Source organism: Shewanella sp. DC2-4, from assembly GCF_013248875.1.
GTDB classification, from domain to species: domain Bacteria; phylum Pseudomonadota; class Gammaproteobacteria; order Enterobacterales; family Shewanellaceae; genus Shewanella; species Shewanella oncorhynchi.
Genome location: NZ_JABRVR010000002.1, coordinates 692,059 through 1,153,431, shown reverse-complemented (window position 1 = coordinate 1,153,431; position 461,373 = coordinate 692,059). Strand labels below are relative to the sequence as shown.

Genomic DNA, 461,373 nt, shown 5'->3' with positions numbered 1-461,373 from the left:
GCGCAGAGCATCCATATTTCCTAGATATAAACATTTCTCTAAACCTTGAGAAATATTTGCAATTGCACGAGTAATTTTACGTGTAACAAAGGTTTCACCACGACGAGGTGATTCATGGTTAAACAAAATCCCGTTACAGGCATACATACCATAAGACTCACGATAGTTTACCACAATCCAGTAAGCATACATTTTAGCAACGGCATAAGGTGAACGAGGGTGAAATGGTGTGGTTTCTTTCTGTGGTACCTCTTGAACTTCACCAAATAATTCAGAGGTAGAAGCCTGATAGAATTTAGTTTTCTTTTCTAAACCTAAAAAACGAATAGCCTCTAATAATCTAAGAGTCCCCATTGCATCAACATCGGCAGTATATTCAGGACATTCGAATGAAACTGCTACATGTGATTGTGCACCAAGGTTGTATACCTCATCTGGTTGCACATCTTTAATTATACGCGTTAAATTAGAAGAGTCTGTTAAATCTCCGTAATGAAGGAAAAACCGTTGATTCTGTTCATGATTATCTTGGTAAATATGATCAACACGTTCAGTATTTAATGATGATGCACGGCGTTTAATACCATGAACCTCATAACCTTTTTCCAATAATAACTCAGCTAAATATGAACCATCTTGACCTGTGATTCCGGTTATTAACGCAACTTTACTCTTTAACATGGAATTTCCTAATGAATGTTATTTCTCAATAATGACTGCAATAAAATTATTTAACTCAAAAAATTGGTATTTAAACCTAAATGCCTTAATTTATATTTCTATATTTTGGATATTGATAAGTGTTTTTACAACGCACTCACTTGCAATATCGTAGCTCTCAGCTTCGGCATAACAACGTAATTCAGGCGCATTGCCTGATGGACGTATATGGACAATACATCTGTTGCTGAATGTCACTCTTAATCCATCAGTTATATCGATGTTTTCTATTTCAAAATTTTCAAAACCTAACTGCGTAAATAGCCTATTCGGATCGGCTTTACCTTGCACTATTATTGATGCACTCTTGTTAATCGCAAAATTTTGAATACGATCACTGTGCGTAAAACGTTTTGGAATAGCATCAACTAATTTTGAAATACCATCATCACCCGCAGCGACTAATAACATAATTGCTGGAAGAATTGCATCTCGCGTAGGTAAAGCGCTTAACACTTGGCCATTTACTTTAACATCACTGCCTAATAGAAACCCACCATTGGCTTCAAAGCCTGCCACCGAACCAAATTTTTTAGCTAAATTAGCGAATTCAGCAATCACATGGGGTGAGCCAATTTTAGTACGTACTACATGTGTAAAACGTCCTGACGACTCAATAACTGTATTACAACTTACAGGTACTGAAAGCGCCTCAATATTTAAAGCTTCAGCGCTGAGTAAGCCGAGTATATCACCACGTAACCAATGGCCATTTTCATCAGACATGAGTGGCCGGTCACCATCACCATCTGTTGAGAAAACGGCGTCTAAGCTATATTCTTCAGACCACTTGATAGCTTTTGCTTTATCTTCCTCAGATACAGCTTCGGTATCAATGGGTACAAACTGATCACTTCGTTCTAGTGCAATAACTTCAGCGCCTAACTTTTCAAAAATACGATAATAAAGATCACGACCTGCACTTGAATGCTCATAAATACCAATGCGTTTACCTTTTAGCCAAGGTGTATCAAATAATGATGTATAACGGGTAATATATACTTCGGCAGCTCGATTGCTGGCGATTAATTCAGGGAGAACGTAGAGATCAGTAAACTCAACTTGATCTGTAATTATAACCTGCTCATCAGCTTTACTAATTTCACCATCTGGACGATAAAATTTAAGACCATTGCGATCAAAAGGAATATGACTTCCCGTGACCATAATAGCAGGAATAGCATCTTCTTGAGCAATATAAGCTAAAGCTGGTGTTGGAACTACACCGTAATAAACAACGTCGATATTTAACTGTTTTAAAGCCCCTGCACATGACATTGCCATGGCATAACTACTCGGGCGATTATCAATTGCAATTGCAACTTTAGTGAAACTAAAATTGCGTTGCATACCAGCGATAAATGCAATGGAAAATGCCGCACAAACATCTTTTGTAAACTGAGAGACTAAGCCACGAGCGCCACTCGTACCAAAAGTAATTCCACTTTGAGCAATGACTGAAGAACTGATTAAATTAGACTGAACTGACATGCTATCCTTATCCTTATATACGCCCATAACGGTCTTCAAATCTAACAATATCATCTTCACCGAGATACGAACCTGATTGAACTTCAATCAGCTCTAACGGAAGCACTCCTGGATTCTCTAGCGCATGTACTTGACCAATAGGGATATAAGTCGACTCATTTTCAGTTAGCAATATCGTTTTATCACCATTAGTCACTTTCGCAGTACCAGAAACAACAATCCAGTGCTCTGCACGATGATGATGCATCTGAATAGATAATTTGGCACCTGGCTTAACTGTAATACGCTTAACCTGATCGCGATTACCAACATCCAATGAATCGTATTTACCCCAAGGACGATATACCTCACGATGTATTTTATGTTCTGTACGCCCTACTGCTTTTAGATGATTTACTATCGTTTTAACATCTTGCACTTGTTCTTTATGGGCAACTAAAATCGCATCTTTTGTTTCAACAACAACCAAATTATCAATACCAACAACAGCGATCAATTTATTCTCGGAATGTAAATAATTTTTAGTTGAATTAACTGCTATCACATCACCTTTAACAACATTATTATTCACATCTTTTTCGGATACCTCCCATAATGCCGACCAAGAGCCAACATCGCTCCAGCCAGCATCCATCGGGACGACAATTGAAGATGTAGTTTTTTCCATCACAGCATAATCTATCGAGTCATCAGGACAATGTTGGAATGCATCTTTATCTACTCGAATAAAATCCATATCTGGAACACTAGATTGCATAGCTTTTTCACATGCAAGCAATATTTCTGGACTGTATTTTTTTAGTTCCTCGAGATAACAAGAAGCCTTAAATAAGAACATACCACTATTCCAATAATAATCACCGCTAGCAAGATATCCCTGAGCAGTATTCAAATCAGGCTTTTCTACAAATTGCTCAACACTAAATGCACCCTCTATAGGCTCACCAGCTTTGATATAGCCATAACCAGTTTCAGGGGTAATTGGTACAATACCAAAGGTCACTAATTTATCGTTGAGCGCGAATGGCAAAGCCTTGTTGACAGATTTTTGAAATTCTAATGTATTTTCAATTAAATGATCCGCCGCCAACACCAATAAAAGTGGCTCTTCATCTTTTTTTGAATTTTTTAGTGCTTGCAAAGCAGCTAAAGCTATCGCTGGAGCAGTATTACGACCAACGGGTTCCAGTATAATTCCACTGTGGGAAAAGCCACCTAAACGGATTTGCTCCGCAGCAATGAAACGGTGCTCCTCATTACAAATAAGCAATGGTGCATGATGTTCCAGACCGGTTAAACGTGCGGCTGTTTGTTGCAGCATAGATAACTCACCCGAGACAGTTAAAAATTGTTTAGGGTAAAGCTCACGAGAAAGCGGCCATAAACGACTGCCATTTCCACCGGCCATAATAACGGGTAAGATCATATTTATTTCCTGAATTATTGCTTAATGTCACTTTTATCGTTGATTCATATTGCAGAAGAATCAAAATACCATCGACTGTGCTTATGTACATGTGAATCAATTAGCAATTGTTCTTCTGACATCCATTTATATTGATTGTGTTGTTCTGTAGGAAGATTTAATAATTTCTCATCTACTAACAATCGATAACCTAGCGCAATATAATGTGTACTAAAACATTCAACACTCACATTGTCTTTATAAAAGTGTTCAAATGGCCCAATAAGTTCCGCTTTCTTAAAATCAAACTCAACACCTAATTCGTTTAATGTTAATCGTTTAAATGCATCTGACATTGATTCATCTTTTAGAATCCGGCCTCCAGGAACAAACCAATATCCTTGTGCTGGACGATTATTTCGTTTACCGAGCAGTATTTGGCCTAATTGGTTAGATACTATCAGATCAATTGAAATTAATGGCGCATTTTTAATGATCGTCTTAAAAGTTTCAAAAGGTAACATAAGAGTTTATTGCCAATTATAGTTAAACAACATTGAGTATTATCAATATTAAAGCTCTGGTATATAATTGAGTGATACACTTTTTATCCATTTTGAGACAGGTCAATCTTCAAGCTCCTTGTAAAGCGTAGGTTTTACTGTTCTTCAAAACAGTTTTAATAGACTTTTTTCTTAAAAAGATGTTTCAATCTTCTTTTTTAACAAAATGTCTAATTAACACAAACATCACGCCTAGCATACCTCCAAGCAGTGTACCTAATACGCAAATTAGAGCGCGTTTAGGCTTTGCTTTTTCTTCAGGCACTAGAGCAGGGTCAATAGTTTTAAAAACGTATTCATCACGCACTTCAGCAAACATGATAGTTTTCGCTTGCTCTTCCACTAACTTATACAAAATGGTTCGAATATCAGCCACATTAGTTAAGGCAATTTGTTTATTTAAAAACTCACTGCTACGATTCGCCTCAGCCACATCGCGATCTTTCATCACTTTGTTAATATCTTGGATTAACCAAGCGACCCACTGCTGCGCAACAGCAGGTGATAAATGCTCAACTGAAATAGTAACCATGCCAGTTTCTTTCGCTTTATTAACAGCAATCATTTTGCTAAAAACTTTATAGGCCTCCTGCATTGATGGTTCTGGTTTAAATGGCGCTTTAGCTTCACGTACCCAAGTACTGGTTTGTTCGTTGTAAAGTTCAGGATCATAAATTAATTTATCAGCATCCCTATCCCATTTTTCGGCTGCCATTAAATCGGCGAGGATATTATGTCTTTGAATAAAATCACTCGTAAATTGACGTGACTTTAATACCTCAATGGCTAATTCAGTTTTATCTGTACCGCCTTTACTACCAAGATTCACACCAGCAAGGCTTGCTAGTCCACCAAACTGCGATGCTAATGCACTTAAACCACCGCCTTGCTCTTCAGATGCAGGGGCTAATAAAGCTTCGGATTTATAGATATTGGGTTGTTTTATAGCAAAAATAACTGCACCAATTGCGAATACAGCTGTAATGGCAATGATTAACCATTTGCCTTGCCAAATAACGGCAAATAACTCACGAAGATCAATTTCGTCATCGCTTGTGGTTTGAGGGAATTGCGCGTCTGTTTTATATGTGTTTGGATTTTGAGTAATTTGTGTGTTCATTGGTTCTTCAGATTCTAGATTCTAGTACGCTGCGCGGCGAGAGCACTGCGCTGCTATAAAGGCAAAAGTTAAAAGCAGAGCGGGCTGCGCCTTGACAGAGCGCTACGCTTCTAGATTCTAGATTCTAGATTCTAGAGCGAGCATCCTAGTAGTTGCGAAGCAACGTTCTAGAGGCTGAAGGCCGTCCTAGAGACACGCAGTGGCGTCCTTCTTAGCTTTTACTCTTACTTTGCTTTTGTTTGATAACTGCACCTAAGATTTTGGCTAATTCTTTTGCCTCTTGGACCATAAGTAATGCGGGTTCCCTTGCTAAATATCCAACTTCAATGCCGATATAAAGTTGAGTCACCAACTCACCTAATGAACCTTTGGCATAGTACAAAAAGCGAATTTGATCTTTTAGTGTTTCACGCTCTTCACCTTATTCGGTACATCCATGTACCTCACCTCTTCGAGGCCGATGAAATAAATCACATCGTTCAAAAGTTGATCCTGCACTTTTGTCCGCAATATTTGAAGGGACAGATAAACCTGAACGAGTTATTTGATCTTTAAAACCCCAATTACTTACTGATTCTGTCACTTGATATATTTGACAAGATAATCGCGAGGCTCTTTTCCAAACATCCAATTGTTCGAATCGCATAATCTTCCTTGAGAACAGAAACTAGAATCTAGGACGCTTCGCGGCTAGAACGGCCTTCGGCCTACTATACAAGCAAAAGCTAAAAACAGAGCGTTGCTGCGCTCCTTCTAGATTCTAGAGCGAGCTTGCGGGCGTCCTAGCAGCAGCGTTTTTTGCTGCGCCCCTCGCAGTTGCGAAGCAACGCCCTAGAGGCCGAAGGCCGTCCTAGATTCTTCCTTCTACAACCCTGCGATAACTGATACAGCGACGGCGGTGTTATAGATAATACCCGTGATCTGTGTCCAGAGACTTAGGTTATCTTTATATTCCGTATCTAATGGCACAATAATGGTATCACCCGGTTGTAATTGGTCTTCACTACTAAACCAGCTCGAACGACCAGGCATTAGCACTGAGCCATTTGCTTGGATAACGTAAGTGCGGTCTTCATCAGCGCGTTTACGCGCACCACCGGACATAGCTAAATATTGGTCTAAAGTTAAGCCATCTTTAAATCTGTGAGTTGCTGGGTGCTGAACCTCTCCCATCACTGCAATGGTTTGCTTAGTCGATGGAACATAGAGAATATCGGCATCTTCAAGCTGTATATTCGCCTGTTCAATCCCTAATGAAATTGCCGCTAAATCGACAACAAGACGTCCTACCGCTTTGATATTTTCTAAATCAGCCAACATCAATTGCGCATCTGCATAATTGACCATAGTGCCATCCTGCGATACACCTCGTGTGGCTATATCTCGACGCAATTGATCGGCTAACTTTTTAATCTCTATTTGCTCTTGCTTACGAACAGACTCGCGCACAAATACGGCTGATGGCAAATAAGCATATTCAGTAAATCCACCCACACGAGCGATTAAATCGTTTAGTGTTTCACCGCGGCGGATATTGTAGCGCCCAGGGAATTTTACTTCGCCTCGGATTTCAACAACTTTAGATTCTTGCCAATCAGGAGTCGTCATCACTGTTAGCATGTCACGCCCAGTTAAACGGATATTGGCACTTTCAATTCCTTGTAAAGCTTGTGTTAAATCAAGATTATTATGCTTAATTCTCGAGCCATTGATATCGGTTGAGGTAGTGGTTAATTCAGCTCTAGCGGTATAAGCACCTTCTTTTAAACCACCTGCAGCGATCACTAAATCATTCACCCGAGCACCCACAGTCAGTGGATATACTCCGGGCTCTCTTACCTGTCCATCAATAGCAACTATTTGAATACCCGAGCCTGCTCGCCCTTGGCTATTTAATTTAACCATTACTGGGTAAAGTAACTCTTGACGACCCATCTGATTACTGAGTTTAAGCAGTTCTGTATCGTCAAATAAATTAGCCAACATTTTATTGACTACACCTTTAACAACCTCAGCCTCTTCAGACTCTTTCTTATCTGTTAGTACTACACCTGCAAGATCGGTACGTTGCGATAACTTAGTTTTATCGAGTTGAACAAAACCGGCTTTAAATAAATCTGAACCTAAAAGATTACTTGTATTTAAAGAAGTGACTTTTTCAACACGCTCTTTTACTAATTTATTTAGCTCATAGCGATTCTGTATATCATCTGAAAAATTAAACAGAATGATTTTATCACGCGCATTTAAGCTAAGATCTTGGCCACTTTCTTTAGCACTAATTGCTTTCCCTGGTGAGAATTGATGCACTTCAATATCACCGTATTGATTCACTTCACGGATCACGATTGCGTAATCAAGATCAGCAGAAGCCGCTAAGTCTCCCCACAGAGAAGGCAATACGTCACTCACTTTTTGACCGGCAAACCATTGATATTTACCCGGACGAACAACAGCACCGGCTATAGTGATGGCACTCTCGTATTGCTCCGACGCACTTTTTACGCGAACAATGTCACCAGCTTTGGCCGGTGTATTTCGACCTTGCTCAGAAGTTAAGTCTACATTCACTATGCTTTTCAAAGATTTACTATTATAACGCTCTATTGAACTGCTTTTAGGATATGCTCCTGTATTTAACCCAGCGGCCATTGCGATAACGTCAGCCATGCTCTCATTGTGTTTTAGCTCGTAAATGGCTGGGCGTCTTACTTCGCCGGTTACGCTTACAAGGCCGCCGATAGAAGGAATAAACACCACATCACCAGAATGGAGTCTTAAATCCCCCGACGCATCACCTCGCATTAACAGGTCATAAAGATCTAAAGTACCAACTAGTTTACCATTACGTTTCAGCTGTACATTACGTAATGAACCGATCTCGTTAACACCACCAGCGACAAACAGAGCCTGAGTAATAGTTGATAAACTTGAAACTGTATACGAACCAGGTTTATAGGCATCACCGGCCACAAAAATGCGTATCGAGCGCAACTCACCCATAGTGATATTCGACTCAATACCTATCATTTGCTCACTAATGCGCTGGGATAAAGAGTCTCTAAGCTCAGAGAAACTAAGCCCCATGACAGGTATTGGACCCAGCTCAGGGAACTGGATAACCCCCTCACGGTTAATGACGAGGTCATACTCTTTATTTTCTTTACCATAAAGCTGAACTTTAATGTTATCGCCTGGACCGACGAGATACTCTCCTGGAACAGGGACGTCTGACACAGGTGCAAATGTGCTTGGTTCACCAGCAAACATCTCATAACCGAAACGACGCAATTTTATTTTGCTGGGATCTTCAGAAAAATCTAACTCCGCTTTAGCCGCTTTTTTATCGGCATCAGAAACACGAGGATTGGTATCTCTTTCCCCTACGACTTCAGGATTTGTAACCTGAGTTTGGGCCTGAGAGCCTGAAAGCATATTAGGATCAATACCGTATTGCTTAGCAAGCCTTGCCTGTTCAGATTTCGGTAATTGCTTGAACTGCTCAATCATTTGTGGAGATGGCGTAACGGCATGAACCTGAGCGCCCATCAATATTGTGGCGCCAAGGCCTACTATGATGAATTGTTTGATTTGTTGTAACACCAGATATCTCCGATTGGATTTAAAATGATAAAAAGCAGAGTTGCTAGAAAAAACAGAGCGTCGCTCGCTCCTTCTAGATTCTAAAGCAAGCCTGCGAGCGTTCTAGAGCGAAGCGACCTAGAGCCACGAAGTGGCGTTCTAGCAGACAGGCCATCCTTTTTTGCTTTCAGACACGCTACCGATCCGCGTGGCGGCCCGAGGCCTTCGGCGTCCGCTTAACGAATGAAACTATTCATTCGATGTCTTTCAGACACGCTACCGCCCATAGATTGCGGCTTCTATATTGCCCTTCGCGATGCGAAAATTCATATTTTTCATTAACATAAAACAGTGTTACAAGAAATAGTTAAGCTCTAGACTCATTCAGTTTCGCTAGTAAAATACCTTAACCATAGGATGTAAACACTTAAGATAAGAGCTTATATTCTAACTTTATGATTACAGAATCTTACTTCAAAGATTCACTACCGATAGAACATTTAATGTTCAAACGGCCATTTTTAAGATCACACCTTAACAGGTTGCATTTTAAAAATGTAACTACAAACCCTAAACAAAATCAACAAATTGATTTTTAAGTAAATATTAAACACCTTGTCGCTTTGGTAAATACTTTATCAACTTCAAGGATAGCTAATATCTTACAAAATACTGAGCATTACTCTTACAACAGGTTTTGTACTTATGCACTTAAACACAAATTCGTTCCACACTTTGCTGTGGTACAGTAACCGTCTTTATCTGCCCCATAATGTTAAAAAGAACATGGCAACGTTTGTTTGGGCATTTTTCTTGAAAAATGCCTTCGAGATCAACAAAGGGGCCATCTGTAAAACGAATTTTTTCCCCCGTTTTTAGCTCTAATTCTTCGTCTAATACTGTTTGGGAAGGCGTTAGTTCTTTCATGCGAATGGCATGGATAATTCTGTCGTCAATGGGCGTCATTTTCTCTTGACAATTAACGATTCGATTCACACCACGAGTAGAATGGACCTGCCTGACACTTGTCTGACTTGGGTCAAAATTGATGAATAAATAATTAGGAAAGAGTGGTACACGACAGACTTGTTTGCGCCCGCGCTGAGATTTCTCTTCAGAGACCATAGGCAAATACGTCTCTAAATTTTGAAGTGCTAAGTTCTGTTGTGCTCTCGCTTCACTACGAGGTTTACAATACAAAAGGTACCATGCCTTCATAAGCTAATCTCACTACCCTATAAATAAGTGACGTCCATTCACGGGTCGCAATCATAGCAAAGATGCTCAAGTCGGTGGAAGTAATTTTTCGACTATTCCAGTCTCTCGCTCGGTATGCATACAATGACACTCACATTAACTAATTCATAATTAAAATCACAACACTATACTGCTGATAATGTCACCACTTAGCTTACCAAAATTGACTTTGGTTGCTTTTAAGGGGTATATAAGGTGGGATTTTAGCGAAAATACTCATTTTACTGCTAAACACATTACTTTTATTATAAGAACGTAACAATAACCCATACGTAACTAGCGGTTATTCAACAATTAATGAATGCTATAGCGGGAATTAATGGTTGATTAAACCTGCAGGCGATATTGGGACGAGCAACAACCATTTTTCTGTGGTGACATCATCCTGTTTCAGGGGCCCACAGGCAATCACGAGCTTAAGGTGGAAGACTTCATGAGCGTAGCAAAACCACAAGGAACAATGCTTGGGCATCCCAAGGGATTGTTCTTGCTGTTTACAACAGAACTTTGGGAACGATTTAGTTATTATGCAATGCGTGCCATTTTGGTACTGTATTTAGTTGATCAGGTGGGTAAACAAGGCGGTGGCGGCTTAGGATTTAGCCAAGCTGACGCTTTATCCTTGTATGGTACTTTTACTGCGTTAGTGTATTTAACGCCGCTGATTGGTGGTTGGTTAGCTGATAATTTTCTGGGTCAGCGCAAAGCCATTTATTTTGGTGGTGCGTTAATGGCGGCTGGCCAATTTATGCTAGCTGCGCCTCATGCTTGGTTTCCTGGTATTGAAACGACCATTTTCTATATCGGTTTAGGTACACTCATTCTGGGTAATGGTTTGTTTAAGCCGAACATTTCCACTATGGTGGGCGATCTCTACGAGGAAGGTGATCACCGTCGCGATGGTGCATTTACTATTTTCTATATGGGAATCAATTTAGGTGCGGCATTATCCGGCTTTATTGTTGCTTGGGCTTATACTAGCTTTGGCCACACTGAAATGGTTAATGGCCAAGAGGTTTTTGTTAATAACTGGCAGGCAGGTTTCTTCTGTGCTGGTATTGGTATGCTGCTGTCGCTGGTGATTCAATTTTTATTTGCTCAAAAACTGTTAGGTAGTATTGGCACCGTGCCTGCGGCCAAGCTTGAACGTGAACGCCAGGCTAAGCTAGGCAATACCCGTAAAGAACCACTTACTAAAATTGAGCGTGATCGTCTCAAGGTAATTATGGTGCTGGGTTTGTTCACGATTATTTTCTGGGCGGGCTTTGAACAAGCGGGCGGGTTAATGAACTTATTTACCAATGAGTTTACAGACCGTTACATAGGTACTTGGGAAGTGCCCACGACTTATTTCCAATCGCTAAACGCTATTTTTATTGTGTTATTTGCCCCTGTAATTGCTTCTATCTGGATCCGTTTAGGTAAAAATGAACCTAACTCGCCAGTGAAATTTGCCTTAGGTTTGTTCTTATTGGCGATTGGCTTCTTGTTCATGATTGGCGCTGTGGTTGAGATGGGTAGCGATCCTACAGCTAAATCAAGCATGTGGTGGTTAGTGGGTGCTTATTTCTTCCATACTATGGGTGAATTATGTTTGTCACCTATTGGCTTATCTATGGTGACTAAACTTGCTCCACTGCGTATTGCCTCTTTGATGATGGGCGCTTGGTTCCTGTTTATTGCGATGGCGAACAAGGTTGCTGGGGTCGTAGGCTCTTTGATTGGTCACGGTGGTGGCAAAGAGGAACAACTTGCTAATGCTATGTCAATTTTTGCTGGTATCGCGATTACAGCGGCCCTGTCTGGCGTGATCCTGTATTTTATGGCTGACAAATTAGTCGATTGGATGCATGGCGCAGAAACCAAGCATCACACTGAAGCTGAAGCCTTAGAAAGCGAAATTGCAGTGACGGCTGAACATGAAGCGATAAAACGTTAATAATCCTGTTCGACTGTTTTTGATTGTTAAAACAAAACGCCTTACTCGCAAGAGTAAGGCGTTTTTGTTAAGTCAGCTATTCGGTATACTCAATTTCGCCAAAGCGTCAAAAAAAACTAAAGGCTTAACTGTAGAAAACCACCTGCAGGTAGCGTTGCATCATAGACTAAGCCCTTAAACTTGTTATCAAGTAAAGCTTGTTTATGCTCAGGCTCACTTGTCGCAATACATAACTGTTCTTGCGGTAAAATACTGCGGAACTGAATGCTCGGTTTACCCCAATCTAACACACCAAGCTGAAGACTCTCAGACAGTGCTAACGGGCTTAATCCCTCGTCATTACGCAGATAACAACGCAGCCCCTTACCCGCCTGTGCAATAGCAGCACGGTACTTAGTTAGCTCAATAGCAACGTAAATCATATCGGCTTTAATATCGAGACCAGATTTCACTAAACGCTCGTTCAAATAACTCATCATGTTAAAGGGTTCAATAATACTCTGACTCTGACCATTTCTAAAATCTTTGAGCTTCTGATTAACAAAACTTCTCAGCAGAACGCAAGCAAACGCGGCTCGATTATCCTCTGGGTACAAATGGGCCATGTACATAATCAGGTAATCACTACCTACCATAGTTGAATCAATGAAATAACTGCTTATATCGCTATTTTTATAAAGGCTATAGTCAACCTTGGCTGCCGGATAACTAATATTTGAAGCGGGAAAGAGTTGTTGCTGAACTTGTTTTGCCGCAGCAACACTTTGCTCAAGCAATGCTAGATTATCACTTAATTCTTGGTGGGATAGCGCGTCAAAATCTGCGGTTTGAGTATCATCAATGTAGGAACTATTAAGGCTTTGTTTAATGGCTTGTTCAATAATAAATAAATCAGATACTGGCTTAACGAGATAATCACTTGCGCCAATGCGTAAGGCTTCAACGACGTCAGCCATGACATTATTACCCGAGATCACGATAGAAGGCACTAAAGGGGCTAACCTTGTCATTTCCTTAAGCATATCGAGCCCACCGAGCTTAGGCATACTCAAGTCTGCAAGAACAATATCGAAGCGCTGCGATTTAAAAACTGACAATCCTTGTTCACCATCACAGGCTTGTGTGACTTGCGCACCTCTGCTATCGAGAAAGCTTGCAACAATCTGCCTAAACACGGGGTCATCTTCAACTAAAAGAACCGCAACACCATTTAACGCCATAAAGGTTCCCGAATAAAGTTCATCGCATAGCCATTACTCAAGTGAATATGCCAATAACAAAATTTAACAAGGCTAGCATTTGATGACTAAAGACAAATGCTGTCAAGTACGGCCAATAGGGTTACTCAAGCTCCTGCATATACTGATCGAGCAACTCATCATCATCTTGCTTTTGAGGGACATTACCATCATAGACTTTATAGTCCATGTGCTGTAAATATGCATCTTTGACAAAGGCATAGGGATCGAGTGCATTATCAACAAGTCGCTCTTGATCGATTGCTGATGCTCTAGAATGAAGGTTTTTAAGTCCCCATTTAACAATGGATTGCCACATTGTTAACTCAGACAATGGGAAGTATAGACCATCAACCCAATCAGACGCGAGTTCTCGCACAACATAAGGACCCGCAAATGGCGCCATGAAGTAAGGTCCATTAGGCACCCCATAATAACCCAGCACTTCATTAAACTCATCTTGCTTGCGGCTCATACCCATCATGTCAGCGACATCAATGACACCTAATAAGCCGACAGTAGAATTGATTGTAAAGCGTCCACCAGCATTAGCTGCCCAGCCCCACTTACCCTGCAGCACATTGTTTACTAAGCTGCTAGGTTCCTCTAAATTCTGCACAAAGTTATTGATACCTGTTTTAGCAGGCGTAGGAATATAATCGTTATAACCATGGGCTACAGGACGATATAAATATCTATCTAGGTAGAGATAGTTGAAGTCCCACATAGCTCGGTTAAAGCCTTCGAACGGATCGCGGGGATCATCATAGGTAATTTGTACCTTAGCAGGTGTTTCCTGCTGAATGGTATCTGATAGGGATACTTCAGCCGATTGCACTTTAGGCAACAGCATTAACCCCAAAGATAATCCCATCCATTTTAACTTCATATCGCTCTCTTAATATAAATGTACAGTTTAGACATCAAATTTTCGCTAAAGTGACAATACAAAAATGACGATATAAAGATAATTCGTCTTAGTGGCATACTATCCAGTATGACAGTTCCTTTGTCACAAGGCGCATAAGCTTACTTGGCAAAAAAAATTGGTCAATTGTTAATTTTACTAAACGAATGTATCGCAGGATAAACTATATAAGGTCATTAAATGGAGTCGATTCCACTTATCAGCAGTCAAAATTCGCAGTTACACACTGCGATGGCTAACACTGATGCCCTCAATGCTACTCCACGCCCCATTCCAGCTCAGGTGCAAACATCACCTGAGGGAGATAGTATTATTCTAAACGGTACAGAATATAATTTAAAGCTAGTTAATGCTCAACAGCGGCAAATATTGTTGACTGCTAATAGCTTTTTAGTCACGCCCAATGCGCAGAACAGCTCAACTCCAACTACGATAGTGCAAAACTCCACTAGCCAACTGCTTGCCTTAGCTACACCTCTCGTACTGAAAATTCCTGAGGCAGTGATCAATCTGGCACAACAAAATGGCATATCTCAGACGCAGCTTTCAGCGCTTGCGGCTCGCACACAGGGCTATCCATTACCCAACGTCACTATAGTTAACAAGGAGCTTCAATTTGCTAATGGTACCGTTGTAGCACAAGATCCTGGACCCCAGCTGAATCAAGGTGAATTCATCGCGAAAATAGCCTTTCAACAAGGGCGCCCTATTTTATTACTCACCCCAATACAGAGCAAACTCGAAATCATGATTGGGGCGCCAGTAAATGAAACTCAGGTTCCCACAAATAAACCATCTTCTGATCTTGTGATCGCGAAAATTGAACCAGCCCAGATCATTGCCTCCTTTCTAAAAAAAACTCGAAAATATCAACTTTCTACCTGAGCCCACAAAACAAATTGTCACGGCTAAAGTCGGTATTATGCAGCTTCAAAATAAAGTAGATGTTCCATCATCGCCTAATGCGACTGGCTCACAGAATATCTCTAACGCGCAAGTCATAACGCCAACAACTAAAGACTTAGGTCAGATCAGCACCCAAAACTCAGCCCTTGAAAATCGGCTTGTGGGTCAATCACCAACATCACAAATGGGTGAAAACGTAAATAGCAAAAACGGATTATCTCAAGGCTCAAAAACGTCACAAGAAATCCTAAGTGTGAGTCCTACAGACATAAACAAACTTAATAATATTTTAGGATCCAGTAGCCAAAAGAGTGAACAACAAGGCAATGATGCTAAGACTGACACTTCGGTAAAAGTGGCTGATGTCTTACAAAAAGCGTTCAATAAAGCGGGGGCACTTCCTATTGAGCTATCTCGTTCTAATAGCAGCTCGAATTTAGCATCTGAGTTATTGAAACACCTACCGCATTTAGGGCTACCACCACTGAGCCAATTGAATGATATCGATGAACTCAAAGCCAATATTCTCGGTCTAGCGAGTCTAAATCTTGCTACACCTCAATCAAATCAAGCCTCAATGCTCATGAATGGGAGTGCAATTACCTCACTTTTTCAGCTGCTACTTGGCTTTAAAGCCAATAACAATTCGAATTCCGTTAGCAAAAAGCTTGCCGACTACCTTGATCAGTTACAAGCTAAAGTGGGCTTCTCCACTAAACTACTTGGGCAACTGAGCAAAGCAGGAGGCCTTGATAGCATGGGACTATTAGCCTCTAACCTGCATTTATACCAACAGGCAAGTAATGAGAGCGCAGGCAATTTAGTGTGGTTCTTCGCCCTGCCCTATGGCATTAACCAACGACAGGAGCAACTGGAAGGGAAATTTGAGCAAGAAGCCGATCCTGATGACCCAGATAAAAAAATGGGATGGCGTTTACAACTGAAGTTTAATCTAGCACAAGGACCTCTGCTGATTTCAGCCCAAAACCACAATCAACAATTAGATATCCAGTTTAAAGGCAATAGTCAGATACTACTTAATAAGGTTAATAACTTTTTAACGCCCTTAAGCCAAAAACTATCACAACTGGGTTTTACGCCTGGAGAACTATCAACTCAAATAGCGCAAGTACCAGCAACCTTATTACCTGGTGATCATTTCCTCGTAAAGACAAAAGCTTAATGAGTGACAATGTTCCAACACTAATATTGAGTTCATTATACAAAACATTGGAAATAACGATATGAGCGAAGAGAGTGAACCTAAACAAGCTGTCGCACTGAGCTACGATGGCCGTAACGCTCCTAAAATAGTCGCGACTGGTGAAGGGCTTATCGCAGAAGAAATTATTGCCTTAGCTAAGGCTAACGGCGTTTATATCCATCAAGATCCCCATCTGAGCCATTTTTTGCAATTGCTAGAGTTAGGAGAGGAAATTCCCAAGGAGCTTTACCTGCTTATCGCCGAACTGATTGCATTTGTGTATATGCTCGACGGTAAATTTCCTGAGCAATGGAATAATATGCATAAAAAAATTGTCGAGAAGGCATAAAATAAAAAAGCTAATTCAGAAAAATTAGCTTTTAGTGTTCAATTGGCTACCGATTACTTACGATGCAGACGGATCAACAGCTCGGCTTCAGCTTTAGGTAATTCGCATTCCTTAATCAACTCGTCAACGCCAGCACCAAGCGCGACCATCTTCATGGCTCGAGTATAAAGTTTTGCCTGTGGATCCTGTTGAGTCGTCTCTTCAATCCGTTCAGACTGTTGCAATATGCGTTTCTCTAATTCAATAACACGACGGCCTACACCGATAGTGCCACTGCGTAATTCTTGCAATTCGCGTTTAAAAGACTCTCGCTGCCGATCGCCCTCTTTAACTAACACAGTCAATGCATCAACTTTGCTTCTTAATTTACTCAATTGCTTTTGTAAAAAGAGTACTAACCCTAAGCATGCGATGACATAAACTAACGCTGCGATCAAAAATTCATCGCCCATCAAAAATCCTTATACACACTCAAAGCCATAGATTAGGAGCTGGCTTACAATTGAGTTATCTATTCCAAAGTGCTCACTTAACGTCACCAATATAATTGGCCATTGTTCAAGCTATTATAAAAAGACTTCGTCTACCCATAAATCGTAAATACTCAACATCATCGATTTATTCGCAAATAAACAAAATGGCTGAATGAATTCTAATCATTCAGCCTTATCACACTCATTGATTAGATCTGAGTCAACTCGGCCCATTCTTCGTCGGACAATAATTTGTCGAGATCAACTAAGATAAGTAATTCATTGTCGCGGTTGCTCACGCCTTGAATAAACTTAGCACTCTCTTCCGTTCCAACATTAGGCGCATTGTCAATTTCAGAGCGGCGCAAATAAACCACTTCTGCAACACTATCAACTAAGATACCAATGACCTGCTTTTCAGCTTCGATGATAACGATTCGAGTTGAATCATCAACTTCAGCAGACTGCAATCCAAAACGTGAGCGGGTATCAATTACAGTAACGACATTACCACGTAAGTTAATGATGCCTAGTACATAATAGGGGGCACCGGGTACAGGAGCTATTTCAGTATAACGCAGCACTTCCTGCACTTGCATTACGTTGATACCGTAAGTTTCATGGTCCAACTTAAAGGTAACCCATTGTAATACTGCATCATCTTTACTTGCAGCGACTGCTGCTACATTTCTTGTATCTTTCATGTTTACCTCAACCAATTGAGTCCTGACAACCTAAACCCGCATTAAGCATTTCAACTAAGGCTTGTACGTGCAAAATGCCACACATCTGTTCTTTCACTACACCCGCTAACCAAGGGCGTTTACCCGCTTGACTACGCCAGTTGACTTGCGACTTATTAATTTTTACCGCATTGACCAAGGACTCACAAGTCAATCCCCAGTTACTGCCTTCTAATAATACAAGATATTGATAATTTACTGATTGCGCCAGTTTATCTGTGTATTTTTCTGGCATAACCCACGCACAAGTATCAACAATGTTCAATTGCTCCTCCCTATGCGTCTGTACACCAAGAAACCATGCGGGTCGACCAAAGATGTGGTTTATCCGCTCAACTTTTACTATTCCGCCTAAACTCACCAAAGGCACAGCCAATGTCAGCCCTGCTACTTTAAAGAATAGTACCTGAAACTCATCATCGAGCACTTCTTGCAAATCTTTTGTCACACTAGGAGGCGTAATGCCGACTTGTGTTTCTGGCACAACCACTGGCTCAACGATTTCATCAGCAACGGTTTCATTAACAACAGGCTGAGCTTTTGGTACTTCCACCACAACGGGTTGAACATCAATAGGTGGCGCTATCTCTACTGAAGGTGGTATCGGTTCTAACCTTGCAGTCTTTAGTACTGGCGCTAATAATTTCTCTAACGCTTGCTTATTCACTTGAGCTACAACCTGGCTTACCGGAGCAACAAACTCATGTTGTCTTGGCGCCGCTTTTGGCTGCAACTGCGCAATAGGCGTTATGGCCTTCTCTACATTCTGCGGTGCGGCAGTGCGACCATTTTCAGCCAAAATTGCCGCATCGAGCAATGCTGCCTCCGTTTGATTAACGGCAACATTTTGATTTGAGTCTGCTTTTACAATGCTTTGAGGGGAAACAATCTGGTTTGGACTGTCGTCTTCCTGCAGCAATAATGCGAAAAAATCAAAAACAGTTTCATCAACCGATTTTGACATGGCCAAACTCCCCAACTAATAAGAAATCTAATAATCTTTCATAGGCTTTAACGCCGCGGCAACCACTCGCATAATGCGATGCTGGTAAATGTGCCAAACTGGCATCTCTAAACTTAGTGTCTACTGGAATAACGTCTTTCCACAAAGTATCACTGTATTCGGCACCAAGAACTTGCAAAGCCGCAGGTGATGCTTTGGTGCGTTTATCGTACATGGTAGGCACAACAGTGTAACTGTAGCGCGTCTTCTTAGATCGGCCCATTAACTCCATCGTTTTAATCATCCGCTCTAGCCCTTTAATGGCAAGAAACTCCGTCTGCACAGGAATAATGATATGCTGACTTGCCGCAAGCGCATTGACCATTAATACCCCGAGTACGGGTGGGCAATCAACGATAGCAACATCATAATCATCAGCAACCAGTGCTAATAAATTACGTAGTACTAATCCCATTCCCTCTTGATGACCTAAGGCTCTGTCCAAGGTAGCCAATGCCATAGTTGCAGGTAATAAATCCAAACCATCGACTAAGGTTGGCACTACATGGGATAAAACGAGTTCCTTAGAAAGGTTTTTATGGGCAAGAAAAACATCAAACAACGAGCCTGGAACCTCTTCAGAATCAATACCTAAGTAATAACCTAACGAAGCATGTGGATCGGTATCTATCATAAGAACACGCTTACCACGCTTAGCTAATGTTCCCGCTAAACTCGCTACCGTCGTGGTTTTACCTACGCCACCTTTTTGATTCGCTATGGTCCAGACTTTCAAGAAGTGACCCCTACCTATACTGGTTAATATGCTAATGAACTAGAAAATTGTGAGTTCACAAATTCTAAAAATTACTGCTCTTTTCTGGTCGTGACTCGAATGCCGCCATTGGGCAAACTAATCACTTTGACACCATCGGCATTCTCAGATATCACCACGGGCAGCATCTCTGCATTTTGGGGGGCAATTGTCTGAGAAACAGCTTTAACCTCTTTTTCTGGCGCTTGAAGCTGTTTAGGAATAGAGGATTCCAGATTAGTTTTTTCCTTCGCCGTATCTATTTCAGTATCTGGTTTGCCCAGCAAAGGCGGAATGCTATTTTGTACCGGCTCAGGACCAATCGCTACAGCCTTCTGCTCACCAGGAGCCGCTAATTGCAACATTGCTTTAGTCTGATCGGGATGAGACGCTAACCAAGTTGCAATGGCTTCAGCCTGTTCGTCAGGTACCATTAACAGCACCTGAGTCGATTCCAAACGTTTTATATCCGCCTGCAGCAAACTATTCTTACGCTTGTAATCAAGGCTTAAGGCACCAAGAACCAAAATGGCTATGCCCATCAACAAGATGATGAGCACACTATTTGTGCTCATCGGATATTGATTTTTAGACACGAACAGACTCTTTTAAAATACATTCGGCCATGTTGTCTAAGGCTATTGACTGGGTGGCAATCCCTGCACTCGCAACGGCTTGTGGCATACCATAAACCACACAACTGGCTTCATCTTGCGCCCAAATGGTAGCGCCTACAGCTTTCAACATCCGTGCGCCTTCTCTGCCATCCGCCCCCATGCCAGTTAATACAACAGCAAGCACATCACCACTAAAGGCTTTAGAAGCAGAAGCAAAGGTGATATCCACACAGGGCTTATAATTCATATCAGCACTGCCAGCGATAACTTTTAATCGGCCACTTGTTCCAGTACGTTCAACCATCATTTGCATACCACCCGGCGCTAAATATGCACAACCCGGTTTAAGCAGATCGCCATTAGCGGCCTCTTTTACTTCAATCTTACATAAGCCATTTAAACGACTCGCAAATGCAGGGGTAAAGGCAGCAGGCATATGCTGGATTAATAAAATAGGATGCGGATAGTTTGCTGGAAACTGCGTGAGTATTTTTTGCAGCGCAACCGGACCACCAGTAGATGTACCGATCAGCAATAATTTATACTGCTTACCACTTGCACGAATCGTCGTTGCCGTTGAGGTTCTAACAGGAGCTGCGACAGGCGTATGAGCCGATATACTGGTTGTACCTAAAACGCTACCTGTTGGACTTGGACGCGCGCTAGTTGTTGGCGAGACCACCGGACGTGCAATAGGACGAAACATTCTGCGTCGTCCCAATGCCTTAACTCTTTGTTGCAACAATAAAATGGCATCATCTTTGTTGGTCGCAATATCTTCAAAACGTTTAGGTAGAAAATCTAATGCACCAGCATCTAAAGCGTCTAACGTTGCTTTAGCGCCATCATGGGTTAAAGAAGAAAACATCAAGATCGGAGTCGGACACTTAGCCATGATTTCACGAACAGCAGTAATACCATCCATGACAGGCATCTCAATATCCATTGTGATAACTTGGGGATTAAGCTCAGCAGCCAACTTCACCGCTTCGGCCCCATTTGAGGCCGTCGCGATAACTTCCAGTTCAGGATCTTGATTGACTATTTCACTAACACGTCGTCTGAAAAAACTTGAGTCATCAACGACTAATACTTTAATGGCCATTCCATTCCTTAGCTTGGAAACTAATTCTTACTTTTCGCATAATGCTTTAGCAATCCAGGAACATCTAAGATCAGTGCAATACCACCATCCGATGTAATTGTCGCACCAGCCATCCCAGGTGTGCCATGTAACATAGCGCCAAGAGGTTTAATAACGACCTCTTCTTGTCCTATTAAGGCATCCACTACAAAACCAATTTGCATCATGCCTAATTGCACGATAACCACATGACCATGCTTTTTATCGCCATGTTTAAAGGTCGTTTTGTTTCTATGTAGCCAGTGTTCCAAATAGAACAAAGGTACTGCCTTATTACGCACTATGACAGTCAGTTGCCCATCAACAATATTGGTTTTTGTGAGATCGAGATGGAAAATCTCATTCACGCTAGATAGAGGTAATGCAAACACTTGTTTAGCGACATCGACCATTAAGGTAGGCATAATCGCTAATGTTAACGGTACTTTAATCTCAAGTATCGTTCCCTTACCTTTCATAGAATCAATATGTACAGTGCCATTAAGCTGGGTGATACGAGTTTTTACCACGTCCATCCCAACACCACGGCCTGAAATATCTGAAATCTCAACTTTAGTTGAAAAACCTGGTGCAAAAATCAAATTATAGGCTTCGCTGTCTGTCATCCGCGAAGCAGAATCTTCATCGAGTACACCACGTGTTATCGCGATTTTTTTAAGTTTCTCAGGATCCATTCCTGCGCCATCGTCTTCGATTTTCAGCAGTATATGGTCGCCTTCCTGACTTGCAGATAAGGTAATCGTTCCCGTTCTTGGCTTACCACTGGCTTCACGCTCGTTTGGCATCTCGATACCATGGTCCACAGAGTTACGCACTAAGTGGACGAGTGGATCGGCAAGCGCTTCAACAAGGTTTTTATCTAAGTCAGTTTCTTCACCGACCATGATCAAATCAATTTCTTTGTTTAGTGTACGAGCAAGATCACGTACCACCCGAGGGAAACGACCAAACACTTTCTTGATCGGTTGCATACGGGTTTTCATCACAGCGCCTTGCAAATCGGCAGTAACGAGATCTAAGTTCGCAAGAGCTTTCGACATCTCCTCATCATCACGGCTGATGCCTAAGCTCACCAATCGATTACGCACTAACACTAACTCACCCACCATATTCATGATCTGGTCGAGTCGTGCGGTATCTACACGTACTGTTGTTTCACCCTGAGGCACATTCGCAGAGCTAGCCTTAGCAGGTGCTTTATCGACAACCGCAATTTCCACCTTAGGTTTTGCAGCAACGACTGGAGCTGGTACTGCGGCTTTAACTGGCGCAGGAGCATGTAGTGCAGCAGTAGGTGCTACAGTCGCAACAGGGGGCGTAGGCGCTTTTACTTCAGCTTTCGCAGGTGCTCCGCCTTTCCCATGGAGTTCATCAAGTAATCGTTCAAACTCATCATCGGTAATTTCATCAGCATCTACAATCGGTTGAGGCGCAGGTGTTGCCACAACCTTAGGCTTAACAGGCACTTCAGCCTCAGCTTTAAATTTACCTGAACCATGAAGTTCATCCAGTAACGCCTCGAACTCATCATCAGTGATGTCATCACCTGATGTTGAAGGTGTTTTAGTTGATGCAGCAGGCTTTGCAGCAACTGGCTCAGATACAAATGTGGTAGCAGCGACCGCAGGTCCCTTTCCTGAACCATGAAGCGCATCCAATAAAGCTTCAAATTCAGCATCATTGATATCATCGATACTTGAAGACGTATTTTCAATGGAAGATGAGTTATCACTTATATCAGCAGGGATTTCTTGAAGGGTAGGAGTATCAATAATGACTTCAACAACAGGTTCTGGCTCTACAACCTCGGCAGAAGCGACTTCAGATGGCAAAGGCGCACCTGAACTGAGCATTTTAAGTCTCGCTAGCAAACCTGAATCAGCGGGGTCTTGTTGCTCGCCCTGCTGGGTTTGCGCAAACATGGTATTAATTGCATCAACAGCCTGCAAAATAATATCCATCAACTCTGCGTTAACGCTACGCTTGCCTGTCCGCAATAAATCGAAGGTATTCTCAGCCTCATGACAAACATCCACCATGGGAGTTAAGCTAAGAAAGCCAGCACCACCTTTAACGGTATGAAAACCTCGAAAAATGGCGTTCAGCAAGTTAGTATCATCAGGATTATTTTCAAGCGCAACGAGTTGCTCTTGCAGAAGCTCTAAAATTTCACCGGCTTCGATTAAAAAGTCCTGGAGTATCTCTTCATCTACATCAAAGGCCATCAAATTGACTCCCAGTTAGAAACCCAGACTCGATAGAAGATCATCCACTTCGTCTTGACCCGTTACCACATCTTGACGAAGCTCGGCATTCATTATCGGGCCTTCTGCTTCAATATTATTTTTCTGAGCAATCTGACTTTCAATCATAGGTTGCTCACCAAATACCGTCAGCATAGAAACCAGATTACTTTCTACTTCCATTACTAGATCAATAACACGACGTATTATTTGTCCTGTTAAGTCTTGAAAATCTTGCGCCATCAAAATTTGATTAAGCAATTCACGTAATCGAGTCGAGTCATTTGCACTACGAGACATAAGGTCTTGTACATCGTGACAAAGGCCCTTAAATTCAGTCAGCGCTATCTCGCGTCGCATTAATCTGTCCCAAGATGGCATGACATTTTGAATATTTACGGTCACGGCATTAGCCAAAGGTAAACATTCTTCAACCGCATCCATGGTTTTATTTGCAGCTTGTTCGGTCATGTCAATAACGTAATTTAAACGTTGCTTGGCATCGGGGATCTCTGTATTGGCTAATTCAGCAAGACGATTATCAACTTGAAAATCCATCAGCGCACTATGAAGTTGCCGAGTTAATTTACCTACTTCTTCGAATAATTCTCGTTGCAGTGGAGCAGCAAGCTCCCGAAATAAATCATCTGCCTGACTTTGCTCACCTGCACTTAATAATTCAACTAAATGCTGAGCTTGCTCGAGCGTGATGAGCCCTGATGTTTGTGACTTCATAGCTCATCCTTGCTCAAGCGAGTCGTTCGAATATTTTATCTAACTTCTCTTTCAGCGTTGCAGCGGTAAAAGGCTTAACCACATAACCATTCACTCCCGCTTGAGCGGCAGCAATAATCTGTTCACGTTTTGCTTCAGCAGTCACCATTAATACGGGTAAATGCTTTAGCGAATCATCAGCGCGAATTGCTTTTAACAGATCGATTCCTTGCATACCAGGCATATTCCAATCTGTAACAACAAAATCAAAATCCCCCTTTTGCAACATCGGCAGGGCTGTTGAGCCATCGTCTGCTTCTTGGGTGTTATTAAACCCCAAGTCTCGCAACAAGTTCTTGATGATACGCCTCATTGTCGAAAAATCGTCAACAATGAGAATCTTCATATTCTTGTCCAAGGTTTCCTCCGGTGAGCTGACATTCTGTGCTCGATTAATAATTATACTTATGTCCAGTGCTTGAGTTTAGCTTTCAATCGCAACATTGCCTGACTTAATATCTGGCTAACCCGCGATTCACTGACTTCAAGAATGGCGCCAATCTCTTTTAAATTCAATGCTTCATCGTAGTACAGGGATAACACTAATGCATCTCTTTCAGGCAATAATTTAATTGCCTCAACCAGAGCAGAATGAAATTGGTTCTCAGCTAATGCTTCAAATGAATCATCATCGGACCGATCACTCACTGTAAGTATATCCTGAGATACGCCTAAATCTTCTATCCCTATGATTTTTCCGACAGAAACATCGTTAAGAATATGATGGTACTCATCGAGCGTCATATCAAGTTTTTCTGCAATTTCTGTGTCGCGTGCATCACGGCCCAGTTCTTGCTCTAACTCATCAATAGCGTGTGCAACCTTACGATTGTTACGATGAACGGAACGAGGGACCCAGTCGCCACGACGAATTTCATCTAACATGGCTCCACGTATGCGTATGCCGGCGAAGGTTTCAAATTTCGCACCCTTGCCACCATCAAACTTGGATGATGCTTCTAGTAACCCCATCATCCCAGCTTGGAGTAAATCATCTAACTGCACAGATGCAGGTAGTCTGGCGAGTAAATGATGCGCAATTCTTTTAACCAACGGAGCATACTGTTCAACGATCGACGATTTATTGTCTAAACAAGTATACGCAGCGGCTTTATTCACTCGTTTTTTCCTCTTGAAAATCTGGTCGTTGTACTAAACGCTCAACGAAAAACTCCAAATGCCCACCAGGTTGCTGCGGCACAGGCCAGCTCAAAATTTTATTTGCCAATCCTTGATAAGCAATTGCCGCTGGTGATTTAGGATAAGCTTCAACCACCAATTTTTGTTTACGAACAGATTTACGTAAGTTTTCGTCAAATGGAATAGTGGCGACTAATTCAAGTGCAACATCTAAAAATCTGTCGGTCACTTTACTGAGTTTAGCAAATAATTCCATACCTTCGCGTAAACTACGCACCATATTGGCAACTATTTTAAAACGGAACACACCATGCTCACGGCTGAGAATTTTAATCAGGGCGTAGGCATCGGTAATCGAAGTGGGTTCATCACAAACAACGACTAACACATCCTGCGAAGCACGTGAGAAACTGAGCACCATATCTGAGATCCCAGCCGCAGTATCTACGACTAGAATATCAAACTGAGTCCGCATCTCACTAAATGCACGGATTAATCCAGCATGTTGCGCAGGGCTTAATTCCACCATCCCCTGTGTTCCTGAGGTGGCAGGTACTATGCCTATCCCCTTAGGACCACGCACGATAATATCGTCAAGCTCTGCATCACCAGAGAGAACATGAGAGAGGTTACGCTCGGCACGAATACCCAGCATGACGTCGACGTTTGCTAAGCCAAGGTCAGCGTCAAGTACCAAGACACGCTTGCCTTTTTCGGCTAATGCCACAGCAGTATTAATAGAAACGCTGGTTTTACCCACGCCTCCTTTACCACCAGTGACCGCGATTACTTTCACTTTTTCGTTATAGGGTTGATTCATCATACGTAAACCACTTGCTTGATCCAGGGTCATAAATCTACTCAAATGCACAGGCCATATTATCTGACCACGCTGTGTCTTGTAATGATTGTTGTTCTGTACTATCTAACGCTGCGAGTGCCTGCTGGGCTAAATCTAGGGTATCCGCAACTTTCATATCTTCAGGAACTCTTTGTCCATCAGTAATATAACTTAATGGTAATCCGTTTTGGATCAACACACTTAATGCCCCTGCTAACGACACAGATTCATCGAGTTTTGTGAGAACGACACCAGATAGGGGAATGCGTTTAAAATGATTGACTGCATCTTGCAGCACACGGCGCTGCCCTGTCGCAGACAGTACCAGATAACTGCGGATAGGTATCCTGCTATTTGCAGTTAAATTATCAAGTTGCTGGTAAAGGCGCATATCTCGCTGTCCCATGCCAGCCGTATCTATCAATACTAGCTTGCGATTCCTAAACTGATAGAGAATTTGCTCTAATTCATTTAGATCATGAGCTTGCTTTACTGGGCAGCCCATTATTTTGCCATAAGTTGCTAATTGCTCATAGGCTCCGATGCGATAATGATCTGTGGTAATTAAAGCAACATGTTCAGCACCATGATGTGCCGCAAAACGGGCAGCAAGTTTAGCTAATGACGTTGTTTTACCAACGCCAGTAGGACCAACTAATGCAACCACCCCGCCCTGTTTCACAATGTCATCACCCTGATTGTCAAGCATATTAGCGAGACTTTGTGGTAATGCTCTGACTAATTCAGCCGGCGTATAATGCTGACTCAGCGCGGCTAATTTATTTGCAACCGCAGGGGAGAATTCAGCCTCAAGTAATTTGGCTTCGAGCATAGCACCGACGGGATCGATGCGTTTTTTATGTTCCGTCATCAAGGAGGATACTTGATGTGTCAGTAAATTACGCAGTGATGCTAATTCATCACGCATAGCTTCAATATCAGCACTTTGTTTTAGTGATGTTTGTGGCTTTTTATCAAACGAGGAAGGCGCTTCACGACGTTCTGGTTTCACAGCAGTAGGGGCTTGTAAGCCCTTAGCCCATGCAGGTAACTCGGCATCAACTTGCTGATGTGACATTTGTTGATTCAAACGGCTTTGCTGCTTCTCAAGTAAGGCTTGTAATGAGTCTGCAGGAGCGGCTGGCTTAGCGCGAGTTTCTACACGAACTGGCTGCTTAGCACCGAGGGACACGAGATCGTCGCTCACGTCCATAAAGGTCGGTGCTGGCGCAGTGGCTGCAGTTTTTGCTTTAGGTTCGTCATAGTCAACGGCAGCGACAATTTCGATGCCACCGTTCACTTTTTTATTTGACATAATGACGGCATCTGAGCCGAGTGTTTCTTTCACTTGGGCCAGTGCGGCGCGCATGTCTTTGGCAAAAAATCGTTTAATCTTCACTTATGCGTCCTCTACTGGCCGACTGCAGATACGATACGTATTTGCTTCTCATCAGGTATTTCTTGATATGAAATGACTCTGAGATTAGGAATAGTATGTTTAACAAAGCGTGACAGCGTCGCGCGTAACATACCTGACGTCAACAATATGGCGGGTTGTCCGACCATTTCTTGCTTCTGAGCCGCATCGGCAAGGGACTGCTGCATGCGTTCTGCAAGACCGGGTTCAATATTAGGACCATCACCACCAGTTGCTTGCATTGACTGATGCAACATCTGTTCCAACTCTGGCGCCAAAGTAATGACGGGGATTTCGAGCTCTGGGCCTGAGATCTCCTGAACTATCATACGTTTCAAAGCGATACGTACAGCGGCAGTCAAGACTTCAGTGTCATTGCTCTTAGTGCCATATTCTAACAAAGTTTGCACTATAGTACGCAAGTCTCTAACTGAAACCCCTTCATTTAATAGGTTCTGCATCACTTTTACGACATGTCCTAGTGGCATGATATCTGGAATAAAGCCATCAACCAGCTTAGGTGAGTGTTTCGCAAGCATATCCATCAGTTGTTGCACTTCTTCGTAGCCTAACAACTTAGCGGCATTATTTGTGAGTAATTGACTAATATGAGTTGCAACAACAGTGGCGGCATCGACGACGGTATAACCTAATGTTTGTGCGTGCTCACGTAACTCAGGAGCGATCCATACAGCTTCTAGGCCAAAAGCGGGATCGCGCGTTTCGATACCATCGAGTTTGCCATAGACTTGACCAGGGTTGATCGCCAATTCGCAATCATGACGAATATCTGCCTCTCCGACGACGACGCCCATTAATGAAATGCGATACGCATTAGGCGATAAATCTAAGTTATCGCGAATATGCACCGCGGGCACTAAGAAGCCTAGTTCCTGAGACAACTTTTTACGCACGCCTTTAATGCGGCTTAGTAACTCGCCACCTTGGCCCTTGTCTACCAGAGGGATCAAACGATATCCAACCTCAAGACCAATAGTATCAACATGATGTACATCGTCCCAACCTAGCTCTTTAGGCTCTTTATCTTGTCTTTCTATTGGACCCGATTTCACTTGTTCTAGCGCTTTAAGACGTTTGTTTTCATTTCGTTTATAAACAAAATAAGCTGCACCAGCAGTCATAAAGGCAAAGCTTAAAAACGCCATGTGCGGCATACCAGGAACAATACCCATTACAAACAGGACTCCGGCGGCGATACCCAATGACTTATGACTGTCAAACATCTGACTCATCATCATTTGGCCCATATCACCTGACTCGTTTTGACGAGTCACCATCAAGGCTGCGGCGATTGACAATAATAGACCAGGGATCTGCGCCACTAAACCATCACCGATAGTCAGTAAGGTATAAATTTCAACCGCTTCAGAGAAACTTAAGCCATGCTGCACAATCCCTATGATGAAACCACCTACGATGTTGATCACTAAGATCATGATACCGGCAATCGCATCCCCTTTAACGAATTTGGACGCACCGTCCATCGCACCATAGAAATCGGCTTCACGGGTCACTTCGGCACGGCGTATTCTCGCTTGGTCTTGATTTAAGGTTCCAGCATTTAAGTCAGCATCGATTGCCATTTGCTTACCCGGCATAGCATCCAAGGTAAAGCGGGCACTGACTTCTGCGATACGACCAGCACCTTTAGTAACTACCGCAAAGTTGATGATAATCAAAATGATAAATACCACTAGACCAACGGCATAGTTACCACCGATCACCACAGAACCGAAGGCTTCAATCACCTTACCCGCGGCATCACCGCCATTATGACCCTCAAGTAAAACCACACGAGTAGAGGCAACGTTGAGCGCAAGACGTAATAATGTCGCCACCAGTAACACAGTTGGGAAGGCAGCAAAATCTAAGGGTCTATCGGTATAAATAGCCACCAGCAATACGATGAGAGCTAACGCAATGTTGAATGAAAAGAGTATGTCTAATAGAAATGGAGGGATAGGTAAAACAATCATGGCCAATGCAGCAAGCACAACCACCGGCGTGCCAATGCCTTTAAAAGTGCTGAGCCTAATTTGTTTTACTTGACCAAGAGTCGCTTTAACATCCATTCGCTATAACCTAAACTTTGACGTGTAATAGCATAAAGCAAAAAACGCGCCAACAAGATTAAAGCCATTAATGAAGGAAAGATATGTACTGTGACTGATTGATATACATAAAATTAGCCATAAAAACAAATGAACTCGACATCATCAGCTTTACCAATGACTACCATCTGAGACTAGTGGTTCAATATTTCAATTCATCTGGTATAGGTTGATTAAGTGGGACAGGAATAGGTTTACGACCGCGTCCTTTTTGATATTGGCGCAGCTGGAATACATAAGCCAAAATCTGTGCGACAGCAGTAAACAAACCTTCAGGGATCTGCTGGTCTAACTTAGTCGTATGGTAAATCGCCCTTGCAAGTGGTGGGGCCGAGACAATCGCAATATTGTGCGCGCGGGCAATCTCACGTATTTTAAAGGCCACATCATCAACACCTTTCGCTATCACAAAGGGAGCCGCAGAGCGCTGCACATCGTATTTAATCGCAACGGCAAAATGCTCAGGGTTAACGACAATCACATCGGCATTTGGCACTTCAGCCATCATACGCCTTTGTGCTAGTTCACGTTGCATCTGCCGTATATGCCCTTTCACCTCAGGTTTACCCTCAGTGTCTTTATATTCATCTTTTACTTCTTGTTTGGTCATCTTAAGTTGCTTGTTGTGATTCCAAATTTGGAACGGCACATCGATGACGACAATAAATAAAATCGAGGAACATAACAGGATAAACATCCAAACCAACAAATCTAATGCATGGTAAACATTACCTGGAAGATGGTCGCTAGACAGCAACATAATGTCATTGAAATAGAAGCTTAATAAAAAATAAGCAGAAAACGCTACTACCGAAAATTTTGCAATACCTTTGGTGAGTTCAACCAGAGCCTGTACGCCAAACATACGTTTAAAACCAGCAAGGGGACTCATTTTACTGGCTTTTGGCATCATAGCTTGGGTCGAAAAATTGATCCCTCCAAGAGAGACGTTACCGATAAACGCAACAACCACAATCAGTAGCATAATTTTAGCCATGGGCCAGGCTATTTCACTCGCAACAACGCCCCACACTTTGAACATTTCATTCGTATCAAAAATTTGCGCCCTATCCATGGTAAATACAATTTCAAACACCCGAGTTAGGCTAATGGCCAAACTTGGGCCTAGCATATAAAACCCACATGCTGCCGAAATTAATACCGCTGCAGTTCCAAGTTCTTTCGAACGTGCAATCTGTCCTTTTGTTCGCGCCTGTTCTAGACGCCTCCCCGTGGGTTCCTCTGTACGTTCATCACTTGACTCTTCAGCCATGGGCTTCTCCTAATCCCATCATATCAAGCCATCAGCGTTACATTGGAGCGCTAACATATCGCAAAGCAGCACTTGAGCCGTCGACCATACTTCATCGAAGTGTGCCATTACCGGTGTTAGGGTTAACCACAGAATAAACAGTCCACCAATCATAGTGATCGGAAAACCAATAGAGAAAATATTCAATTGTGGCGCGGCGCGGGTCATGACCCCGAAGGACAAGTTGACTAATAACAAGGCGATAATCGCAGATATCGACATAGTGAGTGCCGCACCAAACATATACGACCCCCAATCAGCCAGCGATCGATAACTTGTCAGTGTTAAGCCTTGATTAGAAATCGGCAAAGTTTCAAAGCTTGCCACTAGCATACGGATCATCAAAAGATGGCCGTCCACAGCTAAGAAAATCAATGTCGCCAATAAAAGAAAAAAGTTACCAATAACGGGTGTTTGTTGGCCAGAACCGGGATCAACCATAGAGGCAAAGCCTAAACTGGTCTGCATACCAATGATCTGTCCGGTGAGGACAAAGACTTGCATCACCATTTGAGTCACAAATCCCATGGCAACACCGATAATAATTTGCTGCGCCGTGATGAACACTGCGCTTAACGAAAATAAATCCACATTTTGAGTTGGAGGAAGAACGGGTGCTATCGCAAAGGTAATTGCCATCGCCAATAATAAGCGAACTCGTGTTGGTGTCGTTGCCGCCCCAAATACTACCATGACCATCAACATGCTCGCGACGCGAAACAATGGCCAAATATAAGCTGCAATGGTTTGCATTAAGGTATCGAGCAGCAGCTCCATCGCGTTAGCCTATCACTTGAGGAATGCGATTCACCATCTCGATGAAAAAGTCCATCAGGGTTTCAACTAACCAGTGCCCCATAAACATTAGGCCAAAAAGTGTCACTAACAAACGCGGAAGGAAACTTAAGGTCTGCTCGTTAATAGAAGTCGCCGCTTGAAACACAGCAACGATTAACCCAATTCCCAGCCCAGGCAACACAATAGCAGACACCATCATAACGATAACAGCGAGAGCTTCACGAAAAATATCAATTAGCGCCTCAGGACTCATGTGTTTACTCTCCCTTGGCTATCCGAAACTATTCGCTAATGTCCCGAGGACTAAGCTCCAACCATCTACGAGCACAAACAACATGATCTTAAACGGCAGCGACACTATCATGGGGGATAACATCATCATACCCATAGCCATCAAGATACTCGCCACCACTAAATCGAGTACTAAAAAAGGCACAAATAGCATAAAGCCAATCTGAAATGCTGTTTTTAACTCACTGGTAATGAAAGCGGGCACTAACACACTCATAGGTGCTTCTTCTGGAGACTTAATATCCTTATAGCCAGAAATCTCAATAAAGGTCTTTAAATCCGTCGTTCTTACTTGGCCCAACATAAAGCCTCTCAGCGGCTCTTTCCCTTTATCAAACGCTTGCTGCAAGGTTAATTGCTCATCGATATAAGGCTTCACCCCTTCATCATAAATCCGGTCGAATACCGGTGCCATGATAAAAAAAGTCATGAACAAACTCATGCCAATTAAGACTTGATTAGATGGAGTCTGTTGTAATCCAATGGCTTGGCGTAATATCGACAGGACAATGATAATCCGCGTGAAAGAGGTCAACATGATGAGCATCGCAGGTAAAAAACTCAGCGATGTCATCAGCAGTAAAATCTGCATTGTGACCGAATATTCCGTTGAGCCGTCTGGCGCCGTTGTTACTGTTACAGCAGGTAAGACGCCATCTGCGGCCCATGCTGACGGCATCAATAGCAGCATAACTAACCCAACTAACGCGAGGATACGTGTTGTCATTGTTTTAATTTCGCCTGGCGTAATCGACTCGCAAACGAATCAGCTTCTAGATGGATAGGTTCAGCTAACTTATCAATCAAACTCACCTGCTGCGAGCTAACCCCAAGCAAATATTGCTGTTCGCCCACCTGAACTAAGACTAAACGCTCTTTTTGACCGAGGGAAGTCACAGCAATAGTCTTTAGCACGCCATTGGTCGTGGGGACTAAATTAAACCTTCTCAGTAAATAAGCTAACGCGAAAATTAATAATAAAACCAGAATCAAGCCGCCTAACATACTTGCTAAGGTCGCAACTTGAGAAGGTTCTGCCATTTTTGTAGCAGCAGGCGCTATTGAAGCAATATTCGCTGCGCCTTCCCCACCGAGGCTATCGGTGCTCGCTTGAACCGCTACCACTAAACTCTGTATTACCGATGTGCTCATTTAAAGTTCCAACGACTTTTACATCTCGAATTATTTAAGCTTTTTAATTCGCTCAGTTTGACTGATCACATCAGTTAAGCGAATACCGAATTTATCGTTTACCACCACCACTTCACCGTGAGCGATAAGCGTGCCATTGACCATCACATCTAACGGTTCACCTGCGACTCTATCTAACTCAACCACAGAACCTTGGTTAAGTTGTAATAAGTTTCGGATACTAATATAGCTACGGCCCACTTCCATCGAAATGGTGACAGGAATATCTAAAATTGTATCTAACTTAGCCGCTTCAGCCTTAGAAATAGGTCTTGAATCATCAACCAGCTCATCGAGTTCAATTGCGTTGGCTTCTTCTAACGCTTGTTCTGCCATTGCTGCAGCCCAATCATCCGTATCGTCTGTGCTCATCTTACTTCACCTTATAATTCTGATATATCACGAGATTTACCCTTACGCGTCACCAATTGCAGCTCAGATTTAACTGTCTCTGGCCGAGGGATTTTCTCACATATTTTAAGCGCTAGGTTATCTCTAGAACGGCCCATTTTACAACGATATGTCGGTAAATCCTCGATTTTCATCATGATAAACTCGGGTAACTCAATCGGAATAATATCGCCCGCTTTAAAATTCATGACCTCTTTGAGCGTTAATTCATGTTCAACAATATTGGCATCGAACCCGACCTTCACATCCATGATTTCATCGTGCAATGCCTGTGACCAACGCATATCAGTATCTTGCTTGTCACTTTGCACACCCGCATCGAGTAACTCTCGGATAGGTTCAATCATGGAGTAAGGCATAGTGATATGAAAATCACCACCACCTCCATCGACTTCAATATGGAATGAATTAATCACCACAACTTCGGTAGGACTAACAATGTTCGCCATGGCAGGATTGACTTCAGAGTCCAAATAATCAAACTCAACATCCATTACGGGCGCCCAAGCATCTTTATAATCTTCAAATATAATCTTAAGCAGTAACTGTACGATTCGTCTTTCTGTCGGCGTAAATTCTCGCCCTTCAATCTTGGCATGGAAACGCCCATCGCCACCAAAGAAGTTATCCACTAGGATAAATACCAGTCGCGCTTCCATGGTGATCAATGCTGTGCCTTTGAGTGGGCTAAAACGCACCATATTCAAGCTAGTTGGAACAAAAAGCGTATGTACGTACTCACCAAACTTGAGCATCTGTACACCGTTGATCGACACTTCGGCCGCTCGGCGCATCATATTAAACATGCTGATGCGCAAATGGCGCGCAAAACGCTCATTCACGATTTCCAGCGTCGGCATACGCCCACGAACTATTCGATCTTGGGAAGAGAAATCGTAGGAACGGGCATCTTCTCCAACAGCGTCAATTTCGTCATCATCGACGTCATCAACCCCGTGCAATAGCGCATCAATTTCGTCTTGGCTTAATAAATCACTCACTATATTGCCTTCGCCTCTTTTGGTGCTGAAGTTAAAGGGTTATTGCATTACAAAACCGGTAAATAGTACTTTCTCGACAACTTTACGCCCAGTTACTGACTGTAGAGTATTTTGCACACTCAGAAGTGCTAACTGCCGTAACTCATCTTTCCCCGCTTGCGTGCTGAGCTTTTGCACATCTGCACCACTAAAGGTCGTTAAAAGCGCATCTTCAATCAGCGGAATATGTTTTTGTGTTAGCACATCATCATCGGTACCACGCACCATAAGCTGCACTTTAATCTCAACTAAACGAGCCCTATCAGGCCCAGGTAAGTTGAATAAGAAAGGACGCGGCATAGGTACGTATGATGCGGTAGCCACTTCTCCTGATGCTGGGACTTCAGCCTGAACAGCACTATCTGCTGCTACGGCGGGAACCTCTTCGGTACTGCTTCCCATAAAGAACCAGACACCGCCACCGATTAACAGCGCGACTAAAACGCCTACACCAGCAAAAATAAATAGTTTCTTCTTACTCTTAGGCTCTTCAGTACTTTCAAGTTCTAACGATTCTTCCTTAGCCATCACTATTCTCTTTAATTTAGGCGGAAACTCATTACAGTTTTATTTGAAACGTAATTATGTCAGTCATTGCTATAGGTTACCTGCTTAAGCGTAATAATCTATACCTGAAGTTACACTAATCGCTTGATTTAAACCTAAATGTAACTCTTCTGCCGAGATTTCATTCATATCAGCCGCATTTGAACTGCTGCCATCACCGAAACTACCTTCCCGACGCTCACCTTGATCGCCTTGAGAAACATGGCTGTCAGCCAACTGCATCCCTTGCTCTTGCAATAACTCACGTAATCTTGGCATAGCTTGTTCAACCAGATCACGCGTTTGCGGCTGAGTAACATGGAACTGTACTTGGGTTTGGTCGCCATGCACTTGGATCTTTACCAACATATGCCCAAGCTCAGGGGGATCGAGCCGGATTTCCGCATGTTGGATGCCTTGACTCACCATAGTAATCAATTGCTGCTTCATCACAGGTGAAAATCGTTGGATCATCTCCTGCATTTGGTTTTGCTGTTCTACTCCTTGACGCAATGACAGCTGAACTTGCATGGTTTCTTGGCGATTTAATTGTGACATCGAGAGTGTCTGTATGGATGATGTCGACTTAAGTTCTGAGAAAGTATTACTATCATCCATAAAACTTTCGTCTCTGGGAATATCCATTGCAACCGTCAATTTAGCATCTTTCAGTAATAGGTTAGCAGCCAAATCGGAATTGGGACTCCCATCAAGATCACTTTCTGTTACAGATGTTGTATCTAATGGTTCAGATGAAATTGAAGAGCCTAAGGTATTCAGGTCGAAAGTATTTCCCGAGGTAGCGATATTACCCGTATTGGGACTATTCACTGTCGAGCTGCTAGTCGTTGCTTTTGCCGCAGTGTTGGTTGCCGACTTTATCGTTGCACTGTTCGCTAAGCCCGCTTGATTAATCACAGCATTAAGTGTGACATCATTCTCAACTAAAGACTCATCTATGCTCACCCCGACTTCAGTGGCAGAGACAAGCTCAGTGTCTTCTAAAGGTAATTCTGAAGCGTCATCGGTCAAATTTGGATCAATCACAGCATCACTATCCGCTGACGCTTCAAGTATATTTGGGTCTATGGGAAGAATATGTACGAGTGACTTATCAGTCAAAGAAGATGGTTTCACGTCATCTGCGATTGAAATTGCTGCCATATCTGGGCTAGTAGAAACTAACTTTTGTAATTCAGCAGAAAAACCCGCTTCATCGGCATCTATATCTGATGCCAGTTCAATCTCAGCAGAAACAGTAGATGCCAATGCTGAGCCGGTTAATAAAGCTGATGAAGTATCAATATTTTCTTCACCAGTTATATCTTCTTCAGCATTTAAAAATGCTAGCGGCAAACTATCTCCATCTGATGCCGTTTTCTTCATATCATTTGCCATGCTAATTTGGGCAAAAATGAGATTCACGTCGGCGTCATCAGTTGATATATCGTCATCTTTTACTTTATCAGCAGAGGTAACCTGCACAGCATCATCAGTGTTAGCAATGGTTTTTTTAGACGCAGAAATAGAAAATGAGCTAGCGGTGACTGACGCAAGTGTAGATGAAAAGTCTTCATTATTAGACTCTTGGGAAGATGTCTTAGCGGAATTGGCCGCAGAGTTGCCTGTTTTACTTAACAGGATATTGGTCATTTGTTGCATAAGTGCTCCCAAACATCACCCAGCAAAAAAAGAAATGGCTAGGTAGAAACGTCAATTAAACACTGCGGTTGCAGGGTCATGGACTAAATCAAAGCAAATAAGATGCCAAAACATCAGATTTTACGACAGCATATCGAAAAGAATTAACACTGAGAGGTGCCGAATTGATGCTTATGCCATCAATACAAAAAAACTAAAGAGCCTATCCGGCTAGCGAGCAGTAAAGATGCCTATCATTTCACTAACGTTGATGACGGCGATAAAATTGCTGGGAAGCAAATTCATCGGTCATTTTTTGCTCCCTTTTTTGTTCAACCACTTGACGCTTCTTCTCTTTACTGGCTAAGAGTAATTCTACTGCCTTACGTTTTTTTTGCTTTTCCAACCAATGTTGTTGTCGATATTCTTTTTGCTTTTCACCGTCGGCTACGACGTGATTTTGCTGGATAATAGCGTCATCGATCTGACGAATAAAACGGTGAAACTGGTGATAGTGACTAGCACTGATGGCTTGACCTTGCTGGGATTGCATTTGCTTCATGTATTCTAAGCGATAGTTATTCAGAGCACTGAGTTGATTCAACCGTTTTTGACACTCTAACTGCGCAGATTTTAACAATAACGCCGCTTGTTCTTCGGCATCATTGGCAAGCTTTAACACTAACAACAAGGGATCGGCGTTAGCCATACTAGACCTCGATTAATTCGATGACGCCATTATTTGCACTGTGCAGCAAGTTGCCCAAGCATGACTTGGCTATCGGCAAAGCTAAATGCATCACGCATGGTTTGGCGCAAAAAAGCATTCATTGCTGGCTGCAGTCGTATCGCATTATCAATGCGAGGATCGCTTCCTTGGGCATAGGCCCCAATAGAAATCAAATCTCGATTTTGCTGATACAAGGAATAGGTTTGTTTCACGCGGCGCATGGCTTCCAAATGTTCATTGGAGATCACCATAGGCGCGACTCGGCTAATAGAAGCTTCAATATCAATCGCAGGATAGTGCCCCGAATCCGCAAGCGAACGTGACAAGACTATGTGGCCATCGAGGATCGCCCGCGAAGCATCGGCAATCGGATCCTGTTGATCATCCCCTTCCGTCAGCACAGTATAAAATGCCGTAATTGAACCTTGTCCAGGGCCACCGTTTCCGGCGCGCTCAACTAAACGTGGCAATTTTGCAAACACAGAAGGCGGATAACCTTTAGTCGCAGGCGGTTCACCCACAGCCAAAGCAATTTCCCGCTGCGCTTGGGCGTAGCGCGTTAAACTGTCCATAAGCAATAAAACGTTATAGCCTAAATCGCGGAAATATTCGGCAATACGAGTCGAGGTTTCACAGGCGCGAAGACGCATCAGAGGCGATGTATCCGCAGGCGCAGCAACAACGACTGAACGCGCTCGACCTTTCTCACCAAGAATTTCCTCAATAAACTCTTTCACTTCCCGGCCACGCTCACCCACTAGCCCAACCACAATAATGTCGGCGGTAGTACCGCGAGTCATCATACCTAAGAGCACACTCTTACCTACACCTGAGCCCGCAAACAAGCCCATACGTTGGCCTTTGCCCACAGTCAGCATAGCGTTGATAGCGCGAACACCAACGTCCAGCGGTTCAGTAATGGCACGGCGAGATAGAGGATTAATGGCAGCGCTATGTCTTGGCGCTTGTTGGTCGGTCTGCAAAGCGCCTAAACCATCTAAAGGCACACCGTTACCATCGAGTACGCGTCCTAGCAGGGATAAACCAACATTGAGTCCAGTTTGTTCCCCTAAAGGCACAACCCGCGCACCGGGTAATACCCCACGTAATTCTTCGATAGGCATTAAATAAAGGAGTTCGCCATCAAAGCCTACAACTTCGGCGATTAACTCGCCCGCCATGGTTTCAATCGAACATAAGCTGCCCACAGGCGCACGGCAACCGCTTGCTTCTAACGTTAAGCCAACAACACGCACCAGTTGACCACTGGCCACTGCGCGAAATGGTGGCACCTTACCCTGATGATGATTAAGTCTATTCAGCAGTTGATGTTGGCGATTTTGCATCTGATTTTGCCTCTAATTGCTCACCTGTGTTTGAGGCAAATTGTATATCCTCAGCATGTTGAGAAACCGTATCGACAACCTGAGCATCAAGCTCTGATCCCACGGCCTCAGAAGCCGCAACGTGTTTAGCGGTATCTTCAACCTCTATCGCCTCTTGCAGTTGACGCTGCTTATCACTTAAGTGAGTATGTTGGTTCCGTAAGGACTCAAACACAGCATCGATGCGCGATGCGAGGGTCAAATCGACTAAAGAACGATGACTACTGAGAATACAGTCACCAGGGCTTAAGGAAGGGTCAACTTCAAGTTCCCACTTACTGCGGGTCAGTTGGGCGGTGGAATAAAGTTGTTCGACTAAAATAACATCGTCAGGATGCAAGCGGATTGTGATCGTTTGTTCTTTTATCGGCAGCGATTCAATACCTAAACGCAATGCCGAAAGCACTTGTTCTGGATGAGTTTTTAATTCGTGGCCAATGACAGATTTCGCTAATGTCATACTCAGGTTCATTAGAGAGAGTTCAATATCGCCATCGAGCAATTGCAATGGTTTTTCAAATTGGGCTAATAAGGTTTCAAAACGCGAGAGCAATATTTTTGCTTGGGCTAAACCGGTTTCTAATCCTTGCTCATGCCCTTGGGCGAGCCCTTCAGTATGGCCCTGCTCTAACCCTTCTAAACGCCCTTTTTCTAGCCCTTGCTCATACCCTTGCTGCTTACCTTCGCTAAAGCCTTCTTCTTCGGCTTGGGCACGAATGTCTTCAATCTCAGCCATAGTCGGTGGAGAAACACTTTCCACTGTAGTCGACTTAGCGGCTTGATGATTCGAATGGCCGAACAGATTTGAGATAGAATCATCATCGGCTTCAGTCACATCTGGCAGCGCCCAGTGACTAAATTCGACATCTCCTTCGCTCAAGACCTTATTCAACAATTTATTGTCGCTCGGATTAGAGGAACTCATCGCCACCACCGCCGCCTAACATGATTTCGCCGCTGTCACTTAAGCGACGAGCAATAGACAGGATTTCTTTTTGTGCGACTTCCACTTCACTGATACGGATTGGGCCCATAGCTTCAAGATCATCACGCAATAATTCAGCGGCACGTTTTGACATGTTACCCAATATTTTTTCTTTCAGCTGATCATCTGTGCCTTTGAGCGCCTTCATCAGTACATCTTGCTGCACTTCACGCAACAGGGCTTGAATACCGCGGTCATCGACATCGATTAAGTTTTCAAATACAAACATCAAATCTTGGATTTGCTGCGCCATTTCTTCATCAGACTCGCGCATGGTTTCCATCAACTGGCTTTCGATACCCGTGTCTAAGTAGTTCATTATGTTGGCAGCCGCTTTTAAGCCACCCATTTTTGCGGCCTGTGCGCCACCTTGACCGGCGAACTGTTTCTCCATGATGTCATTCAGCTCTTGCAGTGCAGCGGGCTGCACTTCTTCAAGATTTGCAATACGCATCATCAAGTCTAAGCGGGTATTCTCAGGGAATTGACCAAAAATTTCCGCCGCTTGATCGGGTTCTAGATAAGACAACACAATCGTTTGGATCTGGGGATGTTCGTTTTGAATAATGGTCGCCACTTGGCGTGCATCCATCCACTTCAACGAGTCCAAACCTTTAGCGCCACTGCCCATGATAATCTGTTCAATCAGATTACCCGCTTTATCTTCACCCAGCGCGGCGGTTAAGGCTTTACGGACGAACTCTTCACTGTTGAAACCAATTGAAGAATACTTTTGAATATCATCAAGAAACAGCTTATGTACCCCGATAACTTTTTCCTGACCAAACTCATCCATTGCCGCCATGGCCATACCCACTTTTTGCACTTGCTTCGGCTCTAAGTGTTTTAAAATGGATGCAGCATCAGCCTCACTCAAACTGAGGAGTAAAATAGCGGTCTTTTCAACGCCACTAATATCTTTGATATTAAAGGCAGGTGCGGCCGCAGGAGCCACTTCTTTCGTTTTATTCTCAGCCATTGTCTTGTAACCAGTTTTTCACGACTTGAGTAGAGAGCTCAGGCTCATTCGCCACGAGCGCACGGATAGCTTTAATCATATCATCATCTTTGTGAAGATTAGGGATATGAATTGAGCCATCGTCAGCATAACTGTATTCCGCCTCTTGAGTATTGAGCATCCCTAGCGTATCAGCCGCATATTGGTCCTCAATTTCTGCTAATTCATTACCTAATCTGCCATCCTCAGGCATATTCACACTGTCAGGATAGATTAAGCGTTTCAGCATAGGACGTACCACAGCTAAAATCAGCACCAAAATCACTAGCGCACCAATCCCAAGCTTAATCGCACGCCAAAACCAAGGTTGCTCCCAAAGCTCAGGTGCGGGTAAATCTTCAACCAATTGATCCATAAAGGGAACAGTTACCACTTCCAGCACATCACCCCGTTGTGAGCTAAAACCAACCGCGCCTTCAAGCAAACGACGGATATTGGTCAGTTCTTGTTCGGTGCGGGCAACACGGGCTACTTGACCATTTTCTCCAGCGGCACCAGGTTTAAAGTCCACCGCGACTGACACACTAATGCGGCGCACTGCGCCAACTTGCTGGCGGGTATGGCTAATAGTGGTATCTAACTCAAAATTACGGGTCGCTTCGCGGTGCGAATTACCTGCTGCAGCCGTTGCTGACTCTGCCGCTTTTGTTGCATCTTCTGGAATATTAGACTCCATTGGCGGTTGATTGGATAACGCGCCAGGGATCCCACCAGAAGAGCCGCCAGTAGTGTTATTTTCAACGGTCATTTCACTGCGCAGTGCCGGTAAATCAGGGTTAAAACGCTTTGATGTTTGCTCAACAGCAGTAAAATCCATACTGACGTCGACTTGAGAGGTAAAATTATCAGGACCTAAAATTGGCACCAGAATCGATTCAATCTTAGTGCGATATTCAGCTTCTTTTTGCTGTACTAATTCAAGTTCACGGCGAGCCGTCGCAGACGCGCCATCTTGACTGCCAGAGTTCAATAAACGGCCGTTAGAGTCAGTTACCGTCACCCTTGATGGTTCTAAACCTTGTACTGCAGAAGCAACAATATCGACGATAGCATCGACTTCACCTTGGCCTAAGCCACCGCGACGGGTATTGATCACCACAGTTGCACTCGGTTTAGAGGCATTGCGGGCGAAGACGTTTTCTTTAGGTAACGCAAGAATGACTTTGGCACGACTGACACTTTGTAGTTGCTCAATCGCACGGGCGAGGTTTTCTTCTTGGCTATGCTTAAGACGAGCCTGTTCCATGCGTTGGCTGACACCAAAGCCACTGTCTTTATTCAAAAAATCTTGGTTGGCTGCAGGACTGTCGATACCAGCACGGCTCAACATCATTTTGACTTCTTGATATTTATCTTCAGGAACTTTAATAACGTCCACGTCGATTTGGTACTTAACTTTATTTTTATCAAGTACATCTAGCACTTGAACCATTTCCTGAGTTTCCATTTTACCCAATGGACGATACTCTGGCTCCTGCGCCCACAGCATGACAAATACCGCCAAGGCTAAACAAATCGCTAAGGCTAAAATCATAGTTACTTGGCGCATCATATCGACACCGCCAAGATTTCCCATCATTCCTGACTTATGTTCTTGCTGGACACCTTGGTCAGCTAAACCGGAATTGGATCCGACAATCATTTCTGTACTCACGATTCGTACCTGCTAATTGGGTTATTCACTGGCCTAGACAGGCATGCTCATTATTTCTTTGTAGGCTTCGACAAGCTTATTACGCACTTGCACTGTCGCCTCGAAAGCAACACTCGCTTTCTCACGTGCAATCACAGTGTCCGATAAAGAAACGGTAGTATCACCCATCTCTAAACGTGTCGCGAGGTTTGACGATGCAGACTGTAAGCCGCTGACATTGCCGACGGCTTGCGATAGCAACTGACCGAAGTCTGCACCACTGGTGTTATTCACTTGCTGCATGATATTTGGCTGAACGCCAAACGACGGCGTTATTTCGCCTTGGAGTTTCTGCATTTCCTGCAGGAATGAATTTGCGCCTATTTGCATGCTGAGCTCCCAGTCGTCGAATTCTTGACGATCAAAATACCGATAACGGGACAATGCAAAATAACGGCCAAGTTTTCAGATGGTCGTGATTGATAATAAATTGACGGGATAAGAAGATGTCAATATCTAAGGATTTTGGATGAAATGAGCCACTTTTACGGTTGTGTATTTTAATAAATACAGCCTCACACTCAATGTGGAGGCTGCGGGATGATAACTTGAATTTATAGACTAATTTGGCAGTTGGATCCCCATATCACGCATCCTTGCCATCTTGTATCTTAGGGTTCGTGCGCTAATTCCTAGCTTTTCGGCGACTAACTTACGACTTCCTTGGCATTGATTAAGGGTCTCTAAAATAATCACATGTTCTTGAGCTTTGAGCTCTTCACCTAAACCGTCTGGCTCAGAAGAAAATGGTTCTAGATCTTCACCGCTTAAAATCACATCCTGCGCATCGATAATAATGTCATTGGCGGTGATCAATTGACCGGCTCTTAATATCAAAGCACGCTGGATCACATTGTCGAGTTCACGTACGTTCCCTGGCCAGCGATGACTCAATAAACGTCGACGCGCATTCTCATCCAACTCAGGCACATCGGCAACATTCAATGCCTTAGCATGTTTAGCCAGTAAATGACGCGCAAGAGGTAAAATATCTGCAGGACGTTGACTTAACGCAGGCCAAGCTAAAGGAAATACGTTAATTCGGTAGTAGAGATCTTCCCTAAATCCGCCAGCTGCGACCACTGCCTTTAAATCACGATTGGATGTGGCAAGCACGCGCACATCCAATTTAATGGTTTTACGGCCACCTAAACGCTCAACTTCACGCTCTTGCAAAACCCGCAACAACTTAGCTTGTAAGCCTAAGTCCATCTCAGAGATTTCATCGAGCAGCAAAGTGCCACCTTGAGCCTGCTCAAATTTCCCCGGACACGCTTGATAAGCCCCCGTAAATGCACCCTTTTCATAACCAAAAAGGGTGGCTTCGAGCATGTTCTCAGGAATAGCGGCACAGTTAATGGCCACAAAGGCTTGATTAGCACGGCTACTGTGTTGATGAATATAACGGGCCAAAACCTCTTTACCCGAACCGCTAGGACCTAAGATCATGACAGAGGCATCGGAGGCGGCAACCCGTTGAGCAAGTGCTAATAAGGCTAAACTTTTTTCATCAGCGACGACGGGCTGATCCACATTTTGTTTTAATGGCAAATAGCGTGAGACTTGATTGAGTAACACTTCTGGTGCAAAAGGTTTGGCTAAATAATCAACAGCGCCTAATTTTATAGCGTTCACCGCGCTACCAATAGTCGCGTAGGCCGTCATCAACAGCACTGGCAACTTAGGATGATGCTGCTGCAGGTAGTTCAATAAACCTAAACCACCAATACCTTGCATCTGCACATCGCTAATAACTAAATCAAACTGATGTTGTTTCAAGGCTAAAATAGCGTCTTCACCGGAGGCAACATCAACACACTCATACTGAGCCAGCATTAAGGTATCCAACAAGGCTTCACGTAATGAAGCATCATCCTCAACGAGCAATAACTTTGCTTCAGACATGGGTAATCTCCAAAGGTAATATCACCGCGGATTTAGCCCGTGGGAATACTAAAGACACAGTACAGCCTTTATTCGGTAAACAACTGAGTTGCAGTTGTCCTCCATGATTGCGCACCACAGATTGCACAACGGCTAACCCAAGCCCAGTTCCCTGCGACTTAGTCGTAAAGAAAGGTTCAAATACCTTCTGCTGCATAGTGGTGTCTAAGCCTTTGCCATTATCGATGACATCCAATAACAACCGTTCGCCCTCTTCCTTCGCTTGGATACGAATTTCAGTGGCTCCGGCTTCTATGCTGTTTATGACTAAATTATTAATCGCCGAGCTTAACGCATTAGAATTAGCTAACATCGAGCTGCTTGATGCATCATAAAATGACAAGTCACAGCCTTGCTTTGCCGCTATCGGCTCACAATTTGCCAAAACATTGTCGATAACCTCAGCCAATGAGATTAGATCTCCAAGTTCATCCTGACGACCTTTAGCCATCAATAGCATGTCGTTAACCTGCCGCTCGAGTTCATTGAGTCTATCAACAAGTTTTTGTTGAAATTTCGCTTTAGCAGCATCGGATAACTTAGGACTCGCAAGATTTGAAGCATATAACAAAGCGGCTGATAAAGGCGTGCGCACCTGATGAGCCAAAGTTGCTACCATCTTGCCCAGTGCAGATAAACGTTGTAAATGGGAGATATTTTTCTGTAATAACCGAGTTTCAGTCAGATCAGTTAGCACAATTAATTGACCAGGCTCTGGCGTGAGTGGTGTTATCGCTAACTTAACGCGGCGGCCATTACGCAGTGACACTTCGTGGCCATCATCGTCCTGTGGCGCAAAGGCACTGTGGATCACATCAATCCAGCGAACGCCACACAAGGAGCGCTCAAGTAATTCAACTGCAACCGGATTGGCATCCGTGACTATACCGTCGCCATTGATAATCACCACGCCAGATGGCATAGCCTGTAAAATATGCTCCATTCGATTGGACATATTCGCGGCCTCACGCAGTTGGTTCCATTGTTTGCTAGTGTGCTTGAATGACTCAATTTGCGCTAGTGGGTTGGCTGACATAGTCACTCCGTCAAAAAATTGCTTATGACGGGGTGACTGCAGTATCTATGCCAAATTGGAAATTGAGCTTTAGAGGTTAAAACAACTTATATAACAATAAAATAGAAAACTAATCTTTTGTCATTCCGTACTTACGCATTTTTTCTACAAGCGTTGTACGGCGTATTCCAAGCATTTCAGCAGCGCGAGCTACAACATTATCTTGTAGCTCTAGCGCCTGACGTATCATGTCTATTTCTAGTTCTGCTAACAAATCCTTAAGGTTCACACCTTCAGGCGGCAGCTCACTAGGGAAACGCGTTTCAGGGATTTCAACCGGCTCTTCATCGCTAAAGATAGAAGCTAAAGCATCACGTTCCTGTTGCTCTTCACTCATCTCTACACAATATTCGGGCACATCGATATGGCGATATTTGACAGGTAAATCGTTAACATCGACCAGTCCACCCGGATATAAAATGGTGAGGCGTTCGACTAAATTAGACAGCTCGCGCACGTTGCCCGACCAAGCATGTTCTTTCAGCGACTCTATCGCACGCTGCGTAAAACGCACCTTACCACGGCCTTCGTTATAGACTCGGCTAACTAACTCTTGTAATAGCAAAGGCACATCGTCCTTGCGATCACACAACGCGGGCATTTCAATCGGGAATACGTTTAGGCGGTAATAAAGATCCTCACGGAACTCATTAACGCTGATCATGGTTTCTAAATCTCTATGTGTCGCAGCAACTACGCGTACATCAGCATTAATTGTCTTAGTACCACCAACGCGCTCAAATACCCGCTCTTGCAGCACACGGAGTAATTTAACTTGCATTTGTAGTGGCATGTCTCCTATTTCATCGAGAAATAGTGTACCACCTTCAGCTAATTCAAAACGGCCTTTACGAGAACAGATTGCCCCAGTAAATGACCCTTTCTCATGACCAAATAGCTCACTCTCTAATAACTCAGGCGGTATCGCACCACAGTTAACAGGGATAAACGGACCATCACGGCGCTCAGACAAATAATGGATATTACGGGCGACCACTTCTTTACCTGTACCTGATTGACCCAGAACAAGCACAGTTGCCTCAGATGTTGCTACTTGATTTATCAAGTGTCTCACATTCGCAATACCATCACTGCGTCCCACTAAGCTTCGGAATAACTTTGTTTGATTCGCACTAGTAGGGACTTGAGGCCGTTTAACTTGACCGAATACTTGGCAAAAGTGTAATAATTCAGTGAGCTGAGGATACGTTAAAGGTTCTTCTATATGTCCAAGAATATTAGACACTTGCAGATCGTCAACATTGCCAAGCAACAACATAGGTTGCCATGGATGTTGACCTGCGATGTTTTTAAGCCCATCAGCATCCATAACATCAGTTAGGATAACTAAAGCTCGAAAACGGGTATCTTGGAGGCTAGCACTTAATTTTTCGGTGTCAATTTGTACAAATTGCTCACCTAAAAAATCCAAAATGCAACACAGGCGATTTAATCGCTCTGATGGAGGGCCGATAAGTAAAATTCGTTGATCTGTTTGCATCATTCAGTAGGCCGTAAAGCTCTAATATGTATTAATTCGCATTAATTATTTATGATTAGTTGCTGTAAAAGCTTAACAAATTCAATGTAACAATCTGTGCCACCATCACTACTTGTGATGAATATTGTATTATCAGCAGACGAGAAGCAAGCCTCAGATGAGGTTTATGCCAAACTGAATTGATTTTAGTTCATTTACATCATGATTCTAGTCTAAAACGTCAATACTTTGACTTTAAGCCAAAAAAAAGACGCAACCAGTGCGTCTATTTTTAATAACGAAATAAGATATTAACCCGCTTCAGAATGCGCAGAAATATTATGTTTATCTGCAGGAATTGCATCCCAACCTTCTTTGATAGTACGTAAAATATCACATACATCATCAATCGCTTTCACATCATTATTTACGTTAGCTTCAGAAATTCTACGCAACATAAAGTCATATAAATCACTCAAATTTCTGGCTATCTGGCCACCAGCATCCATATCTAGGCTATTGTTTAAACCAGTAATAATCCCAATAGCTTTGCCAATGTACATACCTTTATTAGACAAGTCATTTTGTTCAATCGCAAGACGACTTTGTGCTAAACGTTGCAGTGCCCCCGCAAACATAAGCTGAATAATACGATGTGGTGACGCAACAGTAATTTCACTCTCTAAAGACACCTTACGATACGATTGCAGTGATCCTCTCATAAACACCTACCTGTTTAAATCTATAGTCTCATAAACACTAATCTGGCGCTTATTCTTATTACCTGCATGTAATAATGCTTGCCTATCTGCCATAACAACACTTGCTTTACTTGTGTACTCTTGAGTAAGTTCAAGCTGATGTTGAAGATAATCAACATCTGTCATATTAGCATCAGCCACTAATACATTGAGTAAAATTTGACGCTCTCCAACCAGTACGTGCAAGTTCGACACCAACTCGTCAGATTGAGGCTCTTCAGCAGGAAGCTGAGTCAGTTTATTTAAATTTTCACTCAAAAGGACATTAAGCTCATCGAGTTGTTTCACTTATACTCCCCTTACTCATTTATAATTTCACTATCGTTTTTTAACAGCTCCAGGAAGCGAATTCAAACGATCAACAAGACCACTGCTCTGCTGATTTAGTTTTCCAACGACAAGATCCATCGCATTAAATTGCTTCGTTAAACGGGCTGTTAGTTGATCCATTTTAAGCGTGAAAGCTTCTCTTCTATCTGTAAGCTGGCTTTGTTGATTAGTATATCCGGTTTGACGTGACGCAATTAATCCTCGAGACTTGACATAACTATCTGCAAGATCATTAAAGCGATTAGCAAGCCCTTTATCTGGTGTCGAGAATAATGCCTCAACACTGGCCATATCTTCAGAGATGACTTTATTAAGTTTAGTATCATCGACAGACAACTTACCATATCTATCTGTTTTTATACCAATATCATATAATGCTATCGAACTGCCGCTATCAGTTGGCACTCGTTCACTCGATATACTTCGGAGTTGCGATTCTATAGAACGGATCATAGAGTCGCCCTGTAATGCAGCTGCTGTTTTTTTCTCTTTATCATAAGACGACATTTTATCAACTGCAGTCGCTAAACTATTGTAGGCATCGACAAAAGCTTTCACATTTGTCTTTACTGCATCATCATCTTGTTCAATTTTTAACGTAGTCGTCTTAGAAACATCAGCATCAGTTAAGTTTAACGTCACCCCTGCAATAGCATTTTTAACTTCATTAGTTTGCGAGGTAACTTTCTGATTATCGATATAAACAACTGCATTTTTAGCATCTTGAAGCGTGGAGATATTACCAGCACCGAACATATCATTGAGTCCAGTTCCAGTCGTGTCATTAGCTGTAATACTAATTTGATTGTCTTCACCTGACTTATCTGAACTAAAAACCAATCGACTGCCTGCATCACTGGTAATAACGGTTGCAGTTACGCCCGCGTTATCTGGGGATTCATTAACTTTTTTAGCAATCGCAGCAAGTGAATCGGTAGCCGAAACATCAATGGAGAAATTCTTACCATTGATACCAAAATCAAGGCTCCCTTCACCTACAGGTAATCCAGGATCTGCAACGTTTTTTCCAGCAATTTTATGATTTACCGCAAGTTGCTCAACTTTAATACCATAGCTACCCGCTTGTGCGGTTTTGTCTGTTGTTGCTGACAAATAAGTTTGATTACTAACAGAAACCTTACGCAGATTGAGGGCATCGCCAGTTTGAAGTTTTTTTAAGGCATCTTGAAACGTAGACAACGCACTTTTTAAGGTTCCCATAGCAGAAACTTTTGCTTTGATGCTGTCTTCCGTTTTATTAAACATCGCTTCTTTCGGTGTTTTTTCGGCATCAACTAAAACTTGCACAATTTCACTAATTTTAAGGCCAGATCCCATGCCTGTTGCTGTTAATGCCATATAGACCTCTCAATCAAACGTACTTACAAATATTTATGCTTCTGTTTTCATCAAAAGCCCTGTGACTTCTGATAGTTTTTCTGCCAAGGCTAATGCTTCTTCACTCGGCATTTGTCTAATCACATCACCAGTATCTCGGTCAAGTACAGTCACAACAGCTTGTCCAGAGTTCTCATCAACCTTAAATGCTAAACCTTTACGCATCATAGACATCATATCAGACAACTCTGTGGCAACTTGAGCCAGCTTACTTGGATTCTGTTCATTTTTCGTTACATCTTGTTCCACAGCTTGTTCAATAGCCGTATTTCGCTTTAATTCAGCATCTGGAGCAGATGCTTTTAGCGGCGTTTGAGCTAAATCAACCTTACTGTGAAGCATAGAAGGTGAACTTGCTATATTGATATCCATAGCCATACCTCAGCAAATTTAGTAATAACTTTAAATGGTTACATTAAAATTACCCTATAAAACTACATTAACCTTTAAAGTGGCAAAGGGAGATCCGTCACCGAACCTCCCTTATCACTTTCTCACTATTCTGCTTTAAACTACAGCAGTGACAAGGCCACTTGAGGTAACTGGTTGGCTTGGGCCAACATTGCAGAACCCGTTTGTTGCAACACTTGGTTCTTGGTCATTTGTGATGTTTCTTTCGCAAAATCCACATCAACAATTCGGCTCTTCGCATCAGCAACGTTTGCTTGAGTATTAGCACTGTTACTGATGTTGTATGCTAGACGGTTTTGTTTAGCACCTAAGTTAGCACGCTGACTATCAATCGTTTTAATGGCAGCATCAATCGCAGCGAGTGCAGTTGAACGGCCAGCTGAACTTGCAACCGACAAACTATTAACAGATAACGCACCAGCATTCGTTGCTTTTACTGAAATCGTAATGTCTTCGCCTTCTTGGTGTCCGACTTGGAAGGTCTTACCTGCGGAGAAATCACCATTCAGTAATTTTGTGCTACCAAATGCAGTTGTATCACCGATTGCTGTAATTTCTAATGCCAGTTCATCAATTTCGCTTTGCAATGCTGTCAAATCATCAGTACTGTTAGAACCATTCTCTGCTTGTACTGTCAAATCACGCATACGTTGAAGCATGTTAGTCTGTTCTTGCATCGCACCTTCAGAAATCTGGGCGATTGAAATGGCATCGTTAGCATTGCGCATGCCAACATCAAGGCCACGCACTTGGCTGTTTAGTCGGTTAGATATCGCTAAACCAGCAGCGTCATCTTTGGCACTGTTAATACGCAGACCACTGGATAAACGTTCCATAGATGTGGCCAAACCGCCTGCGGAAGTATTTAAATTCTTTTGAGCTTTTAATGAAGTGACGTTTGTGTTTACTGTAATGGCCATGATCGTTTCCTCTTTATACCTGGCTTGTGAACTTGCCTGTCTACTTAAGCCAGGCGGGTCTTAGTGGTTACAGTATATTTAACGGCAGCATCTTTTTTAACTTTAGAGTTATTTTTTAAAATATCTTGATTTTAAAAAATAACTCTAATTATCATAAACATAAATATCAACTCCTATAAAACTTTGCCTACTTTTCTAGATAATTCTAGAACAAGTAGGCAAAAGTGCTTCATATAACATCACGCAAATAACATTAACCAAGAAGAGATAATGCAACTTGAGGTAACTGGTTAGCCTGTGCAAGCATTGCAGAACCCGTTTGTTGTAACACTTGGTTCTTAGTCATAACTGAAGTTTCCTTCGCAAAATCGACATCCACGATACGACTCTTAGCATCAGCAACGTTGGCTTGAGTATTAGCACTGTTACTAATGTTATAGGCCAAACGGTTTTGCTTCGCACCTAAATTGGCTCGTTGATTGTCAATTGTTTTAATGGCAGCATCAATATTCGCGAGTGCAGTTGAACGACCAGCAGAAGTCGCTACGGATAGCGAATTAACAGATAAACTTGCAGCATTAGTTGTCCCTACCGAAATAGTGACATCCTCAGCTTCTTGGTGCCCTACTTGGAAGGTTTTACCCGCAGAAAAGCCACCAGTCATTAATTTGGTATTACCAAACGCCGTACTATCACCTATAGCAGTAATTTCCTCTGCTAATTGATCCATCTCTTTTTGCAATGCAGTCAAGTCATCAGTGCTATTCGCACCGTTTTCTGCTTGAACAGTCAAATCACGCATACGCTGCAACATATTGGTTTGCTCTTGCATCGCACCTTCGGCAATTTGGGCAATTGAAATCGCATCATTTGCGTTACGCATACCCACATCTAAACCGCGCACTTGGCTGTTCAAGCGGTTAGAAATGGCTAGACCAGCGGCGTCGTCTTTCGCACTGTTAATGCGTAGACCACTGGATAAACGTTCCATTGAGGTCGCTAAACCGCTACTGGAAGTATTTAAATTCTTTTGTGCCTTCATTGAAGTCACGTTGGTATTTACTGTAATAGCCATGTTGAGTTCCTCTTCCTAGTTATACCGCCAAGGCTTGGAGCTTGGCTAAATTTTTAACAATTTATCTTACAGATGGATAGGTACTTGCTTTCTGTTAAATAAAGTCGAACAGGGAAACAGAACCCACCTTACTAAACACGCTAGAGACTGCGTTCAATGCAAGCTGTTGCTTTTCAAATTCCGTAATCGCTGATGCATAATCGAGATCTTCCAAGAGTGATAGCGCTGATGAGTTCACCACTTTCTCCTCGGTATGAGTCTCTTTGTAACTTTCGACAACTTTCAGATTATTCCCCGCCACACTTCTGGCAGAACTAATTTGATTGACGCCACTATCGATGTTATTCAATATCTGTGCCAACTGAGCTCGCCCTTGGGGAGTATTGGCAGAATTAGGGTCTTCAATTAATGCAATCGCACTGCTGATCGTATCGAAAATACTGACTTCGGCCTGCGGCTCCATGGTGAAACTATCGCCAGCGCTGGGTTTTCCATCAATTTTAACTTCTATACCATTAAAACTAACGGGATTAGTGGCATCGAAGTTAGCTACGTTTGCGACGGGATTACTTGCAGAATCGAGCACTTGCAAGTTAGTACCACCGGCACCATTATCAGTGAAGTTAAATGTATATGTATCAGCAACATAAGTTGCAGTATCAGCAATTTTTGCTGTTTTAACGCTAAACTCCCCCTGCTGACTGGCCAAATAATTGACGCTATAATCACCAAGTCCATTGGGTGCTTTCATAAACGCGCTATCGCCAGGGATGTTTGTCCCCATGGCAACACCCGTTTGTACTAAACTATTTTTGACGCCAGAATCGCCGCTATACACTATTTTAGGCGGCGTCGAGTTATCAAAAGCAAAAGGTTCTTTATCGGTACTGAAACCAGAGAACATATAATTGCCAGATTCATCCTTACTATTGGCAATAGAGAGCAATTCTTCTAAGCTGCCTTTCATCTCTTCGGCAATCATTTGCCGCTCAGTTCCTGAGAGTGTGCCGTTTATCGCTCGCATAACTTGCTCACGCATAGAGCCAGTTAAATCTTCAGCACTACCGAGTTTACTTTCTGCCACAGCAAGACGATTTGTCGCATAGTCAATATTTTTCATAAACTGATCGACGAGTGCATTTTTCTGATTCAGATTATCGATACCCTGTGACGCCACAGGATCATCACCAGCAGTATTGACTTTCTTACCACTGCTCAATTGGTCAAGAATTTTGCTGGTCGCCGTTTGCTTTTGCAGCACACTGGTAATGCTTTGATTAAAAATCTGCGCGGATGATAATCGCATAGTTAAATCTCCTAACGCACTGAGGATAATAAGGTGTCAAAAATCTGCTGTGCAGTCGTCATGATCCGCGCAGAGGCTTGATAGGCTTGCTGAAAACGCATTAAATTTGCTGCTTCTTCATCTAAGTTCACACCCGACTCACTCTCTACTCGCGCATAAGCTTGTTGATACACGGCCTCTGCCGAACCGACACGCACTTCAGCCGCTTTCGTTTTACTGCCTACCTCGAGCTTAGTATTCTCGAACACATCAGCTAGGGTCGACTTTCCCCCATTCATCACCTTACTTTCGCTCAACTTAGCCATAGCGACAGCATTAGAGTTATCCCCCTCTGCGAAGGATAAATCGAAGGTAAATCTGTCATTGCCTGCAGCCGCTTTGCTGTCAACTTCAAAGGTAAAACCAAAAGCGCTAATACTCGGAGGCGTATAAGGGGCTGCAGCCCCAAGGGATGTTCCTGCGGCGTCGAATGCTTCATAGGTTGGAGGCACAACTGTGGTATCGAGCTTTATCGTCAACTCACTGCCCGTTACAGGGAAATTTGCGGCATTGCGATTGCTAATTTGAGTCAGCTTCACTTGGGTATTGCCAGAGTTAGCGGCATCTGCGGTAATCTTTGGTGATGCGGCGGCAATGCCTTTAGGGTCTTTCATGACAACTTCAATGCCATTTGAAGCACCCGCTGTCGGGCGAATCGCAAAACGATCGCCAGACGCCATAGCGCCCGCTTTTATGTCAATTGAAAATCCAGATCCACCCGATAAAGTCGAGCCAGTTAACGTCAGTGGCGTAATTGCCCCCGTTTTCGAATCTCTCAGCTCATAAGTTGCAGGCGCGGTAAATGACAGTTCGTAGGCACCACCAGTTAATAAACTGGTGTCATCTATGGTGACGCCTAACGTTGCATTACCCGTATTACCAGAAAAACCTGCTGCACGGCCCAAAGACATCATAGGATCGTTGATATCTTTGAAGATATTGGCACCAACTTGCCCATTGAGGTCAATACCTTGTGCTTGCATTTTATTGAAGTTATCAGCCACGCCCAAGGCTAATTGATCGAGCTCATGACCCGCGGGAATTAACGTTTGATCACGATAATCAAAAATGGCCCCTAACTGACCGCCAAGTTTACTCGGATCAACAGTGACACTTTGCGAACCAATACTTGAAGTCAATTGGAGCTCATTCGGAAATGGATCACCCGCTTGGACTCCCATCGTCATAGCAATTTCGCCAGAAACCAACATCACTGAGCCACCGAGCATTACGCTCTTAGCACCATTTTCTAATGGAATAACATTCACTTGAGCGTACTGGCTTAACTCTTGAACAAGTGCATCTTGCTTATCAAGCAACTGCGCATCCTGATTCGGCGACTTCATTAACTCTAGGTTTAAATTTGCCAGTTCTGTACTGATCTCATTGATACGCTTAGTCATACCTGTGATCTGGTCATTGGTCTGATTAAGCTGGCCATTCAAATACGACTGCATCTGATTAAGACTGCTGGCAACTTGCTGTGCGTTTGTTAGGGTCGAACTCCGAATACCCAAATCTGCAGGCAAATCAGCCACACTATTCAGCCCCGAAAACAGGTCATTTAAGCTTTGTGGCACAACTTTACCTACCTGTGAAAACAGCTGATCTAACTCACTCAATTTACCGTAGCTGGCTTCGGCGGCGCTTAACGTTGTTTGGCCAATGCGTAACTCTCTTGCGGCATAGTCATTGTAGATACGCTTAACGTCATTAACGTAAGTTCCTGTGCCATAAAAACTACTACCAAAACGCTGCGATTCAAGAGTCGACTGGGTTGCCACTTGTCTGTGGTAACCAGCGGTATTGGCGTTAGCTATGTTATTACTGGTAACACCCAGTTGCGACTGGGAGGCAAGCACCCCTGTTCGCGCTATATTCAGTAGATCAACGGCCATTAGTTGACACTCCTATGAACAAACAGGGTTGTAAGATTCATCATTTGTCTTCTCCTGGCAGAATTGATTTCAGTTCTTCACTGATCGACTGCATCACTTTAATGACTTTTTCAGCGTATCGAGGATCAGTGGCATAACCCGCATCCTGCAAAGCTCGGATGAATTGAGTTGGGGAAGCGGCCACTTTCTTCGCATCTTGATAACGTTCACCTTCGGCAATGAAGGACACAAAATCGTTAAAGCTATGCTCGAAATCACTGTAAACTCGGAAATCAGCTTTTTGCTGAACAGCAACACCGTGCTCAAATTCTAGGGTACTGACGTTAGCCTTATCGCCTAACCAACGACGATCAGCTTTAATGTTGAATAGGTTATGACTCGGCGCACCGTTATTGCCGCGGACGATTTTTTGTCCCCAGCCAGTTTCCAGTGCCGATTGCGCCAATAATACTTCTGGTTGGGTACCTAATGTTTTTGCGGCTTTTTCAGCATGTGGATATAAGGTCGCTAAAAATTCTTCTCGACTACCGAACCTGACAATTTTTTGGGTTTCCCTAAATGCTGCCGTCGGCAAAACTTGGCCGCTAATCACAGGTTCTACCACTGAAAGTGATTGTTCACTCCAGCTCGGCTTAGGCGTATCGATAGCCAGTGAACGATTAGGCGCATCAATGTCCATTGATGAATTGGCATCTTCAGCTCTATCCGGTTCAAATACAGGCCGAGCGATAGCAGCCGGCACACCATGATTTACAACTGTGGGTTCAACCACAGGAGCGGCTGAACTCTGCATAGGCACATTAAGCGCTTTATCGTCGTGGAGCATTTTCATGCCACCATCGTCACGCAATACCGATGCAGGCGTGAAATGACTTGTTTCGGGAGAGAGTTGCTGCACCATCATATCGGCAAGGCCCAATACACCTTTGTCAGATAAATCGACCGATAACTGCTGATCGCGCATCTGCTCGTAAAACTGAGTGTATTGGCTATTGAGTGGACTATCAGACTGAAAAACCGCATTGGCATCGCGCATACTTTTCATCAGCATTTGCACGAAAATACCTTCAAATTGTTGGGCAACCTTTTTCAAGGCGCCCTTCTCATCTTTCTGAGCCTGGGCGCGGAGTGAATCTAGCCCGCCCAGGTCAAGAAAATGTGATGAACTTGAAAGCTTTTCCATGATTTTCCCGACAGAAATTAGATGATGATAAGTTCACCATGCAAAGCTCCTGCCACTTTTAATGCTTCAAGTATTGCTAACACATCTGAAGGGGCTGCACCGACTAAGTTAACCGCTCTAACCAGCTCATCCAGCGTAGTGCCTGGATTAAACATAAACATACGGCGGTCACTTTCTGTTGCTGTAATCGTACTATTACTCGTGACGGTTGTTTGACCATTTGCCAACGCGTTAGGCTGCGAAACCTGTGTCGCCTCCGCAATAGTGACAGTCATGCCGCCATGGGTAATCGCCGCAGGGAGTAAGCGTACGTTTTGCCCAACCACTATGGTTCCAGTACGTGAATTAACAATCACTTTGGCAGATTCCTCTGCGGGAACAACATCAAGGTTTTCAAGCGTTGCTAAAAAGGAGACCCGTTGTGATACATCACGTGGAGCCGTTACCTGAACAGACGTCGCATCTAAAGGACGCGCCATATCTGGACCTAATAGATCATTGATCGCATCGGCCATGCGCTGCGCAGTAGAGAAATCCGAACGACGTAGGTTAAACGTCAAATAATCGCCAGTTGAAAATGGGGTTGCTACACTACGCTCAACAATCGCGCCATTCGGTATACGACCAACAGTTGGCGTATTTTGAATCACCTTTGAACCATCTAAACCATCGGCACTAAAACCACTCACCACTAAACTACCTTGGGCAATCGCATACACATTACCGTCTACCCCTTTCAAAAAGGTCTGTAATAAGGTTCCACCGCGTAAGCTTTTGGCTTCACCTAAACTAGATACCGTCACGTCAAGATCTTGACCAGGTTTGATAAAGGCAGGCATATCCGCATGTACGGCTACCACTGCAACGTTTTTAATTTTCGGTTTGACGTTGTCAGGAAGATTAATCCCAAAGTTTTTGAGCATAGTCATAAAGGTCTGCTCGGTATAACTGGTTTTTTCCCCCGTTCCCGGTAAACCGACCACTAAGCCATAACCAATCAACTGGTTACTACGCACACCTTGCACATTGGCAATATCTTTAATTCGTTCAGCCTGACTAGGTAGAGAAAACACTAGCATGGCAACGGCTAACACCAGTTTATATTTCATGATACGACTCCTTAGAAGGGCCACCAGTCGCTCATAAAGAACTGGCTTAACCAGCCCACTTTTTGAGCATCTGCGAAAGTGCCTGTGCCACTGTATTGGATACGGGCATTAGCCATTCGCGTTGAATCGACAGTGTTATCGGGTTTAATGTCCTGCGAGCGAACGAGACCAGTGACACGAATAAACTCATCACCATTATTAATTGAAATCCATTTTTCACCACGGATCACTAAACTGCCGTTGTTCAGTACTTGCATCACGTTTGCCGAGATGCTGCCATCTAGACTATTGCTCTGATCCGCATCCGATTCACGCTTAGTGTTCATGCTATCTTTGTAACGCAAATCAATTGGCACTCCGCCAATGGACACATTACTACCACCAGCAAAGATGGGATCTAAGCTCATATCTGAGCCTTTTTTGATCTGATTGCCTGCACTCTTCTTAGCTTGAGTCGATTCCTTCAATACGATAGTGATAATGTCACCGACTTTGTGGGCGCGTATATCCGAATACAAACTAGATGCTTGACTGTCTTGATAAATAGAGCCAGTTGCGGCAATTTTTGTCGGCGGCGCCTCTGGGTATACCGGCGCGTAAAAGGGATCATCCGCAAGGGGTTTCTTTTGCGTCGAGCTACAGGCTGCAAGCAATAACGCGACGGCCAACACAAGATATCTAGCCATGATGTTTGCCTCTATAAATTCTGAGTCACATAAGACAGCATCTGATCTACCGCTGAAATCACTTTAGAGTTCATCTCGTAAATGCGCTGACTTTCGATAAGGTTCACCAGTTCCTCGGTCACGTTAACGTTAGAGGTTTCTAAGGCGCCTTGACGAATCGCTCCCATGCCATCTAACGAAGCGGTACCTTGAATGGGCGTGCCGCTCGCACCAGTTTCCGTATATAAGTTTTGTCCCATAGGATCTAGACCCGATGGATTAATAAAATCCGTCATAGTCAACTGACCCACGACTTGGTTCTCAGCGGTACCCGGCGTTTTTACTGAAACTTCACCCTCTGCTGAAACGGTAATACTGGTCGCATTATCAGGAATAGTGATCGCGGGTTGTAGCAAATAGCCAGAACCTGGCGTCACAATCTGACCCGTATCGTCTAAGGTAAACTGACCATTTCGAGTATAAGCAGTGGTTCCATCAGGGAGCTGGATTTCAAAAAATCCAGGACCTTCAATCATGAGATCCAGTGAGTTATCCGTCGTCAGCATATTACCCTGAGTAAACATTTTTTGAGTGGCGACGACTTTCGTACCCGCACCTATGTTTAATCCGTTGGGTAGCTTAGTGTTAGATGCACTAACACCACCTGCTTGGTTAACTGTTTGATAGAGTAAATCTTCAAATACTGCGCGGCTTTTTTTGTAGCCCACAGTGCTAGCGTTCGCTACGTTGTTTGAAATCACTGAAATATCAGTTTGCTGTGCGTCTAAGCCAGTTTTACTAATCCATAACGCCGGATGCATAATCTATCTCCTAACTAATACGCATTAATGAAGATGAAGCGCGATCATTCTCTTCCGCGGTTTTCATCATCTTGACTTGCAATTCAAACTGGCGCTGAAGATCAATCAAAGACACCATTTCATCAACAGGGTTAACGTTACTGCCCTCTACGGCACCACTTTCAACTGCGACGAAAGGGTCAGCTGGTGCTGGTTCGCCTGACATTTGTCGAAATAATCCATCTTCACCACGCATCATCTGCGTATTGCCGGGATTAACTAACTTCAATCTAGCCACTTCTTCTATCACTTCAGCAGTCGCCCCCTGAGGGCGAACAGACACTATGCCATCCTGTGAAATTGACACTTTATCAATAGGTAATGGCAGCACTATCGGGCCAGCGTCCCCCATCACGGGATTGCCTCTGTCGTTATACAACATGCCCGTCGCATCGAAACTGAGACTACCTGAACGGGTATAAGCTTCACTGCCATCTTTCGCCTGAACGGCAAACCAGCCATCGCCTTTAATGGCAACATCGAGATCCCGTCCAGTGGTTTTTATCGGACCAGAGCGAAAATTAGCTGACGGAGATTCTGTCATCGCAAACACCCTTGAAGGCAACCCTTCACCGAAGGCTTGCATCGATCTGGCCTGCGCCATATCTGATTTAAAACCATCGGTATTAGCATTGGCTAAGTTGTTCGCACGGAGTGCCAGCTCATTCATATTTTGCTTAGCGCCACTCATGGCGACATAAAGGAATTTGTCCACAGACTGCTCCGTCAAATTTTCTACATGACAATATCCAAGCAAGCATCATGCCAACAAAAAATAACGTTTAATTTACTGATAGAATTGAAAAATATGAAAATGAAGTGATTTGACGGCAGGATAAAGGCTAAGTGTTGCCACTGGCGGCAACACTTAGTTAAATAAAGTAATGATTAGCGGATTTGTAATACGGTTTGTTGCAGCGTGTTATTCACTTCAAGCGTACGAGAGTTCGCTTGGAAGTTACGCTGCGCCGAAATTAAATCGACCAGTTCAGTCGTTAAATCGATGTTCGATTGCTCTAACGCCGATGAACTGATGCTACCAAAAGTTCCACTATTTGCCTCACCCGCTAACGCTGGACCTGAAGCTAAACTGGCTTTCCACGACGTATTACCCACTTGCGTTAAACCTTGTTCGTTAGCAAAACGAACTAAAGCAACCCGTGCTAAAGGCACGGTTGAACCATTAGAATAACTCGCGGTCACTAAACCATCTTCGCCGATTTCAACGTTAGTTAAGCGACCTACAGTCGTACCATCTTGCGTCAACTCAGTTGCACCAAAAGGAGCAGCATATTGCGTTGGGGCATTAAACTTCACAGTCAACTCTTGAGTACCATCGGCACCAGGCCCTAAAACACCCGCACCACTGACGCCCAAAGCCTCAGTCTTGACTATAGCAGGATCACTACCAGTGTAGACACCAACAGAATTGAACTTGAGTACAGAGCCTTTCCAACCACCAGCAGTTTGAGCCGTGCCCGTTGCATCAGGTGTACCATCGCCGGTGGTATCTGTTTGATAAGTACCAGCAGGACCGGCTAGATCGACTTGTTTTCCATCAACAGCATAGTAAGCCACCCAATTGTTCTCACCATTGTACGAACCATCTTTGGGCTTAACAAAATAAGTGGTCATAATATGTGGCTCACCGAGTGAGTCATAAATTGTCATTGATGTCACGTTATTGTAGGTTTTTGCATCTAGAGGATCGAATGCCGCCGGGTCGAGTGCACTTTCCTTAGCATTTAAGTTCATTTGTAAAGTAACATTCTCAGTCTTTACAGGGCTACCTGCAGTGTCTGGTATTTGTACCGGCTTAGCCGTCGTTAAACTCACTGATGTTGAGTTCCCATCTTTATCCACTGGGAAAGTTTGCAAATAATTACCAGCAGAATCAACCATGTAATTATTTTTATCGACCTTAAATGCTCCAGCACGGGTAAACGAGTGGTCTAATGTACCCAGTTCAGAGGCTGTAACGAAAAAGCCGCCACCTTTAATCGCCATATCAAGGGAGTTATTCGTCAACTGTAAGCTACCTTGATGGAATTGCTGTGCCACTTGACTCGTAGCAACACCACCACCGACAGCAGTTTTAGCATTTGAAAAAATAGAATTAGCGTAAACATCCGCAAATTCAGCACGGGATTCTTTAAAGCCAATGGTGTTCGCATTAGCAATGTTATTCGCCGTAGTGTTTAAATCTTTCTGCGCGGCAGAAATGCCACTCAATGCAATGTTAAACGACATAATTCACCTCTACACTTGACTCAATTCATTTATGAGCGATTTACGCCCAATTCGGATGCTGCAAAAATTCTTTTATACAAGCTTAGGTTTCAGACACAGCTAACACATCGGTTAACTTGATGCCCATACCGCCTCTCAAGTTAAGAATCGCGCCAGTACTGGCCGTACCGAGAGAAACGCTGGTCACATGAGCATAGGTCGAGACTGGCAATTCTTGGGATTTCCCATCCACTAAACCACTCGCCTTGATCGTATAGTTACCTGCGGTTACAGGTTTTCCATCTTTATCGAGGCCATCCCAGTTAACATCGACATTGCCCCCCTTACTACCATCAACTTTAAAGGTGGTCACAACTTGGCCTTTCTCATCCTCAACACGTACAGTAACTTCAGGAATTTTAGCTGGCGTGCTAATCACACCTTTTATTGTTGGGCTTTCAGCTGAAATGTTACCTGTATCAGTTGGGATCAACACCTTGCGACCAACAAGTCCTGATGCCTGTAATGCTTGGCTTGATGTCATAACACCGTTTAAATTAACGATTTCCTTATTCAACTTAGTAATACCATCAACCGTCGAGAATGATGCCATCTGTGCAATCATTTGGTCGTTGTCGACGGGCTTAAAGGGATCTTGCATCGATAACTGTTGGCTTAATAACGAGAAAAAGTCATCTTGAGTTAACTGCTGGCTTTTGGCTTCCGGTACTATTGACTCTTTTGGCAAACGTATGCCGTCAAGAAACGGATTACCCGTTGAACTGGTTGATGAATTCGTCGTAACGGCATTTGGCTGACTCTTATTTTGAGCCGTCTGCGCCGACGCTTGGTTAATTTGATTAATGAGGCTCACAGCTTACCTCCTAAGTAACACATGTTATTTACCCATCCCAAGTGTTTGTTGCAGCATAGACTTAGCTGCTTCAGCGACTTGAACATTCATTTGATATGAGCGCGAAGCAGAAATCATATCTGCCATTTCTTCCATAACATTAACATTCGGTTTATAAATAAAGCCGTCCGCATCCGCCATAGGATGATCGGGCGAGTATTCTTTCAGTAGTGGTTTATCACTTTCTACAATGCCTTTTACTGCAACGCCTTGAGAAGCTTGTTGCTGACTTTGGGCTTTAGCCATTTCGGCTTCAAAAATGGGATGACGGGAACGATAGGTCTTATCTACACTACTCGAGACGGAATCCGCGTTGGCTATGTTGCTCGCGGTGGTGTTTAGCCTGACCGATTGAGCAGACATTCCCGAGCCAGCAACATCAAATATGCTAAATAAACTCATGATTAATCCCCTCTCAACGCTTTCTTCATGCCACTAAACTTACTATCTAAAAAACCTAGCGACATTTGATATTCAAGTGCATTTTGCATGAATGCCGATTGTTCCTGTTGGATATCAACAGTATTACCATCACCGGTATCGGGTTGATTTGGCACACGGAACTTAACAAATTGCCCAGTCAACTCCGCAAGCCCAAAATGCTTATCTGGCTCTTGCATTTCAAGACTATTTCGCTGCTGCTGTTGGCCTCGAGCGGCCTGCATTGCCGCAGAAAAATCAACATCGCGGGCTTTGTAATGTGGCGTATCTGCGTTAGCGATATTGCTTGAAATGACTTCAGCCCGCTGCGCTCTAATACCGAGAGTGTATTGATGCACACCCAGTGCATTATCAAAATTGATCGCCATAAAATTGCCTCCTCGTGTTCTCACGAAAATAAAGCAATTCATGTGCCAACATCAGGAAAATTTTGAGAATAACAACAAGGATGAGCAAGTGATGGGTAAAAAATTACCGACAATTGTCGGTAATTTTCTTTAGAGCGGCTGAGTTAAGTCTTTTTCTGGTAATAAATGCCAGGGTTACAACGAACCATATCAAACTCGTCCGTTAAACCAGCGATAGATTCTGATGCACCGAGAAATAAAATTCCTTTGGGATTGAGAGCGGCAGCGAATTGCCGCAAAATTTTTGCCTTTGCCTCTGGTGCAAAATAAATCAGCACATTGCGGCAAAAGATAATGTCGAACTTGCCAAGCAGACTATAACTCTCAAGCAAATTATGCGCTCTAAAGTTCACCAACCGCTTCACATTATCCTTTAACTTCATATTACCTGAAGGTAATGCATCAAAAAACTGACGCTTACGTTCTTCAGATAAACCACGCGCTAATGCCAAACTATCGTACTCGGCATTTTTGCAGCGTTCCAACATGGAAGGAGATAGATCCGTTGCTTGAATCGAAGCACTACCAGCCAAGGCACCAGGCTTCTTCTGTTGATACTCAAGAATAGTCATAGCCAATGAGTACGGCTCTTGGCCTGACGAGCAAGCCGCAGACCAAATTTTAAGTGGACGCCCCAGACGACTGTATTCAGGTAGTAGGACATTATTCAACAACTCAAATGGATAACGATCACGGAACCAAAGGGTTTCATTGGTCGTCATAGCATCGATCACTTCAGCTCTGAGCGCACGCTCAGTAGGCTTCATCGAATGCTTAACCACATCAGATAAGGATGGCAGGTTATATTTGCCCATCAAAGGAGCAAGACGACTGCGCACAAGATATTGCTTATTTTCACCCAGTACGATGCCGCTGTGTTGCTCTAAGAACAACCTAAATTGATTATATTCAGCCTCAGCGAGTGATTTATTTGGCACATTCACATCCTAAATCCTATAGCAAGCACCAAAATCAGTGCGAAACCATCATGTTATAAAGTCGAGATTATAGCGTAAAGCGTATCTAGGTACTAACCGACAGCAATTACAAACTTAAATGCTTATTCACAGCAGCGGCCAGTTCGTCGGGATTAAACTTAGCGATAAAGTCATTAGCCCCCACTTTTTGAACCATTGCCTGATTGAATACACCACTTAACGAAGTATGCAGTACCACTTTAATATGCTTAAGCTTAGGATCATCTCGGATTTCAGCGGTCAGGGTGTAGCCATCCATTTCAGGCATCTCAATATCAGAGATAATGAGGGGGATCTCATCGGCCACATTATCCATCTCTTTGGCGATCTCTTTAAGCTTGTCTAATGCTTCACGACCATCTTTTGCGGTATCAATTTGTAAATTCAATGACTCGAGTGAACGAATAATTTGTTTACGCGCCACGGCAGAATCATCAATAACCATAATATGGTAATGCTGAGTTCTGTCGAGGGTCAGTTTTTCATTGGCTTCTTCACTGATAGCCGTTTTAACCGGTGAAATCTCATCTAAGATTTTTTCCACATCGAGAATTTCAACTAATTCACCTTCAATTTCAGTCACAGCTGTCAGATAAGAATAACGACCAGCACCTTGCGGCGGAGGCATAATCGCTTCCCAATTCATGTTGATGATCCGCTCAACAGAACTGACCAAGAAGCCTTGAACACTGCGGTTATATTCAGAAATAATGATGAAACAGTTTTCAGTGCTCGCTAAAGGTTTTCCCCCTGTTGCCGCACTCAAATCAATCACTGAAATGGTTGTTCCACGAATATGAGCAACACCCTTCACATAAGGATTAAGTTTAGGCAAAGTGGTCAGTGGTGGACACTGCAGTACTTCTTTCACCTTAAACACGTTAATCCCAAACCGTTGACGACCGTTTAATTTAAAAAGCAGCAATTCTAAACGGTTTTGTCCAACGAGCTGGGTTCGTTTGTTGACTGAATCAAGAATACTCGACATAACTCTGCCTTGTTGTTCTGTTTATGTTCGGCCCTATAACTCAGTTGAGTATAGGCATATTAATTGCTTACGTCTTATCTATCGATAAACATAGTCGAAACTGAGTCAATCTTCTGACAGTGATGCAAATTATTATTACAGTGGTCAGCTTCGAACTTAATAAAAGTATAGGTGCATTCTGGCGTTACAAGCTAGTCTCTTCATTATGAAAGTAAATTTAGTCTGTTTTTTTAGTCTTTTCACCCTCTTCATGCCCGCTTTAGCGAGTGCAGAGCCTATTGTCCCCACCGTATCGGCAATCTCAGAATTAGCTAAAGCGCTTATTTCAGAAAAAATATCCGTTCCAGAAAATGCCAAAGTAAATATTTCGCCACAGATGGTTGACGCAAGAATGCTGCCGTCACAATGTTCATCTCCAATGAAAGTAGAACTGGCTAGCGATAGGGAAATTAGCCGTAATAACACCTTAAAAGTCAGCTGCGATACACAAGACTTAGCTTACCCTTGGCAAATCTATATCTCGGTTCGGGTGGATATCTTATTCCCCGTTGTTGTCTCAACCGAAATCTTAGCACCAGGCGAACTCATCTCTCCTAGTCAAGTAGAAGTCCGTTACATTGAACAAAATAGCTTGAGAGGTGCCGAATTCGATGACCCGAGTAAATTGGCTGGCGTGCGAGTAAAACGACGAGTAGCAAAAGATAATCCCATATTAAGCAACAACTTATGCTTCGTTTGTAAAAATGATTCGGTATCTATCTACGTTCGTTCTGGCTCATTCGAGCTCAAAACAGTGGGCGAAGCCCTACAAGATGGCAATAAAGGTGATCGGATCAGAGTCAAAAATAGCAGTTCAAACAAAGAACTAGATGCTATAGTCACAGGCATTGGCGAAGTTGAAGTAAGAATGTAAAATAATCTAAAGCTTTTTTGTAAGCTGCCGATACCCCAGTTAAGAAATCCCGTACACACGACGCTGGAGCCTAAAATGGCAATTGATATTAGCAAACTCAACACTGCAACGACTGCGCAAGTTCGTTCAGGCGCAACGAAAACGAGCAGCGATCAATCTGCTCAAGTTGCTACAAAATCGACAACACCACAGAGAAGCGATTCAGTGGTCATTACGGCCCAGGCACAACAACTTCAAGGAGCTCAGACTAAAATGGCTAGCCTTCCTGAAGTTGATCAAAAGAAAGTAGCCGAAATCAAACAAGCTATTGCCGAAGGTCGCTATAAAATTGACCCTGAAAAGTTGGCTGCCAATATTGCAAGTTTTGAAGCCGAACTTAATGACTTAAATAAAGAGTAACTATGACTGAAATAGCTAAACTGGTAGATCTACAACACGCCCATTTGGCTGTTCTTAAGCAAATCATACTCAAGGAAAAAGGCGCTTTGGTTGACCAAAACGCCGATTTACTGCTTTCCCTTGCTAACGAAAAATCGCAATGTCTGAAAGAACTAAAGACTAATGATGATATTCTGGCAAACCACAGTGATAAATCACTACTCACTCAGCAAGTCGAACTCGTGCATAAAATGGCCGATATCAAAGACGCATTGACTGAATGCAAAGAATTAAACGAACAAAATGCCAGTTTAATTGAGATGAATTTAGCGAGTTTAAATCGCTTTGCTCAAGCTTTACAAGCCAGCAGAAATGCCTCCAGCCTCACCTATAACGATAAAGGCAAGACCTCGACTATCTCAAGTTTAGGCAATGATTTAAAGGCCTAACAAGCGCATCACTCCCACTTAGCATTACCTTTTCTAAGCTCTGATTAGATATTAATGTCTTGTACAAAAAGAAAAGCCGCGTAAATACGCGGCTCAATACATGCTGTTGAACATACTCTCAAAAAAGCTAGAAATACGTCACTTCCTTCACTCGTTGTGGACGGTTCTGTTGTTGATAAAGCGCCCAAACCTGTGAAAAATCAAGTTCTAACTCAGTGACATAATGCTCGCCTGCTGGATAACTCTTAACGACTCGTGCACCGCGGATCACACCAGAAACTGACGCTTTGACATTATCGTCCGTCAACATCCAATCACTGACACTGCTGTTTGCCGTTATTTTCTGCCCATAAACTTGTTCCGCTAATTCACGATAAGCCACAATTTTTGATGCCTGCATAGCCATCAACACTCTTTGTGATTGCTCTTTAGCCGGTTGAGTCGCTAACGGCGCATATCCTATAGCCGTTAACTTAGGAAAACTCGGCGGCGGCACATCTTCCCATTGCACATATCTATCTTTAGCAGCGCAGCCAGTTAGCATTAGCGCCACAATAACTAAAAGGTAGCGTTTCATTTTCCATCTCCTAAAACACGCACTTCATTCATACCTGGACTCGCCTGACGATATAAGATGCCATTTTGTGACACAATTTGCTCCGAAGGCTGCATGTAGTTTGCCAACTCTTTTTGAGTCACAAAAGTTTGAGATGCCGATACCACGCGATTGTTACTAATGTTCACAATCCGAGTATTGATCGCCATACCATTGGTTACTACGCTCATAGTCGAAACGACAAGATGTTCAACAGGAAGATCTTTCGACAATTTTTGCCAATCTCTCGTCAAAATAAAATCCCCGTCAGATGTGACTCTCAAGCCATCAGCTAAGTTTAAATCCACCACATTAAACTGAAAGCTATGGAGCGACGTCATTAACCCTTGCTGTAACTGTTGCGCTAACGCATTAGTGCCATTCAAATCGCCCACTAATACTGGTGTTGCAACTACGATAGGTTGATCAGAACGCAAAGCATCATTTTGCTTAACGAGCTCAGTCACTATTCGCTGTGCTAAATGGTTAATCACTGCCGTTGGCGGCAACCCATTGCCATCCACTAAACTCGGTTTGGGCGGCGTAACCGGTTTAGCTACACATCCACCTAACATTATCAATGTTAAGGGAATAATCACACGCTTTAGCATTGGATTTACCTCATCTATGGGTGCATTGGCAGTCAAGTGACTCACTTTCTAAGCTTCAAATTTTTAATGAGTAACAAAAACAGCAATCTTCGGACCAATATTAACCTCAGTCCGACAATATTCTTCTATTACACAGTATATCGACTGTAACAATGGAAACTTTATCAAAAGTTCTCATACTCAGGCACGAAATTTGCTTTATTGTCGTATTAGATTAAGAGTCAGAAAACTGGCTCGATTGGTAATATCGCCATTAGCTTAGCGATAAGGATTGAATTGATGCACATACCAGGTTCAGCTTCGCTCATCATTTTGAGCCTTTTTCTACTTTCTTTGCCCACCAGAGCCGAATGGATAGAAGCCAGCGGAGAAGCAACTATTATCAATGGTAATACAGCTCAAGCAAGGGAAGAAGCAATTAATCAAGCTGTTAGCTATGCGACATTAAGCACAGGTATTCAAATATCCAGTGAGCAACAAACCTCTAATGGTAACCTCACACAAAATAACTTTGCGATAAATCGCAACGCCCAAGCCATAAACATCCAACTCGTTAGTGAACAAATTCAGGGAAATAAAATATATGTATCCCTACGCCTCGATCTAAATGATGATCCAACACAACAGTGTCCTAATGGCCAATTAAAGGCCGCTATTTTAATACCTCAAACACAAATAAAAGATCGTTCTCAGCTTAGATATGGACAACTTTCAGGCTTTGAAGAGGTCATTTCAGAGTCGTTAGGGAACACTATAGAAGATTACTCTTCAACTGGCTTTAGTCACATCCATGCTAACGAGCGACTCGATATTGAACAAGACCTAGTGGATATTCGCGGTTATCGACTCCCAAGCTGGCTCAGTGAAATTACCGACAGCCAATATATTCTTCAACCGCAGATCATTGATATATCGATAGAGCCTGTACAACCCACCTTCTTAGGATTTTGGGATGAAGCTCCGCTAAGGCAATTTCAATTCAAACTCAGCCTCTATCATGGGATCAGTGGCGAAGAGGTCTGGAGCAAAAGCTACAGCACATCGGCCCCATGGGAATTTGAAGAACAGGCTATCATTGCTCCCAACAGTAATAGATTCTGGCGTTCCTCCTATGGAAAAAGTATTACTCAATTAATATTGCAAGCTACCCGAGATTTAGACAGCACACTTAATTGCAGGCCATTACTTGGCCAAGTCGTTAGCCGACAAGCAGACAGGATTATATTAAATCTAGGCCGTAAACATGGCATTCGTGTCGGTGATAAATTCCAAGTAGTATTACAACAAAACTTACCCGATAGACTCAATGAAATGCGCGCCGTCGCGACCAAAAGTCGTGCAACGGTAAAAATTGAGCAAGTAAGCGAAGAAAGCGCCACCGCAATCCTTGTAGACCAAAATGCCGCCTACAATGTACAGATAAACGACATAGCGCTTAAGATTTAAGCAACTAAATCATAAGCCTTTTAATCAAAGATAAAACCAGTATAATCACTGTCGTCTCTTCATAGCTCAACAGGATAGAGCAGCCGCCTCCTAAGCGGCCGATCGGGGTTCGAGTCCCTGTGGAGAGACCAGATAGTGACCTTGGTGATATCAAACTCCCAGAAATCTTCCGGAGAAACGGAATGACCGAGCTGTTTGCGTCTAATCTCAATATTATCGTTAAGCGTTGGCCTATCGTAGCCGCTGCGGTCAAAAGCCAAACCATCAATGAATTAGATGCCCACCTTGTCAACGGTCGCAATCAAACTATCAGTGTTAATGGTATTCAACTCAGCAGCCGTCATGACCGCATCGCCGAAGCACGGCTCTTTATCAGTACATTACCTGCAGATGCAACTCACGTAACCGTCTACGGTGTCGGGATGGGAGATGTACCAAGTTTACTTATCGATAATCCACAGTATCTTTCAATTGATGTTTGCATTTTAAATCTCAGCGTTTTTGCCCTCCTCATCAGTTACACAGATCAAAGCGAATGGTTAAGTCATCCGAATGTTAACTTAAAAGAACGCGCCGAGAGTAGGCTTGTGTTACCCTATGTTGGAATAACACCAGATTTAGTATTAACCAGTAATGAGAATGCAATCACTCGAGATTTACTGGTTTATGAGCTTAACCGTAATTTTGCGAATCAAAAACATAATATTGATGAAGTTTCGTTAGCAAGATTAAATGCAAATATTCCAAACTTACTCAATGACCCCGATGCATCACTTCTGTTAAACACTCATCATAATGCTAACTGCGTAGTTATTGCATCTGGCCCAACACTTGAAGATCATTATCCCTATTTATTTGAGCTCACTCAAAAATCTAAATTCTCAAAACCACTTATTATTGCTGTAGATACGGCATTTAAGGCTTTATTCCAACATAATATAATACCTGACATAATTCTAAGTATTGATCCTAATATTAGACCAGATCATTTCCCGATGGAACATACGGAAAATGTCATATTAGTTTATTTCCCCAAGATCAATCCTCAGATAATCGAACAATGGAAAGGTGCAAAATACAGTGCATACTCTACTAGTCACCTCTATGATGAGCTAGCAAATAAATATCCTAAGTTGAGACTATTTACTAATGGTAGTGTAGTCCATCCTGCAATCGATCTTGCTGTTTATTTAGGAGCATACCAAGTATCACTCTTTGGCTGTGACTTCTGCTATACGAATAATAAAACTCATGCGTTTTGGCCTGATGGCCATTTAGGGCCAAAAATCAAAAATGCCAAACATTGGTTAATTAACGGGCATGGCGAAAGAGTACCAACAGATTTAAACTTTAGGGGTTATTTACGTAGTCTTGAAAAATATATAAAACTTAAAAAAAATATCAAGTTTTACCAATCAAGTTTAAATGGGGCGAGAATACATGGTGCACAATACAAGGATTTTTCACAATGAAAGACCAAAAAAACCAACCACTTATAAGCTTATTAATTTCAGCAGCACATAAATTTCGGTTAGGAAAAGAGGCTGAAGGATCGGTACAATTTCGAGAGTGTATTAACCTGTTAGAGCCAATGCTTAACAATTCAATCAAAGAGAATGAAATGACTCTTTTTTTTCCAGCAATGTTAGCAGCTCAGGAACGCTTCGATTGGCTTTCGCTTGCTGATTATTTGGAATTTGATATTCCATCTATTTTAAAAAACGACTAGATCTAAATCATTTTAGATCTTTATTCTCGGTTAATCGTCGATAGATAAATCCAGCAAATGACAAACAGTTAAATTATCAAGAGTCAAAGCAACACTCCCCCAAGACCAACCCACTCCAAATCCTGAAAGTAGTAACTTGTTATTTACTCTTGTTAAATCTTTAGAGAGACTTAAGCAAAGCGCTAGAGGAATTGATGCAGAGCTAGTATTGCCAACTTCACCCATTGATATAACTAATTGCTTATCTGTAAATCCCATTTTATCCCCTAAACGTTTCAACATCATTTCATTTGCTTGGTGCATAATACAAAAATCAACATCACTGATCTGCCAACCCTTTTCAACTAGACAATCATGCATGGACTTTGGAACTTCTCTTAAGGTAAATACAAAAACCTGCATTCCATCCATAAAAAGTTCTAGCTGAGAATTAGGATTCTTAGCTCCACCAAAAGGCTGAATCAAATAAGGAGCCCCAGACCCATCACTACCTAATGAAAAGACCATATCATCACAACCTTCACTCTTCTCTATTGCTATGGCGCTAACAGCATCACCAAATAAAGGGGCAACGGTACGGTTTGACTCACTATATTGCTGACTTGTCGTATCACCAACAACTAATATTGCCTTACTTCTGTTCAAACTAGCTAATAATTGGGAAACTTGCCATAAGCCGTAAATAAAACCAGAACATCCTAAATTGACATCAAAAGCTAGAGTACTCTTGTCTAAACCGAGTAAATACTGCAGTTGAACTGCGTTTCCTGGTAAGGGGTAATCTGGAGTCTGAGTAACAAAAATGATCAATCCAACCTCATCACTCTCCCACAGCATTGTACTTATAAGCGACTTACATGCCTTTGCTCCTAACTCTAATGCTGTTTGTCCTGGATTCACGATACGCCTGGCATGTATTCCTGTTGAAGAAACAATACGAGCCATTTCTTGTGCTCCAACACTTGATAACAGATCTGCATTCACTTTTTCCAATGCAGGTAAAACAGACACAATGCCAGATATAGTGATATTTTTAACTCGGACTGTAGTCATCTTCTATCCTAAAATTTTCAACTATAATTCGCGAAAGTGTATTGCACTCCAGAGGAGTGCAATACACTTTCAAGCTATATTATTCAATGTTATAGTTAAAACCAATATTAATCATTAATTTCAACAAGGCTATTTATGGAAGCAGTGATAAAGTCAGTCAAAATTGCAGGAATGCAAGCTGCAGTACCTCCCCACAGACACTCCTATGTTGAAACACCTGGTATTTTTACCCAAGAAGAAGCTGAAAAAATTTATTTAAGCACCGGCATACATAGCCGACGAATATTACCTTCACATTTATGTGCATCAGACATGTGTATTGCTGCAGCAGAAACCTTACTTCAAAGACTCAATTGGCCACCTGAAACTGTTGATGTACTGATCTATGTGTCTCAAGATTCTGATTATGCACTTCCCGCAACAGCATGTCTCATGCAGCATAGGCTTGGATTACCTCAATCAGCTGCTTGCTTAGATATTAGCTTAGGGTGCTCTGGTTTTGTCTATGGTACATGGATAGCAAGTCAGTTACTTAATAGTTCAAATGGCAAGCGTGCTTTGGTGTTATGCGGTGATACATCCAGCCGTCATTTACTACCAGATGATCGTGGAACACTTCCTTTATTTGGTGATGCAGGAGTCGCAACAGCACTCGAGTATGATGAAAGCTGGTCAGATTCTTATGCTGTTTTTGGAACAGATGGTACTGGTGGGCAGCACATTGCAGTAAAAGCTGGAGGTCGGCGAAATCCGACAATGCCAGAGTTATCGCCCCGCACTAGCGACGAGGAAGATAGGCTCTACAAAGAGTCACGGCTGTATTTAAATGGTGCCGCAGTATTTTCTTTCACTTTAAAAGTGGTACCTAAATTGGTAAAAGATGCTCTCGCACTAGCACAACTTGAAGTAGATGATCTAGATATGGTTGTAATGCATCAAGCCAACCATTTCATTTTGGAACACTTACGTAAAAAAGCAAAAATGTCGGTTGACAAATACTTAATTGATATGAAAGATTTTGGTAATACCTCTAGTGCTTCGGTGCCTTTAGCGATCTGTCATCAATTAAGCGAATTTTTTTCTGAGAAAACTAGAAAAGTTATGCTCGGCGGCTTTGGAGTGGGTTGGTCTTGGGGAGCCATTATCACAGAAATTGGACCAATTATTGCGCCAGAGATTATCGAGATTAAAGATGATTTCGAGCCCCTATCACTAATTCAGCAGTAATTATGATGGATTTAAAAAATAAACTATATATCGTTACAGGGGCTTCATTCGATTCTGATATCGGTCTTGCCATTTGTAAAAAATTAGATGCCCACGGTGCAAAGCTTATATTGATAGGCCGACGAAAAGATGCTCTCGAAGCAACAAAATCACAGTTAATTGGTATTCACCATGTTGTTCCTTATAATTTAAGCCAACTCGACGATATTCAGTCTTGGGCAAAAACTATAAACGAGAGATATGGACCTATTGATGGATTAGTTCATAGCGCAAGCTTCCAAGGTTACAGTCCCTTGCGTAGCATTTCAGCAAAGCAAATTAGCAACTATTTTGATGTTAATTTTTCTGCAGCCGTAATGTTAACCGCAGCGTTTTCAAAAACGAAATTTTATTCCCATAATGCTAGCTTTATATATATAGGTTCTGTCGCAGGACAGCGTGGATTGAAAGCTCGAACTTTATATGCAGCATCAAAGGCTGCACTCTCTTCAATGGTTCAATCTGCAGCACTAGAACTTGCTATTAAGTCCATAAGAGTAAACTGTGTTGCACCTGCAGTAGTTAGCGGGACAAAAGCAGATAAACAATTTCAAACCATTGGTGACCAACAATCCCAAGCACTGATCGCTGCCCACCCTTTAGGGCTCTGCTCTCCAGAAGATGTTGCTAATAGTGTATATTTTTTGGTAAGTGATTTGAGTATAAAAATAACTGGCACTACATTAATTGTAGATGGGGGCTTTCTTGCAGGATAAAGCACGTATCGTTTTATATGGTAATAGTAGTCAGCAAATTGGCGCTGGCCACATTATGAGGTTGTTAGCATTAGCGCAAGCGGCACAAACTCAATTTGAAATAGTATTTATCTATAAGACATGCTCAGACCTGCTATTACAGAAACTACACCAACAAGGTTTTTCAACTCATGCAATAAATAATCCATTAAATAGACGTGAATTAATGGATCTGAAACCAACGGCACTGATTGTTGATGATTATTATTTAACCGCTTCAGAATGGCGCATACTAGAAAATTTAGATATCTATCTTATTAAGTTAGATGATGCGCTAGATAATAATACCTTTACTGCAGATCTTATCATCAATCCAGCACCTAATGCTCCTGTAGATAGATACAAACAATTTGCACCAACAGCGACCCTTTGTTTAGGAACAAAATACACCTATTTACGCCAAGAATTTACATTATGTGACTTCATCCCCTTAGCTAAGCGAAAAAATTTACTCATAACCTTAGGTGGAACAGACAGTAAATCTTTAGCACTCCCCATATCCAAACTGTTACTTGATAGCCTCCCAGAAATAGAAATCCAGCTATTACTAGGCACAGTTCACCAACATCAGTTGTTACTTGAAGAATTGCAAAAGGAACATGCTAATTTTCACTTAATCTATAATCCTAAATCAGTTGCAGAAATAATGTCACTTTCAGGTTTAGCTATCTCATCTGCAGGGGGAACACTTGGCGAACTTGCATCAATGGGCGTACCGACCTTAGCATTGATCACTGTAGATAATCAGTTACCAGCTTTAACCTCGCCACTAAATAATACTTGGTATTATGCTATAGATCTTAGAAACTTCGAGAATGAAGATAGTGACACATCACAGAATCAAGACATATTGAACAAAATCAAAGAACAGGTACTTATTCTTTGGCATGATACCTGCAAAAGGATTCACATGAGTGAACAGGCTCGCCAATTGGTTGACACTAAAGGTTGTCAGCGGATCATCGAACATTTGATTATTGGCCTAAAGAATAAAATGGAACAGCAATGATTTCGTCACTATCCATACATCCAAAGCATTACTATCATTTACAAACGTTCAAACAAGAACTTAGTCGTGTATTTGAACAAAATTGGATTTTTGTCGGCTTTAAAGATGATCTCTCAAAAAATAATGACTTTATAACAATCACTATAGGCAATACTCCTGTGGTCGTGCAAAACTTTAATGGCCAACTAAGTGCACTGTTAAATATTTGTAGCCATAGAAAAGCAACTCTTCAACAAGATGTTCGAGGTAATCGCCCACTGAGATGCCCCTATCACTGCTGGAGCTATAAAAGCGATGGTGTACTAAGTGGTGTACCTCAAAATAGGACTGATTTTGGCCTAGATGAAACAGAAAAAAAACACTTAGCTCTAAAGCAATTTGCACTAGATATGTGTGGCGAACTCATTTTCGTACGAGTTACTGATACAGGAACTTCTCTAACTGAGTTTTTAGGACCCTATTTCAATATATTACAGCGAATATCTATAGATTTTACAGATCGTGTCCAAGAAGGTAGCTACCTTTGGAATACTAATTGGAAAATTGCATGTGAAACAGTCCTTGAAGTCTATCACGTCGCAGGTACTCACCCAGAAACCTTCGCAAACTTTGCTAAAGCAGAATGTGAAATAGAGTATTTCAATGGTCACACTACAGGAAACACCCCATTACAAGATGCCACCCACAAATGGTGGGCTGGTGCAAGAAAACATTTGAAACTTGAACAACATCCTGATTATAAAGATTATAATCATTTCTTCATTTACCCAAATCTTGCAATTGGTCTAACTAATGGCTCTTTAATGTCACTGCAAACCTATGATCCTATAGATCCAACACACACAAAATTAAAATATCAATTAAGAATGATAAAGCGATCAAACGGCAAAGCAACAAGTGAAGCCGTCAAAATGGCCGTCAACATTAACTTTACACAATTTAATCATACGATCTTAGAAGAAGATCGTGTAGTTGCCGAATCTTGTCAAGAAAATATGGCCCGCAGTAATACCCCAGGCTTACTCGGTAAATGTGAAGATAGGATCCGTCACTTTCATAATGAGTGGCGTCTTGAGCTAGATGAGCTATTAGAGGGGCAAAGCAATGTTTGATGCTACAATTTCGATCAATGACCGTAAAATTGGACCATTACATCCCCCTTATGTCATTGCAGAATTATCAGGCAACCACAAAGGTGATTTGTCACAGGCATTAGCAATGATAGATGCAGCTGCGGCAACTGGAGTGGATGCAATAAAAATTCAAACCTATAGCGCAGATACTATTACACTAAACCATGATGGCCCAGAATTTAGGCTCGAAGGTGGATTATGGGCAGGTCGGACTCTGTATGATTTATATCAAGAGGCGCATACTCCTTGGTCATGGCATCAGGCACTTTTTGAACGAGCCCAAAAGAACAATATTACCTTATTTTCTTCACCATTCGATAAAACTGCTATCGAGTTACTCGAGTCACTTAATTGTCCTGCGTATAAAATTGCTTCCTTTGAAATTAATGACATTGGGCTAATAACAGCCATAGCAAAAACTGGCAAACCTATAATAATGTCCACGGGGCTCGCAACACTTGATGAAATCAACGAAGCAGTCAGCACTATTGCCAATGCAGGTGGAACACAACTCGCGCTATTGCACTGTATAAGCGGCTACCCAACACCAATTGAAGATTGTAATTTACGTACTATTTCCGATCTATGCCGTAGATTTGACTTTCCAATAGGCTTGAGTGATCACACTATTGATAACACTGCAGCGATTACTGCAGTAGCCCTTGGTGCATCAGTGCTAGAAAAACATTTTACTCTTGATAAAACTGATGGCTCTGTCGATTCTGCATTCTCACTTGAACCGAATGAATTTGCAGTGTTAAAGCAAGAAACAATTAAAGTTTTCAAAGCCTTAGGTATTGCAGGTTATGATGTAAAACCAAGTGAGGCTGGAGGCAGAGATTTTCGCCGTTCTTTATACGTGAGTAAAACAATAAAAAAAGGTGAACCTTTTACAGAGGAAAACATTCGTTCAGTTCGTCCAGCAAAGGGACTGCACACTCGCTATTTGCCGCAAATATTAGATCAGCGAGCAATTGTTGACATTGCATTTGGTACCCCCTTATCTGAGCTACATCTTTCAATACCTTTGAAAAAGCAGAATTCAAAATGCAAAGAGTGATCTGCATTACACAAGCTCGAATGGGTTCGAGCAGGTTACCGGGTAAAGTATTGGCTCCAATACAAGGTAAGCCTATGCTTGAATATCATCTCGCACGAGTTCACCAAGCTAAATTAGTCAATTCACATATCTTAGCTACAAGTGATACAGAGATTGATAAACCTATAGTTAAATTTTGCCAGCTAAAGAAGCAGCCATTCTTTTGTGGAAGTGAGTCAGACGTTCTTTCACGCTTTTATCACGCTGCTCTGCAAACAAAAGCAACACCTGACGATATAATCGTTAGACTTACGGGCGACTGTCCATTAATTTCAGCTACCTTGATTGATGAAGCAATTACAAAGCATCGGCAAGGGGATAATTCACAATACACACATATTAGTTTGAATTACTTTCCTAGAGGCTTCGATGTTGAAGTTTTTAGCATGGCAAGCCTAACCAAAGCTTATCAAAATGCGACTAAAGCAGCAGAGCGCGAACATGTGACGCTTTACCTTTATACTCAGCCTGACTGCATTATCGTGCCTGTTGAAACAGGCCAATTAGATTGGCATGAATTCCGACTGTGCGTTGATGAAAGTGAAGACTTACAATTAGCGACAGCATTGATAGGACTATTAGGGGAAAATTGGCTCAATGCTTCCCCCCGAAAAATATGTCAACTATTACAACAACATCCTGAAATAGCTCAGATTAATGCCAAGATCATACAACGCGCGCCACACTGACCTAATGCAATCAGCTGTTAAGCCGATAACAAATTAGAAACGATAAAAAACCATACTCAGAGGTAAATAAAATGAATAAACAAGAATTTTTAAATCAACTTGAAGATATCCTAGAGCTTGATAACAACACTTTACAAGGTGATGAAGTACTGATTGATATTGAACAATGGGACTCTTTAGCCTTTCTAAGCGTTATAGCCATGGCAGATGAACATTTTGATATTGTGATCCAAGGCGATAAGTTAGAACAAATAAAGACTGTTAATGATCTTGTTGCATTAGTACAAGAACATCTCACAGCCTAGGATTGTAATCAGAATGGTATTAAATAACCCAATGGAATTTAGTGGTAAACGTGTACTGATTACTGGTGCTTCTGCTGGTATTGGTAGAGCGTGTGCCATTTTGCTTTCACAACTTGGTGCGAAAGTCATTATCAATGGACGCCAACTTGAAAGCTTACAAGAAACATTAAACCTAATGTCAGGGGATGGACATGGCATTGCTATATTTGACATGGCCAAAACTGACGAGCTCTGTGAATGGTTTAAGTCTCTGAGTAAAACAGAGGGTTATTTTGACGGATTTGTGCACTGTGCAGGTATGCAAGTAACCAAACCGATACGCTTGTTTGACCAAGAGTTTTTCGATGAAACCATGCATGTCAACCTTGCTAGTGCAATGGCTATTACTAAGGGATTTCGTCTCAAGCGAGATAGAAATAAGCAAGGCGCTATAGTATTTGTTTCCTCTATCGCTGGTCTAATAGGCCAGACTGGGAATACTCTATATGGTGCAAGTAAAGCAGGATTAATGTCATTAACCAGAGGGTTATCAATGGAGCTACTAAGAGATAATATTCGGGTTAATTGTGTGGCGCCTGCGTTAGTTGCCACCGAAATGGCGCAGCGGACAAAAAACAGCATGACGGAAGCTCAATTTCAGCACATGCTAGACCAACATCCCATGGGCATTGGTCAACCAGAAGACGTCGCAAATGCCGTCGCTTTTTTATTAAGTGATGCAGCGAAATGGATTAATGCGGTAACCTTACCCGTTGAAGGCGGTTATCTCGCCAATTAAGAAGTAAAACATGGCACTCAATTTTAAGCGCATTGATATAAATGATGCTGAACAGCTATTGAAATGGCGTACATCACCAGAAATTACCCAACATATGTTTACTGACCTTAAAGAACCATCACTTAAGAAGCAGCAAGCTTGGATTGAATCTTTACAAGACCGTAAAGACTATAGAGGCTATATGATTCAAGACGATGGAATGTCTATAGGTTTTCTCTGTTTCAGCGATATCGACTACGTACACCAACGCTGCAGTACTGGCTCATATATTTATGAAAGAGCTGCAAGATTGAAGTATGGTGTAACAATGCATACTTATATATGTAATTATGTCTTCTATCAATTAAAAATGAATAAAATTGTTAATCATGTGCTCAATGCAAATGAGAAAGTCGTTAAACTACAAACTTTGCATAAAACAAGATTAGTGGGTTTTTTAAAGCAGCATATATTTAAAAATGGCCAGTTTTTAGATGTTTATATTTTTGAACAACTCAAGGAGGATTGGCTTAGTCAGAAACAGCATTATAGTCTAGAAAAAATTTCAGCCGCATTTAACGATTGGAACTTCGTATGAAAAACCTAAATACAACCATCATTGATGAAACACGTCGAATTATTGAGGCTAAAGGTGAAATCTGTCCTAATATCTCACTCAATAATCATTTTTTAAATGATTTGCCGATGGACTCCTTGGACCTTGCAACTTTAATAGTTAGCTTAGAGATGTCAACGGGGATTGATCCATTCAGAGAAGGATTTAAAACTTTTCATACAGTTGGAGAACTGATTAATCTTTATGAAGGTATGTTAACCTAATGTTTGAGTTAAGTAGGGAATTCAGACTAATTGAACATAAAGTTTGCTATACAATAGCAAACCTTGACTCAATGATATTTGATGAACAACTTGATTATATTGAAGTAAGTAGTAAACCCGAAAATAATGGCCCATTAGTATCTAGAATGCTTAAAGCCCTAGTGATAGGTCAACAACGGGATATTCCCGTTATATTTAACCGAAATGCTCAAGTTTTTGACAGTGATAATTTGCCAAAAAAATTTGAAGTCGGTTTATTCACTTCGGGAACAACAGGAGCTCCGAAGCTTATATTTCACTCCATTGGTAGTCTACTCCCCAAAAATAGTAAATCTCATTCAGAACAGACTCGTTGGCTTTTATGTTATCACCCGATGAGTTTTGCCGGTTTACAAGTTATATTACAAACAGTAGTGTCTGGTGATACTTTAGTATCCAACGTCGATGCAAATATAAAGCAAAAAGCAAAATTGGCCTCCGACTATATGATCAATGCCATAAGTGCAACACCATCAATGTTCCGTGCAATGCTACTTGCTTGGGGAGATTCCCTCCCCAATTTTAAACTGATTAGTCTGGGAGGTGAAATAGCCACACAGTCTATTTTAGATGACATTAAAAAATTTTTCCCTAAAGTAGCACTGAGGCATATTTATGCAACAACTGAAGCTGGCGTTGTCTTTACAGTAAAAGATGGTTTAGCAGGTTTCCCTAAATCCTGGCTAAATCAGTACCTTAATGGTTGGCAATTAAAAGCAACACACACACTTATATTGAATAAAGAAGGTCTGCAGCTAGATACTGGTGACAGTATTATAGAGAGGGGGGATCGAATCTTATTTAATGGGCGTCTGGATAATCTAATTAATGTTGGTGGAGTTAAAGTTAACCTTGAAATCTTAGAGCAAAAGATAATAGCACTAGAACATATTATTGATGCTCGAGTATTTGCTAAAGCGAATCCCATTACTGGTGCATTAGTCTGTGTTGAGCTCTGCGCGAAAGATCCACAATTGGCTAGAGCTGAACTAGATACTTTTAGTTATCAGCTAGAACCGGCTGCCAAACCTAGAATTATTATATTCTCTGAACAGATAACATTAACTGATGCAGGGAAAAAACAGAGAACGATTAAATGAAACATGTCATTGTCAGCGGAGGAAGCAGAGGACTTGGGCTTGCAATAGTCAAAACTCTGTTAGAAGAAGGCTATAAGGTGTCAACTTGCAGCCGAACAAAAACAGCTGAAGTTGATCAACTCATAGCACAATATCCATTTTTTCAATGGTTTTATGCTGAGATAGGTAATGCGGAACAGACTTCGCACTTTGTAAAACAAGCTTGTGATTGGGCCCAAGATACTCCTCTGTGGGGCATAATTAACAATGCTGGCATTGCTAAAGAGGGAATTTTAGCGACGTTTCCAAATATTGAATCCGATACTCTTCTGCAAGTCAATCTACATGGTGCACTCTACTTAGCTCGTGAAGCATTACGGGTTTTCTTACGGCAAAACAGTGCAGGAAGAATTATCAACATCAGTTCAATTATCGGCAACCGTGGCTATACAGGTCTTGCCGCATACTCAGCATCTAAAGCTGGTCTTGATGGATTAACACGGGCTCTCGCCAGAGAGAATGGCCGCAGAAATATTACCGTAAACTCCATAGCTCCAGGCTATTTAGACACTGAAATGTCATCGACCCTGACAGACAAAAAGCGAGACCAAATCATCCGCAGAACCCCAATGCATAGGCTAGGTACTGTGGATGACATCACTCCAGCCATCAGCTTCCTTTTATCTGATGGCGCAGCATTTATTACCGGACAAACCTTCACTATTGATGGTGGTATCACTAACTAGGACGACCTCTATGCCCACGGCTCAATGTCAACTTTGTTACACTCAACAATGGCGGATATTTTCTCATATCTCATTTGGGATATGGGACGAAAACGGCCAAGTACTGACTCGTAAATCGTCAGATTATCCGCTGTCAACATGTCAGCATTGTGGGCATGTCCAAATCAGCAGTAAATATACATCTAAACTGTTTAAGAAATTGTATTTTCACTCCAAGCAGGAGGCAGTCATGTGGCATGAATCTCTTGTAAATGATAATCGTCCCTATGAAGAGATGATTAACTTTGCATTAGGTGATTCTGCGCCTGAAATAGTTGTCGATTTGGGTTGTGGCGAAGGGAAGCTTTTAGAAGCAGCGAATCGCGCAACACCAAAGAGTACGCTAATAGGTATTGATTTTAATAACCGTTTTTCGCAAAATAATATTCGCTATTTATCATTCGATCTAAACCATCTTAACAATCTACCAAATAATTATTGGCCTAATGGGATCGATCTTGCGATGGCGTCTCATGTATTAGAGCATGTAATCAATCCCGTTGAATTTTTGCGGCAAATAAAAAAACAATTAAGTCCAAACGGGGTTATTTTCATCGAGGTGCCAGACTTTTCAGAACGACATAATATCGATTCAATTGGTATGAGTAACTTGATTAACTTACAGCATATTCATTACTTTACAGCAGATTCACTTACTTATGCAGCACAACTCGCTGGTTTGGAAGTAACAAAACTAACAAGAGTGACGACAGGGTATATCCCTAGACTACTAGTGTTACTATCACCAAGCCAACTCGAACAGATCTGCATTTCAACTTTAAAATTCAATACCGCTGATGTTATATGTCATTATCAGGCGCAATGTCGTGCACTCCGTTCGCAATTAGCTAACGTACTACGCGAAAAAATAAATCAACAAGGCAAGGTTGGCCTCTGGGGAATTGGTGCTGATTTTTATAATCTTATTAATGAAAATACCGATCTTAATAAACATATTTCACAAGGGGATATAGTACTTTTTGATTATATTCTCAAAGACAAAGAGATTCAATCTCAAAGAATATTGTGTAGTAGCAATATTCCAACTTTCAACTATAACGTATTTATGAGTCCTATGCTTGCAGAAACACGCATTAAGATGCGAGCAATATCCCGCGATTGGCACAACGTTATAGACTACTATTTTAAGGAGAATGAATAAAATGAGTACTACTTTCACTTCGCAAACATCGTGCAAAATATGTTCTCATAAAAATTGGAAAATCATAGATACACTTATTTCAGGTATTTGGGATAAAAGCAATACCGAACTAGTGAGAAAAACGCTTTCTTTTCCAATCGGCCAGTGCCAGCATTGCCATCACGTTCAAGTCACCATTCCTTATACTCCTAAAGTATTTAATGCACTTTATTTTTCAAATAATCTAGAACCTGACATGTGGTGCGATACACCTGTAGGCAATAAATCTCCTTATGAAGAAATGGCAGACTTTATCGCTGATTATATTACAAAAGGTATTCATATAGTAGACTTTGGTGCTGGAGCGGGGAAAACCTTAAAACATATTGAACTTGAGTACTCAAATCACTCATTGAAATTATCAAGCGTAGATTTCCATAATCATATCCATTCAAGTACAATTGATCATGTCGGTGCAGATTTAAATCAGCTAGATACCATAAAAAAACACTTCAGTCATAAACCTATCTCACTAGCAATAAGTACTCATGTATTAGAGCATATTATTGAACCAGTTAATTTTCTGAAAAATATAAGTAGTTGTTTAACTAATAATGGTTACATATTTATAGAAGTCCCTGATTGCAGCCAAGATGCATTTCTCGACAACTTAGCTGTAACTAATCTCGTGCATGGTCAGCATATTCATTACTATACAAAAGACTCTATGACATTACTGACCCAAAAAGCGGGGTTGAAAATTGTTAAACAGCAACAACTAACAACAGGGAACATTCCAAGATTGATGCTTTTATTAGAAAGATCTACCACTACAGAGTCTATAGTCAGTCAAACGATCGTAAACACAGCAATGTCCGCGATAGTAAGACGATTCAGTAAATACCAGCAGTATCAGAGTGCTCTTTTTGATGCCGTCCAGCAGAGTTTAAAACACAATAAAAAAGTTGGAATTTGGGGGATTGGTGGGGATTTTTATCTATTAACTGAATTTTATCCAGAATTGATTGATGCAATAAAATCAGATTTAATTTTACTTTATGATTACGAACTATCTGGTCATACTTATAAAGAAAAAAACATTTCATCAAGTATAGAACTTGCTAATAGCAACATTCCAATCTATATAATTCCTACTTATGCCCCAACACGCGGTAGAATGAAAGAAATATCTCAAAAATGGGGCAGTAATGTAATAGATATCTTTGAAAAAATAAAATGAAAGAAATATTTATTATTTACTTATAATTTTTACAAGCTCATCAATGATAAAATCATGTTCAATTTCATTCAACTCTGGAAACAGTGGCAAGGTAAGACAGTTAGCATAGTAGGCTTCAGCCCCTGGACAATATCCTTCTACAAAGCCCATCTTCATATAATATGGTTGAAGATATACAGGAAAATAATGCACATGAACACAAATGCCAGCCAAACGCATTAGGTTAAATGTTAACTTACGATCAATATACGTTGGTAACTGTATAATAAAAAGATGATAAGCACTCAGACTATCAGTAAGAGGCTGGATAAATTCAATATTTAAATGAGTAAGTACCGACTCGTAATGTTTAGCGAGCTTATTTCTTTTTTCTACAAACTCATCCAGTCGCTTAATTTGGCTATTACCTAATGCCGCCTGGAGTTCAGTCATGCGGTAATTAAAACCTAAATGATGTTGTTCATAGTACCAATCCCCTTCATCGGGTCGTACCAATACTCCTGCAGATTTAGTAATCCCATGACTCCTATAACTCTGCATTGCTTGAGCTAATTGTGTATCATTAGTCGTAGCGACGCCGCCTTCTGCAGTGGTAATAATTTTAACTGGATGGAAACTAAACACAGTTATATCACTATACTGACATGAACCTATTTTCTGCGATTGATATGAGCCACCAATACCATGGGATGCATCTTCAATTATCTTTACACCATATCGTTTAGCAAGTTGTCCTATTGCTTGCATATCACAGCTATGACCAGCCATGTGCACAGGTATAATAACCTTCGGGAGTTTGCTAGCTGATTTGGCTACGATAAGTTTGGCTTCTAATGCTTGAGCACACATATTGCCAGTTGAAGAGTTAACATCAACAAAATCGATCTTGGCACCGCAATAAAGCGCACAGTTTGCCGAAGCAACAAAAGTGATGGGGGATGTCCAAACAATATCACCGATACCAACATTAAGTGCAAGACATGCAATATGTAAAGCAGATGTCGCACTATTAACTGCAACTGCATAATTTGCAGCGACATAGTTACTGATAGCTTGTTCAAACTCAGGCACATTTGGCCCCTGCGTTAAATAGTCAGAGTTAAGCACTGCAACAACGGCATCGATATCATCTTGATTAATATCTTGTTTACCATAAGGGATCATACAGTCGCATCCATAGCAAGGATTTCATCAACAGTTAAAAAGTGTGGATTATTACCTGAATGATATTCAAAACCTTGTTCGACTAATCTACCCTTTTCACCCAGTAAATTAGATGTGTAATCATTTTCACGATTGAAGAATTTAATACTAGGGGTTATGACAAAATGATCCTCAAACTCAATAGTATGATGTGAATCATCGCCAGGACACATCACTTCATGCATTTTTTCACCAGGTCGTATACCCACAATTTCCTGTTTAAGTTCAGCGCCATAGGCCGTTGCAAGGTCAATTAATCGTATGGATGGGATTTTTGGCACAAAAATTTCGCCACCTTGCATACGAGAAAAATTTTTAAGCACAAAATCCACTCCATCTTGCAACGTAATCCAAAAGCGGGTCATCTCAGGGTGGGTAATAGGCAAAGATGTAGCACCATTGGCAATTAACTGTTTAAAGTAAGGAACGACAGATCCACGCGATCCGACAACATTACCATAGCGAACCGCTGAAAATCGCGTTTGACCGTCACCAACAACATTGTTTGCCGCTACAAATAATTTGTCAGAAACTAGTTTAGTCGCACCATATAGATTAATTGGGCTTGCCGCTTTATCCGTCGACAAAGCAATCACTTTCTTTACATTGTTACTGATAGCGGCTCGAATGACATTTTCAGCGCCATGGATATTTGTCTTAATACATTCCATTGGATTGTATTCAGCAGCAGGAACTTGCTTTAACGCAGCAGCATGAATAATATAATCAACATCTTTAAATGCTTGTTTTAATCTGTCACTATCGCGCACATCACCTATAAAATATCGCATGCATGGCGCATTATATATCTGTTGCATCTCGTATTGCTTAAGCTCATCGCGGGAGAAAATAATAAGTCGTTTAGGCCTGTACCTTTCAAGAATTGCTTTGGTATATTTTTGCCCAAATGACCCTGTGCCACCAGTAATCAAAATCGTTTTGTCATCAAACATAGACTTTCCCCACTAAACTATCCAAATTTTCGATTAGCAACATGAGACAACAATAAGTAAATTTGTCAATACTGTATCTCTAAGCATAATTTGCGCCAAAAAAAACTTATGGTGATGACACAAGAACATCATACGACTTAAGATATGTGATTATAGACAAGTATAGATAAAATATGAAGATTTTATCTATCCATTACTGTAGACGACTTTAAATATTACATTTATGCAACAAAAAAGCCAGCTTCATTGTGTCAAAATATTGTTGGAGCGAAATTTGCACCGCTGTGTCGTTCTTGCAATGAACCTCAGGGAAGTGACACTATAGTTATTACTCTGAAAGCACACTTTTAAGTTGTTCGTAAGAAAGAGGAAAACATGCAACTACATACCTACATATTGAATAACTTTGCAATAAGTCGCTTCAACGAGTACTACTTGCCCAGTGTAAATCGCCATACTTTTGAGAAAGCTGACTCAAAAACAATCTATAGTAAAAAATTTAAAAATTCATTCAGTAAGAAAGATAGACTGAACATTATCATTGGTATGGACTCTGGGTTATTAACAAATTTCATACTTGAAAACAACATCCCTGACGGTAGTAAATTTGTCTTTATAGAACTCTCATCAATCACTCCACTTTTGGTTATTGACATTCCTACAGAACTTAAGAATAAAATAATTATTATCGATGAATCTGGCTTAGATGAGCTATTTAGCAAAGATGATATTAAGCTATTCATAGCTAAAGATGAATGTTATCTTTATGCCTCTCTTGCCGTTGCCGCTCGGCACATCGAAGATTACAATGTTCTATTTAACATTTTAGAGTTAAGATTACAAAGTGAGTACTTTGATAACCGAGTGAACTTTACTCAAAAAATATTTTTCCATGCACAACTAGATAATATTGCAGACAATCACACTCAATCTAAGTTGCTGCGAAATACATTTAAAGAACAAACCTGCATAATTATTGCAGGTGGGCCTTCATTAGATGAAAACATTGACTGGATTAAAGATAACCAAAATAAATTATACATAATTTCAGTTTCACGTATTGCAGGAAAACTAGCTAATTCAGGGATAGTTCCAGACATTATCGTAAGCGTAGACCCACAAGAAGTAAGCTTTGATGTAAGTCGTGGTATGTTTGATTTACATGATAAAACACTTCTTGTTAACTCATATCATATTAGTCCAAAAATTTTATCTCAATGGCAAGGAAAGTCTCTTTACATGGGCCAAAGGCTCCCTTGGAGCAATAAAATTGATAATGATAATATTCCTACAGTTGGACCAACAGTAACGAATAGTTCTGTGCGTTTAGCCATTGAAATGGGATTTTCTAGAATATTACTAAGTGGTGTTGATTTTTGTTACTCAAAATCTGGTTACAGTCATGCAAATGGTACAATAGAGGCGAGTCTTGGCCCTAGTTTAGGACATAATACAATATGGGTAGAAACCTATGATGGCTATCAAGCGGAAACATTATTACAACTCAAACATGCCATGGAGTCTCTTGAACATGAAGCAAGAGTCTATCTTGATGTTGAAATAATTAATTTATCCAACAGTGCGGCAAAAATACAAGGCATATCTTACAAAAATACAAATGAAATTAACCTTGCTAAATATGAATCTAAAGAAATAAACTGTACAGACATATTTATTGAAAATAAAAAAAATGATTTACTTAATGTACTAGCCGATTGTTTAACAAAAAAAACTGAACTATCAAAAGCATTGAAAATAATTAAAAAAGCACAAAGACTTTCTCAAACCTTAAATTTAAACTCTAAATCTTCCGCATTGACTCTTAATAAAATAAACATGATAGAAGAGGAACTAAATAATAAATACGGTGACTTATCAAAAATAATAAAAGTATACGGCTATTTTGAGTTTTCAAAGTTCTTGACAACTAGAGATACTGAAAGCTGGACTCAGCATCATATAAACACTATGTCAATTAGATACTATAATGCTTTCTCATCAATTTGCTCGATTATTCTAAGATTGGTTGAAAATGCATGTCAAAAACTCCAATTTAGATTAAACGAGATCAGTAATACCCCTCTGATAGAATTAGCTATAAAATGGGAAGAGGAGAATCAACCGGGTAGAGCTTTTATATGGAAAAAAATGCACGAGTCTCATATTTTTAATGCTGATGAAGAAAATATATTATCAAAACTTAATCTGTTATATAGCAATAATCTTACCCAAGTCAGACAAGCCTACGTCGATAAATTGAACTCAGGTGACGCTATAGAGCATGTTTACACAAAAATAATACGACTAAATCAGTCCAAAAACAGTTATGGTTTAGCCATAACTGTGAGTAACTTGCTTCCATTCATTGAAAAAGATAACGAAACAAAAAGATTATATCACCTCGCCTTATCATTCCAACTCAGCCTTGAACAGCAGCCGCAACAGGCATTAGATACTTTACTTGCTCTGCCTGAAGAACTTTGTACTGAGATGGAGTTAAAGCATATTATTTTACTGGCGCTCAAACTAAGTAACCTTGAGCTTGCAACAGCAACTCTAGTCAAAATTTTGGCTTATAGTGATGAGTACATGCCTCAGTATGCGCATATTTTAAAACTCCAAGGCAAGATTCAAGACTCAGTTAATGTCTACCTAGATTACTTAGAGAAGTATCCATCGGATACACAAACATGGATAAAACTTGGATTATTCATGTTTGAAATCAATCAAGTAGAAGCTTCGCACACTGCATTTTCTAATGCAATTAATGCCGATCCCGATAATCAAGTGGCACGTGATTACTTATCTGAACTCACAAGACTAATGAACGTCTCACAATAACAGGCTCAAAATCACCGAACTCGCATATTCGTGTTCGGTGATTTCACTATTACCTCGCTAGACCGTATAATTAGCCTCGTTTCAGCATTGCTCATCTGCATATCCTAGGAGATTTTGTTTGGCTCATACCTATATACCTTTAGAAACTTACCGCCGTAAGTGGATTTTCAACCACAAAGACTTGCCTGTCACCGACGAGGACAAGGCGCACATCCTGCCGTTAACAGATAAAAGTGCGATGGAAATCTGGAACCAATGGATCAGCAACAAGAGTAGTCGTGCGGAGCAATTTACTAAGGGAGATTGGGCGGCGAAGGCTGATGCTTGGGTGGAAACAGATCATTGGCAGAGCGCTTGGGATAGTGAAGATAGCAGTTTACCCACCATGTTAGCTGAGTTTATACAATGGCCCGATGAAACGCCGGTGTATTTTTGCTATGAAAAATATCAGATTATTGAAACTCGTTGGGATGTGTTCGTCCGCAATTGGAAGTGTTTTCTTTTCTTTGACGACGGTCCCATTTTGATCTCGCCAAAACAGAAACAAGCGGTGATGTTCGAACAGAGTGGTCAATACAAGCTAGGCACTCGCGGATAATTTATACAGGGCGCTTAACGCTGATAATTTCCCATCGATAGCTTTACGCCAACACTTTTACGCAATAGTTTAGCGCGAGGAGTTATCTTGTTGGCATGCTCATATTTAATGATGAGTATGCCATATTTAACCATGTTTGAATGATGCGTAAGCACAATTAGCCTATCACTCCCCTCTTCTTTAGATTAACATCCATTTTCGGTGCCGAGTATTTGAGAAGTTGGGGTCAACTTTTTGCTGTAAATACTCATGAAAATCTGCTTAAAACCCAATAATTAAAATAGAAAAATGAGGTGTATTATGAAGTTACTCTCCACTCTGACCCTAGCAAGCGCGCTGTTATTACCCCACACATTAATGGCCAAAGAAGTCTCAGGAGTGCAAGTCGCCGAGACAGTGACATTAGATAGCCAAACATTACAGCTCAATGGCGCGGGCGTTCGCAGTAAGTTCTTTATGGATTTATATGTAGGCAGTTTGTATTTGCCAGCAGCATTAAGTAGCACTGCAGCGGTTATTGATGCACCAGTTGCAGCGATACGCCTTAACATTACCTCAGGCATGATCACTTCAGAAAAAATGCGCGATGCGATCACTGAAGGTTTTGAGCAAGCGACGACAGAAAACACCGCCGATATTCAACCGCAGATAGATACCTTTATGGCGCTGTTTAAGGAAGAAATTAAAGAAGGTGACCAATTTACCTTAGTCGCCAATAAAGCCCGCGGCGTGACGGCCTATAAAAATGGTCAGGAACAAGCCACCATCGAAGGTGAAATGTTCCGTCAAGCACTGTTAAAAATTTGGCTAGGTGATAAGCCAGCCCAGAAAAGCCTCAAAGAGGCCATGCTGGGCAAATAACTGACATTAACGTTAGAATTTGAATTCGATATCCAAGGCCGCTGCGCCTTGGTTATCCATTTCAAGCGCGGCTTGATTTGTCACTTCTAACTCACCATCAAAGTAATAACCAGCATAGAGATTTACGGTTAAAGCAGGCGTTGCTCGCCAACCGCCACGCAGATAACTCACCCATTCGTTCGTTTCTACAGCAATATCATCATCCTCAATAAGGAATCGCTCAGTACGACGTGAACTACCCAAACCAATATTCCAATCAGGATTGAATTGATAACTAAGCTCTAGTCCTGCTGGACCACTAAAACCAGCTTGGAATGGATTAGCCAGTGTCCAATGTTCATCTATCTGCCAACGCATGGCAAGATAAGGCACAGTGCGAACTTCATCGATATCATTAAGATACGCGACGCCAAAGCCAATCATGTTTCCCGAATCAAATGCATACATGGCCGATGCCACAATACCGTAACTCTGAGCTTGGCTAGCCGATGCAGTATCGGCGTAGGCATATTGGATCTGCGGCGCTAAAAAGAAGGCCCAATGTTTATCCATGCGATAATTTAACGACACTCCGGCACGGTAACGATTAATATGATCCCAATTCTGTCCGTCGGTGCCAAACAGCGGTGCGACATTGTTTGCGCCAGTAAGCGTGATGTTACGCCAGTCATAATCAAGTCGGTCATAGCCCACACGAAAGCCTAGCGACCATTGCTTATCCAGTGATACATTCATCCCAGCATTCAGTAATAAGCTGTCCCTTTGTAGCTCAGTATTGCCATTAGCTACCTCGGCGCTTTGGGTGCTGATCTGCGTGACACTTAATCTAAAAGGTTTGTATTCCTGCGAAGGTTTATCCGCTGCAATAGCGGCACAGCTCATTAACGGTAACAATAACAAACTGCCTTTCAGCAACCGCTGTTTTACGCTTAATGGTGCGAGTTTTCGATTAGCCACGCTAGCTCCTTGCATTTAAAATAATGGATAAATTTTTGTGCATAATACGCGCTATTGAATAAAAAGGTTCACACTTTCAAAATGAAGATACAAACTAATACCTTTGAAACAAACAAGCCTTTACTCTACCCGATGCGCCCTCAAGAACATGTCAGCACAACCCAATATATAATGATTCCTGTCGTCAAAAAGCTCATCGGCCGCTAACCCCAATTCTAATTTAAGTTTTAGCTCACCAAACAGCATTAAACATAAACGCACTGCACTATGGTGAGCATTACCAAATCGATATTGCCCTAACGCCTCTACAGCGACTAAATAATCCGCCAATAAGCCCACTATGTGTTTAGGGCCCGCGTCAAAGAACAATCGCGACACTTCAGGATGACTTTCGGATTGCGCCACACAGGCTTTGAATACGGTAATAGCTTCAGGACTGACGATCATTTCCCCAAATTGCAAAGCAAATTGGGTTAATGCCGATTCCGGCTTAGTGGGATCACTTAACAAATCATCATTAAGATTATGGCCAACACACTTAGATTCAATTGCCGCAACAAATAATTCATCTTTGCTGCCGTAATGGGAATATACGGTTTGTTTCGACACGCCCGCAAGCTTTGCAACCTCATCCATACTGGTATGAGGGAAACCTTGACGACAAAACAAATCAATAGCAGCCACAAGGACTTGCTGACGTTTTTGTTCACTACGGCTCAAAGGTAATTGCGTCTCAGAGGAATGCGTCATATCAACTCTCAAATAGATAGACATAATTAATTGGCATTAGTTAAGCACAAAATAGACTAGACAGTCTAGTTTCGTACAACTAGACTGGAAAGTCTAGTTACATAGTATTAACGTTTAACTTACAGCGGAAGCCTTTAAAATGGATCGAACTGCCCGACTTTCTTGGCGCACTCTTAGCGTCTGCGTGTTTGCTTTAGCCACATTATCCGCCTGTCAAAAGGAAGTGACTGAACACGCTACGACAGCCACGCTACCCACAGTCACAAGCCAAGCGTTGATCCAGACCCCAAGTTATGAACACTTTCAGACCTTCACTGGCACTATCCGTGCAGGTAACACCACAGGTGTAGGCTTTGAACTAGCAGGAAAGTTAAACAATTTACTGGTCGATTCTGGGAGTAAAGTTAAGCAAGGACAAATACTTGCAGTTCTCGATACCCGACTACTCGAAGCCGAGCGTCAAGAGATCCAAGCAAGTCTGGCACAAACCCAAGCCGATGTTGATCTGGCCACCAGCACTCTAAAACGTAATCAAGAATTAAAGAAATCGGGCTATGTCTCTGAACAGCTATTAGATGAAAACCGCTCACAATTAAATAGCTTAGCCGCAGCGAAAAACCGTCTACTCGCTTCGCAGCATGCCAATCAACTTAAGCTCGATAAATCCATCTTAGTAGCGCCCTTTGACGGCACCATCAGCCAAAGGCTACATAATCTTGGCGAAGTGATTGCCGCGGGCAGTCCTATCTTCACCTTAGTGGGTAACATCAATCCTGAAGCTTATATTGGTGTTCCTGTTGCGCTAGCGGAGCAATTTAACACCAAACAGCAAGTGCAAGTTAGTGTACGAGATCAAACCTTTACTGCTGAAATTGCCGGTATTAGCGCTGAAGTCAATCCCATCAGTCGTACCCTACAACTGAGAATAAGCCTGCCCCAAGATGCACATGTAATCAATGGCGAAATTGCGTATCTGCATCAACAACAGCAAATCCCGCAACCGGGCTACTGGGTACCCATTTCCGCACTGACGGATGGTATTCGTGGATTATGGAATCTCTATGTCATCGCAAACTATGAACAGCAATCCATCATAGAGCGCCGCGATGTGGAAATCCTCTACACCACCCAAGACATGGCTTACATTCAAGGCGCGATTCAGCCTAATGAAATCTATGTCAGCCAAGGGCTGCATAAGCTGGTCGTAGGCCAAACTGTATCTCCCATTGCTGCAGTCACGAGGTAATTATGATTAAAGCCTTTGTTGAAAACGGCCGCTTAGTCAGCCTCGTTATTGCGCTATTACTTGTCGCAGGCTTTGGTGCGATATCGAGCCTACCGCGTACTGAAGATCCCCACATAACTAACCGTTTCGCCTCTGTGATCACCCCTTATCCTGGCGCCTCAGCCGAGCGGGTCGAAGCCTTAGTGACTGAAGTCATTGAAAACCAGCTCAGGCGTTTGGAAGAAATTAAGTTGATCCAATCAACCTCTCGACCAGGGATTTCAGTTATACAGTTAGAATTGAAAGATACAGTTAAAGAAACGGCTCCCGTATGGTCTCGAGCGCGGGATTTATTGGCCGATGCGAAAATTAATTTACCTGAGGGCATACAATCTCCCACACTCGATGATCAAATTGGTTATGCCTACACCGCCATCTTAAGTTTAGTGTGGAATAGTAATACGCCCGTACAAGTCGACATGCTAAACCGCTACGCAAAAGAATTACAGAGTCGGCTCAGGCTGTTATCGGGCACGGATTTTGTCAAACTTTACGGCGCACCGACCGAAGAAATGCTAGTGCAGCTTGATGGTAACAAGATGAGCCAGTTACAGCTCTCTCCTGCGTCCATCGCCTATATTCTCAGTGGCGCCGACAGTAAAATTGCTGCCGGTGAAATCAACAACCGTGAATTTCGTGCCTTAGTTGAAGTCTCCGGCGAGCTTAATTCTTTAACCCGTATTCGCCAAGTGCCGCTTAAAATTGATAGCCAAGGGCAAATTATTCGCCTCGGCGACATAGCAACAGTGACTCGCCAAGCTCAAACCCCAGCGGATAGCATAGCGTTAGTCGATGGTGAACAAGGCGTAATGGTTGCAGTACGAATGATCGATAATACCCGTGTTGATCTTTGGCAAGCGCAAGTCAATAACGTCGTTGACGAACTCAATCGCGACGTCCCCGCCAATATCCAGATCCAATGGCTATTCGAGCAAAACAGTTACACCAGCGAACGACTTGGCGGGCTAGTGGTTAACCTGCTGCAAGGATTTGTCATCATCTTACTGGTATTACTCCTCACCCTAGGCTTAAGAAACGCCATCATAGTGGCGATTTCATTGCCGCTCACAGCGCTGTTTACCTTGGCCTGCATGAAATATATCGGCCTGCCGATACATCAAATGTCGGTGACAGGACTCGTCGTCGCCCTTGGGATCATGGTGGATAATGCGATAGTGATTGTCGATGCCATATCGCAAAGGCGTCAGCAAGGAATGAGCCGTTTAGCCGCAGTGAGCGAAACCTTACACCACCTTTGGCTGCCCTTAGCGGGATCGACTATCACCACTATTTTGGCTTTTGCGCCCATAGTACTCATGCCCGGTGCTGCGGGGGAATTTGTCGGTGGTATTGCCATGTCAGTGATGTTTGCGCTGCTGGGCTCTTACGTGATTTCCCATACGCTAATTGCAGGGCTCGCGGGACGTTTTAGTCATGAAGGTAAACAGGATGTCTGGTATCAACACGGGATCAACCTCCCGCTAGTGAGCCAATATTTTCAAGCGAGCCTGAGAATTGCCCTTAAACGCCCTATCGTTAGCGCACTGCTTATCGGCATTACACCAGTATTAGGGTTTTTCGCCTCGGGTAAGATGACAGAGCAATTCTTTCCACCATCGGACAGGGACATGTTCCAAATTGAAATCTATCTTGCGCCCCATGTGAGTTTAGAAAACACCTTGAACCAAGTGCAGTTGATGGATAAAAAACTCCACGCAGTCACAGGGATCACTCAAGTCGATTGGGTGGTCGGCGGTAATACGCCCTCATTTTATTACAACCTGACGCAGCGCCAACAAGGGGCGACTAACTATGCACAGGCCATGGTAAAAGTGACTGACTTTGAGCGTGCCAATGAGTTAATCCCCGAATTACAACAGCAATTTGATAGCGCTTTTCCCGAAGCGCAAGTACTAGTACGAAAACTCGAGCAAGGCCCGCCCTTTAATGCGCCAGTGGAGTTAATGATCTTCGGCCCGAATCTAGATACTTTGCGATCATTGGGCGACGAAGTTCGTAATATTCTCGCGCAAACGCCGGACGTACTTCACACACGTGCAACCTTAAGTGCCGGTGCACCTAAGCTGTGGCTACAGGTAAATGAAGATGCCAGTCTAATGAGTGGGTTAAGCCTGACGGACATTGCCAAACAGATCCAAATGTCAACCACAGGCGTTATCGGTGGTAGCGTGCTTGAGCAAACAGAATCCTTACCCGTACGAGTTCGCCTTGCTGATGACAGTCGCGAGCAGGTGAGCCGCCTTTCTGAAATTCAATTAATGACACCTTCGGGTGAGTCTGTTGCATTATCCGCCCTCGCCCACAACGAAGTGCAAGTGAGCCGCGGCGCCATCCCAAGGCGCAACGGCCAAAGGGTTAATACCATAGAAGCCTACATCGTCAGTGGGGTATTACCTGCTCAAGTGCTTAATGATGTTAAAGATAAAGTGGCTCAATTACCGTTGCCATCGGGTTATCGCATTGAAATCGGTGGGGAAAGCGCTAAGCGTAACGAAGCAGTAGGTAATTTACTGTCCAATATGATGTTGGTCGTCACCTTGTTATTAGCCACTGTGGTGTTGTCGTTCAACTCCTTTAGGCTCACGGCGATTATTCTATTGAGCGCGATACAATCGGCAGGACTTGGCCTATTAGCCGTGTTTGTGTTCGGTTATCCCTTTGGATTCCCAGTCATCATAGGGCTACTTGGATTAATGGGACTTGCCATTAACGCTGCGATTGTGATCTTGGCCGAACTAGAAGATATGCCGAGCGCTCGGCTCGGCGATATGGAAACCATAGTGTCTACCGTCAGCAGCTGTGGTCGTCATATCAGCTCAACGACTATTACCACCGTGGGCGGTTTTATTCCGCTCATCATTGCTGGCGGCGGGTTTTGGCCTCCCTTTGCCATTGCTATCGCGGGCGGCACCCTGCTGACGACTTTACTTTCTCTGGTATGGGTTCCAACTATGTATTTGCTGCTGATGAAAACCCGTACAGCGAACACCCCATCCGCAATACAAGCTCAAATCGCATCATGAACTAGATATTGATACAGTTTATCTTTAAGGTTTAATCGCTCTAATTTTAACGCTAAAAAGTGCTCATCGGCGGTGGGCACTTTTGTTAACTCCAGCGCCCTAATTTTATTATCGAGTTCATGGTAACGACTAGCCATGGTCGCGAAGACGGTATTATTCACTTTTAAATGCTTAATTTGATCGACAAAATCAGGAAACTCATAAACCAACGCATGATTCTCACCTAGCATATACACTTCTCCTATAATGTGGTTCTAACACTATAAACTCCATTTACCTTAAGCAGCTTAGTCTATACCCTCAAAATACAGCCAGTACTTGAACATGTTATCTACTAACATTTCTGCAAAATAAGCCGATGAGTCCAAGTCTAAAACTGCAAAAATATCAACGAAATGAGTTTAAAATTGCAGAAGTTTTAGACCCACATCAAGACTACAGAGTAAAACTTAGGCTACATTGATGTAACCGTTACCTATAGGATCTTACGATGAATTATAAAAATTGGCCTATTGCAAAACAAATTGGCGCCCTCGCGTTTATTCTTACTCTTCTCATCTTTGGCGTACTGAGTACCGTCTCCTATAAAGCCGCTTCAAATGTATTAGAAGATAAAGGTATCAGTGCCATGAAATCTGAAATGCGTGCAGTTTCAGACATGTTAGAGCTGCAGTACGATAGTCTTCTGCAACTTGCGAGACGCAACGCCGATGTTTTTAAGGAAATGTATCCTGGACAATTTAGTCTGCAAAATAAAACTGTCAATGTGATGGGAGTTGGCTCTCCAGCCCTAATGCACGAACAAGAACAAGTGAACTCATCAAAAAGTAAAGTCGATCGTTTTGCTAATCTAACTGGCGGTACCGCTACAGTATTTGTGCGTGATGGCGATGACTTTATGCGAGTTTCGACTTCGCTCAAAAAAGCCGATGGCAGCCGTGCACTAGGTACTTCCCTTGGCAAAACACATCCAGGCTATCAAGTGCTGATCAGCGGTAATGAATACGAAGGTTATGCCAAACTTTTCGGCAAAGACTACATGACAGTCTATCGTCCAGTGAAAGACACACAGGGCAAAGTCATTGGCATCTTATATATTGGTTTCGACATCACCAGTTCCTTAAAACAATTACAAGAAGCAGTTAACAGAATCACCTTAGAAGAAAGTGGCCATTTTCTATTAGTACGCAAAGCGGACAATGTGTTAGTCGCCCATCCTAAGTTCAACGCAGGTGACATCATCACCGAAAGTATGCTTGATGGCTTAAGTGTTGCGTATGCCACCCAAAATGATGCGGAATCCCATTACAGCAATAGTAAAAATGAGCCTATGTTTGCCTATAGCCAAACCGTAACGGGCTGGAATTGGGTGCTAGTGGGTCAAGTCAAGGCAAGTGAGCTTAATGAAGAAAGTATGCAATTGCTCACCATCAACGCCATCGTTGCTATCACAGGGATCGCGCTGATCACAGCGCTATTATCAGTTGTCTTAATTCGCGCACTCAAACCTTTGCATGCCCTCCAAGTACATATGGAAAATTTAGGCAGTGGCGATTTTAGCCATCACTTAGCGCCATCAGAACCACAGAGTCAAAACGAAGTGGATCGAATCACGACCAGCGTATCAACTATGTCCTCAGAGCTCAGGCAATTGATTATTGCATTGCAGGATTCAGTCATGAGTCTAGAGCAACAGGCCTCCAAGGCACAAAGTATCGCGAAGCAAAATGGTGAAGAAGCTCAAGCCCTAATGCTACAAACGGATCAAATCGCAACTGCCATCGAAGAAATGTCGACCTCGATCCGTGATGTGGCTAATCATGCCCAAGATGGCGCAGTTCAAAGCCAGCAAGTGGATGCCGCAGCCAAAGAAGGTCAAAACCAACAGACGAAAGTGGTGCAGGATTTACTCAAACTCAGTCAGCAACTCAGTAACAGTCATCAATCGGTTGAAAAAGTCAGCCATGAAAGTGAAGCGATCAGCAAAGTGACCGAAGTCATTAACAGCATTGCAGAGCAAACTAATTTACTCGCATTAAATGCAGCGATTGAAGCGGCGCGCGCAGGCGATCAAGGTCGAGGCTTTGCTGTCGTTGCCGATGAGGTGAGAACTCTCGCCCAGCGGACCCAGTCATCCATTGTAGAAATTGGCCAAACGATTGAAAAGCTGCAAACTCAAGTGAAAAGCACCACAGAACAAATGAGCCAAAGTCATCAATTAGGAATGGAATCTGCAGCACAGGGTGAAGCAACGGGTGAACAACTGAAGGAAATTACCCGTAGGATTGGCGAACTCGCGATTAGCTCACGCAATATTGCCTCGGCTACTGAGCAGCAAAGCAGTGTTGCACAAGAGATAACCCACAATTTGCATCAGATCAGCGAACTCGCTAACGAAGGCGAGCACCGTGCCACTGAAACAGTGCATTCTGCCAATGAACTGTCTTCCTTAGCCGCCGCCTTAAAACGCCAAATAAGCCAGTTTAAGGCCTAACTCAAATACGGACTTAGATAACCTGAGCTCGGGATAAGCAGAGCCGCTGAATAGGCATCTTTTCGGGCCTCTCTGCGTTGCTCTGTCTAACCATAGCTCGCTATGGCGTACGACAGAGCGCCTTGATATGCGCAAAAATCTGCGCATTCAGTCAGGAAATAGATTTTTCGCTTTAAACGAATAATTTTATACCATTGATTTTATTTGTTAAATTTAGATTTTTCGACACTCGTTATCCCGAGTTCAGGTTAGATACAGAGTTAGTGCTTTATCAAACGTTAAATGCCGCCCTAACAGGGCGGCATTTTTTATAACAGCACTACATCAAAACGATAGGAGCCACATTTAAGAAATGGATTTGGGACTTTGATTTAGGATACTGACGTAAAGGAGTAAAGGAGTAATGGAGTAATGGAGAAAATATCTTAAGCCATGCAGAGCAAGCATCTGCAGAGAGCACAATCAAAAACAATGATATCAGACCTATTCGTTGCAGTTACATCACCACTCTGCAGCGAAGTTAACTGCTTGGCCTAATACGATAGCCTAGCTCTGCCTCTAATTAAAATAACCTCCGCCGATCAAAAAATCTCAATAAAAAACCCCGCTGATGCGAGGTTTTTAAATCGAGTTTAGACGTTACTCGGCATCTTCTGCCGATCTGTCCATGTTCTCTGTATTCTCAAGCCACAGGGCATTGATAATCCCGAAAGAACAGGCCAACAAAACCCCTAATATCCACGTAAAATACCACATAGCAGATGCTCCTTAATGCCTAATAGAGTGAGGCTTTGTTATCTTCAATATGCTTACGGCCGATACGACCAAACATCTTGTAGTAAGTCCAGACAGTGTAGCTCAACACTATAGGTACGAAAATCGCTGCAGCAGCAGTCATAACACCTAAGGTCATTTTACTGGCTGTTGCATCCCACATAGTCAAACTGACGTTAGGGTTAAGTGATGATGGCATGACGAATGGGAACATTGCTGCACCGCAAGTCAAAATCACCATAGCCACAGTGAGTGAGCTGAATAGGAACGCAAAACCTGAACGGTTAAAGCGGCTAACCAAAATCACTAGCAGAGGCAATGCCACACCTAAGATGGGGAACAGCATAGTGATGGGGTATTTGTCATAGTTGGCAAGCCAAGCACCCGCTTCAATTGCGACGGTTTTCATGGCTGGGTTAGAAACCGCATTATGGTCCAGTACTGAAGTCACTACATAACCATCAATACCATTGGCTAACCACACACCCGCAGCAGCAAACAACACAGCCACTAACAGTGCGAAGAATTGCGTGGCTTTCGCAGCACGAACACGCAGCTCACTGTCAGTCTTCATTTGTAGCCAAGAAGCGCCTTGCATCATAAACATGCTCACGCTCACAAGACCTGCCAGCAAACCGAAAGGATTCAACAGGCCGAACAGACCACCGTGATAAGTCGCACGTAGGAACTCGTCGAATTCAAAAGGCACACCTTGTAACAAGTTACCAAAGGCCACGCCTATGATTAGCGGAGGTACAAAACCACCGGCAAACAAAGCCCAGTCCCACGACTTACGCCATTTTGGATTTTCGATTTTAGAACGATAATCGAATCCGACTGGACGCATGTAGAGGGCAAACAGCACTAACATCATGGCGACATAGAAGCCAGAGAAAGACACTGCATACACCATAGGCCAAGCGGCAAATAACGCACCGCCTGCTGTGATTAACCACACTTGGTTGCCGTCCCAATGGGGAGCAATAGTGTTAACCATGATACGGCGCTCAGTATCGTCTTTGCCTATAATTGGCAGTAACGCACCGACACCCATGTCAAAACCATCAGTAACCGCAAATCCGATGAACAGTACGCCGATCAGAGCCCACCAGATAACTCTTAATATTTCATAATCAAACATAATGAAATCCTCTGCTTAGGCTTCTAGGTTCTCGAAATGATAACGACCAGTTTTCAAACTGCTCGGACCAATGCGGGCAAACTTAAACATCAAGAACATCTCAATCACCAGCAGTACAGTGTAGAACAAGGTGATAGAAAGGATACTGAACCATAAGTCGCCAGTCGTTAAGCTTGACGCAGACATAAAGGTCGGTAGTACCTCAGAAATCGTCCAAGGTTGACGACCATACTCAGCCACAAACCAACCACACTCAATCGCGATCCAAGGCAATGGCAAGCTATAAAGTGCAGCTTTAAGTACCCATTTTTTCTCGGCAATTTGATGACGTGTGCTTTGCCAGAATGCCGCAGCAAATACGAACAACATGATAAAGCCTAGACCTACCATCACACGGAAGCTCCAGAAAATCGGTGCTACGTTCGGGATAGAATCTTTAGCTGCTGCTTTAATTTGCTCTTCAGTCGCATCGACCACTTTGTCTGTGTAGCGTTTCAGTAAGAAACCGTAGCCTAAGTCGACTTTCGCTTCTTCAAAAGCAGCACGTAGTTCAGGCGTTTCTTCACCCGCACGCAGTTTCACTAGCATGGCATAAGCTTTCATACCGTTACGGATACGCACTTCATGCTCAGCAATCAAGTCATGAATACCAGTCACTTCTTCATCCAACGAGCGTGTTGCCACTATACCCATCGCATAAGGAATTTTGACTGCAAAATCTGTTTTCATGGTTTCTTGATTCGGAAAACCGACAGCAGTAAAGGCCGCTGGAGCAGGCTCTGTATGCCACTCAGCTTCAATCGCTGCTAACTTAACGCGCTGTGCTTCACCCACTTTATAGCCAGATTCGTCACCTAACACGATAACCGACAGAATCGCCGCCATACCAAAGCTAGCTGCAATCGCGAATGAGCGACGAGCAAAAGGTAAGTCACGTTTCTTGAGGATGTAATAAGCACTGATCGCCAGTACAAACATGGCACCCGCCACATAACCCGAAGCGACGGTGTGAACAAACTTAACCTGCGCGACAGGGTTAAACACAACCTCAGCGAAGCTGGTCATTTCCATACGCATGGTTTCGTAGTTGAACACTGAACCCACAGGGTTTTGCATCCAACCGTTTGCCACTAGGATCCACAATGCCGACATGTTAGAACCAAAGGCCACTAACCAAGTCACGGCTAAATGCTGACGCTTAGTGAAACGATCCCAACCGAAGAAGAACATACCCACGAAGGTAGATTCAAGGAAGAAGGCCATTAAACCTTCAATAGCCAGAGGCGCACCAAAGATGTCCCCTACGTAATGCGAATAGTAAGACCAGTTAGTACCAAACTGGAATTCCATTGCCAAACCTGTGGTAACCCCCAAGGCAAAGTTAATACCAAATAACTTACCCCAGAACTTAGTCATATCTTTATAAATTTGTTTATCAGTCATCACATACAGTGATTCCATGATAGCCAGCAAAAATGCCAACCCCAAAGTCAAGGGAACAAATAGGAAGTGATACATGGCTGTCAGCGCAAACTGCAACCGCGATAGCTCAACAACCTCTTCAACAATCATCGGTGACTCCTTACTTGGTGCGTCCAATTGCTATGACATAACCCGCGTCAATCACAGCAAGTGCCTTTGTAGGATAGTGAGTTTTCATTTTGTGTTTATATCTGCGACAACAGTATAAACCGTTAAATTTAATCTTTTGCATTAGTTCGAAGCAGCAAGGGCTAAAAAGTACCAATATCTGTTGCATATTGAGACGCGAGTCACACTATCACAAGTAACTGAGACCGACACCCTACCACTCACTCAATCAAATGATTTCATCGATATAAATATCAGATAGTTAAGATATTTATTCATTTTCATTTGTGGCTATTTTATACCACCTCGCTTTGATGCAAATCAATCAAACTCAGGGGTTTAGGTGGGTTTTGCGGTGAGGCACACACTTCCCCACCAGAGAGGATTGACAATCGATAAAAACAAGAGTAGTGAGCAACCATTAATTGATATAAAGTCATGCTTTCACTAACTAGACAGCAAAAATAAGCTCTAATCATCAAAAAACCAACAAATAAATAATGTTGCAACAAATTAACTAAAAAATATTGTCACAAATTTAAGTGTTCCATAATTTAAAACCTTTAAAATCAAATATAAATACATATAAATATAAAAAATCACAATAACACACCCTAAAATGCATTAGTTTTAATAATGAATATTTGTATTTTTTCTCGTTTGAGAAGCTAACCTAAGTTGTTTAATATATGTCCTGTGTTAAGGAGACAATTTGGTAGAACTGGTGTCGTAGCCCAGCCAAGACCAACTTCGCGCACATAGGTACTAACTTTTGGTGTGGAGATATCGATATGACTAAATTATTTGAACGTCTGGTTAACAGCTACAAGCGTGTTTTTGTTGAACTTTATACAGCTAATGAGCTGAAATAATCCCCAGAATTACTCGTGAAATTAATTGCATTTATGTGAAGTTTTGTTAGCGCAAAACGGGCCCCCATCTCCCTGAGATTGGGGGCTTTTTCTATATTAAGACCCTAGCATCCCCCAACAACTCCAGAACCCCATAAAACACCACGCCCCGTATCAAATGCGCAACATACCTATTAATAGGTATTTACCGATTAAAGTGGCTATTTTGCCACTTTAGTCCATTAGATTATTTGCAATAAGCGTTAATAATTTGAAATACAATCACTTCCATAAAATGCATTTTATATATAAAAAAAAAGGAGCGAAATTATCGCTCCTTTTTTACGCTTTCATTAACCTGCTTTTACCCCTCAACAAAGGCAAAAGCCGTTGACTTTAAACGCTTAACCTAAGGTCACTCGTGCATTACGGAACATACGCATCCAAGGGCTATCTTCACCCCAAGCATCTGGATGCCAAGAGTTCGCCACAGTTCTGAACACACGTTCTGGGTGCGGCATCATCAAGGTTACGCGGCCATCGGTGGTACAAATCCCAGTCAAGCCATTTGGCGAGCCGTTCGGGTTTTGTGGATACTGAGTCGCGATATCACCTTTACCATTGACAAAACGCAGCGCAATCGTGCCTGACGCTTCGGCAATCGCCAGCGCTTCAGGGCTAGCAAACTCAGCCAAACCTTCACCGTGGGATACCGCGATTGGCATACGTGAACCTGCCATACCTTGGAAGAATAACGACGGGCTCTGTTGCACTTCAACTAAGCTGAAACGCGCTTCAAAACGCTCTGAGCGGTTACGCACAAAACGTGGCCAATGCTCGCTGCCTGGAATGATTTCTTTCAGGTTTGACAGCATTTGACAGCCATTACACACGCCAAGGGCAAAGCTTGAGTCACGTTCAAAGAAACGAGAAAACTCATCGCGAGCTCGCTCATTAAACAGAATCGACTTAGCCCAACCTTCACCCGCACCTAATACATCACCGTAGGAGAAGCCACCACAGGCCACTAGGCCTTGGAACTCACCTAGGCTGATACGGCCAGATAAAATGTCCGACATGTGTACGTCGCGGCTTTCAAATCCGGCGCGATCAAAAGCTGCTGCCATTTCCACGTGGGAGTTAACGCCCTGCTCACGCAAAATCGCCATCTTAGGCGCAGCGCCCTTAAGGATATAAGGTGCGGCAACATCAGTGCTTGGATCAAAACTTAAGTTAACGGTTAAGCCTAAATCGGTTTCGTCTTGCTTAAGTTTGAACTCTTCAAGCGCGCACGCTGGGTTATCACGCAGAGCTTGCATTCGATACGTGGTTTCTGACCACACAGTACGCAGCGCTACACGGGTATCACTGAAGATTTCACGCGCGCCATCTTTAATGGTGATGCGTTGATCGTCGGCTAGAGTTCCGATCACATGGCAAGGCACGCCAGCGATAGCGAACTGAGCGGCAATTTTCGCAGCATTGTCACGGCTCACTTGCAGCACAGCGCCGAGCTCCTCATTAAAGAGTCGTTCTAAATCAGTGCCCTGCAAGTCCTCTACATCTATGTCTAAACCTGTATTACCGGCAAAAGCCATTTCCACTAAGGTAGTGAATAAACCACCGTCGCTACGGTCGTGGTAAGCGATAACCGATTTTTTAGCGACTAGATTTTGCATGGTTTCGAAGAAACCGCGCAGCAGTGCAGCATCGTCAAGATCCGGCGCAATATCACCCAACTCACCAAACACTTGGGCTAAACAAGAACCGCCTAAACGATTTTTGCCCGCACCTAAATCCACTAACAGTAAAGACGTTTCGCCTTTATCGGTGCGTAGCCCTGGCGTCACTGTGTTGCGAATATCTTGCACCACACCAAAGGCGGTGATGACTAATGACATAGGCGACGTCACGGTTTTATCCGCACCATCTTGTTGCCATGCGGTCTTCATCGACATAGAGTCTTTACCGACCGGAATGGTCAGGCTCAGCTCTGGACACAGTTCTTCACCTACGGCTTTCACCGCTTCATAAAGACCCGCATCTTCACCTGGGTGACCCGCGGCAGACATCCAGTTGGCAGAAAGCTTAATACGCTTAAATGAACCGATATCGGCACCGGCGATATTCATGATTGACTCAGCCACAGCCATACGGGCAGAAGCGCCAAAATCAAGCAGTGCTAGCGGTGTACGTTCACCCAGTGACATAGCTTCACCGGCGTAGGTATCAAAGCTTGCCGCAGTCACCGCGCAATCGGCCACAGGCACTTGCCATGGACCCACCATTTGGTCACGGTTCACTAAACCCGTGACGGTGCGATCGCCAATAGTGATAAGGAAGGTTTTATCCGCAACTGTAGGCAAGCTCAGTACGCGTTTAACCGCTTCTTTAACATCAATCTTGTTTTGTTCGAGCGCTGGCGATACGGCTTTGGCCGATACCACATCGCGGCTCATCTTAGGTGCTTTGCCTAATAAGACTTCGAGCGGTAAATCGATAGGATTATTGTCGAAATGGCTATCGCTAAGCGTCAGGTGTTTCTCCGCTATCGCTTCACCCACCACCGCAAAAGGTGCGCGCTCACGCTCACAGATAGCAGTAAATAGCGCGAGGTTTTCAGGAGCAACTGACATCACATAACGCTCTTGTGATTCGTTACACCAGATTTCCAGCGGGCTCATGCCAGGCTCATCCGAAGGCACATTACGCAGATTAAATAAACCGCCGCGCTCGCCGTCATTCACGAGTTCAGGGAAAGCATTCGACAAACCGCCAGCGCCCACATCGTGGATAAATTGGATAGGATTTTTATCGCCAAGCTGCCAACAGCGGTCAATCACTTCCTGACAACGACGTTCCATTTCTGGGTTTTCACGTTGCACAGAAGCAAAATCTAAGTCTTCACTCGATTGACCCGATGCCATAGACGAAGCAGCGCCGCCGCCCAGACCAATGTTCATCGCTGGGCCCCCCAGCACAATCAGCTTAGCGCCAACGGTGATTTCGCCCTTTTGTACGTGTTCTTCACGAATGTTACCTAAACCACCGGCTAACATAATTGGCTTGTGGTAACCACGGACTTCAACACCGTTGTGGCTGCTGACTTCCTGCTCATAGGTACGGAAATAACCGACCAGTGCCGGACGACCAAACTCGTTGTTAAATGCCGCGCCGCCAAGAGGACCTTCGGTCATGATGTCCAGCGCGCTCACGATACGTTCTGGCTTGCCATAGTTACCTTCCCATGGTTGAACAAAACCCGGGATTTTTAAATTGGATACACTAAAGCCTGTTAAACCCGCTTTAGGTTTAGAACCACGACCCGTCGCGCCTTCATCACGGATTTCACCACCCGAACCGGTTGCAGCGCCAGGATATGGGCTGATAGCGGTTGGATGGTTGTGGGTTTCCACTTTCATCAGGATGTGCATTGGTTCAGTGTGGTAGTTGTATACCCCATCAGGATCGGGGAAGAAACGACCCGCAACCGAACCTTCCATCACAGCAGCGTTATCTTTGTAGGCAGATAACACGTGATCAGGCGTGGTTTCAAAGGTGTTCTTGATCATCTTGAACAGTGACTTAGGCTGAACTTCACCGTCAATGGTCCAATCTGCGTTAAAAATCTTATGACGACAATGCTCAGAGTTCGCCTGAGCAAACATCATCAATTCGATGTCATGGGGATTACGGCCTAAACGGACGAAGTTCTCGACTAAATAGTCGATTTCATCTTCGGCTAAGGCAAGCCCCAATTCAGTGTTAGCCACTTCAAGTGCGCGGCGACCTTCGGCAAGAATATTGACGCTCTTAAACGGCGCAGGCTCAGTGCGTTTGAACAGCACATCGGCTTTGGTAAAATCATCGAGGATAATTTCAACCATGCGATCGTGCAGCAACGCATTTAAGGCTTGTTGCTGAGGCGCTGTCAGTGCATCTGACTCGACATAATACGCAACGCCTCGCTCCAAACGCTTCACTTTACCAAGGCCACAATTGTGCGCGATGTCAGTAGCTTTTGAAGACCAAGGAGAAATAGTACCGGGGCGAGGAGTGACAAACAGGAGTGAACCTTGGGGGATATGAGCTTCTATCGCAGGTCCATAGGTGAGAATTTTTTCAAGTTGCTGGCGTTCATTTGTGTCGAGCAACTCGCTCAAATCCGCTAAATGGACATACTCAGCATAGATTTGGCGTACCGGAAGCGCCGCGTTTTCGCAGGCCTCCATCAGCTTTTGCACCCTAAACGTCGAGAGTGCAGGGGCTCCGCGGATGATCTCCATCACGTCTATTCACCTTATTATTTATTATTGCAGGGGTCAGAGGTGGCGCTATTATAAGGAAATGTCTGTCACAAATCACCTGCGACCTTACGCAAAACAGTGTTTCCTGTGATATAAAAAGCCCAGTATTGTGTCGGCTGTACTTTCCCCCAGAATGATTTTTTTTCGAAATCGCAGACAAACGGATATAATCCCACCAATGTCAGCCAGTTCACCACTAATGCCCCACTGTTAACTCGCTATCTATAATATTGATTTTATTTACTATAAGTACATTTAATGACTCGATTTCTGTTCGCTCTTATCTTAGGTTTCCTACTGACTGCCTGTCAGCAGGTAACCGTGGACGAAACAGAATTCGTGCCGAAAAAATTAACTGAGCTAAGAGTCGGTACACTTTACGGCCCACAGATTTATATGACCTCGGGCCAAGGTGATAGCGGTTTCGATTACGATATGGCGGTATTGTTTGCCGAATACTTAAATGTGCCCTTAAAAATGGTGCCCTACACAAACCGTATCGAGCTGTACGAAGCCCTCAAAAAGAATGAAATCGATATTATTGCTGCAGGCATGACAGAAACGCCCACAAGGCGAGAACAGTTCCGCTTAGGTCCACCGCTATACCGAGTGAATCAAGTGTTGGTGTATCGCGAAGGCATGCCAACTCCAAAAGACATCAGCGACTTAAAAGGCAAGATCACCGTTATCGCCGACTCTTCCTTCGTCGAGACCTTGACCCAGTTACAAAAGCATTATCCAACGCTGGTGTGGGATCAAATTACCGACAAAGACAGTGAAGAGTTGTTGGCTATGATTGCCAACAAAGAAATTGACTACACTATCGCCGACTCCAGCAGCGTACAGATCAACCGTCGCTACTTGCCCGACTTGCGCTCAGGTCCTGTGCTAGAAGAAAAACTCGATGTGATCTGGCTGTTACCTCCCACTCACAGTGATGAACTTATGAGTAAATTGCTGGCCTTTTGGCACCAAGAGAAGCTTGCCGGTACGCTGGATCATCTCAACGAGAAATACTTTGGTCATGTAAAACGCTTCGATTATATTGATACTCGCGCATTTATCCGTGCCATTGAGACAGTATTGCCGCGTTATCGACAATTATTTGAAACCCATGCAGGCAATTTAGATTGGCGTAAACTGGCAGCAACCAGCTATCAAGAGTCACATTGGAATCCTAATGCCCGCTCGGCCACAGGAGTGCGTGGCATGATGATGTTGACTCAGCCAACCGCCAAAGAGATTGGGATCACCAACCGACTCGATGCCGAAGAAAGTATTCGCGGCGGCGCGGCGTATTTAAACGATATGATCAATCGCCTGCCAGAATCGATCCCCGAGAGTCAACGCATGTGGTTTGCGCTGGCCTCTTACAACATAGGATATGCCCATATTGAAGATGCACGTAAGCTTGCGGAATCGATGGAGTTAAATCCCAATGCTTGGCGAGATTTAAAAAAGGTACTACCGCTACTGCAAAAGCGTAAATATTATCAAAAAACACGTTATGGTTACGCCCGAGGCAGTGAAGCCGTTCATTACGTCGACAGCATCCGTCGCTACTATGACACGTTAGTCTGGGTGGATAATCAGTCGAAACAACCTGACCCCGATGATGACTCGAGCGACCTTACTGTGGAAGAACCCGTACTTCCAGCGGGAACGTTAAGCCCTGATCAACCTAAATAGCTTAACTCGTTAGCGCTCAGGTGCATGGGCCAAACGACAATCCAACAACTCACTTCTTATATATCAAGTACAGAGTTTTACGTAACAAGAACACCAACATAAAAACTCAAGATGTACGTAGATGTCTTCAACAAGGTCAGATACTAAGCAACAGGCAAGCTGAATTAAGGTTTATCAACCTAACTCAAATTTGCGATGAAAAACATCGCTTAGTTCAGCTTATCTGACCAGTGCTATTGCTGCACTCCTGTGCAACTGCTACTGTCTTGGGTTATGACCTAAGATAAATCTCTGTAGGGCATCGATAATAACAATTAATGGGGTCAATATGAGAAGAAAAACCATCAACAATACCGTTGCGCGTCGTCGTACATTGCTAAAAATTCGTCATCGCCGTATTTTAAATCGTCAAAAACTCTTCTTTACTTTTATTCAGTCTCAGGATTAATCCTGTCACGTTAATCGTCACTTACCCAATAGCTTGCTGCGCCTTTTGAGCCTGTTTCAGGGCTTTTTTCTCTTCCCTGCGACGTTTAAAAAAACGACTCAATTGCGCGCTACAAGCATCGGCCAGCACACCCGATGTCACTTCAACTTGGTGATTAAACGCCGGATGTTGCAGCAAATTCAGCACAGTACCCGCTGCACCCGTTTTCTCATCCCGAGCACCAAATACCACACGAGCAATTCTGCTATGCACCATAGCGCCCGCACACATAGCGCAAGGCTCAAGGGTAACATATAAAGTCGCATCTAAAAGACGATAGTTTTCGACCAAACGCCCTGCTTCCCGCAAACATAAAATTTCCGCATGGGCGCTAGGATCGTGTTGGCTAATGGATAAATTGTAACCCGTCGCAATCTGCTGACCGTCTTTGACCAATACCGCACCCACAGGCACTTCGCCCTCGGCTTCAGCTTTCTCGGCCATCAGCATCGCGACTTGCATCCAATGTTCATCTTGCTGAGATTGTTCGTCTTGTTGCGTTTGCACCACTTACACCTTATCTCTTTTAGCAAAAAATAAAGCCGGATTATATCAGTCAAGCACAGATATTTCACGGCTGAGCCATTCAACCTAAGTTAATCCATCAAACAACAAAAAAGGCGCACTCGGCGCCTTTTATTCGTTAATTCAAATAATTAACTTATTCCCATTCGATAGTCGCTGGCGGCTTGCCAGAGATATCGTAAACTACGCGAGAAATGCCATCGACTTCGTTAATGATGCGGTTTGATACGCGACCTAAGAAATCATAGGGCAGATGTGCCCAATGGGCTGTCATAAAATCGATTGTTTCAACTGCGCGCAGTGACACAACCCAGTCATATTTACGGCCATCGCCCATCACGCCAACTGAGCGTACAGGTAAGAACACGGTAAAGGCTTGGCTGACTTTATTGTACAGATCGGCTTTATGCAGTTCTTCGATAAAGATTGCATCGGCGCGGCGCAGCAAGTCACAGTATTCTTTTTTCACTTCACCTAATACGCGCACACCAAGACCGGGGCCTGGGAACGGGTGACGATAAAGCATGTTGTATGGCAGGCCTAACTCAAGACCAATTTTACGCACTTCATCTTTGAACAGTTCACGCAGAGGCTCGACTAAACCGAGCGCCATATCGGCTGGCAAACCGCCAACGTTATGGTGAGATTTAATCACATGTGCTTTGCCTGTGGCACTACCGGCAGATTCAATCACGTCTGGATAAATCGTGCCTTGCGCTAACCATTTGGCATTGGCGCATTTTTTCGATTCTTCATCGAAAATTTCCACGAATACGCGGCCAATGATCTTACGCTTAGCTTCTGGATCGGCTTCGCCTTTCATCGCATCAAGGAAACGGTTTTCCGCATCAACGTGGATGATATTCAGGCCGAAATGATCGCCAAACATTTCCATTACTTGCTCGGCTTCGTTCAAACGTAATAAACCGTTATCAACGAATACGCAGGTCAGTTTTTTGCCGATAGCGCGATGTAGCAGCATAGCCACAACCGAAGAATCAACACCGCCCGATAATCCTAAAATCACTTCATCATCACCGATTTGCTTCTTCAAGCGCTCAATCGCATCTTCAATGATAGAGGAGGGTTTCCAGTTGGCTGCACAGCCACAAATGTCTAAGGCAAAGTGCGATAACATGCGCATACCTTGGCGAGTGTGGGTCACTTCTGGGTGGAACTGTACGCCGAAGAATTGCTTTTCTTCGTTTGCCATAGCGGCAAATGGGCAAGTGTCCGTTTTAGCGACCGCCACAAACCCTTCAGGAATAGCCGACACTTTATCACCGTGGCTCATCCATACGTCGAGTAAGGGTTTGCCGTCACTGCTAACCGCATCTTCGATGCCTTTGAATAGCAATGAATCTGTCAGCATTTCAATTTGAGCGTAGCCGAATTCACCTTCGCCCACACCTTGGATCACTTTACCGCCCAGCTGCTCAGACATAGTCTGCATACCGTAACAAATGCCCAGTACCGGCACACCTGCGGTAAAGACGTATTCAGGCGCACGCGGCGAGTTTTCAGCCGTGACACTTTCTGGTCCGCCCGCAAGAATAATGCCGTTCGGGGCAAATTCGCGGATTTGGGCTTCGGTGACATCCCAAGCCCATAATTCACAGTAAACGCCGATTTCACGGATACGACGGGCAATCAGTTGAGTGTACTGAGATCCAAAATCGAGGATCAGTATCTTGTGCTCATGAATATCGCTCATGGGTAACCTTTATCTCATCTATTGTTTTAACATTGCTCAAAGCAGCGATTGCCAGCTTTAAGTATTGGATCATACGTTTTACAAAGAGGCGGCTTACGCCGCCCCTCTTATCAAACGATTAAGAACCTGAACGGTAGTTCGGCGCTTCTTTCGTGATAGTCACATCATGTACATGGGATTCGCCCATGCCCGCTGAAGTCACTTTCACAAATTGGGCTTTTTCATTCAGTTCTAGAATGGTGGCACAACCGGTTAAGCCCATGCATGAACGAAGGCCGCCCATATGTTGATGGATGATTTCCTTCAACTTGCCTTTATAAGGCACGCGCGCTTCTACACCTTCGGGGACTAACTTATCGGCAGCATTGTCCGATTGGAAATAGCGGTCAGAAGAACCTTGAGACATAGCGCCTAATGAACCCATACCACGGTAGGATTTATACGCACGGCCTTGATATAACTCAGTTTCGCCCGGAGCTTCCTCAGTTCCCGCAAACATTGAACCCGCCATGATGCAAGATGCACCCGCGGCTAATGCTTTGGCTAAATCGCCAGAGAAACGAATGCCGCCATCGGCAATCACAGGAATACCTAGGCTCTTCATGGCTGCGGCGGCATCGGATACTGCGGTAATTTGTGGTACGCCCACGCCTGTCACGATACGAGTCGTACAGATAGAACCAGGGCCAATACCCACTTTAACTGCGTTAACACCCGCTTCGACTAAGGCTAATGCACCTTCAGCCGTGGCAACGTTACCACCGATAATTTGCAAATCAGGATGTTTAGCGCGAGTTTCACGAATACGTTGTAAAACGCCTTCGGAATGACCGTGGGAAGAATCGATAAGTAAAACGTCAACACCGGCTTTAACCAGAGCGTCAACACGCTCTTCATTACCAGCGCCCGCACCTACGGCGGCACCAACACGTAAACGGCCTAACTCATCTTTACAGGCATTCGGTTTACGTTCGGCTTTTTCGAAGTCTTTAACTGTAATGAGGCCTTTCAGCTTATAGTTATCATCAACCACAAGAACTTTTTCGATACGATGTGAGTGCATCAATTTTTGCACTTCATCTAATTTAGTGCCTTCGGCAACAGTGACTAAACGCGCTTTAGGCGTCATCACTTCTTCTACCGTTTTGCTCCAATCTGTCACGAAACGTACGTCACGGCCAGTGATGATACCAACCAGCTCGTTGGCTTCGTTGACCACGGGATAACCCGCAAAACCATTCTTCAGTGTTAACACTTTCAGATCGGCTAAGGTCGTTGATGGCGTCACAGTTACAGGTTGTTGAACCACGCCCGCTTCGTAAATTTTTACTTTACGAACTTCTTCGGCTTGTTTTTCAATGCTCATGTTTTTATGAATAAAGCCTAAGCCGCCTTCCTGCGCCATCGCGATCGCAAGACGAGCTTCGGTAACAGTGTCCATAGCGGCAGACACTAGTGGGATATTCAATTCAATGGTATTGGTCAGGCGAGTTTTTAGAATGGCGGTATTTGGGAGTACAGTCGAATGCGCAGGAACAAGCAACACATCGTCAAAAGTAAGCGCTTCTTTAATTAAACGTAGCATATGCAACATCTCCCCAGTTGAGTAGGATTTAGAGGTGAAATATTGCGGCGGGATTATACCTTGCATATCGCCACTGGTAAATGGAAAATAGTAAATATCCCCATTTTATTGAGTTATTCGATGCAAGGCACCAAAAACAACATTTATACTGTCTCGCGGCTCAATGGTGAAGTCAGACAAATTCTCGAAGGACAACTGGGTAAAATTTGGCTTAATGGCGAAATATCCAACTTTTCCTCCCCCAGCTCAGGTCATTGGTATCTCACCTTAAAAGATCACTCTTCGCAGATCCGTTGCGCCATGTTTAAAGGCCGTAACCAAACGGTCAGCTTTAAGCCCATCAATGGTCAGCAAGTGCTGGTCAAAGGCGCGATCAGCGTGTATGAACCCAGAGGCGACTATCAATTATTAATTGAGTCCATGTTACCCGCAGGAGATGGATTACTCGCCCAGCAGTTCGATGCACTCAAGATGAAGCTCGCCGCCGAAGGCTTATTTGCCGCCGACACCAAAAGATTGCTACCCAAAAATATTCAACGCATTGGCGTTATTACGTCACCTACGGGTGCGGCGATCCGTGATGTATTACATGTATTGGCAAGGCGCGATCCTTCGATTGAAGTCATTATCTATCCGACTCAAGTTCAGGGCGAAACCGCAGCGCAGAGTATTTGTCAGGCAATCAATATCGCCAACCAACGTTTAGAAGTCGATGTATTACTGCTCACCCGTGGCGGCGGTTCGCTTGAGGATTTGTGGTGTTTCAACAGCGAAGCCCTCGCCCATACGATTTATAACAGCGCCCTGCCCATTGTCAGCGCCGTCGGCCACGAAGTTGATACGACTATCAGTGATTATGTTGCTGATATCCGCGCCCCAACACCCTCTGCAGGCGCGGAGCTATTATCACAAGACAGTGATAATAAGGCGCAAAAACTCGCCACAGCCTTATCGCGCCTGCAACAAAGCGCGAAACATTATCAGCTTAAACAAGAAAGACGACTTAGTTTGCTAGAGCACAGACTGCAACGCCAAGACCCTAAACGGACTTTGCAGCAGTTCGAACAAAGATTCGATGAGATGCAATTACGACTAGAGTCCGCGCTGTCGAATCGCTTGCATCTGCTCAGCCGCCGTCAGCAGTTGCTCGCAAGCCGCCTTGAACAGCAATCTCCCAAGCATAAACTCGCCATTGAGGGTAACCGCTTAAGTTATCTTGCGAGCCGCTTACAGGATGCATTGCAGGACAAACTCAGCCAAAGTGAGCAACGGATAAAGTACGCGGCCCATCAACTCGAAACCGTCAGCCCGCTTGCCACTTTAAGCCGTGGTTACAGCATTACCACTGACATCCACAATCAAGTGGTCGACTTTGCCGATAAACTGGCCATAGGTGATAGTTTGCAGACCCGCTTGCGCCATGGACAAGTGATATCAACCGTCACTCAAATAAAACCGCTCGAATAAATCTACATGACGCTGAAATAGTCTTAAAACACAAAAGGAACCCTAAGGTTCCTTTTGTTTCAAATGTGTCTGGTAAAAAACACTATTTGGTTTTTCTGTCTTTGATATGGCTTTGTGCGCGCTTGCGACGGCGCTCTTGGCTCATAGTTAACTTCTCAGTCTTGTTTTCAAATGGGTTATCACCCTCTTGGAAACGCAGCTGGATTGGCGTACCCACCACTTTCAACGAACGACGGAAGTAGTTCATCATGTAGCGTTTGTACGAGTCAGGCAGTCTACTCACTTGGTTACCGTGAATAACCACGATTGGCGGATTGTAACCACCGGCGTGAGCGTATTTAAGCTTCACACGGCGACCATTCACTAATGGCGGCTGGTGATCGTCCTGCGACATTTGCATAATACGAGTCAACATAGAAGTGCTGACGCGGCGTGTAGCACTGTCGTAAGCTTCTTCAATCGATTCAAATAAATGGCCAACACCAGTACCGTGCAGCGCCGAAATAAAGTGAATGCGGGCAAAGTCGATAAAACCAAGACGACGGTCAAGCTCGCTCTTCACGCGATCTTTAATGCCTTGGTCGATACCATCCCACTTGTTGACGGCAATAACCAAAGCGCGACCCGCATTGAGTGCGAAACCTAACAGACCTAAATCTTGCTCGGCAATACCTTCACGGGCATCGATGATAAGCAAAACCACGTTAGCATCTTCAACCGCTTTCAAGGTCTTGATCACTGAAAATTTCTCAATGACTTGATGTACTTTACTGCGGCGACGAACACCCGCAGTATCGATAATCACGTACTCGCGACCTTCGCGTTCCATTGGAATGTAAATACTGTCACGGGTCGTACCTGGTTCATCAAATACCACGACACGCTCTTCACCTAGAATACGGTTAGTCAGGGTTGACTTACCGACGTTAGGTTTACCTATGATCGCCAGCTTGATAGGCAAATCTTGCAGACGCTTTTGCTCAGCTTCGGCTTCTTCTTCGGTATATTCACGCTCTTCAGTAACTTCGTCTTCACCTTGACGCACAATGCCCATCGCTTCGGCATAAGGAGTCAGCGCGTATTCGATCATATTGGTCACGCCGCGTCCTTGGGACGCCGCCATTTGGTAAACTTCACCAAGACCTAAAGACCAAAACTCGGCACAAGCTGAATCGGCATCAATACCGTCAACTTTGTTAGCAACCACAAAGGTGGTTTTTTCACGGCTACGTAAGTGCTGGGCAATCGACAGATCCGCAGCGGTTAAACCCGCGCGCGCATCGGTCATAAATAGAACGACATCGGCTTCTTCAATGGCAGCAAGGGATTGCTCAGCCATTTTCGTCTCGATCCCTTCTTCAGTGCCATCGATACCGCCGGTATCGACCACAATGAACTCATAGCCGGATAAGAATGCTCGACCATATTTACGGTCACGTGTTAGGCCAGGAAAGTCAGCAACCAGCGCATCACGCGTGCGCGTAAGACGATTAAATAGGGTGGATTTACCGACGTTCGGCCGACCAACAAGGGCCACTACAGGGATCATGATTTTGCCTCTAAAAAACTTTTCAATAAAAAGCCCCCGGAACACACTTCCAGGGGCTCAGCAAGGATAACACTTTTAACTATGGAAGTGTTACAACAGCCAACTTTCCGCTGCGACCTTGAACATAGATTTTATCATCCACCACTAACGGCTGGCTGTATAATCCTGAGCTGTCCACTTGGACACGACCCACAATCGTCCCTGTACTGCGATCGATGAAGTGCAAATAACCTTCGAAATCACCCACAACTAAATAGTCTTTATACACAGCCGGAGATGTCAGAGTGCGGTTAGCTAACTCAGAATTACTCCACAGTTCCAAACCGTTACGTTTATCAACTGAGTAGATACGGCTGTGATCGTCAACTAAGTACAAGCTTAGGCCCGCTGATGCTAACTCGTTAAAGCTAGAATACTTACGTGTCCACACAACTCGACCCGTGCGCAGTTCCATCGACACTAAGTTACCGTTGTAGCTCACCGCATATAAATTGTCGCCAAGGATCAAGGGGGTCATATCCACGTCGGCCATACGCGTAAACTCGTTACCGCCAGTTGGATTGTAAATCGCCTGTTCCCACGCAGCTTGACCATTGTTTTTAATCACAACAGCCACTTTGCCATCGGCGGTACCTATGAAGAAACCACCCGCTTCGTAAGCTGCAGAACCTGTACCGCGCAGGGTCAGATTCGGCAATTGCATTTCATACACCCACAGCTTGGCGCCAGTATCAACGTTAAACGCTTCGAGTGAACCAGAGCTGGTACTGACCACCACGACGTCATCGGCCACAGTGGGAGCAGACAGTAATTCACCGCCAGCAACGACATGCCATAACACTTGACCATCTTCAGCGTTCAATGCAGCAAGCAGCCCACTTTCGCCACCTAAAAAGACTTTATTACGCGCAGCAGTCACACCAGCAGCAATACGCGCACCTTTATTTTTCGCTAAAGCGTTATCACGAAACTCTTCGCTGAAATCTTTAGTCCAAACGCGCTCGCCAGTGGCCTCATCGAAGGCAACCACTTCACCATAACGGTCGGCGGCAAAAATTTTTCCATAACTAACGGCGGGGGCGAGGCGAGAATAATAATCTCCAACACCATTGCCGACAGAGGTGCTCCAACTCACTTCAGGAAACACTGTCGCCTGAATGGCAGTTAACTCACTTACCGGTTCTTCTTCGACATCGCTCGACGAACAGGCGGATAACATGGCCAGACTTAATCCAGCGGCTAGCAGGTTTTTGCACCAAGACTTCATCAAGGGATCCCTTATGCCTGATTTAGGCTATCAAGTTTGATTTTAAGCGCAGGGCTTGTCACCACACCACCATTGTCCATGGCAGCTTGATAAGCTGTTTTTGCCTTCTCAACTTCACCTTGACGAACTAAGAAATCACCTTTCAACTCATCGCGCTGAGCGAAGAAAGCTTTATCTGTTACTTGATCTAAGGTCGCTAGAGCTGCATCAATTTGACCTTGCTCTGCTTGTACTCGTGCTAAACGCAAAGTCGCAATCACATCTAAACCAGCACCAGGTTTAGCCGCAATCACCTTGTTCAAGGCATCAATCGCTTTTGGATAATCCTTCGCTTCTACCGCAGTTTTGGCCACGATCAGTTCTAACAAGGCTTGATAGCCCTTTTGATCGTGATTTTTAGAAAACTCGGCGACACCCGCAAGCATTGCGGCTTCATCGGCAGATTTAGTGGTCAAATTTTGGAACGCTTTTGAAGCTTCTTCCGCTTGCGCCACTTTAACGTCAGAATAATAATTCCACGCATATAGGCCGCCTAAACCCACTACGGCACCGATTAAAATTGAATTTCCGTAATCTTTCCAGAACTGCTTGATAGCATCAACTTGTTGTTCTTCTGTGCTATAAATTTCCACGCGCACGTCCCCTTTATTTGATCAGTTCAGCCAAAAATGCGCCTAAGGCACTTCGAGCTACCCGTTGTTGTTCGATGTCATTGCGTAAATGTTTAACCGTAACCATACCTTCGGCAAGTTCATCTTCACCTATCAGTAGTGCCACACTCGCACCGCTTTTGTCGGCACGCTTCATTTGTTTCTTCACGTTACCGCCGCCACAGTGACTCATCACTTTAAGGTTTGGCAGTGCGTTACGTAATTCCTGCGCGACCTTGATGGCTTCAACCAGACAGCTATCACCCATGGTCGTGACATACACATCCACTTCTGGCGGAATATCTTTGGTCAGCTCTAAGGTTTCAAGCAGCAAGACAATGCGCTCTAAGCCCATAGCAAAACCGACCGCTGGAGTATCTTTACCACCTAACTGGGCGACTAAACCATCGTAGCGACCACCCGCAAGTACAGTACCTTGTGAGCCTAAACTAGATGTAACCCATTCAAATACAGTGCGATTATAGTAATCTAAACCACGTACTAGACGCGGATTAATGGTGTATTTGATACCCACAGCATCAAGTAGTTCACGCAATTGTGAAAAATGTGTCTTCGATTCTTCACCGAGAAAATCCATTAACTCAGGTGCATCAACCAATATGGCTTGGACATTTTGATCTTTTGAATCCAATACTCGCAGTGGATTGCTGTACATGCGACGCTTACTGTCTTCATCGAGCTCATCTTTATGCTGCTCTAAAAACGCTATCAAGGCATCACGATAAACAGCGCGCTCAGCAGGATCACCTAAGGTATTTAGCTGCAGCGAGACGTGCTCGCTAATCCCGAGTTTTTCCCACAGGCGTGCCGATAGCATCAAGACTTCAGCATCAATATCAGCCGAGCCAATGCCATACACTTCAACGCCAAATTGGTTAAATTGGCGATAGCGGCCTTTTTGTGGACGTTCGTGGCGGAACATAGGCCCCATATACCAAAGACGTTGCTCTTGGTTATATAGCAGACCGTTTTCGTTACCTGCACGCACTGTCGACGCGGTACCTTCAGGGCGTAGCGTTAAGCTGTCACCGTTATTATCTGCGAAGGTATACATTTCTTTTTCAACAATATCAGTCACTTCACCGATAGAGCGTTTAAAAAGATCTGTATTTTCCACTATTGGAGTGCGGATTTCGCTGTAACCGTAAGCACTGACGCTCGAACGTAGTACCGCTTCCACTTTTTGCCATAGAGGACTTTGAGTTGGCAGAATGTCATTCATTCCGCGAATCGCTTGGATCTGTTTTGCCACTGTATCGACTCGTCCGATTTCGCTAAATTAATAAAAATGTCACGCATTATAGGCTTTTGAGCGTAAAACGTAAAACGACCCCGTCGGTTTCGGGGCCTAGCTCAACATCATTAGGCGTAATCTATGCCCAAATGCGGGTACATATTACTCAGTTGTGTCTTTTATTTGAATACGGTTCGCCATTTGACTGGCTTTTGCGCGAATTTTCGCTTCAAGGGAATCGACAATGTTGTCGTTGTCAAAGCGTTCTTTTTGACGTTCACCCTCATCATAGTAACCGCTCTTATTGTGCCCACCCGTTAAACCGATGTGCGACACTAAGGCTTCACCTGGGCCGTTAACTACGCAGCCGATAATAGACACATCCATGGCGGTAGTCACGTCTTCGAGGCGACGCTCTAACTCATTAACGGTACTGATCACATCGAACTCTTGACGAGAACAAGATGGACAGGCAATGAAGTTAATGCCACGGCTACGAATACGCAGCGACTTTAAAATGTCAAAACCGACTTTGATTTCTTCGACCGGATCAGCGGCCAAGGAAATTCGTAGGGTATCGCCTATGCCTTCGGCCAATAACATACCTAAGCCTACGGCCGATTTCACTGAACCCGCGCGCGCGCCACCGGCTTCTGTAATGCCTAAATGCAGGGGTTGACGAATTTGTTTTGCTAATAAACGGTAAGATTCGACCGCTAAAAATACATCGGAGGCTTTAACGCTGACCTTAAACTGGTCAAAGTTCAATCTGTCCAGAATATCCACATGGCGCATAGCTGATTCAAGCAAGGCTTCAGGTGTGGGTTCTTTATACTTGTCCATTAGATCTTTTTCTAATGAACCACCATTCACACCAATACGGATAGGAATATTATGGTCACGGGCACATTCCACCACGCTACGAATACGCTCTTCATTGCCTATATTGCCCGGATTGATTCGAAGGCAATCGACACCGTATTCAGCAACTTTTAGAGCAATGCGATAATCAAAATGAATGTCGGCCACTAAAGGAACATTGACCGCTTGCTTAATGAGTTTAAAGGCTTCAGCCGCATCCATAGTGGGTACAGAGATACGCACTATATCGGCACCGACTTTCTCTAAGGCACGAATTTGAGCGATTGTCGCTTCAACATCTGTAGTCTTAGTATTGGTCATTGACTGAACAGCAATCGGCGCCCCATCACCAATCGGTACATTACCCACATAAATGCGGGTGGAAGGACGTCTTTTTATGGGAGTTTCATTATACATGCTTAATACGCTCTATTTCGGTACGTGCTGCAGATCATTACGCGGTCGTTAGGCTTTAGGCAAGGTTAAACGCGCGACTCGTCCCTTGGGGAAATCCGCTAGGCTAACAATTTGACCATCTAAGCTTAAGGTCGCTACATGGGGCGCACCTAAAATGACTTTAAACGGTGGTACACCGCTCACTTGCACTGTCGCGCCAGCGCCTTTAACACCATCGACTAACGCTTTACCTTTCGCATCAACAATGTTTATCCAGCAATCACCCGTCAACTGGACATCTATAATCGATTGTCCTGCAACAGCAACCAAAGTACTTGCTGCAGTGGCAGTGGTCGTTGATGTTGTGGTGGGTGAAGGCGTTGAACTAACAGGCTGTTGGACTACAGGAGCTGTCGTTTGCGGAACAGATGGCGTTGTCGTAGTGGCTGCGATTACTGAACCACCATCTTCATTACTCGTATCAACGGTCTGAGGATAATTATTGTCCGTTGGTCCTGTGCTGACATCAATAGTGCTTGCATCAGTATCTTTAATTGGACCATCGATAGACATTGAGCCGTTTGCGGCAATCTCAGTCAAACGAGGACTGGCATCCGTTTCGGTCAATAACACATCACCTGGCAGCGTCTGATTCGCTGCTGCGACCTCTTCAGCCGTGGGTTGCGACACATCAATAGTGCTTAGCAAGGTCGTTTTTTGCATCCACCAGACGACTAACGAACCGAGTAACACTATGACGATAAAAATACTCAGCCAAGTTAAACGTGTATCGCGAGCTTGATATGTGGTTTTGCGTGAAAAACTTTGCATTGCAGGCTCAGTCACGACTGGCACTTGCTGCACAAGACAAGCTTCAATCAAAGCCGCATCGGCACTGACCATACGCGCGTAGTTTTTCACATAGCCACGTACATAAGTCGATGAGGCTATATTCGTAAAATTGTCAGCTTCAATATCTTCAATAATACGAGGACGTAGATGCAGCTTTACAGCGGCATCTTGAATACTAAGGCCCATTTTTTCGCGGGCGGCTTTTAATAAAGTACCAAGCGTGACATCTAGCGCGACTGATTGCGGTGCTACCGACTCAACTGGCGCATTGGTTTCATGATCTTTCATTGATGCAAATTAACTCTGTATTGCTTGGCCTGAGGTGATGCTGGGAATTTGGCAAGCAATAAAATACCAAATCTCTTCACAGCGGCATCATCATTCACTGCCTGCTCTATTTTGATCCCGAGCGCTAAACTTTCTGGAGTTTGCTCAGCCACTTGGTGATAGCGCGCTAATTGGTTTCGCGCCTGAATAAAATCACCTTGATTGACTTCTAACTCTGCCAACTCCAGTAATGACACCGAGCGTCTCGGGTCATACTTTAACGCCATCTGAAAATACTGTCGTGCCTTTTCTGCTTGTCCTGCTTCGCGACTACAAAGACCTAAGTTCTCATAGCTTGAGGCAGTGCGCGTATATTTGGGCATTTCAATTGCGGCCAAAAACATTTTTTCAGCTTTGTTGTATTGCTTTTGTTGGCACAAAAACACCCCGAAATTATTCATGGAATCGCCAGAGGCGTCCTTAGTACTAATGGCATTCATGTACGACTCTTCGGTACGCACTAAATCGCCCACGGTTTGATAGTAATAAGCCAGAGCGGTATGCACATCTTCGAGCTCTGGAGCATATTCTAATGCTTTATCAAGATTGTATTTGGCTTGTTCCGTGCTACCTCGATTTAAATAGGTTAAACCGAGCTGCATCCGCTCTCTTGCGGCGGCGACTTTGTCTAACTTTCGTTCCGAAACAGGAATATCTGTCCCAGTATAAGTACGCTCAGTGACGCATCCTGTCATCAATAACGACAGGCTTAAAATCAACGAAAACCTTGGCAATCCATGCTTCATGGGCAAGCCTATAAATCTGTGCAAACAAAGAGTTAATTCATTGTGACTGAAATCTGGTTTTCTTGCATGCGTTTTTTCGCTAAACGTTTCGTTCTGTCGCGAATATCGCCAGCTAACTGACCACAAGCGGCATCGATGTCATCTCCACGGGTTTTACGTACGATGACAGTAAAACCGTATTCCATAAGAACCTTAGAAAAACGGTCGATACGTGAATTAGATGAGCGGCCATAAGGCGAGCCAGGATACGGATTAAATGGGATCAGATTCACCTTACAAGGTGTATCTTTCATTAACTTAGCTAACTCATGGGCTTGGTCTGTACTGTCGTTGATATGATCTAGCATCACATATTCAACCGTCACGCGGCCGCGGTTAGCATTTGATTTAGCAATATAGCGACGAATACCCGCTAAAAACTCATCCAACGGATACTTTTTATTGATCGGGACCAGAATGTCACGCAACTCATCATTCGGTGCATGAATACTGACAGCAAGTGCCACATCGATGGCATCGCCCAGTTTGTCTAACGCTGGCACTACGCCTGATGTTGATAAGGTCACGCGGCGCTTTGATAAACTAAAACCAAAATCATCGAGCATGATGTCCATCGCAGGGATCACATTAGCTAAATTGAGTAATGGCTCACCCATGCCCATCATCACGACGTTAGTGATCGGACGCTCGCCCGTGTCTTTTGCAAATCCTAAAAAGTGCGACACGCGCCAGATTTGGCCGACGATTTCAGAAACCGTTAAGTTACGGTTAAAACCTTGCTGACCCGTCGAGCAGAAAGTACATTCCAGCGCACAGCCAACCTGTGAAGATACACACAAGGTCGCACGATCATCCTCAGGAATATAAACCGTTTCCACTTCTTGGCCTTGGCCAACATTGATTGCAAATTTTATCGTACCATCGGTCGATTTTTGGAAACTCGAAATTTCTGGTGCAACGATCTCGCAGCGGGCCGCCAATTTTTGACGTAACACTTTGTTGATGTTGGTCATCTCTTCGAAGTCACTGACACCGAAATGATATAGCCATTTCATGAGCTGATCGGCACGAAAGGGTTTTTCACCCATTTCCGCAAATAATGCGCGCATCGCCTTACGATCAAGGTCTAATAAATTGATCTTCTTTTCACTCATATAGCTAACCTCAACACCAAAAACCGGATCCTGCAACAGGGCGGCGAATTATACAGACGCAAATAAATTTTAGCCAGTAACTCAATTCACCTATGATAGAATCTCCACGGGCTAATATTGGCCTAAAATACGGAGTTGTAATTCCACCTATATGTTAACCCTCATCATTATAGTGCTTGTCGCTGTCGCTGTTTCTTTTCTGTGCAGTGTGTTCGAAGCTGTTCTGTTATCGGTTACCCCAAGTTATATCGCATCACTCGAACAAACTGACAGTGCCGCAGCCGCGCGCTTACGTAGATTGAAAGAGAATGTCGAAGCCCCTTTGGTGTCAATCCTTACCCTAAATACTATCGCTCATACCGTCGGTGCCGCCGTTGCAGGTGCGCAAGCGGCTAAAGTATTTGGTGACGATATGTTAGGTGTTTTCTCGGGCGTATTAACCTTTATTATCCTGTTTTTCTCAGAAATCATTCCTAAATCATTGGGTGCAAACCATTGGCGTCGCCTCGCACCGAGTGTTTCTGTTGCCGTGCTGTGGATGAAACGTACCACTAAACCGCTGATCTGGATGTCACAGCAAGTCACTCGCCTAATGGGCAAAGGTGATGAAGGCCACTACATACGCCAAGAGATGAGTGCTATGGCCAAAATTGGCCATGAATCCGGTGAGCTTGATGAGCAAGAGTCAAAAATTTTGACGCAAATGCTGAAGGTGCGAGATATGCCCGTTACGGCAATCATGACGCCGCGCACTGTGATGTTCTCGCTGCCAGTGGATCTGACTCAAAATGAGTTTGTGCGCCAATATCGCGACAAACCTTTTACCCGTATTCCTGTGTACGACCAAGATCATGATGATGTGATTGGTTACATTACCCGCACCGATGTTTTGCTGGCTGAGCGTTACACGCCAGAAGCGCCGATTGGTGAGCTTAAACGGAGTTTATTTGTGGTGCCTGAAACCGCAAAAATTCTGCCACTTTTTGAGCGTATGATTAAGCGTAACACCCAAATTGCGATGGTGGTCGACGAGTACGGCAGTAGCCAAGGTATCGTAACTCAAGAAGATATCATCGAATCTATGTTAGGATTAGAGATTGTCGATCTAAACGACCCCGCGACCGATATGCAGCAATTGGCACGTAAACTTTGGACTAAGCGCATGAAGCAAAAAGGCATTCGCCTATCCGATGACGGTGATTTTGAAGCCGCATCCGATGATGACGAAGCCAAATCCGGCTGAAGGCTAACCAAGTTTAGTGCTTGTTAATATAAAGGGAGCCTAGCTCCCTTTATTCTTTTAGAATGCAGATAACTCAGAACCCTCTGAAACTCGCATTTTCAGGTTGCTTGGGTATATACTCACCCGCCGTAATAGAGGTAAGTTATGACACAGAGCTACACACTCTCACTCGCGCACATTAATGACACCCATTCGAATTTTGAACCCTGCCGCGTCCAATTTAGCCTTAACATAGGCCAACATAAGCTAGATGTGACCAGCCATAGCGGTGGTTATGCCCGCATCGGCCATCACATCACAAAAGCGCGTCACACCGCTGCACAAACCAATACGCCTTTTATTTTCCTGCATGGTGGTGACAGCTTCCAGGGCACGCTATATTTCAGCCATTTTAAAGGTAAGGCCAACGCCCACTTACTCAATCTGTTAGCTCCTGATGCTATGGTCATTGGCAACCACGATATCGATGAAGGGAACGCCAGACTTGCCGAGTTTGCCAAGCAAATTGATTTCCCATTGCTTGCGGGCAATATGGATTTAAGCCAAGAAGATCTCAACAAACCCAGTTGTCTGCGAGGTTTGCCTAATATCTTGGATTATGATCATGAGCAACAACGCGCGAAATACCTGCTTAAGCCCTTCCACGATAAGACCTTAGCAATTGTCGGTATTACCTTAGATCAGATGAAAGAGATCGCTCGTCCCGATCCCGACACCCATTTTGTCGATGCTATCGCCACTACCGCGCGCACGGTTGAGCACCTTAAAAATCAAGGTATTAAGCATATTATCGTGCTCAGTCACTTAGGCTTAGATCAGGATAAACGCCTCGCGGCCGAAGTCGATGGTATTAGCCTTATCGTCGGCGGTCACACACATACGCTACAGGGGGATTTTCGCGCCTTAGGTTTGAGCAACCTGCCCTACGGTGAAGTCATCAATAACACGCCCATAGTGCATGCGGGTAAGTATGCCGAAGTCGTCGGCTTGGCCGAGGTAGTATTTGACGCTGAAGGTAAAATGCTGAGCTTAACAGGCGGCAACTACTTCATGCTAGATCAACACTTTATCTTAAGTGCTAACACGGCAGTCGATAACCAAGATTACCAAGCTGTGCGCCAGCAGCTTAATCAGCATCCGAATATCTTTTGGGATGATGCCGATGCCGATATCGATGGCGTGATCCGAGATATCTACAAACCCGCTATCGCAGAGATGGAAAACAAAGTGTTAGCACTGGTGCCGAAGAACTTAGTCCATACCCGCTTACCCTCTAAAGCCCTGCCCCACGGCAGTGAAATAGCACCTTGGGTGAGTCGCAGCATGTTCCAAGAAGCCAAACTGGTCGACCCAAGAGTGAACTTTGCTCTGCATAATGCTGGCGGTGTGCGCCAATCGGTGGCCCAAGGACAATTGACACTAGCCGATGTGATGGGGCAATTACTCCCCTTCGAATTACCATTAGTTAAGTATGAAATTCAAGGTCAGTTTCTCTATCAAGCGCTCGAATCGGCGATTAACGCGGCAACCAACAACAGTGTCCGTGGCACAGGTGCAGGCAGCTTCCCCTACACTTACGGCCTACGGTATTACTACGATGGGCGACGCCCACTGGGTGAGCGTTTATTCAGACTAGAGATGATGCAGCAAGACAGCCAATCACTATGGTATCCCGTTGAACCTGAGTCACTTTACGTAGGAGTTTCAACATCTTATACCGCCGCAGGTAAAGAAGGTTATTCTCCATTGCTGCAAGCCCGCTGGCAGGAGTCGATGGAGTCACTGACTTTGCCACAGGCCTTTATTCGATTCTTGAATCGCTCACCGAATCTGTCTGATTTATTGTCACAGCATGTGCATTACACCAGCCACAGCCAACGTATAGGTTAGGCGCTATGCTCCTCATGGCGTAAACATTAATGCTGTGAGGAGCAAAGTGAGTGGCAACTTACAAAGCACTAAACAAACCTGAGCTTAAAATTGCCAATCACATTGCGGTAAACGCGCAGTAAACCAATCCTGCGCCTTGCCTTCAGCATATTTACGCCATGCCATAAACACAGCTTGCGTTGGGCGCGGCATTTCCACATGACAAGCCACTAGGCTTCCCGCCGCCAACGCATCTAAGATCAAGTGCTTTGGAATGTAACCCACACCTAATCCCAATTGCTGCGCCTTAATTTTGGTCTGCATATTCGGCACACGGATCACTTGGCGACTATCAAATAAACCACTTGATCGCTGTGCTAGGGCGGTCGAACTGTCTGCCACCACAATGGAAGGAAATTGCAACAATGCCTCGGTCGGAATTGGGCCTGCATGTTGCGCCAATGGATGCGAAGGATTTAAAGCAAATACAAACTCCAACTCCCCAATTTCAACCACATGATATTGGCCTTTGGGCAACTCCCCTGTTACGCCGATAGCGATATCGGCACGGCCAGAATAGAGCGCATCCCAGCCGCCACCTAAGGACTCTTCGCTGATATTCACAGTCACTTGCTTACCCAGCTCAGTAAACTCACCAATCAACTGCAGCAGGGGTAAATCCGGCACCACTGTATCTATGGCTAAGGTCAATGAAGACTCCCAGCCTGTCTCGAGTTGACGCACCGCCTCTTCGAGCCTTGATGTTGCCGCAAGGATTTCTCGGCCTTGGCGCAGCACAAGTTGACCGACTAAGGTCAGCTCGGCTCGCTGGCCCTTACGTTCAAATAATTTTGTGCCTAAATCGCTTTCCAGTTTCTGCACTGTGTAGGTCAGTGCCGACGGCACCCGAAACAAAGACTCGGCAGCAGCGGAAAAACTGCCTTTCTTATCAATAGCATCGAGCACGATTAATCCATCGAGACTAATAGATGGCAACATAAAAACCTCATATTCAAATTATTTGAAGTAGACATTGAAAATGTTCCGATTTTCTTTGCCAAAGGTCAAGTCTACACTGCTTAGCAATGGAGAGGTTCTGCGGAACTCACTGCCGAAATCGGATGTAGATACTGAGTAAAGTTAAGTTAGAACAGATTAAAAAACTGAGTTAAGACTGATTGAACAACACACTTAAACACTTATTAAATAATTTGAAATAAGGAATACCCCATGAAAGCACTCATAGCAAAAACACTCAAATCAGCCCCTAGTCTTGCCCCACTGGCACTGCGTATTCCTATCGGGATTATCTTAATCGCCCATGGTTCACAAAAACTGTTTGGCTGGTTCGGTGGTTACGGCTTAGAAGGCACTGGACAATGGATGGCATCGATTGGTTTGACGCCAGGTTACTTAATGGCATTGATGGCAGGTTCAAGTGAATTCTTCGGCGGCCTGTTCCTGTTGCTCGGCCTGCTGACTCGCCCAACGGCCCTCGTCTTGTCATTCACTATGGTTGTGGCGATTTTCTCGGTACATATAGGCAACGGTCTGTTCCTTGCCAATAACGGTTACGAATTTGGTCTCGCCCTATTAGCAGCCACAGTCTCATTGACGGTATCTGGTGCTGGCAAATTCGCTGTAGATAACCTATTCGCTAACCGCATCAAATAAAGGGGAAAGCAAGATGATCACATTAAGAAAAGCACAAGATCGCGGTCAAGCAGACTTAGGCTGGCTAAAGAGTCAACATACCTTCTCTTTCTCTAGCTACTATGACCCAGAGCACATGGGGATATCATCCCTAAGAGTCATCAACGATGACAGAGTGGCACCCGGCGCAGGTTTTGATACCCATGGTCATAAAGACATGGAGATAATCAGTTACGTGATATCCGGCACTATCGCTCACAAGGATAGCTTCGGCAATATCAAAACCTTACCCGCAGGAGAGTTTCAATTGATGTCCGCAGGTAAAGGCATTTACCACAGCGAGTTTAATGCCTCTAAAACTGAGCCGCTGCACTTTTTACAGATTTGGATCCGCCCAGATACTTTAGGCATAGATGCGGGTTATCAGCAAAAGGCATTCGAGCAAAGCTCACCACTGACGGCTGTAGTGACACCAAACGGTGAAAATGGCACGCTCAAAGTGCAACAAGATGCGACCCTATATCGTTTAGTGTTGAGTGAGGGCGAAAAAGTAACGATGGACAGAAGCGCCGCTCAAGCAAATCGTCATCTGTATGTTCAATTGATTGAAGGTACGTTGGATATCAATGGCACAACACTCACGGCTGGGGACGGCGCACATCTGACACAACTCGCGAGTGTCGACTTTACTGCAACAAGCGGCCCAGTTACCGCATTAGTGTTCGATTTATCGCCTAATGCGTAATACAAGTGATTTAACAAAGCGATTCAGTAATTCAGCTTCACTATTTATTAGTTATTGGTTATTACCAAGCAAACAATTAAGTAAGTGATTAGATGCCAGCTTGATAAGCACTCACCGAGAAGCACTGCCACAAGTCATCTTTGGCAGTGTTTTTTATTGGCGCTTCTATGGCGATGTTATAAGGCGATGTTATAAAGCAGTGCTAACGGCTTCGTTTAGCTACCAGAACAGCCCTTGATAAGCTGAGTTAGAGGGCGAGCGTCATGCTGAAGTTAACCAACACTTGAGCTTGGCCCTGTGCTTTATCCGCCGCATTCAAAAAACGTTTATGTTCATTACGACGAATACTGCGAAATCCCTGTTTCTCAAAAAAAGGCCGCGCGAGATAGGATGCTTCAACCGTTAATCGTTTCAGCGCTAAGATTTTAACTTCTTCAAACAACGCAAAATACAAAGAGGTAGCAACCCCAGAACGGGCATATTCTGGATGAACAAACAAACATTCCACTTCAGCAGCGGCTTCAACATCGCTGTCGGCGCCTATCTTAAGATTGATAAAACCCACCAGCATATTATCGGTTTCGGCAACCCAAATAGTGGTTCCCTGTAAGCGTTCAAGCCAATAGTTCTCACTGCGGATCTCACCTTCGATATAAGCCCAAGCAGAGCGCTCGGCAAACGAGTAAAACTCGCCAGAGCCTTGCATTACACTCGCCTCAAATATTGCCGCCAGCTGCGAGACATCCGATGGCGTAAATAGTCGAATCTTCATTCTCTGCCCTCCATCTTGAATCATTAATTGACTTAGATTAACCGAATTCTAATTTAAGCTAAACAGTGCTGATTAAGTTAAATAGTGTCACTAAACGGCGTTAAGCTAATGTTTTACTGTGGAATACCTTACATCACTTTCTAGCTGAAACCATAGTAAACGCGCGTTAAATATTCTTTCCTATATTCTTTTCCATATAGAAACCGGGGATCACTTGCCCAAGTTTTTGCTGATAACTGCGCTGTATTTGAATAAATCCCATCCGAGTAAACAACCCTTTAGAGAGATAAGATGCGTCCAAGCTCAAGCGCACATAGCCTTGTGCCTTAGCCCAAGCTTCTAAAACAAGATAAGCGCGCTCACCTAATCCCTGACCTTGATAATCTGGATGTATATATAAGCTATCTAAGTAACCTTGGCGGGGGAAATGGGTTTCGACATTGATAAAACCGCAACAAACTGAAGAAGCTGTCGCTTCATCTATGGCTAAAACCACCCACGCCTTCGAGCGGCTTAACCGTAAATGCCAATGTTTAGCCGATCTTGGCGCCGCAGACCAAGCCATAAGCTGCGCCTGCGCATAACGAACATGGGTAATGCTGTGCACGCAAAGGTGAAATAACTCACTCACTTCACGTGCATAACATGATTGATAAGGCTGGATCTCGAACTGTTCAAACGCCATCACTTGAGTGATCCCCTACTGAGTAATAACGGCTAGAAAAATAGCCGCTATTTTGCCGCCTTTGTCCCCATCGAGATAGTCACAAACTCAGATTTAGCGGCATTGAACGCTAAAAACAAAAACGGCCTCGAAAGTATCGAAGCCGTTGAATTACAGAGGCGCTCAGGTGAGCGCACTCAATACTGCTGACTATTTCTTATCGATTTGGCCAACAAATAACAGTTTATCAAAGGTGCGGTTCAAGGTTTTGCTGGTGAATTCGTTCATCCACATTTGCTCAACCACAGCCACTTTATCGCCTTTGCTCACTTCAGTTTGAGGACCCGCGGCCCAAAAAGTGGTATCAGCTTCTTTAATCTGTACGTAGGTGTAACCACCACCGTTCATAGTATCAACAACAGTACCTTCGTGGGTGACACCCTGAGCCCAAGCACTTGACATGCCTAACGCTAAAGTCGCTACTGCCGCTAATTTTACCCATTTTGCCATCATGCCTGCGTTCCTTTTGTTTTGCTAATATGCTGCATTAAAGCACGCTAAAAACAATAAATCGCTAATCTCTATCACGAAATACAACACTTATCGCAAAAGCAGTATTTTTCTTAAAAGAAGGGAACTCATTTCAACAGCGGTTTTAGCATGCCTTCTAAGCCATTAAGTTTGATTTCGTACATTAGGGCTAATTGCTCACCAAGTTTCCCTTGAGGAAAACCTTGCTTATGGAACCACACCAGATAAGGTTCGGGTAATTCGAGCAACTTACGTCCAGCGTACTTACCAAAGGGCATTTTTTGATTAACAGCATCAATAAGGAGTTGCTGATCCATAGGTTGTTATCTCATACAGAACGTCACGATAATCCTACGGATGCTACAACATAAGCGAACGAATGTCGCCGTTAACTACACAAAAGTAACTATATACCCAAGGGCTAAAATACGTGCTAGCTAACACCTAAAAGGCATTCTCACACGAATATTAAGCGATAATTTTTAACAAATTAGGCCCTAAGTTAGCGCAGGGAGCATACTGAAAACCATATTCACTACATAAGCGCTCATGCTCACCATGGGCGGTCATACTGACACAAGTTCCCGCACTCGCATGGTCATCAACAAAGGCCATCACCCGCTCAAGTATTATCTTTGCTAGCCCATAGGATTGGTATTCGGGTAAGACAATAAAATCTTCAATCATCAAATGCCCGGGCTTGTTGCCATAAACACACGCCGTTGCCAATAGATTAGACTTAGCGGCCCCAGCGCCGGCATGCTCCAATTCAGTCTTGTCACTTAATCGAATAGAGACCCAGAACAATGCCTGTACATCCGCAAGTTCAACGCCAATAGAAGGGAGGCCAACTGTGGCCCGCAGATTAAGTAGTTCATGAAATAACGGTGCAGTTTCAACGAGTTCAAACTTAATAGGCATAATAGTTTTGATATCCATTTGGCATCCCTTCTCCATGGTTGAAATTTCAAGCGATTTAGACGTCAGTCTATAGAGATGATAAAGCCAGCATTTGGCAGTTTGATGACAAGTGCCTCACCAAACAAGACCACTTTCGACTGAGAAGCTGATAATTTACTCAGATCAGTTAATAACATTTAGAAATATAAAATTAACATTTGTACCAAGAAAGAAATAAAAAACTACACCCTAAGTCCTATGCACAGTTACCGATCACCACAAACAACCCTTTTAACTGACGGATAACAGATAAAACAATGTAAAACCAATAAGATAAAAAACATTTTTATAAATCCCTCGTCTCATCTTTTTTGTCAAATTAACGGCATATGACCAGATACTGACAGAAAAACGCCTACGACAATTTAATTTAAAAGCGTCAAAAATCAGCCAATTGACCGAGATTAACATTAGGTTTACATTCGATTTCGGACATCAATGCGGATAGCTCCAAACTCATCAACTCGCTGCACATGGGTCATCAAAAGAATTAAGGAATGCGTCATGATAGTCTTAATCGGTGGAGAAAAAGGCGGCAGCGGTAAAAGTTGCTTGGCCCAAAATATAGCTGTATTTCTAACCACAGAATGTAGCGCCTCGGTCATTATGGTGGACTGCGATCCCCAGCGCACCACCTCTGATTGGATCCATGCAAGAAACAACAATCCGCAACTTGCCAGCATCAATTACGTGCAGCTTTACGGTAAGATCCGTAATGACTTACTCAGTCTTGAGCAACACTATGATGTAGTCATAGTCGACTGCGGTGGGCAAGATAACCTAGCACTACGAGCAACCATGTCAGTCGCCTCTTACATTTTAATGCCCTTAAGACCTAAGCGCCGCGATTTAAAAACTGTGTGTCATATGGACGATATCGTCGCGACGTGTAAGATGATTAATCCCAAGTTACGGGCTTCTTTTGTGATCACCCAATGTCCAAGTCTACCCAATCAAGCTAACCGAATTTTGGAGGCCAAAGAAGTCTGTAAAACCTATGACATCCATGTCCTTGACGCAATAACATATTGCCGCAATGTTTATGATGACAGTGAAGAATCAGGATTATCGGTAATTGAAATCGAGCCCACAGGAAAAGCAGCCGAAGAAATTCGCACTATCGCCTGCGAACTATTCCAAGTCGATTGTGCTGCCAGCTTAGCCAATCTCCTACATCCCGCGATACACGCTCAGGGGGTGAGTCAAATGCATCATCATTTGCCCCATCAAACTCAATCCACTCACACGACTACTCAACGAAGGGGGCAAAATGGGACTCAGCGATCTCAAGAAAAACGCTATGTCATCTAGCAGCTTACAGCACTCGCTTTCGTTAGATGAGTTTATTGAAGCGGCAAACTTGTACGCAATGGGACAAAGTCTGAATAAGATAAAAAGCAATCTAGATCATAAAGCAGATGCAACTGTCACAAAAACCACAGACACAACTGACATGGCGCGGAGCCATTCCAATGTGTTGAGCTTGCACAAACAAAGCCTAGAAACAGACGTATTATTCCCGGCAAAAGTAGAAACTAAAACACACTATCGCAAAGCAACATTTTCCCTCAGTGAAGCGGCAATAACCCATCTTGCTACACTGGCAGAAGAAAGCACTATATCCAAATCAAAGCTGCTCCGACTCTTGATTGAACAACACTTCGACCTACCTATTGCCTTGAGGCAATTACGAGAACAACAACGCCAAAACCGTTAACGATTCACACTACTCCCACCCTTTTCCGGTAACTTAGCTAAGATCGAGTTACCGGCTTTTTACTCAAAAAGTAAAAAACACAATAAAAACCATCATAAAATCGCGGCATAAGTTCTGATCCCACCTATCCTTAAATATACATAATGCTGAATTAATGATATTAACTCAGAGTCAATACGTAACATTAAGGTGTTATTTTTGTTAAACCGGATCAGATTTATTTTTCTTTGTTTAACCGCAGCGATAATGATGCCCTGTTACGCAGAATTTTCATTGGCACAAATCCCGCCGCTAACAAACAAAACCCCCATTACTTTGGTCGCTGAAAAAGGATTTTGGACCGACTATTTAACCCAAGAAATGTTGCCTAAATTCACCGCTAAAACCGGCGTAAAAGTGCAGGTGGTCAGTACTGAATTAGAGGATATGTTTAACTTACAGACCCAGAATTTACTTCAAGGTTCAGGCAAATACGATTTACTCACAATGGAAGCGGGCTGGGCTAAAGAATGGGCTGCCAATGGTTATACAGTGCCCTTAATTGAACTCGCTAAACTGTACGATCCCGATGGCGAAAAGGCCATGGAGAAATACCTAGAACCCTATTACCCATCGCTACTTAACATCTTGTCCTATCAAGGTGAAATCCATGCTATTCCCTATAACAATTATGTTATGGGAAATCATTATCGAGCAGATCTCTTTGATAATAAAACTGAAAAAGCTCAGTTTCTGCGTCAGTTTGGCTATCCACTCGCACCAGCAAAAACCTTAACAGAGTTACGAGATCAAGCTCAGTTCTTCACTCGTAAAGCAGGCACTATATTGGCGGATAAAATACTGACTCATGACTTTTACGGTCTAGCGCTAATGTCGGGTGATAAACCCCATATTAACGATGAATTCTCTAGCATGATTTGGAGCTTAGGTGGCACTTGGATGCAGCCCGTCTATAACAGCCAGAAACAGATCTCCCATTTTGAAGTGCCCACCATCAACCATGAAGCCATTGAAGCGGCCAAGCAATATCGCGAATTAATGCCCTATGCCGTTCCCGCTAACGAGCAGTTTGCTTTCAATGAAGCAGCTAATGCTATTGCAACAGGTCAAGCGGCAATGTGGCCTTTTGCCTACAATAATCTGTGGTATAAATCCTTTAAAGTTGAACAGAACATTCTCGGCGCGCGTCTAGCCGTAAGCCAAGTGCCTGGCGGTTATCCCTACAATGGCGCTTATGCCTTTGCCGTTAGCTACGACAGCAAAAACCCTCAAGCTGCCTATTGGCTGCTCAAATATATGGGCACCTATGAGGCACAACATGCCTATGCTATGGGGGGTGGTAATCCCTGTCGTATGGATGTAGTAACAGCCCCAGAATTTGAAGATGAATCTTTAAGAGGCATAGCAGGCGCATTTGAGGCAAGCCACATAGCCAATATGTTTTGGTCTACTAAGGTCTTATCCTTTGGGCATTTCACCAGTACTGCCATGGGACAAATTTACCCTGAACTCAGCCACGCCTGTTTTAGCGCAAGCCGCAGACCCGCTAACAGTGAAGATATTTTCATTAAATTAAGTGCAGAGATAAAACACCTCCAAAATACCTATGGAGAGGTACCTGCTATTGACAAAGAAAATAATGCCAAGCACTAAACCACTGAAAAGTTTGAAACAAAAAATAACCTCAGCCTTCTATATCATAGTGGGCATGGCGCTATTAAATGGTGTTGTCGCCATATTACTGTCACAGCAACTCAAATCAGAAATTGAACACTTAGTCGGGGTAGATGTGGTAAAAGTCACCACCGCGCTGCAACTGGCAAAAAACAGTGAAAAACTACAAATCATTACTGCACGCTTGAATAACTATTATGATGAAAAACAAAGAACTAGCCTGTTAGGTGAACTTTCTACACAATGGGAATTACTTATCAATGACTCACGACTACTGGCCTCAATAGAAACTTCTACTGTCAATAAGCAAGAATTAAATCACGCCTTAGATACTCAACTGTATTACTTACAACAACTGCCATTACTCAACACGTTAACCGATACTGCCTTACAAGCCAATTCACAGGCAGCCAATATTCAAGCCAACTTAACGTCAATGGCGTCGGGATTTAGCGATGAAATGCAAACCCAATTTCAGCATATTAATACGGACTCTGAACGTCAGCTTAAGCTGAGAAACGTTGACCAGATTGCTTTAAATATCAATACCAATCAGCAGCTATCTTTATTTAGTCATCTAGGAGAACACTTATTTACCCAGTTAACTCAAGTGAATATCATCGACAATCTAGTTGAACTAAACCAAACCCAAAGAGATGCTATGCGACTGCTGTTAAGCATGGAGGCTATGCTTGATAGTATCGGTGGCGATAAAAACTTATATTTTAATTTGTTATCACAAATAAAACAGACCATGGTCGGTGAAGACAACCTCTTTGAACTTTCTCGCAAAGCAATTAGAAGCACTCATATCGCCAATGCGCATTTAGAATACCAAGCTGATGCCGCACAAATCGTTGCGACCTATACGCAGGATCTCGTTAACCAAGTTGAAAATGAAATTCAGCAAACAGGCCGCGAACTTAAAAACGATAGCACCGCATTTATCGTATTAATTTTCTGCAGTGGCATCTTATATTGCTTCTTCATCTGGCTCACCAGTTGGCACTTTATCACTAAGGGAATCATCAAGCCTGTCATGGCGACTCGAGATGCAATGAATGCCATTGCCAATGAAAAACTCGACGCCAGAATGCCTGTCACTGATAACTTAGAGCTCCAGCAAATGGTGAGCTCCTTAGAGACATTAAAAAGCTACGCAGCTCAGGTTAAAGGCATGGCCGAAACCGACGGATTAACTGGCTGCTATAATCGCCGCTATTTAGATTTACAACTCCAAAAAGAATTAGAGTATGCAAGGGACCACAACATGCCCCTAGGTATAATTCTGTTTGATATTGATAATTTTAAACAATTTAACGATAGGTATGGTCATGTCGCAGGCGATCAATGTCTTAAGAAAATCGTGAATGCCGCCAAATCGATCTTGAAACAACCCACTTACATGCTTGCCCGCTATGGCGGAGAGGAGTTCATGATAGTACTGCCATCGAGCAATCTCGAGGAGGCATATCATTTTGCTGAAATATTACGCAATAAAATCATCAATTTAAAAATACCACATGAAGACTCCCCCCATGACGGCATACTGACCATCAGCGCTGGTATTACTTGCTGGGAGCGATCACAACCTATGGATACGAATAGCTTAATTAATCAAGCTGATGAGGCTCTCTATCACGCCAAACTAACAGGTCGCAATCGTTCAGAGACACGACTAAACCAACCAGTTCGCTATTCCTAACCATAAAATGCGGCGACTGTTCAGTTTCTTTTTTCACCAGAGGATTGAGTTACGCTGACTTCACCCCCATTAGCTAATACTAAGTTAATCAGGATAAAGTCAGGGAAGTATGCTCGCTATTGTTATCACGCTTATCCTAGGAATTGGCGCAATTACCTGGCTACTGTTGAGTCGTTGGCGCAAGACCTTACATCGTCGACGAGTCACGATGAAACCTTTTCCAAAAGAATGGCGCAGCATTCTCAAAAAAAGACTGCCTTACTTCCATGCTCTACCCGCAGATCTACAACTGCAACTCAAACGACATATCCAAATTTTCATCGATGAAAAAGTCTTTATCGGCTGCGATAATTTTGAGATCACGGATGAAGTAAGAGTCACAATCGCGGCCCAAGCCTGTCTACTGCTACTCAATCGTAAAACCGACTTTTACCCCAAACTGAAACAGATTTTGGTCTATCCCGATGCCTTTATCGTCAATAATCAACATAAAGACACTAGCGGTATCGTGTGGGAACAACGCAATGTGCTAGCAGGGGAATCATGGGAATACGGTAAAGTTGTGCTCTCATGGAGAAATACTCTAGACGGCGCCGCCGATCCCCATGATGGTAATAATGTCGTAATCCATGAGTTTGCCCATCAGCTCGATCAAGAAGATGGCCAAGCCAATGGCGCACCCATTCTGCAGCATTTTGCCGACTACAGCACTTGGTCTGAAGTGCTAAATAGGGAATTTACCCAATTACAACACAGTGCAAATTTTGGCACGCCCTCATTATTTAATTATTATGGTGCGACTAATCCCGCTGAGTTTTTTGCCGTCATCACCGAAGTCTTTTTTGAGAAACCAGAGGATTTTTACCAACAGCACCCAGACTTGTATCGGGAACTGAGCCGCTTTTATCAACTCGATCCGATAAACTGGCATTAACCCATAAAAGTAGAGGCACGCAAATGCTCAAAGACACTCATGCATTCTCAGTTAAAGGTTCCAATATTAATCGCGCTACCTTGGGGTTACTGCTCAGCGCGTTAATGCTTGGCGGCCTTAATGTAAGCGTACAGGCACAGGACTCGCCAACACAAAGCGCTCAAACGACTTCGAATCCTGATCAACAAGCGGCGGGTCACGTATTAGATTTACTCAACCAATATTCAAGCGATGCCAATTGGGATAAATACTTTGCCCTGTACCGAAAAGACGGCATTTTTATTGGCACGGATGCGAGTGAGCGTTGGGGAATGGCGGAATTTGAACGTTACTCCCGCCCCACAAAAGGTTGGCGCTATGATTTAACTGAGCGTCATTTAATCCAACACGGCAATGTCATATTGTTTGACGAGTTATTAAATAGTCCAGCCTATGGCGTCAGCCGAGGAACAGGCACTTTAATCAAAACCAATGGCAACTGGGAAATAGCGCAATACCATTTAAGCTTTCCCATTCCTAATGAGGTAGCCAAGCAAATAACTGCCGAGATTAAAGCCGCAAACAAACAATAGCGCAGCACTCCCCAAAATACGGTTTGAAGGAGTGCAATTTCGAAGAATACAGTTTGAAATTAAATCAATAAAAGTAATCACTTAAGTTATATCGCTATCTCAGGGACACAGTAAAACACACATTAGCTAATTGAGAGAAGTGGATGAAACTTTGAAAATCCACGTCTTCAAATGCCCTTTCCGAAGGGCCCCTATCCGCATAATAAAACCCGATCACTTTACTATCGACTAATAATGGTGCTAATAAAAAGCCTTGACGTGACACATGTTGCGCTTGTAATTCTTTACACTGCTCTTGCCATTTCTTAGAGCTAGGATCATCTACCCAAAGCGGTAACTTATGCTCCATCGCTTGGTAAAATAATCCCCGCCTATCGCTCAAATCGATAATAAACTCTTGCTTAATGGCATCTGCATCACGACCTAATATCACTCTAGGTTGAAGTTGTTTACGGCTTGGTGACAATAACAGCACGCCGCACCGGTCAACGCCAACGCCCTCAAGTATACCTTCGAGAACCGTTTGCATGATTTGGTTAAAATCGGCTTTATTAATAGCGAAGCCTGTTAGTTCTCGTAGCTTAGCTAACTGAATATTCAAATTAACTTGATAAACAGGCATATCTAATGGAATGGGAAGTGGAACAAGTTTAGCTGTGACCATACGCTTAGGATCAGGCAGATAGTCTAGCAACACCTTAGCACCATATACTTCAGCTAACTTATGGGTCGCATTCGCGCAGCGTTGCATCCGCACCATAAACTCATTTTCTTCTAGTCCAGTAAAACTCGCCGCTTGCGTGATACGTTTCCCTAATTCCTGCTTATCAAGATTAGGCTGAGATAAAATATCGCAGAGCTTATCTGCAATAAAAATAGATCGAATTTCAGGTCTTTGGTCTTCAGGATTATTAACTGCATGGACCAACAGTTCTCCCAATCCCCAATTGCGGGCAATACTTTGAGTTAATAGTGAAAAAGAAGTGCCGAGGGCTTCGCGGGTTATACTTCGTTCCTCTGCTGGCGTTGCACATTCACGTAGTTTTAGATCTAACTCTTCGGTGAACTCACCACCAATACTCCAAAAAGCGCTCTCACCTATGTGATACAGTAAAGAGGCTATAAAAGCTTCCTCCTGCATTTCTTCATCATAATGGCTCAACATCATCCGTGCAATCATGGCGGCTTGAAATGCTTTAGCCATCAACTTTATTAATCTTTGATATACGTTAGGTGCCAAATTTTTACTCTCTAACAAGCTTGAGAGTAACTTGGCTGTGATACAGATATTTCGCACTGCATCGAAACCAAGCACTATAGCCGCTCGGCTGACAGTGGAGATTTGGCTACTACCTTTATGGTAAATAGCGCTATTAGCAACTCGAAGAATACGAGAGGTTAAGGCGTTATCGTGCATCACGCTACGCCCGAGTAATGCGAGAGAGGAAACGTCATCCTTGGCGAGCTTTTCTAGCGATTTAACAGTCGAACACAGTGCTGGCATTTCCAATTCACTGATCCGATTTGTCCAATAATCGACCCCTTTATTAGTATTGTTATTAGGCTTCAACCTAAAGTTACCTTAGCGATATAATCTTGTTGTTTTTAGTATAGATAAACGCAAACATTTCGCCTGTTGTCTAAAGCTTGTTTTAGCAAATCATTCATTAATTGCTTAATAATTCAACATTAAGCAATGCCTGCCTATAAAAATGCCCAAGACAAAGCTCGGGCATTTCAGTAAAACAGGAAATCAATCCACACTTAGGCTTTGAGGTACTGCTTAACAACACGCAACACTTTATCTATGTCCTGACGGCTGACATCTTTATGAGTCACAAGCCGAAGCGTACGCCCTGGGCTTATCAGAATGCCTTCCGCTCGACAGTGTTTAGCCAATAAGTTCGCATCAATATGGGATGTTAATGTAACAAATAACATATTAGTTTGTACTGCGGCTAAATTGACGTCGAACTCACTGAATTCTGCCAACTGCCGAGCTAAGTACGCCGCATTGTCATGGTCTTCACTAAGCCGTTGTACTTGCTCAGTTAAAGCAAGCTTACCCGCAGCGGCAAGTATCCCAGCTTGACGCATGCCACCACCAAGCATTTTACGCCAACGAATGGCTTTCTTAATCAAGCGTTCATCACCTAAGAGTAATGAGCCGACTGGCGCACATAATCCTTTGGATAAACAAATCGACACTGAATCAAAGTGCGCCGTGATATCACTTATTGCAATATTCTGCGCAACCGCAGCATTGGCAACTCGCGCACCATCTAAATGAATTTTTAATCCGCGATTAAAGGCTAATGCCTGCGCGTCCGCCAAATAGCTTTGCGGGAGAACCTTACCGCCAATCGTATTCTCTAAACTAAGCAAACGAGTACGAGCAAAATGGATATCATCAGGCTTAATTGCAGCTTCAATGTCAGCTAATGCAATAGTGCCATCTAATTGATTCATTAAAGGTTGAGGTTGAATGCTGCCTAGGACAGCAGCGCCGCCGCCCTCGAACTTATAATTGTGAGCCTGCTGACCGCACAGGTACTCATCACCACGATCACAATGGGCCATCAAAGCCAATAAATTTGCTTGAGTACCCGAACAGGTAAATAATGCACTTTCAAAGCCAAACATCTCCGCAGCCATATCCTGCAAACTATTTATCGTAGGGTCATCACCGTAAACATCATCACCCACTTCGGCTCTGGACATGGCTAACCGCATGGCTGCTGTTGGCTGGGTAACAGTATCACTGCGTAAATCTATCATCTTGTCCTCAACTTAAAGTTTGGTTGGCGCATAATGGGCTCAAGACTCTAGCGCTAAAGGCTTATTTTGTATAGTTTATCGTCATACTTGTCGACAAATTTACCGATGTAGAACCTCGCATATACTTGAAGCAAGTATCGACATACTGACATCTACTAATAAAAACATAAATATACTCAAGATCTTGCCGATATCTATCTGTCGATGTATGGACGCTTGTACGCGTTTAGCTTGGCGAAAAGAGTCTTACTCGTTAGAATGCCACACTAAGATGGTCATGCTACAACAATGCGATCGCTTTAGTAATTTTGACTAATACTTATCGTTCAATAGGTGATTTGTAGTGAAAAACTCCCAATCTCGATGGATTCAGCTAGCGCTTTTGCTATTAAGTTTAAGCCTAACATCACAGGTATTTGCTTGGTCTGACACTGACCGAGATGGAGTGCCAGATATCAAAGATGCCTGTCCTAACACAGAGCCAAATACACCTGTTATGGCTAATGGTTGTGTGGAAGAAGCCGCTGTGGAAATGACTGCATCACCAGTTTGCGATATGAGTCATTCAAATGCTGAGTTAAACACAGATTGTCATAATATTTCTGCAGCTATGGTGTATTTTGAATTTGCCATTGCCAAGGTTGACTTTTCTCAATGGAAAACTTTAGCCTTAGTAAAAGCATTCTTAGAAACAAATGATGCTGAATTAACCTTAGTAGGCCACACAGATATCGTTGGTACACCAGAGTTTAATTATCAACTATCACTTCAACGGGCTCAAAATGTAAAACGTATTTTGGTTGAAGATTATGGCTTTAATCCAAATCGCTTTACCGTAATAGGTAAAGGTATATCTGAACCTGTAGCGGACAACCGTTCTAGCGAAGGGCGCAGTTTAAATCGACGAGTAGAATTTATCGTCAATAATAAATAGTTTTTGTTAGCGTATATTTAGGGAGTTATTCAATGGAAAACCTCGAAGGTTTATTAAAGCAAGCACCAGATCTGATTGTGACTTATGGCTTAAAAACATTATTCGCCATTATCATCTTCTTTGTTGGTAAATACTTTGCGGGCGTAGCACAGAAGCTTGTTCGTAAATTACTTAACAGCCGTAAAGTTGATCCGACAGTCGTTTCATTTGTCGCTAACCTCGCTTGGGCAGTGGTATTTGTTTTCGCGGTTATTGCTACGTTAGGCCAAATTGGCGTACAAACCGCATCACTGGTAGCCGTTATCGGTGCTGCAGGTTTAGCAATAGGCTTAGCGCTACAAGGTTCTCTGTCTAATTTTGCATCGGGTGTGTTAATGGTGTTATTCCGCCCTTGCCGCGTAGGTGACTATATTGAAGCTGCAGGTATCGCCGGCACTGTTGATGAAATAACCATATTCTCAACCAAGCTTCGCACTCCTGATAATAAAGTTATCGTAGCGCCAAACTCATCTATCATGAATGGCACTATCACTAACTACTCAGCAATGGATAGTCGTCGTATCGATTTAGTGATTGGTGTATCTTATTCCGCTGATATCGCACTCACTAAAAAAGTATTGACCGATATTTTAGATAACAACCAGTATGTGTTAAAAGATCCAGCATATACAGTTGGACTTTCTGAATTGGCTAGCTCTTCAATCAATTTCGTGGTTCGTCCTTGGGTAAAAACATCTGATTATTGGACTGCACGTTTCCAACTGCTTGAGCAAATAAAAAATGCATTAGACGCTGCAGATATCGGTATTCCATTTCCACAAATGGATATCCATGTCAAAGAATTGCCACTAAGCAAATAACAATTAGTGGATAAAAAAGGTCGGTAATTACCGACCTTTTTTTATGGTTCTACGCATCATTTTAGCGTACCTTAATGGACAGATATTAGCGAAGGCACAGATATTCATGTGTGAGGAAATCCAATGCAAAAATATGTTTCATTTTTAGCCGCAAGCTGTATTTATAGCCTAGTTCTGATGAGCCCCAATACACTCGCCAGTGAGAAAACACAGGTTTTAATGGGTGAAAAAACAGTCACCTTAGAAGGGAAAAGACCAAAATTGTCGCAAATGGCGCCAGGGTTTAAAGTCGTTGATGAGCATTTCACGCCAGTGATGCTAAGTGATTTTAAGGGTAAAACTGTACTGATAAGTGCCGTGCCAAGCCTAGATACAGGTGTTTGCGCACTGCAGACGAAGCGCTTCAACAGCGAAGTTGGCCATTTTTCCGATGACGTCATCATGCTAACAATCAGTACCGATTTACCCTTCGCACAAAAGCGTTTCTGTAAAGTGGAAAACGTAGATAAAATCAAAGTGCTATCAGATAGCGTGTGGCGTGATTTTGGTGAAAAGTATGGTTTGTTAATTCAAGATTACGGCTTGCTGGCTAGAGCCATTTTCATCATAGATGCAGAAGGTAAGCTCCAATACCAAGAGTTAGTACCAAACATCACAGAGCATCCTAACTATGATGCTGCCCTTGAAGCCTTGAAAACCCTTCAAGCCCAGCAGTAATTCACAGCTAAAAACAGGGCAGCCTTAGCTGCCCTTTTGTTTAACGGTTCTATTTCTACGATTTGGTTTTACGATTTAATGTGTATGCTGATCGCCACTGGATTGGTAGTCAAAGGTTGGCATAGACCAATGATATCGCAGCGCCAACATCCGTAAGCTAAAACCAACGCTTAAACAAATAACCAGATTAATCCATTCCGTTAACTGATAGGCTTTTAAGACGATATACAAGCCTGCCGTCAGTAGTGAAATCACCGCATAGAGTTCTTTCTTAAAAATCAAAGGCACTTGGTTACACAGAATATCGCGGATAACGCCACCAAAGACACCTGTGACCAATCCCATGACTACGGCAATTGTTGGGCTAAATCCCAGCATTAACGTCTTTTGTGCGCCCACGATGGAGAATACGGCTAAGCCTAAGGCATCAATAGCCAAAAATAACTTAGACAGATAACGCATCACAGGGGCGATAGCGACAGTGAGCAAAGAAGCGAATGCAATCGCAATAAGGTAATGCACATGCTCAACCCAAATTAAGGGGTAATTTCCGAGCATCATATCCCTTAGTGTGCCGCCACCAATTGCCGTTGCGCAGCCAATGATCACCACACCAAACAAATCCATCTGCTTGCGGCCAGCCGCCAGAGCGCCCGTCATCGCCTCAGCAATAATCCCAATCAGCCAAAGTAATCCAATAATCTGCGTCTCATGCATCTTTGCTACTACCAACAACTCAAAGAATTGATTCTGCCTGATAACCTCTCAGTTCTATAATGATTTTATTTTGAATTCATCATTAGAAAAATTAATTCATCATCTTATTAATAATCTGATGCTGATTCCTATAACTTTATTAAGTTACAGGATAAATATTATACAAAATAGCTAGTTACAAAAATGTTACCTCCTCATTTTCATCTATGAAAATAGAATTTTTAATAAGTATTAATAACGTAAATCCAATCAGATGATAAATAACTGCAGATCATCTAATACCGTAGACAAAAAACATAAAAATCAACCACAAAAAAAGCGGCCCTTAGGCCGCTTAATGTTCATTCAAACTGAATCAGAACTACTTAGTGTCAGGCTTAGGTGGATAATTTGCCATTACACTGCCCACTGCTTGATTGATGATCTGTACTCTTTCTTCTGGGGTATTTTTGTCGCGAATGGTATCGGCAACAGAACCACGCCAGATCAGTTTAGTGGTTTTATTATCAACCAAATCAATAATCAGGGTACCGACTTCATATTCTCTTACTGTGGTTTGGGTCTGCATATTGCCGCCCCAACCCCATCCTGGACCATAGTATGGGTTGTAGCCAAAATTACTATTGAAGGTATCAACATTAATCTTCTTATCAACTTTAGTCAGATAATTAACAAGTACATCAGCATCTTTTGCATCAACTAATGTCATCCCCTTACTCGCTAACTGGCTATTCACCGCTTCTCTGACCCGTTGGTCCATCAAGCCATCCAAATGATATCCAGCAGAATCCGTTTTCTGAGCAACCCAAGCATAGGTTTTATATTGGGTAAAATTGGCGCTAGGATCAAAATCCCAACCTGACTTCATCGAACTACAGGCACTGAGTGCCAACACAGCTAATGCTACAAAAATATTTTTCATCTTAATTTCCTCAGATGTTCGACCCGAACAAAGACAAGTATCAGAGATATGAATTTAGCTTACAGAGCAATAGCCTAATCTACAACTCAATTGATTAAAAAGCAGCATCTCATTCAGCTTGACTTCAGCAAAGCCAAAGATGATAATGATTATCAATTGAGATTTAAGGGAGGTATTGAAATGTACTGGTTTATTAGCGCGTTTATGGTTGCATCTGCCATTTTTTTCCTTGCACCAGAAAAAATTTCTCTCGAAGCGAATAACGCCAAAATAAAACGTCACTTGCCTACCAGTTTACTGATATTACCCCTCCTAGTCCTTGGCTGGTTGGTTATTGATACCATTGCTAATGGCACTAACTATGCCACAGTCGCCGCATTTGGTTTTGTTACAACAGCCTGCTTAATTGCATTACCTAAGTTACATAAATTTATTATGCCCAGTGCATTACTCACCGCTGTGGCGCTGATAGCCATGGTATTCATGCGAATGAATTGATCCTGAGCTTTAAGCTTACTTTTCAAAAATATGCTTACTTCCCTGCAAAGAGTTAGCATTTTGTATTGGCCACTTAAGGAGAATCCTCAAGTGGTCTTTTTTTACCTCCCAGAACCTCTGCAAATTTGATAAACTGAGTCGGTATAAGTCACCTTCTAATATCAATGAATGAAACCGATGAAAGCAGATCCTAATGTATCCTTAGTGTACAGTACCGACAAAGGTCGTATAAATGCAGAGCCCGCCACTAAAGCGATTCCGGAATCCGATGGCATAGTCAGGATCCATAGAGACAGTAAAGGCCGCAAAGGTAAAGGCGTTTCGATTATCTCTGGGTTAGGTCTCGATGAAGCAGCGTTAAAAGCAATGGCTCAAACCCTTAAGAAACAATGTGGTTGTGGTGGTACGGTTAAAGATTTCACTATTGAAGTCCAAACGGACAACCGCGAGCAATTAAAGCTATTACTTGAGAAACAAAACTACAAAGTTAAATTAGCTGGCGGTTAATCTCGCCCGACTTAGCAATATAGCAGCAAGCTAGATCAACTTAGCCACATCAAACGGAGTAGTTTAATGGAGAGTTTGCAGAACCATTTCTTAATTGCGATGCCCTCACTACACGGTACGTTTTTTGAACGCTCAGTCATTTATATCTGTGAACATGATGCCAAAGGCGCCATGGGGCTGGTGATCAATAAACCGCTCGGTATCGAAGTTAATTCGCTATTAGAACAAATGGATTTGCCGGCAGAGCAAGTCTCCGCGGATTTAGTGCTCAATGCCAATGTCATGATGGGCGGCCCCGTCTCCCAAGATCGCGGCTTTGTGCTGCATACCTCTCAGCCCTATTGGGCCAATAGCACAGATCTGGGTTGTGGTTTAATGCTAACCACTTCACGTGATGTGTTAACCGCGATTGGAAGCAACAGATCGCCCGAGAAGTTCCTCGTCGCCTTAGGTTATGCAGGGTGGAGTAAAGATCAGCTCGAACAAGAGCTTGCCGATAATTCTTGGCTCACAATTCCAGCAACGAATGCGCTCTTGTTTGACATTAAACACGAAGACCGTTGGCCACAGGCCAGCCGTGCTCTCGGATTTGATGCTTGGCAAGTTTCAGCTCAAGCGGGTCACGCTTAAGTCTATTTATTAATATAAGTCAACACACTATGAATTCGAAAACCGTATTAGGCTTTGATTTTGGCACTAAGAGCATTGGTGTCGCTATAGGCCAAGAGATCACTGCCAGCGCCACACCGTTATTATCACTCAAGGCCGTCGATGGGATCCCAAATTGGGATCAGATAGGCGACTTAATCAAGGAGTGGCAACCCGACTTAGTCGTCGTTGGCCTGCCCTTAAACATGGATGGCACAGAGCAAGATATGACCCACAGGGCGCGTAAATTTGCTAATCGCATCAATGCTAAGTTCAAAGTCAAAATAGCCACTCAAGATGAGCGATTAACTACCACTGATGCTAAGGCCAGATTATTCGAATTGGGCGGGTTTAAGGCACTGACCAAAGGTCAAGTCGATGCGGTGTCTGCCGTCCTTATCATCGAAAGCTACTTCGAAAATAACTTCAGCAAGTAATGCCACAATAAATAAAACTACAATAAAAAGAAAAGGATAAGTTGCCTTATCCTTTTAGTTTGATGTTTAACCCGATAAATTACCGGATCAAAAATGTGGCTTCACTAAGTTGGCCATCATAGTAATGTGCGCATCATCATCATTTAATGCAGCAATATAGCGGAACTTCTCACCACCCGCCTCGGCAAAGAGATGACCATTCTCACCAACAATTTCTTCCAGCGTTTCTAAACAATCGGCGCTAAAAGCTGGGCAGACGATAGCGATATCACGCACGCCTTGTTGCGGCAACGCTTTCAAAGTCGCATCCGTATAAGGTTGTAGCCATTTGGCTTTACCGAAACGCGATTGAAATGTCATCACAAACTCATCTTTACCTAACCCAAGCTTTTCGGTAACCAGTCGAGTCGTTTTCATACAGAAGCAGTAATACGGATCGCCTAAATGCAAATTACGCTCAGGCATACCATGGTAAGACAACACCAATTTTTGCGGTTTACCATGGGCTTCAAAATCAGCCGTGATCGAATTGGCTAAAGCATTAATAAAATCAGCATTATCATGATAAGTATTAATAAAATGCAGTGCTGGAATATAGCGCCACTTGGACAACTCAGCCGCGATCGCATCAAAAGCAGAACCCGTAGTTGGCGCCGCATATTGGGGATACAGAGGTAACACCACGATTTTATCTATGCCATTTTGATGCATAGTTTGCAAGGTGCTAGCAACCGACGGACAGCCATAACGCATTGCTAAATGCACAGAAACATCATAGTTATCAGCTTTAAGCTTATTCGCTAACTTTGCCGTTTGACGCAAACTAATGTCCATTAACGGTGAACCTGCCGCAGTCCATACCTTTTGGTATAATGCTGCCGATTTTGCTGGCCGTACCCGCAAAATAATCCCGTGTAAAATCAACATCCACACTAGCTTAGGAATTTCGACGACTCGGGGATCCGCTAAAAACTCTGCAAGATAACGTCTAACAGCAGATGCTGTGGGTTCATCTGGAGTACCTAAATTCAACAACAACACGCCTACTTTGCCGCGCTGCCCGTGTCCAACTTCTTTGGATAAGCCTGAAAATTTAGCCAAAACAGCCTCTTAATTAATAAATATTCGTAAGATTAAAGTACAGATTCTATCGCTTGCTTAAGCTCTTCACTATCTGGCTTCACTTTAGAATTGAACTGTTGCACAACCGCACCATCACCGCTGACGACATACTTATAAAAATTCCACTTAGGCGCACCGGTTTTTTCGGCTAAGTATTTGAAGACACTATTAGCGTCACTACCACGTACTGGCGATGTCGACAGCATAGTAAAGGTGACACCGTAATTGATGTAACACACCTTAGCCGTATCTTTCTCATCATTTTCTTCTTGGAAAAAATCATCCGATGGGAAACCAATGACCACTAAGCCTTTATCTTTGTAGTTTTCATGCAATTTTTCGAGCGCTTTAAACTGCGGGGTGTAACCACAGTTACTGGCCGTGTTAACAATCAACACTGGTTTTCCCTGAGTCAATTCACACAGATTAACTGTCTCTTCAGAATGTAATTTTCGTACTTCAAGGTTCAGATACTCGGGACAAGTGGCCGCCATAGCGCCAACACTCATCAAGCTCGCTGTCATAGCGAATATCATGGGTAATTTTTTCATTGCTTTCTCCTTTACCAGTACATTACGCAAACGCACAAGGTAAAGATCATATTGAATTAAAAAATAAAAGCTATGGTTAACGACTGCATAGCGATGAAGTAAAACCGATTGAGCTGAACGAAAATCTAACTACACCAACAAAAAGCAGCCCATAAAGAGCTGCCTAACCCAGAACCTGACTATCGCGTTAGTCCATGTCTAAGGTGACACCTTCCATAAAACCTGAGCCCGTGGATTCTTTATTCTGCAATTTAATCATCAAACGTAAATCGTTTGGTGAATCAGCATGGTGCAGCGCATCGGCGTAACTAATCTCGCCATCGACATAAAGTTTCAGCAAGGCCTGATCGAACGTCTGCATACCCTGCTCGTTGGATTTTGCCATGGTTTCTTTGAGTAAATGCAGCTCGTTCTTCGCAATTAAACTCGCCACCCTTGGGGTGTTAATCAATACTTCAATCGCGGCGCGACGCCCTGTGCCATCAACTTTAGGTATCAATTGCTGTGCCACAATACCGCGTAAATTCAATGATAAATCGAACAATAACTGTTGGTGTTTACTCTCAGGCACGAGATGCATAATCCGGTCTAACGCTTGGTTGGCGTTGTTGGCATGCAAGGTTGCCATACAAAGGTGACCCGTTTCTGCAAATGACAGCGCAAACTCCATCGTCTCTTGGGTACGGATTTCACCAATCAAGATCACATCGGGAGCTTGGCGAAGGGAGCTTTTTAGCGCCGCATCGAAAGATTCAGTATCTATGCCCACTTCACGCTGGGTGATAATGCTTTTTCTGTGGTCATGAACGAATTCAACCGGATCTTCAATAGTCAAAATATGCCCACGGGCATGACCATTGCGATAACCCACCAAGGCCGCCAAGGACGTTGACTTACCCGTTCCCGTTCCGCCTACCATAATGATGAGGCCACGTTTACTCATCACCAGATCTTTTAAAATAGGCGGCAATTTTAAATCATCGACATCAGGGATTTTAGTCTCAATACGGCGCATCACGCAGCCAGGCGATTCACGCTGCCAAAAAGCGCTCACCCGAAAACGACCTAAATCCTTTGCCGCAAAAGCGAAGTTACACTCACGAGTGGAATGAAACTCTTGCTTCTGCGCCTCTGTCATTAACGACTCAACAAAATCCAGTGATTGTGCTGGTGTAAACGCACTTTCTGCCAAGGGACGCAATTCACCGTCAATCTTGGCACTCGGCGGAAAACCCGCTGTGATGAACAAGTCGGAGGCTTTGCGTTCCACTATCACTTTTAAAAACGGACGAACATCCATCATAAATCCTTAAAATGTCGCTTGTTTATTCGAACTCTTCGCCATTGCATCTTCACGGGTGATAAGACCGCGATTGACTAAGTTCTGTAAACATTGCTCTAAGGTCTGCATTCCATGGGCCATACCTGTTTGAATTGCCGAATACATCTGCGCCACTTTGTCTTCACGAATTAAATTGCGGATAGCGGGCGTGCCCATCATGATTTCATGGGCGGCGACACGGCCTCCTCCCACCTTTTTAATCAGGGTTTGCGAAATAACCGCTTGCAGCGATTCAGACAACATAGTGCGCACCATGTCTTTTTCACCGGCGGGGAATACGTCGACCACACGGTCAATCGTTTTCGCGGCAGAAGTAGTATGCAAGGTACCAAACACTAAGTGGCCTGTTTCAGCGGCGGTCATCGCCAAACGAATGGTCTCAAGGTCACGCATCTCACCGACTAAAATCACGTCTGGGTCTTCACGTAGTGCGCTTCTAAGCGCCGCATTAAAGCTGTGGGTATGGCGGTGAACTTCACGTTGGTTAATCAAACATTGCTTATTTTGGTGAACGAATTCGATAGGATCTTCAATGGTTAAGATATGATCATGTCGATTTTCATTCACGTAATCCACCATGGCGGCAAGTGTGGTACTCTTACCCGACCCCGTAGGTCCAGTCACTAGGACTAATCCGCGAGGGAAACTGGCAATTTTTTTAAAAATTTCCGGCGCACCTAATTGCTCAAGTGACAAAATGTCACTTGGAATGGTACGAAACACAGCCGCTGCACCACGGGATTGATTGAATGCGTTAACACGAAAGCGTGCAAGATTAGGGACTTCGAACGAGAAATCGATTTCTAAATGTTCTTCGTAGTCCTTGCGCTGCTTATCATTCATTATGTCGTACACTAAGCTGTGTACACCTTGATGATCGAGCGCGGGCAGGTTAATTTTTCTCACTTCACCGTCAACACGGATCATGGGAGATATCCCTGCAGAAAGGTGTAGATCCGAGGCTTTGTGTTTTACACTAAATGCCAATAACTCAGTGATTTCCATCGTTTGGGATATCCTTGCAACTAGATAATTACATCATGACAACAATAGCAGACAGACTCGCAATCGCCCAGCGCAGGATCACACAAGCAGCGCAAAAATGTGCCCGCCACCCCAGCAGTATTCGCTTACTTGCCGTCAGCAAGACTAAACCTATTGAAGACATTATAGCAGCCTACCAAGCGGGTCAGCGTTGCTTTGGCGAAAACTATGTCCAAGAAGGCGCTGAAAAAATTACTGCGCTCAAGGGGGATTTCCCGGACATAGAATGGCATTTTATCGGCCCACTCCAATCCAATAAAACCAGCATAGTCGCCCAGCATTTCGATTGGATGCATACCGTTTCACGCGACAAAATTGCCCTACGTCTCAATGAGCAACGTCCGGCCGAATTGGCGCCATTAAACGTCTGTATTCAAATTAATATCAGTGCTGAAGACACAAAATCTGGCATAGATGCGGCTCAAATGCTGCCACTGGCCGAACTGATAGCTCAGCTACCTAACTTAGCTCTGAGAGGCCTAATGGCAATTCCAACGGCTACCGCAGATACAGAGTTACAGCTTAAAGAGTTTTCCATGTTAAACAATCTATTTCAAGAACTTAAAACGCATTATCCCGCTGTAGATACGCTTTCAATGGGGATGAGTAATGACCTAGATACAGCGATTAGCTGCGGTTCAACTATGGTGCGTATTGGCAGTGCCATTTTTGGTGAGCGCAATTACGCTGCGTAAAATCCACGTTCGGCATTTAGTTAGAGGTCAGTTTAACCTTGTTTTTAGCACTTTATGCCCAAATACTGTATTTAAGAACACCGAACATTAACGATTTAAGAGCAATTAGCGAGAGTCGATAATCAGGCTCAGTCATTCAAATGACTAACCGTTTTATCATCTTAATTTAAGGTGAAGATGTTACAAGTTAACGGTTAACACACTGAAGAGAATCAAATGGATCAACAGAAAATCTGCTTTATCGGTGCCGGCAATATGACGCGCAGCATCATCAGTGGCTTAGTCAATAGTGGCTATCCAGCTCAACTCATCCAAGCGACTAATCCCAGCCAAGGTAAACTCAATGCACTAAAAGACGATTTTGGGATTTTGGTTTCTCAGGATAATTTAGCCGCGGCGCAAGCTGCCGATGTCATAGTACTTTCGGTAAAGCCACAATTGATGCAACAAGTTTGTGAAGCATTACAGACAGTCGAGCTGTCGAATAAGTTAGTCATCACTATCGCTGCGGGCATTAAAGCAAAGCGATATACCGACTATCTAGCACAAGACATCAAGCTTATCCGCGCCATGCCAAATACGCCGATGCAAATTAGTGTTGGTATGACTGGCCTCTATGCGCCTCAAAGCATTACTACCGAGCAGAAAGCCATTTGCGATCGTTTGATGTCAAGCGGCGGCGAAATTGTGTGGGTAAATGAAGAGTCAGATTTAGATCAAGTGATTGCACTATCGGGCAGTTCACCGGCTTATTTCTTTTTGCTAATGGAGTCTATGATAGATGCAGGCAAAGAAATGGGAATGGATGAAACAAAAGCCAGAAGTTTAGTGCAGCAAGCTGCGCTTGGCGCTGCTATGATGGCAAAGCAAAACCCACAACTGACCTTAGGTAATTTAAGGGAGAATGTCACCTCAAAGGGCGGCACCACCGCACAGGCGCTGGCGACATTTGAAGCTGCGGATATGCGCGGATTAGTAAAAAAAGCCATGGAAAACTGTATTAATCGTGCAGAAGAAATGGCTAAAACATTTTGATCCACTAACACGTTTTTATATCGAACTTTAATAGGTAGAAATCTCGATGAATGCATTTACCTTTTTAATCACCACTCTATTCGATCTCTATTTGATGGTGGTGATTTTGCGGATTTGGTTACAACTGGCAAGGGCAGATTTTTACAATCCTTTTAGCCAATTTATTGTTAAAGCAACCCACCCGCTCATCGCACCAATGCGCCGTATTTTGCCTTCCTTAGGGCGATTTGATACCGCATCTTTCGTCCTCGCATTATTGGTTGTGATAGCCAAGCTGCTACTAATTAGCCTCATTGCGGGCGGTGGCATAGACATACTGTTATTTTTGCTGTTTGCCGTTGTATCTGTGGTCAAAAAAGCAGGGGTACTGCTATTTTGGATGCTATTAATACGCGCAATCTTAAGCTGGTTTAACCAAGGCTATAATCCAATTGTAATGATCATGGGTCAGTTAACTGAACCCGTATTAGCACCAATACGTCGTATCATACCGCCAATTGGTGGTTTAGATTTATCCGTAATGCTGGTCATTATTGGTATGAATTTCCTCAATATGTTACTTGCTCAATATATCCCTTATTGGGCTGTGATCTAATGAGTGCAGTGACTTTGCAGCAAGGTGACTTGCTGCTTAATCTCTACATTCAGCCTAAGGCTAGCCGAGATCAAATTGTAGGATTGCACGGTGATGAGCTAAAAGTAGCCATCACTGCGCCGCCTATTGATGGCAAAGCGAATGCCCATTTAAGCAAGTACTTAGCAAAAGCTTTTAAAGTGCCAAAGAGCGACATTCACATAATAAAAGGTGAACTTGGCCGACATAAACAAATCCGCATTATTGACCCTAAGATCATCCCAAGTGTCATTACTGAACTGATGGGGCAAGATAGTGAAAAGTAATTCAGTTGAAAGATCAATCAGTTAAAGAATCGTACAACTGAAAACGAATTAATCCTTTGAATGCTATTAATTTATTGAAAAAAATAGTCACAGTGGCCCTATAATCCAACATTCCCTAATATGAGGTATCCCATCATGTTCCGTAATCTTCTCGCTGTATTAGCCCTCACGGCCAGCCTTTGCGGTGTTGCAAATGCCGAGCAAAAAGAAACTGTCGGCAATTTTGATATTCATTACATGGCACTTGGCAGTACATTTTTAACGCCTAGCATAGCCAAATCCTATGGCATTAAGCGCAGTAACTACACTGGCATTATCAATATTGCCGTATTAGATATTAGCGAAGCGAATAAGCCCGCAGTACCCGTTGAAATTACTGGAGTTGCTAATAATTTGTTAGATGCGCGAATCAATCTAACGTTTAAAGAGATCCGCGAAGGTGATGCGATTTATTACATTGCCGAAGTACCCTACCGCGATGATCAGGAAATCAACTTCAATATCGCAATTAAATATGGCAATCAACTGAACACGAACTTACAGTTCAAGCAAAAATTCTACGTTGAATAAACCTATTTTATACCTTTGTTGGCGTTGCTTTCCTGTTGCGCCAACCCCTTTCCCTGTCCTTTGCTATTGAGCTTGGGTATCATAGTGCCAACGCACGTCGCCCCATTTATGATAGGTATTCCATGCAACAAATCGTCCTCGCCAGCGGTAATAAAGGCAAACTCGCTGAATTCGATCAAATGCTCGCAAGCTACGGTGTCACTGTACTGCCGCAGAGCCAGTTTAATGTCAGCGAAGTAGCAGAAACGGGTACCACTTTTGTAGAGAATGCCATTATCAAAGCAAGGTATGCCGCCGAAATCACCGGACTTGCGGCCATTGCCGATGATTCGGGTTTAGAAGTGGATTTACTCCAAGGCGCTCCAGGCATTTATTCAGCACGTTACGCAGGCGAAAATGCCAAAGATCAAGACAACGTATTGAAACTACTTGAGACGTTAAAAGACCAGCCAGCACCTCGCGGGGCAAGATTCCAATGCGTACTGGTATATATGCGCCATGCGAAAGACCCTACCCCGATTATTTGCCAAGCCTCATGGGAAGGCCAAATCGACTTTAGCCAACGCGGCGCCAATGGCCATGGTTACGATCCGATTTTTATCCCTGAAAATTATCAATGTAGCGCGGCAGAGCTGAGCAGCAACGAGAAAAATGCCTTAAGTCATCGTGGTAAAGCTCTAGTGCAACTCATCGCCGCCATGCAAGCCCAAGGCGTATTAACAGGCGGGAATGCACAATAATGTCGTCAACTGCCATGACTACTACGATGAAGCTCGAACTGCCACCACTCAGTCTGTATATCCATATTCCCTGGTGCGTACAAAAGTGTCCCTATTGTGACTTTAATTCCCATGGCCAAAATGGCGAACTGCCACAGGAAGCTTATGTTGCTGCGCTATTGGAAGACTTACGCCAAGATTTACATCTCGTCCAAGGGCGGCAGATCCATACCATCTTTATCGGTGGCGGCACGCCATCCTTATTCGATGCTTTGCAAATCAAACGCATACTCGATGGTGCCAATGCGCTAATCCCCTTTAGTGACAATATCGAAATCACTATGGAAGCTAACCCTGGCACTTTAGAACACGATGACTTTAGTGCTTATCGTGCAGCGGGCGTCACTCGTTTATCTATTGGTGTGCAGAGCTTTTCTAAGGATAAACTCAACTTACTCGGACGTATTCACGATCAAAACGAGGCACAAGTCGCCGCTCAAAAAGCCAGCCAAGCGGGATACTTGAGTTTTAACCTCGATTTAATGCATGGATTACCGAACCAAAGTTTTGCTGAAGCCATGGCTGATATCGACACGGCAGCGGCGCTGAATCCGCCCCATCTGTCTTGGTATCAGTTAACGATTGAGCCCAACACCCTATTCCACTCAAAACCGCCGCAGCTGCCCGATGACGAAGCGCTCTGGCATATCTATGAGCAAGGTCAACAAAAGTTGGCCGCATTAGGGTATGAGCAGTACGAAATATCCGCCTATGCAAAACCTGGTTACCAATGTAGGCACAATCTCAACTACTGGCAGTTTGGTGATTATCTAGGCATAGGCTGTGGCGCACACGGCAAAGTGACGCTGCCAGAAGAAAACCGCATCATACGCACGGTAAAAATTAAACATCCCAAGGGATATCTGAGTGCCAGCAACTACACCTTCGAATCGATTGAAGTTGCAGAGGAAGACCGCGCGCTCGAATATTTAATGAATCGCCTGCGCCTGATGACACCTATCCCTAAGCAAGAATTTGAACTGCGTACCGGACAACACAGAGACACATTGACCGAAGGAATGGAAAAAGCCAAACAACGCGGTTTACTCACAGAATCCGCTGAACATTGGCAATTAACCAGTAAAGGTCATATGTTTGTTAATGATTTACTGACACAATTCTGCTGAGTTATTAGCTAAAATATCTATATAAATAATGTGTTAGTTACAAATAGTGTCGTTTAATACTATTACTGCTAACACATTTTCTAACACTAATATCCATACATTCTTGTTCCGCTTCTTTAGTATTGATGCAAATCAATCTAGGAAGCCTGATCATGCCAATAAAAACTAAAATCAGCTTAGTCGCACTGACCCTTTCAGCTCTGCTGACCATTCCCGCGTATGCAGCATCAACTGCGCCAGCCTTACACAGTGCAAGCGAACCTGTGAATGCAGTAGCACAAACCGAGTCAGAAAAAGCCAATGCTCTGTTCGAAACCATCTTCATGGAAAACATTATGGCGAGTCCCATTTCGCAGACCTATATGGGGATCAAGCAAGACTATGATAAATGGGATGAACTAGGTGATGCCGCCGATGATAAAACCTTAGATCGCACAAAAAAACAACTGGCGCGGGTCAATCAGATTGATGCGGCCAAACTCGATCCACAAACTCATCTTAGCCTCACGTTACTGAAGCAAAATCTGCAAAATGACATCGAAGATGACCAATGGCGCTATCATAATTACCCTGTGAATCAGATGTATGGCGGCCACTCTATGATCGCCTCCTTCTTGATTAACCAACATCAAATCACAGATGTCAGCGATGCTAAGGCCTATATCAGTCGCTTGAATGGCGTTCCCAAACGCTTAAGTCAATTACAGACAGTATTAGCCGTTCGCGCAGATAAAGGCATTATCGCGCCTAAGTTTGTATTCGCTTATGTGATTTCAGACAGCCAAAACATTATCAAAGGTGCGCCTTTTGATAAGGGCGACGATAGCGCGCTACTCGCAGATTTTCGCCGTAAAGTGAACGCATTAGCGATTCAAGAGACAGAGAAGCAAGCACTGCTTCAACAAGCTGAACAAGCACTAGTAACTCAAGTCGAGCCCGCCTATAACAAACTCATCAGTTACGTAAAAACCTTAGCAGCCAAAGCTGATGACCGCGATGGTGCGTGGAAACTCCCTAACGGAGTCGCCTATTACAATAATGCCTTGGCACGAACGACCACGACAAACATGAGCGCCGATCAAATCCATGACTTAGGTCTTTCTGAGGTGGAACGTATTCATAATGAAATGCGTGCCATCATGAAGAAAGTCAATTTTAAAGGCGATTTGCAGCAATTCTTTAGCTTTATGCGTGACGATCCCCAGTTCTACTACCCCAATACCGCCGAAGGCAAAGCCGCCTATTTAGCTGAGGCGACTAAGTTCATCGACAATATGAAGTCGCGCTTGGATGAAGTGTTCAAAGTAAAACCTAAGGCCGCCATGGTAGTGAAGCAGGTTGAAGCCTTTAGGGAAAAATCCGCGGGTAAAGCCTTCTATGAACAACCGGCACCGGATGGTTCGCGTCCAGGTAGCTACTATGCAAACCTATATGACATGAAAGCCATGCCAAAATACCAAATGGAGGCGCTGGCCTACCACGAAGGTATTCCGGGTCACCATATGCAGATAGCCATTTCCCAAGAACTGCAAAATATTCCTAAGTTCCGTAAGTTTGGGGGCTATACCGCGTATATTGAGGGCTGGGGTTTATATAGCGAATCTTTCCCGAAAGAAATGGGACTCTACGCCGATCCATATTCTGACTTTGGTCGCCTAGCAATGGAGTTGTGGCGTGCCTGTCGCTTAGTCGTTGATACTGGTATCCACGCTAAAAAGTGGACCCGCGAGCAAGGCATAACCTATTACGTGGACAATACGCCAAATGCTAAATCAGATGCGGTGAAAATGGTTGAACGCCATATCGTTATGCCATCGCAAGCGACAGCCTATAAAGTCGGTATGATTAAACTACTAGAGCTAAGACATAAAGCAGAGCAACAGCTTGGCAGTCAATTTGATATCCGCGACTTCCATACGCTAGTACTTGCTAACGGCGCATTACCACTGGATGTGTTAGAGCAACAAGTCGATCTCTGGATAGCCAGTAAGAAGCAGGCCTAATGCCTTAATGCTTAGCCGTGAAGCACTGTTAACTTGCTTCACGACTAAAGCGACATAAGTGAAAGTCTTAAGCTGCGCCCAATAAAAAAGCCACTCGAAAGTGGCTTTTTTATTGGTACCATTATCCCGTTAGATAACGGAACCCTTCTCACTGTGGGTCACTATATTTGTTGCATTAATATATGCTTTAGCACTCGCCTTCACATCATTTAACACACAGTTGCGACTTTAGGGTACAGGGAGACAAAACTTGTGCTCAAGGCTGCAAACCATCAATAAAAAAATTACCTCAGCGATAAGGCTGAGGTAAACCAAAAACTAGGATGATGGTTTAAAGAGCCAACATTGTTTTAGTTCTCAAACTTCTGTTGGCTGTGATCCAAAACTGCATTAACGCCGACCTGTATACAAAAATTGAAAGGGGTCATTTCCAATAAACGTATAGGACTCAGATCATTCCGAATCAACTGTTACCATTGTATTCAATTAAGAACAGAGTTCAAGGATGTTATAAAAAAGTGCTTTAGTAACCCCTAAAAAACCATCAACAAATGTACTCATCAACTCAATCTAAAGTATTGATTTTAAATGGCCAGAAAAGTACCTGCCCAATTTAAAACCACATAAGACTGCTTTTGAGAACAATGTTTCCTATTTTACTGACGTTTACTGAATAATTCGACATAGGGAGCATCCCAATACGGTGGCGTCCCTATGTGATCTTTGATGAATTCGATAAAAGAACTGACCTTAGGTGCTAAGTGCTTACGACGGGGATAAACCGCCTGCAATGGCAGATGGTGAGTCAATTGCCAATCCTTCAGTAAAGGCACTAATGTCCCTTTGGCAATTTCATCCTCCATCAGATAACTCGCAAGATACACAACTCCAAGACCACTGATTGCAGCAGATTTTAATGCAGGCGCATTATCCACCCTGAAATTACCCGATACGCCAATTTCACAGTAGTCATCACCCTTCTTAAATTGCCACATGCTGTGCTCGTGCCACTCGCCTTGATAGACCAAACAGTTGTGGTCAACTAGCTGCTCAGGTCGAGTTGGCTCGCCATGTTGAGCAATATAGCCAGGCGAAGCAACTAACAGGAATTGGCACTTCATCAGAGGTCTAGCAACCATGCCAAGCGGTAATTGCTCAGACATAGTTAACAGTAAGTCTAAGCCTTCGCTCACGACATCCACTTTATGGTCCAGTAAGCTCACTTGTAGCTCAAGCTCAGGATGTTTTGCCATAAAAGATGGCAACGCAGGAATGATATGCATCACCCCAAAGGATTGGGAAATTCCCACCTTAAGCACGCCGCGGGTCGCATCATTTAAGTTATGCACGCTGGCTATCGCTTGTTCAGCGTCACGCAGCAGTTCTTCACCTTGCAGATACAGCAAATGCCCTGCTTCAGTCAGACTTAAGCTGCGGGTGGTACGTTGAATTAATTGAACACCAAGTCTATGTTCAAGATCGGCGACTTGTGTACTGACCTTAGACTTAGAGATCCCAAGCCTTCTTGCGGCGGCACTAAAACTACCTGCTCTGGCCACATGAGTAAAAATCGCAATAGGTTCTAACAGTTCTAACATGGAAGTCGCCTTAAGCTGTTTACGACAATGATATTAACTTTCGGTGAGCAGCTATGGTTAGCGTAATCATCGCTTAAAAATAACCATAGCATTGATATCTCGCATCAAAATGATATAACGCAGAGATTTAGACCGAAAAAGTCCACTAAAGTAGGGGGTTATATCTGACTGATATGCCAGCTTTTAATTATATTTTAAGAGTATACCAAATATTCGTCTCTAGACTGTAACATTCCGAACTAAATCGCTGCAAGCCTAGCCTATTAAGCCACATCAACTTAGCCATAAGGGTTGTAGCCACGATTAAACCGTAGCCAATAAAAAAGCCCCTAGTCGATAAATTGACTAGGGGCGTAGCATTCAAGTTTGACTCATGCACAAGGAGATAGAAGTTATTGCAGTTAAAACTAAGGGCTATTCGCAAGGATTATTTACAAGAACTATTTGCAAGAACTATTTGCAAGAACTATTCACGCAGTTCCTTGGTTGAGTTTTGTGTCAACACATAAGGCGCGAGTTCTGGCACTTCTTGGCGCAATTGATTTTCAAGCACTAACAGATTTTCAAATCGGTCGCACAAACGGTCAGCCTTAGCTTCTAATCCCTTAGATTGGCTCTCAATTTGTTGCTCAACATCTTGGCCTAAATTGTCCATTTTTTTGGAGAAGGCATCCATCTTGGCTTCAAAATTTTCACCGCCACCAGACATGATTTGGCCACCTAAGTTCATCATAATTGCGCCAATTGAATTCTGGACAATTTGTTCCATTTCCTGCTCGAATTCATCGTTAAATGTACTTTGCATCGAGTCTTCAGTCGCCCCTAAATAGAAGCTATCACCATTCTTATAAGCCACTGAATCAACCCGTTTTTGAACGCCAGCCATCATTTCATCAAATTTTGCACCAGCGGCATCACCCATTAAAGGTGTTAAGGCCATACCAACCGCTTTGGAAGCAAGAGATACTGCCTCATTCACCAGTTCAATCACTTCTGGCACTTGAGTCGAAACTTCATCGGCATATTGAGTAACCAATTTTTTCTGCTTGTCGGTTAAGTTAACTTGCTTACCTTCCACGAATAACTTGTCAACTTCGATACGATACTTTTCTGTGCCCTTCTCGCTCATGACTAATTTTTTAGGCTCGACCATAACGTCATAATTTAAGGAGACTTCACAGCGCTCATCTATTTTTGGCTCTGTTTGTGCTTGCGCCAGCTGTACGCTAGATGCTCCTAAAATCACGCCAGATAATGCAAATCCAGTTAATAACTTATTTAATTTCATTTTTGTTCGTCCTTTAATCTGAATAATTCGATAAACCTAAACTACTGAATAGCTTATAGCATGAGACGTGCCAATTTTATAACAATATGATTATGTTGAATTTTGAAAGTTAGCACTAAAAGGTCATTAGCGAAATTCGCTAACATTTAGTCTGATAGTGCTAATAAAAACGTGAGGTAAAGCTAGAAAATAGAACGGCCGAGACGCTGACTTAGATGCTCAAGCATCGCAGTGCCCGCAAGTGAGTTGCCATTATTATCGAGTTCTGGCGACCATACACAAATCGACAGTTCTCCAGGGATCACGGCAATAATACCACCACCGACGCCACTTTTACCTGGCATACCAACACGATAAGCAAACTCACCCGCACCATCGTATAAGCCAGAGGTTGCCAACAGAGCGTTAAGTTGTCGAGTTTGCACTTGAGAGATAAGCTCAGACCCTGTGATACTTTTGCCGCGATTAGCCAAATACAACATGGCCTTAGACAAGTCAGCACAATTCATCTTCAAGGCGCAATAATGAAAATAGGTGCGCAGCACAGTATCAACATCACCTTGAAAATTACCAAAGGACTTCATCAAATAAGCGATAGCCGCATTGCGCGCACTATGCTGATATTCTGAATCTGCTACTTGTTTATCGAAACACACTTTATCGTTTTGGCTTAGTTGCCTGACTAACTCAAGCATTCTGTGTTTAGGTGCGCCTAAACGGCTCTGCAATAAGTCAGCAATCACTAACGCGCCAGCATTGATAAAGGGATTACGCGGCTTGCCACGTTCTAACTCGACTTGTACTAAAGAGTTGAATGAATGGCCCGAAGGTTCTTTACCAACACGGCTCCAGATTTCGGCTTCTTCATATAAAGTTAACGCTAAGGTTAAGCTGAAAACTTTGGAGATACTTTGAATCGAAAACGGCTCAAGGTAATCGCCCGCACCTAAAGTTTCACCGTCAACAGTCGTGACGGCAATGCCTAATTTGCCAGCATCAACGCTGGCCAGTGCGGGGATATAATTTGCAACCTTTCCTTGGCCGAGCAAGGGTCGAACTTTCTCGACCACTTCCTCAAGTAATGCCAACTCGGGCATTAACCCCACCAAATGTCGTACAGTTCGCTAACTTCAACCTGAGACACTTTTTGGGTCGCCCAGAATGCCTTAACTGCAGCAATATCTTCTTCGGTACATTTCCCAATCGTTTGAGTGGCGATAATGCCTTCCCATTCGATGTGGCCGCCGCCATGGAAACCTAATTTACGGGTTTCGATCACTTCATCGATGAATTTATCTACAGTTGCATCGATATCGGCTTCAGATACTGATGCATCAAAAGTCCAAGCCATATCGAAACCTAACTCTTGGAATTCATCAACGCGCATTTTCTTACGTAAACGACGGCTACGATTAGTTGCCATAGTGATTTTCCCTTTTGTGTTTAAAATTAGCTAAAATTGAGTTCGTGATTAAGCGATACGCTCAAACATCAGATCCCATACACCGTGACCCAGTCTATGGCCGCGGGCTTCAAACTTTGTCAATGGACGATGATCAGGACGCGGCACAACACTGCCGTCGGCCGACTGGTTTTGATAACCCGGAGCGGCTTGCATCACCTCTAACATATGCTCGCTGTACTCTTCCCAGTCAGTTGCCATATGGAACACACCGCCAATTTTTAGCTTGCGACGAATAAGTTCGGCAAATTCAGCTTGTACGATGCGGCGTTTATGGTGACGTTTTTTATGCCAAGGATCTGGGAAGAACAATTGCACTCGGGCTAATGAACCGTCAGCAATCGCATGTTCTAATACTTCCATGGCATCGTGATGATACACACGTAAATTAGTCACACCAGCAATGGCGGCATCACTGAGGCAAGAGCCTACACCCGGTTTATGTACTTCAATACCAATGAAATTTTGCTCTGGTGCCTCTTTAGCCATTTGTACTAAAGAGGCGCCCATGCCAAAGCCAATTTCCAACACAGTATCAGCTTCACGACCAAAAACGTCGCTTAGTACCAATGGCACTGGGTTGTAATCTAAACCCATTGTTGGCCACTGGCTTTCAATAGCGTGTGCTTGGCCTTTGGTTAGGCGACCTTCTCTCAGGACAAAGCTTCTGATCTTGCGCAGATACTTGCCTTCTTCATTAAATTCAGCGGTAGTGACTTCGCTCATTTTTGCCTCGTCTAGTGGACAACACCATCATAAAAGAAGGGCATTATCCAAAGTTCAACATACAGTGCAAGCACTAATGGGGCGAAAGTATACCAAGATTATTTAAGAGTGCGAATTTAGCAGCGATTTTTAGCTTTAGATCCCTTGCCAACTTATCTTTGACGCTTGTCTAAGAAGATAACTGCCGCTACACTGCGCCGATGAAATCTACAGCCTCCTTCGCTACACGTATCGTCTCTTGGTACGACAATCACGGTCGTAAAACCCTCCCTTGGCAGCAAGATAAAACTCCATATCGCGTATGGGTTTCTGAAATTATGCTGCAACAAACTCAGGTTGCGACTGTTATTCCCTATTATCTTAAATTTATGGCGCGTTTTCCCGATGTGTTAGCACTTGCTAACGCGCCAGACGATGAGGTATTACATCATTGGACCGGTCTTGGCTATTACGCTAGGGCGCGTAATCTGCATAAAGCAGCCAAAATAATCCGCGATGATTATCAGGGATTATTTCCAACACATTTTGAACAAGTGCTCGCCCTACCTGGCATCGGCCGCTCGACGGCAGGCGCAGTATTGTCATTGTCACTTGGGCAACATCACCCCATTCTCGATGGCAACGTAAAACGTGTATTAGCAAGACATGGGGCAATCGCAGGTTGGCCAGGGCAAAAGACGGTTGAAGAGCAACTTTGGCAACTGACGGATGCCTTCACACCGCAGCAAGATATTCAGAAATATAATCAAGCCATGATGGATATCGGCGCCAGTATTTGCACTCGTAGCAAACCTAACTGTGCCGCTTGCCCTGTAGCGATTGATTGCAAAGCTCAACTGATTGGCAGACAAACCGATTTCCCTGGCAAAAAACCTAAAAAAACCATACCAACCAAAGCGGCGTGGATGTTAGTGATGATGCAAGACAACCAAGTCTTTTTAGCTAAACGTCCGCCAGCGGGAATTTGGGGCGGACTCTGGTGTTTCCCTGAATTCGCTACCCAAGCCGCCCTTGAAACTCATCTTGAAGAGCAAGGGTTTGATGCGCAGCAACTCGAATGGTTAACTGGCTTTAGGCACACATTTAGCCACTTTCATTTAGATATTCAGCCCATGATGCTTAATCTAGATAAAGCCCTCGGCAATAAAGAGAGCGTGGGCGCTGTCATGGAACAAAACCAGTCTCTCTGGTATAACATAAGTCATCCTTCCAAAGTGGGACTCGCCGCCGCCACCGAGCGCGTGCTAGCCAATTTGGGATCACTCGTTCAATCCGCAGTCAGTAAGGAATAATCATGGCGCGTACAGTCAATTGCGTATATTTAAATAAAGAAGCCGACGGCCTAGACTTTCAACTGTATCCAGGTGATTTAGGTAAGCGCATTTTTGATAACATCAGCAAAGAAGCTTGGGGCCTATGGCAAAAAAAGCAAACCATGCTGATCAACGAGAAAAAACTCAACATGATGAATGTTGATGATCGTAAATTTCTTGAAGAACAAATGACCTCTTTCCTATTTGAAGGTAAAGATGTTGAAATTGAAGGTTTTGTACCAGAAAAAGACCAAGATTAATTCTGGTAGTTAGTCGGCCCTAAGTATAAAGCTTACAAAAAAGCGCCTTTCGGCGCTTTTTGTTTATCTAATGGCAGAATAAAGAGTTACTTACGCACGCCTTCAACCACTAGATCTAACTCAACATGGCTAGATGCTGGACCTAAATCCATCTTGATACCGAAATCTTTCATCGCAAAGGTGGTTGTGCCCGTAAAACCGGCACGGTAGCCCCCCCAAGGATCCTGACCTTCACCCACAGCATGGGCCCTGATCGCTAATGGTTTAGTCACACCATTTAAAGTTAAGTTGCCGTTAATCACTAAATCGCCATTTCCTTTATCTTCCACCGAAGTAGATGCAAAGGTCGCTTTAGCGAATTTGCCAGTATTAAGGAAATCTTCACCGCGAATATGTTTGTCACGCTCAGCATGGTTTGAATCGACACTTAATGTATTCACAGTGACATTCACTTTCATCGCAGTTGGTTTAGCCGCATCGTAGCTAAAATCGCCGCTAAAATCATTAAAACGCCCCACCACATAGCTATAACCTAAGTGATTCACTTTAAATGTAATAGAAGCGTGAGCGCCTTCATGATCAATCACATAGTCAGCAGCTGAAGCCGCCACAGGAGCCAATAGAGATACACCAATCAGTGCGCTTAACAGTTGCTTTTTCATTGTATTATCCTCGTTTCAATTTAATCATTCTAAGTAGGGTGGCGTCTTTATCGATAAAGTGATGTTTTAATGCGCCCACGGCGTGAATAACGACCAGCGAGATCAAACTGTAAGCCGCATATTGGTGAATATCACCCGCGATATCAGCTTGGTTTTCAAACAAAAGTCCCAATCCTGGTAGTTCAAACCAATCAAACACCCAGATACCACGGCCATCTGCGGTTGAGATTAAAATGCCAGCAGTCATGATGACAAAGAGCAAGATATAAATAATAAAATGCGCCAAATGTGCGGCCGTCTTTTCCCACGGTTTATGACTCGCCTCAGGTACAAGCTTGGGATTAACTAAGCGCCATACCAAACGAAATATTGTCGCAGCCAATAACAGAATCCCAATACTTTTATGTAGATGCGGCGCAGTCTTGTACCAAGTACTGTAGTAGGTTAACTCCACCATCCACACACCGACTGCAAATAACCCAATCACGACGAACGCACTCAACCAATGGGTCACAATGGCGGTAATTCCATAAGCAAACTGACTATTTCGAAACATACTGCGACTCCGTACTCGCGTTTTCTTCATGCTATCCATGAAATAATATTCATTATCATAAATCTAAATTTAAAAACTAAAATCAGTAAAAATCGCTTATATCTTTCTAAATTTTAGAAAGTAAGCCAAAAATCATGATCTGTGAGCACAAAGCTATAGTAAACATCAGTATCCCTCTGACTTGAAAAATACAGCCAACGAGTGAAATTGAGCTGAATTCGCAAAATAAGAGATAAAAAACACCCAAGATGTGCATTAAACAGCCGAACGAGTGATTTATCAGGAAAAAGCACTTGCAGAGGTCAAACACCCTAGCTAATATAGCCGCACTTCGAACGATACGGCTTAGCCAACGAGTTCAAAGTAGTTAACTAACGCTTAGTTTAGTTGCCCGAATAGCTCAGTCGGTAGAGCAGAGGATTGAAAATCCTCGTGTCCCTGGTTCGATTCCGGGTTCGGGCACCATTATTCTTTAGTAAAAATTGCAGTAAAGATTTAAGCCGGCATAGCTCAGTTGGTAGAGCAACTGACTTGTAATCAGTAGGTCCCGAGTTCGACTCTTGGTGCCGGCACCATATAAAACAATGAAGCCACTCAATGAGTGGTTTTTTTGTATCTGAAATTTGAATAATAACCAACAAAGTCTGTGGTCAATCGCAACTGACTTACTCTTGATAATACCAGTAGGTCCCGAGTTCGACTCTTGGTGCCGGCACCATATAAAGCAACGAAGCCACTCATTGAGTAGCTTTTTGTAACTGAAATTTGAATAATAACCAACAAAGTCTGTGATCAATCGCAACTGACTTACTCTTGATAATACTAGTAGGTCCCGAGTTCGACTCTTGGTGCCGGCACCATATAAAACAATGAAGCCACTCAATGAGTGGCTTTTTTGTATCTGAAATTTGAATAAAAACTCACAAAGTCTGTGGCCAATCGCAACTGACTTACTCTTGATAATATCAGTAGGTCCCGAGTTAGACTCTTGGTGCCGCTGGCACTATATAAAACAATGAAGCCACTCGCTTACTCTTAGTTGCTCCGCTTAGTTACACCCCATAAATATCAGCCAGCCATCAATCAAAGCTCAACAATACCCACTGCGCCCCACTGCCACTTGCTTGCAACAGATGAGCTTAAACCTTAATTTTTCTCTCCAAAATAGAAGATAAATAAATGAGGAAGTTAGGATAAACAGCCAAAAGGAACACCTACTGGCGTTAAAGTGCTGAAACTTTCAGCGGTAAAATAAGGGTAAAACGAAAGAATCAAATAAATAAGCGCATTTTGTTTAATAGTTAATCAGTCACTTAAAAAGGGCTTGCACAGCTAAAGCGAGCACTATATTATACGCGCACTTCGAACGAACAAGGTCTTCACGACTTAGTTCAAAGTAGTTAACTAACGCTTAGTTTAGTTGCCCGAATAGCTCAGTCGGTAGAGCAGAGGATTGAAAATCCTCGTGTCCCTGGTTCGATTCCGGGTTCGGGCACCAATTTTAAGGTAATGAATTCGATTGGGTTTATTACTGTGCTTTACGCCGGCATAGCTCAGTTGGTAGAGCAACTGACTTGTAATCAGTAGGTCCCGAGTTCGACTCTTGGTGCCGGCACCATATAAACAATGAAGCCACACAGTGAGTGGCTTTTTTGTATCTGAAATTTGAAGTGTTCAGTACAAAGCGCAACTGACTTACTCTCGATAATTCCAGCAGGTCCCGAGTTCGACTCTTGGTGCCGGCACCATATAAACAACGAAGCCACTCAATGAGTGGCTTTTTTGTATCTGAAATTTGAAGTGTTCAGTACAAAGCGCAACTGACTTACTCTCGATAATTCCAGCAGGTCCCGAGTTCGACTCTTGGTGCCGGCACCATATAAACAACGAAGCCACTCAATGAGTGGCTTTTTTGTATCTGTTTTTTGTATCTGAAATTTGAAGTGTTTCAAAGCAAAACACAACGAACTTCCCTCAATAATAACAATAGCACCCTCAATACTGGCACAATAAACGTTCAAATCGAGCGTTAAGATAATTTATTGACTTCATGCAACAGACAATCACTTAATCCTTTACCCCTATAAATGATAGTTTTATATTCGCCATATAAAAAAGCCACTCATTATTGAGTGGCTTTGCGTTCTTATACAAACTATCTAGTTCCAAATGACTCAATCGTGCTTATTTGATGAGCTCGAGTGGCATAGGCCTATCACCTGCTTGAACTTGATGTTGAACATGGCGCCACCCTTGAGTGAGCTCACTTAGATGTGCTTTTCTCTCGGGGAAATGTGTAGCAAGTTTTTCGATAACATCGATTTGCTTCTTACACAATAATGACCAACGATCTGCATTTGATAAGTACATGGCGTTTTCCTTAACTGAGGGGTTACTTTTCCTTAGCCAGTTAAGTCTAGGCTGGAATCATTTTATTGCCAATTCAAAATTGCGCGTTAGCGCACTGTTAAAACAACTAACTCGGGAGTATCTTGGTTCTATAAACATAAGATAGGAGACGTTATGACAGCCGATATTTTCAAACTCATTTTTGTCGCTATTGGTATATTTCTCGTTTACAAACTGATATTTGGTGGCAAGAAAGGTCTGACTATTTTTGAAATGCATTTTAAAGATGGCCGTATGACTCAGCATAAGGGCAAGATCCCCGAACGATTCGAACGGGAATGCCGCCAAATCGCTAAAACAGAAAAACTGACTTGTACTGTTAGGGCTGAAAAATCAGGAGATGTACGCTTACACATTTCTGCCAACGTGAGTGACAATGTAAAGCAAAGGATTCGTAATCTGTTTCCGTTTGAATATTATGACAAAAAATCGATAGATAACAGTCGTCAAGCGGGTTAGTTCTTCGCCTCTCCCCTAGCAACCTTAATACTTGCTATTAATAGTTAAATATTGAGGTTGAAGTGAGTTCCTAAGGCATTTTCTTATTTAAACTTAACTGGATACCTAGGTTTTAGAAAATCGGATTCTAACTGACCGTCTTTTCTCGCATCTCGAATACGACGTTCATTATCTTGCACCATAGGATCGCTTGCGGGTTGATGAGGATCGACTTGTTTCTCAGAATGATCCTCAAACTTAAAGTCAAAAGATGAACAAGCAGTTAACGACAGACTAAAAAATACTCCCCATAAAACAACGTGTTTATTCATCGACTACCCCCTATCTATTTAGACTTAGACTTAGACTTAAGCTCAGATTAATTAAATTTAAACAATGGGTTGCAATAACCTTACCCCCATATATCACTTATGCCACTAGCAAAAATGCCTAGCTGCAACTTTGGTTTGACTTCAACACTTTAATGCAGAAAAAAGGGGGTTATTAGCCAAGCTATACTGTTTAAGCCAATTTAAGTCTTAATCAACAGAGTTAATCCAAGACAAACTGGGGTAAGCCAACTTAACTAAAAATTGCTGAGACTATTTTTGAATAACTAAAGTGACTTTAGCAACTGTGATGCCAAACTTAATAATATCACTCTGATTTATAATGGTATTATCATTCACTAAGAACATCCAATCGTCGAAATGAACTTGATATTCCTCACCATCCACAGGCAATAACATATCGTATTTCCAACGTAGCGCACTGCCGCTAGATTGGCCATCGGCAGTCCCGATAATGTCACCTGCAGTTCCTGAGTATCGCCCTTCCCCTAGTGCCTTAATGCGCCACACACGAGTTTGAGTTTCACCATCATCATACACAAACCATTCATTAATGACCCCCTCACTTCCCTGCCAACTGGCTTCCATAATGACATTGAATTTGCGGATTACTTTGCCACTAAAATCTTGTACGACCCCAGAGGCTTTTAATGGTCCATTAAAAAATGACTCCAAAACCAATGTAGGATGAGTATCTTTATAATCAGTCACTTCCACCGATGAACAACTCGACAACAGCCCTATCATTATTAAACCTAAAAATAACTTTCGGCCGACAAGCCGTTTCAACAATCGCATGGTTTTTCTCCGAGTAATTGCGCCCGTAAACTCGGACGGCTAGTGGCTTTCGATAACCAAATCGCTAAAAATGCCTCAGCAAAATTAGCATCATGGATAATGTCGAGTGGTTGATGATTAAAGAAAAACTGACTCGTTTGTCCATCTATCACCTTAAAACTTAAATGATCGCCCTGCTTCACATCGGGCCAAGTCGCATTTAATAAACCCAACCAACGTTGGATATCATTTTCGGCAAACGCTAGATGCTTCCATTGATCTTTTGTCGCTTCGAGCAAATCCTCTGACTCAATATCTCGATAATATTCAATATCTAACAGCAGAGGATATTGCCCCTGTTGATAACGGCCATTTACCGTCATCAGTCTCGCCTTATACAAACTAAACCACAGCCAATCCATTTCTCCGCGGCCCACTTCCTGAAAAGTCTGCGTCACATCGGCGGCATCATTAAGTTCGATAGTAATATTTTCAAAATCAGGCGTTTTCGCCTCTAACGCTTTTAAAGGTGCGGCCAATAAACTAAGGGCCAATAGACTTAAGCAGCTTGAATTCAAAAATGAAAAACCAAGATTTGGGCTACGATTACGAACTGACGACATGGGATACCCCTTTTACTGCATGATGTCTTACAACAGGTACTTAACTAAAAACGGCATAATGACTTAACCGCGATCAATTCCTACAACTCAATAATTAACGCCCAAATACAGTAAAAGAACGCGCTTTAGTGCTTCGATTAAATCCATAGGGATTAGCAAGTTGGATTAAAAATGGCAGCAAGACTAGCCAAACCAAAAATAACACCACAGCAGAAATGACATTACCATAGGGCAAACTCACGGCATTAAATTGTGCGCCAGCCAAATAGCTTAACCCACCAAATATGCCCCCGAGTAACGCCTGAAATATCAGCGGTAAAGGTCGCATAAAGGCCAAACTATGATTCAGAGTCAAAGCAAAATGCAGCCACAGGCAACCAAGCCACCAAGGGAAAAGAGCAAACTCAAACACCCCTAAAACAGAGAGTACGGTATCTACGCCTATTCCTAAGGCTGCAACCTTTAGCATCAATAGCAAATCCACTTTGCGATACTCGGGCTTACTTAAGGAAGCTAGCAGGATAAAGTGAAATAATAACAAAGGGATAGTTAACAACAGTGAGGTGTTAAGCCAAAGTACGCTAGACCACCACACAGCCTGAAAACTCAAGGCGTTATAGAGAATAAAGCCCTGATGTTTAAAAGGAACCCGAGAGTTAGCTAACATGGACTTCATCTTTGCCTCACTTTTATCTTGCTGCAAACAAAGCGGCTCATTCCAACGAAAATGGTTATTTCTACTAAAGTGACTGCTTAATCAAAACAAATTACGTCGCATTAGGGCTATGGCTTGGGAGATGATGGCTAGCAATGCGATAGTCCGGACGCACAGCCACTAAATGCACAGTGCTTGTGGTACGTTCTAAAAATCCACCTTCACAATAACTTAGGTAAAATTTCCACATCCGAATAAAATCATCGCCATAACCTAAAGCTTGAATTTCGCCTATCGCATGATCAAAATTCTCATGCCAATGTTTTAAGGTTTTAGCGTAATCGAGCCCCATATCATTGAGCGACCAGACCACCATGTCTGTCTGTTTGGCAATGTGACCGACCATTTGGCTCACTGAGGGTAAGCAGCCACCGGGGAAAATATAACGCTGAATAAAATCCACACTTTTGCGATAGCTGTCATAACGTTGATCGGCAATCGTTATCGCCTGTAGCAGCATGCGCCCATTGGGTTTTAACAATGTTTCCAGCTTTTTAAAGAAGCCTGGCAAATACTCATGCCCTACCGCTTCAATCATCTCGATAGAAACAACCCTGTCGTATTCCCCAGTGAGATTGCGATAGTCCTCTGTCAGCAGCGTCACTTTATCGCTTAGCTCTTCGCGTTCGACACGGGCTTTGGTATAGGCGTATTGCGCATCTGAAATCGTTGTTGTTGTCACGTGCACGCCATAATGCTTAGCCGCATAAATAGCCAGCGCGCCCCAGCCAGTACCAATCTCAAGCAAGGTTTGACCCGGCTGTAAATCCAGCCGCTCACAAATAGTCATCAGCTTAAACAACTGCGCTTCCTGCAAACTGGCTTCCTCATGGGGATAAAGCGCGCTCGAATACAACATTTCACGGTCGAGGAATTGCTCATACATAGCATTACCCAAATCATAGTGGGCGAGAATATTACGCTTTGAGCCCTCTTGAGAATTGCGATTCAGCACATGCTTCACACGGTTTATCGTGCCAGTTAACCAAGAGAATTTGGCTTCAATCTTATCGAGTAAGGCTAAATTACGGGCAAACAGTTGTACGACTTTGGTGAGATCAGGGCTCGTCCAATGGCCTTGAATATAACCTTCACCCGCACCAATGGAGCCTGAAAGCATTATTTGACGATAAAAACTCGGGTGTTTAACCACAAGCGTAGCGTGCAAGTCGGTATGACTCTCACCAAAACGATAACTCTTGTCGCCCTCAACCAAGGTCAAGCAGCCATGTGGGAGACTTTCCAGCGCCTTAAGCAAGACTTTACGCGCAATACTGTCGGGCAGTTTCCCTGTGGTGACTGAGGTTTGCGAAGCCGTATTTTCCATGTTATTTCTCCATCTGAGCTGGATGCGGCACAAAGGGCACACGTTTAAAAAAGAGTTTTAGCGCTTGCCAATAAATCCCGAAGAAGATCTTGAGAGTCATAAAAGGGAAGCGAAACAAAAGCGTCCGTAAATTGGCCGCCGTGATCGGTTGGCGTTTCATCACTAAATTGGCATTAAACAGTTTTTTGCCATTCTCTTGCATCGACTTGTTTTCAATACCGATGTTTAAGTCTTCACTCGGCGCAGACACATGCCAGAGATAACGCATATCGAGAGTCATAAAGGGAGACACGTGAAACACTTTGTCAGAAGGTTTTGGCGCGGCTAAATCGACTAAATAGCAATGGCGCTGATCCCAAGGCGTGTTACTCACCTCGGCCAACATGTATAAAGGCGTTTGATCTTGATAACAAAAGTAGAAATTTACTGGGCTAAAATACACGCCAAAATGGCGGATCTGACCCACAAACAAAACTCGATCGCACAGTTTATCTGCGCCTAACGCTGCCACTTGAGTCAATACGCGACTCTTAAGTGCAGCGGCGCTCGGATCGACAACAGCCACTTCACTACTGTCATTGGATGTAGTCGTAAAAGAAGTTAAATAGTCTTTAGGATTGAATCTCAGTAAAGCGCGGCGCTGGCTGGCAAAAACTCGCCCCATGGCACTGATCTTATCGACTTCATCTAAATCAATCGCCAACAGCGCCATGGCATAACTAAAGCTATGTTTAATCGGCGTAAAACGGCTGTGGGATACAGTGCCGTAATAAATACCGCTATTGAGCTCTGTCATAGGCTGACACCAAAATGGGCACACACATCAAGTGCACTGCGAACGCCATCTTCATGGAAACCATTGTGCCAATAGGCGCCAGCAAAATGGGTATGATTTTGCCCGGATATTTCCTCACGGCGGCCCTGAGCCTTAAGACTGGCTTCGTTAAACACTGGGTGGGCATAATTGAAGCGGCGTATCACTTTCGACTCATCAATCAACTCTGACTGATTCAAGGTGACACAAAAGGTCGGCGCATTGGCTGGCAACTGTTGCAGTATGTTCATGTTGTAAGTCACTGACGCTGGACGTTTTAGGTTACCATCTAATCGATAGTTCCAACTCGCCCAAGCGGCTTTTCGCTTCGGTAAAATACGCGTATCCATGTGCAGCATCACATCGTTATTCTGGTAGCTGAGGTCGCCTAAAATGGCGCGTTCTGTTGGCGTAGGATCGTTTAACATCCGCAGTGCTTGGTCGCTATGACAGGCTAAAATCACCTCATCAAATTCCAACCATTCACCGTGAACTTGTAACTTCACCCCATTGCCATGGCGTTCAATACCTGTCACGGGTGAGTTAAGGCGGATATTGTCTTTAAAGGGCGCAATAAGATCAGGAATATAGCTACGTGAGCCCCCCTTTAGCACATACCACTGAGGTCTATCACTGACATTCAATAAACCATGGTGCTGGAAGAAACGAATAAAAAACTTCAACGAAAACGCGCGCATATCTTCTATGCTCGAAGACCAAATCGCCGCGCCCATAGGCAAAATGTAATGCTCAGCAAAAAATGGTGAGAAGTGTTCACTGTCTAAGTAATCACCTAAGTTACCTTCGGGATAAATATCCTGTTGATAGAGTGCTTTACAGCCTTTATTGAAGCGCAAAATTTCTTTTAAAAAGGCCCAAAAGCGTGGATTCAGGAGGTTACGCTTTTGGGCAAACAAACTGCCTAAATTGTGGCCGTTGTATTCAAGCCCAGTCAGGGCATTGTGCACGCTAAAACTCATCTCAGTCGGTAATATGGTGACATTAAGGCGAGCCAATAAACGTTCAAATCGTGGATACGTTCTGTCATTAAACACGATAAAACCTGTGTCTATAGCGTAGGTTTGCCCTTGATGCTCCACATCGACTGTCGCCGTGTGGCCGCCGATATAGTCATTGGCCTCAAACACTGTAACCCTGTGCGACTCACTTAATAGATGGCCACAGGTTAATCCAGAAATGCCGGTGCCGATGATGGCGATATTTTTCATAAACTCTTGTCCTTTAGCGGCTTGGCTTGAGTATCGTTTGCAATCATTTTTTGCCACACAAAGGCAGGTAAAAACGACATCAACTTCAATAGATAAGTAAAGCGTCGCGGAAAATGGATCTCGCGCTTGCCACCTTTCAGCCCATTACGTATCGCCTTAGAAGCGGTTTGTACACTCACTTGCATTGGCATAGAAAAATCATTTTTTGCGGTCAGTGGTGTCGCCACAAAACCAGGGCAAATCAAGCTCACGCCTATGTCGTTCTTGGCAAGATCGAGCGCAAGACTCGAGGCTAAATACTGCACGCCGGCTTTAGAGGCGCCGTAAGCTTCAGCGCGAGGGAAAGGTAAATAAATAGCACTAGAACTCATTAAGCCAATACGTGAACCCCTTGGCATTAAAGGTAAAAATGCCCCGAGGCAATATCCCATTGCAATTAGATTGGTATGGATAACGCGCTCGAACAACACATCATCGAAAGCCTTAGCATCATCAATATATTCACAACTGCCCGCATTCAAAATGACCAAATCGAGCTGAGAATCTGTTTTCGCCAATAGCTCAGCTACATTTTGGCCAGCTTGTTGAACTTGGTCGCGCTGGGATATATCGAAGATAAACAACGTAGCACCGACTAGTTCATTCAAGGCTAACGACTCTAACCTTTCTTGCGATCGGCCACAGGCAATGACATGCCAACCTAAGGCTAAATAATCCTGAGCCAGTCGCAGCCCAATGCCTGAGCTTGCACCCGTAATCAGCACGGTATTTATTTTCAATGGCTTAACAGCGCTCATTATTTTGCCGCCCTATCTTTGAGCAAACGGATAAGCCCGCCCATGCAAGGCAAATGCTCGTACAACATTTGCCCTAAGTCGAAGTAATCCCTGTGAAAATAAATCTTGTCGTCGAACTTAAGTTGACTCATGCCGTCAACACGGATAAGTTCGCCTTTATTCAACTTAGGGTGGCAATATTGCATCTGCCAAAACAGCGCGGCTTGGTTCGCATCCTGCTGCACTTCTTTGATCTCAAACTGAATATGCTTAACATTCTTATATAACTTCGCGAAGTACTGAGTTAACGACGCTAGCCCTGTGATTTGATGCATAGGATCGGTAAAACTAATACTGTCGTCGTAAACCCGACCTAACAGATGCAAGTTATCTTTATTCAAAGCTTGATAAAGCTGAATAAAATCATCAACAAGCGTATTAGTCTCAGTCGTCGCTTGGTTTATCATCTTGTTATTGCTCCTGATCCTATTTATTGGGCCGTGGCCTTTTTCAATACGCCTAATACGGTTAATGCCCTTGCTCTTGCTGCACTGTGCTCGACAATCGCACTTGGATAAGCCGTTTTAGTGTTGAATAACGGCGGTTCAAACAAGGACGGTGTCTGCGCTGTACTGGGTTGATGTAATTGCTTAATTCCCCAAGATGCGAGCTCTGGTAAATACTTACGGATAAAGCTGCCATCTGGATCAAACTTTTCACTCTGGCTTATAGGATTAAAAATACGGAAATAAGGCTGAGCATCGCAGCCACAACCCGCAGACCACTGCCAGCCGCCATTATTCGCGGCTAAGTCACCATCAATCAGTTTTTGGCGGAAATAGCGCTCGCCCCAGCGCCAGTCAATCAGCAGATGTTTAGTCAGGAAACTCGCCACCACCATACGCAGCCGATTGTGCATCCAACCCGTTTGATTGAGTTGGCGCATAGCCGCATCCACAATCGGATAGCCAGTACGACCTTCACACCAAGCAGCAAACTCCTGCGGGTTATTGCGCCACTGCACATGGTCGGCTTGACGATTGAAATTGTGATTCTTAGATAAATCGGGAAATGCCACCAGCAAATGACGGTAAAACTCACGCCAAGTAAGCTCATTTAACCAAGTACGAGCAGGGCTAGTGTCGTCAACAATCACCTCAGGGAAGTGATGCAACAGCGCGGCAACGCATTGTCTTGGGCTAACCACACCAATGGCCAGATAGGGTGAAATTGAGCTAGTACCATCAATGGCGGGGAAATCCCTATCTTGCTTATAATCCTGCACTTTTTGCAGAATAAATGCTGAGAGTAAACGCTTCGCCTGCCCTTCTCCCGCAGCCCAAAGTTCACTCGACATTTTAGTGACATTGTTAAACAAAAGCGGCTTTGGCTCGGCCAACACAGGTCCAAGTGGCGCCGGAACAGGAAGCGGCAAAATGGCATGGCGGGCGGCAATTTCTCGCCACTTACGGCTAAAAGGAGTGAAAACCTTGTACATGTCGCCGGATAAATTCAGCACAGTACCCGGCTTAAGCAAACAGTGTTCTTCGGTTAACACTAGAGGGATACCCGCCTGAATACAGGCTTGGTCGCGCAGTTGCTCGTTAATCTCAGGCTCGCGACCAGCAAACACTCGACCAATCCCCTGTTGCTGGCAATAGTGACCGATAAACTCAGGTACATCAGCAAAGGTATCTAACTGAATTAACTCGAATCCAATACCAAGACTCGCCAGTCCTTGGGTAAGTAAATTGATATGACGTTCGATAAAATCCAACTGAATGGGTGCAACGTCATGGCGCTGCCACTGGGTTGGCGTAGCGATATAAATCGCCTTAAGTGCCACGCTATTCTCCCGCGCCCAATCGCAAGCGGCGGTTAATGCCTGATTATCGGCAAGGCGTAAATCTTGGCGAAACCACATCAGTGCATTATTGCCCTGCACTTTTATTGGAATTGAATCTATTGGCATTGAATCGTTAGCTAATATCATTGTTTTTCTCGCTATTTATCTGCTCGCTTTGATTCACGGTATTCATCTTTCCACTGTGCTTACGACTTCTATTCACCTTCCCCGCTAAACGAGATGGTATTTTCCCAATCAAGTCCGTCGTCGAAGACGCCAAAAAAGCAGATAAAAAGCTTAACGTTGGCGCAAAAGGCCCCATAAACCAGCATGGGAAAGTCATTTGTTCCAATACAGTCAGCATTTCAGTCTGTTCAGAACCCGAATGATTTGAGTCGGGAATAAGCAAAAGTGCATCGACGTTAAGCCTGCCTCGCAGCAAAGGTAAACTGCCCATGGCTTGCTCGCCAAGATCAATAACCGATACCCGCAGCGACGCTAACTCGAGCGATAGAAGTAGAGAAAATAAAATGTTAGTGCGGGTGGAATTAAGCGAGGTATGTGCCCCACGGGATAGACTCACCAGAGCGATTCTCGCCGTCACGGCCTGCCCATTAAAGGCATGACGTCCACCCACTCGGTTAAGTAACTCGCTCTTTAACCAAGCAATAATCAACTCGGCATCGAGCCGCTCATTCACTAAGTCCTCGAGTTGATTAAGCCAAGGTTGTAGCAACTTTTCTTTCACCAATTGGAAAGGATATAAGCCAAATGCATCATCTAAAATCTGCTGTAATTTGTGCTGATTGAAGTCGAATAATGCCGTATTAAGCGCAGTGACTTGCTCGCACCATAAATCAATGGCTTGAGTTTGAACTATTTCTGTAAACGAAGATTTAGCAGCACTCATCAGCAAAGGTTTAACCTTACTGATCGCAACACCTTTAGCTAGCCATGCATTAATCTCATGGATTTCTTGGATATTTTCACTCGTATATAATCTGTGTCCCTTGGGTGTACGTGCAGGGATCACCAAGCCAAAACGGCGCTGCCATGCCCTTAAGGTCACGGCATTCACGCCCGTTAAGGCCGACACTTCACCGATGGGGAGTAATATCTCACCATTGGGTTCTGTGTGGGCCGTGTTCTCTATAGTTTGTTTCATATTTCAGTAATAACTCACTAAATCAAAAGCTAAAATCAACTGAATGCGATTAGGTAAACGTTAATAGGCATAGCGCAGCTTTAACGCCTCAGGATGAGGGTTTAAGTACACTTGCTCTTCAATATAAGGTGTTGGAAATTCGCGTAAATAATGGTTAATGAGCGTGATAGGTACTAATAACGGCAATAAACCTTGGCGATATTTCATAATCGTTTCAGACAGTTCTATCTTTTGCTCTTTGCTCAAATGCTTTTTAAAGTAACCCTGAATATGCTGCAGCGTACTAGTATGATTTTTACGGGTCGCATTAATTTTCAGCGCCGTCATAAAGCCTTCAAAGTAGCGGGTCGCGCTTTGCTCAAGATCCTCAATATTGGCCACTATCGGCCCAAGCTCGCGATACCATGTCGGGCTGTGTGCCATTAATAGGTATTTATAGCGGGAATGAAACTTCACTAACTTATGCTTAGTCAGCCCTTCATGTTTCATCAGGTGCCAATCGTGATAGGCATAAACGCGGGTGAAAAAGTTCTCCCGCAGCACCATGTCATGCAAGCGGCCTTCTTCTTCCACGGGCAATAGTGGATATCGTTCCATCAACTTGCGAGCAAATACACCAATGCCAGACTTAGAACCATTGTTAGTGCCAATTTTATACTCTGTTACCCGCTCCATGCCGCAGGTTGGCGACTTAGCGCAAAGCAAGTATCCGCCAAGGAAATCGAGCTCTTCAACCTTGTTTTCGCTGTATTCATTGAGCTTATCGGTCACATCTAAGCTACCGTCACCACTCTGAACTAAGATGGTTTCCCCATCACGGACTAGTCGGATACTTTTCCGGGGGGCACCTAAGCCAATCGCCATTTCAGGACAGATGGGCACATAATCGAAAAATTGCTTAATCTCTTGATTACAATAGGTCGAATTTTTATGTCCGCCATCAAAACGAACTTTCTCCCCCAATAGACAAGCGCTGATCCCAATCTGAATTCGCTGCGGGTTAAACTTGTACATAAGTAGGCTCCTTGTATCACTATGTCTTTAATTACGGACCATAGTTGTACAAGGATCAAGTTTTTGTATAAATATTTTTTAAAAGTATCGTTTAACAGTGACTCCTGATAAATCAACCACAAATAAACCTAACTTGGCCTATAACTTGCTAATTCAAATTGCAAAGTTGTCATCAGATAATATTGAAACGTCCAGCAACACCCATTAGTTAACCGCTCAACATTTTAAACCGCAAGTGACCAAGGGACAGATTCATATATAAAGGAGTCGGATATGAGCACAATTAACCCTAATAGTTATACCAATACCTTTGCGAAAAGTTATGCCAATGTGCCACTCAAGCAAGTCGAGCCGAGCACAAATGGCCTAGGAACTCGTGCAAATTCAATAACGGCGGCGAATCTAACTTCATCAATAAGCCAAGATACTGTAACGCTCTCCTCTGCAGCATCGGTAACGACTGCCGATACCTATAGCCATCTGGCCCCTAACGCTAAACAAGGCTACACGGGTAATGTGCAAGCCATTGCAGGCACGCCTGAACCAGACAAAAGCATCAACAGGTTGGACAAAGCCATGCAGGCTATTTTAGATAACCGTACAGGAGTCGATAGGGATAAAATTAATAAGATAGATGAAGAAATGGCGAAGGTTGCAGCCGATGAAAATCTATCTGAAGAACAAAAAGCCAAGCAACTAGAATTACTGCAAGCGCAAAAATTGGATCTGATTAAAGAATCATCGGAGAAAAATGAAGAGCGGCAACGTCGTATCGAGTCCGAGGTGTATTACAGCTAACGAAGAAATGACCCGCAAAGGAAAAAATTGGCAGTGAAGGAAGTAACAAGTGGGATACAGAGTGTATTTTCTCGGTGAAATATCAGTCTAATCATTTGAAGCTAGACTGATATTTTATAATGTCACTCAATCCGTTACTAAAGACACCAACGCTTAGGATTGTTTTTCTACCTTATTAATACTGCCCTTATACCCAGTTTCGTCGACGGCCTTAAGCAAACTATCTAGATTAAAATCCTCTGGCACTGTCACTAAGGCTTGCTCCGTTTTTAACGAAGCCTTGGCCTTAATCACCCCATCGGTTTTACGCAGCGCTTTATTCACGACAGTGACACACAGCGGACAAGTCATGCCCTTAACATCTAAGGTGACCAGCACGTTTGCCGCCCAGCTCGACGCTGAACACATACTTAAGGCGAGAAATAACACTAACTTCATTCAAGCACCTCTAATAACCAAGGTAATACAAAAGGATATGACTGAAATGCCAGCACAACAGGTACAGTTAACCAGTACAGCCACAGCATCTGAGTACGACTCAACGTCGCGGTACACAGTGGCTTTTTAGCAAAATAGAGCCGCCAAAATCCCATCAGAATCAGCCCAGACGACAGTATCAACATGGGCACTTGCAGCCAGCTCAGTTGCTCAATCCCCGACAGACTTGCGGCCGACACCCCGAACACCAGATAAATAAGCGGTGCAATACAGCATAGGCTTGAAGCAACCGCAGCAACCACTGCGGCGGCCATAGTCGCTAAGAGGCCCTTAGCGTTGTTCGGTTGACTGGTAGTCATAGGCAAACACTTTAGGCTCATAATAGTTCACGGGATCGCCATCAACTTCGGCATACGGGTAACCAAAGTTATTCAGTGGTGTCTGTTCGGCTGTAGGGAATAAATCAAAGTCGCGGCCATAGTTAAAGCCAACCCAGTTCATTTCCCAATTGCCAAAGAGGTAATCATTCACGGCCTGAACTGCGGGATCGCTGTGTTCTTTTTTCTCCGTCAAACGCATTTTTGTCACATCGGCAGGATCGGCTGGCAACCAACCATAACCCGCTAAATAGAACATAGCGCGACAATGTTGACCACCACTGACATCGGCAACCCCTTTGTCATCGGCACTACCAAAGGCCTTTTTAGAATATTCGCCCATCTTGATAGCCTGACCTAAGCGAATCCCAAACATCTCACGTGCAGGGATCCCCACTGCGCGCATTAGCGCCACAAGTACTGAGTTAATATCGGTACACTTACCGCCTAACTTGCCACTTTCGAGGATACTTGCTACATCACCCGTACCACAGCCAATCACGCTATTATCGCGAAACATATTAGCGCTAACCCAAAGATAAATCAGTCGTGCTTGCTTCAGTGGTTCAGTCTCGCTGCCAACGATCTTATCTGCTGTTTGCTTCACAATACCATTAAGCGGCATGTGTTTAGTCGGCAGCAAATAACGTTCAACATCTGCAGGATAATGTATCTGCTCTGGGGTGCGGTAATGGGTTAAGGCGCCGCTTTTAACGGGTTCCCAATCTATCGTTTCAATATCAAGCTCAACCGTTATTGTCATATTCGCTTTGGCATCGGGCCAAGTCGCAAACAGGGTTTTAGCGCCATAACTGTTGTTTGAACTGATATAGGCGTCTTTAAAACTGCCCGTAAAATTCAGCTGACTCACCAATTGGAATTGCGTGTCTTCGGGCAAAGGGATCCACAACTTAACCACACCCTCAGACCCTTCTGGGGCAATAAGATGGTAAGTATTGATTAAGGTAAAACGGCGGCGTCCATCGCTTGAGCTATGTTCAACGACACTCGATTTAGAGGAAGATGCTAGTACTGGCGTGATAAAACCCGCAGTCGACAAAATAGCCGCACTTTTTAAAAAATTGCGTCTTTGCATTATGAAATTCCTTTTATTGGATCATATTTAGGAAGAAGAGAAACTCAACATAAGAGAGCAAGATTATAGGTGCTATAGCACTGTGCAGCAATCAAGCCGCTAACCATACAGTATAAAACCACGACATCGGAGAAAAAGACTCAGTAAAATATGCTACAGCGCTGGCATACTCATGAAAATGGAATAAATATCGACGTTGACTTAACAAGTATAATCAATGAAAGATTTAGAACGTTTCTATGTAAAAAGCCCAATTTTAGTTTAATAAAAAAGTATCCATTGCGTTATTTTTATAATCTAAAGGCTAAATAACAACCATATTTAGCCTTGGCTAATGTTGTTAATAAAGATAATTATCTCACCACTTTTCACTCAACCTTTGAGTCTCTCATTTAGCAAAATCAATAATATTCTTTGGCAAATTTTCGAAACAGTTTTCAGGAAGATCACAGTCTCACCTGAACAGCTTAATGGTATGGCTGAGTAATCATTCCAAATTTAGAATATTGAACTTACAGTTTTGACTTAAGTTAGCTCGAATTACCTAACGCTTTTTACTCATAAAATATCAAACTTATCTTTCAAAATGGGAGCCAGACCACCATGTTGCAAAAATGTTTAATAAAAGTTTGCGTATGTTTGTACCTGTTCTAGGCTTAAAAACGAATATACTCACTTAAAGGGCTTTTTTATGAAACATAAGCTTTCATTAGGTCTTTGCTCACTTTTGCTCAGCTCCACCGCTTATGCAGAAGTCAACATTTCAGGTTTTGCTTCAGTTGTTGCTGGTCAAGTTCTCGAAGGTTCGGGCGTTGCAGAGTTTGATTTAGGTCCCACCTTTCTCGCCGACTATCCACTTGTTGGCGCCTATGATGAAGATATTAGTTTCAAACCCGATACCTTATTTGGTATTCAATTCTCAGCAGATTTACTCGAAGGTTTATCTGCCACTGCACAGGTTGTTTCCCGCGGGGCTGATGACTTTTCGGCAAGTTTTGAATGGGCTTATCTGTCCTATGAGATCAATGATCATTGGACAGTACAAGGAGGTAAAAAACGCTTACCGCTCTACTATTACAGTGACTTTTTTGATGTTGGATATGCTTATCCTTGGATACGTCCACCCGCAGATAATTACACATGGCAAATATTTAACTACACAGGTGTCAGCGCCTTATATAACTATTTAATTGGCGACTGGACTATGTCTGGACAAGTTTATTACGGTAGCGAAGATAGCGAACCTAATAAGCTTTTATCTGATTTTTTCTTCCTCGAAAATACCCGAGAAGTATGGAAGGATATAGGCGGTATTGTTGTTCAATTCAATAAAGATTGGTTAGATATTCGCCTCACGCATATGCAATATACTAACGAACGTTATATTGGTGGTATTCAGCAGGAATGGAATGGTAGCAACCAACGTACGGGTAAGTTTTATGGCCTATCCGTTAATATAGATTATGAGAATTTCCTTTTTTTATCTGAGCTTAACCGCTTAGATCTCGATGGGAGTAATCTAGATACTTATCTTCTCTCGTTCGGCTATCGTATCGATTCAGTGATGCCTTACATTTCCTATTCGGACTTCAATGATGGTGAAGGCGGTGAAGTTCACCATACAAGTTCTGCAGGTATACGTTGGGATTTCCATCCTTCGGCGGCCTTTAAAATTCAGTATGATGACGTTAAAGATGATGGTGGCCCAGGCATGAAAGTCGCAGGGGATTCGAAATCCATCAGTCTTGGCATTGACTTAGTATTTTAGGAGAGAGAAATGAATAAGTTACTTTGCTTAATCCTACTCAGCTTAGTCTCAATGCCACTATTTGCTGGTGTGGTTGTCATCGTTCATCCCAGTAATGCAGACACTGTCGACCAAAAGGTTATTGAAAATATTTTTCTAGGGAAAACAAAGACCTTTCCTGGTGGAGCGCAGGCCGTGCCGGTCAATCTTGACAGTGCTATGCCATTAAGGGAAACCTTTGATACTAAAGTGCTGGGCAAGTCATCCAGCCAACTTAAGTCATATTGGTCACAAAAAGTATTTACAGGCAAAGGAACGCCACCCAAGGAAGTCACTAGTGGGGCGGAGATGATAAAATTAGTTGCATCGAACCCCAATATTATTGGCTATATTGATAGTAGTGAGGCCAATGATTCGGTAAAAGTTATTGCCGAGTTTTAGATTGGAGTGCCGAGCTCAAGCTCGGCACAACTTGGGGGCAAGGGATGAATTTCTTTAATGATATTTCTATTTTTAAAAAAGTTATCGCGATATTTATTTTAGCAGTCATCATTTTCGCTTTAAACTTAAGCATTAGTGTCATCTCCATAAATAAAAATCGCACCACACTTAATTATATGGAGCAGCAAGTTTACCAAAGAGTTGAACTCGCCAATCAAAACGTGTTTTTTATCCAACGACTCGATGAACTTTATACTCAATCGGTTTCTTTTGCCGACGAGACCTGTTAACTAATGCAGGTACTATGTATGAATCTTTACGTAAAAACCTACAACAATTAAATAGTGTCGATCCCTCACAAGCCAATAAACTCAGCAATCTATCCGCTAAGTTAACCCGCTATAACGACATGACGATTAAGCTGGCTAAAGGCATGTTGGCGGGTACGATTGATATGGCAAACATTGGCCAGATCAGCCAAGAAAGATCCCAAGCCTATGAAGCTGTACTTAATGAAATACAAGATTACAAACAAAGCAAAGTACTCGAATTTAAACAATCGATAAAAGAAGCTGGCGACAGATCTGCGCAAAGTTTGTGGCTCACCCTCTCCATTGGCATCGCTTTGCTGATTGTGATGTTGATTGTCACTATTGCCATTGCACGCGCTATCAGCTCATCTGCGCGTAATGTCGCCCAGTCACTGAGTGAGCTGGCCGATGGAAAAGGCGATCTTAGTCATCAGCTCAAAGTATCTGGTAGTGATGAACTCGGCCAAGTATCAAGTAACTTCAATCGATTTCTTCGCTTGCTCGGAGATTCTATTCGAAGGGTGGTGAATGTTACCGATCCCTTACTTGATAGCTCGCGCTCACTGAAACAGCGCATGGAAGATGCGACGCATGCCACCCAGCGGCAAAGCCATGATGCCAGCGCAGTACAAGTCTCAATGGAAGACATGCGTCACTCTGTCATCGAAATCTCGCAAAATGCCCGCCAAGCCGCCAGTGCAGCACAGGTCGCGGAGAAAGAAGCGATGCAAGGTATGACAGTCGTTCAGCGTACCATCGATATTTCACAGCAATTAAATACAGGAATTCAGGCGGCTTCTAACTCAATCAACGAGCTCGCCAGAGATACTGAAAATGTCACTTCTATCTTAAATGTGATTACCTCTATTGCCGAGCAAACCAACCTGTTGGCACTTAATGCCGCCATCGAAGCCGCCCGCGCAGGTGAGCAAGGACGAGGCTTTGCCGTAGTCGCTGATGAGGTCCGCGCCCTTGCCTCTAAAACAGCCGATGCAACCACTGAAATTCGCCATGTGTTACAAAACCTTAAAACGGCGGCCATTTCCTCGGTCAATACCATGAATGTGGCGATGTCGAAGTCATCGGAAAATGAAACCAATGCTCAAAATACAGGGAGCGCTCTGAAATCAATTCAACAGCAGATTGTCAGTATCAATAGTATGAATACTCACATCGCCTCGGCAACGGAAGAGCAAGCCTCGGTTGCTTCTCAAGTGGTCGATAACGTCGTCAATATGAACGCTTCATTTGAACAGACATTGCAAATTCTGTCGCAGGTTCGCAATGTTTCTGAGGGATTAGTCGATTTTGCCGATGAACTGAAAAACGCCACATCTCAATTCAAACTTTGACCATAGAGCATTATCGAAATGATTGCTCAACATAGAAAACCGGTATTGAGCTTACACTTAATACCGGTTTTTTAATTCCTTAAAGCTTATCTTTTTGTACCACTTTATCCCTGTTAACTAAACGCTAAGAAGGGGGATACACACAGCAATAAGCCTGTGATAATAATGATATACAGCGACACACCCTTGTACTTATGTAATGCAGGTACTTGGTACACTAAATAAGCGGGTATCAAACAACCGACTAAACCAAAAATTGGACTACAAATCGACGTAAAGCTCAGCACTGGCGCATTCAACACAATCGCGCCCCAAGATAATAGAATGGTAAAAATCATGATGCCGTAACCAACAAGCTTTTTGTTGATACGATCTTCAGGCATATAACGGCGCAGCATGTTCATGGTCAATCCTTGGCAAGCTTCCCTAAAACCGAGATATACGCCAAAGTAAGCCGTCATCACCGCAAAAATATTCAAGGTTAAACTCAGCAATTTCAGTGTTTGTCCCTGCATACCTTGGGCAACCATAGCAAGAGCCGAGATATTTTCTTCCGATGCACGCACGGCCTGATCATGTCCCATTGCTAGGGTGAATGACACGGCATAAAAGAACACCACGACAAACAAGACGCCAAAGGCAATATTCATAGCGCGCATCGCTTTAAAGTGCGCTACCGCAAGGGATTTTTCCCGCGAACGGTATGAAATCACCATAGGGCTTAAACTTTGAATAAACAGAATCGATGTTAGCGTAAAGGGCAGCATAACGACCGCATCTTTTAACCAATCTCCCGTTGCTGGGATAGCGCCGATATTATTGATATCCCATTTATCCACCATCAATAACCCTAGCACGGCGACAACGCCCAACTTGGTCAGTACCATAAAAGTAGAGATCTTAAACAAAAGATTCTCACCGCGGGAGGCTAAAGCAACAAGACCGCAGATCAAGGCTAAACCATAGAAAGGATTTTCTGACAATAACGCTTTGGTGATCCCAAAACTTTGCAAAAATGAAGCACTGTCGTTTGTAATGGCCGTTGAATAAACAAACACCCAAATGACCAACATGATGAAATACAAACCACCCAACAACATACCCCAGTTTTTACCTAAGTAACCCGAAATCACACTCGGGTAATCCTTACATTCTGGAGATTCCGCTAAGGTATTGATAAACAACCGTTGGAACATATACATGGCAGGATAGCCAATAATGCCAGACAGTAAGAAAACCCATAACCCCATCAAACCGACCTGCACAGGCAAGAATACGATCCCCGCGCCAATCGCCATTCCGATACTCATGATAATCCAGCCCCAATCCGTACTATCGAAGCGGGTATCTGCTTTCCACTGTGCAGCAGTAATTGTTGCATCCATCATTTCACCTTTACCTATTTGGTATTATTTTGTGCAAATATATTTGAACAAAACAAACTCAGCAATCAAAATACTCAACTTTTGTTGAACAAAGAGTTAAAGCTCACAACTTGACTGAAAACGAGATAAATAGCGCACAAACCGCAGTGACAAATGAAACTCATTAAAAAATAATTGCAATAAAACATAAAAATACAAATAATGTTGCACATACGCCGACCTAGGCATTCAATTTTATTTGCAAGTTGGAGAGACAATGAAAACCATTATTCACGCAGAACGTGCTCCCGCGGCCATTGGCCCTTATTCCCATGGCACAGCCTATGGCAACCTCATTTTTACCTCTGGCCAACTCCCTGTTTGTAAAAAGAAAGGCAGCGTAGTTGACGGTGGGATTACTGAGCAATCGATTCAATCATTAGAGAATCTCAAATACGTGCTCGAAGCAGGTGGTGGCAGCTTAGAAACGATTCTTAAAACCACTTGTTATCTTGCAGAGATCAGTGACTTTGCCGCCTTTAACGAAGTGTATAAAACCTATTTTAAAACCGACTGCCCAGCTCGTAGCTGTTTTGCGGTGAAGGACCTTCCGCTGGGCGTTAAAGTAGAAGTTGAAGCGATAGCACACGTTAAAATCTAAGCATTAACATAAGGTTGTAAGCTCATGAAACCCCAATGGCAGCAGTATATTCAAATCATTAAACAAGTGGTTAAGCCCGCATTAGGCTGCACAGAGCCCATCGCCGCCGCTTACGCCGCCGCCGTCGCCCGCGCCTTGCTGGGTGTTGAACCCGATTCAATTGCAGTACAAGTGTCTGACAATCTTTATAAAAACTCTATGGGCGTGTTTGTGCCTGGCACAGGCAAAATCGGTCTGGCAATTGCCGCTGCAGCAGGCGCCATTGCGGGTAATCCGGATGCGGGCTTAGAAGTATTGGCCGTGATCACGCCAGAACAAGTCGCTAGAGCACAGGCCCTTATCGATGCGGGCAAGGTGACGGTTGAGCGCACCGAAACAGCAGAATTTATCTATTGTTGTGTCATCGCGAAAAAAGGCGACCGCGAAGCCCTAGTGAAAATCTGCGGCGGCCATACACTGATCGCCGAGAAGCGCCTCAACGGCGAATCCGTCTTCAGTGTCGATAGCACGCAAGCTAAAGCCACTGGTTCCATCTGTGAAGGCGTGGATATCACTATCGAGTCTATTTATCGCTTCGCCGAAGAAGTCCCCTTCAAAGAGATCAAATTCATTCTCGAAGCCTCTGAGCTAAACGGCAAATTATCCGATGAAGGCATGGCGAATCCCTATGGGCTTGAAGTCGGCCGCACCATGAAAAGCGGCATAGCCGCCGGCATTATTGGTGAAGACTTACTGAACAAAATTGTCATGTTAACTGCTGCAGCATCCGATGCTCGCATGGGCGGAGCGAACTTGCCCGCCATGAGCAATCTTGGTAGTGGTAATCAAGGCATAGCGGCAACAATCCCTGTGGTATTGACGGCACAATGCTATAAGGTTTCGGAAGAGAAACTTGCCCGCGCCTTGATTATGAGCCATCTAGGGGCGATTTATATCAAGTCCCATTACCCACCACTGTCGGCATTTTGTGGCAATACCGTCACCAGCGCAGCCGCTTCTATGGCCATGGTGTATTTAGCTGGTGGCTCATTCGAACAATCCTGTTTCGCGATTCAAAACGTGATCAGCGACAGCTCTGGCATGGTGTGTGACGGCGCTAAAGCGTCCTGCGCCATGAAGGTTAGCACTTCATCCAGTGCGGCCGTGCGCTCATTTTTGATGGCGCTCAGTAGTCACAATGTCTCAGGCCAAGGTATTATTGCTACCGATGTAGAGAAAACCATTAAAAACATTAGCAAAATGATCCTCAATGGCATGTCATCCACAGATGTCACTATTATCGATATTATGTCGGCATAATGATTTTAACCCGCTGAATATTGGCGGGTTAATAACTAAAGGTTGAAATTGTGAAACTGCAAGATTTAACGCAAAGTGATCTGGATATTCTGAAATCCATCGAAAATATCGTCGATGGCATCGCTGCCATGTATGGTCAACACACAGAAGTGGTATTGCACAGCCTAGATGCGAAACATCCGTCTGTGGTCAAAATTGCCAATGGCCATGTCACAGGCCGTGAAGTGGGTGCTCCAATAACCAACCTTGCCTTGCTCAAGCTCAAAACCGGTCAGGATATTTCCAACTCTTACCTGACTAAATGTGCTAATGGTAAGACGCTAAGATCAATTACGACGGTGATCCGTAACAGTAAAAATCAACCTATAGGGTTACTGTGTATTAACAGCGACATGGATGCACCACTGCAATCAGTACTGCGCACTATGATGCCAGAGCAACTCCTTAGCAGCGAACTGACCAGCTCGCCCGAAGTGTTTGCCCGCAATATTGATGAAGCGCTCCATAGCACTATCGACAGTGTGAACTATGAGGTTCGCGCGAATCCCGCGATTTCAACTTCACAAAAGAGTCGCGAAATCGTCAATCAACTCCACGAGTTAGGGATTTTCGAACTCAAGGACAGTGCCCAAGTAGCAGCAACTCGATTGGGGATTTCGGTGCATTCGATTTATCGCTATCTGCGGGAAATCAAAGCCAATCAAGCTTAAAGCAAGAAAAAACTCGCCTAAATAGAAAGGGCTAAGGTGTAAATAACCTTAGCCCTTTGGTTTTATTATTTTTGCACTTGTGATTGCGCTTGTTATTGCGCAGCTTGTCCGCTAAAGCCCATCATATTCCATGCCTGCACTGTGCCATCGGCCATTAAGGCAATGGCATCGAGCAAATTGCTGCGAATGTCGCGCATTTGGCTCAAATCAACGGCTTGTTTATCTAATGTTAACGCAGCCTCGCCTCCCATCCACACCGCAATCGAACCATCTTGGCGTTTAACCGTAAACCCTAAGCCAGTGGGGAAAATATCCGTTGCTTGGGTGATTTCAGTTTTGGGTCCAGAGTGGCCATCAACCACAGTGCCATCCTGTTTTAAAAAGGCAAACTCCCGCTCATAGGTCACCACTTTGCTCACCTGAGTGACTTCTTGATAACGTGGCTGCTTGTCTACCAAGTCCCAACCTTCCCAAGCAATAGCCGTATTATCCCTGCGTAGCGCGACAAACCCCTCCTCAAAGGGATAAACCTTGTGCACTTTTTGCAACTTATCCTGTAGGACTGATGTATCGGCACCATTGAATTTACTGCCCCATACGTGCAGTTGACGACTGATGGTTAGGGCGGCAAATGCGCCACGATTTGCATAAATATCAATCACTTTATTGGCGCGTTTTGTAGTAGATAAACGAGCTGGAAACGCGACGTGATACTCAGTCAATTCGCCCTCACCCCAGGTATATACGCTGCCATCCGCCAGCAGCGCCGCAAACCCATGATCCGTGTTGACAACTTTCACGGCAGGCGCTAATTGGCTGAGTTTTGCCAGTTGTTCGCGGCCTTTTTGATCATCGCTGCCACCGCCCCAAGACACTAATTTCCCTGTCGCAGTCCTCGCGGTAAAAGCATTATTGTTGGCATAGAGCAGATCGACATGGTTAAGCTCAGAGGCCACGTGGCGACTATCGCCACCATAAGCGGCATCGCCCCAAGTCACTACTGCTCCCCCCAGCTTTAAGGCAGCAAAGGCACCTTTATTAATCAACACAAAATCAATATTGGTCATCGCAGGCGCAGCATATTGACCCGAGAGCAGTTCGGCTGGTGTTGAATCCAGATTAGACCAACTGACTACACTACCATCTTGTTTGATGGCCGCATAAAGCCCTTCTGCCAACACAAAAGAACGAACGCCTGTCAGCACTTGCTTCATCCCCATCCCCCAAGGGATAAGTTTGTCATCACGGGTTAAGGCCGCAAAACCACAGGTATTCTCCGCCGCGTATAACTCTTTTACATTGACCAGAGGCTCTGCGGCATTATTGATATCGCCACCACATTCAGCATCGCCCCATGCCACCACAGTACCGTCTTGCTTGAGTGCCGCAAATGCACTGAGATTACTGTAGATTTGACTCACTTGGGCTAACTGGGCAGGCATAGGGATTTTGGTAGAATCGTCGACCACCTCAAGATTGCTCGGGATGGACGTTAATGAATTATTCGCGGTGGATGGTGATCTGTGAGCCAAGATCGTGTCAGAAATTTGCTGTTTTAATTCGGGCGATATATCAGAATCCTGTTTATCTATGAGTAAGTTAACCACATGACCCAAAGCAAAAATCGCCAGCGCTACACCGCCCCACGAGACCTGTTTTTTATCCACAAGTATATCCTTATCGTAACTGCAAACTCTCACTGAGTTTAAACTGGAACATAACGTCGACTGAGTACGCTAAATGTGAACTGTGATTGTAACCAAAACAGGGCTAAAATGACATTGCCCTAAAGTCGAAATAAAGTCGAAAGCTGGCCTGATTCAAGTAAGATAAGCATATGAGCAAAAAATAAAAGCAGCGTATCTCGCTGCTTTTATTGGATATGATGTTGAGGTAACAAAGGGCTAATCTCTTTTGCCCACTTTCTCTAACCCCCAAACCAGTGCAATCGCCGCTAACATACACACAATGGCTAACATCAGTTGTGAAGGCTGACCCGTTACTTGCTCAAAATTAAGCGGGGAAATATTTTGCTCCAGCAAAGGTACTTGTTCGCCGTGGGAGTTGGTCCGCCAAGTTAAGATTTCTTTCCATGGCCAAATTTTACCTAAGGTACCTAACATTAATCCGGTTAGAAACACGATAGTGGCATCATGGTATTTACGCAGCAGCGCCGACAATAAATGGCTGAACGTCAGTAATCCCATCACGGCACCAGCAGCAAAACAGGCCAAAATATCCAGCTGAATATTTTTAGCAGCAGCGAGGACCACAGGATATAAGCCTAACAATAATAAGATGAAACTGCCTGAAATTCCCGGCAATACCATAGCGCAAATCGCAATCGCGCCGCCGAAAAAGATATTCATGTAACTGGCTTCTACCGCGACCGGATTCAGCACAGTAATCGCCCATGCAGCCAGCACACCAAGCGCAAATAACCCTAAACGTGCTACAGTGAAACCACTCACTTGCTTAAGCATATGCACGACAGAGATAAGAATAAGCCCCAAAAAGAACGACCAGATCGGGATGGGATGTACCGCCAACAACCAAGAAATCAGCTTCGCAAAGGTAAAAATACTGGTCAGGATCCCCGCCAGCAGACTCACTAAAAAGCCACCATTAATATGGGCAAATGCCCCTTTTATGCCCTGCGACTTGATTACGCCCCAAAGGGAAGGATTAATGCGTTTTACACTATCGAGCAAAGTATCGAGAATACCGGTAATAAACGCTATGGTGCCGCCCGAAACGCCAGGCACAACATCAGCAGCGCCCATGGCCATTCCCTTAAAATACGTCAGCAAATATTTCACTGTGAGTCCTTGTAGTTAAATCAACATACCATTGCCGCTACACGACAAATTGGCCGCAATTATACGGTGTTACACTTAAAACCGCGAAATGAAGTTTACTTAATTAAGCCGACTGGTATTTGTTGTTATCCTAATGTTACACTCATCCGACCAGAGCAACCCAAGCTCAACTTGGAACAGGCTCAAAATAACAACACCCCTTTGCACCATTATTAAGGATAACCATGAGCCAGACAGACTCTTCTAGCACTGCAGAACAAAAATCTAATAAAGTGCTCGCGCTCTACCACAAAACTCGCCGTTATCCATTCGGCCAAAAACTGTTTTCAATCATGGTTGCACGCATGGCGCCCTATTTCGGCACCATCAAACCACTGATCACTGAATTACGCCTTAATCATTGCGCCTGTTTAATTAAAAAACGCCATGCCGTTCATAATCATATAAAAACTGTGCATGTGATTGCGATTTGTAATGGTCTAGAAATGGCCATGGGCGTGATGGCCGAAGCCTCTATTCCAAAACATTTACGTTGGATACCTAAGGGCATGAGTTTGGATTATACGGCTAAAGCAGGCAGCGATATTTTATGTGTCGCCGAAGTGACCCCAGAGCAATGGACTCCTGGCGATATGCTGGTCCCCGTTACCGCCTACGACACCCAAGGAGTGGTTGTTGTGAAAGGACATATCAAATTGTGGATTTCAGAAAAACCGCAAAAATAAACGATTTGAATCAAGACTTACACTTAATGTCAGCATTTAAAAAGGGAGCTTTTCTCCCTTTACTTTTTAACCTCCCGCCGTATTTCGCAAAAACATTCGGAGAACTGAATTGTACGGCGCCTTACTCACGTAAAAGTACGAACTTTTAAATCTGTTCTTTTAAATCCGAAATGCTTAAATACGAGCTATTAAAATAGCAGCCCAGTGATGCAAAATATTAAGCAAAATGGCTTGCAGTAAAACGCTCAATTAAACGGATAAAGTCGGCTTCAGCAAGCTTGGCACACTTTAAGGTTTGTTCATGGGATAACTGCACGTCCCCCAATCCTTCTGCCATATTGGTAATAGCGCACACAGCCAACACGGGCAAACCACAATGCGCCGCCGAAATCACTTCTGGCACCACGGACATTCCCACTACATCGCCACCGATGATTTGCATCATGCGGATTTCAGCCGCGGTTTCAAAACACGGGCCAGAGTAAGACACAAAGACCCCTTGATTCACTTCAATGCCTGCAGCTTTTGCGACACTTAAGGCTTCTGATCTCAGGTCTTTATCATAAGCATTGGCTAGGCTAAAAAAGCGTGGACCGTAGTTATCATCATTTGCGCCCGTCATGGGCGTACCCGGCATAGTATTAATGTGATCGCTGAAAATCACTAATGATCCCACGCCGATCCGCTCTGGCCGTAATGACCCCGCAGCGTTAGTCACGAGTAACAATTCACACCCTAAACGTTTGAAAGTACGCACAGGCGTCGTCATCACCTTCATGCTTTGATGCTCGTAAAAATGCCCGCGGCCTTTCATGCACACTATATCGATGCCATGTAAGCTGCCGAGCACGAGCTCTCCCGAGTGACCGACGACGGTACTCACAGGAAAACCGTCTAACTCTTCATAGGGGATCACCACTTTATTATCTAAATTATCGGCAAACGCGCCAAGCCCTGAGCCCAAAATCATAGCAGCGCGGGGAGAGAAATTCGGTTTACGGGCACGAATCGTCGCAAGGGCATTAATAACGGGATCATGGCTCATACAAGGTACCTCATAGCAAGGGAATGAAAGAGTAAGCGACCCTCAGTATAAGCGGGCTTAAGGTTGCAAATAATCGCGATTAATCGCACTATTGTGCTGATAAAAATGACAATAACTAGAAAATGGTGAGCCTAAGATGAGCAAGATAAACGCACCTGAACTCGTCACCTTGAAGATGCTGCGGTATTTCCATCGAGTGGCTGAAGTGAAAAACTTTACCGCTGCCGCCGAGCAACTGCATTTATCGAAATCTCCGCTGAGCGCACAAATCAAAGAGTTAGAATCGCTCCTTGGCGTTGAGCTGCTCACCCGCAGCACTCGTCAGGTCGAACTCACGCCCTATGGCCAATTGTTAAGAGAGAAGTGCGAACAAATATTCGAGCTGGTGAATACCTCATTGGAACAAGTGGCTCAGCTTGGGCGACTCGATAGAAACCATATTCGGATTGGCATCATGAGCTCGCTGTTTTGGATGGGATTTGGTGACATACTGAAAAGCTTTCGCAAGCAATGCCCTGATAATGAGCTGATATTTCAAGAATTATCACCTGAAACTCAAAAAGTCGCCTTAGCACATCAAGAAATCGATTTTGGCCTAGTGCGCTACGCCGACACCTTAAATTTGCCGCACCTTCTCGCCGAAACCATCACCAGCGAACCTATGGTGTTAGCACTGGCAAGTAAGCATCCCTTAGCCAGACGTAAAAGCATCGACTTGAGTGAACTCAAAGATGAGCCTTTTACCTTACTCAGCCGTGCCAATTCTGCCTCTAGCGATTTAATTATCGCCAGCTGTCAGGCCGCAGAATTTATGCCGCAATTAGTACAGGAAATGGTCGAGCCCAATAGCTTGATGGCTATCATCGCTGGCGATAACAGGGTATCCATAGTGCCGCAAAGTTATGCTTCACAACCTTGGCCTAGGGTAAAGTTTATTAAGTTAAAACAAACCATCTCCGCCGATATCTGCCTGATTTATCGGCCAGAAATGGCTTCGCTGCCAATTCTCGATAGCCTGAGGGACTTATTGAAGCAACAAATCAAAACCATTTAGATTGTCTCCCAAACGAGTGCTATGCTGAGTTCAATACTCAGGGTTCATATTTTAAGGATATCAAGATGGATGAATTTTTAGCGGCAGCCATTGAAGAAGCTAAGCAAGGACTCGCCGAGGGCGGCATCCCCATTGGTTCGGTATTAGTGATCGATGGCAAAATCGTCGGGCGCGGCCACAATAAACGGGTACAAAAAGGCAGTTCAGTACTGCATGCCGAAATGGATTGTCTCGAAAATGCCGGCCGATTTAGCGCCGCCGAGTACCAAAGGGCGACCTTGTATTCCACCCTATCGCCCTGCGATATGTGCAGCGGCGCAGTATTACTTTATGGCATACCAAAAGTCATCGTCGGTGAAAACGCTACCTTCCAAGGGCCTGAAGCCTATGTAAAATCCCGCGGTGTGGATGTCACTGTGGTCGATAATGCCGAGTGCAAACAATTGATGCAGGACTTTATCGCCAGTAATCCAACACTCTGGAACGAAGATATCGGCGAGTAATGGTTCGACAGTCTTCTCAATCCGTTTCTGCATTTTTGTATTTCACTTTTTACGTTGGCGCTAGTTCACTTTCTACCTTTCCTGTATTTTACTTTTTGTGTTGACTGTATTTCATTGGAGGCTAGCGCCTGCTAGGCTAGCCCTCCCAAATTCCAGTGAAAAGTGGAACATGTCTACTAGCGAAAGGAACTCAGCTAACGTGCCAGCCAACTTACCTAAAGACCCTTGGTCAAGATCAGACTCCACGCAGCCTGTTGTAATGACGATACCCGCACAGCGTAATGCCAACCTCGATGCTATTCGCGGCTTAGCCGTGTTGGGGATATTTTTTATGAATATCTATTTTATGGGCATTACTTTTTTTGGCTATGCGCCCCATGAAACACAGCCGCTGTCGGATCACATTATCAAAGTGTTCAGTAACTTTTTCATCGAGGCACGCTTTATCAGTCTGTTTTCCATCTTGTTTGGTGTCGGGCTTTTTATTCAATATCAGCGATTTAGCGCCAAAGGCCTAGAAGCTTATTCCCTACTGCGATCACGTTTAAAATGGTTAATTGTATTTGGCCTACTCCACGGCATTTTTATTTGGTCAGGTGATATTTTATTCACCTATGGCATCAGCGGATTTTTAGCTTTGTGTTACAAAGATTTAAGTGTTGAAGCCCTTAAGCGCAAAGCGAATATTTTTATTTTAAGCGCCTTAGTTATCATTACGCTGGTTAGCCTTACGGGCAGCGATGAACCTTTCACTCGAGAATCGAGTCTATTTGCAGAGCAATACAGTGCATGGACCTCTGGCTATGCCGACCAACTATTACTGCAATTGATGCAAGTTGGCTATATGGCACTGGTGATCCCTTTTACCATAATGTGGTTTACAGCTGGCTTGATGTTGCTCGGCATGGCCTTGTATCAACAGGGGACTTTTGAGCGGGGTTTTAGCAAATCGGTACTGGTAAAGTTAGTGCTAGCAAGCGTAACGCTATCACTGCTTGATACCATCTTAGGTTTAACGAAAAATACTATTCTCGTTGCGTTTTCAGATGTATTAATCATGCTAAGTGCTATTCCTATGGCGCTGATTTACATCCATATTATAGTTAAGGTTTGCCATAATAATCCTAATATACTGACTCCGTTGCAAAATGTAGGCAAACTCGCGTTTAGTCTCTATATTCTGCAATCCATCATTGGCGTGTTAGTGTTTAGACACTTAGCTCCCGAATTGCTATTGAGCTTAGATAGATGGGGATACATGGCCATGGCGCTGGTTTATTCAGTAGTGCAACTACTGTTAGCCAGCCTGTACTTACGCTATTTCAAGCAAGGGCCGCTGGAGAAACTGTGGCGCCACCTCACATTTAAAAAATACACGGCATAACAAGAACACAAGCAAGCTTAAAAACACTGACACGAGATTGATACCAGATAATGACGAACAAAAAAACTACTAAAACGGGCAACAGCGCTTCACCTCAAACCAATCGTCCGCAAAAGAGTCGAGCACAAAGCGGTCGCGCTCAGAACAGTCGCACAAAGAACAATCGCGCCCAAAGTAGCCGCACTCAAAAATCCAATACAGCCGCTTCAGGCTCAAGCCTTATGCCGCTGTTATTGGTGGTGATTTTTCTTGCTGGCTTAATCGGCGCAGCGCAGCAACATATGCTGCCAGTCGGGATTGCGGGCATGTACCTCACACTAAGCCTGCTCACCTTTATCGCCTATGCCATCGATAAATCCGCCGCTAAACGTAATAAATGGCGCACTAAAGAAAGCACATTACATCTGCTCGCCCTCATGGGCGGTTGGCCAGGCGCTCTATTTGCCCAAAACCTGTTAAGACACAAGTCCGTTAAAGCCTCATTTAGAAACGTCTTTTGGCTCACCGTTGTCGCTAACTTAGCCGTGCTGGGTTATGGCATAAAAACCGGCGCCGTAGATATGTTTATCTAATGCTCTTATTTAAGGGCTTTTATGTAAGAGCTTTTATACAAAGGCTTTTATATGAGGCGCCTTATCTAAGAATCGCTATCTAAGGGTGGCACTCTAAGCAGCATGAGTCGCGGCATCGATCAACTGCTCAACCACAGACAACGCCAACAGTGCTGATTGAGTGTCACCTTTTAATTGTGCCGACACTATCGCCCCCTCTTTGAGTAAACCTATTGCCGCAACGAGAAATTGGGTCTTGGCTTCTGGCAAACCCAATGCCGATACTTGCTGTTCAATTAAACTCGCCACTCGCTGTTTATGCAGGGCGCAGAGTTGGTGCACAGGATGACTCGGCTCAGTAAATTCGGCGCTGACATTGATAAAAAAACAGCCGCGAAACTCACAAAGTTGCGGCACTCTTTGATTAAACCAATCATCGAGCGCGATAAATAACCCACCAATGCCCTCTCGTCCCGCTGGCGATGCGTTCACTTGCTCGCTAAGCCATTGATAAAATACCTCATCACGATAGCAAACCACGGCTTCAACTAACTCATCTTTACTGGCAAAGTGGTGGTACAGGGTTTTTTTGGCGATCGCCGATTCCTGCAAAATCTGGTTAATCCCAACCCCATGCACACTTTGAAAATAAAACAGTTTAAATGCGGTAGTGACCAATTGCTGCCGTTTATCCGATGGCGTACCTGTCTGAATCTCAGTGCCCTGCATCAACTCATTCCTCTTCTTTGGTAAACATTCGTTAGCAAATCTTAGCTAACAAATATGAGTCCTATCTTCTCACGAGTAGACAAGTCAGTCTACTCGTGAGAATATTCATAGAGGCAGACAAATCTGTCTACTTTGATAACTAAATTAAGTTAATAGTGAAATCAAGAGTGAACACGGAACACCACAGCATATTAGCGGCGATGGTTTGCTGAACATTCACATCCACAATTCATTATCAAAATAATGGCTTAACACAAGCCATTAATGGGAGAAAAGATGCAAAGAATCAATCCACAGAATCTAAAGATGGCCTTGCTCGCAGGGTGTGGAGCCACGTTGTGTATCAGTAGTTTAGCGACGCTTGAACAGCTAACACCGCAAACCATTTGGTTGATGGCCCCCTTTGGTGCCACTATGGTGTTGTTGTTTGCCTTGCCAGAAAGTCCACTCGCTCAACCGAGAAACATTCTCTGCGGCCACTTACTCACGAGTTTGGTTGGACTGATCATTCTAAATACTTTAGGAGTCTCCCCGCTAGCCTTAGGGCTTGCGGTCGGATTGGGCATAGCGGTCATGATGTTAACTCATACTATGCATCCACCCGCGGGAGCGAATCCTCTGGTCGTTATGCTCACGGCGCAGCACTGGGATTTTCTGTATATGCCCGTCGCCAGTGGTGTTGCGCTCATTCTGGCTTTTGGTTGGCTGTATCACAACTTACTTTGCCGCCGGCAATACCCACAAAAGTGGTTTTAATCATTCATCGCCAATAAAAAAGGGCAATTTTAAATTGCCCTACACTTTCTCTAAAATGCAAAATTGGCTGTACTTTGCCTTTAGAACCAACTCAACGCGATACTGATAATCACGCCAGTGATCATCAATTGCATTAAACAAAAGCCCATAATATCCCGCGCTTTTAAGCCTGCAATCGCCAGCACGGGCAGTGCCCAGAAAGGTTGAATCAAGTTAGTCCACGCATCTCCCCAAGCAACGGCCATTGCGACCCGAGCGACATCAGCACCTAAAGCTTGTGCGGCGGGTAACATAATCGGCGCCTGCACGGCCCATTGGCCACCTCCCGATGGCACAAAAATATTCACAATTCCTGCACTGATAAAGCTCCAAAATGGCAGGCTCTCGGCGCTAGCGATGGCCACAAAACCTTCCGAAATACTTTGGGCTAAACCCGATTGCACCATCACAGCCATAATGCCCGCATAAAAGGGAAATTGGATAACAATCCCTGCGCCGCCCTTAATGGCCTCATTCAAGCTGGTTAATAAACTGCGTGGTGTTTGATGTAACAGTATGGCGAGGAATAAAAATAAGAAGTTCACTAAATTGAGGTTTAAGCTGCCGCCCTGCACCCAAAAGTAATAACCTAAATATACAAGCCCAGCGCCACCGACGCTCCAGCCGAGTAAACGACTATTTTCTAACTTATCCGCAGGACGGCTTTCAGGCTGACGCTCGCTCATATTTGCAGAGTTAAGCTCTAACGCCGAAGAATCAAGTTCAGCGTCTTTGTCATCAAGGGCGCTTGGGTCGACATAAACACTGTCTTTTTCTTCAGGCAACATAAAGCGATTCACTAAGGGCATGACCACAAACAGAATTGCCACTAACAATAAATTATAACTCGCGAAAATGGTGTCACTGGTGGGGATGATACCGATTTGCGATTCAGAGAAATGCCCCACCGTCGCTATGGTTAATGGGATCGAACCCGCAAGCCCACCATGCCAAACCACAAAGCCGGAATAGGCGCTGGCGACCAGCAATCGATAATCCACTTTCACTTTACGAGCTAAGGCTTTGGCAAATAACGCGCCCACCACTAGCCCAAAACCCCAGTTAATCCAACTGGCGGCCAGTGACACCAAAGTCACTAAAATAATGGCTTGTGGTGCCGACTTAGCCAATCCAGCAATGGCATCGAGCAGCTTTTTAATCGGCGGGGAGCTTGCCAACATAAATCCTGCCACCAGCACTAACAACATCTGCATCGAAAAACTTAACAGCGTCCAAAAGCCATCCCCCCAATAATTGATGACTTCCAGCGGGGTTTTATGTTCAGCGACCACAGCAGCAATTAATACGACTAAGGTAAGTAAAAGCACGAAAATATAAGGATCGGGTAGATATCGGTCGACGAGTTTGACCAGAGGTTTTGCCGCTTTGTTTAACATAGACTTTCCTTGTTTATTATCTGAACTAAAACGTCAACACGCCCTAGTTCTTATTTGTTTTTATTGAATTTTAATTGAGTCTTAAGCCAACAGATTAAGCGATCTCTAAAGCAGGATAAAGTCTTGAGGGAGTTTTTAACGGTTTGAACTGGTAGCACCAGATATCCCGCTCAACGCACACGCGAGTGCCGATAGCATCTGATGCTAAAAAACTGATAATATGGCAAAAATTAACTAAGGTGCTCTTTATATGAAAATGTTACTTGCCGTTGTGGTGATTGCTGGGGTGATTTTTTACTTCTTTACCTCAATGAACGGCCAAAAAGCCGCCCAAGAAAATATCCGTTTAGGCAATGAGTTTTTAACACAAAACAAAACCAAAGAAGGTGTGATCACCACAGCTTCAGGTTTGCAATATCAAGTATTAACTCAGGGCGATGGCACAGTTCATCCTAAAGCCAGCGATACAGTGACAGTCCATTATCATGGCACTTTGATTGACGGTACTGTGTTTGACAGTTCGGTTGATCGCGGCGAACCCATCGCATTTCCGCTTAATCGGGTGATTAAAGGTTGGACCGAGGGCGTACAACTTATGGTTGTTGGCGATAAAATGCGGTTTTTTATTCCCAGTGAACTCGCCTACGGTAACCGTAGCACGGGCAAGATTGGTGGTGGTTCTGTGTTAATTTTTGATGTGGAACTGCTTAAGATTGATTAAATCAGTCTTCAATGAGTCTGTCTTAACGCATTCGGCTGTATTCATAAAAAAACCTAACGCTTAATAAAGAAAAAAGCCCTGAATCTTCGCAGGGCTTTATTTTTTAACCAATAATATCAAAATTTTGGATAATTACTGGCAGGTTGCCGCGCCAATATCAACCCATACTGCTGCAACACCCGGTACATCACCTTTAGTCCAGTAACTCGCCTTCCAAACACGACCGTTATAGCGAGTAGTTTGACCACCGTTATACACCACACCCGCATCCCAACCGAGATCAACTTGGCTGAGTAGCTGCCATTGGTCTGCGGTGCGAGATGGCGTATTGCCCTGAGTCCAATACTTTGCTTTCCATACCAACTGACTATGACTCACAGTATTACCAGTGTTGTATACCACACTGGTTTGCCAAGCAGGGTAGTTACCAGCATTGGGATCGGTTGCATCGCATCCACCGCCGACCACTTTTGGCGTCACAGTCAGATTCGTCGATGCACTTGCATCTAAGGCACCATCGGAAACCAGCACGCTCAAACCATAGAGGGTCGCTTCGGTAACATTGGGGCCAGTAACGACTAACGTGGCACTATTTTGCCCGGTTGCCGACACGCCTGCGGGCACAGTCCAAGCGTAGGTTAAGGCATCACCATCTGCATCGGAGGCATTCGCCACTATACTGACGGTTTTACCCGCTTCAACTGTCGCAGTCGGAGCCAGAGTCACTACAGGTGCTTGATTAGGCGTATCAGCCTTGTTGGTCACTGTCACTGAATCTGTGGCAGATAACCCTTCAGGATCCGTGACTTTAAGGCTAAAACCATAGGCGACATCGGTTTGGGTTGCTCCCAGTTGAATAGTCGCATTCGCCATATCTGCATTCGCGATGGCAACACTTGGCCCAGAGACTTGAGTCCAGAGATAGCTTAAGGCAGCGTTTTCAGGATCGCGCGAACCGCTACCATTGAGCGTCACATCGACGGGACCGGTGACATTCACATCCGCGCCAGCATTGGCAATGGGCGCTTTATTCACTGGCGGAGTGGTGCCTTCACCATGGCCTAAACCTTCGTGCATGGCATTCAGAATGTCACCATTATCGGCATCAAGTTCCCACGCAAAGAGCCCACCAAGTTGATTAGAAAGCACATATTGCCCCTTGGCTTTAACTGAACGAGCATCATCGAAAGTGATTAAATCGCCAGTAGATGCCTTGAACAAAGATGGCGCCTCGGCTGTTTCGTCGTAACTGTAAGTCCAACCGCTTCCCATGTAATCGTTCACTATCTGACGATAATCCACCACACCAGCTTCCCAAGTACCTTTCACTTTGCCCGTTGCCGTCCCCGTGAAAGGATTATTACCACTGTAGCCATTAACACCTGTCCAGCCGCGGCCATACATAGCGGCACCGACCACAATTTTCCCTGGGGTCACACCTTGGCCTAACAGCGCATTAACGCCATTAGCTGTGGTGTAACGGGTATTGGGATCCCAACTCGCTTCATACAGATTGGTTTGATGGCCGAGTTCAGTATTAGTCCAACCACCATTAAAGTCGTAACTCATCAAGAAGATGTAATCCATGTACTGCTGAGCAGCCTGATAATCGACTTTTTGAATTTTATCGTCACCTGCGCTAATTGCAGAGGTCAGCTCATAGGTACGACCCGTTTCGGCGCTTAGTTCATCAAGCATCGCCCGCAGTTCACGCATCAGAGTCACATAGGTTTCACCGTCATTGGCATTACCTAAATTTGGGTTAGCGCCATTCCCCCCTGGAAATTCCCAGTCGATATCAACGCCATCGAAGAATTTCCATGTCTGTAGAAACTCTTTCACCGAAGCGACAAAGATATCGCGCTTGGTTTTATCACCGAAGAAAAAGAAGGGATCCGAGAGGGTCCAACCACCGACCGAAGGTAAAATCTTCAAATCTGGATGTGCTTGCTTAAGTGCCATCAATTGACCGAAGTTCCCTTTGTAAGGATCTGAATGCTCACTCACTCCCGCCTGCGGTATTTGAATCGCTGCCCAAGGATCGTGAATCGCAACTTTAAAATCACCACGACCACTACAGGCACGTTGCAACGCTTCGAAACTGCCTTCGATTTCTTTCAAGCTATCATTGATGCCATCACCACCACAAATTGGGGTAAAGCCATATAAAATATGGGTTAAGTTTTGCGCAGGTATCTTATCGACCGGGAATTTACGACCGTATACGCCCCATTCGACAAAGTAACCTCCCACCACTTTGCCTGATTTATTAGCATAGGGACGGTTGTTTTCTTTTAGGGGAGCATTGAGTGGCACTAAATGGCTGCCGTCGGTATCAGCCACGAGGATTTGTTTAGCATCGCTCGCCGTACAGCCATCGCTGTTACACAGTTGTACTTGCATCTGATAACGGCCGCCCTTGTTCACCTTAAAGTTAGCAGTTCCCGACGCGCCAGATGGGCCTTCCCAAACTACATTGCCGTTGAGTAACACTTGGGCTTTATTGCCCACATCGCCACTCCAAAGGTTCCAACTGACGGAGACATCGGCGGCATCTTTCACCGTAACTAATTGATTGTAAGCGGTAGCCGCTTGATTCACTTCAATAATAGCGAACTTAGTTTCGCCCCAACCTAAAGTCGGTTTACCGGGTGCCGCTGCAAAAACGCTGGCACTGATGGTAGATGCCAGCGCTGATGCCACTAGCAAGGCTGTTGTTGAAATTTGAGTCTTGAACATGAGATATCCCTATTGAATTTTTATATGAATCAATAAGGCAAACAAAGCGTAGACAGGAAACAGCACTCTCTTAAAACCATGCAAAACGACTGACAACTGCACGAAGAAAAACCTGTGGTATCCCCGCTATCATAGGTACAGACGAACCCTTAGACCGGAGGCTTTGCGTCCCAGTTTTTCAACTGGTTTGCCTTTTACACACAATGACAACGTTGTCATTGCAAATATCAGCATAAGCGTAAGCGCAATAAAATTGCAACAAAATATTATCAACTGTGTTATTGGCTAAAATCGTAAATAGAACTAGGCATCTGATAAGAAAGGAATTATGCAAATTAAACTATCGCTAATATTTACTTTGGATAATGAGGATTATCTGAATACTTTAAGAATAAAAAAACAGGACTCGATATGCCAAAGGCATCATAAGTCCTGCTTTATATTTCACAATTTACGTCGCTTATGCAGCTAAACCTCAATCACTAAACATTCATAGCGCAAACCATAGTCGAGCAATATTTATTATCTTTATGCGCGGGGTATTTATGATCCTTATGCGCGGGGATAGTCCCTTGCGAGCATCACAGATAAACCGCGGCAAACCAAGGTCTCCATATCATCGACACGATTGATTTTCATCTCAGCTAAGGGCGCGCTTAATGCCATTTGCTTTAAGCTTTCGAGACAGCCTTTGTAGTAAGGAGCGCTATTCATCATACCGCCAGCGAGCCAAATTCGATTGGGATTAAATAAATTAACCGCCCACGCTAATCCCATGCCGAGATAACTGCCAGCGCGATATAAATCATCCTGAGTGGAGATTTTGCGGCTGCGCACTGAATCGCCACTGGCCAGTTGCTCTAAACTAAACTCGCCAGATTCTGTCATCACGCGACAAGGCCCCAACTCCCCCGCCACGCCCGTCGCTCCCGTAAAGACTTGTCCATTAAAGGCAATAGACATACCGATCCCAGTGCCGCACATGACCAATAACTCACAGGCATATTTAGCATCACAAGTCGCTTGCATACCCGCATCGATATCGTTGCAGATAAACTTAAGCTCACCTTGGGTTTTGACTGTATCGAAGCTCAATCCATTGAGTCCAGGTAAAGATTTACAAGAAACCAAACGATTATTTTGTACCAGTCCAGGTACGGCAATCGCTAGTTGGTAATGCTGTAAATCATAATCACGTTCAAACGCCGCGATTTGATTATTTAACTCTTCAATTTTAAAACCTTCACCTGTGGGGATTTTATATTGTTCTGTATGTCCCGCGAGCTGAAGTTCGAACAGGGCTTTAGTACCGCCCACATCTATTGTTAGTATTTGCATCGCTTACTCCACTGATACATGTGCCCCACTCTGACCCCGAGTGGAGATGGCAAATGTTAGCATAGGGTCCAAATGTTAGCGATTGAATAAAACTTAAGTTGCTAATTTGTAAGGAACAAGTCCTAATTAAAACATGACCAACCTTTTATTTAATTCACTTTTCATGCTCAAAATCACATAAATAAATTAACAACAAACCCCATAACCTCAAGCGTCTTACCTGCACAAATTCACGATTGTATACAAAATCCTTTATTCGCTACCCTTGCATCTAGCGCGCTAGACTTGCGATAATCCGAGCCGGTTAAAACTCAAATCAACATAAACCTACTCATCCTTAGGCGATCTTCGCCTACCGACTCGCATAGCATGCCAGTCTTAATTGGAGCCCTTATGTCACAATCAATCGCTAACCGTCTCGGTGCTATTCGTAACGAATTAACATCTGCTAATCTCGATGCTTTTATTATTCCCCGTGCCGACGAATATCTGGGCGAATATGTGCCAGCACATAACGAACGTTTGTACTGGGCAACCAACTTTACCGGTTCGGCGGGTATGGCTATCGTATTGAAAGATAAAGCCGCAATATTTACCGATGGCCGCTATACGGTTCAAGTTCGTTTGCAAGTCGATGCCACACTTTTCAGTTATGAAAGCCTAACTGATACACCACAAATTGAGTGGTTATGTGACACGTTACCAGCGGGGTCTCGCGTTGGCTTCGATGCGCGCTTACACACCTTAGCTTGGTATGAAAATGCCAAAGCAACCTTAAATAAATCCCAAATCGAATTAGTTGCAGTTGAACAAAACCCCATCGATTTGCATTGGCAGAATCGGCCAGCACCGTCGAACGCTCCTATCACTTTGTTTAGCAACGAGAGTGCTGGTAAAACCAGCCTGCAAAAACGCATTGAAATTGGTGCATTAGTAAAAAAAGCCGGTGGTGATGTCGCCTTAATCGCCGCCTTAGATTCTTTCTGCTGGCTACTCAACATTCGCGGCAATGATGTACCGCGCCTGCCCGTTGTACTCGGCAGTGCCCTGCTCCACGCCAATGGCGATATGCAGCTTTTCACCGATTTAAGCAAACTCCCAGAGGGCATTGAGGAGCATGTTGGTGCTGGCGTAAGCTTTAAGGGCGAGGCATCTCTTGCCGATACACTCGCCAGCATGCAGGACGTAAAACTACTGGCCGATCCGAATTCTGCAAACGCTTGGGCACAAAACATTGCCCGTGAGGCAGGAGCAAAATTGATAGCTGGAATCGATCCTGTCGCTTTACCTAAAGCGCAGAAAAACGCCGCAGAACTGGCCGGCATGCGTGCCTGTCATATCCGCGATGGCGTCGCCGTGAGTCGATTCCTTGCATGGCTCGATGCCGAAGTGGCAGCCAATCGTATGCACGATGAAGGCACCCTTGCGGATAAATTGGAAAGCTTTCGCCTAGAAGATGAGCGTTACCGCGAGCCAAGTTTCGACACGATTTCAGCTGCCGGTCCTAATGCCGCTATGTGCCATTACAATCACAACAATGGCACACCAGCCATGATGACAATGGACAGCATCTACTTAGTGGATTCTGGCGCTCAGTATATTGATGGCACGACAGATGTGACCCGTACCATTGCGATAGGTGAAGTGACCGATGAGCATAAAAAAATGGTTACGCTGGTGCTAAAAGGTCATATTGCCCTCGACCAAGCACGCTTCCCAAAAGGCACCTCAGGTCAGCAGCTCGACGCTTTCGCCCGCCAATATTTATGGCAACATGGTTTTGATTACGAACACGGTACAGGCCATGGTGTGGGTCATTTTTTAAGTGTGCACGAGGGTCCGCAGCGCATAGGTAAAAATGTCAACGGTATCGCATTGATGCCCGGCATGGTGCTTTCCAACGAGCCGGGTTACTACCGCGCTGAGAGTTTTGGCATTCGCTTAGAAAACCTCGTCGTAGTGCAACACTGTGAAGCACTTAAAGGGGCTGAGCGTGAAATGTATGAATTCGATGCGTTGACTATGATCCCTATGGATGCGCGCCTTATTGATAAGAGCCTGTTAACGCAAGGGGAAATAGACTGGTTTAATGCTTATCATCAGCAAGTATTCAATACACTTTCTCCGTTGATGTCAGGGGATGAATTGGCTTGGTTAACTCAAGTGACTAAAGCAATTTAGCACTCCGCTGATAAATAGCGATTTAAGTCGTTATTTTAGTCACTTACGCGCTATAAAATAGAACGCCCAAGGCAATTAGCATTGGGCGTTTTTTTAGCGCTATCAGTGTGTTTTAAAACCCACGCCTTATTTCAAAACCATGATTTAAAAACATGAGTCGCTAAACCATAGTAGGTTGTGCCATCGGCTGATAAGCATCATCCAGCGATGCTTTAGACAACACTTCAAAGTCCTGATGAATTTCAATAAAACAATCGACTAATTCAGGGTCGAAATGCTGACCTTTGCCTTCAATAATTAAGTCGATAGCCTCTTGGTGGCTAAAGGGCCGCTTATAACATCGGGGAGAAGTCAGCGCGTCATAAACATCAACTAGGGCCACTATCCTCGCCGAAAGCGGAATATCTTCACCTTTCAAACCAAGGGGATAACCACTACCATCCCACTTTTCATGGTGACCCGAAGCAATATCGCGGCCCATCTGAATAAAAGTACATTGGGGCGCATATTCCAACAAACTGCGTAGCACTTGTCCCCCGATCACAGGATGAGCTTTAATTTGTTCAAACTCCTGCGGCGTTAGTTTACCCGGTTTAAGCAAAATCGCATCGGCAATACCGACCTTACCTATATCGTGCAAAATGGCCGACAAACTAATGTCTTGAATATAATCTTCGTTCAATTCTGCAGGAGGATTGGCGGCCAGTAGTCGCTGCGACGCGAGCATTTTCGAATACTGCCGCATACGTAGCAAATGCGCGCCCGTTTCGTTATCTCTGTATTCGGCGAGTTTAGCTAAGCCTAATACGGTAGCTTGGCGTGATGCTAAGGTTGAATCGAGTGCGTCAGCCAACTTACCTAATAAATAAGTAATAGTTAACGTCAACATGGCATTGGTCACGATAAAATTGACCACCACAACGGCCCAAATACCGACGCTATAACCTTGGGTTTCAGGCCAATTGAGCCAATTAAAATGATAGGCAAAACCAATCAATACCAAACTTAGCCCATTCAAACACTGGGCATATAAGCTGGCTCGATTTCCTAAAAATATACCGACTAACGGCGGGAAAATAAATAACCAGAAAAAACCTGCTCCCGAAGGGCCAATCGCAATTAAAAAACCGATGCCAATTGCATAACCCAGCAAGCAGCCACAGCCAAAACGCGTACTATCAGCAAGCTTAGGAAAATACAGTAAAAGCAGTAAAAACAGATAAGCCAGCGTATCAAATACCACCATAAACCAGAGATCGGCGATGACGCATAAATACACACTAGTGATGTATACAGGCACGCAGAGAATCGCTAGAAAGCCAAATAAACGTTCAAAAATCAAACGTCGCCAATGTGGCAGTGCCGCCGCTGTTCCCAAGGACGCTGTGGCTAATTTAGTTACACCACGCCTAAGTGATATCGCCATGGGAAGTTCCTCTTATGTAGCATTCCCGCTGTGAGCTAATAAACTAGAAGAGCAAAATCAAGATACACCACTGAAGCAAGGAAAAATAAACCATCTTTTGTTGCCCATTAAAGAATAGACTAAGGCCAATAAAGCGCTCCATGAATACTGCGATATCAAGCCGAATCAACGACATTAGTCCAATATCATCGAACATAATTTATATTTAAGATGAATGACAAATACCCACTCAAGACATAAAAGAATAACCCTATACAAAATACTAGAATTAACGATTTAACAGGATAAACGCTCGTTTAACTCCACATTCTCGCTACTTAAAAACTTTATATATTGCAATAGCTTATAAATACGACGAACGATTGATTTTCACCAGTCAGCCATGAGAAACCGCTCTCCTATACCCACACAAAAATGATACTCTTATCACATAACAAGCTTACTCCGATGAGAGTCAGCACAAGAAAATTCGCGCCTAACACCGCGCCCTGAACCCTAATGAACCACATCGGCCCTGAATGGACACACTAAATGAGCCAGAGTAACGCCTCAGCGAATAAAATAGTTAATACACAGAGATCAGATCAAGAAATCTGCTTAACACCACAAGATGAACTCATTTCCACCACTGATACTCGCGGTATCATCACTTACGTTAACGCCCGTTTTGCCGAAGTCTCAGGCTATAGCGATCAAGAATTGATTGGCAGTGCACACAATATGGTGCGCCATCCGGATATGCCGAGCGCCGCCTTTAAAGAAATGTGGGGAAAACTTAAGTCGGGCCAATCTTGGCGCGGCATAGTCAAGAACCGCTGTAAAAATGGTGGCTTCTATTGGGTTGATGCCTTTGTTTCGCCCTTGTTTGAAAACGGCACTATTATTGGTTACCAATCGGTGCGCATTCAGCCTCAAGCCGCCTACGTCACGAAAGCTAATGAGATTTACCAAAGACTCAAATTAGACAAATCCATTCCTAAACCCTTAAGTTTAATGCAAAAACGTATCGTATCTGCGGTTGTAGCCTCCACAGGTTTACTGATCGCTGGCTACTTTTGGGGCTGGGGCGTAATTATCGCAGGGGCGATTCTGATGAGTTTAAACCTCGCCATTTTCTACGATGAGGCTTTTCGTATTCCCGCTAAACTGATTGAAATGCAAAACAAATATGACTCTATCAGTCGTTACATTTACTCGGGTGCAGATACCTCTTCTATCCTCGATTTCCAGCTCATCATGCTACAGGCCAAAATGAATGGCGTACTTGGGCGTACCCAAGATCAAGCCAATCAATTACATGCCATTGCCGATCAATTAGTGGTCGCGACCGAGCAAACCTATGTCAGCCTAGATCAAGAGAAAAGTCAGCTAGAACAGCTCTCTGGCGCGATGGAAGAAATGAGTTCAACCATCACAGAAGTGGCGCAGAATACCCATCTCACCTCTACCAGCATCAATACCGCCTATGCTCTCTGCCTTAAAAGCAGTGCCAACATGAAGGCCAACACTCAAAAAATGGAGCAACTGGCAAAGTCTGTTGCCGATGCCACCAACAATGCCCATCAATTAAATAAAGAAGCCGAGCAAGTCGCTAATGCGATGGGCGAAATTGACTCTATTGCCGAGCAAACTAATCTCCTCGCCCTCAATGCCGCGATTGAAGCTGCCCGTGCGGGTGAACAAGGCCGTGGGTTTGCCGTGGTCGCCGATGAAGTACGCGCCCTATCGAGCAGAACCCAGCTATCGACCAACAGTATTTCTAAGAGTGTCGATAAGATGTTCACTATGCTCAACGCATGGGCCAAAGAAATGGAACAAAGCCGTCAACATGCGGAGCGTTGTGCCAGCGATATTCAGCTGTCCGCCGACAATGTAAACACCATTTACCAAGAAGTGAGTGATATCCACACCTTTGCCCAACAAAATGCAGTGGCAGCCGATCAACAGCGTCAAGTGGTCAATGAGATCGCCAGTAATATTCACTCCATCACCCATGCCAGCGCCGAGAACTTAGCTGCAACCCATCTGATTGGTGATGCAGCCCATCTTCTAAAACACAATGCCGAAAAAGCCCTCGGCCTGAGGCGCACCTTCGGTTAAACATAAGTACAAGATCCAAAATACCGCAGCCTAGGTTGCGGTATTTTCTAATGTAGCGAGCTTTAATCCATATTGTTGAGTCCATATTTTACTCAACCCTTGTATAGATCAATAAGACCTAGCCCACCTGAACCAGTGCCAAGCCTTTTATCCCCTCCTGATGAAATGATGCAGATAAAATGCCAAAACACTAAAAAGTACAGGTTTTAACCGAAATTTTTGCTATACTCCGCGCCCGCCATTTTTCTTATAAAATCTGTGTGGAAGAATGAGCCAGCCGGTACACCTCTCTCCTTTAGACGAGTGATAAAGAGGCTAGTGGCGCTTGAATGTTTGAATAAGTGAATGATAGGAATCCAAAATGAGATTTGAATCTTTTAGTTTTTCCCCCGAGATTTTGCGCGCTATCTCAGATTGCGGTTATCAACAAATGACGCCTATTCAGCAGCAAGCGATACCTGCTATCCGCCGCGGCCAAGATGTCTTAGCCAGTGCCCAAACTGGTACGGGTAAAACCGCCGCTTTCGCGCTGCCGATCCTGCAAAAGATGGTTGAAAAGCCAAGCGAAACGCTAAAGTCGAATGCCCGCGTATTAATTCTTACGCCGACCCGTGAGCTTGCAGCTCAAGTGGCTGACAACGTCACGGCTTACTGTAAATATTTAAATTTCAGCGTATTAACCATTTACGGTGGCGTAAAGATTGAGACTCAAGCGCAAAAGCTGAAACGCGGCGCCGATGTGATTGTTGCCACCCCTGGTCGTTTACTTGAGCACCTTACCGCCTGTAACTTAAGCCTGTCGAACGTCGACTTTTTAGTGCTAGATGAAGCCGATCGAATGCTCGATATGGGCTTTAGCGCCGATATCCAAAAGATCCTTCAAGCGGTAAATAAGAAGCGTCAAAACCTGTTGTTCTCGGCCACTTTCTCAAGTGCGGTGAAAAAACTCGCCAACGACATGATGGTTAAACCGCAAGTGATCAGCGTTGATAAACAAAACACTACAGCCGACACCGTCAGCCAAGTAGTTTATCCGGTTGAACAACGCCGTAAACGCGAACTGCTTTCTGAGCTTATCGGCAAGAAAAACTGGCAACAAGTGTTGGTATTTACTGCGACCCGTGAAGCCGCCGATACGCTAGTCAAAGAATTAAACTTAGATGGTATCCCATCTGAAGTGGTCCACGGTGAAAAAGGCCAAGGCAGTCGTCGCCGAGCACTGCGTGAGTTTGTGGCGGGTGATGTACGGGTGCTAGTTGCCACCGAAGTCGCCGCCCGTGGTCTGGATATTCCAAGCCTTGAATACGTAGTCAACTATGACTTACCTTTCCTCGCAGAAGATTATGTACACCGTATCGGTCGTACAGGCCGTGCAGGAAAAACAGGCGTAGCCATTTCATTTGTGAGCCGCGAAGAAGAGCGCACGTTAGCTGATATCGAAAAATTGATTGGCCAACAGATTCGCCGCGTCACTGTGCCAGGTTATGAAGTTGGCAGCCGCGAATTGCTATTAAAGCAATTGCAAACCCGCCGCAGTTTTGCCAAAAAGCAACAAAGAACCGACAACGTCGGTGCTCAAGTTGCTGCTGAGAAAAACATGCAGGGCCGCCGTGTAAAAATGAAAGTTGGTCAAGCACCGAGCAAGACCAAAAAACTTAAGTAATTATCCGTTGATTGATATTATCAGTGTTTGTTAATATTGATAAAACAGCGATTTTAAAGCGTCCATAACCGGACGCTTTTTTATACTCACTCAATAATAACCTTGGTAACCTTTATCTCACCGTATTATGTTACCCAATAACGCTTGAAGCCTTGTTTCATTTATACTATTTTCGCCTCGCCACCCCGCGAGAGGAAGCATAATATCCGATCGAGTACTTCCAGGGTATTTCACACTACAGATATCGGTAAAATAGGTGAATCCATCATATAAAGGTTTTACATACGGATTTGGCATAATTCCCAATTCAGCCAATACCATTAATTGTCCGCGAAAACTATACTTCTCATAGTTAGGAATAATTTTAGCTTTCTTGATGCGCTGTTCTAATTTTCCGGGTGTTTCATCTTGAGGAGCTTGACGGATCATATCGATTAACGATATCAATATACTGATATCCTCTGGTGTAGGAGTACAAGGTGAAATGGCAGTAAACTCTTCTAATTCAACAAGATTACCACACCACCTTTCATTCCATACACTCCCGGCATAGCAACTGAATATTTTATGTCCTTTTTCTATCCAAACATTTCTTCTTATTGAGCAAACGGGGCAAACATCCCCTTCGCTGACCATTTTATGTTCGGGAACCGCTTGAGCGAACAAATAACTTAATATGGGTTGTCTTCCTCTTGGAAAACTTGAAAAGCCACATATATATGCCGAAATCAAATTCTCAATCGATAAGTGAGGATGCTCAAGCAACGTTTTATAAGAGTTAATACATTCATCATGACTATATTTGATTATCTGATTAACAGGATAACCACTCTGTTCAAGTGTTAGTATTTCTGCATTAGATAAACCGTCATTAGAATAGTGTGTAGTCCCAGACTCGCAATCAAACTGGTCTCCATTATCTATTCTTTGCATATATCCATTTTCGTCTTTGATATAAGACTTTTTAAAATAGATTTTCTTTAATATTTTAAATAATCCCTTATCCATTTACAGCTCCCGTGATTGAATATTGAAGTGCAATACAATTTATCGATGACCACGTTGAACGCCACCATAGCGCTCCAAATACTTCACCATTTTTTGACTCGTGGCGGTATAACTCCCTATATGAAACTCGCCATGCCAATGGGCCAGCTCAACAGGAAGGTGACCTAAGTTATTGGCATGATGGACATCGGCCCCAGCTTCAACCAGTAACATGAGAATATCGAGTAATTGCAGTTGGCAGCAATGCAATAAAGCCGTCATATTTTGTGAGTCGATATATTCGACATCAACACCCTGTTTGACCAACTGTTTTACGGTAATGATATCGTGTTTTACCACGGCATCAATTAAGGCTTGCCCCATCAGCTTGTCGTTCACTCGTTTTAACCACTCCAACACTACGCTGTAATCGCGATAAAATCCAAATGGTTACCGTTATAAATACCTCACCAACCAACCCAATTGGTATCACATTGGTGCAATCATCTGCATTGGCTTGTAAGAATGTTCGGCAATTGCCGCTCTTTTAATGCTCATACCCGTTTAGTGCTAACTCGAACCACTCTTAAGCAAGTTAGACATAACAAATAGAGATTTACGCAATATCTCTTTGTCTAAAACGAGGGAAATATTAACAACAACGACTTAAAAAACGAAGAAAACAAAACCAAATTAAGGACTTTATATGCAAACCGCTTCGATGTTACACAGGTTTTACTTCACAACCATCTTACTACTAACAAGTCTAACGGCTATGGCGCAACCCATTGCTAAGGATGAATTTTCCATCAGTCCGCTACTTAATGGTCAGCAAATCCCTAAGGTAAAGTTGCAAGATATCAATGACAAAACGGTCGATTTAGCAGAATTAACCCAGAAAAAACCAACCATTTTCTTCTTTTACCGTGGTGGCTGGTGCCCATTTTGTAACAATCAAATGGGGCAACTAAAAGCCATTGAGCCTGAGTTATTAAAAATGGGCTTTCAGTTAGTGGGAATTTCACCCGATACGCCAGCTCAACTTAAGGCTTCGGCGGCAAAAAATGAACTTAAATATCTGCTGCTTTCCGATGAAAAAATGCTGGCATCCCAAGCCTTTGGTTTAGCTTTTTACACTAGCGAAAAGGTGACTGAAACCTATACCGCACGCCTTAAGCTCGAGAATCCTTTATGGATCACCCCAGAAGGTGCCAAACGTTTAGTCTTACCTGTACCCGCCATTTATATCAGCGACGACAAGGGATTAATTCATTTTCAATATATCAACCCTAACTACAAAGTGAGGCCCGCGCCAAAGCTGATTTTAACCGCCGCGAGTTTGGTGGGATCGCAAGAATAAATATCGGTTTAACGACCGCTTTGCTAAACTAGCTCCGCCGCAATCAATATCGTCCAAGTTCAAATAGATAACATCACTTCAGCCCGCGGCGGAGTCATAATGAATTCTCAAACCTATAACCAAGCTGTGCTCGAACTCGCCCTTGCGGGTCTTGCCGATTTAACCGCTTCAGCACAGACCAAGAAAGCCCAGCGCACCTCTGCGCAGGAAAGTCATTTTTTGTGTAATTGGATGGTCGAGTCCTTAAAGGAAAAACGCTTTTCTAAATTGGTAGCCGACGATCTCACGGCTTGGATACGTTTGGCTCGCAGCCAAGGTGCGGGCGCCGAACTCAAGCGTTTACTAGAAAGGATAGTGTATCAATATCAATCAGTTGAGACATCGGAGCCCGCTTTAGGCACGGCATTAAATGCCATGATTGAGACCTTAAAACAAGCCGATTGGTTAGTCTTTACTGACACTGAAATCAGTGCCAAGCTGAAACTCGATGGTGATGGTCAATCTAGCTTAGTGATTGATGCCAAAGAATTTAATCAACATATTAAAGACAATCAGCTGATCAAGCCAATCAACTTATATGTCCGCGCCGATGAACAGACACTAACGCGTATCGCCCTGTCCCATGGGTTATTGCTCAGCCAAGGCAACAAGAAAACCAGTTTGATTAAGCACCATAAAACCTATCAAATTTTCCCTAATAATCAGCAGCCAGCTTTGTGTCAGCTATTGGCTTAAGGTGTAATAGCGAAAAGCAGAAAATAGCTTAAATATGGCGGATGTGACTGATTGTGATCCAATAAACAATTCATTCACACAGTTTAGATAGAATGACCATCGGATAGGTCTTAGCTAAAGCAGAGATAACAAGGATAAAAGCAATATGGTTAAGCGATGTTTGCAGTATAAACACTTAGTTCGATTTGCCTTGTTCACCCTTTACTTGACTCAACAGTACGCCTTTGCGGAACAGCTCAAATACAATATCACTGGCTCCTATTCTTGGTATCCGTATTTTATCGGTGATCAAGCCGAGGCGCCGGGGATGATCACTGAGCTTATTCCGATCATTTTATCTATGGCTGCAATCCAAGGTGAAATCCTCGCCCTGCCGCCAAAGCGCACCAATAATGCACTAGAAACCGGTCAACTCGACTTTGATATCGTCAGCCCCAGTTGGTTTGAAAAGCAGGATTTAGGGCCGCTGTTTGTCAAATCGGCCCCCATAATGCAAATCACTGAATATGTAGTCACATTACCAGAGAATGTCAGTAAATATAAAGATATCAGCCAGATAAAAGGCCAAGAAATAGGTACAGTGCGCGGTTATTTATATCACGACGATAAAGATTTTATCCGCGCAGACTTTACCTCAGAGCAGGAGCTGATCAAAGCCTTAGATAAACACAGAGTCAATGCCGTTATTGCTGGTAATTACCCAGCCTTGTATTGGTCGACTCAGTTGCGGATCCCTGTCGCACTGGCGGCAGTGCATTCTGATGGTGACTTAGTGTTTAGGTTGCGAAAAGAACATGCCGATTTGCTTCCTGCCATCAATCAAGCCATAGCGACACTGAAGGCCAATGGTAAAATTGACGAAATCATCAAAAAGTACACTCAAACGCTGGCAAGCTAATTTCACGCTAGCTATATGAGATATTTGCGATAAAAAAGCGCCCGAAGGCGCTTAATCAATATCAATGAGGTCGCAGAATCTCAGTTTGACCATTCACAAGGATCATAATTAGCGAGGACGGCCGCATAACTGTGACTCAATCCCAGAGTCGAGTAGTAATAACCTTTCCCCTGATTGTCCACTGCATAATGGATATCCTCAGCCCCAAGCTGTTGCGGTAATTGCTCACGCACATTGGCTAATGTAGGCTCATCATAAAGATAGGGGGCAAACGTCAGTACACTCTCCAGATAGACCTCAGTATGGCGGCAACTATTGCGACGGATCTGGGTAATAATCGCCTCAAACGCTTCACCCCGCTCCAATGCTAACCATTGCTCAGCGTAACGTTCAACTATGCTTCTGTCGGAATAGAAGAAATACCGCTTATCCGACAAACGCATCTGCACATCCTTGTAAGCCTCATTGAGGATTAGGCGAATATAACTGTTAACCGTTTGCTCACTATCCCACTCGAGCCCTGCCACGGCGGCGATTTGCTCCGCCGTGACTAAGCGTCCGTGTTGGCTAAATACCCTGATATAACCGACAAGTTCAATCATAGTGTCCAACTATAGTGTTCAACTGGGTAACAGGCCTCTAGCCGCCAATCTATCGGCAACAAAACCTAGGCTAAACTTGTCGAGCGTGGCCCGAGTTGGCGCACCGGTTTGAATATCCCAACCAAAGGCTTCATAGAACATGTCCAGCGCCGTTTGCATGTCAGCGCGGTCCATCTTGATGGTGCCCTCTTGACCGAAGTTTTTATCTGGATTCAAATCATAAACCCAGTCACTGAGCACATCATGCTCTTCGCGCATATTGCTTTCATTCATTTGCAATACGGTTAAGGCACGGTGTAAATGCAGCACTCTTTCCGCCTTAAAGTCCAATTCAGTTTCTGTGGTTTCAATCCCAGTCACTAAACTGAACATCTGCGATTCAATGGTGCTATCGCCTTCATAGTTGCGATTTTTATCCGGTGATGCCAGCAGTGGGAACATCCAATTACACAGTGTCAGAGAGTCATGTAATACGTTTTTCACCAGCGACCATTTTGCAAAACGGATCTTAGCCGCATTGATTGGGGTATACCAATTCACCTTATCGAATGCACCTTCACCCCATTTTTTCTCGGCAATCGCCACTGTCATATCATGTGGCAACCCACTGTTAACTATGTTGATGTGGGAATGACACTGAGCATCACGGTTAAAGACGACGTTGATTAACGTACCCACCTGACCCGCGGTTTCACTGGCATGGTGCACGGCAGCATTGGTTTTCTTGTTGAATACCTTAGTTGCACTTTCTTTGTGAATATCCCAATTACCTAACTTGGGATTGGTTCCATCTAACCCCCAACGCTTGATCAAATCATATAAGCCGTCGGCCATATGGGAAATTTCACCTTCTTTAAACGCCACTCGGCGATAAAAATCAAGTAAGAAAGCGGGATCTTGGTTATCCCAGAGCGCCCAAGGAATGCTGTTAAATTCATCTTCAGGTAATAAATGCTTAAACATATCCTTTGTTTTTAGGAATTTAAATAGATGAGAAATGGAGCCATAGTTACACCAAATACCATAGTCATCGAGAATATGAGCCCCTAAAGCGCCCGCCATCGCATGTGCTTCTGTACCATTTTTGGTGCCCATTAAATACTGTGGTACGAGGAATCCCATACAGACGTTAGATATATGTTCGGTTTTACGACCGTATTTGCTTTTCAATTCAGGGACTTTTAGCTCGCAGAAGCAACGTATTGGGCATGAATGACAGCCTCCCGTACGCTTCATCCACTTATTGGCATATTCCACACCAATGTAGCTTTCTGCCATCGAAGTTCGAAACCCAATACGATTGCGTTCATTCCATGGCACTTCGCCTAAATCGATTTCTTGATCGGCAGCGCCCCACTTCAAACCGGGCCGAGATTTCCAGCGGCTGATGGGGGCTGAGTACTCAGCCCAAGATTGCGGCGTTGAAGGAACGACACCATTATTGTTGGCACCGATAATACCTAAAATATGGTCATCTAAGGCACGCATCTTTTCATTATTGGCGGCGATTTTAACGGCGCCAGTGCCGATAATGCCGATCCCTTTACAATTTTTTGACCCCATTACCGAGCCATGACCACCTGCTGAGTGCCCGCCCTGAGTCATAATGACAGAAAGAGGCACTTGGTTTTCACCCGCTTGGCCAATGGCCGCCACTTGTGCATTGGGTCCCATCATTTGCGCGATCATAGCGTGGGTATCAAATATACCTTTACCCCATAGGGCATCGGCAGGTTCAATCGTGACCTTATCATCCACAATTTTAAGCCACACAGGACTGCTCGCTTTGCCTTCTATCGCAATCGCATCGAAGCCCGCAAATTTCATTGCGGGTGAAAAATGCCCACCAAAGTGACCATCGGCAATCAGATGTTTTTCAATTACGGGACTACGGGAAGTAATGGTTGTTCGTCCAGTACAAATAACGCCTGAACCCGTTAATGGTCCGGCAGAAAAGACAATAATATTATCTGGGTCGATTGCTGTAATATTATCCTTATGATCATCCCACAATATTTTATAACCAATCCCCATACCACCGATATAGTCATAATATTTATTGATTGGCTCATACCATATATGATTAGTTGTTAAATTAACTCTGAGGACTTTACCCGCCCAACCACCTATTTTATCACTCATATTATTTCTCCTGAATTTAAGAAACTAAGCCGGTATATTTTTCGTATTGTTCTAATGCAGCTTCAGCCTCTTCCCAGTTATAAAATTTAATTGCACCTGTAGGACAAACTTGCGCGCAGGCAGGTTTACCGTTACATAAATCACATTTGACGGCTTTCATTTTACTGCGAACAACTTTAATGACTTGCTGAGGACACTTATCTGCACAATAACCACATCCGACACAACGTTCTTCATCAATCACTTTGGCGCCAGTTTGTTCGTTCGTTGAAATAGCTTGCTGTGGACAAACTTCAGTGCAGACTTCGCAGTGGCGACAAGTGGAAGGAACAACGGTTTTATCGCCGCATTCTCCTCGTTGTATTTCATAGTCAAATTGCACACCATGTGGGCCATAGTTCATATTTCTTTCTACTTTGACGCGGGCAAGTGTCGGACTGCTATCCCCTTCATGGTTCCAACCACAGGCAATTTCACAGCGTCTGCAGCTAACACAAACCGTAGGGTTCACCACCATGAGTCCACCAGGCATGACTTCTACTATCTCTTGGCTATTACTGTCACTGCCACAACCGGTCAGAAAACTTATTAATGTTCCGCTATAAACTGTACCGACAGCAACGCCCATACCGCCTTTAAGCATTCCTCTTCTGGTAATCATATTTGATCCTTTATTAGTCAAAGCAATATAATTAAAATATGCATACACTTTGATTCCCGACAATTTATGCTAAAGTAATTATGTCTTTGATTTTTAACCTGCGTCACAATTACCCATATTGGGGCATTATTAGATCAAGTTACACGACATGCATCAGAGTAACGTTTTCAAGAATTAACAATTCAACATCTAGAAAATTTAAATAATGCCTCACTTCAAATTACCTTGATATAATTAACAAATAACTTTTAAATTTGGTTAATTAAGTGCAACTCAACTCATAACTAAGTTAATATCTATACCGCATACATTCCGATTAGAGTCCCGACAGAATCTAATTAAAAAGGAATGGAAAATGATGAAAACGAATACCCGTTCTCAATGGAAAATCTTTACGCCAATGGCAGTCGCAGTCTGTCTGATGACAGCCTGTTCCGATGGTGACGATGGGAAAGAAGGTCCACCAGGGATTGTGAGTATCAGCATTGAACAAGCGGATACACTCAAAGCGACAATAGAAAATGTGGTTATCGATGCACAAACTCATGTGCAGGTCGATTTCTTCCTCAGCAATGCCAATGGTATTGCGGTCACAGGGCTAGAAAACCTGAAGGAGCTAGATACCTTAGGTGTCGGTATTGCCAAATTAGCACCGCCGCAGGAGCACTATCAAATCACCCAAGCCGCGGCGAATGCTATGGCAACAACTGGCACAGAAGTCACTAACTCTGCAGCAAGCGCGACAGATGCTGCGTTGCAATGGACCAGTTACATCAATAATCAAGTAGAACCTGCAACAAATGCCCAAGCGAATGCACAGACTCAGTGGCAAGCAGGCATTGAAAGCAACTGTAAAACGGCGTGTCTAACCTCCTTAGGCGCGGGCCAATACCGTTACACTTTGAGTAAACCACTCACGGGTTACTCACAATTTACGGGGATAGATACCCAGTACTCGCCTGAGCTCACCCACAGAATTTACCTAGAGTTAAAACCGTTCGCAAATAGCCCAATCGACACTCAGTTGATCAACAGCGTGTACGATTTTGTGCCCGCCACAGGACAGACAGTCGCGGCGGATATGGGCCGTAAAGTGATCGCGCCAGAACAAGCCTGTTTTCGATGCCATAACCCAGACTTAGCCAATACCGACACTCGCCTTTTGATGCACGGCAATAAACGTTTTGCCTTTGAGGGCTGCGTTGTCTGTCACACGACTTACTCTGGCGATCCTGAAACGGGTAATAGCCTTGATATGGCGACATTGACACACCAGATCCACCAAGCCAAATATCAAATTGTAGGTTACAAGGGACAGCTATATGACTACGCCAATGTGACCTTTCCCGGTGATATGGCCCAATGTCAGCAATGCCATATTCCCGGCGCAACGGCGCAAAGTGGCAATAGTAATATCCCCAGTAAAACCGCGTGTCTTGACTGTCACAAAGCGCAAATCCCCGCAGATTGGAATGGTACTGTAGCGGGTTTATTCCACAACAGGGAAATTTTTGCCACCCCATGGGCACTGGGTTGTAGCGGCTGCCACCCTGATAGCACTAATCCTGAAGGTGTCGGGCTTTTCCACAATGCCGCTGTGAAAACAGCCACTAAGCTGGTGAGCGATTACCAAGTTAAGTTACTGAGTTCGCAGCTAAGCGTTGAAGCTAAGACCCTTGCGGTGACATTGCAAGTGCAGCAAATGGAGCAACTGCCCGCCAGTCAACCTATGATAAAATCCTTCTGGTTGATTGCCACAGGTGAAACAAATAGCGCGAACATGCCAATCAATAACGGCCAGCGTAAAGTGTGGGATTTATTAGCAAACAGGAGCGACGTCGCCTTAAAAATTACCGCGCCCAATCAGCTAACAGTCACTATATCTAACCTGTCGGCTGCCGATTTTGGCGATCTGAGTCAGTCAAAACTCTACAGTAAACTGGTGCTCTGTGCCGATAAAAATACCGGCTTTGCCGTTAACTGTAATATCGCAAATCAAGAGGTGAGTCTCAGTGCCATTAATTCGCTAAGCCTGCAAGGTCAAGCTGTTACGGCAAAAGCTAAGGTCGATGAACAGGCCTGTCGCCAATGTCATGATCAAGGATTAGAAGATAGAGTTCTGTCAGCGCATCAAATGAAAGGAATTTTTGAACCCAATAGCAGCTGTGGCACCTGTCATGCACCGCAAACAGCAACCGCACTGACCGATGGGCAATGTCAAAGTTGCCACAGTAATGATGCGATTATGTATCTCAATGCCAATGTGATGCATACTCCTGGGGCCAGCCAAATCAAGCCCTATCGCACCATCAACAATACTTTGAGCTACAGGGAAATGGTGCATTCACTGCATGCGGGAACCCGCACTGTAGTGGGTTTTGATAACCCACGTCCCGAACTCACTTACCCTAATGCAAAAAATAACTGTAGTGTTTGCCATAGCGCAGGACAGCTCAGTCTCGAGGGGCTAAGTGCACAACAATCCCTGTTAGTTGCGACACCCGATGCAGCCAACATAGGGCAAATTGCCGAGTACTCACCAACCTTAGCAACCTGCACGGCATGTCACACGCTTATCGATAGTTTAGTCGTCCATGCACGTAGCTTTGGCGGGGTTTACCAAAGCGATGCCAGCGGTGGTCGAATTTACCAATCAGGACAGGAGTCATGCGCAACCTGTCATGCCGAAGGTCGCTCATCGGGGGTCGACAAGGTACACAAATAAGCCGTTAGATTTGATTTAATGCCAAAAAAAAACCGCTCACCATAATGGTGAGCGGTTTTATTTCATTCGTCCTATTTATCAATCTTTTGTCCGCACAAGGCTCAAAAGAGCAACGGCGAGCGCTTTACTTGATTTGACTTAGTTTAATGTCGTTGAGATTAAGGCTTGAGCACACTTTGGCTCTCTACTACCTGCGTTTGGCTATAGTCCTTAGGTCTAGAGTTCGACAAGGTCACACCACTTAAGGCTTCGGCGGTTAAGGTGTTATTGCCGTTCAATAAATCATTCAAAGTTCCAGAGTCGCCATTCACTAACCCTAACTCCCTGAGCATGGCATCGATAACAGGCGCATTGGCGCGATAGTTTAACGCTGCACTGGTCACTTGCTCTGCGATGCCACCTTGATGGTGAGCACCTTCGCCACCCGCAGCAAATTGATGACCTGCACCATAACCTTGAAGAATCTTAATACCTTCAATGTTTTCTAACGGCTTAACGGCTTGGGCCACAATTTCAGGCAAGGCCTTCAAAATGGCGAGGGATTTTTGCAGGGCAATCTGCTCATCACTCAAGACGTTTTCAGCTTCGTAAAGCGCTTGTTTACCTGCTGCTTCAACGGCATACACTTTTTCATCCGCTTCGGCCTGCAGTTTTTTCGCATCGGCACTGGCGCGCGCTTCAATCAGAATCGCACTCGATCTGTCTTCAGCGGCACGTTTCTCAGCTTCGGCCTGCACTGTTACGCCGACTGCATCACGCTCAGCTTCCTTACGGGCATCAATCACTTCAATCTCTTTGCGACGATTAGCTTCTGCCACTTGGCGCGCTGTGATTACCGCTTCTTCTTTTTCAACTTTCAGTTTTTCGGCTTCAGCTGCACGGGCACGAGCTGCTGATTCTTCTTCAGATTTGGCCGCTACCGCAATGCGTTTTTCCTGCTCAGAAACTTCGATATCCCTTTGCTGTTGAATGCGCGATTGCTCAATCGACTTATACTTTTCAATCTCACGGGTTTCGATATCTTTGGTCTTTTCGATTTCAGCGGTTTCAATGGCGCGCTCTTTGGCAATCTCGGCTTCGCGTTCTTCACGAGCCTTGTTTTCTTTCTGCTTAATAATCTCCGCTTTTTGATCGGCGCGTTTAAATTCTAACGACTGTTGCTGGATCAGGCGCGCTTCTTCTTCCGACTTTTCAATCTCTAGGGATTCCTTTTCAGCTTCGAGGTTACGCTGCTCGATCTTAATGCGGTTTTCCTGCTGAATATCGTTGGTTTCCTTGCGCTTCTCTTCGATAATCTTCGCCAGACGCGCACGACCTTCGGCGTCAAATGCGTTGTTTTCATTAAAAAACTGCAAATCAGTTTGATCGAAACCCGTTAATGAAACCGATTCGAGTTCGAGACCGTTTTTCTCCAGATCGTTGGCGACGTTATTTTGCACCCGTTGCACAAAATCGGCACGCTGCTCATGCATTTCTGTCATGGTCATTTCGGCGGCCACGGCACGCAGCACGTCAACAAACTTAGACTCCATCAGCTTTTTAAGCTCTTCAACGCGGTTTGTACGCGTGCCTAAGGTTTGTGCTGCCATTGAAATACCATCGGAATGTGGGGCTACACGCAAGTAGAAATCGGCCTTCACATCGACACGCATTCTGTCCTTAGTGATCAGCGCATCTTTCTGGGTTTTCTCCACTTCGATACGCAAAGTGTTCATGTTTACCGAGATGGTTTCATGTAATACAGGCAACACAATAGCGCCGCCATCTTTAATGATTTTCTCACCACCAAAGCCGGTACGCACAAAGGCCATTTCTTTGGTTGCACGTTTATATAACTTGGCGAAAATTAACCCGATCACAATGAGGCCGAGTAGCACCATACCCGCAACGAGCAAAATAAAACTACCGGATGAACCTATGTTTGTTAACACATCCATTTGATTTCCTTTCAATTGATTTATGGCTTGGGAAGATTAATTATCAAAACGCGTAGCAGACCAGACGCGGCCTTCTCGCTTAAGCAGCACGACTTGAGTGCCTGAGGCAAACTCGATATCCGAAGTTTCGGGCTCGACTAAAACGTAATGTTTTTGTTGATGTTTATCGCGAACGACAGCTTCAGAGGGCATGCCTTTAATTGCGCAACCTAAGGTGATAGTGCCGACATAGCCGCTAAGATCATCTAGCGAGATCGCACTCGATTCATTTTTAGGCAAATGATCTGCAAGCACTCGACCAAAATAACGGCAAGAAAATGCACTGGCGACAATAGCAATGGGTAAAGTGAACAGTTGCGGCAGTAAAAAATCGGCAACACTAACACTGATAAAATTGACGATATAACCCGCAATCGCAAAACTGGTCAGCGCAAGCACAAACCAAATAAGTAATGGGAGTCTATTTAGACACAGCCAACCGGCAATGCCCGTGAGTCCACCCGCACCCACATCAGCATCATATTCCACATCAGCAGGTACCCATTGGTCTAACGCACTTAACATGCTTAAACCTATGAATAATGCGAAGACTTCAAACACACCAAGGGCCAGTACGCAGGCAAAAGCTATGGTGTAAGGTAAATTAGGCTGTTCAACTAAAAACGCCCACATAGTCATCTCCTTGAACAATACAGCATTCCATTTATTTCACTGTAATTATCGACTTAACCACAACAGAATAGCAAGGCAAGCACAATTTCCAAACTAAAAATTGTCCCTAAAACAGATTTTGACTATGCTCTGCTGCGCCAAAATCGCGTGGCCATCTTCGCTACGAGTACCCTATCGAAAACCACTTTAACACTACAACTCCCTTTTTAGCTTAGCCCGCGAGAGCTGCAAATAGCCGTAATCGCCATATATGGCGTGGATGCCATTTATTCAAGAGCAATAAATGGCCTTGCCTCAAGTGCGTTACTATAGCGTTAATATCAGCCCACTGAGTCCTGCATCTTCAGGTTGTTTGAGTATACTGTTGACGTCATTGTATGATCATCCTGTTATTGTTATTTATTCGCGCAGGATTTGATGCGCCAGAAGGGAAATTCCATGGACTCACCCAAGAGCAAAGTACCAACACCAAGTTACGATAAACTGACAGCACATTTTCAAAAAATTTCTCACTTTGAACATTTCAGCGCTCTAGGTGACTGGGATCAAGCAGCTATGATGCCTATGGGCGGTAATAGCGATCGCGGCGATGCAATGGCTGAACTGGCGCGACATATCCACACACTCAAAACCTCAACCGTCTTAGCCGAACACTTACACGGCGCGACGGACGAATCTCTCACAACGGAACAACAAGCCAACCTGCGGGAAATGCAGTACCAATATCAACAGGCAAATTTAGTGCCCGGCGATCTCGTGCAAGCCAAAACTAAAATGGCCTATCAATGTGAGAATGCGTGGCGTGAACAACGTAAAAATAATGACTGGCAAGGCTTTAAACCAAACCTTAAAGCCGTAATTGCACTTGCTAAGGAAGAAGCGCAGATCCGCGGCGAAGCCCAGAATATTTCCCCCTATGATGCCCTGCTCAATAAATTTGAGCCGGGAATGACCTCGGCAAAGCTAGAGCAAACCTTTGGCGGACTGAAAGATTGGCTACCGACACTTATCCAAGAAGTGCTGGCTAAACAGGCAAACGAGCCTAAGTTAACGCTAAATGGTCCCTTCGATGTTAGCGCGCAGCAAGCCCTTGGCCGAGACGTAATGGATTTTCTGGGGTTTGACTTTAACCACGGTAGGCTGGATATCAGCAGCCATCCATTCTGTGGCGGCGTGCCAAGCGATGTGCGGATAACGACCCGCTACAATGAGGCTGATTTTAGCAGTGCTATCATGGGCATAGTTCATGAAACAGGCCATGCCAGATACGAGCAAGGTTTACCTCAAGCGTGGCGCGGACAACCTGCAGGACTGGCGCGTTCTATGGGTATCCACGAGAGCCAGAGTCTATTCTGCGAAATGCAACTCGGGGCAAATCCGGCATTTTTACGCCAATTGCAGCCTAAAATTGCGCAACATCTTCATTGTCATTTTAGCGCCCAAGAATTAGCACAGCATTACACCCGCGTAGCGCCCGGACTGATCCGCGTCGATGCCGATGAAGTCACCTATCCTTGCCACATTTTACTGCGCTTTGAGGCAGAAAAAGCCTTTATCGACGGCAGCTTAACCGTAGAGGATTTGCCTGATTTTTGGTCGACGCAGATGCAACAACTACTGGGGATTAATACCGATGGCAACTACCTAGACGGTTGCATGCAGGATATTCATTGGGCCGTTGGTGAACTAGGGTATTTCCCAAGTTACACCTTAGGCGCCATGTATGCCGCCCAATGCCGTTTTGCGATGGAAAAAGCCTTAGGGCCAATTGAAACCCTAATCGATACAGGCAAGTTGAACTCGGTATTCCAATGGCTGAGTGAACACATTTGGTCTAAGGGATCTTTGCTCACAACCGATGAACTGATACGCCAAGCAACGGGCGAAACCCTAAATGGTCAATATCTTGAGCGTCACCTGCGCCAACGATATCTGGGCATTTAACCGCTGCTAATGCTTAAAAGCGCTGAAAGCTCAGTTTATACGGGTTTTAAAGCGCTTTATATTGCCGCTGGAGCCTGCATTTTAACGCTGCTTGAGGTTATAATGCCGAGCTTATTTGAATCAGGACTCTTTCCACGGAGTTCCTTCAACAGAACTCTTGAAACAGGATAAATGTCGGCCATGTTACTGCGTGCAATCACCCCAGAGGATTGGGATGCCATTTTAGCGATCCAAGACGAGTGTTACTCACAACTGGATCCTGAGCCACTGCACGTACTGCAAAGTAAATGGCAGGTATCACCTCAGTCCTGTTTTGTGTTCGAAGTGGATAAGTCGGTTGTCGGTTATTGCTTGGCTCACCCTTGGACCGCCAATATGCCGCCCGCGCTATATCAGCCCATCACACATTTACCCAAGGCTGATACCTTATACCTACACGATATTGCGATTTCGGCCAAAGCCCAAGGTTTAGGCGCCGGCGCTAAGGCGCTGACCCGCCTAACACTATTGGCGGATCGCTATAATCTCAATTCCTTATCCCTCGTAGCCGTACAAGGTGCCGACAGCTATTGGCTTAAAATGGGTTTTAAACCTAAGGCAATCGATAAATGCCTTGGCAGCTATACTGACGATGCTATGTATATGATTTATAAATTTAATCATAGAGATGAAAAATGAATCCAACCCTAACCACTATCGGTTTACTTTGCTTAAGTAATATTTTTATGACCTTTGCTTGGTACGGGCATTTGAAAACGCTAGGCTCAAAACCTTGGATTATTGCGGCCTTAGTGAGCTGGGGTATCGCCCTATTTGAATACTTGCTGCAAGTGCCTGCTAACCGTATCGGCTACACAGTAATGAATGTCGGCCAGTTAAAAATTTTACAAGAAGTCATCACCTTAAGTTTGTTTGTCCCCTTTGCCTATTACTATATGAAAGAACCATTGAAGCTCGATTATCTGTGGGCAGGACTGTGCATCTTAGGTGCTGTGTATTTTATTTTTAGAAGTGAATTTAATTAATTTCAGACTTATTTCAGGAGAGCTCCCCCCCATGGCCCGTCAAGTCACTTATACCTTCAAAGGTAAGACGAAAACTATCGCCTTTAGCTACGACAAACACCATGATTTATATGAAGCTGTGGCCGAAGCCGAAGGCATAGATCTGACCAAATTTTTGGCTATGGAACAACAAGTCGCCATGACATCTCGTAAAGGTGCCAAGGCTGAAAAAGAATTCAGGAAAGTAGAGTTTGCCCGCTTTGGTTTTAGCAATATCCACTTTGTCAGAGATGAAGAACCTGAAGCCTAGGCTAATGTATTAATTGTTTTTTGTATTAGCTTTAAGCACTTCAATAACAGGACACTGTAATGCTCAATACCGAACATGCTAATTTCCCCCGCGCAGGATTCTTCCGCCGCCTAGGCGCTGCAATTTACGATTCGATGTTAGCCGTGGCCGTCTATATGGTTGCGGGCGCAATGGGCTTTGGGATTTTCTACGGCCTCACCGCTTCAGGACTGGCTGGCATGAATGGCTTTGAACATGTCTCAGATGCACTCAATGGCACGCCGGTTTATCAGGGAATTTATCAACTCTGGCTTGCCTTGTGTGTCGGCACTTTCTACGCATTATTCTGGAGTAAGGGCGGTCAAACCTTAGGGATGCGCGCTTGGCGGCTTAAAATTCAACATCCTAATGGCCAAAACTTAAGTCTAATCACTGCCTACGCTCGCATCATTTGGTCACTGCTCGGCATTGGCAATTTATGGATTTTAATCAATGATGATAAGCGCGCACTGCAGGATATGATGACTCGCTCAGAAGTTGTCGTGCTGTCTAAAGAAGCCAACCAAATGCGTAACTGGCATGGGGCATAAGTTTATTCTTAAGTAAATCCGAAATACAAAAAACGACGCAAAAGCGTCGTTTTTTATGGACTATTTTTATGGACTATTCTTAATTGACAAAATCCGGAGTAAGAAGTAATAAGCTGCGTATCATCGCCGGATAAAGTAGAAGGCAACGCCAGTAAACAACAAGCTTGGCGCAACAGCCCCCACATAAGCGGGTAGCTCATACACTATACTCATTGGGCCAAAAATCTCATTACTGATATAAAAGCTAAAACCTGCTACGACCCCAAGTAATACGCGCGCGCCCATAGTCACTGTCCGCAGCGGACCAAATACAAACGACAGTGCCACTAACATCATCACTGCGACCGTCACGGGCTGCATCACCTTGCGCCATAAAGCAAGCTCATAACGGCTGGGATCTTGACTGTTAGTTTTAAGGTAATCAAGATAACCGACCAGACCACGTATAGATAACGCCTCGGGTTTAATCGACACTACGCTGAGCTTATCTGGCGTTAAACTTGATTGCCATTGGTCTTCTTCAAGATACTCAAGCACGACTTTTTCATAGCTTAAATCGGTACGTTTAACGTCAAATAAACGCCAGCGATCTTGGGAAAAGACCGCTCGGTCTGCGTGAACTACATTGGTGAGCTTAAGTTCGCTATTGAATTTATAAAGCGTGATATTGCTGAGTTTATTGATGTTTTCAACTTCACCAATATTAACGAACAAATCACCATCCTTTGCCCAAATTCCACGATGGGACTTAATTAAACTCCCACCAGAGAGTTTAACAGCTTGCAACTCATTGGCTTTTTGCTCAGCAATCGGTGCGCCCCACTCTCCTAAAACCATCACCAATAACATCAAAGGCACAGCAGTTTTCATCGCCGACATAGTGATCTGCAAACGTGACATGCCAGAAGCTTGCATCACCACAAGTTCGGAATTCGATGCCAACATTCCCATACCAATCAAAGCGCCTAGCAAGACGGCCATAGGGAAAAACATTTCAATATCCCGTGGCACTAAAAATAAAACATAGATGCCAGCATCCATCATGCTGTAGGTGCCACGGCCAACTAAACGCAGCTGATCAACCCATTTGATGATGCCCGACAAACCAGTCAACACCAGCAAACAAAGCGCTGAAGTGCTTAACAATATTCTGGCGATATAAAGGTCTAATATCTTCATGCTGCCACCTTCTTATTGGCAAACAAGGACGATATACGACTGAAAATAGGCCTATCTTTGCCGAGCAAGAATAACCCCATCAAGAGCGCAGAAACATGGATCCACCACATACCTAAATACAGTGGAATAATCCCATCTTGCAATGCCTTACGTCCCGCGACCATTAGCCCAAAATAGCCAAGATATAAAAGTACTGCTGGGAACATCTTAGCAAACTTACCTTGGCGCACATTCACCCGCGCCAACGGCACAGCAATTAGTGTCATAATTGGAATCGCGAGCGGGATAGCAAGACGCCAGTGGAATTCAGCAGCGGCTTCAGCACCTTCAATTTTCACGAGTTCATCAACGGGCAATGCAGATAACTTACGGCGACGCTCATCAACTTGCTGCTCTTTAATTTGCATTTTATAACCACCAAATTCGATCATTTGGTAGTCCTTCGCCTTCGGGCTGCCTTGATAACGCACGCCGTCATTCAAGTTCAATTGTTGAGCACCTGAACTATCTTCCTGTACTCGTCCACCTTTAGCCACCACGACATTGGTCACGCCAGTTTCATCATCAGGATCTGGCAACTGGGCTACAAACACTTTATCTAACTCGTTATCTTTACCAATACGCTCAACAAATAATACCGCGCGACCATTGGGACTCGCCTGAAAACGCCCTTGGATTAAGGCGGCAAGACCCGCTTCAGACTGGGCTTTTTCGAGCACTTGGTTTTGCTGTTCTTCTGCCCAAGGAGCAACATAAAGGGATAAATAGCCAGTAAACAGCATATTGATCACGGCGAGGATCAGCGTTACGCGGGTGACATACCACTCACTGACCCCAACACCGTGGAGAATGACCATTTCATTTTCGGAATACATACGGCCGTGGGCCAGTAAAATACCCAAGAACAAACTTAACGGCAGCACTAAGATCACCAGATAAGGCAAGTTAAGCCCAATCAGAGTCATGATTAAAGAGGCGGGAAAATCGCCGTCGGAGGCATCGGCCAGTATACGCACGAAATGCTGGCTAATAAAAATAGTTAACAGCACTAAAAGTACCGCAATTTGTGCCTTTAAAACTTCTCGAATAAGGTATTTAAATACAATCACAGGCAGGATCCGGTCTCTAAACTTATCTTTTTGCTGGTAACAGACTAACTTTCATGTAAACTGTTTACTTTTGATAGTTTTCTGACCAGCTTCAGGGGTTCTAGGTAAACTTAACGTCACGAAATGCGTGACTCAAGCGCCGAGAATAAATCACCTTTGGAGTAATAACTTAGGCCCTTTTCGGGACAAGCAGACATTATCCAATAAATATAAAAATTTGTCTTTAAGAATCTAGGAGTGCTCATGGAGTTTAGCGTAAAGAGCGGTAGCCCCGAAAAACAACGCTCAGCCTGTATCGTGGTCGGTGTTTATGAACCCCGTCGTCTGTCGGGTATCGCGGAGCAATTAGATAAAATTAGCGAAGGTTATATCAGTAACCTACTGCGTCGCGGCGATCTGGAAGGTAAACCTGGCCAGATGTTATTGCTGCACCATGTTCCTAACGTATTGAGTGAACGTGTATTATTAGTGGGTTGTGGCAAAGAACGAGAACTAGACGAACGCCAATACAAACAAATCATCACTAAGACAATCAACACCCTTAACGAAACGGGTTCAATGGAAGCGGTTTGCTTCTTAACTGAACTGCACGTGAAAGGACGCGATACGTATTGGAAAGTACGTCAAGCGGTTGAAACCACTAATAGCAGTCTTTATAGCTTTGATGCCCTGAAGACCCGCAAAGGTGAAACTCGCCGTCCACTGCGTAAATTAGTGTTTAATGTCCCGACTCGCCGTGAATTAACTTTAGGTGAGCGCGCCATCGAGCATGGTATGGCAGTATCTGCTGGCATGCATTTATGTCGCGATGTAGCCAACATGCCACCGAACATCTGTAATCCAGCCTATTTAGCTTCTCAAGCTCGCCAAATGGCTGAAATACACGACACTCTGCATGTCACCACTATTGGTGAAGAGCAAATGGCCAAACTGGGCATGAACTCATACCTTGCAGTCGGTCGCGCCAGTGCCAATGAATCCATCATGACTGTGATGGAATACAAGGGCGCTGTCGATAGCACAGAAAAACCAATCGTATTAGTCGGTAAAGGGTTAACCTTCGACTCGGGTGGTATTTCATTGAAACCTGGCGAAGCCATGGACGAAATGAAGTACGACATGGGTGGCGCAGCAGGTGTTATCGGCACCATGAAAGCCATCTGTGATATGAAGTTACCTATCAACGTTGTGGGTATTCTGGCTGGCTGTGAAAACATGCCATCGGGTAATGCTTACCGTCCAGGTGACATTCTGACCACTATGTCAGGTCAAACCGTTGAAGTGTTAAATACCGATGCAGAAGGCCGTTTAGTCCTATGTGACGTATTAACCTATGTTGAGCGTTTCGATCCTGAATTGGTTATCGATACTGCAACCCTGACTGGTGCGTGTGTGATTGCCCTTGGTAAACACGCATCGGGTCTGTTCTCATCGCATAACCCTCTAGCACACGAGCTATTAAGTGCCGGTGAGCAAAGTGGTGACCGCGCATGGCGTATGCCATTGTGGGATGAGTATCAAGATATGCTCGACAGCCCATTTGCTGACATGACCAACTTAGGTGGCCGTCCTGCTGGAGCTATCACAGCAGCATGTTTCCTTTCGCGCTTTGCTAAAAAGTACAACTGGGCTCACTTAGACGTTGCGGGTACAGCTTGGAATAGCGGTGCTAACAAAGGTTCTACGGGTCGTCCAGTGCCACTATTGACTCAGTTCCTGATCAATCGTGCTGGTGTTGAACTCGGCGAATAACCGACTATCCGGCCTTAGTGTGTTAAAGGCTCGATAAATGAAAGGCGAAGATTTCATCTTCGCCTTTTTTATTTTCTTAATTTAATCAGAAAATCGATTTCCTGAATAAGAACTTGAATAAAAAACTGAACAACTAATGGTTTTAGAATAATTTTTCAAAGAGTTATAGCTCTACCCTCTTCATCTCCAACGGTTTGAAAGCATCCCATTAAGTCCAGCCAGACAGTGATAGATAAAACCTCACCGTAAGGTTTGCCCTAAGCATTAACCCATACTGACTTTTAGTGTAAACTGCTGCTCTCGTTCGCCACTAAAACAAGTGAAGCAAGGCATTGAAATCATGACTCAAGTGCTGTTTTATCTTATGCCGCCAGTGGCATCGCCTGCCAAAGCCAAGGCTGATTCACCTGTTGAAACCGCGAATGCGAACCCTGCACTTTGCGAGATGCATCTTCTGGCATGCCAACTGGCGCAACAGGCTTTTGTGAAGCAACAATGGGTCTATATCCATTGCCAAGATAAACAGCAAGCCCATGCAATTGATGAACTTTTATGGCAGTTTGAGCCAAGTGCCTTTGTACCTCATAACCTCAAAGGTGAAGGCCCGATGACGGGATCGCCGGTAGAAATTGGTTTTGATCGCCTCGGCGCCAACAAAAGTCGCCAAGTTCTGATTAATCTTGCAGACCAAGCGCCCCCATTTGCGGTAAACTTTGGCCACATTATCGATTTTGTTGCCAATGACGATCAGCATAAAGCGGTCGCTCGCGAACGTTATCGACAGTATCGCGGCTTAGGGGTCAATTTACAGACCCAAGACTTAGCAACACATCCACTTAATTAGTTTGAGACAGACACGTTCCCATGGAAAAAACATACGATCCGCAGTCCATCGAGCAAACGCTTTACCAAAACTGGGAAGAGCAAGGTTACTTCAAGCCACACGGCGATGAATCCAAAGGCAATTATTGCATCATGATCCCGCCACCTAACGTGACGGGCAGCTTGCACATGGGCCACGCCTTCCAAGACACCATTATGGATACCTTGACCCGTTACCAACGGATGAAAGGCAAAAATACCCTATGGCAAGTCGGTACTGACCATGCGGGTATCGCCACCCAAATGTTGGTTGAGCGTAAGCTTGAAGCCGAAGAAGGTAAAAATCGCCATGACCTAGGTCGCGATGCCTTTATGGATAAAGTGTGGGAATGGAAAGCGCAATCGGGCGGCACTATCACTAAGCAGCTACGTCGTATGGGCGCTTCTGTAGATTGGGACCGCGAGCGTTTCACTATGGACGAAGGCTTGTCCAAGGCAGTGCAGGAAGTGTTTGTACGTCTGTACGAAGACGAGTTGATTTATCGCGGTAAGCGTTTGGTCAACTGGGATCCAAAGCTGCACACAGCTATCTCTGATTTAGAAGTGGAAAGCAAAGAAAAACAGGGCCACATGTGGCATCTGCGTTATCCACTGGCCGACGGTGAACTGACAGCCGATGGTAAAGACTATTTAGAAGTCGCTACCACGCGCCCAGAAACCATGCTCGGCGACAGTGCGGTTGCAGTGCATCCCGATGATGAACGCTATCAAGCGCTGGTCGGTAAGTTTATTCTGTTGCCGATTGTTAACCGCCGCATTCCTATCGTGGCCGACGATTACGTCGACATGGCCTTTGGTACTGGCTGCGTGAAGATCACCCCGGCCCATGACTTTAACGACTATGAAGTCGGTAAACGTCACAACCTACCCATGTTCAACGTGCTGACCTTAGATGCCGCCATTCGCGTGAGCGCCGAAGTGGTGAACTCTGACGGTACCTTTAACAAAACGCTCGATGGCAGCCTGCCTGAACGCTTTGCCGGACTTGACCGTTTTAAAGCGCGCGATGCTATCGTCGCTGAATTTGACACTTTAGGGCTGCTCGAAAAAATCGCGCCGCACACCTTGAAAGTGCCTTACGGCGATCGCTCCGGTGTGGTTATCGAGCCAATGCTAACCGACCAATGGTATGTAGCTGTTGCGCCAATGGCGAAAACCGCTATCGAAGCCGTTGAAAATGGCAGCATTAAATTTGTACCACAACAATACGAGAACATGTACTTCTCGTGGATGCGTGACATTCAAGACTGGTGTATTTCGCGTCAATTATGGTGGGGGCACCGCATCCCAGCATGGTACGACGAAAATGGCAAAGTCTATGTCGGCCGCAACGAAGCCGATGTACGTGCTAAGCACAATATCGCCGACTCGATGACATTACGCCAAGACGAAGACGTACTGGACACTTGGTTCAGCTCAGCCCTGTGGACTTTCTCGACCTTAGGTTGGCCTGACAATTTAGAAGATTTAAAAACCTTCCACCCAACCGACGTGTTGGTGACAGGTTTTGACATCATCTTCTTCTGGGTTGCCCGTATGATCATGATGACCATGCACTTCATCAAAGATGAAGACGGCAAACCACAAGTCCCGTTCAAAACCGTGTACGTAACCGGTCTTATCCGCGATGAAGCGGGTAACAAAATGTCAAAATCTAAAGGTAACGTACTCGATCCATTAGACATGATCGACGGTATCGGACTTGAAGATTTAGTTGAAAAACGTACCGGCAACATGATGCAGCCACAACTGGCCGCCAAGATTGAAAAGAGCACTCGCAAAGAGTTTGCTGACGGTATAGAAGCCCACGGCACTGATGCACTGCGCTTTACGCTTGCGGCAATGGCATCAACGGGTCGTGACATCAACTGGGACATGAAGCGCTTAGACGGTTACCGTAGCTTCTGTAACAAGTTATGGAACGCCTCACGCTACGTGCTGATGAACACAGAAGATCAAGATTGCGGCCCAGGCTCACCAGAGCACAAAGGCGGCGAGATGGAACTCTCGTTGGCAGATCGCTGGATTATTGGCTTGTTCAATCAAACCGTTAAGACCTTTGACGATCACATGACAGCCTACCGTTTCGACTTAGCGGCCAATACCCTGTATGAGTTCACTTGGAACCAGTTCTGTGACTGGTACTTAGAGTTAACCAAACCGGTATTGCAAAACGGCAGCGAAACGCAAATGCGCGGCACCCGTCACACCTTAGTGACAGTGCTCGAAGCGATGCAACGCCTGATGCACCCTATGATGCCGTATATCACTGAAACCATTTGGCAGCGCGTTAAACCGTTAACCGGTGTCACTGGTGATACCATTATGCTTGCGCCGTTCCCAACATTTGATGCCGCTAAAGTCGATAGCGCAGCAATGGCCGATTTAGAATGGGTTAAGCAAGTGATCGTCGCGGTGCGTAACATTCGCGCCGAACTGAACATTGCCCCATCTAAACCGCTAAATGCCCTACTTCGTGGTGTTAGCGCGCAGGATAAAGCCCGTGTAGAAGCGAACCAAACCTTCTTCACTACGCTTGCCCGCTTAGAAAGCATGACCATTTTAGCCGATGGCGAAACTGCGCCTATGTCGACCACAGGTTTGATTGGCGAAATGGAGCTGCTGATCCCTATGGCAGGCTTAATCGATGTCGCCGCCGAAATGGCCCGTATCGACAAACAGCTTGAAAAGCTCGGCCAAGAGATCGCTCGCATCGAAGGCAAATTGTCGAACCAAGGCTTCGTGGCAAAAGCCCCTGCCGAGGTTATCGACAAAGAGCGCGCTAAGATGGCCGATCTCAAGCGTGACATGGACAAGCTCAACGAACAAAAATCTGAGTTTGCTAAGTTAGAAGCTTAAGCTTCTCATTTACTCTGATTCACTTGTTATGATTGGTTCTAACTGAATGAAGGGCAGCCACTTGGCTGCCCTTCTTGTATCTATATCACTGCAATCTATGAGCAATTATGAGCCTTAATCTACGCTCTTGGGCCAGATGCCGCATTGAACCCGAGTCAATTCTAAACACTGCCATTTAACCTACGGCACAGTATTGAAACCACCTCACCATTCATCCTCATCACTCCCCGTGGTCTATCGCTCACGAGCTCACACGTAGCCCATCACTGCCGACATAAGTAAACACCACACATGTAGACTAAAGAACAGCTAATACCTCCAGAGGCAGCACTGAGAGACTGACATTGAGTGCAGACATGAATATCCAATGTCGTCATAGACTCTCAACACAGGCAAAAGCAGATTCTTCAGTGAGTTGAACCTAAGAAAGAGAAGTGTTTAAAACGAAATGGCTAAAGATAGCAACACCGAAGATAGCTAAGGTAAAGCAAAAGATGATGATGCAAAGTTAAGGTTAAACCTAAGCGGGTAAAAATATAATGAGTTAAACCTTACAGATTAAAAAATAAAAAAGCCCTGCAATTGCTTGCAGGGCTTATCTATATGGTGCGCGTGGAAGGAGTCGAACCTCCGACCGCCTGGTTCGTAGCCAGGTACTCTATCCAGCTGAGCTACACGCGCAAACTCGTTTTTGTACTTCTAAGATTCAATTAAGATTGAGTCTAGGATAAGCACTTTTATCTAGCAAATTTATTCTATTCTTCTCGACTAAAAGAATAGAATGGCGGAGAAGGAGGGATTCGAACCCTCGATGGGAGTTAAAGCCCATACTCCCTTAGCAGGGGAGCGCCTTCGGCCACTCGGCCACCTCTCCGCGTTTAACGCTTTAAATCAACAAGACGTATCTCGTTAACTATATTGGTGCGCGTGGAAGGAGTCGAACCTCCGACCGCCTGGTTCGTAGCCAGGTACTCTATCCAGCTGAGCTACACGCGCATGTTAAACGATAAAACACTAATACGACCTAAATCATATTAATTTAAATTGGTGCGCGTGGAAGGAGTCGAACCTCCGACCGCCTGGTTCGTAGCCAGGTACTCTATCCAGCTGAGCTACACGCGCATGTTAAACGGTAAAACATTAATACGATTTAAATCGTATTAATCTAAATTGGTGCGCGTGGAAGGAGTCGAACCTCCGACCGCCTGGTTCGTAGCCAGGTACTCTATCCAGCTGAGCTACACGCGCATTTTAACTCTTTGCTATAAGCAATTATCTACAAAATTTCTTATGAAATTCAAAACTGATGAGTTAAAGATTAACTAATGCAGAGATGGTGCGCGTGGAAGGAGTCGAACCTCCGACCGCCTGGTTCGTAGCCAGGTACTCTATCCAGCTGAGCTACACGCGCGACTTGTATCTAAATTTACTTTTACATCAAACACTAATAAAAAATGGTGCGCGTGGAAGGAGTCGAACCTCCGACCGCCTGGTTCGTAGCCAGGTACTCTATCCAGCTGAGCTACACGCGCACTGTTTTCTATCTTTAAGAAATGGCGGAGAAGGAGGGATTCGAACCCTCGATGGGAGTTAAAGCCCATACTCCCTTAGCAGGGGAGCGCCTTCGGCCACTCGGCCACCTCTCCGTTTTCTTGGCGCACATATTACTGTTTGACGAAAATAAGTCAAACCCTTTTTCCGAAACAGATTCCATTTGAACTGTTTTTAATCACATTGCTGTTATATCAAGCCAATGTATTGATTTACGCCAATCTTTCGGTCTAAAAAATAAAAAAGCCAGTTAAAAAACTGACTTTTCTGTTGCCGTAGTACGCTTGCCAAAACAAGGTACTAAAAGTTACCACCTTCCGATGGTGTACCTGATTTTTCAGATTGAATGCGTTGGTAGATTTCTTCGCGATGAACAGAAACCTCTTTTGGTGCATTCACACCAATACGCACTTGATTGCCTTTTACCCCTAGCACTGTAACTGTGACTTCATCACCAATCATCAGTGTTTCGCCAACACGACGAGTCAAAATCAGCATTCGATAGCTCCTTTATTTCTTAATTCAGCTTACACACGGCACTCATCCGGTAGATGGGCTTATTATAAGGTCAGCTTAGTACAAATTAATAGTATTCAATACTCAAACGGTTATTTAATTACACCTTATTTAGCTCGAAAGCGTGATGTAACGCCCGAACCGCCTTGTGTAAGTCCCTTTCATCGATAACGGTTGATAATTTACTCTCTGACGTCGTGAGTAACTTAGCATGAATAGTTTCATTACCCAAGACTTCTAACATCTTAGTCAATAATCCCATTTTTGCCTGTAAACCTTTGCCAACTAAAGATACTTTTGCACGTTGACGTTCGATAATCAATGGCCCGAGAGCAAGGCTTTCACTTAAGCCTTCGAGCTCATTAAGCAGAGTATCAACCTTAGCTTCTGCGAGCATAAAACTGACGCGACCCGAAGGATCATCCTCATGGATCCTCAATGGAGAAATAAATTCCACGTCGATTTCCAATCGAGTTAAGCAGCCTAACAACGCTTGATAGCGTTCACTGGTGGTAAACAGCCCTTCAATCGTCAGCGTTGCCAGCGCCTTATTAATCGCAATACCTTGCACTAACGAGGCAATCGTTAATTCCGACTCGTCGCCAAATTGGATTAACGTCCCCTGCCCAGCTTCAAAGCTCGACAATACTCGCAGCGGTACGCGAAAACGCTCGGCGTATTCAACAGAATCAGGATGCAATACTTTAGCGCCGAGCTTTGCCATTTCGAGCATCACATCAAACCCAATCACATCGAGGCGACGTGCACTGCTATCAATATTAGGATCTGTGGTAAATACCCCTGCCACATCGGTAAAAATCTGGCATTCATCGGCTTCTAACGCTGCCGCTAAGGCTACTGCAGTGGTATCTGAACCACCGCGTCCTAAGGTGGTCACTTCACCTTGAGGATCGATGCCCTGAAACCCTGCAACGATCGGCACAACACCGTCGGCTAACAGGGATTGCAAATACTCAGTATCGACGCGCTCGATACTGGCGCGGCCAAATTGACTATTTGTATGAATTTGCACTTGATCGCCCGTAAGGGATTTCGCTTTTATGCCGCGACGTTGTAGCGCCATCGACATCAAAGCAATACTCACTTGCTCACCCGTCGAGACTAGCATGTCTAACTCGCGCGCCGAGGCGCGCGGATTAATTTGTGCTGCAAGTGCAAACAGGCGATTCGTCTCACCCGCCATCGCGGATAAGACTAAAACTTGCTGCTCACCATTGTGAGCTGACTTTGTAATCTGCTCAGCGACCGCTTCGATACGTTCAATAGAACCCACCGAAGTGCCGCCGAACTTTTTCACAAAAAGCTTGCTACCACTAAGCTTTCGTTTTTGGGGCACAGCAACCTCTTAAGCTAGACGCTCAGTAATCCAAGGTAATACTTGAGCCAATGCCGCATCCAGATTTTCTGGCTGGCTACCGCCCGCTTGAGCCATATCAGGACGACCACCGCCTTTACCGCCCACTTGTGCAGCGACCATAGCGACTAGCTCACCCGCTTTGACTTTACCGATCAGATCGTTACTCACACCCGCGATCAGGTTAACTTTCCCTTCCTGCGCGGTACCAAGAACGATAATGGCCGATTTCAATTTCTGTTTTAATTCATCTTGCAAGCCACGTAATGAACTTGCCTCAACGCCGTCTAATTTTTTGATCAGTACGTTAACGCCATTAACTACAACGGCATCGCCCACTAAGTCTGCACTCGCTGCGGCCGCTAGCTTATCTTTCAGCTGCGCCATTTCTTTTTCGAGTTGCTTCATCTTATCGAGCTGCGCTTTTAACTTAGCCACCACTGAGTTGGCATCGCCTTTCAATAAGGCAGCGGCTTCTTCCAGTTCAGCTTGTTGCTGCGCCACATAAGCCATAGCAGCAGCGCCAGTCACGGCTTCGATGCGACGTACACCCGCAGCAATACCTGCTTCAGAGGTGATTTTAAATAAGCCGATATCGCCAGTGCGACCCACATGGGTACCGCCACACAATTCGATAGAGAAATCGCCCATAGTCACAACACGCACTTGTGAATCATATTTCTCACCAAAAAGTGCCATAGCGCCTTTCTCTTTAGCTTCATCTATGCCCATTTCAGCGGTTTTAAGTTCATGGTTACGACGAATTTGAGTGTTAACTAATTCTTCAACTTCTTTTAATTCAGCAGCTTTTACGCCTTCGAAATGGGAGAAGTCAAAACGTAAACGCTCAGGATCAACCAAAGACCCTTTTTGCGAGACATGAGTACCGAGCACTTGACGCAGTGCGGCATGCAGTAAATGCGTAACAGAATGGTTTAACTGTGTACGGTGACGCAGTTTTTTATCCACTTTCGCTTCAATAACTTGGCCAACGCTCAAGCTACCTGTAGCCAAAACACCTTGATGGCCCGTTGCTTGACCATACTTTTGCGTATCGTTTACCGTAAACTCAATACCATTCGCAACCAATTGGCCTTTATCGCCTACTTGACCGCCAGATTCAGCGTAGAAAGGTGTTACATCGAGCACGACAACGGCTTCATCACCCGCTTTGATCGCCGTCACTGACTCACCATTTTGATAAATCGCGGTGACCTTAGCTTGACCCGCTAATTCGGTGTAACCACTGAATGCAGTTTCAGTATCAATTTTCAGCGCAGCGTTATAATCTGCACCAAAGTTACCGGCAGCTTGTGCGCGGCTACGTTGCTCAGCCATGGCGACTTCGAAACCGGCTTCATCGACAATGATGTTGCGCTCACGGCAGACATCAGCGGTCAAATCCATTGGGAAGCCATAGGTGTCATACAACTTAAATACGGTTTCGCCGTCTAAGGTGTCACCTTTCAACTCGTTTAAGGCCGTATCTAAAATACCTAAACCACGTTCAAGCGTACGGGCAAATTGCTCTTCTTCCGCTTTCAGTGCTTTTTCAACAATCGCTTGAGTCTCAGCTAACCCTTTTGCTGCATCGCCCATCACCGCAATCAAAGACGGAACCAGCTTGTAGAAGAAAGCTTCGGTCGCACCTAACTTGTTACCATGGCGAACAGCGCGGCGAATAATACGGCGCAGCACATAACCACGGCCTTCATTCGACGGCATAACGCCATCGGCAATTAAAAATGCACATGAACGGATATGATCGGCAATGACTCGCAGCGACTTTTCAGATAAGTCACTAACACCAATGACCTCTGCGGCTTTAGCAATCAAAGTACGGAAAATATCGATTTCGTAGTTAGAATGTACGCCCTGCATAATCGCAGCAATACGCTCAATCCCCATGCCTGTATCAACCGAGGGCTTAGGCAAAGGTAACATTTCACCCGATGCTTGACGGTTGTACTGCATGAAAACGATGTTCCAGATTTCGATGAAACGATCACCATCTTCTTCAGGACTGCCAGGACGTCCGCCCCAAATATGATCACCATGATCATAAAAAATCTCAGTACATGGACCACAAGGACCGGTATCACCCATTTGCCAGAAGTTATCTGACGCAAAGGCAGCACCTTTATTGTCACCGATACGTATGATGTTCTCGGCAGCGACACCAATTTTTTTATTCCAGATTTCAAAGGCTTCATCATCTGTCTGATAAATAGTGACGCACAGACGTTCCTTAGGCAGCTTTAACGTTTCAGTTAAAAAAGTCCAACCCAAACGAATCGCTTCTTCTTTGAAATAATCTCCAAAACTGAAGTTACCTAGCATTTCGAAAAAGGTGTGATGACGTGCAGTGTAGCCAACGTTATCCAAATCGTTATGTTTACCACCAGCGCGTACACAACGTTGAGCAGTGGTCGCACGCGTATAATTGCGTTTGTCCATGCCAAGAAACACGTCCTTGAACTGGTTCATGCCTGCATTGGTAAATAAAAGTGTGGGATCGTTGCCTGGCACTAATGAACTACTGTCCACAACTTGATGACCATTGCTGCGGAAAAATTCGAGGAAAGCGCTTCTGAGCTCTGCTGTAGTTTGATACATGAAATCATCCTGAATTGGGTAAGCATTACCAGCTACGCCTTAGGCTAGCCGTATTTCTATTTGCCCAGCATTATAAGCAGACTAAGGAAGGACGACCAGTCTTGATTGGTGATATACACATCAGGAATTTAATATTTTAGCGTGAATCGCCCACACCAGAGTCACTAGAAGCAAAACGACAGGATAAAGCACAAATAAAGACGGCGTAAGTTTATCGCGGCACGGACAATATTTAAGCAAGTGAGTCTAATGTGGAGTACGAAATGGACAAGACCCATTGATGATATTTAGATGAGCTTTTACAGTCTTAGCTTCAAATTTAATAATCTTCATCGAGATCATTGGGATCTGAATCTAGTGCGTAAGTGATTTGATCGTAGCTAAAGCCTTGACCCATTAAAAAACGCACTCGTTTGGCCTTTTCCTTTGCGATGAGATCCCGAGCTTTAGAGCCCTTCACTTCTGTCACACGGGGAATGCCGTATTTTTTGGTGGCTTTATCTTTTGCTAGCTCAAACCAGTCACAATCACAATTAACCAAAGCGGCTTCAATACAGTCTTTAGATAAGCCTTTCTGTGCGATTGCTTGGCGGATGCGTATTGCACCGTGGCCTCGACTGATGTGGCTTCGCACCAACAGTTCGGCATAACGAGCATCATTAATAAAACCGGAGGATTCGCAAGCATCGAGTACAGGTTCGATATCGTTAAGTTCGAAACCTTTTTCGAGCAATTTATCGCGGATTTGTAAACGGGAATAATCGCGGCGCGCTAACAGCGCGACCGCAATTTGATGGGCTGACTGACTCAGAATACTTCGCCTGTCTCTAAATCAATATTGTCCTCAGTACTATCATCAGCTTTGGCAGCCAAGGCACTCGGATTACTCAAAAGCAACTCACGTAGCGTCTTGTCAATTTCAGCAGCAATAGCTGGGTTTTCAGTCAGATATTTGCCAGCATTAGCACGACCTTGGCCGATTTTATCGCCTTTATAGCTGTACCAAGCGCCCGCTTTTTCAATCAACTTATGGGCTACGCCTAAGTCTACTAACTCACCAGTACGGTTAATACCTTGGCCATAAAGGATTTGGAACTCAGCTTGCTTAAACGGCGCTGCAACCTTGTTTTTCACCACTTTAACGCGAGTTTCGTTACCGACCACTTCATCGCCGTCTTTAATGGCACCAGTGCGGCGAATGTCTAGGCGAACAGAAGCATAAAACTTCAGCGCATTACCACCGGTTGTAGTTTCTGGGTTACCGAACATCACACCAATCTTCATCCGAATTTGGTTGATGAAGATAAGTAAGGTGTTAGATTGCTTTAAGTTACCCGCAAGTTTACGCATAGCTTGGCTCATCATACGCGCCGCTAGGCCCATGTGAGAATCACCAATTTCGCCTTCGATTTCAGCTTTAGGCGTTAATGCCGCCACTGAGTCGACTACGATAACGTCAACAGCACCTGAGCGAGTTAAAGCATCACAAATCTCAAGCGCTTGCTCGCCGGTATCCGGTTGCGAACACAGCAGGTTATCAATATCTACGCCCAATTTTTTAGCATAAATAGGGTCTAGTGCATGCTCTGCATCGATAAAGGCACAGGTTTTGCCTTCACGTTGCGCTGCCGCAATCACTTCTAAAGTCAGTGTTGTTTTACCTGATGATTCAGGACCATAGATCTCAACGATACGACCCATTGGCAAACCGCCAGCACCTAAAGCAACGTCCAGAGACAGAGAACCGGTAGAAATGGTCTCAACATCCATAGAGCGATCTTCGCCCAGCTTCATGATGGAGCCTTTACCAAATTGTTTCTCAATTTGGATCAATACCGCAGCAAGTGCTTTCTCTTTATTTGGATCGACCTTCATTCCTGTTCCCTCATCAAGACAAGCATTAAGCTGTCAAAAGTGATATTCAATTTACAAACGGGTAATTCAAAAAGCCGCGCTTTTTGTCTTAATTCTGCTGACTAGTATACTGTACAATCATACAGTATCAAGACCTGTGACTGAATTATTTTTAGCTGATAGGATTTTTAATATGGCCAAGGTTTTAGCGAATATCAAATCAGATAATAGCTCCCTTTGATCAATATCCATCGTTAAGGGCTCAATTTTCGCTAAATTATTGCTAAGATTGGCGCAACAAATTTTGCGTGGTCTTTTTAGCTGAAAATTGTACAGCAGTCTTCCGCTTCCATAGCGCTTAATCACCCTTAACCACACAAACTGTATCGCCTTTAGGCAGTCACAACGGACGATAACGATTTAATGAATGTAATTGATACCGATGATTTAGAAAAACATACTCCTATGATGCGTCAATACTTGACGATGAAAGCAGAACATCACGATATGTTGCTGTTTTATCGCATGGGTGACTTCTACGAGTTGTTTTATGACGATGCTAAACGCGCTTCTGAGCTGTTAGGCATTTCACTCACTGCGCGCGGTAAAAGTGGTGGCGATCCTATTCCGATGGCGGGACTTCCTTACCATGCTGTGGAAGGCTATCTTGCAAAATTAGTTCAAATTGGTCAATCAGTTGCGATTTGCGAACAGATTGGCGATCCCGCGACATCTAAAGGGCCGGTAGAACGTAAAGTGGTGCGAATTGTCACGCCAGGCACCTTAACCGACGAAGCGTTGCTGCAGGAACGCCAAGACAATCTGTTAGCCGCGGTTTATCAAGGTAAAGTCGGTTTTGGTTATGCCACATTAGATGTTTCATCCGGACGTTTTGTGATTGCAGAGCTCGACACCCGAGAGTCATTAGAAGCGGAATTGCAACGCACTAATCCCGTTGAAATTCTCTACAGTGAAGACTTTGGTGAACTTGGACTACTTAACGGTTTTAAAGGCAAACGCCGTCGCCCCGAGTGGGAATTTGATTACGATACGAGTATCAAGTTACTACTGGCCCAGTTTGGCACGAAAGACTTGCATGGTTTTGGTATCGCAGATGCACGTTTATCACTGCAGGCTGCGGGTTGCTTGATGCAATATGTCAAAGACACACAGCGCACGGCACTGCCCCATATCAATGCCATTATCCGCTTCAATCAAACCGATAGCATAGTGCTTGATGCGGCAACGCGCCGAAATTTAGAACTCACTCAAAACCTTGCCGGTGGCCGCGATAATACCTTAGCGGCAGTATTGGATAATACGGCAACGCCTATGGGCAGCCGTATGTTACAACGCTGGATCCATCAGCCTCTGCGAGATCCTAAGCAAATCAAGGCGCGCCAACAGGCGGTGACTGAACTCCTCGATACCGCAGCCCACGAAGGTTTGCATGAGCAGTTAAAGGCACTTGGCGATATCGAACGTATCATGGCAAGGTTAGCCCTGCGTACTGCCCGTCCAAGGGACTTTGCACGTTTACGTCAAGCACTGGGCTTATTGCCTGAATTACAACTGAGTTTAAGTACACTGAGCGCGCCGCACACGACTCAATTGCGTCAACACTTAGGTGAGTTCCCCGCTGAGCAAGCCCTGCTTGAGCGCGCGATAGTCGATAATCCACCTATGCTTATCCGCGATGGCGGGGTGATCCGTGAAGGCTACAACAGCGAACTAGATGAATGGCGCGGTCTGAGCGAAGGAGCGAGTGATTACTTAGTACAACTTGAAGCCAGAGAAAAAGAACGTACTGGCATTAATACACTTAAAGTCGGCTATAACCGCGTACACGGCTATTACATCGAAGTAAGCCGCCTGCAATCCTCACAAGTACCGCTCAATTATCAACGACGCCAAACACTTAAGAATATGGAGCGTTATATCACGCCTGAACTTAAGGAATACGAAGAAAAAGTCCTCTCGAGCCAAGGTAAAGCGCTGGCACTCGAAAAGCAGTTATGGGAACAGTTGTTCGATCTTATTCTGCCAAAGTTGCATGAATTACAAGCCTTTGCTAGAGCGGCGGCTGAGCTTGATGTACTGAGTAACTTTGCCGAGCGTGCCGAAACCTTGGGCTACACTTGTCCAGAGCTGAGCCAAGATATCGGCGTACAAATAGACGCAGGTCGCCATCCAGTGGTGGAGCGTGTTAGCCAAACGCCGTTTATCGCTAACCCAGTGACCTTGCACAATCAAAGACGTATGTTGATTGTCACCGGACCCAACATGGGCGGTAAATCGACCTATATGCGTCAAGTCGCCTTGATTACGCTGATGGCCCATATTGGTTGTTTTGTTCCAGCAGATCGCGCCCTGATTGGCCCGATTGATCGCATCTTTACCCGTATTGGCGCATCAGACGATCTGGCCTCTGGCCGCTCAACCTTTATGGTAGAAATGACTGAAACTGCCAACATCCTGCACAATGCCACTGCCAGTAGTTTAGTGTTAATGGATGAAATCGGCCGTGGAACATCCACCTATGATGGTTTATCGCTAGCTTGGTCGGCAGCAGAGTATTTAGCCCAGCAAGTCGGGGCTATGACCCTATTCGCCACCCATTATTTTGAGCTAACTCAATTACCTGACTTAATGGCAGGTGTTTACAATGTGCACCTTGATGCCATTGAGCATGAAGATACCATCGCCTTTATGCATGCGGTACAGGAAGGTGCAGCCAGTAAAAGCTACGGCTTACAAGTTGCGGCGCTTGCTGGCGTGCCAAACAAAGTGATTAAAGCAGCGAAACATAAATTGCAGCAATTGGAGAGTCGCGATCATCAACCAGAAGGAACGAGGACGCCCATTCAAAGCTTACTCGCTTTACCTGAACCGGTTGAAAATCCAGCTTTGACTAAATTAAGTAGCATTAATCCCGATAACTTAACGCCAAAACAGGCGCTTGATTTGCTCTATGAACTGAAACGCTTGAGCTAGACATCAGGTGATCTAAATAAAAGCCTAAAAATAACAACGCCCACTCTATAGTGGGCGTTTTACTTTATGACGTGATCTCACACTAAGTATATTTTCTGGATAGCTTCTCTGAAAGGCACCAGAAGACAGATATTAGTTTCTAAATAAAGCTTCAACAGATAAACCTTGAGAACCCAATAAATCACGTAAGCGTTTTAATGCTTCCACTTGGATTTGACGAACACGTTCACGGGTTAAACCAATTTCAGCCCCCACATCTTCAAGCGTAGAAGGTTCATAACCTAACAAACCAAAACGACGGGCTAATACTTCTCTTTGTTTTGTGTTCAACTCGTTAAGCCATTTCACCACCGAGTTAGAGATGTCTTCATCTTGCACTTTATAGTCAGGGCCAACACTATCATCATCGGCCAGTACATCTAATAATGCTTTCTCGTTATCGCCCCCCAAAGGCGTATCAACAGAGGTAATTTTTTCATTCAGCTTAAGCATGCGGCTCACATCAGAGCTAGAAACTTGCAGTTTTTCAGCAATTTCTTCCGCTGTAGGTTCATGATCCAGTTTTTGTGCTAATTCGCGGGCTGTGCGCAAGTATACGTTGAGTTCTTTAACAACATGAATCGGCAAACGAATAGTACGAGTTTGATTCATGATAGCGCGTTCAATTGTCTGTCTGATCCACCAAGTCGCATAGGTTGAAAAACGAAAACCTCTTTCTGGGTCAAACTTTTCTACGGCACGAATTAAACCTAAATTACCCTCTTCGATAAGATCAAGCAGTGCTAAGCCGCGGTTATTGTAACGACGTGCAATTTTTACGACGAGACGTAAATTACTTTCGATCATGCGATTACGGGATTTTGCACAACCTTTTAAGGCCTTACGGGAAAAGTAAACTTCTTCTTCTGCGCTAAGCAGTGGGGAAAAACCAATCTCACCTAGATAAAGTTGAGTGGCATCAAGATTTTTTTGAAGGTCATCTTGGACCTGTTGTTCTATTCCTAGCTCTTGGACTAGATCGGTGGCAACTTCTTCTTTTTCAAGATCAAAGTCTACGGTTTCTACGGAAAAATCTACTAGTGCTTCTGCGGCAGTGCTATTTATGCGGCTCATGATCAAATCTCCCAAACCTAATTAAACTGCTGAATTAGTGCAATTTCCTATCCTCCATTTGCCAACAAGGCCCCAAACAATCATTGTTTAGGTAAATAAGTAAGTGGGTTTACAGACTGTCCATGGTAACGAATTTCAAAATGTAACATTACCCGATTGGCACCTGTATTGCCCATTTTTGCAACAGTCTGCCCTGCGAGGACATGTTGCTTTTCTTTGACTAAGATCTTGTCCGTATGAGCATAAGCACTAAGGTAATCGTCACTATGTTTAATAATCACTAAATTACCGTAACCCCTAAGAGCACTTCCTGCGTATACCACCCGCCCATCTGCAGCTGCTTTGATGATATCTCCCCGATTTCCCGCGATCTTAATACCTTTATTTCCCTGCTCATTGGCAGAATAAGTTCCGATTAACTTCCCTCTTACTGGCCACTGCCACTGACTCACACTGGCTGGCAGTGTTGAGGTGGGTGGAACCATTAGCTGGTTAACGTTTTGTTGGGGACTTGTTACAAGGTACGCGGGCTTAGCTTTCTGATCAAGTGTTTTTTTCAGATCGTTACTTGACTTAGCATTAGACTGATAAACCTTACCATCTAATTGTTTTTTATCACCTTTACTTGAATTAGCATCTGAATTACCCGTTATATTTCCATCTAAAGTCGTAGATTTTGATTGGTTACTAGATTTAGCATTAGTTAAATATAAAATCTGTCCAGGGTAAATTGTATAAGGGTTATCTAATTGATTAAGTTTCGCTATTTCAGAAAAGTCTTTCCCTGCCCCCCAAGAAATAGAGTAGAGAGTGTCACCTTTTTTAACTTTATATGAATTCGATTTAATGTGGCCTTTGCTATTTTTAGAGTAGCTATGGGAAATATTTTCGACGGGTGCGGGTCTGCTGGCCTGAAAGCTACAGCCTACAAGCAGAAATATAAAGCAAAGGTTTAAGAGTAAACCCGCATTCAACAATAAAAACTCCTTGGTAAGGTTGTATTACTGTTTATGATGAGAAAATGACGCCTTCTGTGCAAAACAAGCACTTCGCTTAACACAGTAGCACAACACAAGGTTAAGCTAACTCTCCATTAATTAAAGGTACAAATTTAACCGTTTCAATGGTTTCAGAACTAAAGCGGTCAGCAGTGCGCGTAATACGCATCAATTGTTGAGTATCCTCTCCCACAGGTAAGACTAACACCCCTCCATCAGCCAATTGAGACAGCAAAGCTTCTGGTATAGTCGCCGCCGCCGCAGTCACCATAATGGCATCGAACGGACTACGATTAGCCCATCCCAACCAACCATCACCATATTTGAACGACACATTATGCAAATCTAATCGTTTTAAACGCTGTCTTGCTTGAATTTGTAAACCTTTGATCCGTTCGATAGTACAAAGCTGAGGCACCAATTGAGCCAAAATGGCTGCCTGATAGCCCGATCCCGTCCCCACTTCTAGCACTCGCTGTGGCATCTTGTGCAGTAAGAGTTCGCTCATACGGGCAACGATATAAGGCTGCGAAATGGTTTGCCCTTGTCCAATTGGCAAAGCCGTATTTTCATAGGCTTTATGGGCTAGCGCATTATCGAGAAACATTTCTCGCGGCGTATGCGATATCGCCTTTAACACGGCTTGATTACGGATCCCTGCATCTTGAAGCTTTTTAGCTAAATTCACCGCCGATGTTAAGGCAACTCGAGTCATATTTTATCTACCCAATTTTGCAATGCCGTTAGTTGTCCGTAGGCGGTTAAATCAACCGTCAAGGGCGTAATTGAAACATAGCCATTGGCGATAGCATGAAAATCAGTGCCCTCTGTGGCATCCTGCTCTTGTCCCGGTGGACCAAGCCAGAAGATTTCACGTCCGGCAGGATCTTGCGTTCGCACTATGCCTTCGGCCTTATGACGAGCGCCGAGGCGAGTCACTTTGATCCCTTTAATTTGATCAAGTGGCAAGTCAGGCACATTCACATTTAAGATCTGATCTTTTGCCAAAGGCTGGGCCAACAAACCTTGAACTATCCGCCGAGCATAAACAGCCGCCGATTGATAATGTTCGAATTTACGGCCATTAAGCGAAATCGCTATTGCAGGAAAACCTAAAAAGCGTCCTTCCATCGCGGCGGCAACCGTCCCCGAATATAAGGTGTCATCACCCATATTTGCCCCCGCATTGATGCCAGACACCACCATATCAGGTTCGCCATCACATAATTCTCGGATAGCCAAATGAACGCAATCTGTCGGTGTACCGTGAACGGAAATATAGCCATTATCTAACCTATTAATTCTTAATGGATTAGTCAAGGTTAATGAGTTGCTCGCACCAGAGCAATTTCGATCCGGCCCCACAGTCAGCACTGTCGCAATTTCAGCCAAAGCCTCAGATAAGGCTTTGATACCTGGAGCATTAATCCCATCGTCATTGCTAACAAGGATACGGATCATGACTCTGCTTCAGTCTTAACAGTATCAGTGTTAGCCACTACGTTAGCGTTAGTTACCTCAGGCGCAGGCTCCTGCACCAATGTAGCTTGCCATTGCTGCTCTTTAACATCTTGATAATTAACTAACTCTCTCAATAACGATGTTGCAAAACTGCCCGCAGGCAACACAAACTCCAGCACTAAGCCATCGGCGGTTTGTTCGTATTTAAGGCCTTGGGGCTCAAGCAGTAACGGACGGCGTTCTTGCTCTAATCCGGCGTGCTCTAAACCATAGCAATCGTCAGCTAACTCACTCATAGCTAAGGTTTCCACCGCAGCAGCTTCACCTTGGGGTAACATCATGCCGCGCCCCCACAATGGTGCAGAAAGTTGAATGTCTTTTTCAATCAGACGCTTCAATACGATGAGATCCCATTCAGGCGTCACGAAGAAGCTTTTGCTGCCCGCTAACATCACACAATCACCCGCTAAAGGCTTAGTGCCATGGTTGGCTAAACGATATGACACCACAGTGTTAAACAGATTTGAGCGCACGGCAGACAAATACATGCTGCGCTTATTTCTGTCTTTGACTTTTTTACCCGCCATCATTTGGCGACCAAACACTAAGTTTTTGCCATCGTGACCAAAGCGCTGCTCACCAAAGTAATTGGGCACGCCCACTTGAGCGACCTTTTCGATACGACTGATAATGTCTTCCACTTGGGTGACATTTCTCAGGGTAAGAATAAAGCGGTTACCGACTAAGGCACCAATTCGCAGTTTCTTGCTGTGGCGGCTGCTCGACAATATGGTCAAACGTTCGCTATTGAGCTCCTTCCAAGTAGGCGTTTCTTTACCAGGAATACGCACACCGAACCATTGTTCTGTGATGGCATTTTTATCTTTTTGCCCAGCGTAGGTCACTTCCTTTGGATGCACCTTAGCAAACTTAGCGATCATTTCAGCGACTTGTACTGTGTTTAGCCCTTCTTTGCGTACATGCAGCATATGATGTTCACCTTCACCCGTCGGGCTAAAAGGCAAAATCTCTTTCACGATAAAATCGCTATTTTGGGTTCTTAGATCTGCTGTACCTAAAGGCTTACCATACAGATAATGTAATTCGCTCATGGGACTTTTTTACTCTTAAGTTAATCGTGTTTGCGGGCCATAAGTACCACGGCTTCTACCGCAATACCTTCTTTGCGCCCGATAAATCCAAGCTGTTCAGTCGTGGTCGCTTTGACATTAATATCGTCAAGTTCCGCGGTTAAATCGGCGGCTAATATCTGGCGCATTGCCTCTATGTGCGGTGCCATTTTAGGAGCTTGGGCTATGATAGTGACGTCAAGATTGCCTAGCACAAAGCCTTTCTCCCTCGCTAAAGCATAGCAATGACGCAGCAATACGCGGCTATCGGCACCCTTATAGGCGGCATCGGTATCGGGGAAATGTTTACCTATGTCACCGAGCGCTAAAGCACCGAGGATGGCATCGGAAATCGCATGCAGTACCACATCACCATCTGAATGTGCGACTAGGCCTGTTTCATAGGGTACTTCCACGCCACAAAGGATCAGTGGCCGCGTCGCACCAAATTTATGCACATCGAAACCATGGCCGATACGGATTTTCATTTAATATTCCTAACGTATTATTTTACTTTGATTATGACTATTTAACGGCACGCATCAAAAACAGTTCGGCTAGCCCTAAATCGTCGGGATGCGTTACTTTTATATTATCAGCACGGCCCGAAACGAGTCCGGGTGATATCCCCGCCCATTCCATCGCCGAAGCCTCATCTGTGACTACCGCACCTGCAGCCAGAGCCGCATTGAGGTAATTTTTTAATTGCTGCGCTGGAAATAACTGCGGCGTCAATGCATGCCATAAATTATCGCGACATACAGTGGCACTGATTTCACCCTGTTTATTCGCGCGCTTCATGGTATCGCGCACAGGCATAGCCAAAATAGCGCCTTGGGGGAATTGCACTCTGGATGCGAGTAACTTGTCGATATCCGTCGCGGTTAAACAAGGTCTTGCCGCATCATGCACTAAGGCCCAACTTTGCTCGGGCGCAATTTGCAGCGCCGCCAACACAGAATCAGCGCGCTCACCGCCACCTAATACTGTAATCAATTTGGGGTGCACGGCCTGTGGCAGGGTATCGAAGATAGTATCGTTCGAATGTAAGGCAACGATCACTTGAGAAATGTGCGGATGGGACAAGAGCTTATCTAAGGTATGAGCAAGAATACTCTGGCCGCACACCTCAAGATATTGCTTAGGTCTGTCGGCGCCCATACGGCTACCTATGCCTGCGGCGGGAACGATGGCAACCACAGCTTGAGTGACATGCTCAGCTTGGCGCTGCAATTCAATTTGTGTTACCAGATCAGATTGACTATCGGGATTGGATTGTTCATTTAATCCAAGATCTAAATGTCCTAGCTCTGTCATCCTAACTCCATATTACTGAGATGGACTCGATACCGAGCGCTCACCACCCACGACGCGATAGAAGGTCTCGCCTTCTTTAACCATGCCAAGTTCGTTGCGTGCGCGCTCTTCGATGGCTTCTGTACCACTTTTCAGATCGATGATTTCTTCCTTCAGCACTTGGTTACGCTCATTGAGTTTGGCGTTACCTTCTTGCTGGGCGGCAATTTGTTTTTGCAGAACGAAATATTCAGGAAGACTATTACCTCCCGACCAAAGACGGAATTGCAGTACACCGAGTAGCACTATGAGTGCAATGACAAAAAATTTCATGGAGGAATTAGCGTCAGTATCTTGGATTAAAAAAATATACAGCAGATAGTACAACAAAAAAGGCCACCAAGTGGTGGCCTTTTTACATCAAATATTAAATTACGCCTGACCTTTGATCTCTTTCAAACCACGGTATGGGGCTTTTTCACCTAATTGCTCTTCGATGCGCAGCAATTGGTTGTATTTAGCGACACGGTCAGAACGACACAGTGAACCGGTTTTGATTTGACCAGCAGCAGTACCCACGGCTAAGTCAGCAATGGTTGAATCTTCAGTCTCACCACTACGATGTGAAATCACGGCGGTATAACCCGCTTCTTTCGCCATACGAATAGCCGCTAAAGTCTCTGTCAATGAACCAATTTGGTTAAACTTGATAAGGATTGAGTTAGCAATACCGTTTTCAATACCACGGGTTAAGATTTTAGTGTTAGTAACGAATAAATCGTCGCCCACTAATTGGATCTTGTCACCCATGATTTGAGTTTGATAAGCCCAGCCGTCCCAATCTGATTCGTCTAAGCCGTCTTCGATAGACACGATTGGGTATTGGTCAGCCAATGATTTTAAGAAATCAGAGAAACCGTTCGAGTCGAAGACTTTGCCTTCGCCCGCTAAATCGTATTTGCCGTCTTTGTAGAATTCAGATGCAGCGCAATCCAGCGCTAACGTGACATCAGTACCTAACTTGTAGCCAGCCAGTTCAACCGCTTCTTTGATAATGGCTAACGCATCAGCGTTTGACGCTAAGTTAGGTGCAAAACCACCTTCGTCACCCACAGAAGTGCTTAGACCTTTGTCGTGCAATACTTTTTTCAACGTATGGAAGATTTCAGCGCCCATGCGCAGTGCTTCACGGAAGGTTTTCGCGCCAACAGGTTGCACCATGAATTCTTGGATATCAACGTTGTTATCCGCGTGCTCGCCACCGTTTAAGATGTTCATCATAGGCACAGGCATAGAATATTGGCCTGGTGTACCGTTTAATTCAGCGATATGCGCGTATAAAGGAATACCTTTAGATGCTGCTGCTGCTTTAGCAGCCGCTAAAGACACAGCCAGAATCGCGTTTGCACCTAACTTGTCTTTGTTTTCTGTGCCATCTAAGTCGATCATGATTTGATCAAGCTCAGCTTGTGCAGTCGCATCTTTGCCTAATAATGCAGCGCGGATGACACCGTTTACGTTAGCAACAGCGGTTAATACGCCTTTGCCTAAATAACGGCTCTTATCGCCATCACGTAATTCTAACGCTTCACGGCTACCGGTTGATGCACCAGAAGGCGCCGCAGCCATACCCACAAAACCACCTTCTAAATGCACTTCGGCTTCAACAGTTGGGTTACCACGAGAATCCATAATCTCGCGACCAATCACGTTAATAATCTTAGCCATAACACCCTCGATTTAAGTTTAAAGATAAAAGAAAAAACCAATACCTATGGGAATAAATGGAAGTCACATACCACAGAAAATAACCAAATTCCATTTACGGTTTGCGTCCATACAGATGCAACGGATACGCATGCTGTTTACACCCAGAAGTATTAAATTCTTATGTTTCAAGTCGCGACGAGTGTAGCAAAAGGCCGGCCCCACTGTCGCGGGTCCGGCCTCAAATATTCTTACTTCAGATCACGTTTTTGATGCGCACTTGCCGCAGCAATAAACCCTTCGAACAATGGGTGACCATCGCGCGGCGTTGAGGTGAATTCAGGATGGAATTGACCTGCAACAAACCATGGGTGATCTTTTAATTCGATCATTTCCACCAGTTTACGATCAGAAGACAAACCGCTGAAGATCATGCCAGCTTGCTCTAAACGCTCTCTGTATTTGTTGTTCACTTCGTAACGGTGACGGTGACGTTCTACACAGCTGTTGCCTTTGTAGGCTTGAGCCGCTTTTGAACCCTCGAGTAAATGACACAATTGAGCGCCTAAACGCATAGTGCCACCTAAGTCAGACGCCTCATGGCGCTGCTCAACATTACCTTCTTCGTCAATCCATTCAGTGATCAAACCCACCACTGGGAACGGTGTTTCTTTATTGAATTCAGTTGAATGTGCATCAGCCATACCTGCAACATTACGCGCAAATTCAATCAGGGCAACTTGCATACCTAAACAAATACCGAAATACGGTAAATTGTTTTCACGGGCAAATTTTGCCGCCAGTATCTTACCTTCAACACCACGCTCGCCAAAACCGCCTGGTACTAAGATACCGTCTAAGCCCTGTAAGACTTCTTCGCCTTTGGCTTCTACGGTTTGTGAATCAATGTACTTGATAGTCACTGATACGCGGTTTTTAAGGCCAGCGTGTTTTAATGCTTCGTTGACTGACTTATAGGCATCTGGCAGTTCAATATATTTACCCACCATACCAATAACGACTTCGCCGTTTGGATTAGCTTCTTGATAAATAACATTTTCCCACTCAGACAGATCCGCTTCACGGCATTCTAAACCAAAACGCTTAACCACTAAGTCATCCAAACCTTGTGAACGTAACAAAGCTGGGATTTTATAAATACTATCAACATCTTTTAATGAAATAACCGCACGCTCTTCGACGTTACAGAACAGCGAAATTTTGGCTTTTTCATTCGCAGGAATCGCACGATCACCACGGCAAACCAGCACATCTGGTGCAATACCGATAGAACGCAGCTCTTTCACTGAGTGTTGAGTTGGCTTAGTTTTCACTTCGCCTGCAGCACCTAAGAAAGGCACTAAGGTTAAATGCATGAATAGAGTACGATCACGACCCAGCTCAACACCGAGCTGACGGATAGACTCTAGGAACGGCAAGGATTCGATATCACCCACAGTACCGCCGATTTCGACGATAGCCACATCATGGCCTTCGCCACCGGCTAATACTTTTTCTTTAATCGCATTAGTGATGTGTGGGATAACCTGAATAGTTGCGCCCAAATAATCGCCACGACGTTCTTTACGTAATACTTCTTCGTAAATACGACCAGTAGTGAAGTTGTTACGACGATTCATCTTAGTACGGATGAAACGCTCGTAGTGACCCAAGTCGAGATCTGTTTCTGCACCGTCTTCAGTAACAAATACTTCGCCATGTTGGGTTGGGCTCATGGTACCCGGATCAACGTTAATGTAAGGGTCCAGTTTCATGATGGTTACATTGAGACCGCGGGCCTCTAAAATTGCAGCTAATGATGCTGCTGCAATGCCTTTACCTAGTGATGAAACAACGCCACCAGTAACGAAGATATACCTTGTAGTCATGCTGAACCTGAGAAAATGAGTTTGAAAATACGTGCTTGTAAGAAAGCACTAGGACGGGGCAGTAGTATACCAAAGGCGGCGCGATTCGACAAACACCAATCGGGATAATTTGCCGTTTATCTCGTCTCTGTCGCTTTTACTTGGTCCCAATAGGCATCGAGCTCCATTAATGTGTGCTCTTCCATGCTTTTACCGCTGTCACTCGCCAACTGTTCTACACCGCGAAAACGGCGTTCAAATTTAAGATTGGCTTGGCGCAACGCTTGTTCTGGATCGACCTTAAGATGTCGAGCTAAATTCACCACGGCAAACAGCAAGTCGCCCATTTCGGACTGCACTTTCGCTTGATCTTGCTCGGGTTGATTCACTTCATGCAAGACTTCATCGATTTCTTCGTGGATTTTAGCGACCACGGGCTCAAGTTCGGCCCAATCGAAACCGACTCGCGCCACCCTTTGCTGAATTTTGATTGAGCGCGACAGCGCAGGTTGGGTACGCGGAATATTGTCTAACGCAGAAACCAGAGTATCTGCTTGAGTTTCACCCGCCACTTGCTGCGCCTTTTGCTCACGCTCAATCGCTTTAATCGCCTCCCAATTGGCTTTCATCGCTTGGGCACTATCGCCTATTTGCGGATTTTGCTCACCAAACACATGGGGATGACGACGGGTTAACTTGTCGCTAATTTTCTCAATCACGCTCGAAAAATCAAATAACCCCTGCTCTTTGCCGAGCTGACAATAGAATACGATTTGAAATAACAAATCCCCGAGTTCATCGGGTAACTCATCCCAGGCTAAACGCTCTATGGTATCGGCAACTTCATAGGCCTCCTCTAAAGTAAAAGGCACTATGGTTTGAAAGGTTTGCGCTTTGTCCCACGGGCAACCCGTGTGCGGATCACGCAGTTTTTCCATAATGTTAAGCAGCGGCTCAACATCTGTTATAGAAAATCCCGTTGTAGAAGGTTCCGTTGTAGAAATTTCAGTGATAGAAGGTTCAGTAGAAAATGAGGTTAATGGCGCCGTGTGGGAAGTCATGCTGATATCCTTTAAAGATAAATACTGCAACGGGCGAATATTGAGAAAGAACAAAAAATACGCCTCCGCAGTGTTTTTTAGCAAAAGGCTACAATAAACCGATGATGATAAGCTAGGTAAAATAAAAGCGCTATTTTGATGCTGAGATCAGATTGTAGTGCCGTATTTCAACTAAGACTTATTTTACCTAAAGAGCATTCGCTCCATTTCGTAATTCACTCATCTCGTGAGCAATAAATTGACAAGCTTCCTCCCCTACAAATTCTCATCTATGTCCTGCATACAAGTATTTAGCGCAAGCCATCTTAAATGATAAGATACGCAGCAATATTTCAATGAAGCTAAAACTCACCGAGTGAAGACCTGACAATTGCGGCCAAACTATGCACATGATAAATGCGGTCCTTCAATTTATTCATTTGATTGATGTTAGGTCTATTTCGATTCTGTCGTCCGATGTTAGGACGCACACCCTTATCGTTTTTAAGCATTACTGGAGACTAAACTCATGACAAACGTGACAGTGGATGCCACGCAGTTAACGACTAAGCCATCCCAAGATGGTTTTTATATGCCTGGCGAATGGGCTGCGCAGCAAGCAGTGTGGATGATTTGGCCCTATCGTCCTGATAACTGGCGTGCAGCTGGTGCTTATGCTCAGGCGACTTTCGCTATGGTGGCCGATGCCATTGGTGCGGCAACTCCAGTGTATATGGGTGTTCCTAAAGCCTTTTTAGCCGAAGCCAAAACGGTGATGCCATCCCATGTCACCTTGGTTGAAATGGACAGTAACGATTGCTGGGCTCGTGACACTGGGCCAACCGTAGTTGTGAATGACAATGGCGAATGCCGTGGTGTTGACTGGGGTTTTAATGCTTGGGGCGGCCATAACGGTGGTTTGTACTTCCCATGGGATAAGGACGAGCAAGTCGCGCAGCAGATGCTTGCGCAGCATGGTTTTGCCCGTTACAGCGCGCCGCTGATCCTCGAAGGTGGCTCCATCCATGTCGATGGTGAAGGCACCTGTATGACGAGTGCAGAATGTTTACTCAATGCCAACCGTAACCCTGAACTGACAAAAGAACAGATTGAAGACTTACTGCGTGACTATTTGAATGTTAAGCAGTTTATCTGGTTGCAAGATGGCGTGTATATGGATGAGACCGATGGCCATATCGACAATATGTGCTGTTTTGCCCGTCCTGGTGAAGTCATTCTGCACTGGACCGATGATGAGACTGATCCCCAGTATCCACGCTCAAAAGCGGCGCTAGAGGTGTTGCAAAATACCGTGGATGCCAAAGGCCGTAAGTTAAAAATCCATCTATTGCCACAACCGGGGCCGCTGTATTGCACCGAAGAAGAATCAAAAGGTGTGACCGAAGGCACTGGCGTGCCACGCACGGCGGGTGAGCGTTTAGCCGGTTCTTATGTGAACTTTTTAATCACCAATAATCGCATCGTGTTCCCACTGCTTGACCCTGCAACCGATGATATCGCCGCCCAAAAACTGCAGGAAATCTTCCCAGAGCATGAGATTGTGGGTGTGCCAGCCCGTGAGATTTTATTAGGTGGCGGCAATATCCATTGTATTACTCAGCAAATCCCTGCTGGAAAGTAACCCAAGGAGAACAGCATGACGATTGATGTCACTGTTATTACACCACAATTGGCTTTCTGCGGGAGGGCGCAAGATGTTTGAAGTCACTGAAGTTTCCATTGCCGAGCTGCGTGCTGCGCTCGAATCTGGCCACACCACCGCAGTGGAGTTGGTGAAGTCTTATCGCGCGCGGGTTGAGGCGTATGACGGCCCTGCGACAAAGACTAAGCTCAATGCGTTAGTGGTACACAATCCCGATGCGCTCAAAGAAGCTGAGGCGTCAGATGCGCGCCGCGCCCGTGGTGAAACACTGAGCCCACTTGAGGGTATTACGTATACCGCCAAGGATAGCTATTTGGTGAAGGGACTGACGGCAGCGTCTGGCAGCCCAGCCTTTAAGGATTTAGTGGCGCAATATGATGCCTTTGCCGTTGAGCGCCTACGCGCCGCAGGTGCCATTTGCCTAGGCAAAACCAATATGCCACCTATGGCCAATGGCGGCATGCAGCGTGGTCACTATGGCCGCGCTGAAAGCCCATACAATGCTAACTACCTCACAGCGCCCTTCGCTTCGGGCTCTTCAAATGGGGCGGGCACGGGCACGGCGGCAAGTTATTCGGCTTTCGGTCTTGCCGAAGAAACTTGGTCAAGTGGCCGTGGCCCTGCGTCCAATAACGGTTTGTGTGCTTACACTCCGTCTCGCGGCGTGATTTCGGTGCGCGGTAACTGGCCGTTAACGCCGACCATGGATGTCGTCGTGCCTTATACCCGCACTATGGCCGATATGCTTGAAGTGTTGGATGTGATTGTGGCAGACGATCCTATCACCCGTGGCGATCTCTGGCGTCTGCAACCTTGGGTACAAATCCCTAAAGCATCGACAGTTCGCCCAGAATCTTATCTGGCGCTGGCCGCTAGCGCAGACACACTTAAGGGTAAGCGTTTTGGTGTGCCGCGCATGTACATCAATAAAGATGAATTGGCGGGCACTAGCGAAAACCCAGGTATCGGGGGGCCAACGGGTCAACGTATTCATACTCGCCAATCGGTTATCGATCTATGGGAAGCGGCTCGTAAAGCCTTAGAAGCTGCTGGCGCCGAAGTGATTGAAGTTGATTTTCCGCTGGTATCAAATTGCGAAGGCGACCGCCCAGGTGCGCCGACCGTGTTTAACCGCGGTATCGTCACGCCTCAATTCCTGCATGATGAATTATGGGAACTCTCAGGTTGGGCGTTCGATGAATTCCTGCGTGCTAACAATGACCCTAAACTCAACAAACTTGCTGATGTTGTTGGGCATTTGATTTTCCCCCACGACTTAGGCACCTTGCCTAACCGTGAAGGTGACTTAGCGGCAGGCATGGAAGAGTACGTCAACATGGCTAAGCGTGGTCTTAAATCCTATGACCAGATCGACAGTATTCCCGATGGTCTGCGTGGCATAGAGAAGACGCGTAAGCTAGATCTCGAAGACTGGATGGACGAGCTAAAGCTCGATGCAGTGCTGTTCCCAACCGTGGCAGATGTCGGCCCTGCCGATGCGCATGTGAATCCGGCTTCCGCCGATATCGCTTGGAGCAACGGAGTTTGGGTCGCTAACGGAAACCTTGCGATTCGCCATTTAGGCGTGCCGACTGTGACTGTGCCTATGGGCGTGATGGCCGATATTGGCATGCCAGTCGGTTTGACCTTCGCAGGCCGCGCCTATGACGATAATAACCTGCTTAAATTTGCAGGTGCATTTGAGTCAACAGGTGACAGGCGCATGATCCCGCCACGTACACCAAAGCTTGGTGAATAAGCGCTAAGACAATGCATAAGCCCAAGCACTAAATGCATGAGCTTAAAAATGAAAACGGGATTGGCATCAGAATGCCAATCCCGTTTTTTTAATACCGACGTCGATACCTTTTCAACAAAGCTAGACTCATACTGCTATAAAACATACTGCTGTAAAACAGGCTGCAACACTTAACGCGTCTTATCTTAATGCCAAGAGCTCTTTTCTGACGATCTCTGCACCTGCACTCAAGGCGTTGAGTTTGCCTCTTGCGACTTGATGGGATAAAGGAGTCATGCCGCAGTTAGTACAAGGATAAAGCTTGTCGGCATCGACAAATTTAAGGGCTTTTCGTAGGGTGTCAGCCACTTCCTCTGCGGTTTCAATCGTGTCGGTGGCGACATCAATCGCGCCGACCATGACTTTCTTACCGCGAATGAGTTCAAGTAGCTCCATTGGCACATGGGAGTTGTGACATTCTAGCGAGATAATATCGATATTCGATTTTTGCAGTTTAGGAAACACTTCTTCATATTGGCGCCACTCTGAGCCCAAGGTTTTTTTCCAATCGGTATTGGCTTTGATGCCGTAACCATAACAAATATGTACCGCAGTTTCGCATTTAAGCCCTTCAATGGCTCTTTCTAAACACGCAATACCCCAATCGTTTACCTCATCAAAAAACACATTAAAGGCAGGCTCATCAAATTGGATAATATCAACACCCGCCGCTTCTAATTCTTTGGCTTCCTCATTAAGAATTTTGGCAAATTCCCAAGCGAGCTTTTCGCGACTTTTATAATGGTCATCATAAAGCGTATCTATCATGGTCATAGGGCCTGGCAGCGCCCATTTAATCGGTTGCGTAGTTTGCTTGCGTAAAAATTTGGCATCTTCAACAAACACAGACTTTTGGCGACTCACAGGGCCAACAACTGTGGGCACGCTCGCATCATAGCGATCACGAATTTTAACGATTTTACGTTTTGAAAAATCAACGCCGTTGAGGTGCTCAATAAAGGTAGTAACAAAATGTTGCCGTGTTTGCTCGCCATCACTGACAATATCAATCCCCGCTAGCTGTTGATCCTGTAATGACAAACGCAGTGCATCGTGTTTACCGGTAATTAATTCCTCTCCTTGCAATTTCCATGGAGACCAAAGTGTTTCAGGCTCTGCAAGCCATAAAGGTTTAGGCAAACTGCCCGCGGTTGAAGTCGGTAACAGTGTTTTATTAAGCAATGTTTGGTTAAGCGGTGTTTTATTAAGTCTTGTTGTCATAATAATGATGCCGTATTGGATTAATTATTGAGCGTGACGATTAGGCGCAGAGCGACTAAAGGTAATTAGCAGACCATTGTTCAAAAAACGTTTGGTAGGGCTTGATAAAGTGCTCCGCTGCAAATTTGCCTTGCTCATTCGCCAATTGGCTACGTTCTGCTCGGTCATAAACAATTTGAGTCAGAGAATGATCCAGATTTTTCAAATTAGGTTGATAGCATTTCCCTGCAACAGCATTGGCATTATAAATCTCAGGGCGATAGATTTTTTGAAAAGTTCCCATAGTGCTTATGGTGCTTATCAACTCAAGATGGGTGTAATCATTCAGTAAATCACCAACGAAATAAAAAGCTAACGGCGCCACACTATTTGGTGGCATAAAATAGCGCACCTGTAAGCCCATTTTTTTGAAATATTGCTCAGTTAAAGACGATTCATTTGGCTGATATTCAACCCCTAATACGGGATGCTGATTCTCAATTCTATGGTAGGTTTTATTATCAGACACACTGAGACAGATAACCGGTGGCTTATTAAAATTCTGTTTATAAGCATCAGAATTAACAAAAGACTGAAATAGCTTGCCATGTAGACCACCAAAATCATCTGGAATACTAAATTTGGCTTGGCCCTTATTATGTTCTGCCAGTAACACGCTAAAGTCATAATCGCGTACGTAAGATGAAAAGTTATTGCCGACAATACCTTCAATACGTTTATTGGTTTTATGATCAACAATATTGGTTTTCAAAACTTCAATCGATGGGAAGGTTTGACCGCTGCCGTCAATATCCAAATTAACGGAGATAATTTCAAGTTCGACAGTATAACGATCGCCTTTAGGGTTATCCCAATGCGCTAAGGCATTAAAACTGTTATCAATCATCTTTAACGCGTTGCGTAAGTTCGCTTGGCGATGACTGCCTCTGGCCAAATTAGCAAAGTTGGTCGTGATACGCGTCTTGTCTGAGGGATGATAATTTTCATCAAGACAAATGCTGTTAATCGTAAATGTAAAATGCTTATTCATAGTGATCCAGTATCCCATTGTCTGATTTCAAACCTGAGTTTATGCCCTGCGCTTCTAGCTTCTCGACCCGACTCTGATAGACATTATTCGAGTTCTGTCTGAGGTTCTATTTAACTTAAGTGCCAATGACTTAAGTCCTGATGGCTTAGCTAGTGTGCAACTTCAAGCTTGTCTAATATTTCGCTTGGAGTCATTTATACGTGGTTCGACACATGAACAAAAACGGTTTTATTTCACATAGAACATGAGCCATATTCATGATCAATTAGCATGGCGTTGTGGATTAACCTGAACTCGGGATTGGGAAAAGCAGGAAAGCAGGAAAGCAGGAATATTTTTTCGAGTTAGTTTCCCCCCTAGAGATAGTTCGCAATATTGCTGATTGCACACATTTTCCCCATCCTCCTTAGTACAATTAATCAGTTATTTTTTGGGGCATCAGAATTTGCCATAAAATTTCTATTGATGAGTAGCGTCAAATAGTAGTTCACCCGTTACGAATTTTTATATAGTTTCAGCATCGTTTCTAGAATTTATTGCTAGACGACAGCAATAAGCACCAACACTTTTGTTCAACGAAGTGTTAAAACCTAATGGGGGCTATTTATCATTGCTGAGTTCCACTAATGGCATTGATATTTTAATGCAAATAAAATCATGTTCTTAAAAATCATTCAGTACCATAATATGAGAGTCTGTATCTCATGAAGTAGTGGCGATTCATTCCAAATTGACTTTATACTTATAATACCGGATCTTATCCATATTACAGTGTGTATTTTATTATGAGTAGGCTGATGAAGCTATCCAATAGTTGTAAGAAAACTCTGAACTCCTTGCTTGTGGAAATGGTAAAAAGTTACAAGCTCTGGCACACAGATCATAAAGCCTATTTCCAAGAATTTACTGGAATAGACCGTTTATTTTTAAGCATAAACGCTCCCACCGACCTTGCTAAAGAAATGAATGATAGGTTTCATGCAGATGAGCATTGTGTATTTCAACTACATCATTCCAACCTATCATTAGTTCAAATTAGAGAGTTATCAGAAGAAGTTAGAAAGCAGAACAATCTAAATTGCCACTCTTACGAGTTAAAAAGTGTTTTAGAGGGGATTATCTACGAATATGTTAATGCTGACCTCAATAGCTTTGCCGATAGTTTTGATAATGACGGTGTGTTTTATAAGCCAAATTACGAGATATTTGATAAAATTTTCAACCGCAGGATCCAGCAATTTAAAGCAACTTTTTCAAAACTTGTATATCAATTTCCAGTAATTGTTTTCAGTTTGCAGAATGCACTCAACTTGAGTCAGAACATTCGTCTCATACCGCTAATACCAGAAAAATTAAAAAAAAATGTATTATCTAAATTTAAATATTCTAGGTCATTCGCACCAAATTATTATCTTGAGGTCAGTGTTGATACGCCTTGCAGTAGAAGCCTTTCTATAGAATTGGCAAAGAGAGCGCGTGATACGGCCTATAATGTCCTAAAGTTATTGGCAACTAGATATTCCACAAATGCAGTACCGCTACTATCAGCTAATGACAGAACCTTTCATCACTTTTATTTCCATAGATCAGGTATTAATGTTGAAGCACTACACACTGATACGAGTATTCATTTTCCTGTCTTCCAAAAGGACTCTAAGGAGTTCTGGCAGCACTTCAATGACGAAAAGGACTTACCCAATAGCCTAATAAATATTGCGTTCAACATACCTGAATTGCTGTTAGTCCCAGATATGAAGCAACAGAGGGTTGTAGATCGCTTAGAGCGCTCACTGCTATGGTATGGTGATGCCTCTACCGACTCAAATTCATATTTACAGATACAAAAAATGGTGAGTTCATTAGAAGCAATAGTAAATTTTAAAGAAGCTACTACAACTGAAACATTCAAGACTAGGGTTAGAAATTTGAATATAACTCACAAAGGTATTTGTGAGGACAAAGCTAAAATGGCTGCTGAGCTTTACAATGCACGTTCAAGAATTGTGCATGGTAATTCGATTAATGAGAAGTTAAGTTTTTGTCCGGTACAATTTTGCGCTGAAACTCTGCTAAGAGCGATTTTTTATCTACACCTCTTTGGTATCCACAAAACCGGATTTAGCAAGTCACTCCCCCAATTTATTGATGACATTCCTCTAAATGCTATTATCTAAAATGAGAACTGTCGATAGTTAAGCAAATGCAGGAATAAGTCACAAAAGGACGGGACAGCAGGACCGAGGACATTATCTCATCTGAGGGTATCGTGTTTGAGCTATATATCTATCGCACTTCTGTCCCAAAGTTTCTTATGCTCAATCGAATGACTTCGCTCAAACCAAATCAGATTGAACAATTAAGCTAAATACTCATGACTTAATTTTTGAACCTACTGGTTACGCTAATACTTGAAAGGTGCGCCATGGTGATTTGTGAGACGACCGTCCGCCCCATGGACGGGGGCGGTCGAGCATCCACGGATGGACTGGCTGCGCGTCGGGGAGCAAATGCCATGGCAAACCATTGCTCAGAACGATGAACAGCCTCCCTACCGCCCCAATCCTTTATCTCTTGCTTCTAGATGGCTTCTAGATATCGCTCGCTTCAAAAGGCGTTACGAGCCTTAAAGTCGTCTTGCCTCAATCACGCTATCGACTTGGGTCAGTTTAGATAACACCCGCGATAAACCATCGAGGTTATAAAGCTCCAGTTCCAACTCAATCGCGGCTGTCTGGTTTTTAGTGTCCGATGATGAACTCATGGCCAGTACATTGGATTTTTCAGCAGCCAGCACTGAGGTTAAGTCGCGCAATAAACCACTGCGATCGTGGGCTAATACCCGCAGACGCATGCGATAACCGCCGGAGTAATTTTCGCCCCAGACCACATCGACACCGCGCTCTGGGTGAACCCGCATTAACTCTTTAACTTGTTCACAATCAGCGCGATGCACAGAAATGCCACGGCCTTTAGTGATAAAACCTAAAATCTCATCACCGGGAACGGGCTGACAACAACGGGCGATATGGTTAAGTAAGTTACCCACACCGTTGACTTCAACCTGACCACGGCTACTTGAGGTCGGTTTGTGTTGGCCTTTCTTAACTAACTCTTCGACCGCATCTTCTTCTGACACTTCGTCGAGTCGCAGACGGCTTTGAATATGGTTAACCACTTGATGCAGACGCACATCACCGCCGCCAATGGCCGCCAGTAAGTCATCCATGCTCGCCATATTAAAGCGCTCGACCGCGATGGCCGCGTCTTTAATTTTAAGGCTCACACGCGCGAGTTCTGATTCAAGCATTTCTTTGCCAGCGACAATATTCTTGTCTCTGTCCTGCTGCTTAAACCAATGCTGGATTTTAGAACGCGCCCGCGAGGTACGGATATAACCTAAGTTAGGGTTAAGCCAGTCGCGCTTAGGATTGGGCTGTTTCGAGGTGATGATCTCGATACGCTCACCCGTTTCAACCTGATAGGTAAACGGTACAATACGGCCATCGACCTTAGCACCAATACATTTATGCCCCACTTGAGAGTGAATGTAATAGGCAAAGTCGAGCACGGTTGAGCCCAGTGGCAAGTCGACGACTTCACCGCTTGGGGTGAACACATAGACTCTATCTTCAAACACTTGGCTGCGCACTTCTTCGACCAAGTTGCCACTTTCGACCACGTCTTCCTGCCATTGCAGAATTTTACGCAGCCAGTTAATTTTTTCTTCGTAGCCGCTTTGCTTACCGGAATGATTGCCTTCTTTGTATTTCCAGTGGGCGGCCACACCCAGCTCTGCATCTTCATGCATGTCTTGGGTACGAATTTGAATTTCAACGGTTTTGCCCTCAGGCCCCACCACCACCGTATGAATCGATTGATAACCGTTAGGTTTTGGGTTAGCGACATAGTCGTCAAATTCCCGAGGAATATGGTGCCAAAGCGTATGCACCACACCTAACGCGCCATAACAATCCTGCAGACGTTCAGTCACGATACGCACGGCGCGCACGTCAAACAACTCATCAAATTTAAGGTGCTTGCCCTTCATCTTGCGCCAAATACTGTAGATATGTTTCGGCCGGCCGTAGACCTTAGCGCGAATTTGATCTTCATCTAATCTTTGTTGCAACTGACTGACAAACTTGTCGATAAAAACTTCACGATCCAGTCGTTTGCCATCTAATTGCTTAGCAATGTCTTTATAGGTATCTGGATGCAGGTAGCGGAAAGAAATATCTTCCAGCTCCCACTTTAATTGACCAATACCCAAACGGTTAGCCAGCGGCGCGTAAATATCGGCAATTTCACGGGCCAGCAGCACGCGAGTTTCTTCGTCGGCATTTTTCACCGCCCGTAGTAAACACACACGCTCGGCAAGCTTAATCACCACAGCGCGCACATCTTCAACCATAGCCAATAACATGCGGCGGATATTGTCGATTTGCGGCTCGGTTGAACGACTATTAGGATTGATTTTCAAGGCGCCAATCGCGTTCATGGTCACGACACTCGCGACTAAACGCGCCAGCGGCTCACCAAATTTCTCTTGGATGGCTTCTTCGGTCAATAACCCAGCATCGAGCACCACAAACAAAATTGCCGCCTGCAGGGTTTCAATGTCCATGTTTAGCGGTGCGAGGATTTCGATCATCTCTCGAGCACGTTCGAGCAGTTCTCTCTTCGCCGCAGGACTCTTGGCTGGTAAGGCGTCAATCTGCCCTATCAAAGAGAGCAGCATCTGCGCTTCATCGGCATGACCGACATAGCGAGCTACCCAATCTTCTAAGTGAAAATCGGGATCATTAAAGTGCGCTTCGCGAACAGAGACCATCTAATTTATTTCCTTATCCGTGCTCAGAGAGAAAGTGGGCACCACTTCAGCTCTCCTATCTTCAGCATTGGCGCGAACTTGTCAAACCCAACCGACGTAATAATCACATTTTTTACGTTATTCAAACGCTTTGCTTACTTTGCCAGCGCAAATTACTTGGTTAATTCAAACAGTGCCATGGCTTCGATATGGTGTGTTTGTGGGAACATGTCGATAAGTCCCAATTGCTGTAATCGGTAACCGCGCTCTAACAGTACAGCGCTATCGCGAGCCAAGCTCGCAGGATTACAAGATACATACACGACTTTGCGCGGCTTCATTTTCTTTAGCCATTGCAAGCTTTCAAATGCCCCCGCACGAGCGGGATCAAGCAGTAATTTATCAATCTTGCCCATCCAAGGCTCAAGGGATAAATCCGCACTTAAATCGCCGTGGTAAAAGGTCAGTTTATCCAGATTGTTAGCTTTCGCGTTCACCCGTGCCTGAGTCACCATTTCGGCAACCCCTTCGACGCCAATCACATCCGCGCCCATTTTCGCTAAGGGCAAACTGAAATTACCCATGCCGCAGAACAAATCCAAAATGCGCTCATCAGGTGCTGGCGCTAACCAATCCATCGCTTGAGCGACCATGGCCTTGTTAATCTGTCCGTTCACTTGCACAAAGTTACCTGGGGTGAAACTTAAGCTCACCGCATCCAACTGCGCATTTTCATCTAACAGTTGATAAACAGGTAACACTAACTCAGCGCCGACGCCTTGGAATTGGCCTTCGTTATCCTGCAGACAAATATGGATCTGATGCAGCTCAGCAAAGGCGGACAACTTAGCGAGATCTTTATCGTTTAACGCCTTAGTGATACGCAGCACGGCAAAGTGACCATTATCGGCGGCAATTAACTCAAGATGACCTAAGCTGGCTTTAGCTGACAATTGGTTCAGCAACTTAGCAAAGGGGACGATCAAGTCCGATAATGGCTTAGCTAACACCAGACACTGACTGATTGGCACCACATTGCTGCTACTGGCGGCGCGAAAGCCTAAACTTAAGTGCTTGGTATTTTTATCAAATAAAGTTGCAAGACGGGCGCGGCGACGATAATGCCAACCTTCCCCCGTGAGTGCAGGCGATAAAGCACCGCCTTCAGTGCCAGCAAACTTAGCCATAATATCCAGCAACGCGGCTTCTTTATGCTCACGCTGACCCGATAATGACATATGCTGTAAGTCGCAGCCGCCGCAGGTGTGGTAGTGTGGACACTCAGGCTCAACGCGCTCAGGACTTGATGAATCGACTTTAATCAACTTGGCACGGGCATAATTTTTCTTTTGCTCGGTGAGCTGTACCGTCACGGTTTCATCGGGCAAAGCGCCAGGGATAAACACGACTTTACCTTGATGTTGTGCTATACCAGCACCTAAGTGATCGAGCTGTTCTACGCTCAGCGATAACTTAGCCGACAACTGTTTGGAACTATTTGGTTTTGCTTTAAAAAATTGCGCCATTTCGGCCTCTAAATCAATAAAATACTGGCAAAGACCGCCCTCTTTCTGGCAGTCTTATAAAATTATCTTAGTCTCTGTCACAGGAAACACCGCCGCTGCTATGAACCCTGTCAACAACATGACCAAATACAGCCTACGTTCTTGGGTTCTTGTGCTGGCGCTCGCGCCAACAATCTTGGTCGGTATCCTTCTGGGCAGCTACTTTACCATAAACCGTTTTTATGAGCTCGAAGATACGCTCGTCGAACAGGGCAGCAATATTATCGAGCCCCTGTCGATTGCCAGTGAGATCGGCTTAGTGGCGAATGATCGCGAGGCGACCAAACGCTTACTCGCGGCGGCACAGCTCAACAAATCCACCTTAGTAAAATCCATCGCGATTTTCGATGCCAATAATCAACTCTTTGTGACCTCCCACTATCACAAAGACTTTGAGATTATGCGCTACAAAGAAGCCCTCAACACGCTGCATAAAACCGAAATTGAACATGTGGACGACAGCCTTATTTTACGGACGCCCATTTTTGCCACAGGCCCCATTGCTGCTCCCTGCTAATTACGATATCCAGACAGACGATGGTCATCTTTTAGGTTATATCTCGATAATAATCAATAAAGAACGCGCCTTGTTAGAGCAGCATAGAGCCGCAGTCGCCGCCTTTATTATCGTGTTGATCGGCGTGCAGTTAAACCTGCTATTTACTTTCCGGCTAGTGAAAAACGTCACTCAGCCCATTACTGAAATGGTGCGCGTCGTCGCTAAAATCCGTGAAGGTAAATTAGACGCCCGCTTAGATGGCAACTTGATTGGTGAGCTGGACTTACTCAAACGCGGTATCAATGCCATGGCGGGGTCGCTATCGGAATACCATGATGAGATGCAGCAAAATATCGACCAAGCTACGTCGGATCTGCGGGAAACCTTAGAGCAGATTGAAATCCAAAACGTCGAGCTGGATTTAGCTAAAAAACGCGCCCTAGAAGCCAGCCGAATTAAATCTGAATTCTTAGCGAATATGTCCCACGAGTTACGTACGCCACTCAATGGTGTTATCGGTTTTGCGCGGCAATTAGTCAAAACACCATTGCATTCGAGCCAAGTCGATTACATCAAGACCATAGAACGCAGTGCCACTAACCTGCTGGGTATCATCAATGACATTCTCGATTTTTCTAAACTCGAAGCCGGTAAAATGGTGTTAGAAAACATGCCCTTCGGCCTTAGGGAAACCATAAGCGATACGATTACCTTGATCTCCGGCAGCGCCCAGGCCAAAGGCCTAGAACTCGTCGTCGATATCGCCCCCAACGTGCCCGACAATGTCAATGGCGATGCCATGCGCGTATGCCAAATCATCAATAACTTGGTTGGTAACGCGATTAAATTCACTGACTCTGGCAGCGTGATGGTCAAAATCGAACTGCAGAGCCAGTCGGATGAACAAGTGGTACTGCGCTGTGATGTGGTCGACACTGGTATTGGTATAGATGAAAGTCAGCAGGACTTTTTATTCCAAGCCTTTGGCCAAGCAGACTCGTCGATTTCGCGTCGCTTTGGTGGCACCGGCTTAGGTTTAGTGATCACTAAGCGTTTAGTGAATCAAATGGGCGGCCAAATCGGCTTTACTTCATCCCCAGAAAAAGGCTCAAACTTCTGGTTCAGTTTGCCGCTCGGCTTAGGTCAATTCCAAATCGGTGACTCACTGCCGCTCGAAAAACTCAAAGACAAAACCATACTGTTTTACGAACCGCGAGTACTCACCCACGCAGTATTAAGCCGCCAATTGAATCAATGGGATACAAAAGTCACCCATCATCAGCATATTCCAAGCTTGTTGACTACGCTCACCACGGCTGAAGCGCCATACGACTATGTTCTCCTGAGTTGCCATGGGTTTAGCGATTCAGCACAACTGGTAAGTACACTAAACTTAGCGAAGACCAAAACAGATTGCCTTATCGTGCTATACGATTGCCAAGAACAGGATGCCTTAACCCAATTTATTCGCCCGAATGCCGATGTGGTGTTGTCTCTGCCAGTCAGTGAGCATCAGCTTGCGCGCAACTTACTCTATCCACCGATGGAGTACGACATCATAGCCCCTGCGACAATATCCACGCCGGTAGCGCGCCAATCTTTAACTGTGCTAGCGGTAGATGATAACTTTGCCAACTTAAAACTGATTGATACTTTACTCAGCGAATTAGTGACGACTGTGGTTGCCGTCAACAGTGGTGATGAAGCAGTTAAACAGGCGAAGACTCGCACCTTCGACTTGATTTTTATGGATATCCAAATGCCTGGCACAGATGGCATTAGCGCCACGAAGCAAATTCGCCAAGGCTCGATGAACCGCAACACGCCGATAATTGCCGTGACAGCCCATGCCATTGCCGAAGAACGCGAACTGATTTTAAGCAGTGGTATGGACGGATATTTGCCTAAACCTATTGATGAAGCGGCGCTCAAAGACATTATTCATCGCTGGATCACTCGACCTAAGTTCACCCATTTTGACCTGCATACGCTGAACTGGGATTTATGCTTAACCCAAGCCAATCACAAGGCCGATCTCGCCTTAGATATGCTCAGAATGTTACTCGACTCATTGCCGCAAACCGTGGCGACGATTCAAACGGCGCTAAGTCAAAACGATCACCCAGTCATGCTCAGTACTATCCATAAGCTGCATGGTGCGAGCTGCTACTGCGGCGTGCCAACAACCCAAAGATTATGCCAAGAAATTGAATCGGCGCTAAAACGTGAAACATCGGTTGAAGATCTCGAACCCGAAATACTAGAGTTACTTGATGAGTTAACTAAGGTAGAATCTGCGGCAAATCAAGTGATATCACAGCTATCAGCGGAAATAACAGATGACCAAAAAAACGGGCTTCTTTAAACGTCTCAAGGCGTTAACACTGCCACAAAAACAACTCTTTGCCACTGCACTTTGCCAACGTATGTTGCCCAACTATCAACTGTTTTCCGAAGTCTGTGAGTTTGGCGATCCTACTGTGTTGAGTACCGCATTAGAACTATTGTGGCAATCCCAGTACGACTCCAAGCTGAAATTCAATGTCGATGTGCATCTGCAACGCTTGGAAGATAACACCCCAGATCCTGCTGATTTTGAAGCCTATGGCGTCTATCCTGCTATGGATGCAGTGGTCGCAATATCGACCTTACTAGGTGCAATTCAAGGCAAAATTGAAGAAGACATAGTCAATATCAGCAAATTGTCATCCAGCACAGTGGCTAACTACATCGAAGCGATCAGCGATGTCGATTTGGTGGATGAAGCATTAGATGATTTCGTTTTCGCCCATGAAGTCATGGAAGAAGAGAAAGAATTACAAAATTCTCTGCTGGAAATTATTGAAGAAAATCCGAAGATCACTGCAGAACTGGTCAAGGGTTTACGCAAAGATATTATCGAAGCTGGCGTATCAAATATCGGTATCAGCGTCGCTTAACTGATGAGGTGCTTGGGGTTACTCAAGCACCTATTATCCATACAGAATAAGAAAGGGATCATCGTTTTACACCCTCACCAACGAATCCCGTCAAAGATATCCAGTTGCTATAAATAGCATCAATAAAGATTGAGTTATTCCAATGAGAAAGATTGTTTATCAAGGATTTATCTTAACCAATAGCGAAGGACGAACCGACAGTTGGAAACTGACCATCAAAGATCAACAGCGTATCGGTTCTTTATTCGAACTGCGGCGTTTAGTGGGATACTTCTTAGAACTCGGCATACTGCCCGCGACACGCTCCAGCCTGCAAGACGCAAAACAAACGCAAAACACCATGAGCAAAAACACGGTAAAACCTAAAAGACGCTAAAAATCAGTTCCCTTATTAAAGAATAACTCGGTTAAATCAACGCATAGAGAATAACTCTGGCGCCTTTGACTGCATAAACTCAATAAAGACTCTTACCTTTAGCGGCTGCTGGCTGCGCTGATGATATAAAATCGAAATTCGCCTCTGTTCGCCAATCCATTCTGGCAATAATACTTTAAGTTTTCCCTCTTTAATCTGCTGTTTTACAAATAGTTCAGGACCATACAAGATCCCACCATGGCCTAAGGTCGCCTGAATCGCTCCGTGTAAATCCGTGAGGGTGAGCTTAGTCGGGCCATTAAAATAAAAAGACTCGCCGCTTGGATGCTTTAAATGCCAATTAAACAGCGGCCAGACTTTTATCAGTTGATGGGCTTCAAGATCATCGGGATGCTCAAGTTTAGGTGCCTGAGCCAAATATTCTGGCGTGGCAAACAGGCAATAGTCGAGCTCGCCTAAGGTACTCGACACCCAAGAAGAATCAGGCTGAGCCCCGCCAACAATCGCCACATCTATGCCTTTGTCGATCAAATCGACTAACTCATTGCTCTGGGAAATGTGTAAACGGATATCGGGATACAGGCGGCCAAATTCATTCAATGCTTGAATAAACACGATGGAAATAATCGAAATCGGCGCGGCGATGCGCAGGGTACCCTCGGGTTTATCGCTGCCTAACCCACTCAGCTCATCGAATTGAGCAACCACACTCTGATAGCGTTGAAAGAGCGCCAGTCCTTCCTCCGTCAATCGTAACTTGCGGGTGCTGCGCATAAAAAGCTGTTTATCGAGCTTCTCTTCCAACTTCGCTAACTTGCGGCTCACTGTGGCAATGGGCATATCAAGCTCCTTCGCCGCCTGCGAAAAACTGCCCGCATTGACTAAATGCACAAAAAGATAGACAAGTTGTAGTTCAGCGCCTAAATCATCACTCATTGCATATCCTAATTTCACATATTGGGTATTGACGTTAAAACGCTAAATTCACTAAGTGATTGTGTTTTAAACATTGAATTATTCACTTATACGACCATAGCGCAATAGCCTTAGATTGAAATGGTATGTTATTTTGTGGCGAGTTTTACTGCGCTGGCGCTAAATCTGGCTCTAAAGTGACATAAAAAGAATCAAGTGCTGTAACTCTGCCCACCAAAAATCATAGCGACTGTAAAATGACGACGGTGGGCGAGTTTATTCAAATTTAATCGTAAGGATGAGTGAGGGAAATGACCATTTTAACCCCTCTGTTTGCCGTCTTCGGGATCATGTTGCTCGGCACACTTGTGCAAAAACTAAAACTCTTGCCCGTCGATACGGATCAAGTGCTGAACCAATATGTCTACTACATTGCGTTCCCTGCAATCATGCTTATCGCCCTCGCGCAGCAGCCGATTGGCGAGATTTTGCAATGGGGATTTATTGCGGGCTACAGCACAGCTATGGTAATCACTTATCTTGTCTGCCTTGGGCTATCGCTGATCGCTAACCCTAAACAGCATGCGGTTGCCGCTATTCGAGCCCTCAATGCCACCTTTGGTAATACGGCATTTATTGGTATTCCACTGCTCATCATCCTCTTTCCGCAGCAGCAAAGTGCCTTAGTCGCCGCCGCGATTGCCAGCTTATTATCCGTGCTGATGTTTGCCGTCGCCTTAGTCTCGATGGAACTGGCCACTAACACCCAAAGACAACACCACGCCTTAGTCATAATGGCGATGGCGGTAGGTAAAAACCCTATCGTTATTGGTAGCTTAATTGGCGTCGGCATTTCGGCGCTAGAGATAAAACTGCCGTCAGGGCTGGCGCTAATGATCCAGCAAATAGGCAATACCTCAAGCCCCTGCGCCCTATTTGCTATCGGCATGGTACTCGCCAAAGCAATGCGCTACCAGAAAGATAGCAGCGTATTTAGCCCCAAGAATTTTATCGAATTGAGCCTTATCAACCTCTTCAAGCTGGCTATCCAACCGGCACTCGTCTACTTTATGCTTAACCGTTTTGGCGTAAGTGGTGACTACCTGATCATGGGCGTGATCTTGAGCGCACTGCCCACCGCGGCTAGCGTGTACTTACTTGCCCAGCGTTATAACACTCAGGCTTCTACCAGTGCTCAGGGTATTCTATTTGGTACCTTAGTCACTTTCTTCAGTTTGCCTATCTTAGAAAGCTTAGTAAGAATCTATGCATAATCAGTTAATTAAAAATATTTACTACCGATAATGCTGATTATTTACCCAAGCCACTTTACTGTATATAAAATCAGTATATACTGTTTATCAATACAGTGGTTTGGTATGTTTTTCGACAGGAATTCACTATGCTTTGCCAACTCAGCATTAATAACTTCGCTATCGTCCGTTTTTTAGAACTGGATTTTCGCCCCGGTATGACCAGCATCACAGGTGAAACCGGTGCGGGTAAATCGATTGCCATCGATGCGCTAGGCCTATGCCTAGGCAATCGCGCCGATGCCAGCAGTGTTCGTCCCGGAGCCAATAAAACCGAGGTCAGCGCCCGCTTTTCCTTGGATGATATTCCACTGGCAAAACGTTGGTTAGAAGATAACGATCTTGAACTCGATGATGAGTGCATTCTACGTCGGACTATTGGTAGCGATGGCCGTTCACGCGCCTACATCAATGGTAATCCAGTGCCGCTGACGCAGCTAAAATTACTGGGTCAGTTGCTTATTGGTATTCACGGCCAACATGCCCACCATGCAATGTTAAAAAGTGAACATCAACTCACCCTGCTCGACAGTTATGCCAACCACAGATTGCTTATCGATACGGTTGCCGCTAGCTTTCAACGCTGCAAGCAAATTGAGGCCGATCTAAAGCAACTCGAAGCCTCCCAGCATGAACGTATTGCCCGTAAGCAATTAGTACAATATCAAGTAGAAGAACTCGATGAGTTTGATCTTAAAGTTGATGAGTTCGATGAGATTGAGCAAGAGCACAAACGTCTGGCCAATGGCACTGAGTTGATTGATACCTGTCAGGCGAGCTTAGAGTTACTCACAGAGGGCGAAGAGAACAATATAGAGTCGCTGCTCAATCGAGTCGTTTCCCTCGCCGAAGATCTGCAAAGCTACGATCCTGCATTAAGCAATATCAACACTATGCTCAATGATGCCTTAATCCAAGTGCAAGAAAGTGCCGGCGAATTGCAGCACTATTTGAGTAAGCTTGAACTCGATCCGACCCATTTTGCCTATTTAGAAGAACGGCTATCAAAAGCCATGCAACTGGCGCGTAAGCATCATGTTAGCCCGAATAAACTGGCCGAGCATCATTTAGCATTAAAGGCTGAGCTAAGCACCTTAGACAGTGATGAAAGTAAACTTGAAGAAATTCAGCTTCAAGTCGAGGCAAGTAGAGCCGCTTATCTTAGCAATGCGCAAAAGCTCAGCCAAAGCCGAGCCCGCTATGCTAAAGAACTCGACAAACTGGTGACTCAGTCAATCCACGAACTGAATATGCCTAAGGGTAAATTTACGATCGAAGTCAATTTCCACCCCGAGCAAATGTCAGCCAATGGCAGTGACAATATCGAATTTATGGTAACCACTAACCCTGGCCAACCTTTGCAACCGATTTCGAAAGTCGCGTCTGGCGGTGAGCTCTCACGGATAGGGCTAGGGATCCAAGTGATTACCGCGAAGAAAGTTGCCACACCGACATTAATTTTCGATGAGGTGGATGTCGGGATTTCCGGCCCCACCGCAGCAGTAGTGGGCCGCATGTTACGCAGCTTAGGGGAATCGACCCAAGTACTGTGCGTGACTCACTTGCCGCAAGTTGCGGGCAATGGTCATCAACACATGTTTGTCGATAAATTTAATAAGGCAGGCAGTACTGAGACCACAATGAAATCGCTCGATCGTGAGCAGCGTATCCAAGAGCTTGCAAGACTGTTAGGTGGCGATACTATCACCAGCAATACCCTCGCGAACGCAAGGGAACTGCTGCAATAGTAGTATGGATCAGATAACGAATGAGGTCGCTAAACGCTTGAATCTACACACTCTATATCACAAGCTAAGGGGCTATATCAAAAACTAAGGGTTAGTTGTTGGCCATGCTAACTAACATGTCGGGTTAGCGATAATGTTAGCTAAAACACCAGACTAGCCCTTGCAGACAAATAAACGAAAACACGCCCGCTAACACATCGTCAATCATAATGCCAAAACCACCATGAACTTTGGCATCGAGCCATCGAATAGGCCAAGGTTTGATGATGTCGAAAAAGCGAAATAGACCAAAGCCGACTAACAACCAACCCCAACCTGCTGGTGCCGCTATCATAGTGATCAGTAGCCCAACCACTTCATCCCACACAATCGCACCGTGATCGTGTACCCCCATATCTTGAGCGGCTTTACCGCAGATATAAAATCCCGCAAATGCGCTCAATAAGGTTAAGCCGATATACCAAGTGAGCGGTAATGGCGCCATCAATAAATAGAGGGGAATGGCTGCTAAGGTACCGAAAGTACCAGGCGCTTTAGCGGCGAGTCCGCTACCAAAACCGAGTGCCAAAAAGTGGACAGGATTTTTTAATGACAGGCGCGTTAGCACCTGATCCTTTGACAACCATTTCATTAACATGCTCTTCGCTTAAAAGTGCTCGAAACCGTGATACGGTGGTGTAAACGGCTCACCATTGAGTAGCAACTTGAGCTTACTGCCTGCACAAATTTGTCCAACGCGAACAAACTTTGCTCCTGCATGGCTCAACGCTGTCTCAAGCGCACCTTTTTGCGCTTCAGGAACGGTGAACAGCAGTTCATAATCTTCGCCCCCCGTAAGCGCATAACCTAAGGCATGCTCCTCGCTGACGGTATCTTGCATCGCCCGTGAAAGCGGGATGCAATTAACATCGACAACCGCACCAACTGCCGAAGCCTTAAGCACATGACCGATATCCGAGATAAACCCGTCGGAAAGGTCGATAGCACTGGAGGCAAGCGAACGTAAAGCTTGGCCCGCTAAGACTCTTGGTGTTGGACGATAATGGCGATTGATCAGGAATTCTTTATGCTCGGCTCTAGCCTGTTGCGCGCCGCGAATGATATCCAGACCTAAGGCCGAATCTCCGAGCGTGCCCGTGACATAAATCCAATCACCCGCTTTAGCACCATGACGCGTGAGTGCCTTACCCTGTGGGACTTGGCCGTGCACTGTGATGCTAATCGCCCGTGGACCACGAGTCGTATCGCCGCCAATTAAGGCGATGCCATAGTAATCGGCCGCTTCAAACAAGCCTTCACTAAAACCACTGAGCCAAGTCTCATCGACTTCGGGTAGCGTTAAGGCAAGCGTCATCCACGCGGGTTCAGCGCCCATGGCAGCCAGATCAGATAAATTTACCGCTAAAGCTTTGTAACCTAAGGCAGCGGGAGGCATATCGGGGAAGAAATGGACATTTTCGACTAAGGTGTCACAGGAGATAGCGATCGACTTGTTTTCTGCGGGTTGCACTAAAGCGCAATCGTCACCGATGCCAAGCTTCACATCACGGCGAGTGGGGCCGCGGTTGCTAAAATAACATTCAATTAATTGGAATTCTTTCACTGTACAGTTTGGCACGACTTACATCGGCCACCTTTGTTAGCAATGAAAAACGGTATCCTAAGATACCGTTTGTCTTTATTACTTGCGTGCAACCAGTTTGTCGAGCAGTCCGTTCACAAACTTATGACTCTCGTCCGCACCGAAAGCTTTTGCCAACTCAATCGCTTCGTTAATCGCGACCTTGTATGGCACATCTTTACGGAAAGTCAGCTCATAGGTCGCTAAACGAACTATGGCTTTCTCTACTGGAGACACTTCATCAATCGGGCGTTCCAGATGCGGGATGATCAGCTCATCCAATTGGGTTTTCTTCGTTGCAACGCCTGAAAATAGCTCACGAAAATAAGCTACATCAACACCGTCGAGACTTTGTTCAGTTAAAAACTCATGCTCGACATCGGCAATATTATTCCCGCTTAGTTGCCATGAATAGATGGCTTGAACGGCTAAACGGCGGGCCTTGCGGCGCTCAGAAGGCTTCATTATTTTTCCTACTATAACAACTGTTGTTCAAGTTCTTGCAGAACATTGACCATTTCAAGCAGGCTTAGAGCAGCTTCGCCGCCTTTGTTACCCGCTTTGGTACCTGAACGTTCAATCGCTTGTTCAATGGTATCAGTGGTCAAAACACCGAAAGCAACAGGCAGATCAAATTCTAAAGCAACTTGAGCTAGACCTTTATTACATTCGCCTGCAACAAAATCAAAATGAGGAGTACCACCACGGATCACCGCACCTAATGCGATAATACCGTCGAATTTACCACTGGCAGCTACGCGACGCGCAGCTAGCGGCAACTCAACCGCACCTGGTACACGGACAACAGTGATATTGTCGTCGCTGACTTGGCCAAAACGTTTCAGCGTGTCAAGTGCACCTTCAAGCAAGCTCTCAACTAAAAAGCTGTTGAAACGCGAAATTACAATCGCAACTTTGGCATTTTTCGCTTCGATATTACCTTGAACTACGTTCATTATCTTACCTAATTTAGCTAAAGCACCCAGCTCGGGGCGAAAAGTGGCGACATGATATCACAGCCAATTGCCCAGAGCCCTATGCAAATTATCAGAAATTGTTAATTTTACTTCAGTGTAACTTTGGGTTTCAGTCCGCCACATACTCAGTCACTTCAAGGCCAAAGCCTGAAAGTGAGTGGTAGCGTTTAGGCGAGCTGAGCAGGCGCATCTTAGTCACGCCAAGGCTGGCGAGAATTTGCGAGCCAACACCCACACGGCGCGACGTCCCCTGCCATTTTGCAGAAGCAGGCGCTTGGCCTTGATCTTCAGCTTCAAAGGCTTTCACCTTAGAAAGGATTTCACAGGGATGTTCTTGATTCCCGAGTAAAACCAATACACCACCTTCTGCAGAAATACGCTCCATCGCCTTTTCGAGTGGCCAGCTGCGTTGCTGATCGCGCTCTGAGTGGAGTAAATCGTTGAAGGTATTTTGCAAATGCACGCGCACCAAACAATCTTCTTTCACCTCACCTTTGACTAAGGCAAAGTGCAGTTGATTGTCGATAGTGTCTCTGAAGGTCACCATGTCGAACTCACCGAAACGGGTCGGTAATTTGCATTTAGCTTCACGCACAACCGTGGTTTCTTTGGTGTTGCGATACTCGATTAAAGCCGCGATAGTGCCGATTTTGATGCCATGCAACTCGGAGAAAATCTCCAAATCTGGGCGACGTGCCATAGTGCCGTCTTCGTTCAAAATTTCAACGATAACGCCCGATGGCTCAAGTCCCGCAAGACGGGCTAAATCACAGCCAGCTTCAGTGTGGCCTGCGCGGGTTAATACGCCGCCGTCCTGTGCCATTAACGGGAAGATATGCCCTGGTTGCACTAAATCAGACGCTTTAGCCTCTTTAGCCACAGCCGCTTTCACCGTTACAGCGCGATCGTGGGCCGAAATACCGGTAGTCACACCTTCCGCCGCTTCAATAGAAACCGTAAAGTTAGTCGAGAACTGGGCGTTATTATTCGTCACCATTAAAGGCAAGTTTAACTGCTGGCAACGGGCTTTAGTCATGGTCTGGCAAATAAGTCCACGGCCATATTTCGCCATAAAGTTAATCGCTTCTGGCGTGACCATTTCGGCCGCCATGATCAAATCACCTTCGTTTTCTCTGTCTTCGTCATCCATCAAAATAACCATTTTGCCTTGACGAATATCTTCGATGATCTCTTCTATACTGTGCAGCGCCATTGTAGGACCTTATGATTTTGCTGTTATTATGAAATTCTATACCTAAATAACCTAAGCTGCCGATAAGCTTAAGTTAAATAATCTGCTCCTGTGCACTAACGCACAAAGCCGGCACGGGCTAACATTTCCATGGTGACGCCACCGCTCTTGCTGTCTTTGCCATCATAATTCATCAAACGTTCAAGATAACGGGCGATTAAATCCACTTCGATATTCACCTTATCGCCCGCTTGCAGGTCGATTAACGTGGTTTCCCCTGCGGTATGCGGCACTATGGTCAAGCGGAATCGACTGCCGTCCACTTCGTTAACCGTCAGACTCACACCATCAATGGTGATGGAACCTTTATGGGCAATATAACGCCCAAGCTCTACGGGTGCGGCTAACCAAAATTCAATGGCTTGACCACGCACTAAGCGTTGCTCAACCGTTGCCATACCGTCCACATGGCCACTGACCATGTGGCCGCCTAAGCGTGTGGTTGGGGTGACGGCCTTTTCAAGATTCACCTTAGTGCCCACTTTGTAGTGAGCAAAGCCGGTTAGACTCACGGTTTCGGCAGAGACATCAGCCACATAACTGTCGGCTAATTGCTGCACAACCGTTAAGCACACACCGTTGGTAGCAATACTGTCGCCTAGACGTACATCGTTTAAATCCAGTTTGCCGCTCGCCACGGTAAGACGAATATCATCGCCTTTACGCTCCAGTTTGCGCAGGGTGCCAACGGCTTCAATAATCCCAGTAAACATGGTTAACTCACTTAATTAAATAAAGAAGTATCAAGCTTAACGCTCAAGATTAAACGGGTATCTGGCCCTATTTTGCGCTCATCGACCAACGTGAGTGCAGGAATGTGTGCCATGGTTTGATAATCGGGCAATTGCAGCAGATTACGCCCATGCCCACCGAGGATTTTCATCGCTTGATATAGCACTAACTCATCGGCCAGCCCCTGCGCTAAAAATGCGCCCGCTAAGGTTGCACCCGCTTCCACCAGCACGTGATTACAGCTTTGGCCTAAATAGCTTAATAGTTCAGGCAATGAGACGCGACCTGCAATTGCAGGTAACACGAGGCAACTCACATGGGAGGGCAATTGTGCTTGAAACTCTGCGGAATAAGCCACGGTCGAGACCAAGAGTATGGGCGATACGATAGCCAAGCAGGCGGCCGATAACGGCAAACGGGCGCGACTGTCAAGTATCACTCTTAATGGCTGCAGTAATTGCGCCTCGGTTACACTGTCTTTTAAGCTGCCAAGTTCCTGATAACGCACATTGAGTGAGGGATCGTCCGCCAGTATGGTTTCAATTCCCGTGACCAGTGCACAAGAACGTAAACGTAATCGCTGCACGTCGCGACGAGATTCTGGACCGGTTATCCATTTAGACACACCGTTAGACAGCGCGGTTTTACCATCGAGACTCGCAGCCAATTTTACTGTAACTCTGGGTAAACCCGATTCCATCCGCTTCATAAAGCCTAAATTCAAGGCATAGGCTTCATCGCGATGTAATCCCACATCCACTTCAATACCGGCGTCACGCAGCATTTGAATGCCACGACCACCTACTTGCGGATTAGGATCTTCCACCGCGACCACCACACGTTTAACGCCAATATTGATCAGCGCCAAGGCGCAGGGCGGCGTGCGGCCATAATGGCTGCAGGGCTCTAAAGTGACATAGGCCGTTGCGCCGCGGGCGCGTTCGCCAGCCATACGTAGCGCATGCACTTCGGCGTGGGGCTCACCCGCTTTTTGATGATAACCTTCACCAATGATTTGGTTATCTTTAACGATAACGCAGCCCACACTGGGATTGGGTCTAGTGGTGTAAAAGCCTTTGTGCGCCAATTGAATCGCGCGGCTCATCATTTGGGTATCGAGTACGGACCAACTTATGTTCAAGCTCATGTTCAACCCTGTTGTTAAAGGTTTCGGCTTTCACCAGTCTTGCAAATCTGTTTTTAAAACCTGTCTTGCAGAAGCTATTAATCAAAAGCCTCTTTTAAAGCTAGCGCAACCAAACACCGATAGACTAGCCACAAAAATCGAATAACTACTTTTGTAGCTTGGCGATGGCTTCGCCAAATTCAGACACGTCTTCGAAGGCGCGGTACACAGAAGCGAAACGTATGTAGGCGACTTTATCTAGGCTCATCAATTGCTCCATCATTAAGTTACCCACCATTTCTGACGGCACTTCCCGCTCGCCAGTGGCGCGCAGAGTAGACTTGATTTTGCTGAGTGCTTGCTCGATTTCATCCATAGATACGGGGCGTTTTTCAACGGCGCGTAACATGCCACCTTGGAGTTTTTCTTCATCGAAGGGTTGGCGTGAACCATCGCGCTTAATCACCCTAGGCATGACTAATTCGGCGCCTTCGAAGGTGGTAAATCTTTCATGACATTCGGTGCATTCTCGGCGACGGCGCACTTGGTGGCCTTCTGCCACTAATCGGGAATCGATGACTTTAGTATCTGTCGCGCTACAAAATGGACAATGCATTGAGCCTCCTGCCAGTGAATGGTCGTAAAGCGTTAATGGGTTTACCTGTTAAATCTCAGTCAAACGCAATGGATTTAAGCCTAAGATTTTACCAATAAAAATGGCCGCAAGATGCGGCCATGGGATTTTATCCTATTTATGGGCTGAGGTTAACTACCTGAGCTTAACAACCTAATGTTAAGTGCCTGATGCTAAGTACCTGATGTGACAGGTATCAAGTCAGTCGGCGGTCAATCTCGGCCATTCATCTACTAAACGTAGATGCATAGGCAAATTAGCCGTAAACAGGGAAACGTGCGCAAAGTGCCAATACTTGGCCTTTAACACGCTCAATCACAGCAGGATTGCTTGCATCATCAAGGATGTCACAAATCCAGCCAGTCAGCTCTTTCGATTCCGCTTCTTTAAAGCCGCGGCGCGTAATGGCTGGCGTACCGATACGCACACCTGAGGTCACAAAGGGTGAACGAGGGTCGTTTGGCACTGAGTTTTTGTTCACAGTAATGTTAGCGCTACCTAAGGCGGCATCGGCTTCTTTACCCGTTAAGTCACGACCAATCAGGTCAACTAGCATTAAGTGGTTGCTGGTTCCGCCAGAGACGATTTTGTAACCGCGCTCAAGGAACACTTCAACCATAGCTTTAGCGTTGTTAACCACTTGCTGTTGGTAAACTTTAAATTCTGGCTCTAGGGCTTCTTTGAACGCCACCGCTTTACCGGCGATAACGTGCATCAATGGACCACCTTGACCACCAGGGAATACCGCAGAGTTCAACTTCTTATACAAGTCTTCATCGTCAGCAGCTGACAGGATCACGCCACCACGAGGACCCGCTAAGGTTTTGTGGGTCGTAGATGTCACAACATGTGCGTGTGGAACTGGGTTTGGATAAACGCCCGCAGCAATAAGACCGGCAACGTGTGCCATATCGACAAATAAATAAGCACCGATTTTGTCTGCGATTTCACGCATTTTTGCCCAATCAACGATACCTGAGTAGGCAGAGAAACCGCCGATCATCATCTTAGGCTTGTGTTCTAAGGCAATACGTTCCATCTCGTCGTAGTCAATTTTGCCAGACTCGTCGATACCATAAGGAATGATGTTGTACAGTTTGCCAGAGAAGTTAACCGGTGAACCGTGGGTCAAGTGACCACCATGAGCTAAGTTCATGCCCAGTACGGTATCGCCAGGCTTTAACAATGCCATGTAAACCGCGCTGTTTGCCTGTGAACCTGAATGAGGTTGTACGTTAGCGTAAGTTGCGCCAAACAGTTGTTTAGCACGTTCAATCGCTAAGGTTTCAACTACGTCCACATACTCACAACCACCGTAGTAACGCTTGCCTGGATAGCCTTCAGCGTACTTATTGGTTAACTGTGAACCTTGCGCTTCCATCACGCGTGGACTGGTGTAGTTTTCAGAAGCAATCAGCTCAATATGCTCTTCTTGACGCAGAGTTTCATTCTGAATTGCGTTAAACAGTTCCGGATCATAATCTGCGATATTCATATCTTTTTTCAGCATTGCTTACTCCAGCTGCCAATTCTTATAGGTAGGGTTGCGCGGTATTCTACTCGGAACGCGGTCACAATCCCAGTATTTGAAACATGAAATTCCTGCAGAGAGTGCTTGAACTTGGCTCATTGTCGAGTTGAGTTCGGCGCGCAATCGAGTAGAATTAGCCGCATCATTAGTCACTTAAGATAGAGAAAAATGGCTCAGTTTGTTTACAGCATGCTGCGGGTGGGTAAAATTGTTCCGCCTAAGAAGCAGATCCTTAAAGATATTTCTTTAAGCTTTTTCCCCGGCGCCAAAATTGGCGTACTCGGCCTCAACGGTTCAGGTAAGTCGACACTACTGCGCATTATGGCGGGTATCGACACCGAAATTGAAGGCGAAGCGCGCCCAATGCCGGGATTGAAAATCGGTTACCTGCCGCAGGAACCTAAACTCGATCCGAATCAAACCGTACGTGAAGCGATTGAAGAAGCGGTAGCAGAGGCAAAAAATGCCCTGACTCGCCTCGATGCCGTTTACGCAGCCTACGCCGAGCCGGATGCCGATTTCGACGCCCTTGCAAAAGAGCAAGGCGAACTCGAAGCCATTATTCAAGCCCAAGATGCCCATAACTTAGAGTACGTCCTTGAGCGCGCCGCCAACGCCCTGCGTCTGCCAGATTGGGATGAGAAAATCGAAGTATTATCCGGTGGTGAACGTCGCCGCGTGGCGATTTGTCGCTTGCTGCTTGAAAAACCAGAAATGCTGTTACTGGACGAACCAACCAACCACTTGGATGCTGAATCTGTGGCGTGGCTTGAGCACTTCCTGCAGGAATATGCTGGTACTGTGGTCGCGATTACCCATGACAGGTACTTCCTCGACAATGCCGCTGGCTGGATTTTAGAACTCGACCGCGGTGAAGGTATTCCGTGGGAAGGTAACTATTCTTCATGGCTTGAGCAGAAAGATGCCCGTCTAAAGCAAGAATCGGCTACCGAAAGCGCTCGCCAAAAGACCATTGCCAAAGAATTGGAATGGGTACGTCAAGGCGCGAAAGGCCGCCAGTCTAAAGGCAAAGCCCGTATGGCACGCTTTGAAGAACTGAACACTAACGATTACCAAAAACGTAACGAAACCAACGAGCTGTTTATTCCGCCAGGACCACGTTTAGGTGACAAGGTTATTGAAGTGAATAACCTGACCAAATCTTACGGTGACCGCGTATTGATCGACAACCTGTCGTTCTCTGTGCCTAAGGGCGCGATCGTCGGCATTATCGGTGCCAACGGCGCGGGTAAATCGACCCTGTTCCGCATGTTATCCGGCGCTGAAAAGCCAGACAGCGGCAGCATTGAGCTGGGTGATACAGTGCAACTGGCCTCGGTTGAGCAGTTCCGCGATTCGATGAATGATAAGAACACCATTTGGGAAGAAATCTCCGGTGGTCAAGACATCATGCGTATCAACAACATGGAAATCCCGAGCCGTGCCTATGTAGGCCGCTTCAATTTCCGTGGTGGCGATCAGCAAAAAGTCATCGGTACTTTATCTGGTGGTGAACGTAACCGCGTGCATTTAGCCAAACTGCTGCAAGCGGGCGGTAACGTATTACTCCTCGACGAACCCACCAACGATTTAGACGTTGAAACCCTGCGCGCACTGGAAGAAGCGATTCTGGAATTCCCCGGTTGCGCTATGGTGATTTCGCATGACCGTTGGTTCCTCGACCGTATCGCGACCCACATTCTGGATTACCGTGACGAAGGCCAAGTGAACTTCTACGAAGGTAACTACACAGAATACTCGGCATGGTTGAAAAACACCTATGGCGCCGATGTGGTTGAGCCACACCGCTTGAAATACAAGCGCATGATAAAGTAAATCTAGAATCTAGAATCTAGAATCTAGACAAGTGTAAATCTGAGGAGTTTAGCTCGAAAGGGTTAAGCTCCTTTTTATGGCATTCAGTTGCGCTATGAGTGCCGTAGACTTTGGCGCTATTTCAAACTGGCACTATTTCAATTCAAGCTGGCAAAGTAGGCCACCAGCATGTCCATCATCACCCTAAGTGCAGGCTGCATGTGTTTGCGGGATTGATACACGCCATACACACCGAGGGACAGAGGTTTAAACTCAGTTAATAAAGGCACTAGCTGACCCGAGTCTAAATAGGGTTTCGCCGCCCAAACCGGCTGCATAGCAATTCCCTCACCAGCCAGCGTGGCATTAAGCACCACCATGGAATCATTGGCGCTGAAATTACCATTCACAGGCACGTTAAATACCTGACCTTGGTTTGACTTAGGATCGGAGTTCAACGCTTGAGCCTGTTTCGCCCCTACATCGGTTTTATAAAAGCGCCACATCACATCGCCAAAATAAGAATAGGTTAAACAGTTATGCTGAGTTAAATCCTCGGGATGCAGCACGGCAGCGCGCGCGGCAAGATAACTCGGTGCGGCGCACACCACAGACTCACACTCCCCTAAGCGCCTAGCGATAAGATTGGGATCGAGTTCATTGGTGATGCGAATAGCCAGATCAATACGCTCGGCGACTAAATCGACGGTTTGGCTGCTCACGTGGAAATTCACGCCCGCCTGCGGATAACTGGCTAAATATTGCTGTACCACGGGCGCTAAAATCTGATGCGCCAAAAACTGGGAGCAACTAATACGGAGTAATCCCCGCGGAATCGCCACAGCGGCATGACTGACCGCCGGCACTTCGTTAGCCAGTTCGAGCAGCCGATGGCAATAGTCCAGCACTTGCTCACCCGCTGGCGTTAAGCTGAGGCTACGCGTCGAGCGATGCAACAACCTAGCACCAGACCATTCTTCCATTTCGCTCAAGTAACGGGTCACCATAGAACGCGACATATCTAAGGCATTGGCGGCGCTGATCATGCTGCCGCGCTCAACAATAGTCACAAACACCTTAGCCGCTTCGAGTCTGTCCATGATTTATCTCCACTCTCGTTCAATCACTTTCAATCATTCGAAGGCTCAATGACATACTCGCGTACCCACATAACTAAGTAACTAGTAATTAAGAATGCAATAGTACACGCAGCTATTCGTCCGATTAATGCAACAAACATGGGCAGATACTCGCATTTATCTATTGATTTTTGCAACCTATACTTAACTCACTTTTGCAGCAGCTGCAAATCAATGAATGCTAAATCGAACCTTTTACTCTTTCACCCTGTGACTATAAGTGAGCCCCAAATGAACACATCGACCTATGCAATACGTAACACAGTTAACGCCACATTGAAGGCCTCGTCTAAAATAAGCCTAGCCGCCACCTTGTTGCTGGCAGGACTTAGCGCGGTCAATGCAGCGCCATTGCAAGTGAGCCATTTTAATCCGGGCGAAAACAGCATCTTTGCCGTGTCATCGAGCTTTATCAGCGGCAAACACGAAATGATGCTCGTCGATGCGCAATTTCAAAATAACGATGCCCAAACATTGGTCGACACCATCAAAGCCAGCGGTAAAAAGCTGACTCAGGTGTATATCAGCCATAGCGATCCTGATTTCTATTTCGGCTTAGCCGTGATTAAAAAGAATTTCCCCGATGCACAAATCGTCGCGACTCAAACCACTGTCGATGCGATTAAAGCCTCAATGGAAGGCAAACTCGCCTACTGGGGGCCGATTTTAAAAGATAATGCGCCAAGCGAATTAGTGTTACCTAAGGCGATTCACAGTGACACTTTTACCATCGACGGTGAGCAAGTGATTATCAAAGGTTTTAATGATAAACACCCTAAACACACTTTCCTGTGGGTGCCATCGGCAAAAACCATTACAGGTGGCGTGGAAGTATTTGATAACACGCATGTTTGGATGGCTGACACTCAAACTGCCTCTGAGCGTCAGGAATGGTTAACCCATTTAGATGCAATGGAAAAACTGCTGCCGACCACAGTGATCCCAGGGCACTATTTAGGCGAAGCGCGATTTAATACCCACGCCATCGGTTTTACCCGTGAATATGTAAAAGCCTTTGAAATCGCTGCAAAAGCCTCGAAAGATTCAGCCGAATTAATCCAAAAGATGCTGGCGCTATACCCACAAATGCCAGCCGATGCAGGGCTTGAGATCAGCGCCAAAGTTTACATGGGCGAAATGACCTGGCCTATGTAAGCCCAGCCATATCTATCTAGGCGATTAGATACAAGCATTTAAGTGAAAACAGTTAAAGACAGGCACGTGAGCGATTGCGTGCCATTTTTTAGCTAAATAACGGTACCAACCTAACTATTTTAATCGATGTTCTCAAAGGGCTTAAGTCGCTAATGTCGCGACGAACTTAAGCCAAAAGGTTTAACTATGACTCAGCCAACAACCCATCCAACTAGCACAACCAGCAGCACAGCAACGGCCAAAGAGCGCACTCTGCACGCCATTATCGACCCTTTATGTGGTTGGTGTTATGCCGCAGCGCCACTGCTTGATGCCGCCGCAAAAGCAGGCTTTACCATTAAGCTCCACGGCGGCGGTATGCTCACGGGCCCAAGACGCAAACAAATCGATGCCAACTGGCGCGACTATGTTATGCCCCACGATCTACGCATTAGCGAACTAACTGGCCAGCCTTTTGGTGAGAACTATTTCGATGGTCTGCTGCGCGATACCACAGTCGTACTCGACTCGGCGCCTCCTATTAAAGCCATGCTCGCAGTCGATGCTATGGGTGGCGACAGTCTGGCCTATCTACACTCAGTACAACTGGCCCATTACCGTGATGGTCACAGCGCCAGTGATGAAGGTAATCTGGCAAAGTTAGCCGCTGAACTTGGGCTCGACCCTATAGGCTTTGCGCAACATTATGCCCAAGGTGAAGACAAGCTATATGAGCATATTGTTGAATCCAGAGCATTACTGAATCTGATAGGTGCCCAAGGTTTCCCTTCGATGGCTATAGAGGATAATAACGGCAACATCACCGCCATTAATATCAACCGCTTCTACGGCCAACCCGCCCAGTGGTTAAGCCATCTTGAAGCGCAATTTGAGTCATAATCATGCCAACGCTTAATGGTGTTCCAACAAGCTCTTTAGTGAGTGAGCCTGCTCAGTTAAATCTTATCGAAACAGCAAGACAAACTGATGCGAATCTTGCACTGGTAAAAAGCACCTATGAGGGAAGTAGCTCAGCCGAGAACGCCAAAAATCTTCAGCTTGCCTTAGCGAGTGACGCACGCTGGACAGAGGCGGCAGGTTTTCCCTATGCGGGCACTTACATAGGTTTTAGTGCGATAGCCGCCAATGTGTTCACCCGCCTCGAAAAAGAATGGAATAACTATCGTGTCGATATCGAAGACTATGTCGCCCAAGGTGATAAGGTTTTTGCCTTCGGTACTTATTCAGGTACTTATGTCAAAACGGGCAAACATTTTACCGCTCGAGTCGCCCATTTATGGAAGATACACAGCGGCAAAATCGTCAGTTTCGAGCAGTTTGTTGATAGTTATACCGTCGTCAATGCCATGTAACTGCCAATACCATGTAAAGACAGTCATGCACTATAGACATGCAATGATGGAATAACTGAACAATGAGGCGGGCAAGTTTAATTTAGCCCGCCCCACGACTTGCCGATGTTAAGCCTTATCCGTATGATTTAGTGTTTTCAATAGGTTGAGCACTTGACATTAAGTACTTAAGATTAGGTACTTGCGATTAAGCGTTTGGATTAAGCGCTTGAAATTGAATTCGTCAAGCTGCACGTTCTAAGACTCATCAACTCAAGTGTTTAAAATTAAAAAATGAATAACTAAAACAAAAACAAGGATGCGGTCTAATGCAAATCAATTCGATGCCAGTCGGGGCTCACCCAATCACGCTATCTATGACGCGACTTAGCCGAGCCAGCCAATGGATACTCAAGCAACAGAGAAAATTCACGCCCCTGTTATGGCTTGTCACCGCACTCCCCTTTACCTCACTGGCAGCCAATGCAAGTGAAGCCGAGCTAGAACTAAAAGTTCAAGAAAACAGCGTCACCGATGGCCCTTATGTATTTTTAGATGATGCTCAAAAAGACATAGCCTATTGGATTTGCCAGAGTGAGCTAAAACAAACACCGATTGCGAAGGCGCAGTTAACTCGCCCTGCCAGTTGCGGTGAATTACCCCAACCGCACCTTCACACACAAGCTGTCACGGTTGAGCCAGATACCTTCACCCATGTCAGCAAAATTGTCGCCCTTAGCGATGTACACGGCCAGTTTGATGTAATGATTAACTTGCTAAAAGCCCATCAGATTATCGACAAAGATAACCACTGGGCCTTTGGTGACGGTCATATGGTGATGACGGGCGACATGTTTGACCGTGGTCATCAAGTCAATGAAGTATTGTGGTTTTTATATTCCTTAGACCAAGAAGCCCAAGCTGCGGGCGGACGCTTACATCTACTCATGGGCAATCACGAGCAAATGGTGTTTCGCGGCGACTTACGCTACGTCAACGAACGCTACCAAGTCTCGGCAGGTTTACTCAAACGCAGCTACGATGCGCTCTACAACAAAGACACCGAAATAGGCAAATGGCTTCGCAGCAAACATACTTTAGTCAAAATCAATAATATCTTGTTTATGCACGGCGGCATCAGCCCTGAATGGGTCGAGCGTAAATTAAATATCAACGATGCTAACCAATTATTTCGGCAGCATTTAGATGATAAAAAAGCCGATTTGAAGCAAGATGATTTACTCAACTTTTTGTTTTTTACCAATGGTCCAACTTGGTATCGTGGCTACTTTAAAGATGAACTGAAAGAGTCGGATATCGATAGCATACTGAGCTATTTCAAGGTCGATCATATCGTCGTAGGGCACACATCGCAGGAACAAGTACTTGGGCTTTATCATAATAAAATCATTGCGATAGATAGCAGCATTAAGAATGGTAAATCCGGTGAGCTGTTACTTATCGACGCTGGCAAACTCCGCCGAGGTTTGTATCAGGGTGAGCAGGTTTCGCTATAACCTACCTCACTACTATCTTTTGCCCCAATACGTGAATGAGCTAGCGCCCTAATCCATGAATGCGCTGGGGCAATAAGGCATGAATGAGCAAGGGTAAAATGGACGCCCACCATGGTACTCAATCGCCATGGCTCTAAATCGACATAACGCTCAATCGTATAGCGCTCAATATGCACCCATCTTAATATCCATAAGTTCGCCTGTTTTAATTAACTCTGACTATACTCAAGCCAAGTGCGACTCACCTAAGTGCTGGAGTAGAAATGGGGAAGAAATTACTCACATTATCTAGCTTTTGCTTGTTTCTATTCAGCTTCTATCCCCCTGCATTTGCGGGCAGGGAACTCCAATTAGTCGCCACTAACTATCCTCCTTTTTATGCCGATGCTTTACCTGAACAGGGCGGCGTTGCGCAAGTCGTCAAAGAAGCTTTTAAACGCAAAGGTTACACTGCCAGCCTCAAGTTTTATCCCTTCGCCCGCGCGGCTTTACTCGTTAAAACTGGCCAAGCTGATGGCATCATTGGGCTCTGGTATCGTAAAGAGCGCGAGCAATGGGCCCAATATTCTGCGCCTATCCAACCCGTACAAATTGTGTTTTATAAACGTAAAGATTCACCGCTGAGTTTCAGTCAACTTTCAGATCTTAAACCTTTCACTATCGGTATAGGTCGCGGTTACGCTAATCCGCCAGAAATCTTCGCCGCGGGGCTCACCACAGAGGAAGGAAATTCGGATGAGATGAATCTCAAAAAGCTATTTTTAAAGCGTATTGACTTAGTCTTGATTGGCCATAACTTAGCGGGGTATTTAATTAAAAAAGGACCAAGTGAATATGAGGGTGCCTTTGAGCAAGTCGGCCAACCCATAGCGACTGAGGTATTTCATTTAGGGATCTCTTTGGCTGTGGCGGATCATCCGCAGTTAGTGACGGATTTTAATCAAGGTTTAGAGAGTATGCGCCGCGATGGACGATTAGCAGCAATTTTAAGCCAATATCCTCAGGTTGAAACGACTCAAGCGCCGATTGAAAAAACGCAAACTGAAGTCCATCCCTAAAGTCTGTCCAGCTTTTAAAAAGCAATAGCAGCACAAAAAAACAGCAAAACCCTCGTTGAATTGTGCTCAATACTCAAAAAACACAATTTCTTTCATTTTCGTTCGCTTACCTTTACAAACTTTTACCCAACTGGCGTACGTTATTCACTAGAATAGCGCCATTAGAGCGATTACCTTTTTAAACTGCCTTTGCGCGAGATAATAATTACAATGAAAAAAACCATTATTGCCATTGCCCTGCTTGCGATTATCGCCACAGCGGTGAGTTTTAGTGATGTCCTTCAAGCGGCTAAACCCGAGAACGCGCCACATCTTATGCGTACCGTTCCTGTGGTCACGGGTGAAGTGATTGAATATCCATTAGCGCAATCTATCTCTCTTATCGGCAAACTCGCGGCTGAACGTGCAGTGATCATTGCACCGCAAGTCACAGGTAAGATTAAACAAGTCGCAGTGACCTCAAACCAAGCGGTGAAAAAAGGCCAGTTACTGATCGAACTCGATGATATGAAAGCCCAAGCCGCCGTCGCCGAGGCCAATGCTTTCCTCAATGATGAAAAACGTAAACTCAAAGAATTTGAAAAACTGATCAGCCGTAACGCCATTACCCAAACCGAGATTGACGCACAAAAAGCCAGTGTTGATATCGCCCAAGCACGCTTATCCTCCGCCCAAGCAGATTTACATTACCACTCGCTGATAGCACCGTTTGCGGGTAATACTGGCCTGATTAATTTCAGCGAAGGCAAGATGGTCAGCATGGGCACTGAGTTGATGTCGCTAGATGATTTGTCCAGCATGCGCCTCGACTTACAAGTGCCTGAGCATTTCCTATCGCAACTGAGTATTGGCATGCAAGTATCAGCCACCAGTCGCGCTTGGCCGAATGAAATCTTTACTGGCAAAATGGTGGCTATCGATCCCCGCGTCAATGAGGAAACCTTAAACCTCAAAGTACGAGTGCTATTCGATAATCCGAAGAAACGCTTAAAACCGGGCATGATGATGTCGTCAACCATCACCTTCCCAGCGATTTCAGCACCTATGGTGCCAGTACAAGCTCTTGAATATTCAGGAACTAAACGTTACGTATACGTAGTTAGCGCCGACCACATTGCCCACCGCACAGAAGTGACACTCGGGGCGCGTATCGATAACCAAGTCTTAATCGAAAGCGGTTTAAACATAGGTGACAAAGTCGTGGTACAAGGCTTAGTCAATATGCGCGATGGCCTGCAAATCAATGAAGTCACGCTCGATGATAAAGCCTCTGCCCGTGCGACAGAGCTTTCAGGTCCTAAAGCAACGGAGACGAAATAATGTGGTTATCCGATGTTTCGGTTAAACGCCCTGTCGTTGCCATCGTTTTAAGCTTACTGCTGTGTGTATTCGGCATAGTGTCGTTCACTAAACTGTCGATACGGGAAATGCCCGACGTCGAAAGCCCTGTAGTCACCATCAGCACCAGTTACTCGGGTGCATCGGCGGCGATTATGGAAAGCCAGATCACTAAGACTTTAGAAGATGAGCTAACAGGGATCAGTGGTATTGACGAAATCACCTCGACCACACGTAACGGTAGCTCGCGTATCACAGTTAAATTCCTCCTCGGTTGGAACTTAACCGAAGGGGTCAGCGATGTTCGTGATGCTGTGGCCCGCGCCCAACGCAGGCTCCCAGAAGATGCAAAAGACCCCGTCGTCTCAAAAGACAACGGCTCCGGCGAACCCTCAGTCTATGTGAACTTAAGCTCGAGTGTGATGGACCGTACTCAATTAACGGACTACGCCCAGCGAGTACTCGAGGACAAATTCAGCTTAATCAGCGGCGTGAGTTCTATCAGCATTTCCGGCGGCTTGTATAAGGTCATGTACGTCAAGCTCAGACCCGAACAAATGGCAGGACGTAATGTTACCGCAACGGATATTATCAACGCCCTGCGTAAAGAGAATATAGAAACGCCCGGCGGCCAAGTGCGCAACGACACCACAGTGATGTCTGTGCGTACCAAACGCTTGTACTACACGCCGAAGGATTTTGACTATCTTGTGGTGCGTACCGCCAGTGATGGCACGGCTATCTACTTAAAAGATGTGGCGGATGTGGCTGTTGGCGCACAAAACGAAAACTCGACCTTCAAAAGCGACGGCATAGTTAACATCAGTTTAGGCATTATTGCCCAGTCCGATGCCAACCCTCTGCTCGTTGCCAAAGAAGTACATAAAGAAGTTGATCGCGTACAAGACTTCCTGCCCGAAGGCACTAGCCTAGTAGTCGACTTCGACTCGACCGTATTTATCGACCGCTCGATTAACGAAGTGTATAGCACCCTTTATGTCACGGGCGCCTTGGTCGTACTCGTGCTGTATATCTTCATTGGACAAGCGCGAGCAACGTTAATCCCAGCGGTGACTGTTCCAGTATCTTTGATCTCGGCATTTATCGCCGCCAACATGCTAGGTTATTCGATTAATCTACTGACATTGATGGCATTAATCCTCTCCATCGGTCTGGTGGTGGATGATGCGATTGTGGTGGTCGAGAACATTTTCCACCATATCGAAAAAGGCGAAGAGCCCTTACTCGCCGCCTATAAAGGTACTCGAGAAGTGGGCTTTGCCGTTATCGCCACTACGGCGGTACTGGTGATGGTATTCCTCCCAATTTCATTTATGGAGGGCATGGTCGGACTACTATTTACCGAGTTCTCCGTGATGCTGGCGGTGTCAGTGCTGTTCTCCTCCTTAGTAGCACTCACACTTACGCCTGTACTGAGCAGTAAATTACTCAAAGCCAACGTCAAACCGAATCGCTTTAATCGTTGGGTCGACAGCGGCTTTGCTCGCATGGAAAGCGTTTATCGCGTCGCAGTGACTCGAGCGATTAAACTCCGTTTACTCGCGCCCTTAGTTATCCTCGCTTGTATCGGCGGCAGCGCTTGGTTAATGCAACAAGTACCGTCACAGCTTGCGCCGCAGGAAGACCGCGGCGTGTTGTTCGCCTTTATTAAAGGCGCCGAAGGCACCAGTTATAACCGTATGACAGCCAACATGGACATAGTCGAAGACAGACTCATGCCCTTGCTCGGTAAAGGTGTGCTGCGATCCTTCAGCGTACAAGCTCCCGCCTTTGGTGGCCGTGCTGGCGATCAAACTGGCTTTGTCATCATGCAGCTAGAAGATTGGGAACACCGCGATGTGACAGCGCAGCAAGCCCTTGGAATTATTAGCAATGCCTTAAAGGATATTCCAGATGTAATGGTTCGCCCTATGATGCCAGGCTTTAGAGGGCAATCGAGCGAACCCGTGCAATTTGTACTTGGTGGTTCGGACTATGCCGAACTGTTTAAGTGGGCGCAGATATTGAAAGAAGAGGCTAACGCTAGCCCTATGATGGAAGGGGCTGACTTAGACTATGCAGAAACAACGCCAGAACTCATTGTTACTGTCGATAAAGAGCGCGCCGCAGAACTGGGGATCAGTGTCGACCAAGTATCGGAAACCTTAGAAGTCATGCTGGGTGGCCGTACCGAAACGACCTTTGTTGATCGAGGCGAAGAATACGATGTGTATTTACGCGGTGATGAAAACAGTTTCAATAATGTCGGTGACCTGAGCCAAATCTACATGCGGTCAGCTAAGGGCGAATTAGTCACTCTCGATACTGTCACTCATATAGAAGAAATTGCCTCTGCACAAAGATTAAGCCACACCAATAAACAAAAATCGATCACCCTCAAGGCTAACGTCAGTGAAGGTTACACCTTAGGTGAAGGCTTAAAGTTCCTTGACGCTAAAGCCATTGAACTATTACCTAAGGATATTTCGATTGGTTATACGGGCGAATCCAAAGACTTTAAAGAAAACCAAAGCAGTATCTTTATCGTATTTGGTTTAGCTTTACTGGTTGCCTACTTAGTATTAGCCGCACAGTTTGAGAGCTTTATCAACCCGTTAGTGGTGATGTTTACTGTGCCTATGGGTGTATTCGGTGGCTTCTTAGGACTACTGATCACGAGCCAAGGGATCAACATCTACAGCCAGATAGGCATGATCATGTTAATTGGTATGGTGACTAAAAACGGTATCCTCATCGTGGAATTTGCCAACCAATTGCGCGACCGCGGCTTTGAACTCGATAAAGCCATTATCGATGCGTCATCCCGTCGTTTACGGCCAATCCTAATGACAGCCTTCACCACCTTAGTGGGTGCTGTACCGTTAATTTTCTCGACGGGCGCGGGCTCAGAAAGCCGTATCGCTGTAGGTACTGTAGTGTTCTTCGGAATGGCGTTTGCTACCTTTGTGACCTTACTGGTGATCCCCGCCATGTATCGATTAATCTCGGCAGCAACCCATTCACCGGGTTATGTTGAAGCTAAGCTCGAAGCGGCGATTAAAGCACAAGAGTTAGCGGCACAAGAGGCGGCCGCAAAGCAGCAGGAACTCGCACCTAAAGCCTAGCACTAATAATAACTGCAGAAGATCACAGAACAAAAAGCCAAGACACTCAGTGTCTTGGCTTTTTTCTCATTAACGTTTTAAACGTTTTTTGCTTTATTGGCTAAGCCTAAAAGTAGACCGAGACCAGCACCAAGCGGTTTTTGACGGCGCGTTAACATGTTTCCGAGCGCGACCAGCAAGAGTCCCACACTTGAATACCAAGTCCACTGATAATCCTCAAACACACTCGATACACTTAACGCCACCACAGGGGTTATCACCAACAGATACGCAGCGGCATTAGCGCCAATTCGCTCAACCAAGATCAAATAAGCGGTAAAGCCAATCACAGAGGCGATAACGGCTAAGTAAAACAAGCTGCCAAGATAGCTGGTTGTCAGCGGTAAACTAAAGCTTAAATCTTTAAACCAGATGATGAGCAGTAACGCCGCACTGCCATAGCACATGGCATACGCTGTTGAAGTAAAGGGCGACACATTATCGCGCGAGTTGCGCATACTGATCATGTTACCAATCGAGAAAAACCACGTACCTAGCAGCGAAAACAATAAGCCCCACACTAAATTTTGTGACCACTGAGTCGCGAGCAAGTCAGCACCAAAGAGTAAGCTAATGCCCCCCAGACCGACACCGACGCCTAACCAAAAATTACGACTGGTGGGCGTACCGTAAAAAATGCGGCCATGTATCGCATTAAAAATGGGGGCAGTGGCCATAATTACTGCCGTTAAACCGCTCGCAATATAATGGGTTGCGGTATAAAACGCGATAAAGTTCAAACAAAATAGACATACGCCTTGTAGCGCAAACCAAGGATGCTGCCTAAGCTTTACCGCTTGCAGCTTGTTAAAGGCAAAGCCAATGGCGAACATCAAGAGACTCGCAATCGCAAACCGATAGAAAATCGAGACTTCCGTCGCCACCTCACCGTGCTGCCACTTAATGGCAATCCACGAAAAACCCCACACAAAAATCATCAGCAAATACATCACAGCAGCCATAATGAGTCCCCTACACCTTCATAAAATGCTTAATGAGGCAAACTATACAGCGATGGCTTTCGTCCTTATGTCACCATCTTGTTGGCCATAACACGATATTGCGGTTTTAATCGCGAGCGGACGTTGAGCCACGCCCATAAGTGCGATAATTTGGAAAGACAAAATGCTTAGCCAGTGAGATCACTAGGAACCCATGGAGCCCAAATACATCAGTTTTGATAAATCCGCCAAAACCTGTATTCGTAAACAAGCGATTACGGAGGATTTATCTTGGGCTCATTATCAAAATGCGAGCGAGCGTCTGTATTACCAAAACGATGCACAACATACGCTGAGCATGTATCTGGATGGCGGCTACGAAACCCACAGAACCGATATCAAGGCCGACTATGGCGCGCCCAGTAAGTTTTGTCTTATGCCCCAAGGCTGCCAAAGCCATTGGCAACTGGGGCAACCGCAGCAGTTTATGCATTTGTATTTTAGCGATGAACATCTTAAAAAATTGGCGGTGCGAGTCTTTGATAAAGATCCACGCCAAGTGCGTTTACCTGAGTTGACCTTTGTCGATAATCCGAGATTAGAGGCGCTGTTTCGACATCAAGTTGCCGGGCTCGATTGGCAGACGAGTGATCACCATCTGATGATGGAACAGGTAACCGACACTGTGCTGGTGACTTTGCTGCAAAGCTCAGGCTTTAATTTGTCGGTGGGGCCAATTAAGGGGGGACTCGCACCTAAAGTGGCCAAAGCGATCAAAGAGTTTATTCATTGCCATTCCCATCGGCAAATTTACTTGTCTGAGTTGGCCGAGCTTGCCCAACTTAGCGAGTACCATTTTTGTCGCATGTTTAAATGCCAATTTGCGATGACGCCGCAGGAGTATTTGCTGCAAGTGCGCATTGAAAAGGTCAAACAAAGCTTGAGCCATTCAGCGCAATCATTGACCGATATCGCACTCAATAATGGCTTTGCCAATCAAAGTCATATGGGGCGTTACTTTAAAAAACTCTGCGGTATGTCACCGGGCGAATATCAAAAATACCATAGAAGCTAACATACGCTTTGGGTTCACCATCTCGACGGCTGAACCTAACACTCTAACATCCTTGAAAACCCTATTGCCTCGATATGCTATAGTGCCCTTACTCCCCTAGCCGCTGGAAAACGCCTTGAAAAAAATCGCTTTATTTGTCGATGTACAAAACATCTATTACACCTGCCGCGAAGCCTATGGTCGCCAATTTAATTATCGTAAACTGTGGCAACACTTAGGTTATGAAGGTGATATAGCGTTGGCCGTGGCTTATGCCATCCATAAGGGCGACGATGGGCAATTGAAATTCCAGGACGCGTTAAAGCACATAGGTTTTGAGGTGAAGTTAAAACCTTTCATCCAACGCAGCGATGGTTCGGCCAAAGGCGATTGGGACGTGGGGATCACTATCGATATTATGGAAGCGGCGAGTGAAGTGGATACAGTGATCTTATTGTCTGGTGATGGTGATTTCGATTTATTGCTGCAAAAAATTCATCAAAAATATGGCGTTGAAACGCAAGTCTATGGCGTCCCTACCCTGACGGCTAAATCCTTAAGGGATGCAGCCTCTCAATTTCACCCTATCGATGAGGCGTTATTGCTCTAGTCACAAAACAAAAAATGTGGCTATTCATCACGCTAACCGTATCTAACTCATTTACTCTTTCACCCTCAATGTAGAGACGCTATGTTGAGCTTCTACTTTAAAGATGAAGCAAGTCACTGATAGGTAATGTCCGTATACATAGGGGCGAGACGTTTTAGAAAGGCATTACGGGTCGATAGCGGAATATGTTGCTCTTTCATCGATTCAATCAAATGGCCGACTAAGGCATCGAAATCCGCTTGAGTAATATTCAATCCTCTATGACTGTGCTGCATACTTTCGCCGTGATACAGGCAGCCGCCATCGGCAACCAGACAGAAATATTCAATGGCACGCTCACGAAATAACGCAATATCTGTCTCTTGAAAGTGATGCACTATGCGTGGATCAGTGGCAATACGTGCCAGCAAACCATCGACTATCGCCGATACGCCTGCGTTACCACCTAAATCTTGGTATAAGGTTTGATGGCTTGCGGTTTGATGACTAGAGTGAGTTTGTGATGCTGAGGTTTCGATCGTTTGCACCGCACAGCCAGTGAAAACAAACGAAGCGGCAAGAGGTAATAGTTTCAACAATAAACGCCTCATAACGCCCCCTCCACCGACAGGTACCAACCCCGTTGCTCTTCAAACCCTGCAATGCTGCCCAAATTCGCATAGGCCGTCACCACGGAAAGATGCTTATTGATAAACCACGCTAAAAACACATCTTGCCAATCATCCTCACGGGCAAAAGCTAACTCATCGGGTTTCTGGCGATATTCGATACCCAGTGCCACATTATCCGTCAGCAATACCGCGGCAGAGGCTTCGAACACAAACTGGTAATCATGATTGGCTTGGGTACCAAAACCCAATAAACCCGTTTGATTCGCCTTGGTCGCGCGCACGGTCCCATTGAGTAATACATTTCGTCCCGCTACCGCATCAAAAAATACTTTGCTGGCAGCAACATACAAATCTAAACCCCAATCATCCCGCGCCCCAACCGCCTGAGGAATCGCAAAGTCATCGACTCTTTTATACTGGGCACCTAAGGTAATTTGCGGCATAGACGTATAAAGTAGCTCTCCGGCAAGCTTGTATTTTACGCCGAAGATATCTTGGCCTAACTCGCCGCCCATAGTATCTAAATCAAAGGTTTGCCGCGCAACGCTCAGCTCGAATCGATTATCAAAACTCAAAGAAGCGCCGATCACTTTCAGCGTAAAATCATCGACATAGACACCGGTCGCCATCGTCGTTGCCGACCATTCACCGCTACTACCATAACCGTTGATCACGGCCCATGGCACTATGCCACCGCCAGCACTGCCTTCAATCATCGTCCCGCCGCCAGTCGCGACCACACGGCTACCTTCAGCAAACGTAGGAACAGTGCCCAATAGTAAAAATAGGCAAGACAAAGCCTTAACATAAGTCCAAGTTAATGAATTCAACTTCAATGCATTTATGGAAATGTTCACTGGATGCTCCGCTCTCATTCTTTCGACGATGAATCGTTAGTCTAGCGTCTTTGCATATTGACTTGAGTAAACGCGCTTATGTATCAGCGGTATTTGGATGGTTAAACGCCTCGAACCACAGATCAAATTCAGCCGCTTTTAAGGGTTTCGAAAACACATAACCTTGAATGATATCGCAATCAAGATTACGCAATATCTCAACACCTTCTTGTTCTTCAACGCCTTCGGCTACTACGGTAAAACCTAAGCCGTGGATCAATTTAATACTCGTATCGACTATCATCACATCTTGACTATCAGTGAGCATGTCTTTGATAAAGCTGCGATCAATTTTCACTTCATTAACGGGTAAAATTTTCAAATAGGCTAATGATGAATGACCTGTGCCAAAATCATCAATGGCAACAGACACGCCCATGTCACGGAATCGCTGTAATACACTCACCACAGTCTGTGCATCTTTCATCACGGCGCCTTCAGTGACTTCGATACAGAGTGCACCGCTTGGCAGATTATTATCTTTCAGTAAAATGGCGATTTGATTTGGTAAGCGAGTATCGACTAAATCGTGGGCCGACAGGTTAATAGCCAGTTTTAGCACTATACCCCGCCGCTGCCATGTCACTAATTGCTGGATAGCCTGCTTCAATACCCACTGGCTAACAATATCAATGTTGCCTGAATTTTCAGCCAGTTGAATAAATTCATCGGGCGGAATAAACCCTAGCGTAGGATGTTGCCAGCGGATCAATGCCTCGGCGCCAGTGCACTGATTTAGGCGTAAATCCACTTTAGGTTGGAACACTAAATACAATTGGTTTTGCGCTAAACCTATAGGCAAATCACGGATAATCGTCAGCTCACGCTGGTATTTCTCATCGGCGCCTTGACGATAACTGACAATACGTTGCTCTTCGAGACAGGCTTGATTGAGGGCAATTTCGGCGCGGCGCACTAACACATCGATATCAGCACCATTACCATCGATTTCGAGTAATCCCGCACGCACGGTAAGAGAAATATTTGAGCCTTGGATTGGAAAGGGTGACTCCAGCATATCCAATGACTTCAGTAAATGTTCAGGGCGAATACCTTGGCTATAAAGAAGTAAAAATGAGTCACCGTCTAAACGCGCCAGTAAATCCGGTGTCGGTGCTAATTGCTCTAGGCGACGAGCAAAAAGCAGTAACAAAGTATCGGCGTTGGCAAAACCAATAATATCGTTGATATGGCGGAAATGTTTAATATCTAACAACACCATAGCACCGGATAATTTATCGTTAAGATCCGCCAAATGCTGTTTTGCGGCAAAACGATTGAGTAAACCTGTCAAGCTATCGTGGCGAGATTGGTAGACTAAATCCTTTTCCCGCGCTTCAATATCATCGCGCATTAAGGATAAACTCTTAGCCAACACCCTCAGCTCTGCTGGCGCACCTTGAATATTGGCAGGCTGCTTACCTTGACCGATTTTACGGGCATAATTCACAAGTTGATGCACGGGTTCAGTCAAACTGCCCGACAACCAAATCGCAATCGCAATCGCCAGTGCTAAGGTCAAAGCAAAAATCAGCAGCATATTATTGCGTAGTTGCTGATAACTTTGCTGCCACTTAAGGTTTGATTGATGTAGTAGCGCTAATTGGCTGCCGTTGTGATCATAAAGTTTGATGCCCATAGACAGATGATCTACGGGAATACTTTCACTAGGCATTTTCAGCAAGCTAGGCAATAAGCTCGCCTGCTCAATTACGCTTAACTTTTCATTATCTGATAAGGTTGAAGCGATTTCAGTGCGGCCCGTTGCCTGATTGACAAAACTCACATCGATGCCCGTAATGGCTTTAGCTTGTTGGGCGACCTTCTCATCTAATAGAAACCCCATGCCAACCCAAGCGATTAAGGTCGGCGCCTTCACCGGCTGCAGCACAAACTGATAGCTAGCATGATCAAAATTAAGGATAGCTAAAGCATTATGATTGCTGGTGGTCATATTAAATAAGGATTGAATATCATCCTGAGTGAGTCCGGGCAAACTCGAGGTCAAGAGCTCCCCTTTAGGTGATAGCAATACAGCGGCGTCGGCACCAATACGAGAGCCGTGATTAGATAACACTGACTCAATGGTTTCTTGCTCACCAGTTGCAATCGCGCGCTTAAAACCAAAATCAGCACTGAGTACGGACAAACTTTGACTGAGCTGAATACCGCGATTCGATAACACTTCGAGAAACACATTCGCGCCAATATCGAGGCTTTTCTGTTGCTGTAAAAAGTTATCTTTTTCGGTCGCTGTCAACACGGAAAATGCCGTGGCAAATTGCACTAACGTCAGCACAATAAAGAAAACTAAAATCAGCCGAGCGCGAAAACTATTTAGCATGTAATGGCTTACCTTCAGAATCGTAGTGACCAAATCCCGACGGCGGCGACGACGGTTTAGCTTGACGCTCAATGTCTAAGGACAGACTGAGTTGATTAGGACCATTAGCGATCAGTAAATCCGTTGGCTCTGATGCAGCCTTCTGCCATGGATGCCAGCGCTTAACTTTATATTGACCGGCGGTAAGTCCCTTAAACTGGATCTCACCTTTTTCGTCCGTCACAGCGACAATAGGGCTATCCGCCACATAGATAAATGCTTGCATATAATCGTGAATATTACAGCCAAGCGCGACCAAACCGGGTTTATCGAACTGAATCGGCGCTTCGGCCTGACCCACATACAATTTAAGTTCGAAAGGTTTAGCTTCTGAAAAAGAATACACATGGTGGCGAGTACGATCTAAGTTGGGGAAATCCACCTTTGCACCTTTAGGCACCGCCAGCACAAAGGGAATAAAGGTTCGATTTTTTTGCGACATTTCATAATGCTCGACAGGTATTGCATTATCAGGCATTACAGCAGGGATCAGCTCCACGACAGTATCGGCAATGGCCTGTTGTTGCAGATCTACTACATTAATATTGAGTTCAGCAGCCATGACTTGAGGCGTGAAATAGATCAAAACGCAAAGTACTAACGCATATAAAACGCGATATAGGATCATCCGTTACCTCGGGCATAGTGATGCAAGGCCAACAAGTACCTTAGCTGAGTTCTGCGTAAAAAAACGATCTAGATTCATCTAGCATTGTACATTACTAATGTATTGAATAATCATCAAATTATATAGAAAAGTCGTAAAACAGTAACCATTCTAATCATTCTGTGATAATGACGCGCTCAAGTGGCAATAAGTTATAAGCTAACAGAATGGTCCGGTAATAGTTATTCATTGTTTCTTATTGATGATCCAGAAAATACCAACGATATTCCTCATTTCTGGTTTTAGTTTTAATCTGGCGAGCAATACCATCACTAAACATCAATTGACCTAATTTTAATTAACCCCAGCTAAAGATAGTCAAATCTAATCGCTCTCGCCGTGAATAAACAAAAAAGGCCTACTCAATATAGACCTTTCATGTGTTTTTCAACTAGAAAACAAGCTTAACCGACTGTTATCTCTTTATGCTCATCGGCTTTTTTACCGCCTCTCTTTGCTAAGGCATAGTAAAACAGCGGCGTTAGGATAAGACCAAATACAGTCACCCCAATCATACCGGCGAATACTGCCACCCCCATGGCTTGGCGCATCTCGGCGCCCGCGCCAGTGGAGAACACCATAGGCACCACTCCCATAATAAAGGCGATAGATGTCATCAAGATAGGACGTAAACGTAATCTTGCTGCCTCTAATATCGCCTCCATAGGTGCCATACCATGGTCTTGTTTCTCCTTTGCAAACTCGACAATCAAGATAGCGTTCTTAGTCGCCAGCCCCACCAGCACTATCAGGCCAATTTGGGTGAAGATATTATTATCCCCACCGTAAATCAGCACACCACTGAGGGCTGAAAGTAAGGTCATTGGGATGATTAAGATAATCGCCAATGGCAAGCTTAAGCTCTCGTACTGGGCGGCTAGCACCATAAACACTAAGATGATCACCAGCGGGAAAACCAAAAGACCCGTATTGCCCGCGAGAATTTGCTGATAGGTCAGCTCAGTCCACTCATAAGTCATACCATTAGGTAAAGTTTCAGCCAAAATTTTCTCAATCGCCGCCTGCGCTTGGCCTGTACTCACACCTGCTGCTGGACCACCGTTGATTTCAGCGGTCGTGAAACCGTTATAGTGCATCACTCTGTCTGGGCCTGAACTTTGGCTGACGTTGATGAACGACCCCAGCGGGATCATGTCACCATTCAGATTCGGCACCTTTAGCTGACTTATCTGCTGCGGACTTTGACGGAACGCCTCGTCGGCTTGCATATTCACCTGATAGGTTCGACCGAAACGATTGAAGTCATTGACATAGGTCGAGCCCATATAGGTTTGTAATGTCTGGAAGATTTGATCGAGCGACACTGCCTGCTGTTTCGCTTTAGTCCGATCGATATCCAGTTCAAGTTGTGGCACGTTCACTTGATAGCTAGAGAAAACGCCAGCTAACTGAGGATCGGCCCACGCCTTGTACATCACTTGTTGGGTCACCTGATACAAGGCCTCATAACCAAGGTTGGCTCTGTCTTGAATTTGCAGACGGAACCCTCCTATAGTGCCGAGGCCTTGCACAGGTGGCGGCGGGAAGATGGCAATAAACGCGTCTTGAATAACAGCAAATTGCTGATTCAATTGTCCTGCAATGGCATTCGCCGACAGTTCAGGACTGGTACGCGAGTCAAAATCATCGAGCGCAACAAACACCACGCCTGAGTTAGGACTATTGGTAAAACCGTTGATGCTAAGGCCAGGAAAGGCAATCGAGTGCGCGACTCCGGGGTGATTTAGTGCAATCTCAGACATCTTCTTGATCACACTATCCGTACGTTCAAGGGATGCCGCATCGGGCAACTGGGCAAAGGCCACTAAATACTGTTTATCTTGGCCGGGCACATAACCCGTTGGTGTATTGGCAAATTGCACTCCCGTTAACGCCACCATGCCTAAATACACTAGGCCGATAATGCCGCCAAAACGGATCACCTTACGCACTAACCAGCCATAACCATCAGATGCACGGTTAAATAAACGATTAAAAGGCACAAATAACCAAGCACCAAACAACTTATCCATTAGACGAGTTAAGCCGTCCTTAGGTGCATCATGGCTCTTGAGTAACAGCGCCGATAATGCCGGACTCAAAGTGAGTGAGTTAATCGCCGAGATAAAGGTCGAGATAGTAATAGTCAAGGCAAACTGTTTATAGAACTGCCCGGTTAAACCGCTCATAAAGGCCGTTGGAATAAACACCGCCGCCAGCACTAAGGTGGTTGCCACAATCGGGCCAGTCACTTCCTTCATCGCCTTTTGTGTTGCCGCAACTGGGCTTAATCCTGCGGCAATATTACGCTCGACGTTTTCGACCACGACGATGGCATCGTCAACCACAATCCCGATGGCGAGCACCAGCCCGAATAGCGACAAGGCATTTAACGAGAAACCGAGCAAATGCATAAAGGCAAAGGTACCGACCAAAGACACAGGCACGGCCACCAGCGGAATAATCGATGCGCGCCAAGTTTGCAGGAATAGCACCACCACCAACACCACCAGTAACACGGCTTCGAGCAGGGTTTTTACCACAGCTTCAATCGAGCCACGCACGAACACTGTTGGGTCGTAAACGATTTCGTATTCGAGTCCTTCAGGGAATCCTTTAGACAGCTCAGCCATTTTGGCGCGTACATCGTCGGAAATCTGAATCGCGTTAGAACCCGATGCTTGGAATACAGGAATAGCCACCGCATCCTTATTATCGAGTAAAGAGCGCAGCGCATAACTCGTTGCCCCGAGTTCCACCCGCGCGACATCTTTAAGGCGGATCACTTCAGCATTCTGACCAACTTTGATGATGATATCTTCAAATTCAGACAGTTCAGTTAAACGGCCTTTCACGTTAATTAAAAGTTGAAAGTCAGCACTGCCACTGGGCTGCGCGCCTAAACTGCCCGCTGCTGCCTGTTGGTTTTGCTCACGTACGGCGGCAATAATGTCCGCTGGCGATAAACCCAGCGCCGAGACTTTATTGGGATCAAGCCAAATCCGCAGGCTGTATTCGCCGGCGCCAAACAAACGTACAGCGCCGACACCGTTTATCCGCGCTAACTCGTCTTTGACGTTTAGCGCCGCATAGTTAGACAGATACAACATGTCGTAACGGTTATCCGGCGATAACAAATGCACCACCATGGTGAGATCCGGCGATGATTTTTCAGTAACAATACCAAGACGTTGTACTTCCTGCGGCAGACGCGGCATAGCGCGATCGACTCTGCTCTGCACTTGGGTTTGTGCCTTATCCACGTCAGTGCCAATCGCAAAGGTGATGGTCAAGGTCATACGTCCATCGGACGTCGCCTGCGATGACATGTACAACATGCCTTCGACGCCGTTGATTTCCTGCTCCAGCGGTGAAGCAACGGTCTCAGCAATCACTTTAGGATTTGCGCCAGGATAATTAGCAGTGACCACTACCGTTGGTGGCACTACCTCTGGATATTCGGTAATAGGCAACTGCCAAACGGCAATCGCCCCAGTGATAAGAAACAGCAATGACAGCACGGCTGCAAATATCGGTCTTTTAATGAAAAATTGCGACAACATAGTGTGTTATTCCTTAACCGCGGCTCGCCGTTTCGACCGCTTGCGCAGTCAAATGCTCTTGGTTTTTATCGAGTATTAACTGGGCTTGGCGTAGCGCCTCGAGCTTGTAGCTGTCGACCATGTCCACTATGTTTGGCTCAATTTGCATCTTAGGGCGAACGCGTTGCATACCATTGACGACGATCTTGTCATCGGCCATCAAGCCTTGGGTCACGATGCGCAGTCCTTGGACTTTTTCGCCTAAGGTCACGCCGCGATATTCGACCGTGCCATCATGACCGACGACCAGCACAAACTTATTATTGAGATCTGTGCCAACGGCTTTATCGTCAATCAAGATCCCCTCATAGGCGCCACTGCCCGCAGTACGAAGACGCGCAAACAAGCCTGGCAATAGGTTATTGTCTTCATTGTCAAAAGTCGCACGAACTCGAATAGTACCCGTCTGCTTATCCATCGCATTATCCACAAAGTCGACCATGCCAATATGGTGATAATCGCGCTCATTGGCTAAAGCCATGTACACAGGATTATCACCAGCGCGGGGATCGTTACGTTTGTTCTGCGCAGTTAACTTCACGTATTTAAGGTAAGTTTGCTCGTCCACATCGAAATAGGCATACATGCTGGCGGTAGAGACTAAGCTGGTCAGCACACTCTGCCCTGCGGTGACATAGTTACCCGCAGTGACGTTGGCGTAGGATACTCGGCCATCAATCGGCGCTTGTACTTGGGTATAAGCTAAATCAAGCTCGGCGCGCATGAGTGCTGCTTTCACCGAAGCGACTGCGGCTGCAGTCTGACGTTTATTCGACTCACGGGTATCGAGTAATTCGGCCGAGACCGCCTTTTGGTCAAATAACTTATGTGCCCGTTCAAAATCATTAGTGGCCAGTTGCTCTGCAGAGAGTGCGCTAGCAAGATCTGCTTTTAACCGGGCCACTTCCACTTCAAACACGCTTGGATCGATGCGAAATAACACTTCGCCTTTTTTCACTAAGGCGCCTTCTTTAAAATTTACTGAGTCTATATAGCCCGACACCCGCGGGATAAGGGTGACACTTTCTGGCGCCTGTAAACGACCGGTAAACTCATCCCATTCGGTGACTCGCTCATGTAATACCTGAGCGACATCCACCTTAGGCGCACTCGGTGCAGGTCCCTGCTGCGCTGTTTGCTCACCACAAGCTGAAAGGACGAAAGCAGCCACAGCCGTTAACATCATTATTCGTAAAGGTTTGTTACTCATCATATTACTATCCTCAAAGTGGCGGGCATTTCACGCTGTTCGAACCACACATGCAGCTGTGTTACAAACCAAACCAATTAAATACCGATTGGTAAAAAATATTCTATACTGGACGGTAATATATAGCGTAAAATGATGCTGTCAACAAATTTATGTACCGAACAGTATTTAATTAAAAGTGTGCACTTACCCTAGGCAGGAATGCGTCCAGAGGCAAAAGGCTACGAGTTTGAACTGCAAAGCATTTTGATGAATATTGAAGCAAACACTGACTAACGCAGATACCATGCTGAACTTAGGTGACACCTTGAATGACTAAGTAGACATATCCCCCTAAGTCCGTCATCAGTGGCAAGTGTGGCTGGACAGGGACTAACCCCATGTCTATCCTAGGGGCAATTGAGAATTGAGGAGCCTAATGATGTCAACCGTCACCCAGACGCCCTGTGTTGGTCGCCCACGAGCTTTTGACACTGACGATGCATTAGCAAAAGCCTTAGAAGTCTTCTGGCTCAAAGGTTTTGAAGGTACATCGTTAACCGATCTCACCCAAGCTATGGGCATTAATAAACCTAGCCTTTATGCCGCTTTCGGTAATAAAGAACAGTTATTTCTCAAAGCGATAGAATTATATGAACAGCGCCCCTGTGCGTTTTTCTACCCGGCACTTGAACAAAAAACCGCCTATCAGGTTATCGAGTCAATGCTACTAGGTGCGGCAAGCTCTTTGGTGGATAAAAGCCATCCACAGGGATGTTTGATTGTTCAAGGGGCACTCACCTGTAGTGAAGCAGGACAAGCGATTAAAGATACTTTGATTAATCGTCGCCGTGACGGAGAAATAGCCCTGTGCGAACGACTGCAACGCGCCAAAAATGAAGGTGATTTGCCCGCTGACGCCGATCCCTTGCTGCTTGCCCGTTATATAGGCACTGTATTGCAAGGTATGGCCGTACAAGCGACCAGTGGAATTTGCCCGAATGAACTGCGCAAAGTGGCCGAGCTAGTGCTGGCTAACTTTCCGCGTAATAATTAATCCTGATTCACAAATCCTGATCCACAAAAACTAAACCCCAGTAGAGTACTCACTTAACTGGGGTTTTATTTATGCTTTGCTTTATTTCTGTCCAACCATTTATTTCTGTCCAACCAAGAGTTCTCTAAACAGTTGTCTGAGTCGTTTCAATAATGGCAGGCTGCTTTTATCTTGATGCTGGATCACATCGACGTTTGCATACCAGCCTATCAGCTCAAACTCTATGGGGACACGAGTTAAATGACCCGATGAAACTGAGCTGGATGCCATATGCTCGGGCAACAGACACCAACCATGGCCCTGTAATGCGAGTTCCAATAACACGTAATAGTTATCGGCATACCAAACATCAGGACTGAACGCCTGCTGAAAACTACTGGTTTTAGTATTCCGTGAGCGGATGAGTAATTGTCGATACAGTCGCAATGAGTCCATGTTCGGTGCAACTGATTCGGCTAAGGGATGCGAACTCGCCACATAAAGATCGAATTGAATCACCCCAATACTCTCAAAATCTATACTACTTGGCATAGATAATTCACTAAAAATCAATCCTGTAGATGCTCTTCCCGAATGCACCATGTCGATAATATCTATGCTTGAGGCACTGAGAAACTCGAGTTCGATATTAGGGAAATCACCTTCTAACAACCGAATAATTTCAGATATTCTCTGTATCGGAATGCCTTCATCCATCGCAAGGCACACTTCTGAAGATTGACTACTGAAGAGCGATAAGGCGGTATGTTTGAGCCTACGATGTTGAAGAATCGTCGCTCTTGCGTAGGGCAGTAATTTACTACCTTCGGCCGTTAATACCGGATAACGGCCCGAACGGTCAAATAACTCAACCCCACAGTCAATTTCAAGATTCATCACATGCTGGCTAATCACGGATTGTGCTTTCTTAAGTTGCCTTGCAGCATTCGAAAATGAACCAGATTCTACGGTTTCCATAAAGGCTTCGAGTTGTTCGAGACTAAACATATCGTTTTTACCGATACTATCTAACTATAACTTATCCCTATAATAGATAAAATTATGGCCATAGTCACATTAAATGAATGGGAAATAGCCATGAAAACGACAGAACGTATCTTTAACGCCTTACTCTTTGAAGCGATTGCACTCGCTATTATTATCCCCGTTTCTGCCCTAATATCAGGCAAGGGAACCAGTGAACTTGTCATAGTAGGTATCGCTTTGAGTCTTTATACCGTGGTATGGAACTACTTCTACAACCTAGGATTCGACAGGGTATTTGGGGCAAATCGAGAGCAACGCACTTTGAAAACCAGAATACTGCATACCTTTGGATTTGAAGGGGGACTTATTTTCATTAGCATACCGACCATCGCCTGGTTTCTACAGATAGGTTGGTTGGCAGCCATGGGCTTAGAAGCGGTTTTTTTGATCTTTTTCTTCTTCTACAGCACCCTATTCCATTGGTGCTATGACAAGTATCAGCCCTATAAGACTTGGATTACTATGCAAGCCACTAAGGTCAAATAGCGCAGCTAAGATCAACACACATCACCATCAAACGAACCTCACTAAACAATTTAGCGATTCGTTTGATGGCAGCATTGAAACTTATCCAGTTCAATTTCTTCTACTTATACCAATCACATTAAATATCTAATCAGTTCAGAGCCTCACAGGCATCTCAATCCAAGGCGCATTGACGCAGAAATGGTTATTCCCTTTTAAGTCAATGCAACACCGGAGTGGGATGCCTGTGTGGCTCCCGAAGGGCGGGTTTTAACGCGCTTTATACTGCGTTCAAGGCTTTCGACAGAGCACCACTATGCCTTCAAGCCTTCGCCTTGTCTAAAGCGCGTTGAAATCCCGCTGAATGAACAGATATTTAGTACGATTGGTATTAACAAGAAAGCTAAACCAGTTCATGTGTTGCCCAGCGTAAAATTCCCCTTAAACACAGTACATAAAAATAATAGACCCGCACACAGTAAACTGAGGTTGTTTAAATATCCTATAAACATCACAAAAGGACTAACTATCAGTAATTAATATTCAAATCATTAGTCTAGATATAATTCTTTATGCTATAAAAGCCATATATTAAGCGGGGAGATGGAAGCAAAATGCGTGCAGGGAACAGAATGAGGCTCAGGATGCAGCAGGCATTAAATTTGCCGTCAGCATTGATACTTAGCATCGTTTTATTGCTCGTATCCATTATTTGCAACATGGCACTCGCTAAAGAAAGTAATGCAATACCAGCAGAATCGCAACCTCAAGCCATAACCTTAGCCGCAGAAGACAGTTGGCCACCTTTCGCCAATCAGTTTGGTCAAGGTATTTCCCATCGTTTAATCCAAGCCGCCTTTAAACAGTCGCATATTGAAGTGAATAGCTTAGTTGTCCCCTACTCCCGTGCCTTAATGATGGCGGAAAAAGGTGCAGTTGATGGGGTGTTTAACGTCACCCGCGAGAACAGTACTGAGCAACGCTTCATCTTTGGAAACACCCCATTATTTATCGCCACGGCTTCTTTTTATCAAAAGAAACAAAAACCTATTCTGGCAGACAATAAATGGGCGCTACCTAAAGGCACCGTTATCGGCGTGATTAAAAGCTATGAATATGGTGATGAGTTTCCCACATTAGTTAAACAGCAACAGCTCAATATCGTCACCGTCGCCAACCAACAACAGCTCATCAATTTATTGTTAATTGGTCGCATAGATGCCGCCTTGATGTTCGACTTAGTCGCGAAGGAAAACCTGAAAAAAATGGGGGTAGATGATGAGATTATTCCTGCATTTGCTAACCACAGCAGCGATATTTTTTTGGCCTTCTCGAAAGGAAATCCGCAAGCACAAACCTTAGCAAGCCAACTCGACGCTGGCTTATCACAGCTAAAAGCCACAGGCCAATACGACAAACTGCTCTTAGTCGCTGACTAATCCACTATCGCTACAAGCGAATGATAGATTACCGCTGCGAGCGAATGATCTCTTGATTCACCCAATATAACAGCTGCTTAATAGCCTTCGACAGGATCTGATTCTGGCGCACAATATAACCTAAACTCGTAGTAGGGAATTGCGGTAGAGGAGTGACTTTAGTGGTGAGATTCGCCTTAGTGTAAACCGAAAACTCCGGTACGATAGCCACACCAAATCCCGCCTCTGCCCAATCGATTTGCGCGTCAACACTGCCGACTTCCATTATTCTGTAATTCGATAAGTTCAGCGACGGTAATGCGGGATCTAACAATTCGCGGGTTCGCGTATCGTGTCCTAATAAAATCAACGTCGGTTGCTCGGCTAAGGGCGTATCCACAGAGGGTTTTGCCTGCTGCCATTGCTGTAAATTATCTCCGATTGCACACCATTTAATCTGTTGTAGCTCAGTAAAATGCAGTGGCTGACTTTCCTTCTGCGCAATAACAAACCCTAAATCGGCCTCGGCATTTTTCACCAATTCAGAGGCTTGTGATGAGGTTGTGTTGAGCAGTGAGAAATCTATTCCCGGAAACTCCGCCTTAAAAAGCTGAAACGGCTGGATCAATAATAACCGCGAGATAATATCGCTGGCGGCAATGGTCAAGGTGCCTTGGCTAAGGTCATTAATCGCATTGAGATCCGCCTGACAAATTTGTAGCTCCATTAACGTCTTCTGACTGCTCTCTAACAGGCGAAATCCCGCTTGCGTTAATCGAAAGGGATTACGGTCAATCAGCTTGACTCGAGTGCTTTGCTCTAACTGCTTAATATGCAAGCTAACATTGGGCTGCGTCATGTGCAGCGCTGTGGCCGCTTTCCCAAAATGCTTGTATTCAGCCAAAGTCACGAAGGTCTTTAACCAATGGATATCGAGCATAACGCCACCTTTTGCAAAGTATTAGAGTTAATGATAGCCAATGATATATGAAATTCTTATTGGGATGATAACCATAATTAATTTCTCTTATTCAAATGACGGGTCTAGCATAGCGTCTTAATCAATGAGGAGATGTTGTTATGCCGTCGATCGTGGTTGTGGGTGCAAATTGGGGTGATGAAGGCAAAGGCCGCATCGTAGATTATTTAGCCGCGGATGCCGCTGCCAGTATTCGCTTTCAAGGTGGTAACAACGCTGGCCATACCGTCGTCAACGACTATGGCACCTTTAAATTACACCAATTACCGAGTGGCATTTTCAACCCTAACTGCGTTGCAGTTTTAGGCCCTGGCATGGTGATCAGCCCTGAAAAACTCAGTGTAGAAATTGCTGAAGTGCAAGCGGCTGGCATTGAAGTCAAATTATGCATTTCTGACCGTGCTACCCTGTGCTTACCTCTACATGCATTAGAAGATACCTTAGAAGAACAACGTCTTGGCGACCTCGCCTATGGTTCAACCCGTCAAGGGATTGCGCCAGCCTATGGCGATCGCGTGATGAAAAAAGGCATTTTAGTCGGCTGGTTAAACCAACCTGAAGTGCTGCAAGAGCGTATTCAATTTATGCTCGACTGGAAATTGCCACAGTTAAAAGCACTTTATCCAAGTTGCGATTTTAATCAAACCGCCGCCGAAATGACCGCATGGTTATTAGAAGTGACGGCACCTTGGCGTCCGTTTATTTGTAACGTGACAGAGCCATTAAAAGCATTACAAAAACAAGATGCGAGCTTACTGTTTGAAGCGCAATTAGGTGCTGGCCGCGACTTAGTCTACGGCGAATATCCTTATACCACATCTTCAAACGTGACTGCGGCTTACGCGGGTATCGGCAGCGGTTTACCAGCTCTGCGTCCAGAGCGCGTAATTGCTGTCGCGAAAGCCTTTAGTTCATCAGTCGGCACTGGCACCTTAGTGACCGCAATGGAAGAGCAAGACGCCTTCCGCGAAAATGCCAACGAGTTTGGTGCAACGACAGGCCGTCCACGTGACATGGGTTACTTCGACGCTGTTGCCACCCGTAATGGTGTTGAGCTACAAGCAGCAACCGAAATTGCCCTGACTAAGATTGATTGTCTTTCTGGCATGAAAGATCTGAAAATCTGTGTTGCCTATGCTGGTGAACACACTGAGAACCCAATTTGGCCACAAACTGCTGCGTTAAGCCCAGTGTATGAGCAAATGCAAAGCTGGAGCGAAGATATTACTGGTTGTCGCACCTTCGAAAGCCTACCAGTCGCCGCACAACAATATGTTGAACGTATTGAAGACTTAATGGGTGTACGCGTTAGCATGGTTTCTGTTGGACCAGAGCGCGATCAAATGATCATTCGCTAGTAAACAACGTTTACCCTACAAAAAAGCCATATTCGCCTCGGTGAATATGGCTTTTTACTTTGATATGGTTTGTCATTAAAGAAGCAGTCAAGACGTTGATAGCGATGACTCGAATACCCCATATTCAAATATCGCCACTAAATGAAATGGCATTACTCTTCGAATACGTATTTATCTATCATACCGACCATACGACCAATTTCTGGTTTAGTAATGGTATCGTTAGCACCTAATGCCATCGCCTTTGCGCGGTTATCTTCACTCATTAAAGAGGAAAACATCACAATTGGCATTTGTCGATACGCCTTGGATTCTCTTAAGCGTTTCACCAAATGCATGCCATCCATGCGAGGCATCTCAACATCCGTAATAATGGCGCTGACAAAATCAGAAATCGAAGCATTATCTTGGTCAGCAAGATTCTCAAATTCCATTAGCATTTCAAGGGCATCACCACCATCTTTGGCTGTGATAATGTTGTAACCTGCGCTGCGAAGGGTATTTTCGATCATCTTACGAATAAAAGCGGAATCATCGACAATTAAAATCGTTTTCGCTTCACGTTTCGCCAGCATTTTATCATTGATCAGTACACTTCTATCGAGCGTGACATCGTACTTATCCATACTCAGTTCAGGATTGATATCGGCAATAATCTTCTCAAAATCCAATATCATAATGAGCATGCCATCACGGCGCACTACGGCAACGACACAATCATTTTCACCCGCTTCTAAAAATTGACTCGGCGATTCAACTTGCTCCCACGACACTCTATGGATGCTACGAACACTATCGATTAAGAACCCATTAATCATCTTATTAAAATCAGTCACTATGACCACTTTGTGGGTTAAATCCTCAGGTGTCGATATTCCGAGCCAACCAGCTAGATCGACCAAAGGGATCAACTTTTCTCGCAGCGAGAACACCCCAACCATGTGCCGCTGGGCATTGGGATAATCTGACGTTTCTGGCACCCTAATGACTTCTCTCACTTTGGCGACATTAATACCGTAATGGCACACTTTATGGCCACCATTGGGAAGTGTCTTATGTAGATGAAACTCAATAATTTCGAGTTCATTTGTACCACTCTCTGTCAATATTTCTGATTTTTTAATTTCGCTCATATAAAGCTCTCAACCTAGCAAATCAACGTAAGAAAGGGATTGCAGTTATCAGTATAGGAAGGGATTAATGAATTAGGCACGATAGTGTGATTTTACTGCCTGATTAGCGTGATATTTTTTGGGTAACAAGCATTTTATCTATAAGCAGAAAAGCGTCCCATAATCGAATCTAATGACTATTTCAGTCGTCACATTGTCAATCATGGCCAGATTAAGCATCACCGTTGCCGACCTAAAGTCGTCTGCACATTTCCCTTAACAGCGCTTTTGCCTCTCCGCATTAGAGGTTTTGTTTTAAGAGATAAGCCGCTAAACTATCGCGCAATAAAACTATCTAGCATAGCCGTAGCCCATGCCGCAATTTAGCCCGACCTTTTCTTTCCCAGTGCAAATCTACTATGAAGATACTGATTTTTCTGGCGTGGTGTATCACCCCAACTTTTTGAAATACTTCGAGCGAGCCCGTGAGCATGTGATTGGTGCTGAGCGTTTAAGTGCATTATGGCAACAAAACCAACTGGGTTTTGCTGTGTATCGTAGCGATATGCTGTGCCATGAGGGGGTGGAATTTGCCGATATTATCGATGTACGGACTAAATTTTACTTTGAGAGCAAGTATCGCACTGTGTGGCTACAGGAAATTTGGCGCCCTCAGGGCAAAAAACCTGCTGTCACTGCAACCATAGAAATGGTGTGTATGAATCAAGCCCATCAATTAGCGCCTATGCCGGCAGAGTTAATCGCCATATTAAGTCTTGGTTTCACATCAAGCGAACAAAGCTAATACTCTTACATACAAGTACGCGCGCGATTTCCTGAGCTTATTTCGACATAAGCAAAGGCAACAAAAATCACTCAAAGAAGTACAACTCAAATAGCGATAACTGGACAGTATTAAGGCTCGACTGCAAGCCTTAATACTCTTGATTTAACGAGCATTTGATTTAACGAGCGCTTACTTTAATGAGCACAAGGTTTAGATTGTATTATGTAGTTGGGCCCAGTTCATTTCGAGTTCGGCGGCACTCATGGGCTTCGCGTAATACATACCTTGTATAGTATCAACCCCCATAGCCACTAACCTATCTCTAATCTCAAGCGTTTCAATTCCTTCAACAGTTACCTCATAACCGAGTTTTTTGGCAATATTAATACTGGCTTCGAGGATGTATTCCGATGGTTTATCCTGCTCCAGATCCTTTAAAAAGGCTTTATCAATTTTAACTTCATTAACGGGTAAATGCTTTAAATAAGCTAAGGAAGAATGACCCGTACCAAAATCATCAATTGCAAGTCTAACCCCTAAGGCACGTATCTTTCCTAACGTCTCGACCGCCTTAGTCAAATCCGCCATTAAGGTGCTTTCAGTAATTTCGATCATCAAAGATTCGGGTGAGAGCTGGTAATAGGCTAATCTTGCAGCAATTTCTTGGGGTAAGGTTTCACTGTCAAGGTCCCGTGTCGACAGGTTAACTGCAACACACAATTGTATCCCCGCCGCGCGCCATTTTGCCTGCTGTGCTAAAACCTGATCGAGTGCCCATTGGCTGACTAAATCAATCATGCCAGCATATTCAGCTAAGGGAATAAATTCTCCAGGAGAAATAATCCCGAGTTCGTCATGCTCCCAACGCATCAAGGCTTCAACCTGAAAACATCGACCCGTGGCAATATCCTGTTTAGCTTGATACACCATATATACTTGATTACGTTGCAAACCTTTAGGCAAACTATCGATAATTTTCAGTTCCCTTAACTGACGAATATCATCATTTTGGGCATAGTAAGCAATCGCACTACGAGAATGGCGGGCTTTCTTCAGCGCCAAATCGACTCGACGTAGCATCTGACTCGTGTCGGCGTGGTGTTCTTGTAAATGCAGACAACCGATTTGAAGCTTAACGCTGACTGGCGTGTTCTTAATGTTAAAAGGCACTTGCAACCGCCCTCTTAAGTGGACTAATTGCTCCTCAGTCAACGCTTGCTCGTAATATAAACAGAATTCATCACCATTGAGGCGTGCGATTAATCTCGGGGATAAACTTAAGCTATTTAAGCGTTCGGCAAATTGCTTCAGCAGGATATCGCCAAACACAAAACCAAAGAGATCATTCACATAGCGAAATCGATAAATATCAATTAGCACTAATGTCCCTTGAGTCAGCGGCATCATGCCAGTAAGAGTACGTTTCAAGCCGACACGATTAACAAGTCCTGTTAGCTTATCCTTACCCACACTTGCCGGTAACGCCTTTAATAATTCATTTAAAGTATGGTAGAGAGGAACAAACGCTTGGGGGACGATGCCAATGTCTAAAGCTTGGCGTTCAACCTTTTGCTGCTCTAGCTGGGTACAAAGCTGTGCTAAAAATTTTTGCTGCGACCGTAAAGATCTGTACTTTGACTGCAGGATATACAATGAAAATATCAATAAAGCGAGAGAAGCGACAACTAACCCGATTACGAACATACCTTGGCCTCTGCCATACCACGTAAGCTTGTTCTCAAATGACACGATAAAGAATATCAGCGCCATTTGAATTCCATTTAGGCCTAACGATTATTGGTAACTTTCTCTAATTGAATGGAATTTTTCCATAAACTCATCACTGGCTAAATCATCGGTCGTCACAGGTAATCCACGGGCGACAAACACACCGAGACGTTGCTCTAGTTCAGTGCCCGCTCGCAATTCACCGGTATAAAAGGCCGCTGCACGGATAAAGTCGAGATAGGTGACATGATCGGGTAGATAAGGTAAATCAGCCCAACGCTCAACCACTTCCATCACTTCGGTAGAGAAATCCCAACTTTTCAAAACAGCACGACCCAAAGGCCCTTGCATTTTACGTACGAGCGCGCGTAATTGATCAATGCTAGTGAATAAATGGGGATGCGCCTCCGCTTCTGTTAATACAGGTAAGGCGCCAATGTTATGCACGAGTCCAGCTAAGGTTAAGGTATCAAAATTTAACCGACTGGTTGAATGGCGCTTATTATACATCTGCAGCATGGCACAAGACGCAGCGGTTACATCGATTGAGGTACGCCACACTTCGTCCATGACTTCCCACACCATTTCATTGGTGGAAATGAATAATTGCTCCATCGCCACCGAAGTGGCAATGCTTTTAATCTGAATTAACCCAATACGAGAAACCGCACTGTTGATACTTTCAGCGGGTACGCCTCGGCTATATAGCGCGCTGTTAGCGACCTTAATAATACGCGCAGAAATCGCGGCATCTTGGCCGATCACTTCTGCCACTTGTTTAAGGCTCGCATCGGAGCGTCCAACCACTTCTTGCACCCGCATCGCCACTTCAGGCAAGGTCGGTAGTACTAAGGCATCGTCTTTTAGTTTTTTTAATAAACTGACTAACAGTAGATGTTCGGTAGACATCTTAACTCCCATCAATCTGTAAACATCAACATTGGATTGTTGGAGTATATCAGTTGGCTGTCATTAGATGCGTAGAAAAAACTGCAGACGTTAATAATTTGTATGATTGCGTTATCAATTTTGCCTTACTTATCTGTCTTGATCATCGACCTTAATCATCACTCAAGTTGAAATATTCCGCTCCAGTTGATCTAAGCCAAACTCACTATATTCGTAAAATGTGAAGTACTGCTAAAGTTAACTAAGGCAATTTGCATACCCCTACTTTCATTGTGTAAAATGCCGCCCCCGCGCACCGCGTCATTTATTAACCCATTTGAGAGTGATTATGTTTAAACCTGAGCTGCTGTCTCCAGCTGGAACCTTAAAGAACATGCGCTACGCCTTTGCCTATGGCGCAGATGCAGTGTATGCCGGTCAGCCAAGATATAGTCTAAGGGTACGTAACAATGACTTTAAAATGGAAAACCTTGCCACTGGGATTGAAGAAGCCCATGCACTCGGTAAAAAGCTGTATGTGGTGAGCAATATCGCGCCCCACAATGCCAAGCTAAAAACCTATATCAAGGACATGGAACCCGTAGTGGCGATGAAGCCTGACGCACTGATCATGTCCGATCCCGGTTTAATTATGATGGTGCGTGAAACGTTTCCTGATCAAGTGGTGCATTTATCCGTGCAAGCGAATGCCATCAACTGGGCCTCGGTAAAGTTTTGGCAAACCCAAGGCATCAAACGCGTGATCCTGTCACGCGAACTGTCCTTAGATGAAATCGAAGAAATTCGTCAGCGCTGCCCCGATATCGAGCTTGAAGTGTTTGTGCATGGTGCCCTGTGTATGGCGTATTCAGGCCGTTGTTTACTCTCGGGTTATATCAACAAACGCGATCCTAACCAAGGCACCTGCACTAATGCTTGTCGCTGGAAATACGATGTACACGAAGCGCAGCAAAATGACAGCGGTGACATCATTGCCTTGCCAAATGCGGTGCAAATTGAAACGCCAACGACCTTAGGCGCAGGCGCCCCCACAGATCAAATTTACCTACTACAGGAAGCCAATCGCCCCGGCGAATACATGCCCACCTTCGAAGATGAGCACGGCACTTATATCATGAACTCTAAAGACTTACGGGCCATTCAGCACGTTGAGCGCCTGACTAAAATGGGCATAGACTCGCTCAAAATTGAAGGCCGCACTAAGTCCTTCTATTACGTTGCCCGTACCGCACAACTGTATCGCCGCGCGATTGAAGATGCTTCATCGGGTAAAGATTTCGACCGCAGTCTAATGAATCAATTAGAAGGCCTAGCCCACCGTGGTTATACCGAAGGCTTTTTACGTCGCCATGTGCATGATGAATACCAAAATTATGACTATGGCTACTCAGTTAGTGACACCCAACAATTTGTAGGTGAACTGACGGGAAAACGTAATCTTGCAGGATTGGCCGAAATTGAAGTAAAAAACAAGTTCTCCGTTGGCGACAGTGTTGAACTGATGACGCCGCAAGGCAATATCAGTTTGACGATTGAACAACTCGAAAATCGCAAAGCTGAAGCGGTTGAAGCCGGTTTAGGTTCGGGGCACACTGTATATCTACCCGTGCCGAAAGAAGTCGATTTGAGCCACGGAATTTTGCTGCGTAACTTGCCCCAAGGTCAGGATACTCGCAACCCACATGAACTAGGTTAAGATCATGGCACTACTGATCGACGATAGCTGCATCAATTGCGACATGTGTGAACCTGAATGTCCTAATCAGGCCATCACTATGGGCGAAGAGATCTATGAAATCGATCCAGACCGTTGCACCGAATGTGTGGGTCACTACGACAAACCGACTTGCGTGTCTGTCTGCCCCATTGATTGCATCGACCCAGATCCAAACCGTGTCGAATCTAACGACGAATTGTTAGTGAAATTTGCCGTGTTAACGCAAAAAGCTTAATCACGTCACCTGACCGAGTGGCTATAATGCCTCTCGGTCAAATCTGCTCTAATACCTGCCATAACCTGCGCAAAACAACCCGCATAAAAAATCACAATAAAGATGCATTTAACAGTATGGAAAACCTTTAAATCGCTTAAATCCAAGCCTTTATTTCAGCATTAGTCAAAACACTACTTTAGACTGACTTCTTTTCAGCGGTGAATGTCAAAAAAGTAGCAGACGGAATTTATCGCTGCTTCACAGTTTATGATTCGGACTAAATGTCGCTTGATAAATCACCACTTTTACAAACTCGGTTGTTTTAATAGACTAATAGTTATTATTTTGACGCTTATTTGTACACCTCACTCTTTAGCTAAGTAAAAAGTCACCCACGGTCAAATTGTAAATCAAGTGTTACATTTCAACCCTATGAATTAGATATACCTTAAGCATCGAACTGGGCAGGTTGAAAATACCTTCTACATTGAATTATGTCTCGAAGTCCGTGGAGACATAAAAAGAAAATGGAGTTCAACATGCATAAGAAACATTTAATTGCAGTCGCGGTCGCAACTGGACTTGCTTACTTCCCTGTTAACGCTAATGAATACCAAGCGAGTATGGTAAGTGTCCCGCAATCTAAAGCCATCAAAGATACTTACATTGTTGTATTCAATACCCCAAGCGTTCTTAATCTAAGTAATAACAACACCATAGCTGAATTCGCGACGAAAAAAGCCGAGAGTTTAGTCAACCAATATGATGTCACTGTGATGAAAAACTTTGGCAATGTGCTCAATGGTGTACTCATCAAGGCCAGCGCCCAACAGATTAAAGCACTGCGTAAAGATCCAAATGTGAAATACATAGAACAAGATCAAATCATGTCAGTAACACCTATGGTTGAAGCCAATGCCAATCAACCGAGTCCGACCTGGGGCATAGACAGAATCGATCAACGAAACTTGCCATTGGATAGTAACTATCACACGGATTTCGACGGCTCTGGTGTCACCGCCTTTGTGATCGATACTGGCGTGCTTAATACTCACAATGAGTTTGGTGGTCGCGCCAGTAGTGGCTATGATTTTGTGGATAATGATTACGATGCGACTGACTGTAACGGCCATGGTACCCATGTGGCAGGAACTGTTGGCGGTGCTACTTACGGTGTGGCTAAAAACGTCAATCTTGTGGGCGTCAGAGTACTCAACTGTTCAGGTTCAGGTAGTAACTCTGGCGTGATTGCAGGGATAAACTGGGTGAAAAACAATGCTTCCGGCCCCGCCGTCGCAAACATGAGTTTAGGAGGCGGCGCCTCCCAAGCAACTGATGATGCAGTCAATGCCGCAGTTGCCGCAGGGGTCACTTTCGTAGTGGCGGCGGGTAACGACAACAGCAGCGCTTGTAACTACTCACCCGCCCGTGCGGTAAACGCCATCACAGTTGGTTCAACCACCAGTAACGATTCCCGCTCGAGTTTTTCTAACTTCGGGACTTGCCTTGATATCTATGCGCCTGGTTCGAGCATTACGTCCGCTTGGTATAACTCGAATTCAGCGACTAATACCATAAGTGGTACCTCAATGGCTGCCCCACATGTGGCAGGCGTTGCCGCATTATACTTACATGAAAATCCAAATCTCTCTCCCGCACAGGTGACAAACTTACTCACGACGCGCGCCACATCAAATAAAGTTACAGACGCGAAAACAGGTTCACCCAATAAATTACTCTTTTCACTCGCAGGCGATGATGGTGGCTGTGGCAATAATTGCCCCGTCGATGAAACACCGCTGCAAAATAATGTGGGTGTCGCAATCAGTGGTGCCACAGGTTCTGCGACGTATTACTACATCGATGTCCCAGTCAATGCGGCAAGTTTAGGGATCAATCTAGCGGGTGGTTCTGGTGATGCGGATATTTATGTCAGCCAAGGGCAAAAACCGACGACAACAAGCTACCAATGCCGCCCCTATCAAAATGGCAACAACGAGAGCTGTAATTTCACCACACCTACGGCGGGTCGGTGGTATGTGATGGTGCAAGGCTATAATAATTACGCCAATGCCCAGTTGACAGCCAGCTATAGCCTGAATGGCGGCGGAAGCTGCACCGATGCAAACTGCTTAACCAATGGCGTACCTGTCACGAATTTAAGCGGGGCAACGGCAACAGAGAAAATGTATAAGATAGTGGTTCCAGCCAATAGCCAACTCAACATTGCCACCAGTGGCGGAACTGGAGATGTAGACCTGTATGTCAAAGCAGGCACTACCCCAACGACCACCAGCTATGATTGCCGTCCCTATAAAAACGGGAACAATGAAAGCTGTTCGATTACCGTGACTCAAGCGGGAACTTACCATGTGATGTTACGCGCTTATTCGAGCTACTCGGGACTACAACTGAGTGCAAGCTACTAACTCATTGACCAAACCATACAATAAAGTTTAAATAAAAATAAGCCCACTAAGATAACAACTTAGCGGGCTTCTTTATGGAATTAGCAGTGTATAGTCTCACTAAATAACGTTAAAAGCTTGGGGATTTGGCGAGAATAATTGTCGGTTTCGCTTCAATTTGCAGACGCTCAATCACAGTGGCAAGCTTTTCAACACTAAGACGAATTGGGGCTGGCATACTGGCAAATTCGATACTTAACAGCAGGTTTTTCACTTCGAGTCCTAATTCAGTATCACCTTGAATACTCAGCTTACGCTGGAAGAATAGCGTGTCGGGATCTTCCTTCGCCGCCGCCACTAACACTAGCTCGGCAGAGTTGGCACTAAAGGTCACCTGCGCATCCGTGAGCTCTCTGACTTGCCATTTTCCATTAAAACTGACTTCGAAGGCTAAGTTTATATCTTCCACTCGAATCGCGACCCATTTATCCGTCAAAAATCCAAGCTCATCGTCAGCAGCTTGCTCGGCAAGTAAGAGTTCAAGCAATTGGCTGATGGCTTTTGCTTTGAGGCTAAACGGCATCTTAGCAAGGGGAAAGCCGATGGCTTTTGGGGTGAACTCTAAAAGTTGCTGAGCAAATTTTGCGAAAAAAACAGCGGACATAGCGGGAACCCTACAAAAATAAAACATGATATATCCCAGTTTATCGGGATTTTATGATCTTAAACCTGTTTTAAATCAATTCATCGCCATTCAATCTTACCTACACTCAGCGGCTATCATTTTATCGGGAGCATCACTATGGAGCTGTTGTGTCCAGCAGGAAATCTGGCCTCGCTAAAGTCGGCATTACATGCCGGAGCCGACGCTGTGTATCTAGGGTTAAAAGACGACACCAACGCGCGCTCGTTTGCAGGATTAAACTTCACACCCGCAAAATTGCAAGAAGCCACTGAGCTGACGCAAAAGCACGGCAAAAAAATCTTTTTGACCTTAAATACTTTTCCAAAGCCCGGTGAAGAGCATCGTTGGTATCAGGCTATCGATTTAGCGGCAAAACTGGGTATGGATGCATTAATTGTCGCCGATCTTTCTTTACTCGATTATGCCCATAGGCACTATCCAAACCTGCCACTGCATTTATCGGTGCAGGCTAGTGCAACCAATCTGGGTGCGCTGAGCTTTTATAAGGAAGCCTTTAACATCGCCCGAGTAGTATTGCCACGGGTGTTATCCATGAAACAAGTACGGGATCTTGCTAAAGTCAGCCCAGTGGATTTGGAAGTATTCGCCTTTGGTAGTCTGTGCATTATGGCCGAAGGGCGTTGCCAGCTGTCATCCTATGTAACGGGCCAATCGCCCAACACAGGTGGATCTTGTTCACCAGCAAAACACGTACGCTGGCAAGAAGAAGGACAGAACAGATTAACCCGGCTCAACGATGTGTTAATTGATAAATCGGCCCTCGACGAACAAATGGGTTATCCCGTGGTATGCAAAGGCCGTTACATCACAGCAGATCAAGATTCGCCGCAATATTTACTCGAATCACCAACCAGTTTGAATACCTTAAGCTTACTTCCAGAGCTAGCCAAGGCGGGCATAGTGTCGCTGAAAATCGAAGGACGTCAACGCAGCCCCGCCTATGTTGAACAAGTCACTCTAGTATGGCGTCAAGCCATAGACACCTATCTAAATAATCCAGCGCTGTACTCACAAAGCCAAAATCAACCCCATTGGGAACAAGCCCTAGCGAAAGTATCCGAGGGTCAGATCACTACGCTTGGCGCCTACGAGCGCGATTGGCAATAAAAGGTAAATAGAGAGCAAGATTGACAAAGGACACCTTATGAAGATTTCCCTAGGACCACTGTTGTATTGCTGGCAGAAACAGCAAGTCGCTGACTTTTACCAGCAAGTCGCCGCCAGTCAAATTCCCTTAGTGTATTTAGGTGAGGCGGTTTGTAGCCGCAGACGCGAACTCAAGTGGGGCGATTATCTAGAGCTGGCGCAAATGCTCAAGCAGGCGGGTAAAGAAGTCGTGCTTTCGACGCTGGCCTTAATCGAAGCGCCATCTGAATATACTGAGCTCAAACGCCAGGTCGATAACGGTGAATTTATCGTCGAAGCAAACGATATGGCGGCAGTGTATCTTGCCAAAGAACGTAAGTTACCCTTTGTCTGCGGCGCGAGTATCAATAACTACAATCGTGCTAGTTTAGATATCTTGCAGCGGTTTGGAATGCAAAGATTTGTGATGCCAGTGGAGCTATCTAAGGCTTGGTTACAACAAGTAATTCAAGAGCAGCCATCATTTGAGGTGGAAGTGCTCGGCCACGGCTATTTACCACTCGCCCATTCAGCACGCTGCTTTACCGCTAGACACAAACAGCTCACGAAAGATCATTGCGAAACGGTGTGCCGTGAATACAGTAAAGGACTACTCGCGCAAACCCAAGAGCAGCAACCTTTACTCAGGCTCAATGGAATTCAAACCCAATCCGCTAGCTGTTTAGATTTACGCAGTGAAATAGCGGCAATGACACAGATGGGGGTCGATGTGTTTCGAGTATCACCCAGTAGTCTTGACTGCATCACTAAAGCCAATACTTTGGTCGATACGATTCAAGCGACTAAAAATACTCAGGATTTCTCAATGAATAGCAACCTTGATATAACCCAGTGCAACGGTTATTGGTTTGGTGAAGCGGGCCTTGCTGTGCATGTGAATCCATAGCCTAGAGCTGAAGTTAAGCCTAAATTTAAAGATAACTCAGCCAATGATTTTGGGATCTTGGCTGAAGCTTAACTGGCTAAAAAGCAGCACACTTGTCCAACACAATAAACTTCCCAGTCCAATCCATTCTAGTAGGGCTGGCCACCACAAAGTAGGACGCGGCAGTTGCAATACCATCTCCTGATAAAACGGTCTATCGCCTTCGGTCAAACCTAAATTGAGCTGTGGCGCATACAGAAACGTCAACATGCTACATAAGACTATTAACGCCAACAACCCAGTCCAACGGCCAAAGTTAGACTTGCCGAAACAGACCAAGGCTAAGTAGAAGATCGCACTCAAACTCCCCAGATAGAAAAACCATTTCAGCCCAAGAACATGCAAGTGATACACGTTCACCGGAAATAATCCCACGCTCGCTAAAGCCAGAAAAGTGAGAGCCAAACTGATAAAGAAAGGGTATCCCCAGCAAGAAGTTACCTGCTGCAAAGAAGACAAACAATAGAAAACGAGGCTTAAACTGCCAAAAAACAATCCACCGTTGAGAATGACAGCGAAAGACGAATGACCATAAGTCCCTAATTCACTTAGGGTGTGATTCAAAAAATTGAAGCGATGGAATTCAGAATCATCGAACCCCAAAACAGTAATAACAATGCCAATTAAAAGCCCAAAGATCCCCAAAAAACCAAACTTAATGGCCAGTGTTGAGCCGCCTTTAATCGTAACCTTCTGTACTTTTGCGATCATGAATACTAGAGCTGGATGGGAGTAATACTAACTTACATGGAAATGAGAAGATTTAAAGCGGCAGGTATCCGCTTTATGAATAATATTTTTACTTTCATCGTTATTTGCGACTTTTTAGTCAATCACAAAAGCATCAAGATAATGGAGAAGGTCACTTTTAGAGATAAGTCGATTTAAAGGCTTATCGCATAAAAATGTGTCCTAATGCCCAAGGATCCTTAACATTACCGCGATATGCACAACAGGTTCTCGTCAACGCTATATAGCCAGAGTTATCTCTATTGCACTTTCAAATCGAACAGAAAACCAGCCAACATGGCAGTAGCGCTAAAGTTGCTGATGTTTTTTTGTGCAGAAATAACATCTGGATAGTTTCACACACATCAGCAAACAAGTAATTAACCAGTCGTTAACCCACCTAAGGTAGGCGATGGTAAATCAATGTTTAATAATGCTTTTACAGTAATACAATCCAATATAACCACTCTTAATTTATCGACAACTGAAGTAAAATAACTATGCTGTTTTGCTGCTTATATCAAACTAACTAGCGAATCGTTTTACATAGAGAAGCTAAGCGAGTAATCTTCCCCATTCTCGTTTTTGAGTTGAATTTAAATGCACCTTAATTAGCGTCGACAGCTTGTTACGTGCGGCTATTTATTCAAATTTACCATGTACGACTCGTACTTTAAGGTGTACAACATTGGCTACTGAAAATAAAAACCGAAACATTAAGACGATACTCACCTTTATCGTCCCTTCGCTGATTGGTCTGTTGTTATTTATGACCCCTATCAGCTACAACGATGCGATCACAATTCCTATCGCTATCATATCTAAAGCACTGCAAGGCGCATTGAGCGGTGTGCTAACCCTCATAGTGACTATTATTGTTGTGACTACGGCGCTGGCCTCTTTACTGTCAAAAGTGTTTAAGCCCACATTCGTTACGCAAAATCACTTCCTTAATGGTTTATTGAATGTCAGCCCCATGTGGTTGACGACTCGGATCTTAGGTGCAGTGTTTATCGTACTGACTTACTTAGGTTTAGGTCCAGAGATCATCAACTCCTCGAGCACTGGCGCATTAGTCTTAAACGACTTATTACCTGTGTTGTTCTCGGTATTTATCTTTGCAGGTATGTTACTGCCGCTGCTGCTGAACTTCGGCCTACTCGAGCTCTTTGGCACACTCTTAACGAAAGTCATGCGTCCTGTGTTCAATCTACCGGGTCGTAGCGCTATCGATTGTATGGCCTCATGGTTAGGTGATGGCAGTGTCGGCATTTTGCTGACCAGCAAACAATACGAAGCCCGTTTTTATACCCAGAGAGAAGCCGCAGTTATTGGTACAACCTTCTCGGCGGTATCGATTACCTTCAGCTTAGTGGTGATTTCACAAGTTAAGTTAGAGCATATGTTTGTGCCCTTTTATTTGACTGTGTGCCTCGCGGGTTTTGCCGCCGCTGTGATTGTGCCTAAGCTGCCACCATTATCGTGGAAGAAAGACAACTACATAGATGACACACCACGCATGCCAGATGATGAGCTGATCCCTGCTGGACATGGCGCCTTATCTTGGGGCTTTGATAAAGCCTTAGAAAAAGCCGCCAGTGCTGGTGGCATAAAAGCGGTCTTAAATGAAGGTATTAAAAACGTTGTCGATATGGTGTTTGGTATTATCCCTGTGGTAATGGCCATTGGTACGCTGGCACTGATTATTGCCGAGCACACGCCCATCTTTAACTATCTGGGGATGCCGTTTATTCCATTACTCGAATTACTGCATATTCCAGAAGCCACTGAAGCCTCTAAAACAATCGTAGTCGGTTTTGCGGATATGTTTATTCCGTCAATCCTTGCCAGCTCAATTGAATCAGATATGACCCGCTTTGTAATTGCAGCCTTATCTGTGACTCAGTTGATCTATATGAGTGAAGTCGGTGCACTGCTTATCGGCAGTAAAATTCCCGTCAACTTCGTTGAGCTTTTCGTGGTGTTTATTCTACGCACCTTAGTGACACTGCCTGTTATCGCAGGTGTGGCGCATTTATTGTTCTAACATTACGCTAGTTTGGGCCTAACGTAGGTTTTAATGTAAGTCCAACAAGCGTTCTAAAAAAGGGGAGTCAGATTAACTGACTCCCCTTTTTGCACTAACTCATACACGAACTGGCTGTTTTGATTATATAGCGTGACTTAATCGTACAATCTCCACTCGACACCACACAACTCACTTTGGGATATTTCCTAGTTAGACTTTTAGTTAGAATTAGTGTGTTTCGAATTAAAATTTCTATGGGTAACTTCGACTTAATTGGCGGCACGTAGTGACGTCCAAATCTAAGTTATTATTAAGCGCTTTCACAGGTATTTTTAATCAAAAGTTGACACCAATTGGCTATCGCATTACGAATTAACTTTCGACATGTTCGATAATTATGCTCAAGCATTCTTTTATTAACATCAGAATATCTAATTGTTGATAATCTAGTATATGAATATTCGCCAATTGAAAATTCACCAGCATGGAAATGAGCCGATCTGACTGTGCCATGCATAAAATCTATAAATTCATCAACATTTCCGTCTGCACCAGAATAAAACCTAATAAATTCACCAAAATGTATTAGCTTCTCTGATTCACATTTTGTGAGAGCATCAATTGCTGCAACTAGGTATGATAATTCAACAGTAGGGTAATATCTGCCTGCCGTAAGAGCTTGTTGATATAAAAAACAACATTTATTGAATGCCAATTGAAGTAATTGATCGCTTTTTTCTAAAGCAGAAAAAATCTTTCTTGTTTCTGTTGGGAGTTTTAGTGTTTCACCAACGTAATGAAGATATGGATGTAAAGATTCATGATAAGCACCAAGTTTACATATTTCTTTTTTCTTCGGCATTCGTTCAAGTTTATGGTCATAGCCATAATATCCTGTTTGTCGAAGTATACTTGATTCTATATAGTTTTCAGATAGAAACCATTTTTGTTCAGAACGTGGAGGGGATATCCCAACATCCAGAAATAGAGATAATCTTGCTGCATATATATCAGCCATTTCATTGCTAATAGCATTGGCGTCATGTTCATCTATTGCAGCTACTTCGAGCTCGATTGAAAAATAGCGCTCAATATTCCTTATCTGTTTCGTTTCTTCATCATAATACACTGGCGCAATCCTGACACCTTTAACCCAATACTCCCCATCTAATTGTTCACCAAAATATGTGTAGTGAAATCGGCGATAAAAAATCTGCTTAACAGAGCCTAGTGATTTTAATAGTGCAGTCTGTATTAGTGCTGTTATTTTCTCGGTCAAAACATTGTTATTTAGATCTTCATATTCTATATGAAGTAATCTGTTTTTAAGATCGGAAACTATTTTAATCAATATCACCCCATCTACAGAATCAATGCTAACCTGAACTTCTGTTTCGTTTACAAAATTTTTAGTTGAGTCAACATAGCTTCTACCGAATGAACTATGCTGATAAGTTTGAATTAAAGCATCTAAATGATTTATGAATAAGGATTTTTGATGTTCGTTTTCAATTGGTTTGAGATCTATTATTGGCATAAATCACTCTAAATTTGTTTAGCGCTTAACGCCTCAAACACCGGCTTGGTGAAGTTAGCGGCTTTTTTGGAACAAAAAAGATAACAGCTTTACCAAGTCCGAGTGCTTTGACTTGTTACGTGTTGGCCGCACCAACACCGATTGTTGAAAAATACAAACCTTCTTCATCGTTTGGCTCATTGGATTGCCGCCAAAGCCAGAGACCGAGGCTTTGAATTTCATAGGTATAGCCTTCGTCGCCTGTTTCTGGCTTTAGCCCAGTTATACTCTCTATTTTTGAAAGCGCTTCATTAACCGGAAGATCAAGAATGCATTTACCGGCTAACGTGACTTCGAAACCACAACCGCGAGATAGCTCGATACTTTCTACTTTTGGCAATTCACCTTCGTAGAATATTTGAAAGCCTGCCTCATAAAATGAATCTGTAGGATGCTGGCTCATTGGAGTTTTCATAAAGCTATCAGGCTCTAAACCCATGCATTCTATTGCGGAAGTACGATCCATACCAAGCTTAACAGGGCCGATACCTATTTGGGGTTGTACTTCATATTTCAGATTCATTTACCTTTCTCGATCGAACTCAATGACACGTAACGTCTTAGTATTTATGCGCATGCGCGTTTACCTCATTAGACCAGTGAAAATGCGCACAGTTAACTATCTGTATGCAAAGAACTTATCAGCTTTTTATCAAATACACCATCCGGAAAAACGCGCATGCGCGTTATCCAAACCAATTAACTAATTTTTGGTAAGTATATCCATATGATTTTAAATGGTTTTGTTAATTTTAATCTGGAAAAACGCGCAAGAAATGAGTTAAAAAACACTCAAAAGTATCTAAATTTAAATACGACTGTATACCGATACATTGCTAGTCGCTGTACAGTAGGGCCAAACATTAGCTAATTAATGAGATTTTGTAGGGCAACTCGTTCGTCAGTTTTCGATTCACTAAACAAGTGCTAGCAAACTTTGAGGCAATAGCTTTTTAGCTAAACGAACAGCAGAAGTGTTAATTAAGATTGGCATTGTTGCAACTGTGACCTTCTAAAACAGGATGTTTTAGTAGAGCCCTCAGGGACGCTTCTTGTTAAATGCAAGGGCGGCGAGTCACAGGGGAAACAATGACAATTCATACTGCAAACTGACAACAAAGTTATCTTGCTTTGGGGCAGAAGTAAGTTAAACCAACCTATCGGATCTAATTACATCCTGATGTAAATCTTGCAGGTTCAGTCCAGGCTAATTCACCTTTTGTCATCTGCATGTCATCTAAACTTCATCATTCGGTCAAAGCCCCTCACTAAGCTCATATTCGTTAACAGCCTAATGGGGTGAATACGAGATGACAGGATTTAATTTCAGGAAACTTGAGAGGTCTACGCGGGAAGAGATAAATGACCCCAGCCTTTCCCCTCCCATCTTTAATCGCTCAACGCCAACATTAGCACCAACATCCTCAAATCAATTCAATTGTGCCGCTATTACCCCATCCGCATCAACTTCAGCCCATACAGCAAGCATCACAGTTAACGCTCTCTGGTTGTCAGATATTCATTTAGGCTGTAAGGATTGCAAGGCTGACTACCTGCTCAGTTTGCTTGAAACCGTGCGCTGCCAGCACTTGTATCTGGTCGGTGACATAGTCGATTTATGGGCGTTGAAACGTAAGCTGCACTGGCCCGATAGCCACAATAAGGTGCTGCAAAAATTCATTGAACTGGCACAAAACGGCACCCAAGTGATTTATCTGCCGGGCAACCACGACGAACTGATTAAACCCTACGCCGAGCTAAGCCTGTGGAATATTAAAATTGCCCGCCAACATATTCACCACGGAATTGGCGGCCATAAACTCTTGATGCTCCACGGGGATCAGTTTGATGCCGATGTGTGTGTCGGCCGTTTCTACGCCATATTGGGCGACCATTTATATGACCTATTATTGTTCCTCAATCGCAATCTCCATAGCTTGCGGGAACGCTTAGGTTACCCCTATTGGTCACTGGCAAGTTACATCAAGTCCAAAGTGGGTAAGGCTCAAGCCGCTATTGGACATTACCGTCAAGCGGTACTCAACTATGCCCAGCACTTTGATGTTGACGGTGTGATCTGCGGTCATATCCATCAGCCCGAACTCTCGACTCATCCCAGAGCAGCCCAATATTACTCACCACTCAGTCCCCCAGAAAAGAGGCAGATCATCTACGCCAACGACGGTGACTGGGTCGAAAACTGCAGTTTAATCACAGAAACCTTAAGCGGCGAATTACAACTTTGCCGCTGGAACGAGCAAACGCTCACGCTCGATATTCTCAACAGTATAGCGCTGGTACAACAGCCGTCTGAGACGCACAAAGACAAGCAACAAAAAACGGCAGCGCAGCAAATGCCAAACACAAATACCGGCGAAACTCGCCCAAGGGATGTTGCCTAACACTATGAATCAATTACATAACGCTATGGAATACAATGAAAAAACGCTAAACAGCAACCTTAGCCATAACAAGCATACTGTGCCGTTTAAGGCGAATAACATGATTTTTACCGTTGATAATGTGGTTGAACAAAATCTACCAGCGATCAATGACAAACCTTGGCTCGCTAAACCTGCCAAGGCCATGCTGCGTTACCTGCTCAATGAAAAACAGTGCAACGATATCGCCAGTCAATATACCTATTTACAGGGCGTAGACTTTGTCGAACAAATGCTGGCGAGTTTTGACTTTAGTTTTACCGTGCCCGCCAACGAAATAGAAAATATTCCCTGTGAAGGCCGAGTGGTCATATTCGCGAACCACCCAATAGGTTCACTCGATGCATTAGCGCTCATCAAACTCATCAGTGAAGTTCGCCCTGATATTAAAGTCGTCGCGAATGAGCTCTTGATGGCGCTGAAACCGCTGCACTCAATCCTACTGCCAGTGCGCAATATGACCGGCGGCACACCGAAACAGCATTTAGAAAAAATCCACCAGCATCTGCGTAATGAAGGCGCAGTGCTGATTTTTCCGTCGGGCGAAGTCTCGCGCCTGCGCCCTAACGGCGTGCGTGATACCCAATGGCACTCAGGCTTTTTAAAGATGGCAATTTCCTGCAATGCGCCCCTACTGCCAATATTTTTAGATGCCAAAAACTCTGCCACTTTCTACGGCGCATCTATGATTTACAAGCCACTCGCGACACTGCTGCTAGTGAAGGAAATGTTCAAGCAGGCTAAACGTAATATGCCGATCCGCATTGGCGAGCTCATTCCCAATGAAGCCGTACGCTCAATGGACTTTCCACTCAAGACCAAGATAAAACTGCTTAAAAATCACTTGTATCGTATTGGCAAAGATAAAGATCCACTGTTTATCACCCAGAGCGCTATCGCCCACCCCGAATCGCGCCGTGAACTGCAAGCGGCACTGCAACAATGTGAACTTCTAGGGGAAACGCAAGATAACAAGTTGATTTATCTGTACCAACACCACGACAGTAATCCCATCATGCGGGAAATCGGCCGCCTGAGGGAAATCGCCTTTCGCGCCGTAGGCGAAGGTTCGGGCAAGCGCCGCGATATCGATAAATACGATTCCTACTACCAACACTTAGTGTTGTGGGATAAAGAGCAGTTTGAAATTATCGGCGCCTATCGTTTTGCCAGTGGTGAGCAAGTCTTAGCAAAATATGGCGACAACGCACTCTACAGCCAATCCCTATTCCAATACGCCGACAGCTTTATGCCCTTTGTGAAGCAAGGGTTAGAACTCGGTCGCAGCTTTGTGCAGCCTAAATATTGGGGTAAACGCAGTTTAGATTATCTATGGTTTGGCATTGGGGCTTATCTCGCCAAGCATCCTGAATATCGTTATCTATTTGGCCCTGTGTCCATCAGTAATCAACTGCCTGGAAGTGCTAGGGAAATGCTAGTGCACTTCTATGCGCGGGAATTTGCACCTGCGCAGCAGATGGCAGTTTCCATGTCACCCTTTGGCTTATCTAAATCCCAAAAAGCTAAGTTAGATGACTTGTATTTCTCCGAGGATTATCAGAGTAACTTTAAGCAACTCAAACAAGTGCTCGCGAGTATGGGGGCGGCCGTACCTACGCTCTACAAACAATATGGTGAACTGTGTAAAACCGATGGGGTTAAGTTTCTCGCCTTTGGTATCGACGCCGACTTTGGCGATTGTATCGATGGCTTAGTGCTGGTGGACACCCACAAACTGAAAGGTAAAAAGTATCAACGCTACATAGGTGCACACTTGCCCGAATCGGAGCGGATGCCAATCACAGCGGATGATGAGCCAGAGGTCCAAGATCTTTGAGTTAAAACTTTGTAATGGGTGTTGGCTAAACTTGCACCACTCTGTTATAAGTAACTGTAATGCAGCGCATTAACAGAGCGCATCTTAGGATGCGCAAGCTTAACAGGGGATCATCATGCCGATCATTATCGCCGATATTATGAGTACCCGAGTCGTCACGGTTGAAATGGACGATCGATTAACTGTGGCGAAGGAAATCTTCGACCAAGCGAGCTTTCATCACTTGTTGGTCGTCGATGAGTATCAACTTGAAGGCGTGTTATCGGAGCGGGATCTATTACGCGCAATTAGCCCGAACTTAGGCAGTAGCGCGGAAACCGCAAGAGACTTAGAAACCCTGCAAAAACGTGTGCATCAAGTGATGACGCGCAATCCGGTTACCGTCGCACCCCACATCAATTTAGACACGGCGACCCGCATGTTATTAGATAACAATATAGGCTGTTTACCCGTGTTAGAGGACGGTAAATTGGTTGGGATTGTTACTTGGAAAGACTTATTACGTGCCTATTGTGAGTACAGGGCACAAAATCAAAGCGAGTGCTAATCCTAAGACTGCACTCGCTTCTGTTCTCAATAACTCAGTTCAAATCACTCAGTTTGCCTAACTTAAATCGCCCAGCCACCCATATAAAACACCACTAAACCTAAGGTGATGGCAAGCACGCCTAACTTCAGTTTGCGCCATTCGCCACTGCAAATACGGCCTACCACCAGTGTCACAAAACCCAGCATAATACCGGTAACGATATTACAGCTTAAGATGATAAACACAGCGCAGGTTAAGCCCGACATGGCATCAACTTTATCGTCAAAATCGAGTTTCGCCACATTACTCAGCATCAACAAACCCACATACATCAAAGCAGGCGCTGTCGCATAGGCAGGCACTAAGTAGCTTAATGGCGCTAAAAACATCATCAATAAAAACAGTACGCCAACGATAGTCGCGGTTAAACCTGTCTTACCGCCCGCTGCAGTCCCCGCCGCCGACTCGATATACACAGCCGCTGGTGCACCGCCGACTAAACCTGCCACCATACTGCTGACTGAGTCTGAAGTTAAGGCTTTACCGCCGCCGACAATATTGTCGTCTTTATCGAGTAAATTAGCTTGGCCAGCCACAGCACGGATAGTGCCGGTCGCATCGAAAATCGCCGTCATCACTAACGCTAATACGATAGGCAAGACCACAGGATTAAAGGCTCCCATAATATCGAGCTGACCAATCAGTGAATGCTCTGAGGTAAAATCAGGCAAGGCGAACAAACCTTGGTATTTAACGCTCGGATCGAACACTAAACCAAATACCGATAGCGCGATAATCACCAACAAAATACCGCCAGGTACACCGCGGCGCTCTAAACCAATTGTCGCCGCTAAACCTATAACGGTAGCGATAACAGGTAAACTGTTAATGTCGCCTAACTTCACAGGTAAGCCTGCGCTATTGGCCACAATCAACTGCACACTGTTAGTCGCAATCAAAAGTAAAAACAAGCCGATACCTATGCCTGTACCGTGGGCTATGCCCTTTGGTAAATTCGCCAGTACCCACTGGCGAATACCTGTCACACTCACAAGTGTGAACGTCACGCCCATCAGGAAAATAGCACCTAAGGTGACTGGAATCGACATTCCCTGACCGAGCACTAAGCTAAACGCAGTAAAGGCAGTGAGCGAAATCGCGCAGCCAATCGCCATAGGTAAGTTAGCCCATAAACCCATGAGCAAAGAACCAAATGAAGCAATTAAACAGGTGGCTATAAACACGGCGCCGGGATCAAACCCCGCTTGGCCTAACATGTTTGGCACCACAATCACTGAGTAGACCATAGCGAGGAAGGTTGTAAATCCCGCAATCACTTCTTGGCGAACTGTGCTACCACGTTGTTGAATAGAAAAATAACGGTCTAGAAACGAACCAGAGGATACGGCTGTTGAACTCAATTGCTCAGACATAATATTGTTATACCTTGTGATCTCTTAAAATGGGGTCGGTACCAATTACCCTAAAACGCAATTGGCGACGCTGGCTGCGGCAGATTAGAGCCCCAAATCCATCAGACTTGGGTGAGAGATCCACATCATTTTCCTACTGTGGGAAAAATCCATGATCTGCAAGCAGTGATGCCTCGCGATGATTAAAAAGCCATTAACCATGTAGACGCAGCCGTTGTTGGCCGCGGATGATACTGGAATCTCCCAAAGATAGCTAAGACATCGCCTACACTTCGATAAAAAATTAGCGGCAAAAACTGAAATCTGTTGTTTAAAAAAACGCCTAAACCTATGTAATAACTGCTACTTAATATCACATTAATCACGATAAGAGTCTGCCAGTGCCGCGTAAACGTACGCTAACTTCCCCCCCTCCTTCATCTCCCAATATTAGAATATGGCAAGTCAACCAAACCTTGATACTTAGTGTATTGATACTTGGTGTATTAATGTTACAGGGGTTGTTGTACAAGGAGCCACACTTACGCTTTATGTAACGAACACCTCGTCATTCACACCGCCTGCGTGAATATGCGATCTTGGTAGCTTTATTGAACAAAAAATTACTCTGCTTTTACAGTCACATCAATATGACTTATGCTTAGAGGCACTGATGGGACTACACTTAGCTGACTATGAAAGAAAAAGGATTGGGTATGGACGAAAGGCGTAAGTTTTCGCGGATTCTATTTGCCACGAGCGCACATCTACAACAAGGTGGTGCACAGTGGGAGACGACCATTCTCGATTTGAGTCTAAATGGCGCCTTGGTTGAAGAACCGCAAAATTTTATTAATTCGGGTGATGCTATTACCCTCAGTTTTGCCTTACCAGAATCTGACATTGAGATCCGTATGGAAACTGAGTTGGTCCATCAAAAAAATGCCCAATTAGGTTTGAAGTGTAACTTTATCGATGTTGATAGTATCAGCCACCTAAAACGTATGGTGGAACTGAACCTAGGTGATGCTTCTTTGCTGAATCGTGAACTTATGTTGTTTATCGAAAAACACAATATCACAGATTAAGACACTCGCTCACAAACACAAACAGCGCCTAATGGCGCTGTTTTGCTTGCTGGTGTTAATCTCACTCGCGAGCATTTGATGCTAAATCGCTTCTAGCGCTTCAGATAACTTAGAAACACCCACCACTTCCATCCCAGCTGGAGGCTTTTTCGGCACATTGGCCTTGGGCACTATTGCTCGCTTAAAGCCATGCTTAGCGGCTTCGATTAATCGCTCTTGCCCATTAGGCACAGGCCGAATTTCGCCGGACAGCCCGACCTCACCAAAGGCAACTAAATCGCTAGGCAAAATATCACCGCGAAAACTCGATACCATTGCAAGCAGCAAGGTTAAGTCGGCACTGGTTTCCGTTACTTTCACGCCGCCCACCACGTTAACAAACACATCCTGATCCGACATCTGCAAACCACCATGGCGGTGCATTACGGCAAGCAACATGGCCAAACGGTTTGCATCCATACCCACAGCCACGCGGCGCGGGTTAGACATGGCTGAGTTATCCACCAGCACTTGCAGCTCCACCAACAAGGGCCGCGTGCCTTCCCAAACCACCATGACAAGCGAGCCAGATGATTCTTCTTCACCACGAGAGAGGAAGATTGCCGAAGGATTGGCGACTTCCTTTAAGCCACGCTCGGTCATGGCAAATACGCCTAATTCATTGATCGCGCCAAAACGATTTTTATGGGAGCGCAAGGTGCGGTAACGACTATCGCTATCCCCTTCGAACATCACAGAGCAGTCGATACAATGTTCCAATACCTTGGGCCCAGCCAAACTGCCATCTTTGGTCACATGGCCGACCATAATCACGGCAATGCCATTTTCTTTCGCAAAACGGGTTAAGTAAGAAGCGGATTCACGCACCTGCGACACACTGCCAGGGCTCGATGCCACATCACTCATGTGCATCACTTGAATCGAGTCAACGACGATGACTTTCGGCAATTCTTTAAGGGCAACTTCGCAAATTTGCTCGACGCTGGTTTCAGACAACATCCGCAATTTATTGGTTGGTAAACCAAGGCGATGGGCGCGCATCGCTACCTGCTGCAACGATTCTTCACCCGTGACATAAAGTGCAGGCATTTGCTCGGCCAAATGACACAGAGTTTGCAATAAAAGCGTACTCTTACCTGCGCCTGGATGTCCGCCTATCAAAATGGCAGAACCTGGTACAATCCCACCACCGAGCACTCGATCTAATTCGCCAAAATGACTCAAGATCCGCGGTAAGGCATTGAGATCGATTTGATCTAATGTCTTCACTTCATTGCTGCTTGCTCCGGCATAACCGACAAACTTAGTGCTGCGCCCAGGCGAAGCTGCACCGAGCCTCACCTCAGTGATCGTATTCCATTCCTGACAAGCGCTACACTGCCCTTGCCAACGGGGAAAGTCTTGTCCACACTCATTACATACGTACGCCGTTTTATTCTTTGCCATAACTCATTAAAATCTGTATAAAATCAATTTAAGTAACTGCGAATACTGCCGACATAAGACTAACAGCCCAATACAAAATAAGCATTAAAAAGAACCCTACATGAGTCTAGATAACCATAGTGCACTCATCGAACAGCTCAAGCCATTGCTCATGGAACCTAACTTCCAAGAGATTTTCCAGCAGCTGACGATAGATGAAACCAATTCGACCCGTTTTCTAGTGAAAATGGAACTCAGTCGTTTGGCTTCACCATGCACGCGAATTATCGATCTCAGGGATAAATCTGAGCTTCCTTGTGTTGAAGTGATGTTAGGTCAACAGCGACATTTTTTAGATGAACCCGCCAAAAACAGTATGCATGAGGCCATGTCACTGTTTCGCAACCAATATACCTTGGGAGTATACGAGTATGTACTCAATGCTCACCAACAACGTCGGTTAAAGTTACGCCAAGGTGTCACGCAGGTAGAGGCCGCTGAGTCAGAGCCTTTTATGGTGCCCGGCGTGGTATTAGGCAGTTATTTCAACCGCACAGAAGAGCGGATGAATTACAGTATTCGCATCGCAGCATCGCAAACCGGCCGTGGTGAAGTACAAGGGATAACTGCAGATTTATCCGTAGGTGGTGCCCGTATTCGCCTTGCAGCTAACCATCCCTTCGATCTCGACCATCCCCTAAAAATAAAGTTACTGGAACTCAGTGAAGAGTTTTACTATCCCGATCTCCAGCTCGGTGTTGACTATGAGGTTGTCGATAGCCAAACCAATGGCGAATATATTTGGTTAAGACTCAAGCGTATTGGGGGCAGCGAAGCCTTAAGTGAAATGCTTGGCAATTTAATCCGCGGCTACAAACTGCGTTACAAAGTAGATGTGAATGATGTGATAGTCACAGCAACAGGGCTTGGATTTGAGCGCCATTATTTACCCCATTTACCGCACTTACCTTTATATTTCAATACTCAAACTCAAGGTTTGAGCCACATGCTACTCAGCCGAGATAACCAGCAGATAGTGCATTATTTTCAAGATGAAAATGATGTGAGCCAGTTACCAGCTATGCTGACACCAAGCCGTTTATCTGAGCTACTTAATCATCCTGAAAATCCCGACCATGGGCTATTTTTTAGCTTTACCTATAATGCCCAAGGTTGCTTATATTTTTACTCTGCCACCTTAGCAGAGCTTAAAGCTAAGGGCATGATGCCTTTATTTTTAGGCTTTGCATCGACCAAGCCCAGCTGGCGGATCTTCAAAGTCACCCAAGATAAAATTTATCATGATAAGGGTTATCGACGTGCGACCCTCCCCGGAGATGAAGCAAAATTTAGCCCATTGGTCGAACAACAATTATCACAATTTAGCCATTTGCTTCAGCTCATCGAAATCAGCAACGAAGATACCAGAGGCCATTACAAAGCTTGGCAAGACGACAGTAATGCCAACGCCCTAAAAACCTTTGGTCAACAAAGACTGACCACCAATCAAATTAAGTTAGTTTCCATGCAGTTTAGCGAGCGACGCCAAGAAGCGCGTTTCGCCTTTAAAACCTTAGTCAATGTGACTCAAGACAAGCACAAAGCCACGGGCATTACTTTAGATATTTCAAGCCGAGGCATGCAATTAACCTTGGATAATCCTGCAGATTTTTCATCAAATAAACCACTACTATTAAGCTTCCCAAAGCTCCAAACCATTGCAGGCAAAACACAGCTAGATAACCTTCCCTACCGCTTAGTGCGTACCCGCAAGAATGGTGTAACCTTGCATTTAACCGCCGTTATGGGCCATACGCCCCATGTTGGGGTCGAATTTTTAAATAAACTTATTGCCCATAACAAAGAAAAATTAGAGCAACTCACCGAAAACAATAGTGAAATCAAAGAACTTGCCGATGGTTTAAAAAATATTTTGATGCATGATTTACATTCTGTGCCCTATTTTGTTGAAAAAACGACAAAATCTGCCCAAGTCGCTTGTTTAGGCGTTGGTACACAACAGGATGAGATCAGCGATATTTTTGCCGCGGGCACCTCAGATACTCTGCAATATAATTTAGCGCCACTGCTAAAAGACGGTTTTTTTAAGCGAGATATTCTCGAACCTATCCGTCAAATGAAACCCCAACAGGACATGGATTTTATTGAAGTGTTTATTCAGTTAATTCGTCAATCTCGCGGAAAAATCTTTTTAAAGTGCACTCTTGCAACTGAAATCGGTGATGTCGAAGCACAGATAACCTTTATCAATCAGAGCAAAGCACTAGGCAGGTTCCTCGCCCTACGCATTTATCGCGGCGCGACAGAGAAGCCTGACATGAACTACCTACGCCGTGAATTGGAATACATTAATATTCATGCAAACCATAAAGCTAAGCAGTTAGAAGAACAGTTATGGCGTGTGATTGGTGTCGGCGAACTGTTAGATATTACCCAAGAAGTCGAATTAAGATACCCAGTACTGCATAAAAAGCAGTCTTAATTGTTCAATACCGCCAGATCAAAACTTAAATACCAATCCTTTATCTTAGGAAAATGATCGCTGGTGGCATCTAAATGCGTCAGCATATCTGCATGGCCATAGTCATGCTTAAAGCCATTATCCTTAGAGAGAAGCGTCGATTTAACCCGTTTAAAACCACACTCTACGACCATATCCGCCACATCTTCTGGATGCCCCAACACAGTATCGTTTTGCCCTGAGATAAACCAAGCCGGTGGCCAATGAGCGCGCTTTGCCGCTTTCGCATAATCAAACCCATCATCGTGATCGATCCAATCACCCCGCACCCAATCGATACTTTGAACTAATGAGGCGCGACTTTCATTGTCCATACCAATGCGCAGCTTATCGGCGGCGAGGTAACCTTGGCCCATCGCTAAACCTGGCGCTAAACGGTTCCAAAAAACATCAACCATTAACCACTTCTTGAAGGACTTAACCCGAATTGTCCGTTTGCTACCGAAAGTAAGCAGTGAACGAACGCTTTGCTGCAAATCAGGATATCGGGCCAAACTACTCGCCATCAACACACCGCCCCATGAATGGGCGCACCAATGCACCTGCAAAGGCGCAACGGCTTTACGAGCCGTCTGCTCTTGGCAGACTTTTTGATGTAAATCGAGAATCGCCTGCTGCACTAAAGGTAACTGCTCGCGGATCACTTCACCCTGCCCTAAGGTAAAATCACGATCGATTTTAGGCAAGCTGAGCCCTCTTCCTGCAGTATCCAGCACATACACCACAAATCCCGCCTTCGCTAAATAACAACCAAGACCACGGCCACTCTGGCTATAAAACACCCGACCGTTAGACATAGCACCATGGAGCATGAGGATAGGCGTCTTAGAAAAATCAGGCGCAGCCGGTAATAACTGGCGTAGATGCAGTTGACCATCGCGGTACGGCAGGTAGATTGAAGACTGTGAAATGGTCGAAATTGAGCCTTGGGCGAGCTGAGTCAAAATAAGTCACTGGTAGTTTATCAATATCCCTAAACTACCAGCTCATCAATAAAAGACAAGAGTCATTGCTCTAACTCAGTCTCTATCCAGACTTATATTTAAATAAATGAATAACCTAGATTTGTAGCAGATAAGGTAGAACCCGCAGGTCGAGATGGCGAATATTGGCATCCGCCGCCGCTGCCAGCTTAGGTTTGGCATGGAAAGCGATACCAAAATCCGCTGCCATCACCATAGGAATATCATTCGCGCCATCGCCGATCGCGACTCTTTGGCCTTTTGGAATTTGCCACTGCTCACTGCAACGCTCAACCACATCTGCTTTAAACTGCGCATCCACAACTTTACCTGTTACTTCACCCGCAAGTTTACCGTCAGTGATCACTAACTCATTAGCAAAGGCCGCATCTAAGTTTAGAAGCTGCCTTAAATGGCCAACAAAAGGCGTAAAGCCGCCAGATGCCACCACTAAACGCCAGCCATGGGATTTAAGCTCTAAAAGCATAGGCTCAAGCCCAGGCATCAAAGGCAAGTTGTCGCACAAGGTCGTGATAATACTGGCATCGGCGCCCTTAAGCTGTGCCACACGCTGGCGCAAACTCTGCTCAAAATCTAGCTCACCTTGCATAGCACGTTCAGTAATCGCCGCCACGCGCTCGCCAACGCCCGCCATAGCCGCTAATTCATCAATACATTCAATCTGAATCGCCGTTGAATCCATGTCCATCACTAATAAACCGGGATGATTCAAGCAAGGCAAATCAAAATTGATGACATGCAATTCAGCTAAAGACTGCGGGAATGCCGCTAACTGCGCCTGAGAAGGCAAATTTACCAGTGCCAACTCGATACAATGTAAACCAACTTGGCGTTCGATATGGGCGATACCGATAACGTTAGACTGAGGCAATTGCGCTATCCAGGCCGATATTGTCGCCTCTACCGCGGCATCTTGATAAATAATTCGCACGCGTGAAACTCCAGCGGGGTTTGCTGACTCTTGATAACGTTCAAACACTTGCCCTTGGCGTTCAAACCTTGGGGAATGGTCAGAGACTAACCACAAAAAAAGCGCATCTTGGTTCAAGCTTTCCATCGGACTTAAATTCTCCAACTATCGGGCTCACTCAGAATCAATTATGATTAGGCAAGCGCTCTACATTTTAAGGGTCAAAGTGTTATATCTTAAAGGGCTAAAGAAAAGCCATAAAATCAGTAGACTGATCCAAATTGCCGCCGCCTTCGCCTTAATATTCGGCTTAGTGCAATTGTGGCAGACAAGCCTACTACAAGGTCAGTTGCTTCTAAAGTCCCAAACTCAAAAGATGGCCAGATTACTGGTACAGCAAACCGCTTATGGTGCCGCACCCGCGCTACAACTGCAAAATGACGAACAGTTGCAATGGCTCGCCAGCGCTTTAGTGGAAGATCCTAAGGTGATGTCCGCCGCCATCTTCAGTGACCAAGGCATGCGGCTATCCTTCGCTCAAAGCATCACTAAGGATGTAGTTGATCCTGACTCGGAAGAAATGAATTTGCTGCTAAGCAAATATCCTCCCTATGTAGAGCCCGTGATCCAAGAAGGGAAAAATCTAGGTTATGTCGAAGTCAGGCTTGATACCAAGTTATTTTTCAACGAAATCAAAGAAGCCCATAATTTAAACATGGAGCAACAACAAATCATGCTGCTGGTTGCAGGCTTGATTGGTATGTTGCTTTCACGCTCTTTGTCTTTCAAACGTGCCGACTTCGACCGCCGCCGCTTTCGGGTTAAGTTGCGTCAAGCGCCAAAAAAACCTAAGAAACGATCCTCAGCTGAAGAGCAATCAGAAAGTGTTAATAATGGTTTGGCGCAAGTGCTAACCGAAGATCAACTGGTGTCGACCACTGATCATCCACAAGAAAAAGCGGCTAAACCCACTAAGGCGCCAAAAGCAGTGACAGAGGCAAATACCGATAAGCTCACTCAGACCAGTGTGCAAACTAAGGCCGAAAAAACGTCAGAAAAATCATTGGAATTACAGGATAATACAGCCGTTGAAAACGCGGCAAACGATGCGGAACAAGCGGTACCTGTTAAGGTTAAACCTAAAGTGAAAAGTGTCCGTCGGGTAAAACACGCGACTAAAGCAACAGCCGCTGCGGCCGAAACCTCGACGCCAAAAACACCCAGTGAACCAAGTGATCTCGACACAGATTCAACAGGTTAATCTCTATTTCGATAGATAAGGTAAATCACTAATCTATTGATAGCTAAGCTCTAGATAAGCCATAAACAAGTAATTTCTAATAACCAAACCATTAATAACAAAGTCGAATAGAACAGCCGCTAAAAATTGGCATAAAAAAGGGTTCGCATTGCGAACCCTTTTCAGTAGCACACTCTTACAGCGTAACAGTTACAGTGTAATCGCCGCTTCTAATGTCATGATGATCATGTCATTGAATGTGGTTTGACGTTCTTCTGCAGAAGTCTTTTCACCGGTGCGGATATGATCAGATACAGTCACAACGCACAGGGCACGTGCGCCAAACTCATGGGCAACGCCGTACAAACCAGCCGCTTCCATTTCAACGCCTAATACGCCCATCTTCTCCATCACGTCAAACATTTGTGGATCAGGAGTGTAGAACAGGTCCGCAGAGAAAATGTTACCTACGCGAACTTTAGTGCCACGAGCTTTCGCAGATTCGATAACCGCATTCATCAGCTCATAGTTAGCGATAGCGGCAAAATCTTGGCCTTTAAAACGTAAACGGTTAACCGCTGAGTCAGTACATGCACCCATACCGATTATCACGTCACGTACTTTAACGTCAGTGCTGATCGCACCACAAGTACCCACACGGATCAGGTTCTTAACGCCGTAATCACGAATTAATTCAGTTGCATAGATAGAGCATGAAGGAATACCCATGCCAGAACCCATTACTGAAATACGCTTACCTTTGTAAGTACCAGTAAAACCTAGCATGTTTCGAACATCAGTCACTTGCTCAACATTTTCTAAGAATGTTTCAGCAATATATTTTGCACGTAATGGATCGCCTGGAAACAGCATTGTCTCAGCGAATGCGCCCTCTACAGCATTAATGTGTGGTGTTGCCATCGAAATAACCCCTGTTTATTTTATTAAGACTTAAGTCTTTGTTTACTGGCGGCAAATGTCAGCCGCCAAATCGAAATAAATGCTAATTTGCCTAAAGGAACGATTCGCCATAGGCCATAGGTTCAAGCTTAAAGTGGCTCGCAATAGATTGGCCGATATCGGCAAAGCTGTTACGACGACCCAGCGATCCCGCTTTCAATCCAGCGCCAAAGGCTAATACTGGCACATATTCACGGGTATGATCCGTGCCTTGCCATGTTGGATCGCAACCGTGATCCGCCGTTAAAATCAGCAGATCGTCTTCACCTAATAATGCGAGCATTTCAGGCAAACGGGCATCGAAATATTCCAGCCCTTTGGCATAGCCAGCAACATCACGGCGATGACCGTAGTGAGAGTCGAAATCAACGAAGTTAGTAAACACTATAGTGTTATCACCCGCAGATTTCACTTCAGCTAAGGTCGCATCGAAAAGTGCTTCTAAGCCGTTCGCCTTCACTTTTTTAGTGATACCACAGTAAGCATAAATGTCGGCAATCTTGCCTACACTCACCACTTCACCGCCAGCCTCTTTCAGCTTATCGAGTACAGTTTTTGCAGGTGGCGCGAGCGAATAATCCTTACGATTGCCGGTACGGGCAAAATCACTTGGACCAGTACCATCAAATGGACGGGCAATGACGCGACCTATGTTGTAAGGCTCTAACTCTTCACGGGTTATTTCGCAAAGACGATAGAGATTGTCTAAACCGAAGGTTTCTTCATGACAAGCGATTTGGAATACTGAATCAGCAGAGGTGTAGAAAATAGGCTTGCCAGAGCGCATGTGCTCTTCGCCTAACTCTTCTAAAATGGTTGTACCTGAGGCATGGCAATTACCTAAGAATCCATCCAGACCTGCACGGGCTAAGATCTTATCCGTCAGTTCTTTAGGGAAAGAATTTTGATGCTCGCTGAAATAACCCCACTCGAATAGTACGGGCACGCCCGCCATCTCCCAGTGACCGCTCGGCGTATCCTTACCCGAACTTAACTCTTGTGCATGACCATAAGCACCAATCAGCTCAACATTATCGCCAAAACCGGGTGCAAAGGCGCCAGTACTTTCCATCGCCGCATGGCCTAAACCTAAGCGCGCTAAGTTAGGTAATTTCAGCGGGCCTTCACGGCCAATATCGGCTTTGCCTTCGGCGCATGCTTTAGCAATATGGCCAAAGGTATCGGAACCGACATCACCAAAGCTTGCTGCATCAGCAGAAGCACCGACTCCAAAGGAGTCCAACATCATAATAATGGTACGTTTCATAATTCTTCCTTAAAGATCCGATGCACGAATATAGGCATAGATCTCAGGTGTTTTTTCTGGAGCGGTTTCACCAATGTGAATCGCTTTTTTCACCGCAAGTTCAGCTTCCGCGAAGGCGGCTTCAGACTGTGCATGGATAACGGCAATCGGAGTCGATGAATCTACTTTATCGCCTAAAGCACACACTTGAGTTAAGCCAACACTATAGTCTAGTGCATCACCGGGCTTACGGCGGCCGCCACCTAAGGTCACAACCGCTAAACCTAATTCACGGGTATCCATGCTATAGGCATAACCTTGCATATCGGCAAAAACTGGACGAATAATTTGTGATTGCGGTAGGTATTTACTGTAGTTTTCAACAAAATCGACTGGACCACCAAGACCCGACACCATCTTGCCAAAAAGTTCTGCAGCGCGACCATTATCGAGCACACGATTCAGTTTAGCGCGAGCGTCGGCTTCATTGCTTGCAAGACCGCCCAGAAGCAACATCTCAGCGCAAAGACCCATAGTGACTTCATATAAACGCGGATTACGGTAAGCCCCCGTTAAAAAGTCGATGGCTTCTTTCACTTCAACCGCGTTACCAGCGCAAGATGCAAGCACTTGATTCATATCAGTAAGCAAAGCTGTCGTTTTAGTGCCCGCACCATTAGCAACAGCGGCAATACTGCGAGCTAATTCTTCCGATGCTTCATAGGTTGGCATGAAAGCACCACTACCGACTTTCACATCCATCGCTAGTGCATCTAAATTACAGGCTAATTTCTTAGACAGAATCGACGCTGTGATGAGGGAAATGGATTCAACGGTGGCGGTATTATCGCGGATAGAATAGAAACGTTTGTCGGCAGGAACGAGATCGCCTGTTTGGCCAATAATCGCCACACCGACTTCTTTAACCACTTTACGGAACAATTCACTTGATGGCTCAGTTTGATAACCCGGAATGGCATCAAACTTATCGAGCGTGCCGCCCGTATGACCTAGGCCACGCCCAGAAATCATAGGCACATAACCACCACAAGCCGCAGCCATAGGGCCAAGCATAAGGCTAATCACATCGCCCACACCGCCAGTGCTGTGTTTGTCGATAACAGGGCCATTGAGTCCCAATGATTGCCAATTAAGTACAGTGCCAGAATCACGCATCGCTGTCGTTAAAGCGATTCTTTCATCCATATTCATGTCATTAAAGTACACAGCCATGCCTAATGCGGCAATCTGACCTTCGGACACTGCGTTAGTAGTGATACCTTGAACAAAAAACTGTATTTCTGCGGAACTTAGCGCTAAACCATTACGTTTTTTACGAATAATCTCTTGAGCTAGAAACATGATACTGCCTCCAAGATAGGCACTAACAACCCTGTCGCTAGTGCTTATCTTTGCAATGAAACATCAAAACTGTAGCAATATTACAAGTTCATACTATCGAAGTTTTGAGTTTGCCAAATAGATTTAGGTCACACTTAATTAGGCTCGCTATACGCTGATAGTATTAATCAGCGATAGTTTGCAATTAATAGCCTTGAGTCGGCTTAGGCGCATCAGCTAATTCTAGTGTGTGTAACAAGCTGTTTAGTAAACTTGAAGCACCAAATCTAAAGGTACGTGGTGAAACCCAGTCAGCACCTAAAATACGCTCAGCAACACCGAGAAACTCAGCCGCTTGTGCAGCATCACGCACACCACCGGCAGGCTTGAAGCCTACTTGGGTATTCTTCTCGCTGATCACAGTTAACATGATTTCAGCTGCTTCAAGTGTGGCGTTTACAGGCACTTTACCAGTAGAGGTTTTAATAAAATCAGCACCTGCATCGATTGAAAGCTCAGATGCACGACGGATAAGTGCAGGATCAGCTAACACGCCAGATTCGATGATGACTTTTAACAAGACTTCACCACAGGCTTCTTTACAGGCTTTAACTAATTCAAAACCAATTGTTTCATTGCCTTCCATCAGTGCGCGGTATGGGAATACCACGTCAACTTCGTCGGCACCATAGGCAACAGCTGCGCGAGTTTCTAGCACAGCAATGGCAATGTCATCATTGCCATGGGGGAAGTTAGTCACAGTGGCGATTTGGATATCTTCAGCACCGATTTCATCTAACGTCTTGCGTGCAATCGGGATGAAACGTGGGTAAATGCAGATAGCGGCAGTATTGCCCGCAGCCGTTTTCGCTTTGTGGCACAGGTCGATCACTTTTTGATCTGTGTCGTCATCATTCAAAGTCGTTAAGTCCATCAACTCAATGGCGCGTTGTGCGGCTTTTTTTAAATCAGTCATAATAGCTCTCCAAAATAAAAATTAAATGAATAGAAATCAGTCGCATAAAAGCAACGCTTGAGAGGTGGCATTATTTTGATTATTTTTATATGGCCGGGCCTTCAGGCGGTGCCGAGTAATTTGCTTGTACAAACTACCTTGTTGTAGGTATTCAATCTTGCCTAAGTCATAAAGAGCAATAGGCATCCTGACACTTAAAATAACTTATAAGTGACCACGACTTGAATCCTTGAAGACCGGAAGAGAGGATACGAATAAAATCTTGCTCCTACTTTTCCGCGAAAAATCCATTTTAGCGCGAGAAAAACACAAACCTTTATATAAACCCACTTGTTAGCCTAATAGGCTTAGATAAAGACTCATGGTAAAACTAAAGATGGAGCCGCATAATGCGGCTCCAACAAGCAATAATTACAAGAGATTAGAACTTGTAAGTTGCTGACAGGTAGTGTGACCAACCTGTTGATTCTAGAGCTAGAGCACCAGCACCATCTTCTAACAGATAAACGTCTTTGAAGCCTTTCAAGCCATAGCCCAGAGCATAACGATCTGAATGCCAGTATAGGCCGAAGAAGATGTTACCACCGTTTGACGTTTTTGGTACGAAAGCAGCTTGGTCTTCATCTGCACCGAATTGATAATCGATGTAACCTTGGAATGACAGGAAGCTCTTGTTATCAAAGAAGTAGAAAGGTTTGAACCAGTTAGCAGAGAACTGATATCCGTTCCACTCTTTAGCATTCAGGTCGTAGAAACCATATAGGTTCATACCTGTTTTGCCTAACCAAGGCACGTTTACATCAGCACCAACACCCCAGAATGAAGAGTTAACGCCTTCACCATTCAGACCGTCCCAGTTGAACAGAGTAGAGAAGTAAACTTCTTGAACTGGGCCAAAAGATAAGTCTTTACCAGTCAAAGCATCGATAGACACACGTGGAGCAAACTTCATGAAAATTTTGCTTGTGCCAGAACCTGGGTTCTTGTCACCGTTGCTGCTTGATTGGTTTGCTAAGTTGAATACGTCAACATAACCGTATAGATCGAATACGCCAGAACGACCGCCGAATTCCATTTCTAAATAGTTGTGTTGATCGCCTGTTGCTGGGTTATCTGGCTTTTCACCAATAGAGTACATAGCGTTGAACTGCATCCACTTATAATCAGTACCGTGAAGATCAGTACGATCAGCAGCAAATGCGTTACCAGAGATTGCTGCTACTGCAGTAGCGGCTAAAGCTAAAGTTTTAACGTTTTTCATCATCAACCCCATTTATCTTGTTTGCTACCATCGAGGGTAGCGTTCTTTTTGTGGCGTTCGCATTCTACCTAGATTAAAAAAAATCTCAATAATCTAGCGTAAAATCACAAACACAAAATTCTTAATTGTGAACAAAGTCGCGACTTCTGCATTACGATTAATTAACGTAACCGTAGACTCACGACATTTAAGACAGAATGACAGCTACACTTCAGTTGCATTCTGTGTCTTTCAATTGGAGAAACTATTCACTACAGGAATCACTACTGGAAAATGGTTGAATTAACTTAGGCCCTGCCCTGCATGGTCAGGACCCAGTTAGTGGGGTTTCCCCCTACTGTTGCTACTTAGATAGCTAAGAACAAACCAGCAAGTGTTGCGCTCATTAAGTTAGCTAAAGAGCCGGCGATAACCGCACGAATACCCATTGTAGCTAAATCATGACGACGGTTAGGAGCCATAGCACCTAAACCACCAAGCAGAATCGCGATTGAAGACAAGTTAGCGAAACCACACAGAGCAAACGAAATAATCGCTTGTGTTCTATGAGTCATCACAGCTTGTGTCTCAGCAACACATAACGGCAGACCTTTAACAACTTCAGCAGCTACTGCTGTACAAGCCGTGGCAGCATCAGAGATATATGGAGCAAAGTTTAAGTAAGCAACGAATTCGTTAACAATGATCTTTTGACCGATGAAAGAACCTGCTACTAATGCTTCATTCCAAGGCACACCGATAAGGAATGCTAATGGCATGAACACATAGCCAAGGATCAGTTCAAGTGTTAAACCTTCAACGCCAAACCAACCACCCACACCACCAATAATGCCGTTGACCATAGCGATCAAACCAACGAAGGCTAACAACATAGCGCCTACGTTTAAGGCTAAATGCATACCTGATGAAGCACCTGCAGCAGCGGCGTCTAATACGTTAGCTGGTTTGTCAGGATCTTCTGGTAAATCGCTCATGTCATTTTTAGCAGCTTCAGTTTCAGGGTGCATCAGTTTAGCCATTAATAGACCACCTGGTGCTGCCATGAATGAAGCGGCAACTAAGTATTCGATAGGTACACCCATCTGCGCGTAACCAGCCAATACTGAACCCGCGATTGATGCCAAACCACCCACCATGATCGCAAACAGTTCAGACTGCGTCATAGTTGGAATGAATGGGCGAACCACTAATGGGGCTTCAGTCTGACCAACGAAGATGTTAGCAGTTGCTGACATAGATTCAGTACGGCTTGTGCCCAATGCTTTTTGTAAACCACCACCGATGATACGGATGATCCACTGCATAACGCCTAAGTAATATAGAACCGCAATCAGAGAAGAGAAGAACACAATAACGGGTAACACGTTAACTGCGAAGATAAAGCCAAGTTTGAAGTTAGCTAAATCACCAAACAGGAAACCGATACCGTTTTGTGCGTAACCAATAACGCTAGAAACCGCATCAGACATTCCTTTCAGAATGTCTTTACCAACAGGAATATACAGTACAAAACCACCGAAGGCAGCTTGGATAGCTAACGCGCCGCCCACTGTACGTAAATTAATTGCTTTTTTGTTATTCGATAGGAGGAAACCTATCGCAAGTAGGGTGACCACCCCTACTAAACTCATTAATATATCCATTAACCATCACCCTATTGTTAACACTTTTTAATTATGTTGTTAATCAACCTATTTCCGAGTCAGATTATACCCGAGGCAAAGTCGAAAATCGTCGTTTTGATCATATTTTTGGAGTTTAATTTCAATCGCTTAGTGCAGAATGCTAGTGCGACCTACACCTGTTTATTTAAAAACAGCTAAAGGTCAAACAGTTGCATTGCATTCAACACCAAGTGTTCTGATATTAGAACACTTGATTTTTTTTGCAAATTGGCAATTTTGTCTATAAAAAGAACAAGGTTAGCGGGCTGGTTACGTTTTTCAGTAACATTTATCGGCGTCATTGCAGGAGAGTCAGTCTCAAGTATGAAGTGCTGAAGTGGTAATTCGCTGACAGTTTTGAGCAATTTTTTGGCATTAGGGTTCATAATCAAACCACCAATTCCCAGCTTAAAACCTAATTTGATATATTCCAGTGCAATTTCAGTACTGCCAGAAAAAGCATGTATCACACCGCCTCTAGGCAATTGATGCTTTTTCAAACACCCTAAAACCTCTGAATGTGCTTTTACGCTATGAATAATAACTGGCAGATTAACGGACTTAGCTAAAGCTAATTGTGCCTCAAAAAATGCGAGCTGCTGAGACCACGTTGAGGAATAGAGCTTATCTAAGCCACATTCACCAATAGCAACAAAGCGAGGACATTCTAGTAACGCCGAAACTTGAGATGTTAATGCTAAGATCCCAGCATCAACATCCTCTGGACAAAACCAAGGATGAATACCAAGGGCAAAATAAGTTTGGTATTGTTCGGCAACGGCGAGCTGTTTGTGCCAGTGCTGCGGCGACACACCGGGAATAATCAGATTATCTACGCCAACACTGTGCATTAGTAACACCACATCGTCGCGGTCAACATCAAACTCGGCAAAATCCAAATGTGCGTGGGTATCAATCACAGTAAATGCCTCACTCTGCGGTCGATTTACCAATTGAATGAGGTTCAGGTGGTGATACCGTTTCGTCAACCACCAAAGCTTTGGCGCATTTTACCGCTAATGGAGGATCTTCAAGGCGCGGCATGCAACAGCGACGATTTTCAGGTGTCAGCCCCATTCGGTCGCACCAATGAATATAAGCCTGCCATGTTTTTGTGATCCAATTCGCCATCATTCACATCCAGAACCGATTTTTAGTTTTCATTAGATACAAAAATGGCGGTGAATTCACCGCCATTTCAACCACTATTCTAAACCGAACCCTATTAGTGTTCGCGGGTTTTCGCAAACTCAATATCAGGATATCTTTCCATCGAAAGATTAAGGTTAACCATAGTTGGTGCTATATAGGTTAAGTTATCGCCACCATCGAGTGCCAAGTTTTGGCTACACTTGCGACGGAACTCTTCAAGCTTACGCTCATCCTTACAATAAACCCAGCGAGCTGTCGACACGCTAATACCTTCGTAAATAGCTTCGACGTTATATTCACTCTTCAGACGACCAACAACCACTTCAAACTGCAGTACACCCACAGCGCCAACAATCAAATCATTAGTATCAATTGGGCGGAATACTTGTACAGCACCTTCTTCAGATAACTGTACTAAGCCTTTTAAGAGTTGCTTCTGTTTAAGCGGATCGCGCAAACGAATACGGCGGAACATTTCAGGGGCGAAGTTAGGTACGCCAGTGAAACGGAATTTTTCACCTTGGGTAAACGTATCGCCAATACGGATAGTGCCATGGTTATGTAAACCGATGATATCGCCTGGGTAAGCTTCTTCAGCACGCTCACGATCGCCCGCCATAAAGGTCAATGCATCGCTAACGTTAACATCTTTACCAATACGCACATGGTGCATTTTCATGCCTTGCTCGTAACGGCCAGAACACACACGCATAAAGGCGACACGGTCACGGTGTTTTGGATCCATGTTTGCTTGGATCTTGAACACGAAACCGGTGAATTTTTCTTCATCAGGCATGATAACGCGTGTATCGCTTTCGCGCGGTAATGGCTTAGGTGCCCACTCGACGATGCCGTCAAGAATATGGTCCACACCAAAGTTACCTAGCGCAGTACCGAAGAACACTGGCGTCAACTCGCCTTTCAAGAAAGCTGCATGGTCAAATTCATGCGACGCGCCGCGCACTAATTCCATCTCATTGCGCAAATCAGCGGCATAACTGCCAATCGCTTTCTCAAGATCAGGATTATTAATGCCTTTAATCACACGACGCTCTTGGATCGTGTGTCCCATACCGCCTTGATACAAGACCACTTCATCACGCAGTATGTGGTAAATACCTTTGAACTCTTTACCGCTGCCAATAGGCCAAGTAATAGGTGCACAGGCAATATTCAGCACGCTTTCGACTTCATCCATCAGATCAATAGGATCACGGATATCGCGGTCGAGTTTGTTCATAAAGGTCACAATCGGCGTATCACGCAGACGTGTCACTTCCATCAACTTGATCGTACGGTCTTCAACACCCTTAGCTGAGTCGATCACCATCAAACATGAGTCAACGGCCGTCAGAGTACGATAAGTATCTTCAGAGAAGTCTTCGTGACCAGGCGTATCGAGTAGGTTAACAAGGGCGCCACCATAGGGGAATTGCATGACAGACGTAGTAATAGAAATACCACGGTCTTTCTCCATTTCCATCCAGTCAGACTTAGCATGCTGACCCGATTTTTTGCCTTTAACCGTACCCGCTTTCTGCAAAGCGTTTCCGAATAACAGCACTTTTTCGGTAATGGTTGTTTTACCCGCGTCGGGGTGCGATATAATAGCAAAAGTGCGTCGCTTATTGATTTCTATAGACATATTTATTAGGTCTTACTCGTTGTTCAGTCAGTTTGTACACATGTTTGTACACAAAACTAAAATAATGATTTGTCATTTGATATCTTGGCGCGGAGTATAGCAGAATCATTCAATTAAAATCGCGCTCAAAAATCGGCTTGTCATAGATTTTATGTACAGCCTTTACGACAGTGAACAATCAAATATTTTGAAACTTAAATATAAAGAATACCTAGGCTACCTGTGCGGCAGTAAACAGTAACACTTCATTGACGGAAGTAGGGCGAAATTTCTAAGCCACCTATTCGGCGGTGAACACGCTATCAGAATATAACAAAATAATTTTTGACTTTCTAAGCCGTCTGTGCGGCGGTGAACAAGGCACGAACTTAAAAGGTAATACCTTCTCATTTCTAAGCCGCCTGTGCGGCGGTGAACTAGATTGGGTTAATAACGTTTGCACAAAATCATTTCTAAGCCGCCTGTGCGGCGGTGAACATCACCGGCGGTAAAACTGACCTCTTTTTCATTTTCTAAGCCGCCTGTGCGGCGGTGAACTTCGATCCTGCTGCCGGTTCCTGACTTTTTTCTTTCTAAGCCGCCTGTGCGGCGGTGAACGTTTATACCACAACTAACTTCCTTGGTTGGATTTTCTAAGCCGCCTGTGCGGCGGTGAACATGAAATAAAGCTGAATGGACGCACTTTGTCTTTTCTAAGCCGCCTGTGCGGCGGTGAACATAAACTCAATAAACATGGCATTTTCTGAATCTTTCTAAGCCGCCTGTGCGGCGGTGAACAGACGATTTTCCTTTGATAACAATAGTTTCTTTTTCTAAGCCGCCTGTGCGGCGGTGAACTTTGGCGCATCTGAAAAACCTGATTACATATTTTTCTAAGCCGCCTGTGCGGCGGTGAACGTGACCGTCCCCTGTTGCTGTGCAGTATGACATTTCTAAGCCGCCTGTGCGGCGGTGAACAAACTGTTGGTCGGTAACCACAATTACAGCGCTTTCTAAGCCGCCTGTGCGGCGGTGAACAATAAAAGAGCGTATCAGAAACACTTTTCAGCTTTCTAAGCCGCCTGTGCGGCGGTGAACCAAATGAATTGCTATACGTACTTGTTCGGGATTTTCTAAGCCGCCTGTGCGGCGGTGAACTAATTGAGCAATCCGCACCCTGATATTTGCTATTTCTAAGCCGCCTGTGCGGCGGTGAACTTGCGAAAACGTCATCACTTTATTAGGGGTCATTTCTAAGCCGCCTGTGCGGCGGTGAACGCCAAGTAACAGCGGATGGCGGTAAATCAGGCTTTCTAAGCCGCCTGTGCGGCGGTGAACTGGTTTCTTCTTCTTTTTTATCTTGCTTAACTTTTCTAAGCCGCCTGTGCGGCGGTGAACCGGAAAAAACATCGCTAGCGAAGTTTCTCGATTTTCTAAGCCGCCTGTGCGGCGGTGAACTTTACTTGATTGTTTACTGCTGGTTTATTTCTTTTCTAAGCCGCCTGTGCGGCGGTGAACGAACCGAACACGTTATGCCCTTGGGTGATTTTTTTCTAAGCCGCCTGTGCGGCGGTGAACTGTAACTACGCTGATTAATGATGTTAACGGATTTTCTAAGCCGCCTGTGCGGCGGTGAACAATTGTGTCGCCCATAGTGTTCCTCTCTTGGTTTTCTAAGCCGCCTGTGCGGCGGTGAACCAACATCACCACACGCAATTGCAATCTCTAACTTTCTAAGCCGCCTGTGCGGCGGTGAACCCCACAACATCGGCCATCGCGTCGAACATAGTTTTCTAAGCCGCCTGTGCGGCGGTGAACGCTCGTGCTGGCGAGATTTATACCTATCTTTTTTTCTAAGCCGCCTGTGCGGCGGTGAACAGTTTTTTGGTTAAATCGTCAAGGCTATCTGTTTTCTAAGCCGCCTGTGCGGCGGTGAACTCTATAGAAGGGCGCACAATCCAGTTCTATGGTTTCTAAGCCGCCTGTGCGGCGGTGAACAGAACTATTGCTGTTGAATTTGTAGCTGACGATTTCTAAGCCGCCTGTGCGGCGGTGAACAAGACGTTTGCGCTAATAGCGCAGTATTTCGTTTTCTAAGCCGCCTGTGCGGCGGTGAACCAAGCCTTAAAGCGGTAACAAGTATGAACAAATTTCTAAGCCGCCTGTGCGGCGGTGAACAACGCTTACCCGCACTTTGCTGTCAGTTATCATTTCTAAGCCGCCTGTGCGGCGGTGAACTTAACGCTATGGCCTTGAAAAATATTTTTTAATTTTCTAAGCCGCCTGTGCGGCGGTGAACTTTTAGCTGCCCGTACAGCAAAATCACCATACTTTCTAAGCCGCCTGTGCGGCGGTGAACATGAGTAAGCAGCCATCTTTTTATCGAACCAATTTCTAAGCCGCCTGTGCGGCGGTGAACTACCGCTACCACCTCCTTGCGTTCCAACTAATTTTCTAAGCCGCCTGTGCGGCGGTGAACTAGCAATTGCGGCTTTAATGTTTTCACTCGCATTTCTAAGCCGCCTGTGCGGCGGTGAACTATTCGGTTATTTTACGCCGTGTCGCAGCTATTTTCTAAGCCGCCTGTGCGGCGGTGAACGCAATAAATATTGCGTCTGTAGCTTGACTCTTTTTCTAAGCCGCCTGTGCGGCGGTGAACTTTCGACAAACTCCATCTCCCTGAACTTCAAATTTCTAAGCCGCCTGTGCGGCGGTGAACTAGCCGCATCGATAACGATGCTTGGTTCTGCTTTTCTAAGCCGCCTGTGCGGCGGTGAACATGACGGCACGGTGTTTGCAGACAACGACAACTTTCTAAGCCGCCTGTGCGGCGGTGAACTCTGTGCCGGTGGCTGTGCTCTGTCCTGTGCCTTTCTAAGCCGCCTGTGCGGCGGTGAACGGCGTCAATGCGTGAAAAGCGACATTGAATCATTTCTAAGCCGCCTGTGCGGCGGTGAACCTAGGCTTCTACAGTCAGAAATTAACCCGACTTTTCTAAGCCGCCTGTGCGGCGGTGAACACTTCATCCTTTAGCGCATCTTTTTCCTTCTTTTTCTAAGCCGCCTGTGCGGCGGTGAACCAATGTACACATCTTTAAGCCTAGGGCCTCTATTTCTAAGCCGCCTGTGCGGCGGTGAACTGGCAGAGTGGGCCGGTAATATCAGGTCTGATTTTCTAAGCCGCCTGTGCGGCGGTGAACGTTGTTGCCGATACTTTTTGAATCATTGCTGCTTTCTAAGCCGCCTGTGCGGCGGTGAACAAACAGGCGCTACAGAACTAGCGCCACGAACATTTCTAAGCCGCCTGTGCGGCGGTGAACGTGCCTTTATTACTGATTGTCGTATTGTTGATTTTCTAAGCCGCCTGTGCGGCGGTGAACGAGCTAGGGTTATTTAAGCAGTTGCCACTTATTTTCTAAGCCGCCTGTGCGGCGGTGAACAATATGTTCTTTTCTAGCCATGTTAGGTTATATTTCTAAGCCGCCTGTGCGGCGGTGAACTCTGAGAACTCAACTTTGAATATGAATAGATATTTCTAAGCCGCCTGTGCGGCGGTGAACAACTTTTGAATCGTGAACGACTGTGATTTTTTTTTCTAAGCCGCCTGTGCGGCGGTGAACAATTGCGGTTATCTGTTCTTGCTGTCCTTCTCTTTCTAAGCCGCCTGTGCGGCGGTGAACTAATAGTGATACGTGACTTAGGCGCTGTGCGTTTTCTAAGCCGCCTGTGCGGCGGTGAACGTTGTAACAGCTACGGTTACAGCGTCCGAAGCTTTCTAAGCCGCCTGTGCGGCGGTGAACGGCAGGACAACCGCCGGATGTTCCTTCTAGTTTTTCTAAGCCGCCTGTGCGGCGGTGAACTTTCAGGATGAAGCGATGGTGCTGGTCAAGCTTTTCTAAGCCGCCTGTGCGGCGGTGAACCGTTAGGTGCGGATGAATCGGTAAAATCGATATTTCTAAGCCGCCTGTGCGGCGGTGAACTATTCGACGCTTTCTCCCTATCGGTCTGGTCGTTTCTAAGCCGCCTGTGCGGCGGTGAACGGCTGCTCAGGCTTATGGCGCATAGCTACTTATTTCTAAGCCGCCTGTGCGGCGGTGAACGTTAAGACGTATAAAGCCAAAGATATCATTTGTTTCTAAGCCGCCTGTGCGGCGGTGAACTCGAATGCTGTATTTGTTCCTGTTAGTTTTTTTTTCTAAGCCGCCTGTGCGGCGGTGAACTAATAGTGATACGTGACTTAGGCGCTGTGCGTTTTCTAAGCCGCCTGTGCGGCGGTGAACGCAGAAAGTTACTACATGGACTATCTTTAATATTTCTAAGCCGCCTGTGCGGCGGTGAACTTACCATAACAGCGATTTTAGGATCGCCACTTTTTCTAAGCCGCCTGTGCGGCGGTGAACTCTATAGAAGGGCGCACAATCCAGTTCTATGGTTTCTAAGCCGCCTGTGCGGCGGTGAACCGTTGAATACGTTGGTATCTTGCAATGATAAATTTCTAAGCCGCCTGTGCGGCGGTGAACGCTGGAGTTAAAACAACTTCGTTTACTGTGTTTTTCTAAGCCGCCTGTGCGGCGGTGAACACCTTTTACGTCCTTATTTAACTCTGACGCATTTTCTAAGCCGCCTGTGCGGCGGTGAACGGCCACGGCTGACCACATCGTTTGCCATAATATTTCTAAGCCGCCTGTGCGGCGGTGAACACGGCAACTTTGCAATGCTCAAAGTATTACTATTTCTAAGCCGCCTGTGCGGCGGTGAACATCCAGCCGCTGGCAAGGCATCAACGCTATACTTTCTAAGCCGCCTGTGCGGCGGTGAACATCACCGGCGGTAAAGCTTGCCTCTTTTTCATTTTCTAAGCCGCCTGTGCGGCGGTGAACAAGGAGGCTGCATGAACCACCTTATTCAAGGCTTTCTAAGCCGCCTGTGCGGCGGTGAACGTTACTTGGCTATAGCCGTGTGGATGGAACATTTTCTAAGCCGCCTGTGCGGCGGTGAACTTATAAGTGTTGTTGCCTATGTCGCCCTCGTATTTCTAAGCCGCCTGTGCGGCGGTGAACCCAAAGACAGGCACTAGCTACCACGACGAGCATTTCTAAGCCGCCTGTGCGGCGGTGAACCAGCGTTATCAGAATTGCCGGGCAATGCTTGTTTTCTAAGCCGCCTGTGCGGCGGTGAACCTAACGCCTATCGAGTTTAGGGATATGGTAACTTTCTAAGCCGCCTGTGCGGCGGTGAACTCTATAGAAGGGCGCACAATCCAGTTTTACGGTTTCTAAGCCGCCTGTGCGGCGGTGAACTAGAGCATAACAGAGTGTGCATGCCAAGGTGCTTTCTAAGCCGCCTGTGCGGCGGTGAACCTACAAAGCGGAACATATCGCGAGGGGCAAACTTTCTAAGCCGCCTGTGCGGCGGTGAACCACAGTAAACGAAGTTGTTTTAACTCCAGCTCTTTCTAAGCCGCCTGTGCGGCGGTGAACTGATCGACTTGGCGACTGACAATCTGGGCTTATTTCTAAGCCGCCTGTGCGGCGGTGAACCGTTCGGCGCCGACGAATCCGTAAAATCGATATTTCTAAGCCGCCTGTGCGGCGGTGAACAAATAAACATTTCTTACAGTGATTTTCATACATTTCTAAGCCGCCTGTGCGGCGGTGAACCGTTCGGCGCCGACGAATCCGTAAAATCGATATTTCTAAGCCGCCTGTGCGGCGGTGAACAAATAAACATTTCTTACAGTGATTTTCATACATTTCTAAGCCGCCTGTGCGGCGGTGAACCATACGGTTCAGCATGTCCTGCGCTTTTAACTTTTCTAAGCCGCCTGTGCGGCGGTGAACTCGAACCGTATGCAGTATAAATACCTCCATCATTTCTAAGCCGCCTGTGCGGCGGTGAACGCCGAGGAAGCCGCCGCACTAGCAGCCGCTAATTTCTAAGCCGCCTGTGCGGCGGTGAACAATAGATTACTAGTTTAAAAGTGAGTAACTACAGTTCGTTAGGCTAAAAACCATTATTTTACCTTACGAAAAAAACACTGCTGTAACTCACTGTTTCTATTTAATTTGTTAAAGAGCATAAATTATAAGGTCAAAACCTGGGTAAATAGCCTCTGCTTGATAATCCATAACTGTCAAACGAAACACTTCCCTCCTTTACTACTGCACTATGTGTTTGTTGAATAAATAAAGGAAAGCGCGAATCCTTAGTGTAACTTTGCATATAAACAAAGGGCGCTTTGGTCTTTTTAGGTTTAAAACCGTCAAAATGCGCTGTAGCTTGCACTAACGTTTCATTATGACGCTTCATTCTTCGAGCGATTTCCCGCGCTTTATTCGCACGGATTGCTGGGCGCGAATAAGCTACATAAACTTCTATTTTTTCGGGCACGGGACGGATACTACTGATATGCAAGTAGTCGGTAAAATGACGCAGCCAATTGCTTACCTTTAGATCTTCCAAATGCTGAGGTTGAGTTGCTAGCAAGCGTAATTTTGAGCCTAAACTGTTATCCATTTCATTAAACTGTGGAAATGCGGCAGCAATCTCAAATTGCCCTACCCGATTTTTATGCTCGACCAAAGCAAGATGCACTTGATGATAGAGTTTCTCCCAGAGGAAATAATGCCCCACTTCCTCGTTGGGCAATAAGGTAATGTCTAGATAATGATTCATCGCAACTCCTTATTCACCAAACACACCGCCACGGATCAGCATGGCCATGACATAGTGTTGTTGTTCAATGCTAGGGATCTTGTCTTTGAGCATCCAAGCATCTAACAAATTATAAAAATCGTTTTTTTCTTTCGGTTGACGGTAGGCCGCGCCGCGGTTAGTCACAGAACCGTAGGGTTCAACCGCAATCGGTCCAATTTCTTCAAAATCGGGATGCCAAGTGTCAATCGTACGCAATGCATTACCGATTTTTTGCGAGTGCATTGCCGCTTGTCCATCAAGTTGATAAAGGAACTTACTCTTATCTCCCTTACCACCGCCCATCACCAATTCCTGTGAAGGGAATACCGCTTGGCCTTGTCCAAGTTGGCTGTATGCCTCGACCTTAATCAGGGCGTGTTTTTCCATTAAGCCAAATTGAATTATTTTCGCCAGCTCGTTTATCTGCTGATCATCAGCAAAATCACGTAGATTGAAATCATAACTATCAAAGGTAAAGTGCTGATTATTGGCTGTTACGACAATTTTTACCGCTTGTGCTCCAACACGGTTACGCCATAAAAAACGGCCATTAGCGATATTCTGCGCATAGCGTTTTGCCAGTTCACTAAATTGAGTTTCAATTTGATATTGCTTCACTTTTGCGGCTAAGGCTTGCTGATATGCTGGATCGTTACACGTTGACGGTATGTGTAAGTCACTCAGGATGCGTAGGGTAAACACTAATTTTAGCGTGTCTGTATGGTGGGGAAGCGCAGCAATATCGACCGTTTGTAAATTCGCCTTAGAGACTTCGGCATCAAGTTTTGCGGGATCGTTTGCTGTTGCGGCTTTTAATCGGTTTGAAATCGTTCCTCTTACGGCTTTTTCTCCTACTATGATAGGTTGCCATACATTTTCATCCCAATTACCCGCAAACATAAGGGCATCGGATGGAAGCAATTTTGCTTCAAAAGCTAACACTGATGGTGTACTCAGTTTGATATCTGCCATGATTAATGCTCCGTTATTAATTAATAGTCATCTAAATTAAATGAGGTTAATGCAGCGTCAAAATCTGCAATGGATGGTATATCTACTTGAAATGGTTCTGTCTTTGCTAAGTACCAAGGATGTTGGTAGCTGTAGCGCCATATTCCCGCGCTAATATCAATTAACCGATGAATACTTAGCCATTCGCCTACGCTGTAAGCGGTTTCGGCAAATGCAACAGGGACTGACTTATCCCGCACATTGGCAACCTGCCCCGCTTCGTATACTGGCGAGATAGCACAATAACCTGTTGCAATAGGGACTAAATAACCCGCTTGAGGCTTTGGCACATAATGCCAATCCGCTTTGATGGTATCTGATGGTCCGCTTATTTCAGGTTCCATATCTAACCGAGTTGCCTGATAATTTAGGGTGGCAAAGTCACACCAAGCATCAAACAGGCTTGGCTTAGCACCATGAACGACCTCTTGCTGTAATCCATTAACATGGCTCGCAAGGTAATCGCTACGATCGATTAAGATAAATCCCGGCATTAAACGCCGTAGTGCTTTTTGCTGCTGTTCGTGGTCGCTCAATATCTCAATTTGCCCGTATTGAGCGATCTGCCCTCCCGCTAGCCTCATTGCAGGTAACAAAGCGTTAATCTGGTCTATGAGCATTTGCTCTGTTTGATTATCGCCTTGAATTAACCCCTTAATTTCGATCAATAAAGAAACTTGCATGTTCATGCGGCCTTCTTCATTGATTGGTGCGGTATTTCCTTGTTGAGTTAATGGATTACGAGTCAAGGCAAAAACATAATCTCCCCAGCCTTTAGGTTGGCGAGCATGCACCCTGTTTTTGTGACTAACGACGCAAACGCCACCTAAGCTCACATCAAGCTCACGAGATAACTTGCGTGATAAAGCATGGGCAAAACCTAAAAAATTCGTTATCGCCGGAAACCCATAGGTCAACCCTGCAATGGCATTCGCATTTTGCACATCGAGTTTTTTAATTAATAAATACTGCGACATTCTATGCATCCCCATGTTTAGGTGTATGACGCTCAAAGGTTTTAAGCTGCACTAGACATAATTTCTTAACATACTGATGTTCAATATCACCTAGCACATATCGTTCTTTATTTTGCAGCTGAGCCAATAACCAAGTCGCAAAATCGTTGGCGATGATGTCTTGCCAATCGCCTTTGGCACGCTCCTGCTGAAAACGCGGTTCTGGGTTGGCGACATCGAGCCAAAGACCGTGAGCGGTTTTTAATTGACACTCAGCCGACGTTGCCCAACCTGCAAATTCCGTCATATTTTGAATAATGGCGGCCTCATTAAGTAGCACATCGATAATTGGCAACACAAAACCATAATCCCGTTGATATCGCGCTTTAAAATTGTTTTCTTGCGCGGTTACCCCAGCCAAAAACGCTTTAAATTCGCGAATAAAACCTGCGGTTTTAAACCGCAATTGGCGGCTAAAAATACTGGCACTCGTGAGCGGCGGCTTGCTTTGAGCTTGATAATGCGGTGGCGCGCAATTGAGTAAGAAACTTTGTCCATACCGCTCGCTATTAAGTTGAGAGATATTTTGTGGTTTTGAGCCACCAAAGTTTTGCACTGCTGTTGCCGGGAATATCTTCTCGAGCGATGCGTGATAATGACCTTTTTTACGCGCCTCTCTAATAGCTTTGGGCTCATCGCCAAAACGAGTTGATGTGACGTGATGATATAACTCATGGGCTAAGGATGAAGAAAACAAAGGACACAATAAGTGATAGTGTTGTGATTCATCGCCATTAAGCGCCGTTGATACTGGAAAGTACAATTGCTTAGTTAAGGTATGTCCCGTTAGTTTTTCATCTGCCAATGCTCTAGCAAATCCAAGCTGCCACTCTTTAAGTAACTCAGTATCTTGAGTAAATGCAGTTAAAGCATCGACATGCTGAGCTTGTAGCTGCTTGATGAGACTTTCGCCATTGACTGATATTTTCAGCAGTTTTGCCACATCAAGTGCCGCCGCATTACCTACAGCATCTATCGCTTTATTCGCTAGACTTGCCGTGTTCAGATAGGTCTGCGATTCTGGCGCAGTATCCGCTACCAATATACTGCTGGCTTTAGCATCACTGTGGGTAAACTTAGCCGCATGGGTTGCTAGACTAATCTGTTTGGCGCGTTTTGCAGCATCAGTTAACCAATTCACCGGATTAAAATCCGCCTCAATCGGTGCAGCAGCTTCAGCATATTCCCTATTTGCTGCTGCTATTTCGATAGAATCCTGTGTTTTTTCAAGTATCTTATCCCGTGCTTTTTGTAGCGGTTCAAGCTTGGTTTGCTTACGCTGAGCGATATAATCAGCAAGCGCATCGCTTAAAGTTAATTCCATGGGCTGTCCTTATTGTCTTTACATTCGTACACACCAAGTTGTTCGTGCCATACCCACACTAGGGCGGGTTGATCTTTATTTGCCATTCGAAGGTTAATCTCACCAAATTGCTCACTCACTTTAGTGATCGAACTGTCCAGTAAGTCAGCCAAGTCTTGATATATTTGTTCGGTCGATGGTTTAAACCACCAGAAACATCCTTTAGCTAACGGGACTATTTCAGAGTTAAAACGATGGTTTAACGAGGGATATTGATAGGGTTTATGTGTGGTATCTAATTGACACCAAGTTAATATTTCATCTTCTGGTAATCGCAATAAAAATGCCTCTTGGGGTTGCGATTGGCGAAATGCGGTTTGGCGAATAAACTCCCCGCTCCAAGCAACATCATGCTTCCACCACAGATTGGCCTCTTTATAACTGCGATAAAAAATGACTCCAGCTTTGTCTTTGCCAACAGGTCCTAACGCCAGTTGCAAAGCACGATGTTCCTGCCCCCAAAAGGAGTTTACTGCCTGAGCATGTTGTTTTTTGTGCAGATCGCTATATTGAAATTCACTGCCATTAGCACTGGGCACAGGCTCCATAATTCTTGGAATTGCCGAAATGGCATCGAGTTCAGTAGTCAGTAATGGGGTTAAATCATGTTGTTGTAAGGGTAAAGCGGCACTTTCAAACCCTGGCTTACAGTACGCTGGATGCTCATTTTTTAGTGCCCGAATATTTTTATTTAAAACTAATAAATTAGCCGTCTTAGGTACCTGCTGACGATGACGTTGAATACGTCCTGCAAGTTGGATTAAAGCTCGCAATGAACTAGGTTCAGCAATCGCCCAGTCATAGTCATGATCGCGCCCCACTTCAACGACTGAAGTGCCTAACACGATGAAAATATTATTCGAAGTATTGGTCATTGATAATGCCTGCTGAATTTCAGGCTGGCGCCACAAATTGGCTTCATCGTGACGTGATAAGGCGTTATCGAGGCGACTTTCTTTGTAAGAGCGATGTGCTAATGGAAACTGCGAATGGTAAACACAGTAATGGATACTGTAATCGGCTTGCGGTGACATGTTAATCAGTAACTTAGCAACAGCGATCATTGGATTAATATTAGCCATACGCACAACACCTAAAGACACCTTACGCCCTGATGGATGTACAACATGGTGCATATCATGTAGCTGGTGTAGACATCTGTGTAGCGTGGCAGCAACACACTCATCAAGGGTGGTTGGCGATGCTAATTCAAGCTTTACCAGCTCTCCCCTACGGACGACTTGTTGGCAAGCGAGTTTTTTAACTCTTTTACTCACAAAAATTTTATGTTGCTCGATATAAGATCTTGAGTTGGATATCTCTAAAGTTTCACTTTTATATTCATCAAACCAAGCACACCAAATTGGAGGCTGTTCTGTCGTGGCGAAATGCGCCTGATTAAAATGCTGGCGGCCAGCATGATAGGCATCAAATAGTGTTTTGATCAACGATGGCGGCAGTGTCGCTGATGACAGTAAAACTCTAGAACCTAACATGCCTGCCCAGTTCACTAAGCGGCATAGTGCGGGTAAGTCCTCAAGTCCAAAATCATCCGGCTCATCTAAAATTAAATCAGAGGTGAGTAATCGCAACATAGGCGCAATTTGTTTACCTCCTCGCAAGCTTTCAGTGGCAGGCATTAGATGATCAATGGTGCTGACCAAAATGGGCGCACTCACTAATTGCTCCAATTTAGGACTCGCAGCAAGCCAATGCTTTAACCGCCCATCATAAATTTGACCTTGATAACTAATAAATAATTGTTCGAAAAGATCCTCTGCCGACTCACTACCAATCTGCTTATGCTGCGGTGTTGCATTGTTCAGTTGATGTAAGGTGCTAACGGCCTGTGAACCAATCAGTACCGCTAGCTCATCATCCCCAAGTTTAAGTAAATCCCGATAAGCATCACCCGTTTGTAAGGTAAGTGTTCGTAAACCTAGTGCGACTGAAAAACGGCAACCTTCTCGTTCATCTGCTAAACCATACATAATGCGGGCATTGGCTATGGTTTTCCCGCATCCGGTTGAGGCCATATTGACCCCGAAAAAACCTTGTCTCTCGCTGCCTTTAGCTATCAACTTAGCTTGAGCAAAAGCCTTATCTTGCCAGCGATACTTGCCGTTTGTCGTGTTCTGACTAAATAACTTATGTTGGGCAATCGCTGGTAAAGTATATTTTAAAGCAGGTAAGTTTTGTGCAAAGCGCTGGGCATTCACCGCTACACCAATATTATGCTCATCAAGCTGTTGCTTTAACGCATTACCCGCCTGTAGCACTCTATTATGATCAGTATTAGCAAAGGCATTGTACGTTTTATCTCGCCACTGAACTTTAGATTTTTCAGCGGGAAGAGAGGAATAATAATGATCGGCTAGCATCAACGACAAGCGCGCCATATGTCCAACAAAGCGTTGCTCAAGCCAAAATTGTTCAGTAAATATCAATGGACAATTAAGTGCACGTTCGGCTAGGTTTCGGGCTTTATGCTGCCAAGGCCGACTTAAGAGGGGCGTACCTTGACTAAACTGCCAATTTTGCCTGATAAGATCCGTATCTATTGCCGTCATGTTTTCTGCATTCGCTGAATTCCAATGGCAACTAAAACAATGAGAGAGCCAGCTGTCTATTTCCTTTGTATGTACGCTACCTACATGGGCGAGCGGAAGTCGGTGGTGCGATACAATCAACCAAGCCACCAATTTGGCAAATGGTGCAAGTTGATCAAAAGGTCGCTGATATCCGGAGTCTTCTTTAAACAGCCTAGACAAAACCTGCTGTTCTATTTCAGTACTGTTTTTATCAATGTTGGCCAATTTCTCCAGCCAATCCTTATCCGCTAAACCATTAGCAAAGGCTTCAAATAATCGCAGAGACACCCACTCATGCCGATAGGGTTCCCCTTTAGACTCGGTTAACCCTTTAAGCTTTAGCTGAAATAAATCATTAGCTTTTCCAAAATCATGAAATAATCCAGCAATACTCGACGCAAGGACAATTACTTCATTTAAATGCCAGCCCTGCTCCCATTCTTTATGTTCCAAATTAAGCTGAGTGCGATTCACCGGCACTATGCCTTGTTCATTAAATTTCAATCGATTTCCCACGATCCACAAGAGCTGAGTTCTAGAACGTGAGCGGATCCAGTGGCAACTCACTGCAGTACTTCGACTTGCAGTTTGTTTGAGCATTTTCTTAACCGTTAACAGGCCATCTTCGGTGATCAGGGTTTGCCAAGTGTTATCGCCTATGCGGTTAGCAAAAGCATCCAGCACGCGGCGGGTCTTTTTGAGGGCATTTTTCTCGCACTGACTGATGAATGTCACCATCATAGCTGTTGTACCTTATAAGCCTTGGGCTGCAATTTGCTCAGCACTGTAGTCCTGAAGTGCAACGTCTTTCACCGTATTAAACATAAAATCTAATGCTTTATGATCGGTAAATGCCTGCAATACTTGCTGACGAAATTCTTGTTCAGTGGCGTTCTCTTTGGCGCAAACAAAAGCCCACGGCAGCACTATGGCGTCTTTGATGAGATCAGCGACATCGAACACTAATGCTCCGCGACGAGTTTTCCCGTGCATCACGGCAAAACCATGTGGAATACCCAACACCCAGAGGCAACTAGCTGCAAGTCCATAGGCTAAATAATTGCCGTGGTTTAAAAAGTCATTAGCGATATCAGTGCTTTGGTGTTGACGGGTAAAATCTTTGAGTTGGGTATTATTGGCGGCGTGCTTGTACAGCACTTTGGTTAACTGAGCTTCGGTCAATAGCAGGTCCGACTGTTTGGTTGCCACCTCTGTGCGGGCATGAAAAGTATCAAGCGCGGCTTGGATTGCCGGATCCTTAAAAATAAAGCCTTCCGTTTTGAGTTCGCGATCCCTCTGCCACACTTGTTCGATAAATTGGATGCGGGCTTGCTGAAAGGTTTTCGCGGCGAGTAATCGTTTTTTATCATCGAACCAAAATTGCATCCAACCGTGCAAATATTCAGTGGGCCGGTATTCACTCTGGGGCGTCAGCCATTCCACTTCGCAGGTCATATAAAGTGGCGTGCCGCCACCGCCACAAAATCCGACTAACACCCCAGCCTGCGCCAGCATTCGCATGGCCGCTTGGGTAATGGACGTGCCATTGCCCAATAACAGGACTGTGGTATTGGCAATGGGGATATTGAAATATTGGTTTTCGTTTTTTGCTTCGGTTAAGTAAAGCACACGACCGTCTTTCTGCATCACTCGACAGTATTCGAGGTAATAAACATTAGCTCGTTTAGAATGAAGTATCGTTTTTAAATCCGAGGGAGAAAGATCGTCCATAAATACCTCCATGTGGAATGAAAAGCTTTAACAAATCAAAGCTATCGTCCTAATTCAAGCAATAGTAACTTAGAACTATTTGATTCCCTATGCAACAATCGATACATCGCTCACATATCAGCAACAACCTCACGAAAAACATACATTGTCAGAACCAAAGTCAATAATTAAGAAAGGATCAAAGGATCACAAAATCGATCTGTTGAAGTTGGTATATCCGAGCATACCTAATTTTTGTCCCTCTGAGAAAGTAGCGAAAATAATTATTTATAATCAACACCATATATAGCGTTCAAAATTATGAACGCCCCCTAAAAGCCCGCTAATAAAACAACAACCAAGCCCTCTAAAATCCTCATATGTAGTGAAGCACTGCGCGTCACCGAACCCGCAATCAACCGAGCCGGAAGGACCCGCGATGATAATTGTTCGCATCTACATCGAGTTGCGAGTGATTCTCATCACCATAAGGTGTCGCGTTCTGCTTCAATCAAACCGTGAGCATCGGCGAGGCACAAAATCCGCCCATCTGAAAATCAAAATTCCTCATAATTGCACATGATCATCGCTCCATTCCTATCCATGCAGGATGACTAATATAGGTAAAGAGAACGAGCTTGGCACTCGGCTAAAGTGAGCCAAGGCCTAGACAGCTACTGTTCACATAAAACCGTCAAAAACCGTTTAAAACCTTGGCTTTTACCCTCTTCACCCTATCGTCAACATTTAACACTAAAACAACAAATGCACGCTATTGCATCCTCCACTAGGGTTGATGCAATGACTCGTCTGTAGCCTTACTGCTGCATGGGCTAGAGTGCTCCCAACTTTTTGAGGCTATCTAGGGATTATCTAGGTCGCATCGAAAAACGGTTGAACCATATTGGTGCAACACACTGAACAACACCCATTGAATAGAAACATATCACTAACAATTCAGATTAAGGCAGCATGAGCCTAAAAACGCGTTCAATCACCCAGAAACAGTGTGCAGATCATCCCAGTTCACCTGCTTTCGATGACTAAAAACGGGGAGCGGATAACGCCTTCGCAGGATAAGGCCGCGACCGAAACAGTGAGCCGAATAGAAGGATCCATTTAGGCGCCATCAATTCACCCAGAACTGCCAAAAAACTCACATTTTGCCCTACCCTTTACGCCCTTCAAGCGTTAACACAAAAGCAACAAAAGCGAGCCGTTGCATCCTCCTCTAGGGTTGATGCAACGACTCGCCTGTAGCCCTACTGCTGCATGGGTTTGAGTGCTCCCAACTTTTTGAGGGGATCTAGGGATTATCTAGGCCGCATCGAAGCACTGTTGAATCCAAATGGTGTAATACACCTATCGCAAAACAACACACATGTAACAAATAAGACTAAGGAAACGTGCGGTATTCTCACTAGCCACCGTCACACAGCACGTCTATATCTGCCCTATCAATGCCAGCTGCACACACAAACATCAGCAAATGCTTGAACGACTAACGCACCTGCAGGTAAAGCAGCTGACAAAAACGTAAACATGCACATTGATGCTAGGTATCAGCCTATCCATCCCTTATCCCAACAATCGATTAGCCAGTGTGGGATTACTGGACACACCTGCAAGTCAACAAGGCAGGATCATAGGATCAAGCGGAACAACAAGCTTAGGTACCGGCCATCATCAGCCACCGGCATTAGCGTATTACTAACCACTGCTCATGATGTTCATTGGGATTGGTTAAAGCTGACTACTGGGCATGAAGCGTAAGGTGCTTGGGTGACACATCTGCAGGTGAAGAAAGTGGTCTAAATACAGGTCAAACAGAACGCACGATTGAACTGGATTAATCTAGACTTGACCTGTCAAAATTCAAATCACGATGCAATTAGATCCGATAGGCAGCTTTTGCTCACTTCTGCTCCAAAGCTTGCTAGAACACCTTTGGACAATCGCAAACGGACGAATAAGTTGCCCTACAAAATCTCATATATAAACCCTGCACTTAGAGCTTTATCTGATCATTTGACTGTTCAAAACTGGATAGGCATATAATCGTATTAAAAACGAATGGGTTTTGAGTGTTTCCAAGCTTATTCGTTTGCGTGTTTTTCCAGCCTTAAATTAACAAAGTTTATTAAAATCATTGAGATATACTTTTTCCAAATTAGTTAATAGGTTTGAAAAACGCGCATGCACGCTTTTCAGGGTGGTGTATTTGATAGAAAGCTGATAAGTTCTTTGCAATACAAATAGTTAACAATGTGCGTTTTTACTGGTCTAATGAGGTAAACGCGCATGCGCAATAATAAAATATTAGGTTTTTAGCGCCACTACTGCAATCCGCAGAAGGATCGAGAATTGTTTAGCTTAATTATTTCTTATAGCCCAGATAGTTGGAACAGCAGCCCTCAAGAACTGGATCGAAGTCGATTTGCAGTCGAATATACCGCCGATGAAATTAGCGAGAGATACAAGTTTCTCGACGAAAAGGCTATTGAGGAATTAAAAAGCTTTCCTACCCTTTTTGTTACGGAAAATGAATCAGTAGAATCAAAAATTGGGTACATAACCAATATCCGTCTACGGCAGAATACGGTACTATTTGATTTCGAATTCGATCCAGCGTTACCAAACTTGCCGATTGGTGCTATTGAAGCCATGCGAGTAGATATAGATCTCGGTGGTTGGGAGTTGTCCCGAACACACTGGGCAATAAAGGATGAGCCATTATTCGAAATACTATTGCGTAAGGGATACGTTACCCAGGGGCAACTAGATTCATCTAGGTGGAGTGCGGCCCAACAACTTCATATAGACCCGCCCTTTATTCCAACCCCGCCAGGAGTTTTTAATACTTCACAGGTATTTATAGTTCACGGACATGACGATATCGCAAAACTTGAAATGTCATCATTTATTTCTAGTTTAGGCTTACAGCCGATTATTCTCCATCTACAAGCTAGCTCAGGCCGTACCATAATCGAAAAGATTGAGCATTACTCTAACGTTGGATTTGGCGTGGTCTTATACACACCTTGCGACATTGGCTCCAAAGTTGGAGATTTAACGGGGAGTTATCGCGCTCGCCAAAATGTAGTTTTCGAACATGGCTTTCTTATAGGTAAGTTGGGCCGAGCTAGAGTCGCGGCAGTAGTAAAAGGAACAGTGGAGACACCGAATGACATTAGCGGCGTAGTTTATGTCGCAATGGATCACGAAAGTCGTTGGAAATCTCAGCTAATAGTGGAGCTTAGAGGCGCTGGCTATCATGTACAAACCTAATAAACAATTTCTGAGCGACAAAATATGACGTCATGCCTTTTGCAAAGGGCACAAAAGCCACGCCAACTTATTTTCGCGCCAGAACATGGGCGTTAGCTGTCATTTGGAGTCTCAATGAATAAACAAAGTTTTCATTATACCGCAGATGCCGCTAAGGTCATTTCCGATGACTATATAGGCTTGATGGATAGTGCTGAATATAATTCTGCGATTATGCATGTAAAAGAATTAATTAATGCTGCAAATGTTTTATTTATGTCTAAGAGTTATGCACCTTCTGTTTTTTTAAGTATCACAATATTTGAAGAAATCGCGAAAATAAAATCTGGTCATATGCGTTCATGGGGACAAGAAATAAAACAGGTAAAACGAAGTAAAGATCCATTATTCCAACATATTAAAAAACATAAGATTGCTCTTAATGATATTTACCTTATTAGTGATAGACTTAAAAATAGTATGGGAAAAGAACGAGCTGAAGAGTTTTTTAGAAAATATCAAACTGGTGAATATTCAATTTTTCGTGAAGAATCATTGTATTTCGCAAGATGTAAAAATAAATTACACATACCATCGCACCAATTTGATGTAAAGCTATCTGCGGAGCATTTACTCGTTGCAATCGAGATGTTTAGTGATGAATTTTGGGGAGTTACCGCTGAAGCATCAACCATTTGTGATACTACTGATGCTATTTACATTGAAGTTGAAAAACAGCTAAAAATCGCTTTAAATGAAACAAAAACTGTTGGTTAGGATCCGCTACGTTCCACATCATAACTAACATTTTTTGTCCACTTGAGTGGGCGTTATGCGCCCAACAAGAGTATGCATCGGAGAAAGGATATCTAATTTGAAGTTAACTGAATATCTCGCAATTTATGCGGCAGCACTTTCTACATTCGTGTTCCTATGGAACGTGCTGCAATCGAAAGCTAAAGTTAAAGTGGATTTGGTCTACGGCATCGAAGGTGAGGTGACGGTCTTAAATCTGGTGTATATATTTTTGTTCGGAACCTTTCCTCTCATCAAATTCATTTATCAAACATAAGCTTGTTATATCCTTATAGGGCAGTCGGCCTTAAGGAGTGCATTTTGCATATATGGGAGTACAAGCGATTTCCACGCCGTATAGGTTGGGTTTCAACCAGCTTATCTAATTATTCAATAGAAGATGGATGCCCCATTTGTCTTGAGCCTCGAAAATCACATAGTGTTTTAATCAGCGATGAAAAGTTGGAGGATGTTCTCTCTAATGCTGTAGATAGAAGTCTTATAGCTTGTGTTCAAGATCAGTTGTGGAAAAACACATACTCTAAAGCGTTTACTCATCCATTAGTGAAAAGCGATGAAAGCGCATAACAAGGCAATTAAAAATAGTCCACAAAAAACGTGGAATGTACTAGCTAACTCTCGCCTTTTAATTGCGGTGTTATGAGTATATGCATAGCCTAGAGTGTCTCTTAAAAATTATATTTTAAAGGTGAAGTTTTGAACGCAAGTAAAAAAGCAGCGAACTCAGGCATAGATGCCTTATTAGGATTCGAATTTCAACGTAACTGCGCACTTTATTTATTACTAAACGATTATGAGCACTTTAAAAGAAGAGAGTTTTTTCTATGTATAGAGCATCACGATGATTTTTTATTTTGCTACAGAACAGATTGTCGCAGTTATATAGAAGAAGTTCATTCTTATCAGGCAAAAAAACTCTCTGGCAATGTGTGGTCGATAAATGAACGATTTTCTGAGCTTGTAGCTAAAATACTTGAGATTGGAAATGAGCTAATTAATGATCCCATACCTAAATGCGCCAGCTATACTCATGAGTTGACGTTCGTATCAAATACCGATATCAAACTTAGTTACAAGCCATCGAAGCAAGAAAAAGAAAATGGTAAAGAAGAAATTACTTATCTTCTAAACGAGCAAAACAGTAAATGCATTTACGATGCGATTCCCACCGAAATAAAAGATAAAATCCAAAAAAATGTGGACTCTTTTTGTGAAAAAAATAATATAACTTTTCATAAACCAGAATTTGACAACCTACGCATTCAATGGGTAGATTTTCCTCGTAATAAAAACACACAGAAGGATGCATTAGTCGGGCTCATGGTCAGGAAGTTTTCACATGTTTCAGACCCGTTGGCTGCTGTTGAACTACTTCTCAGTCTGTTTGGAGATATTGAAGCAGTATACAATCAAGGCAAGATTATTAGTTTACTGGATAGCACAAAAAGGATTGAGGGTGATAAAATAAAACTAGCCATTGATATCATCGAGACAGAGCAAAAAACATTTAAGTTATGGAGAGATTTCTCTACTGAGTTATCCCGTAAATTTCGAGTTCCTATCGGCATCCAAAATAATCATGAGAATTATATTAAGAATACATTCGAACTATTGAAAGATATGAACAATAACGAACATCAAATAATAAAAAATTTCATCCGGAAGAATGACTACTCTATGAATTACTATAGTCATGACGATATGTTTGATGCGTATGTTTTTGATATTAAATGTAAAAATAGCATGAACCTAAACGATGTCGATATTTTTTTCTCTACATTATGTGCATTTGTAGAGCACCATGGAAAGGCTTTAAAATGAATGCAACTATCAAATTCAATAGACTATTTGTCAGTTCGGAATCGAATAACCTTTGTTTCTATGATGAATTTTCTTCTGGTACAAACATTATTAGTGGGCGCAATACTTCTGGTAAAAGCTCTCTAATACAGAGCTTATTATATGCTTTTGGTGTTAACGATGTTAGTGAGAATCTAAGTGAAATCTTAGAATACAAGCCAACCTTTCGGGTAGATTTCACTAAGACCGTTGACGGTGTTGATGAAGAATTTACCATCGTAAGAGAGCCAAAAGCCATATATGTAAAAGAGCCCAATGGCAAAGTAGTTCCCTTTCATGGTATTGATGCCGACAATAGTGTAGAGCATGTTAAGTTAAAAGACTACATACGAAGCTTGGTTGATTTCACACTTTACCTTGAACAGAAAGGAGAACTAAAATCAGCTCCACTGGAAAGTATGTTCTTGCCATATTATATATCACAATCTGTAGGTTGGGTATATTTGCGTGAATCTTTTGCAAACCTTCAATATTACAAAGGATTTAAAGATGACTACTTAGACTATTATCTCGGAATAAGTAGCAACTTTGATCGTATAGAGCATAGAGCACTGACGCAGAAAAGAGATCGGCTGTCGGCTGATATTAATAACCTTAAACGGTATAGTAAAAAAGCTGAATTCCAATTTTCAAATTTGGTTGATGAAGCATTTGGCGAACAGGCAGAAAAGTACATTGAAAACTACGTTGAAAAGTCGAGTGCATTAGAAGACGAAAGGAATAAATACATACAGCTATGCAATGAACTTTCTTTATTACAAAACCATCATAAAATTCTGAAAAGAACTAAGAGAAATATTAAGGAGCAGAATTACAATGATGTGGATCACTGTCCAGCCTGTACACAGGTATTGTCATATTCTTTAGAAGGCTTATACAGCCACTATCAAAAATATAACGACACTGTTCAACTAGAATCACATATCACTGATAAGTTAACGGATAAAAAGTCCAAGATACATACATCTAACAAGAAAATTACCACTATAAAAACTGAAATTAATGACGATTACGGTGTTCTTTTAAGACAAAATATTGATGGTGTCACATTTGCGCAATGGGTGGCTAATAAAGCTAATGTTACGCTATATAAAAGAATGCAAGCGGATATTGAGTCATCAGAAAATGATTTAACAATAGTTAAAGATACTCTTGCTTCAATGGTTACAGAGCAAGAAACTATTCTTGAACGATCCAAACAAGAAAAAATATTCAGGAAACTATTTTCAGATTATACATCACAACTAGCACTGAAACCTTTGACTGACCCTAGATATTTAGATTTGTACAAAATCCAATCTTTTCCACGGCAAGGAGTGGAACTTCACAAGACTGTTATGGCTTACCACTTTGCATTGAATGCCATGATTGCGAAGTCAAAAATAGCACATTGTAGTGGTCAACTAAATTTGGCCACAGCTTTAGAATCTTCCCAAAATCGTCGCTCTGATTCATTTGGGCTCAATCCTGCATTGTAATGATGTGGCCTGACTTCACAGTAATAACCAATGATGTAATCGGTCACATCTTGTTTAGCTTCGCTAAAACTCTTGTAGCCTTGTGTCGGGAGCCATTCCGTTTTTAAACTTCTGAAAAACCGCTCCATTGGCGCATTATCCCAGCAGTTACCGCGACGGCTCATGCTCTGGGTGATTTGATATTTCCACAGCCGCTGACGGTATTTCAGGCTGGTATAATGACAGCCTTGATCTGAATGAAATATCAGGTTTTTAGGCTTCCCACGAGATTCAAAGGCCATATCTAAGGCCTTCACCGTTAACTCTGTATCCGGTGAAAATGACATCGCCCAACCAATGGCTTTTCTCGAAAATAAATCCAGCACAACTGCTAAATAACACCAACGATTACCCGCCCAAATATACGTCACATCGCCACACCAAACGGTGTTTGGTTCGACAACGGCAAATTGTCGCTTGAGTAAATTAGGGATGGTCACATGCTCATTTTCAGCCTTCTTATAGCGGTGTTTGGGTTGTTGGCAGCTCACTAATCCAAGCTTTTTCATTAACCGAGTCGCCCTATAACGACTTAACGCAAAGCCACGTTCAGAGGCGATTGTTGCGATACTTCTTGCACCAGCAGACTGTTTGCTTTCAGCGTGTATTGCTTTGATTTCACACTCTAAAATCCGCTGTTCAGGTGTCGCTACAAGTTCACGGCTCACCCAATAACGGTAGCTACTCCGGTTCACGTTAAATACATGGCATAACACTGAAATAGGGTATTTGTTGCTCTGATTGAGTTTCTCGATTATCGAGAATTGTTCAGCGAGTCCGACATCAATAGAGCGGTAGCCTTTTTTAGGATTTCTTTTTCGAGATTAATCCGTTCAATTTCACGTTTAAGTGCCTTAATTTCAATTTGCTCAGGTGTCATGGGTGAGGCTTTAGGAGCAAGCCCTTGGCGCTCAACCTGAAGCTGTGTTACCCACTTACTGACCGTTGATTTACCCACGTTCATGGCTTTCGCCGCCGCTTCTTGTGTGTAATCTTGATCTATGACTAATTGAGCGGTTTCGAGCTTAATTGCAGCACTATATCGTGCACGTTTACTTTTATTCATGTTGTCACCTAAATGGGTTATGAGTGGATCATAACATTTCTTATTAGGTGGCCAAATTCAGTGTGCCACTACACATAGATTACCATTTTTGTTAGACGCAATTCTTAAGGAAGATATTGACGAAACTAGTTTGGAGACAATTTTGTCTTTTGTTGGCAATAACGTTCCTGATGATACTCAGACATTTATCTCTATATCTGAACATGTTAGAGATGTTTCCAGTACAGTGAAAGATATTAAACCTATTGAAAAACTAAGAGTTCAAAATGTAAAAGATACTTATTTCTCTGAAAATTCGAAGTTAATCTATATAGGTGGAGGAAAGGATGAACGTAAATTCCTTTCGCAATCATTAGGTGATTATAAAGAAATTTATATGGATACTATCGAGATAACTGCTGTCTGAGTTTGATAAGAGATGTGGAACCCTCTTTTTGCCGCCCTCATGGTAGTAGAAGAGGTACAACATAGCATTGTTGAGTGTAACAACTAATAACAAAGCACTTAAATTTAACGACAAAAGTGGGTTATTTTTCGTTTAGCTATACATTATAACCCACTTTTTTAGCACGCTTAGTACGGCGTTAGGCATTTACAGGGAGAGAAGATTTGGAAAAGGAAGCAGAGATTTATCAGAGGATTGGTGAGTTCGCCGTTTCTTTTCAATGGTTAGAGAACAAGCTTAGAGAAATTGGTTGGTTTATACTCGACCCCGAAAGGAAAGAGTGGCCTCCTAAAGGGCTTCGGAATCTCACGAATAATGACCTAATTAACAAGGTCGGTGATCTTTTCAAAGAGGCATTGCCGAAATGCAAGCTAGACAAAAATCTAGAGACTGAAATCGCTGAATCGTTCAGCCAGATCGTTAAAGACCTTCATCAAGTTCGAAAGGATAGAAATCGAATACTTCACTCCGCATTCATAGAAATCAAAGCAGGCGGGGATGTCCAGGCTATTATCCGGTCAAATCCCTCGGCTCGGTGTTGACGCGGAGACGGGAGAGCCGAGTTTTGACCAAGAAGCGCTGACGTCAGAGTCGTTTGCTTTAGAAATGCAAAAAATGGCAGTGATCGCTCAATTTTTAACCGCAACTTATGTTCAGCTAATTCATCAGTATCCAAATGGAGATGCCATACAAGGCGCTTAAAATGCATCTGGCTAACGCCACCGCTTAGTTTGGCGTTAATCTACAGGAATTTTTATCCGAAATTAATGTGTTAAAGCTAATGTTCTAACTCGAAAATGTACCAAAACAAGCTGTGAATTAGGCTTGCCTATTCTTTCGCCAGAAACTCTCACTGTTGAGTTCTTAATTCGGGGATGCACTTTATTCAGATAGCATCTTTAACCGAATGCTGATAAGTTAATTTTGTTACAAATACTTAACCATGCGTAATTTTACAGCCCTTACAAGGCAATCTCGCATGCTCATAAATAAAACCGCAAAAAAAATCAATTTGTTAAAGTGATAATTTGAATTTCTGGTATACATAGAAATTCTAGCATTATGAAATTGGGTTCATATGTAATCATTGGAGGATTAATGGCTAAAAATATACGTGGCAATAACGATGGTGAGCATGGAGAAAATGACTCTTATACCATTCCGGGTCGAGGAGTCGTTAGTAGAGAAACGCTTGTTGATGAAATCAATACTGGAAAACATCCTAACCATCACGTAATAAATGTAAATGGTGAAGATTATGTTCGTTCAAATCCTGACGCACTGAAACCAAATAACGTAAACAAAGACTAACTGCGTCATGCAAACAAGCGTTCTGACTATTTAGCCTTAAATCGTGCCGTGAATCACTCTGACGCAGACTGATTCATGCTACCCCTCGTGCCCCTTTGCGCGATTCTGGGGCGTTTTTTTCCCCTTAAGATAAATCAAATATCTGGAGAGCTGATTCACACCTATACCCCGATGTTACAACCGAAATCAATATTGTTATTGGGGCTTGATTTCATTAGCTAGCAGACGATTTTAAAGTCGTTATGTAGCTTGGCCCAGTGAGCTTTTAATATCGCTTTATGCTCTTCATGCATGGGGAGTTCAGCAAGTACCTCTGGCCAAAGAGTACGGGCTTTTTGCATGGCATCCAGTAAATGAACCTTTATCGCAGGCCATGGTAGGCCTGTTCTCGTTGCCCATGCTTGGAAGGTGGTGATATCAATGGCGTACCATAGCTTTTGTTTATTCATGTTGAGTGCAATGGCGGTTTCGCCTTCTATGTAGGGTAAGGTGCTCACAATATCGTAAGCGGGCGAGAGTATCGCATTTTGGGCATCTGGGTAGATAACACTCCAATTTTTTAAGTGGGCATCACCGTTGGCGAGCAAGATATTGGCCAGCAACCGCCTTGCCATTTGCTGAACGTCTTTTAATCCATTGTAGCTGCTCATGTATAGAGCCTTAGCTATGGCTTCGTAGTTGTATTTACCGTATTTATCATGGGCGTAAACTTCGAATATTTGGGCAAAGTCCTCTGCATGAATGCGGCCCGTATTACTGCGGTCAAAGCGCTTAATTGCATAAGCCGTGGGTTCATCTGGTAGTTTGATGTTAGGTAGGTTATCCAATGCGTTAAGCGAGATGAGCTCAATTTCAGGGATGTTCACTCCGATTATTTGTGCCAATTTCATTGCAGTATATTCATTTTGTGGGACGTTGCGGTGTACTGTTGAAGGCGTCTTGATAATCCAACTATCTTGGCCTTCTTGATTGGCATTTATGTTGAATCGTCCATCGTTTCTGCTTGTCGAGAATTTCATTTGAACACCGGCAAGTGAGAACTTATTACTGGTGTGGGTGATGTCGATTACAATAGCTTCTGTTCTTTCCCGTGGAGATAGTGCCCAGGCTGGAATATCTTCTTTTGCTATGGCTGATGCGATTAAGCCGCCGGGAAGATTGTTCCCTGCCCATGCTAGGATAGGAAATTCGTTGTTTTCATGTACTTTTAGTGCGGCTGACATCCAGTGCCGCAATGCGCCCTCGGGGAGCAAGTTGGACAGCACCGGTGATAATCTTTGTGTTCTGACTTGTATTTTATCGATGTAATGGGGGTCTAGCAGTTGGGTGAGCGTTAATGTTGGTCGAAGTGCTTTTGGCATCGCGATATATTCAGGGTCAAATTTCAGAATGTTTTTGCCACCAGAATAATGGGTGAGTATCGCAATCCGTTGATAATTTAAATAAAGCGCGAGGGCCTCTACTGATTCAGCAGGTTTCATAGATTATCTTCTTTATCATCAACTGAATGTAAGACCGTATCCCAAGACGTGCCTGTCTCAGTCGTTAAGTTGTTAGGCAAATGACGGTCAATTTCTGGATCTGAAGTTGCTTGGTTAATGAGTGCTTTTACTGCATTTATGTGCTGTTTAGGAACAATCATCATTTCAAGATTTAATCCTTCCAAGACTCTCAGTAATGTCGATAAGCGAGTATCACTGCCACTTTCTATTCGTTGGTATTGTTGCTGTGACATACCTATGTTCAATAGCATGTCTTTCTGACTTAGCGCTAGTTGTTCTCGGTAGTACTTGAGTTCTGTGGCTAATTCGCTGAGATGTTTCATGATGTTGGCTCGGCTATCTTTTACTCATAAACATCATATTAGTTGTTATCTGCTATTAATTACAACTAATGCGATGTTAATTTGTATTAATACAATTAATTTGTTGTTTATGCATATAAATACAACATATTCGTTGTATATGTGCCGTTGATGTCGTATTGAATTTTGTCATAGATGAGGCGGTGTCGCAGGCTACATTATGGCCGCGCTGGTGTGTGAGTAGGCCGGCTTGATTGTATGAGAGACATTAAAGAGTCTTTATTTAATATTGGTAATGTTGTGTATTTATTATTTTTAGAGGGTGATATTTATAGTGGGTCAATTTTGACAGCTTACACTTCGATGCGGCCTAGATAATCCCTAGATCCCCTTAAAAAGTTGGGAGCACTCAAACCGATGTAGCATAGGGCTAAAGGCGAGTCGTTGCATCCCCCTACAGGAGGATGCAATGGCGTGTTTTTGTTTCTTTTATGTAATAATTTCCTTTCAAAAAGGTCAGGGGAATTGCGAGATTTTGAGCAGTCTTGTATGAGCTCCAAGCGCTCAATCGAACAATCGAACAATCGAACAATCTCCACTCGACACCACATAACTTACTCCTGGACATTTCCAAGTTAGACTTTTAGCTCGAATTAGTGAATTTCGAATTAAAATTTCTATGGGTAACGCCCGCCTAAGGGGCTGGCAACGCATTTACACTAAACTTAAACACAACAACCAAAACCACTGTAGCTCAATAGGACTGGAAACGCCACGCGTTGACAGTCCCTCTTAAGGCGTTTGTTATGTGCGTTCTTCAAGCTCCCTGAGCCTCTGCTTAACTTCAATAACTGCTGCTAAGACAGACTCTTTGTAGACTACATACGAAGTTTCTGACAATTTCTCAGCGCGATGAGCGATATCATTGCGCTTACGACGATATTTACCCTGAGAATCCATTAGAAGCTTTAATTTTGGTAACTCACCAATAGCCTCTTCGATGAGTGTCATAGGTGGTATAGATGTCTCGGTGTACTCTGTTTTGAAATTCTTGATTTCCTTTGGTTGCTTACCCGGCGTTGGATTTTGGACATGATTAACCCACTCAAGCAACTCAGATTCAAGCTTCTTTTTTACACCAATCGAAGCGATGGGTTTCATTATGTGTTCTAAAATAGTCCACAAAGCAACATATGACATTTCATATGAGCCTTTATTTTCATAATATTCAGCAAGGGAATAATGCTCAGTTGCCAACTCATCTAACTTTTGGGATATTTCTTCCACCACCGAACCTCATAATTATTACTTCGTAGCACATAACGCCGCATTAAGGGATGAACAACGCCACCACCCAACCTAAAGCATTGTGCCGTAAACACTAAATTTGAAGTAGAAGCAAAAGTGCCAAGCGTTGATTATCCCGCTTAAATGCTTGTATGTTTATTTCTCAAGTTGTGCTTTGAGCCATTCACACTGTTCGATGAGTAAGTCCAGTTTAACAACAACACCCTCAGCCCTTTTAGAATGCCACTCTTTGGGATCTGCCCAGCTTAGGGCTTTAACCTGAGTTGACTCAAACAGCTTTTGATCAACATTGTAAATAGCATTAGCCGCACCTTGCCACGCTTCGGCGATAGATAACTCTTTCTCACGATTGGCAGCCACGCCTAGAGTTCGAACATCATGCAAGTATGCTTTAGTTTTAACACACGCTTGCATAACTTTCCCGATAGAATCTAAAGTTTCTTTCTTCTGTTTTTTCTGAATTTCGCCATAATCCAATAACAGCTTTATACCTTGAATTACTGCTCCAATTGTAGTTGCAACATTAACTGACATAACCTTTTCTCTCTCGTATACAAAACGCCCGCCTAATGGGCTGGCAACGCATTAACACGAAGCTCAAACATAACAACTGTAACCACTGCGGCTCAATGGGACTGGAAACGCCACGCGTTGACAGTCCCTCTTGAGGCATTTGTTATGTGGCGGTTCACTCAGTGTTCCTATTCCGAATAATTTCAGCGTCCAGTTGAAATTGAATTTGTTCGTACTCTCCCATTTTTTCGATATATAGAGCTTTAAAATGATTGCAGCGATCATCGCGATAACCGATGGTCTTACACTCTTTGTAGTCACGATAAGCAAACTCAGCCTCAACATGTTTTTCAGCTGATCTTCGAATTAAATATTCCGGCCTATCAAATAGGTACAAATGAATATCGAAATATATCGCAACAGAAACTAAAGCAATACCACCGATAATTAGCTCATTTTTATCTACCATCATTTTCCTTTATTGGATAGCCACATAACGTCTTAGTATTTATGCGCGGCAATGTTTGCAGGGCATAAATCGCGTGTTGGACTTGGCCGATGCCTTATCCAGATTAATTGGTATGCTTTACGCTATAGGAATTTGCTTTTTTTGAGACTAGCTCTATCGTACCGAGTTTTTCCGAATTGATAGCATTCATTGAGATTTCCTTGTCATTGTACTGTTCCATACATCTTTTTAAGTCTAGCAAGCTCTTTCAGGCTTAAACATTCAGCTGAATTTAGCTCAACGCCCACATAAACCGCGCAACGTAAGTAGCGTCAGGCGACCAAAGGAAGCAAATTTAATATGTTTGTTATGCGCTCGGACATTTAACACCACTACAAAATTCTTGGAGACCGGATGCTAAGCTACTTATACCACATTGTTCTTGAAGCTCATTTTCCAGTTGAATTATAAATGGATAAATTTTGTCTATAGTTTCTTGTGGTGGGTAACAGTTTAAACAACCATACCCATGCCAAAACTCCACCTTACCGTTATACGACTCGACAAAATGGAAATCGTTTTTAATACCTTTGTACATATACCAGTAACGATGAATTATATTTTCTTTCTCAATACCATTAAAGGTCAATGGCCTGTCACCGCTTTCCGTGACCGACTCTATTTCAGTGAACCCTTTGATGGATTTTGCCGAAGCCATAACACATTCATTGGCAGGCACAGACTCAAAATAGACAACCCTAGTGACCCCCCGCATGGTGTCACACCCTACAACAAAGATTATTGGAATTAAAATAGCTAATAGCTTCATTACTCTAGTTCGCATAACGTTTTATTAGTGCGTGGCGCTGTTGACCTGATGAGTCCAGTAAAAACTCGCACAGTTAACTATCTGTATTAAAGGGAAGTTACCAGCTTTCTACCGCATTTCATATACAATAATCCAACATAAAAAACCGGCTATCCCAAAAAGGTAACCTTTAAGTTTTAATCATAAATGTATTTAGATTTGGATGTTTGAGATAACGCGCACGATATCGACTTAGAAACGCTCAAAACCAAGCGATTTGAAAACAAGATCCCGTTTCGGCCACTAGTGGTGGTTTGCATAGGTATCTGCCTGCATCTTTGATAAAATCCAATCAACGGGTTAGCAGTCTTGGTGGACAACCGTCTAACCCGCCAGCCCTCGTAAGAGGGCGTTTCTACTAATTCATCCTATCTAGCAGTGCCATTTCGGCTTTTCTTAGCCAGAAGATGTAAGACTTTTTGCTGTCAAATCCCATTAGGGCCCACTGCTCTTTGCAGAGATAATGGGCGCGGATGGCGCGTTTACAGTTAATGGATAACTGCTCAACGAGCTGGTCAAAATGGGCGACGTGGGCAGGCACGTTGAGTTCGTGCTTTAAGTTGCCACCGCCCAAGGCTTCACCTAAACGGTCGCAGGCGCTGCGGTTCGAAAACCCCTTGCCCAATTCTTGGTACACCCAATAACGGCCCCAGCGATATAACCCTAACCGCAACGCCTTAATGTTCATCCTCTGCTCGGGTTCTTCGCTAAAGCCCATTGGCCACCTCATTTATCTTCTCGATGGAAAGCTTAAACACATCAAGGCATATCGATGTCACATCGTCATAGGGCGCAGTAGTACGGCCATTTTCCCAACGTTGGTAAGTGTTGCGGCTAATGCCGTAAATCTCAGCCACTTCGTCTTGGGTCATGCCCCGTAAACGGCGCCCTACTTTCAATACATCCGCGGCGCGATTAGCCATAAATCCTCCTGTGTGAAGTCCATAACCCAGTTGTGCTATTTGTTATTGTCATTGTTATTGTCATCGTCATAACCACCCCACTAACATTGGCTCGTCTGGCTCACTCGGCTCAGTGGTCGATTGGCGCATAATCTCGGGCGCCACATCATCAAACCCCAGTGTGATTAAGTGTGCGTGGTAGGCATCCAACGCCATCAGCATGCCCTTATCTAAGGTGCTGTTAACGTATGTGCGCAGCAGTAACGGCAAGGTGTGATTCAAAATCCGCTCACCCACCATGGTATCTACGCCCATATCCGCGATAATCGTGCGGCACAGTTTTCTTAGTGCATGGGAGGTAAATGCCTTAAACCGAATCGTCTCACTCCAATACTGCGCAGTGCGAATGCTCACCGGCCCTACTTCGCCTGGGAACAAAAACGCCCGCTTGCCCACATGGGTGCATTGCCACTGGGCGTAATGGGTTATCAGCTTTTTGGCTGTTGGCGTCATAGGTAAGCGATGCTCTTGGCGGTTCTTGGCATTCTCGGCGGGAATAAACCAGTAATCGCCGGCAAAGTGGTCCCAACGTGCCAAGCGGGTTTCACCTATGCGGGTACCGAACATCAACATCAGCACAAACAACATCGCCACCGGTCTTACTGCATTTCGCAATGCGCTGAATAACGGGCCCACGTCCGACTCGCTTAACTGCGTGCCCACCAAAGGCGGCATCTTCAAGCTCATTTGCACCCGATACCCCGCCAAGCTATTGCTGTCTAACACCCGTAAATCTGCCGCAACCGATAACGCTCGCTTCAACACCTTCACCGCCGCTTTGATGTAATTGGCCGAATAGCCCTGCGCCAACATGGGTTTGATTAAATAACTGTCCACCGCGATAAAGTTCAGCTCATTGAGCGGTAACTCAGCAAAGCAGCCGCTGAGATGTTTACTCACTAACGATTTACAGTTACTGCGCCAGCTGTTGCTTAAGGTGCGGTTGCACTCCACATGGGTGACAAACCACGCCAGCAATTGCGCGACGGTGGCAAACTCGTTGCTGATTACCGCTTGGCCCCATGCTGCGCTTGGCGAGCAAGCTAGGTAACTCGGTTAAAAAAGGTCTTCAAGCACATCACGGGCCACACGCCCTGCTTTTTGCCACACGGTTTTGCCCGCCTCGTTCATTACTAAATACACCGAGGCTTGGCGTCTATCGGTCGAGGCCCGTAACCGCACTGCCGGAAACTGCGTGTCCCGAAAGTCCCGCGTTATCCCTGCCCGCAACCAACGGCGCAATACTGCATCGTTCAACTTGCCTTGCTCTACGCCTGTTGCTGTCATCACCTGCGCCATCTAGCCCTCCAATCGATATTCAAAGGTGTGATGGGTACCCTGAACGTATCCGCTTCACCCGCTGGTTCATCGGCATATCCCGAAACCGCGCACTTAACGCCGTCTCGCTGTCGTGAACCCCAAAGCGGTTAAAGCTCTCTTGCTGGATTTCAAACAGGGTCCAAAACCGTTTCCCTGTGATGATGCGCATCAAGCGTTCGCGCTGGGTCAGTGGTTTATTCGCCATCATTTGCCCCCTTAAGCCCAAGGTTGGTTCGTAAATTGGCAATAATTGATTTCGCCTTGGCCGCCTCAGTCGGCCGCGTCACCGTTTCAGGTAGTGCCTTTGGCAATTCCACATCGGTCAACTCGCCACGGCTAAAGCGCCTGCATAACACTGTGTAATTGCGCTCAAACGTCATCAACACATCCTTTTCAAGCCCTGTGGCAAACATCCAACTGCCCGTCTCGCGCACCGCTAAACGCACTACATCATGGCTCCACGTATGCTTATCAGGGTGATGGTAATGGCGCGTCGCTTCCTTAAACGCCGCTTCCAACTTGGGCAACCCCAAATCACAGGCCGTAGGTTGGCACCACAACGCAAACTGGCGCGGTGTCGGCCAAAACTGCCTATCGCCCTGCTCGCGTCTGGCGCGATTCAGCCCCGCTTGCACTTGCTCACGGCTCGCAATGCCCTGCGCCGCCAAGGTTTTAAGCCACTCGGCTTTGTGGGTAGCTTCGTCCTCAGGCCGCGGCGCACTCACCGGAAACAACACCCGCAACTTGCTAAACACGCTGTCCACAATCGCCATGTCCATTGCCGTCGGCTCAGGTTGGCTAACACGCCCCTGCCCAACCAGCGGCTGGCGGATTAAGGTCTGCAGTGATTTCATGCTCGCATTTTGATTGGCAGTCATATCAAGGGGTCCTCAGGGTCATACACCGCATAGCTCCAATCCACTTGCCCAACCGCGGTACCCATCGGTCTTGGCAACGGCGTCAGCCAGTGGCGTTCGCGGATAAACTTGGTAATACCGAGCACAAACTGGCCGTTAGCACTAAAGCCCCAACTCGCATCCAGCGCCGCAGCCTCCTTCAACCACGTCACCGCCAACACGCAATCAGCATCGGTCAGCTTTTCGGCCTTCCACGCTTTCCACGCAGCCGAATCCGAGCCGCCTTTGCGATGGGCGGGATAGGCTTTGAAAAACGCATTGAAAACCGACTTAGCACTCGTTGCTGGACAACTATCTTTTAAAGATTCCTTGATAGGTTCAAAAGAGTGACTGATTCCGGTGCTATCTGGTGGCAGAGGGGGTCTGCTATCTGGTGGCATACCTATGCTATCTGGTGGCACCCCTGTGCTATCTCGTGGCAGAGGGGGTCTGCTATCTGGTAGCACCCCTATGCTATCTGCTAGCACAGGGGGTGCTACCTCGTAGCAGATTGAAATTGTATAAATATTGGTTAAATTCCCCTTAGGCCCCTTACGATATTTAACCGTAACAAACCCCATATCAACCAAGGCCGAAATGTGTTTTCTCACTGTGCTATGACCAATCTCACACTGATCTGCAATATGCTGATGGCTCGGCCAACACTCACCATTATCGTTCGCGTTATCGGCAAGCTTGATCAACACCAGCTTGCGCAGTGGATTACCCACTTTGGCCTTCATCGCTTTTACCATCAATTCCATACTCATAAGTCACCCCTAAACGGAACAACCCACAAACTCGAATTGACGCAAACCCCATGCTTCAGTAACATGCTATTGCCTCACTTAGGTATTAAGCCCGCATTCGTCGCCAAACTTTAGCGGGCTTTCTTATGTCTACTGCAACGGGTCAACTGCAATGCGCCCCGTTGCCCTCCGCTCGCTCGCCTTCACTGCCAAGCAAGTAAACCTTGTGCGCCAAGTTACTGCGCAACTGGCTAAAAAAATCACGCCGTTTAATGTGCACGTTGCGGCTTTTCGCGATTGCACTCATATCAGCTGCATTCACATCAACCGCACTCGCATCAGCCGCGCCTACATCCGCCGCCAATAGCGCAATAGAACGTTCCGCACGTTGTTCTTCCATCAGCAGATAATTCATAATCCAATCAATGCTCACCGTTGGCAGCAACAACTGCTTGCCACTGCCCAGCAACGCCTTATCCACTATATCGGTCGCGATAACCGCCCAACGCTCGGGGCGACTATGCTGCAATTCATCGCAGTTCCTTAACACCTCAACCATTCGGCCCACCTGCGTTCGCTTAAACAACTCCGCCGTGGTATGCCCATGAAAACAGGCAATGTCTTTGCCCATGTTCACGCCGCTTAACGCAGCCCGCTCAGAGGTTGCCGCGCTAAGCTCAGGCACATTAGGCTCAGTGCTATTAGGCATGTTCGACTTAGATTTAAGCGCCATCGCCTTAAGCATTAACTGCTTTGCCTGCATCATGAGTAACGTCACTTGCGCGGTTTCCATCTCGGTAAGCGCGGCCACGGCGGGCCCATCATCACGGCTAACTTGCCCATGCACCGAACACGCGGCGCCGCCCTCCAAACAACAAATTAAACATTCAGGATCAAACATCGTTATCCTCCTCACTGCCACTTAGGTATCAAGCCCGCATTCGTCGCCAAACTTTGGCGGGCAATTTGATAACGGCACTTTTTACGCGCCCAGTTATCACTTAACTGATTTGTGAACATGTCATTCACTCCGTCTCTTATTTCAACAAGTCATTTCAACAAGTCATTCAAACAACTCATTTCAACAACTGCCACTTATGCCCATTGGCACACACGGCGCGTTTCGAGCCCGACTTGGTTTGCTTTAAAGCCAAACCGCACTGGCCACACGGCACATCAGCCAGCCGCTTAAGCATCACCGCATTAATCTGTGCACTGTGATCCGCGCGTTTAGGCCGATAACCTAACGCCCGCGCCACTTTCACATACTCTTTCGCAATCCATTTGCCATCGGGTTCTAAGTGCAAACCGTCGCCGATCATGTCACCCAAGCGGATCAACTGTTGGTGCAGCTCAGCTTTAGCGCGGGCGATAACATTGATGTTAAGGTTCGATTGCGGCATCGCGGTCACTTCTCGGCCGCGTATTGCGCCGCCTTGCCACCGTGACTCGCTAAATACGGATACGCCAGCTCTAACGCCGCCATGCTCGCTTGCGTGGTTGCCGCCGACTCTTTTAACTCGCGGTGCGCCGCCACTAACTGCTCGCGCTTGGGCTCACAGCCTAAATGGATCACCGCCACTTGCGCCTCGGCGTTCTCTTTGGTGAGCGATGCCGCCATATCGGCCACATGCAACACATGGCCGTCATTCATGCGATCAGCAATGACCGTCACCCCAGTACAACCAAACACATCGTTGAGATACTGCACCCGCAAATGCTCGGGCAGCGCCGCCACCAATGCTTGCTCAACATGGAACAAGCGATCCGCCTGCGGATGTTGGCCCTCGTACTGGCCGAGCCAACGGAACAGCTTTTGGGCATTTATCCGCGCATCGTTGTGCACGTCTTGACTGCTCGCAAAGCTAATGCCCTCCGCCGCCAACACCTCGCTTAGCCCAAGGCGCTCAACCGCCGCAACAAAATCTATCGCCAGCGCAAAGCGCGTCATCTTGGGTAACTCCAACACCCGATGAATCGTTTTCATCAACAAATTCAAACGACTATCTTTTTTACGTGAATGGGTTTTCATGTGTACTTACCTCCTTCAACCTACAGTGAACCTAAGCCACACTCGCCGACTTAGGGATATCTAAAACTGAGTTATCCTGTTTATCGTTTGATTGATTTACAGCATGTGGATCACATTCCAACGGATCAGGAAAAACATCAGAAAATGAACATGAGGAACCTAAGCGATTGAGAGCGTTTACTACTTTCCAAGCCATGTCATAGCTAGGTTTTCTATTTCCATTGGCATAGTGGTTAACAGAACCTTGTGAGATCCCAACCTCGCTAGCCAAATCATCCTGAGACCTATTAATGGCTTTCAGTATTTTTTTGATGTTTGTCATATCGACTCCGTTTTGCCTTTAACACGGATATTACACAATGAAATATTAAACAGCAAACACTTATTACAAAATGGATATTCTGAAATCAATTACAATAGGTAATAATTGCTATATGAAAATAAGTTGGATTGATCTGGTTAAAACCAGAATGAAAGAGGCTGGGGTAACTCAGTCAATGCTTGCTGAAAAGATGGGAATGTCTCAGGGCGCCATCGCTCACTGGTTAGGTGGGAAAAGAAAGCCAAGCATTGAAGACATTGCATCCATGATGAATATCGTGGGGATTCGTCACATGACTTTAGGGGCTGATGGACTGATTGATTACCCTGATTCTGTGCTAGGTAACACTGAGGAATTACCAGCGAAGATATCCTATGTAAATTCATTCCCAGTTATCAGTTATGTCCAAGCTGGCGCTTGGACTGAGGCTGTTGAATCCTGTCCAGCCTCTGCATTGGATGAATGGCAAGACACCACAGAGCGCACGAGCGAAAACTGTTTTTGGCTACGCGTTCAAGGTGACTCTATGACGACACCGACAGGCATTAGTTTTCCTGAAGGCACGCTTATTTTAATTGATGCGGAAAAAGACTATCAAAATGGCTCATTCGTTGTTGCTAAGCTAACAGATATCAACGAAGCGACCTTTAAAAAACTAGTGATAGATGCAGGGCAAAAGTTTCTACGGCCATTAAATACTGCTTATCCAACTCTGCCAATCAATGGTAACTGTAAAATAATAGGCGTCGTTGTAGACGCAAAAATGAAAATTTTTTGACTCTACTAGCAAGCACAAACCGGACACTTTAGTTGAGAGCTTTCAAGCTCTTCAGGTGACAAGGCACTGTTAGCCAAATGAAGTCGTTCCGAGTTGCAGTATTCCATGTAAAGCAGTCACATATGGCTTTATAAATTCCCTTGTTACTTACAACGTTAAAAAACCATTCGTGTTTCAAGCCGTCAAAAAATCGATCAACAACAGCATTATCCCAAAAAGCACCTACATCCTCATATTGGCTCAGATATCAAATCCGTAGTCATGTGTTTGTTTATGCCCCATCCACATCACTACCACCAAATACACCCTATTTTTAGATAGTTCACGTCACCAGCTCCAAGCTTGATTAGTCAATACTCAAGATTGCCCCCCTACGTTCTTCAGTTCTATAAACGCTTCTTGTCCTATTAAAACCATCAAATACTTATCCGTTTCTTCTTCCCAATCATTACCACCTCTAAAAATATCAACGCCAATTTGTTTAGTGGAAATATGTCAAAACAAAATATTATTCCATTTTGTAATTGACACATAAATTCCATTATGTAATATTCATTGCATCAGCGACACGCCACACTCTTTAACAATCTGGCTCATGAACGACTGATAAATCTTTCGAGATTTACTCCCAATGGGCACTACCGAGGACAAGGAAATGATTCTAGCGAAAGTTCACACCACACCTAAGCAACGCGATGAGTTTCGTCTACTGGTTGCAATACGTTTTGCCTGCTTGATGGCGTTGGCCAAGGGCCACACCGACCCTATGGATTGCCCACGGGTGCAAGCCCGCTGCAATGAGCTGGTCAAGCATTTTGCCTATCACCACCCTAGCCCTGCCTTTTACCGCCAGTTCATCCGCCACACGGGCGAACTCGGGCTCAATTTCTGCCTGCGCTTCACTGAGCCCCAACAAGGTTTGTACGGCAAGGTGATGGTGTGGCGTAACGACTCGCAAGCCGTCACTAATGTGCATCCGCTGCACACGATGACGACAACCACGCCCGTCGGCCGCTAAGCAGTAGAGCCGCTAAGCCGCCGCGAACATTCACGATTAAGGCAGCCAAGGCAAAGCAACCAAGGGGTGATGGTCCATATCCCGATAACGATTACGGCGACAGTTTCACCTTGTTGGAGGCAATTATGTTTTTTGTTTACGGCGTGTCCATGACCTTAGCGAAAAATCAAGCGGCCAAAAAGTGCAGCACCTCTGTGGGCGCGCACCCTAACCGCCGTCAACTGAGCCCCGACGAGTACCAAGCTAAGTTGGATGATATGGCGCAGCACTTGTTTGAAACCATGAAGCCACAACGTCTGTCGCATTCGTTATCGACGCCCGCGCTGTGCCAGCAATATATCGTGTTAGCCATGACCCAAGAAGCCCACCGCGATGTGCATATTCGCTATCACAAGCTGTCGGACAAGGTGAACCCCAAAACCAAGAAACCCATCATCAATCTGGTGGTGTTTAACGGCGAAGCCGCAGCTTAGCCCTGCTGAGTGCAGTGACGAGAGAAGGAAAGCAGCATGTTAACTGATGACAAACCGCTACACAGCGATATCAAAATCGGCGTTGGCCATATCGTCGCGTTTAAAGAGGGTTGGATGTTGCCCGGTGGCAAGTTTACCACCGACCGCACTGTCGCCATTCGTGCCGCCAAAGGTCTGCACCGTTTCTTGGTTAAAAGATAAGGAAATCAACATGAGCCAACACATCGAAATCCCCGCATTCTTGCTTGAAATGTCTCAGCAAATGCACCAACAAGATAATCGCATTACTGCGGAGCCAATCTGGCAAGTGCGCTGCAAGCGCTACTTAGTGACTCAAGAAGGCTACAACGATCATCACTGGGAGATTTTTTACGGTGAAGACGGCGATTATTCAACGCTCTATCGCTCTGATGATGGCGATAAAAGCAACCTTGCTGAATGGTTGCTAGAGCATGATGCCCAATGGTGCAAAACGTGGTTATTCGAGAGCGACAAGATCGAATCTTATCACGATGAAATCGAATCATTTGCCGACGTATTCACTCAAGCGTTTATCGAAGATTTTGATGTTGATTCAGATCATTACGATTTGCCATCAAACCTCACCAAACTTCACTTTCAAGAAATTGAAGAGGTCATTAAATCCTGCCTCACCGAAGCTGATGCGAATTGGTTTATCAGGCGTAAACAGCATGATTACCCACATCTATATACCTATGTCGCGTCAATGTATTTGTGCCCTCAAATGATTGAGTTACGCAACTGGATCCTGTCACTGACTAAGGCAGAGGTGAAAGCATGAACCCATTATTCTACCTGCGTGATTCGCGCGGCAATGTTGGCAGCACTTGCATGTTTTGGGCAGACCGTGGCGGCTATACCAGCAACTTAGAACTAGCTGAGGTGTTTACCCTTGAAGAAGCACAGCGCCAATTTAATAGCCGTCACACTGACGTTCCACTTAGCAAGGAGCTTGTCGATGAGCAATCAACCGTACGCGTTGATCACCAGTATCTTGGCGATGAGGGTGAAAAGTCAGGCTGTGATGAATACGTTATTCGCATTGGGGATCGCACTGATGGCAACGATGTTTATTGGCTAACAGTCGATTTTAGCTCTGTAAGTTACAAGGCATCTGCCGTATTTGCATACCAAGTTGCGCTAGTCAGAGTAAACGAACTCAAGACACAAGGTATCGTTGCCAATATCTATGCCAAAACCGACATAGACGCCATCGCGCGCCGCACTTTTCAAGCCGCCAACATCAACGAGCGCAGCATGATCACTGCTGCTGGCATTCGTAAACCCAAGCGACCACGCACCCGCCAAACCACAGGTAAAACGCGTGGCAATTGCCCACATTGTGGCTGCATTACTTGGGGATTAAATCCTTACGAAGCCTATAGCTGTGCTGATCAATATAGCGAACGCATGGAGCTTGATTTCACGGTATCCATAAGCTGCGAAGAGTTAAAGGCAAGGAGAAAGGCAGCATGAACCACTTACTCCCAGGCTTTGAATCACAAGAGCGCGTTGCGTTATTGCTGTCACTCACCCGCATTAGTTCGCCCGAGGTGATTGCCGCGTTAACGCTGCATTACACCAGCGCCCTACCCGCCGAACGCGCGGCCGCTCGCCACGGGATTGAATTGTCGAACTTTATGCGCGGGCAAAAGAAGCTAGAGCAAATCGCCGCCACGGTCGAGGCCATTAAAGCCATCGACTGGGCCAAGCTGCAATCAAACCCTTTGCTAACAAGCCCTTTGCAACCGAAGCAGGTGGCCTAAATGACTCAATCAGCCGCGTTTCGCCATCTGCTAAATCATTACCGCAGCCATAAGTTAAGCCTGTTACTCAAGGCCAAAACGGGCGACAGCATCAAAATCGCACTGGCACTCGGCGCGTTAGATTGCCTGTACTGGCAAGCATTAGGCAACGGCTTAACCAACCTAGCCAAGGGCATTAGCCGCACCATAGTGTATTCGTACCGATATCACCCTATGCGCCTGCCCTGCCATTCGCCTGTCAGCCAAACAAGCGACAACCAAAACAAGGAAGCGGCATGAATACGTTCAGCACTAAAGCGGGCGTGGTGACGTTATCTAAGCCCTACTTCACCTTGATGTGCGATCAGCAACAAATCGAAGTGAAGTACACCCCCAACAACTATCACGGTTGGGGCATTTGTAAGTCATTTAACGCCATCGAGTGCAGCGACTTCGGCCAAGCCGACGCCGAAGTATTCGCACTCAATGCAGAATCAAAACTCAGGATAAAAGGAGAAGCAGCATGAACACACCCAAGATAAAAGCGTTTCAAGTACAAGAACATTGCGAGGGCGCCGCGTGCATTGTGTTTCATCAACATGCTGCCGCCGCTCGCCGCATAGGTGCAGGCGAACTCAATCTGACCTTTGAAGATGATATGTCAGTGACTCGCTGCCCTGAATATGACCAATACGCTGAGCAAGGCAACGTGCCTTATCAAGTGTTACTGGCCGATGGTTGGTGTTTTACCTGTTACCAGTGCGGCAACCCAATTAAAGCCGAAGACGATGAAGGCAATGCGACGGACATTGAAGCGGTGATCTGCATTGGCGAGGCGTTTTATTGCAGCAAAGCGTGCCATTCACATAAGCAAGCTGACATTGCGCAGCACAATGCTAAGGCCGAAGCCTTTAAGCAACAGCTGTTATCACTGCGCCCTGATCTGACCTTCACGGCGTTTAACGGTGCATATCCACAACTGTATTGCATTGCGACATTTACTTTTGAGGGTGCTCAATATGGCGGCTCAGTGGCCTATGACAAGGCTGGCGAGCTTGATTGGCGAGTATCAAACACTGATTTGCCCGCATGGCAAACATACCAAGCTCAGCGCCAAGGAGAAGCAGCATGAAGTCGATACAAGCAGCAACAGTAGAACGTGAAGAAGGTTATTGGACCCATCCCGATTTGCCCGAGTGGGATGAAGGTGTGACCCGCGCAGAGTGTGAAGCATGGGCGGCACGCCAAGGCGGCGAGTTTGTAGCGATTTGGTTTGAACTCGATGCCCCTGAAAATCAGATCGAGCGCTACTTTGACGAGGGCGATAACGATATCAGCGATTGGAACCCCGTTTGCGACAAGGCCGGCTCATTCTTGCTGAGTATTCACGACACCGAAGATGGCCCCGTTGCGCTGTTTTTCGCCCCGAAAGATAAGGACGCGGCATGAAGCAATCTGCAGTAATCAAAGACGCTTTGCGCCAGTGGTACACCCTGCCCCGCAAACAAGCCGGCAGCTGCCAACAATTTTTAAAACGACTCGCCGAGGAATTGGCAAAGGAAGGTAAATGATGATTAAGTCTACTGCTAAACCCGTAATTAAAGGCTATTGGACCACTAAGGATTTAACTGCGCGCTATAGATGTTCAAGCCGCACAATTGTTCGGTGGATGCAGCGAGAAAAACATCCTTTCCCACTACCCAGAATATTAGCCATTGGAAGTTATAACCGATGGGCAATTGATGATGTAGAGGAATGGGAAGCAGCCGGAGTCGATACATCACAGCATGCAGCCTAATGCTAGGCCGTGATTTTACGTAGTCTTTCTACCCATCCACTATATGCGTTAGCTTGTTCTTCTAGATATTCATAGTGGTCATAAACTTGCCATTGCCCTGGCAGTTTATGGCCCAACATGATCTCGGCGACATGCGGCTCGGTTAAAGTTGAAAAGTTTGTCCGAGCCGTTTTACGCAAATCGTGTATTGACCAGTGTTCCATTTCATAGCTCATGTTCTTCTTAAGCCATTGGATAATGTTGTATGGCAGAGAAAGCGATGAAGAACGCCCCATTGGCTGATCTGTGCCTTCATTATTAAATAAAAACTCACCGTCACCACTCAAAAGCACGGCTTCTTCAATCAACTCCTTTGTCTCAGGAATAATTGGCCTGAGCAATGGTTTTTTAGTTACCTTACCTGTTTTATGGTTTTCAGGAGGTACAGTCCACACCATAGTATTGAAGTCAAAGTCTGATTTTTTGCTTAGCCTCAATTCACCATTACGGCAGCCATAGATAAGATTGAGCTTGAGAAAGATTTTATTTTTTTGTGCAATTCTGGACCCTTCTATCGCTAACCAAAACAACCGAATTTCATCATTGTTAAGTGAGCGATCACCCACATTCTTAGTTATTTGTAGGTCACTCTTGGCGCTGATATCAACCAATACGTTTGACTTAAGTAATTGGCGCTTGACGCCCCACTTAAGTAATTGCTTTCCATTTGTGAGTAATCTATCGGCAATTGAAGGTGAGGTTTTTGCTTTGGTCTCGATAACATCAAGCCAAATATGTAGCGAGACTTTATCGGCAGGCAAGTGACCTATCTTTGGCAGAACGTGTAATTTGAAGGATCTTAAAATTTCAGCGTGACTGGTTTTATTGGCCACACAATAACTCTCATACCACTGCATGAACAACTCAGACATTGTTAGCGCTGTAGAAACGGCTTTGTGCTCAAGTTCCTTTACGGTCTTCGGGTTATTGCCTTGCTCAAGCTCTGCACGCAATCTAACGCATTCAGTTCTTGCATCCTTAAGTGACATAAGTGGGTAAGAGCCTAAGTCAACTCGGCAGGCTTTTCCAACATAGCGGTATCTGATTTGAAAAGTAATCTTACCTTTCGGAGACACCCTAACACTCAGGCCATCACGGTCTGCGCGTTCAAAAGACTTGGGGTAACTTTTAGATAAATTAGCCTTTAACCATGTGTCAGATAAGGACATTTTAAACTCACTGTGTACAAAGTTTTTAAACCGAGTGTGTACAGTCTAAATTTGTACGCAAATTTGTACAAGTTTTTGGTGTCTATAGAGAAGGAAGGACGTCATGAGGTGTCTAGCGTGAACATTCTTAACTATTGATAATTATAGCTAAATTTAATAAAAATTAACTGTTTGTCATATCGAGTCAGTAGGGGCATCTTTTGGGTGCGATATGATCGCGAAGGTGCGACGTTTATCGACCTCTACTTTATTGCCTGACATGTTAACCTATGCACTTGTATCGCTAAAAAGGCGCAAATTATAGCGCCTCAGTTCGAGCTTGGCTAGGCAAAGCCCGAGATGAACTCGGGCTGAGAGAGGTTATTTTGTGGCTTCGAGCAAACCTTTGACTTTGGCGAGTTCAATACGCGCATATCTATGTTCGACAAAATCATAGATATTGGTTGCCAATGCTAAGCGAAAATAGTTTGCAGCATCTTGATATTGCTTAGTTTCTATCGCCATTTTTGCAAGGTAAAAATAAGCTTCGCATAAACGTTCAGCATATTCTTTTGGATAAGTTAAGCCTACTTTAGCGGCAGAAAACACCTCATCACGACTTTTTTTACCTAAATAATAATCGACGATAACGGTCGCCCAAGCATCATTTTCTAAATTCTGACGATGCTGCGCTAACTGTTTTTTAGCTTCAACAGAGTCAGCTTTCAAATCAATCAAATACAACCATAATGCCCGATAACCGTCTTTATTATCGCCTGCATAAAACGCCTGCATATCTTTAGTCGCTAAATCAATGCGGTCGCCATAGTACAAAGCAATGCCGCGATTCAAATAGGCATAATCATAATTAGGTGCTAACTCTAATACGCCATCGAAGGCTTCATAGGCGCTGTCGAATTCACCTTCTTGGGTGTAATAAATTCCAAGGAAATTATAGGCATCAGCGAGATCAGGCTGAAGTTTTAACGCCTGCATAAAATCAATCCGTGCGAGCAGTCTTAAGCCCACACTGTCGTAAATCACACCACGATCGTAATGAAATCTGGCTCTCTGTTCATTCGTCAGTTCGACCGTAGCCAAAATCTCGTTGAGTTTTGCCAGTGTCACTTCGACTTTATAATCAGGCATAACCGGCGCGACAACCAATTTACCTTCAACATCATTATGGTTATCTAAAGGAGACTGGGTGGTTGCGCATCCGGCTAACAACAGACTGGCACTCGCCAGCACAGCAACGACAGCGGTTCTAATTTTAAGACTCATCCATTTCTACCTTTTTAGATTCCCAACATACGCAGAAGAATCTTCATGATAGCAATCCCACCACAGGACCGCTATTAGGGAATTAAGATTAATACTGACTTTCTTAATGCCAAAACAAAAAAGGAGATCATTTGATCTCCTTTTGATGCAATCACTTAAAAAGTGTGTGCCTATAAATAAGTCAAAGACTCATTATTTTATTCAGCAGCAGCTTCTTTCGTTTGTGCTTCTTTAATTGACAGACGTACGCGGCCTTGACGATCCACTTCCATCACCTTAACGGCAACTTCTTGGTTCAGCTCAAGGTGATCAGACACGTTAGCAACACGTTCATCACTGATTTGTGAAATGTGTACTAAACCGTCTTTGCCCGGCAGGATGTTCACGAATGCGCCGAAATCAACGATACGGATAACCTTACCATTGTAGATACGACCCACTTCAACTTCTGAAGTGATTTCTTCGATACGACGGATAGCTTCTTTAGTTGCTTCGCCGTTTGAAGAAGCGATCTTCACAGTACCATCATCTTCCAGTTCAATCGTAGTGCCCGTTTCTTCGGTCAGAGCACGGATAACTGCGCCACCTTTACCGATAACGTCACGGATTTTTTCTGGGTTGATCTTGATAACAGTGATACGTGGAGCGTGATCAGAAATATCATCACGGTGTGAACCAATCGCTTGATCCATCACGTTCAGGATATGCACACGTGCGCCATAGGCTTGTTGAAGTGCGATATCCATGATTTCTTTAGTGATACCTTCGATCTTGATATCCATCTGCAGTGCAGTAATACCATCACGCGTACCCGCAACTTTAAAGTCCATGTCACCTAAATGATCTTCATCACCTAAGATGTCAGAAAGAACAACGAAATCATCGCCTTCTTTCACTAGACCCATAGCGATACCCGCTACAGAAGTCTTGATAGGTACGCCGGCATCCATCAACGCGAGAGAAGTACCACATACTGACGCCATAGAGCTTGAACCGTTAGATTCAGTGATTTCAGATACAACGCGTACGCTGTATGGGAATTCAGCCGCTGAAGGCATAACAGCGTTAATACCGCGCCAAGCTAACTTACCATGACCGATTTCGCGGCGCTTAGGTGATCCCACCATGCCTGTTTCACCAACAGAGTATGGAGGGAAGTTATAGTGCAGCATAAAACGGTTAGTGCGCTCGCCCATGATGCTGTCGATCTTCTGTGCATCACGTTCAGTACCTAAAGTACAAGTGACTAACGCTTGAGTTTCGCCACGAGTGAACAATGCGCTACCGTGAGTACGTGGCAATACGCCCGCTAACACACTTAAGGCACGGATCATGTCTGGTTCACGACCATCAATACGTGGCTCGCCACGGATGATACGACCACGAACCACTTTCTTCTCTAAGCTACCCAGTAAGTTGTCAACTTCACGTAAATCAACGCTTGGATTGCTCGCTAACAAGGCTTCTTTTGCTGCTGCTTTAACAACAGAAACTTGAGCATAACGATCTTGTTTAACTTGGATTTTATACGCATCACCTAAACCAGCTTCAGCAAGCTCTTTGATTTGGGCGACTAAATCGGCATCTTGCGTTGGTGCAGTCCAATCCCAAGTTGGTTTACCGGCTTCTGCTTTAAATTCAGCAATCGCCTTGATAACCACTTGTTGTTGATCGTGACCGTAAACTACAGAACCTAACATCACTTCTTCTGGTAATGCTTGGGCTTCTGATTCCACCATTAATACTGCACCAGCAGTACCAGCAACCACTAAGTTCAGCTGACTGGCTGCAAGTTGTGCAACACTTGGGTTCAACACGTATTCGCCATCAATGTAACCCACACGCGCAGCACCTAAAGGACCGCTGAATGGAATACCAGAAATAGCCAGTGCCGCAGAAGTACCGATCATGGAGATGATATCTGGCTCGATTTGTGGATCGACAGATACTACGGTAATAATAACTTGAACTTCGTTTTTGAAACCATTAGGGAAAAGAGGGCGAATTGGACGGTCGATCAGACGAGCGATTAATGTCTCATCTTCTGAAGGACGGCCTTCACGCTTAAAGAAACCACCAGGAATTTTACCCGCTGCGTAGGTTTTTTCTTGATAGTTAACAGTCAGAGGGAAAAAGTCACGGCCTGCATCTGCATCTTTTTTACCGACAACAGTGACTAACACTGTCGTGTCACCCATACTCGCTAAAACGGCTGCATCAGCTTGACGCGCTATAACACCCGTTTCCAGGGTGACTGTATGTTGACCATACTCAAAACTCTTTACAATAGGATTCACGTGACCCATTCCTTAATTAATGACCTTGAATTACGCGCGTAAGTATACTGCAATTCGGATCAATAGATAAAGAGCAGATAATGATGACAAATACGTAACTTTTCACTAAAGTGGTTAAATCAACAAAGAGTTGCGGTTTATATTGATACGGAAAATCTCGCCGATGGTGAATAATTATCATGAAGGATGCGCCCGATGACAGGCCGTTTTAAGTCACTGACGTGGAAACAAACTAACCTAGTCGTATTTACTGCCCTATTTTTTGCCATTGCCATTTTTATTGTTGAAATCGCTTTAGTCGTCGTATCAACCAAACAACAACTCACGACCACTCAGCAAGAACTCCTTGATTCAGTTGAACAACCTGCAGCAAATGCCGTATGGGCATTAGATGATAATTTAGCCCGTCAAACTTTAGAGGGTGCCATCAAAGTCGAACATGTTGGCTCGGCGGTGATTGAGCTGGACGATGGCTCAATGTTTGTTTCTGTCAGTAATAATAAGCAGAATAACTCACAGACTTTTATCAGTTTAAGTAATAAATTATTTGATGATCTCAAAGAAATTTCTCGCCCTTTGTATAGGCCTTTTTATTTTGAAGGTACCCAACAACAGCAACTCATTGGTACATTAACGGTTTTCTACGATACCCAAGAACTAACAAACACCCTCTTCTCGCAGTTAAGATTTAGTTTTTTTGCTACTCTCGCTCGTGCACTCTTACTCACCTTAGTGCTGTCCGTGGTATTCCATCGCTTCCTGACTCAGCCTATCGCACGCATCAGTGAGGCCATCGATAAGATCGAACCCGACTCTCCGGATGAAAATCTCTTACCTATGTCCAACGCACACAAGGATGATGAACTCGGCTTAGTAACCTCAAAATTCAACCAAATTCTTATTCAATTTAGCCAAACCCAGTCCAAACTGCGCAAAATGGCGACCCGAGATCCGCTAACTGGATTACCTAACCGCACATTATTACTTGAAACTATCGCAGTCACTATCCAACGCTCGCGAGTACACAAACGCAGCTTTGCATTGATGTTTATCGACTTAGACCGTTTTAAGAATATCAACGATTCCCTTGGACACGCATTAGGCGATCAATTCCTCGCTCGTATCGCCCGCATTCTCGAACGATTCGTTGGTGATAAAGGCACAGTTTCCCGCTTAGGTGGCGATGAATTTGTTATTCTGGCCGATACAGTTCATACCCCAGACCAAGCAGCAGATTTTGTAGATAAGCTACTGATCCAGCTCAATGTCCCGATTCAATTAAATGAACATGCAATTCATCCTGCGGCATCAATTGGGATTTCTATTTATCCCGAAGACGGTAACAGCGCTGAAGATTTGATCCGTCACGCTGACATTGCCATGTACAGCGCGAAAGCTGCAGGCTCGAATCAATGGGCCTTCTTCAAACAACAGATGACTGAGCGAGCAGCAGTTCGTTTACGCACTGAAGCATCTTTACATGATGCGTTAAAAAACAATGAATTTTTACTGTATTTCCAACCGAAACTTGATCTGCAAACAGGCAAAGTCATCGCCTGTGAAGCCTTGATCCGTTGGCAAAAAGACGGACGACTCATCAGCCCCATTTCCTTTATTCCCGTCGCGGAAGAGACCGGTATCATCATTCCTATAGGTCGTTGGGTGATAGAGCAAAGCTGTAAAGTCCTTAGGGAATGGCAGAAAAAATATAACTATGCCATCCCAATTGCTATTAATGTTGCCTCACAGCAATTTGCCGATGCTAGTTTAGTTCCCGATATCAAACAGATGGCATTACGCTATCAAATCCAACCCGAATTACTGGAAATTGAAATCACTGAAACCTCGTTGATGAACGACATTGAACTCGCTATCGCTAAGCTTGAACAATTGAAATCAGCCGGATTTGGTATTGCAGTCGATGACTTTGGCACAGGGTATTCTTCACTCTCTTACCTGCGCCATTTGCCTATCACTACCATGAAAATCGATCGTTGTTTCGTTTCCGATCTACCAGGGGATAGCGCAATTGCATCGACCATTTTAATGTTGGGAAAGCAGCTTAATTTGACCATTGTGGCCGAAGGCATTGAAAATGAGCAGCAATTGGATTGGTTGAAAGAAAATCAGTGCCAAGTCGGCCAAGGTTTCTATTTTAGTCAGCCTCTACCCCAAGCAGAATTTGAAGCGCTGTATATAGCAACACAAACAGCAACAATAAGCAGTCTTGATGGTTTACGTGGGGCTTAGGATACTTACATTGGCACTTAAGTTTCGATTCGATGCTTAATCACATCAAGCTCAGCGTAACAGACCTAAACATTAGACTGATTTTGGCTGTAACTTCTGTATATCTCTCGTTTACACAATAAATATTCTGTTGAATTTTAGGCAATAAAAAAGGAGGCTAAGCCTCCTTTTTCACGTTAGTCGACGCGAAATTAACGACGTAGACCTAACTTTTGGATCAGAGCAGTGTAACGTGCTAAATCAGTACGTTTCAGGTAAGCAGTTAACTTACGACGTGAGCTAACCATACGTAACAGACCACGACGTGAGTGGTGATCATGAATGTGCTCTTTGAAGTGATCTTGCAAATGGTTGATTTGCGCAGTTAACAAAGCAACTTGAACTTCAGTTGAACCAGTGTCGTTTTCACAACGGCCAAAATCAGCCAAAATTTTTGCTTTTGCTTCAGGACTTAGTGACATGTATATCTCCAAATAAATAATATGAATCTCTAGCCGATCACTAACTCAGCCAGAGGGCGCGCTATTTTACCCATAAACCCACCCTAGCGCAATAAAAGGCGGGGACTAATGCATCAACTAATTTAATCATTTGTCGATGGATAACGGGCTAATGCGTTTCTGCAGGTTCGTCATGGATAACAATGAGTCGTTTCGGCGCTAATAAGCCATCTTCGTTCATTGTGCCAATCCCCACAAATCGGCGAATGTCACCTAAAGTGATACGTACCAACTCATCGGTTTTCAATTCTGCATTAACCGGCACACGAACCGCTTGACCTTGCATTAAGTAAGGAGCTATCGCATCCGGCACATTCACCTCTGGAAAATCGGCCACGGCCGTGTCCATAGGCAATAACAGAGGGTCGAGTAATACGCTCGGATCTATCTGTTGTTCATGGGCTTGAGCAACTAGCGCTTCGAGTTGTTCTAAGGTCACCATTCTGGCATAGGGATACTGCGCAACTTGGGTGCGGCGCAGCATAATCACATGGGCGCCACAACCGAGCATCTCACCGAGATCGTCTATGATAGTGCGAATATAAGTGCCCTTAGAACAATGAATGTCTAAGGTCAGCTCATCGCCTTCAAGACCGATGAAATTTAGCTCAAATACCGTAATAGGGCGAGATTCACGCGGCACTTCTATGCCTTCACGGGCATATTTATACAGGGGCTGACCCTGATATTTCAGCGCGGAATACATAGAAGGCACTTGCTGAGTTTCACCACGGAAGAAATCAAGCGCAGTTAATAGCTGCGCCTCGGTAAAATCAATGGCGCGGGTTTGCACCACTTCACCATCGGAATCACTGGTATCTGTCCGTTCGCCAAGCTTTGCCGTGACTAAGTAGCGTTTATCGGCATCCAATAGATGCTGAGAAAACTTAGTCCCTTCACCTAAGCATACAGGTAACATACCTGTCGCTAACGGATCGAGTGCGCCCGTATGCCCAGCTTTATTCGCATTAAAAAAGCGCTTTACCCTTTGCAATGCAAAGTTAGAACTCATGCCAGTGGATTTATCCAGCAGCACTATCCCATCGATAAAACGACCTTTTGGACGACGAGCCATTAATCTTTACCTTCCATTTCATCTGCGTCATCAGCAATATCATCACCTAAGACTTCATCTTCAACCGATGCGTCTTCGCTGCCAAATTGCTGTTGCTTCGCTTTGTCTTGGTTGATCACTTGGCTAACTAAGTTAGACATGCGCATACCTTCAACTAGCGAGCTATCGTAGATAAAACGCAGTTCAGGCATGACACGCAGCTTCATACGACCCGCCACTAAAGTGCGGATATAAGGAGCTGCGCTGATCAAAGCGTTTAGCTTTTCTTGAACGACAGCTTTGTCTTCTTCGAAAAAAGTCACAAACACTTTGGCATAGCTGAGATCGCGAGAGACGTCGACGTCATTCACAGTCACAAAGCCAATACGAGGATCTTTCATGTCGCGCTGTAGCACTTGAGCAAGTTCTTGCTGAAGCTGCTGAGCGATTCGACGAGTACGACTGAATTCTTTTGCCATAATATTTCTTACCATAGCTTAAATTGATAAGGGCGGCTAAAGCCGCCCTTATTATCGTTACAGAGTACGAGCAATCTCGACGGTTTCGAATACTTCGATTTGGTCGCCTACGCGAACATCGTTGTAGTTCTTAACGCCAATACCACATTCCATACCATTGCGAACTTCAGCAACGTCGTCTTTAAAGCGACGTAGCGATTCGAGTTCACCTTCGTAGATAACAACGTTATCACGTAGTACGCGAATTGGCGCGCTACGCTTGATGGTACCTTCGGTCACCATACAGCCAGCAATTGCACCCAGCTTAGGTGACTTGAACACATCACGAACTTCAGCCAGACCGATAATTTGTTGTTTGAACACAGGAGACAGCATACCTGTCATCGCTGCACGCACTTCATCAATCAAATTATAGATAACGCTGTAGTAACGTAAATCAACACTTTCACTTTCGATAGTCTTACGGGCTTGTGCATCGGCACGTACGTTAAAGCCAACCATGATAGCGTTAGAGGCAGCCGCTAAGGTTGCATCCGTTTCAGTCAGTGCACCCACACCGCGAGCGATGATGTTCACTTTCACTTCGTCGGTAGACAAACCTGTTAACGAATCAGTAATCGCTTCGAGTGAACCTTGTACGTCTGCTTTAAGAACGATGTTCAGTTCTTTCACTTCGCCGTCTGTCATGTTCGCAAACATGTTTTCTAGCTTAGATTTTTGCTGACGTGCCAGTTTCACATCACGGAACTTACCTTGACGATACAGGGCAACTTCGCGAGCTTTACGTTCGTCACGAACGACTGTTGCTTCATCACCTGCAGACGGAACGCCTGACAGACCTAGAATTTCAACAGGAATAGATGGACCCGCTTCAGTGATTGAACGACCGTTTTCGTCTTTCATTGCACGAATTTTACCGTACTCAAGACCACACAGAACGATATCACCTTGGCGCAGCGTACCTTCTTGAACCAGAATCGTAGCCACAGGGCCGCGACCTTTGTCCAATTGTGATTCAATGACCACACCGGCAGCCATACCATCACGTACCGCTTTCAGTTCGAGAACTTCAGCTTGCAGTAAGATACCTTCTAACAGTTCGTCAACACCTTCACCTGTCTTAGCTGAAACGAAGGCAAACATGTTGTCTCCACCCCAATCTTCAGACATAACACCGTGTTGTGACAATTCGCTCTTAACGCGATCGATATCCGCTTCCGGTTTATCCATCTTGTTCACAGCCACGATTAATGGCACGTTACCAGCTTTAGCATGTTGAATAGCTTCGATTGTTTGCGGCATTACACCGTCATCGGCAGCAACAACTAGCACAACAATATCCGTTGCCTTGGCACCACGGGCACGCATTGCGGTAAACGCGGCGTGACCAGGAGTATCAAGGAAAGTGATCATGCCATTTTCAGTTTCAACATGGTATGCACCGATATGCTGAGTAATACCACCGGCTTCGCCAGCAGCCACTTTAGCGCGGCGAATGTAGTCGAGTAACGAAGTCTTACCGTGGTCAACGTGACCCATGATAGTCACAACTGGTGCACGAGATTCTAGCTTGATGCCATCTTCATCATCACGGTCTTGTAGCACTTGGTGCTCAAGTTCGTTTTCACGGATAAGCACAACTTTGTGACCCATTTCTTCAGCAACTAGCTGGGCAGTCTCTTGATCTAACACTTGGTTGATCGTGACCATAGAACCCATTTTCATCATCTGTTTGATGATTTCAGTCGCTTTCACTGCCATTAAATGCGCAAGTTCAGAAACAGTAACAGTTTCACCGATACGCACATCACGGCTCACTGCTGCCACTGGCTTATTGAAGCCATGCGCCATAGACTCAGGTGCAGTACTGCGGTTACGCATGTGCTTTTCACGGCCGTCACGGGCATCTTTGCCGCCACGTTTTTTCGCGTTGCTCTTGTTACGAGCACGACGTCCGCGTTTTTCTTCATCCAGATCAGAAGTATCTTCAGCAGCACGAGCTACTTTAGATGTCGTGATGTGATGATCACCGTTTTTCTCGGCTTCTAAACGTTGGCGCTCTTCTTCGGCCCAGCGCTTAGAATGTTCTTCAGCGAGTAAGCGAGCAGTTTCTGCCGCTTTAGCCGCTTCTTCGTCTTGCTTACGTTTGGTTGCCGCTTCTTGCGCCGCTTTCAAACGTTCAGCTTCTAGACGAGCCGCTTCTGCTTCTGGTGACATATCTTTAACCACTTTCACTTCGGCTGCTGCTTTAGCTTTCGCCTTAGCTTCTGCTTCCACTTTTGCCTTAGCATCTGCTTCAGCTTTCACTTTTGCTGCCGCAGCAGCTTCTGCTTCGGCCTTTGCTTTTGCCAAAGCTTCTGCTTCGGCTTTCGCTTCTTCTTCAGCCTTCAGAGTAGCCTCATTAGCATCACGCTTAACGAAAGTTCGTGTTTTACGAACTTCAACTTTAACATCTTTAGATTGACCACCATTACCGGCCACACTTAGGGTCGATACGGTTTTACGCTGCAGCGTCATTTTCGTTGGCGCATTTTCGCCACCGTGCTGCTTTTTCAGATAATCCAGTAACTGCTGCTTTTCAGCTTCAGTCACTTTATCAGCTTGGCCTTTCTTAATTCCAGCCTGAGAGAATTGCTCAATCAGACGTTCAACACTTTTACCCACTTCCGTGGCCAATTTCTCTACGGTAGTATCTGCCATCAGTTAAATCCCCCTGTTGATCGACTTATGCTTCTTCGCCAAACCAACAGATATTGCGGGCTGCCATGATGAGCTCACCTGCTTTTTCTTCTGTCAATTCTTCAATTTCGATCAAATCATCAATGCCTTGTTCAGCCAAGTCTTCTAGAGTCACAATACCTTTGCTAGCGAAAACATAGGCTAAGTGTCTTTCAACACCTTCAAGTGCTAGCAACTCTTCACTTGGCTCCACACCATCCAGTGCTTCTTCAGTAGCGAGAGCTCGAGTTGAGATCGCCGCTTTTGCACGTTCACGTAAAGCTTCGACGAGATCTTCGTCAAAACCGTCAATCGCCAATAGTTCAGACACAGGCACATAGGCAACTTCTTCGAGCGACGTAAAGCCCTCATCTGCCAGTACTTGTGCAAAATCTTCATCGACATCCAGTGAGTTAACAAATAAATCAACCACCTTGGCACTTTCTGCCTGATGTTTCTTATTCATATCTTCCACTGTCATAACGTTCAGAACCCAACCAGTCAGTTGTGTTGCTAAACGTACGTTCTGGCCATTACGTCCAATGGCTTGTGCCAAACTATCGGCTTCAACAGCGATATCCATAGAATGGTTATCTTCGTCGACTATGATAGAGGCAACATCGGCTGGCGCCATGGCATTGATCACGTATTGTGCTGGATTATCATCCCACAACACGATATCAACACGCTCGCCACCCAGTTCATTCGAAACGGCTTGTACACGCGCACCACGCATACCCACACACGCACCGATAGGATCGATACGGCGATCATTCGACTTAACGGCGATCTTAGCGCGAGCGCCTGGATCACGAGCAGCGCCCATGATTTCAATCAGTTCGTCAGCGATTTCAGGCACTTCAACACGGAAAAGCTCGATCAGCATTTCAGGCTTAGTACGGCTTAAGAATAACTGTGCACCACGAGCTTCTGGACGTACTGAGTACAATAATGCACGCACACGGTCACCAGGGCGGAAAGATTCGCGTGAAATTAAGTCTTCACGGAACAATACGCCGTCAGCGTTATTACCTAAGTCAACCACTACGCTCTCGCGAGTCGCTTTTTTGACCACACCAGTGATTAACTCACCTTCTTGATCTTGGAACTGCTCAACCACTTGCGCACGTTCAGCTTCACGTACTTTCTGTACGATCACTTGCTTAGCGGTTTGAGTGGTAATACGGTCAAACACCACTGACTCGATATCGTCTTCGATAAACTCGCCAGGCTGGATGTCCGGATTTTCGTAACGTGCCGCTTCTAACGTGATTTCACGATAAGGGTTTTCTAACGCTTCACCGTGATCATCAACTACCATCCAACGACGGAAAGTATCATAACCACCGGTTTTACGGTCGATAGCAACACGAACGTCAATATCACCTTCGTACTTTTTCTTGGTTGCTGTGGCCAGAGCAATCTCTAGCGCTTCAAAAATTTTCTCGCGTGGAACGGCCTTTTCATTTGAAACCGCCTCAGCGACTAGCAGAATCTCTTTATTCATCTCGTCTTGCCTCGTTCACCTTGAAACCATCAAAACTTAGCGATTAAGTTGCCTTTGCGGATATTATCCAATGCGACAACTAACTCTTTACCATTCACTTTCAGCGAGAGCATTTGCCCGTCGACCGCAGTGATGGCGCCTTTTAAATTACGACTGCCGTCAACCGGCATAGTCAATTGAAGCTTTACATCCTCGCCTACATAGCCCGCGTACTGCTCAGCAGTAAATAAGGGTCTATCTACGCCTGGCGAAGAAACCTCTAGGGTGTATTCTGTAGAAATAGGATCTTCAACATCGAGTACAGCACTGACTTGGCGACTTGCATTGGCACAATCTTCAATATTGATACCATTCTCACCATCAATGAACACTCGCAGTGTGGAATGCTTACCCGCTTGAACATATTCAATGCCCCACAGCTGAAAGCCTAATGCTTCCACAGGTACTTTGAGCATTTCTGCCAGTCTGAATTCTAACGTTGCCAAGATTGACCCCCGAAAAAACAAAAAAGGGCTTAATAGCCCTAGTACAACGCCACATACGAAGCATGCGACAAATTTAAAAGTCCCAGATAACAAAAAACCCCGTAATCACGAGGTCATTAATTTCAAGAACCTGTAAACCATAACGAGTTCAAACACTATTCGTTACTAGGAGCTGGTTGCGGGGGCCGGATTTGAACCGACGACCTTCGGGTTATGAGCCCGACGAGCTACCATGCTGCTCCACCCCGCGTCAACTGTGTGCAAGTATATTGACTATCGTCATTTCTTGCAATAACTAAGAGAGAACTTATCTCGTCTATCTTAGTTATATTTGGTGCCGAGAGCGGGACTTGAACCCGCACGACCGTTAGGTCACAGCCACCTCAAGGCTGCGCGTCTACCAATTTCGCCACCTCGGCGACACCTTTTACTAGTCAGGAATTTTCGTTTCTGACTTTTGGGTTCCTTGCTCAACAGGTTGGGTAACCTGTTCAGTGTCTGAACCTAAATCTTTCCATGAATCTTCATTTTTTGCGTGGTTTGCACTTAAGTTACCAATAAGCAGACTTAAAGTGAAAAACGCAATGGCAAGAATCGCCGTACTACGTGTCAGGAAGTTACCTGAACCGCTTGAACCAAAAAGAGTACCTGATGCACCGGCGCCAAAAGAGGCCCCCATGTCAGCTCCCTTACCTTGCTGAATTAATACTAAGCCGATTAGACCTAATGCAACCAACAAGTAAATAACTACTAGAACTTCATACATATTATGCGCTCATCGCTATGGTACACAGACTTAAAAACTCGCTAGAGTTTAAGCTAGCACCGCCAATCAGTCCACCATCAACATCAGGTTGGGCAAATAAATCTGCAGCATTACTCGGTGTCACACTACCACCGTAGAGAATCCTGATATTTTCTCCGATAAACGGAGACACTTCAGAGAGGCGTTTGCGAATAAACGCATGAACTTCTTGTGCCTGCTCTGGTGTAGCACTTTTACCTGTTCCTACAGCCCAAAGCGGCTCGTAGGCGATAATAGCGTTATCAAAAGCCATAGTGCCATTTTTCTGGATCACTATATCCAACTCTTCAGCAATCACCTCGAAGGTGCGTCTTGCTTCGCGTGCTGGACCTGACTCACCCACACATAAAATTGGGGTTAAGCCATGCTTTTGTGCAGCGGCGAATTTCTCCGCTACGATATTACTCGTCTCTCCGTACATACGGCGACGTTCTGAATGCCCGATAATTACATATCGACATCCTGAATCTTTGAGCATCTGACCTGAAACTTCTCCTGTATAAGCGCCAAAGTCATGTTGACTTAGGTTTTGAGCGCCCATCCTAACAAGTGAACCGTCTAACGCTTCCTTGTTTGCTTCTAGCAGTTGCCTAACGCTCTCTAGATAGATAGAAGGCGGGCATAAAACCACTTCAGCTGAATCATTTTGGAGCTTAGAGGCAAATTTTTTGAACAACTCTTGGGCTAATGCCGCACTGCCGTTCATCTTCCAATTGCCAGCTACCATAGGACGTCTGAGTGCCATCACTGTCTCCTCTGAAAGCGGCGTGAATAATAGCGAACCACTTATTAAGTTACAATAGCTAAATTCGAATTTTTTCAGATATCAGGTTGGAATGCTTATTTTTTACACGCCAAAGCTGTTTTCTGTTCATTTGTGCAGCTAACACCTTAATTTTAAATTGGTATCAGCCGCACTCATTACAAAATTAGTAAATATTAGCTTGCCGATTTTACCGCATCCGCAATCAAATTTGCGTGCGCCAATACTGCACTATGATCGTCACCTTCAACCATGACACGGATCAAAGGTTCAGTACCTGACTTACGTAATAATACTCGGCCACGCACTCCCAGTTGAGATTCAACCTGTGCCTGCGCCGCTTTAACTTTATCTGACTTAAGAGGGTCATGCTCGCCTTCAAAGCGCACATTGACTAACACCTGCGGCAACATTTCCATCGCAGAAGTCAGTTCTTCTAGCGTGGCATTCTGACGACGCATAGCCGCTAACACTAAAATCCCCGCAACTATGCCATCACCAGTTGTCCCGTGATCAAGATTGAGGATATGCCCTGAATTTTCACCGCCGATGCGCCAATCGAGTTCTTTAAGTAGTTCCATCACATAACGGTCGCCCACTTTCGAACGCGCAAAGGGGATGTCTAATGCTTGCAAGGCGAGATCAAGCCCAAGATTTGACATTAACGTACCAACTACACCACCGCGTAATACGCCACGGGATTTCGCATCACAGGCCAGAATATATAAAATTTGATCACCGTCGATCACTTCGCCTTTGCTGTTGACCATCATAATACGGTCACCGTCACCGTCGAGTGCAATGCCTAAATCGGCACTTTCGGCTAGAACGGTTTCACAAATTTTGCCCATGGACGTCGCGCCCACTTTATCATTGATGTTCATCCCGTTGGGTTTATCACCAATGGCAATCACCTCGGCGCCTAACTCACGAAACACAGCTGGCGCTATGTGATAAGTTGCGCCATGGGCACAATCAACCACAATTTTTAGCCCAGTTAACGTGTGTTCTGCAGGAAAATTACCTTTGCAATACTCAATATAACGGCCACGGGCATCTTCAATACGCGATACCTTCCCCAATAGATGCGACTCAACACAAACGAGGGGCTTTTCAAGCTCGGCTTCAATTTCTAGCTCTAGGTTATCGTCTAACTTACTGCCGTCGGTGGAGAAAAACTTAATACCGTTATCGTAATACGGATTATGTGACGCGCTGATCACCACCCCAGCTTCGGCGCGAAACGTGCGCGTTAAATAGGCTACAGCTGGTGTTGGCATAGGTCCCATTAACATCACATTAAGGCCTGCAGCAGAAAGGCCAGCTTCTAATGCCGACTCAAACATATAGCCCGAAATACGGGTATCTTTACCTATAATCACCTTTTTGGTACCACTGCGGGATAACACGCGCCCCGCCGCCCAACCTAACTTAAGCGCGAGCTCAGGCGTCATTTGACCTGAACCGACTTTTCCCCGAATACCGTCAGTTCCAAAAAATTTACGTTCTTTCATATCGCTCCACAAACTCAAATGTGTCCCAATGATTTGGGATCATAATATTAATTAAATGCTTAACGAGAGCATAACGATGCTTAAAAATACGCTTGTGTCGCTTGTAACACCTTGAGCATATCCACAGTTTCAGTAACATCATGCACACGAATGATATGAGCACCCTTTTGGGCCGCTATCATAGCGCCAGCAAGGCTCCCAGCAAGACGTTCTGAGGTCGGTTTTGCTAAGAGGTTTCCTATCATGCTCTTACGAGACAATCCTATCAATATCGGTAAATCAAACTGGGCAAAACAGTCGAGCTTCGCCAGTAATTCATAGTTATGCTCTAAGCTTTTACCAAAACCAAATCCCGGATCGAGTATTAATAATTCACGGGGGATCCCAGCTCGCAAGCAAGCTTCAATCCGCTCAGTTAAAAAGGCAGAAACTTCTTCAATAACATTATGGTAAGTCGGTGCAAATTGCATGCTTTTGGGTTCACCTTGCATATGCATTAAGCATATGGGGACTTGCAACTCTGCAGCAGCTTCAAGCGCACCGGGTTCCATCAGGGCGCGCACATCGTTAATCAAATGTGCGCCCGCAGCAACAGCTTGACGCATGACTTCAGGTTTACTGGTATCGACCGAAATCCACACATCATGGTGCGCCGCAACATATTTCACCAACGGGATCACCCGCGCAAGTTCATCGGCTAAGCTCACCTCGGCGGCGCCAGGTCTTGTCGACTCACCGCCAATGTCTATCATTCCCGCGCCTTGAGCCACCATGTCATCGGCATGCTGACAGGCAAGCTCATAGGAAGAATATTGACCACCGTCGGAAAAAGAATCGGGAGTGACATTAAGTATACCCATCACAATGGGCGAAGATAACGCGAGGCGTTTAGTGCCAGCAATCAGTTCAAACACGCATTTACTCCTGTAATACGAACACTTACGATTTTACTCACTGGCATAACTTGCGTCATTAATTTCAAGCCTTCATTTTCTATCCGAAATGACTAACTGTCAGAAGATAAATATCAATGGTGGCAGAGAGTATCAATGACAGCGCAGTCAAATTGCTAACAAGGTAAAACAAGAAAACCCCTTTACGGGGTTTTCTTTGGTTTCACAACACATTACTTAGCTGGAGATTCATCAGGATCTTTCAGTTCTGGATCAGCAGGTGCAGTCACACTGTCTTCAGCTTTCGCTGCTGGTTCACCATGACCATTACCTTTATCGTTAGAACCATTGTCATCCACTTGCCAATCAGCAGGCTGACGCACTTCACGACGTTTCATTAAATCGTCAATTTGAAGTGAATCAATGGTTTCATACTTCATTAAAGCTTCTTTCATTGAGTGCAGAATATCGAGGTTATCCGTCAATATCTGTCTCGCTCTAGCGTAGTTTTTGTCGATAAAGACCTTTACTTCAGCATCGATAATGGTTGCAGTTTCATCGGACATCGCTTTGGCTTTACCCATGCTGCGACCTAAGAAGACTTCACCATCTTCTTCTGCATACAGCAATGGACCTAACTTGTCCGAGAAGCCCCACTGAGTCACCATGTTACGCGCAATAGATGTCGCGTATTTGATGTCCTGTGATGCGCCAGTCGACACTTTCTCAGTACCGTAGATAAGCTCTTCTGCTAAACGACCACCGTAGGCGACCGAAATTTGGCTTTCTAGCTTACGACGGCTCTGGCTCACTGAGTCAGCTTCAGGTAAGAAGAAAGTCACACCTAAGGCACGGCCGCGAGGAATGATAGTCACCTTGTGCACAGGATCGTGCTCTGGCACTAAACAACCCACAATCGCATGGCCCGCTTCATGGTAAGCAGTCATTTCTTTTTCGGCTTCAGACATCACCATAGAACGGCGCTCAGCACCCATCATGATTTTATCTTTTGCACGCTCAAATTCTTCCATGCCTACAACTCGGCGATTTCCACGAGCCGCAAACAGGGCAGCTTCGTTCACTAAGTTAGCTAAATCAGCACCCGAGAAACCTGGCGTACCACGGGCAATCACGCTTGCTTTCACATCTTCAGAAAGCGGCACTTTACGCATATGCACTTTCAAAATCTGCTCACGACCACGAACGTCTGGTAAACCAACGACCACTTGACGGTCAAAACGACCCGGACGTAATAACGCAGAATCGAGTACGTCTGGACGGTTAGTTGCCGCGATAACAATAACGCCTTCATTACCTTCGAAGCCATCCATCTCAACCAGCATTTGGTTCAGTGTTTGCTCACGTTCATCATGACCACCACCTAAACCCGCGCCACGTTGACGACCGACCGCATCGATTTCATCGATGAAGATAATACAAGGTGCAGATTTTTTCGCTTGTTCAAACATGTCACGCACACGGGATGCACCGACACCAACAAACATTTCCACGAAATCAGAACCTGAAATAGTGAAGAAAGGGACTTTAGATTCACCCGCAATGGCTTTCGCCAGCAAGGTTTTACCTGTACCTGGAGGACCCACCATCAGTACGCCCGTTGGAATTCGGCCGCCCAATTTTTGGAATTTAGTTGGGTCACGCAGGTAATCAACCAGCTCTTTCACTTCTTCTTTTGCTTCGTCACAACCAGCAACATCGGCAAAAGTAGTTTTAATCTGATCTTCGCTCATCAGCTTGGCTTTGCTCTTACCAAAGGACATAGCGCCTTTGCCACCGCCGCCTTGCATCTGGCGCATGAAGAAAATCCATACCCCGATAAGCAATAACATTGGGAACCAAGAGATGAAGATTTGGGTAAGGAACCCTGACTCTTCGGCTTCTTGGCCCTTCATAGTGATGCCTTTACGATCAAGATCATTAATTAAATCTTGGTCATATAACGGCATGATAGTAGTGAATTTTTCACCAGTTCGTTTAGCACCTTCAATAGTACGTTGGTCGCTCTTAACTTCAACAGTTGCGACCTGTCCATCACGGACATTATCTAAGAAGGTAGAATAATCCATCTTCTGCGATGACGAAGAAGAGGGGGAGTAACCCTGAAACACTGACATCAGCACAACGGCGATGACAACCCAGAGTATTAGATTTTTTGCCATGTCACTCAAATTACTAGACCTCATTAAGTCTTGCGATTATTAACGCTAGGTTACTACAACTTGTACCCAGTCGCCACAAGATAGACTTCGCGGGAACGAGCCCGTGAAGAGTCTGGTTTACGTGTTTTAACGACTTTAAACACTGCTTTTACCGCTTTCATGTATTCGTCAAAGCCCTCCCCCTGAAAGACTTTTACCGCAAAACAGCCATTAGGAGCCAATACTTGATGGCACATATCTAACGCCAATTCCACTAAATACATGGCACGGGGCTGATCAACACTATCTGAACCACTCATGTTGGGTGCCATATCAGACAACACAACGTCAACTTTAGCATCACCGACGCGAGTAAGTAATGCTTGAAGGACTTTATCTTCACGAAAATCCCCTTGCAAAAAATCGACGCCGACGATGGGATCCATAGGCAAAATGTCACAGGCGATGACTTTACCTCTATCTCCCGCTAATTTAACTGCCACTTGAGACCAACCTCCCGGAGCGGCACCGAGATCAACCACAGTCATGCCTGGGCGGATCAGTTGATCCTTTTGCTGGATCTCCTCAAGCTTAAACGCAGCGCGAGATCGCAAGCCCATTTTTTGGGCGAGTTTGACATAGTGATCATCAAAGTGTTCTAGCATCCAGCGATTAGAACTGGCCGTACGTTTTATACCTGACATTTAAAATCCGCAACAATTGAGAGTTACACAAAGGCTATATAAGGGTAGAATAGCCGTTTTTCAACAGTAACTCAGCAAAAGTTGGTAGAAATGAACTTAACAACCAAACAAAAACAGCATTTAAAAGGTCTAGCGCATCCGCTAAAGCCAGTGGTGCTGCTTGGTGCCAATGGATTGACTGAAGGCGTACTCGCTGAAATTGAAAGCGCACTCGCTTATCATGAACTGATTAAAGTGAAAGTAGCCTCTGCCGACAGAGAGCTAAAAAATGCCATCGTTGATGCCATAGTACGTGAAACTCAATCCGCAAAAGTGCAACTTATTGGTCATATTCTGGTGATTTATCGTCAATCACCAGAAATGAAAATTGCTTTGCCAAAGGCAAAGTAATTTTTCTTGATTTTATCGTGTTAACAAAAAGGCCATTCAATCGAGTGGCCTTTTTGTTTTCGCTGTTAATTTAAGCGATTAGCATAGCCCTAAGGTGTTTCAGAAATCACTTGTTCCTTATAATGCTCTGGCGTTAAGCCTAATAACTCAGGCAATGAGGTACCAACTGAAATAGAAGAGAATGTGCCGGTTAATATACCGATAAACATTGCAATCGAAAATCCTTCCAGCGGCCCACCGCCCATGATCCACAGCGCACCGACCGTCATTAAGGTTGTTCCTGAGGTCACCATAGTGCGAGAAAACGTCGCCACAATTGCTTGGTTGTTAATGTCTTGAATAGCAAGCTTTGGCTTAGCAATCAATAATTCACGAATACGGTCAGCGATAATGATCGAATCGTTTAAGGAATAACCTAAAATCGCCAGCACAGCCGCAAGTATCGTTAAATTAAACTCCATCTGAGTCAACGCGAAAAATGCCAGCACGAACACTACGTCATGCACTAACGCGAATAGTGCACCCGATGCGAGTCGCCATTCGAAGCGGTAACTTAAATAACCTAATATCGCCAGCATAGCGACTAACAGCGCCAAACCGCCCTGCTCTGCCAATTCTTGACCAATCTGCGGCCCGACAACACTGCTGTTAAGCACTTGCACTTCAGAGTTAAGCGGCGCTAATACCTGCTGAATATCGATATTACCTTGCTCTGTATCGGCACTCTTTATATCGGAATAGCGCAACACCCAACGTCCCGGCTCACTGGCGGAGACTACACTCACTTCTTGCTGATAAGCGGCGTTGAGTAAAGGTTGCAATTCACTGCTGGTAATTTTTCTATCGATCTGCACTTCGGTGACGACACCGCCAGTAAAATCTAAGCCCCAGTTAAAACCTTTCACGCCGATGATGGTTAATGACACTAGCATTAACAAAATTGAGATAGCACTCGAAACATAACGCCATTTAGTTAGATTGATATTTTTCATAGTTATACCTTTACATGACGGCTAGCATCACGTCCATAAACTAAGTTGATCAAGGCCCTTGAAGCAAAGATACCGGTAAACATGCTGGTCAATAGACCTAGGCCTAAGGTCAAGGCAAAACCTTGGATTGGACCATTACCTATGGAGTAAAGCACCACAGCAGTAATCATAGTAGTGAAGTTGGCGTCGAAAATGGTAGAAAACGCGCTATCAAACCCCGTATCAATTGCCAGCGCAAAACTGCGACCTTCCTTTAACTTATCTTTTATTCGCTCGAAAATCAGTACGTTGGTATCGACAGCCATACCGACTGTTAACACCAAACCCGCAATCCCAGGTAAGGTCAACACAGCGCCAGGGATAAGCGCCAGTAAACCAAACAGGATCACCATATTGGAGATCAGCGCTATATTCGCCACCCAACCGAGACGGCGATACCAAAGCGCCATAAACAGCAAGGTAATCCCCATCCCTAAACCAAGGGCAGCAAAACCGTTTTCAATGTTTTCAGCACCCAGCGTCGGGCCAATAGTGCGCTCTTCAACAATAGTCACTGGCGCCGTCATAGAGCCAGCTCGCAGTAACAAAGCTAATTGTTGTGCTTCTTGATAGGAGCCTGCACCCGTAATGCGAAAACGATCTCCAAGTTGGGATTGAATCGTCGCAACACTGATAATCTCTTGTGTTTGCTTTGCCTTACCTTGCTCATCACGGCTGTATTCGCTGTAAGACGTCGCCATAGGTTTGCCGATATTGGTACGGGAAAACTCAGACATTTTCTGCCCGCCCACACGGTCAAGGTTAATGTTCACCTCCGCCATGCCCATCTCGCCTAAACTCGCCCTCGCATCGACAATATGATCGCCACCCAGCACTGGTGTGCGGCTCACATAAATAGGCTTACCAGACTTGTCATTGAGCACCATAGCATTAACGGAGCCAGACTCTTTAACCTCGAAAAAGGCCAGACTCGCCGTAGCACCGATAACGTTTTTAGCGGCTGCAGGATCTTGTACTCCAGGCAATTCAATCCGAATTCGATGCTCCCCTTGACGCTGCACTAAAGCTTCAGTGATACCGAGTTCTTCAATACGGCTGCGCATCACTTGTAAGTTTTGCTGCACTGTCAAATTACGCAGTTTCGTTTGCTCTTCTTGGCTCAACTTAATCAGTAAACCCGCGCCATCTGCATTGGATAGCTGCCAATGAGGATAGGACTCTTTCATCATTTGACGCACAGCTGCACGGGCGTCATTATCCGGCAACGTCATGTTTAACTGATGACTTTGGTCCAAATGCACGCTAGCACCACGAATTTTCTGCTCACGGATGAATTGACGTAGCGAATCAACAAGCGTCTCGGCCTGAGTTTGATAAACAGGATCAATATCAACATCGAGTAAGAACTGTACGCCACCGCGCAAGTCGAGCCCGAGTTTAATCGGCTGAAAGCCTAAGTTTTGTAACCAACTTGGCGCCGCACTGGCAAGGGATAAAGTCAACTCTTTTGGCTCTGCGACCATAGAAGAGACTAAAGTTTTGACTAAGGTTTGTTGGTTATCTGCATCGAGGACAATTATGGTTTCACCATTTTTTTGGTCGATACGTTTTACCGTCACGCCTTCAGCTTGTAGCTTATCTCGAAGGGCAATAGGTGTGAGCGTTAACCCCGCCTTCGCGCCCACCTGCACCGCCGCATCCTCACCGTAAAATGTCGGCAAAGCACTAAATAGCATCACGATAATAGTGACGATAAGCACTAAGTATTTCCAAGCTGAATAGTGATTTAGCAGCCGTTGATTGGGTTTTCTTTCCATGGGATTAACTCGCTATTTAACGCTCAGCATTTAAATCAAATCGCTAAGCGAACATATTGATATCAGTCCGAAACCCGTAATTGAGTACCAGCGGCTAAGCTCGTAAGGCTCAAATCATCACTGCTTACTTAAGCAGCTATAAAAAGTTTCGGTGAGTACAAAAAGGCAACAGCATGAAAAATCGATAAGAGTAGGCTCCTATCAACATCATGCCTAAATAGGCGAGTTAAGCGGCTTGTTGGCTAAATCGATATTGAAGATTTGAGACTTTCCAACCCGAAATTCGGGCGGGGGAAGAAACAGCAGAAAGCGTCCAATCTGATGTGATATCAAGATCGGTGGGTTCAACAACATTGGATGTCGGTTCGGCAGTAAAGTCTACAGCGAGTACATATACTGGCTTGACCTCACGCACATCGTGCTGGGCAAGACTGATAAATCGCGGCGAATTTATCGGGGCAAAATCTAAGTCATCAGAATGACTTACATAGTCAGAGCTCGGACAAGGTGCTGGCTGTGATTCTAATTCTGAATTGACTAGATCGGTATCATGACTATTCGGTGAGCCGCAGCTTTCAACGGTTTGCGCATCAGACTGTGCATTAGATTGGGCATTGAGCTGTGCATTGTCTTGGGCGATAACATCGGCATCGGGCAAGCTTTGAGGCTCAGCGCTTCGCTTTGTATGGGGAGTCGAGCTATCAAGACTCACAGTATGCATCTGAGCATAATGGCGAGTTGCATCACTGCGCTGTACTGAGGGTTTTGGCGCATAGCTAGCCGAGTGCGCAATCAACATGATCGCCACGCAAACTAACATCAATCCTGTACGCCAATGTTTGACCAAAGCGTGCCCTCTTATAAAACATTATCAAACTAAAGATGAACCTATTCATTGTTAGCTTTTGATGCTTAACTGTGGGTCCATAAAGTGAAACTCGCGCAAAAAAACAACATACACATTTCGCCAATGTTGAATTTGCTAGGATGGCAGCTTAGGCAAAAACCTACAAAGAGACAAATTAAACTTTGTCCATCTTACCCCGAATTCAACGCTGAAGCGCGGTCGATATCCTTGGCTAAAGCACTAAATTCGAGCCCTAAACTCAAGCCGTAAACAAACTTAATTCGCGGATAACAAAAAACCGCCCTAGGACGGTTTTAGCGATATCGCATGAGTCACGCTCACAACACTATAAGCAAAGTATTATAAGCAGATTATAAATACTGTACTGAGATGATTTCGTAATCTGTCATACCACCTGGCGTAGTAATAGACACTTCATCACCTTCATTTTTGCCGACTAAGCCACGAGCTATTGGTGAATTCACTGAAATCAGGTTTTCTTTAATATTCGCTTCGTCATCGCCGACTATGCGATAAGTCACTTCGACATCGGTATCAAGATTTAAAATAGTCACAGTGGCGCCAAAAATGATACGACCGTTATTCACCATCTTAGTGACGTCGATAATTTGCGCGTTAGATAACTTACCCTCAATATCACGGATACGTGCTTCACAAATACCTTGTTCCTCACGAGCCGCATGGTATTCCGCGTTTTCTTTCAAGTCGCCTAACTCTCTCGCTGAAGCAATTGCTTCAGTGATTTTAGGACGACGGTCAAACTTGAGAATATCTAACTCTTTACGCAGCTGCTCTGCACCGACAACTGTCATAGGAACCTTAGTCATAACTTCTTTCGTCTCCTTTAAAACAAAAGCAACCCGTGCCAACGCTAAGGTCAACACAGTCAAATGAGGGTGGAATTGCGCTATTCTAATCGTTATGCGCTTTTGATGCACCAAGAACAATGCATTGACGCAGCTTACCCAACCTTAAGCAGAGTTACCAGTAATCAAATTCAAATCTGTATACATAAGGAAATTTCGCACAATTTTTAGCTCGAAATGGGTACAAAAATGCCCACTCGCCATTTAGACTGTGGGCATTAAGACTCAAAGCAAAAACCTCAAATAGAGGTTAACTCATTTATTCAAGCCCTGCCTCAAAGGTCAAAAAGATTTCACTAACCGTTTTATCAGCAAGGGATTTATCTGAATTAGGGCGCTCAATTGCCGCATGTAAGAGATAACGTCCTGCTGAAGGTAAGATCATTGAAACTTTACCGTCTTTATCTGAGGTAAATTCGATTTCCTCTGGTTTGTTTCGATATAAGCTACCGTCTTTCATAATGGCGACTTTAACGCCTTCAACGGGCTTACCATCGAAAACAAATTGCAGGGTAGCAGCTTCATTCTCAACAATATCTGCAGGATGAGTCACAGGCACTAGTTCTAAATATTCCCCCTTAGGCTTTAACACTTCCTCAGTTGGCTTATTACGTGTGACATAGGTTTCAACCCGCGACACATTTAAAGAACTTTCAAGTTCATAGGCTCCCTTTGGCATAGCAGCAGTTGTGGCTTTTTTATCCATACGGCTGCGTACAACCCCTTCTTTTCCTTTAACTTTATATTGAGAAAAATAACGAGGTGAAACTTCTTTTTCAAACTTATAAGTGCCATCTTGCATCAGTTGCACATCAAACACCGACTTACGTCCGCCCGTATAACTTGAGCTTGGAGACGTTGGTTTTCCATTTGGCTGTAACACACGCACATCACTGGCACTAAAAGGTTTATCCATCATAAACACTTGATTGCTGGCAGACACATCTGAAGTAATCCACACAATTTCTTCACTTTCAGCCGAAACGTTGAAGTGGCTAGGTAAAATCCATCTGTCGTGGCTACTTGCCAATGGGCTAATACAAAGTGTGCCAAGTAATGTAATAAGACGTAATTTCATGCCTTTTCCTTAAGTTTAACGATTAATATACGGGCTAAATATTTAATGGATTGACTCAACGAGCCATGCCGCTTAAGCGTATGTCGATAACGCCAGTTTCTGTCGTGGCGGGCAACTGCACAGAGAAATCTCCTGCAGCTAAATCGATATTTTGTCGTACAAGATCGCGACCACCGTGTTCACGCACCACTTCAATAAATACAGTGTAAGTGGCAGGTTCAAGCACTTTTCCCGCCTCATCTTTTAAATCCCAATCGATTTTGTAATGACCCGCGGGACGTGTCGCAGATGCAATACCGTCAACAAAGCTCATATCTTCGCGTCCGGCTTTACGCCACCAACGACGGATATCTTTCAACCATTTATGGCCTTCATCCCATACCCAAAGGCTTAAGGTTTTAACCGTTTGCCCCTTGGCATCCTCAACCCATACGGCCACATAAGGTCTGTGATATTGCCCTTCGGTAATTTCAGGCAAGGTTAAATCGACTGTCATTTTAGGCGTCGCAAACGCCACAGAACTGACAAACAAAGCACTCACCGTAATGGTGCGAATAAGATGACGCATACTCGGCCTACACTCCTTATGGAACAAAATAAACATACACAAACCCGCAACTGCTGCTGACGAGTACCATGTATAACAATGACTTTTTGAGGCGCTTGGTTTGAGGCAGCAACAAATAAGCCCCAGTAAGCGAAAATAAAATGATAAGCACAGCGCTGAGATCGAGTATCCAAGCCCAAGCTGCTCCTGTGTTACGGCCCTTATGCAAATCATTCACTACGGCAACGACACCGTAATCTAAGGTTTCGACATAGGCTTGGCTGTCGAGTAAGTCCAAAGTCAGGCTGCGGTAAGTGCCGGGCCCTTTGCTGACTAAACTAATTTCATCTTCATCGATATCGGCACTCGCCATATCCATAGCCCATTCACTTTTCAACCAATGACCCGCAGCCAGACGCCATTGTGAGTCTTGGGCATTAACGGGTAACAAATAGGCCGGGATTGGCACTTGCTCCCGCTTAGGTTCCTGATCAGCTTGAGAAAACCAATTAGGATGATTTAACGTTATACCTGTCACCGCAAAAAACAGCATCAGCAACAATAAAGCCATAGACACATAAACATGAATAATGCGGGCAAAGGACAAAGACGACTTACTGACTCTTAATTTCAATGATGCACTCTCAAAAACAAACCGAAGAGAAATACCTCCAGAGTCTGCTTTCCCTATGCAGCTAAGGATAGAAATGAGCTGCATTAAACTAATTTAATGCGCCGAGATTAAATGAGATCGATTATCAAACAGAACAAAGTTTACAAACTTTACATATTCAATACTGAAAAAGAAGTTAAAAAGTAAGAAGAAAATAAGTGCTAAAAATAAAGCACTTAGGGGTAAATCTGTTTTTAGCACTCAAAAACCATTACCTTCGATTAAATTAGCAGCAAACAATCTATTGTATCACCTGTAAATACCTATAAAATTCATAAGGATAAAATTCAACATTTGGGCTAACTTTTTTCCTTAAAATTTACTTTGCCACCCTCTCGTTTACCTTATGCCAATCAGCTACAATCCGCCGCCGGCGACTTGCTGGTACTTCCAAGGAAATATCATCTTGAGTACATCTCTGCTCAAAAAAATGCGCTGCCTGCATATTGTGTGGCTCGCATTAATGCTCAACGCCTGCGTTGCACCACTATTATTAATGTCACCTCAAGGCCAGCTCATGTGGGCCCTGCTTAAACCCCTTGTCGGTTTAGATCCGAACGATGTCGGATTATTCGAACAACCGCTCATCAAAAACCGTATGCAGGAATTGCTGGGTAAAAATTACGATACCACCCTATCCCTGCTCAAAACGGCCGACAAGATCCAACAGGAAGGTCCACTCATCTACTTAGTGTCAACTTACACCCCTGTCCCCGAAATGGCCGAAAAAGCGGGTCTTGTTTGGAACTCAGACACCAACCAAATGGCAGTCATGCTGATGAAAGGCGGTGCACCCTTAGTGATTTCTGAGCAACTCAGTAATCAGGTAGAAAAACGGGTCCCAAGTTGGCCGAAGGAATTAGCCGACTATACCGATCCACAGAAGTTACAACAAAAAGCCTTAGAAGCGGGCGCAAATCAAGTACAGCAACAATTAGCAATACCTGATGCTGTCAAAGCCGTTGCAACAGGTGATGTTAAAGCGGCCCAAGGTGCCGTTATTGATAGTGCGGTCACAGAGAATGCCGTCATTAAGAATGCTGCAATGCCAATCAATAGCACTGAAGCGGCTGCAAAAGTCGCCGTTCCAGCGGCTCCAGCAGAAATAAAATCGCCACCTGTTACTCCTGAAGTCAAAAAGCAATAAAACGGATCACCACAGTGTCAGCTCAAATGGCACTGTGGATTAACTTTGAAAATAGCTGAATTGCCACAACCAACGGGAATTATAGAGACAAGGGAAAGGCTGGACGGGCTAATTGAAGGGAAATTGAAAGCAAAATAACGCTAAGCTGAAATTAGTTAAAAGTCAGAAAGCAAAAAGCCTGTCCGAAGACAGGCTTTTTAACTTTTTGGCTGGGGTACAAGGATTCGAACCTTGGGATGCCGAGATCAAAACCCGGTGCCTTACCACTTGGCGATACCCCAATAAACTGTGTTTAATCTTCTATCGAAGATTGCATTTTGATGGTACGGGAAGAGAGACTTGAACTCTCACACCTCGCGGCACCAGAACCTAAATCTGGCGTGTCTACCAATTTCACCATTCCCGCATCAAAATGTACCAAAATTGTCTATTCAACATTTTTGGATTTTTCTCTGATAAATCACTTTAACAGAGTTAAATATGGTAGCAATGGCGGGACTTGAACCTGCGACCCCAGCATTATGAGTGCTGTGCTCTAACCAGCTGAGCTACATTGCCAATGGCTGGGGTACAAGGATTCGAACCTTGGAATGCCGAGATCAAAACCCGGTGCCTTACCACTTGGCGATACCCCAATCAACTTGAAAACTGAGAAAAAATGGCTGGGGTACAAGGATTCGAACCTTGGAATGCCGAGATCAAAACCCGGTGCCTTACCACTTGGCGATACCCCAACTAACTCTGTTTCAAACATCCGCTATCGCCGATGTTTCTAAATTCATATATCTAAAAAATGGTACGGGAAGAGAGACTTGAACTCTCACACCTTGCGGCACCAGAACCTAAATCTGGCGTGTCTACCAATTTCACCATTCCCGCACAGTTTCATGTTTACATCGTGAAGAGATGCTAGCAATCAATGCTAGAGTAAAATCGTGATTCATTTTATATAAGAAATTTATCTTAAATAAAATGGTAGCAATGGCGGGACTTGAACCTGCGACCCCAGCATTATGAGTGCTGTGCTCTAACCAGCTGAGCTACATTGCCACATCGATATTACGCGCCCCTCTCAGCGAGGAACGGGGCGTATTATGCTTATTCAAGGTATCTAGGTCAACAGCTTTTTTTCGCTATTTCCCTTAGGTTAAGCTGTTCGGCTATTACTTCACCAAACTGAGCAACAGATGTGCTAAATAACACCTTGTTGTTCATACTTAGCTTAATTTATCGAGACTTACAGCGTGAATAAGCTTTGTTATACGTTAAACAGGAAATGCATCACATCGCCATCTTTAACGATATAGGTTTTACCTTCCACGCGTAACTTACCGGCTTCTTTCGCGCCAGCTTCACCTTTGTGGGCAATAAAGTCATCAAATGCCATCACTTGGGCACGGATAAAACCACGTTCAAAATCGGTATGGATAACACCCGCCGCTTGCGGAGCACTCGCACCCACTGGCACAGTCCAAGCACGCACTTCTTTCACGCCTGCGGTGAAATAGGTTTGCAGATTCAGTAATTCATAACCTGCGCGGATCACACGATCTAAACCTGGTTCTTCGATACCCAGATCCGCCATAAATTCATCGCGCTCCTCGATTTCCATCTCGGCCAGTTCAGATTCAATCGCCGCACATACGGCAACAACGATAGCGTTTTCTGTCGCAGCAATGGCGCGAACGGCATCTAAGTGCGGGTTATTTTCAAAACCATCTTCCGCAACGTTAGCAATATACATGGTCGGTTTTAAGGTTAAGAAGTTCAGGTAAGCCACCGCTTCCAGCTCTTCTTTCGATAAATCCATTGAACGCAACATTTTAGCTTCGTCTAAAATGGGGCGCATTTTTTCTAATACTTCCACTTCAAACTTAGCGTCTTTATCGCCACCTTTAGCACGTTTCTGCTGACGCTGAACCGCACGCTCTAAACTGTCTAAGTCAGCTAACGCTAATTCAGTGTTGATGACTTCGATATCGCCAGCTGGGTCAACCTTGTTAGCAACGTGAACAATGTTGTCATCATCAAAACAACGTACTACATGACCAATCGCATCGGTTTCACGGATGTTAGCGAGGAACTTGTTACCTAAGCCTTCGCCTTTAGATGCGCCAGCCACAAGACCCGCAATATCCACGAATTCCATGGTGGTAGGTAACACACGTTGTGGATTCACAATCGCAGCTAACGCATCCAGACGTGGATCCGGCACAGGTACAACACCAGTGTTAGGTTCAATGGTACAAAACGGGAAGTTAGCCGCTTCGATGCCAGCCTTAGTTAACGCATTAAAAAGCGTTGATTTACCTACGTTAGGAAGACCAACAATGCCGCATTTAAAACCCATATGCTTACCTTTCTCTCGATTATTGGCTGACAAGTCACACTCATCAGCGAGGTTTAGTCGTCCTGCCCTATGGCAGCACATTACTGAATAATTAAATCACTTGAATCACTTGACACTTGAGTCTCGCCAAAGGCAAAACCTACTCCGCTTTAAAGGAGTGTAATCTGTTCATGGCTTTCACCATGTCTTGTTTAAACAAAATTTCGGTAGAACGCACGGCTTCATCTATCGCCGCCTCGATAAGCTCTTGCTCTTTAGCTGGTGCTTTTCCCAGTACGTAACCACTCACTTGATTTTTATCACCGGGATGACCGATACCTAAGCGTAAACGGTAGAAGTTTTTATCGTTAGCCAGTTTAGCAATAATATCTTTCAGACCATTGTGGCCGCCATGACCGCCACCGAGCTTAAACTTAGCCACACCGGGCGGCAGATCGAGTTCATCGTGAGCGACCAGAATCTCTTCCGGCGTGATACGAAAAAAATTCGCCAAAGCGCCAACCGCTTTACCGCTTAAATTCATATAAGTCGTCGGGATCAATAAGCGGACATCTTTACCGTGCAATACGGCTCTGGCGGTCAAACCAAAATACTTACTATCGGCCACTAAAGTCACGCCGCAAATTCTCGCTAACTCAAGTACGTACCAAGCCCCCGCATTATGGCGAGTATGTGCATATTCAGCACCTGGATTAGCCAGACCAACTATTAATTTTATTTCGCTCATGACACTCAATATCGTTATTTCGTTGATGACAGCCGCGCAAAGTGCCGACTGAACTGACCATACCTGCTAAAAACGCGGCATTTTAGCACTCAAACCCCAAGTCAACAAATGCCACGTCATCGCACAGGAGCAGAACACAAGGTCAGAACACAGAACAACTCAGCGTTAATTAAGTCCCATAGCATATTTAAGGACTGTCTTTTTGAGCGGGGAATTGATGTTTGCCAACTTTAACGCGCCATTACGCAGCAGCTTTAGCGGCAGAAAATCGTTGCTAAAACCGGCGTAAAACAAATCCATCGCCGTCATCATCAATTGATTATCGCGATAACGTTTGCGCTGATATTGGGCAAGCACTTCATTCGACCACCAGATATTATCTTGGGCTAATGCATCCTTGATGACCGCCAAAAACGCTTCGACATCCTTAAACCCAAGGTTCACCCCTTGGCCAGCGAGCGGATTAATGGTGTGGGCGGCATCGCCTAAAATCACCACATTATGACTATAGTAGCGCTGGGCATGGCGACGAGTGAGGCCAAAACTGCCTTTATTCTCAACGGTAAAATCAGCGTCCAAACGCGCTGGAAAATGCACTCTTATCTGATCTGCAAGCTGTTTATTATTAAGCTGCATTAACTGCTTAATTCGATTGGCATCGTCGTACCACACCAGCGAAGCGTTATTGCCTGGTAAAGGTAATAATGAACGCGGTCCTTTGGGCGTAAACTGCTGCCAAGTCACATCCTGTTGCCCCTGTGCGGTGTTGATATTAATCAACATGGCCGATTGAGCGTAATCCCAACCCGAAATGCCAATTCCCGCCCATTGACGTACCTGCGAGTGAGCACCATCGGCGCCAACCAACAACTTAGCGGTCAGTTTACTATTTGACTGTAAGTGCACGCTCACACCGTCGCTATCGCGGGCAAATGCCACCACTTTATCGGGACAATATAAGGTGATGCCAGCCAATTGTGTCATCTGTTGCCACAGGGCAAGTTGGATTAAACGGTTTTCGACTATATGACCTAAATGGCTGGCGCCAATTTGTGAACAGTGGAATTGGGTGATGCAGCCATCGAGCTCCCAAGTTTCTAAGCCCAAATAAGGCACATTACGCATCTTGAGCAATGAGTCCAAGGCGCCAAGACGTTCAAGCAGCGTTTCAGAAGCCACACTGATGGCCGAGACTCGCACATCTAATGGCTGTTCGGCTTGATAAGCTTCTGGCGCAAAAGATTCAATCACCGCCACTTGCAAACCCTGTTGGGCTAATCCAATTGCCGTCGCCGCACCGACCATACCGCCGCCGACAAGAATGACATCGAACTCAGTGCCTTCTGCATGAGTGACGTCAGCATGAGTCACGTTAGAATCTGTGGTGTCGGATATCATCTGTGCATGTGTCTCTTCAATCTGGCTCATCCTACTTACCACCTTAGTTACCACCTTAGTTACCACCTTAGTTAGCACCTTTAAGCCCTTCTGTATTTCTGCCTAAGCGACTTTTCACAAACCCGCTTGATTATGCCTTATATCAAGATACCACGGAAATGTTGAGCGCATTTCGATTCGAAATCCGTGAAGACATAGGCATTCAAGCCCGAATAGTTTGCTGGAAATAACGAAAGCTCAACCTGTTAACAATATTAATCTTGCCCAAATGCAGCCGAACAATAAAAACCTAGCATTTGTGAGGGTATCGCCCTTGGCAAAAGCCAACAGCTAAAAGTGTGGACAAAGCTGGTCAGCAGCCGTAACAGCAGGTAAAATGTCGCGCTATTTTTATTGGTCATCTAGGGCGACACAACTGATGAGTAAGAAACTCCATATCAAGACTTGGGGCTGTCAAATGAATGAGTATGACTCATCCAAGATGGCTGATCTGTTAGGCGAATACCAAGGTTATACCTTGACTGAAGAAGCGTCTGAGGCAGACATTCTCCTGCTCAACACTTGTTCTATCCGCGAAAAAGCGCAAGAAAAAGTGTTCCATCAGCTAGGACGCTGGAAGACGCTTAAAGATAAAAATCCCAATTTGATTATTGGCGTGGGCGGCTGCGTTGCCTCACAAGAAGGCAAAGCCATTAAAGACAGAGCCCAATGTGTCGACATTATTTTCGGACCACAAACCTTGCACCGTCTGCCCGAGATGATCGAGCAAGTGCGCCGTGGCGACAAAGCGGTTATCGATATCAGCTTCCCTGAAATCGAAAAATTCGACCGTCTGCCAGAGCCACGCGCCGAAGGCCCAACCGCGTTTGTGTCTATCATGGAAGGTTGCAGCAAATACTGCTCGTTCTGTGTTGTGCCTTATACTCGCGGCGAAGAAGTCAGCCGTCCATCGGACGATATTATCCTTGAAATCGCCCAATTGGCGGAGCAAGGTGTGCGCGAAGTAAACTTGCTCGGCCAAAACGTGAATGCCTATCGCGGCGCAACTCACGATGGCGCAATTTGTACTTTTGCGGAATTACTGCGCTTCGTGGCAGCCATCGACGGTATCGACCGTATCCGCTTCACGACCAGTCACCCGATTGAATTTACACAAGATATCATCGACGTTTACGAAGATACCCCTGAGCTTGTAAGCTTCTTGCACTTGCCAGTGCAATCGGGTTCTGACCGTATTCTCACAGCGATGAAACGCGGCCATATGGCGATTGAATATAAGTCAATCATCCGCCGCCTGCGTAAAGCCCGTGAAGGGATTCAAATCAGCTCAGACTTTATCATTGGCTTCCCAGGCGAAACCAAAGAAGACTTTGCCGATACCATGAAGTTGATTGAAGACATAGGTTTCGACCACAGCTTCAGCTTTATCTATAGCGCACGTCCGGGCACGCCAGCGGCAGATTTGCCCGATAACGTCGATATGGAAGAGAAAAAACAACGTCTGGCGATTCTGCAAGACCGCATCACCCAGCAAGCCATGCGCTACAGCCGCCACATGATGGGCACAGTGCAACGTATTCTGGTTGAAGGACCATCGGTGAAAAATCCTATGGAACTGCGCGGCCGTACTGAGAACAACCGAGTGGTGAACTTCGAAGGTCAACCAAAACACATTGGTACTTTCGTGGATGTCGAAATCGTCGACGTTTACACTAACTCACTGCGCGGTACTTTTATTCGCGGCGAAGATGAAATGGATCTACGTCGTAGCCTGCGCCCTGCAGAAATTCTGGCCAAGCGCAAGCAAGATGATGAACTGGGTGTGACTCAATTTAAGCCATAAGCGTTAAATCGGCTTAACTTAAACAGTACCGATATCAGTACCTATATAAAGAAGGGCGACTTAGTCGCCCTTTTGCTTTAACGCACTTTTATTTAAGTCTACCGAGGCAATTGCTATTTTCCGTTAGCAATTATCGGCTATGGCTCGTAAACTAAAATTATCTTGCGATGGTTAACCAACCTCGTACCTTGCTTTCTTATTCGCTATTGGGAGTGCTATTTGTCCAGTAAATTAACTACCATGAATCTGTATATCGAACCCGCAGAAACACGCCGTTTGGCTTCACTGTGCGGTCCATTCGATGACAATATCAAGCAGATAGAACGTCGCGTTGGCGTTGAAATCGTCCGTAAGAACAATCATTTCCAGATCACCGGACTGCCACGCAATTGTTTAAGCGCCAACAACTTACTCAAAGAACTCTACATCGAGACCCAAACGGTGAAAGGCAGCACGCCCGATCTTGAGCCTGAGCAAGTCCATATCGCCATTCAAGCGGCCATTGCCCTAGAGCAAGCAGACGCTAACGACGACAGCGGTATTAATATCAAAACCCGCCGCGGTGTCATTAAGCCACGCAATCCGAATCAAAGCTTATATGTGGCCAATATTACGCGTCACGATATTACCTTCGGTATTGGTCCTGCAGGAACGGGCAAAACCTACCTTGCCGTAGCAGCGGCAGTAGATGCGTTAGAGCGCCAAGAAGTGCGCCGCATTCTGCTGACTCGCCCTGCAGTGGAAGCGGGTGAAAAACTCGGTTTCTTACCCGGTGACTTAAGTCAAAAGGTAGACCCCTATTTGCGTCCGCTCTACGATGCCCTGTTCGAAATGCTTGGCTTTGAAAAAGTGGAACGCCTCATCGAGAAAAATGTAATAGAAGTGGCACCGCTTGCCTATATGCGCGGTCGTACCTTGAACGATGCCTTTATTATTCTCGATGAAAGCCAAAACACCACAATCGAGCAGATGAAGATGTTCCTTACCCGTATCGGTTTCAATTCCCGTGCGGTGATCACAGGCGACATCACTCAAACCGACTTACCTAAACATCAAAAGTCAGGACTACGTCACGCGATTGAAGTGTTAAGCCAAGTCGAAGAAATCAGCTTTAACTTTTTTGTCTCCCAAGATGTAGTGCGCCATCCTGTGGTTGCCCGTATCGTTGAAGCCTATGAAGCCTTCGAGTTAAAAGAGCAAACCTTAAAAGCCAAAAAAGAAAGCCAGTACCAAAAGCAACAGCAGGAAGCCGCAACACATGAGTCTTGAGTTAGCCTTAGATATTCAACATGCCAGCACCAGTGAGTGGCTGCCAACGGACGAACAATTCGCCCTTTGGGTCACTACCGCAATTGGCAATAGCATGGATGAAGCTGAATTAACCATACGTATCGTCGATAGCCGCGAGAGCCAAATGCTCAACAATACCTATCGCGGTAAAGACAAACCGACCAATGTACTGTCATTTCCCTTTGAAGCACCACCAGAAATTGAACTTCCTTTACTCGGAGATCTTGTCATTTGCGCGGCAGTCGTTGAAAATGAAGCCCGTGAACAACAAAAACCACTAGAAGCGCACTGGGCACACATGGTTGTACATGGTTGCTTGCATCTGCTAGGGTATGATCACATCGACGATGAAGAAGCCGAAGAGATGGAGTCATTAGAGACTCAACTCATTGAAAGCTTAGGTTTTACTGACCCATATAAGGAACAATAATTAGCTAAGATAATCCCTATCAAAAGCTAATGAGAAAACTATGAGTGACGATATCCCCCCTAGTACGAACGCCCACAAGAAAGGTTGGTTTGATAGAGTAAGTCAGCTATTTCAGGGCGAACCTCAAAATCGCGAAGATCTAGTCGATGTGATTGATGGTGCCGAGCAGCGCGATTTGATCACCCAAGATACCCGCGAGATGATAAAAGGTGTATTAGACGTTTCTGATATGCGTGTTCGGGATATCATGATCCCAAGAGCTCAAATTGTCGCCCTCCAGATAGACAATTCGGTCGAAGAGTTACTTGCGACTGTGATTGGTTCAGGTCACTCGCGCTTCCCCGTCGTTAACGAAGATAAAGACCATATCGAAGGCATATTGCTTGCCAAAGATTTGATCCCTTACGGTTTCTCCAACAGTGATGAGCCCTTCTCACTGGATCGCGTGATCCGTCCCGCCGTGGTTGTGCCCGAAAGCAAACGCGTCGATGTTCTGCTAAAAGAATTCCGCTCTCAACGCTACCATATGGCGATTGTGGTTGATGAGTACGGCGGCGTATCGGGACTCGTGACTATCGAAGATATTCTTGAAGAAATTGTCGGCGAGATTGAAGACGAATTCGACCACGATAGCACTGAAGAAACCGAGATCCGCAAAGTCGGTAACACGGTTTATATGGTTAAAGCTTTGACGCCAATCGAAGATTTCAACGAAGAATTCAACACTGAATTCAGCGATGAAGAGTTTGATACCGTCGGTGGCTTAGTCTCACACGCCTTTGGCCATCTGCCAGAACGTAACGAGAGCATCATCATTGAAGGCATAGAATTTAAAGTCATCAATGCTGACACTAGGCGTTTAATCCAACTCAGAGTTAAACTCCCCGATCCTAATACTGGCGAAGACGTAGAATAATCACTCGTGCTAAAAAAAATCCGGGCTTTTGCCCAACAACAGTCCCAACCTAGTGCTTTGAGACTCGTACTGGCATTTGCCCTTGGCGCCAGTACGGCGCTTTCATTTGCGCCCTATTCCATTTGGATAATCTATCCGTTTGCCATGGCTATTGCCCTCTGGCACAGCCGAACGCTGAGCGCTAAGGCAAGCTTTTACTATTGGTTAAGCTTTGGATTTGGCTGTTTTTCCGTAGGGATCAGCTGGGTTCACGTGAGCATGGATACCTTTGGTGGTATGCCGCTCATTGCCTCCGTTGGGTTAATGGCCTTGTTAGCCTTGTATTTAGCCTTGTATCCAGCGCTAACTGGTTTAGCGCTGGTTTGGTTAACTAAAACGCTGAGCCATGATGGTGAAACTCGATTTGGTCTTTGGCGTAATCTCGCCCTATTCCCCGCGTTATGGACCTTGACCGAATGGGCTCGTGGCTGGGTAATGACAGGCTTCCCTTGGTTATGGGCGGGTTACTCGCAAACTCAAGGGCCGCTAAAACCCCTTGCCAGCATCATAGGCACACTGGGAATAAGTTTTGTATTGGCCATGCTCGCTGGTGCATTAGCACTTTGTTTTACTAAGCGTTATAAGAGTTTACTGCTTTTACTGCCGCTCAGTATTCTGGCCGTGTGGGCTGCGCCTAAACTTTGGGAGATTCATCCTACGGGTGAAAATATTAAAGTGGCACTGGTACAAGGCAATATTCCCCAAAGCATGAAGTGGGAACCCGATGCCCTGTGGCCGACGCTGTTAAAATACATGGATTTATCCCGTGAACATCTGGATGCCGATATCATTATTTGGCCAGAAGCGGCAATTCCAGCGCCAGAATCTATGGTGCAGGACTTCTTAGATAACGCCAATAAAGTCGCCAATCTAAACCATACCTCAATTATCACTGGCATTATTAGCCATCAAAACAATGAGTTCTATAATTCATTGATTGTGCTTGGTAATCATAATCAGAAACAACAAGCAGGCCCTGACTATGAGGGCGATGGTAGTAATCAATTTAAGAAACACCATCTGTTGCCAATTGGCGAGTTTGTCCCCTTTGAAGCGCTGCTGCGCCCGATAGCACCTTTCTTTAATTTGCCCATGTCGTCCTTTACACGAGGCGAATATCAACAGCCTAACCTCAGCGCCCTAGGCCATAAAATCGCGCCAGCAATTTGTTATGAAATTGCCTTTCCGGAACAGTTGCGCGACAACGTTAATCAAGGGACAGATATACTATTAACTGTCTCTAACGATGCATGGTTTGGTAGCTCAAATGGGCCATTACAGCATATGGAAATCGCTCAAATGCGCGCGGTTGAATTGGGTCGGCCTCTATTACGCGCAACCAACAATGGCGTGACAGCCATAGTCGATGAGCATGGCAATATTACAGCGTCATTGCCACAGTTTGAAATAGGCGTGCTAAGTGCAACCATTCCATTAGTCACAGGGCAAACTTGGTTTGCAAAATTAGGCCAAATGCCCCTACTGATACTCTGTGGTTTAATCGTTCTACTCGGTCTTGCCCGACGTTTTAAAGCGCAATAGGATTGAGGCCATGCATTACCAAGTCAATAAACAAGATGTGGCAGGTTTTACCTTAATTGAACTTGTCGTTGTGATTATTGTGCTTGGGATCTTGGCTGTGATCGCCGCGCCTAGATTTATCGGTTTAAGTAAAGAAGCGCGGGTACAAACCTTAAACCAAGTACAGGCCGGCGTTAAAACAGCCAATATACTAGCTTACTCAAAAACCCAAATGCCTAGCCTACTGAGCCAAGCGGTAGCTGGGCGCGATGATATTATTGATATCGACCTCAATGGTGATGGCACGCCAGATACACGATTAAAATGGGGTTACCTCGATAATACTGATGTGGAAAAATGGATCACCTCAGATGATAAACTTATCATCCAATATCAAGGCATTGATATCACTTATATAGGCTACGATCTTAACAACAATTCCTTAGTGAATGATGACCAATGCTATTTCCGCTACACCCAAGCCAGCGATGCCAGCACTGCGCCGCAATATGATATCAACACCCAAGGTTGTTAGGCTGACACTCAGTTAACCTGTGTTATCACGCAATTGTCTGCGAATACATTAGGCTGATTGCGCGTTCCACGTTAAGGTGAACGATTAGACGTGGCCTTATACCAATCACAGTGACTGTGTCTGCATAGCCAATATGATTGGTACCATTACCTCGTTCCTTAACCAAGGTACACAGTCAAGGCAACTCTATGGCACAGCTTCGCGTGCGCTACCAAACCCACGAATTTGGGGATCTCGACATTCATGTCAGAACCCTAAGAAATAACCAAGAATTTGAAGACATAGATGGCGAAGCTGAAAAGCTCGGTATTTCCTCCGCAACTTGGCCATTATTTGGCATAGTTTGGCCGTCTAGCCAAGTGCTATCCCATCATATGGCCGATTATCAAATTGATAATAAACGCATTCTTGAAGTTGGCTGCGGTATAGGGCTGGCAAGTCTAGTGCTAAACCACAGACATGCCGACATCACAGCAACCGATTATCACCCCGAGTCGGAGAATTTCCTTAAGCAGAATGTCGATTTAAATCATGGTCGTGCGATTCCATTTGTTCGAACTGGGTGGGCAGATGCACAAACTAATTTAGGTTTATTTGATCTCATTATCGGCAGCGATCTCTTGTACGAACAAGAACATGCCGATCTCTTATCACAATTTATTGAGCAGCATGCTAAACCAATTTGTGATGTAGTCTTAGTCGATCCAGGCCGTGGTAATCATGCAAAATTCAGTAAACGTATGGTGACTTTAGGTTACGAACACTCACAACATAAACCCATTCACACTGAATTTTTATTAGCGCCCTTTGGCGGTCAAATCCTCAACTACTCTCGTACCAACAGTTGATACAGCCTAATTAATGCAAATATGAGCAATTTAGGTCTAATAGAACTCAAAAAAAACGACGCTGAGGCGTCGTTTTTGCTGCATAACATCACCACCTTGATTAAGGCGTTAGCGGCTCGCGGGTAAATTCTTCATGGTCACATTCAGGACAGTCTGGGATGGGACTTGGAAATTCAATACTCATTTCATTACCACAGTTAGTGCACACCATGATGCCCTGATTCACTATGTCACCACTCTTGTAGTAGCCCTGATGCTTAAAATCTTGCGTTAACTCATGCCATTCGACTTGGCTGCGGTCGGTAATTTCACTGAGCCAATGCCAAAGCGTATTCTCTAAAGTAATCACGGTTGGGCTATGACTCAAACTATCCGCGTTCTGCTCACGGAGAAAACTCGTAATATCACGCTTTAAGAATTGTTCGACTAAAGTGAGTTCATCTTCCCCTGCCTGTTCTTTAAGACGTAAATACTCCTTACCTTGAGTGACAGAGTTGAATAAGTTCTTTACAGTCATAGTGTTATCTTCTGAAAATTGAGATTTCACTTCGGTAATTAAGGCTTGATACAGTCCTAGTAACGCGTTACTTCTATCATTCATAACCAATACTCCTTCATACGAACCTTTTTAATGCATCGCTTCTAGTTTATTCTATGCAGATCTTACTCGCGCTGATATGGCGTTAGATCCAATAATAGGCGGCACTGCCGGAAATAGAGTGATGCAAGAGCAATATAATCCCTCAGAAATTGAAGCCTTAGTGCAAAAGCACTGGCATGACAACAAAACCTTCGAAGTCACTGAAGACGCAAACAAAGAAAAGTTTTATTGCCTTTCGATGTTTCCGTACCCTTCTGGCAGACTCCACATGGGACACGTACGCAACTATACCATAGGTGACGTAGTTGCACGCTTTCAACGTCTTCAAGGCAAAAACGTGCTCCAGCCTATTGGTTGGGACTCCTTTGGTTTGCCCGCAGAAAATGCCGCAATTAACAACAAGACTGCGCCTGCACCATGGACCTATGAAAACATAGAATACATGAAGAACCAGCTGAAATTGCTGGGTTTTGGTTACGATTGGAGCCGTGAAATCGCCACTTGTACCCCTGAATATTATCGCTGGGAACAATGGTTCTTCACTAAGTTGTACGAGAAAGGCCTAGTCTATAAAAAGACAGCTTCAGTCAACTGGTGTCCAAACGATGAAACCGTACTGGCGAACGAGCAAGTTCAAGACGGTTGCTGCTGGCGCTGTGATACCCCTGTGGAACAAAAAGAAATTCCACAGTGGTTTATTAAGATCACTGCCTATGCAGAAGAATTGTTAAACGATATCGATACCTTAGATGGCTGGCCTGAACAGGTTAAGACCATGCAGCGCAACTGGATTGGTCGCAGCGAAGGTGTAGAAATGACCTTCGGCGTCGCAGGTCACGATAAAAGCTTCGATATCTATACCACGCGTCCAGATACCTTAATGGGCGTGACCTATGTGGCGATTGCCGCAGGTCATCCATTAGCTGAAATCGCCGCGCAAACCAATACTGAGCTTGCCGCCTTTATCGATGAGTGCAAAAACAGCACGACATCTGAAGCTGAACTCGCGACCATGGAAAAACGCGGAGTGGCCACAGGGCTTTTCGCCATTCATCCTATCACTGGTAAGCAAGTCCCGATTTGGGCTGCTAACTTTGTGTTGATGAACTATGGCACAGGTGCCGTAATGTCAGTTCCAGGGCACGACCAACGTGACTTTGAATTTGCAAAAAAATACGGTCTAGCAATTGAGGCTGTGATCAAGCCTGTTGATAGCGAAGTGGACATTAGCGAAGCCGCTTATACCGAAAAAGGTGTACTATTTAACTCGGGTGAGTTCGACGGTTTAGACTTTGAAGCAGGCTTTAATGCCATCGCTAACAAGTTAGTCGCCGAAGGTAAAGGCAAGCGCCAAGTCAACTATCGCCTGCGCGATTGGGGTGTTTCACGTCAGCGTTACTGGGGCGCACCTATTCCTATGGTGACCTTAGCCGACGGCACTGTGATCCCAACGCCAGCGGATCAACTGCCAGTATTGCTGCCAGAAGATGTCGTGATGGACGGTATTCAAAGCCCAATCAAGGCCGATAAAGAATGGGCGAAAACCCAAGTCAACGGTCAAGATGCGCTGCGCGAAACCGATACCTTCGATACCTTTATGGAATCCTCTTGGTATTACGCCCGTTACTGCAGCCCGCATGCAGACGAAATGTTAGATCCCGCTAAAGCCAACTACTGGCTACCTGTGGATCAATACATTGGCGGTATCGAACACGCTTGTATGCATTTGTTATATTTCCGCTTCTTCCACAAGTTGCTGCGTGATGCAGGTCTGGTTAACTCTAACGAGCCAGCCAAACAACTGCTGACCCAAGGCATGGTGTTGGCCGATGCTTTCTACTACATCAACGAAAAAGGCGCCCGTGTATGGGTTTCTCCTTTAGATGTAGCAACCACAGAAAAAGACGACAAGGGCCGTATTACTAAGGCTATCGACAAAGACGGCAACGAGCTGGTTTATACCGGCATGTGCAAGATGTCTAAGTCGAAAAACAATGGTATCGATCCTCAAGTCATGGTCGAAAAATACGGCGCAGATACGGTTCGCCTATTTATGATGTTCGCCTCACCACCAGAATTAACTCTGGAATGGCAAGAGTCTGGCGTTGAAGGCGCACACCGCTTCATTAAACGTCTGTGGAAGCTTGCAAACGAGCATGTGAACCAAGATAACAGCGAAGCCTTAGATGTCAGCAAGTTAACTGCCGATCAAAAAGCGCTGCGCCGTGAAGTCCACAAGACGATCGCGAAAGTGACCGACGATATCGGCCGCCGTCAGATGTTCAACACTGCGGTTGCCGCCGTGATGGAACTGATGAACCATCTGCAAAAAGCACCACAAACCACAGGCCAAGACAACGCCATTATCGGCGAAGCCTTATCCGCCATAGTACGTTTGCTGTACCCTATCATTCCGCATGTGAGCTTTAACCTGTGGAACGAGTTAGGTAATGCAAGCAACATCGAAGACAGCCAATGGCCAATCGTTGATGAAGCTGCGCTAGTTGAAGACAGCAAGCTCATCGTTGTGCAAGTCAACGGTAAAGTTCGCGCAAAAATCACAGTAGCTGCCGACGCTGATAAAGAATCAGTAGAAGCCTTAGGCATGAGTGATGAACACGTGATCAAATACCTAGACGGCCTAACAGTACGTAAAGTGATCTATGTGCCGGGCAAACTGCTCAGCATAGTGGCCAATTAACGGCTGCTAATAACTCGCTATACTCAAAGCCAATGAAGTTGCAGCATAGCTGCAACTTCAAGCCTGTAGGGTATACCACGAATAGGAAACCGCGAAATCTATGCTAATCAAACGCATATGCTTCGCAATCATGGCACTAGTCATTATGACCAGCGCTGGTTGCGGTTTTAAGCTTCAACGCAGTTATCAGATCCCTGATGCCCTCAATCATTTGAGTTTGAGCAGTGTGGATGAATACAGTGAACTCACTCGTTTGGTGCGTGAACGCCTGCGCTTGAACAATATCCAAGTTGTCGACGCCGCAGATAATGTTCCAGTATTAAGATTAATCACCGACTCCCTTGAACGCTCGACCTTATCTTTGTACCCCACAGGTAACGTCGCCGAGTATGAGCTGATTTATTTAGTCGAATTTGCTGTGGCATTGCCGGGCAAGGAAGCGCAGCCTTTCAAGGTTGAAATTCGCCGCGACTACTTAGACGATCCACGTACCGCATTGGCAAAGAGCCGTGAAATGGAATTGCTGACGAAGGAAATGCGTATCCAAGCTGCCGATCGTATTCTGCAAGCAATGGCCAGTACTGAGGTGAATTAATGCGGGGCTATCATTAAATGAGAGTCTATCCAGACCAACTCTCCCGCCACCTTAACCAGTTATTTCCTTGTTATCTGATTTTTGGGGATGATCCTTGGTTGATTGAAACCACCAAAGATCAGATCCGCCAATTCGCCAAGCGTCAGGGATTCGATGAAAAAGTCCAACTCATTCAAGAGACGGGCTTTAATTGGAACGATCTGACTCAGGAATGGCAGGCCATGAGCCTGTTTTCCAGTAAACGCTTGATTGAGCTAACCCTTCCCCAAGCTAAGCCCGGTGCCGAAGGCTCAAGCACACTGCAAGCACTATTGCAGACGCCCAATCCCGATATGCTGTTGATTATCGAAGGGCCAAAGCTCGCCACAGAGCAAACCAACAGTAAATGGTTTAAGACCTTAGATGCCCATGGCATGTATCTGCCCTGCGCTACGCCAGAGGGCGAGCAGTTTATGCGCTGGCTCGATGGCCGCATCAAGCACTTTAAGCTCAATCTGCAGCCTGATGCCCGTGCTATGCTGCATTCTCTGTATGAAGGGAATTTACTGGCCGCCGATCAAGCCATGCAATTGCTGCAACTCCTGAGCCCAGCAAACCCCGTCAGTGCCGACGAACTGGGCCACTATTTTGAAGATCAGTCGCGCTTCACCGTATTCCAACTCACGGATGCATTGCTGAATAATAAACAGGATAGCGCGCAGCACATGCTAGCCCAGCTCAATGGCGAAGGCACTGCCTTACCTATCCTGCTGTGGGCCTTGTTTAAAGAACTCGGTTTGTTATTCAATTTGAAATGCGAGCAAGCCCAAGGCGTTGCGCTCAGTGCACTCTGGGGTAAACATCGAATTTGGGATAAACGTAAACCACTGTATCAAGCGGCGCTGCAACGACTCAGCCTTGAACAACTCGAACATATGCTCGCCCTCGCCTCGAAACTTGAGCTCAACTTAAAGCAACAGGGGAAAGAGGATTGGACTGGTCTGAGCCACCTGTGTCTGTTATTTGATCCTAGAGCCCATCGGCACCTAGCACATATAGCCATAGACTAATCATTGATTAACCAAAGAGTTGATATGCGTATTGGTATTTTAGGCGGCACCTTTGACCCGATACACTATGGTCATATCCGTCCTGCAATTGAAGTGAAGCAAGCATTAGCCTTGGATAAAATCCTGCTGATGCCGAACCATATTCCGCCCCATAAACAGCAGCCGAACTTAACCACAACACAGCGCCTCAAAATGGTAGCTGATGTCTGTCAGCAACTCGACGGATTTGCACTGTGCGACATCGAAGCTAAACGCGACACGCCTTCCTACACAGTTGTGACGCTTGAGCAACTGAAAGCCTTACATCCGGAAGACGAGCTGTTTTTTATCATGGGGATGGACTCTTTCCTCCAATTAAAAAGCTGGTATGAGTGGCAACGCCTATTCGACTTTGCCCATCTCGTTGTCTGCCAGCGCCCGGGTTGGCAGCTCGATGCAGAACATCCTATGCAGCAGGTATTGACGGCCCGCAGTCAAGCGCCCCAAGGGACAGACGAAGGTCGTACTAGCTGTGTCCATAAAAACTGTGGGCAGATTTTCCCTGTAGCGATTACACCACAGGATATTTCTTCAACTCAAATCCGTGAACAACTGGCAAAAGGCGAAATTCCCGCCGATTTACTCATGCCAGTCACGCTAGATTACATCAAAAATCAACGACTTTACTTACCTTAGCTCGAACCGTAAGCAGATATCGCCAACTCAACTGCCAATGACAATGTATTCCCAGCAGCAACACTGGTATACTACCGCGCTATTTAAAATTAATGAGGTACGCCAGCGTGCAGAGCGCGGAATTAAAACAGTTTGTTGTCGACAAGATCGACGACTTGAAAGCCAGAGACGTTGTTGTTCTGGATGTCAGCAAGCAATCTAACATCACTGACTACATGGTCATATGTTCAGGTACATCAAAGACTCACGTTAAAGCTATCGCCGAAAACCTTGTGGTTGAAGCGAAAAAAGCCGGTATTCCACCTTTAGGTGTTGAAGGCCGCGAAAGCAGCGAATGGGTTCTTGTGGACATGGGCGATGTGATCCTGCACGTTATGCAAGATCAAACCCGTGATTTCTACCAGCTTGAAAAGCTCTGGTCAGAAAAGCAAGACTGATGAAGTTACAGCTCATCGCAGTAGGAACACGGATGCCCGATTGGGTTACCCGTGGTTTCGAAGAATACCAGCGCCGTTTTCCCCGTGATATGGCGCTGGAGCTTATCGAAATACCCGCTGGAAAGCGGGGGAAAAATGCCGACATTGTCCGGATACTTCAAAAAGAAGGCGAACAAATGTTGGCGGCCATTCCCAAAGGCAATCATATTGTTAGCTTAGATCTCCCTGGCAAAAACTGGACGACCCCCGAGCTAGCAACCGCACTGACTAAATGGCAACTCGATGGTCGCGACGTCAGTTTACTGATTGGTGGACCTGAAGGATTAGCGCCAGCTTGCAAAGAAGCGGCAAACCAAAGTTGGTGTCTTTCGGCATTAACCTTACCTCACCCACTCGTACGGGTGGTGGTTGCCGAAAGTTTGTACCGCGCGTGGAGCGTGAACACGAATCACCCCTACCATAGAGAATAGCGGGATCTTGATGTTAACGAGTGTCAACCACCCGTCATGGGATCAGCCGGAGATAGCATAAGTGTCGCCAAAAAAGCGGATAACAATGCATGATCACGCCGCCGAGGCGTCTCTTTTTAAGCGCAGGGCGCTTTTCACTTTTTTTTGCGTTTTCGCTCTATTTAGCGTATTAGTCACCAACCTTTATCATTTACAGGTTGAATCCTATAAAGATTATGCAACTCGCTCAAATGATAATCGCATCCGTGTTGTTCCAATTGCCCCTAGTCGTGGTCTCATTTACGATCGCAACGGTATACTTTTAGCTGAAAATTTACCCTTTTATTCCCTCGATCTCGTGCCCGAAAAAATCAGTAACATGTCAGAGACCTTAGATGAACTCGGCAAGTTAATTGAGATCAGTGATGATGAGCGCGAAACCTTTACTGACGCCCTGAAATTTCATCGCCGTTTCAAACCGCTAACACTGAAAAACCAGCTCACCGAAGAGCAAGTGGCCATTTTTAGTGTTAACCAACACAGATTTCCGGGTATTTCAGTCGAAGCGGGTCTTAAACGTAACTATCCCTACGGCGCGCAAATCACCCATGTGCTGGGCTATGTAGGCAAAATTAACACCCGAGATCGCGCCCAACTTGAACGCAGCGATCTGTGGAAAAACTATGCGGCAACCAAAGACATTGGTAAGCAAGGCATTGAAAAATTTTATGAATCTTTGCTGCATGGCAAACCCGGACACTTAGAAGAAGAAGTGAACAACCGCGGCCGCGCCATTCGCACCTTAAAAATTGTGCCGCCAGAGCCGGGGCAAGATATTTACCTCACCTTAGATCTCAAGCTGCAACAAAAAGCGGTGGAACTACTCACAGGTCTGCGCGGTTCTATTGTTGCCATCGATCCCCGTGACGGTGGAGTATTAGCTATGGTATCGAGCCCAAGCTATGATCCAAACCAGTTTGTACAAGGCATTAATAGTAAAGATTACAGTGCGTTACTCAATGATAAATCACGCCCTTTGATCAATCGCGCGACTCAAGGTCAATATGCACCTGCGTCTACCATCAAGCCTCACCTCGCACTGTTAGGCCTTGATGAGAAAGCCATTAGCGAGAGTACCCGAGTGTGGGATCCCGGTTTTTGGCAAATTCCTGGTGTTGAACGTAAATACCGCGACTGGAAACGCTGGGGACATGGCTGGGTCAACGTTTATAGCGCGATTGTAGAATCCTGCGATACCTTTTTCTATGAGTTAGCCTATAAGGTCGGTGTCGATCATATCGCCCGCTTTATGGAACAATTTGGCTTTGGCCAAAATACAGGGATTGATATCTTTGAAGAATCGGCTGGCAACATGCCATCCAAGGAATGGAAACGTTTAAAGTACAATCAAGCTTGGTATATAGGCGACACCATTTCCGTCGGTATTGGACAAGGTTATTGGACGGCAACGCCATTACAACTCGCTAATGCCGTTGGGATTATGGCCAACAAAGGCCGCCGTCTCCCGCCACATCTGCTGAGATCAATTAAAGACAATACTGCCAAAATTGACTCACCGATTAATGAGTTACCACCAATTGAACTTAAAAATCCCCGTAACTGGAATATCATCAACGAAGCTATGCGACAAACCGCAAATAAGTCACGCTTTACCGATGCCACTTACACTGCCGCAATGAAAACCGGTACTGCACAGGTCATCGGCGTGGCGGAAAATACTAAATACGATGCCAGTAAAATTGCCGAACATTTCCGCGATAATGCCTTAGTTGTGGCCTATGCACCCTTCGAGGATCCTAAAATTGTCCTCGCCGTCGTGATGGAAAACGCAGGTTGGGGCGGCGCAAATGCTGGCCCAGTCGCTCGAGCTATGCTCGATGAATATATGCTTAGAGATACTTGGAAACCCATACCATGAGTACCCATAGCCAATATCAAAACATCTGGCAACGCTTGCACATAGACTTGCCTTTATTGCTCGGACTATTAGCTGTGATGGGCTTTGGCCTGTTTGTCATCTATTCTGCCAGCGGTGCAGATTTAGAGATGATGGAACGACAACTATTCCGTATGGTGTTGTCGCTAGGCATCATGTTTACCATGGCACAAATCAATCCTGAAGCGCTTAAACGTTGGGCATTACCCATTTATCTTGCGGGGGTTGTCTTGCTGCTTGGGGTACACTTTTTCGGTGAAATCAATAAAGGCGCGCAGCGCTGGTTGAACTTAGGCTTTATGGAGTTCCAACCCTCAGAGCTTATTAAACTCGCCTTCCCCATCACAATGGCTTGGTATATCAGTAAGTTCCCTCTTCCCCCCAAGAAACGTTACCTCGCTGGCGCAGGAGTGATTTTACTCGTACCAACCCTATTGATCGCTAAACAACCCGACTTAGGCACCTCAATTTTGGTGGCCGCATCGGGGATTTTTGTGCTGTTTTTATCGGGTATGAGCTGGATCATTGTTGGCAGTTTTATCGCGGCAGTACTCGCCTTCCTGCCTATCCTTTGGTATTTCTTGATGCACGATTACCAAAGAACGCGGGTATTAACCCTGCTCGATCCTGAACAAGATCCCCTCGGCGCGGGTTATCACATTATCCAGTCGAAAATCGCCATCGGCTCAGGTGGACTTTGGGGCAAAGGTTGGCTCGAAGGCACTCAATCACAGCTTGAATTTATCCCTGAACGTCATACCGATTTTATCTTTGCGGTGATCGGTGAAGAATTTGGTTTAATTGGCAGTATCTTACTGTTAATTATGTACCTTTACATCATAGGCCGTGGCTTAGTCATCGCCTCCCGCGCACAAACCAGTTTCGCTCGTCTACTGGCTGGCAGTATCACGCTGACGTTTTTCGTTTATGTTTTTGTGAATATTGGCATGGTTTCAGGTATCCTGCCCGTGGTAGGTGTACCACTGCCCCTTGTCAGTTATGGTGGAACCTCCATGCTGACATTGATGACAGGGTTTGGCATTCTTATGAGCATTCATACCCATAGACGTTTCGTAGATAGATAATTTTAGGGACTTTTTTATGCCTACTCTCCGAGCTTATTTGGCTCCACTCGGTTTACTGTGTTTAAGTTCATACTTAGTCGCATGCACCACGGCAAATGAACCGACACCCGCGCAGGCACCCGCTTCAAGCACCCCAGTGGCTCCCGCAGTGGATAAAGTATTAGTACCCGCAACTCCCGCTGAACTCAAAGAAGAGTTTATCCAAACTCAAGTAAAACAAGGTTTTACTCGGACCGAAGTGCTCGCTTTTCTCGACAAAGCAAAATACAACCAAGGGGTTATCGATGCGATGACCCGTCCATGGGAAGCAAAACCTTGGCATGTGTATTACCCGATTTTTTTAACAGAAAAACGTCTTGATGCAGGGCTCGCTTTTTGGAAAAAACACGAGAAAACCATTGCTAAAGCCGCAGCTAAGTACCAAGTCGACCCACAGATTATCGTTGCCATTATTGGGATTGAAACCTTCTACGGGCAGTTCACTGGTAATTACCCTGTGATTGATTCCCTCTATACCTTAGGTTTTCACTATCCGCCTCGCGCCACCTTTTTCCGCAAGGAATTTGGTGAGTTGATGAAATTAGTCAAAGAAGAACACTTAGATATCAATACCCTCAAAGGCTCCTATGCGGGTGCCATGGGTTATGGGCAGTTTATTCCCTCAAGTTACCGCCATTACGCCGTCGATTTCGATAACAGTGGTAACCGCGATTTATTGCAAAGCCCAGAGGATGCGATTGGCAGTGTTGCCAATTATTTCCATGAACACGGTTGGCAAGCCAATGCTCCAGTTGCTTTACCGCTGGTCAATAGCAGCCAAACAGCACCAAAAGCGAAAGTATGGGCAGGCGAAAAGCTCAATTATAAAGTCGCCAATATTCTAACGCCAACCTTGTCCCTGGCTGATGCGAGGGACTTGGATATCTCGCAAAAAGCCTTACTCATTAAACTGGAACAAGCCGATCACGATGATTATTGGCTTGGCTTAAACAATTTTTATGTAATCACTCGCTATAATCGCAGTCCTTTGTATTCAATGGCCGTTTATCAATTTAGCCAACAATTAAAGGAACAGCATGCCGCTAAAAAATAATCTTTTACAGCTTGTCGCTTTGGTTGCGTGCTTCACACTTGTTGCGTGTTCTTCGAGCCCAAACCAAGCTAGCTCCAGCACAAACAAAAAAAATATGGACCCCAACAAGGGGCGCTATTCGCTAAAGAATGACAAGCTGCCACTCAATCCACCCAATGTGGATCATGTGCCAAATGCCACGCCTAAGTACGAGCCCTATAGTCGCCGCGGTAACAAGCCTTATACGGTTTACGGCGAGTCTTACACGGTGATGAACACAGGCCAAGGTTTTAGTGAAACGGGCCGTGCCTCATGGTACGGTGAAAAATTTCATGGCTATGAGACATCCAATGGCGAACCCTATGACATGTATTCCATGTCAGGTGCCCATAAAACGCTGCCACTGCCAAGTTATGCTCGGATCACTAACTTAGATAACAATAAGCAAGTGATCATTCGTATCAACGATCGCGGGCCATTCCACTCAGACCGTATTCTCGACGTCTCCTACGCCGCCGCCTATAAACTCGGCATGCTCGGCAAAGGAACCGCGCGGATCAAACTCGATGTGGTGTATGTCGGCAGTGTCGCGGCCACTAATTCGGCTATTGCCAGCGCGCAAGATACAGGTAATCATTACATTCAGTTAGTCGCATCGAAAGATAAAGCCAAACTCAATACCATGGCGAAAAATCTGGAGCGAAAATATCAGGTAAAGACCCGTGTACAAGCCGCAAACAATATGTTTAGACTACAGCTCGGCCCCATAGGCCAACCTGAATTAGCAGACAAACTGCTCAATAACGTCCAGCAAAATGGCTTTCCTGAGGGCTATATAGTCCATGAGTAATGACTGTTTGCTCGGACCAGAATTGATTTAAAAATAGATATGAAGGAACCTTCACTAAAACCCACAGTCAGAAAGTGGTACACTGTTGGAGATCTTCTCGAATCCTTTCCATTTAATACAACCAAAAGACGTGCCAAGTTAATGATGAATTTTGTAAAAAGTCCCATTAAAACATTGCTGCTAATTTCCAGTGTGTCTCTCCCCGTTTATGCTGCGCAGCCTATTATTACACCTGATGCACCAGCAGTGGCCGCCAAGGCTTTCGTCTTGATGGATTATAATTCGGGCCAGATTATCGCTGAGAGTAACGCTTATGAAAGCCTTAACCCAGCCAGCCTAACTAAAATGATGACCAGCTATGTCATAGGTCAAGAAATCAAAGCGGGCAATGTCTCGGTCGATGATGATGTGACTATCAGTAAAAATGCCTGGTCTAAAAACTTCTCTGACTCCTCGAAGATGTTCATTGAAGTCGGTACTACCGTTAAAGTCGGGGATTTAAACCGCGGTATCATCATCCAATCGGGTAACGATGCGTGTGTGGCTATGGCAGAGCATATCGCTGGCACCGAAGGCGCCTTCGTTGACATGATGAACTCATGGACAAAACAGCTGGGTATGCGTGATAGCTACTTCGAAAACTCCCATGGATTAGACTCAGAAAACCACAAAACAACTGCCTATGATATGGCATTGTTAGGTGCAGCCTTAATCCGCGACGTTCCAGAAGAATACCGCATCTATAGCGAAAAATTTTATACCTTCAACGGTATCAAACAATATAACCGTAATGGTTTGTTGTGGGATAACAGCATGAGCGTGGACGGTATCAAGACAGGCCACACCTCTGGTGCAGGTTACAACTTAGTCGCATCTGCAACCAAAGACGGCATGCGTTTGATTTCTGTGGTTCTGGGTACTCAAAGTGAATCAGCCCGTAAAGCTGAAAGTAAAAAGTTACTGACCTATGGCTTCCGTTTCTTTGAAACTGTCACGCCTTACAAAGCGGGTGATAGCTTCACAACCCAACAAATATGGTACGGTGACAAGAGCACTGTTGATTTAGGCGTCGCAACTGATACACCTATTACAATCAGCCGTGGCCGTGGTAAAGACTTGAAAGCAAACTTCGAGTTGACTAAGCCATTAGATGCACCGTTGAAAAAAGGTGAAACTGTAGGCCGTCTATTCTTCCAACTTGATGGTAAAGACATTGCCCAGTTCCCGCTGGTGACCTTGCAAGAAGTCAACGAAGGTAGCTGGTTTAGTAAATTAGTCGATTACTTTAAGCAGATGTTTTCTGGATGGTTTAGCTAAGCTAAGTCCCATAAATAAAGCCACCTTAGGGTGGCTTTATTTTTTTGGGGAGTGCATCGCCCTTGAATCGGGTATAATCGCCACCATATATATCCCAATATAGCCGCTAAGAGTACTGAGTATGTTAGACACTAAATTTGATGAACTGATGGATTTCCCTTGCGCATTTCCTTTTAAGGTCGTCGGTGAAGCCCACGAAACGCTAACTGACAAAGTCGTGGCTGTGGTACAAAAACATGCACCGGGTGATTATTCACCTTCGACAAAAACGTCGAGCAAAGGTAGCTATCACTCCATTACTATCCGCGTGACAGTGACCAGCAAAGACCATATCGAAATTTTGTACACTGAACTTGCCGCCATCGAAGGCGTACGCCGCGTACTATAAATATTCCTCAAGGCCATGAAATGTGATCTGTCTTACATTTATGGTCAAGAGGCGTATAATAGCGCCACTCAATTCTAAGGGGAGAGGTTGCCCTTGCAAGACACGACTTTGCACATTCGGCATCTTGGAAAACAAGATTACGAATCAGTGTGGCATGCTATGCAGCACTACACTGACACGCGTAATAGTGAGAGCCCAGATGAGCTGTGGATAGTAGAACACCCACCCGTGTTTACCCAAGGCCAAGCTGGTAAAAGCGAGCATATTTTGAATGCTGGCGATATTCCTGTGATCCAAGTGGACCGTGGTGGCCAAGTCACTTACCACGGCCCTGGACAACTAGTGGTATACCCTCTTCTCGACATAAAACGTAGTAAAGTCGGCGTGCGTCAACTCGTTACTCATATAGAGCAAAGCATTGTCGATATGCTCGCCAAGTACGAAATTAACGCTTATGCCAAGGCCGATGCGCCGGGCGTATATGTGGATGAACGTAAAATTGCCTCCCTCGGATTACGCATCCGTAAAGGCTGTTCATTCCATGGATTAGCCCTTAATGTCGATATGGATTTAGCACCATTTCGCCGCATCAACCCTTGTGGTTATGCCGGTCTTGAAATGGTGCAATGCAAAGCACTTGGCGGACCACAAACCGTGATTGAAGCGGGCGAGCAACTTACTATTACTTTTAGCCAATTACTGGGCTATCAACACCTAGTTCATCATCAAGGATTAGCAGCGTCATGAATAGGCCTGAACGTTTACAACCCGGAGTAAAACTAAGAGATGCCGATAAAGTGTCTCGTATTCCGGTCAAAATCGTCCCATCAGAGCGCGACACTATGTTGCGTAAACCCGATTGGTTACGGGTTAAACTGCCGGCATCGAATCAACGCATTTTAGACATCAAGCAAGCGCTGCGTAAAAATGGCCTGCACTCTGTCTGTGAAGAAGCCTCTTGCCCTAACCTCGCTGAATGCTTCAACCACGGCACAGCAACCTTTATGATTTTGGGTGCGATTTGTACTCGTCGTTGCCCATTCTGCGACGTGGCCCATGGTCGTCCGCTTAAGCCTGATGCTGAAGAGCCAGTTAAATTGGCGCAAACTATCCGCGATATGAAGCTAAAATATGTGGTGATTACCTCTGTAGATCGTGACGATTTACGTGATGGTGGCGCCCAGCATTTTGCCGATTGTATCCGTGAGATCCGCAAACTAAATCCTGACATCAAGATCGAAACCTTAGTGCCTGATTTCCGTGGTCGTATCGATGCTGCCTTAGATATTTTATCGACTGAGCCGCCTGATGTGTTTAACCACAACTTAGAAACGGCGCCCATGCATTATCGTAAAGCGCGCCCAGGTGCGAATTACCAATGGTCGCTCGATCTGCTCAAACGCTTTAAAGAACGTCATCCCAATGTGCCGACTAAATCAGGCCTGATGATGGGATTGGGTGAGACCAACGAAGAAATCGCTCAAGTATTACGTGACTTGCGCGCCCACAACGTTGAAATGCTGACCTTAGGCCAATACCTACAGCCGTCTAAGTTCCACTTACCGGTTGAACGTTATGTGCCGCCAGCGGAATTTGATGAGCTTAAAGCCTTAGCCGATGAGTTAGGTTTTACCCATGCAGCCTGTGGCCCATTAGTGCGCTCAAGCTACCATGCGGACCTGCAAGCCCAAGGTAAAGAAGTGAAATAACCTTCTTGCTTAGATACAGAGCTTAGGTGATGTAGATTTCAAGGTTATTAAAATAGAAAAACAGCGCTTAGGCGCTGTTTTTTATTGGCTGTTTTTATGACTGTTATTTATGACTGTTGTTTATGAAGAGTGGTTCGTATAGCTGTCGTTATACGACATGAACGCTAATGCTCTGCTTATTCTTGGGTTATCGCTAAATCCATCAAGATAGCATCTTCTTTACCGCCCTCTATCGGGTAGTAACCTTTGCGACGTCCCGATTCAATAAAGCCAGCCTTTTGATATAAAGCACGGGCGCCGAGATTAGACTCTCGCACTTCTAACATAAGCACCACAGCGCCCGATACCTTGGCCGATATCATCACAGCCTTAAGTAATAACTTGCCGTAACCTTTGCCCTGCTGACTCGGTAATAGGCAAATATCCAATAAAGTCACTTCATCGATAATTTGCTGCACTATCGCAAACCCTAAGAGTCCTTCGACGTGATAAGTATCTGAATCCGAAACGACGTCAATATTTGCCTCAGTATTTACATCTACCTCTAAGTGAGCACTCAACTTTAAACCTAGGACACGGTACAAGTGACCAAAACAATCGGCAAGATTCCCCTCACTCATGGGATGGCTATGGGCCAAGGATTCAAGCTGCGCCATTTGGGGAACATCTTCAAGCGTGAGAGCCACAAGCTCAACAGGCAAACCTGCTGTCAATTGTGCTGCGAATGGTGTTGTGAATAGACTATCTACTGGTGGGATGTTCAACGCCGGTATTCCAAAGTATTGGTTATTAATGTATTTACGAGTAGAGCTTAAGACTTGCTTGGCGCTTGGCCGCTAACTTGGTCGCGCCATTGGTAAATCTGCTGCCAGAGCGCGCTTTTAGCCTGCCAACCCACCAATAAATCGGCCAACGGCTCAGACACTAACCATGCGGTACGTGGCCTAACTTTGTGACGTCGCAGATCCCAAACGATCTGTTTACCCGTATGGGGCTCACAGTCAAAATCACATTCGTCACGCTTTATGTCGATAAGCTTTAGCACAGCGTCAATAAGCGGCTCTGCTTCTGGTAACTCACCGTTTTCATCCCAAATCACTAAATAAGGTTTCACCTTAGTGTCGCGCACTCGCCAAGTTGTCACATTCATGGCGGTTAAATAGGCTGATTTATTCATTAAGGTCAGTTTTATTCAATTAAAGTATCGACTCACAATATGCCGCTAGGATAGCAGTTCTGCCATGGCATTGTTACTGCAGCACGGCGAAAGGAGATGATATCTGGCTTTATCGCTTACGAGATTTAACACTCGGAAGTTCAATCGAATTTATAGATTTACAAAATCTAATTTACTCATTTTACATTTAATATCAGAAGATTAGACTAAACACACTCAGTAAGACAATAGAAGGAAAACGCCATGATTAACATAGGTATCAATCAAGCTCACAGAGAAGAAATCGCCGCAGGGCTAAACCAACTATTGGCTGACAGCTACAGTCTTTACCTTAAGACCCATAGCTTTCACTGGAACGTTACTGGCCCAATGTTCACTAGCTTACACTTGCTATTTGAACAGCAGTATACCGAACTTGCCCTTGCGGTCGACCTTATCGCAGAGCGTGTACGTGCATTAGGCGCCAGAGCACTCGGCTCATATTCAGCCTATGCCGCGCTAACCGAGATAAAAGAAGATCAAGGTGTCACTCAAGCCGAAACCATGATCCGCGAACTATTAAGCGATCAGGAGCTAGTAATCCGCAATGCCAGAGCCTTGTATCCGCTGGTAAATCAAGCGAATGATGAGGCGACTGCGGACTTACTCACCCAGCGCATCCAACTGCATGAGAAAAATGCCTGGATGCTACGCAGCTTACTCGCAGAATAATTGCTAAATAGATTATTGCTCTGACCAAAGCAAAAAAGTCGCCAAGTAAACACTTGGCGACTTTTGCCTTTAAAGCTTGATCAAACAGAATAGATTAGAGGTACTTAATCCAAGCCTGAGTGCTGTGTTTTTTATACTCGCTAAATCGCTTAACGGGATAATACAATGCGATGGCTAACACGCCCGCGATAAACCAAACCCATCCTATATTGCTCACGCCAAAGTACTCACCATGGTTTGCGCCAAAGATGAATTTCGCTAAAGTATAAAGCAGTAACAGCACGTACAAATGTAAGATATAGAAGAACATAGGGACTGAGCCAAACACAGACAACCCATGGCCCACTCGCGCTAATCTCCCACCCACTTTCCCACTTGATGCAAAATACCGCTCAAAGGCCACTAAGCAAAAAAACATGCCGCCTAAGGTCACCAGTAAAAAGCTTAATGATGGCGGGTATTTCGTTAAATTGAATACCGACATTAAGGTTTCACCCAAATGTGCCCCCGACTGCCAAGGCAAGGTTTCGCCATAAAGGTTAAACCCACGTAGTACCGCAAAAAGTACCCAACAGCTGATCCCTAAAAACAGCAGCTTTTGCTGGCGAGCCAATGTATCAAGATGGCTTCCGTTCGGTTTATTACTAAAAAGAGGCCCTGCAACATAACCCAGTAAAATCACCCCAATCCAAGGCAGCACGGGATAACTCACCTTAACCCTAAGCGCACCTTCGCTGACGAGATAACCGCGGTCGTGCAATATGGTCCACAGACCGTAAGCCCACTCATTGGGCTGAAAACCAATTGGCGTCAACAGATTATGGCCAAAAACAATCGCAAATCCTAAAAGGGCCATCCAAGGTCTAGGCAGGTTTATCAGCGCAGCGAGCGCTAACATACTCAGACCAATCACCCAAATCACCTGCAACCAAAGGGTGTAATAGCTGACCATCCAAGAGAGGTTAGAGAAGTTAATCACTAAAATTTCCAGCGCGATTAAAAACAGCCCGCGTTTAATCAAAAACATACGTGCTGAACGTGGCTCGCCATGGCTACGATTGGCATAAAGCCATGCAGAAACCCCGGTTAAGAACACAAAGACCGGCGCACAAAAATGGGCGGCAAAGCGACTCACAAAAAGCCCCCAAGAGGTCGAACTCAAATCCATAGGATCGCTCACCTGCATGTGAAAGAAAAACCGCTCCCGCACATGGTCGAGTAACATGATAAGCATCACCATGCCGCGCATCATATCGATACTATTAATCCGGGTGCGGCCAATAGAACGACCCAGTTCTTGCTCAGCAAAACCTGAAGATAACGCTGGGTTAGCGCTGATATTAGAATTCATAGCTAACACTCACTTTAATGCTACGTGGCTCACCCGGCACGGCCCAAAGAGCGGAATAGCTACTCGCGATGTAATGTTCATCCAGTAAGTTATCCAGATTCACTCCAAGGCTTAAGTTGTCGCTTAAGTGGGTGTTCATAAACAACCCAACTAACTGATAAGAAGGCAATTGAAAACTCGGATCGGCAGAATCACCGAGACGCGAATCCACATAACGCCAGCTAAGCCCTAGATGACCATCAATAGAAAGCCTATTCAAATCCTGTTTCAGAATCACACTCGCGGTATGCTTTGGCACATTCACCAGTGGACTGCCTGCAGGAATGAGCACGCCCCAATCAGGATTCAAGCTGTCATTGGCGGTACGGGTATTAAGATAGGCATAGGATAATTTTGCTTGTAAATCCTC

Annotated in this window: 414 protein-coding genes, 22 tRNA genes, 7 pseudogenes, 1 CRISPR repeat array and 1 riboswitch (2 of these 445 cut by a window edge); of the genes and pseudogenes, 174 read left to right on the top strand and 269 right to left on the bottom strand. The window is 44.7% G+C overall.

Going from position 1 to position 461,373, the window contains the following annotated elements:
* From gmd to rfaH, 8 genes and pseudogenes are all read right to left on the bottom strand, one after another.
* Positions 1-681, bottom strand: the 5' portion of a protein-coding gene (gmd, locus tag HQQ92_RS05845) for a GDP-mannose 4,6-dehydratase (RefSeq protein ID WP_173243831.1). 444 nt of this gene lie to the left of the window's left edge; the window shows 681 of its 1,125 coding nt (coding positions 1-681); its start codon is at positions 679-681; its stop codon lies off the left edge, out of view.
* A 90-nt stretch (positions 682-771) separates the two neighbouring features.
* Positions 772-2,211: a phosphomannomutase gene (locus tag HQQ92_RS05840; protein WP_173243828.1), complete on the bottom strand. Its 1,440-nt coding sequence runs from the start codon at positions 2,209-2,211 to the stop codon at positions 772-774.
* Between the two features lie 13 nt (positions 2,212-2,224).
* Positions 2,225-3,637: a mannose-1-phosphate guanylyltransferase/mannose-6-phosphate isomerase gene (locus tag HQQ92_RS05835; protein ID WP_173243825.1), complete on the bottom strand. Its 1,413-nt coding sequence runs from the start codon at positions 3,635-3,637 to the stop codon at positions 2,225-2,227.
* Between the two features lie 44 nt (positions 3,638-3,681).
* Entirely contained in the window at positions 3,682-4,140 is a 459-nt protein-coding gene (locus tag HQQ92_RS05830) for a GDP-mannose mannosyl hydrolase (RefSeq protein WP_173243822.1), read from the bottom strand.
* Positions 4,141-4,324: 184 nt separating this feature from the next.
* Positions 4,325-5,299 (bottom strand): Wzz/FepE/Etk N-terminal domain-containing protein, encoded by a 975-nt coding sequence (locus HQQ92_RS05825; protein WP_173243819.1) that lies wholly within the window; start codon positions 5,297-5,299, stop codon positions 4,325-4,327.
* Between the two features lie 211 nt (positions 5,300-5,510).
* Positions 5,511-5,945: pseudogene (locus tag HQQ92_RS05820) on the bottom strand (four helix bundle protein).
* Positions 5,946-6,163: 218 nt separating this feature from the next.
* Positions 6,164-8,902, bottom strand: coding sequence for an SLBB domain-containing protein (locus tag HQQ92_RS05815; protein WP_173243816.1), 2,739 nt, complete (start codon positions 8,900-8,902; stop codon positions 6,164-6,166).
* 690 nt (positions 8,903-9,592) lie between these two features.
* The gene (gene rfaH / locus HQQ92_RS05810; protein ID WP_028761162.1) at positions 9,593-10,099 is read right to left on the bottom strand and encodes a transcription/translation regulatory transformer protein RfaH; all 507 of its coding nucleotides are present in this window, start codon (positions 10,097-10,099) and stop codon (positions 9,593-9,595) included.
* A gap of 472 nt (positions 10,100-10,571) precedes the next feature.
* On the opposite strand from rfaH, the gene HQQ92_RS05805 reads away from it, so the two are divergent.
* Positions 10,572-12,077: a peptide MFS transporter gene (locus HQQ92_RS05805; RefSeq protein ID WP_173243813.1), complete on the top strand. Its 1,506-nt coding sequence runs from the start codon at positions 10,572-10,574 to the stop codon at positions 12,075-12,077.
* A 116-nt stretch (positions 12,078-12,193) separates the two neighbouring features.
* Here HQQ92_RS05805 and HQQ92_RS05800 read toward each other — a convergent pair whose 3' ends face one another.
* Together HQQ92_RS05800 and HQQ92_RS05795 are read right to left on the bottom strand one after the other, a co-directional pair.
* Positions 12,194-13,297 (bottom strand): response regulator, encoded by a 1,104-nt coding sequence (locus HQQ92_RS05800; RefSeq protein WP_028761164.1) that lies wholly within the window; start codon positions 13,295-13,297, stop codon positions 12,194-12,196.
* A 121-nt stretch (positions 13,298-13,418) separates the two neighbouring features.
* Positions 13,419-14,204, bottom strand: coding sequence for a VacJ family lipoprotein (locus HQQ92_RS05795; protein ID WP_028761165.1), 786 nt, complete (start codon positions 14,202-14,204; stop codon positions 13,419-13,421).
* Positions 14,205-14,423: 219 nt separating this feature from the next.
* On the opposite strand from HQQ92_RS05795, the pseudogene HQQ92_RS05790 reads away from it, so the two are divergent.
* Together HQQ92_RS05790 and HQQ92_RS05785 are read left to right on the top strand one after the other, a co-directional pair.
* Positions 14,424-16,332: pseudogene (locus HQQ92_RS05790) on the top strand (hypothetical protein).
* A 61-nt stretch (positions 16,333-16,393) separates the two neighbouring features.
* Positions 16,394-16,702: an EscU/YscU/HrcU family type III secretion system export apparatus switch protein gene (locus HQQ92_RS05785; RefSeq protein ID WP_028761167.1), complete on the top strand. Its 309-nt coding sequence runs from the start codon at positions 16,394-16,396 to the stop codon at positions 16,700-16,702.
* 53 nt (positions 16,703-16,755) lie between these two features.
* Here the strand turns inward: HQQ92_RS05785 and HQQ92_RS05780 are convergent, their stop codons facing one another.
* From HQQ92_RS05780 to HQQ92_RS05535, 50 genes are all read right to left on the bottom strand, one after another.
* Positions 16,756-17,154: a DUF2802 domain-containing protein gene (locus tag HQQ92_RS05780; protein WP_173243810.1), complete on the bottom strand. Its 399-nt coding sequence runs from the start codon at positions 17,152-17,154 to the stop codon at positions 16,756-16,758.
* Between the two features lie 230 nt (positions 17,155-17,384).
* A complete protein-coding gene (locus tag HQQ92_RS05775; RefSeq protein WP_006082380.1) occupies positions 17,385-17,879 on the bottom strand; it encodes a chemotaxis protein CheW in 495 nt (164 codons plus the stop codon).
* Positions 17,880-17,886: 7 nt separating this feature from the next.
* Positions 17,887-18,882 carry a chemotaxis protein CheW gene (locus HQQ92_RS05770; RefSeq protein WP_105251948.1) on the bottom strand — a complete coding sequence of 332 codons (996 nt, stop codon included), beginning with the start codon at positions 18,880-18,882 and terminating at the stop codon, positions 17,887-17,889.
* The gene (locus HQQ92_RS05765; protein WP_028761170.1) at positions 18,866-19,657 is read right to left on the bottom strand and encodes a ParA family protein; all 792 of its coding nucleotides are present in this window, start codon (positions 19,655-19,657) and stop codon (positions 18,866-18,868) included. The genes HQQ92_RS05770 and HQQ92_RS05765 overlap by 17 nt, the downstream gene beginning before the upstream one ends.
* Before the next feature lie 71 nt (positions 19,658-19,728).
* Positions 19,729-20,250 carry a membrane anchored protein in chemotaxis locus gene (locus HQQ92_RS05760; protein WP_173248599.1) on the bottom strand — a complete coding sequence of 174 codons (522 nt, stop codon included), beginning with the start codon at positions 20,248-20,250 and terminating at the stop codon, positions 19,729-19,731.
* 13 nt (positions 20,251-20,263) lie between these two features.
* On the bottom strand, positions 20,264-21,397 hold the full coding sequence (locus HQQ92_RS05755; RefSeq protein ID WP_028761172.1) for a chemotaxis response regulator protein-glutamate methylesterase: 1,134 nt from the start codon (positions 21,395-21,397) through the stop codon (positions 20,264-20,266).
* 20 nt (positions 21,398-21,417) lie between these two features.
* Entirely contained in the window at positions 21,418-23,661 is a 2,244-nt protein-coding gene (locus HQQ92_RS05750) for a chemotaxis protein CheA (protein WP_173243807.1), read from the bottom strand.
* Positions 23,662-23,676: 15 nt separating this feature from the next.
* Positions 23,677-24,414 (bottom strand): protein phosphatase CheZ, encoded by a 738-nt coding sequence (locus HQQ92_RS05745; protein ID WP_028761174.1) that lies wholly within the window; start codon positions 24,412-24,414, stop codon positions 23,677-23,679.
* Between the two features lie 13 nt (positions 24,415-24,427).
* Entirely contained in the window at positions 24,428-24,811 is a 384-nt protein-coding gene (gene cheY / locus HQQ92_RS05740; protein WP_007649667.1) for a chemotaxis response regulator CheY, read from the bottom strand.
* A gap of 47 nt (positions 24,812-24,858) precedes the next feature.
* Complete coding sequence (locus HQQ92_RS05735; protein WP_028761175.1) at positions 24,859-25,572, bottom strand: RNA polymerase sigma factor FliA; 714 nt, start codon at positions 25,570-25,572, stop codon at positions 24,859-24,861.
* Positions 25,565-26,446: a MinD/ParA family protein gene (locus HQQ92_RS05730; RefSeq protein WP_006082389.1), complete on the bottom strand. Its 882-nt coding sequence runs from the start codon at positions 26,444-26,446 to the stop codon at positions 25,565-25,567. The genes HQQ92_RS05735 and HQQ92_RS05730 overlap by 8 nt, the downstream gene beginning before the upstream one ends.
* A gap of 4 nt (positions 26,447-26,450) precedes the next feature.
* On the bottom strand, positions 26,451-27,833 hold the full coding sequence (flhF, locus tag HQQ92_RS05725; protein WP_028761176.1) for a flagellar biosynthesis protein FlhF: 1,383 nt from the start codon (positions 27,831-27,833) through the stop codon (positions 26,451-26,453).
* Positions 27,834-27,844: 11 nt separating this feature from the next.
* Positions 27,845-29,944: a flagellar biosynthesis protein FlhA gene (gene flhA / locus HQQ92_RS05720; protein ID WP_028761177.1), complete on the bottom strand. Its 2,100-nt coding sequence runs from the start codon at positions 29,942-29,944 to the stop codon at positions 27,845-27,847.
* Positions 29,945-30,125: 181 nt separating this feature from the next.
* Positions 30,126-31,256, bottom strand: a complete 1,131-nt coding sequence (flhB, locus tag HQQ92_RS05715) for a flagellar biosynthesis protein FlhB (RefSeq protein ID WP_028761178.1) — start codon at positions 31,254-31,256, stop codon at positions 30,126-30,128.
* An 18-nt stretch (positions 31,257-31,274) separates the two neighbouring features.
* Positions 31,275-32,072 (bottom strand): flagellar biosynthetic protein FliR, encoded by a 798-nt coding sequence (gene fliR, locus HQQ92_RS05710; protein WP_028761179.1) that lies wholly within the window; start codon positions 32,070-32,072, stop codon positions 31,275-31,277.
* Between the two features lie 4 nt (positions 32,073-32,076).
* Complete coding sequence (gene fliQ, locus HQQ92_RS05705; RefSeq protein ID WP_012587225.1) at positions 32,077-32,346, bottom strand: flagellar biosynthesis protein FliQ; 270 nt, start codon at positions 32,344-32,346, stop codon at positions 32,077-32,079.
* Positions 32,347-32,364: 18 nt separating this feature from the next.
* Positions 32,365-33,111 carry a flagellar type III secretion system pore protein FliP gene (gene fliP / locus HQQ92_RS05700; protein ID WP_028761180.1) on the bottom strand — a complete coding sequence of 249 codons (747 nt, stop codon included), beginning with the start codon at positions 33,109-33,111 and terminating at the stop codon, positions 32,365-32,367.
* Positions 33,108-33,536, bottom strand: a complete 429-nt coding sequence (fliO, locus tag HQQ92_RS05695; protein WP_028761181.1) for a flagellar biosynthetic protein FliO — start codon at positions 33,534-33,536, stop codon at positions 33,108-33,110. Before fliO ends, fliP begins: the two co-directional genes overlap by 4 nt.
* A gap of 30 nt (positions 33,537-33,566) precedes the next feature.
* On the bottom strand, positions 33,567-33,947 hold the full coding sequence (fliN, locus tag HQQ92_RS05690; RefSeq protein ID WP_028761182.1) for a flagellar motor switch protein FliN: 381 nt from the start codon (positions 33,945-33,947) through the stop codon (positions 33,567-33,569).
* 11 nt (positions 33,948-33,958) lie between these two features.
* Complete coding sequence (gene fliM / locus HQQ92_RS05685) at positions 33,959-34,987, bottom strand: flagellar motor switch protein FliM (RefSeq protein ID WP_105251943.1); 1,029 nt, start codon at positions 34,985-34,987, stop codon at positions 33,959-33,961.
* 39 nt (positions 34,988-35,026) lie between these two features.
* Positions 35,027-35,554, bottom strand: coding sequence for a flagellar basal body-associated protein FliL (gene fliL / locus HQQ92_RS05680; protein ID WP_028761184.1), 528 nt, complete (start codon positions 35,552-35,554; stop codon positions 35,027-35,029).
* A gap of 84 nt (positions 35,555-35,638) precedes the next feature.
* The gene (locus HQQ92_RS05675) at positions 35,639-37,234 is read right to left on the bottom strand and encodes a flagellar hook-length control protein FliK (RefSeq protein ID WP_173243804.1); all 1,596 of its coding nucleotides are present in this window, start codon (positions 37,232-37,234) and stop codon (positions 35,639-35,641) included.
* A 241-nt stretch (positions 37,235-37,475) separates the two neighbouring features.
* Complete coding sequence (gene fliJ / locus HQQ92_RS05670) at positions 37,476-37,922, bottom strand: flagellar export protein FliJ (RefSeq protein ID WP_173243801.1); 447 nt, start codon at positions 37,920-37,922, stop codon at positions 37,476-37,478.
* A gap of 29 nt (positions 37,923-37,951) precedes the next feature.
* The gene (fliI, locus tag HQQ92_RS05665; RefSeq protein ID WP_028761187.1) at positions 37,952-39,289 is read right to left on the bottom strand and encodes a flagellar protein export ATPase FliI; all 1,338 of its coding nucleotides are present in this window, start codon (positions 39,287-39,289) and stop codon (positions 37,952-37,954) included.
* Positions 39,258-40,253, bottom strand: coding sequence for a flagellar assembly protein FliH (fliH, locus tag HQQ92_RS05660; RefSeq protein WP_173243798.1), 996 nt, complete (start codon positions 40,251-40,253; stop codon positions 39,258-39,260). Before fliH ends, fliI begins: the two co-directional genes overlap by 32 nt.
* Positions 40,240-41,292 (bottom strand): flagellar motor switch protein FliG, encoded by a 1,053-nt coding sequence (fliG, locus tag HQQ92_RS05655; protein ID WP_028761189.1) that lies wholly within the window; start codon positions 41,290-41,292, stop codon positions 40,240-40,242. Before fliG ends, fliH begins: the two co-directional genes overlap by 14 nt.
* The gene (fliF, locus tag HQQ92_RS05650) at positions 41,285-42,973 is read right to left on the bottom strand and encodes a flagellar basal-body MS-ring/collar protein FliF (RefSeq protein WP_028761190.1); all 1,689 of its coding nucleotides are present in this window, start codon (positions 42,971-42,973) and stop codon (positions 41,285-41,287) included. The genes fliG and fliF overlap by 8 nt, the downstream gene beginning before the upstream one ends.
* A gap of 45 nt (positions 42,974-43,018) precedes the next feature.
* On the bottom strand, positions 43,019-43,354 hold the full coding sequence (gene fliE, locus HQQ92_RS05645; RefSeq protein WP_028761191.1) for a flagellar hook-basal body complex protein FliE: 336 nt from the start codon (positions 43,352-43,354) through the stop codon (positions 43,019-43,021).
* Between the two features lie 231 nt (positions 43,355-43,585).
* On the bottom strand, positions 43,586-44,929 hold the full coding sequence (locus HQQ92_RS05640; protein WP_173243795.1) for a sigma-54 dependent transcriptional regulator: 1,344 nt from the start codon (positions 44,927-44,929) through the stop codon (positions 43,586-43,588).
* Entirely contained in the window at positions 44,922-46,004 is a 1,083-nt protein-coding gene (locus HQQ92_RS05635; RefSeq protein WP_173243792.1) for a PAS domain-containing sensor histidine kinase, read from the bottom strand. Before HQQ92_RS05635 ends, HQQ92_RS05640 begins: the two co-directional genes overlap by 8 nt.
* A 109-nt stretch (positions 46,005-46,113) precedes the next feature.
* Positions 46,114-47,547 carry a sigma-54 dependent transcriptional regulator gene (locus HQQ92_RS05630; protein WP_105251936.1) on the bottom strand — a complete coding sequence of 478 codons (1,434 nt, stop codon included), beginning with the start codon at positions 47,545-47,547 and terminating at the stop codon, positions 46,114-46,116.
* A 287-nt stretch (positions 47,548-47,834) separates the two neighbouring features.
* A complete protein-coding gene (fliS, locus tag HQQ92_RS05625) occupies positions 47,835-48,245 on the bottom strand; it encodes a flagellar export chaperone FliS (protein ID WP_028761195.1) in 411 nt (136 codons plus the stop codon).
* A 6-nt stretch (positions 48,246-48,251) separates the two neighbouring features.
* Positions 48,252-48,572, bottom strand: a complete 321-nt coding sequence (locus tag HQQ92_RS05620; protein ID WP_173243789.1) for a flagella biosynthesis chaperone for FliD, FliT — start codon at positions 48,570-48,572, stop codon at positions 48,252-48,254.
* A gap of 30 nt (positions 48,573-48,602) precedes the next feature.
* The gene (gene fliD, locus HQQ92_RS05615; RefSeq protein WP_173243786.1) at positions 48,603-49,973 is read right to left on the bottom strand and encodes a flagellar filament capping protein FliD; all 1,371 of its coding nucleotides are present in this window, start codon (positions 49,971-49,973) and stop codon (positions 48,603-48,605) included.
* 33 nt (positions 49,974-50,006) lie between these two features.
* Entirely contained in the window at positions 50,007-50,384 is a 378-nt protein-coding gene (locus HQQ92_RS05610) for a flagellar protein FlaG (RefSeq protein WP_028761197.1), read from the bottom strand.
* 140 nt (positions 50,385-50,524) lie between these two features.
* Entirely contained in the window at positions 50,525-51,343 is an 819-nt protein-coding gene (locus HQQ92_RS05605; RefSeq protein WP_028761198.1) for a flagellin, read from the bottom strand.
* A gap of 253 nt (positions 51,344-51,596) precedes the next feature.
* Complete coding sequence (locus tag HQQ92_RS05600; protein ID WP_028761199.1) at positions 51,597-52,418, bottom strand: flagellin; 822 nt, start codon at positions 52,416-52,418, stop codon at positions 51,597-51,599.
* Between the two features lie 94 nt (positions 52,419-52,512).
* Complete coding sequence (gene flgL / locus HQQ92_RS05595) at positions 52,513-53,724, bottom strand: flagellar hook-associated protein FlgL (RefSeq protein ID WP_173243783.1); 1,212 nt, start codon at positions 53,722-53,724, stop codon at positions 52,513-52,515.
* 11 nt (positions 53,725-53,735) lie between these two features.
* Positions 53,736-55,661: a flagellar hook-associated protein FlgK gene (flgK, locus tag HQQ92_RS05590; RefSeq protein ID WP_028761201.1), complete on the bottom strand. Its 1,926-nt coding sequence runs from the start codon at positions 55,659-55,661 to the stop codon at positions 53,736-53,738.
* A 40-nt stretch (positions 55,662-55,701) separates the two neighbouring features.
* Positions 55,702-56,844 (bottom strand): flagellar assembly peptidoglycan hydrolase FlgJ, encoded by a 1,143-nt coding sequence (gene flgJ / locus HQQ92_RS05585; protein WP_028761202.1) that lies wholly within the window; start codon positions 56,842-56,844, stop codon positions 55,702-55,704.
* A gap of 17 nt (positions 56,845-56,861) precedes the next feature.
* Entirely contained in the window at positions 56,862-57,953 is a 1,092-nt protein-coding gene (locus HQQ92_RS05580) for a flagellar basal body P-ring protein FlgI (protein WP_028761203.1), read from the bottom strand.
* A gap of 11 nt (positions 57,954-57,964) precedes the next feature.
* Positions 57,965-58,639 carry a flagellar basal body L-ring protein FlgH gene (flgH, locus tag HQQ92_RS05575; RefSeq protein ID WP_028761204.1) on the bottom strand — a complete coding sequence of 225 codons (675 nt, stop codon included), beginning with the start codon at positions 58,637-58,639 and terminating at the stop codon, positions 57,965-57,967.
* Between the two features lie 11 nt (positions 58,640-58,650).
* Positions 58,651-59,439: a flagellar basal-body rod protein FlgG gene (gene flgG, locus HQQ92_RS05570; RefSeq protein WP_028761205.1), complete on the bottom strand. Its 789-nt coding sequence runs from the start codon at positions 59,437-59,439 to the stop codon at positions 58,651-58,653.
* Positions 59,440-59,449: 10 nt separating this feature from the next.
* Complete coding sequence (gene flgF / locus HQQ92_RS05565; RefSeq protein ID WP_173243780.1) at positions 59,450-60,193, bottom strand: flagellar basal-body rod protein FlgF; 744 nt, start codon at positions 60,191-60,193, stop codon at positions 59,450-59,452.
* Positions 60,194-60,366: 173 nt separating this feature from the next.
* Positions 60,367-61,728, bottom strand: a complete 1,362-nt coding sequence (gene flgE, locus HQQ92_RS05560) for a flagellar hook protein FlgE (RefSeq protein WP_028761207.1) — start codon at positions 61,726-61,728, stop codon at positions 60,367-60,369.
* Positions 61,729-61,810: 82 nt separating this feature from the next.
* A complete protein-coding gene (gene flgD, locus HQQ92_RS05555; protein ID WP_105251928.1) occupies positions 61,811-62,581 on the bottom strand; it encodes a flagellar hook assembly protein FlgD in 771 nt (256 codons plus the stop codon).
* A gap of 24 nt (positions 62,582-62,605) precedes the next feature.
* On the bottom strand, positions 62,606-63,022 hold the full coding sequence (gene flgC, locus HQQ92_RS05550) for a flagellar basal body rod protein FlgC (protein WP_006085646.1): 417 nt from the start codon (positions 63,020-63,022) through the stop codon (positions 62,606-62,608).
* A 2-nt stretch (positions 63,023-63,024) separates the two neighbouring features.
* Entirely contained in the window at positions 63,025-63,429 is a 405-nt protein-coding gene (gene flgB / locus HQQ92_RS05545) for a flagellar basal body rod protein FlgB (RefSeq protein ID WP_113939454.1), read from the bottom strand.
* Positions 63,430-63,572: 143 nt separating this feature from the next.
* A complete protein-coding gene (locus HQQ92_RS05540; protein WP_168824478.1) occupies positions 63,573-64,412 on the bottom strand; it encodes a protein-glutamate O-methyltransferase CheR in 840 nt (279 codons plus the stop codon).
* 100 nt (positions 64,413-64,512) lie between these two features.
* Entirely contained in the window at positions 64,513-65,433 is a 921-nt protein-coding gene (locus HQQ92_RS05535; RefSeq protein WP_028761211.1) for a chemotaxis protein CheV, read from the bottom strand.
* A gap of 205 nt (positions 65,434-65,638) precedes the next feature.
* Between HQQ92_RS05535 and flgA the strand changes: the two genes are divergently transcribed.
* The 3 genes from flgA (at position 65,639) to HQQ92_RS05520 (ending at position 67,173) form a co-directional block, all read left to right on the top strand.
* Entirely contained in the window at positions 65,639-66,346 is a 708-nt protein-coding gene (gene flgA, locus HQQ92_RS05530) for a flagellar basal body P-ring formation chaperone FlgA (protein WP_173243777.1), read from the top strand.
* Between the two features lie 75 nt (positions 66,347-66,421).
* Positions 66,422-66,745, top strand: a complete 324-nt coding sequence (gene flgM / locus HQQ92_RS05525) for a flagellar biosynthesis anti-sigma factor FlgM (protein ID WP_107948432.1) — start codon at positions 66,422-66,424, stop codon at positions 66,743-66,745.
* Positions 66,746-66,747: 2 nt separating this feature from the next.
* Positions 66,748-67,173, top strand: a complete 426-nt coding sequence (locus HQQ92_RS05520) for a flagella synthesis protein FlgN (protein WP_173243774.1) — start codon at positions 66,748-66,750, stop codon at positions 67,171-67,173.
* A 127-nt stretch (positions 67,174-67,300) separates the two neighbouring features.
* On the opposite strand, the gene HQQ92_RS05515 is transcribed toward HQQ92_RS05520, so the two are convergent.
* Positions 67,301-67,750 (bottom strand): LPP20 family lipoprotein, encoded by a 450-nt coding sequence (locus tag HQQ92_RS05515; protein WP_028761215.1) that lies wholly within the window; start codon positions 67,748-67,750, stop codon positions 67,301-67,303.
* Positions 67,747-68,379 (bottom strand): FlgO family outer membrane protein, encoded by a 633-nt coding sequence (locus HQQ92_RS05510; RefSeq protein ID WP_028761216.1) that lies wholly within the window; start codon positions 68,377-68,379, stop codon positions 67,747-67,749. The genes HQQ92_RS05515 and HQQ92_RS05510 overlap by 4 nt, the downstream gene beginning before the upstream one ends.
* 279 nt (positions 68,380-68,658) lie before the next feature.
* Between HQQ92_RS05510 and HQQ92_RS05505 the strand changes: the two genes are divergently transcribed.
* The 4 genes from HQQ92_RS05505 to HQQ92_RS05490 all read left to right on the top strand — a co-directional run bounded on the left by HQQ92_RS05505 (position 68,659) and on the right by HQQ92_RS05490 (position 71,554).
* Entirely contained in the window at positions 68,659-69,825 is a 1,167-nt protein-coding gene (locus HQQ92_RS05505; protein ID WP_173243771.1) for a flagellar assembly protein FlgT, read from the top strand.
* Between the two features lie 55 nt (positions 69,826-69,880).
* Positions 69,881-69,956 (top strand) — tRNA-Arg (locus HQQ92_RS05500).
* 51 nt (positions 69,957-70,007) lie between these two features.
* A complete protein-coding gene (locus HQQ92_RS05495; RefSeq protein ID WP_173243768.1) occupies positions 70,008-71,297 on the top strand; it encodes a motility associated factor glycosyltransferase family protein in 1,290 nt (429 codons plus the stop codon).
* Positions 71,294-71,554 (top strand): hypothetical protein, encoded by a 261-nt coding sequence (locus HQQ92_RS05490; RefSeq protein WP_173243765.1) that lies wholly within the window; start codon positions 71,294-71,296, stop codon positions 71,552-71,554. Before HQQ92_RS05495 ends, HQQ92_RS05490 begins: the two co-directional genes overlap by 4 nt.
* 30 nt (positions 71,555-71,584) lie before the next feature.
* On the opposite strand, the gene HQQ92_RS05485 is transcribed toward HQQ92_RS05490, so the two are convergent.
* Entirely contained in the window at positions 71,585-72,607 is a 1,023-nt protein-coding gene (locus tag HQQ92_RS05485) for a ketoacyl-ACP synthase III (RefSeq protein WP_173243762.1), read from the bottom strand.
* A gap of 135 nt (positions 72,608-72,742) precedes the next feature.
* Between HQQ92_RS05485 and HQQ92_RS05480 the strand changes: the two genes are divergently transcribed.
* From HQQ92_RS05480 to HQQ92_RS05415, 14 genes are all read left to right on the top strand, one after another.
* Complete coding sequence (locus HQQ92_RS05480; RefSeq protein WP_173243758.1) at positions 72,743-73,834, top strand: 3-oxoacyl-ACP synthase III family protein; 1,092 nt, start codon at positions 72,743-72,745, stop codon at positions 73,832-73,834.
* Between the two features lie 2 nt (positions 73,835-73,836).
* Entirely contained in the window at positions 73,837-74,589 is a 753-nt protein-coding gene (locus HQQ92_RS05475) for an SDR family NAD(P)-dependent oxidoreductase (RefSeq protein WP_251071020.1), read from the top strand.
* Positions 74,579-75,637, top strand: coding sequence for a UDP-2,4-diacetamido-2,4,6-trideoxy-beta-L-altropyranose hydrolase (gene pseG / locus HQQ92_RS05470; RefSeq protein ID WP_173243755.1), 1,059 nt, complete (start codon positions 74,579-74,581; stop codon positions 75,635-75,637). The genes HQQ92_RS05475 and pseG overlap by 11 nt, the downstream gene beginning before the upstream one ends.
* Positions 75,634-76,749, top strand: a complete 1,116-nt coding sequence (locus HQQ92_RS05465; RefSeq protein WP_173243752.1) for an aromatic ring-hydroxylating dioxygenase subunit alpha — start codon at positions 75,634-75,636, stop codon at positions 76,747-76,749. The genes pseG and HQQ92_RS05465 overlap by 4 nt, the downstream gene beginning before the upstream one ends.
* Positions 76,742-77,830 carry a pseudaminic acid synthase gene (gene pseI, locus HQQ92_RS05460; RefSeq protein ID WP_173243749.1) on the top strand — a complete coding sequence of 363 codons (1,089 nt, stop codon included), beginning with the start codon at positions 76,742-76,744 and terminating at the stop codon, positions 77,828-77,830. The genes HQQ92_RS05465 and pseI overlap by 8 nt, the downstream gene beginning before the upstream one ends.
* Positions 77,818-78,558 carry a cytidylyltransferase domain-containing protein gene (locus tag HQQ92_RS05455; RefSeq protein WP_173243746.1) on the top strand — a complete coding sequence of 247 codons (741 nt, stop codon included), beginning with the start codon at positions 77,818-77,820 and terminating at the stop codon, positions 78,556-78,558. Before pseI ends, HQQ92_RS05455 begins: the two co-directional genes overlap by 13 nt.
* A 71-nt stretch (positions 78,559-78,629) precedes the next feature.
* The gene (locus HQQ92_RS05450; protein WP_173243744.1) at positions 78,630-78,863 is read left to right on the top strand and encodes an acyl carrier protein; all 234 of its coding nucleotides are present in this window, start codon (positions 78,630-78,632) and stop codon (positions 78,861-78,863) included.
* Between the two features lie 13 nt (positions 78,864-78,876).
* On the top strand, positions 78,877-79,641 hold the full coding sequence (locus HQQ92_RS05445; RefSeq protein WP_173243741.1) for an SDR family NAD(P)-dependent oxidoreductase: 765 nt from the start codon (positions 78,877-78,879) through the stop codon (positions 79,639-79,641).
* 10 nt (positions 79,642-79,651) lie between these two features.
* Complete coding sequence (gene pseH / locus HQQ92_RS05440; protein WP_173243738.1) at positions 79,652-80,218, top strand: UDP-4-amino-4,6-dideoxy-N-acetyl-beta-L-altrosamine N-acetyltransferase; 567 nt, start codon at positions 79,652-79,654, stop codon at positions 80,216-80,218.
* Complete coding sequence (locus HQQ92_RS05435) at positions 80,215-80,460, top strand: phosphopantetheine-binding protein (protein ID WP_173243735.1); 246 nt, start codon at positions 80,215-80,217, stop codon at positions 80,458-80,460. Before pseH ends, HQQ92_RS05435 begins: the two co-directional genes overlap by 4 nt.
* The gene (locus HQQ92_RS05430) at positions 80,460-81,599 is read left to right on the top strand and encodes an AMP-binding protein (RefSeq protein WP_173243733.1); all 1,140 of its coding nucleotides are present in this window, start codon (positions 80,460-80,462) and stop codon (positions 81,597-81,599) included. The genes HQQ92_RS05435 and HQQ92_RS05430 overlap by 1 nt, the downstream gene beginning before the upstream one ends.
* Entirely contained in the window at positions 81,596-82,324 is a 729-nt protein-coding gene (locus tag HQQ92_RS05425) for an SDR family NAD(P)-dependent oxidoreductase (protein WP_173243730.1), read from the top strand. The genes HQQ92_RS05430 and HQQ92_RS05425 overlap by 4 nt, the downstream gene beginning before the upstream one ends.
* Before the next feature lie 229 nt (positions 82,325-82,553).
* Positions 82,554-83,525, top strand: coding sequence for a class I SAM-dependent methyltransferase (locus HQQ92_RS05420; RefSeq protein ID WP_251071019.1), 972 nt, complete (start codon positions 82,554-82,556; stop codon positions 83,523-83,525).
* Position 83,526: 1 nt separating this feature from the next.
* Positions 83,527-84,744: a class I SAM-dependent methyltransferase gene (locus tag HQQ92_RS05415; protein WP_173243724.1), complete on the top strand. Its 1,218-nt coding sequence runs from the start codon at positions 83,527-83,529 to the stop codon at positions 84,742-84,744.
* A gap of 12 nt (positions 84,745-84,756) precedes the next feature.
* On the opposite strand, the gene pseC is transcribed toward HQQ92_RS05415, so the two are convergent.
* Both pseC and pseB read right to left on the bottom strand, forming a co-directional pair.
* Positions 84,757-85,908 carry a UDP-4-amino-4,6-dideoxy-N-acetyl-beta-L-altrosamine transaminase gene (pseC, locus tag HQQ92_RS05410; RefSeq protein ID WP_173243721.1) on the bottom strand — a complete coding sequence of 384 codons (1,152 nt, stop codon included), beginning with the start codon at positions 85,906-85,908 and terminating at the stop codon, positions 84,757-84,759.
* Complete coding sequence (gene pseB / locus HQQ92_RS05405) at positions 85,905-86,900, bottom strand: UDP-N-acetylglucosamine 4,6-dehydratase (inverting) (protein ID WP_173243718.1); 996 nt, start codon at positions 86,898-86,900, stop codon at positions 85,905-85,907. The genes pseC and pseB overlap by 4 nt, the downstream gene beginning before the upstream one ends.
* A 375-nt stretch (positions 86,901-87,275) precedes the next feature.
* Between pseB and HQQ92_RS05400 the strand changes: the two genes are divergently transcribed.
* The 3 genes from HQQ92_RS05400 (at position 87,276) to HQQ92_RS05390 (ending at position 91,200) form a co-directional block, all read left to right on the top strand.
* Positions 87,276-89,741 carry a motility associated factor glycosyltransferase family protein gene (locus HQQ92_RS05400; RefSeq protein ID WP_173243715.1) on the top strand — a complete coding sequence of 822 codons (2,466 nt, stop codon included), beginning with the start codon at positions 87,276-87,278 and terminating at the stop codon, positions 89,739-89,741.
* 118 nt (positions 89,742-89,859) lie between these two features.
* A complete protein-coding gene (locus HQQ92_RS05395) occupies positions 89,860-90,339 on the top strand; it encodes a DUF2947 domain-containing protein (protein ID WP_028761235.1) in 480 nt (159 codons plus the stop codon).
* A 300-nt stretch (positions 90,340-90,639) separates the two neighbouring features.
* Entirely contained in the window at positions 90,640-91,200 is a 561-nt protein-coding gene (locus HQQ92_RS05390) for a chalcone isomerase family protein (protein ID WP_173243712.1), read from the top strand.
* Positions 91,201-91,212: 12 nt separating this feature from the next.
* On the opposite strand, the gene HQQ92_RS05385 is transcribed toward HQQ92_RS05390, so the two are convergent.
* A complete protein-coding gene (locus HQQ92_RS05385; protein WP_168824508.1) occupies positions 91,213-92,157 on the bottom strand; it encodes a DUF6268 family outer membrane beta-barrel protein in 945 nt (314 codons plus the stop codon).
* A gap of 120 nt (positions 92,158-92,277) precedes the next feature.
* Positions 92,278-92,907, bottom strand: coding sequence for a TetR/AcrR family transcriptional regulator (locus HQQ92_RS05380; protein WP_131523683.1), 630 nt, complete (start codon positions 92,905-92,907; stop codon positions 92,278-92,280).
* 139 nt (positions 92,908-93,046) lie between these two features.
* Here HQQ92_RS05380 and HQQ92_RS05375 point away from each other — a divergent pair, with 139 nt between their 5' ends.
* Positions 93,047-94,153 carry an efflux RND transporter periplasmic adaptor subunit gene (locus tag HQQ92_RS05375; protein ID WP_173243709.1) on the top strand — a complete coding sequence of 369 codons (1,107 nt, stop codon included), beginning with the start codon at positions 93,047-93,049 and terminating at the stop codon, positions 94,151-94,153.
* A 2-nt stretch (positions 94,154-94,155) separates the two neighbouring features.
* Positions 94,156-97,236, top strand: coding sequence for an efflux RND transporter permease subunit (locus HQQ92_RS05370; protein WP_173243706.1), 3,081 nt, complete (start codon positions 94,156-94,158; stop codon positions 97,234-97,236).
* Here the strand turns inward: HQQ92_RS05370 and HQQ92_RS05365 are convergent.
* On the bottom strand, positions 97,221-97,466 hold the full coding sequence (locus tag HQQ92_RS05365; RefSeq protein WP_113939445.1) for a YdcH family protein: 246 nt from the start codon (positions 97,464-97,466) through the stop codon (positions 97,221-97,223). The two genes, HQQ92_RS05370 and HQQ92_RS05365, sit on opposite strands and share 16 nt — an antisense overlap.
* 260 nt (positions 97,467-97,726) lie before the next feature.
* On the opposite strand from HQQ92_RS05365, the gene HQQ92_RS05360 reads away from it, so the two are divergent.
* Positions 97,727-99,730 (top strand): methyl-accepting chemotaxis protein, encoded by a 2,004-nt coding sequence (locus HQQ92_RS05360; protein ID WP_173243703.1) that lies wholly within the window; start codon positions 97,727-97,729, stop codon positions 99,728-99,730.
* 639 nt (positions 99,731-100,369) lie between these two features.
* Here the strand turns inward: HQQ92_RS05360 and cydX are convergent.
* The 4 genes from cydX to purL all read right to left on the bottom strand — a co-directional run bounded on the left by cydX (position 100,370) and on the right by purL (position 108,372).
* A complete protein-coding gene (cydX, locus tag HQQ92_RS05355; protein ID WP_011788717.1) occupies positions 100,370-100,486 on the bottom strand; it encodes a cytochrome bd-I oxidase subunit CydX in 117 nt (38 codons plus the stop codon).
* 19 nt (positions 100,487-100,505) lie between these two features.
* Positions 100,506-101,645 (bottom strand): cytochrome d ubiquinol oxidase subunit II, encoded by a 1,140-nt coding sequence (cydB, locus tag HQQ92_RS05350; protein ID WP_028761243.1) that lies wholly within the window; start codon positions 101,643-101,645, stop codon positions 100,506-100,508.
* A gap of 15 nt (positions 101,646-101,660) precedes the next feature.
* Positions 101,661-103,217, bottom strand: a complete 1,557-nt coding sequence (locus tag HQQ92_RS05345; RefSeq protein WP_173243700.1) for a cytochrome ubiquinol oxidase subunit I — start codon at positions 103,215-103,217, stop codon at positions 101,661-101,663.
* 1,273 nt (positions 103,218-104,490) lie between these two features.
* On the bottom strand, positions 104,491-108,372 hold the full coding sequence (purL, locus tag HQQ92_RS05340) for a phosphoribosylformylglycinamidine synthase (RefSeq protein WP_173248594.1): 3,882 nt from the start codon (positions 108,370-108,372) through the stop codon (positions 104,491-104,493).
* A 279-nt stretch (positions 108,373-108,651) separates the two neighbouring features.
* Here purL and mltF point away from each other — a divergent pair, with 279 nt between their 5' ends.
* A complete protein-coding gene (mltF, locus tag HQQ92_RS05335; protein WP_105251900.1) occupies positions 108,652-110,082 on the top strand; it encodes a membrane-bound lytic murein transglycosylase MltF in 1,431 nt (476 codons plus the stop codon).
* 469 nt (positions 110,083-110,551) lie between these two features.
* Here the strand turns inward: mltF and tadA are convergent, their stop codons facing one another.
* From tadA to guaB, 3 genes are all read right to left on the bottom strand, one after another.
* Positions 110,552-111,076, bottom strand: coding sequence for a tRNA adenosine(34) deaminase TadA (gene tadA / locus HQQ92_RS05330; RefSeq protein WP_028761247.1), 525 nt, complete (start codon positions 111,074-111,076; stop codon positions 110,552-110,554).
* Between the two features lie 154 nt (positions 111,077-111,230).
* Positions 111,231-112,808: a glutamine-hydrolyzing GMP synthase gene (guaA, locus tag HQQ92_RS05325; RefSeq protein ID WP_028761248.1), complete on the bottom strand. Its 1,578-nt coding sequence runs from the start codon at positions 112,806-112,808 to the stop codon at positions 111,231-111,233.
* A 118-nt stretch (positions 112,809-112,926) separates the two neighbouring features.
* Positions 112,927-114,393 carry an IMP dehydrogenase gene (gene guaB / locus HQQ92_RS05320; RefSeq protein WP_006085677.1) on the bottom strand — a complete coding sequence of 489 codons (1,467 nt, stop codon included), beginning with the start codon at positions 114,391-114,393 and terminating at the stop codon, positions 112,927-112,929.
* A gap of 120 nt (positions 114,394-114,513) precedes the next feature.
* Here guaB and xseA point away from each other — a divergent pair, with 120 nt between their 5' ends.
* Positions 114,514-115,860, top strand: a complete 1,347-nt coding sequence (xseA, locus tag HQQ92_RS05315; protein ID WP_028761249.1) for an exodeoxyribonuclease VII large subunit — start codon at positions 114,514-114,516, stop codon at positions 115,858-115,860.
* A gap of 82 nt (positions 115,861-115,942) precedes the next feature.
* On the opposite strand, the gene der is transcribed toward xseA, so the two are convergent.
* The 8 genes from der to HQQ92_RS05275 all read right to left on the bottom strand — a co-directional run bounded on the left by der (position 115,943) and on the right by HQQ92_RS05275 (position 124,917).
* Positions 115,943-117,409 carry a ribosome biogenesis GTPase Der gene (gene der / locus HQQ92_RS05310; protein WP_006082478.1) on the bottom strand — a complete coding sequence of 489 codons (1,467 nt, stop codon included), beginning with the start codon at positions 117,407-117,409 and terminating at the stop codon, positions 115,943-115,945.
* A gap of 79 nt (positions 117,410-117,488) precedes the next feature.
* Positions 117,489-118,676 (bottom strand): outer membrane protein assembly factor BamB, encoded by a 1,188-nt coding sequence (bamB, locus tag HQQ92_RS05305; RefSeq protein ID WP_028761250.1) that lies wholly within the window; start codon positions 118,674-118,676, stop codon positions 117,489-117,491.
* A gap of 11 nt (positions 118,677-118,687) precedes the next feature.
* Positions 118,688-119,308, bottom strand: coding sequence for a tetratricopeptide repeat protein (locus HQQ92_RS05300; protein ID WP_168824527.1), 621 nt, complete (start codon positions 119,306-119,308; stop codon positions 118,688-118,690).
* A 13-nt stretch (positions 119,309-119,321) separates the two neighbouring features.
* On the bottom strand, positions 119,322-120,599 hold the full coding sequence (gene hisS, locus HQQ92_RS05295) for a histidine--tRNA ligase (RefSeq protein WP_173243697.1): 1,278 nt from the start codon (positions 120,597-120,599) through the stop codon (positions 119,322-119,324).
* 144 nt (positions 120,600-120,743) lie between these two features.
* Complete coding sequence (gene ispG, locus HQQ92_RS05290) at positions 120,744-121,859, bottom strand: flavodoxin-dependent (E)-4-hydroxy-3-methylbut-2-enyl-diphosphate synthase (protein WP_105251894.1); 1,116 nt, start codon at positions 121,857-121,859, stop codon at positions 120,744-120,746.
* A 48-nt stretch (positions 121,860-121,907) separates the two neighbouring features.
* On the bottom strand, positions 121,908-122,978 hold the full coding sequence (locus tag HQQ92_RS05285; protein ID WP_028761254.1) for a RodZ domain-containing protein: 1,071 nt from the start codon (positions 122,976-122,978) through the stop codon (positions 121,908-121,910).
* Entirely contained in the window at positions 122,975-123,763 is a 789-nt protein-coding gene (pilW, locus tag HQQ92_RS05280; RefSeq protein WP_173243694.1) for a type IV pilus biogenesis/stability protein PilW, read from the bottom strand. The genes HQQ92_RS05285 and pilW overlap by 4 nt, the downstream gene beginning before the upstream one ends.
* A 32-nt stretch (positions 123,764-123,795) precedes the next feature.
* Positions 123,796-124,917: a bifunctional tRNA (adenosine(37)-C2)-methyltransferase TrmG/ribosomal RNA large subunit methyltransferase RlmN gene (locus tag HQQ92_RS05275; RefSeq protein WP_028761256.1), complete on the bottom strand. Its 1,122-nt coding sequence runs from the start codon at positions 124,915-124,917 to the stop codon at positions 123,796-123,798.
* Positions 124,918-125,068: 151 nt separating this feature from the next.
* On the opposite strand from HQQ92_RS05275, the gene HQQ92_RS05270 reads away from it, so the two are divergent.
* Both HQQ92_RS05270 and HQQ92_RS05265 read left to right on the top strand, forming a co-directional pair.
* On the top strand, positions 125,069-126,160 hold the full coding sequence (locus HQQ92_RS05270) for a CNNM domain-containing protein (RefSeq protein WP_173243691.1): 1,092 nt from the start codon (positions 125,069-125,071) through the stop codon (positions 126,158-126,160).
* 144 nt (positions 126,161-126,304) lie between these two features.
* A complete protein-coding gene (locus tag HQQ92_RS05265) occupies positions 126,305-128,050 on the top strand; it encodes a bifunctional UDP-sugar hydrolase/5'-nucleotidase (protein WP_173243688.1) in 1,746 nt (581 codons plus the stop codon).
* Positions 128,051-128,134: 84 nt separating this feature from the next.
* Here the strand turns inward: HQQ92_RS05265 and HQQ92_RS05260 are convergent, their stop codons facing one another.
* The gene (locus tag HQQ92_RS05260) at positions 128,135-129,028 is read right to left on the bottom strand and encodes a LysR substrate-binding domain-containing protein (RefSeq protein ID WP_113939435.1); all 894 of its coding nucleotides are present in this window, start codon (positions 129,026-129,028) and stop codon (positions 128,135-128,137) included.
* A 231-nt stretch (positions 129,029-129,259) separates the two neighbouring features.
* On the opposite strand from HQQ92_RS05260, the gene HQQ92_RS05255 reads away from it, so the two are divergent.
* Positions 129,260-129,703 carry a DoxX family protein gene (locus HQQ92_RS05255; protein WP_173243685.1) on the top strand — a complete coding sequence of 148 codons (444 nt, stop codon included), beginning with the start codon at positions 129,260-129,262 and terminating at the stop codon, positions 129,701-129,703.
* 13 nt (positions 129,704-129,716) lie between these two features.
* Positions 129,717-130,427 (top strand): pirin family protein, encoded by a 711-nt coding sequence (locus tag HQQ92_RS05250; RefSeq protein ID WP_028761261.1) that lies wholly within the window; start codon positions 129,717-129,719, stop codon positions 130,425-130,427.
* Between the two features lie 247 nt (positions 130,428-130,674).
* Here the strand turns inward: HQQ92_RS05250 and HQQ92_RS05245 are convergent, their stop codons facing one another.
* From HQQ92_RS05245 to HQQ92_RS05225, 5 genes are all read right to left on the bottom strand, one after another.
* Complete coding sequence (locus HQQ92_RS05245) at positions 130,675-131,199, bottom strand: GNAT family N-acetyltransferase (RefSeq protein WP_173243682.1); 525 nt, start codon at positions 131,197-131,199, stop codon at positions 130,675-130,677.
* A 166-nt stretch (positions 131,200-131,365) separates the two neighbouring features.
* Complete coding sequence (locus tag HQQ92_RS05240) at positions 131,366-131,887, bottom strand: GNAT family N-acetyltransferase (RefSeq protein ID WP_173243679.1); 522 nt, start codon at positions 131,885-131,887, stop codon at positions 131,366-131,368.
* Positions 131,888-132,073: 186 nt separating this feature from the next.
* Positions 132,074-132,376, bottom strand: a complete 303-nt coding sequence (locus HQQ92_RS05235; RefSeq protein ID WP_006082493.1) for a hypothetical protein — start codon at positions 132,374-132,376, stop codon at positions 132,074-132,076.
* Positions 132,377-132,501: 125 nt separating this feature from the next.
* Entirely contained in the window at positions 132,502-132,711 is a 210-nt protein-coding gene (locus tag HQQ92_RS05230; protein ID WP_006082494.1) for a DUF3820 family protein, read from the bottom strand.
* Between the two features lie 151 nt (positions 132,712-132,862).
* The gene (locus HQQ92_RS05225; protein WP_105251887.1) at positions 132,863-133,333 is read right to left on the bottom strand and encodes a GNAT family N-acetyltransferase; all 471 of its coding nucleotides are present in this window, start codon (positions 133,331-133,333) and stop codon (positions 132,863-132,865) included.
* Between the two features lie 525 nt (positions 133,334-133,858).
* On the opposite strand from HQQ92_RS05225, the gene HQQ92_RS05220 reads away from it, so the two are divergent.
* The 6 genes from HQQ92_RS05220 (at position 133,859) to HQQ92_RS05195 (ending at position 139,956) form a co-directional block, all read left to right on the top strand.
* Positions 133,859-134,665: a division plane positioning ATPase MipZ gene (locus tag HQQ92_RS05220; protein WP_173243676.1), complete on the top strand. Its 807-nt coding sequence runs from the start codon at positions 133,859-133,861 to the stop codon at positions 134,663-134,665.
* On the top strand, positions 134,625-135,071 hold the full coding sequence (locus HQQ92_RS05215) for a CopG family transcriptional regulator (protein WP_173243673.1): 447 nt from the start codon (positions 134,625-134,627) through the stop codon (positions 135,069-135,071). Before HQQ92_RS05220 ends, HQQ92_RS05215 begins: the two co-directional genes overlap by 41 nt.
* 249 nt (positions 135,072-135,320) lie before the next feature.
* Positions 135,321-136,724 carry an ABC transporter substrate-binding protein gene (locus tag HQQ92_RS05210; RefSeq protein WP_173248590.1) on the top strand — a complete coding sequence of 468 codons (1,404 nt, stop codon included), beginning with the start codon at positions 135,321-135,323 and terminating at the stop codon, positions 136,722-136,724.
* On the top strand, positions 136,711-138,450 hold the full coding sequence (locus HQQ92_RS05205; protein ID WP_173248592.1) for a GGDEF domain-containing protein: 1,740 nt from the start codon (positions 136,711-136,713) through the stop codon (positions 138,448-138,450). The genes HQQ92_RS05210 and HQQ92_RS05205 overlap by 14 nt, the downstream gene beginning before the upstream one ends.
* A gap of 109 nt (positions 138,451-138,559) precedes the next feature.
* On the top strand, positions 138,560-139,384 hold the full coding sequence (locus HQQ92_RS05200) for a zinc-dependent peptidase (protein ID WP_173243670.1): 825 nt from the start codon (positions 138,560-138,562) through the stop codon (positions 139,382-139,384).
* A gap of 23 nt (positions 139,385-139,407) precedes the next feature.
* Positions 139,408-139,956, top strand: coding sequence for a nuclear transport factor 2 family protein (locus HQQ92_RS05195; protein ID WP_173243667.1), 549 nt, complete (start codon positions 139,408-139,410; stop codon positions 139,954-139,956).
* A gap of 94 nt (positions 139,957-140,050) precedes the next feature.
* Here the strand turns inward: HQQ92_RS05195 and HQQ92_RS05190 are convergent, their stop codons facing one another.
* The gene (locus tag HQQ92_RS05190) at positions 140,051-141,526 is read right to left on the bottom strand and encodes an HDOD domain-containing protein (protein ID WP_173243664.1); all 1,476 of its coding nucleotides are present in this window, start codon (positions 141,524-141,526) and stop codon (positions 140,051-140,053) included.
* Positions 141,527-141,720: 194 nt separating this feature from the next.
* On the bottom strand, positions 141,721-142,734 hold the full coding sequence (gene ltaE, locus HQQ92_RS05185; protein WP_173243661.1) for a low-specificity L-threonine aldolase: 1,014 nt from the start codon (positions 142,732-142,734) through the stop codon (positions 141,721-141,723).
* A gap of 343 nt (positions 142,735-143,077) precedes the next feature.
* Here ltaE and HQQ92_RS05180 point away from each other — a divergent pair, with 343 nt between their 5' ends.
* From HQQ92_RS05180 to tpx, 3 genes are all read left to right on the top strand, one after another.
* Complete coding sequence (locus HQQ92_RS05180; RefSeq protein WP_028761272.1) at positions 143,078-143,668, top strand: OmpA family protein; 591 nt, start codon at positions 143,078-143,080, stop codon at positions 143,666-143,668.
* Positions 143,669-143,700: 32 nt separating this feature from the next.
* Complete coding sequence (locus HQQ92_RS05175) at positions 143,701-144,528, top strand: mechanosensitive ion channel family protein (protein WP_028761273.1); 828 nt, start codon at positions 143,701-143,703, stop codon at positions 144,526-144,528.
* Between the two features lie 123 nt (positions 144,529-144,651).
* Entirely contained in the window at positions 144,652-145,245 is a 594-nt protein-coding gene (gene tpx, locus HQQ92_RS05170; RefSeq protein ID WP_105251878.1) for a thiol peroxidase, read from the top strand.
* 75 nt (positions 145,246-145,320) lie between these two features.
* Here tpx and HQQ92_RS05165 read toward each other — a convergent pair whose 3' ends face one another.
* The gene (locus HQQ92_RS05165; RefSeq protein WP_028761275.1) at positions 145,321-145,962 is read right to left on the bottom strand and encodes a trimeric intracellular cation channel family protein; all 642 of its coding nucleotides are present in this window, start codon (positions 145,960-145,962) and stop codon (positions 145,321-145,323) included.
* A gap of 361 nt (positions 145,963-146,323) precedes the next feature.
* Positions 146,324-146,884 carry a DUF4136 domain-containing protein gene (locus tag HQQ92_RS05160; RefSeq protein ID WP_028761276.1) on the bottom strand — a complete coding sequence of 187 codons (561 nt, stop codon included), beginning with the start codon at positions 146,882-146,884 and terminating at the stop codon, positions 146,324-146,326.
* A 180-nt stretch (positions 146,885-147,064) separates the two neighbouring features.
* Here HQQ92_RS05160 and HQQ92_RS05155 point away from each other — a divergent pair, with 180 nt between their 5' ends.
* The 4 genes from HQQ92_RS05155 to ruvX all read left to right on the top strand — a co-directional run bounded on the left by HQQ92_RS05155 (position 147,065) and on the right by ruvX (position 148,974).
* A complete protein-coding gene (locus HQQ92_RS05155; RefSeq protein WP_105253083.1) occupies positions 147,065-147,382 on the top strand; it encodes a hypothetical protein in 318 nt (105 codons plus the stop codon).
* Positions 147,383-147,559: 177 nt separating this feature from the next.
* On the top strand, positions 147,560-147,889 hold the full coding sequence (gene yciH / locus HQQ92_RS05150) for a stress response translation initiation inhibitor YciH (protein ID WP_028761277.1): 330 nt from the start codon (positions 147,560-147,562) through the stop codon (positions 147,887-147,889).
* A gap of 66 nt (positions 147,890-147,955) precedes the next feature.
* Positions 147,956-148,519 carry a YqgE/AlgH family protein gene (locus HQQ92_RS05145; RefSeq protein ID WP_173243658.1) on the top strand — a complete coding sequence of 188 codons (564 nt, stop codon included), beginning with the start codon at positions 147,956-147,958 and terminating at the stop codon, positions 148,517-148,519.
* 29 nt (positions 148,520-148,548) lie between these two features.
* A complete protein-coding gene (ruvX, locus tag HQQ92_RS05140; protein ID WP_028761279.1) occupies positions 148,549-148,974 on the top strand; it encodes a Holliday junction resolvase RuvX in 426 nt (141 codons plus the stop codon).
* Between the two features lie 87 nt (positions 148,975-149,061).
* Here the strand turns inward: ruvX and hemH are convergent, their stop codons facing one another.
* From hemH to HQQ92_RS05120, 4 genes are all read right to left on the bottom strand, one after another.
* Positions 149,062-150,075, bottom strand: a complete 1,014-nt coding sequence (gene hemH, locus HQQ92_RS05135) for a ferrochelatase (protein WP_173243655.1) — start codon at positions 150,073-150,075, stop codon at positions 149,062-149,064.
* Positions 150,076-150,107: 32 nt separating this feature from the next.
* The gene (locus HQQ92_RS05130; RefSeq protein WP_173243652.1) at positions 150,108-150,647 is read right to left on the bottom strand and encodes a glutathione peroxidase; all 540 of its coding nucleotides are present in this window, start codon (positions 150,645-150,647) and stop codon (positions 150,108-150,110) included.
* A 187-nt stretch (positions 150,648-150,834) separates the two neighbouring features.
* Positions 150,835-151,947, bottom strand: a complete 1,113-nt coding sequence (locus tag HQQ92_RS05125) for a PilT/PilU family type 4a pilus ATPase (protein ID WP_028761282.1) — start codon at positions 151,945-151,947, stop codon at positions 150,835-150,837.
* A gap of 9 nt (positions 151,948-151,956) precedes the next feature.
* On the bottom strand, positions 151,957-152,994 hold the full coding sequence (locus tag HQQ92_RS05120) for a type IV pilus twitching motility protein PilT (RefSeq protein WP_006082517.1): 1,038 nt from the start codon (positions 152,992-152,994) through the stop codon (positions 151,957-151,959).
* Positions 152,995-153,029: 35 nt separating this feature from the next.
* Here HQQ92_RS05120 and HQQ92_RS05115 point away from each other — a divergent pair, with 35 nt between their 5' ends.
* The 8 genes from HQQ92_RS05115 (at position 153,030) to HQQ92_RS05080 (ending at position 160,142) form a co-directional block, all read left to right on the top strand.
* Complete coding sequence (locus HQQ92_RS05115; RefSeq protein WP_028761283.1) at positions 153,030-153,728, top strand: YggS family pyridoxal phosphate-dependent enzyme; 699 nt, start codon at positions 153,030-153,032, stop codon at positions 153,726-153,728.
* Positions 153,729-153,944: 216 nt separating this feature from the next.
* Positions 153,945-154,763 (top strand): pyrroline-5-carboxylate reductase, encoded by an 819-nt coding sequence (proC, locus tag HQQ92_RS05110; RefSeq protein WP_173243648.1) that lies wholly within the window; start codon positions 153,945-153,947, stop codon positions 154,761-154,763.
* A gap of 46 nt (positions 154,764-154,809) precedes the next feature.
* Positions 154,810-155,358, top strand: coding sequence for a YggT family protein (locus tag HQQ92_RS05105; protein ID WP_105251874.1), 549 nt, complete (start codon positions 154,810-154,812; stop codon positions 155,356-155,358).
* Entirely contained in the window at positions 155,358-155,663 is a 306-nt protein-coding gene (gene yggU / locus HQQ92_RS05100; protein WP_028761286.1) for a DUF167 family protein YggU, read from the top strand. Before HQQ92_RS05105 ends, yggU begins: the two co-directional genes overlap by 1 nt.
* 135 nt (positions 155,664-155,798) lie before the next feature.
* The gene (locus HQQ92_RS05095; protein WP_105251872.1) at positions 155,799-156,233 is read left to right on the top strand and encodes a DUF4426 domain-containing protein; all 435 of its coding nucleotides are present in this window, start codon (positions 155,799-155,801) and stop codon (positions 156,231-156,233) included.
* Positions 156,234-156,355: 122 nt separating this feature from the next.
* Positions 156,356-156,973, top strand: a complete 618-nt coding sequence (rdgB, locus tag HQQ92_RS05090; RefSeq protein ID WP_173243644.1) for an RdgB/HAM1 family non-canonical purine NTP pyrophosphatase — start codon at positions 156,356-156,358, stop codon at positions 156,971-156,973.
* Complete coding sequence (gene hemW / locus HQQ92_RS05085) at positions 156,973-158,139, top strand: radical SAM family heme chaperone HemW (RefSeq protein ID WP_173243641.1); 1,167 nt, start codon at positions 156,973-156,975, stop codon at positions 158,137-158,139. Before rdgB ends, hemW begins: the two co-directional genes overlap by 1 nt.
* Positions 158,140-158,291: 152 nt before the next feature.
* The gene (locus tag HQQ92_RS05080; RefSeq protein ID WP_173243638.1) at positions 158,292-160,142 is read left to right on the top strand and encodes a DUF885 family protein; all 1,851 of its coding nucleotides are present in this window, start codon (positions 158,292-158,294) and stop codon (positions 160,140-160,142) included.
* Positions 160,143-160,798: 656 nt separating this feature from the next.
* On the opposite strand, the gene HQQ92_RS05075 is transcribed toward HQQ92_RS05080, so the two are convergent.
* From HQQ92_RS05075 to trmB, 5 genes are all read right to left on the bottom strand, one after another.
* Positions 160,799-161,740, bottom strand: a complete 942-nt coding sequence (locus tag HQQ92_RS05075; RefSeq protein ID WP_006082526.1) for a LysR family transcriptional regulator — start codon at positions 161,738-161,740, stop codon at positions 160,799-160,801.
* 466 nt (positions 161,741-162,206) lie between these two features.
* A complete protein-coding gene (locus tag HQQ92_RS05070; RefSeq protein ID WP_173243634.1) occupies positions 162,207-163,028 on the bottom strand; it encodes a YggN family protein in 822 nt (273 codons plus the stop codon).
* A gap of 182 nt (positions 163,029-163,210) precedes the next feature.
* Positions 163,211-164,125, bottom strand: a complete 915-nt coding sequence (gene glsB / locus HQQ92_RS05065) for a glutaminase B (RefSeq protein WP_028761292.1) — start codon at positions 164,123-164,125, stop codon at positions 163,211-163,213.
* Complete coding sequence (locus tag HQQ92_RS05060; RefSeq protein WP_028761293.1) at positions 164,125-164,451, bottom strand: YggL family protein; 327 nt, start codon at positions 164,449-164,451, stop codon at positions 164,125-164,127. Before HQQ92_RS05060 ends, glsB begins: the two co-directional genes overlap by 1 nt.
* A gap of 48 nt (positions 164,452-164,499) precedes the next feature.
* Positions 164,500-165,216, bottom strand: coding sequence for a tRNA (guanosine(46)-N7)-methyltransferase TrmB (gene trmB / locus HQQ92_RS05055; protein ID WP_173243631.1), 717 nt, complete (start codon positions 165,214-165,216; stop codon positions 164,500-164,502).
* 200 nt (positions 165,217-165,416) lie between these two features.
* On the opposite strand from trmB, the gene mutY reads away from it, so the two are divergent.
* Complete coding sequence (gene mutY, locus HQQ92_RS05050) at positions 165,417-166,508, top strand: A/G-specific adenine glycosylase (RefSeq protein ID WP_173243627.1); 1,092 nt, start codon at positions 165,417-165,419, stop codon at positions 166,506-166,508.
* Between the two features lie 2 nt (positions 166,509-166,510).
* On the top strand, positions 166,511-166,789 hold the full coding sequence (locus HQQ92_RS05045) for an oxidative damage protection protein (RefSeq protein ID WP_011788659.1): 279 nt from the start codon (positions 166,511-166,513) through the stop codon (positions 166,787-166,789).
* Positions 166,790-166,875: 86 nt separating this feature from the next.
* Here HQQ92_RS05045 and HQQ92_RS05040 read toward each other — a convergent pair whose 3' ends face one another.
* A complete protein-coding gene (locus HQQ92_RS05040; protein WP_173243624.1) occupies positions 166,876-167,451 on the bottom strand; it encodes a YceI family protein in 576 nt (191 codons plus the stop codon).
* 4 nt (positions 167,452-167,455) lie between these two features.
* Positions 167,456-168,007, bottom strand: a complete 552-nt coding sequence (locus HQQ92_RS05035; RefSeq protein WP_173243621.1) for a cytochrome b — start codon at positions 168,005-168,007, stop codon at positions 167,456-167,458.
* Positions 168,008-168,396: 389 nt separating this feature from the next.
* Here HQQ92_RS05035 and HQQ92_RS05030 point away from each other — a divergent pair.
* From HQQ92_RS05030 to HQQ92_RS05015, 4 genes are all read left to right on the top strand, one after another.
* Positions 168,397-168,472 (top strand) — tRNA-Phe (locus tag HQQ92_RS05030).
* A 34-nt stretch (positions 168,473-168,506) separates the two neighbouring features.
* Positions 168,507-168,582: transfer RNA gene (locus HQQ92_RS05025), tRNA-Thr, on the top strand.
* An 847-nt stretch (positions 168,583-169,429) separates the two neighbouring features.
* Positions 169,430-169,505, top strand: a tRNA-Phe gene (locus HQQ92_RS05020).
* Positions 169,506-169,549: 44 nt separating this feature from the next.
* Positions 169,550-169,625, top strand: a tRNA-Thr gene (locus HQQ92_RS05015).
* A gap of 566 nt (positions 169,626-170,191) precedes the next feature.
* Here HQQ92_RS05015 and HQQ92_RS05010 read toward each other — a convergent pair.
* Positions 170,192-170,377 (bottom strand): hypothetical protein, encoded by a 186-nt coding sequence (locus HQQ92_RS05010; RefSeq protein ID WP_105251863.1) that lies wholly within the window; start codon positions 170,375-170,377, stop codon positions 170,192-170,194.
* Positions 170,378-170,530: 153 nt separating this feature from the next.
* On the opposite strand from HQQ92_RS05010, the gene HQQ92_RS05005 reads away from it, so the two are divergent.
* Positions 170,531-170,875 (top strand): DUF3634 family protein, encoded by a 345-nt coding sequence (locus tag HQQ92_RS05005; protein WP_105251862.1) that lies wholly within the window; start codon positions 170,531-170,533, stop codon positions 170,873-170,875.
* Between the two features lie 83 nt (positions 170,876-170,958).
* Here the strand turns inward: HQQ92_RS05005 and HQQ92_RS05000 are convergent, their stop codons facing one another.
* The 12 genes from HQQ92_RS05000 to HQQ92_RS04945 all read right to left on the bottom strand — a co-directional run bounded on the left by HQQ92_RS05000 (position 170,959) and on the right by HQQ92_RS04945 (position 181,490).
* Complete coding sequence (locus HQQ92_RS05000; protein ID WP_131523646.1) at positions 170,959-171,186, bottom strand: hypothetical protein; 228 nt, start codon at positions 171,184-171,186, stop codon at positions 170,959-170,961.
* Positions 171,187-171,456: 270 nt separating this feature from the next.
* The gene (locus tag HQQ92_RS04995) at positions 171,457-172,002 is read right to left on the bottom strand and encodes a DUF3833 domain-containing protein (RefSeq protein ID WP_105251860.1); all 546 of its coding nucleotides are present in this window, start codon (positions 172,000-172,002) and stop codon (positions 171,457-171,459) included.
* The gene (locus HQQ92_RS04990) at positions 171,990-172,604 is read right to left on the bottom strand and encodes a chalcone isomerase family protein (protein ID WP_173243619.1); all 615 of its coding nucleotides are present in this window, start codon (positions 172,602-172,604) and stop codon (positions 171,990-171,992) included. Before HQQ92_RS04990 ends, HQQ92_RS04995 begins: the two co-directional genes overlap by 13 nt.
* A gap of 94 nt (positions 172,605-172,698) precedes the next feature.
* Positions 172,699-173,280 (bottom strand): DUF2878 domain-containing protein, encoded by a 582-nt coding sequence (locus HQQ92_RS04985; RefSeq protein WP_173243616.1) that lies wholly within the window; start codon positions 173,278-173,280, stop codon positions 172,699-172,701.
* A gap of 91 nt (positions 173,281-173,371) precedes the next feature.
* Positions 173,372-174,646 (bottom strand): cyclopropane-fatty-acyl-phospholipid synthase family protein, encoded by a 1,275-nt coding sequence (locus HQQ92_RS04980; RefSeq protein WP_173243613.1) that lies wholly within the window; start codon positions 174,644-174,646, stop codon positions 173,372-173,374.
* A gap of 1 nt (position 174,647) precedes the next feature.
* Positions 174,648-175,442 carry a DUF1365 domain-containing protein gene (locus tag HQQ92_RS04975; RefSeq protein ID WP_173243610.1) on the bottom strand — a complete coding sequence of 265 codons (795 nt, stop codon included), beginning with the start codon at positions 175,440-175,442 and terminating at the stop codon, positions 174,648-174,650.
* A complete protein-coding gene (locus tag HQQ92_RS04970) occupies positions 175,439-176,689 on the bottom strand; it encodes an NAD(P)/FAD-dependent oxidoreductase (protein ID WP_173243607.1) in 1,251 nt (416 codons plus the stop codon). Before HQQ92_RS04970 ends, HQQ92_RS04975 begins: the two co-directional genes overlap by 4 nt.
* A complete protein-coding gene (locus HQQ92_RS04965) occupies positions 176,686-177,486 on the bottom strand; it encodes an SDR family NAD(P)-dependent oxidoreductase (RefSeq protein ID WP_173243604.1) in 801 nt (266 codons plus the stop codon). The genes HQQ92_RS04970 and HQQ92_RS04965 overlap by 4 nt, the downstream gene beginning before the upstream one ends.
* On the bottom strand, positions 177,486-177,932 hold the full coding sequence (locus HQQ92_RS04960) for a nuclear transport factor 2 family protein (protein ID WP_173243599.1): 447 nt from the start codon (positions 177,930-177,932) through the stop codon (positions 177,486-177,488). The genes HQQ92_RS04965 and HQQ92_RS04960 overlap by 1 nt, the downstream gene beginning before the upstream one ends.
* 23 nt (positions 177,933-177,955) lie before the next feature.
* Positions 177,956-179,458, bottom strand: coding sequence for a deoxyribodipyrimidine photo-lyase (phrB, locus tag HQQ92_RS04955; RefSeq protein WP_173243596.1), 1,503 nt, complete (start codon positions 179,456-179,458; stop codon positions 177,956-177,958).
* Entirely contained in the window at positions 179,445-180,476 is a 1,032-nt protein-coding gene (locus HQQ92_RS04950; protein ID WP_173243593.1) for a MerR family transcriptional regulator, read from the bottom strand. Before HQQ92_RS04950 ends, phrB begins: the two co-directional genes overlap by 14 nt.
* A gap of 60 nt (positions 180,477-180,536) precedes the next feature.
* Positions 180,537-181,490 (bottom strand): DUF523 and DUF1722 domain-containing protein, encoded by a 954-nt coding sequence (locus HQQ92_RS04945; protein ID WP_173243591.1) that lies wholly within the window; start codon positions 181,488-181,490, stop codon positions 180,537-180,539.
* A gap of 273 nt (positions 181,491-181,763) precedes the next feature.
* Between HQQ92_RS04945 and HQQ92_RS04940 the strand changes: the two genes are divergently transcribed.
* Entirely contained in the window at positions 181,764-182,288 is a 525-nt protein-coding gene (locus tag HQQ92_RS04940) for a hypothetical protein (protein ID WP_173243587.1), read from the top strand.
* 153 nt (positions 182,289-182,441) lie between these two features.
* Here the strand turns inward: HQQ92_RS04940 and HQQ92_RS04935 are convergent, their stop codons facing one another.
* The 3 genes from HQQ92_RS04935 to HQQ92_RS04925 are packed head-to-tail and all read right to left on the bottom strand — an operon-like array spanning position 182,442 to position 184,199.
* Entirely contained in the window at positions 182,442-182,726 is a 285-nt protein-coding gene (locus HQQ92_RS04935) for a heavy-metal-associated domain-containing protein (RefSeq protein ID WP_173243585.1), read from the bottom strand.
* Positions 182,723-183,040, bottom strand: a complete 318-nt coding sequence (locus HQQ92_RS04930; RefSeq protein WP_309247085.1) for a hypothetical protein — start codon at positions 183,038-183,040, stop codon at positions 182,723-182,725. Before HQQ92_RS04930 ends, HQQ92_RS04935 begins: the two co-directional genes overlap by 4 nt.
* Before the next feature lie 16 nt (positions 183,041-183,056).
* Positions 183,057-184,199, bottom strand: coding sequence for a transglutaminase-like domain-containing protein (locus HQQ92_RS04925; protein ID WP_173243582.1), 1,143 nt, complete (start codon positions 184,197-184,199; stop codon positions 183,057-183,059).
* Between the two features lie 691 nt (positions 184,200-184,890).
* Between HQQ92_RS04925 and HQQ92_RS04920 the strand changes: the two genes are divergently transcribed.
* From HQQ92_RS04920 to HQQ92_RS04910, 3 genes and pseudogenes are all read left to right on the top strand, one after another.
* The gene (locus HQQ92_RS04920; protein WP_168823015.1) at positions 184,891-185,967 is read left to right on the top strand and encodes a porin; all 1,077 of its coding nucleotides are present in this window, start codon (positions 184,891-184,893) and stop codon (positions 185,965-185,967) included.
* A gap of 9 nt (positions 185,968-185,976) precedes the next feature.
* Complete coding sequence (locus HQQ92_RS04915; protein WP_105251847.1) at positions 185,977-186,387, top strand: phosphate ABC transporter substrate-binding protein; 411 nt, start codon at positions 185,977-185,979, stop codon at positions 186,385-186,387.
* 44 nt (positions 186,388-186,431) lie between these two features.
* Positions 186,432-188,050: pseudogene (locus HQQ92_RS04910) on the top strand (methyl-accepting chemotaxis protein).
* Between the two features lie 113 nt (positions 188,051-188,163).
* On the opposite strand, the gene HQQ92_RS04905 reads toward HQQ92_RS04910, so the two are convergent.
* The gene (locus tag HQQ92_RS04905) at positions 188,164-189,435 is read right to left on the bottom strand and encodes an amino acid permease (RefSeq protein WP_173248588.1); all 1,272 of its coding nucleotides are present in this window, start codon (positions 189,433-189,435) and stop codon (positions 188,164-188,166) included.
* A 256-nt stretch (positions 189,436-189,691) separates the two neighbouring features.
* Between HQQ92_RS04905 and HQQ92_RS04900 the strand changes: the two genes are divergently transcribed.
* From HQQ92_RS04900 to HQQ92_RS04890, 3 genes are read left to right on the top strand one after another with little or no spacing between them, the layout of a single operon-like run.
* The gene (locus tag HQQ92_RS04900; protein WP_173243577.1) at positions 189,692-190,075 is read left to right on the top strand and encodes a RidA family protein; all 384 of its coding nucleotides are present in this window, start codon (positions 189,692-189,694) and stop codon (positions 190,073-190,075) included.
* A 24-nt stretch (positions 190,076-190,099) separates the two neighbouring features.
* Positions 190,100-191,374 (top strand): serine dehydratase subunit alpha family protein, encoded by a 1,275-nt coding sequence (locus HQQ92_RS04895; RefSeq protein ID WP_173243574.1) that lies wholly within the window; start codon positions 190,100-190,102, stop codon positions 191,372-191,374.
* A 50-nt stretch (positions 191,375-191,424) separates the two neighbouring features.
* Positions 191,425-192,084, top strand: a complete 660-nt coding sequence (locus HQQ92_RS04890) for a transcriptional regulator (protein ID WP_173243571.1) — start codon at positions 191,425-191,427, stop codon at positions 192,082-192,084.
* Between the two features lie 92 nt (positions 192,085-192,176).
* Here HQQ92_RS04890 and HQQ92_RS04885 read toward each other — a convergent pair whose 3' ends face one another.
* On the bottom strand, positions 192,177-193,751 hold the full coding sequence (locus HQQ92_RS04885) for a hypothetical protein (RefSeq protein ID WP_173243569.1): 1,575 nt from the start codon (positions 193,749-193,751) through the stop codon (positions 192,177-192,179).
* Positions 193,752-193,988: 237 nt separating this feature from the next.
* A complete protein-coding gene (locus tag HQQ92_RS04880) occupies positions 193,989-194,903 on the bottom strand; it encodes a DUF368 domain-containing protein (protein WP_173243566.1) in 915 nt (304 codons plus the stop codon).
* Between the two features lie 224 nt (positions 194,904-195,127).
* Here HQQ92_RS04880 and HQQ92_RS04875 point away from each other — a divergent pair, with 224 nt between their 5' ends.
* On the top strand, positions 195,128-195,628 hold the full coding sequence (locus HQQ92_RS04875; RefSeq protein ID WP_173243563.1) for a hotdog fold domain-containing protein: 501 nt from the start codon (positions 195,128-195,130) through the stop codon (positions 195,626-195,628).
* Positions 195,629-195,845: 217 nt separating this feature from the next.
* Here HQQ92_RS04875 and xapA read toward each other — a convergent pair whose 3' ends face one another.
* Positions 195,846-196,673: a xanthosine phosphorylase gene (xapA, locus tag HQQ92_RS04870; RefSeq protein ID WP_028761323.1), complete on the bottom strand. Its 828-nt coding sequence runs from the start codon at positions 196,671-196,673 to the stop codon at positions 195,846-195,848.
* 136 nt (positions 196,674-196,809) lie between these two features.
* On the opposite strand from xapA, the gene HQQ92_RS04865 reads away from it, so the two are divergent.
* From HQQ92_RS04865 to HQQ92_RS04850, 4 genes are all read left to right on the top strand, one after another.
* Positions 196,810-197,727: a LysR family transcriptional regulator gene (locus HQQ92_RS04865; RefSeq protein ID WP_173243560.1), complete on the top strand. Its 918-nt coding sequence runs from the start codon at positions 196,810-196,812 to the stop codon at positions 197,725-197,727.
* Between the two features lie 65 nt (positions 197,728-197,792).
* Positions 197,793-198,230 (top strand): nucleoside deaminase, encoded by a 438-nt coding sequence (locus HQQ92_RS04860; protein WP_028761325.1) that lies wholly within the window; start codon positions 197,793-197,795, stop codon positions 198,228-198,230.
* Positions 198,231-198,429: 199 nt separating this feature from the next.
* Positions 198,430-199,614 carry a DUF418 domain-containing protein gene (locus HQQ92_RS04855; protein ID WP_173248586.1) on the top strand — a complete coding sequence of 395 codons (1,185 nt, stop codon included), beginning with the start codon at positions 198,430-198,432 and terminating at the stop codon, positions 199,612-199,614.
* A gap of 50 nt (positions 199,615-199,664) precedes the next feature.
* Positions 199,665-200,186 carry a DUF1294 domain-containing protein gene (locus HQQ92_RS04850; RefSeq protein ID WP_081729096.1) on the top strand — a complete coding sequence of 174 codons (522 nt, stop codon included), beginning with the start codon at positions 199,665-199,667 and terminating at the stop codon, positions 200,184-200,186.
* A 93-nt stretch (positions 200,187-200,279) separates the two neighbouring features.
* Here HQQ92_RS04850 and HQQ92_RS04845 read toward each other — a convergent pair whose 3' ends face one another.
* A complete protein-coding gene (locus HQQ92_RS04845; protein ID WP_173243557.1) occupies positions 200,280-200,894 on the bottom strand; it encodes a TetR/AcrR family transcriptional regulator in 615 nt (204 codons plus the stop codon).
* Positions 200,895-201,170: 276 nt separating this feature from the next.
* On the opposite strand from HQQ92_RS04845, the gene HQQ92_RS04840 reads away from it, so the two are divergent.
* Positions 201,171-201,650, top strand: coding sequence for an HPP family protein (locus HQQ92_RS04840; protein WP_173243554.1), 480 nt, complete (start codon positions 201,171-201,173; stop codon positions 201,648-201,650).
* Positions 201,651-201,730: 80 nt separating this feature from the next.
* Here the strand turns inward: HQQ92_RS04840 and HQQ92_RS04835 are convergent, their stop codons facing one another.
* Positions 201,731-203,086 (bottom strand): short-chain fatty acid transporter, encoded by a 1,356-nt coding sequence (locus HQQ92_RS04835; RefSeq protein ID WP_173243551.1) that lies wholly within the window; start codon positions 203,084-203,086, stop codon positions 201,731-201,733.
* Positions 203,087-203,336: 250 nt separating this feature from the next.
* Here HQQ92_RS04835 and HQQ92_RS04830 point away from each other — a divergent pair, with 250 nt between their 5' ends.
* Positions 203,337-203,807, top strand: a complete 471-nt coding sequence (locus HQQ92_RS04830; RefSeq protein ID WP_028761331.1) for an FKBP-type peptidyl-prolyl cis-trans isomerase — start codon at positions 203,337-203,339, stop codon at positions 203,805-203,807.
* 132 nt (positions 203,808-203,939) lie between these two features.
* Here HQQ92_RS04830 and HQQ92_RS04825 read toward each other — a convergent pair whose 3' ends face one another.
* Together HQQ92_RS04825 and HQQ92_RS04820 are read right to left on the bottom strand one after the other, a co-directional pair.
* Complete coding sequence (locus tag HQQ92_RS04825) at positions 203,940-206,546, bottom strand: glycosyl hydrolase family 18 protein (protein ID WP_173243548.1); 2,607 nt, start codon at positions 206,544-206,546, stop codon at positions 203,940-203,942.
* A 113-nt stretch (positions 206,547-206,659) separates the two neighbouring features.
* Positions 206,660-206,748: riboswitch (cyclic di-GMP riboswitch) on the bottom strand.
* Positions 206,749-207,098: 350 nt separating this feature from the next.
* Positions 207,099-207,884 (bottom strand): ROK family protein, encoded by a 786-nt coding sequence (locus tag HQQ92_RS04820; RefSeq protein WP_028761333.1) that lies wholly within the window; start codon positions 207,882-207,884, stop codon positions 207,099-207,101.
* A gap of 393 nt (positions 207,885-208,277) precedes the next feature.
* Between HQQ92_RS04820 and HQQ92_RS04815 the strand changes: the two genes are divergently transcribed.
* Positions 208,278-210,065 carry an aminopeptidase P family protein gene (locus HQQ92_RS04815; RefSeq protein WP_173243546.1) on the top strand — a complete coding sequence of 596 codons (1,788 nt, stop codon included), beginning with the start codon at positions 208,278-208,280 and terminating at the stop codon, positions 210,063-210,065.
* A gap of 160 nt (positions 210,066-210,225) precedes the next feature.
* Here the strand turns inward: HQQ92_RS04815 and HQQ92_RS04810 are convergent, their stop codons facing one another.
* Positions 210,226-211,491 carry an HD-GYP domain-containing protein gene (locus tag HQQ92_RS04810; RefSeq protein WP_028761335.1) on the bottom strand — a complete coding sequence of 422 codons (1,266 nt, stop codon included), beginning with the start codon at positions 211,489-211,491 and terminating at the stop codon, positions 210,226-210,228.
* A gap of 531 nt (positions 211,492-212,022) precedes the next feature.
* On the opposite strand from HQQ92_RS04810, the gene HQQ92_RS04805 reads away from it, so the two are divergent.
* Complete coding sequence (locus HQQ92_RS04805) at positions 212,023-213,591, top strand: methyl-accepting chemotaxis protein (RefSeq protein ID WP_173243542.1); 1,569 nt, start codon at positions 212,023-212,025, stop codon at positions 213,589-213,591.
* A gap of 361 nt (positions 213,592-213,952) precedes the next feature.
* A complete protein-coding gene (locus tag HQQ92_RS04800; protein WP_173243539.1) occupies positions 213,953-215,254 on the top strand; it encodes a DEAD/DEAH box helicase in 1,302 nt (433 codons plus the stop codon).
* A 117-nt stretch (positions 215,255-215,371) separates the two neighbouring features.
* On the opposite strand, the gene HQQ92_RS04795 is transcribed toward HQQ92_RS04800, so the two are convergent.
* Together HQQ92_RS04795 and HQQ92_RS04790 are read right to left on the bottom strand one after the other, a co-directional pair.
* Positions 215,372-216,262 (bottom strand): hypothetical protein, encoded by an 891-nt coding sequence (locus HQQ92_RS04795; RefSeq protein ID WP_173243536.1) that lies wholly within the window; start codon positions 216,260-216,262, stop codon positions 215,372-215,374.
* Positions 216,263-216,301: 39 nt separating this feature from the next.
* On the bottom strand, positions 216,302-216,640 hold the full coding sequence (locus tag HQQ92_RS04790) for an ankyrin repeat domain-containing protein (RefSeq protein WP_309247074.1): 339 nt from the start codon (positions 216,638-216,640) through the stop codon (positions 216,302-216,304).
* Positions 216,641-216,947: 307 nt separating this feature from the next.
* On the opposite strand from HQQ92_RS04790, the gene HQQ92_RS04785 reads away from it, so the two are divergent.
* The 3 genes from HQQ92_RS04785 to HQQ92_RS04775 all read left to right on the top strand — a co-directional run bounded on the left by HQQ92_RS04785 (position 216,948) and on the right by HQQ92_RS04775 (position 219,234).
* Positions 216,948-217,601, top strand: coding sequence for a peroxiredoxin-like family protein (locus HQQ92_RS04785; RefSeq protein WP_251071016.1), 654 nt, complete (start codon positions 216,948-216,950; stop codon positions 217,599-217,601).
* Between the two features lie 99 nt (positions 217,602-217,700).
* Positions 217,701-218,336 (top strand): DUF2913 family protein, encoded by a 636-nt coding sequence (locus HQQ92_RS04780; RefSeq protein ID WP_168822978.1) that lies wholly within the window; start codon positions 217,701-217,703, stop codon positions 218,334-218,336.
* A 145-nt stretch (positions 218,337-218,481) separates the two neighbouring features.
* Entirely contained in the window at positions 218,482-219,234 is a 753-nt protein-coding gene (locus tag HQQ92_RS04775) for an ABC transporter substrate-binding protein (protein WP_173243534.1), read from the top strand.
* Positions 219,235-219,314: 80 nt separating this feature from the next.
* On the opposite strand, the gene HQQ92_RS04770 is transcribed toward HQQ92_RS04775, so the two are convergent.
* The 3 genes from HQQ92_RS04770 to HQQ92_RS04760 are packed head-to-tail and all read right to left on the bottom strand — an operon-like array spanning position 219,315 to position 222,639.
* Complete coding sequence (locus HQQ92_RS04770) at positions 219,315-219,836, bottom strand: hypothetical protein (RefSeq protein ID WP_173243531.1); 522 nt, start codon at positions 219,834-219,836, stop codon at positions 219,315-219,317.
* Positions 219,837-219,854: 18 nt separating this feature from the next.
* Positions 219,855-221,978, bottom strand: coding sequence for an aldehyde ferredoxin oxidoreductase (locus HQQ92_RS04765; RefSeq protein ID WP_105251825.1), 2,124 nt, complete (start codon positions 221,976-221,978; stop codon positions 219,855-219,857).
* 16 nt (positions 221,979-221,994) lie between these two features.
* Complete coding sequence (locus HQQ92_RS04760) at positions 221,995-222,639, bottom strand: 4Fe-4S dicluster domain-containing protein (protein WP_105251824.1); 645 nt, start codon at positions 222,637-222,639, stop codon at positions 221,995-221,997.
* Positions 222,640-222,994: 355 nt separating this feature from the next.
* On the opposite strand from HQQ92_RS04760, the gene HQQ92_RS04755 reads away from it, so the two are divergent.
* Positions 222,995-225,364: an OmcA/MtrC family decaheme c-type cytochrome gene (locus HQQ92_RS04755; protein ID WP_173243528.1), complete on the top strand. Its 2,370-nt coding sequence runs from the start codon at positions 222,995-222,997 to the stop codon at positions 225,362-225,364.
* A gap of 158 nt (positions 225,365-225,522) precedes the next feature.
* Here the strand turns inward: HQQ92_RS04755 and HQQ92_RS04750 are convergent, their stop codons facing one another.
* Both HQQ92_RS04750 and HQQ92_RS04745 read right to left on the bottom strand, forming a co-directional pair.
* Entirely contained in the window at positions 225,523-227,301 is a 1,779-nt protein-coding gene (locus tag HQQ92_RS04750; protein WP_173243524.1) for a flotillin family protein, read from the bottom strand.
* Positions 227,302-227,337: 36 nt separating this feature from the next.
* On the bottom strand, positions 227,338-227,973 hold the full coding sequence (locus tag HQQ92_RS04745) for a YqiJ family protein (protein ID WP_173243521.1): 636 nt from the start codon (positions 227,971-227,973) through the stop codon (positions 227,338-227,340).
* Between the two features lie 438 nt (positions 227,974-228,411).
* Between HQQ92_RS04745 and HQQ92_RS04740 the strand changes: the two genes are divergently transcribed.
* The 5 genes from HQQ92_RS04740 (at position 228,412) to HQQ92_RS04720 (ending at position 231,800) form a co-directional block, all read left to right on the top strand.
* Positions 228,412-229,917, top strand: coding sequence for a carboxypeptidase M32 (locus tag HQQ92_RS04740; protein ID WP_173243518.1), 1,506 nt, complete (start codon positions 228,412-228,414; stop codon positions 229,915-229,917).
* Between the two features lie 180 nt (positions 229,918-230,097).
* Positions 230,098-230,595: a GNAT family N-acetyltransferase gene (locus tag HQQ92_RS04735; protein ID WP_113939489.1), complete on the top strand. Its 498-nt coding sequence runs from the start codon at positions 230,098-230,100 to the stop codon at positions 230,593-230,595.
* Positions 230,592-230,942: a DMT family protein gene (locus HQQ92_RS04730; protein ID WP_173243515.1), complete on the top strand. Its 351-nt coding sequence runs from the start codon at positions 230,592-230,594 to the stop codon at positions 230,940-230,942. Before HQQ92_RS04735 ends, HQQ92_RS04730 begins: the two co-directional genes overlap by 4 nt.
* A gap of 31 nt (positions 230,943-230,973) precedes the next feature.
* Positions 230,974-231,231 (top strand): DUF2960 domain-containing protein, encoded by a 258-nt coding sequence (locus tag HQQ92_RS04725; RefSeq protein WP_006082593.1) that lies wholly within the window; start codon positions 230,974-230,976, stop codon positions 231,229-231,231.
* 59 nt (positions 231,232-231,290) lie between these two features.
* A complete protein-coding gene (locus HQQ92_RS04720; protein ID WP_131523600.1) occupies positions 231,291-231,800 on the top strand; it encodes an RDD family protein in 510 nt (169 codons plus the stop codon).
* A gap of 120 nt (positions 231,801-231,920) precedes the next feature.
* Here HQQ92_RS04720 and lptG read toward each other — a convergent pair whose 3' ends face one another.
* Both lptG and lptF read right to left on the bottom strand, forming a co-directional pair.
* Complete coding sequence (gene lptG / locus HQQ92_RS04715) at positions 231,921-232,979, bottom strand: LPS export ABC transporter permease LptG (protein ID WP_105251819.1); 1,059 nt, start codon at positions 232,977-232,979, stop codon at positions 231,921-231,923.
* The gene (gene lptF / locus HQQ92_RS04710; RefSeq protein ID WP_113939369.1) at positions 232,976-234,088 is read right to left on the bottom strand and encodes an LPS export ABC transporter permease LptF; all 1,113 of its coding nucleotides are present in this window, start codon (positions 234,086-234,088) and stop codon (positions 232,976-232,978) included. The genes lptG and lptF overlap by 4 nt, the downstream gene beginning before the upstream one ends.
* 243 nt (positions 234,089-234,331) lie before the next feature.
* Between lptF and pepA the strand changes: the two genes are divergently transcribed.
* The 3 genes from pepA (at position 234,332) to HQQ92_RS04695 (ending at position 239,581) form a co-directional block, all read left to right on the top strand.
* Entirely contained in the window at positions 234,332-235,840 is a 1,509-nt protein-coding gene (gene pepA, locus HQQ92_RS04705) for a leucyl aminopeptidase (protein ID WP_006082597.1), read from the top strand.
* 340 nt (positions 235,841-236,180) lie between these two features.
* A complete protein-coding gene (locus HQQ92_RS04700) occupies positions 236,181-236,684 on the top strand; it encodes a DNA polymerase III subunit chi (RefSeq protein WP_131523599.1) in 504 nt (167 codons plus the stop codon).
* Between the two features lie 20 nt (positions 236,685-236,704).
* The gene (locus HQQ92_RS04695) at positions 236,705-239,581 is read left to right on the top strand and encodes a valine--tRNA ligase (protein ID WP_173243512.1); all 2,877 of its coding nucleotides are present in this window, start codon (positions 236,705-236,707) and stop codon (positions 239,579-239,581) included.
* A gap of 604 nt (positions 239,582-240,185) precedes the next feature.
* Here the strand turns inward: HQQ92_RS04695 and HQQ92_RS04690 are convergent.
* The 13 genes from HQQ92_RS04690 to recA form a co-directional block, all read right to left on the bottom strand.
* Positions 240,186-240,262 (bottom strand) — tRNA-Arg (locus tag HQQ92_RS04690).
* 101 nt (positions 240,263-240,363) lie between these two features.
* A tRNA-Ser gene (locus HQQ92_RS04685) sits at positions 240,364-240,455 on the bottom strand.
* A gap of 45 nt (positions 240,456-240,500) precedes the next feature.
* Positions 240,501-240,577 (bottom strand) — tRNA-Arg (locus HQQ92_RS04680).
* Positions 240,578-240,626: 49 nt separating this feature from the next.
* Positions 240,627-240,703, bottom strand: a tRNA-Arg gene (locus HQQ92_RS04675).
* A 49-nt stretch (positions 240,704-240,752) separates the two neighbouring features.
* Positions 240,753-240,829, bottom strand: a tRNA-Arg gene (locus HQQ92_RS04670).
* 86 nt (positions 240,830-240,915) lie between these two features.
* Positions 240,916-240,992, bottom strand: a tRNA-Arg gene (locus HQQ92_RS04665).
* Positions 240,993-241,036: 44 nt separating this feature from the next.
* Positions 241,037-241,113, bottom strand: a tRNA-Arg gene (locus tag HQQ92_RS04660).
* 22 nt (positions 241,114-241,135) lie between these two features.
* Positions 241,136-241,227 (bottom strand) — tRNA-Ser (locus HQQ92_RS04655).
* Positions 241,228-241,432: 205 nt separating this feature from the next.
* Positions 241,433-241,630 carry a carbon storage regulator CsrA gene (csrA, locus tag HQQ92_RS04650; RefSeq protein ID WP_006082602.1) on the bottom strand — a complete coding sequence of 66 codons (198 nt, stop codon included), beginning with the start codon at positions 241,628-241,630 and terminating at the stop codon, positions 241,433-241,435.
* A 118-nt stretch (positions 241,631-241,748) separates the two neighbouring features.
* The gene (locus HQQ92_RS04645) at positions 241,749-243,005 is read right to left on the bottom strand and encodes an aspartate kinase (protein WP_006082603.1); all 1,257 of its coding nucleotides are present in this window, start codon (positions 243,003-243,005) and stop codon (positions 241,749-241,751) included.
* Between the two features lie 9 nt (positions 243,006-243,014).
* Positions 243,015-245,639, bottom strand: a complete 2,625-nt coding sequence (gene alaS / locus HQQ92_RS04640) for an alanine--tRNA ligase (RefSeq protein WP_105251814.1) — start codon at positions 245,637-245,639, stop codon at positions 243,015-243,017.
* 319 nt (positions 245,640-245,958) lie between these two features.
* On the bottom strand, positions 245,959-246,429 hold the full coding sequence (locus tag HQQ92_RS04635; protein WP_375539965.1) for a regulatory protein RecX: 471 nt from the start codon (positions 246,427-246,429) through the stop codon (positions 245,959-245,961).
* Positions 246,430-246,446: 17 nt separating this feature from the next.
* Positions 246,447-247,514, bottom strand: coding sequence for a recombinase RecA (gene recA / locus HQQ92_RS04630; protein WP_105251812.1), 1,068 nt, complete (start codon positions 247,512-247,514; stop codon positions 246,447-246,449).
* A gap of 402 nt (positions 247,515-247,916) precedes the next feature.
* Between recA and mutS the strand changes: the two genes are divergently transcribed.
* Positions 247,917-250,487: a DNA mismatch repair protein MutS gene (mutS, locus tag HQQ92_RS04625; protein WP_173243509.1), complete on the top strand. Its 2,571-nt coding sequence runs from the start codon at positions 247,917-247,919 to the stop codon at positions 250,485-250,487.
* Between the two features lie 132 nt (positions 250,488-250,619).
* Here mutS and rpoS read toward each other — a convergent pair whose 3' ends face one another.
* The 11 genes from rpoS to mazG form a co-directional block, all read right to left on the bottom strand.
* The gene (gene rpoS / locus HQQ92_RS04620) at positions 250,620-251,600 is read right to left on the bottom strand and encodes an RNA polymerase sigma factor RpoS (RefSeq protein WP_028761361.1); all 981 of its coding nucleotides are present in this window, start codon (positions 251,598-251,600) and stop codon (positions 250,620-250,622) included.
* An 80-nt stretch (positions 251,601-251,680) separates the two neighbouring features.
* Positions 251,681-252,577 (bottom strand): peptidoglycan DD-metalloendopeptidase family protein, encoded by an 897-nt coding sequence (locus tag HQQ92_RS04615; protein WP_173243506.1) that lies wholly within the window; start codon positions 252,575-252,577, stop codon positions 251,681-251,683.
* A gap of 100 nt (positions 252,578-252,677) precedes the next feature.
* Positions 252,678-253,313 (bottom strand): protein-L-isoaspartate(D-aspartate) O-methyltransferase, encoded by a 636-nt coding sequence (locus HQQ92_RS04610; RefSeq protein WP_028761363.1) that lies wholly within the window; start codon positions 253,311-253,313, stop codon positions 252,678-252,680.
* Entirely contained in the window at positions 253,310-254,059 is a 750-nt protein-coding gene (gene surE / locus HQQ92_RS04605; RefSeq protein WP_105251808.1) for a 5'/3'-nucleotidase SurE, read from the bottom strand. Before surE ends, HQQ92_RS04610 begins: the two co-directional genes overlap by 4 nt.
* A complete protein-coding gene (truD, locus tag HQQ92_RS04600) occupies positions 254,056-255,171 on the bottom strand; it encodes a tRNA pseudouridine(13) synthase TruD (RefSeq protein ID WP_173243503.1) in 1,116 nt (371 codons plus the stop codon). Before truD ends, surE begins: the two co-directional genes overlap by 4 nt.
* A gap of 20 nt (positions 255,172-255,191) precedes the next feature.
* A complete protein-coding gene (ispF, locus tag HQQ92_RS04595) occupies positions 255,192-255,677 on the bottom strand; it encodes a 2-C-methyl-D-erythritol 2,4-cyclodiphosphate synthase (protein ID WP_173243500.1) in 486 nt (161 codons plus the stop codon).
* Between the two features lie 37 nt (positions 255,678-255,714).
* A complete protein-coding gene (gene ispD / locus HQQ92_RS04590) occupies positions 255,715-256,506 on the bottom strand; it encodes a 2-C-methyl-D-erythritol 4-phosphate cytidylyltransferase (protein ID WP_173243497.1) in 792 nt (263 codons plus the stop codon).
* Positions 256,507-256,518: 12 nt separating this feature from the next.
* Positions 256,519-256,818, bottom strand: coding sequence for a cell division protein FtsB (gene ftsB, locus HQQ92_RS04585; RefSeq protein WP_105253074.1), 300 nt, complete (start codon positions 256,816-256,818; stop codon positions 256,519-256,521).
* A gap of 99 nt (positions 256,819-256,917) precedes the next feature.
* A complete protein-coding gene (gene eno / locus HQQ92_RS04580; RefSeq protein ID WP_105251763.1) occupies positions 256,918-258,213 on the bottom strand; it encodes a phosphopyruvate hydratase in 1,296 nt (431 codons plus the stop codon).
* Between the two features lie 230 nt (positions 258,214-258,443).
* Entirely contained in the window at positions 258,444-260,081 is a 1,638-nt protein-coding gene (locus tag HQQ92_RS04575; protein WP_012587102.1) for a CTP synthase, read from the bottom strand.
* 116 nt (positions 260,082-260,197) lie between these two features.
* Positions 260,198-261,121: a nucleoside triphosphate pyrophosphohydrolase gene (mazG, locus tag HQQ92_RS04570; RefSeq protein ID WP_173243495.1), complete on the bottom strand. Its 924-nt coding sequence runs from the start codon at positions 261,119-261,121 to the stop codon at positions 260,198-260,200.
* A gap of 508 nt (positions 261,122-261,629) precedes the next feature.
* On the opposite strand from mazG, the gene aguA reads away from it, so the two are divergent.
* Positions 261,630-262,742 carry an agmatine deiminase gene (gene aguA / locus HQQ92_RS04565; protein ID WP_173243492.1) on the top strand — a complete coding sequence of 371 codons (1,113 nt, stop codon included), beginning with the start codon at positions 261,630-261,632 and terminating at the stop codon, positions 262,740-262,742.
* A 73-nt stretch (positions 262,743-262,815) separates the two neighbouring features.
* Positions 262,816-264,522, top strand: a complete 1,707-nt coding sequence (locus HQQ92_RS04560) for an amidase (protein ID WP_173243489.1) — start codon at positions 262,816-262,818, stop codon at positions 264,520-264,522.
* Between the two features lie 180 nt (positions 264,523-264,702).
* On the opposite strand, the gene HQQ92_RS04555 is transcribed toward HQQ92_RS04560, so the two are convergent.
* Both HQQ92_RS04555 and HQQ92_RS04550 read right to left on the bottom strand, forming a co-directional pair.
* Entirely contained in the window at positions 264,703-265,782 is a 1,080-nt protein-coding gene (locus HQQ92_RS04555; RefSeq protein ID WP_173243486.1) for a methionine synthase, read from the bottom strand.
* A 55-nt stretch (positions 265,783-265,837) separates the two neighbouring features.
* Complete coding sequence (locus tag HQQ92_RS04550) at positions 265,838-266,812, bottom strand: DUF1852 domain-containing protein (RefSeq protein ID WP_173243483.1); 975 nt, start codon at positions 266,810-266,812, stop codon at positions 265,838-265,840.
* A 797-nt stretch (positions 266,813-267,609) separates the two neighbouring features.
* Between HQQ92_RS04550 and HQQ92_RS04545 the strand changes: the two genes are divergently transcribed.
* Positions 267,610-268,986 (top strand): HEPN domain-containing protein, encoded by a 1,377-nt coding sequence (locus HQQ92_RS04545; protein ID WP_251071102.1) that lies wholly within the window; start codon positions 267,610-267,612, stop codon positions 268,984-268,986.
* Positions 268,987-269,435: 449 nt separating this feature from the next.
* Here HQQ92_RS04545 and relA read toward each other — a convergent pair whose 3' ends face one another.
* Positions 269,436-271,643, bottom strand: coding sequence for a GTP diphosphokinase (gene relA / locus HQQ92_RS04540; protein ID WP_173243477.1), 2,208 nt, complete (start codon positions 271,641-271,643; stop codon positions 269,436-269,438).
* Between the two features lie 152 nt (positions 271,644-271,795).
* On the bottom strand, positions 271,796-273,148 hold the full coding sequence (gene rlmD / locus HQQ92_RS04535) for a 23S rRNA (uracil(1939)-C(5))-methyltransferase RlmD (protein ID WP_173243474.1): 1,353 nt from the start codon (positions 273,146-273,148) through the stop codon (positions 271,796-271,798).
* Positions 273,149-273,248: 100 nt separating this feature from the next.
* Between rlmD and barA the strand changes: the two are divergent.
* The 3 genes and pseudogenes from barA to HQQ92_RS04520 all read left to right on the top strand — a co-directional run bounded on the left by barA (position 273,249) and on the right by HQQ92_RS04520 (position 277,001).
* Positions 273,249-276,051 (top strand): annotated as a pseudogene (barA, locus tag HQQ92_RS04530) (two-component sensor histidine kinase BarA).
* The gene (locus tag HQQ92_RS04525) at positions 276,026-276,625 is read left to right on the top strand and encodes a YjaG family protein (protein WP_028761381.1); all 600 of its coding nucleotides are present in this window, start codon (positions 276,026-276,028) and stop codon (positions 276,623-276,625) included. Before barA ends, HQQ92_RS04525 begins: the two are co-directional and overlap by 26 nt.
* 142 nt (positions 276,626-276,767) lie before the next feature.
* Positions 276,768-277,001 carry a DUF3319 domain-containing protein gene (locus HQQ92_RS04520; RefSeq protein WP_131523583.1) on the top strand — a complete coding sequence of 78 codons (234 nt, stop codon included), beginning with the start codon at positions 276,768-276,770 and terminating at the stop codon, positions 276,999-277,001.
* A gap of 36 nt (positions 277,002-277,037) precedes the next feature.
* On the opposite strand, the gene lldR is transcribed toward HQQ92_RS04520, so the two are convergent.
* On the bottom strand, positions 277,038-277,937 hold the full coding sequence (gene lldR, locus HQQ92_RS04515; protein WP_105251752.1) for a LysR family transcriptional regulator LldR: 900 nt from the start codon (positions 277,935-277,937) through the stop codon (positions 277,038-277,040).
* A gap of 290 nt (positions 277,938-278,227) precedes the next feature.
* Here lldR and HQQ92_RS04510 point away from each other — a divergent pair, with 290 nt between their 5' ends.
* Together HQQ92_RS04510 and recN are read left to right on the top strand one after the other, a co-directional pair.
* Positions 278,228-279,190, top strand: a complete 963-nt coding sequence (locus HQQ92_RS04510; RefSeq protein WP_028761383.1) for an AEC family transporter — start codon at positions 278,228-278,230, stop codon at positions 279,188-279,190.
* A gap of 128 nt (positions 279,191-279,318) precedes the next feature.
* Positions 279,319-280,977 carry a DNA repair protein RecN gene (gene recN, locus HQQ92_RS04505; protein WP_028761384.1) on the top strand — a complete coding sequence of 553 codons (1,659 nt, stop codon included), beginning with the start codon at positions 279,319-279,321 and terminating at the stop codon, positions 280,975-280,977.
* Between the two features lie 136 nt (positions 280,978-281,113).
* Here recN and HQQ92_RS04500 read toward each other — a convergent pair whose 3' ends face one another.
* The 9 genes from HQQ92_RS04500 to glyA all read right to left on the bottom strand — a co-directional run bounded on the left by HQQ92_RS04500 (position 281,114) and on the right by glyA (position 288,829).
* Entirely contained in the window at positions 281,114-281,608 is a 495-nt protein-coding gene (locus HQQ92_RS04500) for a phosphatidylglycerophosphatase A (RefSeq protein ID WP_028761385.1), read from the bottom strand.
* A 15-nt stretch (positions 281,609-281,623) separates the two neighbouring features.
* A complete protein-coding gene (gene thiL / locus HQQ92_RS04495; protein WP_309247084.1) occupies positions 281,624-282,580 on the bottom strand; it encodes a thiamine-phosphate kinase in 957 nt (318 codons plus the stop codon).
* 78 nt (positions 282,581-282,658) lie between these two features.
* Entirely contained in the window at positions 282,659-283,063 is a 405-nt protein-coding gene (gene nusB / locus HQQ92_RS04490; RefSeq protein ID WP_006082638.1) for a transcription antitermination factor NusB, read from the bottom strand.
* Between the two features lie 11 nt (positions 283,064-283,074).
* Positions 283,075-283,554, bottom strand: a complete 480-nt coding sequence (gene ribE, locus HQQ92_RS04485; protein ID WP_006082639.1) for a 6,7-dimethyl-8-ribityllumazine synthase — start codon at positions 283,552-283,554, stop codon at positions 283,075-283,077.
* A gap of 130 nt (positions 283,555-283,684) precedes the next feature.
* Positions 283,685-284,788, bottom strand: coding sequence for a bifunctional 3,4-dihydroxy-2-butanone-4-phosphate synthase/GTP cyclohydrolase II (gene ribBA / locus HQQ92_RS04480; protein WP_028761388.1), 1,104 nt, complete (start codon positions 284,786-284,788; stop codon positions 283,685-283,687).
* Between the two features lie 95 nt (positions 284,789-284,883).
* Entirely contained in the window at positions 284,884-285,540 is a 657-nt protein-coding gene (locus tag HQQ92_RS04475; protein ID WP_028761389.1) for a riboflavin synthase, read from the bottom strand.
* 11 nt (positions 285,541-285,551) lie between these two features.
* Positions 285,552-286,706, bottom strand: a complete 1,155-nt coding sequence (gene ribD / locus HQQ92_RS04470; protein WP_173243468.1) for a bifunctional diaminohydroxyphosphoribosylaminopyrimidine deaminase/5-amino-6-(5-phosphoribosylamino)uracil reductase RibD — start codon at positions 286,704-286,706, stop codon at positions 285,552-285,554.
* 145 nt (positions 286,707-286,851) lie between these two features.
* Positions 286,852-287,301, bottom strand: a complete 450-nt coding sequence (gene nrdR / locus HQQ92_RS04465; RefSeq protein WP_006082643.1) for a transcriptional regulator NrdR — start codon at positions 287,299-287,301, stop codon at positions 286,852-286,854.
* Positions 287,302-287,575: 274 nt separating this feature from the next.
* Positions 287,576-288,829 carry a serine hydroxymethyltransferase gene (glyA, locus tag HQQ92_RS04460; protein ID WP_105251747.1) on the bottom strand — a complete coding sequence of 418 codons (1,254 nt, stop codon included), beginning with the start codon at positions 288,827-288,829 and terminating at the stop codon, positions 287,576-287,578.
* A gap of 189 nt (positions 288,830-289,018) precedes the next feature.
* Between glyA and ettA the strand changes: the two genes are divergently transcribed.
* Positions 289,019-290,686 carry an energy-dependent translational throttle protein EttA gene (gene ettA / locus HQQ92_RS04455; RefSeq protein WP_028761391.1) on the top strand — a complete coding sequence of 556 codons (1,668 nt, stop codon included), beginning with the start codon at positions 289,019-289,021 and terminating at the stop codon, positions 290,684-290,686.
* 137 nt (positions 290,687-290,823) lie between these two features.
* Here ettA and HQQ92_RS04450 read toward each other — a convergent pair whose 3' ends face one another.
* Positions 290,824-291,765: a LysR family transcriptional regulator gene (locus HQQ92_RS04450; protein ID WP_028761392.1), complete on the bottom strand. Its 942-nt coding sequence runs from the start codon at positions 291,763-291,765 to the stop codon at positions 290,824-290,826.
* Positions 291,766-292,035: 270 nt separating this feature from the next.
* Here HQQ92_RS04450 and HQQ92_RS04445 point away from each other — a divergent pair, with 270 nt between their 5' ends.
* From HQQ92_RS04445 to HQQ92_RS04415, 7 genes are all read left to right on the top strand, one after another.
* Positions 292,036-292,959: an MBL fold metallo-hydrolase gene (locus HQQ92_RS04445; RefSeq protein ID WP_173243465.1), complete on the top strand. Its 924-nt coding sequence runs from the start codon at positions 292,036-292,038 to the stop codon at positions 292,957-292,959.
* A 186-nt stretch (positions 292,960-293,145) separates the two neighbouring features.
* Positions 293,146-293,838, top strand: a complete 693-nt coding sequence (locus HQQ92_RS04440) for a DsbA family protein (RefSeq protein ID WP_173243462.1) — start codon at positions 293,146-293,148, stop codon at positions 293,836-293,838.
* Positions 293,839-293,840: 2 nt separating this feature from the next.
* On the top strand, positions 293,841-294,311 hold the full coding sequence (locus tag HQQ92_RS04435; protein WP_173243458.1) for a nuclear transport factor 2 family protein: 471 nt from the start codon (positions 293,841-293,843) through the stop codon (positions 294,309-294,311).
* A gap of 308 nt (positions 294,312-294,619) precedes the next feature.
* Entirely contained in the window at positions 294,620-295,807 is a 1,188-nt protein-coding gene (locus HQQ92_RS04430; RefSeq protein WP_173243455.1) for a metallophosphoesterase, read from the top strand.
* Between the two features lie 263 nt (positions 295,808-296,070).
* Positions 296,071-296,865, top strand: coding sequence for an ABC transporter substrate-binding protein (locus HQQ92_RS04425; RefSeq protein ID WP_173243451.1), 795 nt, complete (start codon positions 296,071-296,073; stop codon positions 296,863-296,865).
* A gap of 210 nt (positions 296,866-297,075) precedes the next feature.
* Entirely contained in the window at positions 297,076-298,185 is a 1,110-nt protein-coding gene (locus HQQ92_RS04420; RefSeq protein WP_028761398.1) for an efflux RND transporter periplasmic adaptor subunit, read from the top strand.
* Positions 298,185-301,328 (top strand): multidrug efflux RND transporter permease subunit, encoded by a 3,144-nt coding sequence (locus HQQ92_RS04415; RefSeq protein WP_173243448.1) that lies wholly within the window; start codon positions 298,185-298,187, stop codon positions 301,326-301,328. The genes HQQ92_RS04420 and HQQ92_RS04415 overlap by 1 nt, the downstream gene beginning before the upstream one ends.
* A gap of 77 nt (positions 301,329-301,405) precedes the next feature.
* On the opposite strand, the gene HQQ92_RS04410 is transcribed toward HQQ92_RS04415, so the two are convergent.
* Positions 301,406-302,329: a DMT family transporter gene (locus tag HQQ92_RS04410; RefSeq protein WP_173243445.1), complete on the bottom strand. Its 924-nt coding sequence runs from the start codon at positions 302,327-302,329 to the stop codon at positions 301,406-301,408.
* A 193-nt stretch (positions 302,330-302,522) separates the two neighbouring features.
* On the opposite strand from HQQ92_RS04410, the gene HQQ92_RS04405 reads away from it, so the two are divergent.
* Entirely contained in the window at positions 302,523-303,383 is an 861-nt protein-coding gene (locus HQQ92_RS04405) for an AraC family transcriptional regulator (protein WP_173243442.1), read from the top strand.
* Positions 303,384-303,498: 115 nt separating this feature from the next.
* Positions 303,499-303,972 (top strand): NYN domain-containing protein, encoded by a 474-nt coding sequence (locus tag HQQ92_RS04400; protein WP_006082658.1) that lies wholly within the window; start codon positions 303,499-303,501, stop codon positions 303,970-303,972.
* A 113-nt stretch (positions 303,973-304,085) separates the two neighbouring features.
* Here the strand turns inward: HQQ92_RS04400 and HQQ92_RS04395 are convergent, their stop codons facing one another.
* From HQQ92_RS04395 to HQQ92_RS04370, 6 genes are all read right to left on the bottom strand, one after another.
* Positions 304,086-304,562 (bottom strand): group 1 truncated hemoglobin, encoded by a 477-nt coding sequence (locus tag HQQ92_RS04395; RefSeq protein ID WP_173243439.1) that lies wholly within the window; start codon positions 304,560-304,562, stop codon positions 304,086-304,088.
* Complete coding sequence (locus HQQ92_RS04390; RefSeq protein ID WP_173243436.1) at positions 304,559-305,440, bottom strand: DUF3034 family protein; 882 nt, start codon at positions 305,438-305,440, stop codon at positions 304,559-304,561. The genes HQQ92_RS04395 and HQQ92_RS04390 overlap by 4 nt, the downstream gene beginning before the upstream one ends.
* A 76-nt stretch (positions 305,441-305,516) precedes the next feature.
* Positions 305,517-307,823 (bottom strand): GGDEF domain-containing phosphodiesterase, encoded by a 2,307-nt coding sequence (locus HQQ92_RS04385; protein ID WP_173243433.1) that lies wholly within the window; start codon positions 307,821-307,823, stop codon positions 305,517-305,519.
* Positions 307,813-308,490, bottom strand: a complete 678-nt coding sequence (locus HQQ92_RS04380) for a methylamine utilization protein (RefSeq protein WP_173243430.1) — start codon at positions 308,488-308,490, stop codon at positions 307,813-307,815. The genes HQQ92_RS04385 and HQQ92_RS04380 overlap by 11 nt, the downstream gene beginning before the upstream one ends.
* 443 nt (positions 308,491-308,933) lie before the next feature.
* A complete protein-coding gene (locus tag HQQ92_RS04375; RefSeq protein ID WP_173243427.1) occupies positions 308,934-312,092 on the bottom strand; it encodes an efflux RND transporter permease subunit in 3,159 nt (1,052 codons plus the stop codon).
* Positions 312,093-312,105: 13 nt separating this feature from the next.
* Positions 312,106-313,344, bottom strand: a complete 1,239-nt coding sequence (locus HQQ92_RS04370) for an efflux RND transporter periplasmic adaptor subunit (protein ID WP_173243425.1) — start codon at positions 313,342-313,344, stop codon at positions 312,106-312,108.
* A gap of 415 nt (positions 313,345-313,759) precedes the next feature.
* On the opposite strand from HQQ92_RS04370, the gene HQQ92_RS04365 reads away from it, so the two are divergent.
* The gene (locus tag HQQ92_RS04365) at positions 313,760-314,377 is read left to right on the top strand and encodes a TetR/AcrR family transcriptional regulator (RefSeq protein ID WP_173243422.1); all 618 of its coding nucleotides are present in this window, start codon (positions 313,760-313,762) and stop codon (positions 314,375-314,377) included.
* Positions 314,378-314,476: 99 nt separating this feature from the next.
* On the opposite strand, the gene HQQ92_RS04360 is transcribed toward HQQ92_RS04365, so the two are convergent.
* The gene (locus HQQ92_RS04360) at positions 314,477-315,364 is read right to left on the bottom strand and encodes a LysR family transcriptional regulator (RefSeq protein WP_173243419.1); all 888 of its coding nucleotides are present in this window, start codon (positions 315,362-315,364) and stop codon (positions 314,477-314,479) included.
* Between the two features lie 90 nt (positions 315,365-315,454).
* Between HQQ92_RS04360 and HQQ92_RS04355 the strand changes: the two genes are divergently transcribed.
* Together HQQ92_RS04355 and HQQ92_RS04350 are read left to right on the top strand one after the other, a co-directional pair.
* Positions 315,455-315,889, top strand: a complete 435-nt coding sequence (locus tag HQQ92_RS04355; protein WP_168822865.1) for a PACE efflux transporter — start codon at positions 315,455-315,457, stop codon at positions 315,887-315,889.
* Positions 315,890-316,482: 593 nt separating this feature from the next.
* Positions 316,483-317,307 (top strand): ABC transporter substrate-binding protein, encoded by an 825-nt coding sequence (locus HQQ92_RS04350; protein WP_131523266.1) that lies wholly within the window; start codon positions 316,483-316,485, stop codon positions 317,305-317,307.
* Positions 317,308-317,335: 28 nt separating this feature from the next.
* Here HQQ92_RS04350 and HQQ92_RS04345 read toward each other — a convergent pair whose 3' ends face one another.
* Positions 317,336-318,226, bottom strand: a complete 891-nt coding sequence (locus HQQ92_RS04345; protein WP_028761417.1) for a LysR family transcriptional regulator — start codon at positions 318,224-318,226, stop codon at positions 317,336-317,338.
* 140 nt (positions 318,227-318,366) lie between these two features.
* On the opposite strand from HQQ92_RS04345, the gene HQQ92_RS04340 reads away from it, so the two are divergent.
* Positions 318,367-319,623 carry an adenylosuccinate synthase gene (locus HQQ92_RS04340; protein ID WP_173243416.1) on the top strand — a complete coding sequence of 419 codons (1,257 nt, stop codon included), beginning with the start codon at positions 318,367-318,369 and terminating at the stop codon, positions 319,621-319,623.
* Between the two features lie 152 nt (positions 319,624-319,775).
* On the opposite strand, the gene HQQ92_RS04335 is transcribed toward HQQ92_RS04340, so the two are convergent.
* A complete protein-coding gene (locus tag HQQ92_RS04335) occupies positions 319,776-320,756 on the bottom strand; it encodes a chemotaxis protein (protein ID WP_028761419.1) in 981 nt (326 codons plus the stop codon).
* Positions 320,757-321,108: 352 nt separating this feature from the next.
* Here HQQ92_RS04335 and HQQ92_RS04330 point away from each other — a divergent pair, with 352 nt between their 5' ends.
* Positions 321,109-321,540: a thioesterase family protein gene (locus tag HQQ92_RS04330; RefSeq protein ID WP_028761420.1), complete on the top strand. Its 432-nt coding sequence runs from the start codon at positions 321,109-321,111 to the stop codon at positions 321,538-321,540.
* A 192-nt stretch (positions 321,541-321,732) separates the two neighbouring features.
* Here the strand turns inward: HQQ92_RS04330 and HQQ92_RS04325 are convergent, their stop codons facing one another.
* Together HQQ92_RS04325 and HQQ92_RS04320 are read right to left on the bottom strand one after the other, a co-directional pair.
* Positions 321,733-323,226 (bottom strand): bifunctional diguanylate cyclase/phosphodiesterase, encoded by a 1,494-nt coding sequence (locus HQQ92_RS04325; protein WP_173248580.1) that lies wholly within the window; start codon positions 323,224-323,226, stop codon positions 321,733-321,735.
* A 90-nt stretch (positions 323,227-323,316) separates the two neighbouring features.
* Positions 323,317-324,159, bottom strand: coding sequence for an HDOD domain-containing protein (locus HQQ92_RS04320; protein WP_028761421.1), 843 nt, complete (start codon positions 324,157-324,159; stop codon positions 323,317-323,319).
* Between the two features lie 328 nt (positions 324,160-324,487).
* Here HQQ92_RS04320 and yegQ point away from each other — a divergent pair, with 328 nt between their 5' ends.
* The 3 genes from yegQ (at position 324,488) to HQQ92_RS04305 (ending at position 328,522) form a co-directional block, all read left to right on the top strand.
* Positions 324,488-325,855, top strand: a complete 1,368-nt coding sequence (yegQ, locus tag HQQ92_RS04315) for a tRNA 5-hydroxyuridine modification protein YegQ (protein WP_028761422.1) — start codon at positions 324,488-324,490, stop codon at positions 325,853-325,855.
* Positions 325,856-325,859: 4 nt separating this feature from the next.
* Complete coding sequence (locus HQQ92_RS04310; protein ID WP_006082676.1) at positions 325,860-326,111, top strand: YfhL family 4Fe-4S dicluster ferredoxin; 252 nt, start codon at positions 325,860-325,862, stop codon at positions 326,109-326,111.
* A 521-nt stretch (positions 326,112-326,632) separates the two neighbouring features.
* The gene (locus tag HQQ92_RS04305; protein ID WP_173243412.1) at positions 326,633-328,522 is read left to right on the top strand and encodes a S8 family peptidase; all 1,890 of its coding nucleotides are present in this window, start codon (positions 326,633-326,635) and stop codon (positions 328,520-328,522) included.
* A 109-nt stretch (positions 328,523-328,631) separates the two neighbouring features.
* Here the strand turns inward: HQQ92_RS04305 and HQQ92_RS04300 are convergent, their stop codons facing one another.
* A complete protein-coding gene (locus HQQ92_RS04300; protein ID WP_173243410.1) occupies positions 328,632-329,165 on the bottom strand; it encodes an SCP2 domain-containing protein in 534 nt (177 codons plus the stop codon).
* Positions 329,166-329,303: 138 nt separating this feature from the next.
* Between HQQ92_RS04300 and HQQ92_RS04295 the strand changes: the two genes are divergently transcribed.
* Positions 329,304-330,314 carry a peptidase U32 family protein gene (locus HQQ92_RS04295; protein WP_173243407.1) on the top strand — a complete coding sequence of 337 codons (1,011 nt, stop codon included), beginning with the start codon at positions 329,304-329,306 and terminating at the stop codon, positions 330,312-330,314.
* 37 nt (positions 330,315-330,351) lie between these two features.
* Complete coding sequence (locus HQQ92_RS04290) at positions 330,352-331,239, top strand: U32 family peptidase (RefSeq protein ID WP_173243404.1); 888 nt, start codon at positions 330,352-330,354, stop codon at positions 331,237-331,239.
* A 36-nt stretch (positions 331,240-331,275) separates the two neighbouring features.
* On the opposite strand, the gene HQQ92_RS04285 is transcribed toward HQQ92_RS04290, so the two are convergent.
* Positions 331,276-331,989, bottom strand: coding sequence for a hypothetical protein (locus HQQ92_RS04285; RefSeq protein ID WP_028761881.1), 714 nt, complete (start codon positions 331,987-331,989; stop codon positions 331,276-331,278).
* Positions 331,990-332,695: 706 nt separating this feature from the next.
* Between HQQ92_RS04285 and HQQ92_RS04280 the strand changes: the two genes are divergently transcribed.
* Entirely contained in the window at positions 332,696-334,054 is a 1,359-nt protein-coding gene (locus tag HQQ92_RS04280; RefSeq protein ID WP_173243401.1) for a YjiH family protein, read from the top strand.
* A 292-nt stretch (positions 334,055-334,346) separates the two neighbouring features.
* Here HQQ92_RS04280 and HQQ92_RS04275 read toward each other — a convergent pair whose 3' ends face one another.
* Positions 334,347-335,573: a hypothetical protein gene (locus HQQ92_RS04275; protein WP_173243398.1), complete on the bottom strand. Its 1,227-nt coding sequence runs from the start codon at positions 335,571-335,573 to the stop codon at positions 334,347-334,349.
* Positions 335,574-335,688: 115 nt separating this feature from the next.
* Positions 335,689-336,135: a hypothetical protein gene (locus tag HQQ92_RS04270; protein WP_173243395.1), complete on the bottom strand. Its 447-nt coding sequence runs from the start codon at positions 336,133-336,135 to the stop codon at positions 335,689-335,691.
* Positions 336,136-336,922: 787 nt separating this feature from the next.
* On the opposite strand from HQQ92_RS04270, the gene HQQ92_RS04265 reads away from it, so the two are divergent.
* The 3 genes from HQQ92_RS04265 to HQQ92_RS04255 all read left to right on the top strand — a co-directional run bounded on the left by HQQ92_RS04265 (position 336,923) and on the right by HQQ92_RS04255 (position 340,437).
* Positions 336,923-338,014, top strand: a complete 1,092-nt coding sequence (locus tag HQQ92_RS04265) for a UDP-2,3-diacylglucosamine diphosphatase (protein WP_173243392.1) — start codon at positions 336,923-336,925, stop codon at positions 338,012-338,014.
* On the top strand, positions 338,004-339,890 hold the full coding sequence (locus tag HQQ92_RS04260; RefSeq protein ID WP_173243390.1) for a lysophospholipid acyltransferase family protein: 1,887 nt from the start codon (positions 338,004-338,006) through the stop codon (positions 339,888-339,890). Before HQQ92_RS04265 ends, HQQ92_RS04260 begins: the two co-directional genes overlap by 11 nt.
* 115 nt (positions 339,891-340,005) lie before the next feature.
* A complete protein-coding gene (locus HQQ92_RS04255; protein ID WP_113939315.1) occupies positions 340,006-340,437 on the top strand; it encodes a CBS domain-containing protein in 432 nt (143 codons plus the stop codon).
* Between the two features lie 62 nt (positions 340,438-340,499).
* On the opposite strand, the gene HQQ92_RS04250 is transcribed toward HQQ92_RS04255, so the two are convergent.
* Entirely contained in the window at positions 340,500-341,852 is a 1,353-nt protein-coding gene (locus HQQ92_RS04250) for an NCS2 family permease (RefSeq protein WP_105251716.1), read from the bottom strand.
* Between the two features lie 695 nt (positions 341,853-342,547).
* Here HQQ92_RS04250 and HQQ92_RS04245 point away from each other — a divergent pair.
* Positions 342,548-342,919 (top strand): PilZ domain-containing protein, encoded by a 372-nt coding sequence (locus tag HQQ92_RS04245; RefSeq protein ID WP_173243387.1) that lies wholly within the window; start codon positions 342,548-342,550, stop codon positions 342,917-342,919.
* Positions 342,920-343,000: 81 nt separating this feature from the next.
* On the opposite strand, the gene radA is transcribed toward HQQ92_RS04245, so the two are convergent.
* Complete coding sequence (radA, locus tag HQQ92_RS04240; RefSeq protein ID WP_006082696.1) at positions 343,001-344,365, bottom strand: DNA repair protein RadA; 1,365 nt, start codon at positions 344,363-344,365, stop codon at positions 343,001-343,003.
* 100 nt (positions 344,366-344,465) lie between these two features.
* On the opposite strand from radA, the gene HQQ92_RS04235 reads away from it, so the two are divergent.
* Positions 344,466-346,847, top strand: coding sequence for a PilZ domain-containing protein (locus HQQ92_RS04235; RefSeq protein ID WP_173243384.1), 2,382 nt, complete (start codon positions 344,466-344,468; stop codon positions 346,845-346,847).
* Here HQQ92_RS04235 and HQQ92_RS04230 read toward each other — a convergent pair.
* Both HQQ92_RS04230 and serB read right to left on the bottom strand, forming a co-directional pair.
* Complete coding sequence (locus HQQ92_RS04230; protein WP_173243381.1) at positions 346,844-347,830, bottom strand: alpha/beta fold hydrolase; 987 nt, start codon at positions 347,828-347,830, stop codon at positions 346,844-346,846. The two genes, HQQ92_RS04235 and HQQ92_RS04230, sit on opposite strands and share 4 nt — an antisense overlap.
* 115 nt (positions 347,831-347,945) lie before the next feature.
* Positions 347,946-348,926, bottom strand: coding sequence for a phosphoserine phosphatase SerB (serB, locus tag HQQ92_RS04225; protein ID WP_173243378.1), 981 nt, complete (start codon positions 348,924-348,926; stop codon positions 347,946-347,948).
* A gap of 43 nt (positions 348,927-348,969) precedes the next feature.
* On the opposite strand from serB, the gene HQQ92_RS04220 reads away from it, so the two are divergent.
* Entirely contained in the window at positions 348,970-350,040 is a 1,071-nt protein-coding gene (locus HQQ92_RS04220; RefSeq protein ID WP_217272608.1) for a YtjB family periplasmic protein, read from the top strand.
* 189 nt (positions 350,041-350,229) lie between these two features.
* On the opposite strand, the gene deoD is transcribed toward HQQ92_RS04220, so the two are convergent.
* The 15 genes from deoD to cas1f form a co-directional block, all read right to left on the bottom strand.
* Positions 350,230-350,940 (bottom strand): purine-nucleoside phosphorylase, encoded by a 711-nt coding sequence (deoD, locus tag HQQ92_RS04215; RefSeq protein WP_113939310.1) that lies wholly within the window; start codon positions 350,938-350,940, stop codon positions 350,230-350,232.
* Positions 350,941-351,031: 91 nt separating this feature from the next.
* Complete coding sequence (locus tag HQQ92_RS04210; RefSeq protein WP_105251710.1) at positions 351,032-352,246, bottom strand: phosphopentomutase; 1,215 nt, start codon at positions 352,244-352,246, stop codon at positions 351,032-351,034.
* Positions 352,247-352,255: 9 nt separating this feature from the next.
* Positions 352,256-353,587, bottom strand: coding sequence for a thymidine phosphorylase (gene deoA / locus HQQ92_RS04205; RefSeq protein ID WP_173243376.1), 1,332 nt, complete (start codon positions 353,585-353,587; stop codon positions 352,256-352,258).
* A 184-nt stretch (positions 353,588-353,771) separates the two neighbouring features.
* Entirely contained in the window at positions 353,772-354,542 is a 771-nt protein-coding gene (gene deoC, locus HQQ92_RS04200) for a deoxyribose-phosphate aldolase (protein WP_006086931.1), read from the bottom strand.
* 421 nt (positions 354,543-354,963) lie between these two features.
* Positions 354,964-355,803 carry an outer membrane protein OmpK gene (locus HQQ92_RS04195; protein ID WP_113939307.1) on the bottom strand — a complete coding sequence of 280 codons (840 nt, stop codon included), beginning with the start codon at positions 355,801-355,803 and terminating at the stop codon, positions 354,964-354,966.
* A 347-nt stretch (positions 355,804-356,150) separates the two neighbouring features.
* Complete coding sequence (locus tag HQQ92_RS04190) at positions 356,151-357,446, bottom strand: NupC/NupG family nucleoside CNT transporter (protein ID WP_105251707.1); 1,296 nt, start codon at positions 357,444-357,446, stop codon at positions 356,151-356,153.
* A gap of 176 nt (positions 357,447-357,622) precedes the next feature.
* Positions 357,623-358,387: a TatD family hydrolase gene (locus HQQ92_RS04185; protein ID WP_173243373.1), complete on the bottom strand. Its 765-nt coding sequence runs from the start codon at positions 358,385-358,387 to the stop codon at positions 357,623-357,625.
* A 10-nt stretch (positions 358,388-358,397) separates the two neighbouring features.
* Positions 358,398-358,601: a hypothetical protein gene (locus HQQ92_RS04180; RefSeq protein WP_105251705.1), complete on the bottom strand. Its 204-nt coding sequence runs from the start codon at positions 358,599-358,601 to the stop codon at positions 358,398-358,400.
* A gap of 91 nt (positions 358,602-358,692) precedes the next feature.
* Entirely contained in the window at positions 358,693-360,264 is a 1,572-nt protein-coding gene (gene prfC, locus HQQ92_RS04175) for a peptide chain release factor 3 (protein WP_173243370.1), read from the bottom strand.
* A gap of 208 nt (positions 360,265-360,472) precedes the next feature.
* A CRISPR array of direct repeats spans positions 360,473-366,202; the repeat unit is 28 nt; unit sequence TTTCTAAGCCGCCTGTGCGGCGGTGAAC.
* A 130-nt stretch (positions 366,203-366,332) separates the two neighbouring features.
* A complete protein-coding gene (gene cas6f, locus HQQ92_RS04170) occupies positions 366,333-366,917 on the bottom strand; it encodes a type I-F CRISPR-associated endoribonuclease Cas6/Csy4 (RefSeq protein WP_173243367.1) in 585 nt (194 codons plus the stop codon).
* A 9-nt stretch (positions 366,918-366,926) separates the two neighbouring features.
* Complete coding sequence (csy3, locus tag HQQ92_RS04165; protein ID WP_173243364.1) at positions 366,927-367,910, bottom strand: type I-F CRISPR-associated protein Csy3; 984 nt, start codon at positions 367,908-367,910, stop codon at positions 366,927-366,929.
* Positions 367,911-367,930: 20 nt separating this feature from the next.
* A complete protein-coding gene (gene csy2, locus HQQ92_RS04160) occupies positions 367,931-368,926 on the bottom strand; it encodes a type I-F CRISPR-associated protein Csy2 (RefSeq protein ID WP_173243361.1) in 996 nt (331 codons plus the stop codon).
* Between the two features lies 1 nt (position 368,927).
* Positions 368,928-370,289, bottom strand: coding sequence for a type I-F CRISPR-associated protein Csy1 (gene csy1 / locus HQQ92_RS04155; protein ID WP_173243358.1), 1,362 nt, complete (start codon positions 370,287-370,289; stop codon positions 368,928-368,930).
* The gene (gene cas3f / locus HQQ92_RS04150; protein WP_173243356.1) at positions 370,280-373,660 is read right to left on the bottom strand and encodes a type I-F CRISPR-associated helicase Cas3f; all 3,381 of its coding nucleotides are present in this window, start codon (positions 373,658-373,660) and stop codon (positions 370,280-370,282) included. Before cas3f ends, csy1 begins: the two co-directional genes overlap by 10 nt.
* A 12-nt stretch (positions 373,661-373,672) precedes the next feature.
* Positions 373,673-374,650 (bottom strand): type I-F CRISPR-associated endonuclease Cas1f, encoded by a 978-nt coding sequence (cas1f, locus tag HQQ92_RS04145; RefSeq protein WP_173243353.1) that lies wholly within the window; start codon positions 374,648-374,650, stop codon positions 373,673-373,675.
* Positions 374,651-376,993: 2,343 nt separating this feature from the next.
* On the opposite strand from cas1f, the gene HQQ92_RS04140 reads away from it, so the two are divergent.
* The 4 genes from HQQ92_RS04140 to HQQ92_RS04125 all read left to right on the top strand — a co-directional run bounded on the left by HQQ92_RS04140 (position 376,994) and on the right by HQQ92_RS04125 (position 382,050).
* Positions 376,994-377,917 carry a TIR domain-containing protein gene (locus tag HQQ92_RS04140; RefSeq protein WP_173243350.1) on the top strand — a complete coding sequence of 308 codons (924 nt, stop codon included), beginning with the start codon at positions 376,994-376,996 and terminating at the stop codon, positions 377,915-377,917.
* A gap of 114 nt (positions 377,918-378,031) precedes the next feature.
* Positions 378,032-378,673, top strand: coding sequence for an AbiV family abortive infection protein (locus HQQ92_RS04135; RefSeq protein WP_173243347.1), 642 nt, complete (start codon positions 378,032-378,034; stop codon positions 378,671-378,673).
* Positions 378,674-379,408: 735 nt separating this feature from the next.
* Complete coding sequence (locus tag HQQ92_RS04130; RefSeq protein ID WP_173243344.1) at positions 379,409-380,533, top strand: dsDNA nuclease domain-containing protein; 1,125 nt, start codon at positions 379,409-379,411, stop codon at positions 380,531-380,533.
* Complete coding sequence (locus tag HQQ92_RS04125; RefSeq protein ID WP_217272606.1) at positions 380,530-382,050, top strand: hypothetical protein; 1,521 nt, start codon at positions 380,530-380,532, stop codon at positions 382,048-382,050. The genes HQQ92_RS04130 and HQQ92_RS04125 overlap by 4 nt, the downstream gene beginning before the upstream one ends.
* Here HQQ92_RS04125 and HQQ92_RS04120 read toward each other — a convergent pair.
* A protein-coding gene (locus HQQ92_RS04120; RefSeq protein ID WP_113941724.1) for an IS3 family transposase occupies positions 381,972-383,155 on the bottom strand; the annotation gives its coding sequence in 2 pieces (ribosomal slippage) (positions 381,972-382,897 and positions 382,897-383,155; 1,185 coding nt in all). The two genes, HQQ92_RS04125 and HQQ92_RS04120, sit on opposite strands and share 79 nt — an antisense overlap.
* Positions 383,156-383,243: 88 nt before the next feature.
* Here HQQ92_RS04120 and HQQ92_RS04115 point away from each other — a divergent pair.
* The 3 genes from HQQ92_RS04115 (at position 383,244) to HQQ92_RS04105 (ending at position 384,911) form a co-directional block, all read left to right on the top strand.
* A complete protein-coding gene (locus tag HQQ92_RS04115) occupies positions 383,244-383,561 on the top strand; it encodes a hypothetical protein (RefSeq protein ID WP_173243341.1) in 318 nt (105 codons plus the stop codon).
* Positions 383,562-384,098: 537 nt separating this feature from the next.
* Positions 384,099-384,302 (top strand): hypothetical protein, encoded by a 204-nt coding sequence (locus HQQ92_RS04110; protein ID WP_173243338.1) that lies wholly within the window; start codon positions 384,099-384,101, stop codon positions 384,300-384,302.
* 396 nt (positions 384,303-384,698) lie between these two features.
* The gene (locus HQQ92_RS04105; protein WP_173243335.1) at positions 384,699-384,911 is read left to right on the top strand and encodes a DUF3892 domain-containing protein; all 213 of its coding nucleotides are present in this window, start codon (positions 384,699-384,701) and stop codon (positions 384,909-384,911) included.
* A gap of 218 nt (positions 384,912-385,129) precedes the next feature.
* Here the strand turns inward: HQQ92_RS04105 and HQQ92_RS04100 are convergent, their stop codons facing one another.
* From HQQ92_RS04100 to HQQ92_RS04025, 16 genes and pseudogenes are all read right to left on the bottom strand, one after another.
* Complete coding sequence (locus HQQ92_RS04100) at positions 385,130-386,392, bottom strand: type II toxin-antitoxin system HipA family toxin (protein WP_173243332.1); 1,263 nt, start codon at positions 386,390-386,392, stop codon at positions 385,130-385,132.
* Positions 386,389-386,736, bottom strand: coding sequence for a helix-turn-helix domain-containing protein (locus tag HQQ92_RS04095; RefSeq protein ID WP_173243329.1), 348 nt, complete (start codon positions 386,734-386,736; stop codon positions 386,389-386,391). Before HQQ92_RS04095 ends, HQQ92_RS04100 begins: the two co-directional genes overlap by 4 nt.
* A gap of 783 nt (positions 386,737-387,519) precedes the next feature.
* Positions 387,520-388,002, bottom strand: a complete 483-nt coding sequence (locus HQQ92_RS04090) for a hypothetical protein (protein WP_173243326.1) — start codon at positions 388,000-388,002, stop codon at positions 387,520-387,522.
* Positions 388,003-388,158: 156 nt separating this feature from the next.
* Positions 388,159-388,557 carry a hypothetical protein gene (locus tag HQQ92_RS04085; RefSeq protein WP_173243323.1) on the bottom strand — a complete coding sequence of 133 codons (399 nt, stop codon included), beginning with the start codon at positions 388,555-388,557 and terminating at the stop codon, positions 388,159-388,161.
* 154 nt (positions 388,558-388,711) lie between these two features.
* Positions 388,712-389,005, bottom strand: coding sequence for a hypothetical protein (locus tag HQQ92_RS04080; protein ID WP_173243321.1), 294 nt, complete (start codon positions 389,003-389,005; stop codon positions 388,712-388,714).
* A 346-nt stretch (positions 389,006-389,351) separates the two neighbouring features.
* On the bottom strand, positions 389,352-389,702 hold the full coding sequence (locus tag HQQ92_RS04075; RefSeq protein ID WP_217272605.1) for a hypothetical protein: 351 nt from the start codon (positions 389,700-389,702) through the stop codon (positions 389,352-389,354).
* Between the two features lie 508 nt (positions 389,703-390,210).
* Entirely contained in the window at positions 390,211-390,570 is a 360-nt protein-coding gene (locus HQQ92_RS04070) for a hypothetical protein (RefSeq protein WP_173243315.1), read from the bottom strand.
* The gene (locus HQQ92_RS04065; protein WP_006082023.1) at positions 390,560-390,775 is read right to left on the bottom strand and encodes a helix-turn-helix transcriptional regulator; all 216 of its coding nucleotides are present in this window, start codon (positions 390,773-390,775) and stop codon (positions 390,560-390,562) included. The genes HQQ92_RS04070 and HQQ92_RS04065 overlap by 11 nt, the downstream gene beginning before the upstream one ends.
* A gap of 66 nt (positions 390,776-390,841) precedes the next feature.
* A pseudogene (locus HQQ92_RS04060) lies at positions 390,842-392,113 on the bottom strand (tyrosine-type recombinase/integrase).
* Positions 392,114-392,339 (bottom strand): annotated as a pseudogene (locus HQQ92_RS04055) (hypothetical protein).
* Entirely contained in the window at positions 392,329-393,012 is a 684-nt protein-coding gene (locus HQQ92_RS04050; RefSeq protein WP_173243312.1) for a replication protein P, read from the bottom strand. Before HQQ92_RS04050 ends, HQQ92_RS04055 begins: the two are co-directional and overlap by 11 nt.
* Positions 393,009-393,800, bottom strand: coding sequence for a helix-turn-helix domain-containing protein (locus HQQ92_RS04045; protein WP_173243309.1), 792 nt, complete (start codon positions 393,798-393,800; stop codon positions 393,009-393,011). Before HQQ92_RS04045 ends, HQQ92_RS04050 begins: the two co-directional genes overlap by 4 nt.
* Before the next feature lie 142 nt (positions 393,801-393,942).
* Positions 393,943-394,680: a hypothetical protein gene (locus HQQ92_RS04040; RefSeq protein WP_173243306.1), complete on the bottom strand. Its 738-nt coding sequence runs from the start codon at positions 394,678-394,680 to the stop codon at positions 393,943-393,945.
* A 175-nt stretch (positions 394,681-394,855) separates the two neighbouring features.
* Positions 394,856-395,182 carry a hypothetical protein gene (locus tag HQQ92_RS04035; RefSeq protein WP_173243303.1) on the bottom strand — a complete coding sequence of 109 codons (327 nt, stop codon included), beginning with the start codon at positions 395,180-395,182 and terminating at the stop codon, positions 394,856-394,858.
* Between the two features lie 5 nt (positions 395,183-395,187).
* A complete protein-coding gene (locus tag HQQ92_RS04030; RefSeq protein WP_173243300.1) occupies positions 395,188-395,811 on the bottom strand; it encodes a hypothetical protein in 624 nt (207 codons plus the stop codon).
* 31 nt (positions 395,812-395,842) lie between these two features.
* Entirely contained in the window at positions 395,843-396,133 is a 291-nt protein-coding gene (locus tag HQQ92_RS04025) for a helix-turn-helix transcriptional regulator (protein WP_173243297.1), read from the bottom strand.
* A 112-nt stretch (positions 396,134-396,245) separates the two neighbouring features.
* Between HQQ92_RS04025 and HQQ92_RS04020 the strand changes: the two genes are divergently transcribed.
* Complete coding sequence (locus HQQ92_RS04020) at positions 396,246-396,911, top strand: LexA family transcriptional regulator (RefSeq protein WP_173243294.1); 666 nt, start codon at positions 396,246-396,248, stop codon at positions 396,909-396,911.
* Between the two features lie 5 nt (positions 396,912-396,916).
* Here HQQ92_RS04020 and HQQ92_RS23665 read toward each other — a convergent pair.
* Positions 396,917-397,140 (bottom strand): annotated as a pseudogene (locus HQQ92_RS23665) (IS3 family transposase); the annotation flags it as partial.
* Between the two features lie 426 nt (positions 397,141-397,566).
* Between HQQ92_RS23665 and HQQ92_RS04015 the strand changes: the two are divergent.
* From HQQ92_RS04015 to HQQ92_RS03965, 12 genes are all read left to right on the top strand, one after another.
* On the top strand, positions 397,567-397,929 hold the full coding sequence (locus HQQ92_RS04015) for a hypothetical protein (protein WP_173243291.1): 363 nt from the start codon (positions 397,567-397,569) through the stop codon (positions 397,927-397,929).
* Positions 397,930-398,054: 125 nt separating this feature from the next.
* Positions 398,055-398,402: a hypothetical protein gene (locus tag HQQ92_RS04010; RefSeq protein WP_006082041.1), complete on the top strand. Its 348-nt coding sequence runs from the start codon at positions 398,055-398,057 to the stop codon at positions 398,400-398,402.
* A gap of 36 nt (positions 398,403-398,438) precedes the next feature.
* A complete protein-coding gene (locus HQQ92_RS04005; protein ID WP_012197007.1) occupies positions 398,439-398,603 on the top strand; it encodes a hypothetical protein in 165 nt (54 codons plus the stop codon).
* 10 nt (positions 398,604-398,613) lie between these two features.
* A complete protein-coding gene (locus tag HQQ92_RS04000; protein ID WP_173243288.1) occupies positions 398,614-399,204 on the top strand; it encodes an ead/Ea22-like family protein in 591 nt (196 codons plus the stop codon).
* Positions 399,201-399,899: a hypothetical protein gene (locus HQQ92_RS03995; protein ID WP_173243285.1), complete on the top strand. Its 699-nt coding sequence runs from the start codon at positions 399,201-399,203 to the stop codon at positions 399,897-399,899. Before HQQ92_RS04000 ends, HQQ92_RS03995 begins: the two co-directional genes overlap by 4 nt.
* Positions 399,896-400,189, top strand: coding sequence for a hypothetical protein (locus HQQ92_RS03990; protein WP_012088260.1), 294 nt, complete (start codon positions 399,896-399,898; stop codon positions 400,187-400,189). Before HQQ92_RS03995 ends, HQQ92_RS03990 begins: the two co-directional genes overlap by 4 nt.
* The gene (locus HQQ92_RS03985; protein WP_173243282.1) at positions 400,190-400,468 is read left to right on the top strand and encodes a hypothetical protein; all 279 of its coding nucleotides are present in this window, start codon (positions 400,190-400,192) and stop codon (positions 400,466-400,468) included.
* Positions 400,465-400,695: a hypothetical protein gene (locus tag HQQ92_RS03980; RefSeq protein ID WP_011847800.1), complete on the top strand. Its 231-nt coding sequence runs from the start codon at positions 400,465-400,467 to the stop codon at positions 400,693-400,695. Before HQQ92_RS03985 ends, HQQ92_RS03980 begins: the two co-directional genes overlap by 4 nt.
* Positions 400,692-401,300: a hypothetical protein gene (locus tag HQQ92_RS03975; RefSeq protein WP_173243279.1), complete on the top strand. Its 609-nt coding sequence runs from the start codon at positions 400,692-400,694 to the stop codon at positions 401,298-401,300. The genes HQQ92_RS03980 and HQQ92_RS03975 overlap by 4 nt, the downstream gene beginning before the upstream one ends.
* Positions 401,297-401,617 (top strand): hypothetical protein, encoded by a 321-nt coding sequence (locus HQQ92_RS03970; protein WP_173243276.1) that lies wholly within the window; start codon positions 401,297-401,299, stop codon positions 401,615-401,617. The genes HQQ92_RS03975 and HQQ92_RS03970 overlap by 4 nt, the downstream gene beginning before the upstream one ends.
* Complete coding sequence (locus HQQ92_RS23850; protein ID WP_012089916.1) at positions 401,614-401,739, top strand: hypothetical protein; 126 nt, start codon at positions 401,614-401,616, stop codon at positions 401,737-401,739. The genes HQQ92_RS03970 and HQQ92_RS23850 overlap by 4 nt, the downstream gene beginning before the upstream one ends.
* Positions 401,736-401,966, top strand: coding sequence for a hypothetical protein (locus tag HQQ92_RS03965; RefSeq protein WP_254306298.1), 231 nt, complete (start codon positions 401,736-401,738; stop codon positions 401,964-401,966). Before HQQ92_RS23850 ends, HQQ92_RS03965 begins: the two co-directional genes overlap by 4 nt.
* Positions 401,967-401,968: 2 nt before the next feature.
* Here HQQ92_RS03965 and HQQ92_RS03960 read toward each other — a convergent pair whose 3' ends face one another.
* The 3 genes from HQQ92_RS03960 to pnp all read right to left on the bottom strand — a co-directional run bounded on the left by HQQ92_RS03960 (position 401,969) and on the right by pnp (position 406,734).
* The gene (locus HQQ92_RS03960) at positions 401,969-403,174 is read right to left on the bottom strand and encodes a site-specific integrase (protein WP_173243273.1); all 1,206 of its coding nucleotides are present in this window, start codon (positions 403,172-403,174) and stop codon (positions 401,969-401,971) included.
* Positions 403,175-403,534: 360 nt separating this feature from the next.
* Complete coding sequence (gene nlpI, locus HQQ92_RS03955) at positions 403,535-404,437, bottom strand: lipoprotein NlpI (RefSeq protein WP_173243270.1); 903 nt, start codon at positions 404,435-404,437, stop codon at positions 403,535-403,537.
* A gap of 197 nt (positions 404,438-404,634) precedes the next feature.
* Entirely contained in the window at positions 404,635-406,734 is a 2,100-nt protein-coding gene (pnp, locus tag HQQ92_RS03950; protein ID WP_173243267.1) for a polyribonucleotide nucleotidyltransferase, read from the bottom strand.
* Positions 406,735-406,929: 195 nt separating this feature from the next.
* On the opposite strand from pnp, the gene HQQ92_RS03945 reads away from it, so the two are divergent.
* Positions 406,930-408,984: a bifunctional diguanylate cyclase/phosphodiesterase gene (locus HQQ92_RS03945; protein WP_105251701.1), complete on the top strand. Its 2,055-nt coding sequence runs from the start codon at positions 406,930-406,932 to the stop codon at positions 408,982-408,984.
* Positions 408,985-409,175: 191 nt separating this feature from the next.
* Here HQQ92_RS03945 and rpsO read toward each other — a convergent pair whose 3' ends face one another.
* From rpsO to rlmE, 14 genes are all read right to left on the bottom strand, one after another.
* Positions 409,176-409,445: a 30S ribosomal protein S15 gene (rpsO, locus tag HQQ92_RS03940; RefSeq protein WP_028761447.1), complete on the bottom strand. Its 270-nt coding sequence runs from the start codon at positions 409,443-409,445 to the stop codon at positions 409,176-409,178.
* Positions 409,446-409,593: 148 nt separating this feature from the next.
* The gene (gene truB / locus HQQ92_RS03935; RefSeq protein ID WP_028761448.1) at positions 409,594-410,559 is read right to left on the bottom strand and encodes a tRNA pseudouridine(55) synthase TruB; all 966 of its coding nucleotides are present in this window, start codon (positions 410,557-410,559) and stop codon (positions 409,594-409,596) included.
* Complete coding sequence (rbfA, locus tag HQQ92_RS03930) at positions 410,559-411,017, bottom strand: 30S ribosome-binding factor RbfA (protein ID WP_028761449.1); 459 nt, start codon at positions 411,015-411,017, stop codon at positions 410,559-410,561. Before rbfA ends, truB begins: the two co-directional genes overlap by 1 nt.
* A 57-nt stretch (positions 411,018-411,074) precedes the next feature.
* Positions 411,075-413,717: a translation initiation factor IF-2 gene (gene infB / locus HQQ92_RS03925; protein WP_105251699.1), complete on the bottom strand. Its 2,643-nt coding sequence runs from the start codon at positions 413,715-413,717 to the stop codon at positions 411,075-411,077.
* A 25-nt stretch (positions 413,718-413,742) separates the two neighbouring features.
* Entirely contained in the window at positions 413,743-415,242 is a 1,500-nt protein-coding gene (gene nusA, locus HQQ92_RS03920) for a transcription termination factor NusA (RefSeq protein ID WP_028761452.1), read from the bottom strand.
* Positions 415,243-415,271: 29 nt separating this feature from the next.
* Entirely contained in the window at positions 415,272-415,727 is a 456-nt protein-coding gene (gene rimP, locus HQQ92_RS03915; RefSeq protein ID WP_006082718.1) for a ribosome maturation factor RimP, read from the bottom strand.
* Positions 415,728-415,900: 173 nt separating this feature from the next.
* A tRNA-Met gene (locus tag HQQ92_RS03910) sits at positions 415,901-415,977 on the bottom strand.
* An 82-nt stretch (positions 415,978-416,059) separates the two neighbouring features.
* A tRNA-Leu gene (locus tag HQQ92_RS03905) sits at positions 416,060-416,146 on the bottom strand.
* A gap of 11 nt (positions 416,147-416,157) precedes the next feature.
* A complete protein-coding gene (gene secG, locus HQQ92_RS03900) occupies positions 416,158-416,493 on the bottom strand; it encodes a preprotein translocase subunit SecG (RefSeq protein WP_028761453.1) in 336 nt (111 codons plus the stop codon).
* Between the two features lies 1 nt (position 416,494).
* Complete coding sequence (gene tpiA / locus HQQ92_RS03895) at positions 416,495-417,277, bottom strand: triose-phosphate isomerase (protein WP_006082720.1); 783 nt, start codon at positions 417,275-417,277, stop codon at positions 416,495-416,497.
* A 194-nt stretch (positions 417,278-417,471) separates the two neighbouring features.
* Positions 417,472-418,809, bottom strand: a complete 1,338-nt coding sequence (gene glmM / locus HQQ92_RS03890) for a phosphoglucosamine mutase (RefSeq protein ID WP_028761454.1) — start codon at positions 418,807-418,809, stop codon at positions 417,472-417,474.
* A gap of 80 nt (positions 418,810-418,889) precedes the next feature.
* Positions 418,890-419,723 carry a dihydropteroate synthase gene (gene folP, locus HQQ92_RS03885; RefSeq protein ID WP_028761455.1) on the bottom strand — a complete coding sequence of 278 codons (834 nt, stop codon included), beginning with the start codon at positions 419,721-419,723 and terminating at the stop codon, positions 418,890-418,892.
* Positions 419,724-419,935: 212 nt separating this feature from the next.
* Entirely contained in the window at positions 419,936-421,906 is a 1,971-nt protein-coding gene (ftsH, locus tag HQQ92_RS03880; protein WP_049821780.1) for an ATP-dependent zinc metalloprotease FtsH, read from the bottom strand.
* Between the two features lie 29 nt (positions 421,907-421,935).
* Positions 421,936-422,565, bottom strand: a complete 630-nt coding sequence (gene rlmE, locus HQQ92_RS03875) for a 23S rRNA (uridine(2552)-2'-O)-methyltransferase RlmE (RefSeq protein ID WP_006082724.1) — start codon at positions 422,563-422,565, stop codon at positions 421,936-421,938.
* 90 nt (positions 422,566-422,655) lie between these two features.
* On the opposite strand from rlmE, the gene yhbY reads away from it, so the two are divergent.
* Positions 422,656-422,955, top strand: a complete 300-nt coding sequence (gene yhbY, locus HQQ92_RS03870) for a ribosome assembly RNA-binding protein YhbY (RefSeq protein ID WP_006082725.1) — start codon at positions 422,656-422,658, stop codon at positions 422,953-422,955.
* 89 nt (positions 422,956-423,044) lie between these two features.
* Here yhbY and secF read toward each other — a convergent pair whose 3' ends face one another.
* The 7 genes from secF to HQQ92_RS03835 form a co-directional block, all read right to left on the bottom strand.
* Positions 423,045-423,947 carry a protein translocase subunit SecF gene (gene secF / locus HQQ92_RS03865; RefSeq protein ID WP_028761458.1) on the bottom strand — a complete coding sequence of 301 codons (903 nt, stop codon included), beginning with the start codon at positions 423,945-423,947 and terminating at the stop codon, positions 423,045-423,047.
* Positions 423,948-423,949: 2 nt separating this feature from the next.
* Positions 423,950-425,764 carry a protein translocase subunit SecD gene (secD, locus tag HQQ92_RS03860; protein ID WP_173243264.1) on the bottom strand — a complete coding sequence of 605 codons (1,815 nt, stop codon included), beginning with the start codon at positions 425,762-425,764 and terminating at the stop codon, positions 423,950-423,952.
* A 226-nt stretch (positions 425,765-425,990) separates the two neighbouring features.
* Positions 425,991-426,584 (bottom strand): hypothetical protein, encoded by a 594-nt coding sequence (locus tag HQQ92_RS03855; RefSeq protein WP_173243261.1) that lies wholly within the window; start codon positions 426,582-426,584, stop codon positions 425,991-425,993.
* Between the two features lie 398 nt (positions 426,585-426,982).
* The gene (gene greA, locus HQQ92_RS03850; protein ID WP_028761461.1) at positions 426,983-427,459 is read right to left on the bottom strand and encodes a transcription elongation factor GreA; all 477 of its coding nucleotides are present in this window, start codon (positions 427,457-427,459) and stop codon (positions 426,983-426,985) included.
* A 298-nt stretch (positions 427,460-427,757) separates the two neighbouring features.
* A complete protein-coding gene (locus HQQ92_RS03845) occupies positions 427,758-428,576 on the bottom strand; it encodes a DUF4198 domain-containing protein (protein ID WP_028761462.1) in 819 nt (272 codons plus the stop codon).
* Between the two features lie 55 nt (positions 428,577-428,631).
* Entirely contained in the window at positions 428,632-429,144 is a 513-nt protein-coding gene (locus HQQ92_RS03840; protein ID WP_173243258.1) for a DUF2271 domain-containing protein, read from the bottom strand.
* Between the two features lie 16 nt (positions 429,145-429,160).
* Complete coding sequence (locus HQQ92_RS03835; RefSeq protein WP_173243256.1) at positions 429,161-429,757, bottom strand: PepSY-associated TM helix domain-containing protein; 597 nt, start codon at positions 429,755-429,757, stop codon at positions 429,161-429,163.
* A gap of 469 nt (positions 429,758-430,226) precedes the next feature.
* Here HQQ92_RS03835 and HQQ92_RS03830 point away from each other — a divergent pair, with 469 nt between their 5' ends.
* Entirely contained in the window at positions 430,227-430,943 is a 717-nt protein-coding gene (locus HQQ92_RS03830; protein ID WP_173248574.1) for a hypothetical protein, read from the top strand.
* Positions 430,944-431,149: 206 nt separating this feature from the next.
* Here HQQ92_RS03830 and HQQ92_RS03825 read toward each other — a convergent pair.
* The 10 genes from HQQ92_RS03825 to HQQ92_RS03780 all read right to left on the bottom strand — a co-directional run bounded on the left by HQQ92_RS03825 (position 431,150) and on the right by HQQ92_RS03780 (position 435,448).
* Positions 431,150-431,224 (bottom strand) — tRNA-Gln (locus HQQ92_RS03825).
* A 40-nt stretch (positions 431,225-431,264) separates the two neighbouring features.
* A tRNA-Leu gene (locus HQQ92_RS03820) sits at positions 431,265-431,349 on the bottom strand.
* Between the two features lie 75 nt (positions 431,350-431,424).
* Positions 431,425-431,501, bottom strand: a tRNA-Met gene (locus tag HQQ92_RS03815).
* Positions 431,502-431,503: 2 nt separating this feature from the next.
* Positions 431,504-431,578: transfer RNA gene (locus tag HQQ92_RS03810), tRNA-Gln, on the bottom strand.
* A 24-nt stretch (positions 431,579-431,602) separates the two neighbouring features.
* Positions 431,603-431,677: transfer RNA gene (locus HQQ92_RS03805), tRNA-Gln, on the bottom strand.
* A 60-nt stretch (positions 431,678-431,737) separates the two neighbouring features.
* A tRNA-Leu gene (locus tag HQQ92_RS03800) sits at positions 431,738-431,822 on the bottom strand.
* 94 nt (positions 431,823-431,916) lie between these two features.
* A tRNA-Met gene (locus tag HQQ92_RS03795) sits at positions 431,917-431,993 on the bottom strand.
* A gap of 208 nt (positions 431,994-432,201) precedes the next feature.
* Positions 432,202-433,293 (bottom strand): redox-regulated ATPase YchF, encoded by a 1,092-nt coding sequence (gene ychF, locus HQQ92_RS03790; protein WP_028761466.1) that lies wholly within the window; start codon positions 433,291-433,293, stop codon positions 432,202-432,204.
* Positions 433,294-433,432: 139 nt separating this feature from the next.
* Positions 433,433-434,020: an aminoacyl-tRNA hydrolase gene (gene pth, locus HQQ92_RS03785; RefSeq protein ID WP_028761467.1), complete on the bottom strand. Its 588-nt coding sequence runs from the start codon at positions 434,018-434,020 to the stop codon at positions 433,433-433,435.
* Positions 434,021-434,185: 165 nt separating this feature from the next.
* Complete coding sequence (locus HQQ92_RS03780; RefSeq protein WP_173243253.1) at positions 434,186-435,448, bottom strand: FAD-dependent monooxygenase; 1,263 nt, start codon at positions 435,446-435,448, stop codon at positions 434,186-434,188.
* 388 nt (positions 435,449-435,836) lie between these two features.
* Between HQQ92_RS03780 and miaB the strand changes: the two genes are divergently transcribed.
* The 7 genes from miaB (at position 435,837) to HQQ92_RS03745 (ending at position 442,840) form a co-directional block, all read left to right on the top strand.
* Positions 435,837-437,261 carry a tRNA (N6-isopentenyl adenosine(37)-C2)-methylthiotransferase MiaB gene (gene miaB / locus HQQ92_RS03775; RefSeq protein WP_173243250.1) on the top strand — a complete coding sequence of 475 codons (1,425 nt, stop codon included), beginning with the start codon at positions 435,837-435,839 and terminating at the stop codon, positions 437,259-437,261.
* Positions 437,262-437,480: 219 nt separating this feature from the next.
* Complete coding sequence (locus HQQ92_RS03770; protein ID WP_173243248.1) at positions 437,481-438,530, top strand: PhoH family protein; 1,050 nt, start codon at positions 437,481-437,483, stop codon at positions 438,528-438,530.
* Positions 438,520-438,981, top strand: a complete 462-nt coding sequence (ybeY, locus tag HQQ92_RS03765; RefSeq protein ID WP_105251690.1) for an rRNA maturation RNase YbeY — start codon at positions 438,520-438,522, stop codon at positions 438,979-438,981. The genes HQQ92_RS03770 and ybeY overlap by 11 nt, the downstream gene beginning before the upstream one ends.
* Before the next feature lie 40 nt (positions 438,982-439,021).
* Positions 439,022-439,897, top strand: coding sequence for a CNNM family magnesium/cobalt transport protein CorC (gene corC, locus HQQ92_RS03760; RefSeq protein ID WP_006082742.1), 876 nt, complete (start codon positions 439,022-439,024; stop codon positions 439,895-439,897).
* Between the two features lie 6 nt (positions 439,898-439,903).
* Positions 439,904-441,478 carry an apolipoprotein N-acyltransferase gene (gene lnt / locus HQQ92_RS03755; protein ID WP_173243245.1) on the top strand — a complete coding sequence of 525 codons (1,575 nt, stop codon included), beginning with the start codon at positions 439,904-439,906 and terminating at the stop codon, positions 441,476-441,478.
* A gap of 10 nt (positions 441,479-441,488) precedes the next feature.
* On the top strand, positions 441,489-441,992 hold the full coding sequence (locus HQQ92_RS03750; RefSeq protein ID WP_173243242.1) for a Tfp pilus assembly protein FimT/FimU: 504 nt from the start codon (positions 441,489-441,491) through the stop codon (positions 441,990-441,992).
* A 188-nt stretch (positions 441,993-442,180) separates the two neighbouring features.
* Positions 442,181-442,840 (top strand): methyltransferase, encoded by a 660-nt coding sequence (locus tag HQQ92_RS03745; protein ID WP_173243240.1) that lies wholly within the window; start codon positions 442,181-442,183, stop codon positions 442,838-442,840.
* Positions 442,841-442,940: 100 nt separating this feature from the next.
* Here the strand turns inward: HQQ92_RS03745 and HQQ92_RS03740 are convergent, their stop codons facing one another.
* Positions 442,941-443,441: a zinc ribbon-containing protein gene (locus tag HQQ92_RS03740; RefSeq protein WP_173243237.1), complete on the bottom strand. Its 501-nt coding sequence runs from the start codon at positions 443,439-443,441 to the stop codon at positions 442,941-442,943.
* A gap of 121 nt (positions 443,442-443,562) precedes the next feature.
* Between HQQ92_RS03740 and leuS the strand changes: the two genes are divergently transcribed.
* From leuS to lipA, 14 genes are all read left to right on the top strand, one after another.
* Positions 443,563-446,142, top strand: a complete 2,580-nt coding sequence (gene leuS, locus HQQ92_RS03735; RefSeq protein WP_173248572.1) for a leucine--tRNA ligase — start codon at positions 443,563-443,565, stop codon at positions 446,140-446,142.
* Positions 446,143-446,242: 100 nt separating this feature from the next.
* Positions 446,243-446,737 carry an LPS assembly lipoprotein LptE gene (lptE, locus tag HQQ92_RS03730; protein WP_012089938.1) on the top strand — a complete coding sequence of 165 codons (495 nt, stop codon included), beginning with the start codon at positions 446,243-446,245 and terminating at the stop codon, positions 446,735-446,737.
* 17 nt (positions 446,738-446,754) lie between these two features.
* Positions 446,755-447,786 carry a DNA polymerase III subunit delta gene (holA, locus tag HQQ92_RS03725; protein WP_173243234.1) on the top strand — a complete coding sequence of 344 codons (1,032 nt, stop codon included), beginning with the start codon at positions 446,755-446,757 and terminating at the stop codon, positions 447,784-447,786.
* A 24-nt stretch (positions 447,787-447,810) separates the two neighbouring features.
* Positions 447,811-448,461 (top strand): nicotinate-nucleotide adenylyltransferase, encoded by a 651-nt coding sequence (gene nadD / locus HQQ92_RS03720; protein WP_173243231.1) that lies wholly within the window; start codon positions 447,811-447,813, stop codon positions 448,459-448,461.
* Positions 448,462-448,568: 107 nt separating this feature from the next.
* A complete protein-coding gene (rsfS, locus tag HQQ92_RS03715; RefSeq protein ID WP_006082751.1) occupies positions 448,569-448,898 on the top strand; it encodes a ribosome silencing factor in 330 nt (109 codons plus the stop codon).
* Positions 448,898-449,368 carry a 23S rRNA (pseudouridine(1915)-N(3))-methyltransferase RlmH gene (gene rlmH / locus HQQ92_RS03710; RefSeq protein ID WP_006082752.1) on the top strand — a complete coding sequence of 157 codons (471 nt, stop codon included), beginning with the start codon at positions 448,898-448,900 and terminating at the stop codon, positions 449,366-449,368. The genes rsfS and rlmH overlap by 1 nt, the downstream gene beginning before the upstream one ends.
* Before the next feature lie 61 nt (positions 449,369-449,429).
* Positions 449,430-451,286, top strand: coding sequence for a penicillin-binding protein 2 (gene mrdA, locus HQQ92_RS03705; protein WP_168822786.1), 1,857 nt, complete (start codon positions 449,430-449,432; stop codon positions 451,284-451,286).
* Positions 451,283-452,389 carry a rod shape-determining protein RodA gene (rodA, locus tag HQQ92_RS03700; RefSeq protein ID WP_028761480.1) on the top strand — a complete coding sequence of 369 codons (1,107 nt, stop codon included), beginning with the start codon at positions 451,283-451,285 and terminating at the stop codon, positions 452,387-452,389. The genes mrdA and rodA overlap by 4 nt, the downstream gene beginning before the upstream one ends.
* 16 nt (positions 452,390-452,405) lie before the next feature.
* Positions 452,406-453,482, top strand: a complete 1,077-nt coding sequence (gene mltB / locus HQQ92_RS03695) for a lytic murein transglycosylase B (RefSeq protein WP_173243228.1) — start codon at positions 452,406-452,408, stop codon at positions 453,480-453,482.
* Positions 453,466-454,311, top strand: a complete 846-nt coding sequence (locus tag HQQ92_RS03690) for a septal ring lytic transglycosylase RlpA family protein (RefSeq protein WP_131523223.1) — start codon at positions 453,466-453,468, stop codon at positions 454,309-454,311. The genes mltB and HQQ92_RS03690 overlap by 17 nt, the downstream gene beginning before the upstream one ends.
* Before the next feature lie 141 nt (positions 454,312-454,452).
* Entirely contained in the window at positions 454,453-455,628 is a 1,176-nt protein-coding gene (locus HQQ92_RS03685; RefSeq protein ID WP_028761483.1) for a serine hydrolase, read from the top strand.
* A 121-nt stretch (positions 455,629-455,749) separates the two neighbouring features.
* Complete coding sequence (ybeD, locus tag HQQ92_RS03680; protein ID WP_006082758.1) at positions 455,750-456,016, top strand: DUF493 family protein YbeD; 267 nt, start codon at positions 455,750-455,752, stop codon at positions 456,014-456,016.
* A gap of 93 nt (positions 456,017-456,109) precedes the next feature.
* A complete protein-coding gene (gene lipB, locus HQQ92_RS03675) occupies positions 456,110-456,763 on the top strand; it encodes a lipoyl(octanoyl) transferase LipB (protein WP_173243224.1) in 654 nt (217 codons plus the stop codon).
* On the top strand, positions 456,760-457,725 hold the full coding sequence (gene lipA, locus HQQ92_RS03670; protein WP_063883372.1) for a lipoyl synthase: 966 nt from the start codon (positions 456,760-456,762) through the stop codon (positions 457,723-457,725). The genes lipB and lipA overlap by 4 nt, the downstream gene beginning before the upstream one ends.
* Positions 457,726-457,901: 176 nt before the next feature.
* On the opposite strand, the gene HQQ92_RS03665 is transcribed toward lipA, so the two are convergent.
* Together HQQ92_RS03665 and HQQ92_RS03660 are read right to left on the bottom strand one after the other, a co-directional pair.
* Positions 457,902-458,489 (bottom strand): GNAT family N-acetyltransferase, encoded by a 588-nt coding sequence (locus HQQ92_RS03665; RefSeq protein ID WP_375539956.1) that lies wholly within the window; start codon positions 458,487-458,489, stop codon positions 457,902-457,904.
* Positions 458,490-458,536: 47 nt separating this feature from the next.
* Positions 458,537-458,902, bottom strand: a complete 366-nt coding sequence (locus HQQ92_RS03660) for a hypothetical protein (RefSeq protein WP_173243221.1) — start codon at positions 458,900-458,902, stop codon at positions 458,537-458,539.
* A 243-nt stretch (positions 458,903-459,145) separates the two neighbouring features.
* Here HQQ92_RS03660 and dpsA point away from each other — a divergent pair, with 243 nt between their 5' ends.
* On the top strand, positions 459,146-459,613 hold the full coding sequence (gene dpsA / locus HQQ92_RS03655; protein ID WP_028761488.1) for a DNA starvation/stationary phase protection protein DpsA: 468 nt from the start codon (positions 459,146-459,148) through the stop codon (positions 459,611-459,613).
* Positions 459,614-459,707: 94 nt separating this feature from the next.
* Here dpsA and HQQ92_RS03650 read toward each other — a convergent pair whose 3' ends face one another.
* Both HQQ92_RS03650 and HQQ92_RS03645 read right to left on the bottom strand, forming a co-directional pair.
* Positions 459,708-460,964: a DUF1624 domain-containing protein gene (locus tag HQQ92_RS03650; RefSeq protein WP_168822774.1), complete on the bottom strand. Its 1,257-nt coding sequence runs from the start codon at positions 460,962-460,964 to the stop codon at positions 459,708-459,710.
* Positions 460,954-461,373, bottom strand: partial view of a TonB-dependent siderophore receptor gene (locus tag HQQ92_RS03645; protein WP_173243216.1) — the 3' end only. It continues 1,752 nt past the right edge of the window; the window shows 420 of its 2,172 coding nt (coding positions 1,753-2,172); its start codon lies off the right edge, out of view; it ends in the stop codon at positions 460,954-460,956. The genes HQQ92_RS03650 and HQQ92_RS03645 overlap by 11 nt, the downstream gene beginning before the upstream one ends.

Bases quoted from the DNA above. Each gene is read 5' to 3' on its own strand.
- HQQ92_RS03960 (WP_173243273.1), bottom strand. From the start codon at position 403,174: ATGTCCTTATCTGACACATGGTTAAAGGCTAATTTATCTAAAAGTTAC.
- HQQ92_RS04360 (WP_173243419.1), bottom strand. From the start codon at position 315,364: ATGTTTAGTCTCGAACAACTCGAAGCCTTTATGGAAACCGTAGAATCT.
- HQQ92_RS04845 (WP_173243557.1), bottom strand. From the start codon at position 200,894: ATGCAGGGCACTGAGATTCAGACAGGTACGCCATCGGATAAACGGCAG.
- HQQ92_RS04475 (WP_028761389.1), bottom strand. From the start codon at position 285,540: ATGTTTACTGGGATTATTGAAGCCGTTGGCACCCTGCGCAAACTGGAG.
- purL (WP_173248594.1), bottom strand. From the start codon at position 108,372: ATGGAGATCATCCGCGGAGCCCCTGCACTCTCGACGTTTAGGGTGCAA.
- HQQ92_RS04795 (WP_173243536.1), bottom strand. From the start codon at position 216,262: ATGGATAAGGGATTATTTAAAATATTAAAGAAAATCTATTTTAAAAAG.
- HQQ92_RS04135 (WP_173243347.1), top strand. From the start codon at position 378,032: ATGAATAAACAAAGTTTTCATTATACCGCAGATGCCGCTAAGGTCATT.
- deoA (WP_173243376.1), bottom strand. From the start codon at position 353,587: ATGTTTCTAGCTCAAGAGATTATTCGTAAAAAACGTAATGGTTTAGCG.
- HQQ92_RS23850 (WP_012089916.1), top strand. From the start codon at position 401,614: ATGAAGCAATCTGCAGTAATCAAAGACGCTTTGCGCCAGTGGTACACC.
- surE (WP_105251808.1), bottom strand. From the start codon at position 254,059: ATGATCCGTATCCTTGTTAGCAATGACGATGGGATTAATGCTCCAGGT.
- cydX (WP_011788717.1), bottom strand. From the start codon at position 100,486: ATGTGGTATTTTACGTGGATATTAGGGGTTTTGTTGGCCTGTTCTTTC.
- HQQ92_RS04510 (WP_028761383.1), top strand. From the start codon at position 278,228: ATGACCATTTTAACCCCTCTGTTTGCCGTCTTCGGGATCATGTTGCTC.
- HQQ92_RS05000 (WP_131523646.1), bottom strand. From the start codon at position 171,186: ATGAATAAACACGTTGTTTTATGGGGAGTATTTTTTAGTCTGTCGTTA.
- HQQ92_RS04355 (WP_168822865.1), top strand. From the start codon at position 315,455: ATGAAAACGACAGAACGTATCTTTAACGCCTTACTCTTTGAAGCGATT.
- fliH (WP_173243798.1), bottom strand. From the start codon at position 40,253: ATGAGTTCCTCTAATCCGAGCGACAATAAATTGTTGAATAAGGTCTTG.
- mutS (WP_173243509.1), top strand. From the start codon at position 247,917: ATGAATGTAATTGATACCGATGATTTAGAAAAACATACTCCTATGATG.
- rpsO (WP_028761447.1), bottom strand. From the start codon at position 409,445: ATGTCACTAAGTCCTGAAGCAAAAGCAAAAATTTTGGCTGATTTTGGC.
- csrA (WP_006082602.1), bottom strand. From the start codon at position 241,630: ATGCTGATTTTGACTCGTCGTGTTGGCGAAACACTGATGATTGGTGAT.
- ruvX (WP_028761279.1), top strand. From the start codon at position 148,549: ATGAATTCGAAAACCGTATTAGGCTTTGATTTTGGCACTAAGAGCATT.
- HQQ92_RS04850 (WP_081729096.1), top strand. From the start codon at position 199,665: ATGACGAACAAAAAAACTACTAAAACGGGCAACAGCGCTTCACCTCAA.
- HQQ92_RS04070 (WP_173243315.1), bottom strand. From the start codon at position 390,570: ATGGGCTTTAGCGAAGAACCCGAGCAGAGGATGAACATTAAGGCGTTG.
- HQQ92_RS04550 (WP_173243483.1), bottom strand. From the start codon at position 266,812: ATGAATAAGCATTTTACATTTACGATTAACAGCATTTGTCTTGATGAA.
- HQQ92_RS05480 (WP_173243758.1), top strand. From the start codon at position 72,743: ATGGAAGCAGTGATAAAGTCAGTCAAAATTGCAGGAATGCAAGCTGCA.
- HQQ92_RS05275 (WP_028761256.1), bottom strand. From the start codon at position 124,917: ATGAGTGAAAAGAAGATCAATTTATTAGACCTTGATCGTAAGGCGATG.
- infB (WP_105251699.1), bottom strand. From the start codon at position 413,717: ATGGCAGATACTACCGTAGAGAAATTGGCCACGGAAGTGGGTAAAAGT.
- HQQ92_RS04735 (WP_113939489.1), top strand. From the start codon at position 230,098: ATGTTACTGCGTGCAATCACCCCAGAGGATTGGGATGCCATTTTAGCG.
- HQQ92_RS05490 (WP_173243765.1), top strand. From the start codon at position 71,294: ATGAAAGACCAAAAAAACCAACCACTTATAAGCTTATTAATTTCAGCA.
- HQQ92_RS04095 (WP_173243329.1), bottom strand. From the start codon at position 386,736: ATGAAACATCTCAGCGAATTAGCCACAGAACTCAAGTACTACCGAGAA.
- HQQ92_RS05285 (WP_028761254.1), bottom strand. From the start codon at position 122,978: ATGAAAGATCATGAAACCAATGCGCCAGTTGAGTCGGTAGCACCGCAA.
- HQQ92_RS04450 (WP_028761392.1), bottom strand. From the start codon at position 291,765: ATGGACAGACTCGAAGCGGCTAAGGTGTTTGTGACTATTGTTGAGCGC.
- HQQ92_RS03780 (WP_173243253.1), bottom strand. From the start codon at position 435,448: ATGAGCCAGATTGAAGAGACACATGCACAGATGATATCCGACACCACA.
- HQQ92_RS05130 (WP_173243652.1), bottom strand. From the start codon at position 150,647: ATGAAAAAATTACCCATGATATTCGCTATGACAGCGAGCTTGATGAGT.
- HQQ92_RS04835 (WP_173243551.1), bottom strand. From the start codon at position 203,086: ATGTTAAACAAAGCGGCAAAACCTCTGGTCAAACTCGTCGACCGATAT.
- fliG (WP_028761189.1), bottom strand. From the start codon at position 41,292: ATGGCTGAGAATAAAACGAAAGAAGTGGCTCCTGCGGCCGCACCTGCC.
- HQQ92_RS05210 (WP_173248590.1), top strand. From the start codon at position 135,321: ATGCCCTGTTACGCAGAATTTTCATTGGCACAAATCCCGCCGCTAACA.
- HQQ92_RS04265 (WP_173243392.1), top strand. From the start codon at position 336,923: ATGACAGGATTTAATTTCAGGAAACTTGAGAGGTCTACGCGGGAAGAG.
- radA (WP_006082696.1), bottom strand. From the start codon at position 344,365: ATGGCAAAGAATAAAACGGCGTACGTATGTAATGAGTGTGGACAAGAC.
- der (WP_006082478.1), bottom strand. From the start codon at position 117,409: ATGATCCCTGTAGTGGCCCTTGTTGGTCGGCCGAACGTCGGTAAATCC.
- HQQ92_RS04245 (WP_173243387.1), top strand. From the start codon at position 342,548: ATGGACGAAAGGCGTAAGTTTTCGCGGATTCTATTTGCCACGAGCGCA.
- tpiA (WP_006082720.1), bottom strand. From the start codon at position 417,277: ATGGCACTCAGACGTCCTATGGTAGCTGGCAATTGGAAGATGAACGGC.
- HQQ92_RS04965 (WP_173243604.1), bottom strand. From the start codon at position 177,486: ATGAGCGCTGTTAAGCCATTGAAAATAAATACCGTGCTGATTACGGGT.
- HQQ92_RS04310 (WP_006082676.1), top strand. From the start codon at position 325,860: ATGGCACTACTGATCGACGATAGCTGCATCAATTGCGACATGTGTGAA.
- HQQ92_RS03685 (WP_028761483.1), top strand. From the start codon at position 454,453: ATGATGAATTTTGTAAAAAGTCCCATTAAAACATTGCTGCTAATTTCC.
- HQQ92_RS04195 (WP_113939307.1), bottom strand. From the start codon at position 355,803: ATGAAAAACGTTAAAACTTTAGCTTTAGCCGCTACTGCAGTAGCAGCA.
- HQQ92_RS04370 (WP_173243425.1), bottom strand. From the start codon at position 313,344: ATGATGAGTAACAAACCTTTACGAATAATGATGTTAACGGCTGTGGCT.
- HQQ92_RS05120 (WP_006082517.1), bottom strand. From the start codon at position 152,994: ATGGAAATCACTGAGTTATTGGCATTTAGTGTAAAACACAAAGCCTCG.
- HQQ92_RS03995 (WP_173243285.1), top strand. From the start codon at position 399,201: ATGAACCCATTATTCTACCTGCGTGATTCGCGCGGCAATGTTGGCAGC.
- HQQ92_RS05835 (WP_173243825.1), bottom strand. From the start codon at position 3,637: ATGATCTTACCCGTTATTATGGCCGGTGGAAATGGCAGTCGTTTATGG.
- HQQ92_RS05070 (WP_173243634.1), bottom strand. From the start codon at position 163,028: ATGAAATTAAATAAGTTATTAACTGGATTTGCATTATCTGGCGTGATT.
- HQQ92_RS05485 (WP_173243762.1), bottom strand. From the start codon at position 72,607: ATGACTACAGTCCGAGTTAAAAATATCACTATATCTGGCATTGTGTCT.
- HQQ92_RS05730 (WP_006082389.1), bottom strand. From the start codon at position 26,446: ATGACCCTGGATCAAGCAAGTGGTTTACGTATGATGAATCAACCCTAT.
- xseA (WP_028761249.1), top strand. From the start codon at position 114,514: ATGCAAGGCACCAAAAACAACATTTATACTGTCTCGCGGCTCAATGGT.
- HQQ92_RS03830 (WP_173248574.1), top strand. From the start codon at position 430,227: ATGCGCTGCCTGCATATTGTGTGGCTCGCATTAATGCTCAACGCCTGC.
- HQQ92_RS03985 (WP_173243282.1), top strand. From the start codon at position 400,190: ATGACTCAATCAGCCGCGTTTCGCCATCTGCTAAATCATTACCGCAGC.
- HQQ92_RS05785 (WP_028761167.1), top strand. From the start codon at position 16,394: ATGAGCGAAGAGAGTGAACCTAAACAAGCTGTCGCACTGAGCTACGAT.
- HQQ92_RS05640 (WP_173243795.1), bottom strand. From the start codon at position 44,929: ATGTCTGAAGCAAAGTTATTGCTCGTTGAGGATGATGCTTCATTACGT.
- rlmE (WP_006082724.1), bottom strand. From the start codon at position 422,565: ATGTCAGGTATAAAACGTACGGCCAGTTCTAATCGCTGGATGCTAGAA.
- HQQ92_RS04765 (WP_105251825.1), bottom strand. From the start codon at position 221,978: ATGAGTGATAAAATAGGTGGTTGGGCGGGTAAAGTCCTCAGAGTTAAT.
- HQQ92_RS04900 (WP_173243577.1), top strand. From the start codon at position 189,692: ATGAAAACCATTATTCACGCAGAACGTGCTCCCGCGGCCATTGGCCCT.
- HQQ92_RS04210 (WP_105251710.1), bottom strand. From the start codon at position 352,246: ATGAAACGTACCATTATTATGATGTTGGACTCCTTTGGAGTCGGTGCT.
- HQQ92_RS04005 (WP_012197007.1), top strand. From the start codon at position 398,439: ATGTTAACTGATGACAAACCGCTACACAGCGATATCAAAATCGGCGTT.
- HQQ92_RS04275 (WP_173243398.1), bottom strand. From the start codon at position 335,573: ATGCCAATAATAGATCTCAAACCAATTGAAAACGAACATCAAAAATCC.
- HQQ92_RS03975 (WP_173243279.1), top strand. From the start codon at position 400,692: ATGAACACACCCAAGATAAAAGCGTTTCAAGTACAAGAACATTGCGAG.
- HQQ92_RS04110 (WP_173243338.1), top strand. From the start codon at position 384,099: ATGTCCAGGCTATTATCCGGTCAAATCCCTCGGCTCGGTGTTGACGCG.
- HQQ92_RS03855 (WP_173243261.1), bottom strand. From the start codon at position 426,584: ATGTTAGTTTGCGTGGCGATCATGTTGATTGCGCACTCGGCTAGCTAT.
- HQQ92_RS04895 (WP_173243574.1), top strand. From the start codon at position 190,100: ATGAAACCCCAATGGCAGCAGTATATTCAAATCATTAAACAAGTGGTT.
- csy3 (WP_173243364.1), bottom strand. From the start codon at position 367,910: ATGGCAGATATCAAACTGAGTACACCATCAGTGTTAGCTTTTGAAGCA.
- HQQ92_RS05780 (WP_173243810.1), bottom strand. From the start codon at position 17,154: ATGGGCGATGAATTTTTGATCGCAGCGTTAGTTTATGTCATCGCATGC.
- HQQ92_RS04425 (WP_173243451.1), top strand. From the start codon at position 296,071: ATGGGGAAGAAATTACTCACATTATCTAGCTTTTGCTTGTTTCTATTC.
- HQQ92_RS05230 (WP_006082494.1), bottom strand. From the start codon at position 132,711: ATGGATCAGCAACTCCTTATTGATGCTGTTAATCAAAAAATGCCCTTT.
- HQQ92_RS04940 (WP_173243587.1), top strand. From the start codon at position 181,764: ATGAGCACAATTAACCCTAATAGTTATACCAATACCTTTGCGAAAAGT.
- HQQ92_RS04105 (WP_173243335.1), top strand. From the start codon at position 384,699: ATGGCTAAAAATATACGTGGCAATAACGATGGTGAGCATGGAGAAAAT.
- HQQ92_RS04035 (WP_173243303.1), bottom strand. From the start codon at position 395,182: ATGCCGCAATCGAACCTTAACATCAATGTTATCGCCCGCGCTAAAGCT.
- flgJ (WP_028761202.1), bottom strand. From the start codon at position 56,844: ATGGAAAAGCTTTCAAGTTCATCACATTTTCTTGACCTGGGCGGGCTA.
- pth (WP_028761467.1), bottom strand. From the start codon at position 434,020: ATGAGCGAAATAAAATTAATAGTTGGTCTGGCTAATCCAGGTGCTGAA.
- fliF (WP_028761190.1), bottom strand. From the start codon at position 42,973: ATGATTGTCGGATCCAATTCCGGTTTAGCTGACCAAGGTGTCCAGCAA.
- HQQ92_RS04430 (WP_173243455.1), top strand. From the start codon at position 294,620: ATGCAAATCAATTCGATGCCAGTCGGGGCTCACCCAATCACGCTATCT.
- HQQ92_RS05040 (WP_173243624.1), bottom strand. From the start codon at position 167,451: ATGAAAAAGCAACTGTTAAGCGCACTGATTGGTGTATCTCTATTGGCT.
- HQQ92_RS05390 (WP_173243712.1), top strand. From the start codon at position 90,640: ATGAAGTTACTCTCCACTCTGACCCTAGCAAGCGCGCTGTTATTACCC.
- glsB (WP_028761292.1), bottom strand. From the start codon at position 164,125: ATGCCCGAGTTGGCATTACTTGAGGAAGTGGTCGAGAAAGTTCGACCC.
- HQQ92_RS03745 (WP_173243240.1), top strand. From the start codon at position 442,181: ATGGCACAGCTTCGCGTGCGCTACCAAACCCACGAATTTGGGGATCTC.
- HQQ92_RS04560 (WP_173243489.1), top strand. From the start codon at position 262,816: ATGTTTGAAGTCACTGAAGTTTCCATTGCCGAGCTGCGTGCTGCGCTC.
- HQQ92_RS04775 (WP_173243534.1), top strand. From the start codon at position 218,482: ATGGTTAAGCGATGTTTGCAGTATAAACACTTAGTTCGATTTGCCTTG.
- HQQ92_RS05510 (WP_028761216.1), bottom strand. From the start codon at position 68,379: ATGCTAAAGCGTGTGATTATTCCCTTAACATTGATAATGTTAGGTGGA.
- truB (WP_028761448.1), bottom strand. From the start codon at position 410,559: ATGGCTCGTCGTCCAAAAGGTCGTTTTATCGATGGGATAGTGCTGCTG.
- HQQ92_RS05010 (WP_105251863.1), bottom strand. From the start codon at position 170,377: ATGTACTTATCAAATGCAGATCGTTGGTCATTATTGTGTAAGAAGCAA.
- HQQ92_RS05435 (WP_173243735.1), top strand. From the start codon at position 80,215: ATGAAAAACCTAAATACAACCATCATTGATGAAACACGTCGAATTATT.
- HQQ92_RS04405 (WP_173243442.1), top strand. From the start codon at position 302,523: ATGGAGCCCAAATACATCAGTTTTGATAAATCCGCCAAAACCTGTATT.
- HQQ92_RS05005 (WP_105251862.1), top strand. From the start codon at position 170,531: ATGACAGCCGATATTTTCAAACTCATTTTTGTCGCTATTGGTATATTT.
- cydB (WP_028761243.1), bottom strand. From the start codon at position 101,645: ATGTTTGATTATGAAATATTAAGAGTTATCTGGTGGGCTCTGATCGGC.
- mutY (WP_173243627.1), top strand. From the start codon at position 165,417: ATGAAATCTACAGCCTCCTTCGCTACACGTATCGTCTCTTGGTACGAC.
- HQQ92_RS04825 (WP_173243548.1), bottom strand. From the start codon at position 206,546: ATGTTCAAGACTCAAATTTCAACAACAGCCTTGCTAGTGGCATCAGCG.
- mltF (WP_105251900.1), top strand. From the start codon at position 108,652: ATGACTCGATTTCTGTTCGCTCTTATCTTAGGTTTCCTACTGACTGCC.
- HQQ92_RS03650 (WP_168822774.1), bottom strand. From the start codon at position 460,964: ATGAATTCTAATATCAGCGCTAACCCAGCGTTATCTTCAGGTTTTGCT.
- HQQ92_RS04915 (WP_105251847.1), top strand. From the start codon at position 185,977: ATGAATAAGTTACTTTGCTTAATCCTACTCAGCTTAGTCTCAATGCCA.
- pseC (WP_173243721.1), bottom strand. From the start codon at position 85,908: ATGATCCCTTATGGTAAACAAGATATTAATCAAGATGATATCGATGCC.
- ftsB (WP_105253074.1), bottom strand. From the start codon at position 256,818: ATGAAATTTTTTGTCATTGCACTCATAGTGCTACTCGGTGTACTGCAA.
- rodA (WP_028761480.1), top strand. From the start codon at position 451,283: ATGAGTACCCATAGCCAATATCAAAACATCTGGCAACGCTTGCACATA.
- HQQ92_RS05675 (WP_173243804.1), bottom strand. From the start codon at position 37,234: ATGCAACAAATGACCAATATCCTGTTAAGTAAAACAGGCAACTCTGCG.
- secD (WP_173243264.1), bottom strand. From the start codon at position 425,764: ATGGAAAGAAAACCCAATCAACGGCTGCTAAATCACTATTCAGCTTGG.
- trmB (WP_173243631.1), bottom strand. From the start codon at position 165,216: ATGAGCGAAGTCACTACCGCTGAATTTAATGAAGAAGGCAAGTATCTG.
- HQQ92_RS05760 (WP_173248599.1), bottom strand. From the start codon at position 20,250: ATGAGCACAAATAGTGTGCTCATCATCTTGTTGATGGGCATAGCCATT.
- HQQ92_RS05840 (WP_173243828.1), bottom strand. From the start codon at position 2,211: ATGTCAGTTCAGTCTAATTTAATCAGTTCTTCAGTCATTGCTCAAAGT.
- secF (WP_028761458.1), bottom strand. From the start codon at position 423,947: ATGAAAAATATCAATCTAACTAAATGGCGTTATGTTTCGAGTGCTATC.
- HQQ92_RS05075 (WP_006082526.1), bottom strand. From the start codon at position 161,740: ATGTTAGAACTGTTAGAACCTATTGCGATTTTTACTCATGTGGCCAGA.
- HQQ92_RS05775 (WP_006082380.1), bottom strand. From the start codon at position 17,879: ATGAAAGATACAAGAAATGTAGCAGCAGTCGCTGCAAGTAAAGATGAT.
- HQQ92_RS05200 (WP_173243670.1), top strand. From the start codon at position 138,560: ATGCTCGCTATTGTTATCACGCTTATCCTAGGAATTGGCGCAATTACC.
- HQQ92_RS05425 (WP_173243730.1), top strand. From the start codon at position 81,596: ATGAAACATGTCATTGTCAGCGGAGGAAGCAGAGGACTTGGGCTTGCA.
- secG (WP_028761453.1), bottom strand. From the start codon at position 416,493: ATGTATGAAGTTCTAGTAGTTATTTACTTGTTGGTTGCATTAGGTCTA.
- HQQ92_RS05430 (WP_173243733.1), top strand. From the start codon at position 80,460: ATGTTTGAGTTAAGTAGGGAATTCAGACTAATTGAACATAAAGTTTGC.
- HQQ92_RS04695 (WP_173243512.1), top strand. From the start codon at position 236,705: ATGGAAAAAACATACGATCCGCAGTCCATCGAGCAAACGCTTTACCAA.
- glmM (WP_028761454.1), bottom strand. From the start codon at position 418,809: ATGAAAGAACGTAAATTTTTTGGAACTGACGGTATTCGGGGAAAAGTC.
- HQQ92_RS05255 (WP_173243685.1), top strand. From the start codon at position 129,260: ATGAAAGCACTCATAGCAAAAACACTCAAATCAGCCCCTAGTCTTGCC.
- fliJ (WP_173243801.1), bottom strand. From the start codon at position 37,922: ATGGCTAACGCCGATCCCTTGTTGTTAGTGTTAAAGCTTGCCAATGAT.
- HQQ92_RS03980 (WP_011847800.1), top strand. From the start codon at position 400,465: ATGAATACGTTCAGCACTAAAGCGGGCGTGGTGACGTTATCTAAGCCC.
- HQQ92_RS04285 (WP_028761881.1), bottom strand. From the start codon at position 331,989: ATGATCGCAAAAGTACAGAAGGTTACGATTAAAGGCGGCTCAACACTG.
- HQQ92_RS03945 (WP_105251701.1), top strand. From the start codon at position 406,930: ATGACAGGCCGTTTTAAGTCACTGACGTGGAAACAAACTAACCTAGTC.
- pseI (WP_173243749.1), top strand. From the start codon at position 76,742: ATGTTTGATGCTACAATTTCGATCAATGACCGTAAAATTGGACCATTA.
- relA (WP_173243477.1), bottom strand. From the start codon at position 271,643: ATGGTCTCTGTTCGCGAAGCGCACTTTAATGATCCCGATTTTCACTTA.
- HQQ92_RS04875 (WP_173243563.1), top strand. From the start codon at position 195,128: ATGAGCCAGACAGACTCTTCTAGCACTGCAGAACAAAAATCTAATAAA.
- phrB (WP_173243596.1), bottom strand. From the start codon at position 179,458: ATGATATTAGCTAACGATTCAATGCCAATAGATTCAATTCCAATAAAA.
- HQQ92_RS03990 (WP_012088260.1), top strand. From the start codon at position 399,896: ATGAACCACTTACTCCCAGGCTTTGAATCACAAGAGCGCGTTGCGTTA.
- HQQ92_RS04930 (WP_309247085.1), bottom strand. From the start codon at position 183,040: ATGGCCGCCGCAGTGGTTGCTGCGGTTGCTTCAAGCCTATGCTGTATT.
- HQQ92_RS04395 (WP_173243439.1), bottom strand. From the start codon at position 304,562: ATGAGGCGTTTATTGTTGAAACTATTACCTCTTGCCGCTTCGTTTGTT.
- rlmH (WP_006082752.1), top strand. From the start codon at position 448,898: ATGAAGTTACAGCTCATCGCAGTAGGAACACGGATGCCCGATTGGGTT.
- HQQ92_RS04805 (WP_173243542.1), top strand. From the start codon at position 212,023: ATGAGCCAGAGTAACGCCTCAGCGAATAAAATAGTTAATACACAGAGA.
- HQQ92_RS05535 (WP_028761211.1), bottom strand. From the start codon at position 65,433: ATGTCGAGTATTCTTGATTCAGTCAACAAACGAACCCAGCTCGTTGGA.
- HQQ92_RS04920 (WP_168823015.1), top strand. From the start codon at position 184,891: ATGAAACATAAGCTTTCATTAGGTCTTTGCTCACTTTTGCTCAGCTCC.
- flgK (WP_028761201.1), bottom strand. From the start codon at position 55,661: ATGGCCGTTGATCTACTGAATATAGCGCGAACAGGGGTGCTTGCCTCC.
- HQQ92_RS05115 (WP_028761283.1), top strand. From the start codon at position 153,030: ATGACAACAATAGCAGACAGACTCGCAATCGCCCAGCGCAGGATCACA.
- HQQ92_RS04050 (WP_173243312.1), bottom strand. From the start codon at position 393,012: ATGACTGCCAATCAAAATGCGAGCATGAAATCACTGCAGACCTTAATC.
- HQQ92_RS05635 (WP_173243792.1), bottom strand. From the start codon at position 46,004: ATGTCAGCCAACCCACTAGCGCAAATTGAGTCATTCAAGCACACTAGC.
- flhA (WP_028761177.1), bottom strand. From the start codon at position 29,944: ATGGATGTTAAAGCGACTCTTGGTCAAGTAAAACAAATTAGGCTCAGC.
- HQQ92_RS05445 (WP_173243741.1), top strand. From the start codon at position 78,877: ATGGTATTAAATAACCCAATGGAATTTAGTGGTAAACGTGTACTGATT.
- dpsA (WP_028761488.1), top strand. From the start codon at position 459,146: ATGATTAACATAGGTATCAATCAAGCTCACAGAGAAGAAATCGCCGCA.
- yggU (WP_028761286.1), top strand. From the start codon at position 155,358: ATGAGTGCAGTGACTTTGCAGCAAGGTGACTTGCTGCTTAATCTCTAC.
- HQQ92_RS04220 (WP_217272608.1), top strand. From the start codon at position 348,970: ATGATTAGGCAAGCGCTCTACATTTTAAGGGTCAAAGTGTTATATCTT.
- ettA (WP_028761391.1), top strand. From the start codon at position 289,019: ATGGCTCAGTTTGTTTACAGCATGCTGCGGGTGGGTAAAATTGTTCCG.
- HQQ92_RS04330 (WP_028761420.1), top strand. From the start codon at position 321,109: ATGCCGCAATTTAGCCCGACCTTTTCTTTCCCAGTGCAAATCTACTAT.
- HQQ92_RS05420 (WP_251071019.1), top strand. From the start codon at position 82,554: ATGTGGCATGAATCTCTTGTAAATGATAATCGTCCCTATGAAGAGATG.
- flgL (WP_173243783.1), bottom strand. From the start codon at position 53,724: ATGCGATTATCATCCGCGCAGATTTTTAATCAAAGCATTACCAGTGTG.
- HQQ92_RS03660 (WP_173243221.1), bottom strand. From the start codon at position 458,902: ATGAATAAATCAGCCTATTTAACCGCCATGAATGTGACAACTTGGCGA.
- rdgB (WP_173243644.1), top strand. From the start codon at position 156,356: ATGCAACAAATCGTCCTCGCCAGCGGTAATAAAGGCAAACTCGCTGAA.
- HQQ92_RS05095 (WP_105251872.1), top strand. From the start codon at position 155,799: ATGTTCCGTAATCTTCTCGCTGTATTAGCCCTCACGGCCAGCCTTTGC.
- HQQ92_RS04520 (WP_131523583.1), top strand. From the start codon at position 276,768: ATGAGAAAGATTGTTTATCAAGGATTTATCTTAACCAATAGCGAAGGA.
- HQQ92_RS05515 (WP_028761215.1), bottom strand. From the start codon at position 67,750: ATGAAACGCTACCTTTTAGTTATTGTGGCGCTAATGCTAACTGGCTGC.
- HQQ92_RS04830 (WP_028761331.1), top strand. From the start codon at position 203,337: ATGAAAATGTTACTTGCCGTTGTGGTGATTGCTGGGGTGATTTTTTAC.
- rbfA (WP_028761449.1), bottom strand. From the start codon at position 411,017: ATGGCAAAAGAATTCAGTCGTACTCGTCGAATCGCTCAGCAGCTTCAG.
- HQQ92_RS04100 (WP_173243332.1), bottom strand. From the start codon at position 386,392: ATGAAACCTGCTGAATCAGTAGAGGCCCTCGCGCTTTATTTAAATTAT.
- fliE (WP_028761191.1), bottom strand. From the start codon at position 43,354: ATGCAAATAGGCGCAAATTCATTCCTGCAGGAAATGCAGAAACTCCAA.
- HQQ92_RS04700 (WP_131523599.1), top strand. From the start codon at position 236,181: ATGACTCAAGTGCTGTTTTATCTTATGCCGCCAGTGGCATCGCCTGCC.
- lldR (WP_105251752.1), bottom strand. From the start codon at position 277,937: ATGAGTGATGATTTAGGCGCTGAACTACAACTTGTCTATCTTTTTGTG.
- greA (WP_028761461.1), bottom strand. From the start codon at position 427,459: ATGACTAAGGTTCCTATGACAGTTGTCGGTGCAGAGCAGCTGCGTAAA.
- HQQ92_RS04800 (WP_173243539.1), top strand. From the start codon at position 213,953: ATGAGATTTGAATCTTTTAGTTTTTCCCCCGAGATTTTGCGCGCTATC.
- HQQ92_RS04320 (WP_028761421.1), bottom strand. From the start codon at position 324,159: ATGTCTACCGAACATCTACTGTTAGTCAGTTTATTAAAAAAACTAAAA.
- HQQ92_RS04190 (WP_105251707.1), bottom strand. From the start codon at position 357,446: ATGGATATATTAATGAGTTTAGTAGGGGTGGTCACCCTACTTGCGATA.
- HQQ92_RS05060 (WP_028761293.1), bottom strand. From the start codon at position 164,451: ATGGCAACTAATCGTAGCCGTCGTTTACGTAAGAAAATGCGCGTTGAT.
- HQQ92_RS03740 (WP_173243237.1), bottom strand. From the start codon at position 443,441: ATGAATGATAGAAGTAACGCGTTACTAGGACTGTATCAAGCCTTAATT.
- HQQ92_RS04985 (WP_173243616.1), bottom strand. From the start codon at position 173,280: ATGAAGTCCATGTTAGCTAACTCTCGGGTTCCTTTTAAACATCAGGGC.
- flhB (WP_028761178.1), bottom strand. From the start codon at position 31,256: ATGGCTGAAGAGTCAAGTGATGAACGTACAGAGGAACCCACGGGGAGG.
- HQQ92_RS04335 (WP_028761419.1), bottom strand. From the start codon at position 320,756: ATGAGCGAAATTAAAAAATCAGAAATATTGACAGAGAGTGGTACAAAT.
- flgA (WP_173243777.1), top strand. From the start codon at position 65,639: ATGAAAGTAAATTTAGTCTGTTTTTTTAGTCTTTTCACCCTCTTCATG.
- HQQ92_RS04810 (WP_028761335.1), bottom strand. From the start codon at position 211,491: ATGGCGATATCACTTAGGCGTGGTGTAACTAAATTAGCCACAGCGTCC.
- HQQ92_RS04235 (WP_173243384.1), top strand. From the start codon at position 344,466: ATGAGTCTAGATAACCATAGTGCACTCATCGAACAGCTCAAGCCATTG.
- fliP (WP_028761180.1), bottom strand. From the start codon at position 33,111: ATGACAACACGTATCCTCGCGTTAGTTGGGTTAGTTATGCTGCTATTG.
- cas1f (WP_173243353.1), bottom strand. From the start codon at position 374,650: ATGGACGATCTTTCTCCCTCGGATTTAAAAACGATACTTCATTCTAAA.
- HQQ92_RS04260 (WP_173243390.1), top strand. From the start codon at position 338,004: ATGTTGCCTAACACTATGAATCAATTACATAACGCTATGGAATACAAT.
- rlmD (WP_173243474.1), bottom strand. From the start codon at position 273,148: ATGGCGCAATTTTTTAAAGCAAAACCAAATAGTTCCAAACAGTTGTCG.
- HQQ92_RS04300 (WP_173243410.1), bottom strand. From the start codon at position 329,165: ATGTCCGCTGTTTTTTTCGCAAAATTTGCTCAGCAACTTTTAGAGTTC.
- HQQ92_RS04840 (WP_173243554.1), top strand. From the start codon at position 201,171: ATGCAAAGAATCAATCCACAGAATCTAAAGATGGCCTTGCTCGCAGGG.
- HQQ92_RS04785 (WP_251071016.1), top strand. From the start codon at position 216,948: ATGCAAACCGCTTCGATGTTACACAGGTTTTACTTCACAACCATCTTA.
- HQQ92_RS05345 (WP_173243700.1), bottom strand. From the start codon at position 103,217: ATGATTGTTGAAGAGGTTGTTGAGCTATCGCGGTTGCAGTTTGCGCTG.
- HQQ92_RS05805 (WP_173243813.1), top strand. From the start codon at position 10,572: ATGAGCGTAGCAAAACCACAAGGAACAATGCTTGGGCATCCCAAGGGA.
- HQQ92_RS05800 (WP_028761164.1), bottom strand. From the start codon at position 13,297: ATGGCGTTAAATGGTGTTGCGGTTCTTTTAGTTGAAGATGACCCCGTG.
- HQQ92_RS04180 (WP_105251705.1), bottom strand. From the start codon at position 358,601: ATGATGGCGAATTGGATCACAAAAACATGGCAGGCTTATATTCATTGG.
- HQQ92_RS04125 (WP_217272606.1), top strand. From the start codon at position 380,530: ATGAATGCAACTATCAAATTCAATAGACTATTTGTCAGTTCGGAATCG.
- lptG (WP_105251819.1), bottom strand. From the start codon at position 232,979: ATGAAGATATTAGACCTTTATATCGCCAGAATATTGTTAAGCACTTCA.
- glyA (WP_105251747.1), bottom strand. From the start codon at position 288,829: ATGCTGAAAAAAGATATGAATATCGCAGATTATGATCCGGAACTGTTT.
- HQQ92_RS04750 (WP_173243524.1), bottom strand. From the start codon at position 227,301: ATGGATGTGTTAACAAACATAGGTTCATCCGGTAGTTTTATTTTGCTC.
- HQQ92_RS04250 (WP_105251716.1), bottom strand. From the start codon at position 341,852: ATGTCTGAGCAATTGAGTTCAACAGCCGTATCCTCTGGTTCGTTTCTA.
- recA (WP_105251812.1), bottom strand. From the start codon at position 247,514: ATGAAGGTCGATCCAAATAAAGAGAAAGCACTTGCTGCGGTATTGATC.
- HQQ92_RS05755 (WP_028761172.1), bottom strand. From the start codon at position 21,397: ATGGCCATTAAAGTATTAGTCGTTGATGACTCAAGTTTTTTCAGACGA.
- pepA (WP_006082597.1), top strand. From the start codon at position 234,332: ATGGAGTTTAGCGTAAAGAGCGGTAGCCCCGAAAAACAACGCTCAGCC.
- HQQ92_RS04925 (WP_173243582.1), bottom strand. From the start codon at position 184,199: ATGCAAAGACGCAATTTTTTAAAAAGTGCGGCTATTTTGTCGACTGCG.
- HQQ92_RS05260 (WP_113939435.1), bottom strand. From the start codon at position 129,028: ATGTTGCCATCTATTAGTCTCGATGGATTAATCGTGCTCGATGCTATT.
- HQQ92_RS04905 (WP_173248588.1), bottom strand. From the start codon at position 189,435: ATGGATGCAACAATTACTGCTGCACAGTGGAAAGCAGATACCCGCTTC.
- alaS (WP_105251814.1), bottom strand. From the start codon at position 245,639: ATGTATCAAACTACAGCAGAGCTCAGAAGCGCTTTCCTCGAATTTTTC.
- recN (WP_028761384.1), top strand. From the start codon at position 279,319: ATGCTTTGCCAACTCAGCATTAATAACTTCGCTATCGTCCGTTTTTTA.
- HQQ92_RS03750 (WP_173243242.1), top strand. From the start codon at position 441,489: ATGCATTACCAAGTCAATAAACAAGATGTGGCAGGTTTTACCTTAATT.
- HQQ92_RS04015 (WP_173243291.1), top strand. From the start codon at position 397,567: ATGATTCTAGCGAAAGTTCACACCACACCTAAGCAACGCGATGAGTTT.
- HQQ92_RS05580 (WP_028761203.1), bottom strand. From the start codon at position 57,953: ATGAAATATAAACTGGTGTTAGCCGTTGCCATGCTAGTGTTTTCTCTA.
- ribBA (WP_028761388.1), bottom strand. From the start codon at position 284,788: ATGGCGCTGCACAGTATAGAAGAGATCATCGAAGATATTCGTCAAGGC.
- HQQ92_RS05235 (WP_006082493.1), bottom strand. From the start codon at position 132,376: ATGATGGCAAAATGGGTAAAATTAGCGGCAGTAGCGACTTTAGCGTTA.
- nlpI (WP_173243270.1), bottom strand. From the start codon at position 404,437: ATGAGTCTTAAAATTAGAACCGCTGTCGTTGCTGTGCTGGCGAGTGCC.
- HQQ92_RS04945 (WP_173243591.1), bottom strand. From the start codon at position 181,490: ATGTACAAGTTTAACCCGCAGCGAATTCAGATTGGGATCAGCGCTTGT.
- HQQ92_RS04760 (WP_105251824.1), bottom strand. From the start codon at position 222,639: ATGATTACCAGAAGAGGAATGCTTAAAGGCGGTATGGGCGTTGCTGTC.
- serB (WP_173243378.1), bottom strand. From the start codon at position 348,926: ATGGAAAGCTTGAACCAAGATGCGCTTTTTTTGTGGTTAGTCTCTGAC.
- HQQ92_RS04080 (WP_173243321.1), bottom strand. From the start codon at position 389,005: ATGGTAGATAAAAATGAGCTAATTATCGGTGGTATTGCTTTAGTTTCT.
- HQQ92_RS05105 (WP_105251874.1), top strand. From the start codon at position 154,810: ATGAATGCATTTACCTTTTTAATCACCACTCTATTCGATCTCTATTTG.
- HQQ92_RS05225 (WP_105251887.1), bottom strand. From the start codon at position 133,333: ATGGATATCAAAACTATTATGCCTATTAAGTTTGAACTCGTTGAAACT.
- guaA (WP_028761248.1), bottom strand. From the start codon at position 112,808: ATGAGCGATATTCATGAGCACAAGATACTGATCCTCGATTTTGGATCT.
- deoD (WP_113939310.1), bottom strand. From the start codon at position 350,940: ATGGCAACACCACACATTAATGCTGTAGAGGGCGCATTCGCTGAGACA.
- corC (WP_006082742.1), top strand. From the start codon at position 439,022: ATGAGTGACGATATCCCCCCTAGTACGAACGCCCACAAGAAAGGTTGG.
- fliS (WP_028761195.1), bottom strand. From the start codon at position 48,245: ATGAGAGGATCACTGCAATCGTATCGTAAGGTGTCTTTAGAGAGTGAA.
- bamB (WP_028761250.1), bottom strand. From the start codon at position 118,676: ATGAAGTCTTGGTGCAAAAACCTGCTAGCCGCTGGATTAAGTCTGGCC.
- fliN (WP_028761182.1), bottom strand. From the start codon at position 33,947: ATGAGCACAGACGATACGGATGATTGGGCTGCAGCAATGGCAGAACAA.
- HQQ92_RS05145 (WP_173243658.1), top strand. From the start codon at position 147,956: ATGGAGAGTTTGCAGAACCATTTCTTAATTGCGATGCCCTCACTACAC.
- HQQ92_RS04380 (WP_173243430.1), bottom strand. From the start codon at position 308,490: ATGATCCTATATCGCGTTTTATATGCGTTAGTACTTTGCGTTTTGATC.
- HQQ92_RS05155 (WP_105253083.1), top strand. From the start codon at position 147,065: ATGTACTGGTTTATTAGCGCGTTTATGGTTGCATCTGCCATTTTTTTC.
- HQQ92_RS05465 (WP_173243752.1), top strand. From the start codon at position 75,634: ATGATTTCGTCACTATCCATACATCCAAAGCATTACTATCATTTACAA.
- pilW (WP_173243694.1), bottom strand. From the start codon at position 123,763: ATGAAGCATGGATTGCCAAGGTTTTCGTTGATTTTAAGCCTGTCGTTA.
- flgH (WP_028761204.1), bottom strand. From the start codon at position 58,639: ATGGCTAGATATCTTGTGTTGGCCGTCGCGTTATTGCTTGCAGCCTGT.
- HQQ92_RS04045 (WP_173243309.1), bottom strand. From the start codon at position 393,800: ATGAGTATGGAATTGATGGTAAAAGCGATGAAGGCCAAAGTGGGTAAT.
- HQQ92_RS04010 (WP_006082041.1), top strand. From the start codon at position 398,055: ATGTTTTTTGTTTACGGCGTGTCCATGACCTTAGCGAAAAATCAAGCG.
- HQQ92_RS05415 (WP_173243724.1), top strand. From the start codon at position 83,527: ATGAGTACTACTTTCACTTCGCAAACATCGTGCAAAATATGTTCTCAT.
- HQQ92_RS04025 (WP_173243297.1), bottom strand. From the start codon at position 396,133: ATGACAAACATCAAAAAAATACTGAAAGCCATTAATAGGTCTCAGGAT.
- HQQ92_RS04820 (WP_028761333.1), bottom strand. From the start codon at position 207,884: ATGCAAATACTAACAATAGATGTGGGCGGTACTAAAGCCCTGTTCGAA.
- HQQ92_RS04435 (WP_173243458.1), top strand. From the start codon at position 293,841: ATGCCAACGCTTAATGGTGTTCCAACAAGCTCTTTAGTGAGTGAGCCT.
- ybeY (WP_105251690.1), top strand. From the start codon at position 438,520: ATGAGTCTTGAGTTAGCCTTAGATATTCAACATGCCAGCACCAGTGAG.
- HQQ92_RS04755 (WP_173243528.1), top strand. From the start codon at position 222,995: ATGATGAAAACGAATACCCGTTCTCAATGGAAAATCTTTACGCCAATG.
- csy2 (WP_173243361.1), bottom strand. From the start codon at position 368,926: ATGTCGCAGTATTTATTAATTAAAAAACTCGATGTGCAAAATGCGAAT.
- deoC (WP_006086931.1), bottom strand. From the start codon at position 354,542: ATGACTGATTTAAAAAAAGCCGCACAACGCGCCATTGAGTTGATGGAC.
- HQQ92_RS04950 (WP_173243593.1), bottom strand. From the start codon at position 180,476: ATGAAACAAACTATAGAGAACACGGCCCACACAGAACCCAATGGTGAG.
- HQQ92_RS05160 (WP_028761276.1), bottom strand. From the start codon at position 146,884: ATGAAAAATATTTTTGTAGCATTAGCTGTGTTGGCACTCAGTGCCTGT.
- rpoS (WP_028761361.1), bottom strand. From the start codon at position 251,600: ATGAGCCGCATAAATAGCACTGCCGCAGAAGCACTAGTAGATTTTTCC.
- cas6f (WP_173243367.1), bottom strand. From the start codon at position 366,917: ATGAATCATTATCTAGACATTACCTTATTGCCCAACGAGGAAGTGGGG.
- ybeD (WP_006082758.1), top strand. From the start codon at position 455,750: ATGTTAGACACTAAATTTGATGAACTGATGGATTTCCCTTGCGCATTT.
- HQQ92_RS04575 (WP_012587102.1), bottom strand. From the start codon at position 260,081: ATGACTACAAGGTATATCTTCGTTACTGGTGGCGTTGTTTCATCACTA.
- HQQ92_RS04295 (WP_173243407.1), top strand. From the start codon at position 329,304: ATGGAGCTGTTGTGTCCAGCAGGAAATCTGGCCTCGCTAAAGTCGGCA.
- leuS (WP_173248572.1), top strand. From the start codon at position 443,563: ATGCAAGAGCAATATAATCCCTCAGAAATTGAAGCCTTAGTGCAAAAG.
- mltB (WP_173243228.1), top strand. From the start codon at position 452,406: ATGCCTACTCTCCGAGCTTATTTGGCTCCACTCGGTTTACTGTGTTTA.
- cas3f (WP_173243356.1), bottom strand. From the start codon at position 373,660: ATGATGGTGACATTCATCAGTCAGTGCGAGAAAAATGCCCTCAAAAAG.
- HQQ92_RS04020 (WP_173243294.1), top strand. From the start codon at position 396,246: ATGAAAATAAGTTGGATTGATCTGGTTAAAACCAGAATGAAAGAGGCT.
- fliR (WP_028761179.1), bottom strand. From the start codon at position 32,072: ATGGAGCTGCTGCTCGATACCTTAATGCAAACCATTGCAGCTTATATT.
- HQQ92_RS04980 (WP_173243613.1), bottom strand. From the start codon at position 174,646: ATGGAAAATACGGCTTCGCAAACCTCAGTCACCACAGGGAAACTGCCC.
- HQQ92_RS04780 (WP_168822978.1), top strand. From the start codon at position 217,701: ATGAATTCTCAAACCTATAACCAAGCTGTGCTCGAACTCGCCCTTGCG.
- HQQ92_RS05175 (WP_028761273.1), top strand. From the start codon at position 143,701: ATGGAAAACCTCGAAGGTTTATTAAAGCAAGCACCAGATCTGATTGTG.
- fliD (WP_173243786.1), bottom strand. From the start codon at position 49,973: ATGGCATTAACAGCAACAGGCATGGGATCTGGCCTTAAAATTAGTGAA.
- HQQ92_RS04860 (WP_028761325.1), top strand. From the start codon at position 197,793: ATGGATGAATTTTTAGCGGCAGCCATTGAAGAAGCTAAGCAAGGACTC.
- HQQ92_RS04365 (WP_173243422.1), top strand. From the start codon at position 313,760: ATGATGTCAACCGTCACCCAGACGCCCTGTGTTGGTCGCCCACGAGCT.
- HQQ92_RS05495 (WP_173243768.1), top strand. From the start codon at position 70,008: ATGACCGAGCTGTTTGCGTCTAATCTCAATATTATCGTTAAGCGTTGG.
- HQQ92_RS05125 (WP_028761282.1), bottom strand. From the start codon at position 151,947: ATGGATGTTCGTCCGTTTTTAAAAGTGATAGTGGAACGCAAAGCCTCC.
- flgB (WP_113939454.1), bottom strand. From the start codon at position 63,429: ATGGCGATCAATTTTGATAATGCACTGGGTGTGCATCAATACACTCTC.
- proC (WP_173243648.1), top strand. From the start codon at position 153,945: ATGGATCAACAGAAAATCTGCTTTATCGGTGCCGGCAATATGACGCGC.
- HQQ92_RS05770 (WP_105251948.1), bottom strand. From the start codon at position 18,882: ATGTCAAAATCGGTTGATGAAACTGTTTTTGATTTTTTCGCATTATTG.
- HQQ92_RS05035 (WP_173243621.1), bottom strand. From the start codon at position 168,007: ATGTTTCGAAATAGTCAGTTTGCTTATGGAATTACCGCCATTGTGACC.
- HQQ92_RS04255 (WP_113939315.1), top strand. From the start codon at position 340,006: ATGCCGATCATTATCGCCGATATTATGAGTACCCGAGTCGTCACGGTT.
- HQQ92_RS04935 (WP_173243585.1), bottom strand. From the start codon at position 182,726: ATGAAGTTAGTGTTATTTCTCGCCTTAAGTATGTGTTCAGCGTCGAGC.
- HQQ92_RS04990 (WP_173243619.1), bottom strand. From the start codon at position 172,604: ATGTCGTCAGTTCGTAATCGTAGCCCAAATCTTGGTTTTTCATTTTTG.
- HQQ92_RS04270 (WP_173243395.1), bottom strand. From the start codon at position 336,135: ATGAATCTGAAATATGAAGTACAACCCCAAATAGGTATCGGCCCTGTT.
- fliL (WP_028761184.1), bottom strand. From the start codon at position 35,554: ATGGCTAAGGAAGAATCGTTAGAACTTGAAAGTACTGAAGAGCCTAAG.
- HQQ92_RS04075 (WP_217272605.1), bottom strand. From the start codon at position 389,702: ATGGCTTCGGCAAAATCCATCAAAGGGTTCACTGAAATAGAGTCGGTC.
- HQQ92_RS04740 (WP_173243518.1), top strand. From the start codon at position 228,412: ATGGACTCACCCAAGAGCAAAGTACCAACACCAAGTTACGATAAACTG.
- HQQ92_RS05750 (WP_173243807.1), bottom strand. From the start codon at position 23,661: ATGGCCTTTGATGTAGATGAAGAGATACTCCAGGACTTTTTAATCGAA.
- HQQ92_RS05520 (WP_173243774.1), top strand. From the start codon at position 66,748: ATGACTGAAATAGCTAAACTGGTAGATCTACAACACGCCCATTTGGCT.
- HQQ92_RS04545 (WP_251071102.1), top strand. From the start codon at position 267,610: ATGAAGCTATCCAATAGTTGTAAGAAAACTCTGAACTCCTTGCTTGTG.
- HQQ92_RS05265 (WP_173243688.1), top strand. From the start codon at position 126,305: ATGACACAGAGCTACACACTCTCACTCGCGCACATTAATGACACCCAT.
- pseB (WP_173243718.1), bottom strand. From the start codon at position 86,900: ATGTTTGATGACAAAACGATTTTGATTACTGGTGGCACAGGGTCATTT.
- HQQ92_RS04770 (WP_173243531.1), bottom strand. From the start codon at position 219,836: ATGATTGAACTTGTCGGTTATATCAGGGTATTTAGCCAACACGGACGC.
- HQQ92_RS04040 (WP_173243306.1), bottom strand. From the start codon at position 394,680: ATGTTTGATCCTGAATGTTTAATTTGTTGTTTGGAGGGCGGCGCCGCG.
- HQQ92_RS05400 (WP_173243715.1), top strand. From the start codon at position 87,276: ATGCAACTACATACCTACATATTGAATAACTTTGCAATAAGTCGCTTC.
- ychF (WP_028761466.1), bottom strand. From the start codon at position 433,293: ATGGGTTTTAAATGCGGCATTGTTGGTCTTCCTAACGTAGGTAAATCA.
- xapA (WP_028761323.1), bottom strand. From the start codon at position 196,673: ATGAGCCATGATCCCGTTATTAATGCCCTTGCGACGATTCGTGCCCGT.
- HQQ92_RS03840 (WP_173243258.1), bottom strand. From the start codon at position 429,144: ATGCGTCATCTTATTCGCACCATTACGGTGAGTGCTTTGTTTGTCAGT.
- HQQ92_RS04610 (WP_028761363.1), bottom strand. From the start codon at position 253,313: ATGACTCGAGTTGCCTTAACATCGGCGGTGAATTTAGCTAAAAAGCTT.
- miaB (WP_173243250.1), top strand. From the start codon at position 435,837: ATGAGTAAGAAACTCCATATCAAGACTTGGGGCTGTCAAATGAATGAG.
- HQQ92_RS04720 (WP_131523600.1), top strand. From the start codon at position 231,291: ATGCTCAATACCGAACATGCTAATTTCCCCCGCGCAGGATTCTTCCGC.
- hemW (WP_173243641.1), top strand. From the start codon at position 156,973: ATGTCGTCAACTGCCATGACTACTACGATGAAGCTCGAACTGCCACCA.
- ispD (WP_173243497.1), bottom strand. From the start codon at position 256,506: ATGACAGAGCTAGGACATTTAGATCTTGGATTAAATGAACAATCCAAT.
- yhbY (WP_006082725.1), top strand. From the start codon at position 422,656: ATGAACTTAACAACCAAACAAAAACAGCATTTAAAAGGTCTAGCGCAT.
- HQQ92_RS04525 (WP_028761381.1), top strand. From the start codon at position 276,026: ATGACCAAAAAAACGGGCTTCTTTAAACGTCTCAAGGCGTTAACACTG.
- csy1 (WP_173243358.1), bottom strand. From the start codon at position 370,289: ATGGAATTAACTTTAAGCGATGCGCTTGCTGATTATATCGCTCAGCGT.
- HQQ92_RS04375 (WP_173243427.1), bottom strand. From the start codon at position 312,092: ATGTTGTCGCAATTTTTCATTAAAAGACCGATATTTGCAGCCGTGCTG.
- HQQ92_RS04340 (WP_173243416.1), top strand. From the start codon at position 318,367: ATGCCGTCGATCGTGGTTGTGGGTGCAAATTGGGGTGATGAAGGCAAA.
- HQQ92_RS05045 (WP_011788659.1), top strand. From the start codon at position 166,511: ATGGCGCGTACAGTCAATTGCGTATATTTAAATAAAGAAGCCGACGGC.
- HQQ92_RS03970 (WP_173243276.1), top strand. From the start codon at position 401,297: ATGAAGTCGATACAAGCAGCAACAGTAGAACGTGAAGAAGGTTATTGG.
- eno (WP_105251763.1), bottom strand. From the start codon at position 258,213: ATGGCTAAGATTATTAACGTGATTGGTCGCGAGATTATGGATTCTCGT.
- ispG (WP_105251894.1), bottom strand. From the start codon at position 121,859: ATGTATAATGAAACTCCCATAAAAAGACGTCCTTCCACCCGCATTTAT.
- nusA (WP_028761452.1), bottom strand. From the start codon at position 415,242: ATGAATAAAGAGATTCTGCTAGTCGCTGAGGCGGTTTCAAATGAAAAG.
- ispF (WP_173243500.1), bottom strand. From the start codon at position 255,677: ATGAAAATCCGTATCGGCCATGGTTTCGATGTGCATAAATTTGGTGCG.
- fliO (WP_028761181.1), bottom strand. From the start codon at position 33,536: ATGAGCACATCGGTAATACAGAGTTTAGTGGTAGCGGTTCAAGCGAGC.
- HQQ92_RS05450 (WP_173243744.1), top strand. From the start codon at position 78,630: ATGAATAAACAAGAATTTTTAAATCAACTTGAAGATATCCTAGAGCTT.
- HQQ92_RS04730 (WP_173243515.1), top strand. From the start codon at position 230,592: ATGAATCCAACCCTAACCACTATCGGTTTACTTTGCTTAAGTAATATT.
- HQQ92_RS05195 (WP_173243667.1), top strand. From the start codon at position 139,408: ATGCTCAAAGACACTCATGCATTCTCAGTTAAAGGTTCCAATATTAAT.
- flgM (WP_107948432.1), top strand. From the start codon at position 66,422: ATGGCAATTGATATTAGCAAACTCAACACTGCAACGACTGCGCAAGTT.
- ftsH (WP_049821780.1), bottom strand. From the start codon at position 421,906: ATGAGGTCTAGTAATTTGAGTGACATGGCAAAAAATCTAATACTCTGG.
- HQQ92_RS05370 (WP_173243706.1), top strand. From the start codon at position 94,156: ATGATTAAAGCCTTTGTTGAAAACGGCCGCTTAGTCAGCCTCGTTATT.
- HQQ92_RS05375 (WP_173243709.1), top strand. From the start codon at position 93,047: ATGGATCGAACTGCCCGACTTTCTTGGCGCACTCTTAGCGTCTGCGTG.
- HQQ92_RS05830 (WP_173243822.1), bottom strand. From the start codon at position 4,140: ATGTTACCTTTTGAAACTTTTAAGACGATCATTAAAAATGCGCCATTA.
- HQQ92_RS05080 (WP_173243638.1), top strand. From the start codon at position 158,292: ATGCCAATAAAAACTAAAATCAGCTTAGTCGCACTGACCCTTTCAGCT.
- HQQ92_RS05825 (WP_173243819.1), bottom strand. From the start codon at position 5,299: ATGAACACACAAATTACTCAAAATCCAAACACATATAAAACAGACGCG.
- mazG (WP_173243495.1), bottom strand. From the start codon at position 261,121: ATGACTTCCCACACGGCGCCATTAACCTCATTTTCTACTGAACCTTCT.
- HQQ92_RS03965 (WP_254306298.1), top strand. From the start codon at position 401,736: ATGATGATTAAGTCTACTGCTAAACCCGTAATTAAAGGCTATTGGACC.
- HQQ92_RS05245 (WP_173243682.1), bottom strand. From the start codon at position 131,199: ATGAAGATTCGACTATTTACGCCATCGGATGTCTCGCAGCTGGCGGCA.
- guaB (WP_006085677.1), bottom strand. From the start codon at position 114,393: ATGCTACGTTTAATTAAAGAAGCGCTTACTTTTGACGATGTGTTGCTT.
- yciH (WP_028761277.1), top strand. From the start codon at position 147,560: ATGAAAGCAGATCCTAATGTATCCTTAGTGTACAGTACCGACAAAGGT.
- flgG (WP_028761205.1), bottom strand. From the start codon at position 59,439: ATGCATCCGGCGTTATGGATTAGTAAAACTGGCTTAGACGCACAGCAA.
- HQQ92_RS05475 (WP_251071020.1), top strand. From the start codon at position 73,837: ATGATGGATTTAAAAAATAAACTATATATCGTTACAGGGGCTTCATTC.
- HQQ92_RS04865 (WP_173243560.1), top strand. From the start codon at position 196,810: ATGAGCAAGATAAACGCACCTGAACTCGTCACCTTGAAGATGCTGCGG.
- HQQ92_RS05220 (WP_173243676.1), top strand. From the start codon at position 133,859: ATGATAGTCTTAATCGGTGGAGAAAAAGGCGGCAGCGGTAAAAGTTGC.
- nusB (WP_006082638.1), bottom strand. From the start codon at position 283,063: ATGAAGCCTTCTGAGCGCCGCAAGGCCCGCCGTTTAGCCGTTCAAGCC.
- HQQ92_RS04555 (WP_173243486.1), bottom strand. From the start codon at position 265,782: ATGACAACAAGACTTAATAAAACACCGCTTAACCAAACATTGCTTAAT.
- HQQ92_RS05215 (WP_173243673.1), top strand. From the start codon at position 134,625: ATGGGACTCAGCGATCTCAAGAAAAACGCTATGTCATCTAGCAGCTTA.
- HQQ92_RS04975 (WP_173243610.1), bottom strand. From the start codon at position 175,442: ATGACAGAGCTCAATAGCGGTATTTATTACGGCACTGTATCCCACAGC.
- HQQ92_RS05630 (WP_105251936.1), bottom strand. From the start codon at position 47,547: ATGATGCAAACAGATCAACGAATTTTACTTATCGGCCCTCCATCAGAG.
- nrdR (WP_006082643.1), bottom strand. From the start codon at position 287,301: ATGCATTGTCCATTTTGTAGCGCGACAGATACTAAAGTCATCGATTCC.
- HQQ92_RS05745 (WP_028761174.1), bottom strand. From the start codon at position 24,414: ATGAAGTCACAAACATCAGGGCTCATCACGCTCGAGCAAGCTCAGCAT.
- HQQ92_RS04420 (WP_028761398.1), top strand. From the start codon at position 297,076: ATGAAAAAAACCATTATTGCCATTGCCCTGCTTGCGATTATCGCCACA.
- HQQ92_RS04325 (WP_173248580.1), bottom strand. From the start codon at position 323,226: ATGTTCGTAATCGGGTTAGTTGTCGCTTCTCTCGCTTTATTGATATTT.
- fliQ (WP_012587225.1), bottom strand. From the start codon at position 32,346: ATGAGTCCTGAGGCGCTAATTGATATTTTTCGTGAAGCTCTCGCTGTT.
- HQQ92_RS05270 (WP_173243691.1), top strand. From the start codon at position 125,069: ATGTTAACCCTCATCATTATAGTGCTTGTCGCTGTCGCTGTTTCTTTT.
- rfaH (WP_028761162.1), bottom strand. From the start codon at position 10,099: ATGAAGGCATGGTACCTTTTGTATTGTAAACCTCGTAGTGAAGCGAGA.
- HQQ92_RS04415 (WP_173243448.1), top strand. From the start codon at position 298,185: ATGTGGTTATCCGATGTTTCGGTTAAACGCCCTGTCGTTGCCATCGTT.
- HQQ92_RS04960 (WP_173243599.1), bottom strand. From the start codon at position 177,932: ATGATAAACCAAGCGACGACTGAGACTAATACGCTTGTTGATGATTTT.
- HQQ92_RS05360 (WP_173243703.1), top strand. From the start codon at position 97,727: ATGAATTATAAAAATTGGCCTATTGCAAAACAAATTGGCGCCCTCGCG.
- HQQ92_RS04745 (WP_173243521.1), bottom strand. From the start codon at position 227,973: ATGTGGGCGTTTTTAGTTGAACAGCCTAATTTACCTTACACCATAGCT.
- HQQ92_RS04030 (WP_173243300.1), bottom strand. From the start codon at position 395,811: ATGAAAACCCATTCACGTAAAAAAGATAGTCGTTTGAATTTGTTGATG.
- HQQ92_RS05455 (WP_173243746.1), top strand. From the start codon at position 77,818: ATGCAAAGAGTGATCTGCATTACACAAGCTCGAATGGGTTCGAGCAGG.
- HQQ92_RS05605 (WP_028761198.1), bottom strand. From the start codon at position 51,343: ATGGCCATTACAGTAAACACAAACGTCACTTCATTAAAAGCTCAAAAG.
- HQQ92_RS05505 (WP_173243771.1), top strand. From the start codon at position 68,659: ATGCACATACCAGGTTCAGCTTCGCTCATCATTTTGAGCCTTTTTCTA.
- ltaE (WP_173243661.1), bottom strand. From the start codon at position 142,734: ATGATAGATTTACGCAGTGATACTGTTACCCAGCCAACAGCAGCCATG.
- HQQ92_RS05610 (WP_028761197.1), bottom strand. From the start codon at position 50,384: ATGGATATCAATATAGCAAGTTCACCTTCTATGCTTCACAGTAAGGTT.
- HQQ92_RS05380 (WP_131523683.1), bottom strand. From the start codon at position 92,907: ATGACGCATTCCTCTGAGACGCAATTACCTTTGAGCCGTAGTGAACAA.
- HQQ92_RS04065 (WP_006082023.1), bottom strand. From the start codon at position 390,775: ATGGCTAATCGCGCCGCGGATGTATTGAAAGTAGGGCGCCGTTTACGG.
- nadD (WP_173243231.1), top strand. From the start codon at position 447,811: ATGCGTATTGGTATTTTAGGCGGCACCTTTGACCCGATACACTATGGT.
- HQQ92_RS05365 (WP_113939445.1), bottom strand. From the start codon at position 97,466: ATGCTAGGTGAGAATCATGCGTTGGTTTATGAGTTTCCTGATTTTGTC.
- HQQ92_RS04500 (WP_028761385.1), bottom strand. From the start codon at position 281,608: ATGAAATGGTTGTCAAAGGATCAGGTGCTAACGCGCCTGTCATTAAAA.
- ribD (WP_173243468.1), bottom strand. From the start codon at position 286,706: ATGAGCTTGAACATAAGTTGGTCCGTACTCGATACCCAAATGATGAGC.
- HQQ92_RS03845 (WP_028761462.1), bottom strand. From the start codon at position 428,576: ATGAAATTACGTCTTATTACATTACTTGGCACACTTTGTATTAGCCCA.
- HQQ92_RS05165 (WP_028761275.1), bottom strand. From the start codon at position 145,962: ATGCATGAGACGCAGATTATTGGATTACTTTGGCTGATTGGGATTATT.
- HQQ92_RS04815 (WP_173243546.1), top strand. From the start codon at position 208,278: ATGTCACAATCAATCGCTAACCGTCTCGGTGCTATTCGTAACGAATTA.
- HQQ92_RS05600 (WP_028761199.1), bottom strand. From the start codon at position 52,418: ATGGCTATTACAGTAAATACCAACGTGACTTCAATGAAGGCACAAAAG.
- HQQ92_RS04085 (WP_173243323.1), bottom strand. From the start codon at position 388,557: ATGTCAGTTAATGTTGCAACTACAATTGGAGCAGTAATTCAAGGTATA.
- yegQ (WP_028761422.1), top strand. From the start codon at position 324,488: ATGTTTAAACCTGAGCTGCTGTCTCCAGCTGGAACCTTAAAGAACATG.
- prfC (WP_173243370.1), bottom strand. From the start codon at position 360,264: ATGTCTATAGAAATCAATAAGCGACGCACTTTTGCTATTATATCGCAC.
- truD (WP_173243503.1), bottom strand. From the start codon at position 255,171: ATGAGCGAATTACATTATCTGTATGGTAAGCCTTTAGGTACAGCAGAT.
- HQQ92_RS04305 (WP_173243412.1), top strand. From the start codon at position 326,633: ATGCATAAGAAACATTTAATTGCAGTCGCGGTCGCAACTGGACTTGCT.
- lptE (WP_012089938.1), top strand. From the start codon at position 446,243: ATGCTAATCAAACGCATATGCTTCGCAATCATGGCACTAGTCATTATG.
- HQQ92_RS04410 (WP_173243445.1), bottom strand. From the start codon at position 302,329: ATGGCTGCTGTGATGTATTTGCTGATGATTTTTGTGTGGGGTTTTTCG.
- tpx (WP_105251878.1), top strand. From the start codon at position 144,652: ATGCAAAAATATGTTTCATTTTTAGCCGCAAGCTGTATTTATAGCCTA.
- HQQ92_RS05250 (WP_028761261.1), top strand. From the start codon at position 129,717: ATGATCACATTAAGAAAAGCACAAGATCGCGGTCAAGCAGACTTAGGC.
- holA (WP_173243234.1), top strand. From the start codon at position 446,755: ATGAGAGTCTATCCAGACCAACTCTCCCGCCACCTTAACCAGTTATTT.
- flgE (WP_028761207.1), bottom strand. From the start codon at position 61,728: ATGTCGTTTAACATTGCATTGAGTGGCATTTCTGCCGCGCAGAAAGAT.
- HQQ92_RS04445 (WP_173243465.1), top strand. From the start codon at position 292,036: ATGAACACATCGACCTATGCAATACGTAACACAGTTAACGCCACATTG.
- lipA (WP_063883372.1), top strand. From the start codon at position 456,760: ATGAATAGGCCTGAACGTTTACAACCCGGAGTAAAACTAAGAGATGCC.
- pseH (WP_173243738.1), top strand. From the start codon at position 79,652: ATGGCACTCAATTTTAAGCGCATTGATATAAATGATGCTGAACAGCTA.
- HQQ92_RS04440 (WP_173243462.1), top strand. From the start codon at position 293,146: ATGACTCAGCCAACAACCCATCCAACTAGCACAACCAGCAGCACAGCA.
- HQQ92_RS05795 (WP_028761165.1), bottom strand. From the start codon at position 14,204: ATGAAGTTAAAATGGATGGGATTATCTTTGGGGTTAATGCTGTTGCCT.
- flgC (WP_006085646.1), bottom strand. From the start codon at position 63,022: ATGAGTTTATTTAGCATATTTGATGTTGCTGGCTCGGGAATGTCTGCT.
- HQQ92_RS04000 (WP_173243288.1), top strand. From the start codon at position 398,614: ATGAGCCAACACATCGAAATCCCCGCATTCTTGCTTGAAATGTCTCAG.
- HQQ92_RS04995 (WP_105251860.1), bottom strand. From the start codon at position 172,002: ATGCGATTGTTGAAACGGCTTGTCGGCCGAAAGTTATTTTTAGGTTTA.
- HQQ92_RS03690 (WP_131523223.1), top strand. From the start codon at position 453,466: ATGCCGCTAAAAAATAATCTTTTACAGCTTGTCGCTTTGGTTGCGTGC.
- HQQ92_RS04290 (WP_173243404.1), top strand. From the start codon at position 330,352: ATGAAGATTTCCCTAGGACCACTGTTGTATTGCTGGCAGAAACAGCAA.
- HQQ92_RS04350 (WP_131523266.1), top strand. From the start codon at position 316,483: ATGCGTGCAGGGAACAGAATGAGGCTCAGGATGCAGCAGGCATTAAAT.
- HQQ92_RS05205 (WP_173248592.1), top strand. From the start codon at position 136,711: ATGCCAAGCACTAAACCACTGAAAAGTTTGAAACAAAAAATAACCTCA.
- HQQ92_RS04725 (WP_006082593.1), top strand. From the start codon at position 230,974: ATGGCCCGTCAAGTCACTTATACCTTCAAAGGTAAGACGAAAACTATC.
- ribE (WP_006082639.1), bottom strand. From the start codon at position 283,554: ATGAACGTAGTTCAAGGTAATATCGAAGCGAAAAATGCCAAAGTTGCG.
- HQQ92_RS04345 (WP_028761417.1), bottom strand. From the start codon at position 318,226: ATGCTCGATATCCATTGGTTAAAGACCTTCGTGACTTTGGCTGAATAC.
- fliI (WP_028761187.1), bottom strand. From the start codon at position 39,289: ATGCAAAATCGCCAACATCAACTGCTGAATAGACTTAATCATCATCAG.
- HQQ92_RS04385 (WP_173243433.1), bottom strand. From the start codon at position 307,823: ATGCTAAATAGTTTTCGCGCTCGGCTGATTTTAGTTTTCTTTATTGTG.
- HQQ92_RS04970 (WP_173243607.1), bottom strand. From the start codon at position 176,689: ATGAAAAATATCGCCATCATCGGCACCGGCATTTCTGGATTAACCTGT.
- aguA (WP_173243492.1), top strand. From the start codon at position 261,630: ATGACAAACGTGACAGTGGATGCCACGCAGTTAACGACTAAGCCATCC.